Below are 346,421 nucleotides of genomic sequence, written 5' to 3' on the forward strand. Positions count from 1 at the left end.
CGGTCCGCATCGGTGCCTCCGCGCAGTGACTGTGGTGCCGTGATGCCGTGTGCCGGTGGGGCACCCTAGGCCTGTCAGTACCCAGGGTGCCGCCGGGCCATGGGTGGCGCGCGGGGTCACGCACCTCACAGCATGGGCGCCCCCGGCCGGGGAACGGCGCCTCACCCGTGGGTACGGCTGTCCCTGCGGCGGTAGAGCCGGTGCGCGGCGGCCCCGAACGCACCCGCGATCAGCAGTCCGCCGGCGGCGAGGGCGGGCACGGAGTCGGTGAAGGAGCCGCCCCCGCCCGCGTGGACGCCCCCCGGTACGGGTGTGCGGCCGCAGTGCGGGTCCTTGGTGTGCCCGGCGGACGGCTTGGAGGACGGCTTGGAATCGGGCTTCTTCGCATCGCTTCCACTCAGCTCGGCGGCGTCCTCGGACTCGTGTGACTCATCGGCTGCGAACGGGTCCGCCTCACCGCTGTCCTCGGGCGCGGGGACGGGCACGTCGGCCTCCGCCTCGAGACTGTCCAGCTCGGCCTCGAGCTCGGCCAGCTCGTCCCCCTCATCCTCCTGATAGGCACTGCCGCCCTGCCCCTCCCACTGCTGGTGCCCCTTCTGCGGCGGGCAGGTGGAGTGGGTGGCGGCCCCCGGTTCCGGTGGGGCGGGCGGACTCGCGGACGCGACCGGTGCGAGCACGCCGAGAACGGTGCCGGCTGCGGCGGCGAGGGACAGGGCGCGTACGGTGCGGCGCATGGTGCGGGCTCCTTCGAGCGACGACTGGGGGCACGCCGTTTCCCGACGGCACGCGGGGCGTGCCCCACACCCATCACAGCCCGCCCGAAGCCACCCCGCCCGCGCCAGGACCCGACCGAGTGAACCTCCGATCACCGGACCTGCCCCCTCGGCACCCCGCTAGGCGTCCCCCAGCACCTCGTCCCGGACCCTCCCGCAGCACCGGCTGATCAACCGGGACACATGCATCTGCGAGATCCCCAGCTCCTGCGCGATGCTGCTCTGCGTCATGTCCCCGAAGAACCGCATGTACAGGATCGCCCGCTCCCGCTCCGGCAGCGCGGCGATCCGCTCCTTGACGGCCTCCCGGTCGACCACGGTGTCCAGCGCCGGATCCGGCGCGCCCAGCGCGTCGCCGAGCGAGTACCCGTCGTCGCTGCCGGGCAGCTCCGCGTCCAGCGACAGCGCGGTGAAGCTCTCCAGCGCCTCCTGCCCGGTGCGCACCTCCTCCTCGCTCAGGTCGGCGTGCTCGGCGATCTCCGCGACGGTGGGCCGCCGGCCGGAGATGGTCTGGGAGAGGTCCTGCGCGGCGAACCGGACCTTGTTGCGCAGGTCCTGGACCCGGCGCGGCACGTGCAGGGTCCACATGTGGTCGCGGAAGTGCCGTTTGATCTCGCCGGTGATGGTCGGCACGGCATAGCTCTCGAACGCGTTGCCCAGGGCGGGGTCGTACCGGTCGACGGCCTTGACGAGGCCGAGCGCGGCGACCTGGCGCAGGTCCTCGAAGTTCTCGCCGCGGCTGCGGAACCGTCCGGCGAGGCGGTCGGCCATGGGCAGCCAGGCCTCGACGATCTCGTCCCGCAGGGCGTCGCGCTCGGGGCCCTCCGCAAGGGCGGCCAGCCTGCGGAACGCCTCGGCGGTGTCGGGGGCGTCGTCGTGCGGATGGGGTTTGGCGCTCACTCGGGTCGGCATGGTGCGTCGCAACTCCCTCGGAGTGCTCGGGGACGGACGGTCACCGTGGGGAGGGCGCCTGGGATTCGGGACAGGCGCACCCGGGTGCGGCGAGGGCCGCTTCCACGGACGTGCCTCCTGTCCGAAGCACTGTGGGGGCGCCTGCCCCCGGGCCCGGGGGCCAAACCCCCGGCGCAGGTTTTCCGCGGACGCGCTCGGTCACTCGTACGACCCGCGCGCAACCCCAACACGTCACGTCCGGGAGGTCGTACATGAGCACGAAGGTCTCCGACCACGTCCTGCACAGGCTGCGCGAGTGGGGGGTGGAGCACGTCTTCGGCTATCCCGGTGACGGCATCAACGGCCTGCTCGCCGCGTGGGGCCGGGCCGACAACCAGCCGGTGTTCATCCAGTCGCGGCACGAGGAGATGTCCGCGTTCGAGGCGGTCGGCTACGCCAAGTTCAGCGGACGGCTCGGGGTGTGCGCGGCCACCTCCGGACCGGGGGCCATCCACCTGCTGAACGGCCTGTACGACGCCAAGCTGGACCATGTGCCGGTGCTGGCGATCGTCGGTCAGACGCATCGCAGCGCGATGGGCGGCTCCTACCAGCAGGAGGTCGATCTGCACACCCTGTTCAAGGACGTCGCCTCCGACTTCGTGGAGACGGTGACGGTGCCGGAGCAGCTGCCCAACGTGCTGGACCGGGCGATCCGCACCGCGTACGCGCGCCGCTGCCCGACCGCGGTGATCCTCCCGGGCGATGTGCAGGAGCTGGACTACTCGCCGCCGACGCACGCCTTCAAGATGGTGCCCTCCAGCCTGGACCGCAGTTCGTGGACGGCCGTGCCGTCGGACGACGCGGTGCGGCGGGCCGCGGAGATCCTGAACACGGGCGACAAGGTGGCGATCCTGGTCGGCCAGGGCGCGGCGGGGGCTCGGGCGGAGGTGGAGCGGATCGCGGAGCTGCTCGGTGCGGGGGTCGCCAAGGCGCTGCTCGGCAAGGACGTCCTCAGTGACGAGCTGCCGTACGTCACCGGTTCCATCGGTCTGCTCGGCACCCGTCCGTCGTACGAGCTGATGCGGGACTGCGACACGCTGCTGACGATCGGCTCGTCGTTCCCGTACTCGCAGTTCCTGCCGGAGTTCGGCGACGCGCGGGCGGTGCAGATCGACATCGATCCGCACATGGTGGGGATGCGCTACCCCTACGAGGTGAACCTGGTCGGCGACGCCAAGGCCACGCTGGAGCGGCTGATCCCGCTGATCGAGGGGGGCCGGGGACGCGAGTGGTACGACACGGTGTGCGACAACGTGCGGCGGTGGCGGGCGATCATGGAGCGGCGGGCCGAGCTGTCGGCCGATCCGGTCAACCCGGAGTACGTGGCGTGCGCCCTCGACCCGCTGCTGCCGGACAACGCCATCATCACGTCGGACTCTGGTTCGACCGCCAACTGGTACGCGCGGCACCTGACCATGCGCCCGGGGATGCGCGGCTCGCTGTCCGGCACGCTGGCCACGATGGGCTGCGGGGTGCCGTACGTCATCGGCGCGAAGTTCGCACACCCGGACCGGCCGGCGATCGCCCTGGTCGGGGACGGCGCGATGCAGATGAACGGGATGGCGGAACTGATCACGGCGGCGAAGTACCGGCACCAGTGGGAGGACCCGCGGCTGGTGGTCGCGGTGTGGAACAACCGGGACCTGAACCAGGTCACCTGGGAGATGCGGGCCATGGAGGGCGCCCCGTCGTTCCTGCCGTCGCAGGAGCTCCCGGACGTGCAGTACGCGGCGTTCGCCCGCTCGCTGGGGCTGACCGGGGTGCGGGTGGAGAAGCCGGAGGACGTCGAGGCGGGCTGGCGGACCGCGCTGGAGGCGGACGGTCCGGCGGTGGTGGAGTTCCTGACCGACCCCGCCGTGCCGCCGATCCCGCCGCACGCCACCTGGGACCAGCTGGAGGCCACGGTCGCCTCGATCCTGAAGGGCGACGCCGACCGCGGCTCGATGATCAAACAGGGCTTCAAGGCGAAGGTGCAGGAGTTCCTGCCGGGGGCGGGGCAGCGGCGGAAGCAGAAGGATTAGCGGCGAGGGGGGCGAGGGGGGCGGCGGCCGGTTCCGGCCGGTCGGTGTCGCCCTCGCTCCGCAGGGGCAGCAGCAGCTCCTCGTAGCGGCCCAGCACAAGGATCATGCCGAGCATGAGCAGCGGGATCAGTACGGCGAGCACCGCCATGGCCGGTCCTTTCCAGGAGGCGCGTGGGGGGCGTGCCGTTCGGGTCACCCGGCGCGCCGCGGGCAAACCAGCGGCCGCTGACCGCATCCGTGGCCGGGAAACCCGTGTCGGCCCGCCCCTGCCGGGTACGCGGTGCGGACCCCGAAGGATCAGGAGGGAGACATGCAGCGAGGCAGTGACCGGCTGAATGTCCACCGTGACGACGAGATGAAGCACGAGCTGCAGGGCCTGCTGAGGTCCGGGCACCCCACCCGCACCGAGGAGTGGCACGACCCGGAGCCGTCCGCCGAGGACGATCCGGAGGTCGCGTACGGCCCGGTGACGCCGAGCCGCGGGCCGACGTCGCTGGAGTCGGTGCGGCTGGAACTGGCCCGGATCCTGGGCCGGGGCGCGTTCCCCGCGGGCCCGCGCGAGCTGATGCGCGCTCTGGACCGACGGCATGCGCCGGACGCGCTGATCGAGGCGCTGGAGCGGCTGCCGCGGCAGGCGCGCTACGCCAACGTCCAGGAGCTGGCGGAGGCGCTGACCCGCTCCCGGGAGACGGAGACCGCATAGCCGGCCGAGGACCGAAAGGGATGGCCCAGTCATGGCCGAGTTCGTCAAGGACGTGATGACTCCGGGCGTGGTCGCCGTGCGTCCGGACGCCTCGCTCGTCGAGGCGGCGCAGCTGATGCGCACGCAGAACATCGGCGACGTGGTGGTGGCCGACGGCCAGCGGGTCGTGGGCGTGCTCACCGACCGGGACATCACCGTCCGGGCGGTCGCCGACGGCGCGGACCCGATGAGCGTGAGCGCCGGGTCCGTGTGCACGCCGGATCCGCTGACCCTCGGCCCGGACGACCGGGTGTCGACGGCGGTGGCCGCGATGCGGGAGAAGGCCGTGCGACGGATCCCGGTGGTCGAGAACGGGCTGCCGGTCGGCATGGTCAGCCTCGGTGATCTGGCCGAGGCGCAGGATCCCGATTCGGCACTGGCCGACATCAGCCGCGCGGAGCCGGACGACTGAGGCTCCGTACCGGCACAGCAGTGGGAAGGATTTGAGGACTGTCATGCGTATCGCGTTTCTGGCCGCGCCGGAGGGCGTGGAGCAGGTCGAGCTGACCAAGCCCTGGCAGGCGGCGGTGGACGCCGGTCACGAGCCGGTGCTCGTGTCGACGCGGCCGGGCAAGATCCAGGCGTTCGACCATCTCGACAAGGCGGACACCTTCCCCGTGCAGGAGGTGGTCGGGGATGCGCCGGCCGACTCCTTCGACGGGCTGGTCCTGCCGGGCGGGGTGGCGAACCCCGACTTCCTGCGCATGGACGACAAGGCCGTCGCCTTCGTGCGGGACTTCTTCGAGCTGGGGCGGCCGGTCGCGGCGATCTGTCACGCGCCGTGGACGCTGATCGAGGCGGACGTGGTGCGCGGCCGCGTGCTGACCAGCTGGCCGAGCCTGCGGACCGATCTGCGCAACGCCGGGGCGACCTGGGTGGACGAGCAGGTGAAGATCTGTGACCACGCTCCGAGCAAGCTGGTCACCAGCCGCAAGCCGGACGACCTGAAGGCGTTCTGCGAGACGTTCCTGGAGGTGTTCGGCCAGGAAGCGGCCTGAACGCCCAGGCGGTGCCCGAGGGCACACCGACACGACGCCGGGGACCTGGACCGATCGGTTCAGGTCCCCGGCGTCGTGGGTGTCGTGGTGTCCGCGCCGTTGCGGTCGCGGGCGCCCTCGCGTGTGCGGCCCGCGGCCACGGGGCGGCTCGGGTTGCGGCGCAGGTACTCGCCCTCGAGTTGCGCCATGCGCTCGTTGTGGGTGCGCAGCGCGTCGTTGGACCCGTACAGCAGCGTGTCGTGCCGGGTGCGGTGGATGGTCTCCAGCTCTTTCATCAGCTGCTGGTCGTCCAGGCGGCTCGGGTCGACTCCGGTCATCGTGGTGCCCCGCTCGTCGTTTCGGGTGTGCGGTCCGGGTACCCGCCCGGTCAGATCACGCACTACCCCGAGCGGCATCCGGGAGGGAGCCATGGATCTCGCGTTTCTGCATCCACTCTACGAACATCCGGGGCCCTGGGCCTCCGTGTACGTCGACACCTCCCGGCACACGGAGGACACGCCCCACGAGCGGCACCTGACGGCCCGGGCGATGGCCCGCGAGCTGGCCGGTCAGGGCGCGGACGAGGCGACGTGCCGGGCGGTGAGCCAGGCGATCGAGGATCTGCGGCACTCGTCGGAGCCACACGGGCGGGCGCTGTTCGCCCGGAACGGCGAGGTGGTGCTGGATCCGCCGCTGGCCCGTGCGCCGCAGGGTGACTGGGCCGAGTGGGCGCCGCTGCCCAGGGTCGCCCCGCTGCTGGAGCTGGCCGGTGAGGACCCGGTGTGCGTCGTCGCCTACGTGGACCGCAAGGGCGCCGACTTCGAGCTGCGCAGCGCGCTGGGCCGGGGCGACGCCGGCGGGGTCACCGGGCGGCAGTGGCCGGTGCACCGCACCAGTTCGGTCGACTGGTCCGAGCGGCACTTCCAGCTGCGGGTGGAGAACACCTGGGAGCACAACGCGGCGGAGATCGCCGACGCGCTCGCGGTGTGCCAGGAGGAGACCGGGGCCGATCTGCTGATCCTGGTCGGCGACGACCGTGAGCGGCACGCGGTGCGTCAGCGGCTGCCGCACCGGCTGCACGACCTGGTGGTGGAGGCGTCGCACGGCGCCGGCAGCAGGCTGCTCGACGAGGACGTGGAGCAGGCGCGGACCGAGCACGTACGGGCCCGCGCGGCGGCCGAGCTGGAGCGTTTCCTGGCCGCCCGCAGCCCCGACGAGTCGGGCCGGGCCGGGGCCGTGGAGGGCGTTCCGGCGCTGGTCGAGGCGGCGCGCGAGCACCGCATCGACGAGCTGCTGATCCGCCCGGACGGGCCGGACGCGCACCGCGAGGTGTGGATCGGTGAGGACCCGGACCAGCTGGCGGTGCGCCGCACCGACCTGAAGATCCTCGGCGAGCAGCAGTCCTGGTCGGCCCGCGCGGACGACGCCCTGATCCGCTCCGCGGTGACGACGGACGCGGACGCCCTGGTCGTCACCGTGCTCCCCGACGTCGGCGACGACACCCCGGTGGGCGGCCTGGGCGCCCTCCTGCGCTGGAAGTGAGCGCGGCACACGGGGAGCGGGCGCGCTCACCGCGTGGCGACACCCCCTAGGGGGTGTCCGCAAAGTCGCGTCGTCCGCCCGAAGGGCGGGCCCTGCGGCGTCCGGTGCGTGCTCTCGGTGTGCCGGGCGGACATCCGCGTACTGGTTGTACTCGGGTGTCCGCCCGGTGCGGCGAGAGGGCGTGCCGGGCGTCGCAGAGCAGGCGGGACTTTGCGGACACCCCCTAGCGCGCTCGTTCCACTCTGCGTTCGTCCCAGACCGGCTCCGGGGTCTCTCTGACTCTGCCGTCGGTGCCGAAGACGAGGAAGCGGTCGAAGGAGCGGGCGAACCAGCGGTCGTGGGTGACCGCGAGGACCGTGCCGTCGAAGGCCTCCAGGCCCTCCTGGAGGGCTTCGGCGGACTCCAGGTCCAGGTTGTCCGTGGGCTCGTCGAGCAGGAGCGCGGTGACGCCCTGGAGTTCGAGCAGGAGGATCTGGAACCGGGCCTGCTGGCCGCCGGAGAGGCGGTCGAAGGGCTGCTCGGCCTGGCCGGTGAGTTCGTAGCGGCGCAGGCGGGACATGGCGGCGCCGCGGTCCTGGGAGTGGTCCTTCCAGAGGATGTCCAGAAGGGTGCGGCCCTCCAGCTCGGGGTGGGCGTGGGTCTGGGCGAAGTGTCCGGGGACCACGCGCGCACCCAGTTTCCAGCCGCCGGTGTGCGCGACGTCGTCGCCGGCGAGCAGGCGCAGGAAGTGCGACTTCCCCGAGCCGTTGGAGCCGAGCACGGCGACGCGCTCGCCGTAGAAGACCTCCAGGTCGAACGGCTTCATCAGGCCGGTGAGTTCGAGCTGCTCGCAGGTGATCGCGCGGACTCCGGTGCGCCCGCCCTTCAGGCGCATGGTGATGTCCTGCTCGCGCGGCGGCTCCGGCGGCGGGCCGGCCTCCTCGAACTTACGCAGCCTGGTCTGTGCCGCCGCGTAACGGGACGCCATGTCATGGCTGACGGAGGCGGCCTGACGGAGATTCAGCACCAGCTTCTTGAGCTGTGCGTGCTTCTCGTCCCAGCGCCGGCGCAGCTCCTCGAAGCGCGCGAACCGGTCCCTGCGGGCGTCGTGGTAGGTGGCGAAGCTGCCGCCGTGCACCCAGGCGTCGGCGCCGGTGGGGCTCGGTTCGAGGGAGACGATGCGCTGGGCGGCGCGGGCGAGCAGTTCACGGTCGTGGGAGACGAACAGGACCGTCTTGCGGGTCTCGGCGAGCCGTTCCTCCAGCCAGCGCTTGCCGGGCACGTCGAGATAGTTGTCGGGCTCGTCGAGCAGCAGCACCTCGTCGGTGCCGCGCAGCAGCGCCTCGAGGACCAGCCGCTTCTGCTCGCCGCCGGAGAGGGTGCGCACCTGACGCCACTGCGCCTTCTCGTAGGGCACGCCGAGCGCGGCGGTGGTGCACATGTCCCACAGCGTCTCGGCCTCGTAGCCGCGCGCCTCGGCCCAGTCGGCGAGGGCCTGCGCGTAGGCGAGCTGGGCGGCCTCGTCGTCGACGGTCATGAGGGCGTGCTCGGCCTTGTCGACGGCGCGGGCCGCCTCGCGGATCCGGGGCACGGCGACGGACACGAGCAGGTCGCGGACAGTCGTCTCGTCACGGACGGAGCCCACGAACTGGCGCATGACGCCGAGTCCGCCGCTGACGGTGACGGATCCGCCGTGCGGCTTCAGCTCGCCGGCGAGGAGGCGCAGGAGGGTCGTCTTGCCCGCGCCGTTGGGTCCCACCAGGGCCATGACGGCGCCTTCGCCGACCCGGAAGGAGACGTCGCCCAGGAGCGGCCTCCCGTCGGGGAGGTAGTACTCGAGGTGTGCTGCTTCCAGATGGCCCATGAGAGGCGATTCTGCGGGGTGCCCGACACGGGTGGCAAACGATTTCATCGCCGGGGCACCCCGAGCGGTGGTCCAGTATCTGAAACACGGGTCTCATCATGTGAGTTAGGCGCGTACGGTGACGAGCGTCCCTGCGCATCGCCCCACGAGACGAGAAGGGTGGGCTCACCATGCCTGCATCGCGGGAGACCGCCGTCTACACCCACGGGCACCACGAGTCGGTGCTGCGGTCGCACTCCTGGCGGACCGCCGAGAACTCGGCGGGCTACCTCCTCGGGGCACTGGAGCCCCGCATGCGGATCCTGGATGTCGGTTGCGGGCCCGGCACCATCACCGCCGACCTGGCCGCGCTGGTGCCCGACGGGCAGGTCACCGGACTCGAGCACGCGCCGGGGGTGCTGGAGCAGGCGAGGGCGACGGCCGCCGAGCGCGGACTGACGAACACCGACTTCGCCGTCGGGGACGTGCACGCACTGGACTTCCCGGACGACACGTTCTGCGTGGTGCACGCCCATCAGGTGCTCCAGCACGTCGGGGACCCGGTCCAGGCGCTGCGCGAGATGCGGCGGGTGACCAGGCCCGGCGGCTTCGTCGCCGTACGGGACTCGGACTACGCGGCCATGACCTGGTATCCCCTCTCCGGCGGCCTGGACGACTGGCTCGATCTGTACCGGCGGGTGGCGCGGGCCAACGGGGGCGAGCCGGACGCCGGGCGCCGGCTGAAGTCCTGGGCGCTGGCGGCGGGCCTGACGGACATCACCGCGACCTCCTCGACCTGGACCTTCTCCACGCCCGAGGAGCGGCGCTGGTGGAGCGGCCTGTGGGCGGACCGCACCGTGGCGTCCTCCTATGCCGAGCTGGCCGTCGAGGGCGGCCACGCCACGCGCGAGCAGCTTCAGGCGGTGGCCGGGGCCTGGCGGGAGTGGGGCGCGCGGGACGACGGATGGTTCGCGGTGCTGCACGCCGAAATTCTCTGCCGAAAAGAAGTCTGAAAAGCGAAAGACGGGCAACCAGGATGTCAGGAGGTTGACATTATGGTTCCCATTCTTCTTGTTCTGCTTCTGGCTCTGATCCTTTTCGGCGCCGGATTCGCGGTGGAGGTTCTCTGGTGGATCGCGCTCGCGGTTCTGGTGGTGTGGCTGCTGGGGTTCTTCATGCGCAGCACGACGGCGGGCGGCGGCAGGGGCCGCTGGTACCGGTGGTGAGACCCCGGTAGTCACTCCCGGGGAAGCAGCGGTCCGAGCGGCCCGAGGTCCAGATTCAGGTCCTCGGGCCGCAGGCCGTAGCGCTCCCGCAGTTCCGTCATACGTTCCTCGAGCAGCATCAGCGTCAGGCCGATGCGCTCCTCCTGCTCCTCGGTCAGGTCGCCCTCGTCGAACCGGCGCACGGCCTGCCGCTCCATGAGCTGGCGCAGCAGCTCCACCACGGTCAGCACGAGCTTGACCAGGTCGCGTTCGACCGTGTCGGGTTCGAGGTCGAGCCGGGCTCGTCGGCGGGCGGGCGGCTGCTGCTCTGTCAACGGAGCTCCTCGAAGGGCGACGGGACGTTGGCGTTCACCGAGCTGATGAGCGCGTTGAGATCGATGCGGACCAGGTCGACGTCCGCGATGCGCAGCGTGATGTCGCCGGTGATGACGACCCCGCCGGCCAGCAGCCGGTCGAGCAGGTCCACCAGCGCGATCTCACGCCGTTCGACGACGGTCACGCGCCCTCCCCCTCGGTCTGCCGCTCCGAGGGCTCGCCCGCGAACGAATAGGCCGCCCAGGGTCCGGTGAGTTCCACCCGAATTCCGGGCACGCCGTCCTTCGTCCGGTCCACCATTTCCACGAATTCCTCGGATTTCGCACGCGGCACGAGATAGGCGGCGTTCAGCACGTTGCGGCCGGAGGCGCCGGAGAGGGTGGGATTCTGCGGGGCGTGCAGCCGGGAATCCTCGGCGGCCTCGGAAAGGGTCTCGTGCAGCCGGGTCGCGAAGGTCTCGGCGCGCTGCCACAGTTCCTCGTGCGATTTCGTCTGCATGCGGCGTTGCCGCAGATAGTCCCGGCCGGAAGCGGGCCGGGCCGGCGCGGTCGCGGCGGCGGTGTCCTGCCGCGGTGCGTCCTCCACGTAGACCTTCACACCCCACTCCACCCGGCCCTCCAGCCGGTCCAGGGTGCGCCGGAAGGACTCCTCGCGCGCCTCGATCATCGTGCGTACGCCGCTGTCGTCGCGGAACACGGTGCCGAGCCGCAGCGGCAGCGGAGTGGTGACCGTGGTGAGGGCGTCGATCACGCCCTGGTGGGCGCGGGCGACGGCGGTCAGCCAGTCGAGGTCCTCCAGGTGCGCGCGCAGCGGGTCCTCGCCGAAGTCCGCCTCCGGCACATGGCTGACCACGGCCACCAGCCCGTGGTGGGTCAGCAGCCGCGGCGGATCGCCCGCCACCCCGGACAGCTGCGCCTGGAGCGGCGTGCTGAAGGGGCGGCAGACGGCGTAGACGTACCGCAGTCCGGTCACGGGGCCTCCCTGTGTGCCTGCTCCTGTGCGGCGGCTTCGGACGACTGCACCTGCGCCCGGCCGGCCTCCAGCTCCTCCAGCGCGGCCAGCCGTTCACGCAGCTCGGCGTTCTCCCTGGCCAGCTCGTCCCGGCGGGCGCGCGAGGAGAGCGCCGGGTCGGTCTCCCACCAGTCGATGCCCATCTCCTTCGCCTTGTCCACCGAGGCGACGATGAGGCGCAGCTTGATGGTGAGCAGTTCGATGTCGAGCAGATTGATGCGGATGTCGCCCGCGATCACGATCCCCTTGTCGAGCACCCGCTCCAGGATGTCGGCGAGGTTCGCGCCGCTGCCCTGACCGTAGGGCTCGGGAAGGCGGCTGGGGGTCGTCATCGGCGGCTCCCGCCCTCGGCACGTTCGTACTCGTCGTCGTTCGCCTCTTCGTCCGCCTCGTCGTACTCGTCCTCGTCAGCGCCCTCGGGTCCGCCCTCCTCGGCCGCCTCCTCGTCCTCGTACTCGTCGCCGTTCGCCTCTTCGTACTCGTCGTCGTAGGCTTCCTCGGGCTCGCCCTCGTCCGGCTTCTCCTCCTCGTCCTCCTCGTACTCGTCCTCCGGCTCCTCCTCGTACTCCCCTTCGGCCCCTTCTTCCTCGTCCTCCGCCTCGTACTCGCCCTCGGGTTCCTCGCCCTCGGACCCCTCGCGCTCCTCGCGGTCCTCGTCTTCCTCGGCGAGCGCGTCCTCGTGGCTCCGGACGACCTCGCCGTCACGGATCTCCCCGCGCCAGCCTTCCTCGGCCTCGCCCTTGATGGTGATGAAGCGGGCGAAATTCTTCAGGTCGAGCCGGGCCCGGCGGCCCTGGGCGCGCCAGATGTTGCCGGTCTTCTCGAAGAAGCCCGTGGGGTAGTACTCGATGACCAGCAGCACGCGGGTCAGGTTGTCCGCGAGGCGGTGGAAGGAGACGACACCCTTCGTCGTCCCCTTGGCGCCCTCGGAGGTCCAGGCGATGCGGTCGTCGGGGATCTGTTCGGTGGTCTGCGCCTTCCAGCTGCGGTTGGACCAGAACACCTTCGCCTGCCAGTCCGACGTGGTGTCGTCGGACTTGTTCGCGCTCTTGACGCCCTTGGCGAAGGTGCTGAAGTCCTGGTACTGCGTCCACTGGTCGTAGGCCGTGCGCAGCGGGACGCCGACGTCGATGCTCTCCATGATGACGGTGGGCTTCTTGCCCGCGGACCGCTTGCGTTTGTCCTTGCCGCCGCCGAGGCCGCCCTTGAGCGCGCCCATCACGTTGTCCTTGGCGCGCGAGGCGCCCAGTTCGAGGGCGGTGCGCAGCGGGCCCTTGCCCTCGGCGATCTTGCGTCCGCCGTCCAGGGCGAGCTTGGCGAAGCCCGGGCTGTTGCCCTCGGCGATGTCGTTGAGCTTGTTGGTGGTCTCGCCGAGCTTGCGGCCGACGCCGGTGAGCAGACGAGTGGTCTGCGCGGCGAGGTACTCCTGCAGCTCGGCCTTCAGGCGGTCCGCGGCCTCGCTGTGCGCCACGTCGGCGAGCGGGTTGCCGCCGTTCTGCCCGCGCGCCGTGTCACGGGCCGATCCCAGGGTGTCGGTCATCACTCACCGCCTCCCTTCGAGGAACGCGAGCGGCTGCCGCGCGAGGCGGCCGTCTTCTTGGCGGCGGTCGTCTTGCGGGCGGCGGCCTTCTTCGTGGCCGCGGCATTCCTGCCCGGGGCCTTCTTGGTGGGCGCCTTCTTCGCCGGTGCCTTCTTCGCGGCCTTCTTGGCGGCGGACTTCTTCGCGGGGGCCCTCTGCTCCGCCCGCTCTGCCGCCTCCTCGTCCTCCGGCTCCCGGCCCTCCGGCTCCTCGGCGCCTTCCGCGCCTTCTGCGTCCTCGGTGTCCTCGGTGTCCTGCGCGTTCCTCCCGGTGCCCGGCAGCCCGCCGCCCGCCAGGCGGTCGCGCAGCTCGGCGGTACGGCCGTGCAGCCGGTCGGCGACGGCGTCCAGCTGCCGCTCGACCAGCGCGCCGGAGGCGGCCTTGCCCACCCCGCGCAGATCACCGCGCAACTGGTCCCCGAGCTCCTTGAACTGCGGGTTGTCCCGCAGCTGCTGGGAGACCAGTTCCGCGACCATCCGCGGGCTGAGGTTCAGCTTCTTCCCGGCCACGAGGCCGCCGACGGCGACCGCCATCTTCAGCTTCTTCGTCCGTCCGAGGAGGTATCCGGCCCCTACGGCGAGGCCGAGTCCCAGTCGATTCATTGCGGTGCCGTCCCGTCCCCTCTACCCGCGCCTTGGCGCGTCGCGATCTCCAACCGGTCGAGGAGCTCGTCCTCCTGCCGGTCGAACTCCTCCTCGGTGATCTCCCCGGCCTCCAACTGCTCCTCGAGACGGGCCAGTTCGGCCCGGATCGTGGAGGGGTCGTAGTAGATGCGCTCCGCTTCCCGGAGCACCTGTCGGATGACCCAGCCGCTGCCGCGCACGGGGGCGAACGGCAGCAGCAGGACCTCGGAGATCAGACCCATGACCTCACCCCGCTCCGGCGTCCGCCCCGCCCGCGGTGGTGCCCGCCGGCTCGGCCGGGCCGGGCTCGACGAAGCTGTACGGCGGCAGCGGACCGTTCAGCCGCACCTCCAGGTGCGGCATGTCCTGACGCACCTGCTCCACGGCGGCCAGGAAGTTCTCGGCCGTCGCCCGCTCCACCAGGAAGGAGACGTTGGCGAGCCAGCCGGTGGACTCGGGGCCCACACTGACGGCGTCGGCGGCCGGCTCCAGGACGCGCTGCAGCGCGGCGGCGTCCTCGGCCTCCTTGGCCTTGACCGCGGCGGCGACCATCTCGCCGAGGCGCAGCTTGTCGTCGTAGCTGCCGCCCCCGGCCTGACGGTTGGCCTCCGCGAGAGCGCGGATCTCCGGGTTGCCGGCCATGACGTGGTGCAGGACGGCCTCTTCGATGTGATTGGCCTTGACGTTGTACTCGACCCGGCCGTCCAGCGCCCGCAGCCGCTCCTTGTAGTGGTCGGCCCGCTCGGCCAGCACACCGGTGACGGCGTCGTCGTCGGGGGCGACGCTGCCGAAGCGCATGGGCAGCACCACGCCCGCCGCGCCGATCTCACCGAGCACGTTCTGGTGGGCGAGGAGTTCCCTGCGCTTGGGCCGCAGGTCCTCGGGGGCGTCGCTGACGACCGCCGCGAGCTCCCCCGCCTTCAGCACGCGCACGGGCAGCGGCGGATCGCCGACACCGCCCATCCCCTCCGGGAGCGCGGCGTGCGAGCTCGCCGTGATGCCGTAGACGTAGGTGCTCACTCCTGCTCCTCCTTACGACGCGCCGTGCTCTTCCGGGGCCGCGGACGCGACTCGGTCTCGCGCTCGGAGCCGCCCTCACGCGCCTGCTTGAAGGCGTCGGAAATGGTGTCGGCGGCGCCGGACAGAGCCCCCTTGGACTTGCCGCGTGCGCCGGACTCGGTGACCTCACCGACGATCTCGGGCAGGCCCGGGCTCTTGCGGGGCCCGGCCTCGAGGTCGAGCCGGTTGCACGCCTCGGCGAAGCGCAGATACGTGTCGACGCTGGCGACGACGACGCGAACGTCGATCTTGAGAATCTCGATGCCGACCAGGGACACGCGCACGAATGCGTCGATGACGAGCCCCCTGTCCAGAACAAGCTCAAGCACGTCGTAGAGACCGCTGCTGCCGCCTCCGCCGCCGGTCTGCTGTGCCGGTACGACTGTCATGCCGGCTGTTCCTCCCTTGTCTGGTTTCTTGTCTGTGTCTTGCCCGCGGGCGTCTTGCCTGCGGGCGTCTTGTCCGTGGGCCCGGGTCCGCGGGGGCGGCCTAGCGGCCGCCGGGCCTGCGCGCGTCGGAACGTCCGCGTTCGTAGCGGCGTACCCGCCGGTAGCCGGTGAGCTGACCGTCGGAGTCCAGCTCCACCTGGTAGCTCGCCATCAGGCTCATCGTGTCGGGCACACGCTCGAGTTCGAGGACCTCGACCTCCAGCGCCCAGCCCTCCTCCGTCTGCTCGAAGGACGTCACGGACTCGGCTTCCATGCCGGTGAGCTCCGCGAGCTGCCCGCGCGCCTGGCGCAGGACCTCCATCGGGCTCGGCCGTTTCGCTGCTCTTGTGTTGTCCGCCTTGCCCGTGCTTCCTGTGGGCTTGCGGGACTCGTGCGAGTCCTGGTGTTCCTGTGAACTCGATGGTTCTTCGGGGTTCTCGGTGTGTTTCGTGTTCGCCATGGCCACCTCCCAGTCCGTGTGGCCGCAAGTCTGTTCGCCAAACCTCCGGGAGCCGTCCCGATTGCCGCGCCGCCGGTCAGCGGCGTCCGCGCAGCGCCCGCAGCCGGCGGCGGGCCGGCCCCAGCGCGCGGCCCCGGCGCAGCAGTCCGGCCCACGGATCGGTGCGCGCCTGCTCCACGGCGTCGGCGACGGTCCAGCGGCGCGCGGTGAGGCCGGGTTCGTCCAGCTGGTCCCAGGAGATGGGTGTGGCGACGGGGGCGCCGGGCAGGGCGCGCACGGTGTAGGGGGCGACGGCGGTCTGCGCGTAGGCGTTGCGCTGCACGTCCAGGTAGAGCCGGTCGCCGCGGTCCTTCTTGCGGGCGGCGGTGGTGAGCCGGTCGGGGTGCGCCTCGGCGAGGGTGTCGGCGACCTCGCGGGCGAAGGCGCGCACGTCGTCGAAGGGGTGGTCGCCGTTCAGGGGCACGACGACGTGCAGTCCGCGCGAGCCGGTGGTCATGAGCGCCGAGGGCAGTCTCAGCTCGTCCAGCAGCTCCGCCAGCAGCCGCGCCGCCTCCCGCACCGTCCCGAAGTCGTCCCCGGACGGATCGAGGTCGAAGACCAGCCGGTCGGGGTGGTCCAGGCTGTCCGTGCGCGACAGCCACCGGTGCAGGGTGATGCTCGCCTGGTCGACGAGGTGGAGGAGGGTGGCGGTGTCGTCGCACACGGTGTGCAGGACGGTCCCGCCCTCCTTCTCCACTTCGACCCGGGTGATCCACTCCGGATAGCTGTCCGGGGTGTTCTTCTGCATGAACGCCGGCCCGTCGATGCCGTCCGGGCGCCGGTCCAGCATCAGCGGCCGGCCCCGCAGATGCGGCAGCAGGAACGGGGCGACGGCCCGGTGGTAGTCGACGAGATCGCCCTTGGTGTACTCCTCGGCGTCGCCGCTCGCGGGGAAGAGGACCTTGTCCGGCCGGTGGATCCGCACCGTGCGCCGGCCGGCTCGCACCGTCCGCGCAGCGCCGTCGCTCACGGCACGATCGCCTCCTCCACGAGCAGCCGCCCGGCCGCCGCGATCGACTCGGCGTCGATGCCGGCCGCGTGCAGCTGCTCCTCCGGCGACGCCGAACCGGGCATCGTACGGACGGCGAGCCGCACCAGGCGCGGCACGGGGCGCCCGTCGGTGAAGGCCTCGAGGACCGCGTCGCCGAGGCCGCCCTCGGGATGGTGGTCCTCCACGGTGACCAAGCAGCCGGTCTCCTCGGCGGCCCGGCGCAGGGTGCCCCGGTCGACGGGTTTGACGGAGTACAGGTCGATCACCCGCGCGGCGATGCCCTGCTCCGCCAGGGCGTCCGCGGCGGCCAGCGCCTCGGGCACGGTGACGCCGGCCGCGACGAGCGTCAGCCGGTCCCCGTCGGACGCGCGCAGCACCTTGCTGCCGCCGACCGGGAACTCCTCGTCGGGGCCGTAGATCACCGGCCCCGCGCCGCGCGAGGTGCGCAGATAACGGATGCCGTCCAGGCCCGCCATCGCCGCTACCAGCCGTGCCGTCTGGTTGGCGTCGCACGGGTACAGCACGGTCGAGCCGTGCACCGCCCGCATCATCGCCAGATCCTCCAGGCCCATCTGGCTGGGCCCGTCCTGGCCGATCGCCACACCGGCGTGCGAGCCGACGAGGTTGAGGGAGGACCCGCTGATCGACGCCATGCGGATGAAGTCGTGGGCGCGGGTGAGGAAGGCCGCGAAGGTGGCGGCGTACGGGATCCAGCCGCGGGCCGCCATGCCGACGGCCGCGGCGACCATCTGCTGCTCGGCGATGTAGCACTCGAAGTAGCGCTCGGGATGCTCCTTGGCGAACTGCTCGGCGCGGGTGGAGTCGCCGACCTCCCCGTCGAGGGCGACGACGTCGGCGCGGGCCGTACCGAGGGCGGCCAGGGCCTCGCCGAAGGCGTTACGGGTCGCCACCTCCTCGCCCTTGTCCCAGCGGGGCGGCGCGAACTGCCCGGTGGGCACGGAGTGCAGCGCGCGGGCGTCCGGCGGCTGGTGCACGCGGACCGTGAGGTCACGGGGGCCGCCGAGCTCGGCGATCGCCTCCTCGGCGTCGGGCAGCGGCTTTCCGTGCAGGCCCTCCCGGTCCTGGACGGCCTCGACGCCCCGGCCCTTCAGGGTGCGGGCGAGGATCGCGGTGGGCTGGCCCTTGGTGGAGGCGGCCTCCCCGTAGGCGCGGTCGACGGCGTCCACGTCGTGGCCGTCGATCTCGACCGTGTGCCAGCCGAAGGCCTGGAAGCGGCGCGCGTAGGCGTCGAGGTCGTGTCCGTGCCGGGTGGGGCCGCGCTGGCCGAGCCGGTTGACGTCCACGATCGCGGTGAGGTTGTCCAGATGCTCGTACGCGGCGTGCTCGGCGGCCTCCCACACCGAGCCCTCGGCCAGTTCGCTGTCGCCGCACAGCACCCACACCCGGTAGTCGGCGTGGTCGAGGCGCTTGCCGGCGAGGGCGATCCCGACGCCGACGGGCAGTCCCTGCCCGAGCGAACCGGTGGCGGTCTCGATCCAGGGCAGCTGCCGGGGCGTGGGGTGCCCTTCGAGGCGGCTGCCGAGCTTGCGGAAGGTCAGCAGTTCGTCGTCGTCGATGGCCCCGGCCGCCTTGTACGCGGCGTACATCAGCGGCGAGGCGTGCCCCTTGGACAGCACGAAGCGGTCGTTGCCCGGGTGGCCGGGGCGGTCGAAGTCGTAGCGGAGGTGGTGCGCGAGCAGGACGGCCATCAGATCCGCGGCGGACATCGAGGACGTGGGATGCCCGGAGCCCGCGGCGGCCGCGGCACGGACGCTGTCCACCCGCAACTGCTGTCCGAGGTCGGCGAGTTCACCGGTGTTCATGAATCTCCTTGGGCCTGGTCGGTGGGGTCGGCGGGTTCGGCGGGTTCGGCGGGGAGGTCGGTGCGCCTGACGGGACCGGGTGAGGGGTGCGGTTCGTACAGCACCTCACCGGCGGCCGGCCGGGAGCCGGGCTGTTTCCGGGCGGGCTCACCACCCGCCTGCTTCTTCGCGGCCTCACCGCCCGGCTGCTTCTTCGCGGGCTCGCCCCCGGGCTGCTTCTTCGCCGGCTCACCGCCCGGCTGGTTCTTCGCCGGTTCACCGCCCGGCTGGTTCTTCGCCGGCTCGCCGCCCGATCGATTCCTCGCTTGCTCCCCGCCCGCCTGGTTCCTCGCGGGCTCACCGGCGGAGCCGTCCCGCGCCGGGCCGCCCGGTACCCGGGCCAGTTCCGGGGACGCCGTGTCCAGCGGGACCGACCAGGACCGTACGAGGCCCAACTGGACGGCCTGGCGCGGGAGTACGGCGTCCAGGAGCCAGTCGGCGGCGACGCGCACCCGGTTCCCGGGCATCGCCGCGAGGTGGTAGCCGCGGGCGACCGCGCCCGCCGCCGCCCCGGCCAGAGGCACGCCGAGCGGGTTGGCGGCGGCCTTCACCCCGCCGAGGTCGACGACGAACCCCATGTCCTTGTGCCGGTAGGCGCGCCGCTGTCCGTCGCCGAGGGACGCGGCGACGTTGTGGGCGCACACCTTGCCCTGCCGCCACGCGTGCTGCGCCGTCATCGGCGTGTACTCCCCCGGCCTCTCCAGGTCCGGCACCGCCGCCGCGTCGCCGCAGGCGAACACCTCGGGCCGGCCCGGCACCTGCAGGTGCGGGTCGACCAGCAGCCGCCCGCGTTCCATGGGCAGCCCGAGGGACTCGGCGAGCGGATCGGGCCGCACGCCCACGCACCACACCAGCGTGCGGGTGTCGACGAACTCGCCGTCGGTCAGGAGCACCCCGTCGTGGGTGGCCTCCTTCACCGACGTGCCCATCCGCACGTCCACGCCCCGCTCGCGCAGCACCCGGTCGGCGGTGCGCGAGAGCCGCTCGTCCAGTTCGGGCAGCACCCGTTCGGCGATGTCGAGCAGCAGCCAGCGCGGCCGCATGCCCGAGCGCAGGGGCTGCTTGCGGACCTGCGCCTCGGTGAACAGGTGCCCGTGCGCGGCGACCTCGGTCCCGGTGTAGCCGGCGCCGACCACCACGAAGGTGCACCGGGCGGCGCAGCTCTTGGGGTCGTCGGCGGACGCCGCGAGCTCGATCTGCCGGGTCACGTGGTCCCGCAGGTACAGCGCCTCGGGCAGCGAGCGGAAGCCGTGCGCGTGCTCGGCGACGCCGGGGATGGGCAGCAGCTTGTTGACGCTGCCGGCGGCCAGCACCAGCCGGTCGTAGGCGAGCGTGCCGCTGTCGCCCTCGGGGCCGGTGTAGTGCACGGTGCGCCCGTCGAGGTCGATGCGGTCGGCCTCCCCCAGCACCAGCCGCACGTCGGGCAGGGTGCCCGACAGGGAGATCGTCACCCGGCGTGGTTCCAGGATGCCCGCGGCGACCTGGGGCAGCAGCGGCAGGTACAGAAAGTAGTCGGTCGGGTTCAGCAGGGTGATGTCGGCGCGTCCCCGGGCCAGCCGGGCCAGGTTCCGGGCCGCGCGGTACCCGGCGAAGCCGGCACCGACGATCACAATGCGGGGTCGACTCACGGTTCGCCTCCGGCGCTGTCGCGTACGTCGGGAGATGTCCGCGTCCCCCCGGCCGGGGCCGCCAAACGTCCGCCGGTTGCCGCCCGGGCCTCCGGGTACCCGGATCCGGACCCCGACCGCCCATGTCGCGGAGGCGCCCCCCATGCCCGAGTACGGCTATTTCCTCTCGTGCGAGCAGTACGGCCCGGCGGAGCTGATCGAGCAGGCCCGGATGGCCGAGCAGGCCGGATTCCAGCACCTGTGGATCTCCGACCACTACCACCCGTGGAACGACGAGCAGGGGCAGAGTCCGTTCGTGTGGTCGGTGCTCGGCGCACTGTCTCAGGCCGTGTCGCTGCCGGTGGGGACGGCGGTGACCTGTCCGACGGTGCGGACGCACCCGGCGGTGGTGGCGCAGGCGGCGGCGACCGCCGCGGTGATGGCGGACGGCGCCTTCCGCCTGGGCGTCGGCACCGGCGAGGCGCTCAACGAGCACATCCTCGGCGCTCCCTGGCCGCCCGCGCACGTGCGCCTGGAGATGCTGGAGGAGGCCATCCAGGTGATGCGCCGGCTGTTCTCCGGCGAGGAGGTCAACCACCACGGCACGCACTACACCGTGGAGAACGCGCGCCTGTACACCGTGCCGGACGAGCCGGTCCCGATCGACATCTCGGGCTTCGGCCCGGCCGCGACCAAGCTGGCGGCGCGGGTCGGCGACGGCTACATCACGATGATGCCGGACGCGTCGATGGTGGAGCAGTACCGCAAGGGCGGGGGCGGCGGGAAGCCCGTGAGCGGCGGCACCAAGGTCTGCTACGGCACCGACCGCGACGAGTGCGTCCGCACGGTGCACCGGCTGTGGGCGAACGAGCTGCTGCCCGGCGAGCTGGGCCAGGTGCTGCCCTCGCCGAAGCACTTCGAGCAGGTGCAGACCCTGGTCACCGAGGACATGGTGCGCCAGAACCGGGTGTGCGGCGCCGACGCGGACGAGCACGTCGCCGAACTGCGCAGGTTCGCCGACGCCGGCTTCGACCGGATCTACGTCAATCAGATCGGCCCTGATCTGCGGGGCTTCTTCGACTTCTACCGCACCAAGGTGCTGCCGCAGCTCCAGCAGGCCGACTGAGCCGATCGCGGGAGGGACCATGAAACTGCACCGGCCCGCCGTCTCCGTCTACACCGTGCCGACCGACGCCCCCGAGGCGGACGGCACCCTCGCCTGGGACTCCACCACGGTGGTGATCGCCGAGGTGACCGCGGCCGACGAGACCGGCACGGGCTGGACGTACGGCCCGCCCGCGGTCGGCGACCTCCTGCGCGAACAGCTCGCCCCGCTGGTGGAGGGCATGAGCGCGTTCGACCTGCCGGCCGTGCACGACACCCTGGGCCACGCGGTCCGCGACGCCGGCCGCCCCGGTGTCGCGGGGTGTGCGATCTCGGCGGTGGACATCGCCCTGTGGGACCTCAAGGCCCGGCTCCTCGAACTGCCCCTGGTGCGGCTGCTGGGGGCGCGCCGGGAGCGGGTGCCGGTGTACGGCAGCGGCGGCTTCACGACGTACCACGACACGCACATGGCGGCGCAGCTCAACGGCTGGGTGCACGGGCAGCACATCCCCCGCGTGAAGATCAGGGTCGGCGAGGGCTGGGGCCGGGAGGCGGCGCGGGATCTGCACCGGGTGCGGGCCGCGCGGCACGTCATCGGCGAGGAGGCCGAGCTGTACGTGGACGCCGGCGGCGCGTACACCCGCAAGCAGGCGGTGCGGGTGGGGCATGCCATGGCCGAGCACGGCGTGGGCTGGTTCGAGGAGCCGGTGTCCTCGGACGATCTGACGGGGCTGCGGCTGGTGCGCGACGCCGTGGTGAGCGATGTGGCCGCCGGGGAGTACGGGTACGACCTGCCGTACTTCGCCCGCATGATCACCTCCGGGGCGGTCGACTGTCTCCAGGTGGACGCGACCCGCTGCGGCGGCGTGACCGGGTTCCTGCACGCGGCGGCGCTGGCCGAGGCGCACGGGCTGGAGGTCTCCGCGCACGGCGCCCCGCACGCGCACGCCGCGGCGGCGGCCACGGTCCCGAACCTGCGGCACATCGAGTGGTTCCACGACCACGTCCGGATCGAGGACATGTTCTTCGACGGAGCCCTGGACCCGGTGGGCGGCACGGTGTCCCCCACGCGGGGCATGGGTCACGGCCTGACGCTGCGCACGCAGGACGTGGAGCAGTACCGAGTGGGTTAGCGGCAGACCGGCGTGTGCCTCAGCCCACGGGCCGCCTGCTCCGCAGCCGTCGTGCCACGGTCACGTCCGGCCGTGCGGCGTCCCGGAGTCGGTGCCGTCCTGCCGCGGCGGCAGGACGTCCGTGGTGGGCGGCGACGGCGGAGCGGGCGGGACCGGCGGCACGGGCGGGGCCGCCTGGGCGGGGACGGTGGCCCCGCCCTCGGGGCCGGGCACCGTGGGCGCTCCGGGAGCGGAGGGCCGGGCGGCGCCGCGCAAGGCGTAGGCCGCGGCGCCCAGGATCGCGGCGGTGATCAGGGCGGCGGCCCAGTCCGGCAGGGCGAGGGCGAGCGCGAGTCCCACGGCGAGCGCGACGGCCGCGCCCGCGTACAGGGCGGCGGCGCCGGACGCGGCGTACAGCGCGGCCCTGCGGCGCTGGGCGCGTGCCTGCACGCGCAGTTCGTCGCGTACCGTCTCGCGTGCGACCTGGGCCAGCTCGTCGACCAGGTGCTTGTCCAAGTGTTCGAGATGCTCCGCGCGTTGCATTCGGCCCGGGTACCCCGGCGGCGCGGCGGCGTAACGCCGGCGGGGGTGTGCTGTGGAGATCGCCGCGGACCCGCCCCACCCGCGCCTTCGCCCCAACTAGGCTCGTGAGCATGGAGATTCTGGGTGCCACACTGCGCGTCTGCGTCGACGACATCGAGACCGCGATCCCCTTCTACGAGCGGCTGGCGGGCGGCCGGGCCCTGCGGTTCGAGCGGGGCGGTGTCCAGGTGGCGGCGGTGGGCTGCTTCCTGCTGATGAGCGGCCCCGCGGCCGAACTGGACCTGCTGCGCAAGGTCGCGGCGACGATCGCGGTCACCGACGTCGAGGAGGCCCACAAGACCCTGACCGAGCTGGGGGCCGACATCATCGCGGGCCCGGTCCCCACCCCGGCGGGCCGCAACCTGATCGTGCGCCACCCGGACGGGGCGGTCTACGAGTACGTGGACCGCCATGGGTGAGGCCCGGAGATCAGGGTGAGGGGCGCATCCGGAAGTCGTGGCGCCCGGGCAGCGGCTCGTCGGTGAGGGCGGCCCACAGCCGTCCGACAACCTCGTCGCCCTCGCGCAGGTCGGCGACCTCGAAGCCGGTGTCGAACACGGCGCGGGCCTCGTCGCGCCGCCCCTCGGCGAGCAGCAGCCCCGCCTCGGTCAGCCGGAACCGCCCGCGCGCCCGTGTGTCCGGCTCCAGCCGCTCCCACGCCGATCGCGCCTCACCGGTCCGCCCCACGGCGAGCAGCGCCTCGACGGCCTCCCGGCCCAGCGCGGCCACGGCGGCCTGCCACCCCGGGCCCTCGCCGCCGTCCGTCCCCGCCTCCTCCGCCTCGTCCCGCTCGCGGCACAGTGCGTCGAAAGCCGCCGCATACCGGTCCGCGGCCCGTTCCGGGTGCCGGTCCTCCTGGTCGGCGACGGCGAGGCAGCGCAGGTGCGGCCAGGCCGGGCCGGCGGCGCGCAGGCCGCGTTCCCAGCTGCGGACCGCCTGGGCGCGGTCACCGGCGTGCCACTGGGCGACGCCGAGGTGGTACTCGGTGAGTCCGGTCGCGGGAGCGGTCTCCAGCATGTCCCGCCAGTGCGGCGCGACGAGTGTGTCACCCGGCGGGCGTGCGGTGGGCGGTGCGGGCAGGGAACCGGCGCGCAGCAGGTGCAACCAGGGTTCCTGCTCCGGCCCGAGCGTGTTCTCGTCGAAGGGCGTACCCGGCAGCTTCCATCCGGCGCGCAGCACTTCCAGCGCTCCCCAGCCGGAGCCGGCGGCCAGCCGCTCACCGGGGTCGGCGTCGGCGTACGGCTGCCAGGCGGCGTAGGCGGCGTCGACGTCGGCGCGGGGCAGCACCGCCTCCAGCCGCCGCTCCGCCTCGCGCAGCACCTCGGGCCACTCCCCCTCCGGCGGTGTCTCGAACGGCCCGTACGCCTCCAGCCAGGACACCTCGCTCTCGGGATCCGTCCGGACATGCTCCAGCTGAGTGCGGGCGAGGCCCGCCTGGATCTCGCAGTAGCCGCCCGTGCCGGGTTCGGTGAGCCACTCCTGCCAGCGCCGCCCGCCGGGGCCGCTGCCCCACACGAACAGCTTGCGCCCGCGCAGCACGTCGGTCGACGTCTGGACCAGTCCGTGGCCGTCGGCCCCCTGGGCGGCGATCCAGCGGCGGCGTTCGTCGGGCACCTCGTAGAAGTAGTCGGCGGGGTAGGTGCTGTTGAGCGGGTACGTCCGGTCGACGCCGTCGTACACCGGCACCGGCACCCGGCGCAGCCGCCGCTCATAACCGAAGTGCCAGGCGGCCTCGGCGGGGGCGAGGACGCGGCACTCCTCGGGTACGGCGATGTTGGACCACCAATAGGTGGGCACCGGCGTCTCGTGCGGGTTGCGGATCCGCACACCGACGTACAGGAAATCGGATCCGTCGGGCAGCCACAGGTCGACCTGGAACGGCAGGTCGCGCAGCCGCTCCCACTCCCACAGCCGCAGCATCTCGCCGCCGTCGGGGGCGGGGACGCGGGCGGCGTGCACGGGTGCGCAGGACAGGGTGGTGTGGCCGGTGGCGCCGATGTTCCATTCGATGCCGCCGGAGAACCAGGCACCGTTCAGCGCGAAGTTGGCGGGCTGGAACACCGGGTTGCGGTAGAGGAGTTCACGCCCGGAGGGCTTGTGGACGAGGGAGGCGATCCGGCCGCCGAGGGAGGGCAGCACGGTGGCCCGCAGCCGGTCGTTCTCGATGACGAGCGTGCCGAGCGTCCGCGGCTCGCGCCGGCGGTCGTAGCCGTCGCGGACGCGGACCGGCAGCAGGCTGTGCAGGGGTGCGTAGCCGATCTGCCGGGCCATGTCGCGCGGCAGGTCCTCCTTGTCGCGGTCCTCGATGCGGTGCATCTCGTCGAGGGGTCGCAGCGGCGGCAGCGGATTGTCGGGGCCGAGGTGTGCGGCGGGCAGCGTCAGCTCTTCGCGTCGGATCGTCGTCACACTTCCCCATGGAAACCGCATACGGCCCGCCTGAACAGGGGCGCCACCGGTCAGGATTGCGCAAAGGCGGCCACCACGGTGTCGGCGAGCAGCGCTCCGGCCGTGGCGTCCGGGTCCAGGTCGGGGTCGTAGATGGTGACGGTGAGGCCGGCGCAGTGCGGGGAGGCGAGCAACGGCCGCAGCAGCGCGACGAGTTCGGCGGGCTGCAGGCCGTCCGGGTCGGGGCTGTCGACCGCGGGCATGACGGCGGGGTCGAGCACGTCGGCGTCCAGGTGCACCCAGTAGCCGTCGAGTCCGGGCGCCTCGTAGGACTGGGCGGTGGCGCGGGCGAGGTCGTCCACGCCCCATTCGCGCAGATCGCCGACGGTGACGACGGGGATCTTCAGGGCGGCGAGTTCGGCGCGCTCGTCCTCGAAGTAGTCGCGGACGCCGAGGAAGCGCACGTCCTCGTCGCGCAGATAGGGCCGCAGCCCCTCCAGGTCGGTGAGGTCCTGCTGCCCGCGTCCGGTGGCCAGCGCGACCTCCTCGCCGGCGGCGGCGCCCACGCGCCCGGAGTTGCCGGGGTGCCGGAAGTCCGGGGAGGCGTCCACGGCGACGAGTCCGTACCGCCCGACGCGACGCAGGGCGAGGGAGGCGCCGAGCTGGACGGAGCAGTCGCCGCCGAGCACGACGGGCAGGTCACCGGCGCGCACATGGTGTTCGACGCGGTCGGCGAGCTTGCGCGTGTAGGAGGCGAGGGCGGCCGCGTTGAAGACTCCGTCGCCCTCCTGCCAGTCGCCCCGGTCGTAGCGCGGCGGCACCACCACCCCGCCCTCCAGCGCGTTCAGGCGCTGCACGATCCGCTGCTCGCGCAGCGCCCCGGCGAGCTTGTAGCAGCCGGGGACGGTACCCGGGGCGGGTGGGCGCAGGCCCAGGTTGGAGGGGGCGTCCATCACGACGATGTTCCGCATACGGATCATCCTCGCCGACAAGGTGTTGCACATTCAACGACCTGTCAGGCCGAATCCCTTCCGGCGGGGCGCAGCACCTCCTTGGTGATCGCCCAGCGTTCGTGGTCGCGCCAGGCGCCGTCGATGAAGAGCATGTCCGGCGAGAAGCCCTCCAGGCGGAATCCGCAGGCGCGGGCCAGGGCGATCGAGGCGGTGTTGGCGGGCTGCACGTTGATCTCCAGCCGGTGCAGCCCCATCGGGCCGAAGGCGTACCGCACCACGAGCTCCAGCGCCTCCCGCATCAGCCCCCGCCCGGCGGCGTGCGCGAAGGCGCCGTAGCCGAGGGCACCGCACTGGAACGCGCCCTCGACGATGTTGTTGATGTTGATGAATCCTGCGAGCGCCCCGTCGGCGCCCTTCTCGCAGACCAGGAACCCCGCCTTCGCCGGGTCCTCGATCAGCCGCCCCGCGTACGTGGCGTACGCGGCGGTGCTGTCGGGCGGGAACAGCCAGGGATGATGCAGATCCTTGCTCTCCCGGGCCCGGGCGGTGAACTCGGCACCGTCCGCGTACGTGAAGTGGCGCACCCCCACCCGGGGCCCTTCGGCGAGGTAGGGGGAGGAGTCGTCGTACGGCATCCTGCCACCTTACGACGCGTCCGCCGAGCGAGGACGGCCCAGGGCCTGTCGTTCGGATCATGCATCAGACGCGGGGTCCGGCACGCACATCTGCCGCGTTGTCGGCGGTGGCCCATTCCCCCGCTCACCGGCGCTGATCAGGCACCGCCCCTTCCCTGCGACGCGATCCCGACGACAGCCCCTAGGGGGTATCCGCAAAGTCCCGCCTGCCCTGCGGGCGGACGACGCGACTTTGCGGACACCCCCTAGCTCAGCGCCGGTTCGTCCAGCGTCAGCGTCCCCGCGTCGGCGTCGAGTTCGGCCGCGACGCCGAAGGGGACGGTGAGCGCGTCCTCGCAGTGCCCGAACCCGAACTGTTCGGCCACGGGCACCCCGAGCCCGCCGAGCCGGTCGGCGAGCAGTGCCCGCAGCCCGTCGTACGGCTCGCACTGCGCCCAGGACCCGAGCAGCAGCCCGGCGACCCCGTCCAGCCAGCCGGCTCTGAGCAGCTGGGTGAGGTAGCGGTCGATCCGGTATGTCTCCTCCCCCACGTCCTCCAGGCACAGCAGCCCGCCCCGCGCGGACGGTCGGGCGTGCGGGGTGCCGAGGTCGGCGGCGAGCAGGCTCAGGCAGCCGCCGAGGGTGACGCCGCGCGCCCGGCCGGGGACCAGCGCGGTGCCGTCGGAGACGAGGGTGCGGACGGTCTCGGGCGCGAACAGGGTGGCCTCGAGATGCTCCTGCGCGCGGGCACTCTTGACGAAGTCGGCGCCCGCGGCCATCGGCCCGTGCAGGGTGACCAGGCCGAGCCGGGTGGCGAACGCCTCGTGCAGGGCGGTGATGTCGCTGAACCCGACGAACACCTTCGGCCCGGCCGCCCGCATCGCCGTCCAGTCGAGCAGGTCGGCGATGCGCTGTGCGCCGTAGCCGCCGCGGGCGCAGATCACCGCGTCCACGGCCGGATCGCACCAGGCGGACTGGAGGTCGGCCGCCCGGTCGGCGTCGGTGCCCGCCAGATACCCGAACCGGGCGTGCCGGTCGAGGACATGCGGGGCCACCACCGGGTCGAGGTCCCAGCCGCGCAGCACGTCGAGCCCGGCCTGGAGCCGCTCCTCGGGCACGGGCCCGCTGGGCGCGACGACCGCCACCCGGGCGCCGGGGGCGAGGCGGGGCGGTCGCCGCAGCGGCCGGACGCGGCTCATCGGGTGAGCTCCAGGACCGGCACGCCTTCCGGTCTCAGTCCGAACACCTGGGCGTACAGGGACAGTTCCGCCTCCAGGGCACGCACCATGGTCTCGGCGCGGCGGAACCCGTGTCCCTCTCCCTCGAAGGTGAGATACGCGTGCGGCACCCCGCGTCCCGCCAGGCGGCCGAGGAAGCGCTCGCACTGCACGGGAGGGCAGATGACGTCGTCCAGGCCCTGCAGCAGCAGGAAGGGAGCGGTGAGCCGGTCCGCGTGCGCCACGGGCGAGCGCCGCGCGTACCGGTCGGGCACCTCGGCGCGGGGACCGATCAGGCTCTCCAGGTAACGGGACTCGAAGTCGTGGGTCTCGCCGGGGCCCCAGCCGGTGAGGTCGAGCACCGGGTACAGGATCGTGCCGCAGGCGTAGACGTCGGTCGTGGTGAGGGAGACGGCCGTGGTCCAGCCGCCGGCGCTGCCGCCCCGGACGGCGAGGCGGGCGGGGTCGGCGGTGCCCTCCTCGGCGAGGGCCTGTGCGACAGCGGCGCAGTCCTCGACGTCGACCACGCCCCACTGCTCGCGCAGCCGCTCGCGGTAGGCGCGGCCGTATCCGGTGGAGCCGCCGTAATTCACCTCGGCGACGCCGATGCCGCGCGAGGTGAAGTAGGCGATCTCCAGATCGAGCACCAGCGGCACCCTGCTGGTGGGCCCGCCGTGCGCCCGGACGACGTACGGGGGCAACTCGTCGGCGGGTGCCGCGCAGCCGGGGTTGCGGGGCGGGTAGAGGTGGGCGTGGATCTCGCGGCCGTCGGGGCCGGTGAAGGTGCGGGTCCGCGGTTCGGGGTAGTAGGCGGGGTCCACGGTGTCGTGGTGCTCGGCGCCGATCACGCGGGCGCGGCCGGTCTTCGCGTCCAGCTCCACCACCTCGGGGGCACTGCGCGGGCTCGCGCCGACGGCCACCACCCGCTCGCCGAGCGCCGCGAGCGCCGGTGCGAACTCGGTCCAGGGTCCGGCGGCGTCGACGACCTCGCCCGTCTCGGGGTCGAGTATGCCGAGGGCGGTGGCGCCGCGGCCGTGCACGACGGCGATCAGCCCGTTGTCCAGCGGCGCGAACCAGCGCCATCCCAGCTTCCACAGCGGCCCGCCGAACTCCTCCTCGCGCGGGCACAGGGGTTCGCCGTCGCGGTAGAGGTTCCACCAGCCGGTGCGGTCGCTGACGTACAGCAGCCGCCCGTCGGGGGTCCAGTCGACCTGGGGGATCGACTCCTCGGGGCCGCCGGCCACGGTGCGGGGGCCGGACAGGGTGCCGTCCGGGCCGATCTCGGCGAGGAGCAGTTCGGTGCCCTCCCACGGCATGCGCGGGTGGTCCCAGGCCAGCCAGGCGGCACGCCGCCCGTCGGGCGACAGCCGCGGCCCGGTGACGAACCGGTGCCGGTCGTCGGTGAGTTCGCGCACGGCGCCCCGGTCCTCGGCGGCCGCCCCGTCCAGGGGGACGGCGGCCAGGACGCGGCGCACGTCGTCGGGGCCGTCGCCGGTGTACTCCTCGAGGACGCACCACACCTCGCCGCGGTCCGGCAGCAGCGTCGGCTCGGCCCAGCGCAGCCCCGGGCCGGCCGGGGACACCGGGATGAGCGGACGGGGCTCACCACCGGGCGCCCAGCGGTACAGACGCTGGTCGGCGAAGTTCACGAACACCACGAGCGGCCCGCCGTCGTGCACGGTGCCGGCCCAGGGCGTGCCGCCGTACTCGATGACGCGGCTGCGCACGTTCCACGGCGGCGGAAGCACGGACTCCTCGGTGCCGTCGACGTCCCGCCGCACCAGGGCGCGCCGGCCGTTCTCGGCGGGCCGGGGCTCGGTCCACCACACCTCGTCGCCGACGAATCCCACGAACTCGGGGCTGCCGTCGTGCGAGGCGGCCAGCGTCGCGTCGATGGGCGAGGGCCATGCGCCGTACGCCACAGTGCGCACCTCCTCCCCCACGTGCTCCCCCAGGCTCATCACGCCGTCCTCAGGAACCGGTCGAGGACCCGGACTCCGAACCGGAGCGCCTCGACGGGGACGCGCTCGTCGACGCCGTGGAAGAGGGCCTGGTAGTCGAGGTCCTCCGGCAGCTTCAGCGGCGCGAATCCGTACCCGGTGATGCCGAGCCGGGAGAACTGCTTGGCGTCGGTGCCGCCCGACATGCAGAACGGCACGACGTGCCCCTCGGGCGCGAACTCCTCGACGGCGGCCCGCATCCGCGCGTACGTCGGCGAGTCCACCGGCGCCTGCAGGGCCACCTCGCGGTGCTGGAACTCCCAGTCGACGTCCGGCCCGGTGAGCTTGTCGAGCGTGGCGCGGAACTCCTCCTCGCAGCCGGGCAGATACCGGCCGTCCACGTACGCCACGGCCTCCCCGGGGATCACGTTGATCTTGTAACCGGCGTCCAGCATGGTCGGGTTGGCGCTGTTGCGGACGGTCGCCTCGACGATCCTGCCCGCGGTGCCGAGCTTGTCCAGCAGCGCGTCCACGCCGGACGGGCCGGTCAGATCCGTCTCGATGCCGTAGAGCGCGGCGAGTTCGGTGAGCGCCGCGCGGACGGTCGGGGTCAGCCGCAGCGGCCACTCGTGCTCGCCGATGCGGGCGACGGCGGCGGCGAGCCGGGTGACCGCGTTGTCCCCGTTCACCTTGGAGCCGTGCCCGGCGCGTCCGCGCGCGGTGAGCTTCAGCCAGGCCGTGCCGCGCTCGCCGGCCGCGATCGGGTAGAGCTGCCGCCCCTGGCCGTCGTGGAAGGTGAAGGCACCCGACTCGCTGACGCCCTCGGTGCAGCCCTCGAACAGCGCCGCGTGCCGGTCGGCGAGGAATCCCGAGCCGTCCTCGGCGCTGGCCTCCTCGTCCGCGGTGAACGCGACGACGATGTCCCGCCGGGGCCGGACGCCCTCGCGCGCCCAGGCCCGCACCACGGCGAGGATCATCGCGTCCATGTTCTTCATGTCGACCGCGCCCCGGCCCCAGACCACCCCGTCGCGCACCTCACCGGAGAACGGGTGCACGCTCCAGTCGGCGGCCTCGGCCGGTACGACGTCCAGATGACCGTGGACCAGCAGCGCGTCGGCGGACGGATCGCTGCCCTCGATGCGCGCGACCACGTTGGTCCGGCCGGGGGTGCGCTCCAGCAGCACCGGTTCGAGGCCGGCCTCGGCGAGGCGCGCGGCGGCGTACTCGGCGGCGGGCCGCTCCTCGCAGTCCCCGCCGCCCCGGTTGGTGGTGTCGATCCGGATCAGGTCGGACGTGAAGGTCACGACCTCGTCCAGGGACAACTCGTCAGCCATACTGCTCCTCCACCGCGGCCGAGGCGATCGTGGTGACCGCCTTGAACGTGCGGATGCCGTCGTACATGGTCCCGCTGGTGTACGCCACCTTCCGCTCCCCGATCCGCGACACACCCGGCACGACGGTGGCGGCCATCGCCAGGTGCTCGGCGTCGAACTCCACGGCGACGGTGAACGGCCCGGCGCGGCGCGGCTCGTGACGCACCGCCAGCGCCGCGGCCTCCTTCGCCGCCGCCCGGATGTCGGCGGCCGTTCTGGCCGGGGTGCGGCACACGGCCGCGTACCGCGACACGTGGTCCTTGACGGCGACCTTCAGCGCCTCGGGCGCGTACCCGAGCGCGTCCTCGCAGGTCACGTCGTCGCCCGTGACCAGCACCACCGGCACCCCGTACTCGGCGACCACGGCCGCGTTGAGCAGTCCTTCGCTCGCCCGTACGTCGTTCAGCCACACCCCCGTGATGGAGTTGGCCAGGTACGTGTGCGCGAGGACGCCCTCCATGCCCGCGCCCGCGTGGTAGCCGACGAACGCGATGCCGTCCACGTCGCCGTGCTGCACGCCCTCCACCATGGACAGCGACTTGTGCCGGCCGGTGAGCATCTGCGCCCGCTCGTCGAGCTGTTCGAGCAGCAGATTGCGCATGGTCCAGTGCGCCTCGTTGATCAGCACCTCGTCCGCGCCGCCGTCGAGGAAGCCCAGCACGGCGGCGTTGACGTCCGAGGTGAACATCGACCGGCACCGCTCCCACTGCGGCGTCCCCGGCAGCACGTCGGCCGGCCAGGTGACGCCGGTGGCGCCCTCCATGTCGGCGCTGATGAGGATCTTCATGCGGCCCACGCTACGTGTTCCCGCGAGACCCCGGCCAGGGCTGTGGACAACTCTCACCGGCCCAGACCAATGCCGGTCGGGGCGCCGCCGACGCGGGACTACCCGGCGCGTCCCGTCACGTACCACGACGACGGCAGCTCGATGCGCGTGCCGTCGGGGGCGTGTTCGGTGGTGACGAGGGGCAGGGTGCCGCTCGCCAGGACGGTCAGCCCGGCCGCGGTGAGGAACTCGGGCACCGCCGCGTCGGCCACCGCGACGGGCGCGATGCCGTGCCGGAGGACCGGTTCGAGCTTGGGCGGCGGGCCGGAGGGCGAGGTCGCGAGTTCCTTCAGGACCGCGCCGGCGGCCTGGGAGGGCTCGACCAGGAAGGCGCGTCCCCGGTCGCCCAGCAGGATGGCGATGCCGTCGGCCAGCGGCTGGCGGTCGTCGGGTTCGCACTGGTGCAGGACGCCCCGCACGTAGACGTTGGCGTCGCCGAGCTCGGCGTGCAGGGCCTGCGCCGCGCTCTTGTCCGCGGCGTCCAGTTGCCGGTAGGCGGCCTGCCCGGCCGGGTCGGCGGTGCGCGCGTGGTCCAGGGCGGCGGCGGACAGATCGGCGCCCAGCACGTGCGGGAAGCGGTCGGCGAGGAAGCGGGTCTGGGTGCCGTTGCCGCAGCCGAGGTCGACCAGGGGCAGGCCGGGGTCGGACAGGTGCGGTTCGAACAGGGCGAGGTGGCGGGCGACGGTCAGGGCGGGCTCCGCGTCCCAGAACACGGCCCCCTGCTCGTCCGGCGCCTCACGCCAGAAGCCCTCCCAGGCCTCCCGGTACCGACTCGTCACGCTCATGCCCAACTCCCCAGGGTGCGTAGCGGACCCGCCCCGACCGACGGGCCAGTACGGTGTATCGCGCCCCCGAGCGCCTCGACAAGCGCACGGCGCATACCTTCACGCCACGCACGCCCCCGAACACGCCGTCACGCCCCCTGCCGAGCGGCCAACGACTGCACGACGGCACGGCGGCAACGTCAGCGTCACCGGAGCAACGCCGGCCGGACCAACGTCACCGTCGTCGCGGCAGCGTCAGCTCGAACCACACGCTCTTGCCCGTCTTGGTCCGGCTCGCGCCCCACTCGCGTGCGAGCGTGCTGACCACCCTCAGGCCACGGCCGGACTCGTCCGTCGGGCGGGCGGTGACGAGCGTGGGCAGTTCGTGGTCGTCGTCCTCCACCTCGCACAGCAGGGTGTCCGCGCGCACCAGCCGCAGGGCGACGGGCCGTGCGTGGGAGTGCCGTACGGCGTTGGTGACGAGTTCGTCCGCCATCAGCTCGGCGTGGTCGGCGAGCGAGGGCAGCCCCCACGCGTGCAGCTGCTCGCGGACCGCCGCGCGGGCCCTGCCCACTTCGGCGGGATCGAGGGCGAGCCGCCATTCGGCGACGTCCTCGGGCTCGATGCCGCCGAGCCGGGCCATCAGCAGCGCCACGTCGTCCTTGCGTCCGCCGCGCGTGTTGAGGGCGCGGATGATCGTGTCGCAGGCGTCGTCCATGGAGGCGGCCGGGTGGGCGGCGGACTCGCACAGCGTGGCCAGCCCGACGCCGATGTCCTCGCCGCGCACCTCGACCAGCCCGTCGGTGCACATCACCAGCCGGTCACCGGGCTCCACGCGCACGCGTACCGCCTCGAAGGGCACCCCGCCGACACCGACGGGCGCACCGGTGGGCAGCTCCAGCAGTTCGCTGCGCCCGTCCGCGGCGCGGACCAGGACGGGCGGGATGTGCCCCGCGTTGGCGAGGTGCAGTTCGCCCGCGATGGGGTCGTAGACGGCGTACAGACAGGTCGCGAGGTAGCTGTCGCCGAGGCGCTGGGCGAGGTCGTCGAGGTTGCGCAGCAGTTGCGCGGGCGGCAGGTCGAGCCCGGCCATGGTCTGCACGGCGGTGCGCAACTGCCCCATCATGGCGGCGGAGTTCAGCCCGTGCCCCATGACGTCACCGACGACGAAGGCGGTACGCGCGCCGGGCAGTTTCACCGAGTCGAACCAGTCGCCGCCGACCCGGCCGAGCAGGGTGCCCGGCAGATAGCGGGTGGCGATGTCGCAGCCCGCCCGGTGCGGCGGGATGTGCGGCAGCATACTGTCCTGGAGCGTCTCGGCGACGTTCTCCTGGTGGGTGTACATGCGGGCGTTGTCGAGCACCAGGCCCGCGCGGGCGGCGAGTTCGGCGCCGGTGACGCGGTCCATGTCGTTGAAGACCGGCCGCTTCGGATGACGCAGCAGGATCATGAAGCCGAGGACGACGTTGCGGGCCTTGAGCGGCACGACCAGCATGGACCGGCCGGTGATCAGCGGCCGGATGTCACGCTTGTCGAACTGCGAGGCGATGGCATGGCCCATCTCCTCGCTGATGCGCGGCACGAGCACGGGCTCGCCGGTCGTCATGCACTGGAAGAACGGCGTGTGCGCGGGGAAGGGCATCGCCTCGCCGACGGGCACGACGTCGTCCCAGCGGCCGGGTTCGTCGGTGTGCTCCACGGCGACCCGGTGCCACATGGTGGTCGTGTCCGGCACGCCCTCGTCGAACCCCTCACCGGCGACGACCTGTTCGCGCAGATAGGTGCCGGCGACGTCCGTGAAGCGGGGGACGACGGCCTTGCTGACCTCGACGATGGTGCGCGACAGGTCGAGGGAGGTGCCGATGCGGGAGCTGACCTCGTTGAGGAACTCCAGGCGTTCGCGGACGGCCGCGTACTCGAGGTCCTCGCCCTCGTCCCGCAGCTCCTCGGGCACCGGCTCACCGGCCGCGAGCGCCCGCGCCGCCCGCTCCCGGCGCGCCCTGCGCTCGGCACGCCGGGGCACGCCCCAGTCGGGGGTGACGGGCACCCGGTCGTTCTGGCTGAACTCCAGGACCGGGTAGCCGAGTTCGAGGATCTGCGCGACGATGCGGGCACTGTCGCCGACGCTCATGCTGGGCAGGATCTCGGGGAGCCGGCGGGCCAGGTCCTCGGAGCCGGGGAAGTCGGTGTGCAGCGCGAAACCGGGTGCGATCCGCTCGAACGCCCCGGTGTCCTCACCGTGCAGCGCGTGCGCGTCGGCGGCCAGCACCAGCAGCCGCTCCGGCCCGGGCCCGACCAGGGGGTACGCCCACCACAGCACATCGGCGCGGCCGGACCCGGACCCCGGTACGGCGAGGCGGGCGCGGCCCGCGGCCGGATAGGACAGGCCCTGGTCGAGGGAGGCTTCGAGGTCGGGTCCGAGCCCGTCGTAGGCGGCGTACGCCCCGTACGAGAGGGCGGCCCGCGGTTCCTCGGGCAGGGCGCCGGAGACGGGCAGCAGGTCCACGGCGGGCCTGCCGATCGCCTCCTGCTTGGCCGGTCCGAACAGCCGGCGCGCACCGGTGCTCCAGTGGGAGACGAGCCCGTCCCGGTCCACCACGACGACGGCCAGGGGAATGCGGCCCGCCCCGGCCTGTCCGGGTGCCGGACCCTCGCCGACGGCGCGGCTGCCAGGTGCGTCCCGCTCGGTGCCACGGTCCATGGCCCAGGCCCTCTCTCCCCGGCTCGGCAAGATCTGTAGCGCCGTCACCACCGTACGGCCACGCCCGGTTGCGATGTGTGGCAATACGGGAATTGCCCCGGGCTCCCGCTCCGCCCCTGTCCCGCGTGGGGGTTCAGTCCTCGTGCCCCAGCTGGAGGTCGCGTTCGGTGCGCCCGCCTCCGGCGACCTGGAGGACGGTCGCGACCGGCGGGTAGCCGGCGGCGATGACGGTGTACTCGCCGGAGGACAGGTCGACGAAGCGGAAGGTGCCGTCGGGGCCGGTGGTGAGGGTGTCGACGACGTTGCCGGCGGCGTCCAGCAGGGTCACGCGCGCGTCCTCGACGGGCCGTCCGCCGCCCGCCCGCACGGTGCCGCGCAGCACCGCGCCGCCCGCGAGTTCGACGTCCTGGCGGGTCTCGCGGGCCGCCTGGACGGTGACCGGCAGGGCGGCCGGCCGGAACGCGGGCGCGCTCGCGGCGAGGGTGTACTCGCCCGCCACCAGTTCGGTGATGACGTAGCCGCCCTCCCGGCCGCTGCGCGTGCTGGCGACGACCTCGCCGTGGACGTTGGTGAGCGTGACGGTGGCGTCCCGCACGGGGCTGCCGTCGGCGGTGAGCACACTGCCCGCGAGGCGTCCGGCGCCGCCGAGGACGACGTCCAGCTCGACGGGCCGCTCGCCGACGGTGACGGAGACCGCCTGCGGCTGGTGGCCGCCGGCCGCGGCGATCAGGACGTACGCCCCCGAGCCGGGGGTGGCGAGCGCGTACCGCCCGTCGTCGCCGCTGGCGCCCCGCCCGATCTGCTGCCCGGCGACGTCGATGAGGGTGAGCGCGGCGCGCGGTACGACCGTGCCGTCGGGGTGCTGCACGGTGCCGCAGACGGGGATGCCGCCGGTGTGCGCGGTGCGGGCGGGCGGCACGGGCGCGGGGGCGTGCGGTGTTTCCCGGGCCGGGTCGGCGAGGGGGGTGTTGTGGGACACCAGTGGTTTCTCCTTGAGGAAGAAGGCGATGAGCAGGCCGAGGACGAGCACCGGCACCAGGTAGAGGAAGATGCGCGGCATGGCGTCGGCGTACGCCTGGATGTAGGGCTCGCGCAGGTCGGGCGGCAGCGAGTGGACGAGCTGCGGGGTGATCGACTCCGGGTCGGGCAGCTCCTCGCCCGCGTGGGCGGGCAGGCGTTCGGCGAGGGCGTCGGTGAGCCGGTCGGCGAAGAGGGTGCCGAAGACGGCGGCGCCGACCGATCCGCCGATCTGCCGGAAGTAGTTGTTGGCGCTCGTCGCCGTGCCCAGATCGGCCGGGCGCACGGAGTTCTGCACGGCGAGGATCAGTACCGGCATGACCATGCCGATCCCGGTGCCGAGGACGGCCATCCAGATGCTGTAGTGCAGCCGGGGGGTGTCGGTGTCGAGGCGGGACAGCAGCCACATCCCGACGACCGACAGGGCCGCGCCGAGGATCGGGTGGAGCCGGTAGCGGCCGGTGTGGCTGATGAGCTGTCCGGAGACGATCGAGGCGACGACGATGCCGGCCATCATGGGCAGCATCAGCAGGCCCGACTCGGTGGCCGACGCCCCGTCGACCATCTGCAGGTAGGTCGGCAGGTAGCTGGCGGCGCCGAACAGGGCGATGCCGATCACCAGGCCGACCAGCGAGGTGACGTTGAAGACGGAGTCCCGGAAGAGCCGCAGCGGCATGAGGGGCTCGACGGCGAAGCGCTCGACGACCAGGAAGAGCACGGTGGCCGCGACGGCGCCCGCGCCGAGGCCGAGGATGACGCGCGAGCCCCAGGCGTACTCGGTGCCGCCCCACGCGGTCAGCAACAGCAGGCAGGTGGAGCCGGCGGCGAGCAGCACGCAGCCGAGGACGTCGAGACGGGGCCTGACGGCGGGCTTGGGGAGCTTCAGCACCAGTCCCACCACGGCGAGGGTGACGATGCCGAAGGGCACGTTGATGTAGAAGCACCAGCGCCAGGTCAGTGAGTCGGTGAAGTAGCCGCCGAGCAGCGGACCGGCGACGGAAGCGAGGCCGAAAGCGGCGCCGATGAGGCCCATGAAGCGGCCGCGTTCCCGCGCGGGCACGATGTCCGCGATGATCGCCTGGACGCCGATCATCAGTCCGCCCGCGCCGACGCCCTGCACCGCGCGGAAGGCGATCAGCTGGTCCATGGTCTCGGCCCGTCCGGCGAGCGCGGAGCCGATGACGAAGACGACGATCGCGAACTGGAAGACGCTCTTGCGGCCGAGCAGGTCGCCGAGCTTGCCGTAGATGGGCAGGCCGATGGTGGCGGTGAGCAGATAGGCGGTGATCGCCCAGGACATCTTGTCCAGGCCGTGCAGCTCGCCGACGATCTTCGGCAGCGCGGTGGCGACGATCATCTGTTCCAGCGCGGCGAGCAGCAGCGCCAGCATCAGCGCGAGGAAGACCAGCCGCACCCGGCGCGGGCTCAGCTGCGGCTCGGCCTGAGGTGGCGGCGAGGGCGGCTCCCCGGTCACGGCAGCCGTGACCGGTGCCTCTTTCGTCAGGGTGATCCCGCCCACGTACCGCTCCCCTCGTCGCGCTGCCGCACAATTCCCGCGTAAAAGCGACAACTACGAGCAAGCGCGACGAGTTACGGCACACGCCGGCACCGCGGGGAGATCACCCGAACCGGTGAGGGGGACCAACACCCCCTGCGCGCCGGGCCCTTGGGAGCCCTACTTCTCGACCTCGGCGGCCAGCTTGGCGAGCACCGCGTCGTAGATGCGGCCGAGGCCCTTGGGCGCGAAGGTCTTCTCGAAGAAGCCGCCGATGCCGCCGGCGCCCTTCCAGGTGGTGGTGACCACGACCCGGGACCTGCCCTCACCTGCGGGGGTGACGCGCCAGGTGGTGACCATGGAGGAGTTGCGGTCCTTCTCGACCAGCTCGCCGTCGCCCGGCTCGGTGACCTCCAGGAGGCAGTCGCGGACGCGCTTGCTGGTGGCCTGGAGCTTCCAGTGGACGAGGGTGCCCTCGCCGTCGCCGCCCTCGCGGACCTCGTACTCGCTGAAGTGCTCGGGCAGCAGCTTCTCGCGGGTGCCGCTGTAGTCGGCCAGCGCGTCGAACACCGTCTCCGCGTCCGCCGCGACGATCCGCTCCGTAGTGGCCTCGACCTGCGCCATCGCATTCCTCCAGGACCTGGTTTCTCGGGGGTCGGGGCAAGCCAACCACCCCCTTGCCCGGCCGCCCAAATCGGGGGTCCGGAAGTGATCGGGTGGGTGACCGAAGATGTCGGTCGCACGATCAAGGGAACACTTGTTCTATTCTGTGGGCCAGTGCTACCGAGGAGGCGTCATGCGCTGGGAGAACCTCACCGTGGACTCCGAACACAGCCGGGCCGACGCCGCGCTGTTCGGCGCGGAGGCGGTGACGACCCGTACCTTCGACACGCCGGAGTTCCGCGGCATCACCTTCCACGAGATCCGCGCCCGCTCGATCATCAACCGGGTGCCCGGGGCCTCCCGCATGCCCTTCGAGTGGACCGTGAACCCCTACCGGGGCTGCACGCACGCGTGCGTGTACTGCTTCGCCCGCAAGACGCACAGCTACCTGGACCTCGACACGGGCCTCGGTTTCGACTCCCAGATCGTGGTCAAGGTGAACGCGCCCGAGCTGCTGCGCCGCCAGCTCGCCTCGCGCCGCTGGCACGGCGAGCACATAGCGATGGGCACGAACGTCGACTGCTATCAGCGCGCCGAGGGGCGCTACCGCCTGATGCCGGGCATCCTCGCCGCCCTGCGCGACCGGGCGAACCCGTTCTCGATCCTCACCAAGGGCACGCTGATCCTGCGCGACCTTCCGCTGCTGCGGCAGGCCGCCGAGGTGACCGACGTCGGCATCTCCGTCTCGGTCGGCTTCACCGACGAGGGGCTGTGGCGCACCGTGGAGCCGGGCACACCGGCACCGGAGCGGCGCCTGGAGGTCGTGCGGACGCTGAGCGAGGCCGGCATCGGCTGCGGGGTGCTGATGGCACCGGTGATCCCGTTCCTGAGCGACCGCCCGGAGCAGTTGCGGTCCACCGTGCGGGCGATCGCCGCCTCGGGCGCCACCTCCGTCACCCCCTTGGTGCTGCATCTGCGCCCCGGCGCCCGCGAGTGGTTCATGGCCTGGCTGGCCCGTCACCACCCGTATCTGGTGGGCCGCTACGAGCGGCTGTACGCGGACGGCGCCTACGCCCCGAAGTGGTACCAGCGCCGGATCACCCGTCAGGTGCACGAGCTGGCCGAGGAGTACGGCATCGGCCCCACCCGCGCGGGAATGCCGCGCCGGATCCGGCCCCCGGAGCCCCCCCGGCCGGAGATGACCGAGCCCACTCAACTCACGCTCCTCTAGGAGCATTCGAGCGCATCCGGCGGCCCAATCGGGTCAAGTACGGGTCGGACATGTTCGTAAGGGGTCCCTTCCCCGGGACGATCCGGCGTGGACCGTGAGCCTCGCGGTCCGCAGCCCCTCCGTCCTGGGAGGACCCATGAGGAAACGCGCAGCCGTGCTGTGCGGTGCCGCCCTCGTCATGGCCGCCGGAGGTCTCACGGCCGGGCCGGCCGAGGCCGGCACACCGCAGGCCGACCGGACCTTCCGCGCGGCGAAGCCCGCCTGGAAGAAGTGCGGCACCGAGGACTACCCGACGCTGCAGTGCGCGTCGGTGAAGGTGCCGCTCGACCACGCCGACCCGGACGGGCGGACGATCACCCTGGCGCTGTCCCGCGTCCCGCACACGGCGCGGACGTACCAGGGCCCGCTGCTGGTCAACCCGGGCGGCCCCGGCGGCAGCGGGCGCACGCTCGCCGGGTTCGTCGCGTCGTCGCTGCCGAAGCGGGTGGCGGCCCAGTACGACGTCATCGGCTTCGACCCGCGCGGCGTGGGCGCCAGCACCCCGGCCCTGGACTGCGGGCCGGGACACTTCGACCCGGTGCGCCCGGACCCGGTGCCGGTCACCAGTGCGGTGGAGCAGGCCAACCTCGCGCGGGTGAAGTCCTTCGCCGAGTCCTGCCGCACCAAGTACGCGGACGTGCTGCCGTACATCAACACCGTCAGCGCGGCGCGCGACCTGGACGTCATCCGGCGGGCGCTGGGCGCGGAGAAGGTCAACTACTTCGGCTACTCCTACGGCACCTACCTGGGCGCGGTCTACGCCAAGCTGTACCCGCAGCGTGTACGGCGCCTGGTGCTGGACTCGGTCGTGGACCCCACCGAGGTCTGGTACGACGCCAACCTCAACCAGGACCACGCCTTCAACGACCGGCACCGCGCCTTCATGGCCTGGGTCGCGCGGCACGACGCGCACTACCGGCTGGGCACCGACCCGGAGCGGGTCGAGGCCCGGTGGTACGCGATGCGCGCGGCCCTGGCCGAGGAGCCGGCCGACGGCAAGGTGGGGCCGGCCGAGCTGGAGGACACCTACGTCCCGGGCGGCTACTACAACGGCTACTGGCCGTATCTCGCGGAGGCGTTCTCGGCGTACGTGAACGACGGGGACGACGCGCCGCTGGTCGAGGCGTACGAGAACTTCGGCGCGATCGACGCCGCGGGCGACAACGGCTACAGCATCTACACGGCGGTGGAGTGCCGGGACGCCACGTGGCCGCGTGACTGGGAGCAGTGGCGCAAGGACAACTGGGCCGTGTACGAGAAGGCACCGTTCATGGCCTGGAACAACGCCTGGTACAACGCGCCCTGTGCGTTCTGGCCGACGGATGCCGTGCGGCCGGTGCGGATCGCCAACGACGAGCTGCCGCCGGCGCTGCTGTTCCAGGCGACCCACGACGCGGCCACCCCTTACCGGGGCGGTGTCACGGTCCATCACCTGCTGGCGGACTCCAGCCTGGTGGTCGAGCAGGGCGGCGGGAACCACGGCATCACGCTGAGCGGCAACGCGTGCCTGGACCGGCATCTCGCCGCGTATCTGACCGACGGCACGGTGCCGCGCGGCGGGCACGGTGACGCCGACGCGGTGTGCGAGGCGCTGCCCGAACCGAAGCCGTCGGCGTCGAAGGCGGCACCGGGGACGGCCCGCGGCTCGACCCTGCACGGACTGCTCGGCTTCCGGGGCTGAGCACCTGACGAACCGTCGGGGCGGGCGTTGTCGGACCCGTGGTCCAGGATGGACCCATGAGCGACCCGACCAGGATCCCCGCCCCCGACGGCGTCTTCCCCGCCGCGCAGTACACGCATGTCGTCTCCGCCACCGGCCGCCTCGTCGCCGTCTCCGGCCAGCTCCCGCTGGGCGAGGACGGCAAGGTGGTCGGCGCGGGCGATCCGGCGGCCCAGGCCCGGCAGGTCTTCGAGAACCTGCGGCGCTGTCTGTCCGCCGCGGGAGCGGCCTTCGAGGACGTCGTCAAACTGACCTACTTCGTGACGGACATGGCGCACATGCCCGCGATCCGCGAGGCGCGCGCCGCGTACATACCCGACGACCGGCTGCCCGCAGCCTCCGCGGTGCAGGTCGCCGCGCTGGTCCGCCCGGAGTTCCTGATGGAGATCGAGGCCCTGGCGGTCGTGCGCGGATGACCGGGTACCGGCTGCGTGCCATGACGGCGGACGACTGCGACGGGGTGGCCGAGATTCGGGTCCGCGGCTGGCAGCACGCCTACCGGGGAATCGTCCCGCAGTCGTATCTCGACGGACTCGACGTGGCGGCGGACGCGGAGCGGCACCGCGCGCGTCTGGAGCGGGCCGACAACCCCGTGGTGAACCTGGTCGCCGAGACCGGCGGCGGAGCGCTCGCCGGCTGGGCGGCCTTCGGCCCCTACCGGGACGGCGACACGCTCACCGAGGACGCCGAGCTGTACGCCCTGTACCTGCGCCCCGAGCACATCGGGCACGGCGTGGGCCGAGCCCTGCTCACCGAGGCGGTCCGGCGCTGCACGAGCACCGGCCGTCCCCGCATGCTCCTGTGGGTGGTGAAGGCCAACACCCGCGCCCGCCGTTTCTACGCTCGCGCGGGCTTCGCCGCGGACGGGGCGGAGGAGCCGTTCGAGGTGGACGGGGTCTCGGTGCCCGAGGTGCGGTACGTGAGAGACCCGCGCGGCTGACCAGGTCACCGCGGGCCGGGGATCCGCCCGTCGGAGGACCGCTGCCCCGACCGCTGACCGGGGATGCGGGACAGGGCGTGCACCGCCGCCTCGGCCAGGGCCGGGTGGGCGAGGGCCTCTTCGAGAACGGGTTCGGCGCGCGGGTCGGCCAGGGTGCCCAGGCCCTCCACACAGGCCAGGGCGACGCGCCGGTACGGGTCGTGCGGGCGCAGCCGGCGGCGCAGGGTGGTGATCAGCGCGGGGACGGACTCCGGGGCGCGCAGCTCGGTCAGCAGGCGGACCGGGTGCAGGGCGTAGGCGACGCGCAGTTCGTTGGTGGCGAGGGCGGCCGCCGCCCGTGCGGTGCGCGGGTCGCCGAGGCGGGCCAGCGCGTAGGCGGCGGAGGCGCAGCGCGGGGGGTCGCGGTGGTTGAGGAGGAGCACCAGGGTCTCGAAGGCGCGCCGGTCCCCGGCCAGTCCGAGCCGGAAGGCGGCCAGTTCCCGTGCCCACAGCGGCTGGCCGGCTTCCGTGAGCACCCCGGCCAGCACGTCGAGGTCCTCCGTCGCCACGAGCCGGTCGTACGCCACCGATCCGCCCGACTCGGCCCGTAAGCGCTCCGTGAGCGATCGCAACTCTTCGTCCATGCCTCCGAGGTTAGGGCCTGTCGTTCGGATCACGTCGCAGGGAAGGGCCGGTGCCTGATCAGCGCCGGTGAGCGGGGTCTGGTGCGTGCAGCTGCAAGGCGGAGGAGGGCGTCAATGCGGAGCATTGGCAACCGACGACAACGCGGCAGATGTGCGTGCCAGACCCCGCGTCTGCGGCGTGATCCGAACGACAGGCCCTAGGGGCGGGGCGGGTCGTGCGGGACGTACATCACAAACACCGGGGGCTGGCGCGCTCGTTACCCGCAAGTTAAGCTCAGACGAGCGAGTTACCCACTCGCATCCCCTCGCGGTGGTTTGGTGACGCAGCCGCCGTGAGGCGCAGTCGGTTCGGTACCTGTGTGTACCGCAGTACGACTCGGCCTCGGGACAGGGCCGGTCGGACCCGCCGTCGGCGCAGGGCGTGTGCACGCCCTGACCGTCTCGGCACCGGGCGTGTGCGCTTGCAGCCCGGCCACACCCGCACTTCGCACGCACCCGGTGCGCCTCTCGGCGCACCCGGGCGCGTTTCCCGTCGTCACCCTCATTCCTGGAGTCCCGCGATGGCCACTCCCCTGTCCGACACCCCTCTGTCCCCGCTCCAGACCATCGCCGTGGTCGGCCTCGGCACGATGGGCACCGGCATCGCCGAGGTCCTCGCCAAGGCCGGCCGCACGGTCGTCGGCATCGACATCAGCGAGGCCCAGGCCGCGAAGTGCGTCGCCGCCCTGGAGTCCTCCACCTCCCGTGCCGTGGAGCGCGGGCGCCTGACCGAGCAGGAGCGCACCGACCTCCTCGCCCGGATCACCACGTCCACCGACCTCACCGCGGCGGCCGGTGCCGACCTGGTGATCGAGGTGGCGCCGGAGTCGTACGAGACCAAGCAGCAGATCTTCCGCGAACTCGACGGCATCGTGCGGCCGGAGACGATCCTGGCGACCGGCACCAACGCCCTGTCCGTCACCCGCCTCGCCGCCGACTCCGCCCGCCCCGAGCGCGTGCTGGGCATGCACTTCTTCAACCCGGCCCCGGCGATGAAGCTGGTCGAGATCGTCTCCTCCGTGCTGACCGCCCCGGCCGCCGTCACGGCCGTCACCGACCTCGCCCTGGACCTCGGCAAGGAGCCCGTCGCGGTCGGCGACCGGCCCGGATTCGTCGCCGACGGGCTGCTGTTCGGCTACCTCAACCAGGCCGCCGCGATGTACGAGGCCAACTACGCCTCCCGCGAGGACATCGACGCCGCGATGCGGCTGGGCTGCGGGCTGCCCATGGGCCCGCTGGCGCTGCTCGACCTCATCGGCATCGACACCGCCCGCACGGTCCTCGAGGCCATGTACGCCGCCTCCCACGACCGGCTGCACGCCCCCGCCCCGATCCTCAAGCAGCTCAGCGAGGCGGGTCTGACGGGCCGCAAGGCGGGGCGCGGCTTCTACACCTACGAGGCGCCGGGCAGCGGCACGGTCGTGCGGGACGCGCTGACCCCGCTGGAGGGCGGCGCGCTGACCGCCGGCCGTCCGGTTCGCTCGGTGGGCGTGGCCGGCTCGGGCACCATGGCCTCCGGCATCGCCGAGGTCTTCGCCAAGGGCGGCTACGAGGTGGTGCTGGCCGCCCGCAGCGAGGAGAAGGCCGAGGCCGCCAAGGCCCGGATCGGCAAGTCCCTCGCCCGCTCCGTCGACAAGGGCCGGATGACCGCCGAGGTGGCCGCCCAGACCCTGGAGCGGATCCGGCCGACCGGCACCTACGACGACTTCGCCGACGTCGACCTCGCGGTCGAGGCGGTCGCCGAGGACCTGGAGATCAAGCGGCAGCTGTTCGCCACGCTCGACAAGGTCTGCAAGCCGGGCGCGGTGCTCGCCACCACCACCTCCTCCCTCCCGGTCGTCGCCTGCGCCCGCGCCACCTCGCGCCCGCAGGACGTCATCGGCATGCACTTCTTCAACCCGGCCCCGGCGATGAAGCTGGTCGAGGTGGTCCGCACGGTGCTGACCGCCGACGACGTGCACGCCACCGTGCGCGAGGTCTGCGTCAAGATCCGCAAGCACGCCGTGGACTGCGGTGACCGGGCCGGATTCATCGTCAACGCGCTGCTGTTCCCGTACCTCAACAACGCGATCAAGATGGTCCAGGAGCACTACGCCTCCCTGGACGACATCGACGCCGCGATGAAGCTGGGCGGCGGCTACCCGATGGGCCCGTTCGAGCTGCTGGACGTCGTCGGTCTGGACGTCTCGCTGGCCATCGAGAAGGTCCTGCACCGCGAGTTCCGCGACCCGGGGCTCGCCCCTGCGCCGCTGCTGGAGCACCTGGTGGCCGCGGGCTGCCTCGGCCGCAAGACCGGCCGTGGCTTCCGCGAATATGCCAAGCGCTGAGCGGCGTCCCGGCGACTGGTTCCAGGCGGGCGCGGAATGGGGCGGGCTGCTCGATCCCGACGCCATCGCGGCGCCCGCCCGCGGCGCCCCTCCCCCGCCCGCCGAGGGCGGGGGAAGCGCCGGTCATGCGCATCGAGCTGCGCACATGCAGTACGTTCGGGGCATGTCCCAGCCCGCCAAGTCCGCACGTACGCCCGCCACGACCGAGCCGCCGGAAAGTGCCGCAGGCAGTCGCGCCGCCGCCCAGCGCCTCAAAATGCGCCGGGAGCTCGCGGCCGCCGCGATGGAACTGTTCGCGACCAAGGGGTACGAGGCCACCACGGTCGACGAGATCGCGGCCGCGGCCGGGGTCGCCCGCCGCACCTTCTTCCGCCACTTCCGCTCCAAGGAAGAGGCGATCTTCCCCGACCACGACGACACCCTGGTCCGCGCCGAGGCGGTGCTCAACGCCGCGCCCGCGCACGAGCATCCGCTCGACACGGTGTGCCGCGGCATCAAGGAGGTCATGAAGATGTACGCGGCGCGGCCGGAGATCTCGGTCGCCCGCTACAAGCTGACGCGCGAGGTGCCGACGCTGCGCGAGGCGGAGATCGCGTCGGTGGCCCGCTACGAGCGGCTGTTCACCCGCTATCTCCTCGGCCACTTCGACGAGCACGCGCACCACGACGCGGTGGGCGACGACCCGCTGCTCGCGGAGGTCGCCGCCTCCGCGGTGGTCACCGCCCACAACCACGTGCTGCGGCGCTGGCTGCGGGCCGGCGGGCAGGGGGACGTGGAGGCCCAGCTGGACCACGCCTTTGCGATCGTGCGCAAGACCTTCGGCAGCGGCATCATGGCGGGCCGCCGCACCGCTCCCCCGCAGCCGCCGGCCGCGCAGGCGGCCACGCACGGCGAGGTGCTGGTCACCGTGGCCCGTACGGACGCCCCGCTCGACGAGGTGATGCGGACCATCGAGCACGCGCTGAAGGAGCGCTGAGGCAGCCCCCGACCCCTGTGACAACGGCCACCCCACCGGGTGGCCGTTTTGGCATGTCAGGGCCCTATTTGGACGGCCTCTTACCACCGGTTCGATCGATCATCGCTCATCTGTTACGTAAGATTTCATCTGAGAGCAAGTTCTGGCACTCAGTGCCTTGCGGGGTGACACGCGGTGTCATACGTTGAAGGAGTCCGGGCTGTCCCCGCGGGCCATCACCCGCGAACCCGGACGCCTGCGTCACAGGCAACCTCCCGCGCCACAAAGCGCTGCCGAAGCACCACCCGCCGAACCGACGGCACACCCTCGAAAACCCTCAGCAGCACCGACGTAACCCTCAGCGCCCCTCCCTCAGGGCGCTCACCGCCGGAGGCAACACCGTGACCGTCAAGGACATCCTGGCCGCGATCCAGTCGCCCGACTCCACGTCGGAGGACTTCGCCAACCTGCCGCTCCCCGAGTCGTACCGCGCGATCACCGTGCACAAGGACGAGACGGAGATGTTCGCCGGGCTCGCCACCAAGGACAAGGACCCGCGCAAGTCGATCCACCTCGACGACGTGCCCCTGCCCGAACTCGGCCCGGGCGAGGCCCTGGTGGCCGTCATGGCCTCCTCGGTCAACTACAACTCGGTGTGGACCTCGATCTTCGAGCCGCTGTCCACCTTCGGGTTCCTGGAGCGCTACGGCCGCACCAGCGAGCTGGCCAAGCGCCACGACCTGCCGTACCACATCATCGGCTCCGACCTCGCGGGCGTCGTGCTGCGCACCGGCCCCGGCGTCAACGCCTGGCAGCCCGGCGACGAGGTCGTCGCGCACTGCCTCTCCGTCGAGCTGGAGTCCTCCGACGGCCACAACGACACGATGCTCGACCCCGAGCAGCGCATCTGGGGCTTCGAGACCAACTTCGGCGGCCTGGCGGAGATCGCGCTGGTGAAGTCCAACCAGCTGATGCCGAAGCCGGACCACCTCAGCTGGGAGGAGGCAGCCGCCCCCGGCCTGGTCAACTCCACCGCGTACCGGCAGCTGGTCTCCCGCAACGGCGCCGGCATGAAGCAGGGCGACAACGTGCTCATCTGGGGCGCGAGCGGCGGACTCGGCTCCTACGCCACGCAGTTCGCGCTGGCCGGCGGCGCCAACCCGATCTGTGTCGTGTCCTCGCCGCAGAAGGCGGAGATCTGCCGGGCCATGGGCGCCGAGGCGATCATCGACCGTAACGCCGAGGGCTACAAGTTCTGGAAGGACGAGAACACCCAGGACCCGAAGGAGTGGAAGCGCTTCGGCAAGCGCATCCGCGAGCTCACCGGCGGCGAGGACATCGACATCGTCTTCGAGCACCCCGGCCGCGAGACCTTCGGAGCCTCGGTCTACGTCACCCGCAAGGGCGGCACCATCACCACCTGCGCCTCCACCTCGGGCTACATGCACCAGTACGACAACCGCTACCTGTGGATGTCGCTGAAGCGCATCATCGGCTCCCACTTCGCCAACTACCGCGAGGCCTGGGAGGCCAACCGCCTCATCGCCAAGGGCAAGATCCACCCGACCCTGTCGAAGACCTACGCGCTCGAGGACACCGGCCAGGCCGCCTACGACGTGCACCGCAACCTCCACCAGGGCAAGGTCGGCGTGCTCTGCCTCGCCCCCGAGGAGGGCCTGGGCGTGCGCGACCACGAGAAGCGCGCGAAGCACATCGACGCCATCAACCGCTTCCGGAACGTCTGAGGACGGCCATAGATGACTGAGCGTCAGAAGGACCGGCCGTGGCTCATGCGGACCTACGCCGGTCACTCCACGGCGGAGGCGTCCAACGAGCTGTACCGGCGCAATCTCGCCAAGGGCCAGACCGGTCTGTCGGTCGCGTTCGACCTGCCGACGCAGACCGGCTACGACCCCGACCACATCCTCGCCCGCGGCGAGGTCGGCCGGGTCGGAGTGCCGGTCTCGCACCTCGGTGACATGCGCCGGCTGTTCCAGGACATCCCCCTGGAGCAGATGAACACCTCGATGACGATCAACGCCACCGCCATGTGGCTGCTGGCGCTCTATCAGGTCGTCGCCGAGGAGCAGGGCGCGGACATCACCAAGCTCCAGGGGACGACCCAGAACGACATCGTCAAGGAGTACCTGTCCCGGGGGACGCACGTCTTCCCCCCGGGACCGAGCCTCCGACTGACGACGGACATGATCGCGTACACGGTCTCCCACATCCCGAAGTGGAACCCGATCAACATCTGCAGCTACCACCTGCAGGAGGCCGGGGCCACGCCGGTGCAGGAGATCGCGTACGCGATGTCCACCGCCATCGCCGTGCTCGACGCGGTGCGCGACTCCGGCCAGGTGCCGCAGGAGCGCATGGGCGACGTGGTCGGCCGTATCTCCTTCTTCGTGAACGCGGGCGTCCGCTTCGTCGAGGAGATGTGCAAGATGCGGGCGTTCGGCCGCATCTGGGACAAGGTCACGCGTGAGCGGTACGGCATCGAGAACCCCAAGCACCGCCGCTTCCGCTACGGCGTCCAGGTCAACTCCCTCGGACTGACCGAGGCACAGCCGGAGAACAACGTCCAGCGGATCGTGCTGGAGATGCTGGCCGTGACCCTCTCCAAGGACGCACGCGCGCGTGCCGTGCAGCTGCCGGCCTGGAACGAGGCCCTCGGCCTGCCCCGCCCGTGGGACCAGCAGTGGTCGCTGCGCATCCAGCAGGTCCTCGCCTACGAGAGCGACCTGCTGGAGTACGACGACATCTTCGAGGGCTCGAAGGTGATCGAGGCGAAGGTGGAGCAGCTGGTCGCCGACTCGCTCGCGGAGATGGAGCGGATCGAGGAGATGGGCGGCGCGATGGCCGCCGTCGAGTCCGGCTACCTGAAGTCCCAGCTGGTCGCCTCGCACGCCGAGCGGCGGGCGCGGATCGAGTCCGGCCAGGAGAAGATCGTCGGCGTCAACATCTTCGAGGGCACCGAGCCCAACCCGCTGACCGCCGATCTGGACACCGCGATCCAGACCGTCGACCCGGCGGTGGAGGCCCGGGTGATCGAGTCGCTCCAGAAGTGGCGCGACACCCGCTACCAGCCGCCCTTCAACCACCCGCGCCCCTGCAAGGCGCTGGAGAAGCTGAAGGAGGCCGCACGCGGCACCGACAACCTGATGGAGGCCACCCTGGAGTGCGCCCGCGCGGGTGTCACGACCGGAGAGTGGGCCGGCGCGCTGCGCGAGGTGTTCGGCGAGTTCCGGGCGCCCACGGGCGTGTCGTCGGCGCCGGTGGCGATCCCCGCAGAGGAGGGCTCCAAGCTGGCCGAGGTGCGCCGCAAGGTGGAGCTGACCGCCCAGGAGATGGGCGTCGGCAAGCTGCGCTTCCTGGTCGGCAAGCCGGGCCTGGACGGCCACTCCAACGGCGCCGAGCAGATCGCCGTGCGGGCCCGCGACGCCGGGTTCGAGGTGGTCTACCAGGGCATCCGGCTCACCCCGGAGCAGATCGTGGACGCCGCCCTCGCCGAGGACGTGCACGCGGTGGGCCTGTCCATCCTCTCCGGATCGCACGCCCAGCTGGTGCCGGACGTGCTCCAGCGGCTCCATGTGGCCGGTGCCACAGATATACCGGTGATCGCCGGTGGCATCATCCCGAACGGTGACGCCGAACAGCTGCGAGCCGCCGGAGTGGCCGCGGTCTTCACCCCGAAGGACTTCGACATCACCGGAATCATCGGCCGCATCGTCGACGAGATCCGCACAGCGAACAAGCTCGACCCCCTGGAGGTCCCCGCATGACCACGGTCAACCGCCTTCGCCCCCGGCGTTCCTGCCTGGCGGTACCGGGCTCGAACCCGCGCTTCCTGGAGAAGGCCCAGGGCCTCCCGGCCGACCAGGTCTTCCTGGACCTGGAGGACGCCTGCGCCCCGCTCGCCAAGCCCGAGGCGCGGCACACCATCGTGAAGTTCCTCAACGAGGGCGACTGGACCGGCAAGACCCGCGTCGTGCGTGTCAACGACTGGACGACCGAGTGGACGTACCGTGACGTCGTGACCGTCGTCGAGGGCGCCGGCCAGAACCTCGACTGCATCATGCTGCCGAAGGTCCAGGACGCCCAGCAGGTCGTCGCGCTCGACCTCCTCCTCACCCAGATCGAGAAGACCATGGGCTTCGAGGTCGGCAGGATCGGCATCGAGGCGCAGATCGAGAACGCGCAGGGCCTGAACAACGTCAACGAGATCGCCCAGGCGTCCCCGCGCCTGGAGACCATCATCTTCGGCCCGGCCGACTTCATGGCGTCCATCAACATGAAGTCGCTGGTGGTCGGCGAGCAGCCGCCCGGCTACCCGGCGGACGCCTACCACTACATCCTGATGAAGATCCTGATGGCCGCCCGCGCCAACAACCTCCAGGCCATCGACGGCCCCTACCTCCAGATCCGCAACGTCGACGGCTACCGCGCGGTCGCCCAGCGCGCCGCCGCGCTCGGCTTCGACGGCAAGTGGGTGCTGCACCCGGGCCAGGTCGAGGCGTCCAACGAGATCTTCTCGCCGTCGCAGGAGGACTACGACCACGCCGAGCTGATCCTGGACGCGTACGACTACTACACGTCCGAGGCGGGCGGCAAGAAGGGCTCCGCGATGCTCGGCGACGAGATGATCGACGAGGCCAGCCGCAAGATGGCCCTGGTCATCGCGGGCAAGGGACGCGCCGCCGGCATGCAGCGCACCAGCAAGTTCGAGATCCCGGAGGCGTGACGGCGATGCAGTTCGGACGCACCTACGAGGAGTTCGAGGTCGGGGCGACATACAAGCACTGGCCGGGCAAGACGGTCACCGAGTACGACGACCACCTGTTCTGTCTCCTCACCATGAATCATCACCCGCTCCACATGGACACGAACTATGCGGAGAAGACGACGGACTTCGGCAAGAACGTCGTCGTCGGGAACTACATCTACTCGCTGCTGCTCGGCATGAGCGTGCCGGACATCTCCGGCAAGGCGATCGCCAACCTGGAGATCGAGTCGCTCAAGCACGTGGCGCCGACCTTCCACGGCGACACGATCTACGGCGAGACGACCGTGCTCGACAAGTGGCCGTCGAAGTCGAAGAACGACCGCGGCATCGTCTACGTCGAGACCAAGGGCTACAAGCAGGACGGCACGCTGGTGTGCGTGTTCCGCCGCAAGGTCATGGTGCCCACCGAGACGTACATCAAGGAGCGCGGCGGCGAGCAGCCCGGCCGCCCGGAGCTGAAGCAGCAGGAGAAGTAACGATGGCCCGTCTCGCCCAGACCGCCGGTCTGACCGACGTCCAGCAGGAGATCCTCTCCACCGTCCGCGACTTCGTGGACAAGGAGATCATCCCGGTCGCCACCGAGCTGGAGCACCGCGACGAGTACCCGCAAGCGATCGTCGACGGGCTGAAGGAACTCGGCCTGTTCGGTCTGATGATTCCCGAGGAGTACGGGGGCCTGGGCGAGTCGCTCCTCACCTACGCGCTGTGCGTGGAGGAGATCGCCCGCGGCTGGATGTCGGTGTCCGGCATCATCAACACGCACTTCATCGTGGCGTACATGCTCAAGCAGCACGGCACGCAGGAGCAGAAGGACCACTTCCTGCCCCGGATGGCGGCCGGCGACATCCGCGGCGCCTTCTCGATGTCGGAGCCGGGCCTCGGCTCCGATGTGTCGGCGATCACCTCGAAGGCGGTGAAGGACGGCGACGAGTACGTCCTGAACGGCCAGAAGATGTGGCTGACGAACGGCGGTACGTCGTCCCTCGTGGCCGTTCTGGTGCGAAGTGACGAAGGACACCCCGAGGGCACGGCCCCGCACAAGTCGATGACCACCTTCCTGGTCGAGAAGGAGCCCGGCTTCGGCGAGGTCCGCCCGGGGCTGACGATCCCCGGCAAGATCGACAAGATGGGCTACAAGGGCGTCGACACGACCGAGCTCATCATGGACGGCCTGCGCATTCCGGCGAATCGGGTGCTCGGCGGGGTCACCGGCCGAGGTTTTTACCAAATGATGGACGGCGTCGAGGTCGGCCGGGTCAACGTGGCGGCGCGTGGCTGTGGCGTCGCTCAGCGCGCCTTCGAGCTCGGTGTCCAGTACGCCCAGCAGCGTCACACTTTCGGCAAGCCGATCGCCCAGCACCAGGCCATCCAGTTCAAGCTGGCCGAGATGGCTACCAAGGTCGAGGCCGCGCATGCGATGATGGTCAACGCAGCGCGCAAAAAGGACTCCGGGGAACGAAACGACCTTGAGGCAGGGATGGCGAAGTACCTCGCCTCCGAATACTGCAAGGAGGTCGTGGAGGACGCCTTCCGGATCCACGGCGGCTACGGCTTCTCCAAGGAGTACGAGATCGAGCGCCTCTACCGGGAGGCACCGATGCTGCTGATCGGTGAAGGCACCGCCGAGATCCAGAAAATGATCATCGGACGCCGACTGCTCGAAGAGTATCGATTCCAGGGCTAGATGTCCGGATACGGGGTGTTTTCTTGGAGAAGAGGATCACACCCCGTATGCACTCTTCGGCCGCCGACTCGTCTGACTGGCTTACCCAGTTGCGGCCCGGAGCCGCTACGATCGCCGGAAAGCCGCCGTCCCCCGCAAGTGCGCGGCATCATCCGCTACGAAGGTCATCCATGCCCCACAGCCAAACCTCTGCACCTCGCGACAGCCTCGCCGGCGTACGCCTCGCGCGCGGAGCATCGCCGTGGCTTCTGCCGACCGTCGCCACCGCAGCCGTCAGCCTTCTCCGTGCCCGCCGCTCGGGCGCGGCGAAGGCCGTCGCCGTTCCCGCCACCGCGCTGGCGGCGGGGATGCTGTGGTTCTTCCGCGACCCCGAGCGCGAGATCGCCCAGGGCCGGGTCATCTCGCCCGCCGACGGTGTGGTGCAGAGCATCATGCCGTGGAAGGACGGCCGTACCCGCGTCGCGATCTTCATGAGCCCGCTCAACGTCCACGTGAACCGGGCGCCGCTGTCCGGCACGGTCACGTCGGTCGAGCACATCCCCGGCGGTTTCGTTCCCGCTTTCAACAAGGAGAGCGAGAACAACGAGCGGGTCGTCTGGCACTTCGACACCGAGCTCGGTGACATCGAGATGATCCAGATCGCCGGCGCGGTGGCCCGCCGCATCGTCCCCTACGTGCCGCAGGGCACCAAGGTCGAGCAGGGCGAGCGGATCGGCCTGATCCGGTTCGGCTCGCGGGTCGACATCTACCTGCCCGAGGGCGTGGAGGTGGCGGTCGAAGTCGGCCAGAAGACGGTGGCTGGGGTGACTCGCATTGACCGTGATTGATCCGGAGACTCAGGCCGGCTGGGTGCCGGAGGCCGACGAGGCGGACGACGAGGAGGAGATGCCCCTCTCGCTGCGTCTGTCGATAGCGGACACCCTCACCCTGGGCAACGCCACCTGTGGCTTCATGGCGGTGTACTTCACCACCACCGGCATCCTGATCCCGCACCTCACGGGGAGCCAGGAGACCGGGATGGCGCGCCACAGCGCGGCCACCGCGGTGATCCTGATGCTGTGCGCGGCGGTCTTCGACCTGTTCGACGGGCTGGTGGCGCGCAAGCTGCGGTCCTCGCCGATGGGCGCGGAGCTGGACAACCTCTCGGACCTGATCAGCTTCGGGCTGGCACCGGCGTACTTCGTGCTGGTGTACGGCATGGTCGCGGACGACGCGCACCAGAGGGTGGCCGCGGTCGGAGCGATCGTGGTGCTGCTGGCGGTGGTGCTGCGGCTGGCGAGATTCTCCTGCGTGACCGTGAAGGACGGTACGTTCCAGGGGATGCCGTCGCCGTTCGGGGCGCTGACGGTGGTCTCGATCGTGCTGCTGGAGCTGCCGTTCGTGGCGACGCTGCTGGCGATTCTGGGGACGGCGTGGCTGATGGTGAGCCGCGTGGAGTACCCGAAGCCGCGGGGGCGGCTGGCCGTGGCGATGCTGTCGTGGATCGTGCTGTCGATGGGGCTGCTCGCGGCGTGGGCGTTCGACGCGCCGAGCGGGCAGTTGCTGTTGCAGACGGGGTGTGCGCTGCAGCTGGTGATGGGGGCGGTGATCCCCCTGTTCGCTACCGCTCGCAGGGTGAACAATTTCCGTGACAATCGGCGGGAGGCGCGGGCGGCGCAGTTGCCGTAGCGCGCGAGGTTCGTTCTGGGCCCCGGGACCGGGTTGGTTCCGGGGCCCTTCGCATGCCAGGTCCCTGGTGCCGCTGCCGCCCACCCTGGGGGCTCCGCCCCCAGACCCCCGGCCTAGGCCCACCCACCACCCGACTCGGCACGTCACAACAGCCCCCGCACCCCAGCAACGCCCCCAGGCCACCTCCACCGGCCCACCCGCCACCTCACACACCCACCCGACCGAGGCTGCCCCCGGAGCCTGCCCATCTCGCCCGGTCGTGTCGGCCCATCGCCCGACCAAGCTGACCTCCCGCCCGACCGGGCCGGCCCCCCCGGCCGACCGAGTTGGTGCCTCCCCTCCCCCCGATCGTGTCGGCGCCTCTCGCCCGACCGGGCCGGCCGGTGCTGCTCGACCGGCCGAGGCGGGTGGTGGGTGGGCAGAGGTTCCCAGGGAGCTGGGCAGGTTCTCCAGCGACCGAGGCGGTGTCTCTCTGCTGACCGAGTCGGGGGTGACAGGGCCAGGGTGGAGGGGGCGCTCTCGGACTGGCGAGGCGGGGGGCGGGGGGCATGGGTGGGGTCCCAGGGGGCGGAGCCCCCTGGGACCGGGAGTGCGCGGCGGCTCAGCTCAAGAAGTCGTGGGCGATGCGTTCCGCCGTGCGTTCCAGGATCGGGCCCGCTTCCGCGATGCACTTCTGGACGTCCGGCTCGATGTCCGTCAGGGCGTAGGCCCGCCGGATCCCGGCCTTCCCCAGAGTCTCCGGCGGCAGCGCCAGACGGCCGCACACCGCCACGACCTCCTTGCCCGCCGCACGCGCCGCCGTGGCGACACCCGCCGGGGCCTTCCCGTGCAGGGTCTGCTGGTCCAGGGAACCCTCCCCGGTGATCACCAGCTCCGCCCGTTCCAGCGCCGGGGCGAAGCCCAGGACGTCCAGCATGACCTCGATACCGGGACGGAAACGCGCCCCGACCAGCAGCGCGCCGTAGCCGATGCCGCCGGCCGCCCCCGCACCGGGCGAGGCGGCGTACTCGGCGGCCTTGACGCCCAGCTCCCCCTCCAGCACCTTCGCGAAGTGCGCCAGCGCGGCGTCCAGGCGCTCGACGTCCTCCGGCGACGCCCCCTTCTGCGGGCCGTACACCGCCGGTGCGCCCTTCGGCCCGGTCAGGGGATTGTCGACGTCGCTCGCCAGCACGAACTCGACCGAGGCGAGTCGCGGGTCCAGGCCGGACAGGTCCACCGTCGCCAGTTCGGCGAGGCCGGCCCCGCCCGGCGCCACCGGCTCCCCGTCGGCCTTGGCGAAGCGCGCGCCCAGTGCGGACAGCATGCCCGCACCACCGTCCGTGGTGGCACTGCCGCCCACCCCGAACACGATCGTGCGCGCACCCGCGTCCAGCGCGGCCCGCAGCAGCTCGCCCGAGCCGTACGTCGACGCCGTGAGCGGCGCGAAGACCCCCTCAGGGAGCCGCTGCAGTCCGCTCGCCTCGGCCATCTCCACGACCGCTGTGTCGCCGCGCAGCGCGTACGCCGCGGTCACCTCGTCCCCGAGGGGACCGGCGACCCGTACCTCGCGCCGTTCGAATCCCGCCGCGACCGCCGCGGCGACCGTGCCGTCACCGCCGTCGGCCACCGGCAGCGCCTCGACGGAGACGCCCGGTACGATCCGGCGCAGCCCGGCCGTGACCCGCTCGGCGACCTCCACGGCCGTCAGGGACCCCTTGAACTTGTCCGCGGCGACGAGCACCCGCTGTGCCGACTGCGCCGACCGCTCGGACCGCTCGGACCAGGTACTGCTGACTGCGTCCGCCACTTGCTTTCCCCTCGCTCTCGGGCCTCGCACGCGTGAGGAGGCCAGTCGCGCCGCTGTGACCTTAACCGGCGGGCGCTGTCGCCGTCATGCCCTGCCCATCCCGTGGACCCGTCCCGTGGACCTCGCCACGGCGTGCGGAACCGGGTGGATCGGGTAGACCGGATCCATGACCGCTGTGGGCACGCAGGCAGGACAGCCGGATCTGGCCGACCGCATCCTCGGAGGCTGGGTGGGCCGGATCGCGGGCAACATGCTCGGCAAGCCGGTGGAGCAGGGCGAGGTGTGGACACGGGCGCGCATCGACCGCTATCTGCGGCAGACGGACGCCCTTCCCCTGACCGACTACCTGCCCGAGCCGCTCACCGAGAGCGAGGGCCTCGATCTGCGCCCGGAGTGGCGGGCCTGTGTCCGCGGCCGGATCCACGGCAGCTGCCGTGACGACGACATCGACTACGCGATCCTGGGGCTGGACCTGCTGGAGACCCACGGCTTCGGCTTCAGCACCGAGCAGGTGGGTGATCTGTGGCTGCTGCGGCTGCCGTATCTGCAGACCTTCACGGCGGAACGGGCGGCGTACCGGAATCTCGCCAACGGCCTGAAGCCGCCGCTGACCGCCACGTACGACAACCCGTACCAGGAGTGGATCGGCGCGCTGATCCGCGCGGACGTGCACGGCTGGACCTCCCCGGGCGCGCCGCGCCGCGCCGCCGCGCTGGCCCGCCGGGACGCGGTGCTGTCCCACACGGGCAACGGGGTGTACGGCGCGATGTGGGCGGCGGCGCTGATCGCGGCGGCGTTCACGGCGCCCACCGTGCGGCACGCCGTGGACGAGGCGCTGACGGTGATCCCCGCGAGCAGCCGCCTGGCCCGCACGGTGCGCCGGGTCGCCTCCCTGCACGAGACGGGGCTGCCCTGGGAGGACACCCTCGACACGCTGACCGAGGAGACGGCCGGCCTGGGCTGGATCCACGTCGTCCCGAACGCGGCCGTCCTCACCGCCGGGCTGCTCCACGGCGACGGCGACTTCACCCGCACCATCGCGCTGACCGTCCGCGGCGGCCTCGACACCGACTCCAACGGTGCCACGGCCGGCTCGGTGGCCGGCGTCCTGACCGGCGCCTCGGCGATCCCCGGCCACTGGAAGGACCCGCTTCAGGACACCGTGCGCAGCGCGGTCTTCGGTTTCGACGGAGTACGGATCAGCGAACTCGCCGAGCGGACCCTGCGGTTGGCGCAGGCGGAGGGGCCGGCGTCCTAGGTCTGACGGCGTACGGCGTCCCGGGCCCCGGTCCGACGCGAATCGGACCGCGGTCCGCCTAGCCTCGGGGCCATGAAGATCTCGATTCTCGGAACGGGACATGTGGGCAGGGCGCTGGCCGCGGGCTGGGCCGGTGCGGGACACGACGTCGTGCTGGGCTCGCGGCGGCCGGACGACCCGGACCTGCGGGCCGAGCCGGCGGAGCGGTGGGGTGAGCGGATCCGGGTCGCGGATCCCGCCTCGGCCGCGGCGGACGCGGAGGTGGTGGTCAACGCGACGCCCGGCACCGCGTCCGTGGCGGCGCTGTCCGCGGTGGGCGCGCCGGCGCTGCGGGGGAAGGTGCTGCTCGACGTGGGGGTCGGGTTCGACGCGGAGGGGAATCTCTCGCACCTGGTGGAGAGCCTGGGTGAGGAGATCCAGCGGACGTTCCCGGACACCCGGGTGGTGAAGACGCTCTGCACGATCGACCGGGAGCTGATGGTGGCGCCGGACTCGCTGGAGGGACCGAGCACCGTGTTCCTGTCCGGTGACGACGCGGACGCCAAGCGCACCGTCGCCGGGCTGCTGGCCGACCTGGGGTGGCCTGCGGACTCCGTGCTCGACCTCGGGGGCATCGCGACGGCCCGGGGCCAGGAGCACTACGCGCTGCTGTTCATGGGCATCGCCGAGGCCGTCGGCTCGTACGGCTTCGGGATCCGGGTGGTGCCGCCGGCGGTGCGGGACTGAGCGCTCCGGCGTGTGCGCCGTGCGCCGGCGATCACGGGACCGGCGCGTGCTGCCGTGCGCCCGGCCGGGGCGGCGGGCGTCCCGGGGAGCGGGCCCGGCCGCGCCATTACCCTTCCCGCATGACCACGACCCAGGAAGCCCAGGACTTCGCCGCCTACGTCGCCTCCCTCCCGCGTGTCCTCGCCGGCGCCGCCGCGCTGTTCCGCGACGCGCGGGGCAGGGTGCTGCTCGTCGAGCCGAACTACCGTCAGGGGTGGGCGCTGCCCGGCGGGACGATCGAGTCGGACGACGGCGAGAGCCCGCGGGAGGGGGCGCGTCGGGAGACGGCCGAGGAGATCGGGCTGGACCGTGAGCTCGGCCGGCTGCTGGCGGTGGACTGGGTGCGCGGGGAGGGACGACCGCCGCTGGTGGCCTACCTGTACGACGGCGGGGTGCTCGGCGAGGACGACCTGGCGGCGATCCGCCTGCAGGAGGAGGAGCTGCTGTCCTGGAAGCTCGTCCCGCGCGAGGAGCTGGCCGGCCACCTCCCCGGAGCCCTGGGCCGCCGTGTCCTCGCCGCCCTCGACGTCCTCGCCGACGGCACGGGAACCGCGGAGCTGGAGGACGGCCACCGGGCGCTCTGACGCGGGCCGGGTCATATCGCTCGCCGCACCGTCACCCGGCGCCCTAGTCTCGGCTGCATGAGCAAGCCTCTCGTCGCCCTTCTCAGCGGTGCCGGCGTCAGCACGGACTCCGGTATCCCCGACTACCGCGGCCCGAACGGGCTGTGGCGGCGCGATCCGGAGGCGGAGAAGCTCGTGACGTACGAGTACTACATGAGCGATCCGGAGATCCGGCGCCGCTCGTGGCAGATGCGGCGGGCGAGCCGGGCGCTGTCGGCCGAGCCCAACGCCGCACACCGGGCGGTGGCCGAGCTGGAGCGGTCCGGGGTGCCGGTGCGGGTGATCACGCAGAACGTGGACGGGCTGCACCAGCTCGCCGGGATGCCCGACCGCAAGGTGCTCGAACTGCACGGCACGGCACGCGGCGTGGTGTGCACGTCCTGCCACGCCCGCAGTTCCATGGAAGAGGCCCTGGCCCGCGTCGAGGCGGGTGAGGAGGACCCGCCGTGCCGGGGGTGCGGCGGCATCCTCAAGTCCGCGACGGTGATGTTCGGTGAGCCTCTGGACCCGGTCGTGCTGGGTGACGCCCTCGCGATCAGCAAGGCCTGCACCGTCTTCATCGCCGTGGGCACCAGCCTCCAGGTCCAGCCCGCCGCCGGTCTCGCGGGGGTGGCCGCCGATCACGGCGCGCGCCTCGTCATCGTCAACGCCGAGCCGACGCCGTACGACGACCTGGCCGACGAGGTCGTCCGTGAGCCGATCGGTACGGCCCTACCAGAGCTGCTGCGGGGCCTCGCCGCCCAGGGGTGAGCCCGCCCGCGCGGCCCGGCGGCCCCGTTCGAGGTCCAGCAGCTGCCGCTTGCGGTGCAGGCCGCCGCCGTAGCCGGTGAGGTTGCCGTCGGCGCCGATGACGCGGTGGCAGGGGATGACGATGCCGATCGGGTTGCGGCCGTTGGCGAGTCCGACCGCGCGGGAGGCCCTGGGGTTGCCGAGGGCGTCGGCGAGCTGACCATAGGTGCGGGTCTCGCCGTAGGGGATGCGGGCCAGCTCGGCCCAGACGCGGCGCTGGAACGGGGTGCCGTGCGGGCGCAGTTCGAGGGTGAAGTCCGTCAGGTCGCCCGCGAAGTAGGCCGCCAGTTGCTCCTCCGCCTCGGCGAAGGGGGTGTCGTCGCGGTCGCCGAAGGTCTCCTCCGGTGGGCGGTGGCGCTGGTCGGTCATGTACAGCCCGCACAGGACGCCGTCGTCGGCGACGAGGGTCAAGGGGCCGTACGGGCTGTCGATCACCGTGTGCTGCTTCATGGCAGTTCCTTCGTGACGTCTGCGTACCGGTCTATGCCGGGAGGGAGTTGATCGGGTGGCTGTCGGTCGCCCACAGGTACTGCACCGCGTACGCCCGCCAGGGGCGCCAGGCCGCGGCGCGTGCGGTGAGGGCCGCGGGCGTCGAGGGCAGGCCCAGGTCCCGGGCGGCGCGGCGGATGCCGAGGTCGGTGGGCAGGAAGGCGTCGGGGTCGCCGAGGGCGCGCAGGGCGATGACGTCGGCGGTCCAGGGTCCGAAGCCGGGCAGTGCGAGGAGTCGGGCGCGGGACTCCGGCCAGTCGCTCTCCACACCCAGGTGGAGGGTGCCGTCCGCCAGATGACGCACGAGCGTGGTCAGCGTGGTGCGCCGGGTGCGGGGCATGGCCAGGCTGTCGGGGTCGAGGGCCGCGAGCCGCTCGGTGGAGGGGAAGAGGTGGGTGAGGCCGCCCTCGGGGTCGTCGACCGGATCGCCGTGGGCGGTGACCAGGCGCGCGGCGTGGGTGCGGGCGGCGGCCGTGGACACCTGCTGGCCGAGGACGGCCCGTACGGCGAACTCAGCCTCGTCGACCGTGCGCGGGACGCGCCGGCCGGGTGCCTTGTCGACCAGCGGCGCGAGCACCGGGTCCGTGCGCAGCTGGTCGTCGACGGCCACCGGGTCGGCGTCGAGGTCGAGCAGGCGGCGGCAGCGGCTGATGGCGACCGGGAGATCGCGCAGGTCGCTGAGGGTGAGCCGGCAGGCGATGTGGTCGGGCCGCGGGGTGAGCGCGACGATGCCGTGCCCGTAGGGCAGCCGGAGCGTGCGCCGGTACGCGCCGTCCCGCCACTCCTCCACGCCGGGTACGGCGGTCGCGGCGAGGTGGCCGAAGAGGTTGTCGGGATTGAGGGGGGCACGGAACGGCAGGCGGAGCGACAGCGCCCCGGTGGTGGCGCCGGGGTTCCGCCCAGGGCCTGTTGCGCAACAGGCCCTGGGGGCGCGGGCGCGCAGCTCGCTCGGGGAGAGCGCGAAGACCTCGCGGACGGTGTCGTTGAAGGTGCGGATGGAGGAGAAGCCTGCGGCGAAGGCGATCTGCGCCATGGGCAGGCCGGTCGTCTCGATGAGCAGCCGCGCCGTCTGGGCGCGCTGGGCGCGGGCGAGGGCGAGCGGGCCCGCGCCCAGTTCGGCGAGGAGCTGGCGTTCGACCTGCCGTGCGCTGTAGCCGAGGCGTCCGGCGAGGCCGGGGACGCCCTCGCGGTCCACGACACCGTCGGCGATCAGCCGCATGGCGCGGGCCACCAGGTCGGCGCGCCGGTTCCACTCCGGGGAGCCGGGGCTGGTGTCGGGCCGGCAGCGTTTGCAGGCCCGGAACCCGGCCTGCTGGCAGGCCGCCGCGCTCGGGTGGAAGACCATGTTCTCCGGCTTGGGGGGCACCACCGGGCAGCTGGGCCGGCAGTAGATGCCGGTGGTCAGGACCGCGGTGAAGAACCAGCCGTCGAAGCGCGCGTCCTTGGAGCGAACGGCGCGTACGCAGCGCTCGGTGTCGATGTACATGCCCTTCTGCATGACTCCAGCATCGAGGACGCGACGCGCCGGGTCTGGCGGGAATCCGACATGGTCCTCAGGTGTCCTGCGGCTGCCCGGATCGCCATGCCGACTCGCGCAGCAGCCGCAGCCCGTTCAGGCCGACCAGCACGGTCGAGCCCTCGTGGCCGGCGACGCCGAGCGGGAGGGGGAGGTGGCCGAGGAGGTCCCACAGGACGAGGCCGGTGATGGCGACGCCGGCGATGACCAGGTTCTGCACCACCAGCCGGCGGGCGGTCCGGGACAGGTGTACGACGGCGGGTACGGCCGCGAGCTCGTCGCGTACGACGACCGCGTCCGCGGTCTCCAGTGCCAGATCGGAGCCCGCGCGTCCCATGGCGACACCGGCGTGGGCGGAGGCGAGGGCGGGTGCGTCGTTGACCCCGTCGCCGACGAAGAGGACCTTGCGGCCGGCGTCCTGGAGGCCGCGTACGGCGGTCACCTTGTCCTCGGGCAGCAGGCCCGCGCGGACGTCGGTGAGCCCGGTGGCACCGGCCACCCGCGCGGCGGCGGGCGAGGCGTCCCCGGTGAGCAGGACGGGCGCGGACCCGGTGAGGGCGGTGAGCGCGGCGGTGGCGGCGGGGGCGTCCGCGCGCAGCCGGTCGTGCAGGGCGAGGGTGCCGACGGGGATGCCGTCGCGGGTGACGTGGACGAGGGTCTCGCCGTCGTCCGGTGCGGCCTCGGGGGTCTCCGCGCGTCCCACGGTCACCGTTCGGCCGTCCACGGTGGCGGTGACGCCGCGGCCCGGGGTCGCCGTGAAGTCGGTGGCGGGAGCGAGGCGCAGCTCGCGGGCGCGGGCCGCGGCGACCACCGCGCGGGCCAGGGGGTGTTCGCTGGAGTGCTCGGCCGAGGCGGCCAGGGCGAGGAGGGCGTCGGGATCGAGGCCGGAGCCGGGCAGCGGGCGGACGGCCGTCACCTCGGGTGTGCCCTCGGTGAGGGTGCCGGTCTTGTCGAGGGCGGCCGTGTCGATCTCCCCGAGGCGTTCCATCGCGACGGCCGACTTCACCAGCACGCCGTGGCGGCCGGCGTTGGCGATCGCGGACAGCAGCGGCGGCATGGTGGCGAGGACGACGGCGCACGGCGAGGCGACGATCATGAAGGTCATGGCGCGCAGCAGGGCGTCCGTGAGGTTCTCGCCGAACGCGAGCGGCACGCCGAACACGGCGAGGGTGGCGACGACCACGCCCACGGAGTACCGCTGCTCGATCTTCTCGATGAACAGCTGAGTCGGCGCCTTGGTGCGGGACGCCTCCTCGACCAGGGCCACGATGCGGGCGATCACCGAGTCGGCCGGGTCACGCTCGACGCGGACCCGCAGGACTCCGGTGCCGTTGAGGGTGCCGGCGAACACCTCGTCACCGGGGCGCTTGACGACCGGCAGCGACTCGCCGGTGATGGTGGCCTGGTCGGCCTCGCTGACCCCGTCCAGGACGGTGCCGTCGGCGCCGATGCGCTCGCCGGGGCGGACCAGCAGCGTGTCGCCGACGGCCAGTTCGGCGGTCGGTACGGTCTCCTCGCCGGTGTCGGTCAGACGCGTGGCCGTCGTGGGCGCCAGGTCGAGCAGGCCGCGTACGGAGTCGGCGGTGCGGGCGGTGGCGAGGGCCTCCAGGGCGCCGGAGGTGGCGAAGATGACGATGAGGAGGGCCCCGTCGAGGACCTGGCCGATCGCGGCGGCGCCGAGCGCGGCGACGATCATCAGCAGGTCGACGTCGAGGGTCTTCTCGCGCAGGGCGCGCAGCCCTTCGAGGGCCGGTTCCCAGCCGCCGCACACGTAGGCGACGGCGTACACACCGGCGCAGACCCAGCCGGGCGCGCCACCCACGTCCAGCGCCAGTCCGGCCAGGAAGGCCACCAGCGAGGCGAGCGCCCAGCGTGCCTCCGGCAGGGCGAGGACGCGGGTGCGGCGACGGACCGGCGGGGCGCCGGTGGAGGACAGGACTTCGGGAGCGATCGTCGTGGACACCCGGACACCATACAGGAACAGATGAAGACTCATTCATGCGTTCATATGCGATGAGTAGGATGTCCCGCATGGGTCATGGAGCCGTCATCCCCGCCGCACAGGACGACGCCGGGCGGGTGCGCCTGGACGCGGACAATGTCGCCAAGGTCGCCACCACGCTCCAGGCCCTGTCCACACCCTCCCGGCTGCTGATCCTCGCCCGGCTGCGCGAAGGCCCGCTGCCCGCCACGGAGTTGGCGGCGGAGGTGGGCATGGAGCAGTCGGCCTGCTCGCACCAGCTGCGGCTCCTGCGCAATCTGGGCCTGGTCGTGGGCGAGCGGCGGGGCCGCTCGGTCGTCTACGCCCTGCACGACCACCATGTCGCCGAGCTGCTCGACCAGGCCGTGTACCACGTGGAGCACCTGCGCCTGGGCATCAGCGACGCCACCGGGTGAGGCCCGGCGGCGTCGCGCGCACAGCCTCCGCCGTCACTCCCCCGCCGTCGGCCGCCGGGAGAGCGCGGTCGCCTCGCGCACGTCGGGCAGCGGGCGCAGCCGGTAGGTGTACGCGTAGTCCCGGTCGGCGAACAGCTTGAACTCGTCGTGGGTGTGGGCGCCCCAGCTGTCGTCGCCGCCGACGCCCATCTGCCGGTGGTTCACCCGCAGGACGACCTCCTCGCGCGGGGTGAGCTGGTAGTCGTGGCGCACTCCGGACGACAGGTCCTCCGGGGTGAAGTGCGAGGCGTTGATCTCCAGCAGGGGCTCGCCGGAGACGAGCAGTCCGGTGCCGTCGCCGTCGGTGAGGGCGGCCCAGCGGACGTCGGTCTTGTTGCCGTTCTCCTGCGGGCGGATGTAGGGCGTCCACTGGCCGGACACGGTTGCGGAGTACAGGCCCACGTCGGTGCCGTTGTTGCGGTCCCAGTGGTTCTCCTCGGGGCCGCGGCCGTAGTAGTGCAGGCGGTCCAGGCGGCGCGGCAGGAACAGCAGGGTGCCGACCTCCGGGATGTACGGCAGGGTCGACGCGCCCGGGTGCAGGGTGTTGTCGACCTTGATCTCGCCGTTGCCGAACACCGTGTAGGTGGTGGTGTACGCGGACTCGACGGTGGTCGGCAGGGTTCCGGTGACCTCGATCTCGACGGCCCGGTCCCGCAGGGGCCTGACCCGCACGTCCGTGACCTTGCGGCGGGCGCCGGCGTCGCGCCAGGTCTGGTTGCGGGTGTGCTGGCCGTTGCCGTGGTCGTTGTCGGTCGGTGCCCGCCAGAAGTTCGGCACGGGACCGGAGGTGATCAGCCGGGTGCCGGCGGCCTCGTACGACGTGATGATCCCGGTGCCCTTGTCGACGGTGACGGAGAAGCCCCGGCCCGTGACGGTGACGGCCTTGTCGCCGTCCTCGTGGCGCAGCGCCGGGACGTTCGCCAGGGGCAGGGGGGTCACGGCCGGGCTGTCCGCCTCGAGGGGCAGCTGCTGCTTGGCCACCTCGAAACCGGCGTCGGCCCACGGGGTGGCTTCCCTGGTGGTGAAGGACAGGTTCAGGAAGTACTCGGTGCCGGGCGCCGGCTTCGCCGGGAGACGCACCGGCACCGTGATGTCCTTGCCGGTCAGGGGCGCGACGTCGAGCTGGTCGCGGGTCAGTTTCCCGCGCCGCACGGTCCGGCCGTCGGCGGTCAGGGTCCAACGGCCGTCGAACTCGCGGAGGTTGGTGAACAGGTACTCGTTGGTGAGGGTGACCGCGCCGGGGCCGCCCTCGGCGGGGGCGGCGCTGATCGCCTGGTAGACCTGCTTGACCTCGGCCGCCTTGCCGGTGTGGCCGCGGTCGGCGGTGACGATGCCGTCCGCGACGAAGTTGCCGTCGTTGGGGAAGTCGCCCCAGTCGCCGCCGTAGGCCCGGAAGGTCTTCGCGCGCGGCTGTTTCTCGGTGAAGCCGACGGTGGCGGCGTCGAACCAGAACCGCACGCCGTCGTCGCCCGGGCCACGGCTGCCGGAGGCCAGTTCCGCGGCGCTCAGGGCGCGGGCGTGGACGCGGGCCCGCCGGACGGTGCCGCTGAACTCCCGGGTCTGGTGGTCGGCGTCGGTGGCGAGGGCGAGGGGCGCGGTGGTGCTGCCGGGGCGCCGGGTAGTGGTCCGGGTGGCCCTGACCGCGCCGTCGACGTAGAGGGTGAGCGTGCCGGCGTCCGCGTCGAAGACGCCCGCGATGTGGTGCTCGGTGCCGGTCCAGTCGTCCGGCAGCGCCCAGCTCGCGGTGACCCACTGGCCGTCGCCGTGGATGAAGAACTCCAGCCTCCGGTCGGTCTGCTTGAGCGCGTACTGGGTGTCGCCCTTGGCGAGGATGGGCTGGTGGTAGCCGGTGACGCGGGGGGTGACCCAGGCCTCGAGCGTCAGGGAGCCGGTGAGGTCGAGGGCGTCGTCGCGGGCGAAGACGGTGCCGCCGGACAGGCCCTTGTCGCGGCTGAACGTGCCGCCGGCCGCGAGGATCTCCCCGCGCAGCTTCCCCGGCCCCTCCTCGGTGAACAGTGTGCGGGCCGGTGCCGGCCAGTTCAGGGACTGGTCGGCGAAGTCCCAGATCCAGCCGCCCTGGAGCACGTCGTGGCGGCGGACGACGTCCCAGTACTTCTTGAAGTTGCCGTTGGAGTTCCCCATCGCGTGGGAGTACTCGATCATCACGTACGGCCGCCGGTCGGCGCTGTCCTTCGCGCGGGCCTCGACGCGGGCGGGGCTCTCGTACATCTCGGAGCGGATGTCGCTGATGCCGGGGCGGTCGTCGCCCTCGTACTGGATCACGCGGGTGGGGTCGTAGGAGCGGATCCAGTCGTACATGGCGTTGAAGGTTCTGCCGCCGCCCGCCTCGTTGCCCAGGGACCAGATGACGACCGAGGCGTGGTTCTTGTCGCGGTGCACCATGTTCTGCGCGCGGGCCACACAGGCCTCGGTCCACTCGGGGTGGCTGCCCGGGTACTCGCCGCGGATGCCGTGGGTCTCCAGGTTGGTCTCGTCGACGAGGTACAGGCCGTACTCGTCGGCGAGTTCGTACCACAGCGGGTTGTTGGGGTAGTGCGAGGTGCGGACGGAGTTGATGTTCATCCGCTTGATGACCTCGATGTCCTTCACCATGTCGGCGCGGGTGAGGGACATGCCGCGGTCCGGGTGCATCTCGTGGCGGTTGGTGCCGCGGAAGGAGACGGGCCGGCCGTTGATGCGCATGAGGCCGTCCTTCAGCGCGAACTCGCGGAAGCCGGTCCGGTGCGAGAGGGTCTCGATCACCTTGCCCGCGGGGTCGCGCAGCTGCAGGACGGCGGTGTAGAGGTTCGGGTGCTCGGCCGACCACAGCTTCGGCGCGGGGACGGCCCTGGCCGCGGTGACGGTGGCCTCCCCGCCCGCCGGGACGTCGGCGGACTGCCGCAGCGGCCGGGGCCAGACGGGGTGCCCGCCGGCGTCGTACAGCAGGGTGTCGACGGTGTACGTCCCGCCGCCTTCCTCGCCGTAGTCGCGCACGCTCGCCGTGACCTTCAGCTCGGCGGAGGTGTAGTCACCGCTCAGCGGGGTGTCCAGCTTGAAGTCGCGCAGGTGCACGGACGGGGTGGAGTAGAGGTAGACCGAGCGGAAGATGCCGCTCAGCCGGATCATGTCCTGGTCCTCCATCCAGTCGCCGTCGGAGTAGCGGTAGACCTCCACGGCGATCTGGTTGGTGCCGGGCCTCAGATGCTCGGTGACGTCGTACTCGGCGGGCGTGTAGGAGTCCTCGCTGTAACCCACCAGCTCGCCGTTGATCCACACGTAGTGGGCGGACTTGACGCCCTCGAAGTGCAGGAAGGTCCGCCGTCCCGACCAGGTGCGCGGGACGGTGAAGGTGCGGCGGTACTGGCCCACCGGGTTGTAGCGGGTGGGGGCCGCCGGGGGCTGTGCCTCCTCGCCCAGTCCGTTGGGGCCCCACCAGGGATAGGTGATGTTGACGTAGATCGGGAAGTCGTAGCCGTGCAGCTGCCAGACGGACGGGACGGGGATGGTGTCCCACCCGGAGTCGTCGACGTCGGTGCGGTGGAAGTCGGTGTCGCGGTCGTCGGGGCGGTCGGCGTAGGCGAACTTCCACGTGCCGTCGAGGCTCACCCGGTACGGCGAGCGCGTGCGGTCGGCGGCGAGGGCCTGCTGCACGTCCGCGTACGGCATGAGCGTGGTGTGCGGGGCCTCGGTACCGAGGCGGAAGACGGAGATCCGGCCGTTCCACTCGGGCGCGGGGCCGGCGCCCGGCCGGCGGGGAGCGGCCGCGGCCGGGGAGACCTGGGCCGACAGGGCGAGCGCGCCGAGGACGGCGGCCCCGGACTCCAGCAGACGGCGGCGGCTTACGGGCGTGACGGGCGAGTACGGCATGGGGGGGTGGCCTTCCTCGGTTCGACAGGGCGCTGCACGGACTGAGGGCGGGGGCGTTGCTGTGGGCGGGGCGTTGCTGTGGGGGCGGTTCGCAACTGGTGGTGACGGAGCAACTACGGAGCCAGGCACACCCTAGAACTCGAACACATTCGAAGCAATCATCTCGTCGGAATCTGTGCGTTACTGATGGCGAGCGCCGGAGAGTCAGGTCACAAGCACTAAGAGGTCAAGGTCACAGCCGTTTCCCCTGCAGCTCCTTTGGGCCGCTGACCTAACATCCGAGCATGACGGTCCTGCCTGACGACGGGCTCGAACTGGCCGCCGAATTCCCCGACGTGACCCATGAGCAGTGGCAGCGCCTCGTGGCGGGTGTCCTGCGCAAGGCGGGCAAGGACGTCGAGGGGGACGCGGCCGAGGAAGCCCTGACCACCGCGCTGGAGGACGGGTTGCGGACCCGGCCCCTGTACACCGCGCGCGACACCGCTCCCGAGCCGGGCCTGCCCGGGTTCGCCCCCTTCGTGCGCGGCAGCCGCGCCGAGGGGAACACCGTGGCCGGCTGGGACGTACGGCAGCGCCATACGGCGGCCGACGCCGCGGCGGTACTGGCGGACCTGGAGAACGGCGTCACCTCGCTGTGGCTGACCGTCGGCGAGGCCGGCATCCCGGTGCCGTCGCTCGCCGGGGTCCTGGAGGGTGTCTACCTCGATCTGGCGCCGGTCGTCCTCGACGCGGGCCGGGACACCGAGGCTGCCGCGCGGGAGCTGCTGCGGCTGTACGCGGAGCGGGGCGTCGCCAAGGACGCGGCGCGCGGCAATCTGGGCGCGGACCCGCTGGGCCACGAGGCCCGCACGGGGCAGGCGTACGACACCGCGCCGGTGGCCGAGCTCGCGCGGCTGTGCGCCGAGGACTACCCGGGGCTGCGCGCGCTCACCGTGGACGCGCTGCCGTACCACGAGGCCGGCGGTTCGGCCGCGCAGGAGCTGGGCTGCTCGCTGGCGACCGGTGTGGCGTATCTGCGCGAGCTGACCGAGGCCGGGCTCTCCGTCGCACAGGCCTGTGGGCAGCTGGAGTTCCGGTACGCGGCGACCGCCGACCAGTTCCTGACCGTCGCCAAGCTGCGCGCCGCGCGCCGGCTGTGGGCGCGGGTCGCGGAGGTGTCGGGGGCGCCCGCCGCCGGGGCTCAGGTGCAGCACGCGGTGACCTCGCCGGTGATGATGACGCGCCGCGACCCGTGGGTGAACATGCTGCGCACCACGATCGCCACGCTGGCGGCCGGGGTGGGCGGCGCCGGCTCCGTCACCGTGCTGCCCTTCGACCACGCCCTCGGTCTGCCGGACGCGTTCGCCCGGCGGATCGCCCGCAACACCGCGACGATCCTCGTGGAGGAGTCGCACCTCACCCGGGTCGTCGACCCGGCGGGCGGCTCCTGGTACGTGGAGCGGCTCACCGACGAACTCGCCCACGCCGGCTGGGAGTTCTTCCAGGAGATCGAGCAGGCGGGCGGGCAGGCCGCCGCGCTGCGGTCCGGCACGATCGGGGAACGGCTCGCCGCGACCTGGTCGGTGCGCTCCGCGAAGCTCGCGAAGCGCCGCGAACCGATCACCGGCGTCAGCGAGTTCCCGCACCTCGCCGAGAAGCCGCTGGTGCGCGAGCCCGCGCCCGAGCCGCCGTCCGGCGGCCTGCCGGTGGTCCGCCGCGACGAGGCGTACGAGGCGCTGCGCGCCCGCTCCGACGCCCATCTCGCCGCCACCGGATCCCGGCCGCGGATCTACCTGGCCGCGCTCGGCCCGGCCGCCGCGCACACCGCGCGCCTCACCTTCGCCTCCAACCTGTTCCAGGCGGGCGGCATCGAACCGGTCACCGAGGGTTCCTTCGCGGACAGCGGCGCCACGGAGGCGTGCCTGTGCTCCAGCGACGCGCTGTACGAGGAGCAGGCGGAGACGGTGGCCGCCGAGCTGAAGTCCCAGGGCGCCTCGCACGTATCCCTCGCGGGCCGCCCCGGCTCGTACGCCGGGGTCGACGCCTATGTCTTCGCGGGCTGTGACGCGGTCGCCGTCCTGTCCGCCGCCCTCGACCGCATGGGAGTGTCCTGATGGGAATCCCCGACTTCTCCGGGATCGAACTGGGGACGCCGGCCCCGGACGGCGGCGCCGACGAGTGGCGTTCGGCCGTGAAGAAGGCGGCCGGCGGGGACGATCTGCTCTGGGAGACCCCGGAGGGCATCCCGGTCAAGCCCCTGTACACCGGGCAGGACCTGGAGGGCCTGGACTTCCTGGGCACGTACCCCGGTGCGGCGCCGTATCTGCGCGGCCCGTACCCGACGATGTACGTCAACCAGCCCTGGACGATCCGCCAGTACGCGGGCTTCTCCACCGCCGAGGAGTCCAACGCCTTCTACCGGCGCAATCTGGCCGCCGGGCAGAAGGGCCTGTCCGTCGCCTTCGATCTGCCCACGCACCGCGGCTACGACAGCGACCACCCGCGGGTGACCGGTGACGTCGGTATGGCGGGCGTGGCGATCGACTCGATCTACGACATGCGGCAGCTGTTCGACGGGATCCCGCTCGACAGGATGACCGTGTCGATGACGATGAACGGCGCCGTGCTGCCGGTGCTGGCGCTGTACATCGTGGCGGCGGAGGAGCAGGGCGTACCGCCCGAGAAGCTGGCCGGGACCATTCAGAACGACATCCTCAAGGAGTTCATGGTCCGCAACACCTACATCTATCCGCCGAAGCCGTCGATGCGGATCATCTCCGACATCTTCGCGTACACCTCGCAGCGGATGCCCCGCTACAACTCCATCTCCATCTCCGGCTACCACATCCAGGAGGCCGGTGCGACGGCCGACCTGGAGCTGGCGTACACCCTCGCGGACGGCGTGGAGTACATCCGGGCGGGACGGGACGCCGGCCTGGACGTGGACGCGTTCGCGCCGCGGCTGTCGTTCTTCTGGGCGATCGGCATGAACTTCTTCATGGAGATCGCCAAGCTGCGCGCGGCCCGCCTGCTGTGGGCGAAGCTGGTCAAGCAGTTCGACCCGAAGAACGCCAAGTCGCTGTCGCTGCGCACCCATTCGCAGACCTCGGGCTGGTCGCTCACCGCCCAGGACGTGTTCAACAACGTCACGCGCACCTGCGTCGAGGCGATGGCGGCCACCCAGGGCCACACCCAGTCGCTGCACACCAACGCCCTCGACGAGGCGCTCGCCCTGCCCACCGACTTCTCCGCGCGCATCGCCCGCAACACCCAGCTGCTCCTCCAGCAGGAGTCCGGCACGACCCGGGTCATCGACCCGTGGGGCGGCAGCGCCTACGTCGAGAGGCTGACGCACGACCTCGCGCGCAGGGCCTGGCAGCACATCGAGGAGGTCGAGGCCGCGGGCGGCATGGCCAAGGCGATCGATGCCGGCATCCCGAAGCTGCGCATCGAGGAGGCCGCGGCCCGCACCCAGGCCCGCATCGACTCCGGCCGCCAGCCGGTGATCGGCGTCAACAAGTACCGCGTCGAGAGCGACGAGGCGATCGACGTCCTCAAGGTCGACAACTCCTCCGTGCGCGCCCAGCAGATCGCCAAGCTGCGGCGGCTGCGCGAGGAGCGGGACGAGACGGCGTGCCGGGACGCGCTGGACGCGCTGACCCGGGCGGCCGGCGGTGACGGCAATCTGCTGGAGCTGGCGGTGAACGCGGCCCGCGCGAAGGCGACGGTCGGGGAGATCTCCGACGCCCTGGAGAAGGTGTACGGCCGGCACGCGAGCCAGATCCGTACGATCTCCGGCGTGTACCGCAACGAAGCAGGGGAGTCGCCGTCCGTGGACCGCACCCGGGCCCTGGTGGACGCGTTCGCGGAGGCGGAGGGCCGCCGTCCGCGCATCCTGGTCGCCAAGATGGGCCAGGACGGCCACGACCGCGGCCAGAAGGTGATCGCCTCCGCGTTCGCCGACCTCGGTTTCGACGTGGACGTCGGCCCGCTGTTCCAGACGCCGGCCGAGGTCGCCCGTCAGGCCGTCGAGGCGGACGTGCACATCGTGGGCGTCTCCTCGCTGGCGGCCGGGCACCTCACCCTCGTCCCCGCGCTCAAGGAGCAGCTGGCCGAGGAGGGCCGCGAGGACATCATGATCGTCGTCGGCGGGGTGATCCCGCCGCAGGACGTGCCGACGCTGCTCGAGATGGGTGCGGCGGCCGTGTTCCCGCCGGGGACGGTGATTCCGGACGCGGCGTACGACCTGGTGAAGCGGCTCGCCGACGATCTGGGGCTCGCCCTGTGATCGACGTCGACGCCTACGTGAAGGGTGTCCTCGACGGGAAGCGCGCGATCGTCGCCCGCGCGATCACGCTCGTCGAGTCCACCCGCCCTCAGCACCGGGCGCTGGCGCAGGAGTTGCTCACCGAGCTGCTCCCGCACGCCGGGCGGGCGCGGCGGATCGGCGTCAGCGGGGTGCCGGGCGTGGGCAAGTCGACGTTCATCGACGCGTTCGGCACCATGCTCACCGGGCTCGGGTACCGGGTGGCGGTGCTCGCCGTCGACCCGTCCTCGGGCCGCACCGGCGGCTCGATCCTCGGCGACAAGACGCGGATGGAGCGCCTCGCCGTCGACCCGGCGGCGTTCGTGCGGCCGTCCCCGTCGGCGGGCACGCTGGGCGGGGTCGCCAAGGCCACCCGCGAGTCGATCGTGGTGATGGAGGCGGCCGGCTACGACGTGGTGCTGGTGGAGACGGTCGGCGTGGGCCAGTCGGAGACGGCCGTGGCGAACATGGTCGACTCCTTCCTGCTGCTGACCCTGGCCCGCACCGGCGACCAGTTGCAGGGCATCAAGAAGGGCGTGCTGGAGCTGGCCGACGTGATCGCCGTGAACAAGGCGGACGGCCCGCACGAGCGCGACGCCCGCGCCGCCGCCCGGGAACTGGCCGGCGCGCTGCGCCTGATGCACGGCAAGGACGCGGCCTGGACCCCGCCGGTGCTGAGCTGCAGCGCGCGGGAGTCCTCGGGTCTGGACACCGTGTGGGAGCGGCTGGAGCAGCACCGCACCCTGCTGGACTCGACGGGGCGGCTCGCCGCCAAGCGCCGGGACCAGCAGGTCGACTGGACCTGGTCGATGGTCCACGACGAACTCCTCGGCCGCCTGCACGCCGACCCGGCGGTACGGTCCCTCGCCCCGGATCTCGAACAGCGGGTCAGGAGCGGCGAGTTGACGGCGACGCTGGCGGCTGAGCGCATTCTGGAGGCGTTCACCGACCGCTGAGCTCCGTCGGGACGCGGTTCAGCCGAGCTGTGCGGCGAAGGCTGCGTAGGCGTGCTCGTCGAAGAGCACGAACCTGACGTCCTCCACCGCCGTGTCGGTGCTGCGGACCGTCTCCACGGCGATTCGGGCCGCGTCGTCCATCGGCCAGCGGTAGACGCCGGTGGAGATCGCCGGGAACGCGACCGACCTCGCGCCCAGTTCGTCGGCGACGCGCAGGGACTCGCGGTAGCAGGAGGCGAGAAGGCCGGAGCGGTCCTCCGTGGTGCTGTGGACCGGGCCGACGGTGTGGATGACCCAGCGGGCGTCCAGGTCACCGGCGGTGGTGGCGACCGCTTGGCCGGTGGGCAGGCCCTTGCCGTACCGGGAGGCACGCAGTCTGCGGCACTCCTCGAGGATCGCCGGTCCGCCACGGCGGTGGATGGCGCCGTCGACTCCTCCGCCGCCGAGCAGCGAGGAGTTCGCCGCGTTGACGATGGCGTCCGCGCTCTGGCGGGTGATGTCGCCCTGGACGAGCGTGATCGTGGTCATGCCGGTCATCGTAGGGAGGGGCGGCGGCCCGGGGCGGGAGCGCGCCGGTCAGGTCTGCCGCAGGCGCCGCCAGACGGCCTTCGCCGCGTTGTGTCCCGACATGCCGTGCACACCGGGGCCGGGCGGGGTGGCCGAGGAGCAGATGAAGACGGCCGGGTGCGGTGTGGCGTACGGGAACAGGGAGAGTCTGGGGCGCAGCAGCATCTGGAGGCCGGACACCGCGCCGGTCGCGATGTCGCCGCCCACGTAGTTGGCGTTGCGCGCGGCCAGTTCGGGCGGTCCGGCGGTGGCCCGGGCCAGCACGCGGTCGCGGAAACCGGGGGCGAAGCGCTCCAGTTGGCGTTCGATCGCGTCGGTGAGGTCGCCGGTCCAGCCGTTCGGGACGTGCCCGTACGCCCAGAAGACCTGCTTGCCCTCGGGGGCCCGGGTGGGGTCGGCGACGCCGGGCTGCACGGTGATCAGGAACGGCACGTCGGGTGCGCGGCCCTCCCGGGAGGCGGCGCGCAGGGCGGTGCCGATCTCCTCGCTGCTCGCGCCGATCTGCACGGTACCCGCGGCGCGGGCCTCAGGTGCGGTCCACGGCACCGGGCCGTCCAGCGCGTAGTCGATCTTGAAGACGCCGGGGCCGTACCGGTAGCGGCCGTACAGGTCGCCGAGGCCCGCGATGCGGGCGAGGGCGGTGGGCGAGGTGTCGAAGACGTAGGCGCGGGCCGGTGGCAGGTCGTCCAGGCGCTTGACCTCGTAGTCGGTGTGGACACTGCCGCCGAGGTCCTTCAGATACGCGGCGAGCGCGTCGGAGACGGCCTGCGAGCCGCCGCGGGCGACGGGCCAGCCGCGAGCGTGCGCCGCGAGGGCGAAGACCAGGCCGATGGCACTGGTGGCGAAGCCGCCGAGGGGCGCCATGACGTGGGCGACGAGGCCCGCGAAGAGCGCCTTGGCCCTCTCGTCGCGGAAGCGCCGCATCAGCCAGGTCGAGGGAGGCAGGCCGGCGAGTCCGAAGCGGGCGAGCGTCACCGGGTCGCGGGGCAGCGCGGTCAGCGGCAGGGACATGAAGTCGCGGACGAGGGTGTCCCAGGCGGGCAGGAAGGGCTGCACCAGGCGGCGGTAGGCGCCGGCGTCACGGGGTCCGAAGGAGGCGGCGGTCTCGGCCACCGACCGGGACAGCACGGCGGCGGTGCCGTCCGGGAAGGGGTGCGCCATGGGCAGCTCGGGGTGCAGCCACTGCAGGCCGTACCGCTCCAGCGGGAGAGCGCGGAAGGCGGGCGAGTTGATGCCGAGGGGGTGCGCCGCGGCGCAGGGGTCGTGGCGGAAGCCGGGCAGGGTGAGCTCCTCGGTGCGGGCGCCGCCGCCCACGGTGTCCCTGGCCTCGAACAGCGCCACCGAGAAGCCGCGCCGGGCCAGCTCCACGGCGGCGGTCAGTCCGTTCGGCCCCGCACCCACGACGACCGCATCGAGCATCGACGGCACCTTCGGACTCCTTTGTCAGCCGGCGGCCACTGAGGGATCAGGATATGCCGGGCCACCGACGCCTCCCCCGTCGCGGGTGGATCCGGCAACCGGCCGTCGGCGCCGGTGAGATCAGGCTCCGTCGGGCAGCAGTCCCGCCACTCGGCGGGCGGTGGCGGCGTCGCGGGCGGCGGTGAACGGCAGGGTGTTCCCGCCGGTGATGCGGAACGGCTCGCCCGCGCGGGTCAGATGCACTCCGCCCGCCTCCTCCACGAGCAGCAGCCCCGCGGCGTGATCCCAGGCAGCCTCCCAGGAGAACGCCGTGGCGTCGGACTCGCCGCGGGCTATCGCCAGGTACTCCAGTCCCGCCGAGCCGCAGGAGCGAGGGGCCACGCCCTCGGTCCACAGGCCGAGCAGGGCGCGCTTCTGCTCGGCCGTGGTGTAGTCCGGGTGGGAGGTCGCCACGCGCAGGTCGCGGCCGGATTCCGGAGAGCCCGCGTGCAGCCGCTCGCCGTCGAGGAAGGCGCCCTGGCCGCGGACGGCGGTGGCGAGCAGGTCGCGGGCGGGGGCATAGGTCCACGACGCGTACACGACGCCGCCCAGTGCGAGGGCCACGAGCGTGCAGAAGCCGGACTCGCCGTGCACGAACTGCCGCGTGCCGTCGACGGGGTCGACGATCCACACGGGCGCGTCACCGCGTATCGCCTCGTAGGAGGCGGGGTTGGCGTGCACCGCCTCCTCGCCGACCACGACCGAGCCGGGCAGCAGGGCGGCGAGCACCTTGGTCAGATACAGCTCCGCCTTGCGGTCGGCGTCGGTCACCAGGTCGTGCGGCCCGCTCTTGAGGTCCACCTCGTGCTCGGCGAGCCGCCGCCAGCGCGGCATGATCTCCCGTGCCGCGGCCTCGCGCACGGCGTCCTCCACGTCACCGGCGTGCCGCCCGAGAAACTCGTCGATGGTCTCGTTGTCGTCGATCATGCCTCCATGAGAGCACGCGGCTCTGACAAACCCCACCCGCCCGGTGCACGGCGTGCGGAATCGGCATGAACATGAGGTTCGCCGAGGTGACGGGCCGTGGGATGCGTGCCCGGCACTCCCCGGGCACCCTCCGCGCTCCCGGCGTCTCAGCGGCCGACCGCGTACCCCTGCATGCCGCGTGGGTTCGCCGCGGCGGAGAGGACGCCGGTGGCCGGGTCGCGGGCGACCGCGCACAGGCGGCCCTCGGACCAGGGTCCGCCGATCGTGACGTCGTGACCGCGGCGCCGCAGTTCCCGGACGACGGACTCGTCCGTGCGGGACTCGACGGTGACGCTGCCCGGGCGCATGCCGCGGGGGTAGAAGGAGCCGGGGAAGCTGTCGTTGTGCCAGTTCGGGGCGTCGATGGCGCCCTGGAGGTCCGGGCCGCCGCGTACCTGCCCGCGCAGCGCGACCGCGAGGAAGAAGTGCAGCTGCCACTGGTCCTGCTGGTCACCCCCGGGCGTCCCGAACGCCATGACCGGCTCCCCGTCGCGCAGCGCGATGGACGGCGTGAGGGTGGTGCGGGGGCGGCGGCCCGGTGTGAGTGTGTTCGGCAGGCCCTCCTCCAGCCAGGTCATCTGCAGCCGGGTGCCGAGCGGGAAGCCGAGTTCCGGGACGACGGGGTTGGACTGGAGCCAGCCGCCGCTGGGCGTGGCGGCGATCATGTTGCCCCAGCGGTCGACGACGTCCAGGTGGCAGGTGTCGCCGCGGGTGCCTCCGTCCCCGGTGACCTCCGGTTCCCCGGGGACGGGCGACGCCGGGCCCTTGGCGACCGTCGGCTCCCCGACACCCAGGCGGCTGAGGCCGGGCGTGTCGGTGGCCACCACACGCGCGTGCGCGGGGAGCCGGGGGACGCGGCCGCCGGGGCTGCCGGGCCGCAGCTCGTGGGAGGCGCGCGGTCCGACCCGGGTGCGCCGCTCGGTGTTGTACTCCGCGGACAGCAGGTCGTCGAGCGGCACGTCGGCCGCGTCCCCGTACCAGGCCTCGCGATCGGCCATGGCGAGCTTGCAGCCCTCGATCAGCAGGTGCAGGTAGTCGGCGGACCCGTGGGGCGGCAGCTCCGGCGGGAGGAGAGCCAGTTGCTGGAGGAGCACCGGGCCCTGGCTCCAGGGGCCGGCCTTGCACACGGTCCAGCCGTCCCGTTCGTACGTCACCGGGCTCTCGTAGGTCGCGGACCAGCCGGCGAGGTCGTCGGCGGTCAGCGTCCCGGTGTGGTGCCGGCCGCTGGTGTCCAGGGTGGGCCGCGCCGCCTGCCGCACCAGGGCGTCGGCGATGAAGCCGGTCCGCCAGACGCCGCGGGCGGCCTCGATCTGCGCCTCCCGGTCCCCCGCCCCGGCGACCTCGCCGAGCAGCCGCTTCCAGGTGGCGGCGAGGGCGGGATTGCGGAACAGGGCGCCGGGGCGCGGGGCCCGGCCACCGGGCAGGTACACCTCGGCGGACGAGGTCCACTCGGTCTCGAACAGCCGCCTCACGGTCTCCACGGTCGCGCCGACGTTCTCCACGGGCGCGTGCCCGTGCTCCGCGTAGCCGATGGCGTACTTCAGGACGTCGGCGAGGGTCTTGGTGCCGTGGTCGCGCAGCAGGAGCATCCAGGCGTCGAAGGCACCGGGGACGGCGGCGGCGAGGGGGCCGGTTCCGGGGACGAGTTCGAGGCCGAGCGCCCGGTAGTGGGCGGCGCTCGCCCCGGCGGGCGCGACGCCCTGCCCGCACAGGACCCGTACCTCGCCGCCGGCGGGGGCGAGGAGGATCGGCACCTCGCCGGCCGGCCCGTTGAGGTGCGGCTCGACGACATGCAGCACCAAGGCGCCGGCCACGGCCGCGTCGTACGCGTTGCCGCCGTCCTCCAGGACGGCCATCGCCGACTGCGAGGCCAGCCAGTGCGTGGACGACACCATGCCGAAGGTGCCCTGCAGGGTGGGGCGGGTGGTGAACATGCCCGCAGGCTATCGCCGGCGCACCGAACTGAAGTGCGCGGCAACCGCGTTGGGCGTAGGTTGTGGTGGATCACCTGCCCCTGCCGAGAGACGGACCGTACCCATGAGCGATCCCGCGACGACGCCCGGCCCCGCCGCCCGGCAGAACATCGACACCTCGGTCCCGCACTCGGCCCGGATCTGGAACTACTGGCTCGGCGGGAAGGACAACTACCCCGTCGACGAGCAGGCCGGCGACGCCTACACCGCCGTCTTCCCCGGCATCGTGACCATCGCCCGCAGCAGCCGGGCCTTCCTGCGCCGCACCATCACCTACCTGGTGGCCGAGGCGGGCATCCGGCAGTTCCTGGACGTCGGAACGGGGCTGCCGACCGCCGACAACACCCATGAGGTCGCGCAGCGCATCGCCCCCGAGACGCGGATCGTCTACGTCGACAACGATCCGATGGTCCTGGCCCACGCCCGCGCCCTGCTCTACTCCACGCCCGAGGGCGCGACCGCGTACGTCGACGCCGATGTGCGGGATCCGGAGCGGGTGCTGGCGGCGGCCGCGAAGACGCTGGACCTGAGCCGGCCCACGGCGCTCATCCTCAGCAACATCCTGGGCCACATCCCCGACTACGAGCAGGCCCGCTCCGTCGTCACCCGCCTGATGGACGCCCTGCCCTCCGGCAGCTATCTGTCCGTCAACGACGGTTCGCGGGGCATCGATCCGGTCTTCGAGCAGGCCCAGGACGCCTACAACGACAGCGGCGCCGCGCCGTACGTCCTGCGCACCGTGGAGGAGATCACGGCGTACTTCGACGGACTGGAGCTCGTCGAGCCCGGCGTGGTCTCCGTCCCCCTCTGGCGCCCGGACCCCACCTCCCCGGCCCTGGAGCCCATCGGCGAGCACGGCGGCCTCGCCCGCAAGCCCTGAACCGGTACGTCACCGACCGAAGGATCACCGTCCGCGGGCGGTGACCAGGCCCGACTCGTAGGCGAAGACGACGAGTTGGGCCCGGTCGCGAGCGCCGAGCTTGGTCATCGCGCGGCTGATGTGGGTCTTGGCGGTGAAGGGGCTGATGACCATGTGGGCGGCGATCTCCTCGTTGGTCAGTCCGCGGGCGGCGAGCGCCGTGACCTCGCGTTCCCGGCGGGTGAGGCACTCGAGGCCGGGGGGTGTGGCGCGGTCGGGGGGCCGTGCCACGAACTCGCCGATCAGGGTCCGGGTGACCGAGGGCGACAGCAGCGCCTCGCCGCGGGCGACCACCTCGAGGGCCTGGAGGAGGTCGGCCGGTTCGGTGTCCTTGAGGAGGAATCCGCTGGCGCCGGCCCGCAGCGCCTCGAAGACGTAACTGTCGAGGCCGTAGTTGGTGAGGATGACCACGCGTACGGCGGCGAGCGCCGGGTCGGCGGCGATGCGGCGCGTGGCCTCGATGCCGGACATCACCGGCATCTGCACGTCGATCAGCGCGATATCGGGCACCTGCTCCCGTACCAGGGCGACTCCTTGCTCCCCGTCGGCGGCCTCTCCGACCACCTCGATGCCGTCCTCGGCGTCCAGGAGGGCGCGGAACCCCGCCCGCATCAGCCCCTGGTCGTCGACGAGCACGATGCGCAGCACCTGCGGCCGCGAGGGCGTCTCGGTCATGCCGGCTCCCCCGCCGTCGCCGCCTGGTCCCTGGCCCGGCCTCCGTCCGCCTCTCGCACCGGCAGCCGTGCCCGCACCGAGAAGCCGCCCTCCGGGCGGGGGCCCGTGGTGAGGGTGCCGCCGAGCGCGGCGACGCGCTCCCGCATGCCGGTCAGACCCGTGCCCGGCGGCGAGGGACGGGCCGGGTCGGCCCTGCCGTCGTCGTCCACCCGTATCGTCAGCTGCTCGTCGCCGTAGTCCAGCCGGACCCGCACCGTGGCGGGACCGGCGTGCCGGGCGGCGTTGGTGAGGGCTTCCTGGACGATGCGGTAGGCGGCCCGGTCGACGGCCGCAGGGACAGGGCGCGGCTCGCCGGTCACGGTGAGCTCGGCCGGCAGGCCCGCAGCGCGGGCGCGGTCCACCAGCTGCCGGGGCGTGCCGACGGGGTCGTCCGTGCGCAGCACCTCCAGGGTGGCGCGCAGTTCGCGCATCGCCTCGCCGCTCGCCTCCTGGATGGCGAGCAGTGCGGGCGGCACCTCCTCGCCGCGTTTGCGCGCGAGGTGGACGGCGACGCCGGCCTGGAGCTTGACGATGGAGATGCTGTGGGTGAGCGAGTCGTGCAGCTCCCGCGCGATGCGCAGCCGCTCCTCACCGGCCCGGCGCAGGGCGGCCTCCTCGCGGGTGCGTTCCGCCTGCAGTGCGCGTTGTTCGGTCTGGCGCAGGTACGCCTGCCAGTTGCGGTCGGCCAGCCCGGTGACCACCGCGCACAGGAACCAGCCCAGCAGCAGCGCGGCGCGCTCCGCGACCTCCCGCGTGCCGGGCCCCGTGCCGACGTACGCGGCCAGGAACACCGTGCTCGCCGCGCCCGCCAGGCCCCGGTGCCCGACGCGCGCCGCGGTGTGCACGGCGCCGAGGACCGGCAGCGCGGCGAGCGGCCCCGGGTGGGCGTGCAGGACGTAGCCGGCGCCGGCCGCGGTGGCGACGGCCAGCACCGCCCGCGGGGCGGAACGGTGGAAGGCCAGGGCCGCCGAGGCGACGGCGATGAGCACGTGGTCGAGCACGGTCGTGGCGTGGTCGAGGGCGGCGGTGGTCATGACGAGGGCACCGACCACGACCGCGAGGGCCGCGTCGCCGATCCGCCGGCCCGTGATCTGACGCCCACTCATGCTCGCACTCTAGGCGCCGCCACCGACACCGGCGTCAGCCCTGTGGACGGATCCGGCACTACTCCCCGCGAAGTAGTCGCCCCCTCCTGCGGGTCCGGCCGGCGCAGCCGGGACTGCATCCGGCCGTACGACGACCGGGGAGGGACCGGCGCCGCACGCTGACGTGCATGACTTCACCCTTCCGTCACACCGAACCGCTTCCGCCCGCGTCGGCCACGGGCCGCGTCGCGGAGGTCTACGAGCAGATCGCCCGTGACTTCGGCATCGCCGAGCCGTCCACCTTCGTTGTCCTCTCCTCCGCACCCGAACTGCTCGCGCCCGCGTGGGCGTTGATGCGGGAGTCCCTGATCGCCGGGCCCGGTGCGCGGACCGGCAAGGAGGTCGCCGCCCTCGGGGTGTCGCTCGCCAACAAGTGCCCGTTCTGCGTGGACGCGCACACGGTGCTGCTGCACGCCACCGGCGACCACGCCCTGGCCGAGCGGCTGGCCCGGGGCCGGGAGCCGGAGGACGAGACGCAGGCGCGGGTGCTGGACTGGGCGCGGCGCACCCGGGTGCCGGGCGCCGCCGGGGAGCCGTACCCGTTCCCGCGCCAGGAGGCTCCCGGCTATCTGGGGACGGTGCTCGCCTTCCACTTCATCAATCGGATCGCGTCGGCGCTGCTGACCGAGAACCTGCTGCCGGCGGGGGCTCAGCGGCTGCGCCCGGTGCGCAGTCTGGTGGGCAGGTCGCTGTCCCGCGCGGTGCGCCGCCCCGCCGTGCCGGGGACCGCCCTGGCCCTGCTCGACGGTCCCGCTCCGGGAGCGGGGCCCGGGTGGGCGGCCGGGACACCGGTCGGCCCCGCGTACGCCGCCCTGCGCGGGGCCGCCGCTTCGGGCGCCGGCCTCCTCGACGAGGAGGAGCAGGCCCTCGTCCGGGACACGGTGGCCGCGTGGGACGGGTCGCATCCCTCGCTGTCCTGGCGCGGTCTGCCGGGACGGGACGAACTGCCCGGCGCCCGCCTGGCCTTGCTGTCCGCTCTCGCCCCGTACCGCATCACCGACGAGGACGTGGCCGCCTGGCGCCGGCCGGAGCACACCGATCACTGTCTGGTGCACCTCGTCGCCTACGGCGCGTTCACCGCCGTCGACCGTGTCGAGAGCACGCTGTCCTCTCCGGTCGAGGACCTCACCCGGGAGACATAGCCACCCGCGCCCCGTTCCTGCGCCGGCGGGGGCGGGAACGGGGCGGGAGCGAGGCGGCGGCTCGTCTCCGTCACCGCCCGAGCACGCTGCGAGTTGGACCCTTCCGCACCACAGGGAAGCGTGTGACACTGGCGTCCCGTCCGCAGTGTGGACTCCTTCCGCACCGACCCCACGAGAAGTGCGCCGTGCGTTCCTTTCCTCTGCCGATCGCCCTGACCGCGCGCCTGTCCCCGGTGGTCGTCCTCGCCGCGGCGGGCTGGGCGCTGTCGTCCGGTCCGCTGGCCGCGCCACAGGCCGCCGAGAAGTCGCCGACCGAGAAGACGGGAACCCAGTCCGCCTCCGCCCCGTCGGCGACGCAGGAGGCGAAGACCTACACCTCGGCGCCCGCGCCGTGCGGCGGCATCTCGGAGAAGACGGTCAAGTCCCTTGTGCCCGGCGCCAAGACGTCCGGCAAGGAGATACCGTCGACCGACTCCAAGCTGCGCCGCACCTGCTCGTGGAACGCCCTCAAGGGCTACGAGTACCGGTGGCTCGACGTGTCCTTCGAGGTCATGGAGTCGGACGACGCGGCCGAGCGGTCGTACCAGGGGCGTCTGGAGGAGAAGAGCGGCGGCGGCGCGGTCCCCGGGCTGGGGGACGCCGCGTACTCCGTCGTGAACCTCACCACCGAGGACAAGCAGCAGACGCGGGAGGGCGTGGTCGTGGCCCGCGCCTCCAACGCGCTGGTGATCGTCACGTACAACGGCAGCGACTTCGAGTCGAAGAAGGCGCCGAGCACGGACGAGATCAACAAGGGCGCCATCAAGGCCGCCAAGGAGGCGGTGGCGGCGCTGGAGACCGGCCGCGACTGAACCGGAATCTGCGGTTCCGTGACATCCGTCACACCCACCTCACGATCTATGCGGTCGGCTTAGTAGACAGCCCCGCGACGACATAGTGGACTTGTCCGTCTTGCCCCCGGGCCTGGACGGACACCGGCGGGGGGCGACCCCGCCCGCCGGTGCGCATCACCGTCTCTTCGCGAATGCAAGCCTTTTGACGTGACACCAGGCGTCCCCAGGGCCCCTCCCGTACGGGTCGGCATGCTCTCCCAGCGGCCGCAAGAGGGCTCCGGAACTACGAAGCACGGTAGTAATACGCCCATTGCCTCGGCGCCGGACGGTCCCAAGAATGGCCAGCCTCCGGACAGCAAGGGTGAGGTCACGCATGGGAAAGCATCGCCACCAGCAGCGTTACCGGCGACCGATCGTCGCGGCAGTCGCCATGGGCGTCATAGGCATACCTTCGGTCGCCATGGCCTGTACCGACTGGCCCGGCGACGAGGAGGGGCGGCACGAGCGCACCGCCACCACGGTCGCGGCCGATGACAGGTGGGACGGCGCAAACTGGTACCGCGAGTGGAGCAGCCGGCAGGGCGGCGAGCCCACGGCGACGGCGTCAAAGTCGCCGGCCGCGAGTCCTTCGACGTCCCGCGAGGCCAAGAAGCCGAAGAAGGCGAAGAAGACAGACAGGGCGAGGAAGGCGAAGAGGGCCACGGCCGGGGTCTCCAAGACCTCGCAGGCCCCCGAGCCTGCCGGGACCGCCACCGCCGAGCCCTCCACCACCGCCCCGAAGCCCCCCGCTTCCTCCGCCCCCTCCTCGCCGAGCGCCCCGAAGCCCTCCGCCACCGCCTCCGGAGCCGTCGCCCGGGTCGTGGAGCTGGTCAACGCCGAGCGCAGCAAGGCCGGTTGCTCGGCCGTGAAGGTGAACTCCGCGCTGACCAAGGCCGCGCAGGACCACAGCGAGGACATGGCGGCGACCGGCACCATGTCGCACACCGGCTCGGACGGCTCCTCCCCCGAGCAGCGGATCACCCGCGCCGGTTACAGCTGGAGCGCCTACGGCGAGAACGTCGCCTACGGCTACTCCACTCCCGAGCAGGTGATGCAGGGCTGGATGAACAGCCCCGGCCACCGGGAGAACATCCTCAACTGCTCCTTCAAGGAGATCGGTGTCGGTCTCGCGCAGCCCGGCTCCTACTGGACGCAGGACTTCGGCACCGCCCGCTAGGCGGACCACGGGCCGCTGAAGGGGGCCGCAGGCGCCGGTTCAGGCGCGCCTGCGGCCCGCCATCAGCGCCACGTACACCACGAGCGAGGCCGCGAGCCCGACCGCCCAGCCGTAGTCGGCCAGCGGCTTCAGGAACGGGATCAGCCCGTCCTCGGGGAAGGGGCCCTTGCCCGGCGCCGAGTGGGAGCCGCCCACCGCGAGCACTCCGCCGATCACGAAGGCGGCGACGGCGCGCAGGTTCCAGCCGGAGGTGTACCAGTAGCGTCCGCCGGGCGTGTACAGGCCGGGCAGGTCCAGCACGGTGCGGCGGACGAGCCAGTAGTCGGCGATGAGGATGCCGGCGACGGTGCCCAGCAGCCCGCCGACCAGACCGAGCCAGGTGAAGATGTACAGCTCGGGCGTCTCGGTGAGCTTCCACGGCATGATCAGCACGCCGACGACTCCGGTGATCAGGGCACCGGTGCGGAAGGTGATGAACCGCGGCGCCAGATTCGCCAGGTCGTACGCCGGTGAGACCACGTTCGCCGCGATGTTCACCGAGATCGTCGCGACGAGCACGGTCACCAGGGCGAAGAGCAGTCCGAAGACGTTGTCCGTCTTGGCCGCGAGCGCCACGGGATCCCACAGCGCGACCCCGTACACCGCCTGCGAGCCGGAGGTGACGAACACCGACAGCAGGGCGAACAGCGTCATGGTGGTGGGCAGTCCGAGCGTCTGGCCCCAGACCTGGGCGCGCTGGCCGGCGCCGAAGCGGGTGAAGTCGGGGATGTTCAGGCTCAGCGTGGACCAGAAGGCGATCATGCCCATGAGGGACGGGAAGAACACCGGCCAGAAGTCGGCGCCCCAGCCCAGCTGCGACGGCTGGTCGAGCAGGGGGCCGAGACCGCCGGCCTTGTTCGCGATCCACACCAGCAGCACCAGCGCGCCGACGATGACGAACGGCGCCGCCCAGTTCTCGAACCGGCGCAGCGCCTCCATCCCCCGGTAGATGATGGCCAGTTCGAGCGCCCAGAACAGCAGGAAGCACACCCACAGCGTCCACGGCTGACCGCCCACCTCGGACGCCTCGGCCCAGCCGCCGAAGATCTTGCCCAGCAGCACGAAGATGCCCTGGCCGCCGATCCAGGTCTGGATGCCGAACCAGGCGCACGCCACCCCGGCCCGGATCATCGCCGGCAGGTTGGCGCCGCGCAGCCCGAACGAGGCACGGGCCATCACCGGGAACGGAATGCCGTACTTGGGCCCGGCGTGACCGGTCAGCAGCATCGGCGCCAGCACGATGACGTTGGCGAGCGCGATGGTGAACACCGCCTGCTTCCAGTCCATGCCGAGCGCGACCAGACCGGAGGCCAGCAGCCAGGAGGGGATGTTGTGCGCCATCCCCACCCACAGGGCCGCGAAGTTGTACGTCGTCCAGCGGCGCCGGGCCAGCGGCACGGGCAGCAGGTCGTCGTTGACGAAGCGGCTGTCGGTGGGGACGGTGCCGGGCGGGAGCTCGACGCGTCCGGCCGGGTCGGATATGGGTGGGTCGGAGGGCGTGGGCGGGACGGTCGCGGTCATGGGCGAACCCTTCGGCGGGGAGTACCGGTCGGCGATCGGGGAGACCGGTCAGCGGGCGAGTGCCGGGATGATCTCCGCGCCGTACGCGTCGATCGTCGTCTCCTGCGCGTCGTGCATGTCGTAGACGGCGAACTGGTCGACGCCCAGCTCGCGCAGTGCCTTCAGCTTCTCGATGTGCGCCTCGGCCGGGCCGAGGAGGCAGAACCGGTCGACGATCTCGTCCGGTACGAAGTCCGTGGACGGGTTTCCGGCCCGCCCGTGGTGGCTGTAGTCGTAGCCCTGCCGTCCCTTGATGTACGCCGTCAGCGCCTCCGGCACCATGTCCGAGTGCTCGCCGTAGCGGGACACCAGGTCGGCGACGTGGTTGCCGACCATGCCGCCGAACCAGCGGCACTGCTCGCGGGCGTGCGCGAGATCGTCGCTGACGTAGGCGGGGGCGGCGACGCAGATGGTGACCGAGCCGGGGTCGCGGCCCGCCTGCGCGGCCGCGTCGCGTACGGCCTTCACCATCCACTCGGTGAGGTACGGGTCGGCGAGCTGGAGGATGAAGCCGTCGGCCTTCTGCCCGGCGAGGGCGAGGGCCTTCGGGCCGTACGCCGCCATCCACACCGGGAGCCTGCCGTCGCGCACCCAGGGGATGCGCAGCGGCTGCCCGTCGACCTCGGCCTCGCGGCCCTCGGCGAGGTCGCGGATCACGTCGATGGCCTCGCCGAGACGGGCCAGGGTGTTGGGCCTGCGTCCGGCGACGCGCATGGCCGAGTCGCCGCGGCCGATGCCGCACACGGTGCGGTTGCCGAACATGTCGTTGAGGGTGGCGAAGGTGGAGGCGGTGACCTCCCAGGTGCGGGTGCCCGGGTTGGTGACCATGGGGCCGATCCTCAGCTTCGTGGTGTTGGCGAGGATCTGGCTGTAGATGACGAACGGCTCCTGCCACAGCACGGCGGAGTCGAAGGTCCAGCCGTAGGTGAAGCCGTTGCGTTCGGCGCGCTTCATCAGGCTGATGACCCGGGAGGCGGGCGGGTCGGTCTGCAGGACGAGTCCGAAGTCCATGGGTGCCGCTCCTAGTTCAGGTACTGACAGGTGGACCGCGGGGTGTAGACGCCGTGCCCGGCGCGGCCGGTGTACTCCCGCTCGGTGATGACGGGGACGCCGCGGGACAGCACGGTCTCGACCCGTCCGGTGACCCGCTTGCCCTCGTAGGCCGAGTAGTCGACGTTCATGTGGTGCGTCTCGGCGGACATCACCTGCTCGGCGTGCGGGTCGTAGATCACGACGTCGGCGTCCGCGCCGGGCGCGATGGTGCCCTTCTTCGGGTACAGGCCGAACATCCGGGCCGGGGTCGCGCAGGCGATCTCGATCCAGCGGCGGCGGGAGATGTGCCCGTCGAGGACGGCCTGGTGCAGCAGGTCCACACGGTTCTCCACGCCCGGCAGACCGTTGGGGATCTTGGAGAAGTCGCCGCGGCCGAGTTCCTTCTGGCCGGTGAAGCAGAAGGGGCAGTGGTCGGTCGAGACCACCTGGAGGTCGTTGGTGCGCAGGCCCTGCCAGAGCTTGGCCTGGTGCTCCTTGGGGCGCAGGGGCGTGCTGCAGACGTACTTGGCGCCCTCGAAGTCCGGCTCGGCGAGGTTGTCGGTCGACAGGAACAGGTACTGCGGGCACGTCTCGCCGAAGACGGGGAGCCCCTCGTCGCGGGCACGGGCGAGTTCGGCGACCGCCTCCATCGCCGAGACGTGGACGACGTACAGCGGGGCGCCGGCGACCTGGGCGAGGCGGATGGCGCGGTGGGTCGCCTCGGCTTCGAGGAGCGCCTTGCGTACCTCGCCGTGGTAGCGGGGGTCGGTCTCGCCGCGGGCGAGGGCCTGTTCGACGAGGACGTCGATCGCGATGCCGTTCTCGGCGTGCATCATGATCAGGCCGCCGTTCTCGGCGGAGCGCTGCATGGCGCGCAGGATCTGGCCGTCGTCGGAGTAGAAGACCCCCGGGTAGGCCATGAACTGCTTGAAGGAGGTCACGCCTTCCTCGACGAGGAGGTCCATCTCCTTGAGCGTCTCCTGGTTCACATCGGAGACGATCATGTGGAAGCCGTAGTCGATCGCGCAGTTGCCCTCGGCCTTGGCGTGCCAGGCGTCGAGGCCGGCGCGGAGTGTCTGGCCGACGGTCTGTACGGCGAAGTCGACGATGGTCGTCGTGCCGCCCCAGGCGGCGGCGCGGGTGCCGGTCTCGAAGGTGTCGGAGGCGAAGGTGCCGCCGAAGGGGAGCTCCATGTGGGTGTGGGCGTCCACACCGCCCGGGATGACGTACTTGTCGGTGGCGTCGATGGTGTGGTCGGCGGTGAGTACGCCGGGGGCCGTGAGGGCGGCGATGCGTCCGTCCTCGATGAGGACGTCGGCGTGGATCTCGTCGGAAGCTGTGATGACTAGGCCGCCGTGGATCAGTGTTCGGGTCATCGGGCGCTCCTCGATGTGGGTGTGTGCGGGTTCGTCGTGGCTGGTCGCGCCCGCGCGGCGGTAGCCGCACATCGAGCACAGACCCGCGCCCCTGGGTCAGTCGCCCCTACGGGGTTGTCAGCGGACCGTACGTTCCGGGCGCACGGTCCCTGTAGAACTGCCAGCGGTCCCTGACCTCCCTGAGCTTCGCCAGATCCAGGTCCCTCACGACCAGTTCCGTCTCCTTGTCGCCGGCCACCTCGCCGACGAACTGGGCCTCCGGGTCGACGAAGTAGCTCGTGCCGTAGAAGTCGTTGTCGCCGTACTCCTCCACGCCGACCCGGTTGATCGCGCCGATGAAGTACTCGTTGGCCACCGCTGCCGCCGGCTGTTCCAGTTGCCAGAGGTAGCCGGAGAGGCCGCGGGAGGTCGCCGAGGGGTTGAAGACGATCTCGGCGCCGGCGAGGCCCAGTGCCCGCCAGCCCTCGGGGAAGTGGCGGTCGTAGCAGATGTAGACGCCGATCCGGCCGGCCTGCGTGTCGAAGACGGGCCAGCCGCTGTTGCCGGGGCGGAAGTAGAACTTCTCCCAGAAGCCCCGCACCTGCGGGATGTGCGTCTTGCGGTACTTGCCGAGGTAGGTGCCGTCGGCGTCGATCACGGCGGCGGTGTTGTAGAGGACGCCGGGCTGCTCCTCCTCGTACATCGGGAGCACCAGGACGATGCCCAGCTCGCGGGCGAGGGTCTGGAAGCGCTGGACGATCGGACCGTCGGGGATGTGTTCGGCGTACTCGTAGAAGGCCGGGTCCTGGACCTGGCAGAAGTAGGGGCCGTAGAACAGCTCCTGGAAGCAGAGGACTTGAGCGCCCTGGGCGGCCGCGTCGCGGGCGGCCTGCTCGTGGACCTGGATCATCGACTCCTTGTCCCCGGTCCAGGCGGTCTGGAAGACGGCGGCACGGATCACTCGGCTCATCGCAACCTCCGGTCGCTCGGTGTGCGGCGAGCCTAGGAAGTGCGCGAGCCTGCGGTGAGGTACACCGTGTCACGTCTGCGGGGGCCTGGCGTGTCACCGTGTCACTCTTGAACGGGCCCATGTTTCACCGCCGTTGTCGCAGGTGGCTTCGGGTTTCACTGGTGTTGCGCGTCGTGCGCGAGGAGCGCGATGTGGACCGAGGCGGCCTGTTCGAAGTCGTCGAGGTCCACACCGAGCCGCGCCTGTATCGCCTCCAGCCGGCGGTAGAGGGCGGGGCGGGAGACGTGGTGGAGCTGGGCGGTGCGGGACTTGTTGCGGCCGGTGGCGAGGTACGTGCGCAGGACGGAGAGCAGGTCGTCGTCCGGCTCGCACAGCAGGCCGTCCAGCTCGCGTTCCGCGAAGGACTGCACGTGCGGGTCGTCCCGCAGCAGGCGGATCAGCCCGCGCAGATGGACGTCCCTGAGGCGGACCACGGGCGGCAGGTCCAGCGCGGGGGCGGATCCGGCGACCGCGTCGGCCACGTGCCGGGCCTCGCGCAGCCCGGCGGGTACGTCGTCGAAGGCGGTCCGCGCGTCCGCAGCGGCCACGACGACCTGCGCCGGGCCCGGCTCGGCGCGCAGCCGGGCGGCGAAGTGCGCGGTGAGCGCCGCGGTGTCCTGGTCGCGGGCGAGGGAGAGCAGGACGGCGTGCGCCGCGTCGGCGAGTTCGGCGGCGAGGCCGGGCAGGCCCAGCAGGCGCAGGACGCGGTCGAGTTGAGGTACGGTCCGGCCGCGGACCACGAGCGGCACGAAGGTGCGCCGGTTCACCGGGAGTCCGGCGGCGCGGGCCCTCGGCAGGAGTTGCCTGGCCGGTACGACGCCGCTGACCAGGTCGGTGAACAGGCTCTGGGCGGACTGCTCCTCCCAGGAGCAGCCGGCGCCGCCGCCGAGCATGCGGTGCAGGACGAGGGCCTCGGCGGCGCGGCCGGCGAGCAGCCGGCCGGTGGCGGTGTCCCCGCGGTAGCCGCACAGCACGATCCGGCCCCAGCGCTCGCCGCGTCCGCCCAGTTCGGCGCGGATCCAGCCGTCGCCGTCGCTGCCTCCCCCAGTGCCTGAACGGCCTGGGCGGTGCCCCCATGCCTGGCGGGCGATGCGCTCCCAGTCGCGCAGCACGTCGTCCACGGCGGGCCGCTCCCCCGCCGTGCCGAGGACGCGGTGGGCGAGGTTGGTGACGACGACGGGGCAGCCGCTGTGCCGGGCGATCTCGTCGAGGAGGCGTTGCAGCGGAGCGCCGGCGGTGATCAGTGCGGTGAGTTCGGTGCGGACGGCCTCGGAGAGACTGACGGCGGCGAACTTGCGTCGCACCAGCCGCGACTGGACCTCCTCCGTCAACTGGGCGAAGGGGAACGGCCGGTGGAGTACGACGAGGGGCAGCCCGCACCGCTCGGCCACCCGGCGCATCGCGTCCGGCGGGGACGGGAAGGCACGGCCGAGACCGAGGACGACCGCGGACGCCTCCGCGCGGTGCAGGGAGCGGACGTACTCGGCCTGCTTGTCCTCGTCGCCGGCGAGCAGCACACCGGTGGTGAGGACCATCTCGCCGCCGCTGAGCATCACGCCGACGTCGGCCGCCTCGGCGACGTGCACCCAGCGCACCGGCCGGTCCAGCCGGTGCGCGCCGGCCACCACCTCGGGCTCACCGGCGAGCACCCGCTCCAGCGCGAGCACCTGCCGGACCGACAGTGCCGGTGCCGGGGCTTCCCAGGGATCCGAGACGGTGGCCATGGCGGGTTCCCTTGATCGGTGTGCTGCTACTGGATGCTCCTCAGCGCGCGCTCGAGGATCGCGGCGCCCTCCTCGGCCTCCGCGACGTTCAGCGACAGCGGCGGGGCGATGCGCAGGGCGCTGGTGTTGTGGCCGCCGCCCTTGCCGATGAGCAGGCCGCCCTCGCGGGCCGCCTCCAGGACGGCGGAGGCCGCTTCGGGGTGGGCCTCGTCGGTGCCGGGCTTGCTCAGCTCGATGCCGATCATCAGGCCGCGGCCCCGGACCTCCCGTACGGCCGGGACGTGCGCGGCGACGGCCCGCAGCCGTTCGATCAGCAGGCCGCCGACCCGTCGGGCGTTGCCCTGGAGGTCGTGTTCGAGGAGGTAGGTGAGGTTGGCGAGGCCGGCCGCCATGGTGATCTGGGTGCCGCCGAAGGTGGAGATGCTGTTGGCGTCCAGGCAGTTCATGATCTCGGCGCGGGCCACGACGCCGCCGATGGACATGCCGTTGCCGATGCCCTTGGCGAAGGTCAGCATGTCGGGCGGGCCGCTGCGGCCGTGCGCCTGCCAGCCCCAGAAGTGCTCGCCGGTGCGGCCCCAGCCGGTCTGCACCTCGTCGGAGATCCACAGGATGCCGTGCGCGTTCAGCACCTCACGGAAGGCCGCGTACAGGCCGTCGGGGGGTGAGGTGAAGCCGCCGACTCCCTGGATCGGCTCGGCGATCAGCGCGGCCGGCGGGCGGGTGTGGCCGAGGAGGTCCTTGAGGTCGTCGACGCAGGCGGCGACGAAGTCGTAGTCGTCGAGGGCGGCGTACGGGCCCCGGGTGCGGACGCCGCCATGGACGTAGAGCGTCTGCAGCGGGGACAGCGAGGTGGGCGACCAGCCGCGGTTGCCGGTGATGCCGACGGCGCTGAAGGAGCGGCCGTGGTAGCTGTTGCGCATCGCCAGGATCGTGTTGCTGCGCCGGTAGGCGGTGGCGAGCAGCAGGGCGGTGTCGTTGGCCTCGGTGCCGGAGGTGGTGAAGAAGACCCGGGCGTTCGGGATGCCGCTCAACTGGGCGATGCGTTCGGCGAGTTCCACCATCGGCCGGTTGAGGTAGAGGGTGGAGGAGTGGATGATCCGCCCGGCCTGCTCGCTCACCGCCTTGGTGATCTCGGGCAGGGCGTGGGCGGTCATGGTGGTGAGGATGCCGCCGAAGAAGTCGAGGTAGCGGTTGCCGTGGGAGTCCCAGACGTGGCGTCCCTCGCCGTGGGTGATCTCGATGGGCTCCTCGTAGTAGAGGGCGAGCCAGTCGGGGAGCACCGCGCGGTGGCGGCCCAGCAGGTCGTCGGTCACGGCTGCACCAGCCCTTCGTAGGCGTCGGGGCGGCGGTCGCGGTAGAAGGCCCACGTCTGCCGCACCTCCTCGATGAGGTCGAAGTCCAGGTCGCGGACGACGAGTTCCTCCTTGCTGTCGCTGGCGACGTCGCCGACGAACTGGCCGCGCGGGTCGACGAAGTACGACGTGCCGTAGAAGTCGTTGTCGCCGTACTCCTCCTGGCCCACGCGGTTGATCGCGGCGACGAAGTAGCCGTTGGCGACGGCCGCGGCGGGCTGCTCGAGCCGCCACAGGTGGGACGACAGGCTGCGGTGGGTGGCGGACGGGTTGTACACCAGCCGGGCGCCGTTCAGGCCGAGCTGCCGCCAGCCCTCCGGGAAGTGCCGGTCGTAGCAGATGTAGACGCCGACCTTGCCGGCGGCGGTGTCGAAGACGGGCCAGCCGAGATTGCCGGGCTTGAAGTAGTACTTCTCGCGGAAGCCCTTGAGCTGGGGGATGTGGTGCTTGCGGTACTTGCCGAGGTAGGTGCCGTCGGCGTCGATCACGGCTGCGGTGTTGTAGTAGAAGCCCGGCTGCTCGATCTCGAACACCGGCGCGACGACGACCATGCCGGTCTCGCGCGCCAGTGCCCGCATACGGCGCACGGTGGGCCCGTCGGGCACGGGCTCGGCCCAGCGGTAGTGCTCGGGCTCCTCGACCTGGCAGAAGTAGGGGCTGTTGAAGACTTCCTGGAACCCGATGATCTTCGCGCCCCGCCGGGCCGCCTCGCGGGCGTGCTCCTCGTGTTTCGCCACCATGGACTCGGTGTCGCCGGTCCAGGCGGCCTGGACCAGAGCGGCACGTACGACGTTGGCCATGAGCTGCTCCTTCGACGCGACGTCAGCGCCTCTACGCCCGTAGAAACGGTCGTAGAGGGACGAACGTAAGCCTCTCGGACGGCCTTGCCAAGACCATCGTCGTCAACCCGCGGAGTCGATCGTGTTTCACACTCCTGTGGGTGAGCGGGGCGGGTCAGGCGGTGGTTCCGGCGACCCGCAGGGCGTGCAGGAGGTCCCAGTAGCGCTCGTCGGAGACGCCCTGCGCGGCGGTGAGCAGCAGCGGCACGAGCCGCTGGGGATCGGCGGCGGCGCTGCGGGCGGCCTCCTCCGGGGTGCGCATCCGGACGTAGGCGTCGAGCAGGGCGGTCACCTCGCGGTGGCGCTCCTCGGCGGCCAGCGCGAGCACCGCCTGCCCGATCTCCTCGGCGGGCCGTACGACGCCCTGCCGCAGGATCTGCTGCCCGTCCTCGGTGCGGCCCGCCGCGGCGAGGGCGTCGGCCGCGGCGACCAGCCGGTCGGCGGGCAGCGAGGCGGTCTCCCACAGCAGGGTCGCCCAGTCGGCGCCGAGCCCGGCCCGCTGCATCTCGGCGGCGAGCAGGGGGAAGCGGGCGGCGGGCCAGTACGCGGTCTCGACGAGCACCGCGTGCGCCTCACCGGTCCGCCCCTCGGCCCGCAGCCGCCCCAGCGTCCCGACGACCCGCCCGACCTCCTGCCGCGCCGCACCGTCGACCGCGATCTGAACGGGAGGCCCCGCCCGCCCCTCCCCCGCCTCCGTCGCCCCGGCGAACCGGGCGCCGCGCGGGGTGCGACGGGCGGTGGGCGGGGCCCCGGACGGCCCCGGCTCGGCGGCAGCGGGCGGCACGACGGCAGGGGGGACGACGACGGGAGCGCCCTCGTCCTCCACCACCCCCGCGAACCGGGCCCCGCCCCGGCGACGCTTCCGGGGCTTGACGGCGGCCGGGGCGGACTCACCGGCAGGTGGCGACGCGGAACCTGCCGCCGACGTGCGCTCGCCGTCCGGGGCAGGAGGGGAGGAGGCGCCGGGCAGGGAGCCGGATTCCGGCCCGGAGCCCGCACCTGCCCCGGCGGCAGCCTCGGCGGGGACGGAGCGTGACACAGCGGCACTCCCCCACCCGGCAGCCGAGCCCGACGTGAACCCACGCCCCGCCTCCGACCGGCGCCGAGCGGCGTAACCGGGCGCAGACTCCGTCCCCGGAGCGGACGCGGGTCCCGGCCCGGCAGTCGGGGCCGACGTGGTGGTGTCCGGGGCCGAGGCGGGGCCGGGGCGCGTTGCCATGCCCGGCCCGGGGGCGGTGGCCCCTCCTGCGGCGGGGGCCGGTGTCGGGGTCGGGGTCGGTGAGTTAGTCGCCCAGGTGGTGGGGAGGTCCTGGCCCGTCGTCCCGCCGGGGCTCGCCGCAGCCCGCGTGCGGCGGTCCAGGTGCTCCAGCCTGGTCCGGAGTTCCGCGCAGCGGGCCGCGGCACGGGTGTGGTCGTCCTCGGCCCAGGCCAGGTCGAGGCGGAGGGCCTCGGCCTTCTCCCGGGTGGGGGCGGTGGCCACGGCGCGGCTCAGCGCTGCCCGGCGTTCCGCGGCGTACCTCTGCTCGCGGAGCATGACGTCCAGCCGGTCGCCGAGGGCGTCGCGGGCGCCGGGACGGGCGTCGTGCGCGGCGAGGGCGGCGGCGTGCAGGGCGCGGGCCCTGGCGGTCTCGGACTCGGCGGCCCGCGGGCCGTGTGCGGCGGCGAGATCCTGGAGCAGGGCCTCCATCACGTCCCACGGCGGCAGCTCACGCCCCTCGAGGCAGGCCCGCATACCGTCCGGGTCCCGCTGCCAGAACACCCCGCACCAGCCGCCGGAGGGGTCCAAGCTCCCCAGCAGCCCGTTGAGGTAGCTCGTGAACTCCCGGATGCGACCCGGAAGTTGCTCCACCGCCATAGCCAACTCCCGCCAGACCTGGAGGACTCCGCTCCGTAGGCAACACCAGCCGTGTTACGACAGCGCTACAGGGAGTTTTCGGCGGGAACGCAAGGTGCGCATGACGTCCCCCGCGGGGGGTGAGACGTCACGCCGCGAGCGGGGTGCTCCCGCCGCAGTGAGCGGCCAGCGTGTCCATCGACAGGCCCAGTTCGACCGCCAGCGCCGCCACCGTGAAGAAGGCCGGTGTCGGCGCACGGCCCGTCTCGATCTTGCGGAGCGTCTCCGCGGAGATGCCGGCCCGTGTCGCGACCTCGGCCATGCTGCGGCCGCCGCGTGCCTCGCGCAGCAGCCGGCCGAGCCGTTCGCCGCGTTCGCGTTCTTCCGGAGTGAGAGGGGTGCGCACCATGGCACCCATTCTAATACCGGTATACTAATTGGCATGGTGGAGCTGAAGACCGACACATCGATCGATGCCATGTACGAGGCGGGCCAGGTCGTCGCGAGCGCGCTGACGGCCGTACGCGAGGCCGCTGACGTGGGCGTTTCCCTCTTGGAGCTGGACGAGGTGGCGCGGGGCGTGCTGCGTGCGGCGGGTGCGACCTCGCCCTTCCTGGGCTACCGCCCCTCCTTCGCCCCGACCCCGTTTCCGGCCGTGATCTGCACGTCCGTCAACGACGCGATCGTGCACGGAATCCCTACCGGCTACCGACTGCGCGACGGCGACCTCGTCTCCGTCGACTGCGGCGCGGAACTGGGCGGCTGGGTCGGCGACTCGGCGCTCAGCTTCACCGTGGGCACGCCGCGCCCCGCCGACGTACGGCTGATCGAGACGGCCGAACGGGCGCTGGCGGCCGGGATCGAGGCGGCAGTCGTGGGCAACCGCATCGGTGACATCGCCCACGCCATCGGCACGGTGTGCCGCGCGGCGGGGTACGGCATCCCGGACGGCTTCGGCGGCCACGGCATCGGACGCCGTATGCACGAGGACCCGTCGGTCCCGAACGAGGGCCGCCCGGGCCGCGGCATGCGCCTGCGGCACGGCATGGCGCTCGCCATCGAGCCCATGCTGATCGCGGGCGGCACCGACGGCTTCCACGCCGCCGGCGACGGCTGGACCCTCCGCACCGACGACGGCACCCGCGCGGCCCACGCGGAACACACGATCGCCGTCACCGAGACCGGCCCCCGCATCCTGACGGCACGCTGAGCCCGCACCCCCGGCACGCCCCGCCCCGCCCCCGAGCCCGGCCCGGCCCGCGCGCCGCCCTGAGGTGCTCCCCCACACCGATCGTGCGAAGGTGTTCTACGAGTGCGCCTCACGCGGCACAGGGACACACCCGCGCGGCACAGAACCCGTGCGTGTGTAACAGCGAGACGGTCGGGCACCCGCGTCCGGACCGTACGTCGAGCAGTGAGCGCGCCCCGGGCCCCTCGAAGGTTCCGGCTCCGTCCGGCCGAGGGGGGTCCCCGCGAGGGCGCCGGAACGGATGGCCATGACCAGCGGGTTCACAGGTCCGCAGGGCTACGGCTCGGACCCCTTCGGAGAATTCCTCGCACGCTTCTTCGGCGGGCCCCGCCCCCGGCAGATAGACATCGGGCGGCTGCTGAGCCAGCCGGCCCGGGAGCTGGTGCGCGGCGCCGCCCAGTACGCCGCCGAGCACGGCAGCCGGGACCTGGACACCGAGCACCTGCTGCGGGCCGCGCTCGCCACCGAGCCGACCCGCAGTCTGCTCAGCCGGGCGGGCGCGGACCCCGACTCGCTGGCCTCGCAGATCGACGAGCGGTCCGGCCCCGCCCAGCACGGCCCGGACAGCGCCCCGCCGCCGACCTCGCTGTCCCTGACGCCCGCCGTCAAGCGCGCCCTGCTGGACGCGCACGAGCTGGCCCGGACGAGCGGCGCCGGCTACATCGGCCCCGAGCATGTGCTCAGCGCCCTGGCCGCGAACCCCGACTCGGCCGCCGGGCACATCCTGAACGCGGCCCGTTTCACCCCGCCCTCGGGCCTGCCGCCGGAGGTGCCGGAGTCCACGCCGCCGCGCGTCGAACGGCCGCGCCCGGCGACCGGCACGCCGACGCTGGACAAGTACGGCCGCGACCTCACCGAGCTCGCCCGCGAGGGCCGCATCGACCCGGTGATCGGACGCGAGGAGGAGATCGAGCAGACCGTCGAGGTGCTCTCCCGGCGCGGCAAGAACAACCCCGTGCTGATCGGTGACGCGGGCGTCGGCAAGACCGCCGTCGTGGAGGGGCTGGCCCAGCGGATCGCCGAGGGTGACGTGCCCGATGTGCTGCTCGGGCGGCGGGTGGTCGCCCTGGACCTGACGGCGGTGGTCGCCGGGACCCGCTTCCGGGGCGACTTCGAGGAGCGGATGAACAACATCGTGGACGAGATCCGTTCGCACTCCGACCGGCTGATCGTCTTCATCGACGAACTGCACACCGTCGTCGGCGCGGGCGCGGGCGGCGAGGGCGGTTCGATGGACGCCGGCAACATCCTCAAGCCGGCCCTGGCCCGCGGCGAGCTGCACGTGGTGGGGGCGACCACGCTGGAGGAGTTCCGCCGGATCGAGAAGGACGCGGCGCTGGCCCGCCGCTTCCAGCCGATCATGGTGCCGGAGCCGACGCCCGCCGACGCGATCGAGATCCTGCGCGGACTGCGCGACCGCTACGAGGCGCATCACCAGGTCCGTTACACCGACGAGGCGCTGGTGGCGGCCGTGGAGCTGTCCGACCGTTACCTCAGTGACCGCCGTCTGCCGGACAAGGCCATCGACCTCATCGACCAGGCGGGCGCCCGGGTGCGGCTGCGGGCCCGCACCAAGGGCACCGACGTACGCGCCCTGGAACGCGAGGTGGAGCAGCTGACCCGCGACAAGGACCAGGCGGTCGCCGACGAGCAGTACGAGCAGGCCACCCAGCTCCGGGACCGCATCGTGGAGTTGAAGCGCCGGATCGACGAGGCGGGCAGCAGCACCGAGGTGGACGAGGGCCAGGACCTGGTGGTGGACGCCGAGGCGATCGCCGAGGTGGTGTCCCGGCAGACCGGCATCCCGGTCAGCCGTCTCACCGAGGAGGAGAAGGACCGGCTGCTGGGCCTCGAACAGCATCTGCACCAGCGGGTCGTCGGACAGGACGAGGCGGTGCGGGTCGTCTCGGACGCGGTGCTGCGCTCGCGCGCCGGGCTCTCCAGCCCCGACCGCCCAATCGGCAGCTTCCTGTTCCTCGGACCCACCGGCGTCGGCAAGACGGAGCTGGCCCGCGCGCTCGCCGAGGCGCTGTTCGGCAGCGTGGACCGCATGGTCCGCCTGGACATGAGCGAGTACCAGGAGCGGCACACCGTCAGCCGGCTGGTCGGCGCCCCGCCCGGTTACGTGGGCCACGAGGAGGCGGGGCAGCTGACCGAGGTGGTGCGCCGGCACCCGTACTCGCTGCTGCTGCTCGACGAGGTGGAGAAGGCCCACCCGGACGTCTTCAACATCCTGCTGCAGGTCCTCGACGACGGCCGGCTCACCGACTCCCAGGGCCGCACGGTGGACTTCACCAACACCGTCATCGTGATGACCAGCAACCTCGGCTCCGAGGCGATCACCCGTCGCGGGGCGACGCTGGGCTTCGCGACGGGCGGCGCCGAGGCGGACGAGGAGGCGCGCCGCGAGCAGATCCTGCGGCCGCTGCGGGAGCACTTCCGGCCGGAGTTCCTGAACCGGATCGACGAGATCGTGGTGTTCCGCCAGCTCACCACCGAGGAACTGCGGCAGATCACCGACCTGCTGCTGGAGTCGACCCGGCGCAGCCTGAAGGGCCAGGGCATCTCGATCGACTTCACCGAGTCGGCCGTGGACTGGCTGTCCCGACGCGGCTACCAGCCCGAGTACGGCGCCCGCCCGTTGCGCCGCACCATCCAGCGGGAGGTCGACAACCAGCTCTCCCGCCTGCTCCTGGACGGCCGTGTGAAGGAGGGCGACAGGGTGACGGTGGACACGGAGAACGACAAACTCACGTTCCGCACCGGTGACATCCCGACACCGGAACTGTAAGCGCCCCGAAAGGGGCGCGGGGCTGTATCGACTTGCGGCTCCGCCGCGTGGGCGCGACCAGCCCCAACGGCGCCGCACCCGCCCGACAACAGATCGCTCACCCCACCGGATGCACGACCATCGCCGACCCACCGCCCCTACGTACCTTCTCCGCAGCCGCCAGCCACTTACCACCCGGCAGCCGCTGCACGCCCGTAGTCGCCCCGATCTCCGGGTTCACCTTGAAGCTGTGCCCAATGGCCTCCAACTGCCCGCGCACCTCACTCCCGTACAGCCCAGGCTCCAGCTCCGTCTGCGCGGCGTTACGTTGGCTCGCCCGAGGCGCGGCAATCGCCTCGACCAACGGCAGCCCCCGATCCAGGAACCCGGTGAGCGTCTGCAACACGGTGGTGATGATCGTCGATCCCCCGGGCGACCCCAGCGCCACCACCGGCTTCCCCTGCCCGTCAAGAACGATCGTCGGCGAGATGGAAGACCTCGGCCGCTTCCCAGGACCCGGCAGATTCGGATCATGCACCGCAGGATTCGCCGGCGCGAAGGAGAAGTCCGTCAGCTCGTTGTTGAGCAGGAACCCGCGCCCGGGAACGGTGATGCCGCTGCCGCCGGTCTGCTCGATGGTGAGGGTGTAGGCGACGACGTTGCCCCACCGGTCGGCGGTCGTCAGATGGGTGGTGTTCTCGCCCTCGTACGTCGTCGGGGCGGGCGTGCCGCCGGTCGCGCACGGCCTGGGGTCGCGCGGGTCGCCGGGTGCGAGCGGGCTGGTGAGGACCGCGTCGTCCTTGATCAGGCACTCACGGGAGTCGGCGTACCGCTGTGAGAGCAGCTCCTTGGTCGGCACGTCCTCGAAGGCGGGGTCGCCGACCCAGCGCCCCCGGTCGGCGAACGCGATACGGCTCGCCTCGATGAAGCGGTGCAGGTACCGGACGTCGCTCGCCTTCGACAGATCGGTCCGCTCCAGGATGTTGAGGGCCTCGCCCACCGTCGTGCCCCCCGACGAGGACGGCGCGATGGAGTAGACGTCGAGGCCCCGGTAGGAGGTCTTGGTCGGCGGCTGGGCCTTGACGCGGTAGGCGGTGAGGTCCCGTGCGGACAGGTCGCCGGGGCGGGCGTTCCAGCCGGAAGCCGGGTCCACGGGCGGCTTGTTGACGGTGGTGACGATGTCCCGGCCGATGTCGCCCCGGTACAGCGCGTCGACGCCCTTGCGCCGCAACTCGGCGTAAGTGCGGGCGAGATCGGGGTTCTTGAAGGTGGAGCCGACCACCGGGAGCCGGCCGCCGGGCAGGAACAGCTCGGCGGTGTCGGGGAAGTACCGGAAGCGGGTCTCGTTGGCGGCGGTCTGCGCGCGGAAGGTCTCGTCGACGGTGAAGCCCTGCCGGGCGAGCCGTTCGGCGGGTTTCAGGACCGTCCCGAGCCGGTCGCTGCCCCACTTGTCCAGCGCCCGCTGCCAGGTGGCGGGCGTGCCCGGGGTGCCGACGCCGAGGCCGCTGCTGACGGCCTCGGCGAAGGGGATCGGCTTGCCGTTCTCCAGGAACAGCCCGGAGTCGACGGTGAGCGGCGCGGTCTCGCGGCCGTCGAGGGTGTGCACGGTGCGGGACCGGGCGTCGTAGTAGACGAAGTAGCCGCCTCCGCCGATGCCGGCGGAGTAGGGCTCGGTGACGCCGAGCGCGGCGGCGGTGGCGACGGCCGCGTCGACCGCGTTGCCGCCCTTGCGCAGGATCTCGATGCCGGCGGCGGAGGCGTCGGGGTCGACGCTGGAGACCGCGCCGCCGTAGCCGACGGCCACGGGAGTCTTGGGAGTTCGCCTGTCCGAGTCGCCGCCGTGCTCGCCGGGCGGCGCCGCCGCCCCGACCGACACGACGGCCGCCGAGACCGCCAGGACCGCCAGTTTCCGTGCGACAGAACGACGCGACCGCAGCATCCGCACCTCCAGTGAAGGGCCGTCCGCGCAGCTTAGTTCATCGCCATGCCCCCGTCAGGAACGCCGACGGGCGTGCCGCGGACCATCGGCGGGAAACTCTTCGCGGATCCCGACGGCATCTTTTCGCGTACGCGTCGAACGCGAGTTTGCGTGGGCCCGCTACCATGCGCGCCCATGACTGACGACGTGCGCAACATCGTTCTGGGTGTGGTGGCCGCCGGCATCAGTGCCGCGCTGGGCTGGATCGCCCGTACGTATCTGTGGAACCGGAAGCTCCGCCGCAAGCAGGCCTTCTTCGGGCTGCCGGAGAACTCCGAGTCGCTGCTCGTCGTCAACCGCGATCCGGCCACGGCGGAGCCGGCGGTGCACCGCTTCGACGTGTTCGCGCTGCTGGAGCTCTCGGCGCTGATCAAGGACTGCGGGGCGCATGTGCAGGTGGTGACGCAGGACGCGGTGCACCAAGGGTTCGGTGAGCGCACGGAGTTCTGCGTGGGCGGTCCCGGGTCGAACCGGAGGATGGTCGCCCACATGGCGGCGATGCTGCCGGGGGTGCGGGTCAACGTGGACCCGGAGCCGGGACCGGACCGTGGCGCCTTCCAGATCGGCGGCGAGCGCTACCGCATGGACCCGGGCGTCACGGAGTACGTCATGCTGGCCCGTCTCACGGCCGGCGACCGGCACGAGGCGCGGCCGGTGTTCCTGTTCTGCGGGCAGCGGGCGATCACCAATCAGGCCGCCACCCGGTATCTCGCCCGCCATCACGAGCGGCTGGCCCGCAAGTACGGTTCGCGCTCGTTCGTGCTGCTGCTGAAGGTGGTCAACTCCCAGGCGTACGGCCCGGATGTGGTGGAGCTGGTCGGGGACGTGACCAAGTCGGCGCAGACGCCGCTGCCGACTCCCACGCCCCGCAAGGCACATCAGGAATCCTGACGTCCGCTCCACCCCAACGATCGTTACTGGCACGTAACTTACCGACGGGTTACTCCAAGTAAAGAGGAAAGGTTACTGTCTGGTCACTTTGCACTGACACGAGTGAGGAGTGACCGTGGGACCCCACCGCAAGGCCCTGCGCACGACCGCCGTGGGCGCCGTGTCGGCGACCCTGATCGCCGGAAGCGCCCTCGGACTCGCCCCCACCGCCCAGGCCGCGCCGGACCCCGTCCGCTTCGTCGACATCACGGGGGACGGCGGCACGGTCCTCAAGGCCAACGTCATCACCCCGGCGGGCGCCGACGGCACGAGCCGCTACCCGCTGATCGTGCTCCCCACCAGCTGGGGACTGCCGCAGATCGAGTATCTCGCCCAGGCCCGGCAACTCGCCGACTCCGGTTACGTCGTGGTCACCTACAACGTGCGCGGCTTCTGGCAGTCCGGCGGCGAGATCGAGGTCGCCGGCCCCCGCGACACGGCCGACGCCTCACGCGTGATCGACTGGGCGCTCGCCCACACCCCTGCCGACGCGCGGCACATCGGCATGGCCGGCGTCTCCTACGGCGCCGGGATCAGCCTGCTGGCCGCCGCACACGACGAGCGGATCAAGGTCGTGGCCGCATTGAGCGGCTGGGCCGACCTGATCGGCTCGATCTACTCCGAGCGCACCCAGTCCGTCCAGGCCGCCGCCGTGCTCGACGGCGCGGGCAGGGTCACCGGCCGGCAGAGCGCCGAAGTGAGATCGATCTTCGCCGACCTCTACGCCTCCGACCTGTCGCGCGAGCAAGAGATCATCGCGTGGGGGAAGAAACGTTCCCCTGGTACGTACACGGACCGGCTCAACCGCAACGGCACCGCGGTGATGCTCGCGAACGCCTGGGGCGACACGGTCTTCCCGCCCAACCAGTACACCGCCTTCTACGAGAAGCTCACCGGCCCCAAGCGGCTGCAGATGCGCCCGGGCGACCACGCCACCCCGGAGATCACCGGTCTGCTCGGGCTGCCCAACGACGTGTGGAGCGACACCCGTCGCTGGTTCGACCACCATCTGCGGGGCGTCGCCAACGGCGTCGACCGCGAGCAGCCCGTCCGTCTCAAGCCCCGCTCCTCGGGCGGCTACGAGACGTACCCCGACTGGAAGTCGGTGGCCGCGACCAGCCGCAAGATCGACCTCGCGGGGTCGACCACGATCCGCGCGAACGTCAACTCCGGCGCGGACGGCGGTGTCGTCTTCCTCTCCAGCATCCTCGACCAGGTGGCCCAGGTACCGCCGATGGCGTACGTACCGCTGCTGCCCCGGCGTTGGGCGGCGGTGTGGCAGTCGGAGCGGTACGCCACGGCTCAGCACGTACGGGGTGCGGCGAGACTGCACACCACCGTCACCCCGACCGAGGAGAGCGGCACCCTCGTCGCCTATCTGTACGACGTGGGGCCGCTCGGCCTCGGCAAGCTGGTCAGCAACGCGCCGTACACCTTCCACGGGCGTACGCCCGGCAAGCCGTTCGGCGTCGACCTGGAGCTGTTCTCCACGGCCTACGACGTGCCGGCCGGGCACCGGCTCGCCCTGGTCGTCGACACGGTGGACCCGCTCTACATCGAGCACAACCCGTCCGGCGCGCAGCTGACCTTCTCCTCGCCGCCGAACGACCCGTCGTACGTGTCGGTTCCGCTGCGCGAGCAGTGATCTCCGGCTGCCGCCGGACGGGACTGGCCGATGTGGTCCGCCGCCCCCGCGGGTGTGGGGGCGGTGGGCCCCTCCCGGTGGCGGCGTCCCCGCTCCTGCCGCGAAGTGCCCTGTCCCACCGGAGTGAAGGGCTCATCGTAGTCGAGGAACGGAGGGACGGGTGGGCCGGCGTCACGCCGTTCAGTGCTTGAGGATCTTGGAGAGGAAGTCCTTGGCCCGGTCGCTCTCCGGGTGGGTGAAGAACTCGTCGGGTGTGCGGTCCTCGACGATGCGGCCGTCGGCCATGAAGACGACCCGGTTGGCGGCCGAGCGGGCGAAGCCCATCTCGTGGGTGACGACGATCATGGTCATCCCCTCGGCGGCCAGTTGCCGCATGACCTCCAGCACCTCGTTGATCATCTCGGGGTCCAGCGCCGAGGTCGGCTCGTCGAAGAGCATCACCTTGGGTTCCATCGCCAGGGCCCGCGCGATCGCCACGCGCTGCTGCTGACCGCCCGAGAGCTGCGCCGGGTACTTGTCCGCCTGGTTGGCGACCCCGACCCGGTCGAGGAGTTCGTGCGAACGCCGGTCGGCGTCCTCCTTCTTGCGACCGCGGACCTTGACCTGCCCGAGGGAGACGTTCTGCAGCACGGTCTTGTGGGCGAAGAGATTGAACGACTGGAAGACCATGCCCACATCGGCGCGCAGCCGGGCCAGCGCCTTGCCCTCGTCCGGCAGCGGCTGTCCGTCCACCAGGATGGTGCCGGAATGGATGGTCTCCAGCCGGTTGATCGCGCGGCACAGGGTCGACTTGCCCGACCCGGACGGGCCGATGACCACGACCACCTCCCCCCTGCCCACGGTGAGGTCGATGCCCTGCAGAACATGCAGGTCACCGAAGTACTTGTTGACGTCACGCAGTTCGATCAGCGGATCGACGGCCATAACCACCCCTACTCATCCTCAGCCGTGTGGTGGTTGCCGCAACGTATCCAGGCAAGATCGCGAGGACGGTGCGACACGCACTTTTCGGTCATAAGCCGTATTTACGCCGCATTTACTCCGGTTGTCATGGGAGGTGTGGATCCGTGTCTCACGCCTCCGCGACCTCGGCGTACAGCTGCGACAGTTCGGGGACGCCGCTGGCGGCCCATTCGTGACCCGAGTCCACGACGTCGAACTCCCGGCCGGAGGCGAGCCGGACGACCGGCTGGCCGTCGGACCGGATCTCCCAGGCGGCGCCGGGCACGGTGCGCACGATGACGGTGCCGAGATACAGCCCGGCGTCGTTGCCGAGCCAGGTCAGGGTCTCCTCGTCGTCCCGCCAGCCCGGTACCAGCTGGTCCAGCGCCTCCAGGGAGGCGGGGGAGTCGTCCAGCCGGACGCCCGCCCGGGACGCCTGGGAGCGCAGCAGTTCGCACTCGGCGAGGAGTTCCGCGATGCCCTCGGGATCGGGAAGCCCCGCCTTCCGGCGCCGGTGGCCCAGGAAAGGGATGTTCATACCTCCAGCCTGTCATTCGTACCGCCCTCTGCACCACAGGCGCGCGGGCCCCCGGCCGGGCGGCTTCCGGGACGGTTCACCTCCTGTCCGCGCATGGCGCGTTGACCCGCCGGTGCCGTCTCCCTAGCTTCTCGTGGGTCGTGAGTCGTGGGTCGTGAGTCGAGGGTTGCGTGGTGCGTCGCGCTACGCACACCGTGCCGGTGCTCGTGGCGGCGTGGCGGTGGACGGCCGGTCGATGGACGGGAGGAGCCGGTGTGCGCCGAGGGGTGCGGAAGGCCGTGGTCCTGGTGGCCGCGTGCGGATGGCTGGTGCCGTCGGCGGTCGTGCGGGCCGCGTCCGGGCAGGCTCCCCTCCCCCTCGAGCTGCTGTTCGACAACGTTGCCGTCAGTGAGGACGCACGGCCGGGCGAGGCCGACTTCGACGGCTTCGGCGCTTCCCTGTCGGCGCGGGATCTCACCGCGGCGGGCTGGACACCGGGCCGGGAGCTCACCGTGCAGGGCGCCCGCCTGACCTGGCCGCTCTCGCGGCCGGGCGAGCCGGACAACGCGCGCGCGGCCGGTCAGGAGGTGCGCGTGGGCGGCGGCCCGGGGGACGCCCTCGCCTTCCTGGTGGCGGGCACGGCGGGGCGGGACGTGGGCGGGCAGGGAACGATCACGTACACGGACGGCACCCGAAGCACGTACCGGCTCCTGGCGCCCGACTGGCGCACCGGCCCTCTCGCCACCAAGGCCGTCGCCCTGCCGCACGTCAACACGCCCGCCGGTCAACTCACCCAGCGGGCCCGGCTTTACGTGCGGACGGTGCCCCTGCCGCTCGGACGCGCGGTGGCGTCGGTGCAGCTGCCGCGGGCGGCCGGCCTGCATGTGTTCGCGCTGTCGGTACGGGACATGTCGCGGGGCTGGACCGGCAGTTGGGCCGCGTCGACGTCGGGCCACCCGGCGGTGGGTCCGTGGTCGGACCGGACGCTGCGGCTGGTGGTGCACACCTCGGTCGGTGGACCGCGGGTGCGGCTGAGGTTCGACAACACCTTCGCGTCCGGGCCGGTGCGCATCGGCGGGGCGACGGTGGCGGTGCGCGCGGCGGGGGCCGGGGCGCGGGACGAGCCGGTGCGGCTGGCGTTCGGCGGCCGGCCGGGGGTGGTCGTGCCGGCCGGGGCACAGGCGTACAGCGATCCGCTGGGCTTCGCGGTGCCGGCGGGCGCCGATCTGCTGGTGAGTTTCCATCTGCCGGGGACGGTGCGGGCGGCTCCCGTGCACGGGCGGGCGATGCAGCGGTCGTATCTGAGCGCGCCGGGCGACCACACGGCGGACCGCTCCCCCGCCGCGTACACGGCCGACCTGACCGGCTGGCCGCTGCTGACGGGGGTGGACGTGACGGGCGGGCCCGGGTCGGTGGTGGTGCTCGGGAACTCGATCACCGACGGGGTGGGTTCCACTCCGGACGCGAACCGGCGCTGGCCGGACGTGCTGGCCACCCGGCTGCGCGCCCGGTACGGGGTTCCGCCCCATGGGGTGCTCAACCATGGGATCTCGGGCAACCGTGTGGCCTCCGACCGGTATCCCGGTGACGGGGTGTCCACGGACACGGCCGGGGTGAGCGCCCTGCACCGCTTCGACCGGGATGTCCTCGCCCAGACGTCGGTCCGGGCGGCGGTGGTGTTCGAGGGCGTCAACGATCTGCGCTGGGGTGCGTCGGCGGAGCGGGTCATCGCCGGACTGCGGGAGATCGCGGCGCGCGGCCGGGAGCGGGGTCTGCGGATGCTGGGGGCGACCCTCCTGCCCTGCGAGGGCGAGTCCCGCTGCACGGCCGCCGTCGACACGGAACGGGGCGCGGTGAACGCGTGGATCCGCTCCTCGGGCGCCTTCGACGGCGTGCTGGACTTCGACGCGGTGCTGCGGGACCCGGAGCGCCCCGCCCGGATGCTGCCCGCGTACGACAGCGGGGACCATCTGCACCCGGGCGACGCGGGGCATGCGGCGCTGGCCGAGTCGGTGGACCTACGGGCGCTGACGGGCAGGCCGTAGCGGACCCGGACCGGACCCGGCTGCACGTCCGGGCCGGCCACCGCCTACCCGTCCCGGTCCGCCATCACCCGGGCCTCCAGGTCGACCACTGCCCGGACGTCCAGTCCCGCACCGCTACACGTCCAGGTCCACGACCACCGGCGCGTGGTCCGAGGCGCCCTTGCCCTTGCGCTCCTCGCGGTCGACGTAGGAGTCGGTGACCGCCTTGGCGAACGGCTCGTTGCCGTACACCAGGTCGATGCGCATGCCGCGGTTCTTCGGGAAGCAGAGCTGGCGGTAGTCCCAGTACGTGAAGGGGTGTTCGTACTTCAGCGGGCGCGGGACGATGTCGGACAGGCCGGACTCGCGCAGGGAGGCGAGGGCGGCACGCTCTGCGGGGGTGACATGGGTGGACCCCTCGAAGGCCGCCCGGTCGTACACGTCGTCGTCCGTCGGCGCGATGTTGTAGTCGCCCAGTACCGCGAACGGGCGGCTGCCTCCCGCGTCGCCGGCGACGGCGGCCTTCAGGGCCTCGATCCACTGGAGCTTGTACGCGTAGTGGGGGTGGTCGACCTCACGGCCGTTGGGCACGTAGACCGACCAGACGCGGACGGGGCCGCAGGTCGCGGCGATGGCGCGGGGCTCCACCGAGCCGTCGTAACCGGGGTCGCCGGGCAGGCCCTTGACGACGTCCTCGATACCGACGCGGGAGAGCACCGCAACCCCGTTCCACCGGCCGGTGGCGTGGACCGCCGACTCGTAGCCCAGTTCGCGCAGTTGCTCCGTCGGGAACTGGTCCTCGGCGACCTTGGCCTCCTGGAGGCACAGGACGTCCGTGCCGCTGCTCTCCAGCCAGGCGAGCAGCCTCGGCAGGCGGGCGGTGATCGAGTTCACGTTCCAGGTCGCGATGCGCATGTCCCACAACCTACCCGGAGGGTCTGACAACGCTCGACCACCGCCCACCGGACGCCCCCGACGTGCGGATTCTCAGATCTCGTGCGGACTCTCAGAGCTCGGCCGACGCCCCGGGGGCCAGCCGCAGGTGCTCCGCGCCGCCCAGGGCGCCGATCTGCCGGTCGTAGATCGGGCGGGCCAGGTCGGTGAGCAGGGCGTCGTGGATGTCGTAGGCGCGCTGCGGGCGGACCTCGCGTACGTAGTCGATGACCTCCCAGATCTTGCTCCAGGGGGCCATCACGGGCAGCATCAGCGTCTCGACCGGCTGGTCGGGGACGGTGAGGGCGTCGCCGGGGTGGAAGAGCGCGCCGCCGTCGACGAGGTAGCCGACATTGGTGACGCGCGGGATGTCCGGGTGGATCACGGCGTGCAGTTCGCCGTGGACCTGGACGTCGAAGCCCGCGGCGGTGAAGGTGTCGCCGTGGCCGACGGTGTGGACCCGGCCCGGGAACGCCGGGGCGAGCTGGTCCGCGACGGACCTCAGCGTCCAGACCTCGACGCCGGGGCCGGCCTCGAGCGCGGCCCGCAGCCGCCCCTCGTCGAAGTGATCGGGATGCTCGTGCGTGACCAGGATCGCCTCCGCGCCCTGGGTGGCGTCCTCCTCGCTGAACCCTCCGGGGTCGAGCACGAGGACCCGGCCGTCCTTCTCCAACCGAACACAGGAGTGCGACTTCTTCGTGAGCTTCATGGGCTCCATCCTGCATCCGCGTACGGGATCACCGCGCGAAGGGGCGGGCGGGGCGCGCGTGGGCCCACGGCGGCTACTCCTGCGGGGTCGTCTCCTCGCGGATGACCTGCTGGGCGATGCGGAACGCGCTGTTCGCCGCCGGGATGCCGCAGTAGACGGCCGCCTGGAGCAGGACCTCCTTGATCTCCGTGGGAGTGAGGCCGTTGCGGAGGGCGGCCCGGACGTGGACGGCGAGGTCGTCCAGGTGGCCGCCTGCGACCAGGGCGCTGAGCGTGACGCAGCTGCGGGAGCGCCGGTCGAGGCCGGGCCGGTCCCAGATCTCGCCCCAGGCGTAGCGGGTGACGAGTTCCTGGAAGTCGGACGAGAAGTCGTCAGCCTGGGCGAGAACGCGGTCGACGTGGGCGTCGCCCAGCACCTCCCGGCGGACCTTGATACCGGCGTCGTACGGGTCGGGCCGGCCCTGGGCCTGCGGCACCGGGGCGGCCGGGGCGATCTCGGCGACGGGCGCGGGCTGCGGCGGCACGGCGGACAGAGCGGGCTTGACGGCGGCGGCCGGGAGGGCGGTCTGGCCGGTGCCGTACTCGAGGGCGGGCTGCCAGGCGGTGGAGAAGTGCCGCACCAGCAGGTCGGTGACGGCGGCGGGCTGTTCCACGGGCACCAGGTGGGAGGCGCCGGGCACGACGGCGAGCCGGGCGTCCGGGATGCCGGCGACCAGGTGGCGGGCCTCGGCCGGACCGGTGACCTGGTCCTCCGAGCCGACCAGCACGAGGGTCGGTACGCCGACCCGGCCGAGTTCGGCGCGCACGTCGAAGGAGGCGAGCGCCTCGCACGCGGCGATGTAGCAGCCGGGGTCGGTGGTGCGCACCATCTGCACGGCCCACTCGGTGATCGCGGGCTGCGCGGCGGCGAACCCGCCGGTGAACCAGCGGTCGGGAGCGGTGCGGGCGATCGGGTCGAGTCCGTTGGTCCGTACGATCACTCCGCGCTGGCGGAACTCGTCTGCGGTGCCGAAGCGGGGTGAGGCGGCGATCAGCGCGAGGGACGCGAGGCGCTCGGGGTGCCGCAGCGCCAGCTCGGTCCCGATCGCCCCGCCGAGCGCGCATCCGGCGTACCCGAAGCGCTGCACGCCGAGCCCGTCGAGGGTGGCGAGCAGCCGCGCGGTGAGCTCGCCGACCGACCCGGCCGGATACGCGGGCGCGCCCCCGTGCCCCGGCAGATCGAACCGGAAGACGCGCCACTGCTTCGTCAGCTCGGGGACCTGCCGGTCCCACATGTGCCAGGTGGTACCCAGGGAGGGCCCCAGGATCAGGACGGGAGCCTCTTCTGGCCCGTCAAAGCGGTATTGCAGGGTGTTCGACGGTGTCTCACTCACGCGTCAGACCCTCTCATGCATCACGACTGCCCCTATCACGGGGGATCGGTAGGTGCCGTTTTCACCAGGTTGAAGACCCCTCGGGCGGCATGTCGCTTGAGGCATCGGATGCTCTCACGCCGGTCTTGCCCTCTTGGGTACGGCGTTCGTAGTACGCCTGGGTGCAGGGATCGAAGCGCAGCCGGTGAACGCGATGCGGTGCAGGGCGCGTTGGCCTGCGGTCGTCGCCATGGTTGAGCCGGCGCGAGCTCCGACGGCGCGAGGAGTACTCGACGGGACTGACTCCGCGCCGAGCGGCAACGGGCGCTCGGGCAGCCAGCCACGGCGGAGTCTGGCCCGCCACCATCTCCACCCTCGAACGAGGCATCCGCCGCAACTCGCAGTCACCAGGAGGAGGGAGGTGAGGTGCGGGTGACCACGGCAGGAAGCTGCCCGTGCTCGATCACCTGCCGCGGCAGCAACAGCCCGAAATGCTCACCGACGACCTGCAATACCCGGCGCTTCTGTTCGACAGACGACAGTTCCTCGTCCGCGCCGAGCAGGTCATCGAGGGAGCCTTCCGGCGGGATGACTCCGGCCGCTTCCAGCGCCGGGCGCAGCAGGTCAGGCTGGGCTCCGGCGGGGTCGTAGCCGAAGCCCAACTCGAAGTGCAGCTGAACCTCACCGTCGGCGAGGTACCTGAACAAGGAAGGCGGATCGTCCGGCCGTGGGTCGAAGATCAGCACCTCGGCGCCGCCGCGGGACACTGCCGGGTCCAGGGCCCAGCCTTCACTGCCCCCGCACTCCACAATGAACGACCAGTCGCCGCTCTGGCCGATGCGGCCGACGCAGTAGACATGCGTAAGGTCGACCATGCGGGACGCTTCCTGGATGGTGAGGGCAGGCCCGATCTCGACAGGCTCATGGTCGGCCATGCGTTCAGCCAGTTGCTCAGAGCTGAGGCCGCGGGCGCAGGTGATGTACAAGTCGGTGGCGTTCAGGTCGGGGCTGTGCCAGGCGTCGGCGATCCATGCGAGGCTGTCGGGCATTGCCGATGGCTCCTTCCGTACACAACGTGGGCTGGTGGGGCACAGCGAGAACCCGGTGCTGTGCCCCACCAGCGGTCAGCAACCTGTCATGGCTTGGGTACCGTGCAGGCCACGGTCACCTTGGACGCATCGCAGTGCGCGAACTGAGGGAAGTCCACCCAGTACGGGTCCTTGTCCAGCATCCGGTACTTGGTCGAGAAGCCCGAGCTGAACGCTCCCCCCATCGAGGTGGAGTTGATCCATCCCGACATGGCCGAGCGGCCACACACTTCCTTCCACGTCGGAGCAGCTGCACGTAGGTCGTCGTACAGGTGCCATTCGCCCTGTTTGACCCGGGTGGCGTAGGTCTGCACGCAGTCGTTGCCGGTGTCGACCTCGTTCATGCCGCCCATGCCGGCGGGCATGCCGCCGGAATTGTAAGTAGAGGCGTAGGCGAACTCGTCACACGACGCCTTGTCGCCCGCGCTGATCTCGGGAACTGTGGTGGCATCCGGGTTGCCGTAGGTGGCCGCCCATCCGTCAGGGCAGATCACCTTGCGGTTGTCGTCCGGGTCGCGGTGGTGCGCGTTCTTTGACGCGGCAGGCAGGTAGAACAGCGGCTTCTTGGCTGCCTCGCTGCCGGGGTGGTTGGGCAGCTTGGCCTGGATCAGCCACGCGTGCGCGACGGCCGGCGGCGTCTTGGCGAAGTTCATCACCCACGTCGGTATGTACTTGTAGAAGGTGCAGCCCGGCGTGGTGGAGGAAATCTTGTCGCAGCGGATCTGCGCACCACCGGCCTGCCACCGCATGGCGGCCGGGTTCGCCACCGGCGAATAGGCAGTGATCTTCGTGGACAGGTCCAGCGTGTCCGGTCCCACGCAGCGGGTGGCTTTGCAGGGTGAAGGGCACGGCCTGGTCGGTCGCGAAGAGTTCCCGGGTCGGATACCGGCGTCGGCCGTAAGCCGCATGGCGTCGCCGCGTCCTTGGCATCACGGACGCCCCTGAAACGAGGGGACGCCGGACGTCGTGGGTGCGGCGTTCGTGGTGTGTCCGGGGTGGGCGGGGCGTGGCGCAGACGGGTGAACACGGTGCGGTGCTGAGCGGCGCTCGGCTGCCGGTCGCCGCCATGGCTGAGGCGACGCGAGTTCCGGCCGCGGTGCGTGGCGTTCGATCGGGCTCGGGCCCGCTGACCACGGCAGACGGGAAGGGCCCGGCGTCCCGAAGCCGGGATGCCGGGCCCTTGACCGAGGCGCGCGCTCAGGCGGGGCGGATGTTCTCCGCCTGCGGGCCCTTCTGGCCCTGCGTGACGTCGAACTCGACCTTCTGGCCCTCCTGCAGCTCGCGGTAACCCTGGCTGGCGATGTTGGAGTAGTGGGCGAAGACGTCGGGGCCGCCGCCCTCCTGCTCGATGAAGCCGAAGCCCTTCTCGCTGTTGAACCACTTCACTGTGCCCTTGGCCATGACTGTCTCCTTCGAGGGGAACCGGACGCGCACCCTGCACGCCCGGGAGGTGATCGCCCTGGTCCGGAGAGGCGCTGAACAGCAAGAACGCCCGTGACGGCGATCACGGGCGAACGGAACTTCGGAACCACGACTGCTGATTACAACGCTATAACGGCATGACCGAAGCCGCTAGCGAAAACGCGCCGGCATGCGGCCCGGAGTCATCGAGGGGTGCGCACACCAGTGCGATCGGGGCGGCCACCAGGCGAACGGTTCACAGGTGGATCACACAGGCAGTGGATCACCTTGTCCCGCTCCCGGGTACCGTCAGGGGATGAGTCATCCGCATCCCGAGCTGAAAGCCGCCCCGCCCCTTCCCGAGGGAGGGCTGCGGGTCACCGCCCTGGGCGGCCTGGGTGAGATCGGCCGCAACATGACCGTCTTCGAGCACGCGGGCAAGCTGCTCATCGTCGACTGCGGCGTGCTGTTCCCCGAGGAGACCCAGCCCGGCGTGGACGTGATCCTGCCGGACTTCACCTCGATCCGGGACCGGCTGGACGACATCGTGGCCGTGGTCCTCACCCACGGCCACGAGGACCACATCGGCGGCATGCCGTACCTGCTGCGCGAACGGTCCGACATTCCCGTCGTCGGCTCCAAGCTGACGCTGGCGTTCCTGGAGGCCAAGCTCAAGGAACACGGCATCCGGCCGCGCACGGTGCGGGTGCGGGAGGGCGACCGGCGCGGCTTCGGGCCCTTCGACTGCGAGTTCGTGGCGGTCAACCACTCCATCCCCGACAGCCTCGCGGTCGCGATCCGCACCCGGGCCGGGATGGTGCTGCACACCGGCGACTTCAAGATGGACCAGTTCCCTCTCGACGACCGCATCACCGATCTGCGCGCCTTCGCCCGCCTCGGCGAGGAGGGCGTGGACCTGTTCCTCACCGACTCCACCAACGCCGAGGTCCCCGGCTTCACCACCTCCGAACGCGAGCTGAACCCGGCGATCGAGCAGGTGATGCGCACCGCGCCGCGCCGGGTCATCGTCTCCAGCTTCGCCAGCCATGTGCACCGAATCCAGCAGGTCCTGGACGCCGCCCACCAGCACGGCCGCAAGGTGGCCTTCGTCGGCCGGTCGATGGTCCGCAACATGGGCATCGCCCGTGACCTGGGCTACCTGAAGGTCCCGTCCGGTCTGGTGGTGAGCACGAAGGAGCTGGAGAAGCTCCCGGACCACAAGGTCACTCTGGTGTGCACCGGCTCTCAGGGCGAGCCGATGGCCGCGCTGTCACGGATGGCCAACCGCGACCACATGATCCGCATCGGCGAGGGCGACACCGTCCTGCTCGCCAGTTCCCTCATCCCCGGCAACGAGAACGCCATCTACCGGGTGATCAACGGCCTGACCCGGTGGGGTGCCCACGTGGTCCACAAGGGCAACGCCAAGGTGCACGTCTCCGGACACGCGAGCGCCGGTGAACTCGTCTACTGCTACAACATCGTCAAACCCCGCAACGTCATGCCCGTGCACGGCGAATGGCGCCACCTGCGGGCCAACGGCGACCTCGCCATCCGTACCGGCGTCGACCCCGAACGGGTCGTCATCGCCGAGGACGGCGTCGTCGTCGACCTGGTCGACGGGCGCGCATCCATCACCGGCAAGGTGCCCGCCGGCAACGTCTACGTGGACGGCATGGAGGTGGGCGGCGCGACCGAAGCGTCCCTCAAGGACCGCCTCACCCTCGCCGCCGAAGGCGTGGTCACGGTGGTGGCGATCGTCGACGCGGACACCGGCGCCCTCACCGAGGCCCCCGACTTCCTGGCCCGCGGCTTCGTCCACGACGACACGACCTTCGAACCGGTCATCCCCGTCATCGAGAAGACCCTGGCCGCCGCGGCCGAGGAAGGCGTCGGGGACGCGCGCCAGCTCGAACAACTCGTCGCCCGCGCCGTGGCGAACTGGGCGTTCCGCACCCACCGTCGCAAGCCCCTCATCATCCCCGTCATCATCGACGCCTGAGCCGCAGCGGGGCGCGAACCGGCACACCGCGTCATTGCGAAGGAATGCGAAACTCGAACTCGGGACGGTCCCACGGCACGGCGGGCGGGTTCGCGAGCGCGGTCCCGGTCCGCACTGCGCCGACGCGGTGGTAGAAGCTCTCGGCGGGAACATGCGACACGACCTTGACACGGTCGAGCCCGGCGGCACGGGCCTCGGACAGCATGTGCGCGACGAGCAGCAGTCCGATACCCCGTCCTTGCGCTTCGTCGGCGACGAACAGCAGGTCGAGCTCCGGTGGAGCGAGGACCAGCGAGTAGAAGCCGAGGACCCGGCCCCCGTGCTCGTCGGCGCCCACGGCTACGAAGGCACGGTGGGCCTCGATGTAATCAGGACCGACCCGGTAGCCCGCGACTGCGGCTGCGTACTCGCCCTCATAGGCACGTGAACCACGCACGAGCCGCGTGAGCCGTTTGGCATCCCGCGCGACGGCCCTCCGTATGGTGATCGGCTGGCTGATCCGGGACGTGCGTGAACTCATCGGGGGAGTATTGCGCACCGGGGGGTCGGACGGATGAGCGGGTGCGACGGCAACCAGTCGATCACATGCCGAAGCCGCGCCCGAGCACTCCCGTGCGGCTCCGGCGTCTCACGGCTCCGGCGCCATGATCACACCGGCCACAGCGAGAGCGTCTCACCGGGGTGAGCCGAGTTCCCCATTCGCCCGTCCCTGGCCGGGCCACATGTCGTCGTACGCAGCGTCCATGAACTGGACCTGCGGCCCGCGCAGCGCCGACGCGTCGGCCGTCTCGCCTCGGGCCGCCTCAGCAAGGCGGAACGCATAACGATAGGTAGCGCCCCGCAAGGGCTCGGTTCTGGCCGCCAGGTCGATCTCGGCCTGAGCAAGCCACAGATCATCGACGAGCCGGCCGAGCTCGGAATCGGCCGCGGGGCCTGCGGCCTCCGAGCGTGTGAGCGCCACCTTCTCCACCTGCAACGCGATCCTCACGAACTTCAGAACCGCGTTCTTGAGCTCGGCCCGGTGAGCGGCTGCTTCCTGGACCTCGAGCTGTCGCGTGCTCGCACGCGAGACGAGGTACTGACCGAACAGCGACCCGCCCGCGCCGAGCACCACCCCTGCGAGAGACAACAGCGCCGGCCCCAAGGTTCCCCAAGATCCCATGGGTGGAGTCTCTCAACATCGATCCACCCCTTGGGGAGGGCCGGGACGCCCGCCCACCGCGGACAGCTGGGCGTTGCACTCCTGCTGCAGGCCGAGGTCGTTCCACATCGGGTGGTGGGGTGCGGCGTTGGAGCACACCACCGCGCCCCAGGCTCCGGCGCGTGCGGAGGCGGTCACCGCCAGACGGCAGAAGGCCGCGCCCACCGGGCCCTCTTCGAAGGTGCCGTGCAGCGGGGTGTAGCCGATCCAGCCCTCACCGAACACGAACGGCACGCCGGTCTCGGCGGACCAGTCTGCGGCGGCGTCGATCCAGGTGCGCAGCTGCTGTTCCATCGCCGTCCGGTGGACGGCGTAGCGTTCGTACAGCCAGGCGTCCCAGCGTTGCGGGTCGCACCAGTCGTGCACGTACACCTCGCGGTGGCCGACCACGGTGGCGTCCAGGCGCCAGCGGTCGCCGGCCGGTGGCGCCCAGTCCTCCAGGGCCGGTGCGCCGGGGCGCAGCAGTTCGCGCCGGGCACGTTCCTGAGGGAAGGGGCGGGAGGGGTCTCTCAGGGCGAACGTGTCCAGGAGTTCGTCCAGGACGCCGTAGACGTAGGGGTGGAAGACGGCGACGTCGATGTCCCGGGGCACTCCGCGCAGGGAACCGACCGGTACGCGGGCGTAGTTGACGGTCACCATTCGTTCGGGGTGCCGCTCGCGGAAGCGGGCGAGTCCCCTTTCCAGCCGGGGGCGCAGGGCGACGACGAGGTCACCGGTGAGGCCCTCGGTGAGGAAGCCGCCCTGGACCTCGTTGTGCAGCTCGGTGAACGCGATCCGGTCGTCCAGACCGCCGTGGTCGGCGAGGAAGTCGATCAGGTCGGCGAGTGCGTCGGCCAGGGCCGTGGGGCGGTGTTCGGGATCGACGGCCATCAGCGCGTCGAACCAGGCACGGTCCTCGGCGAAGGACGACGACTGCTGGTACTCCCAGCTGGAGAGGATGACGAAGGAGTCGTGCCGGCGGGCGGCTTCGAACAGCGCCAGCAGGTGGGCGCGCGCGTCGATCTGTGTCGTCGCCGGTACGTCGTACCAGCGCACGCGCTGGGCGTAGGCGCCTCCGAGGGGGCCCAGGCGCAGGCGGCCGGTGTCCAGGCCGGAGCCGAAGAGCAGGTAGGGCATGGCGCAGATGCGCACGGTGTTGTAGCCGCGCTCCACCGCCTGGGCGAATGCGGCGTCCAGGTCGGCGAAGGGTTCACCGGGGCCGGTGCGGGTGTACCAGGTGAAGTCCCACAGGGTGATCTTCAGGGTGTCGGGGAGGTGGCTGGGCCGTGTGACGGGCATGGCTGGATGGCCTCTGGGTCAGGGGGCTGGGGTCGGTGAGCCGGCCGGGACCGGGCGGTCGTCCCGGCCGGCTCCTCGTCAGGCGTGTCTCACCAGGTGCGGAAGGCGCTCAGGCCGGGCAGTGCCCTGTGCGTCCGGTTGTAGTCGAAGAAGGAGGTGTCCTCGACCTCGTTGTCGCCGCCGACGATCCAGCCGTTCGGGTCGGCTCCGTCGGCGAAGTCGATCGCGATCGGGTCCCAGTACGAGATCCCCACCACCTTGCCCGTGTCGTACATGGCGCGGAAGAACTCGCGGGTCCACCGCAGCTGCCCGTCGGGGGTGGCGCCGTAGTTCTCGGGGCCGTCGGGGTCGAGATTGTTCTGCGCGATCAGGGTCGTCTCGCTCGCGCCGCTCGCCTCGAGTGTCGAGGGGTAGCCGGTCTCCATGGCCATGACAGGCTTACCGCTGGCCGATCCCACCCAGCTCGCGAAGTTCGCCAGGGACGCGATCGACATGTTCGTCCAGAAGGGATACAGCGACACGCCCATGATGTCGTAGTCGAGCCCGTTCGCCCGTGCGCCGGCGATCCAGTCCGCGTAGGCGGTGCGGTCCGGGGTGGTGAGGTGGATGACGGTCCGGCTCGTCGGGGAGGTGTCCCGCACCGCCTTCGACGCCGACTTGAGCAGCGCGAAGTAGTCGGCGGGGCTGGTCCAGCGGCTCACGTCCGCGAGGGCGTTGTTGATCTCGTTGCCGAGGGAGACGTACTCGGGTGTGACGCCCGCGTCCTTCATCGCCCGGACGGAGGCGGCCGTGTAGTCGTAGACGGCCGTTTCGAGCTGGCCCTGCGAGTAGCCGGCCCAGTCCTCGGGACGGATCTGGAGGGCCGGGTTGGTCCAGAAGTCGCTGTAGTGGAAGGAGAGGAGGATCTTCATCCCCCGTGCCTTGGCGTCCTGCGCGTTCTTGACCGCGTCGTCGATGTCCTGCCAGCCGGGCTGGAGTTGCTGCTGCTGTCCGTTGTTGTTCACGACGGCACCCGGCTTGTTGTAGACGCGGATGCGGGCCAGGTCGAACCCCTGCGGGGCGAGGATGTCCAGCACGTCCTTCTGACGGCCGGCACTGTCGGCGTACTGGCCTCCCGCGGCGGCGTTCATCCGCCGGTAGGTGATGTCCCCGCCGACCGCCATCGCACCACCGGATCCCGGTGTGATGCGCGTGAAGGCGAAGTCGTCGGCCTGGAGCGTGCCCTCCCCGGAGTTCGACCAGATGCCGACGGTGCACGAGGAGCTGAGCACGGAGACGCTGAGTGTCACCCGGGTCCACTGCGAGGACTGGGGGAGGTCGAGGCTCTGGGTGGTGTCACCGCAGGAGTACGCCTGGAGGCCCGCGGAGGTCACCCCGTTGTTCTTGATCCAGGCGGAGAGGGTGTAGGTGCCCCGCGTCAGACCGGTCAGGGTCTGCACCGTGTTCACCGACCACTGGCCCTTCCTCCCGTGGCCGAGGCCGGTCGTCCCGCTGTGGGGGCTCGCGGTCTGCGCGTACGCGGAGTTCGGGGTGCCGATGTTCGTCCAGCCGGTCAGTCCGCTCTCGAAGCCGGGATTCACCAGGAGGTTGGATTCGCTCGCGGCGGTGCTCTGGGGTGCGGTGGCGAGCGTGGTCGCCGTGAGCAGCAGGCCGACGGCGGTCGCTGTCGCACCACGTTTGTGGATATGCACTGGAACGACTCCTCGATGTGTAGGGGTGGGTCAGCTCTTGACGGCGCCGGCGGTGAGTCCTTCGAGGAGCTGCTTGCGCAGGACGAAGAAGACCACCAGGCTCGGGATCGCCGCGAGCACGGCGCCGGCCAGGACCAGGTCGTACTGTCGGCCGGTGGCGGCGAAGAGGGCCTGCAGCCCCATCGGGAGGGTGTAGTCGGCGGGGTCGCTGACCACGATCAGGGGCCAGATGAGGCTGTTGTAGCTGTTGAGGAAGGACCACACGCCCAGCGCGCCCAGGGCGGGGCGCAGCAGGGGCAGGACGACGCGCCAGAAGAGCCCGAACTCGGTGCACCCGTCGACGCGTGCGGCGTCCAGCAGGGCGTCGGGCACGGACTGCTCGGTGAACTGGCGCATCATGAAGATGCCGAAGGCGGGGGCCACCCAGGGGACGACGAGCGCGAAGTACGGGGTGGTCAGATGGGCCTTGGCGACCATGATGAACAGCGGGACGACGATCACCGCGAACGGGACGGCCAGCGAACTGAACATGATGTTGAACAGGGCGTTCTTGCCGCGGAAGCGGTACTTGGCGAAGGCGAAGCCGGCCAGGGCGCACAGCACGACCGAGGCCGCGGTGGAGATGAGGGCGACCACGGTGCTGGTCAGCAGCCAGCTCCAGAACGGGTTGGCGTCCAGCAGGCCCCGGTAGTTGGCCAGGGTGGCGGGCGAGGGCCACAGCTCGGGCGGGTAGCTGAAGATGTCGGCGCGGTCCTTGAAGGACGACGACAGGGCCCACAGCAGCGGCAGTGCGAAGACGAGCAGCAGGGCGATCAGGAAGACGTAGAGCAGGGTGCGGCTGATCCTGCCGCGGGTCCGGCCGGCCGTGGGCCGGACCGTGGGGTCGAGCGTGGTCATCGGTCATCCCTTCCCACTCCCAGCAGGCGCATGGCGAGCCGGCCGAGGACGAACACGGCGACGAAGAGCAGCACGCCGGCCGCCGCCGCGTAGCCGAGCTGCTGGCGCTGGAATCCGGCGCGGAAGATGAACATGGCGACGGACAGGGTGGATTCGCCGGGGCCGCCCTGGGTGAGCAGGAACGGCTCGTCGAAGATCTGCGCCGTGCTGACGAGGACGGTGACCGCGACGAACGCGGTGACCGGGCGCAGGCAGGGCAGGGTGACGTTGCGGAAGCGGCTGACCGGTCCGGCGCCGTCGATGGCGGCCGCCTCGTACAGTTCGCGCGGCACGTTCTGCAGCCCGGCCAGGAAGAAGATGGTGAGGTAGCCGGTCCACCGCCACAGCACCAGGATGACCACGGCGACGCGCGCCCAGTCCGGGGAGCCGAGCCAGTCGATGCCGCCGAACCCGAACAGGGCCTGGCCCAGGGCGTTCAGGAGGCCGAACTCGTTGTCGAAGAACAGGCCGAAGACCAGGGTGACGACGATCGGGGAGATCACCACCGGCATGAAGTAGGTCAGCCGGAACAGATCGCGTCCGCGCAGGCCCCGTGCGTTGAGGGCCTGGGCGATCAGGAGGGCCGCCGGGAGCACGACGCACATCGTGAAGACGACGTACAGGGTGGTGTTGCCGACGGCGGTCCAGAAGCTGTGGTCGCCCAGCAGGTCACGGTAGTTGCGCAGGCCGACCCACGTCGGGGTCCCCAGGCCGGCCCATTCGGTGCAGCTGAGACAGAGACCGATCAGGATCGGCACCAGCATGAACAGGCCGTACAGCAGATAGAAGGGCGAGATGAAGACGTACGGGGCCCAGGTGCGCTGGCGGCGCATCCACCAGGTGCGGGACGCGGCGCCGTCGGCGGAGGCGTCCTTCACCGCCGCGGGGACGGCGGGCGCGGAGCGAGTGGGCGGCGGAGCGGTCATCGTTTCACCTGCTGTCGGTAGGCCTTCAGCCCCGCCTCGAGGGCGGCGGCCGGCGAGGTGCGGCCCTTGAGCGCGTCCAGGACCGGGCCGCCCAGCACGTCGGTGAGGATCTGCATGCCGGGGGCCTGGTAGAAGAGGGGGAGGTCGGCGGCGGCCTCGCCGTAGACGTCGAAGACGCGCTGGCCGCCGAGGTATTCGTCCTCGACCGTGGTGAGTTCCGGGTCCTGGTAGAGGGGTTCGAGGGTGGGCAGGAAGCCGCCGTTGCGGTAGCGCAGGATCTGGCCCTCGCGGGTGAGATAGACGCGCTTGAGGAACTCCAGTGCTGCCGCGGTGGTCGGCTTGTCCTTCAGTACGGCGAAACCGGTGCCGCCCAGGGTGGAGCCGATGTGGCCGCCGCCCTCGAAGCGGGGCAGGGTGCGCATCCGCCAACGGCCCTTCTGGTCGGGCACGTTGGCCTGCAAGCCGTAGACGTTGTACCAGTTGGGCATGGCGGTGGCCGCGAGCCGCCCCGACTTCAGGGCCGCCGCGCAGGCGGCTCCGTACGGGTCGGGCAGGGCCAGCAGGGCTCCCGAGCGGACCCCCCGGGTCATGAGCTCCAGGACCTCCAGGGCCTCGGGCGAGTCCAGGGTCAGCTCGCCGGCGGCGTCGAAGAAGCCTCCGCCGCGCTGGAGCAGGAACTGGTTGAACCCATTGACGATCGCGCCGTTGTCCCCGGTGGACACCATGCCGATGCTGGTCCTGTGGTCCTTGGCGAGGCGTTCGCCGTGCTCCAGGAACTCCTCCCAGGTCTCGACGGTCTCGGGGACCCGGTACTTGTCGAACAGGTCCTGCCGGTAGTAGAGGACCGTGATCGAGTTGTCGGAGTCGAGGGCGTAGGGGACCTTGTCGACCGTGTACGGGGCGAGCTTGAGCAGGTCGTCGCCGAACGGGCGGACGGTGTCGCTCAGATCGACGAAGAGGTTCTCGGCGATCCTGGCGTTCATCACCCGGGGGAACTGGTCGATGATCAGCCCGGCGAGGTCGGGGGTGTCGCCGTCGGCGACGGCCTGGGCGATCATGCGGGTCACGACATCGCTGCCAGCGGCACTGGTGGGCTTCACGGAGTAGGTGAAGCGCGAGCCGCGCATCAGCCGCGCGTCCTCGGCCGCGTCCTGGAAGGTCTTGATGTAGCCGGGGTCGTGGGTCCACAGGCTGATGCGCGCCTTTCCGGAGCGCACGGGTGCGGCGGCCGAGCTGCCGCAGCCGGCCAGCGCGGGGGCGGCCAGCAGTCCCAGGCCGGCGCCGCCCGCTGCTCTCAGCAGGCTTCGGCGGCTGATCTCAGTCACGTCCGTCCCCCGAGTCGCGCAGCGCTGTGCGGGGCACGGCCACCAGTTCGACGGCCTCGACGGCGGCGCGGTCCCGTGCGGCATCCAGTCCCGCTCGGGCGGAGGCGTCCACGTAGACGGCGGAAGCGGGGTTCAGGGGCAGCACGCGGATCTCGAGGCCGTGGCGTACGGCGGCCTCGGCGTGGCGGCGCAGGCCGATCTCCCAGTCGGGCCCGTACCAGAAGTGGTCGGCGATGAGCTTGCCGTCGATGTAGGCGCGGGCGGCGTCGCCGGTGTAGCGCACGCGCAGGAGGGTTTCCGTCCCGGCGTTGAGGGCCTGGTCGTCCAGTGCCTCGGCGGGCACGGTGATCCGGAAGACGGCCGCCTTGTCGAAGTCCGCGTCCAGCGGCGCGGAGGCCCGCTGGTGGGGGCCGCCGGTGCGGGCCGGCGCGGCCACGGCCTGCTCCCGCACGCACTCCAGGGCCGGCTGCGGCAGGTGCGGTGGCGCGGCCGACTGCCAGCGGGTGAAGGCGCCGTCGGTGGCGGACTGCCCGATGCCTTCCCCGTACAGGGCGTCCGGTGCGGGGAGCAGCGCGAGGGACGGGGCCGGGGAGGAGACGTGCAGGTGCAGTGCACCGCCGTCGGCGACCACGAGGTCCTCGCTGAGGGCGAGCCGCTCACGGCCGTAGGCGTGCACCTTGCTCAGCCTCAGGGCCAGTTCGTGGGAGAGCACGAGGATCTGGGCGGTGCCGGACGAGCCGGTCACGGTCAGCAGGGCGTCGGTGCCGGGTTCGGTGAGCGTGGCGAGGGTGTGGTCGGCGGTGCGTTCCAGGCGGGCCGGGCCCTCGACGGCCGCGTCCAGGGGCAGGGCGAGGGTGGCGGGGATGCCGTCGGCGGCGGCCAGCACGTTCAGGGGTGTGCCGTCGTCCAGCGTGATGCGGGTGGCGGGCTGCGCGGTCGCCCAGTCCAGGCGCAGGCCGCTGCCCAGGTCCAGGCCGATCGGCCAGACGAAGTGCGCCCCGGACGGTACGGTGACCGGCTGCGCGGGCAGGGTGACGGTCCGGCCGCCCTCGAGCCGGACGCGGAACCGGACCCCCGTGTGGTCGGGGAGCGTGGTGTACGGGTCGTGGTTGTTGACGAACAGGAAGCCCTGGTCACCGGCCGAGCGGACCGCCCAGCGCAGGGTGGTGTCGTCGTCCAGCGACGTGGGCTCGGCGTCCGGGAGCGCCATGGGCATCCGGGCCAGGTCGGCGCCGTGGCTCTCCAGGAAGAGGTGCTGCAGGCGCAGGCCGTGGAAGGTGGGGCGCACCTGGCCGTACTCGCCGAGCGGTGCCTGGAAGTCGTAGGTGACCGTCGGCATGTCGTTGGGGTAGCCGGTGGCGTGGCTCTCCTGGTTCGGCTCCTTGAGATCCAGGCGCTGTGAGCTGCCGTGGTAGAGGTAGTAGCCCTGCCAGACGGAACCGCTGCCCAGCTTCGTCAGGGCCAGCGAGGTGATGTCGGCGGGCCGCACCAGGGGCCGGCGGTGGTAGGCGATGGCCATGCCGCCGCCCAGCTCGCAGGTGGCGTACGGATAGCGGCCGGTGTCCGGGCCGGTGCCGGTGGACGAGGTGGACCGCAGGTCGGCGCCGATGGCGAAGTCGTCACGGATCGCCGTGAAGAAGAAGTGGCGTCGCATGTCGCGGGCCGGGCCCAGGCCGGCGTCCTCCCAGAACACCTCCGAGTAGCCGCCGTACAGCGGCAGCAGGGTGTCCTGCGGGATGTCGGCCGCTCCCCAGGCGGTCGCCGTCCACAGCGGGGCGCGCATGCCGAACTTCTCGGCCATGCGCCGCAGCGTGGCCAGGTGGCCGGGGTCGTCGTAGAGCTCGTTCTCCACCTGAAGGGCGACGATCGGGCCGCCGTCGTCGTGGAAGAGGCCGCGCAGCTCCTCGGCGATGCGCCGGTAGTACGGCTCGACCAGCGCCAGGTAGGCCGGGTCGTCGCTGCGCGGGGTGCAGTCGACCTCGCTCAGCCAGTCGGGGTGGCCGCCGTTACGGCACTCGCCGTGGGACCACGGGCCCAGTCGCACCACGAGGGCCAGGTCGAGTTCGGCGCAGAGCTCCACGAAGCGGCGCAGGTCGAGGTCGCCGTCGAAGCGCAGGAGTCCGCGCTCGTTCTCGTGCTGGTTCCAGAACAGGTAGGTGGCGACCAGGTCGATGCCGCCCGCCTTCATCTTGAGCAGTTCCTCGCGCCACTCGGCGGCCGGGTACCGGCTGAAGTGGAACTCCCCCATGGCGGGGATCCAGGGCCGGCCGTCCCGGATCAGGCTCTGGCTGTCCACGGTCAGCGAGTGCGGCGCGGTGGCGGAACTGCCCATCGGCAGATGCCCGGTGAGGACCGGGGGCGCTCCGGGGGCATGCAGGGACAACATGACAATCGGCTCCTACAAGAGCGGCTCGGTGAAGTGCGTTCATCGTGGGTGGGGCCCGCACCCCTGTCAAGATGTATTCATAATTAACGTGCAGAGCTATGATGGACCTGCTCCAGCACCGACCGCTTCCCACCGCGAGGAGACCACCGCATGGCGTCCTACACCGGCCGCGGCGTACACGGGCAGATCGTGCACACCCTGGGCACCCGCATCGTCGGCGGTGACCTGCCCGAAGGCGCGATACTCGACGTCCGCGCACTCGGTGAGGAGCTGGACGTCAGCCTGACCGTCATGCGCGAGTCCATGAAGGTCCTCGCCGGCAAAGGGCTGATCGACGCCCGCCAGAAACGCGGCACCTTCGTCCGGGAGCGCAAGCACTGGAACCTGCTCGACGCGGACCTCATCCGCTGGCAGGTGGAGAGCGGCGGCGGTCAGCGGCTGATGCGGGACCTGGCCGACGTGCGCTCCATCGTGGAACCCGCCGCCGCGCACCGGGCCGCGCTGCACCGCACCGACGACGACCTGGACGCGATGCGCGGTGCCCTGGAGGCCATGGCCGAGGCGCACGCCCACTCGCCGGCGGACGCCGCCGAGGCGGACGCGGCGTTCCACCGGGCCCTGCTCAACGCCACCGGCAACGAACTGCTGGCCCGCATGGACCTCCTCCTGACGCCGGGACTGCGCGAACGCGACCGCGTGGTGCACTCCCACAGCCAGGCGTCCGACCCCCTGCCCAGCCACCAGGCCGTGTTCGACGCCGTACGCGACCAGGACGCGGCCCGGGCGGAGCTGGCCATGCTCGACCTGCTGGCCCAGGCCACGCACGACTTCGACCGGGTCACCGGGGACCGGCACGCCGCACCCCACTGATGCCGCGCCGGGCTTCCCGGACCACGGCATCGGCGGGGACGCACACCGCTCACGCGGTCAGAGGCGCTGCTCGGCGCCGGGGGTGACCGGAGCGCCGGCCGTGCAGGAGGCGCGAAGCACGGCCCCGTCCCACGGACCCGGGTCGGCCAGCCCGTACGCGGCCGTCGTCACGACGAGGTGCTGTCCGGTCAGGCAGACGGCGCTGGGCTGGAGGGCGGGAACGTCCACCGTCTGCAGCAGCCGCCCTTCAGGGCTGTAGCGGCGTATCTGGCTGCCGCCCCAGATCGCCGACCAGATGCAGCCCTCGGAGTCGACCGTCATGCCGTCCGGGCTGCCCACCTGGGGGTCGATGCGGAACACCGGTCGGCGGTAGGACAGTTCGGCCGTGTCGGGATCGACGCTGAACGCCTCCACCGTGCCCGCGGCGGAGTCGGCGAGATAGAGGGTGCGGCCGTCCGGGCTGAAGGCCGGCCCGTTGGGAACGGTCAGCCCCTTCAGGACGCAGGTCACCGAGCCGTCGGTGTTCCACCGGTGCAGCGCGCCGGCACCGGGTGTGGCGTCGTACGCCATGGTGCCGGCCCACATCCGCCCGGCGGGATCGCAGACTGCGTCGTTCATGCGCTGTGGGCCGCCCGGCTGGGGAGCCACCGGCACCGTACGGATGGTCTTCCCGGACTCGTCCAGAACGGCGAAGGCCATACCGGTGGCCGCGGCCCAGCCGCGAGGGCCCGGGCCGGAGCCGCCCAGCGGGGCGATGGCACCCAACGGCTGTGCCAGGTGCGCCAGTTCCAGCAGGGGTGCGGTGTCGTCCTCGGGCAGCCGCAGGAGTCTCCCGGTCAGGATGTCGACGAGGACCACGCTGCCGTCGGACAGCAGGCGTGGTCCTTCACCGAGTTCCAGCCGATCGGGCGTGACGGGTGCGAAGGTGCCGACCGGCTGGTGCGCGGGCGCGGGCATGTGACGGCCTTTCGGATAAGAGGGGGGCAGGAGTCCGCCGGGCGGGCTCAGCGCACCGTTGCGCCGGGTGCCGCGTCCAGGAGGGCGAGTTCGTCGCGGTGGGGCAGCCCTTCCCAGTCACCTGAGCCGGCGACGGCGAACGCGGCGGTGCGGGTGGCGCGGTGCAGCCTTTGTCCGGGCGGCAGTTCGTCCAGGACGCCGGAGAGGTATCCGGCGCAGAACGCGTCGCCGGCGCCCACCGTGTCCACGACCGGTACGGGGTGGGCCGGGGCGTGCACGACCTGATCGGCACTGAGGTACAGGTCCGCGCCCTTTGCTCCCCGCTTGACCACGACCTCCCGCACGCCACCGGCGAACAGTTCGGCCACCCGGTCCGTCTCCGGGGTGCCGGGGTCTCCGGCGATCAGGGGCAGTTCGTCGTCGGAGGCGATGACGATGTCGATCAGGCGGAGCAGCGGGCGCAGGGCGGCCGAGGCGGTCGCCGCGTCCCACAGGCGGGTGCGGTGATTGACGTCGAAGGACACGGTCCAGCCGTGCTCGGCGGCGTGTTCGGCCGCGGCGCGCACGGTGTCCAGCGGTCCGGAGCCCAGGGCGCAGGTGATGCCGGTCAGGTGCAGGAGGCGGGCGCCGGTGGTCAGAGCGCTGTCCAGGTGCGCCGGCTGCAAGCGGGAGGCGGCGGATCCGGAGCGCCAGTAGTGCACGCGGGCCAGATCGGCGACCCGGCGCTCGCGCATCAGGGCTCCGGTGGGGGCGTCGGGATCGACGGTGGCATGGTCCACGTGCACGCCTTCGCCGCGCAGTGTCCGCAGGATCATCCGGCCGGGTTCGTCGGCACCGAGGCGGCCGGCCCAGCCGGCCCGGTGCCCCAGTCGGGCGAGGCCCACCGCCACGTTGGACTCCGCGCCCGCGACCGCCGTGCGGGCCACGCCACCCGAGGTCAGGGCACCGTCCACCTGGAGCGAGAGCATCGTCTCGCCGAACGTCAGGGCCTCCAGCGGGACGGTGCTCATGCGGCGTCTCCCGCCGCGCACACGCTGAGGAACTCCCGGGCCCGGACGCGCAACTGGGCCAGGTCGCCGCCCCGCGCCGCATCACCGAGCAGGGGGGAGCCCACGCCCACGGCGACGGCACCCGCGGCGAAGTACGCCCGGGCGGCTTCGGCGTCCACTCCTCCCACCGGTACGAACGGCGTGTCGGGCAGCGGGTCGCGCAGCGCGCGCAGATAGCCGGGGCCGCCCAGGGAGGCGGGGAACAGCTTGACCGCGGCGGCGCCGCATCGCATCGCGGTCACCGCTTCCGTGGGGGTAAGCGCGCCGGCCAGTACGGGCACGCCGAGTGCGACGGCGTGCTCGAAGCCCTGGTCCAGGGCGGGCGTCACCATCCACCGGGCTCCCGCGTCCCGGGCCCGCAGGGCGTCCTGCCGGGTGACGACCGTGCCCGCTCCGATGACGGCGTCGGCGCCCGCCTCTGCGACGGCCTGCCTGATGACGGTTTCGGCGTCGGGCGTCGTCAACGAGATCTCGATCAGGCGCACGCCCTCCTCGGCGAGGGCCAGGACGCCGGCCAGCGCGGCCTTGGGGTCACTGCCGCGCACGATGGCCACCAGCCGGTTGCGGCGCAGTTCGTGGGTGAAGTCGGTGTGGTTCAGCATGGGTTGTTCTCCGTCGTGCTCGGCGGGGGCGGGGTCACCATTCGGCGAACGAGCCGTCGGCGTGACGCCACAGGGGGCCGCGCCAGTCCGGGGCGCTGTCGTTAGCGCGGCGTACGGCCTGTTCGTCGACCTCGATGCCCAAGCCGGGGCCGAGGGGTCGGTTGATGTGGCCCTGGTCGAACCGGAAGACCGCGGGGTCGACCAGATAGTCGAGGACCTCGGCGCCGGCGTTGTAGTGGATGCCGATGCTCTGTTCCTGGATGAGGAAGTTCGGTGTGCTGAAGGCGACTTGCAGGCTGGCGGCGAGGGAGATCGGGCCCAGTGGGCAGTGCGGGGCCAGCAGCACGTCGAAGGTCTCCGCCAGCGACGCCATGCGCCGTACCTCGGAGATGCCACCGGCGTGTGAGAGGTCCGGCTGCAGCACGGCGATGCCGGCCTGCAGTGCGGGCAGGGCGTCGGTGCGGGAGAAGAGGCGCTCTCCGGTGGCGACGGGCACCGTGGAAGCCGCCACCACTTCGTGCAGTCGGTGGGCGTGCTCCGGCAGGACGGGTTCCTCGACGAACAGCGGGTGCAGCGGGGCGAGTTCGGGCAGCACGCGGCGGGCGTTCGCGGTGGTGAACCGGCCGTGGAAGTCGAGCGCGAAGTCCCGGTCGGGCCCCAGCACCTCGCGGGCGATGCGGGCCCGTTCGACCACGGCGTGGACTTCGGCGGCGGTGGCCATCTTCCCGGTCCGCCCGGCGGCGTTCATCTTCACCGCCGTGAAACCGGCCTCGACCTGGGCCCGGACGGCGTCGGCGATCTCGCCGGGTTCGTCGCCGCCCACCCAGCTGTAGGCCCGTACGCGGTCGCGCACGGGGCCGCCCAGCAGCACATGCACCGGCACGTCGAGGGTCTTTCCCGCGATGTCCCACAGGGCCTGGTCGATACCGGCGACGGCGCTCGACAGGATCGGGCCGCCCCGGTAGAAGGTGCCCTTGGTCATGACCTGCCAGTGGTCCTCGATGCGCATCGGGTCCTGGCCGACGAGGTACTCGGCGAGCTCGTGCACGGCCGTGCGCACGGTGGCGGCCCTGCCTTCCACCACCGGCTCGCCCCAGCCCACCACACCGTCGTCGGTCTCGATGCGGCAGAACAGCCAGCGGGGCGGTACGGCGAAGGTCTCAACCCGGGTGATTTTCAAGGGAGATGGCTCCAAGACAGGGAATGGAGGAGGGGCAAGAGGGGTGCGTGCGGGGTGCGGGGTGCTCACGAGGAGTTCTTCAGCACGCTCCATCCACCGTCGACGACGAGGGACGCCCCTGTCACGAAGGACGCGTCGTCGCTGACGAGGAAGGCGACGGCGGCGGCGACCTCCTCCGGGCGGCCCAGGCGGCCCGTTGCGGTCTCGGCGGCACTGGCCCGCCGGTCCTCCTCGCCGATGGCGTCCCATGCCTGGGTCAGAACCGGGCCGGGCAGCACGCTGTTCACCCGCACCTGCCCGCCGTACTCGACGGCCAACTGCCGGGCCAGTCCCGTCAGGCCGGCCTTCGCGGCCGCGTAGGCGGGCCGTCCGGGCAGGCCGACCAGGGCGTGCACCGAGGACACCAGCACGACGCTTCCGTCCGTGGCCCGCAGATCGTCGAGGCAGGCCCGCACGCCGAGGAACGATCCGCTCAAGGTCACGGAGAGTTGCCGGTTCCACTCCTCGGCGCTGGTCTCGTGGGCCGCCGCGACCCGGACCGTGTAGGCGTTGCTCACCAGGGCCCGGACCGGGCCGAAGGCGTGGCGAGCGATCTGGACCGCCCCGTTCCACGAGGACGCGTCGGCGACATCGCAGTACTGGAACAGCGCCTCCCCGCCGTCCTCGCGGATGCCGGCGGCCACCGCCTCTCCGGCCTCGGCATCGATGTCGGCGAGGACCACGCGGGCACCCTCGGCGGCGAGGCGACGGGCCGTGGCGGCCCCGATGCCGGACGCGGCTCCACTGACGAGCGCGCACCGGCCGCTGAGGCGCTCCGAGAGGGTTACCCGTGCGGGAAGCATGGAGAGGACTCCTGTGACTGAGGCAGGCAACGACGGGGACATTAAATATTAATTATCGAGGAACGCCAAGAGGTACCTCTGGCCAGAACGTGGACTTGTCGACAGGTCGCCTCCTCCTCCACCCTTCCAAGGTCACTTGTGACCGTTTGGGGGGATCATGCCGTTCGGCAGTGCAGACAGGGCCCAGTTGCAGCGGATCACGGACCAGCTCGGCAGGATGAGCACCGACCTCGCAGCTCTCAAGCAGCAGGTCGCCGACCAGCAGCACACCATCGACCAGATCCGGCAGGATGCCACCGCCGCCATCAACACCGGCCTCGCCGAGATCCGATCCGTCGCCCGCGAAGCCATGGCCCGTACCACCGACCTCGTCACCGGCCCGCTCAGCCGCATCAGCACCGAGATCGTCGGTCTCCGCGGTGCCGTCGAGCAGATCGACGGCCGGCTCAGCGCCGCTCCCGCTCCCGAACCCGAGCCCGAGACTGCGAGCCGACAGGATGCGCCGCAGCTCGCCGCAGGAGGCGAGCCACCGAACCCGCCCACCGGCGAAGTCACACCGAGTCCGGAGCCCGAGCCCGGCAGTGACGCCGCCGGTCCTGACCCGGCCGTTCTGCGGGCCGCCGCCGGCGTCGCCCACGCGACGGTGGAGGCACACCGCGACACCTGGGCTTTTCTCGTCCAGGTCGCCGGCCGCGCGCAGCACTTCCACATCCCGGGCGAAGTCAGGGACGACGACGGGTTCGTCAGTGTTCGCTTCTCCGGGCCGAGCCTGGTCGCTGCCATCACGAGTCTGAGCCAGATCACGAGGACCGCCACCAACCCGGTCACTCAGGCCATCGCCGACCACATCCAACAGAAGATCACCAACGCCGTGGAGGAGATCATCACCCGTCCGGGCAGCGACGGTGACGGCAAACCGGTCCGGATCGTGATCGACGACCGTGCCGCCCCGGTCGAGGCAGACGGTGCGCAGGAGCGAGCCGCCGGGTCACGTCACGGGACGTGACGTAGCGTCAGTGCCTCCGCGTAGGGGGTGCCGGTGCGTTGCGCGTACGTCATGCGGTCGCGGGCCTCGCGCAGGGTGCGGGGGCGGTAGCCGGGGCCTCCGCAGCAGGTCTTGTGGAAGCGCACGCCTGCGTGCAGCAGGACCGAGAGGGTCCGCCATGCGGCGGTGTCGCGGCGTCGGGGGGCGGCGAAGGCCGAGCCCACGTGGATCAACGGGTTCGCGCACCGCGGGCATGTGCGTTGCCGGTCCCGGTCGTAGGGCTGCTTGTATGACGCCCGGCAGGGCAGGCAGACGTACGACGTCTTGGCGTGGGGCATGCCGGCAGGGTAGGGGCCTTGCCGGGGGAAAGCGAGGTGTTTTCAGCGGGGGTCCGCGTCAGGCCACCGACGTTGAGGGCCGGCTGCCGCCTCGGGCGGGCCGGGCGCGGCAGCCGGGGTGCGGTCAGCGGTCGCCGGGGGAGGTGGCGGGGGTCTGGTGGGTGGGCTGGTCGTGGGCGTCCGCTTCCAGTGGGGGTGCGGTGTGGCGGTCGGTGCGGTGCTGGTCGCGCGGCACAGTGATGCGGCTCCGGGGCGTGGCGGAGGTGCCCGGCGGCACCGGCACCGGCCTGCGGGCGATCAGGCGGCCCACCCAGTGGCGGCCGCAGATCGGGCAGGCGGGCGCGCCCTGGAGGTCGTAGGGGGACGACACGGCGATGCCGTCGCGGGTGAAGTACTCCCATTCGTCGCCGTTGTCGTCGCGGTAGTACTGCACGTCGTAGTCGGCGCTCCACTTGTGCCAGCAGTGTCCGCAGGTGAATTCGACGCGCTCGACAGCCAGTTCGGTGATCATCGGCCTGCCTCCCTTCCCGCGGGGGTCGTCGCCCGGACACATGACCGTGATGTTTCCGTGATTATTTTAGCGAGAGGTCCGGGTGCCCCTGGCGGACGTCAAGGACGTCAACCGGCCCGTCACAGCGCCCCCGGCGTGTCCAGACCCGTCAGGGCGCCGACGGGGTCCGAGTCCGGTGTGCCGCGGGGCCACCAGTCGTCGTGGCCGGGCTCGGACTCGTAGGCGTACCAGAGGTGGTCGCGGCCCAGCCGGAGCTGGACGTGACCGCGGGGGTGGGTCAGGCGGTTGCGCCAGGGGCGGAACGCCGGCAGGTCGGCGGCGAGGAGCAGGGGGCGGGCCCGGTCGAAGCGGCCGGCCGGTGGGTCCCAGGGTTCCTCCAGGACCCGGAGCCCGTTCAGGCCGCCCTGACGCCAGGCGGCCACGGCCCGCGCCAGCTCTGCGGGGCTGCGGCCGGCGGCCTTGGCGAGGGAGGCGTACAGGCTGCGCGTGGCCGCGGTGAGTCCGGAGCCGGGGCGGGCGGCGGCCAGGCGCACCGCGTCCTGCCACAGGGTGAGCCCGCCCACCGGGTCGCGGCCGGTGGTCAGCAGGGCGTGGGCGCGGGCGGCGGCGTCGGTCGCCAACTGGTCCAGCGCGAACGGGTCCGGGCCGCCGGGCGCCGGCGGATACACCGGGGGCTGCTCGGGGTGCGGGGGCGGCGGCAGCGGTGCGGGGAGCGGAGGCAGGACGCCGCCCGAGCCACGCGAGTCCGCGAGGAGGTCACTCGCGCGTACGCCCGGCAGCGGCTCCGGTTCCTTCCCCTGGGCGGCGCGGGCCGCGCGGGTCGCGCTGAGCCGGGACAGCGCGTCGATCACCGTGCGCTCTCCCCGGCCGCGCAGCAGGAGCAGCACGAACGGGTCGGCGTCGAGCAGCCGGGCGGTCTGGTAGCAGAGGGCGGCGGCGTGCTTGCAGGGGTGGCCCCTGTCGGGGCAGCTGCAGTGCGGGTCGAGGTCGCCGGGACCGGGCAGCAGGGGGACGCCGCAGTCGGCGAGGGACTGGGGCATCTCCTTGTCCAGCAGGGCCGCGATGTGTCCCGGCCGGTCGGCGGCGGCGTCCAGGAACCGCTCCCAGTCGGCGTCCGTGAACGTACGCAACCGCACCTGCACGCGGTACGGCCGGGGGCGGCTGCCCTGGACGTAGGCGAGCACCAGCCCTGGCGTCACCGTGATCGCGTCGACGTTCCCCTGCTCGGCATACCCCCGCCCCCGCGCCAGCCGCGCGGCGTCCAGGGCGCCTTCTTCCAACGCGGTGACCCAGGCGTTCCCCCACCAGGTCTCGGCGAAGGTCCCCTCGCCCGAGGGCCGGGCGGGAAAGGCGGGGAAGGTCCGGCGGAGGTCGGAGTCCCGGGTGGGGGCGGCCATGGAGTGTGGGGTGGCGTAGGAGGTGCTCGGCGCGGACCGACCGGGCTCCCGGGATCCGCCGGCCGCCGGTCGTGCGGTGCCCCCGGGGTGCGAGGATTCCGGGGCTCCGGTCGAGCCGGGAAGGGCAGGGGCAGAACGGTCCTCTCCGGTACGACGGTGGTCGTCGGTCCCCCTGTCCGGCTCGTCCACCGAGGCGGGCATGCGGAAGGCGTCGGCGAGCGCCTCCCGTACCTCACGCGCGCGTGCCTGGGCGACACGGTCGCCCGTGGTCGTACGGGGCATCCGCGGCGGGGCCGGCGGCGTGGACCTCCTGTGCTGCCTCGTGTCGTCGGCGCCGCGTCCCTCTGCCGCCCTGCGCGCCCGCTGCGCCTCCGCCCGGGCGGACCGCAGGGCCTCCCGCGCGATGTCACCGGGCCGCTGCACGGGAGGCCCGCCCGTCCCCTGTACGGGTCGCCCACCCGTCTCCGGTACAGGACGCCCGCTCTTCTCTCCGCCGGCGCCTGCACCGCCGTCGGACCCGTCCGTCACCCGGGATGCCGCCGGGGCAGGCGCGCCCTCCTCCTCGGATGCGTGGACGCCACCGGCACTCCCCTCCCCCGGTGCTGAGGCACCGCCGCCACCGTCGTCGGTGACGGGGTCACCCGGCGCCGTCGCCTCAAGGGCTCTGTCCCGCGCCCCGGTGCTCGCCTGCTCGTCCGTGGCCGCCTCGCCGCTCCCCGCCGCGTGGCCGCCCCGTGCTCGCAGCGCCCGGCGCAGGGCCTCGCGGGCCGCGTCGGCCGGGCCCTGTTCCCTGCTCGCCGGTGTGCTCGCCGGCTGCCGCTGTTCGGCGTTCTCCCGCTCCCGGGCCGCGCGCAGCGCCTCGCGGGCCTCGTCGGACGGGCGCGGGGTCATGACGGCCTCCGGAGCGAGACCAGGTCGGACAGTTCGCGGTCGGTCAGTTCGGTGAGGGCGGACTCGCCGGAGCCGAGGATCGCGTCGGCGAGGGCACGCTTGGACTGGAGCATCTCGGCGATGCGGTCCTCGACGGTGCCCTCGGTGATCAGGCGGTGGACCTGGACCGGCTGGGTCTGGCCGATGCGGTAGGCGCGGTCGGTGGCCTGTTCCTCGACCGCCGGGTTCCACCAGCGGTCGACGTGGACGACGTGGCCCGCGCGGGTGAGGTTCAGGCCGGTGCCCGCGGCCTTCAGCGACAGGACCAGCACCGGGGTCGCGCCGCTCTGGAAGCGGTCCACCATGCGCTCGCGCTCCGGTACCGGCGTACCGCCGTGCAGCAGGTCGACCGGGACCGCGCGCTCCGTCAGGTGGGCGGTGATCAGCCGGGCCATCCCCACGTACTGGGTGAACACCAGGGCCGAGCCGTCCTCCGCGAGCAACGTGTCCAGCAACTCGTCCAGCAGGGCGAGTTTGCCCGAGCGGGCGGCCAGCCGGTCCGCACCGGTGCCCGCGTGCTCCTCCTTCAGGTACAGCGCGGGATGGTCGCAGATCTGTTTCAGCGAGGTCAGCAGCTTCAGCACCAGGCCCCGCCGGCCCATGCCCTGCGCGGTCTCGATGGCGAGCATCGACTCGCGTACCACGGCCTCGTACAGCGCGGCCTGTTCGCGGGTGAGGGGGACGGGGTGGTCCGTCTCGGTCTTGGGCGGCAGCTCGGGGACGATCCCGGGGTCGGACTTCTTGCGGCGCAGCAGGAACGGGCGCACCAGGCGGGCGAGGCGCTGCACCGCCTCCTCGTCCTCGCCGGTCTCCACCGCGCGTGCGTGCCGGGCGCGGAAGGACTTGAGGGGGCCGAGCAGGCCGGGGGTGGTCCAGTCGAGGAGGGCCCACAGCTCGGAGAGGTTGTTCTCGACCGGCGTGCCGGTCAGGGCCACGCGGGCCGGTGCGGGGATCGTGCGCAGCGCCTTGGCGGTCGCCGAGTGGGGGTTCTTGACGTGCTGTGCCTCGTCGGCGACGACCATGCCCCACCGCTGCGCGGCCAGGGTGGGCGCGGCCGAGCGCATGGTGCCGTAGGTCGTGAGGACGAAGCCGCCGTCCAGGTCGTCCAGGGTGCGGTCCGGGCCGTGGAAGCGGCGCACGGGGACGCCGGGCGCGAACCGGGTGATCTCCCGCTGCCAGTTGCCGAGGAGCGAGGCCGGGCACACCACCAGGGTCGGCTCGGGGCGGGCCCGCTTCAGGTGCAGCGCGATGAGGGTGATCGTCTTGCCGAGGCCCATGTCGTCGGCCAGGCAGCCGCCGAGACCGAGCGAGGTCATCAGGTCCAGCCAGGCCAGGCCCCGGAGCTGGTAGTCGCGCAGGGTGGCGGCGAGGCCGGGCGGCGGCTCGGCGGGGCGTACGCCGGCGGTGAGGCGGTCGCGGAGGACGGCGAGGGCGCCGGTCGGCACGGCCTCGACCGTCTCGCCGTCGACCTCGGCGCTGCCGGTGAGGGCGACGGACAGCGCGTCGACCGGGTCGAGCAGGCCCAGGTCCCGTTTGCGGGCCTTGCGCACGAGCGCCGGGTCGACGAGCACCCACTGGTCGCGCAGCCGCACGATCGGACGGTGTGCCTCCGCGAGCGCGTCCATCTCCGCGTCGGTGAGCGGGTCGCCGCCCAGCGCGAGCTGCCAGCCGAAGCGCAGCAGGTCCTCGCTCTCGAAGAAGCCGGTGCCGTCCGTCGCCGAGCCGGGGGCCGGGCGGACCACGGCCGTGGCGGTCAGGTCCTGGGCGAGGTCGCGCGGCCAGTGCACGCCGACCCCGGCCGCGGCGAGCCGGGTGGCGGCCACGCCGAGCAGGTCGCTCAGCTCGTCCTCGGACAGGGCCAGCACGTCGGGTACGTCCTGGTCGGAGAGCCGGTCCAGCGGGGGCCAGACCCGGGCCGCCCGGCGGACCGCCAGGGCGGTGTCCACCCGCGCGCGAGGGCCGAACGCGCTGTCGGCCTCGCCCGCCCACAGGGCCGCCGCGTCGGCCACCAGGGTGGGGTCGGCGAGGCTGTGCACCTGCACGATCGCCGCGCCGGCGCTGCGCGCGCCCGCGGACGCGCCGTCGGTCCCGGCGGCGTCGAAGAGGTCGTACGCGGAGAGGTCGAGGCGCAGGGAGATGCGCACACCCGCGTCCATCCCGGCGGCGACCTCGGCCGCCCAGTCGCGGGCCTCGGGCAGCCGCTGGGGCGCTCGCGCGGCGAACGGCAGCCCGGTGGCGTAGGGCGCGGCGGGGGTGCGGGGCAGTGTGTCGGCGACGGCGTCCAGGAAGGCGCGCAGCAGCGCCTCCGGCTGGGGCAGGCGGAGCGGGCCCGGGCCGGGCAGCGGGACGGCGTGCCCCTCGTACGGCAGGGCGGCGGCGACCGCGCGCAGGTGCGCCACGTCGGCCGGGTCGAGCGGGCCGGCGCGCCAGGCGTCGTGTCCGGTGGCCGTGAGACCGGGCAGCAGCCTGCCGCGTGCCGTGAGCCGCAGCGCGTGCAGCGCGGCCGCGCCCCAGCAGGCGGTGGCCGGGTGGGCCCCGGGGTCGTGCCGCGCCCGCACCAGCAGGGGGAGGGCTTCGTCGAGGGGCAGGCAGAGGGCGGGGACGGTCCGCCGCCGCACACCGGCGCCGTGCGGGCGGACGACGGTGAGTTCTGTGGGTGCCCCGGCCGCATCGGGTGAGTGGGGCGGCCCTTGCGGTGCGTGCGCCGCGTCGCCCTCGGGGTCGTAGAAGGCGATCCGCCCGTCGCGCGGGAGCGGTGCGGGCAGGAACACGGCCGGGAGGCGCGGCGGCACGTCCGGCTCACCTGCGCCGGTGGTCCCGGGTGTGGTCCCCCGCTCGGCCACCGCGATGCCCTCGCTCATACGACTTGTCACCTCCCGCCCGTCTGCCGGATCAGTCGTCTTCGACTCTACGGGCGGGGTCTGACAATCGGCCCCGACGGCGGGTTCACGGCCGGGCGGGCACCGTCAGGGCACGGTCCGGGAGACGAGGTACACCCTCGGATAGCCGGGCTTGTCGTGGTTGACCACGACGTCGTGCGTCGGCGCCGGGTTCTTCTGCTTGTGGACCAGGCCCGACCAGGTGCCGGGGCCGTCGAAGCGCCAGCCGGTGATGTGCCGGTCGCGTTCGCCGATGGTGATGTCGCCCCGGTCCAGGTCGTCCGGGGTGACGCCCATGCTGGTGAGGAAGGCGTTCAGCCCGGCGTCGGTGGTCTCGAACTCGACGTAGAGGCGGCTGGTCTTCCAGTTGTTGGTCTCGTAGTAGGCCACCCACCAGGCGGGGTGCGGGATGGGCACCTGGTAGATGCGGCGCTGCACCTTGGACGGCCAGCCCTCGGTCAGACCGGTGGCCGCGTACTTCGCCTCCTTGTCCTTGCCGCTGGCCCGGCTCTGGTTCGCGGAGATCACCAGATACCCGGCGGGGATGCCGATGAGCAGCACGATGATCAGCAGGGTGAGCGCCCGGCGGCGGATCATGTGCCGGCGGTCCTCGGCCGGCCGGGGCCGCTTCGGGGCGCCGCTCTGACGGGGAAGGTCGCCGGTCACAGGGCCTCCCGGGTCGTACGGCGGAACTGGGCGTACTTCTCGTAGCGCTCGTACCGCTCGACGCGGCGGCGCTTGGCGCGGCGGAAGCGGCGGGCGACCAGGCGGGCCAGGTCGGCGGCGCCCACCATGCCGGCCTCGGGCCCGAGCTGGGCGCGCACGATGTGCGCCTCGGGGCGGTAGCCGCGGCCGGTGAGGTGCCGTTTGAACGCGTCGCGGGCGGGGCCGATGAGCAGGTCGTCGGCGGCCGAGACACCACCGCCGATGACGAAGCAGGACGGGTCCAGGGCGGCGGCGAGGTTGGCGATGCCGACGCCGAGCCACTGGCCGATGTCCTGGAGCAGCTCGATGCACATGGCGTCGCCCTCGCGCGCCAGCTCGGTGATCATCGGGCCGGTGATGTCGGCGATGTTGCCCTTGACGTGCTCGATGATCCCGTAGGCGACCGGTGAGTCGGCGGCGGCCAGCTCGCGGGCCTCGCGCACCAGGGCGTTGCCTGAGCTGTACTGCTCCCAGCAGCCGCGGTTGCCGCAGGGGCAGCGGTGTCCGCCGGGGACGACCTGCATGTGGCCGAACTCGCCGGCGACGCCGTACTTGCCGCGCTTGACCTGGCCGTCCTCCAGGATCGCGCCGCCGATGCCGGTGCCGAGGGTGATCATGACGAGGTGGTCCTCGCCGCGTCCGGCGCCGAAGCGCCACTCGGCCCAGGCGGCGGTGTTGGCGTCGTTGTCCACCAGGACGGGGACCGCGAGGCGGCCGGCGATGCGGTCGCGCAGCGGCTCGTTGCGCCAGGACAGGTGGGGGGCGAAGAGCACGCGGTTGCGGTCGGCGTCGACCCAGCCGGCGGCGCCGATGCCGACGGCGTGCACGTCGTGCCGGTCGGAGAGGTCGAGGACCAGTTCGACGATGGTGTCCTCGACGACCTTGGGGCTCTTGGACTTGTCCGGGGTCTCGGTGCGGAGCTTCTCGAGGATGTTGCCGTCGGCGTCGACCACACCCGCCATGACTTTGGTGCCGCCGATGTCGATGCCCACGGTCGGGACGCGGGGGGCCGACAGGTGGGACCGGCGCTCCCGGGTGCCGACGGTTCTGAGGACCGGGGCACGGCGGGAGCCGATGGGGGCGGTGAAGTCGCGGTAGGTGCTCATCGGGTGCGATTCTGCCGCACGGCTCCGCCGGGTGCCGAATGGCTTATGGGTGGGTGGGTGCCGCTTTCGTTGCCGGGTGCGGGTGCGTTGTGGTTGTTCGCGCAGTTCCCCGCGCCCCTTACGCCAGTTGGAGATCAGCTTCTTACCAGGAGCTGGAACTCGAAGCTGTAGCGGCTGGGCCTGTATGTGTGGGTGCCGTACTCCACTGCTCGTCCCGTGTCGTCGTATGTGACGCGTTGCATGGTGAGCAGGGGGGCGCCGGGGTCCTCGGACAGGCGGTCGGCCTCCGCTGCGGTGGCCGCTCGCGCGCCGATGGTCTGGCGGGCGCTGTGCAGGGTGATGCCGGCCGCGCGCATCAGGCGGTACAGGCCCGTGGCCTCCAGCTGGGCGGTGTCCAGGTCGAGGAGGCCGGGGGGCAGGAAGTTGCACAGGTACGCCATCGGCTCACCGTGGGCGAGGCGGAGGCGTTCGATGCGGTGGACCTCGCTGTCCTCGGGTACGCCGAGCGCGGCGGCGACCTCGGCGGAGGCGGCGACGAGAGTGTTGACCAGGACCTTGGTGGCGGGGCGCTGGCCCGCGGACTCCAGGTCGTCGTAGAGGCTGCTGAGCTCCAGGGGGCGTTTGACCTGGCTGTGCACGACCTGGGTGCCGACTCCGCGGCGGCGGACCAGGAGGCCCTTGTCGACCAGGGACTGGATGGCCTGGCGGACGGTCGGGCGGGACAGGCCGAGCCGGGCGGCGAGCTCGATCTCGTTGCCCAGCAGGCTGCCGGGGGTCAGCGTGCCGTGTTCGATGGCGGCCTCCAGCTGCTGGGACAGCTGGAAGTACAACGGCACGGGGGAGCTGCGGTCCACGCTCAGCTCCAGTTGCACGGTCGGGTCCACGTCTGGTTTCGGCACGGCCCGAGCGTAGCTCCGTGCGCTGTTGACGGGAAGTTGTGAAGTTCGGTTGTCCGGACATACGGATTGACAGGGCGGGGTGCGGGCCGCACTTTGTTTCCATGCGCATCGGGGTCATCGGTACGGGCCGCATCGGCACCCTTCACGCCCACACGCTCAGCAGGCACCGCGACGTGGGCTCGCTGATCCTGACGGACGCCGATCCGGCGCGCGCCCAGGCGCTCGCCCACCGGCTGGGCGAGACGGCGGCGCCCGGGGTGGACGAGATCTACACCTGGGGAGTGGACGCGGTGGTGATCACGACGGCCACGTCCGCCCACGCCGAGCTGATCGGCCGGGCCGCGCGTGCGGGCCTGCCGGTGTTCTGCGAGAAGCCCATCGCCCTGGACCTCCCGGGCACGCTGCAGGCGATCGCGGAGGTGGAGACGGCCGGGACCGTGCTGCAGATGGGCTTCCAGCGGCGGTTCGACCGGGGGTACGCGGGTGCGCGCGAGGCGGTCCGCTCGGGACGGCTCGGGCGGCTGCACACCGTACGGGCGATGACCAGCGACCCGGAGCCGCCGCCTGCCGGGTACCTGCCGCAGTCGGGCGGGCTGTACCGGGACACGCTGATCCACGACTTCGACATCCTGCGCTGGGTGACCGGCCGGGAGGTCACGGACGTGTACGCCGTCGGGTCCGACGCCGGGCCGGCGATGTTCCGTGAGGCGGGTGACGTGGACACGGGCGCGGCGCTGCTCACGCTGGAGGACGGGACGCTCGCCACGCTCACCGCGACCCGGATGAACGGCGCCGGCTACGACGTCCGCATGGAGCTGGCCGGGGAGCGGGACCAGATCGCCGTCGGCCTGGACGACCGTACGCCGATCGCGTCCACCGAGCCGACCGGGCCGCCGGCCGCGGACAAGCCGTGGACCGGGTTCCTGGAGCGGTTCGGGCCCGCGTACGAGGCGGAGCTGATCGCGTTCGTCGAGGTGGTGCGGGGCGAGCGGGCGAACCCGTGCGACGGGCGGGAGGCTCTGCAGGCGCTGCGGATCGCCGAGGCGTGCGAACTGTCCCGGCGTGAGCACAGACCGGTCCGGCTCGCGGAGATCCCGGGCGGGGCGGCGGCCCTCTTCGGGTGAGGAGGCCGCCTTCGGGTGAGGAGGCCGCCTTCGGGTGGGGAGGCCCGCCTTCGAGTGAGAGGCGTCAGGGCGCCGCGATCGGCAGGACCGTGCCCTGGGCGACCGCGCAGAGGGTCTCGGTGCCGTCGTCGTCGGCCATGAGCAGCTCGCAGCGGACCACGGCCTGGCGCCGGCCCGCGTGCACCACCTCCGCGCGGGCGCGCAGCGTGCGGCCGACGGCCGGGCGGAGGTACTGGATGGAGAAGCCGCCGGTGAGGACGTGCGGGCCGAGGGCGGCGCCGCCCGCGAAGGTGAGGGCGTTGTCGGCGGCGTAGGAGAGGACGCCGCCGTGCACGAAGCCGTGTTGCTGGTGGAGTTCCTCGCGGACGTCGACCTCCAGGGTGGCGCCGCCCTCCCCGAAGGCGGTCACCCGCGCGCCCACGAGCCGACTGAACGGCTGGCTGTCCAGGGCCTGTTGGGCCGTGGCGAGGTCGAGGGCGGGGGTCGCGGTCATGGCGGCGAGGTCTCCTTCGGCCGGGTGGTCGGACGGCACGCGGGCCCCAGTGTCCCGCAGCGTTCCCGTGGTGTCCTCAGCGCCCCTCGGTGTCCTCCAGCAGCCCCGCGTCGTAGGCGAGGAGGGCGATCTGGACGCGGTTGTTGAGGTCGAGCTTGGCCAGGATGCGGGAGACGTGGGTCTTGACGGTGGCCACGCTCATGAACAGCTCCGTGGCGATCTCGGCGTTGGCGAGGCCCCGGCCGACGGCGACGGCGACCTCGCGTTCGCGGTCGTTGAGAGCGGCGATGCGCTCCCGGGCGCGTGCGTGCCGGGTGTCGGCGGCGGTTCCGGCCGCGTGCTGCATCAACTGCCGGGTGACGGTGGGCGACAGGACGGGGTCACCGGCGGCCACCCTGCGCACGGCGTCGAGGATCTCGGCGGGCGGGGTGTCCTTGAGGACGAACCCGGCGGCTCCGGCGCGCAGGGCGCGCAGCACCTGCTCGTCGGCGTGGAAGGTGGTGAGCACGACGATCTGCGGCGCGTCCGGGCGCCGGCGCAGCCGCTCGGTGGCGGTCAGACCGTCCACGGCCGGCATCCGGATGTCCATGAGGACGACGTCCGGGCGGGTGCGGTCCACCAGCGCCTCGACCTCGTCGCCGTCGGCCGCCTCGCCGACGACCTCGATGTCGTCGGCGCCGCCCATCATGAAGGACAGCCCGGCCCGCACCAGCGGGTCGTCGTCGACGAGGAGCAGTCTGATCGCAGTCATGGGCCCTACGTAATCACGGTCGTTCGCGGTTGTCGGGGCGCGGGTGCACGTCTCGGGTCTGCCGGGGCGCGGGTGCACGGCTCATGTCCACGGCAGCCGTGCCCGTACCTCGAACCCGCCGTCGGGTGTGGGGCCGTGCTGCAGGGTGCCGCCCGCCAGGGTGGCCCGTTCGGTGAGGCCGATCAGGCCCTGCCCGGCGCCGGGCACGTGCGGTACGTCCCCCTCGGGGCGGGGATTGCGCACGGTGACGGCGAGGCCCTGGCCGGGGCCGCCGGTGACGCTCACGGTGACCTCCGTGCCGGGGGCGTGCTTGCGGGCGTTGGTCAGGCCCTCCTGCGCGATGCGATAGGCGGTGCGGCCGACGGAGGCGGGGACGGCGGCGGGGTCGGTGACGCGGTGGTCGAGGGTGACCTTCATGCCGGCCTCCCGGGACTCGGCGACCAGGGTGTCCAGCGCCGCGAGGGTGGGCTGCGGGCGGCCCGCGTCGTCGGACTCGCCGGCCCGCAGGACGCCGATGATCTCCCGCAGGTCCTGCAGTGCCTCGTGGGCGCTCTCCCGGATGACGCCGGCCGCGCGGGCGATCTCCTCGCGGGGCGCGTCGGGCCGGAACTCCAGCGCGCCCGCGTGCACGCTGAGCAGGGTCAGCCGGTGGGCGAGGACGTCGTGCATCTCGCGGGCGATGGCCTCGCGGGCGAGCCGCTGCGCCTGTTCGGCGCGCAGCCGGGCCTCGGTCTCGGCCCGCCGGGCCCGGTCGCGCAGGCTCAGCATGAGCTGCCGCTTGGAGCGGACGAACATGCCCCAGCCGACGACGGCGACGGTGAGCACCATGAACAGGACGATCGAGGCGAGATACGGCAGGTCGGGGTCGGGACGCCACCAGAAGTAGAGCGGGACGAGCGCCGCGTGGGCGCCGCCCACCCAGGCCACGTACCGGAAGGGCCGGTGCACGGCGAGGGTGAACAGGGCGATGACGGCGACGCCGCCGGAGGTCTCCGAGACGAAGCTGACCGGGACCATCACCGCGGCCAGCCCGAGCGGCCAGCGGCGGCGCAGCCAGATCGCGGCGCAGGAGAGCGCGCCGAGCATCTGGTCGGCGGTGGCCAGCGGCTCGGGGACGCGGGTGTTCGCGGCGACCGCCTCGGCGCCGAGGAGGCCCACTCCGACGGCCAGCAGGAAGCAGCTGAAGTCGACGGCCCAGTCGCGTGCGGTACGCCTCGGGCGGCGGCCGGAGCGTTCGGCGTCGGGGTCGAGTTCGTGGATGAGGGCGGACGGGAAGAACCATCTGCGCCCCGTGAACACCGGGGCCGTCTGCGTCGCCTTGTCACCGCTCACGGTCGACAAATCTACGCAGGGGCCGGGCGCCCCACGGCGTCGCGGACCGGATCACCGACCAAAGTCGCGGCACCGCAGACTTTCGGCGGACCGGCCGGCGCCGAGGGCGATCTCTTCGTCGGCCGGGACTCGCCCCGCGGCCGATGTGGGTGGGGGGTCCGCGGGGCGAGGGTCGGTGGCATGAAGCAACTGCTGGAGTTCCTGGGTTTCCTCGCCGTGGTGCAGGGCGTGGCCGGTCTGCTGCACGAGTTCACCGACTGGCACTGGGGACTGGTGCAGCGGATCGGGTTTCTCGACGGCTACGAGATCTATGTGAGCGCCGCCCTGCTGGTGCTGGGCGGCGCCCTGTTCGCTGCGGCGGCGAGCCGTCAGCAGCCGTAGTCGACGAGGTCGAACGAGGCGTAGTGGTCGGCGGTGTAGTAGTCCTCCTGGTGCTCCTCACCGGTGACGATGCGGCGGGCGCCGCGGGTGGGGGAACCGGGCGTGATCACCGTGTACTCGTGGTAGTAGCCGGTCGACCGGCTGGGCAGGATGCCCTCCCGGTTCTGGAAGACGGTCCCGTCCTGTTCGTACGGGAAGGGTCCGCCCTGCTCGATCAGGTCGAGGGTGTCGTGCGCCTGTGAGGGCAGGTCGCTGTAGCAGATGTCGCCGACCGCTGCTGCGGCGGCGCCTGCGGGGTTCGCGGTGACGGTGCCGCCCAGGAGGAGGGCGGACAGGACTGCGGCTGCTGCGCCGGTCCGAGCGGCGCGTGGGGGGAATCGCATGACCTCATGATGACGCGCGTAGACGATGGCATGTCAATGACAAGACCGAGGATTTTCCCGTCTCGCCGGATGAGTTCGCGCGGATTTAACCTGCCGCCCGGTCCCCCGCGCCGGGCGGCAGTGCTCGCCGCGCGAGCCGCGTGTCACGCGTTCTCGGGCAGCTCGTACGAGCCGTACTCCGGGCGGCCGACCCGGTCGTACGACTGGATGGACACGCCCGCGCCGGTGACGCTCCCGCCGGTGTGGCGGAAGGCGGTCGGCAGGGAGCCCTCCGGGAACAGGCGGCGGCCGGCCCCGAGGACGACCGGGAAGGTCAGCAGGTGGAGGGTGTCCACCAGGTCGGCGGCGAACAGGGACTGGGCGAGGGCGCCGCTGCCGTGCACCTGGAGCTCGCCGTCGGTGCGCTCCTTCAGCGCGGTGACCTCCTTTGCGACGTCGCCGCTGATCACGGTGGTGCCGGACCATGCGGGGTCGGTGAGGGTGCTGGAGACGACGTACTTCGGCAGGGCGTTGAGCTTGCCCGCGACCGGGTCGGCGGGGTCGGTCACCTTCGGCCAGTAGCCGGCGAAGATGTCGTAGGTGCGGCGGCCGAGGAGGAAGGCGCCGACGCGCGAGAAGACGCCGTCGATGAACCGGCCGAAGTCCTCGTCCCCGTACGGGACGCTCCAGCCGCCCTGCTCGAAGCCGTCGCGGGTGTCCTCCTGGGGGCCGCCGGGCGCCTGGTAGACGCCGTCGAGGGAGACGAAGGTGGTGACGACGAGGTTGCCCATGGCGGGTGCCTGCCTTTCCGGTGCGGTGCTGTGGGGTCATCAGCTCAGACCCCCGCGGCGCCCGCAACTCATCGGTGCGGCGGCAGGTCGACGTCCGTTGGCCGCCAGCACCCGCGCGACGGGGCCGCTGGGATGGAGGCATGAACACATCGAAGAAGGTCTCAGGAGAACTGATCGGCAAGGCGGCCCTGGTGACCGGCGGCAGCCGCGGCATCGGTGCGGCGACGGCCCTGCGGCTGGCGCGGGAGGGCGCGGACGTGGCCGTCACCTATGTGCACGGCAAGGACGCAGCGGCGGAGGTCGTACGGGAGGTGGAGGCGCTGGGGCGCCGGGCCGTGGCACTGCGGGCGGACCTGGCCGACGCGGCGGAGGCGGCGGGGGCCGTGGAGCGCGCGACGGACGCGCTGGGCGGGCTCGACGTGCTGGTCAACAACGGGGGCGTCGGGCTGCTGGGCCCCGTCGAGGACATCTCGGTGGCCGACCTGGACCGGGTGCTGGCCGTGAATGTGCGGGGCGTCTTCCTCACGTCCCGGGCGGCGGCCTCCCGGATGGGGCGGGGCGCCCGGATCATCACCGTCGGCAGCTGCATGACCCAGCGCGTGCCCGGCCCCGGCGGCACGCTGTACGCGATGACGAAGTCGGCCCTGGTCGGCCTGACGAAAGCGCTGGCACGGGAGTTGGGGCCGCGCGGCATCACCGCGAACATCGTCCACCCGGGTCCGGTCGACACCGACATGAACCCGGCCGACGGCCCCTTCGCGAGCGCCCAGGCGTCCCTGACGGCCCTCGGCCGCTTCGGCACACCCGACGAGGTGGCGGCGACGATCGCCCACCTGGCGTCGGCCGCGTACGTCACCGGTGCGGAGTTCTCGGTGGACGGCGGCCACGCGGCCTGACCGGAGCCCCTGCCGACACCCGCGGGACACGCCGCGTCGCCCCTGGTAGACGTGCGGGGCAGGCCGTCACCTCACCCCCACCATGCGCGGGACGCGCCGCCTGACCCCCGGCACGTTCGGGGCACCCCACCGCCTCGCCCCCGGCATACGCGGGACGCGCCACCTCCCCGGCATGCGCGCGGGACGCGCCACCTCCCCCGGCACGCGCGGGACGCGCCGCCTCACGCTCGGCATACGCGGACACGCCGCCGCCCCCGGCATGCGTGCGGGACCGCCACCTCACGCTCGGCATCGCCGGACACGCCGTCACCCCCGGCATCCGTGCGGGGCACCCCGCCGCCTCGCTCCCCGGCATACGCGGGACGCGCCACCTCCCCCGGCACGCGCGGGACCGCCGCCTCACGCTCGGCATACGCCGGACACGCCGCCGCCCCGGCATGCGTGCGGGGCACCCCGCCGCCTCGCCCCCGGCACGCGCCGGACACGCCGTCATGCCCGGTATCCGCGCGGGACGAGCCGTCACCCCCCGGTACGCGCGTGGGACGCGCCGCTGCTGTCCGATGCGGCGCGTCCCACGGGGCCTGGGGCGGGGGTCAGCCGCCCAGTTCCTGGTGGCGGGCGGTCAGGCGGGCGGCGCCGGTCTCCGTGAGGGTGCCGTGGAGGCGGAGGCGGGAGATGCCTCCGTCGGGGTAGATGTCCACGCGGGCGTGGGTGCCGGCGGCCGGCTCGGGGAGCACGAATCGGTGGTTGGTGTCGGGCTGGAGGCGGGTGCGGGGCAGGATCTCCACCCAGTCGCCGCTCTCGCCGTCCTTGACCGACACCGACGCCCAGCCGGCGCTGTTGCCCTTCAGGTACGCGGTGTCGATCTCGATCGCGCGGATCAGGGACTGCTCGACCAGGCGGTACTGGATCCAGTCGTTGCCCCGGTCACGGCGCCGGCGCGTCTCCCAGCCGTCGTCCATCTTGCGGGAGCGGCCCGGCTGGATGGTGTTGGTGGCCGGCGAGTAGAAGAGGTTGGAGGCGTCCTCGACCTGGCCGCCGTTCTCCAGGGCGACGACGTCGAAGGTGCCGAGCGCCCGCAGCCACGCGGGGTCCGGTACGACCTCGCCGTACACCCGCAGGCGTGCGATGCCGCCGTCGGGGTGCTGCTTGAGGCGCAGGTGGGTGAAGCGCTGCTCGACGGAGACGGCGAAGCCGTTCGCCGCGTGGCCGCCGACCGCGGTGCGCGGGACCAGGGTGGTCCACTTGACGTCGTCGCCGAGAAGTTCCTCGGGTGACGGGGAGCCCGGTACGCAGGTGCCCTCGACGGACACGGCCTGCGGGTAGTTGCCGCGGAAGTGGGCCGTGTCCACGACGATGCCGCGGACGATGCCCGGTGCGCCGAGGCGGATCAGCGCCCAGTCGTGGTCGCCGTCCGCCGGCCAGGGGTGGTCGGCGGAGACGCCGCGCCGTCGGCGGGTCTCCCAGCCGTCCATGATCTTGCCCTTGTGCCCGAAGTGCTCGGGGTCGAACTCCGCGCGCTCGGGCAGCAGCAGGTTCTCGCGCTGGGCGAAGAACTCGTCGTTGGCGGCGATGACACCGGCGCCCAGGCGGCGGTCCGCGAGGTCGGCGTGGTGGGTGAAGGGGAAGTCGGCGGTGCGGTAGTCCGCGTAGGGGTCGCCGCCCTGGTAGGGGTTCGCGTCGCCGGTGAAGCTCTCGATCGCCGTCACGGTGATCCGGTCCTGCCTTTCGGTGTCGGTGTCAGTGGGTGCGGGTGAGCAGACGGCCCTTCGGTGCGGTGAACTCGCCGTCCGCCACGATGCGCTCGCCGCGCAGCCAGGTGGACTTCACGACGCCGTACAGGGTCCGGCCCGCGTACGCGGTCACGCGGTTGCGGTGCTGGAGGGCCGCCGGGTCGACGGTGAAGGTCTCGTCGGGCGCGAGCACCGCGAAGTCGGCGTCGCGGCCGGGGGCGATGGCGCCCTTGCGGGTGTCGAGGCCGACCAGTTCGGCCGTGCGCGTCGACATCCAGCGCACGACGTCCTCCAGGCCGTGGCCGCGCCTGCGGGCCTCGGTCCAGACGGCGGCCAGGCTCAGCTGGAGGCCGGAGATGCCGCCCCAGGCTGTGGCGAAGTCGTCCGTCTTGAGGTCGGCGGTGGACGGGGAGTGGTCGGTGACCACGCAGTCGATGGTGCCGTCGGCCAGCGCCTGCCACAGCAGGTCCTGGTTGGCGGCCTCGCGGATGGGCGGGCAGCACTTGAACTCGCTGGCGCCGTCCGGGACTTCCTCCGCCGTCAGGGTCAGGTAGTGGGGGCAGGTCTCCACGGTGAGGCGTACGCCCTCGGCCCTGGCTTCGGCGATCAGCGGCAGGGCGTCGCTGGAGGACAGGTGCAGGACGTGCACGCGTGCGTCGAGGCGCCTGGCCTGGGCGACGAGGTGCGCGATGGCGGTGTCCTCGGCGTCGCGCGGGCGGGAGGCGAGGAAGTCGGCGTACTTGGGGCCGCCGTGCTGCGGGGCGGCGGCGAGGTGATGCGGGTCCTCGGCGTGCACGATCAGCAGCCCGTCGAAGGCGGCGATCTCGGCGAGCGAGCGGGCGAGCTGCTCCTGGTCGAGGTGGGGGAACTCGTCCACGCCGGACGGCGACAGGAACGCCTTGAAGCCGAAGACGCCGGCCTCGTGCAGCGGGCGCAGGTCCTTGACGTTGTCGGGGAGGGCGCCGCCCCAGAAGCCGACGTCGATGTGCGCCTTGTCGGCGGCGACCTTCTGCTTGACGTGCAGGTTCTCGACGGTCGTGGTGGGCGGCAGGGAGTTGAGGGGCATGTCGACGAGGGTGGTGATGCCGCCGGCCGCCGCCGCGCGGGTGGCGGTCCAGAAGCCTTCCCACTCGGTGCGGCCGGGGTCGTTGACGTGCACGTGGGTGTCGACGAGGCCGGGCAGCAGGACGTCGTCGCCGAGGTCCTCCAGGCGGGCGCCCTCGGGCGCGGGGGCGTCGTACGGCCCGACGGCGGTGATCGTGCCGTCGGCGACCGTGACGGTCGCGGCGCGCGTTCCCTCGGGGGTGATGACGCGCGTCGAGCGCAGCACCAGTTCGGCGTCGGACACCCGGACCCTCCTGATCTTCCGTGGTTTTCCACCTGGCGAAATTCAACGTTCTGTTGAAGGAGTCTTCACTCCCGCTCCGATGCCGTCAAGGGCACACTTCCCGTACGGGGGCGGTGACGGTCACCCTCTGGACGTTTCCACAAAGCGGAATTAGAATTCCGTCACACAGAACGTAGCTACGTACAAGCGGGCAGTCAACCGGCTGCCGGGTAGGCTTTGGCCCTTCCTGTCAGTCCCGAAAGGAACGCGCCGTGCCGACGTCCAGCGCCAGCACCACCGACTCCGCCCGGACCGCCGCCGCGAGCGGTGGCGTGCAGTCCCTCGAGCGCGCCTTCGATCTGCTCGAACGGATGGCGGACGCGGGCGGGGAGGTCGGTCTGAGCGAGCTGTCCGCGAGCAGTGGGCTGCCGCTGCCGACCATTCACCGCCTGATGCGTACGCTTGTGGCCTGCGGTTACGTCCGCCAGCAGCCCAACCGCCGTTATGCGCTCGGGCCTCGCCTGATCCGGCTCGGCGAGTCCGCCTCGCGGCTGCTCGGCACCTGGGCGCGCCCGTATCTCGCGCGTCTGGTGGAGGAGACCGGCGAGACGGCGAACATGGCGCTGCTCGACGGGGACGAGATCGTGTACGTGGCGCAGGTGCCGTCGAAGCACTCGATGCGGATGTTCACCGAGGTCGGCCGGCGTGTGCTGCCGCACTCCACCGGTGTGGGCAAGGCGCTGCTCGCCTACTTCCCGCCGGAGGAGGTACGGGCACTGCTCGCCCGCACCGGTATGCCCGCGGCGACGGACAAGACCATCACCACGCCGGAGGGCTTCCTCGCGGCGCTGGAGGACGTGCGCAGGCAGGGTTACGCGGTCGACGACAACGAGCAGGAGATCGGCGTCCGGTGCCTCGCGGTGCCGGTGCCGGACTCTCCGACCGCGGCGGCCATTTCGATCTCGGGGCCGGCGGGACGGGTCACCGAGGCGGCGACGGACAAGATCGTGCCGGTGTTGCAGCAGGTGGCTGCGGAGCTCTCCGAGGTGCTGACGTCGTCGGGGGGCGCGTCGGCGTCCTGATGGCCGACGTGGGGTGAGGGTGCGGTGCGGTTGCGCCGTGGGGCGGACCGTTGCTTTCGGAGTGCGGGTCGTCTGTGGCTGGTCGCGCAGTTCCCCGCGCCCCCAGGGCCTCACACCCACGAAGGTTTCGAGCAGACGTACGTCAATTCCTGGGTGACGGGCCGAAGAGGTCCACCGCCTCCCGGACCTCCCGCAGGCCGTTGCCCAGGGCGCTCACCGAGCCGATCGCGCCGGCGATCAGCAGTAAGGAGCGGCGCAGGCGGGGGATCTCGGGGATGCCGCTCAGGGCCATGGCGTCCAGGGCGGCGAGTTCCTCCTCCGCGATGCTCCTGTCGGGGAACTCCGCGGGATGGGCCGCGAGTTGACGGCGCAGCCGGGACACGGCGGAGCGCAGCTCCGTCACCCGTGGATCCTCGCGACCGCCGGCCACGCGCCTTTGCTCCACGCTCCGCAACACAGTCCTCCCCCTGGCACGTCGTTGTGCGCATCCCGCCCCGGCTCTCCCTCTCCCCGCCGGTTTCGGTGCGCGCCAGTAAACGCCACCCGGCACCTGTCGCGCCAGTCCGCTGCGTCATCGACTTGCTCCGCAGCGTGACATCCGGCCCGACCCGCCCGTGCGGTATGCAGGAGGCATGACGACACACCGGGCAGGCGGGGACAGCGTCCCGGTCGCGGGACTTCTCCTCGCGGCGGGCGGAGGGCGGCGGCTCGGAGGGCGGCCCAAGGCGCTGCTCCCCCACCGCGGGCGGCCGTTGGTGGAGCACGCGGTGCGGATGCTGCGCGAGGGCGGCTGTGCGCGCGTGCACGTGGTGCTCGGCGCGCGGGCGAGCGACATACGGGAGCGGGCTTCACTGTCCGGCTGCGTGCTCGTCGACAACCCCGCCTGGGAGCAGGGCATGGGCACCTCCCTGCGGGCGGGGCTGGACTCGCTGGCCGGGACGGGGGCGCGGGCGGCACTGGTGTCGCTGGTCGATCAGCCGGGGATCGGTGCCGAGGCCGTCGCACGAGTACTCGGGGCGTACGACTCCCCCGCGTCGCTGGTCTCCGCCGCCTACGACGGCGTCCGCGGCCACCCCGTGCTGTTCGGCGCCGCGCACTGGGCCGGTGTCGCGGCGACTGCCACCGGCGACCGGGGGGCACGCGCCTATCTGAAGGAGCACGCGGGACGGATCACGCTCGTGGAGTGCGGGGACGTGGCCGCTCCCTACGACATCGACACCGAGGCCGACCTGGCCCACCTTGAGTGAACGGCGTGGCACCCAGCGCCACCTTCGCTCGACTCAGAGAATCTCGACATCAACAAACCATTGAACTTCCACCATGAGGAAACTACTATCCACTGCTCAGAAGGGCCCGGCCTCTCTCCGGGCGTTCCCAGCCGTACCCGGGTCGACTGGCACCCGGTGCCACGCCATGCACGCGTAAGGAAGTGACAGCTGATGTCCGCACCAGCGCCGTCCCCGCTGGCCATCGTCGACGCCGAGTCCCTGCCCCGGCAGGAAGAGGTCCTCACCGAGCCGGCCCTCGCCTTCGTGGCGGAGCTGCACCGGCGCTTCACGCCCCGGCGTGACGAGCTCCTCGCCCGCCGCGCGGAACGCCGCGCCGAGATCGCCCGCACCTCCACCCTCGACTTCCTCCCGGAGACGGCCGCGATCCGCGCGGACGACTCCTGGAAGGTGGCCCCCGCCCCCGCGGCCCTGAACGACCGCCGCGTGGAGATCACCGGCCCCACCGACCGCAAGATGACCATCAACGCCCTCAACTCGGGCGCCAAGGTCTGGCTCGCCGACTTCGAGGACGCCTCCGCCCCCACCTGGGAGAACGTCGTCCTCGGCCAGCTCAACCTGATCGACGCCTACACCCGGAACATCGACTTCACGGACGAGCGCACCGGCAAGTCGTACGCCCTGCGCCCGAACGAGGAGCTGGCGACGGTCGTCATGCGCCCGCGCGGCTGGCACCTGAACGAGCGTCACCTCGTCGACGCCGACGGCACCCCGGTCCCCGGCGCGTTCGTCGACTTCGGCCTGTACTTCTTCCACAACGCCAAGCGGCTGATCGACCTCGGCAAGGGCCCGTACTTCTACCTCCCGAAGACGGAGTCCCACCTCGAGGCCCGGCTGTGGAACGACGTGTTCGTGTTCGCGCAGGACTACATGGGAATCCCGCAGGGCACCGTCCGCGCCACCGTCCTCATCGAGACGATCACGGCCGCGTACGAGATGGAGGAGATCCTCTACGAACTGCGCGACCACGCCTCCGGGCTGAACGCCGGCCGCTGGGACTACCTGTTCTCCATCGTCAAGAACTTCCGTGACGGCGGGGCCAGGTTCGTCCTGCCGGACCGCAACGCGGTGACGATGACCGCCCCGTTCATGCGCGCGTACACCGAACTCCTCGTGCGCACCTGCCACAAGCGCGGCGCGCACGCCATCGGCGGCATGGCGGCGTTCATCCCCTCCCGCAAGGACGCGGAGGTCAACAAGGTCGCCTTCGAGAAGGTCCGGGCCGACAAGGACCGCGAGGCGAACGACGGCTTCGACGGCTCCTGGGTCGCCCACCCCGACCTGGTGCCGATCGCCATGGAGTCCTTCGACAAGGTCCTCGGCGACAAGCCGAACCAGAAGGACCGGCTGCGCGAGGACGTCGACGTCAAGGCGGCGGACCTCATCGCCATCGACTCGCTCGACGCCAAGCCGACGTACAACGGCCTGGTCAACGCCGTGCAGGTCGGCATCCGCTACATCGAGGCGTGGCTGCGCGGACTGGGTGCGGTGGCCATCTTCAACCTGATGGAGGACGCGGCCACCGCCGAGATCTCCCGCTCGCAGATCTGGCAGTGGATCAACGCCGGTGTCGTCCTCGACAACGGCGAGAAGGTCACCGCCGAGCTGGCCCGCAAGGTCGCCGCCGAGGAGCTGGCGAACATCCGCGCGGAGATCGGCGAGGAGGCGTTCGCGGCGGGCAACTGGCAGCAGGCGCACGACCTGCTGCTGAAGGTCTCCCTCGACGAGGACTACGCCGACTTCCTGACGCTGCCGGCGTACGAGCAGCTCAAGGGCTGACGCGGCTCAAGGGCTGAACGTCACGCGGGCTTGTCCGAGTGGCCCAGGGACTTCCCCGGGGCCACTCGGTCGCGTACGGCCCGCTTCACGGCCGTCGGCTCCGGGAAGCCCTGCTCCCGCCGGTCCCACACCACCTCGTCCCCGACCCGCACCACGAAGACACCCCCGGTGCCGGGCCTGAGCGCGAGCTCGGTCAGCTCGGCCTCGAAGGTGGTCAGCAGCTCCTGCGCCAGCCAGGCGGCCCGGGGCAGCCAGCGGCACTGGGTGCAGTACTCGATCTCCACGCGCCGTTCGCCGGAAGTCATCGCAGGTGCACCGTCCCGTCGTGTTCCACCGCCGGCCGGCCGTGCAGGTCGGGGACCTGCTTGAGCCAGTCCGGCCGGCCCTGTCGTGTACGCGCCGCGCGCCGCGCGTTCTCCGCGGCCAGCTCCTGGGCGCTCGGGAAGTCGGTCGGCAGCCACGCCTCGGACGCCCGCACGCGTGCGTGGAGGTACGTCACATACGCCTCGCGTGCCTCGTCGGGCGTGGCGAAGCCGGGCTCGCCGGCCAGCCAGGCGTCGGGCACCTCGGCCGCGATGGACCGCAGCAGCTCCTCGGTCACCCGGGGCGCGAGCTCGGCGTCGGCGGCCCGTACGTCGGGCCCGTAATGACCGAGGGCGTGGTGCCGGAAGTCGTACGCCTTGGCGGGGTCCGCGCCGTCCCAGCGGTGGTGGAAGACGAGCGCCGCGCCGTGGTCGATGAGCCACAGGCGGGGGCGCGCGACGCCGAGGGTCGGCCAGACGACGAGGTTGGAGCTGTGCACCGTGCGGTCGACGTTCACGGTCAGCGCGTCGAGCCAGACGATCCGGCCCGCCTCCAGCGGATCGACCGCGAACTCCTGTGCGACCTCGGGGGTGAAGTCCCGCGCGCCCGGCAGGTAGTCCATGCCGAGATTGACTCCGGCGCTGGAGGCGTGCAGCTCCCGCACCTCCTGGTGCGGCTCGTGACCGGCGATCGACGGGTCGAAGTGCACGAGCACCAGCTCGGGGAACCGCAGCCCGAGCGCCCGCGCCAGCTCCCCCACGATCACCTCGGCGACCAGCGCCTTGTGGCCCTGCGCGGAGCCGGTGAACTTCACGACGTACGTGCCCAGATCGTCGGCCTCGACGACTCCCGGGACGGAGCCGCCGGATCTCAGCGGGGTCACATATCGAACGGCGTTCACATCGCGCAGCACACCCGCCAGCGTACGGCAGGCCCCTGGCCCGCCCACCGGCATTTATCCCCTGGCCAGCGGGTTGGGCAGGGGACGGTAGCGGGCGGCGGCGCCGTCCGCGCCGGTCCAGCGCAGCAGGAGGTTGGTCTTGCCGGGGAGGGTGGGGGCGGTGAGCAGGGCGGCGGCCTCGGGGAGATCGTGACGGGCCAGTTCGTGGCGTACGGCGGGCCACGGGTCGAGGCCGGGGTGGAGCTCGGCGAGGGCGGCGGCGATCTCGGTGAGGTGGTTGACGACCAGGCAGTACACGAGCCGTTCCCACCCGGCCTCCGGGGACACCTCGGGGAGACCCGCCGTACCGGACGCCCCCGGCAGGAGCTTCACGCCCTCGGCGTCCCGGAACAGGGCCTGCACGGGGGTGCCGGTGGCGTCCACGGCGATCAGGGTGTTCTGCAGATGCGCCTCCAGGACGACGCCGTGCCCGGCGAAGGCGGCCAGGACCGGTGGCACCACCTGGGTCAGATACGCCTCCCACCACGCGGCAGGGTCCCCGGTCGCGGCGAGCGGGTTGCCGTCGAAGCCCTCGACCAGCGCGGCGGCGAGATACGGGGTCGCGCCGGGCAGCAGACGGCCGCGCAGTCCGTCCCGGACGACGACGGCCAGCTGCTCGTAGGCGAAGCCGGCGGTGCGGTGGCCGCGGTCGCTGAGCCAGGCCGCCGTCCCGTCGAACGCGGCGAAGGCGCGGCACACGGCCGCGTCGGTGGCGCGCAGGCGCAGCAGGTCGTGCCGCCACAGGCGCCGGATGTCGTTGGTGATCCGCACGTCCAGGCTGAACTTGCAGAAGAGGTCGTGCTCGGGCGCGTACACCGTGCGGATCGCGGCCGTGGGCCACACCGGGGACGTGGTCGTGCCCAGCCGCAGCAGGCGGCCGTCGGCGAACGCGGGGGCGAGGTCGCGGGAGGCCAGGTCCAGCTGCCAGGGGTGGGCGGGCAGCAGGCGGTAGCCGGGCGGGGCGCTGCCCAGGCGGTCGAGCGCGGTGGTGTCGCCCTCGTCGACGAGGGTGTCCTCGCGCAGGGCGAGCAGCGTCAGCGGGAAGCGGGCGTACGCCTCGGGCGCGTAGGGCAGCCAGCAGGCGGCGGGGCCGCCGCCGCGCGCCTTGGGGGCCGGGTGGTGGGTGTGGCCGGTGACGAGGGACTGCTCGGAGCGCAGATACGGGTCGCCGGGCGGGGTGGCCCGGGCGCGCGCGGCGAGCAGGGCGGCCACCGCGTCCCGGCTGTCGATCATCTCGCCGGGCAGTTCGTGGTTGGACACACCGGTGTGCCGGCGCAGTTCCTCGGCGGCGAGTTTGACCAGCTCCACATGGCCGATCCGGTGCCAGGCACCGGCGGCGAACACCTCGGGTTCGGTGGGCCGCCGGGTGCCGCGTACGCGCAGCAGGCGGTCGACGCCGGTCAGGCGGTAGGTCCGGTGCCGGTCCCCGTACTCCAGGGGCTCGGCCACCTCCCGCAGCAGGCAGTTCAGCAGGGGTACGGCCGCGTGGGCGTCGGCGCGCCCGGCGAGGGTGTCGTTCGTCGACGCGTCGTCGTCTGCTGGCGGGGGCATGAGGTCCACGCGTTCCACTGGTTCCCTACGGTCTGTCCGGGCGGAGACGATCAGTATGTCTGTCGTCGACCGCCCTTTCGTCCCGCCTGTGTCGTACCCGAGGAGCCCGCCCGTGCACCGTCCCCCCACCGCCGAGTCCGAGGTCGCCGACGAGCTGGCCGCCGTACGGCCCGCGCTCGTGCCCCGGTACGCGCGGGAGCTGCCCGGCGCCCGCGCGGCCGTGCTGACCCGGCTGTGGCGTGGGCTCGCGCACGAGCCGCTGCCGTGGATCGCCCGCCGGGAGGCGTCCGGGGACGGGCTGGTGCTGCGGCTCACGGACGGGCGCGCGCTGCACGGCACGCGTGCGGATCCGTACGCGACCGACGCGTACGCCACGGTGGTACGGCTCGACGACGTGGAGCACGACGATCCGGCGCGGCTGATGACGGACCTCGCCGTACCCCGGTCGGCGGCCTTCGCTGCCGAACTCGGCCACAGTGTCGCCTCGTTGGCGCTGTCACGGGCCGCCCGGCCGGATCACCCGAAGGAGTGGCCGGTCAGCGACTGGGAGTGGGAGCAGCGGGTGATCGACGGGCATCCGTTCCACCCCAACTGCCGTTTCCGGCCCGGCTTCTCGGTGGCCGAGCAGCTCGCCTACGCTCCCGAGCACCGGCCGGTGGTGGAGCTGGGCCTGCTGCCCGTCCCCGCCGGGGAGTGCCTGGTGAGCGGTGTGTGGCCCGAGTGGCTGCGGGACGGGGGCCGCCTGGTGATCCCGGTGCACCCGTGGCAGGCGGCACACGTGCTCAAGCGCCCGTGCGAGCAGCGCCTCGCGGCGCATCCGCTGATGGCGCTGCGCACCCTCGCGCTGCCGGACGGACCGCATGTCAAGACCGCGCTGAGTGCCCGGCTGACGTCCTCGGTGCGGGACATCTCGCTCGGCTCCGTCGCCGCGTCGGCGGCGTTGTCGGACTTCGGGGAGGCGGTGGCGGCCCGCACGGACGGGCTGCTGCACATCACCCGCACGCTGGGTGCGGTCGCGGGGGGATCCCCGGATCTCGCGGCCGTCCTGCGCGAGTCGCCTCGCCTGTACGCGTCGGAGGAGGAACGCGTCGTCCCGGTGGGGGCGCTGGCGACCACCGGGCCGGCCCGCTCCCCCGCCTGGTCGGCGAGCTTCGCGCGGCTCGCGCTCACGGTGGGGCTGCGGCTGCTGGACCTGGGCGTGGCTCTGGAGGCGCACGGCCAGAACCTCCTGGTGGTGCTGTCCCCGGCCGGGGAACCGCTGCGGCTGGTCTACCGCGACCTGGCCGATCTGCGGGTCAGCCCGGCCCGGCTCGCCCGCCACGGCATCCCGCTGCCCGACCTGCCCACCCGTATGGTCACGGACGACGAACGGGCCCTGCGCCGCAAGCTGTTCGGCTCGCTCGTGGCGGGCGCCCTCGCGGGGGCCACGGGCTCGGCCCCGGCGCTGCGGGCGGCCCTGGAGACCGCCGTACGGGATGTGCCGCGCAGCCCGGATCTCGCGGCTCTGTGCGACGAGCCGCTTCCCGCGAAGGCACTCACGCTGATGCGTCTGTCACCGGGGACGGCCGGGGACCAGTGGGCCGACCTGCCCAACCCCCTGCACGCGTGAGGCCGCGCCGCTATCGGCCGACGGCCGGCGCTCCCGCCGGGGCGGTGAGCAACGCCTGCGGCAGATAACCGGAACGCACGCGCAGGTCCCAGCCGTGCACCTGGACCGCCAGTGCGGCCAGGGCGATGGTCCGGTACGGGAGCAGGCTGCGGGGCGGCGCGTCGGCCGGTGTGCTCTCCCGGTGCTGGGCGAGGCGGTCCGCCAGGGCCTGTTCGAACGCGGGCTGGTTGTCCTCCAGGAGCACCCGCAGCAGTCGCTGATCCGGCGTCATGTCCGCGAGGGCGTTCAGTCGCAGGGCACCGTCGAGACGCTCGTCGACCTCCGGCATGCACAGCGGCACCGACGGCCAGTCGCGGGGGAGATGCCCGCTCGCCCGGGTCAGGTAGCAGGCGAGGGTGTCCATCTCCGCCAACTCCCCCGGGTCCGACACGGATTCCAGCTCGGAGTGCGGCGCCCCGTCGCGGATCGCCGGCGCGTGGTCGTCGCGCAGGAGCAGTCCTATGACCCGGTCCCGTTCCCACAGCAGCCCGCTGATCAGGCCCAGCGCGAAGGCGTCCAGCCAGTCCGCGGCGGTGGCCGCGTGCTCCACCGCGTCCGCGAAGGCGGTGTCCTCGCTGCTGACGCTCTCCCCGATCAGAGGGAAACGGATCTCCTGGTCGCCGTTGGGGAAGCACCCGAGATCCAGGTGTCCGAGGGCGCACTCCGCCGCCGTGCGCAGGACGAGGGGGGCGGGCTCGGTGAGGAGGTGGGGGTCGGACACCGTGCGCGCGGCGAGGTGGTCGAGGAGGTCGTCGCGCATGCCCAGCAACTCCGCGTCGGAGTAGCAGTCGTACCGCATCGTGTGCCAGCGGCGGAAGGTCCGCCCCCGGATGTCCGACAGTGCCGGCTCGACACTCCGCACGCTCACCTCGTGCCGGGGCACGTCCATGATCGTCATGAGGATCATCCTGCCAGCCGCCACTGACAGCGCGTACGGCACTGGTCTCACATCTCCCGCAGGGACTTGGCGAGGCTTCCGTCGCCGGTCACCTCGACCCGGCCGGCGCGCACCGCGTCGGTGAGGGACAGCTCGCCGCGGCTGATCGCCGCGCAGGTCCCGGTGTCGAGGGACAGCAGGGCGTCCGGCTCCCCGGGCGCCGGACCGTCATCGTAGACGGGCCCGTCCTGGGCACCGGCATACAGGTGGAACCGCCCTTCCTCCAGCCGGACTTCGACGACTCCCTCGCCCTCGAGGGCCCGCAGCAGGGGCAGCGCGAACCAGTGGGCGCGCACGGCGTCGGTGGGGCGCCGCTCCCCCAGCTCGGCCTCGCCCCACGCCCCGAGCGCCTGGAGCACGGGCAGCAACTCGTGTCCCCGGCCGGTGAGTTCGTAGACGTTGGCCGCGCCGGGAGGCGGCAGCCGGCGGCGGGTCGCGAGCCCGTCGCGCTCCATGTCCTTCAGCCGGGAGGCCAGGACGTCCGTGCTGACGCCGGGGAGGTCGGCGTGGAGGTCGGTGTAGCGGCGCGGGCCGGCCAGCAGCTCCCGGACGATCAGCAAGGTCCAGCGGTCGCCGACGGCGTCGAGTGCGCGGGCGGCGGAACAGTACTGGTCGTAGCTTCGGCGAGCGCGAGGTGACATGCGGCGCAGTCTAGACAAGTTGTTGGACTTTCCAAGCGACTACTTGGTAAAACCAAGCAACACCAGATACCGGAGAGGTAGCGGCGCATGGAGTTCCGGCAGTCGAGCAAGCTCAGCGAGGTCTGTTACGAGATCCGCGGCCCGGTCATCGAGCACGCCGACGCGCTGGAGGAGGCGGGACACAGCGTGCTGCGCCTGAACACCGGCAATCCCGCGCTGTTCGGCTTCGAGGCGCCGGAGGAGATCCTCCAGGACATGATCCGGATGCTGCCGCAGGCGCACGGCTACACCGACTCGCGCGGCATCCTCTCCGCCCGCCGCGCGGTGGCGCAGCGCTACCAGACCCTGGGCCTGGAGGTCGACGTCGACGACGTGTTCCTCGGCAACGGCGTCTCGGAGCTGGTGTCGATGGCCGTGCAGGCGCTGCTGGAGGACGGCGACGAGATCCTCGTCCCCGCCCCCGACTTCCCCCTCTGGACGGCGGTGACGACCCTCGCGGGCGGTACGGCGGTCCACTACCTCTGCGACGAGCAGGCGGACTGGTACCCGGACCTGGCCGACATGGAGTCGAAGATCACCGACCGCACCAAGGCGGTCGTCATCATCAACCCCAACAACCCCACCGGCGCGGTGTACCCGAAGGAGATCGTCGAGGGCATCCTCGACCTGGCCCGGCGCCACGGTCTGATGGTCCTCGCCGATGAGATCTACGACCAGATCCTCTACGACGACGCGGTCCACCACTCGGCCGCGGCCCTCGCCCCCGACCTGGTGGTCCTCACCTTCTGCGGCCTGTCGAAGACGTACCGGGTGGCCGGCTTCCGCTCGGGCTGGCTGGTGGTCACCGGCCCGAAGCAGCACGCGAAGGACTACCTGGAGGGGCTGACCATGCTGGCCTCCATGCGCCTGTGCGCCAACGCGCCCGCCCAGTACGCCATCCAGGCCGCGCTCGGCGGCCGCCAGTCCATCCGCGACCTGACCGCGCCGGGCGGTCGCCTGCGCGAACAGCGGGACGTGGCCTGGGAGAAGCTGAACGAGATCCCGGGCGTCACGTGCGTGAAGCCGAAGGGCGCGCTGTACGCGTTCCCGCGCCTGGACCCCAAGGTGCACCGGATCCACGACGACGAGAAGTTCGTCCTGGACCTGCTGCTGCGGGAGAAGATCCAGGTCGTCCAGGGCACGGGCTTCAACTGGCCGGCCCCCGACCACTTCCGCATCCTCACGCTGCCGCACGCGGAGGACCTGGAGGCGGCGATCGGACGGATCGGCCGGTTCCTGAGCGGGTACCGGCAGTAGGGCTCCTAGGTGAGCGCGTGGGACCAGAAGCGGGCTTTGTAGAACCTCGCACCGCTGCGGACCGAGTCGCCCCGGCCGGAGAAGCCGACCGTGTCGCTCCACCAGGTCCCCGCGCTCGGCGCGTCGACCCAGAACTCCGTGCCGTCGGGGAGCCGGCTGAAGGACTTGGTGAAGTACCAGTCGTGCAGCCTGGCAGGGGTGGCGAAGCTCCACGTCCGCGCGAAGCTGTTGTACACGAGATGGGTCTTCCAGATGCCGTGGTCGGGGTTGGAGGCGTCGCCGCCGACCGTGTAGAAGATGTCCGCGGAGGCGTAGTCCGGCTGCAGGTCGTGGCCCGTACCGCTGAAGGTCAGCGTCGCCACCAGCGAGAGACCGGTGATGATGTCACTGCTGTCGGTCACCAGGCGATAGGCGCGGAGTTCGTTGTCGCCGATCGCCAACAGGAGTTCGTTCACGTCGTCCCACATCACGCCGTGGGCGCCGGGGAAACCGGTGCTGATGCTGGCGGCGAACGATGTGGGCGGCAACCCGCCGTGCGCGCTCGGTACGAACAGATTGATGCCGCCGCCCGACTGGTAGCTGTCACCCGTGACCCGGGCCTTCGACGACGCGGTGACGATCGCACCGTGCCCGTCGATGCGCTCCACCGAGTGCGGGTTGCCCGGCACGACGGCCTGCCAGACGATCTTCTTGTCGCTCTCCCGCACCATGGCGGCACGTCCGCCCGTGCTCGACGTGCCGTTGGCGCAGCACACCAGGACGTCGTCCCAGTTGGCGGTGAGGCGCCGCTTGGCGTCGGCCAGGTACTTCCAGTCCTCGGTGTCCGGGGCGCTCCAGTACCAGCCGGGAGTGCCGTTCCAGTTCGTGGTGCCGTTGCTGAACCGCTGGATCTGGTTGGCGGCCTGTTCCACGACCACGATCAGGTAGTCCGTGGCGGCGGCGGCAGGCCGTGCCGCAGCCGCACCGCCCACCGCCGCCAGCCCCCCGGTCACCACTCCTCTGAGCAGCGTCCTCCGCTTCAACGTCCCGCCCCTTCCGCCGATCTCCGATTGAGCTGATCACTTTCGCACGAGGGGGCACCGCCCGTCAGCCACAGGTGACGCTGCGCCGCCCGCTCGGGGGCAGAATGGTGACGCGGAAGCAGCTCGAACGCTTGCTGGAGCCCGCGTCCTGTGAGTCGCCGGCGTTCATCGAGAAAGTGCTGGGAGAGACATCATGACCAACCAGTGGGCCGGCTTCCTCGCTCACACGTCCGGACGACGATGACCCGACCCCCCACCGCCGCGCAGCGGCGTCTCATCGAGGCCGCCGATCCCGTCACCGGACGGTTGAAGGGGACGCCGGCGCAGCTTGCTGCGCTGGTGAAGCGGGGGCTCGCCTTCCGGCATCCCAGGCCGCCGCACGATCACTTCCTGACGCCGGCGGGGCATCGGGTCCGGGAGGCCGAGCCCGCGCCCGGCGCCGGTCCGGTCGAGCCCGACGCACCCGCCGCCTCCGGGGTGTTCGCCGCGCGGGTGGGCGGCGAGGACGCGGCGCCGGGTGACGGGCCTGCGCGGCGGCGGGAGGTGCGCAGTGCCTGGGAGGGGATGCTGGAGCTCAGGCGGATGACGAATCCGGACGGGGCGACGGACCGGCCGTGCGGCTGGGAGCGTACGCATCTCGTGCAGGCCGCCGCGCTGGCGCTGGAGGCGGACGGGCACCGGCCCTCGGGCCCCGGCTCGGGCGGCTACCGCGTCACGGACACCCCGCAGCCGGACGCCGTCGCCGTGTACGAGCCGGATGACGCCGCGCGGCACGCCTGTGCGGCCACGCTCGAGCGGGCCGGGTGGCAGGTCGGGGAGTACACCGAGCCGCGGACGCGGGTCCGTTACCTGCTGGCCTCGCCCCGGCGGGCGTGAGGGCGGGTGTGCGTGCCAGGATCGGGGCAGCCGAGTGCCGATCACCACGAGGGGACACTGTGAGCGAGCCGTATTCCGTGCCCGTGACCGTCCGGGGCTACGAGACCGATGTGCAGGGGCATCTCAACCAGGCCGTGTATCTCAACTACGCGGAGCACGCACGCTGGTCGCTGCTCCAGGCAGCCGGGATCACCCAGTCCCGGCTGATCTCGCAGGGTGTGGGGCCGGTCGCGCTGGAGACGACCATCCGCTACCGGCGGGAGCTGCTCGCCGGTGACGAGGTCACCGTCAGCTGTGCGTTCGCCTGGGGTGGCGGCAAGACGTTCACCATCGAGCAGACGATCGCCAAGGCGGACGGCACGGTGGCGGCGGAGATCACGGCGGTCGGCGGGCTGCTGGACCTCAAGGAGCGCAAGCTGGTCGCCCGGCCGCAGGAGGTCTTCCGGGAGCTGGCGAAGGATCCCGCGCTGTTCGGGCTGCAGGCCGTGTGAAACCCGGCCGGCCCGGCACCGAGGGTGCCGGGCCGGCCGGGCGATGCGGGTGTTCAGCGGACGTGGTCGGCCGTGTGCCTCATGGCGTGGCCTTGGCCGGCTTCGGGGCGGCGGTGATCTCCTCCCCGGCCTCCATGGGATGGGTGACCTCGGCTGCCTCGCGGCGGCCGTTGCCGATGTGGTTGAAGACGATGTTCAGCAGCACGGCCACGACGCAGCCCGTGGAGATGCCGGAGTCGAGGACGATGCGGGCCGTCTCCGGGAAGGCGTGGTAGAACTCCGGCGCGCTGATCGGGATGATGCCGACGGCCAGTGAGACGGCCACGATCAGGACGTTGTTGTCCTTCTCCAGGCCCGCGCGGACCAGGGTCTGGATGCCGCTCGCGGCGACCGATCCGAACAGGACCACGCCCGCGCCGCCGAGCACCGGGCGCGGTACGACGGCGATGAGCGAGGCGGCCATCGGACACAGGCCCATCAGGATCAGGAAGCCGCCGCCGGTCGCCACGACGTAGCGGCTGCGGATCTTCGTCATCGCGACCAGGCCGATGTTCTGGGCGAAGGCGCTGCACATGAAGCCGTTGAACAGCGGGCTGATCGCGGAGCCGAGGGTGTCGGCGCGCAGGCCGGCCGCGATGGTCTTCTCGTCGGCCGGGCGGTCCACGATCTCGCCCAGCGCCAGCATGTCGGCGGTGGACTCGGTCATCGACACGACCATCACCACGCACAGCGAGACGATCGCGGCGACCTGGAACTGCGGGGCGCCGAAGTGGAACGGCGTCGGGAAGCCGACGATGTTCGCCTCGGCGACCGGGGAGAAGTCGGTGACGCCGAACGGGATGGCGATCAGGGTGCCGGCCACCAGGCCCAGCAGGACGGCGATCTGCTTGACGAAGCCGCGGGTGAAGCGGCGCAGCACCAGGACGATGACGAGGGTGACGCCGGCCAGGGTGAGGTTGGTGGCGGAGCCGAAGTCGTCGGCCGTGGGGCTGGATCCCTGCGCCCAGCCGAAGGCGACCGGAAGCAGGGATATGCCGATCAGGGTGATGACCGTGCCGGTGACGACCGGTGGGAAGAAGCGGACCGCCTTGCTGAAGAAGGGGGCCGCGAGGAAGCCGAGGAGTCCGGCGACGATGACCGCGCCGAAGATGATCGGCAGCGCGTCGTCCTTGTCGGGGGTGGCGGCGACGATGGCGGTCATGGGGGCGACACCGGCGAAGGTGACGCCGTTGACGAAGGGCAGCCGGGCACCGATCTTCCAGATGCCGAGGGTCTGCAGGAGGGTGGCGAGGCCCGCGGTGAACAGGCAGGCGCCGGTGAGGAAGGTCAGGTCGGTGGCGGACAGGCCTATGGCCGCGCCGACGATCAGGGGCGGGGCGACGACTCCCGCGTACATGGCGGCCACGTGCTGAAGGCCGGTGGTCGCCATCTTGAGCGGCGGGAGTTTTTCGTCAACGGGGTGGTCGGCCACTGCGGCTCTCCTCCGGTCGGTTACACGTCGGCTCTGACGTGGGTGTCAAGGAGGTGGTGCGGGTGGTCGTGCGGGACCGGGGGACGGAACCGCTCCCGGGACATGGGTCCTGGGTGCGGCGGGTGACCGTTCCGGAACGCGCGTGTCCTCACGCGCGTTCCGGAGACGGCCGCCGCGGACCGCTGGGGTCCGCGGTCACCGGCCGGGAGCCGTCCCTCCCGGCCGGAGTTCATCCGGGTGTTCAGTTCTGCGCGGCGATCCGTGCCAGCCGCTGTGCTTCCGCACGGGTGGTGCGGGCGATGGTGTCCTCGTCGGCGGTGAGCAGCCGGCCGTTCTCGACGATCTGCCGGCCGTTGACGAAGGAGGCGGTGACCGGTGCGGCCGCGCCGAGGACCAGGGCCGTCACCGGGTCGGCGATGGAGGCGTGGGCGAGGGTGTCCATGCGCCACAGCACCAGGTCGGCGAGCTTGCCCGGCTCCAGGGAGCCGATCTCGTCCGCGCGGCCGAGGACCTGGGCGCCGCCGTAGGTGCCGAGGCGCAGCGCCCGGCGGGCGGTGAGCGCGGCCTCGCGGTGCGGGCCGAGGCGATTGATCAGCAGGGCGTTGCGCAGTTCGGTGTGGAGTTCGCCGGACTCGTTGGAGGCGGTGCCGTCCACGCCGAGGCCGACGGGGACGCCGGCGGCGAGCAGGTCGGGGACGCGGGCGATACCGGCGGCGAGGCGCGCGTTGGAGGACGGGCAGTGGGCCACGCCGGTCCTCGTGCGGGCGAAGGCGGCGATGTCGGAGTCGTTCATGTGGACGCAGTGCGCCATCCACACGTCCTCGCCGAGCCAGCCGGTGGACTCGAAGTAGTCCGTCGGCCCCATCCCGAACAGCTCGTGGCAGAACTTCTCCTCCTCCACGGTCTCCGAGCCGTGGGTGTGCAGCCGTACGCCGAGCCGGCGGGCCAGTTCGGCGCCCTGGCGGAGGAGTTCGGTGGAGACGGAGAAGGGGGAGCAGGGGGCGACGGCGACCTGGGTCATCGCGCCGAAGGAGGCGTCGTGGTGCCGCTTCACCGTCTCCTCGGTGGCGGCGAGCGCGCCGTCGAGGGTCTCGACGGCGAAGTCCGGGGGCAGGCCGCCGTCCTTCTCGCTGCGGTCCATGGAGCCGCGGGCGAGGGTGAAGCGCACCCCCATGTCGCGGGCGGCGCGGATGACGGCTCCGGACAGGTCGCCGGAGCCCCGCGGGTGGACGTAGTGGTGGTCCATGGCGGTGGTGACGCCGCCGCGGGCCATCATGGCGAGCGAGCCCTGGGCCGCCGCGTGCACCATCGGCTCGTCGATGCGCGCCCAGGTCGGGTAGAGCGCGACGAGCCAGTCGAAGAGGTTGTGGTCGGTGGCCAGTCCGCGGGTGATCCACTGGTAGAAGTGGTGGTGGGTGTTGACCAGACCGGGGGTCACCAGATGCCCGGAGGCGTCGATACGGCGGACGACGTTCTGCAGGTGCTCGGGTGCCGTGCCCGCGCCGAGCGACTCGATGCGGTTGCCGGCGAGGACGAGGTGGCCGGTGGCGTACTCGGTGTCCTTCGCGTCGACGGTCGCGATCGCGCAGTTCTCGATGACGATGCGCTGGGCTGCTGCCATGATTCGTCCCTTTTACTCTCTTGTTCCTCTGTGGGCAGGGCACGGCAGGACCCTAGGAGTTCGAGTGCCGTGGCCGGGGAGGTGTCGCCGTGGGCTCCCCGGCCGCGGGTGCCGAGCGGGGAGACGTCAGAGGTTGGTGAGGTCCACCGGGATCCGCGCCTCGCAGCCGTCCCGCAGGATGGTGGCCTCGATCAGGCCGTAGGGACGGTCGGCGGCGAAGTACACCTCGTTGTCGTTCTTCAGCCCGAACGGCTCCAGGTCCACCAGGAAGTGGTGCTTGTTCGGGAGGGAGAAGCGCACCTCGTCGATCTCACTGCGGTTGTTGATGATGCGCGCGCCCATCTGGTACAGCGTCTGCTGCAGCGACAGCGAGTACGTCTCGGCGAAGGCCTGGAGCATGTGCTTCCTCACCTGCTCGTAGGACTTCTCCCAGTTGGGCATCTTCTGCTCGTCGTCGGTCCAGTTGAACCGCCACTTGCCGGAGACCTGCGTGGCCAGGATGCGGTCGTAGGCCTCCTGGAGCGTCGTGTACTTGTCCTTGACGTAACCCCAGAACTCGGAGTTGGTCGAGTTCATCACGACCAGGTCCTTCAGGCCCGAGACGACCTCCCACTGCTCACCGTCGAAGGTGATCTGGGTGGTGCGGATCTCCTGGCCCTTGCGGACGAAGGAGTGCTTGACCTCGTCGGCGCCGATGAACTTGCTGTTGGCGTCGGAGGTCTCGATCCGCTCCCAGGCGTACTCCTCGATGCGGATGCGGGCCCGGTGGATCGGCTCCTGCGAGGTGACGAAGTGACGGGCGAGGTGGATGCCGAACTGCTCGGCGGACTCGATGCCGAACTCCTTGGCGAACGCGTACACCGTGTTCTTGGTGGTGTCGGTCGGCAGGACGTTGGCGTTGGAGCCGGAGTAGTGGACCTCCTCCATGTCGCCGGACAGGGCGACGGAGACGTTGAGGTCCTTGATGTGGTGGGTGGCGCCGTCCCGCGTGATCTTGACGACTCGGTTCTCGGCCTTGCCGTACTGGTTCTGTCCCAGGATCGTGGGCATTTCTAGCTAGCTCCCTCGGTAAACGGAGTAGCCGAACGGGTTGAGCAGCAGCGGTACGTGGTAGTGCTCGCCGGGCGTGACCGCGAACGTGATCACGACCTCGGGGAAGAACGCACCGCTGTCCCGATTCGCGGGGGCGTCCTGCTGCGCATCGGCTTGCTTCTTCGCGGATTCTTCGAAGTACGGCTCCACCGCGAAGTCGAGCCGTACATGGGTGGTGCCCTCCGGCAGAGCCGGCAGGTCCTTGCACCGCCCGTCCGCGTCGGTCGCGGAGCCGCCGAGCGCCTGCCAGTCCGCCTCACGCCCGGATCGGGCGGAGAGCCGGACGGCGACGCCCTCGGCGGGGCGGCCGGCGCTGGTGTCCAGGATGTGCGTGGACACGGAAGCGGTGGTCTCGGTGCTCATGCGTGCGTCAGTCCTGTTCGACGAGTCGGGCGAGGCGGATGCGGTTGATCTTCCCCAGCTCCGTGCGGACGATCTCGCGCTCCTCCTCCGGCGCGTTGCCGATGCGCTCCTTCACGGCGTCCCGCATCTGCTCGCCGGTCCGGCCGGTTGCGCAGATGAGGAACACATGGCCGAACTTCTCCTGGTAGGCCAGGTTCAGTTCGAGCATCTCCGCCTTGAGCTCCTCCGAGGCGCCGGCCATACCCGCCTGCTCGCGGGAGGAGGTCGGGTCGCCGGGCTTGGGGCGGCCGATGGGCGGGTGCCCGGCCATCGCCTCCTCGAGGTCCGCCGTCGTCAGGTCCGCCATGGCGGCGTCACTGGCGGCGTACAGGTCCTCGGTGGTGGCGTACGGGCGGGCGGCGAGCAGCCGCCGTGCCCACGCCGTGGAGGCACACGCCTCGTGGAGGGCGGCGAAGGCCGCGTGCTCCTCGAGGGCGTTGAAGCGGGCCAGGCCCGGCGGCGTGGAAGTGGACGTCACGGGAGCCTCCGTGGCCTTGTGCTGAACGGGCGTGCCGATAGTGAACGCCGTCAGCGGCAGGACGTCAACAGTTTGTTGAAAATTCGGGGGAACAAATACGAGTCGCCATGACGCGCGTCCCGGCTGTCTCCAGCATGCGCCCGACACGCCGCGAACCGCCGCCCCGTATGCGGGCGGCGGCCCGCGGCGACAGACCGAACGGGCTGGTCAGGAGCCCTTCTCACGGTTGAGGTAGTTGTAGACGGTGAAGCGGCTGACGCCGAGCGCGCTCGCCACGGTCTCCACTCCGTGCCGCACCGCGAAGGCGCCGCGCGCCTCCAGACTGCGTACGATCTCCTGCTTCGCCCTGCGGTCCAGATCGGCGAGCGGCATGCCCTTGCGGCGCTCCAGCGCGGCGAGGATGTGGTCGAGGGAGTCCGCGAGCTGGGGGAGGCGCACGGCGACGACGTCCCGGCCCTCCCAGCTGAGGACCACGTCGTCGGGGCCGGCCTCGTCGGGCGGGACGATCTGCGCGCCCATGGCGTCGACCAGCGGCTTGACGGCCGCGATGAACGGCTCGTCCACCGCGCCGCTCATCCCGCGCCCTCCCCGTCCGCGAAGCCGTGCTCCCCGATCACATTGACCTGGAGGGAGACGCGGGTCGCGCCCGCCGCGAGGGTCCGGCGCAACAAGGCGTCCACGGCGGTGAGCACCGCGTCGGAGGCGCCCTCCGCGGTGTTGCCGAACGGCCCGACGTCCACGGCGTCCAGGTCTGCGGCCTCGACGACCTCACGGGCCACCACCGCGTGCGCGGGGGCCTCGTCGAGATCGAAGGGCTCGGTCGTGAACTCCACTCTCAATCGCACGCGCTCAACCTAACGCCCCGCCCGGATTCCCGGGCAGTCCTCACCGCCACGGGATCCCCGCGACGGACCGCCCGCCCTGCCCCGTAGAGCCGACGAGGACGGACCACGAACCAACCAGGGAGGGGACCTCGGCATGGCGGGGCACAGGATCAGAGGCATCAGGGGTACGGCGCTCGCGGCGGCGGCGATGGCGGCACTGACCGCGTCACAGGCGCCCGGGACGACGCCGGCGCGGGCCGCGGCGCCCGCGGAACCGGCCGCCGGGCCCGGGACGAGCGTGTCCGGGGACACCCCGTACCGCACCGAGCTGCCGCCGCTGCCAACGGCGCGGGACGGGAAGGCGAAGACATCACCGGCGGACGGCGCGCTGCCGGCTAGCGTGTTCGCCGCCTACCGGCGGGCCGAGGCGCGGCTCGCGCACTCCGCGCCCGGCTGCCGGCTGCGGTGGCAGCTGCTGGCGGCCGTCGGGCAGGTGGAGTCCGGGCAGGCGGGCGGCGGACGGGTGGACGCGGACGGTACGACCCTGACGCCGATCCGCGGCCCCCGGCTGGACGGCGTCCGCTTCGCGCTCATCCGGGACAGCGACGGCGGGACGTACGACGGGGACACGGTGTACGACCGCGCGGTCGGCCCCATGCAGTTCATCCCGTCGACCTGGGCGGTCTGGGGCATCGACGGCAACGGGGACGGCCGGGCCGACCCGCACAACGTGTTCGACGCGGCACTCGCCGCCGGGCACTACCTGTGCGCCGGCGGACGCGACCTGTCCGTACCGGGCGACCTGGACGCGGCGATCCTCGGCTACAACCACTCCCGGGCCTATCTGCGGACGGTGCGGGCCTGGTTCGCGTACTTCCTGCAAGGGCACCGGGTGGTGCCGGACGCGGGCGTGGCGGGCGAGGCGAGCCCGGCGCCCGAGGCGTCCCGGCCGGTGCCGCGCGAGCCGTCGCCGACGCCCGCCGCCCGCCGGGCGGGAGGCGGATCCGGTGCGCCGTCCACCGCCCCGGCCCCGTCCCGGACACGGCCGACGCGCACGCCCCCGCCCGCCGAACCGTCGGCGGCTCCCCTGCTGCCGCTCCCCGGCCCCGGAGCGGCCCCGCCCGCCGAGGACATGCTGCCCGGGGCGGCCCCGCTCCCCGGCGACGAGGAGAACCCGATGGTCGCCGCCCCCTCCACAACCGCGGCTACCGGGCGGTAATGTCGCCCCCCGCCGGGCGCACGGGACCGGCGGGTGAGCACGAAGGGGTCCTCATGGCGACGACGGACATGCCCGCGGACATACAGGCGGCCCACGACCGGTGGGAACGTATGTGGAGCCACCGCGAGCACCTGCTCAAGGTGGCCCGCCGCAGGTCGATGTCCCTGGAGGACGCCGAGGACGCCGTGCACGAGGCGATGCTGCGGGCGGCCGAGCGCCCCGACCTGGACGACGAGCGGCTGGCCGCCTGGCTGACGACGGTGACGATCCGGCTGTGCGTGGACCGGTACCGGCAGGTCAACCGCGAGGCCGAGGTGCGCACCAGCCCGACGCTGATCGCCCCCGGCCCGGTGCCGGTCGAGGAGGCGGTGTGCGACCGGGCGGAGGCCAGGTGGCTGGCCGTGCGCAGCGGTGAGCTGCCCGCGCGCCAGGCGGAGGCGCTCCGGCTGAAGTCCGAGGACCTGGACGTCGGCCAGGTCGCCGTGCGGATGGGCCTGAGCTACCGGACGGTCGAGTCGCTGCTGGCCCGGGCCCGCCGGACCCTGCGCAACTCGCTGGCGGGAACGCTCGGCCTCGCCCTGTTCCTGTGGGGCCGGGGCAGGCCGCGCGGGGCCTCGCACGCACAGGCGGTGGCCGTGGCCGGGACCGCGGCGACGCTGGCGGTGGCCGGGTTCGTCCTGCCGTACGCCCACGACTGGGACGGGCAGGGCACGGCGCCGCGGCCCTCCGTCTCGCCGGTCCCGGAGGCCTGGCAGCGCCCTGCCCCCGCAGGCGGGGAGACGTCTCCGGACGCGCGTGAGCTGCCGGCCGCCACGAGGGCCGACGCCCCGGAGCCGGCGCGGCCCCCGGGCGACCGCCCGCTGCTGCCGCTGTCCGTGCCGTCCCTGCCGGAGGTCCCCCTCTCCTCGGGCCCGGAGCTGCCGACGCCCGAGGTGCCTGCGGTGCCCGACGTCCCCGAGGTGCCCGAGGTGCCCGGAATCCCGGCGGCCCCGGACGTGCGGGACGCCCCGTCCGCCGTGCCCGGACTTCCGCAGGTGCCGGACCGCCCCACCGCTCCGGACCCGCTCGAAGCGCCCGTGAGCCCCCTGCCGTAACCCCCTCTCACCCGTCCGCAAAAAATTTCTCCCTCGCCGCGACGGACGGCCCGCCCCTCCCCGTAGAGCAGATGTCGGAGCTGCTCCACGGGTGACGTCACGGGCGAAGGGTGGACCGGATGGGTGTCGAGATCTGTGTGGAAGGACTGACCAAGTCCTTCGGTCACCAGGTCATCTGGCAGGACGTGTCGCTGACACTGCCCGCCGGGGAGGTCTCGGTCATGCTCGGCCCGTCGGGCACGGGCAAGTCGGTGTTCCTCAAGACGCTCGTCGGACTGCTGAGGCCGGAGCGCGGATCCATCACGATCCAGGGCCGGGACATCACCGGGCTCCGCGAGCACGAGCTGTACGAGGTGCGGAAGCTGTTCGGCGTGCTGTTCCAGGACGGCGCGCTGTTCGGCTCGATGAACCTGTACGACAACATCGCCTTCCCGCTGCGCGAGCACACCCGCAAACCGGAGAGCGAGATCCGGCGGATCGTGCTCGAGAAGATGGACATGGTCGGTCTGATCGGGGCCGAGGAGAAGCTGCCCGGGGAGATCTCCGGCGGTATGCGCAAACGCGCCGGGCTGGCGCGGGCGCTGGTCCTGGACCCGGAGATCATCCTGTTCGACGAGCCGGACTCGGGGCTGGACCCGGTGCGCGTCGCGTACCTCAACCAGCTGATCGTCGACCTCAACGCCCAGATCGACGCGACCTTCCTGATCGTCACCCACGACATCGCCTCGGCCCGCCAGGTCCCGGACAACATCGGGCTGCTGTTCCGCCGTGAGCTGGTGATGTTCGGACCCCGCGACCAGCTGCTGACCAGCGACGAACCGGTCGTACGGCAGTTCCTCAACGGCCGCATGCAGGGGCCCATCGGCATGGCGGAGGAGAAGGACGCCGGGCAGGTCGAGCAGGAACTGGCCCAGATCGGCGAGACCGCCGATCCCGAGCACCTCACTCCCCGGCTGCTGCCCAGCCCCGGCATCTCCCGGCCGCCCCGCTGGCAGGCCATCGCCGAGCGTGAGGAGGAGGTGGCCCGCGCATGAGTCTCAGTCCCGTGGGCGCGCTGCGCCACTCCGGCAGCCTCTTCGCGCTGGCCCTGGACGTCCTCCGGACCGTCCCGAAACGACCCTTCCAGGTGCGGGAGTTCATCCAGCAGGCGTGGTTCATCGCGAGCGTCACGATCCTGCCGACCGCCCTGGTCTCGATCCCCTTCGGCGCGGTCATCGCCCTGCAGATCGGCAGCCTGACCCGGCAGCTCGGCGCCCAGTCGTTCTCGGGTGCGGCCTCCGTCCTCGCGGTGCTGCGGGAGGCCTCGCCGATCGTCACGGCGCTGCTGATCGCGGGCGCCGGCGGGACGGCGATCTGCGCGGACCTGGGGGCGCGGAAGATCCGCGAGGAGATCGACGCGATGCAGGTGCTGGGCATCGACCCCGTCCACCGGCTGGTCGTGCCGCGGGTGCTGGCCTCGATGCTGGTGGCGGTGCTGCTCAACGGCCTGGTGTCGGTGGTCGGGGTGGCGGGCGGCTACTTCTTCAACGTCGTTCTGCAGGACGGCACTCCGGGCGCTTATCTGGCCTCCTTCACCACGCTCGCCCAGCTGTCCGACCTGTGGGCGGCCGAGCTCAAGGCGCTCGTCTTCGGCGCGATCGCGGCGATCGTCGCCTCCTACAAGGGACTCACCGCGAAGGGCGGCCCCAAGGGTGTGGGCGACGCGGTGAACCAGTCGGTGGTGATCACCTTCATGTTGCTGTTCGTGACGAACTTCGTGATGACCGCGGTGTACTTCCAGGTCGTTCCGCAGAGGGGCTAGCCGATGAGACTTCTCGACCGCCCCCTGAAGTCCCTCGAGGACCTGGGCGCCCAACTCTCCTTCTACGGCCGGTCCCTGGCGTGGACGGGCCGGACCCTGCGCCGCTACAAGAAGGAGATCCTGCGGCTGCTCGCCGAGGTCAGCTTCGGCCGGGGCGCACTCGCCGTCGTGGGCGGCACGGTCGGCGTGATCGCCTTCCTGTCGTTCTTCACCGGCACCGAGGTGGGCCTGCAGGGCTACGCCGCGCTCAACCAGCTCGGCACCTCCAACTTCGTGGCGTTCCTGTCGGCGTACTTCAACACCCGGGAGATCGCCCCGCTGGTGGCCGGGCTCGCGCTGGCCGCGACGGTCGGCGCCGGGTTCACCGCGCAGCTCGGCGCGATGCGCATCAGCGAGGAGACCGACGCCCTGGAGGTCATGGGCGTGCCGTCGCTGCCGTTCCTGGTGACCACGCGGATGATCGCCGGGTTCGTCGCCGTGATCCCGCTGTACGTGGTCGGGCTGCTGTCGTCGTACCTCGCGGCCCGCACCATCACCACCGGCTACTACGGGCAGTCGACAGGCACCTACGACCACTACTTCCAGCAGTACCTGCCGCCGGTCGACGTGCTCTGGTCCTTCGGCAAGGTGCTGGTCTTCGCCGTCGTGATCATCCTCGTGCACTGCTTCTACGGCTACTACGCGAGCGGCGGCCCGGCGGGCGTCGGCGTCGCGGTGGGGCGGGCCGTGCGGACCTCGATCGTGGCGATCAACGTCCTGGACTTCTTCCTGAGCCTCGCGATATGGGGCGCCAACACGACCGTACGGATCGCGGGGTGAGCGCGGTGAGCCGGATGAGAGTGCTGAGACTTCGGCTGTACGGCGTCGTCTTCCTCGCCGTGCTGGCCCTGCTGCTGTCGCTGTCCGTCGCCGTGTACCGGCAGGCGTTCACACCGGTCGTACGGATCACGCTGGAGGCGGACAGCCTGGGCAACCAGCTCGACCGGCGTGCCGACGTCAAGCTGCGCGGGCTGCTGGTCGGCGAGGTGCGCGAGGTGCGCGCGGACGGGACGAAGGCGACGCTCGACCTCGCGCTCGACCCGGAGCACGTCGCGTACATCCCCGCCGACGTGCACGCACGGCTGCTGCCCAAGACGCTGTTCGGCGAGAAGTACGTCGACCTGGTCGTGCCCGCCGGCTCGTCCGCCCGGCCGATCCGCGCCGGGGACGTCATCACCCAGGACCGCACCCGCGTCGGCATCGAGCTCCAGCAGCTGATGAACGACCTGCTGCCGCTGCTGCGCACCGTGAAGCCGGGCGAACTCAACGCCACGCTCTCCGCGTTCGCCACCGCCCTCGAGGGGCGCGGCGACCGGATCGGCGACAACCTCACGCGCGTGGAGGGCTATCTGCGCGAGCTCAACCCGCATCTGCCGTCCCTGAAGGAGGACATCGCACGGTTCGCGGACGTCGCCGAGGTGTACGGCGACGCGGCGCCCGACCTGATGAGGATCCTCCGCAACACGGTCACGACCAGCCGCACCCTGGTGGAGAAGAAGGAACAATTGGCCGCAGCGCTCACCTCGACCACGACCACCGCCCGCACGGCGGACGACGTCCTCGCCGCCAACGGCGACCGGCTGATCACCCTGGGCCGGGTCTCCCGGCCCACGCTGGAGCTGTTCGCCCGCTACTCCCCCGAGTACCCGTGCCTCCTGGACGGCCTGGTCCGGCAGGAGAAGGCGTCCGAGGAGGCGTTCCGGGGCGGGAGGATGCGCATCACGCTCGAAGTGGTGCGGCAGCAGCCGGCGTACGAACCCGGTGAGGAGCCCCGCTACGGCGAGCGGTCGGGGCCGGACTGCCGCGGCCTGCCGCACCCTCCGGTGCCCGGCCCCAAGCCCCGTCTCGACGACGGGACGGCCGCGGCGGGCTCGTCCGGCGTGTCCGGCACCCGGGCCGAGCAGCGCGCCGTCGGCTCGCTCGTGGCACCCGTGCTCGGCGTGCCTGCCGACGAGGTGCCGCCGGTGGCGACGCTGCTGTTCGGGCCGATGGCGCGCGGGACGGCGGTGAGCGTCGCATGAGCCGCACGACGAACGCGCGCCGGACCGCCGGACCGCTGGTCAGGTTCAGCCTCTTCGCGCTGGTGACGATCCTGGCGACGGCCCTGCTCGCGGCCACCATCGGCAACCTGTCCTTTGCCCCCAAGGACACGTACCGGGCGGTGTTCAGCGACGTCACCGGCCTGGAGGAGGGCGACGACATCCGGGTGGCCGGGGTGCGCGTCGGTGAGGTCGAGGGCATCCGCATCAAGGACCGGACCCGGGCGGAGGTCACCTTCACGGTGACCCGGAAACGCCCGCTGCTGACCGGCACCGGCGCGGTCATCCGCTACCGGAACCTCGTCGGGCAGCGGTACGTGGCCCTGACGGAGGGGGCGGGCGACGGCCGCCGGCTGCGGCCCGGCGCCACGATCCCGCTGTCGCGCACCCAGCCCGCACTGGATCTGAACGCGCTGCTGAACGGCTTCAAGCCGCTGTTCGCCGCGCTCAGCCCCGAGGACGTCAACCAGCTCGCCACCGAGATCGTCAAGACGCTCCAGGGCGAGGGCGGCACGGTCAACAGCCTGCTCGCGCACACGGCGTCGCTCACCACCACACTCGCCGGCCGGGACAAGCTGATCGGCTCGGTGATCGACAACCTCAACACCGTGCTGGAGACGCTCGACAAGCGCGGCGCCCGCTTCTCCGGGCTGCTCAAGCAGCTGCGCCGGGTGATCTCGGGGCTGTCCGCCGACCGCAAGCCCATCGGGAAGTCGCTGGTGAGCATCGGCGACCTGACGGAGGCGACGTCGGGGCTCCTCGCGGACGCCCGCCCGCCGCTGAAGGACGACATCGCCGAGCTGACCGAGCTCACCGGAACGCTGAACAGGAACGAGAAGACGGTGGAGGGCGTGCTGAAGCGGCTGCCGAACAAGCTCAACGAGCTGACCGGGACGGCGTCCTACGGCTCGTGGTTCAACTTCTACCTCTGCGACTTCGACGGCCGGATCGTGCTGCCGAAGACACGTGAGGTGCTCACTCCCGAGATGCACGTGGCCAGGGCGAGGTGCGCCGGATGAACTTCCGCGAACGCAACCCCGTCACGATCGGCGCCGTCGGTCTGACCACCCTGGCGCTGCTCACCGTGGCGGCGTTCAACGCAGACTCCCTGCCGGTGATCGGCGACGGTGAGACCTACAGCGCGGCGTTCGCGGAGGCGGGCGGTCTCAAGCCCGGCGACGAGGTACGGATCGCCGGGGTCAAGGTCGGTGAGGTCGAGGAGGTCGACCTGGACGGCGACCACGTCAAGGTCACCTTCGAGGTCGAGGGCGACCCGCGGTTCGGCACCACGACCGGGGCCTCCATCCGGGTGCAGACCATCCTCGGTGCCAAGTACCTGGCGCTGCACCCCGAGGGACCGGGTCAGCTGGAGCCCGGCAGTGAGATACCTCTGAAGCGGACCGTCCCGGCGTACGACGTGGTGCAGGCGTTCAGCGATCTGACCACCACGACCGAGGAGGTCGACACCGACCGGCTGGCGACGGCCCTGGACACCATCTCCACCACCTTCGAGGACTCGCCCGCCGAGGTGCGGGCGTCCGTCAAGGGCCTGTCGAAGATCTCCCGGACGGTCGCCTCGCGCGACAAGGCGCTGCGCAAGCTCCTCGACCACGCCGACGGGGTCACGGGCGTCCTGGCCGAACGCTCCGAGGACCTCACCGCCCTGGTGGACGACGGCGACAAGCTGTTCAAGGAGATCAGCAAGCGGCGCAAGGCCATCAGCAAGCTGCTGAAGTCCTCCGCCGCGCTCGGCGTCGAGCTCTCCGGGCTGGTCGAGGACAACGACAAGGAGATCGGACCCGCGCTCAGGGGCCTGAACCGCGTGGTCAGGATGCTGGAGCGCAACCAGTCGAGCCTCGACCGCAGCGTCAGACTGCTCGCGCCCTACATCCGGGTCTTCACCAACACCCTCGGCAACGGCCGCTGGTTCGACTCCTACGTCCAGAACCTGGTCGCCGCCCCGGTGGTGCCGCGCACGGGAGGCTCGCGATGAGGAGACGTCTGGCGCTGCTGCTCGCCCTGGCCCTCGTCGCCGGGCTCGCCCTCGCGCTGTGGCCCCGCGCCGAGAAGGTGCGGGTCACCGCCTACTTCCCGCGCACCGTCGGCATCTACCCCGGCTCGGACGTCCGCGTGCTCGGAGTGCGGATCGGCGAGGTCCGGAAGATCACGCCGGAGGGCGGCCGGGTGCGGGTGGAGCTGGAGTACGACGAAGGGCGCAAGGTGCCGGCCGACGCACAGGCCGCGATCATCAACTCCTCGGTGGTCAGCGACCGTTACGTGCAACTGCTGCCCGTGTACCGCAGCGGTCCGGTGCTGCGCGACGGCGCCGTCATCCCCGAGTCGCGTACGGCCGTGCCGGTCGAGTTGGACCGGGTCTTCGACAGCCTGCACACCACGGCCGAGGCGCTCGGGCCCGAGGGCGCCAACAAGGACGGCTCCCTCGCGCGGCTGCTCGGGGTGAGCGCGGACAACCTCGAGGGCCAGGGCGGCAACCTGCGCCGGACCGTGGAGGATCTCTCGAAGGCGGTCACGACCCTGTCCGACGGGCGCGGGGATCTGTTCGGGACCGTGCGGAACCTCCAGGTGTTCACGGCGGCGCTGGCGGCCGACGACAAGAGCGTGCGGTCGTTCAACACCAGCCTCGCCAAGGTGGCGGAGCAGCTCGCCGGGGAGCGCAAGGACCTCGCGGCGGCGCTGCGCAACCTCGGCAGGGCGCTCGGGGACGTGTCCGCGTTCGTGAAGAAGAACAAGAAGTCGCTGACCTCCAACGTGAAGGGCCTCAGCAAGGTGACGAAGGTGCTCGTCACCCAGCGCGCCGCCCTGGAGGAGCTGCTGGAGGTCGCCCCCACGGGCCTGTCGAACCTGCAGAACGCCTACAACCCCTCCTCCGGCACCCTCGACACCCGCAACAACCCGCAGCACCCGCAGGATCCGGCCTCCCTGCTGTGCTCGGTGCTGCGGACGACCGGCGAGGAGGGCGGCGGGAACGCGGACTGCGCGGAGCTGAGGAAGCTGTTCGACGCACTGCCCGAGGTGCCGAGCGGACCCGCGGTGTCGGGCACCGTCGACCGGACCCTCGGCGGCATCCTGGAGGGCGAGGCATGAGCGGGCTGCGCAGATGCGCGTGGGTGGCGGTCGGTTCGCTGCTGCTGTCGGGCTGTGAGTTCCACGGCTGGTACGACGTCGAGCTGCCCGGCGGGGCGGCCTCGGACGGCCGCGCGTACCGCGTCACCGTCGAGTTCCGCGACGTTCTCGACCTGGTGCCGCAGTCGGCCGTCAAGGTCGACGACGTGACCGTCGGCGCCGTCGAGAAGGTGGAGCTGGAGGGCTGGCACGCACGCGTACGGCTGCGGGTCGCCGACTCGGTGAAGCTGCCCGGCAACGCGGTCGCCGAGCTGAGGCAGACCAGCATGCTCGGCGAGAAGTACGTGGCGCTGTCGCCGCCGCCCGGCACCGCCCCTGTGGGCCGGCTCCGCGACGGCGACCGCATCCCGCTCAGCCGCAGCGGACGCAACCCGGAGATCGAGGAGGTGCTGTCCGCCCTGTCCGCGCTGCTCAACGGCGGCGGGGTGGCCCAGCTCAAGACGATCACCGTGGAGCTGAACAAGGCCCTGGACGGCCGCGAGAACCGGGTCAGGTCCCTGCTGGAGGAGCTGGACACGTTCCTCGGCGGCCTCGACGACCAGCGGGCGGACATCGTCCGCGCGCTGAAGGCCGTCGACCGGCTCGCGGGACGGCTCGGGAAGGAGAAGAAGACCATCGCGAAGGCCGTGGACACGATGCCGCCCGCGCTGAAGGTGCTCGCGGATCAGCGGCGCGATCTGACGAAGATGCTCACCGCCCTGTCGAAGCTGGGCAAGACGGGCACGAAGGTGATCAAGGCGTCCCGGAACGACACGGTCGCCAACCTGAAGCAGCTGCGCCCCATCCTGGAGCAGCTCAACAAGGCGGGCGACGACCTGCCCAACTCCCTCGAACTGCTCACCACGTACCCCTTCCCGCGCAACGCGGTCGACGCCGTCAAGGGCGACTACGTCAACCTCGCCGTCACCGCGGACCTCGATCTGGCGGGCCTCTACGGCAACCTGACGGAGAAGCCGGGTGGCAAGGGCGACACCCCGGGTGCACCGGACCTTCCCGATCCTCCGGACCTGCCCGACGTCCCCGAGCTTCCCGACCTGCCGGGCGTGCCCACGCCCCGGCCCGGCCTTCCCGACGCGCCCGCCACCCCCTCCGCGCCGCCCGGCGGCGACCTGCTGTGCCCGCCGGTCTGCACCGCCGGCCACGGCACCCACCGGGGTCTGCCGCCAGGGATCGACCTGGAGCTCGCGGAGCTGATGCTGAAGGGGATACAGCCATGATCACCCGTATGGTCAAGGCCCAACTGATCGCCTTCGCCACCGTCACCGCCGTCGGTGTGTCCTACGTCGGCGCCGAGTACACCGGCCTGGTGGACAGCGTCCTCGGCCGCGGTTACAGCGTGCGGGCCGAGTTCGCCGGCTCCGGGGGCATCTTCACCGGCGCCGAGGTCACCTACCGCGGGGTCCCGGTGGGCCGCGTCGGCGCGCTGCGGCTGACCGGCGCCGGCGGGGTCTCGGTCTCGCTCGACATCGAGGACGGGGCACCGCGCATCCCGGCGGACACCCTCGCTGTGGTGGCGAACCGCTCGGCGGTGGGCGAGCAGTACGTCGACCTCCAGCCGCGTACCTCCGACGGGCCGTATCTGCTCCAGGGCAGCACGATCCCCCGCGCACGCACCCGCGTGCCGCTGCCCACGACGGACCTCGTGCTCGGCCTCGACCGGCTGGTCAACTCGGTGGACAAGGGCGATCTGCGGGTCACCGTCGACGAGCTGGGCAAGGCCTTCTCGGGCACCGGACCGCATCTGAGCAGGCTGGTCGACTCCGGCAACGCGCTCGTGGAGGCCGCGTCCGAGTCGCTTCCCGAGACGATCGCGCTGATCGAGGACTCCCGGAAGGTGCTGAGGACGCAGGCCGACCAGGGCTCGTCCATCAAGGCGTTCTCGCGTGATCTGGCGTTGCTCACCGAGGAGTTGAAGTCGAGCGACGGGGACGTGCGCAAGCTCGTCGGCAACGCGGAACCGGCGGCGGTCGAGCTCAACTCGCTGCTGAAGTCGGTCGAGCCGCGGCTGTCGGTGCTGCTGGCCAACCTGATCAGCGGCGGGCAGGTCACGCTCGCGCGGCTCCCCGGCGTGGAGCAGGCCCTGGTCACCTTCCCGGTGGTCGTCGCGGGCAGCCACACCGTGATCCCGGGTGACGGCACCACCCACTTCGGCCTGGTGGTGAACGCCGACGACCCGCCGCCCTGCACCCAGGGGTACGGCACGGCCCGGCGCGACCCGGCGGACACCCGCACGCGCGAGGCGAACACCGACGCGCGCTGCACGGCCCCGCGCGGCAGCGCCACCTCGGTGCGCGGCGCGCAGAACGCGCCCGGGGCGTCGTCCCGCGGGACCACCGACCGGGCGGCGCACGTCACGCCGTACGACCCGGAGACCGGCACTCTCACCGGCCCGGACGGAACGCCCGTCGAGATCGGCTCGACGGGCGGCCAGCAGACCGTCTTCGGAAAGGAGTCGTGGCAATGGCTGCTCGTCGGACCGTTGGCATGAGCGGACGCGTGTTCTTCCAGGCGGCCCGGGGCCTTCTCACCCGGGCCGGAGGCTCCCGTGCCCTGTCCGTGGGGCTCGTCGTGGCGACCGTCCTGTGCACGGCGTCGGCGCTCTGGCTGAGCAGCCGGCTCTACGAGCAGCGCGAGGCGGAGCAGCGCCGGCAGGACATCCTGGCGGCGGCCCGGCAGTCGGCGCTGAACTTCACCTCGCTCGACTACCGGCGCTACGACCGGGACAGCGCCAACGTGCTCAAGGGGGCCACCGGCGACTTCAGGAAGGAGTTCGCCGCGCAGACCGAGAAGCTGACCGAGCTCGTCGCACGGAACAAGTCCGTGTCCGAGGGGCAGGTCCTCGACGCGGGCATCGTCCGCTGCGACGAGCGCTCGGCCCGGGTGCTCGTGGTCGCCGACAGCAAGGTGACCAACACGGCCGTGCCCGAGGGGGAGGCGCGCACCTACCGGTTGCAGCTCGACCTGGTCCACGAGGGCGGCCGCTGGCTGACCTCCGACGTCGAGTTCGTGGGCTGACCCCTGCCGTACCACCCAGTGAGGAGCAATACCGTGGCGAAAACCACCACCCGAGGCCGCGGCTCCGGTTCCCCGACCCGGCACACGATGACGGCCGCGGCCCGCGCGGCGGCCAGGCGCGCGGAACGCGCAGAGCGGGGCCCGGCGACCGCCGTGGGGAAGGTGAGCCCGGTCGCCGGGCGCACCGTGGTCATCGAGCCCCCGGACGGCTGGGACGATCCGCCGGAGCCGTCCCCGGAGGACTTCGACGAGGACGCCCCGGACGGGTCGGCCGGGGGCGGCTCGCGGCGGGGGCTGCGCACCGCGCTCCTGTGTGTGCTGCTGGTGGCGGGGCTGGTCGCCGTCGGCGTGCTCGGGGCCCACTACCGACAGGGCGTGCGGGCCGAGCAGGCTCGCGCGCAGGCGCTCACGGCCGCGCGGAAGGCGGCGCCCGTCGTGCTCTCGTACGACCACCGGCATCTGGACCGGGACTTCGCCGCGGCACGCGCCCGCCTCACCGGAAAGTTCCGCGCCGAGTACGCGAGGACGACGCGGACGGTGGTCGGGCCGACGGCGAGGAAGTACGACGGCGTGGTGAGGGCGAGGGTCGCGGAGCCGGCCGGCGGTGCGGCGGCGGCCTCCGTGGTGTCGGCCTCGGCGGACGAGGCGGTGGTCCTGCTCTTCGTCAACCAGGTGACCAGGAGCACCCAGGTGACCGGTTCCCGGGTGGATCTGAACCGGGTGCGGATGACGATGACCCGCACGTCCGCGGGGTGGAAGGTGAGCGCCGTCGACGCCCTGTGAGCCACCGCCTCCGCAGCGCCCCCGCGCCCTTTGCGCGGGGGCGCTTTTTTGCCGGCCGCTCTTGACAGCCCTCGACGGTCCCGGGCAGTCTTTCCATGCAGCAGAAAAGAACTTCCGCAATACGAAATAGCAGGAAAGGGAGCGCCGACCCATGGGATTCACAGAGCAGCGCTTCAACGTCAACCTGTCGATCCTCTTCACGGAACTCCCGCTCCTGGAGCGCCCGGCGGCCGCCGCGGCGGCCGGCTTCACCGCGGTCGAGCTGTGGTGGCCCTGGATCGACTCGCCCACCCCCGAGCAGTCCGAGCTCGACGCCCTGAAGAAGGCGATCGAGGACGCGGGCGTCCAGCTCACGGGCCTGAACTTCTACGCCGGACAGCTGCCCGGACCGGACCGCGGCGCGCTGTCGGTCCCGGGTGAGGAGTCGGAGCGGTTCCGCGCCAACATCGACGTGGCGGCCGGCTTCGCGCAGTCCCTGGGCTGCAAGGCGCTCAACGCGCTGTACGGCAACCGGGTCGAGGGGGTGGACCCGGCCGAGCAGGACGCGCTCGCGCTGGAGAACCTGGTTCTCGCCGCCCGGGCGGCCGACCGGATCGGCGCGATCCTGCTGATCGAGGCCCTGAACAAGCCCGAGTCGCCGCTGTACCCGCTGGTGTCGGCACCGGCCGCCGTCGGCGTCGTCGACAAGGTCAACGCGGCGACGGGCCTGGACAACGCGCGGTTCCTCATGGACCTCTACCACCTGTCCATGAACGGCGAGGACCTGCCGTCGGTGATCGAGCGGTACGCCTCGCGGACGGGCCACGTCCAGATCGCCGACAACCCCGGCCGCGGCGCCCCGGGCACGGGTTCGCTGCCGCTGGAGGAGCTGCTGGACCAGCTCAAGAAGGCGGGCTACGACGGCTGGATCGGCCTGGAGTACAAGCCGGGCGACCGTCCCAGTGCCGATGCCTTCGACTGGCTGACCCGCTGACCCCTGCACCGAAAGGCATCCCCATCATGAGCAACACAACCCTTCCCAAGATCGCCTGGATCGGCCTCGGCATCATGGGCTCCCCCATGTCCGAGAACCTGATCAAGGCGGGTTACCAGGTCGCCGGTTACACGCTGGAGCAGGAGAAGCTGGACCGGCTGGCCGCCGCCGGCGGCACCGCCGCCTCCTCGATCGCCGAGGCCGTGCGCGACGCCGACGTGATCATCACGATGGTCCCGGCCTCCCCGCAGGTCGAGGCCATCGCCTACGGCCCGGACGGCATCCTCGAGAACGCGAAGTCCGGCGCCCTGCTGATCGACATGTCCTCGATCACCCCGCAGACCTCGATCGACCTGGCGAAGGCCGCCGAGGACAAGGGCATCCGGGTCCTGGACGCCCCCGTGTCCGGCGGTGAGGCCGGGGCCATCGAGGCCGTGCTGTCCATCATGGTCGGCGGTGAGCAGGCCGACTTCGACGAGGCCAAGCCGATCTTCGAGGCGCTCGGCAAGACCATCGTGCTGTGCGGTCCACACGGCTCCGGTCAGACCGTGAAGGCCGCCAACCAGCTGATCGTCGCCGTCAACATCCAGGCGTGCGCCGAGGCCGTGGTCTTCCTGGAGAAGTCCGGCGTGGACCTGAAGGCCGCGCTGGACGTCCTCAACGGCGGTCTCGCCGGCTCGACCGTGCTGACGCGCAAGAAGGACAACTTCCTCAACCGCGACTTCAAGCCGGGCTTCCGCATCGACCTGCACCACAAGGACATGGGCATCGTCACCGACGCCGCCCGCACCGTCGGCGCGGCCCTGCCCGTCGGCTCCGTGGTGGCCCAGCTGGTCGCGAGCCTGCGTGCGCAGGGCGACGGCGGCCTGGACCACTCCGCGCTGCTGCGCGCGGTCGAGCGCCTCTCCGGCGCCCAGGTCTGACCAGACCGCCCCGATCTCCGGGCGGCGCCGGTGCTGACACCTGTCCTGTCGCGCCCAAGGCGCCGGCGCCGCCCGGTAACCAGCCCTGCCCACCCGTTCAACAAACTGTTGACGTCCCGATCGTCACGAACCTAGGCTCCACAAAGCGGAAACAGCTTTCCGCTGCCCCTCGCATGGAAGGTCCACGATGTCGAAGCGCGTGCTCACCACCGAGTCCGGCGCCCCGGTCGCCGACAACCAGAATTCCGCCTCCGCCGGCATCGGCGGCCCGCTGCTGCTCCAGGACCAGCACCTGCTGGAGAAGCTCGCGCGCTTCAACCGCGAGCGCATCCCGGAGCGTGTGGTGCACGCCCGCGGCTCCGGCGCCTACGGTCACTTCGAGGTCACCGACGACGTCACCGACTACACGTACGCCGAGTTCCTGGACACCGTCGGCAAGCGCACCGAGGTGTTCGTGCGCTTCTCCACCGTGGCCGACTCGCTCGGCGGTGCGGACGCGGTGCGCGACCCGCGCGGTTTCGCGGTGAAGTTCTACACCCGTGAGGGCAACTACGACCTCGTCGGGAACAACACTCCGGTGTTCTTCATCAAGGACCCGATCAAGTTCCCCGACTTCATCCACTCGCAGAAGCGCGACCCGTTCACCGGCCGTCAGGAGCCGGACAACGTCTGGGACTTCTGGGCGCACTCCCCCGAGGCCACGCACCAGGTGACCTGGCTGATGGGCGACCGCGGCATCCCGGCGTCGTACCGCCACATGAACGGCTACGGCTCGCACACCTACCAGTGGACGAACAGCAAGGGCGAGGCCTTCTTCGTCAAGTACCACTTCAAGACGAACCAGGGCATCCGCTGCCTGAGCAGCGAGCAGGCCGCGGAGATCGCGGGCCAGGACCCGACCTCGCACCAGACGGACCTGCTCCAGGCCATCGAGCGCGGGGTGCACCCGTCCTGGACGCTGTACGTCCAGCTGATGCCGGCCGAGGACGCGGCCGACTACCGCTTCAACCCGTTCGACCTGACCAAGGTGTGGCCGCACAAGGACTACCCGCTGCAGCGGGTGGGTCGGCTGGTGCTGGACCGCAACCCGGACAACGTGTTCGCCGAGGTCGAGCAGGCCGCGTTCTCCCCGAACAACTTCGTGCCGGGCATCGGTCCCTCGCCCGACAAGATGCTCCAGGGCCGCCTGTTCGCCTACGCCGACGCGCACCGCTACCGCCTGGGCGTCAACCACACCCAGCTGGCGGTCAACGCCCCCAAGGCCGTGCCGGGCGGCGCGAACAACTACGGGCGGGACGGCTTCATGGCGTCCAACTCCCAGGGCCGGTACGCCAAGAACTACGAGCCGAACTCCTACGACGGCCCGGTCGAGACCGGCCGCCCGCTGTCGGCACCGCTCGCCGTGTCCGGCCACACCGGCACGCACGAGGCTCCGCAGCACACCAAGGACGACGACTTCTTCCAGGCCGGTGAGCTGTACCGGCTGATGTCCGCCGAGGAGAAGTCCCGCCTCATCGCCAACATCGCCGGCGGCCTGTCGCAGGTCAGCCGCGACGACGTGATCGAGAAGAACCTGGCCCACTTCCACGCCGCCGACCCGGAGTACGGCAAGCGCGTGGAGGAGGCGGTCCGCGCCCTGCGCGAGGACTGACTCACAGGCTGCGTCCAGGGTCCGGCGGGGAGGCCGGACACCGGACGCGCGGACCCGCCGTACCGGCGACCCGGATGAGGGGTGGTCGACCGGTACGGCGGGCAGGGCGAGGACCGCGGCGGCGTGCGAGCCAGTGCGGTGGTGCAGGCCCGGAGTCTCTTCCTTCGACCTGAGGGGAGGAGCCCCCGGCGCCGTCGTACCCGCCGCGGTCCCGATCCCCCAAGACCCCGTCCGGCGGCGCGAATGTCCTGTCGCGCCCAGCCTCGCACCGCCGGACGGCTTCAAAACCCTCACAGCCTCACCGGGCGGAAAGCGCCCCGGACGCGGACGGTCCCGCATCCGGGGCGCTTTCCGCACGTCCGCACGCTTTCCGCCCGGGCGCTTTCCGCCCGGGCGCTCAAGTCCGTCCGAGCGTCTCCCGTCCGTCCGGGCGCTCTCCGCGCGTCCGGGCGGTCTCCGCGCGTCCGAGCGTCTCCCGTCCGTCCGGGCGGTCTCCGCGCGTCCGGGCAGTCTCCGGTCCATCCGGGCTTCCGGGCGTCTCCCGCCCGTCCGGGCGTCCCGGCGGTCTCCCCGCGTCCGGGCGTCTCCCGCCCGTCCGGGCCTCTCCGGGCGTCCGGGCCGCTCGCCCTGCGTCCGGTGTTTCCCGTGCCGCCGGGGTGCGGATGTGGGCGGGGGGCAGCAGCCTGGTGGCATGGGACATCCGACGGAGCATCCGCACATCGTGGTGCATCCCCCGGCCCTGGACGGCTCCCGGCGGGTCACCACGGACGACGAGACGCTGGGGATCGCCACGCACGTCGACGACGTGAGCGAGATCCTGCGGCTGGCCGATCTGTACGTCACCGACATCGAGGACACCGACTTCATCGAATGGCAGGGCGGCGGCCCCGACGACTGGCCGGGCCTGTCCGAGCACCACGAGCCCTGAGCACACCTACGCCACGCGGCGTACGCGCCCTACGGCACCCTCAAATCAACCTCTGAACCGGCACCGGTGAGGCTTCGACCGCCCCCGCCCACGGGCACACTTCCCGCACACGGAACCCGCCGACACGGGGGCGGCGGGCTCCGTGCTCACGTCGTTCGCGTGCGCCGGCACGCCGAGAGGGGCGGTCCCCGACGGGACCGCCCCTCTCTCGTGCGCCTCGCTGCGTCAGGCCTTCAGCGGCTTGATCGCGGTCGGCGCGTGGCCCGGCTCCGTGGCCAGGTCCTCGAACTCGATCACGTTGGAGATGTCGTTCGTGCCGGACATCGAGATGTTGGTGACGCGTTCCAGGATGGCCTCGACGACCACCGGGACCCGGTGCTCCGCGGCCAGCTTCTTGGCCTGTTCCAGGGCCGTGCCCAGCTCGTTCGGGTCCGTCACCCGGATCGCCTTGCAGCCGAGCCCCTCGGCGACCTTGACGTGGTCGACGCCGTAGACGCCCAGCTCGGGCGAGTTGATGTTCTCGAACTCCAGCTTGACCTGGAAGTCGATGTCGAACGCCCGCTGCGCCTGGCGGATCAGGCCCAGGTAGGAGTTGTTCACCAGGACGTGGACGTAGGGGATCTTGTGCTGTGCGCCGACCGCCAGCTCCTCGATCATGAACTGGAAGTCGTAGTCGCCCGACAGCGCGACGACCTGCGCATCCGGGTCGGCCTTGGCGACGCCGAGCGCGGCCGGGACGGTCCAGCCCAGCGGGCCGGCCTGGCCGCAGTTGATCCAGTGCCGCGGGCGGTAGACGTGCAGCATCTGCGCGCCGGCGATCTGGGAGAGGCCGATGGTGGAGACGTACCGGGTCTCCGGGCCGAAGGCCTTGTTCATCTCCTCGTAGACCCGCTGCGGCTTGATCGGGATGTCGTCGAAGTGCGTACGGCGCTGGAGGGTGGCCTTCCTCTCCTGCGCGGCGGCGGCCCACGCGGAGCGGTCGGGCAGCTTGCCGGCCGCCTTCAGCCCCTTGGCGACCTCGACGAACAGCTCCAGCGCGGCCTTCGCGTCGGAGGCGATGCCGTAGTCGGGGGCGAAGATCTTGCCGATCTGGGTGGGCTCGACGTCGACGTGGACGAAGGTCCGTCCGGCCGTGTAGACGTCCAGCTTGCCGGTGTGGCGGTTGGCCCAGCGGTTGCCGATGCCCAGGACGAAGTCGGACTCCAGGAAGGTCGCGTTGCCGTAGCGGTGCGAGGTCTGCAGGCCGACCATGCCGGCGTTCAGCTCGTGGTCGTCCGGCAGGACGCCCCAGCCCATCAGCGTCGGCACGACCGGAGTGCCCGTCAGTTCGGCGAACTCCACCAGCAGTTCGGCCGCGTCGGCGTTGATGACACCGCCGCCCGCGACGATCAGCGGGCGCTCGGCGGCGTTCAGCATGCCGATCGCCTTCTCGATCTGGGCGCGGCTCGCGGCGGGCTTGTAGACCGGCAGCGGCTCGTAGGTGTCGGGGTCGAACTCGATCTCCGTCATCTGGACGTCGATCGGCAGGTCGATCAGGACCGGGCCGGGACGGCCGGAGCGCATGAGGTGGAAGGCCTGCTGGAAGACGCCGGGGACCTGCGCGGCCTCCAGGACGGTGACCGCCATCTTGGTGACCGGCTTGGCGATCGAGGCGATGTCGACGGCCTGGAAGTCCTCTTTGTGGATCACCGCGGTCGGGGCCTGGCCGGTGATGCACAGGATCGGGATGGAGTCACCGGTCGCCGAGTACAGGCCGGTGATCATGTCGGTGCCGGCCGGACCGGAGGTGCCGATGCAGACGCCGATGTTGCCCGGGTGGGTCCGGGTGTAGCCCTCGGCCATGTGCGAGGCGCCCTCCACATGGCGGGCGAGGGTGTGGGTGATCCCGCCGGAGGCCTTGAGCGCCGCGTAGAACGGGTTGATCGCCGCGCCGGGGACACCGAACGCGTCGGTGACGCCCTCGCGCTTGAGGATCTCAACTGCCGCGCGGGCAGCGGTCATTCGAGCCATCGAGTACTCCTGCTTCGGCCATCGGATTCGCACTCCCGTCGCGCCCCGCGGTGAGCTCTCTCCGTGAACAGTCCAGTTTCCGTATTACGGAAATTAACTTCTACGATCTGGAATGAATGTAGGGGGAGGCGCGGAACCCGTCAAGAGAGGGACCAAGCGCCGGACAGGCGCGGGGCCGGCGGAGGAGGATTGGGGGCGCTGCCCCGAAGTGAGAGACATCCGGGAGTGGGCCATGCCCGAGAGCCTGCCGGTGCGCTGTCCGACGTGCCGGCGCGCGCACCGCTACACGGCACCGTCGTACCCCTGTGTCTGCGGCGCGCCGGTCGCCGCCCCGCTGGACGGGGACGGGGTGGTCACCCCCGTCGCGCACCGGGTGTGGCAGGAGGACTGGGTGACCGTGCGCTGCGGGCGGTGCGGGCGGCGGGGACAGTGGCCGCGGCCGGAGCTGGGCTGTCCGTGCGGCACGGTGCTGCACATCCCGGTGGCGGCCGGCGCTCCGGCGCGACCGGCGCCGCCCTCCGTGACGATCCGCACCGCGCGGGACGCCGTCACGGCCGTCGTGCTGTACCTCCACCGGCTCGGCCACGACCGGATCCGCCGCGCGGACCGCCGCCCGCCGTCCGGCATCGGCCTGGCCGGGCGCGGCGTCCTCGCCCACGTCGACCCCTCGGCCCGCCCGGCGACACTGCGCGACGTGGAGTGCCTGTGGCTGACGGCGATGACGGAGTCGGCGGGCTGCCTCTACTTCTCCCTGACCGGCTACACCGAGGAGGCCCGCACCCGCGCCGACACCCTCGGCGTCCCACTGTTCCTGCTCGAACACGACGGAACGGTCTCCCCGGTGAACACCCCGGCGGACGAGCTGGACGGCAGCGGGGCGGGAAATGCGGCGGCGCCGTCGAGGCGCGGAGGTGATACTCGGCGGATGCGTATGCGTCTCGCCGAGCCGGGCGAACTGCCCAGGCTCCAGGACATCGAGCGGGCCGCCGGTGCCGCCTTCCGCGGACTCGGGATGGACCGGATCGCCGAGGACGAGCCGCCGGGGCTCGACGTGCTGGAGGGCTACCGGCGGGCGGGGCGGCTCTGGGTCGCCGTCGACGACGAGGACCTCGCCGTCGGCTATCTGATGGCCGAGCCCGTGGACGGGGCGCTGCACGTCGAGCAGGTCTCCGTGCATCCCCGCGCCGGCCGCCGGGGCGTGGGCCGGGACCTCCTCGCGTACGCCTCCGACCGGGCGCGGGAGGAGGGGCTGACCGGTCTCACGCTGACCACTTTCGCCGAGGTGCCGTGGAACGCGCCGTACTACGAGCGCCTCGGCTTCCGCACACTGGAGGACGCCGAACTCACCCCGGGGCTGCGGGAGATCCGCGCCCATGAGGCACGGATGGGCCTGGACCGGTGGCCCCGGGTCTGTATGCGCCGTCGCCTCGCTTGACCGGTTGCCATCGGCGACGGCGCTGGATCCAATGGCCCGCATGACCAGCATGCACACGCCACCGTTGTCCGCCGGACCCGTCCGTCTGGGTGTCCTCGTCCCGCTGACGCGGCCCGGCTGGGTCGAGGCGGGGCGCCACCTGCTCGCCGGGCTCGAGTCGGCCGCGCGCGAGGTCGACGACGCCGGCGGGATCGCCGGCAGGCCGCTGGAGCTGGTGGTGCGGGACACCGCGGCCGATCCTGAGCGGGCCGCGGCGGCCGTTGCCGAACTCGCCGGCCTGGGGGTGGCCGCGGTGGCGGGTGAGTATCACAGCGTCGCCGCCCGCGCCGCCGCCGCGAGGGCCGACGCCCTCGGCGTGCCGTACCTCTGCTCGTCCGCGGTGATCGACACGCTCACCGAGGAGCCGACGCGATGGGTGGCGCGTGTCGCCCCGGCCCAGTCGCACGGCTGGCGGACCTACGCGGACTTCCTCCTCGGCCGCCTCGGTGCGGACCGGTGCCGGATCGCCGTGGCGACCCAGCCGAGTGTCTACTGGGCGTCCGGGACCCGGATCCTGCGGGACCACCTCGCGCCCCGCGGCGGCACCGTCGTCGCACTCGACACGACCGCACTCACCCCCGGGGCCCTGTGCGACGCGCTCGTCGAGCACGACGCCTCGGCGCTCCTCCTCCTGGTCGGCCATCCGGAGCCGGCGGTGCCGATCGTGCGGGCCGTCCGGGGCGACCGGCGGCTCGCGGAGCTCCTGATCGGCGCTCCGGCCGGGCAGCCGGAGTTCGCCGAGTGGGCCGCGCTGCTGGGCGGGGACGGCACCGGGATCCCGTTTCTGCGCTACCTGCCCGAGCGCCTCGGTCCGCTCGGCGAACGCGTCGGGAAGGAGCTCCGGGAGCGGCTGGGCGAGGCACCCTCCTTCGTCGCGTTCGAGGGGTGGGACACCGTCGCCGTCCTCGCCGAGGTGCTGCGTTCCCACGGCACGGACCGGGCGGCGGTCACCGAGGCGTGGCCGCGGGTGGCGGTCGAGGGCACCCGCGGTCCGATCCGGTTCTCCCGGGCACCGGGCACCGGCGCGTGGCAGTGGGCCTGGGCGCCGGTCCAGGTCGTCGACCGGGACCCGGCCGACCCCGGACGCCTCCGGATCCTCCACACCGGCTGACGTACCGCTGGACGAGTCCTCGGCCCGCGTACTACGACGGCGCCGGCTCCCCGACCGTGCGGGAGCCGGCGCCGCCCGGTGCGGTGCCGCGGGTGGAGCGGGATTACGGAGCGACGCAGCCGATCGAGCCGGCCGGGAGGTTGTTGCCGGTCGAGGTGGCGGTGAAGCCGAAGGTCACACTGCCGTCCGGTGCGATGGTCCGGTTGTGGTCCGCGTTCCGGACCGTGACCGTGCCGTCGGTACCGGTGCTCAGCGTGCCGTTCCACACCTGGTTGATCCTGGCGCCGTCGCCCGGCTGCCAGCGCACGGCCCAGCCGTTCTGCGGTGCGGTGTTGTGGTTCATCACCTCTACGGAACCCTGGAAACCGCCGCTCCAGGAGTTGGTCACCGAGTAGACGGCCATGCACCCGGTGTGCGGGTCCGTGGGAGTCGGGGTGGGCGTCGGGGTCGGCGTCGGCGTGCCGCCCGAGCCGCGGATGCCGGTGACCTCGCCGTTGCCGCCGTCGAAGACGATGTCGGAGCAGGAGAAGAAGTTCTCCTGGCTGTCCGAGCGCACCCACTGGATGAACATCACCGCGTCGCCGGAGCGGCCCGAGGGCAGCTTCAGGTCCCAGTAGTAGTGACCGGACTCGCTGCCCACCGAGCCGGACTGCGGCGGGTTGGTGACCGTCTGGACCAGCTCCAGGTCGCCCCAGCCCAGCGGCTGGGTGGGCGAGTAGCCGGGCTTGGACACGTACACCCGGAAGTCACCGGGGTGCGCGGCCCAGTTGCTGTACTTCACCCGGATCGTCGCCCCGGAGGTCAGATGGGTGCGAGGCCAGTCGGCGCGGGCGGCGTTGTAGCCGGTGAAGTTGTACGGGGAGCGGTCGCCGGCGCTGCACAGCTTGCCGTCCGGCACGTAACCGGCGCCGCGCCCGCCCGCGTTGGAGTCGAGCACCGCGAACCAGTTGTACAGCGCCGTCGCACCGCTCTCCGCGAGCGCCGCCTCACAGGCCGGGTTCGTCGGGTCCAGGGAGCCGGTACTGGTCCTGGCGTCCAGCCAGCACAGGTACGTCCGCGATCCGGGCATCATCGCCACGCCGTGCGCCTGCGCGCTGCCCTGCCCGAGTAAGGCCAGGCCGAGCCCGCTGAGCAGGGTGGCCAGCACCGCCGCCCAGGAGAGGAGGCGGTTTCTGCGTCGAGCCATGGTGTCTGTCTCCTGTCGTTCGTCGGATCCTGTCGTTCGTCGGGTCCTGTCGTTCGTCGAGTGCCGTGTCAGGTCAGGTCAGGTCGGTCAGGTCAGGTCAGGTCAGGTCAGGTCAGGTCAGGCGACGGTGCAGGCCGTGCCGTTCAGGGTGAAGCCGGCCGGTTCGGCGAAGGTGCCGCTGTAAGTGGCCTGGAAGCCGAAGGTCTGCGTGGCGCCCGCCGCGATGCGCGCGTTGTGCGCGACGGGGCGCGCCGTGACGGTGCCCGACGCCCCCGTCAGGGTCGCGTTCCAGGCGTTGGTGACCCGCTGGCCGGACGGCAGGGTGAACCCGAGTTCCCAGCCGTCGACCGCGGTGGAACCGGTGTTCTTCACCGTCACGCCGGCGGTGAAGCCGCCCTGCCAGACGTTGGTGTCGTACGCCACCTGACAGGCCGCCGCCGGATCGCCCGGATCGCCGGGGTCACCCGGATCGGTGCCGCCGATGGTGACGGCGGAGGAGAAGGAGTTCACCGCGAGCCCGGCGCCGTTCTGCCACGGCTCGAACCCGGCCTGAATGCTCGTCAGGTACCAGTCGCGCTGCGCCATGCCCCGGGCCACGGTCTGGTCGACGAAGTCCATGACGTCGAAGCTCCAGCTGCCGATCGCCGACGGGGCGACGAAGGAGATCACGTCGTTGGAGCCGTTGCTGCCGGTCCACACCTCCCAGCTGCGGCCCCCGACACTGGCGGTGCCGACCGGGGAGCCGATCGGCTGGATCGGGCCCACCCGGTTGAACCAGATCATGATCTCGGTCCGGTTGACACCGTCGGTGCGGGGCGTCGGGTCCAGCCAGATGTCGTACGAGGCGTTGAACACGGCGTCGGGGACATAGCCGTAGGAGATGCTGCTGGGCGCGCTGGAGATCGTGCTCACCCGGGCGGGGAGATCGGTCCCGGGCGAACAGTTCGTGTAGTGGCAGCCGTTGAAGACGGACGGGTAGGACTTCGGGGCGCCGTCGGTGGGCACGGAGCCGTCGGCCTGCGTGACCCGGAAGCCGGTGTCCGTGGCGGTGACGCACTGGGGGCTGCTGGTGCCCCAGCGGTTGTTCTGGACGACGTAGCGGCCCTGGATCACGGTCGTCCCGAAGGGCTCGCAGATCGTGGTGTCGGCCTGGGCGGGGACGCTGCCGGCGAGGAGCGCCGCCACGGTGGCGAGAACGGTGAGCAACGCGCCTGACAGGGCGCGGACGAGGCGGTGCGGTGACGATCGCATGTGGGGGCCTCTCTCCGAGGGAACCGGACTCACGGGGGTGCTGTGACTCTGGGATCGGGAGCGCTCCCGCCTCCCCATGAATGGGAGCGCTCCCATTCCACCGGTTTCGGACGTGACTGTAGGAGTCGCTCATGTCCCTGACAAGTCTGTGCGCGCGAATCGGCCGAAGGACCTTCGAAGCCCCAGTTCAGTAGGGGTGGGATTCGGCGAACCGCTCAACGAGCAAGCAGCACAAGAGCTTTGGGAGCGCTCCCGAAACGTGCGGAGGAGCTCACGCCGACTCCCGCACCACCAACCGCGTCCGCAGAATCACATGGCGCCACGCCACCTCCGGCTGCTCCATCTCCTCCAGGAGCAGCCGGACCATCGTGCGCCCGATGTCCTCCAGGGGCTGGCGGACCGTGGTCAGCGGCGGGTCGGTGTGCTCGGCCAGCAGGAAGTCGTCGAAGCCGATGACCGCCACGTCGTCGGGGACGCGGCGGCCCGCCGCGCGGAGCGCGGCCAGGGCGCCGACGGCCATCGTGTCGGAGGCGGCGAGGACGGCGTCCACCTCCGGGTGACGTTCCAGGAGTTCGGTCATCGCGCGGTGGCCGCCCGCCTCGGTGAAGTCCTCACCTTCGACCACCCAGGAGTCGTCGGCCGTGAGTCCCGCCCGGGACAGGGCCTGGCGGTAGCCGCGCAGGCGGCACTGGGCGACGTACATGTCGAGCGGGCCGGCGAGAGCCGCGATCGAGCGCCGCCCCCCGCGCAGCAGATGGGCCACCGCCTCCCGCGCACCGCCCACGTTGTCCGCGTCGACGTACGTGATCTGCTCGTCGACGGAGCGGCGGCCCAGCAGCACGGTGGGCAGGCCCGCGTCGGCGAGCATGTCCGGCAGCCGGTCCTCGGCCCGCACGGACATCAGCAGGACGCCGTCCACCCGGCCGCCGCGCGCGTACTCCACGAACCGCTGCCGCTCGCCCTCCGTACGGACCAGGGTCAGCAGCAGTTGCACGGACGTGTCGGTCAGGGCATCGCCCACGGACCTGACCGTCTCCGAGAAGAACGGCTCGCCGAACATCCGCCAGTCCCGCTCCGTCATCACCAGCGCCACGGCGTCGGCCCGCCGCCCGGCAAGCGACCGCGCCGCGAGGTTGGGCACATAGCCGAGTTCGGCGATGGCCTTCTGCACGGTGCGGCGCGTCGACTCCTTGACGCCCGCCTCGTTGTTGACGACGCGGGAGACCGTGCCCCGCCCGACGCCGGCGAGCGCGGCCACCTCCTCCAGTGTGGGCGTCGTGCCCGGCCTCCGCTTGACCATGTCCACCCCCAAGGGCGTCCGATCCTACGGGCCTTACGGGGCCTGGACCTGCCGATCGAACGCCCTGACGGTCCTCAGGCGCCGTACGTCTCCCGGAGCTCCACCTTCCGCACCTTTCCGGACACGGTCATCGGGAAGGCGTCGAGGATCTGCAGCCGGCTCGGGATCTTGTAGTGCGCCAGCCGGCCGTCGCAGTACGCCCGCAGTTCCTCCAGCGTCACCGGATCCCCGGCGTCCCGCGGGATGACACAGGCCAGCACCTCCTCGCCGTAGCGCTCGTGCGGCACGCCGACGACCTGGACGTCCTGGATCTTGGGGTGGCCGTAGAGGAACTCCTCGATCTCGCGCGGGTAGATGTTCTCCCCGCCCCGGATGATCATGTCCTTGATGCGGCCGACGATCTCGACGTACCCGTCCTCCCGCATCACCGCGAGGTCGCCGGTGTGCATCCAGCGGCCGGCGTCGATCGCCTCCGCCGTCTTCTCCGGCTCCTCCCAGTAGCCGAGCATCACGCTGTAGCCGCGCGTGCACAGCTCCCCCGCGGTGCCTCGCGGTCGGGTCACTCCGGTGGCCGGGTCGACGACCTTGACCTCGAGGTGCGGCAGGACGCGGCCGACGGTGGCCGTGCGGTGCTCCAGGTCGTCGTCGCGGCGGGTCTGCAGGGACACCGGGGAGGTCTCGGTCATGCCGTAGCAGATGGAGACCTCCGCCATGTGCATCTCGGCGACCACCCGCTTCATCACCTCCACCGGGCAGGGCGAGCCCGCCATGATGCCGGTGCGCAGGGAGGACAGGTCGTACTCCGCGAAGTCGGGCAGGTTCAGCTCGGCGATGAACATGGTGGGCACGCCGTACAGCGAGGTGCAGCGCTCCTGCTGGACCGCGCGCAGGGTGGCCGCCGGGTCGAAGGACGGCGCCGGGATGACCATGCAGGCGCCGTGCGAGGTGGCGGCCAGATTTCCCATCACCATGCCGAAACAGTGATAGAAGGGCACGGGGATGCACACCCGGTCCTGCTCGCTGTAGGCGATCAACTCCCCGACGAAGTAGCCGTTGTTGAGGATGTTGTGGTGGGAGAGGGTGGCGCCCTTGGGGAAGCCGGTCGTGCCCGAGGTGTACTGGATGTTGATGGGGTCGTCGCAGGACAGCTCCTCGTACCGCGCGTCCGGGGTCGCCCGCGCCAGCAGCGCCTCCCAGCTCGGGTCGCCGATGTACACGGCCTCCCGCAACTCCGGGCACCTGCCGCGCACTTCCTCGGCCATCGCCCGGTAGTCGCTGGTCTTGTGGCTGAGGGAGGCGACGAGCAGCCGCACGCCGGACTGCTTCAGCACGTACTCGACCTCGTGGGTGCGGTACGCCGGGTTGATGTTCACCATGACCGCGCCGACGCGGGCGGTGGCGTACTGGACGAACACCCACTCCGGGCAGTTGATCGCCCAGATGCCCACCCGGTCGCCCTTGGTGATCCCGGAGGCGAGCAGCGCGGACGCCAACCGCTCGACCTGCGCGCCGAATTCCGCGTACGTCCAGCGCCGCCCGGACGGCACGTCGACGAGCGCCTCGCGGTCGGGCCAGGCGGCCACCGCGCGGTCCAGGTTGGCGCCGATGGTGTCGCCCAGCAGCGTCGTCCCGCTGGTGCCGTGGGCGTAGGACAGCTCGCCGGGTGCGCTCATCGGAAGTCCTCCTCGCGGTACTCGTGCGCGGAACCGGCCGCCGTCGCCTCGCGCAGCTCGATGCGGCGGATCTTGCCGGAGACGGTCTTGGGCAGCTCGCCGAACTCCAGGCGGCGGATGCGCTTGTACGGGGCGAGCACCTCGCGGGAGTGCTCGAACAGCACCTTCGCGGTGTCGGGGCCGGGCTCCCAGCCCTCCGCAAGCACGATGTACGCCTTCGGCACGGCCAGGCGCAGTTCGTCCGGCGCGGGCACGACGGCCGCCTCGGCCACCGCCTCGTGCTCCAGCAGCGCGGACTCCAGCTCGAACGGGGAGATCTTGTAGTCGCTGGCCTTGAACACGTCGTCGGCGCGGCCGACGTAGGTGATGTAGCCGTCGGCGTCGCGGGAGCCGATGTCGCCGGTGCGGTAGTAGCCGCCGGCCATCGCCTCGGCGGTGCGGTGGGGGTCGCCGTGGTAGCCGGTCATCAGGCCCACCGGGCGGTCGGACAGGTCGAGCGCGATCTCGCCCTCCGCGGCGCCGGGCGCGCCGGACACGGGATCGAGCAGTTCCACCTTGTATCCGGGGCTGGGGCGGCCCATGGAGCCGGTCTTGAGGACCTGGCCGGGGCTGTTGGAGACCTGCACGGCGGTCTCGGTCTGCCCGAAGCCGTCGCGGATGGTCACGCCCCAGGCGCGCCGCACCTGTTCGATGACCTCGGGGTTGAGGGGCTCACCGGCGGCGACGACCTCGCGGGGCGGGGTGCGCAGCTGGGTCAGGTCGGCCTGGATGAGCATGCGCCACACCGTCGGCGGGGCGCAGAACGTGGTGACGCCCGCGCGGTCCATCTCGGTCATCAGGCGGGCCGCGTCGAAGCGCGTGTAGTTGTGCAGGAACACGGTCGCCTCGGCGTTCCACGGGGCGAAGAGGTTGGACCAGGCGTGCTTGGCCCAGCCGGGCGAGGAGATGTTGAGGTGCACGTCGCCGGGTTGGAGGCCGATCCAGTACATGGTCGCCAGGTGCCCGATCGGGTACGACACGTGGGTGTGCTCGACGAGTTTGGGGCGGGCGGTGGTGCCCGAGGTGAAGTACAGCATCAGCGGGTCGTCGGCGAGGGTCGGTCCGTCGGGCGCGAAGTGCTCGGCGGCGCCGTAGGCGTCCGCGTACGGCAGCCAGCTGTCCCCGGCGCCCTCCCCCACCGCGACGCGGGTGTAGTCGCCGGGCACCTCGTCGAACTTGGCGGTGTCGGCGGCGCGCACGATCACGTGCTTCACGCGGCCCCGGTCGACGCGGTCGCGCAGGTCGGCGGGGCCGAGCAGCGGAGTGGCCGGGATGACGACGGCGCGCAGCTTCATGGCGGCGAGAGCGGTCTCCCACAGCTCGGCCTGGTTGCCGAGCATGACGAGGATCCGGTCCTCGGCGGCGACTCCCTGCTGCCGCAGCCAGTTGGCGGCCTGGTCGGAGCGGCGGGCGAGGTCCGCGAAGGACAGCCGGGTCTGACCGCCGTCCTCCTCGACGAGGTGGAGCGCGGTGCGGTCGTTGCCGTCCGCGATCACGTCGAACCAGTCGAGCGCCCAGTTGAACCGCTCGGGCCGGGGCCAGCGGAACCCCGCACAGGCGGTGGCGTAGTCCTCCCGGTGCTCCAGCAGGAAGTCCCTGGCCCTGCGGAACTCCTCGGTCGCCGTCATGTGTCCTCCTCCTCGTTCGGCCGTTCATCTCCGGGCGCACCGGTCGCGGCTCACTCCCGCGGTCCCGGACTGTGTCCCGGAGCCTTGCCGACCAGCTCGTTGCCATCGTGTAATCCGTGATGCAGGTCTCACTACCCCCGAACGGGGGTGTGCGCCCGCAGGGAGCCGCGGTGGAGGGGCGAACAGGTGACAGCTGACCGGATGACGGCGGTCGACGGCACGGCCGAGATCCGTGGCGCGCTGGTCCGGCTGCGGCGCGGCACCGGGCTGCCGGTGGCCTTCGGCGGCCTGGTGGAGCCCGGCCGGCAGCAGGTGCGCATCAGCGAACTCAGCGGCACGGCCACGCCCGCGCTGAGCGCGCTCGCGGTGAGCGCGGGCAACGGTCTCGGCGGCAAGGCGGTGGCGCTCGCCCGCCCCTGCGCCGTGACGGACTACTCCGCGTCGCGGCAGATCAGCCACGAGTACGACGTCCCGGTCGCCACCGAGGGCCTGCGCGCCGTCGTCGCCGTCCCGGTCGTCGTACGGCGGCGGGTGCGGGGCGTGCTCTACGGCGCCCTGCGCTCGGCCCAGCCGCTCGGCGACCGCACGCTGGGGCTCGCGGTGCAGGCGGCGCGGGACGTGGAGCAGGCCCTGGTGGTGCGGGAGGAGGCGGGCGAGCTGCTGGCGGCGGCCCGTCCGCGGCCAGGCGAGGACAGGGCGCCCGGGGCCGCCTGGGAGCAGGTGCGGGAGGCCCACGCGGCGCTGCGGGCGCTGGCCCCGCGCATCACGGACCCGGCCCTGCGCGCGGAGCTCCTCGACGCGTGCTCCCTGCTCACGGCCGGTCCGCAGCCCGCGACGCCGGTGCGGCTCGCGCCCCGCGAGCTGGACGTCCTGGCCTGCGTGGCGGCGGGCGCGACCAACGCGGCGGCCGCCCAGCGGCTGGGGGTCACGGCCGAGACGGTCAAGGCGTACCTGCGCTCGGCGATGCGGAAGCTGGGCGCCCGGACCCGCGGCCAGGCCGTCGTCGCGGCCCGCCGGGCGGGGTGGTTGCCGTAGGTTTGCGGCGATTTCTCAGGGCGACCGTTGCGCGGTCGTTATTACCACCGACGGGCCTTGTGGATTTACCGTTGCGACGCCCGTTGTTATTTCCCTCACCAGACCGTCCGTCCGAAATAAACAGCCCGTTGCCTAATATTGGCCGGGACACGCCACACGGAGGGGAGCGGTGACCGTGCGACGGGACTTCAAGGAGCCTGCCAGGTGCCGCCCCGACCTGGTCATCGGGCGGGAGGAGCTGTGCTCCGACGCCCGCGAGCAGCTCGCCCGCGGCGGCAGCGTGCTGCTGCACGGCCCCGCCGGAATAGGAAAATCGACCGTGCTGCGGGCACTTGCGGCGGAAAACGCCGCCGCATCGCGCACGGTGTTGCGCTGCTCGGCCACCGAGTCCGAATCGCATCTGCCGTTCCTGGCGCTGGCCGATCTGTTCGGTCTGGTCCTCGACAGGGTGTCCCCCCGGCTGCCCGCGGCCCAGCGCACCGCCCTGGAGTCGGCGCTCACCGGCCGCGGGGAGTCCACGCTCCAGCGGGACGGGCTGGCGCTGCGCCTGGCGGTGCTGTCCGCGCTGCGCGCGCTCGCCGCCGACGGCCCGGTGCTCGTCGTCGCCGACGATCTGCAGTGGCTGGACTCGGCCAGCGCCGAGCTCCTCGGCTTCGCCGCCCGGCGCCTCGGCGACACGCCGGTGCAGATGCTGTGCGCGGTGCGCACCGAGGACGAGGAGTACGACCGTCATCTGCGGGCCTGCCCGCCCGACACCCTGGCCGTGCGTCTGGGTCCGTTCACCCGCGCCCAGGTGTCCGCGCTCCTCGACCACCGCGGCTACACCGGGCTGTCCCGCTCCACGGCCCGCGACATCCACCGCACCAGCGGCGGCAACCCCCTGTTCGCGCTGGAGCTGGGCCGCGCCCTCGCCGAGAGCCCCACCCGGCCCCGGCCGGGTGAGCCGCTGCCGGTGCCGACCTCGCTGCGCGCGCTGGTGCTGAGCCGGCTGGAGATGCTCTCCGCCGAGGCGCGCCGCACGCTGCTGGTGGCCAGCGCGGGTGCCCGTCCCTCCCTGGCACTGCTGCACGCGGCCGGCCGGGACAACGCCGAGGCGGAGACGGCGCAGGCCGCCGCCCTGGGGCTGCTGGCGACGGATCCGGAGGAACCGGCGCTGCGTTTCGCGCATCCGCTGATCTCGGCGGCGCTGTACGCGGAGGCTCCCGCGCACGAGCGGCGGGCCGTGCACACCGCGCTGTCCACGGCCGCCTCCGACCCCATCGAGCGGGCCCGGCATCTGGCACTGGCGACGACCGGCACCGACCCGGAGGTGGCGGCGCGGCTCGCCGAGGCCGCCGCGCTGGCCCGGGACCGCGGGGCGCCGTCGGTCGCCGCCTCGCTCGGGCTGCTCGCCGCCCGGCACACCCCCGCCGACAGCACGCCGGGGCCGGACGGGCGGCGGTTGCAGGCCGCGGAGGACGCGATCACGGCCGGGGAGGCGGATCTGGCGCGGGACATCGCCCGCGAGGTGCTGACCCGGGCCACGGTGCCCGCGGAGCGGGTGCGGGCGTGGATGGTGGTCATCGAGGCGGCCGGGCAGGCACTCGGCGAGGTCGACGCGGTGTTCCCGCAGGTGCTGGCCGACGCGGGCGACGACCCCGGGCTGCTCGCGCTGGTCCACTACCAGCTGGCCTGGCGGGAACTGGTCGTCGACGGCGACTTCGACAAGGCCCGGCGGGAGGCGGCGCACGCGGCGGAGCTGGCCGCGCGGGGCGAGGACCGGCGCACGGAGCTGATGGCGCTGGCCTTCCAGGCGTCCACGGAGACGCTGATGGGCCACCAGGACGCGCCCGCCACCATCAAGCGGGCCCTGAGGGAGCCCCAGGACCCGTATGTGGCCTGCCACCACAACGGCGCCGGCATGGCCCGCTTCCGGTGGCTGCTGATGAGCGACCAGCTGCCCCAGGCCCGTACGTCCATCACGGCGCTGCTGCGCGAGGCGCGGCGGCGCGGCATGGTCGAGAGCGAGGTGCACTTCCTGCGCTTCCTCGCCGACACCGAACTGCGCTCGGGACACTGCGGCCGGGCCCTGGACCTGGCCCGGGAGAGCCTGCGGCTGGCCCGGGACTCGGGGATCGGTGAGGGCGCCTCGGCGATGCTCGCCTCGCTCGCGGAGGCGTCGGGCGGGGACGTGGACCGGGCGCTGGCGCTGGCCCGGGAGGCCGCGGACCACGCCGAGGTGGACGGCGACCAGATGTACCTCTCGCGCGCCCTGGCCGCCCTCGGCTACGCCCAGCTGGTCGCCGGGGACGCTGCGGCGGCGGTCGGCTCGCTGCGGCGCGTGCGGGAGCTGGAGCAGGGCATGGGCATCAGCGACCCGGCGCGGGGCCGCTGGCACGGTGATCTCGCCGAGGCGCTGGTGCGGATCGGCGAGCCCGGTGAGGCCCAGGAGCTGATCAACCTCACGCGGGTGCACGCGCTGCGCCTGGACCGGGCGAGTGTGCTGGCGGTGCTGGACCGTGCGGAGGCGCTGGTGCGCGCCGCCCGGGGTGAACAGGACGCCGCCGAGGCCCAGCTGGCGTCGGCGCGGGACCGTCTCGGCCGGCTGGGGTACGGGCTGGAGGAGGCGCGGGCGGCGTTCGCGCTGGCCCGGCTGCGCGCCCGGCGTCCGGGACCGCCCGCGTACGACGAGGCGGCACGGCTGTTCCGGCGCTGCCGTGCGCTGCCCTGGCTGCGCCAGGTGGACACGGCGGCCGCGGCGGGCCCGCCGGAGCCGGAGACGGTGTCCGCCGCGACACCGACCGCCCTGGACGGTCTCGCCTCGATGGAGCGTCAGGTGGCCGCGCTGGTGATGGAGGGCGCCACCAACCGGGAGATCGCCGCTCGCCTGTTCATCAGCGTCAAGACGGTGGAGGCGACGCTCACCCGGGTGTACCGCAAGCTGGGGATCCGGTCGCGGGTGGACATCGTGCGGCTGGCGGCGGGCCGCAACACCAAGTGAGGGCAACGTCACAGCCGATGAGCACCGTGCCCGGTTGATCGGCCGACCGAACAGGACGAGGGTGCCGGTGTGAGCCAACACTTTGACGTACTTGTTCTGGGAGCGGGCCCCGGCGGCTACACCGCGGCGGTCCGCAGCGCGCAGCTCGGCCTGACCACCGCCGTGGTCGAGGAGCGCTACTGGGGCGGCGTGTGCCTCAACGTCGGATGCATCCCGTCCAAGGCCCTGCTGCGCAACGCCGAGATGGTGCAGTTCGTGACCAAGGAGGCCGAGGCCTACGGCATCCGGGTGGGCGGCGAGGTGACGGCCGACTACACGGCCGCCCACCGGCGCAGCCGCACGGTCGCCGACGGCCGGGTCAAGGGCGTGCACTATCTGATGAAGAAGAACGCCATCACCCAGTTCGACGGGCGCGGCACCTTCACCGACGCCCACACCCTGGTGGTGGCCCTCGCCGACGGCGGCACCGAGACCGTGACCTTCGGCCACTGCATCATCGCGGCCGGCGCCACTCCGCGGCTGCTGCCCGGGACCTCCCTGTCGGAGCGGGTGGTCACCTTCGAGAGCCAGATCCTCAGCGACACGCTGCCCGGCAGCATCGTCATCGCGGGGGCGGGCGCGATCGGCGTCGAGTTCGCCTACGTGCTGCGCAGTTACGGCGTGGAGGTGACCATCGTCGAGTACCTCGACCGGATGGTCCCGCTGGAGGACGAGGAGATCTCCAGGGAACTCGCCAAGCATTACCGCCGGCTCGGCATCGAGGTCCTCACGGGCACCGCCGTGGAGGAGATCGACGACTCCGGCGACCGGGTCCGGGTGACGGTGAACAAGGGCGGCGAGCGCCGCACGCTCGAGACGGACAAGGTCCTCCAGGCCATCGGCTTCGCCCCGAACGTGCAGGGCTACGGCCTGGAGAACACCGGGGTGCGCCTCACCGAGCGGGGTGCCGTCGACGTCGACGGGCGCTGCCGCACCAGCGTGCCGCACATCTTCGCCATCGGGGACGTCACGGCGAAGCTGATGCTGGCGCACGCCGCCGAGTCCATGGGCATCGTGGCCGCGGAGACCATCGCGGACACGGAGACCATGGAGCTGGACTACACCATGATCCCCCGGGCCACCTACTGCCAGCCGCAGATCGCCAGTTTCGGCTGGACCGAGGCCCAGGCGCGCGAGCGAGGTTTCGACGTGCGGGTGGCGAAGTTCCCGTTCACCGCGAACGGCAAGGCGCACGGCCTGGGACACGCCGTCGGCTTCGTGAAGGTCATCAGCGACGGGAAGTACGGCGAACTGCTGGGCGCCCACCTCATCGGCCCCGAAGTCACCGAACTGCTGCCGGAGCTGACGCTGGCTCAGCAGTGGGACCTGACGGTGCACGAGATCGCGCGCAACGTGCACGCGCACCCCACGCTCGGGGAGGCGGTGAAGGAGGCGGTGCACGGCCTGGCGGGGCACATGATCAACATGTAGCCGGCGGCGGGACCGAGGGTTTTCCCTGCCCAACTCCCTTAGGGGGTTCCCTCATTGGGGCGCGGCGCTCCTGGTCGTAGCGTAATTCCGTGCCGCTCGCTCGGGCACACGGGGGCCGGTATCCGGACCCTCGTGCACCACCCCCCACCCCGCGCGACCCCCCACCGGCAACCCCTGAGGAGACCCATGTCCCGCCTCACCCGTGCCAGACGCGCCGCCGCCCTCGCCACGGCGACCGCCGCTGCCGCCGTCACCGCGCTGTTCACCGCCCCGGCCGCCGGCGCCGCTCCCCAGCCGATCGTCGGCGGTACGACGACCACGACGTCCGCGTACCCGTTCATGATGCAGATCACCGACGCCTCGCAGAACCAGTTCTGCGGCGGCACGCTGGTGTCTGCGACCAAGGTCGTCACGGCCGCGCACTGCATGGTCGGCGAGAGCCCGAGCAGCGTGCGCGTGGTCGGCGGGCGCACCTATCTCGACGGCACCAACGGCACGGTGGCGAAGGTCAGCAAGATCTGGATCCACCCCGACTACCGGCGCGTCACCCGCGGGGACGACGTGGCCGTGCTGACGCTGTCCACGTCGATGCCGTACACCACGGCCCGCTACGTCTCCTCCTCGGACACGGGCGTGTACGCGCCCGGCACCACCGCCCGCATCCTCGGCTGGGGCACCACGTCCTCCGGCGGCAGCTCCTCCAACCAGCTGCGCACCGCGACCGTGCCGACCGTCTCCGACGCGAGCTGCCGCACCTCGTACGGCTCGCGGTTCGTGCAGAGCGACATGGTGTGCGCCGGGTACTCGGCCGGCGGCGTGGACACCTGCCAGGGCGACAGCGGCGGGCCGCTGCTGATAGGCGGCGTACTGGCGGGGATCACGTCCTGGGGCGACGGCTGCGCCGCGGCCGGGTACCCCGGGGTGTACACCCGGCTGACGACGTTCTCCGCGCAGGTGACCGCGCAGATCAACTCGTAGCTCCCATGAGTTCCTGAGGTACCCCTCAGGTCAGTGCCAGGGGGCGTTGCGGGCTTCCACGAGCAGCCCGCAACGCCCCCTCTCCATGTCCGGTGCGCCCGTGTTTGAATGACGCGCATGGTGACCGCCGACCGTCTCCTCGCCTTCGCGGCGATGTCCCTGCTGGTGATCGTGATTCCCGGCCCGAGCGTGCTGTTCGTCATCGGCCGGGCGCTCGCCCACGGCCGCCGCACCGCGATGGCGACCGTCGTGGGCAATGTCGTCGGGTCGTATCTGCTGGTCGTGGCGGTCGCGTTGGGGATCGGCTCGCTGGTGGAGCGGTCGGTGACGGTCTATCTGGCCGTGAAGCTCGCCGGGGCCGCGTACCTGGTGTTCCTCGGCGTGCAGGCGTTCCGGCACCGCGGCGAGCTGAAGGCGGCGCGGATCACGGCCGGGCGGGGCGGCGGACCGGTGCGCGGGGATCTGCGGACGGTGCTCGACGGGGTGCTGGTCGGGGTCACCAACCCGAAGGGCGTGGTGTTCTTCGCCGCCGTACTGCCGCAGTTCGTGGACCACTCGGCGGGTCATGTGCCCGTGCAGATGCTGCTGCTGGGTCTGGTGCCGATCCTGATCGGCCTGGTGACGGACACCTTGTGGGGGCTGACGGCGTCGGCCGCCCGCGCCTGGTTCGCCCGGTCGGACCGGCGGCTGTCTCTGATCGGCGGGGCGGGCGGCTGCACCATGATCGGCCTCGGGGTGACGGTGGCGGTGACCGGCCGGGCGGACTGAGACCGGCGGGCGCTGCCGGCACGGGGACGCCGGCGCCGGCTCAGACCTTCGGGTCCGGCTTCCAGTCCTCGGCGAGCAGCCCGAGCAGCACCTCGTCCAGGAACTCGCCCATCACCCAGGACGCGGAGCGCAGCACGCCCTCGCGGACGAAGCCGTTGCGCTCGGCCGAGCGCAGCATCGCGGTGTTGTCCGCCAGCGTGTCGATCTGCAGCCGGTGCAGTCCGCGCACGACGAAGCCGTAGTGGCACAGCACCGCGACCACGTCGGTGCCGTAGCCCTTGCCGCGGGCGGACGGCAGCAGCCCGAGCCCGACGTGCGCGGACCGGTTGTGGGTGTCGATGCCCCACAGCGACGCGGCGCCGACCAGGGTGCCGCCGTCCAGCTCCACGACGGAGAACGGCACGTTCCGCTGCTCCTTGTCGTCCACCGCGAACGGCGCCTCCGGCGAGCCGGGGGTGATCGGCCGCCACGGGCCGGCCGCGGCCCGCGAGGCGTTGACCACGTCGTCGGCGAGCTCGGCCCGCAGGATCGGGATGTCCTCGTCGTGCCGGGCCCTGAGCCCGACCTTGCTGCCTCGAAGCATGCGAGCTTCCTATCCGGCCGGCTCGGGCGGCGGCAAACGAATAAGCGACTGCCCCCTCACCCGCGTACCGTCCCGAAGCGGATGTCGTACGACGTGTCCGGGTGCATCACCCGCAGCATCCGCTCGCCCTCCGTGGTGACCTCCTCCCGCTGCGCCTTGGTGAGCGTCCCGAACGGCTCGACGACGAGGGCGTCCTTCTCCAGGCGCCACAGGCCCGCGAGGAACCCGTCGACGAGGAGGGTGCAGTAGGCGATGTTGCCCTGCCAGCTGCGGCCCTTGTGCTCGGCCGGGACGACCCGGGTGCGGTCGGCGTGGGAGAGCAGCAGGTTGTCGAACTCGGGCAGGAAGCGCGGCGGTGCCGGGGTGTCCGGGTCGGGGCGGGGCGCGTCGGGAAGGTCGAACAGCTCGACGCCGGCCTCGTCGCGGAAGGTGACGAGGCGGGGCCGGAGCCGTTCGAAGGCCGGGCGCAGGCGGGTGAGGCCGGACCAGGTCTGCATGTCCTTCACGGAGGCCGGGCCGAAGGCCGCGAGGTAGCGCAGCACGGTGTCGTCGGGTGCCGGGGCCGGCTCGGCGGGGCGGCCCAGCCAGTGCTCGGCGGTGGTGAGCGTGACCTGACCGCTGCGGCCCCACAGCCCGCGCGGGGTGATCTGGACGAGCGGCAGCTTGCAGCGGGCGGCGACGGACAGGGCCTGCGGGTCCGCGTCGGGCCACTGAAGCAGCAGGGCCTCGCGCAGCTGCTTCATGGTGCGCGGCTCGGACTCGACGAGCTCACGGGCGAGGGTGGCGAGCCGGTCCAGGTCGACGCCGGTGAGGCCCTTGCGGAAGACCGCGATCTCACGGTCGCGGGCGGGCTGCACCAGGGGGCGCAGGGTGAGGCAGTCGTCGGCGGTGTGGGTGTGGATGGTCGAGCGCAGGGTGACGATGCGGACCACCGCGCGGTCGGCCATGGGGCGGGACAGCGCCTCGGGGGTGAATCCGTCGAGGCGGGCGGCGAGCGCGTAGTACGGGGGCTTGACGTTCTGCGCCTGGAGTCCGACCAGATGCCGGACCGCGGCCTCGGCGGACAGCGGCGAGCGGCGCAGCAGCAGTTGCCGCGCGAGAGTGGCCCGGTTCAGGGCGCGGGTGCCGAGCACGGCGCCGGGCGGCGGGGTGACGCTGGTGACGCTCCGCTTCGTCTGGGTCATGTCCGCACGCTAGCGCTCCTTGCGGTCAGCTTCCGTCCGCAAGGAGACGTGCAGAAGGCGTGCCCGTCTCCGGGACATTCCGTGACGCCCGTGACATCACGGCCGCAGCGGGACGCTGACGTGTAAGGGCCCCCGCGAGGCGCCCCTCGATCAGCAGTCGACCCCCACGCGAAGGACCAGCCCTGTGACACCCCCTCCCACCAGCCACGACCGTCTGCCCGTCTACGAGAGCCTGGTGCGCGAACTCGGCGACGTCCTCACCGAGACCCGCGAGGTGGCCGAGCGCACCCGGGACCAGGCCCGCCAGGCCCTGGCCGGGCACCAGGAACACCACCGGGAGCCGGCTCCCCGACGGGCCTAGGCCCGGCTCGCCCGGCTCGGCAGCAGCCGGACCCGGGCCTCGGGCAGCTTCGCCCACCAGTGGCGGTAGCGGGCGTAGACGGCTGGGTCGCGGTCGGCCAGGAACGCGCCCAGGGTGTGCGCCTCCTCGGCGACGGCGTCCCAGGTGGCGGGCGGCAGGTCGTGGAAGGCGGTGACCTCGATGCCGCCGGTCTCCGGCCGCCACACGCCGGCGACCCGGCCGTCGACGAGCAGCGTGGGCAGCACGTCACCGTTGCTGCGGATCACCAGGCGGCGCAGGCCGGACGGGATGACGCGGCTGCGGTCGGCGTACGCCAGCAGGGTGCTGTCCCACATCGCCATCAGGCGCGGCGGGGCCGGAGTGTCCGCGGGTGGGCGCGGCGCGCCGGGAACGTCGTACAGGGTGGTGCCGTCCGGGCCGTCGAGGCGTTCGACGGCGCCGTCCAGGGCGAGGAGCGCCTTGCGCACCGGAGTGCGCTGCACCATGGCGAACTGCGCCACGTCCGCCACCGACGCCGGGCCGAAGCCCTCCAGGTACCGCAGGACGAGCGTCCGCAGCGCGTGCGGCGCATACTCCTTGCCGGTGGGCACGGGCCCGGTGCGGGCGGCGGCGAACGACGCACGCTGCCCGAACGACCAGGGGCCGCCCGTCGGGAGATGCCAGAGCGGCGCGTACGCCCGCAGGCCCCACCAGGCGCCCTCCGCGCACTCGGCGCCGACCTGCTCGGCGAGCCAGGCCCGCAGTTCCGCGGCGGTGCGGGGGCGGGCGGCGAAGTCCAGCAGCGGGGGCACCAGTTTCTCGGCGTGCTCCGGGGTCAGCCCGGTGGCGGCGAAGCGGTACCCGAGCCGGGAGGCGTACAGCGTCGGCTGCATCGCCTCCCGGAACACCTGGTAGTCGGCATGGTGCACCGCGTGCAGGGTGAGCCGCAGCAGGGTCGCCTTGACCACCGTCCGCCGGGCGAAGACGTCGTCCACGGCGGTCGGGTCGAGATCCGTGACGCGGTTCCACAGCGCGAGATACGGCGACGGGGCGTGCTGCGCCTGGAGCGCGACGACCCGGCGGACCGCCTCGGGCACGCTCAGCGGATGCCGCTCCAGCAGGAGCTGGCGCGCCAGGGTGGCACGGTTGAGTTCGCCCGCGGTGATCTGCACGCCGGGATTCTCGCGCGCCGAGGTCGCGGGCCGCCAGGGGCTCGCTCGAGGTGCCCGCGCCGGGACGGTTGCCTCGCGCGGGAGCGGGGCACTCGGGGGGCATTGTGCAGGTAGGTGACCTCATGGGACCGGAGAGGGTCCTGCTGACCGGGTGGTTCAGCTTCCCCGACGGGGAGGCGACCGCCGGGGACGTGCTGGCGCTGCACCGGGTGGAGGAGGTGCTGCGCGGGGCCCGGATCCCCTACGACGTGGTGTGGAGCCCCGGCTTCCTGCCGGACGCACGGCATCTGGACGACGTACGGCCCCGCGACTACTCCCATCTGGTGTTCGTGTGCGGCCCGCTGGACGGGCCGCAGGTCGAGGAGCTGCACCGGCGGTTCGCGCACTGTGTGCGGATCGCGGTGGGGACCTCGGTGATCGATCCCGGCGGGGAGGCCGTGCGCGGGTTCCACCGGGTACTGGCGCGGGACGCGCCGGACGCGGAGCCGACGGAGGATCTGGCGGCCCGTGCCCCGGCGGCGCCGGCCCGGCCCGTGGTCGGGGTGATCCTCACGTACGGGCAGCACGAGTACGGCGAGCAGCGGCGGCACCAGCAGGTCGCCGAGGAGGTGACGCGCTGGCTGGCCGGCAAGGACTGTGCGCGACTGGAGCTGGAGACCCGGCTCGACACCCGTGACTGGCATCTGAGCGCGACGCCCGCGCAGGTGCAGTCGGTGCTGGCCCGCCTCGATCTGGTGGTCACGGACCGGCTGCACGGGCTGGTGCTGGCGCTGCGGGTCGGCACCCCGGTGCTGGCGGTGGATCCGGTGGCGGGCGGCGCGAAGGTCACGGCGCAGGCCCGGGTGTGCGGCTGGCCCGCGCTGGTGCCCGCCGAGGACCTGGACGAACGCCGGCTGGACCGCTGGTGGGACTGGTGCCTGACCTCGGGCCGGGTGGCCGCCCGGCAGGCCCGCGACGCCTTCCGCGAGGGCACCGCACCGGACGGCGCGGACCGCCTGGTGGAGGCACTGACGGCACGCCGCGCGGGGTAGGCGTGCGCCCTCCGGGGCGCCGGGGACCTGCCGGGCAGGAGGTGATGGTCGTGCCCGGACCCGGCAGCAAGAAGTACGCCACCCGGCGGGCCAGGCTCCGCGAGGACGCCGAACGGGCCGGGGTCTTCCGATCAGGACGCCGACGCGGCGGCCGACGAGGAACTGCGGGAAGGCGAGGAGTGGCGCAGCCGCGGGCCGTGCTCCGAGCGGGGGCGTGGGGCCGCGGCTCCGCGGGCTGTCAGCCCGTGTAGCGGCGGGCCGTCGAGGTGCGCTGGGAGGGTTCCAGGAGGCGGAGGCGGGACTCGACCTCGTGCGGCAGGACGCGGCGTTCGCGCAGCACCCAGGGCAGCGCCGCCGCCGCTTCGGCGAAGGCGCGCAGGGAGGCGGTGTCGCGCGGAACGGTGCGGGCGAGGTTCACGGTGCGGCGCAGGGCGGGTCCGGCCGGGCGGCGCAGCCAGGTGAACCACAGGGTGTTGCGGATCCCGTGCCTGCGGCGCAGCGTGGAGTCCCGGGCCGGCGACGCCTGGTGATGGACCGTCAGATGATCGGCGTAGATGAGCCACCAGCCGTCGGCGGCGAGGTCGGCGGCCAGGAGTTCCTCCTCGCCGCCGAGCCAGAGCTTCGGGTGGAAGCCGCCCGCGGCGCGAAAGGCGTCGGTGCGCAGGACGGTCGCCGCCGCGAGGAACGAGCCGAGCGCGGGTCCGGGCAGCCAGGACGGGCCGGGCACGGGCGACTCGCGCAGTTCGGCGACGATCGGGTCGTCGGTGCCGTCCGGTTCGACGATGATCCGCGCGGTGACGGACGCGAGCGCCGGATACCGGTCCAGCAGGTCGGCGGCGCCGGACAGGGAGCCGGGCGACCACCAGGAGTCGTCGTCGCAGAAGGCGACGTAGGGCGTGCTGACCTGCCGTACCGCGAGGTTGCGGCCGACCGCGCCGAGGTTTCGGCCGGGGCGCAGCAGCGTCACGTCGGGGTGGTCGCGGGCGACGGCGTCGGCGGTGCCGTCGGTGGAACCGTTGTCGGTGACGAGCACCGGGGGCCGTTCGGGGAGTTCGGCGAGGTGACGCAGGGTGCGCAGGAGTTCGCGGCGCCGGTTGTGGGTGATGACGACGACGGTCGTACGGGGGTCGGGGCCGCTCATGCGGTCGTCTCCTCGAGCAGACGGGCGGCGCGCTCCACGTGCGGGGGCAGGGGCCTGCGTTCGCGCAGGGCGGCCGGCAGCCGGGCCAGGGCCTCGCGCAGGGCACGCCGGGCGTGGCCGTCGCCGCGGGCCTGGGCCGCGAGGGCGCCGGTGCGGGCGAGGGCGTGGCCGACGGGGCGGCGCAGCCAGGCGGTGAGGAGTTCGTTGCGGCGCTGGACCGCCGGGCGGCCGGGGCGGGGTGCCGGCGACGGGTCGTGGTGCGCGACGACGTCGGGACAGTGGGTGACGCCCCAGCCGCGGGCGGCCAGGTCGTAGGCGAGGAGGGTCTCCTCACCGCCGAAGAACAGCAGCCGGTGGAAGCCGCCGGCGTCGAGGTAGGCGTGGCGCCGGACGACGGCACCGCAGGCGAGGAAGCCGAGCACCTGGGTGCCGGGCAGGTCGGTGGCCGGTCCGAGGGGCGAGTGGGCCAGGACGTCGTTGAGCGGGTCGGGCCGGGCGTCCGGGCCGACGAGCGTGCGGGCGGCGATCAGGCCGAGCCGCGGGTGGTCGTCGAACAACTCGGCCGCGCGGGCCAGGGAGCCCGGCTCCCACCAGGAGTCGTCGTCGCTGAACGCGATGTAGGGGGTGTCGAGGGCCCGGGCGCCGTGATTGCGGGCGAGGGCACCGTGGTTGACGGGCAGCGCCAGCACCCGCACCTCGGGGAAGTCGCGGACGAGCATGGCCCGGGTGCCGTCGGTGGAGGCGTTGTCCACGACGAGGATCTCGGGCCGCTCGGGCAGCGCGAGGAGCTGCCGCAGGGTGCGGGCCAGCCGGGCGCGGCGGTCGCGGGTGGCGATGACGATGCCGACGGGACGGGACCCGGTGGGCGGGTGGCTCATGGGGCGTGGTCACCTCCCGGAGGGACGGTTCGCAGAGGGCGGGTGTCGGGGAAGACGGGTGGCCGCTCCCGCTCCCTCCCGCTCCCCGCCGCACCCGCGGCGTCGGTCGGCCGCGAGGGCAGTCGGGCGAGGGCGCGCAGGACGTCGTCCGGGGTGATGCGGAGCAGGGCCGGGTCGGGGCGGCGGGCGTGGGGGTCGCCCGGCGGGCCGTACCACAGGGTGCGGTGGCGGGGGTGGTCGGGCGGGCCCCAACGGCTCGGCGGGACCGGGCCGAAGAGGGTGACGGTGGGGGCGGCGTGGGCGACCGCGAGGTGGGCGATGCCGGTGTCGCCGCTGATCACGGCGTGCGCGTCGGCGACGAGGGCGGCGAGGCGGTCGTAGGGGAGGCCGCCGCCGAAGACGTCGGTGTCGGGCAGGTCGGCCTGCTTGGCGAGCCGCGCCACCAGGTCGCCCTCGTCCGCTCCCCCGGTCACGACGACCCGCAGGCCGCGCTCGCGCAGGGCGCCCGCGACGGCCGCGTACCGCTCGACGGGCCAGCAGCGGGCGGGCGCACCGGCGCCGGGATGCAGGACGACGGCCCCGGGGGCGGGTGACACGGCGCCGGGGCGGGGCAGCAGCAGGTCGGCGGGGTCGGCGTCGATGCCGTGGGCACGCAGCAGCCGGCACCAGCGGTCGCGTTCGTGTTCCTCGGCGTACCAGGGCGGCCCGTCGATCTCGGGCGTCCCGGGGTGGGCGAAGGCGAGCAGCCGCCCGGGGCGCAGTTCCTGGAGCAGCCGGTGACTGGGCGGTCCGTTGCCGTGCAGGTCGACGGCCACATCGGGGGGCGGCCCGCTCCAGTCGAGGGCCCGCGGCACGGCCCGTCCCGGAGCGGAGGCGTGCAGCACCCGGTCGACGGCCCCGCTGGCCGCGGCGACGTCCCGCAGGGCGCCGGGCGCGGCCAGCACCAGTTCGTGCCCGGGAAACCCCCGCCGCAGCGCCCGCAGCGCGGGCACGCCGGCCAGCAGGTCCCCGAGGCCCAGCGCGCGCAGCACGAGAAGGCGCGGCCTCCAGTCGGCAGCCGTCGTCGCAGCCCTTCGGCCGGCAGCCGTCATCGCAGCCCTTCCGTCGCCCGGGACAGGATGCGGGTCGAGGAGCGGCCCGCGAGGTACGGGAGGAGGACCGCCTGGCCGCCCCATTCCTCCAGGAGGGACGCCTCGGGGAGATCGGCGGCGGCGTAGTCGCCGCCCTTGACCCAGACGTCGGGGCGCAGGTCGCCCAGGAGGCGTTCGGGGGTGTCCTCGTCGAAGACGGCGACCGCGTCCACGCAGGCCAGGGCACGCAGGACGCGGACGCGGTCGGCGAGCGGGTTGACCGGACGGCCAGCACCTTTGCGGCGCCGTACGGAGGCGTCCGAGTTGACGCACACCACCAGGCAGTCGCCGAGTCCGCGGGCCGCCTGGAGCAGTCCGACGTGTCCGGCGTGCAGCAGGTCGAAGCAGCCGCCCGCCGCGACGACCGTGCCGTGCGCGGAGCGGATGCGGGCGGCGAGGGCGAAGGGGTCGTCGTCGGACGGCGACGCGGGCGCGTCCGCGCGGGGCAGCGCACCGGCGCCGCCCGCGCCGACGAAACCGGTCGCTGCGGCGACGGCACCCTCGACGGCCTCGCCGACCAGCACGCCGTCGGCGAGCAGCCCGGCCGCGGTCGCCGCGAACCGGTCCCCGGCGCCGCAGCTGTCGCCGTGGTGGGCGGTGGCGGCGGGGACGAGCAGCGGATGCTCGCCGTAGGACAGCAGAGCGCCGCGGGCGCCCAGGGTGACCGCCACGGCGGCGACCCTCCAGTGCCGTACCAGCGCGGCGGCGCTGTGCGCGGCGGCGTGCAGGTTCCGGCGCGTGGTGCCGTCGGCGGGTGCCAGGGCGTGCGCCTCCTTCTCTGCGGGGGTGACGAGCCGGGTGCCCGGCACCGGGGGGCCGCCGCGCGGGTGCGGGTCCCACACCAGGGGCGGGCGGGCGGCCAGGGCGTCCCGGAGCCGGTCGGCGGTGCCGCGGCCGTAGTCGGAGACGAGGACGGCGGGCGCGGCGCGGACGGCCTCGCGGGCCGCGTCCGTCGCCGCGCGGGCCCGGCCGTCCCCCCGGTCGAGACGGGCCACCGGCCGGTCCCCCGCGAGGACACGGGTCTTCTCCGGCAGCGGCCCGGTCAGCGGCAGCGGGATCAGCGTCACCCAGGGTTCGAGGAGCCGCTTCAGCTCACGGCTGGCCGGGTCGTCGCCCACTGCGGCGATCAGCGTGACGTCACGGCCGTCGCGGGCGGCGAGATACGCGGTGAGCGCGGCGCCGCCGGGCCGGGTGGTCTCCCCGCAGTCGTCGACCACCGGCACGGGCGCGTCCGGCGCGAGCCGCTCGGCCCGGCCGGTGACGTCCCGGTCCAGCAGCGCGTCCCCGACCACGAGGAGCGGCGCCTTGCCGCGCCCGCCGCCGCCACGCGCTCGGCCGCCGACCGCGCGAGCGCCGTCCGTGCGCGCGCCGACCGTGCGACCGGCGCCCACGCGACCGCCGTTCACGTCGCGGCCGTGCATTCCCGCGCCCGTCATGTCACCACCCGCCCGGCAGGCCCCCCACGGCCGTTCCCCCCGTCGAGTGCCGCGTCGAACGCCTCGCACAGCATGTGCACCGCGACCAGATGCAGTTCCTGCACGGTGGCGGCCGAAGGGGCCTCGACGCACAGCGACTCGTCGCTGCCCGCCATCAGCGGATTCGGCGCCGGCCCCGTCATCGCCCACACCCGCAGCCCGGCCGCCCGCGCCGTGTCCGCCGCGGACAGCAGGTTCGCGCTGGCGCCGGAGGTGGACAGCAGCACGAGCACGTCGCCGGGGCGGCCGTGGGCGCGGACCTGGCGGGCGAACACCGCGTCCACGCCGTAGTCGTTGGCGATCGCGGTGGTGCTGGAGGTGTCCGCGTGCAGGGCGATCGCCGAGAAGGCGGGCCGGTCGTCGCGGTAGCGGCCGACGAGTTCCGCGGTCAGGTGCTGCGCCTGGGCCGCGCTGCCGCCGTTGCCCGCGGCCAGCAGCCGGCCGCCGCGGGTGAGCGTCGCGGCGAGCTGCTCGCCCCACCGCTCGGTGATGCGGGCGGAGGAGCGGAACGCGCCGAGGGCGTCACGGAGTTCGTCGCAGTGCCCGGTGACGGGAGGGTGCACGGTCATCAGGCCACCTCTTCGGGGATCGTGTGTCCGGTCAGAACCTGTCGGTGGACGTCCTCGACGCCGTCGGCGACGCGCTGCCATGTGTAGTGGGCGAGCACTCGCTCCCGCCCGGCGGCGCCGTACCGGTGGCGCAGCCGAGGCCGGCCGGACAGTTCGCGCACGGCGGCGGCGACCGCGTCGGGGTCCTCGGGCGGTACGAGCCGCCCGGTGACGCCGTCGGCGACGCTGTCGCGGTGGCCGCCGACGTCGGTGGCGACGACGGGCACGGCACAGGCCATGGCCTCCAGCGGCACGATGCCGAACGGCTCGTAGACGGGCGTGCACAGCACCAGGTCCGCGCTGCCGATCAGGGCGGGCATGTCGGCGGGGTCGACCGCGCCGGTCATGCGCACCCGGTCGGCGACACCGGCGCGGTGGGCGAGGTGCCGTAGGCGCCGTGCCTCCTGGTCGCGGTCGAGGTGGGCCGCGGCGGGGCCGCCCGCGATGACGAGTTCGGTGTCGGGGATCTTCGTGAGCGCACGGACGGCCTGGTCGTATCCCTTGCGGCGGACGAGCCGCCCGCAGGCGAGCAGCCGGTGGCGGGCGCGGCGCGGCGGGGGCGGTGCGCCGTCGGCGCCGGGGCGGAAGTGGCCGGCGTCGACGCCGCAGGGCACCACGGACACCTGGTGGGCGGGTACGCCCATGAGGTCGAGTTCGCGCACCTCGTCGCTGCACGTGGCGAGGACGCGGGCGGAGGTCTGCCCGATCTGCCGTTCGATGCCGATGCGCTGCGGCGGGCTGGTGTCGCGCCAGCCCTGGTGGCGCCGCTTGACGGTGCCGAGGGCGTGGAACGTCTGCACCACCGGGATGCCGTGCGGTCGCGCGCCGAGGTGGGCGGCCAGGCCCGACATCCAGAAGTGGGCGTGCACCACGTCGGGCCGCTCGCGGCGCCAGACCCGTGCGAGGTGCGCGCCGAAGTCGGCCATGTACGGCAGCAGGTCGTCCTTCGGGACGGCTTCGGGCGGCCCCGCGGGGACGTGCTCCACGACCGCTCCGCCGGGCAGCGGCACCCGGTCGGGCAGACCGGTGGAGTCGCGGCGCGTGTACACCGTGACCTGGTGGCCGCGCCGGGCCAGCTCCTCGCTGAGCCGGGCCACGTACACGTTCTGGCCCCCGGCGTCGACGCCGCCGAGCGCGGCGAGCGGGCTCGCGTGCTCGGACACCATGGCGATCCTCATCGGGTCACCTCCTTGAGCAGCCGCTCCCAGTCGTCCAGGAAACGGGACAGTCCGTAGCGGGCGAGCGCGGCCGCGCGTGCGCCCTCGCCGATGAGGCGGGCGTGCAGCGGGTCGGCGACGAAGTCCCGTACGGCATCGGTCAGTACGTCGATCCGGTTGGACACCACTCCGGCGCCGGGCGGTACGGCCTCGGTGACCTCGGTGGTGGCGAGCGCGACCACGGGCATGCCCAGGTGCATCGCCTCCAGCAGGGACAGGCCGAGGGAGGTCCAGCGGACGGGGTGGACGTAGACGCGGCGGCGGGCCATCGCGGTGTGCAGGTCCGCCTGGGCGAGTTCGTGGGCGCGGCAGCGGTCGGCGGGCAGGCCGAGGTGGGCGGCCAGGCCGTCGGTGCGCATGCCGAAGACGTCGAGGGGGGCGGCGCCGGCGAAGGCGGGCAGCAGGTCGGTGCCGGTGGTACGGCCGCGCCGGACGGGTTCGTTGACGACGACGGCGGCGTGCGGCAGTTCGCCGGTCCACCTCGGTCCGGGGTCGACGATGCCGTGTTCGATGACGGTGGCCGGGGTGGTCCCGCTGTCCCACATCAGCCGGTTGAAGTGGGTGACGTGCACGAGGGTGACGCCGGGGAGGTCCGCGGCGGGGTGCCGGGTGTCGGGCACGTCTGCGTCGGGGGCGTTGTGCTCCAGGTAGACCAGCGGCGGCCGGCGGCCCAGCCAGGCGTCGACCAGGGCGAGTTCGTGGGGGCGTTGCAGCACGACCACGTCGATGTGCTCGTCCCGCAGCCGCTCCGGCGGCACCTCGACGACCGAGTCGGGCCAGTCGAAGGTGCGGGCGCGGCCGAGGCCGTCCGGGCCGCGGTCCGGGGTGACCGGGACGAGGTAGGTGTGCGGGCCCTGCACGAAGGCGGTGGTCCACGATCCGTGCACGTGCCACAGCAGGATCCTCATGTCACCTCCACGAGCTTGTCGACCGCCGCCACGACGTCGTGTGCGGTGACGCCGTCCAGACAGGGGTGGCCGGGTACGGGACAGGTGCGGGCCCTGGTGTCGGCGCAGGGCGCCTGCTGGTCGCCGAGCAGCACGCAGGGCACGCCGTACGGGCGCCAGCGCTCGGCGGGGACGACGGGCGCGAACAGCGACACCACCGGGGTGCCGACGGCGGCGGCGAGATGGGCCGGACCGGTGTTGCCGGTGACCACGCAGGCGGCCCCGGCGAGCACTCCGGCGAGTTCGGCGGCGCCGGTCCGGCCGCCGAGGTCGAGCGCGTGGTGACCGGCGACGTACGCGGTCAGGTCCCGCTCCCCCGGGCCGCCGGTCACGACCACCCGGCGTCCGTCGGCGGCCAGTTCGCGCACGGCCTGCGCGCACCGCTCGGGGCTCCAGGCGCGGGCCGGGACGCTGGCGCCCGGGTGGAGGACGACGTATCCCGGGGGACCGGTCAGCTCCTCGGTCGGGGGCGGCGGCAGCACGCGCAGCCGGCCGTCGTCGACGGGCGGGAACCCGGCGGCCCCGGCGAGGTCGAGCGCGGCCTCCGCCTCGTGGGCGTGCGGGGCGCGGTGGTGGCGTACGTCGAGGAGGGAGCCGGGGTAGTCCTCGCTGTCGGCGGCGACGAAGCGGACGCCGGCCAGCCGCAGCAACAGCGCGGTCGGCAACGGCGACTGGTGGAAGGAGGTCAGCACCAGGGCGGTGTCGGCGTCGGTGGCGGCGATCGCGCCGACGACGGTGTCGACGCCCTCGCGGCGCACCGGGGGCGGCTGGAAGCCCACCCAGGGGGCGTCCCACACGAGCACGTCGTCGACACCGGGCAGCAGCCGTGCGGCGGGCGCCCCGTGCGGACCGCACAGCAGGGTGACGGTCTCGGCGCGTGCGGCGACGGCACGCACGGCGGGCCCGGCGAGCAGCACATCGCCGAAGCTGTCGAGCCGTGCGACGAGCGCCTTCACGGCTGCCTCCCCGCAGCGGCGGCGTCGGGGCGGGAACCGGGGCGTGCGGGGTTCCCGTCCCGCGCGTTCGGGTCCGGGGCGGCTGCCTCCAGAACGGCCCGCACGGCCGTCGGGAGGTCCGGGGCCACCCGGGGGGCCGCCGCCGTCTCCTCCGGGCGCGTCTGGGGGGTCGGGACGAGGATGGCGTGGGCGCCGGCGCGGTGGGCGGCCTCGATGTCGGCTCCGATGTCGCCGATGACGACGCACTCGGCGGGGTTGGCGCAGATGCGGCCGGCCGCCCACTGGATCATGCCCGGCTGCGGTTTGCGGCAGTGGCAGCCGTCGTCGGGGCCGTGCGGGCAGACCGCCCAGACGTCGAAGGCGCCGAAGAGTTCGTCGACGCGCCGGTTGACCCGGCGGACGTCGGCGGCGGTGAGCAGGCCGCGCGCGATGCCGGACTGGTTGGTGACGACCCCGGTGCGGATGCCGCGGGCACGCAGCGCGGCCACGGCCTCGCGGGCGCCCTCGACGGGGCGCACCCGCTCGGGGTCGCCGTTGTAGGGGACGTCCTCGATCAGCGTGCCGTCGCGGTCGAACAGCACGGCCTTCACCGTGTTCACCGGGCCACCTCCTGCCAGGCGGGGGCGCCTCGGTGGCGCCAGGCTCCGGCCAGCCGGTGCCAGGTCGCCGCGGGCGGGATGAGCACGCTGGTGGCCAGCATGGTCGTCACCTCGTCGCGGGTGCGCGGCCCGGGCAGGATGCGGGCGCGGGCGAACTCGGCGGTCCCGGCGGCCCAGCCGAGCGCGCACACGGCGGCGGCCCGGCGATGCCCGGTCGCGGTGAACGCGCAGGCGGCGGCACCGGCCGCGGTGATCGCGGCGTGGCGGCGGATCCGGCCGCGCGGCGCGACCGCCCGTTCCCACCAGCCGGGCCCGTGCAGCTGCCGCATCAGCGCGTCGTCGGCGTTGCCGCGCTGCTGCTGCAGCGACACCCAGCGGGAGGCGGGCCGCACGGGATGGCGGGTGGTGCGCCCGCCCCGGCGGATGCGCCAGCCGGCGTCGAGGACGCGCAGCGCGAGGTCCGCGTCCTCGCGGAAGGCGCGCGGGAAGCGTTCGTCGAAGCCGCCGAGCTGTTTCAGCGCCTCGGTGCGGTAGGCCATGTCGGCGGTGATCCAGCGGGCCCGCGCGAGTCCCGCGGTGGCGCGTTCCCAGTCGGTGGGGCGCCGCCGGCCGGACAGCGGCACGGTGATGACGCCCTGGACGCCGGCGGTGTCGGGGGGCGCCTCGGCGAGGTCCCGCGCGAGTTGCTCGCACCAGCGCGGGCCGACCTGGACGTCGTCGTCGAGGAAGGCCACCCAGGGCGTGGTGACCGTGCGCAGCCCGGTGTTGCGCGCGGCGGCCGGCCCGCGTCCCCCGCAGGCGACGACGGTGGTGCGCTCCCGCAGGTCGCCGAGGACGGCCAACGGGTGCTCCAGGGCCCCGGGTTCGGGCTCGCGCCGGTCGTCGACGAGGACGATCCGCTCGGGGCGCGGACCGGTCGCCGCGGCGAGCGCGGCGAGACAGTCGGCGAGGGTGTCCCGCACCAGGGTGGGGATCACGACGGAGTACGGCGTCATGCGAACGCCCTCCCCCTGCGCACCGCGTACGGCCCGAGGGCGAGCAGGTCCACCGGCGCCGAGCCGAAGCACTCCAGCGCGTCGCGCGGATCGTCGACCATGGGGCGGCCCGCGGTGTTGAGGCTGGTGTTGACCACGACCGGCAGCCCGGTGCGCCGCTCGAAGGCGCGCAGCATCCGCGCCACCAGCGGCTCGGCGCCCTCGTCCACGGTCTGGATGCGGGCGGTGCCGTCGACGTGGACGACGGCCGGGATCCGCTCCCGCCACGCCTCGTCGACGTCGTGCACGAAGAGCATGTACGGGCTGGGCAGCGGACCGCCGGAGAACAGCTCGGCGGCCCGGTCGGCGAGGACCATCGGGGCGACGGGGCGGAACTCCTCGCGGCCCTTGACGTGGTTGAGACGTTCGAGGTTCTCGGCGCGCCCCGGGTGGGCGAGCAGGGACCGGTGTCCGAGGGCGCGCGGCCCGTACTCGCTGCGGCCCTGGAACCAGGCGACGATGCCGTCCCGGGCCAGTTCCTCGGCGACGGTCTCGGCGATGTCGGCGGGCTTGTCGTACGGGATCGCCGCCCGTTCCAGCCAGTCGCGCAGTGCGTCGTCGCTCCAGTCACGGCCGAGGCCGGCGCCCGGCATGGGCTGCGGGACGCCCTCCTGCGCGGCCAGGTGCAGGGCGCCGCCGAGCGCGGTGCCGGCGTCACCGGCGGCGGGCTGCACCCACACGTTCCGGTACGGGCCGCGTGCGGCGATCTTCGAGTTGGCGACGCAGTTCAGGGCGACGCCGCCGGCCAGGGTGAGCGCCTCGCCGCCGGCCTCGCGGTGCAGCCAGTGCGCCAGCTCCAGCAGGACCTCCTCCAGGACGGCCTGGGCGCTCGCGGCGAGGTCGGCGTGGTCCTGGTTCCAGGGTTCGTCCTCGGCCCGTGGCGGGGTGAAGGCGGCCCAGTCGACACCGTGGGCGCGGAAGCCGCCGTGGCCGGTGGGATGGACGTACTCGCGCAGGCGGTGCAGATGGCGGGGGGTGCCGTAGGAGGCGAGGGCCATCACCTTGTACTCGTCGCTGCTGCGCAGGAAGCCGAGGTGGGCGGTGAGCTCCTCGTAGAGGAGGCCGAGGGAGTCGGGCAGGGCCTGGGTGGCGAGGGTGTCGAGCTTGCCGTCGCGGTAGCGGCCGGCCAGGTGGGAGGCGGCCTCGCCGCGGCCGTCGAGGACGAGGACAGCGCTGTCCGGGTGCGGGGAGGCGGGCCCCGCGGAGGCGGCGTGGGCGACGTGGTGGGGGACGAAGACGACCCGGGCGGGGTCGAGCCCGGGCAGCGCCTCGGCGAGGAACTCGGGCGCGCGGCGGGCGTACTCCAGGCGCAGCGGGTCCCACGGGTCGTCCAGGCCCATGGCGTGGGCGGGCCGGGCGAGCGCGGGGTCGAAGGAGTAGGTGACGGCGTCGAGGTCAGCGGCGCGCAGTCCCGCCCGCTCCAGGCACCAGCGGGCCGACTGCTCGGGCAGTTCCCAGGCGGAGAAGGGCACCGGCCGCTTGCCGTGCTTGCGCCGGCTGAAGCGCTCCTCCTCGGCCGCGGCCACGGTCCGGCCGTCGACGACCAGGGCGGCGGCTGGGTCGTGGAAGAGGGCGTTGATTCCGAGGATGCGCATGGGGGGTGTTCTCCGTCCATGTGCGACGTGTGGGGCTCCAGGGACGCGGGTGCCGCACTGCAGCTGAATCAAACACTTGGAGACAGCTTGCACCGGATTGGGGTATTTTGTCGCCGCGAGAGGCGGAGCGCGCACGGAGAGTGAGCGAGGCAGCCGGTACGAGGTCCGGCGGGCGCGGCAGTGGACACAGAGCGTGGACGGCCCGGCTCACGCCGCGGCGGCGTGGGAGAACCAGCCGACGGTGCGCCGCAGGCCCTCGGTCCAGCCGACGCACGGCTGCCAGCCGAGGCGCTCGCGGGCCAGCCGGGTGTCGGGGCGGCGCCGGGCGGGGTCGTCGACGGGGCGGTCCACGAACCGGATGCGGGAGGCGGAGCCGGTGAGGCCGACGATCCGGCGGGCCAGCTCCAGGACGGTGATCTCGTCGGTCCCGCCGATGTTCACGGGGCCGGTCTCGTCGGACGCGGCGAGCGCGAGGACGCCGTCGACCGTGTCGTCGACGTAGCACAGGGAGCGGGTCTGGCTGCCGTCGCCGGCGACGGTCAGGGGCGCGCCGTCGAGGGCCTGCGCGATGAAGGTGGGCACGGCGCGGCCGTCGCCGGTGCGCATCCGGGGGCCGTAGGTGTTGAAGATGCGCACGATGGCGGTGTCGGTGCCGTGCACCCGGCGGTGGGCGGTGACCAGGGCCTCGGCGAAGCGCTTGGACTCGTCGTAGACACTGCGCGGGCCGACGGGGTTGACGTTGCCCCAGTAGTCCTCGTGCTGAGGGTGCTCCAGGGGGTCGCCGTACACCTCGGAGGTGGAGGCGAGGAGGAAGCGGGCCCCGTCGGCGCGGGCCCGCTCCAGCGCGTTGCGGGTGCCGGTGCTGCCGACGTCGAGGGTTTCGAGCGGCAGCCGGAGATAGTCGGCGGGTGAGGCCGGACAGGCGAAGTGCAGGACGAGGTCGAAGCGGCCGGGGAGGGCGGCGAGCGCGGCGGCGTCGGTGGCGTCGGCGCGCACGAAGCGGAAGCCGGGCCGCTGTTCGAGGCCGGTGACATTGGCCCGCGCACCGGTGGACAGGTTGTCCAGGCACACGACCTCGGTTCCGGCGCGGACCAGCCGCGCGCACAGGTGCGATCCGACGAACCCGGCCCCGCCGGTCACCAGGGCCCGGCGCCAGGGAAGTCCGCTCACGGCGCTCTCCTCGCTCTCGCCTCGCAGGGACGACGGCGCGAGTAACCGGTGACGACTCTCACATGCCTGTGAGCGCCCGCGCGAGAGCACACCAAGGGGACTATACATTGCGCGTATACACGCTATGTATAGTCCCGCCATGCCTTCTCTGACCAGGAAGATGCACAGAACGGGGGCCGCGTTCCGCGCCGTCGCGACGGTGGCGGCGGCGCTGGCCGCGACGGTGGCCCTGAGTGGCTGCACACGTGTGGCGGCGACCGCGCCGAGCGCCGCCCGGGCCACGGACGTCCAGGCCCGTTTCGGCGCGGTGGACTGCCGCGAGGCCAAGTGCATCGCACTCACATTCGACGCGGGGCCGAGTGAGCACTCGGCACGCCTGCTGGACATCCTCCAGGAGAAACACGTCCCGGCGACGTTCTTCCTGCTGGGCAGGCGCCACATCGAGAAGTACCCCGAGCTCGTCAGGCGCATGGCCGACGAGGGGCACGAGGTGGCGAGCCACACCTGGACCCACCGCAGGCTCACCGAGCTGCCGCCGGAGGAGATTCGCCAGGAACTCGCGCGCACCAACGAGGAGATAGAACGCCTCACCGGCCGCCGCCCCACCCTCATGCGCCCGCCGCAGGGCCGCACCGACGACACGGTGCACGAGATCAGCCGCGAACTGGGCCTCGCGGAGGTCCTGTGGAGCGTGACCGCGAAGGACTACCGGACCACCGACTCCGAGCTGATCACCCGCCGCGTCCTCGCCCAGTCCTCCCGCGACGGCATCATCCTGCTGCACGACCTCTACGACGGGACGGTCCCGGCGGTACCCGGCATCATCGACGCGCTGAAGCAGCGCGGATACGTGTTCGTGACGGTCCCTCAGCTCCTGGCCCCGGGGAAGGCGGAGCCGGGGAAGGTGTACCGGCCGTGAGCGGGACGGCCGCCGACTGAGCCGACCGGGTGACGGTGTCCGGGGCGGGCCGCGGGCCGGGGCGGATTCCATAGGATCCCCATGTGGCCGAATTCCAGCTCCAGCGCACCGTGCCGCTCCCCGTCGACGAGGCATGGCGCCGGCTCACCCGGTGGCACCGGCACGGCGAGGCGGTCCCCCTGACCCGGGTCACCGTCACCACTCCCCCGCCCACCGCCGAGGGCACACTGGTCGTCGCCCGCACGGGTCTCGGCCCGCTGGCCTTCGACGACCCGATGGAGGTGACGGTGTGGCAGCCGCCGCGGGACGACTCCCCCGGCCTGTGCCGCCTGGAGAAGCGCGGGCGGGTCGTCAGGGGCTGGGCCGAGATGGAGGTACGGCAGGGTCCGGGCGGCCGGGCGCGGGTGCTGTGGCGGGAGGAGATCCGCGTCCGCTTCCTGCCGGCCCCCGTCGACCGCGTGCTGGCCCGGGTCGGCCGTCATGTCTTCGGCCGGGAGGTGAACCGGCTGCTGAGAACGGCGGAATGACACACACCGGCGGCCGGTCCGGTGCCGTCACACCCTGTCGGTGAGCGCGGCACCGTGGCCGGCGCCGCGCAGCGCCTGCTCGCGCAGCGCGTACACCGCCCCCTCGACACAACCGCCGGAGACCGACCCGCCGGTTCAGCTCTTCGGCGATGTCCAGCATCTCTCGGTCCCCGCCACGACAGCGGGTGCGGCGGAGGGGGCGGTGCGGCCCGGTCAGTGGACGCCGAGCCAGCCCTCGATGGGGTTGAGGGCGAAGTAGATCAGGAAGATCACCGTCAGTCCCCACATGAAGGCACCGATCTCGCGCGCCTTGCCCTGGGCGATCTTGATGGCGACGTAGGAGATGACGCCCGCGGCCACGCCCGTGGTGATGGTGTAGGTGAACGGCATCAGGACGACCGTGAGGAAGACCGGGATCGCCGTGGCGCGGTCGGCCCAGTCCACGTGCCGGGCGTTCATCATCATCATGGCGCCGATCACCACCAGCGCCGCCGCGGCGACCTCGCCCGGCACGATCGCCGTGAGCGGGGTGAAGAACAGACAGGCGGCGAAGAAGAGTCCGGTGACGACGGAGGACAGGCCCGTACGGGCGCCCTCGCCGACGCCGGTCGCCGACTCGACGAAGACGGTCTGGCCGGAGGCGCCCGAGACGCCGCCGATCGCGCCGCCCGCGCCGTCGATGAACAGCGCCTTCGACAGACCCGGCATCCGGCCCTTGTCGTCGGCGAGCTTGGCCTCGGTGCCGACGCCGATGATCGTCGCCATGGCGTCGAAGAACCCGGCGAGCACGAGGGTGAAGACGATCATGCCGACGGTCATCGCGCCGACTTCGCCCCAGCCGCCGAACTCGACCTGTCCGAACACCGAGAAGTCGGGCATCGAGACGGCGCTGCCGTGCAGTTCGGGCGCACCGCTCGCCCACTGCTCGGGGTCGATGACCCCGAACGCGTTGAGCGCGACGGCGAGCACCGTGCCGCCGACGATGCCGATCAGGATGGCGCCGGGGACACCACGCGCCTGGAGCATGAAGATGGCGAGGAGGGTCACGGCGAACAGCAGCACCGGCCAGCCGGCGAGTTCACCGCCCGGGCCGAGCAGCACCGGGCCGCCGCCGGGTGCCGGGTTCTCGTGCACGAAGCCGGCCTTCACGAGGCCGATCAGGGCGATGAACAGTCCGATGCCCATCGTGATGCCGTGCTTGAGCGCGAGCGGTATCGCGTTCATGATCATCTCGCGCAGGCCGGTGACGACCAGCAGCATGATGACCACGCCGTACATCACGCACATGCCCATGGCCTGCGGCCAGGTCATCTCGGGCGCGACCTGGCCGGCGAGCACTCCGGAGACGGAGAGGCCGGCGGCGAGGGCGAGCGGCACCTTGCCGACGAAGCCCATCAGCAACGTCGTGAGGGCGGCGGCGAACGCGGTCGCCGTGATCAGTCCGGTCTGTCCGAGCGTGTTGCCCGCGGCGTCCTCACCGGACAGGATCAGGGGGTTGAGCAGGAGGATGTACGCCATCGCCATGAAGGTGGTGATGCCGCCGCGCACTTCACGTGCGACCGTCGATCCTCTGTGCGTGATGTGGAAGTACCGGTCGAGCCAGGACCGGCCGGCCGGGACGCGGGTTCCCGCGCCCGCGTCCTCGGCAGTGGTCCTGGGCTCCACTGACTGCTGGGTCATGCGCCATCTCCCAAGGTTCATAGGGGCACCCGGGCGCTGCGCTGGGCGAGAGCCGGGATTTGGGAGGTGCCAGACCCGGGGGACGGCCCGGTACTGCACCTTGTGTGTGGGGAACCGGCGCCTGGGTGACCGTGCGGTGTGCACGGTTGCCCGGCGTCGGGGTTGCCGTTGCGCCCACCCGTGCCGCCCTGGGGAGGCACGACTGCCCGCAACGGCAGCGGTGTTACGACGTTCCGTCTGTCTCAGCGAACGTCACACCGTGTCTGTGAGGTGTTCCGGGCGTACCGGGGTTCTGTTCAGCTCCAGGCCCGTCGCGTCGCGGATGGCTGCGAGGACCGCTGGAGTCGAGGACAGGGTGGGGGCCTCGCCGACGCCGCGCAGGCCGTAGGGCGCGTGGTCGTCGGCGAGTTCGAGCACGTCGACGGGGATGGTCGGCGTGTCGAGGATGGTGGGGATCAGGTAGTCCGTGAAGGAGGGGTTCCTGACCTTCGCGGTCTTCGGGTCGACGATGATCTCCTCCATGACCGCCACGCCCAGGCCCTGGGTGGTGCCACCCTGGATCTGGCCGAGGACGGACAGTGGGTTGAGCGCCTTGCCGACGTCCTGCGCGCAGGCCAGCTCGATCACCTTCACCAGGCCGAGCTCGGTGTCGACCTCGACGACGGCGCGGTGTGCGGCGAAGGAGTACTGGACGTGGCCGTGGCCCTGGCCGGTGCGCAGGTCGAAGGGCTCGGTCGGCCGGTGCCGCCACTCCTCCTCGACCTCGACGGCCTCGTCCTCCAGGACGTCCACCAGGTCGGCGAGCACCTCGCCGCCGTCGGTGACCACCTTGCCGCTCTCCAGGACGAGTTCGGCGGTGGCCCAGGCGGGGTGGTACGGGCCGAACTTGCGCCGGCCGAGTTCCAGCACCTTCTCGCGGACGAGTCCACAGGCGTTCCTGATCGCGCCGCCGGTGACGTACGTCTGGCGGGACGCGGAGGTCGAACCGGCCGAGCCCACCTTGGTGTCGGCGGGGTGGATGGTCACCTGGGTGACGCCCAGCTCGGTGCGGGCGATCTGCGCGTGGACGGTGACGCCGCCCTGGCCGACCTCCGCCATCGCGGTGTGCACGGTGGCGACGGGCTCGCCGCCCACGACCTCCATGCGCACGCGCGCCGTGGAGTAGTCGTCGAAGCCCTCGGAGAAGCCGACGTTCTTGATGCCGACCGCGTAGCCGACGCCTCGGACGACGCCCTCGCCGTGCGTGGTGTTGGACAGGCCGCCCGGCAGCTGGCGTACGTCGGCACCCTCGCTGGACTCCCACTGGCGCTCCGGCGGCATCGGCATCGCCTTGACGCGGCGCAGGAGTTCGGCGACCGGCGCCGGGGAGTCGACGGGCTGCCCGGTGGGCATGAGGGTGCCCTGTTCCATGGCGTTGAGCTGCCGGAACTCCACCGGGTCCATGCCCAGCTTCTTCGCCAGCTTGTCCATCTGCGCCTCGTAGGCGAAGCACGCCTGGACGGCGCCGAAGCCGCGCATCGCGCCGCAGGGCGGATTGTTGGTGTAGAGGGCGATCGCCTCGATGTCCACGTCGTCGATCACGTACGGGCCGACGGACAGGGAGGAGGCGTTGCCGACGACCGCCGGGGAGGCGGAGGCGTAGGCACCGCCGTCCAGGACGATCCGGCACTTCATGTGCGTGAGCTTGCCGTCCTTCGTCGCGCCGTGCTCGTAGTGGAGCTTGGCGGGGTGGCGGTGGACGTGGCCGAAGAAGGACTCGAAGCGGTTGTAGACGATCTTGACGGGCTTGCCCGTGCGCAGGGCGAGCAGACAGGCGTGGATCTGCATGGACAGGTCCTCGCGTCCGCCGAACGCGCCGCCGACACCGGCCAGGGTCATGCGCACCTTGTCCTCGGGCAGGCCGAGCACGGGCGCGATCTGGCGCAGGTCCGAGTGGAGCCACTGGGTGGCGATGTAGAGGTGGACGCCGCCGTCCTCCTCGGGCACGGCGAGGCCGGACTCGGGGCCGAGGAAGGCCTGGTCCTGCATACCGAAGGTGTAATCGCCCTCGACGATCACGTCGGCCCGCCTGCGCGCCTCCTCCACGTCGCCGCGGACGATCGGCTGGCGGTGCACGATGTTCGGGTGCGGGACGTGGGCGGCGTGGTGGTCGTCGCGGTTGTCGTGGACGAGGATCGCGCCGGGGGCGAGCGCGGTGGCCTCGTCGGTGACGACGGGCAGCTCGCGGTAGTCCACCTTGATCTTGGCGGCGGCGCGGCGCGCGGTCTCCGGGTGGTCCGCGGCGACGATCGCGACGGGCTCGCCGTGGTGGCGGACCTTGCCGTGGGCGAGGACCGGGGTGTCCTGGATCTCCAGGCCGTAGTTCCTCACCTCGGTCGGCAGGTCGTCGTAGGTCATGACGGCGTGGACACCGGGCGTCGCGAGGGCCTCGGAGGTGTCGATCGAGGCGATCTCGGCGTGGGCGACGGTGGAGCGCAGGATCTGGCCCCAGAGCATGTCCTCGTGCCACATGTCGGACGAGTAGGCGAACTCACCCGTGACCTTCAGGGTGCCGTCCGGGCGGAGCGTGGACTCGCCGATGCCGCCCCTGGTCTGCGAACCCTGCGTGAGCTTCGTGGGTGCACCGTTGGCCGGCATGGTCAGACCCCCTCGGACTGGCGGGCGGCCGCCAGGCGGACCGCGTCCATGATCTTCTCGTAGCCCGTGCAGCGGCACAGGTTGCCCGACAGCGCCTCGCGGATGTCCTCGTCGGTCGGGTTCGGGGTGCGCTCCAGCATCTCGTCGGCGGCGACGAGCAGGCCCGGCGTGCAGAAGCCGCACTGGACGGCGCCGGCGTCGATGAACGCCTGCTGCACCGGGGAGAGTGCGGTGCCCTCGCCCGTCTGCGAGTCGGTCCCCTCGGCCTGCCAGGTCCTCGCCTCCTCGAGCGGGGTCCCGCGGGCGCCGGTCGCGCAGCCGCCCTCGGCGCGCTGCCTCGCGTACTGGGCCAGCCCCTCGACGGTCACGACCTCGCGGCCCTCGACCTGACCCGCGGCGACCAGACAGGAACACACCGGCACGCCGTCCAGGCGGACCGTGCAGGAACCGCACTCGCCCTGCTCGCAGGCGTTCTTGGAGCCGGGCAGCCCGAGCCGCTCGCGCAGCACGTACAGCAGGGACTCGCCCTCCCAGACGTCGTCGGCTTCCTGCGGGCGTCCGTTGACGGTGAAGTGGACACGCATCACGCAGCGCCCCCCTTCCGATGAGCGGTGCGGCGGGCGTCGCGGTACGACTCCCAGGTCCAGGTCAGCGTGCGGCGGGCCATGACGCCGACCGCGTGGCGGCGGTAGCGCGCGGTGCCCCGGACGTCGTCGATCGGGTTGCAGGCGGCGGCGCACAGGTCCGCGAACCGCTGGGCGACCGACGGGGTGATGATCTTTCCGTTGTCCCAGAAGCCGCCCTCCTCCAGGGCAGCGTTCAGGAACTCCTCGGCGGCCTCGGCCCGGACGGGCGTCGGGGCGGCCGAGCCGATGCCGGTGCGCACCGTACGGGTATCGGGGTGCAGCGCGAGACCGAAGGCGCACACCGCGATGACCATGGCGTTGCGGGTGCCGACCTTGGAGAACTGCTGCGGGCCGTCGGCCTTCTTGATGTGCACGGCGCGGATCAGCTCGTCGGGCGCCAGCGCGTTGCGCTTCACGCCGGTGTAGAAGTCGTCGATCGGGATGCGGCGGGAACCGCGCACCGACTCGGCCTCCACCTCGGCACCGGCGGCGAGCAGCGCCGGGTGCGCGTCACCGGCCGGGGAGGCGGTGCCGAGATTGCCGCCGACTCCGCCGCGGTTGCGGATCTGCGGGGAGGCGACCGTGTGGGAGGCCAGGGCGAGTCCCGGCAGCTCGGAGCGCAGGTGGTCCATGATCTTCGAGTACGGCACGGAGGCGCCGAGCCGCACGCTGTCCTCGCCGGTCTCCCACTCGAAGAGGTCCCCGATACGGTTCAGGTCCATCAGGTACTCGGGCCGGCGGTGGTCGAAGTTGATCTCGACCATCACATCGGTGCCCCCCGCGATCGGCACGGCGGTGGGATGCTCGGCCTTCACGGCGAGCGCCTCTTCCCAGCTGGTGGGGCGCAGGAAGTCCATGACCGGCTCCCTTCGTCGTCTCGTGCGGTTCGCGGTTCGTGCAGATCGAGCCAATCCATGTCCGGTGGGGCCGGCTCGTTCATGTGCTGTTCACTCGGATCGGACTCAGTACACCGCCCTGTGCTCCGCAGGGGTCAGTCACGGAAACCATGAAGGAGTTGGCTGGCCAACCAGGGCATCTTGTAGATTCGTATGAACGGAGGTCGTCTGTAGCCTCCTGACCTTCCTCCGGAAACAGAGGACACAGTCCAGGAGACGGCCGACATCGCTGCTCAGCCACCCGACGGGCCCTCGCCGAAGATCCGCGGAAGATCGACTTCACGCTTCATCGTAGATATCGAGACAAAGAACGGCGGCGACGAGAATGCGGCTGCGCGCACTGCTGGACACCGATGCGCTGGGCCTGAAGCTGCTCGGCGGCGAGGACGAGCTGGACCGCACCGTGCGCGGTGTGATGACCACCGACCTCAGGGACCCCAGCCGTTATCTGTCGGGCGGGGAACTCGTGCTGACGGGCCTCGCCTGGCGCCGTGACGCCGCGGACTCCGAGCCGTTCGTACGGATCCTGGTGCAGGCCGGAGTGGTGGCCCTCGCGGCGGGTGAGGCGGAGCTGGGCGACGTCCCGGACGATCTGGTGGTGGCGTGCGCGCGGCACCGTCTGCCGCTGTTCGCGGTGCACGAGTCGGTGGCGTTCGCGACCATCACCGAGCACGTGGTGCGGCAGGTGTCGGGTGAGCGGGCCGGGGATCTGGCGGCCGTGGTGGACCGGCACCGGCGGATGATGACCTCCGGACCCGCGGGCGGCGGCCCCGATGTGGTGCTCGACCTGCTCGGCTCCGACCTGGACCTGCGGGCCTGGGTGCTGTCGCCGACCGGCCGGCTGATCGCCGGGCCGAAGGAGGCGGGGCCTGCGCTGCCCGCCGAGGTGTGCGCACGGCTCGCGACGGAGCAGCTGGCCGCCGCCCGCACCGGGCGGCGCGGACCGCACCGGGTGACGCTGGGGCAGACGACCTACAGCCTGTTCCCGGTGCGCAGCACCGGACGCGCCCCGCAGCCGGCCCGGGACGTGCGCGAGACGGTGCTGTCGGACTGGCTGCTGGCGGTCGAGGCGGACGCCGGGGAGTGGGCCGAGGAGCGGCTCGACCTGCTGCACGGGGTCACCCAGCTGATCGCGGTGGAGCGCGACCGCCGGGACGCGGCGCGCACGGTGCGGCGGCGGCTCGCGCAGGAGGTGCTGGAGCTGGTGCAGGCGGGCGCGGCACCGGCCGAGATCGCGGCACGGCTGCGGGTGGCCGCGCCGGTGCTGCTGCCCGGGCTCGGGGCGGCGCCGCACTGGCAGGTGGTCGTCGCCCGCGTGGAGTGGGACGGCGCGGAGCTGGAGGGCGGGCCGGTGGCGCAGGCGCTGCTGGAGGAGATCCTGGTCGACCCGGCGTCGACCGGGCCCGAGCCGTCCGACCGGATCGCGGTCGCGCACACCGGCGAGGAGGCGATCGCGCTGGTCCCGCTGCCCGCGGTGACGAGCGAGCACGACGGCTCGGAGCAGGGTGTGCCGGCCGACGTCCTGCTGGAGTCCGTACGGGACCCGCTGTCGGCCGGTCTCGACGGCGACGGCCGGCTCACCCTCGGCGTCAGCGCGGCCGTGCACTCGGCCGAGGGGCTGCGCGGCGCGCTGGAGGAGGCACGGCACGCCCGCCGGGTCGCGGGAGCGCGGCCGGGCCGGGTCTGCGCGGCGGGCCACCAGGAGCTGGCCTCGCACGTGCTGCTGCTCCCCTTCGTCCCGGACGACGTGCGCAGGGCCTTCACCGCCCGGCTGCTGGACCCCCTGCGGGACTACGACCGCCGTCACCGCGCCGAACTGATCCCCACGCTGGAGGCGTTCCTCGACTGCGACGGCTCCTGGACGCGCTGCGCGTCGCGCCTTCATCTGCACGTCAACACGCTGCGGTACCGGGTGGGCAGGATCGAGCAGTTGACGGGCCGGGATCTGTCCCGGCTGGAGGACAAGCTGGACTTCTTCCTGGCGTTGCGGATGAGCTGAGGGGCGGGACGGAAGGGGCCGGGCGGACCGAGGGGCGCGTGCGGGCGGGCGCGCCCCTCGGTCCGCTTCCGCGTTCCGGCTTCGCGCCCCACGACTTTGTGAAATCCTTCACCCACCCTCTTGGCCCGGCCCCGTTGTTCGTGCTGAGATGCGGCCACCACTCAACAGCTCGATGGCGTGCTCGGGGAGGGCAACGTGGCGCATACCGCCATGTCTGGTAACGGAACGACCGCCGGTGACGATCCCCTCCAGACCGCGGTATGGCGGCTGCGCTCCCGCGGCTGCTGGGCCGACGCGGCCGCCCTGCTCACCCCCGCCACCGCGACGGCCGCCCTGCAGCGGGCGTCGCTGCTGGTGGAGCGGTGCCTGTACACCGAGGCGGGCTGGGAGGAGGCGGAGGACGCGCTGCGGACGGCGGAGGCGCTGGCCCACAGCGACGACGAGCGGGGGGCAGCCGCTTGTGAACGCGGGTACTTGGCGTACGCCGCGACACTGTTCCAGGTCCGCGACCGGGCGGACGAGGCGCGGGCGGCGCTGGGCAGGGCGGCGGCGCTGATCGCGCCGGGGGCGCCGGGGCGGGCGCTGCTGGACTTCCGGCGCGGGCTGATCGCCGAGAACCTGACGCGGTCGCCGCAGGCCGCGCGGGCGGCGTATCGCCGGGCGCATGCGGGGGCGACGGCGCACGCGGATCCGCTGCTGCTGTCGGCGACGTGGCGGCATCTTGCGGGACTGGCGCTGCGGGAGGGGGAGTTGGCGGAGGCGCGGCACGGCTTCGCCGAATCGCTGCGGATCCGGGAGGAGTTGGGGTTCCTGGTGGGGACGGCGCCCGCGTTGGTGTCGCTGGCCGAGACGGAGACGGAACCGGAGGCGTCCCGCCTGCGGGAGGAGGCGCGCCGGTTGTTCCGTCTCCTGGGTGGCGTGCCGACGTGGCTGTCCCGCCATCTGACACCGCCGGCGGCGGGGGCGGCGACGGCGTAGATGCGGCTACTGGAGGGGGCGGTTCTGTCGCAGGCCGACTGCGGGTAGTCCGTGGCTGGTCGCGCGGTTCACTGCGCCCCTCTAGGTGCGTCGTAGCTGCGGGCAGACGTGCCGCGCCGATCAGCGGGCGCCCGTGAAGTGTTCCTCGACCAACGCCCGTACGACCTCTTCGTCCCCGGCGATCAATGCGTCCAGCAGCGCCGTGTGTTCATGGGCGTCGGCGATCAGGTCCGCGCGGGCCCGGCCCACCGGCGTCGCGCCGACCAGCGGCCACTGCGCCCGCCGGTGCAGATCCTCGGCGATGCGGACCAACTGGTCGTTGCCGGCGAGCGACAGCACCGCGCGGTGGAACGCGCGGTCGGACTCCGCGTACGTCGCGCGGCATCCGGAGGACGCCGCCCGCACCGTCGCCTCGGCCAGGGGGCGGAGTTCCGCCCACCGCTCGGCCGGCACCGTCCGGGCGAGCCGAAGCATCACCGGGACCTCGATCAGCGCCCGGACCTCCGCCAGCTCGGCCAGCTCCCGCCGGTCCCGCTCCACGACCCGGAATCCCCGGTTCGGCACCACTTCGACCGCGCCTTCGAGGGTGAGCTGCTGCATGGCCTCCCGTACGGGCGTCGCGGACACCCCGAACCGCTCGGCGAGCACCGGCGCGGAGTACACCTCACCGGGCCGCAGTTCGCCGCTCACCAGCGCGGTGCGCAGCGCGGCGAGGACCTGCCCGCGCACCGAGGCCCGCTGCACGACCGGCCGCGCCGGCCGCACCGGGGCCGGTTCGCTGTGCGTGTGCTCGCCGCGTACCGCCGTGTCGTGGGCGGGTCCGGCGGTCTCCGCCTCGTCCGCCCGGCGTTCCCGCTGCCGCTGCCGGTAGCCCCGGTCCACGTCCTCCCGCCCGGGCTGGGCGGGCACCCGGACGCCGCCGCGTATGCCGGGCTCGGCGGAGCCCTGGGCGCCCTGCTTCACGGGTCCTCCTGACGGCGTACGGACGTATCGGTACTTGGGGTCATTACGGCGGGTTGCTACTCGTCCGTCAAGCACCATAAGCGCAGCGGCCCTCCGGTTCACATCCCACCGACATTCGGTAAGGTGAGCCTTACCTTGTCCGGCTCGTGCAACGACTCGGTCCCACGACACGTGAATGGGTGGTCCCATGCCTGTGCCCGGTTCGGCCGTCGCGGACGCCTACGACCGCCTGACCACGGCCTTCCCGGCACTCGCCGTCACGGAGCTCGGCGCCGGCGAGGAGGCGCCGACGGGCGGCGGCTGGGTCGCGGCGTCCGCGCTCGCCGAGGGCGGCGCCGGCCTGGAGGCCTTCCTGACCTGGGACGACGGCCAGGTCCAGCGTGACTACGGCATGCGGGCCCGCCCGGACGTGGTGGCCAGCTTCGGCCTGCACCGTTACGCCTGGCCCGCCTGTCTGCTGATCACGGTGCCGTGGTTCCTGCACCGCCGCGTCCCGCGCTACCCCGTGACACACGTCTCGTTCGACCGCACGGCGCCTGGCCTCGCCGTCGGCCGCATGGCGGTGCGCCCGGCCGGTTTCGCCTGTCTGCCCGGGGACCCGGCCGCGGACCTGCCCGGCGCCCGGGTCGTCCCGGACGAGGACGCGCTGCGCGCGGAGGTACGGGCGGCGGTCTCCGAGCATCTCGAACCCGTCCTGGCCGGTTTCGGCCCCCGCATGCGGCGGCGCGGCCGGGCCCTGTGGGGCATGGCGACCGACGAGGTCGTGGAGAGCCTGTGGTACGTCGGCCGGCTGCTCGGCGAGGAGGAGCGGGCGATGCGCGAGCTGGAGCTGCTGCTGCCGGGCACGACCAAGCCGTACGTGGGCGCCGCGGCGTTCCGCCGGTCCGCCGGCTCCGCCGGTGAGCCCGCGCACACCCGGGACCGGGTCAGCTGCTGCATGTTCTACACGCTGCGCCCGGACGACATCTGCGCCACCTGCCCGCGCACCTGCGCGACCCAGCGGGCCGGCAGGGCGATGGCCGAGGCCGGCTGACGCACCGCCGGCCGCCCGCACCACCGGCATCACCCGTCTCCCGAACCACCCGCAAGGTCACACTTATTCGAACTCAACTACCGCCATTCAAGCGGCAGTTCGAGCGTAACGGCATCTGGAGCGGTCCCTTGCGCCTCCTTGGCGGCCTGTTGCCCCGAAACCCCCTGAGGGCCGAAGGGATTGGGCCACTATGGCGGGCGTTACGCCCTATCCCAATGCAAGGGACCCCTAGATGAGACTGACCGACATATCGCTGAACTGGCTGCTTCCGGGCGCCGTGCTGCTCCTGGGCATGCTGGCGGCGGTGGCGGTGCTCGCGCGCGGCAAGCGCTCCTCGGTCAAGGACACGAGCGCGGACGACTCGTGGGAGCGCAGCGAGGAGCGCCGCAGGCGCAAGGAGGCCATCTACGGCACCGTCTCCTACGTCCTGCTGTTCTGCTGTGCGGCGGTGGCCGCGGCGCTCTCCTTCCACGGCCTGGTCGGCTTCGGTGAGCAGAACCTCGGCCTGTCCGGCGGCTGGCAGTACCTCGTCCCCTTCGGCCTGGACGGCGCGGCGATGTTCTGCTCGGTGCTCGCCGTGCGCGAGGCCAGCCACGGTGACGCGGCGCTCGGCTCGCGGATACTCGTGTGGACGTTCGCTTTCGCGGCGGCCTGGTTCAACTGGGTGCACGCTCCCCGGGGCGTCGGGCACGCGGGCGCCCCGCACTTCTTCGCGGGCATGTCCCTGTCGGCGGCGGTGCTGTTCGACCGCGCGCTGAAGCAGACCCGCCGGGCCGCCCTGCGCGAACAGGGCCTGGTGCCGCGCCCGTTGCCGCAGATCCGGATCGTGCGCTGGCTGAGGGCGCCCCGGGAGACCTACCGGGCCTGGTCGCTGATGCTGCTGGAGGGTGTACGCAGCCTCGACGAGGCGGTCGAGGAGGTCCGCGAGGACCAGCGGCAGAAGGACCAGGAACGCCGCCGCCGGCGCGAGCAGGAGCGGGTGGAGCGGGCCCAGTTGAAGGCCATCAGCCGCGGTCACCGGGGTTTCGTGGGCCGCGGCGGCGGACGTCAGCTGGAGGCCGCGACGACGGTGGAGCGCGAGTCGGTGGTCTCCGCGGAGCCTGCCATATCGGCGCCGGAGCCCCTGCCCATGCGCACGCGACCCTCCCTCCAGCCGGTGCGCGGATCCACTGATCCGGTGACCGTGGACCTCACCGCCGAGGACGACACTCAGGCCCTGCCGCGGCTGGACTCCCTCGAGCGCAAGCTCAAGGACCTGGAGCAGCAGTTCGGCTGAGGGCTCTCGCCCTCACGCGGCGTCCGCGCCGAGTTCGAACCAGACGGCCTTGCCCACGGCGTGCGGCCGTACCCCCCACTGATCGGCGAGGGACTCCACCAGAACGAGGCCCCGGCCGTGCGTACCGTCGTCGGCGTCCGGTACGCGCGGCCGGGGCTCGCGGGCCACGAAGTCCCGTACCTCCACCCGCAGTCCCCGTGGTCCGACCGTCGCCGTCAGGACCGCCTCGCGGTCGGTGTGCACCAGCGCGTTGGTGACCAGCTCGCTGGTGAGCAGTTCCGCTATCTCGGACCGGCCGGGCCTGCCCCAGTGCCGCAGCAGCTCGCGCAGCGCCCGGCGGGACTCCGGTACCGCCCGCAGATCCGCCCGCCCCAGTCTGCGCCTGAGCTGCGCCGCGGGGCCCCGCTGCGCTCCCCCGTCGGCCGTCTCCTCCACCGTCTTCACCGAGGGTCCGCCCGTGCCCGGACGGCCTCCTCGTACCTGCCTCGTCATGACCCCCGCCCGTGTGCCGCTCGACGTCCCCCGGTGTCTCGAACACGTTCACGGGAATCCTTGCCCCGTCGGCACGGCGGCAGTCATGTTCGAGCGTGGACGACCGGTTGTTGGCCGAAGTGCGACGGCCACGGACCTGCGCGGGGCCGTCCTCCCGACCCCCGTGGCGAGAGGACGGCCCCGGCTTTTCGTGGTGGTCGTGGGGGCGTGCGGTCAGTAGAGCTTGGCGACGGCCTTCGTCGTCGTCTTCTTGAAGGCGGCCACCGGGGCGTCGCCGAAGTCGCCCATCTGTCCCCAGTCGACGACGGTGACGGTCCTGCCGTCCCGCCCGACGGACAGCAGATGGATGTCCGTGGCGCCGTAGGAGGTCTCCGTGTGCAGTCCGTGCACCTTGGCGCCCTCCTCGACCGGCAGCGCGCCGTAGTACCGGCCCTCGGCCTCGACGTCCGGGTAGGACTGCTCGATGCGGTCCGCGCAGGTGCGGATCTTCTTGTTCAGCAGGGCGGCCAGCGCCTTGCCCTTGGCGGCGGATCCGGTGACGACGGTGACCTGCACGGCGCCGGTGTCGAGGTCGGTGTGGAACTTCCGGTGCCGGTAGTCGTAGGCGGGCACTCCCTCGCCCAGGCAGTAGGCGAGCTCGGCGGGGAAGCCGTCGGTGACGGGGCCCGCGGTCCAGGTGGACGACGGGTGCGGCGGCAGCTGGGACGCCGAGAGGAACCTCGGGGCGGCGGTCTTCGCCGCCGCGGCTCCGGCCGGCGCGGTGAGTGCCGTGCCGGCGGCGAGGGCGGCGACGGTGAGGGCGGCGAGTGCGCCGGCTCGGGTGCGGATGGGCATGGGTGTCCCCCGTGTGGAGTGCGTGGTGTGCGTGGATCGACCGGAACCACCGCGGCGCGAGATGCGGAAACCGTAGGGTCTGCCGTGATACGTACGCCGAGGTCACCGCGACGGCCGGGATGGTCCGTCCGGCGGCCGCCGGGGCGGTACCAAGAGCATCGGCGGTCACGGCGGGCCGGCGCAAGCGCCGTCGGCGGTTCGGCGGGCATGGAACCATCCCAGCCCGTCTGACGTGCAGGTATATGGGGTGCCTGGGATGCCGTCCCGGGCTCGGGACGACTCGGGAAAGGGGGCTGGGTGACGGTGTCGGCACAGGGCGGCGGCCAGGACGAGGTGGCCGGGTTCGCGGCGCTGCTGCGGGAGCTGAAGGAACGGACGGACCGCAGCTACGGCTCGCTGGCCCGCCGCCTCGGGATGAACACCTCGACCCTGCACCGCTATTGCGCCGGCGAGGCGGTGCCCCTCGACTTCGCCCCCGCCGAACGCTTCGCGGCTCTCTGCGGCGCCACCGCCGAGGAACGCCTCGAACTCCACCGCCGCTGGCTCCTGGCCACAGCGGCCCGCCAGCGCCCGCGCGGCGGGAAGCCGTCGGAGAGCACGGCCGCGCCTGCCGGCCGGCAGCGGCCCACCGCGGTTTCCCCGGACACCACCGACGCGATGACGAACGTCCTCGCGGGCGACGGGCAGAGCCCCGACGCGTCGGCGAACGCACGGGTGGAGCCGGTCACCGAGCCGGACGGACCGGAAGCGAAGGACGAACCGGCGGCAGGACCGGCCGCCTCAGCCACGCAACCGGACGAGCGGCTCCCCGGCCCCGCCCCAGCTCCCGGGCCCGACGGTGCGACCCGGACGGCCCCCGCGCCGGACGGCCGCCCGGCCCCGGCGGGACACACACCCGGCGGCAGCGGCCCCGCCTCCCCGCCCGACGGCACCGGCCGCCCTCCGGGCGAGGTGGGCCACTCACGCCCCCTGACCGGCCCGGCCCCCGACGACCACTCCCCGGCGGACGAGCACGGGCCGACAGACGCCCCCGGCCGTCCCACCCGCGGCGCCGGCCCCGGGGAGCCCCGCGGGTCCGAGGAGCCCGGGGAGCCCCGGAATTCCGTCGTGGGCGGTGGGGCCGTGCTGGACGGTGTTGTGCGGGGGCCCGTGGACGCCTCGGGGCGGCGGCTGGGGGCCATGGGGACGGGGGCGGCCGGGCGGCGTTGGTACCGGCGTAAGCGGGTCGTGCTCGCTGTCGGCTGTGTCGTGCTCGGGGTGGTGGGGAGTCTGTCCGCGCTGCCGGACGGCGGGCGGCAGCGGCCCGCGGCCGACGGTGTGCGGGTCACCGCGGATCCGACGGCGAGCGTGTCCGGGGGCACCGGACGGCGTGGGGAGCCCTCGTCGCCCTCCCCGTCCGCTTCCGGCTCGCCCCGGCCGCACGGCAGGGACGGTTCCCGCGGTCCGGCCGGACCGCGGGCAGAACCCTCCGCCCCTGGAACCAGGCCCGGGACCGGCACCGCGCCGAGCGGACCCGGCGCCCGTCCCGCCGGGACACCTCTCGCCTGGACCGTCGACTCCCAGGTGTGGGAGGGCGGCTGCGGGCACGACTACGTCGTCGGCAAGCCGCCGGCGCAGGTGCCGCCGCCGCCCGCTCCGCAGGACGCCGGTACCTGGGCGGCGACGCAGGGGGCCGTGCACGGGCGGGAGACGCTGGTGGAGGTGTCCGTTCAGGGGAGGTCCGAGGCGGCGGTGGTGCTGACCGCGCTGCGGGTCCGGGTCGCCGGGCGGGCCGAGCCCGCTGCCGGGACCGCGTACGCCATGGACCAGGGGTGCGGTGGTTCCCTCACGCCGCGGTACTTCGACGTGGACCTCGACAAGGACCGGCCGATCGCCCGCGCGGTCGCCGGGAACGACGCGGGGACGCCGATCCCGGCCGTGCGCCTGCCCTACCGGGTCTCCGCGAAGGACCCGGAGGTCCTGCTGGTGACCGCCCGCACCGGCACCTGCGACTGCCGCTGGTACCTGGAGCTGGACTGGTCCTCCCAGGGCCGCACCGGCACCGTCCGGATCGACGACCACGGCCGCCCGTTCCGCACCACGGCCATCGAGGGCCTGCCGCACTACGAGTACGACACCCTGAACCGCCGTTGGCGGATCCGCTCCTGAACTCCCCTAGGGACGAGGCACGTTACGCAGGTTGGACCGCGCCATCTGCAGCATCCGGCCCACCCCGCCGTCCAGCACGATCTTCGACGCGGACAGTGCGAACCCGGTGACCATCTCCCTGCTGATCTTCGGCGGGATGGACAGCGCGTTGGGATCGGTGACGACGTCGACGAGCGCCGGTCCCTTGTGCTTGAACGCGGACTTCAGCGCCCCGGCGAGCTCCTTCGGTTTCTCCACCCGCACCCCGTACGCCCCGCACGCCCGCGCGACGGCGGCGAAGTCCGGGTTCTTGTTGGCCGTGCCGTAGGAGGGCAGCCCGGCGACCAGCATCTCCAGCTCGACCATGCCGAGCGAGGAGTTGTTGAACAGGACCACCTTCACGGGAAGGTCGTACTGGACGAGGGTGAGGAAGTCCCCCATGAGCATGGAGAATCCGCCGTCCCCGGACATCGACACGACCTGCCGCCCCCGGTCGGTGAACTGCGCCCCGATCGCCATGGGCAGCGCGTTCGCCATCGAGCCGTGCGAGAAGGAACCGATCACCCTGCGGCGGCCGTTGGGCGAGATGTACCGGGCGGCCCAGACGTTGCACATGCCGGTGTCGACGGTGAACACCGCGTCGTGGTCGGCGAGTTCGTCGAGCACGTACGCCACGTACTCCGGGTGGATCGGCACATGCTTCTCCACCTTCCGTGTGTACGCCTTCACCACCCCCTCCAGCGCCTCCGCGTGCTTCTTCAGCATCCGGTCGAGGAACCGCCGGTCGTCCTTGACCCGGACCCGCGGGATCAGACACCGCAGTGTCTCCCGTACGTCGCCCCACACCGCGAGGTCCAGCTTCGAGCGGCGCCCCAGGTGTTCGGGGCGTACGTCGACCTGGACGATGCGCACGTCGTCCGGGAGGAAGGCGTTGTACGGGAAGTCGGTGCCGAGCAGGATCAGCAGATCGCACTCGTGGGTGGCCTCGTAGGCGGCGCCGTAGCCGAGCAGGCCGCTCATGCCGACGTCGAACGGGTTGTCGTACTGGATCCACTCCTTGCCCCTGAGCGCGTGTCCCACGGGCGACTTGACCTTCTGTGCGAACTCCATGACCTCGGCGTGCGCGCCCTTGGTGCCGCTGCCGCAGAAGAGGGTGACCTTCTCCGCCGCGTCGATCATGTCGACCAGGCGGTCGATCTCGGCGTCACCGGGGCGGACGGTCGGCCGGGAGGTGACGAGGGCGGACTCGGCGGCCTTCTCCGGCGCGGGCTGGTCGGCGATGTCGCCGGGCAGGGAGACGACGCTGACGCCGGAGCGGCCGATCGCGTGCTGGATGGCGGTCTGCAGCAGCCGGGGCATCTGCTTCGGGCTGGAGATCAGCTCGCTGTACTGGCTGCACTCGCGGAACAGCTGGTCGGGGTGGGTCTCCTGGAAGTAGCCGAGCCCGATCTCGCTGGACGGGATCTGGGAGGCGAGGGCGAGGACGGGGGCCATGGAACGGTTGGCGTCGTACAGGCCGTTGATGAGGTGCAGGTTGCCCGGTCCGCAGGAGCCGGCGCAGGCGGCGAGCCGTCCGGTGATCTGCGCCTCGGCGCCGGCGGCGAAGGCGGCGGTCTCCTCGTGCCGGACGTGGATCCAGTCGATGGCGGCGTTGCGGCGCACGGCGTCGACGATCGGGTTGAGGCTGTCCCCGACGACGCCGTAGAGGCGTTTGACGCCCGCGCGGGTGAGGATGTCGACGAACTGTTCCGCGACGTTCTGTTTGGCCATGGCATCCATGAATTCACAAAGGGGGCGCTCACGCCTCCCAAACGGCGGCGGCCGTGCGGTCGTCGGCGTAGCCCTTGACCCGGACCTGGGTGTCGGCGAGGAACGCGGCGAGGCCGGGCGGTTCGGGGCGTGACCACCGGTCGGCGAGGTGGTCGCGGAGTTCCTCCTCGCCGCGCAGGGGGTCGGCGAGTCCGGCGCCGCACATCAGCAGGGTGTCACCCGGGCGGGCTACCGAGGTGCGGAACCGGAACGGCTCGCGCGGCGGCTCGGGGGCCGGTTCGTACGGGCTCGGGGGCGTCGGGATGCCGAGGTCCATGGTGAGGCGGTCGCCCTCGGGGGTCTCCGAGGGCGGGGAGCCGAAGCCGACCACGGGTTCGCCCTTGACCTCGGTGACCTGCGGTTCGATGTCCTGCCAGGCACCGTCCCGGAGCCGGAACAGTCCGCCGGTTCCGACGCCGAAGAAGACGCGGGTGCGGCAGTCGGGGTCGGCGGGCAGGAGCAGGCAGCGCAGGGTCGCCGCGTACGCCTCCGGCTCGAGGCCCTGCTCGGCGGCGCTGGCGCGGAGTCTGCCGAGGCTGCGGTCGGTGAGCCGGTGCAGCCCGGATTTCAGGTCGCCGCGCCGGGCAGCCCTGAGGTCCTCCACGAGCCGGGCGTGACTGCGGCCCACGGCCCTGCCGATCCACCGGCAGGCCTCGGCTGCGGCACGATGCGCCTCCGGCGCGGTGCGCGCGCCGGTGGCGACGGCGACGAGCACGAGCGCCTGCTCCCCGCTGCCGAACCGCGCCGTCAGCAACGCGTCCCGCCTCGGCTCCCCCCGGTACCGCGCGGAGTCCCCCCGCACGGAGGCGGCCCGTAAGGTGCAGGCCCCGTAGCGCGCCCCGTCCAGCACGGTGTCCGGCACCAGATCCTCCAGCCGGTCGGGGTCAGCGGCGGGCAGTGCGGTGGGTTCGGGATCGTAGGTGGGCGGCCGGGAACCTACGTAGGCACGGGCGGGGCGTGGCGGGGCCGGCTGGGCTGGCGGCGGCGGGGCCGGCTGGGCCGGCGGCGGAGAGGGCTGGGCCGAGCGGGGGTCGGCGTCGGAGAGGGCTGGGCGTGCCGCGTCGAGGGAGGGCACCGCCGGAGGGCCTTCGGAGGGCGGCACCAGGGTGGGCGAAGCACCGACCGCTACGGGAGCGGGAGGACCGAAGCCGGCAGGCCTCCCCTCGTCGTTCCTCCCGCCCGCCGAAGCGACGCCCGGGCGGTCACCGGCCGCCGGGTCCGGCCGCGCGTCACCGGGAGCGGGAGCGGACGGCGGCTTGTCGGCAGGCACGGCAGCCGATGTCCCGGGCGGGCCGGCAGCAGTCGGCGCGCCCCCGCCCACCGGCCTGCCCGACTCACCGCCCGCCGACGGGGCGCCGCCCGGGGCCGAGCGCGGCAGCTCAGCGAGCGGGGCGGTATCGAGCTGCGTATGGGCCGGGGCGGCGAGGCCGGGCGGAGGTGGGGGGAAGGTCAGGGGGGTGGGAGGGGTGGGGGGTGGGGGTTCCCAGGGGGCGCGTGGGGCGGGGAGCGGGGGTGGTGCGCCGCCCTGGGGCGGGGAGCCGATCGTGTCCTTCGCCGAGGCGAAGCGGTCGTCCAGGGATTCGGGGGCCGGTGTGGCGCCCGTGTCGCCCGTGGAGTCGTCGTACAGCTGCCGCCACCAGTCGTCCTCGTGACCGGTGGGCCTTCCCCCCTGCTGGCTCATGCCCCCAATTGTCCACCGCACGGGCCGGTTGAAAACGGGGCATCCGGAAAATCCCCGCTCCCCGCACAGCCAGGGACCACGTGTCGGGTGACGCCCGGGACAGCTGTTCGCTGCTGTTCTGCGCCGTCCCCCACCCTCCTGCACCCTGGACAGATGGGAGCGTGGGAACTCCTGCTGGCCGGGCTGGTGATCCTGTTCGGCCTGTGCGGAGTGCTGCTGCCCGGAGTGCCGGGGTCGTGGCTGGTGTGGGCCGCGGTCATGTGGTGGGCGCTGAAGGACCCGCGGCCGGTCGCGTGGTGGGTGCTCGTGGGGGCGACGGTCGTACTGTTCCTCTCCCAGGTGATCCGCTGGGCACTGCCGCCCCGCCGGCTGCGGCCGACCGGCAGCGACGCCCGGATGATGGCGTACGCGGGCGTCGGCTCGCTGGTGGGCTTCGTGCTGCTGCCCGTGCTCGGCGCGGTCCCCGGTTTCCTCGCCGGGATCTACCTCTGCGAGCGGCTCCGTCTGGGCCGCCACGGCGAGGCGGTCGCGTCGCTGCGGACGACGATGCGGGCGGGCGGCTGGAGCGTGCTGACGGAGCTGTTCACCTGCCAGCTGATCACCGCGGCGTGGCTGGGCGCGGTCTTCTGGGGCTGACCACGCCCGACAGGCCCGCCCGCCGCTCAGGGGGTTCCCTGCAGCACACCTTCATGGGTCAGCAGCCGCACCTTGCGCTCCAGTCCGCCCGCGTACCCGGTGAGGGAGCCGTCGGAGCCGATCACGCGGTGGCACGGGCGGAGGATCAGCAGCGGGTTCGCCCCGATCGCACCGCCGACCGCCCGCACGGCGGCCCGCGGCGCACCGATCCGCGCGGCGATCTCGCCGTACGACACGGTCGCCCCGTAGGGGATGGGGTCGAGCGCGGCCCAGACCCTCTCTCGGAAGGGCGTGCCGGTGCTGTGCAGCGGCAGCCGGAACTCCGTCAGCTCGCCGGCGAAGTACGCGGTGAGCTGCTCGTCGGCCGCGCGGAAGGGCCCGGCGTCCCGCCGCCAGCCGGGCTGCACGGTCCGCCCGCCCTTCTGCCCGGGCAGGGACAGCGAGGTCAGCTCGCCGCTCGGGCGGGCGGTGAGGAGGAGCGGGCCGAGGGGGCTGTCGAGGGTGGTCCAGTAGGTGATCATCGGTACTCCGGTTCTCCTGCCGCGCGCAGGTGGGCGAGGGCGTACGAGCGCCAGGGGCGCCAGCTGTCGGGGACGTCCGGTCCCGGCGGGGCCACGTCCGGGTCGCTCAGGGCGCGGGTGCGGATCTCGGCGACCGTACGGCCGTCCAGGCCGGGGAGGGCGTGCAGGGCGGTCTCGGCGGCGTCCCGGTCGGCGCCGGGGTCGAGTCGTAGCGCGCCGTCGGCGAGGGCGGCGGTGAGCGCGCCCAGGGGGCCGTGGGGTTCGGCGCCGGCGAGGACGGCCGGGTCGGGGAACAGGTGGGTGAGGCTCCCGCAGGGGGCGTCGAGGGTCTTGCCGTACCGCTGGACCAGCCGCGCGGCCTCCTCGCGGCCCACCAGGGCCCGTACCGCCAGTTCCTCCGGGTCGGCGGCGCCGGGCGAGCGCAGGCCGGGCCGGGCGGTGACCAGCGGGGCGAGCCGCGGGTCGGCGCCGAGGCGTTCGTCGACGGCGTACGGGTCGGCGTCGAGGTCGAACAGCCGCCGCAGGCGCTGGACGGCCGTGGTGAGGTCGCGCGGGTCCGTGAGGTGGATGCGGGCGTCGAGCCACCCACCGGGGTGCGACCCGGCCCCGGCGGCGCGTCCGCTCCCGCGTGCCGTGCCGCCCGGCTCGTCGACGGCGGCGATCCCCGTGCCGTACGGCAGCCGCAGTGTGCGCCGGTAGGTACGGGCCCCCGGCGGTCCGCTCATCTCCTCGACGCCGGGCACGGCCTCCCGTTCGAGCAGGTCGAAGACGGGTCCGGCCTGGTAGGGGCCGCGGTGGGCGAGCCGGAGCGGGATGCCGGCGGTGGGGGTCGCCCGGCGCCGGGAGGCCCGCCCGCTCCTCGGCGCGGCGGCGCGCAGTTCGCTGGGGGTGGCGGCGTACACGGCCCGGATGGTGTCGTTGAACTGCCGCACGCTGGCGAATCCGGCGGCGAAGGCGATCTCGGTGACCGGCAGCGCGGTGGTCTGCAGCAGCACCCGCGCGGTGTGCGCGCGCTGTGCCCGCGCGAGCGCGACCGGTCCGGCGCCGAGCTCGGCGGTGAGCTGCCGCTGCACCTGGCGGGCGCTGTAGCCGAGTCGCGCGGCGAGTCCGGCGACGCCCTCGCGGTCGACGACGCCGTCGGCGATCAGCCGCATGGCGCGGCCGACGACGTCGGCGCGCACGTTCCACTCGGCGGACCCGGGCACGGCGTCCGGCCGACACCGCCGGCAGGCCCGGAACCCGGCGCCCTGCGCGGCGGCGGCGGTCGTGAAGAACCGCACGTTGTGCTGTCGCGGGGTGACCGCGGGGCAGCTGGGCCGGCAGTAGATGCCGGTCGTCTCGACGGCGAAGAAGAATACGCCGTCGAAACGTCCGTCGCGGCTGCGCACCGCCTCGTACCTGCTGGTTTCGTCCGTCACACGGTCCAGTCTCCGCCATGCGGAGGTCTGGGGCTGGCGGAAATCGGACATGGCTGTCGAGAGGCGTGAGGGCAACTCCCCGGGCGCGGGGACTGCGCGGCCGGCCACGCCGAAACCGGCACCTGCCCGACCGCGCAAAGCCCCCTCCCCTTACCGCTTACTGCCGATAGCCACCCCGCTTCGCCTCCATCGCCGCCTTGCCGATCGCACCCTTGCGCTTCCAGTCCTTGCGGATCTCCGCGCGGAGTCTCGCGTCGGTCTTGGCGACGATGCGCTGGTTCTCGCGGAGCAGCTTGCGGTAGCTGTCCAGGCGGCGCTGCGGCAGTTCGCCGGTGGCGATGGCCTCCTGGACCGCGCAGCCGGGTTCGCTCTCGTGGGCGCAGTCGTGGAAGCGGCAGCCCTCGGCGAGTTCCTCGATCTCCGCGAAGACCTGGCCGACGCCGGTCCCGGCGTCCCACAGGCCCACGCCCCGCAGGCCCGGTGTGTCGATGAGGACGCCGCCGCCGGGCAGGGCGAGCAGGTTGCGGGTGGTGGTGGTGTGGCGGCCCTTGCCGTCGACGTCGCGGATGGCCTGGACGTCCATCACGTCCTCGCCGAGCAGCGCGTTGGCCAGGGTGGACTTGCCGGCGCCGGACTGGCCGAGCAGCACCGAGGTACCGCCGGCGGCGACCGCGGCGAGGATGTCGAGACCGTCCCCGTCCTGCGCGCTGACGGTGAACACGGGTACGCCCGGCGCGCTGGTCTCGACGTCCTGCACCAGGTGCGCCCGCGTCACCGGGTCGGGCACCAGGTCGGCCTTGGTGAGCACGACCAGCGGCTGTGCCCCGGACTCCCAGGCGAGCGCGAGGAACCGTTCGATCCGCGCCAGGTCGAGCTCGGCGGCGAGCGAGACGGCGACCACGGCGTGGTCGACGTTGGCGGCGAGGATCTGCCCCTCGGACCGCTTGGAGGAGGTGGAGCGCACGAAGGCGGTACGGCGCGGCAGATACGTCCGTACGTAGCGCGGGTTGCCCGCGGGTTCGACGGCGACCCAGTCACCGGTGCACACGACCCTCAGCGGGTCGTGCGGGGTGACGAACGCCGTGTCGGCCCGCACGGTCCCCTCGGCGGTGACGACATCGCACTGACCGCGGTCGACCCGCACCACGCGCCCGGGCAGCAGCCCTTGCGCGTCGTACGGTGCGAACGCCTCGGCCCATGCGTCGTCCCAGCCGTAGGGGGACAGCGCGGAGGCGGTCGCGGAACTGGATGCGGAGCTGGAAGTCAACGGTTGACCCTTCAAAGGGTGGCCCCGGCAACCGCGCCACGTTCGGGCGCGAAAAGGAAAGGGTGAGGTCAGCCGGTGGCCACGGAGGTGGACTTGACGGTTTCCTGGATGCGGGCAGCGCCCATCGCAGTGACAGCCATCGGTCGACACCTCCTCACTCACGCGCACGCGTCGCCCTCGCGACGCTCCGGTACGGCAGCCCCTTCGGCCGCCGTGTGATCCGCGGTCACAGTAGTCCGCCGGGGCCCCTGCCCGTCAACCGGTTTTTCCGCCGGTCCTCAACCGGTCGTGCAGGGGCGGCCGTTGAGGGTGAAGGCGGTCGGTGGGGCGTTGGTGTTGCTCCAGGCCGCGATGAAGCCGAAGGTGGCCTTGCCGCCGGCGGGGATCGACGTGTTGTAGTCGGGGGCGGCGGCGGTGACCTGGGCGCCGCGCTGGGTAGCCTCGGCGTCCCACATCTGGCGGATGCGCTGGCCGTCGCGGAAGGTGAAGGCGACGCGCCAGGAGTCGACGGCCCGGCGGGTGGTGACGGTGACGGTGGACTGGAAGCCGTCGGGCCACTGGTGGACCAGGTCGTAGTCGATCCGGCAGCCCGCGGGGCCGTCGGCGTCGGTCGTCTCGGGTGCGGCCGTGGCCGAGGAGGTGCCCTGGGGCTCGGGGTCGGGGTTCTCGCGGCCCGTCCCGGACGTGCGGCCGGGGGACGGCTTCGCGGTGCCGGGTGACGAGGTGCCGGCGCTCGCGGAGGCCGTGGCGGACGGGGTGTCGGGGAAGGCGTCGGGCGGCAGGGAGGCGCCGGGGCCCGACACCGGGCGGCGGTCGGTGCCGGGGTGTGCGACGCGTTCGTCGGGCGGGTCGCCGCCGAACGGCATCAGGGACACCGCGAGCGCGAGCGCGGAGACCAGTACCGCGGCGACCAGCAGTCCGCTCCGGGCGATGCCCTTTTGCTCGGTGCCGGACGAGAGGTCGTCCTGCTCCGGGCCGGTGGCCCCGTCCCCCTCGTGGCGTCCGGCGCCGAGCCGTGCGTCGGACGCCCGGCGGCGGCGCTCCAGGTAGGCGAGGCCGCCCCAGCCGAGTACGCCGTCGGCGAGGGCCTCGGCCGCCGCGGCGCCGGGCGGGCGCAGACAGGCCGCGGCCTCGGCGCACTGCGCGCAGCCGGCGAGATGCCGGTCGAGGTCGTCGGGGGTGTGGGCGGCGGGCGAGCGGGTGACGGCGTCGAGCAGCCGGGCGTAGCTGCGGCACTCGGCGTCCATCGGGGAGTCGAGGTGGTTGCGGTGGCAGCGGTTGCGGAACTGCTCGCGGGCGCGGTCGAGTTCGTCGGCGGCGGTGGCCGGGTCGAGACCGAGCCGACGGGCCGCCAGGGGCAGCGGCAGGGCCTCCACCTCGGCCAGCCACAGCAGTTCGGCGTCGGCCGGCTGGAGGTCGCGCAGCCCGCGCAGGGCGACGGGACGTGCGAGGGGTGGGCCGGTGTGGCGGGCGGCCTGCTCGGAGTCGAGCCAGAGCCGCAGGTCGGGGTCGAGCCGGTGGCCCTGCCCGGTGTCCTCCCACTCGGCCGCGGTCGTGCGGACGGCGGTCAGCAGCAGGGGGATCCGCGGGAGGCGGGCCGAGCGGCGGCCGGTGCCGCGGACCGTGCCGGACTCCGCGGCACGGACCTCGCGGACACCGTGCGCGAACGCCTCGCGGGCGAGCTGTGCTGCGGCGGAGGATCCGGCCGTGCACAACTCGGCGTAGGACAGCACCGCGTCCCAGCACTCGGAGAACAGCGCCGCCTCGGCGTCGTCCTGAGGGGTCGGCAGGTCGGGCATGGGTCTCCTGCATCTGCGGTCCGCTTGCGAGGCCAACTCACCGCGTACGCGGTGAAATCGAGGGAACCTGGGGCGGTGGCCGCCGAGCCTTTCACGTCCTCGGCACACCTGACAAGCGCCGTCCGCACAGGGCGCGACAGCGCCCACGACCCCTCAGGGGACCATACGCAAGGAAGGCCGGAACGTCTCGGTTCCGGCCTTCCCTATTTCCTCGGAATCCCCTGAGGAATCAGGCGACTCACACCTCGGCGGGCTCCTCCACGCTCTCCCGCGCGGGCAGGCTGTCCATGAAGGAGCTGACGGAGAACACCGCGCGGCCGGGTCCGGGCGGGCCGTAGCCGGGGGGCGAGGACAGGCCGAAGTCGTCCATGGTCTGCCGGTACGCCTGGAGCAGCCGGATGTGGTACTCCAGCGGCGCGCCCTGCGGGTTGGCCTTGCCGAGCGGGGTGGTCGGCTCGGGGCACCAGGTGGTGAAGCGGGGCGTGATGCCGTGCGACATGAAGAAGCGCAGGCCCTCGGTGGTGGAGGCGATGGCCTCGTCGACCGTCTTGAAGCCGAACGGCTCGGCCATCTCCACGCCCGCGACGAAGTTGGGGATGACGTTGCGGGCGCCGAAGACGTCGGCGGAGTCGAGGATGCGCCGGTGCCACTCGTCGCGGCCGACGTACCGCTCCTTGCCGGGGCAGTACATCTTGAACAGGTACTCGTCCCACACCTCGTAGTTGGGGTGGTAGATCTGCACGCCGTAGTCCTTGAAGCGCTGCACGTCGTCCTTCGGCAGCGCCTGGGCGACGACCTTGCCGATCCAGCGGCCGGGGAAGCGCTCCTCGATGGCCTTGGCGTAGTGGCCGTAGAAGTCGGCCTCGTCGCGTCCTGAGACCGTCTTGGTGATGGCGCCGCCGGTGAGGGTGTAGGCGGTGGAGGCCTTCGCGGTGTCGTACCGGTCGATGATCTCCAGGGCCTCCAGCACCTCCTCGACGTCCTTGACGCCGGTGTAGGGGCGGCCGGCCGCCTTGTGCTGGCGCCAGTTGTGGTTGATGTCGCAGTACTGGCACTCCTCCTTGGCGCCGAAGTACTGGCAGACCCGGAAGACCGTCAGGTAGATCAGGTAGCCCCACTGGATGGTCGGGGCGACCTCCATGACGGACTTCCCGTTGGACAGGGTGTGCCGGTAGTACTCGGGCATGGGCGGCACGCCGACGTCGGCGATGCGCCGGCCGTCGAGGTAGAGGCCGAGCATGCCGTCCTCGTTCGCGGCGACCCGGTAGGGCGAGGCGGGGTTGACCCGGACCGAGACGACCGTGCGGCGCAGGTCGTAGGGGCCGCCGGTGAGGATGATCTCCTCCGGCGGGCGGCGCAGCGCGGCCTCGCCCAGCTCGGGCAGCGTGCCGTGGTCGAAGGAGAAGATGAAGTACGACTTCGGCTTGACCTCGCCGTCTTCGTTGTCGCTGAGGGCGGACGGGTCGAAGGCCACACCGCCCCGGAGCAGGTCCTCCTTGAAGACGGCCTCCCGCGGCACCTGCGGGAACCGCTCCATCAGATCCTCGACCAGCGCGGTACGGCTGTCCATCGACGTGTCTCCTCCCGGCTCGGACGTACGACTCCTCACGGTATGCCCCCGCCCGAGCGGCTTCCCGCGCGGGGCCCCTCCAGACGCGCCGGGTAGGTTCCGCGGTATGACCGACATCACCGTGACGAACTGGGCCGGCAACATCACGTACACGGCCGAGGAACTGCTCCGGCCGCGCTCCCTGGCCGCGCTGCGGGCCCTGGTGGCGGACAGCGCGCGGGTGCGCGTGCTGGGCAGCGGGCACTCGTTCAACGAGATCGCCGAGCCGGGCGCCGAGGGTGTCCTGCTGTCGCTGGCGGACCTGCCGGCGGAGGTGGACGTCGACTCGGCGGCCCGCACGGTGCGGGTGGGCGGCGGCGTCCGGTACGCGGAGCTGGCCCGGCGGGTGCACGAGCGGGGGCTGGCGCTGGCGAACATGGCGTCGCTGCCGCACATCTCGGTCGCCGGGTCGGTGGCGACCGGCACGCACGGTTCCGGGGTCGGCAACGGGCCGCTCTCCTCGTCCGTGCGCGAGGTGGAGCTGGTCACGGCGGACGGTTCGACGGTGACCGTGGCGCGGGGCGACGAGCGGTTCGGCGGGGCGGTGACCTCGCTCGGCGCGCTGGGTGTCGTGACGGCGCTCACCCTGGATCTGGAGCCGGCCTACGAGGTCGAGCAGCACGTGTTCACCGAACTGCCGCTGGACGGTCTGGACGCGGCGGCGTTCGAGTCGGTGACGGCGGCGGCGTACAGCGTGAGCCTGTTCACCGACTGGCGGGCGCCGGGCTTCCGGCAGGTGTGGCTGAAGCGCCGCACCGACCAGCCGCTGGACGCGTTCCCGTATGCCGCGCCGGCCGCCGAGATGATGCACCCGGTGCCGGGGATGCCCGCGGTCAACTGCACCGAGCAGTTCGGTGTGCCGGGACCCTGGCACGAGCGGCTGCCGCACTTCCGCGCCGAGTTCACCCCCAGCAGCGGCGCCGAGCTCCAGTCGGAGTATCTGATGCCGCGCCGGCACGCCGTGGACGCCCTGCGCGCGCTGGACGCGATACGGGAGGTGGTCTCGCCGGTGCTGCAGACCTGTGAGATCCGCACGGTCGCCGCCGACGAGCAGTGGCTGAGCCCGTCCTACGGCCGGGACACCGTGGCCGCGCACTTCACCTGGATCGAGGACACCGCGGCGGTGCTTCCGGTGGTGCGGCGGCTGGAGGAGGCGCTGGCCCCGTTCGACGCACGGCCGCACTGGGGCAAGGTGTTCACCACTCCCGCGGCGGCCCTGCGCGCCCTCTACCCGCGCCTGGACGACTTCCGGGCGCTGGTGAAGGCCCTGGACCCGGCCGGGAAGTTCAGCAACGCGTTCGTACGCGGGGTGCTGGCCGGGTGACGTGCGGCGAGAGGGCGTGCCGGGCGTCGCGGGGCAGGCGGGACTTTGCGGACACCCCCTAGGCCCTGTCGTCACATTCCCGTCGTCCGCCCGAAGGGCGGTCCTGGCGGCGTCAGATGCGTGCTCTGGGGGTCCCCCCGGCCGGAGGCTGGGGGAGTGCCGGGCGTCGACCGGCGTACTGGTTGTACGTGGTCGGCGCCCGGTGCGGCGAGTGGGGGCACCTCCCACGCCCTCAAGGCAGTGGGGGAGCGTGCATGGCGCCTCCAGGCAGACGGGAATGTGACGACAGGGCCTAGGCCCCGCGGATCGGGGTGAACAGGGCGGCCACCGCGATGAGCACGCAGCAGGCGCCGGCGACCAGGGCGACGGGTGTGGTGCCGCGCTCCTCCGCCGCCCAGGTGAGGACGGCCGCGCCGATGGGGGCGGCCGAGTACTGGAGGGTCCAGTAGGCGGAGGTGACCCGGCCGAGCAGGTGCTCCGGGGTCACCTCCTGCCGCAGGGACATCGAGCAGGTGCCCGCTATGCCGACGCAGGCCAGGAAGGCGGCGCTGAGCAGGGCGACGGCGGGTACCTCACGGGCCCAGCCCAGGCCCGCGAACGCCACCCCGCACACGGCCACCGCGCCGGTCCAGGTCGGTCCGAAGCCGAGCCTGCGCCGCACCCGGGCCACCAGCAGCGCGCCGGTGATGGTGCCGAGGGCGCCGACCGCCATGACGGTGCCGACCGTGCCGTCGTCGTGGCCGAGGTCGTGCTTGAGGTGGTAGATCACCAGGTCGTTCAGGCCGAGGGTGAGGAAGCTGAAGCCGCACAGCATGACGGTGAGCGCGCGCAGGACGGGGTGCCGGGAGAGGAACGCGACGCCGGTGCGCAGGTCCTGCCACAGCCCCGGTCGCTCCGCGCCGCCCTCCGCGTCGTCGGCGGGGCGGGGCCGGAAGCGGACGAAGGCGACGCAGGCGGCGGAGACGCCGAAGCTGGCCGCGTCCACGCCGACGGCGGCGGCCGGACCGGACCAGGCGGCCACCACGCCGGCGCACAGGGGCCCGAGGACTCCGGCCGCCGCGGCGGTGGCGTTGAGGCGGCCGTTGGCCTCGGTGAGCTGTTCGGTGCCGACCAGGCTGCGGACGGCGGTGACGTAGCCGACGGCGAAGAACATGCCGACGGCCTCGCACAGCGGCAGGACGGCGTAGAGGAGCCAGACCTGCGGGCCGAGCAGCCACACGAGCGGGATCAGCCCGTACAGGACCATGCGCACGAGGTCGCAGCCGATGAGCAGTCGGCGGCGGTCCACGCGGTCGACGACGGCACCGGCGAACACGGCGGCGAGGACCGCCGCCGCGCCGCCGGCGGCCGTCAGCAGCCCCATCCGCGCGATCGACCCGGTCGCCTCCAGCACCAGCAGCGGCAGGGCGATCAGTGCGAAGGAGTCGCCGAGGACGGAGAGGGTCTGCGCGGCCCAGAAGACGCCGAAGTCCCGTTGCCGCCACAGCGGACGCCGGTCACCGCCCGTCTCCTCCGCTTCGGTCCTCGGGCGGTGTGCCTCCCGCGTCATCCGCTCCCTGCCCCCCTCGCCGCGTGCCCGGTGCCGGGCCACCCTAGGCCCTGTCGTCACCTTCCCGCCTGCCTGGCGACGCCATGCACGCTCCCCCCCGCCTTGAGGGCGTGGGAGGTGCCCCCACTCGCCGCACCGGGCGCCGACCACGTACAACCAGTACGCCGGTCGACGCCCGGCACTCCCCCAGCCTCCGGCCGGGGGGACCCCCGGAGCACGCATCTGACGCCGCCAGGCCCGCCCTTCGGGCGGACGCCGGGAAGGTGACGACAGGACCTAGGGCGGAGGGAGCAGGGAGCGGTACGGGTTCTCCGCTCAGCGGACGGCGCGTCAGTGGTCCGCGCAGCAGGGCGTCGGGTCCGGGTCCTCGAAGGGGACGAGGGTGCCGCCGACGGCGGGCATGGCGGCCAGCACCAGCGCGCCGCCCTCCCACTGCGGGCGGACGAACTCCCGGGTGACCAGCGGGACCGAGGGGTCGGGCGCGTCCGGCGTGCCGAGGACGCGGACCCGGTCGATCGCGGACCGGGCCAGCACCTGAGCGACCGTCAGCGTGCCGGTCAGGTCCGCGGCGCCGGGGTAGAGCACCGCCCGCCCGGAGTCGTCCCACGCGCCGTCCGTCACCGAGTGGCCCCGGGCGGTGAGCCGCTCGCGGGCGGTGGCGAGCGCCGCCCGCTCCTCGGTGGCCAGGGACAGCGCCAGCCGGGGCCGGCCGCCGTCGCGGACCAGGTGGGTGCAGCCGACCAGGTCGCCGGGGAGGCCGAGGCCGGCCACCAGCTCCCGCAGCAGGTGGTCGGCGTCGCGCAGCCGCGTCACGTCGGTGTCGACACCGAGGGCGTACGGCGGTGGGGTCATGAGGGCAGGACCCAGACCGGGTTGGAGTAGAACCACAGGTCGCGCCACGGGTCGGCGTCGCCGACGACGTCGATGGCCGGGCCGTGCGGGTCGACGGCCGCGCCCATCGCGCCGACGGCGGTCCGGTTGCCGTCGGTTCCGCGCAGCCGCAGGTAGACCGGGCGGTCGACGCGGCCGAGGTCGTAGGTGAGCCGGACCGTCCCGGTGTTCTTGTTCACCTCGTAGGACTTGACGACCTCGGCGGTGGGGGCGGTGAACGTGTCCTTGTCCTTCGCCTCGCCGGTGACGTCGCCCTGGACGACGTCGACGCGGGCCAGAGTGGGCTGGAATCCGGCCCAGTTGGGGCCGCCGGCCAGGGCGACGTCGACGGCGAGCTGGACGCGGGTGCCCTTCTTGACGTGGAGGGCGCCGCCGAGGGTGGCCCAGCGTCCGCCGCCGGCGACGCGGACGTCGAGGCCGCTGATGAGCTGGCCGTGGTCGACCCAGATGCGCCCGGCGCGGATGCCGTCCATGACGGCGGCGTAGGAGAAGCCGTCGGCGCCGACGTGGGTGCGGCTGTAGTAGCCGGGCCAGTAGTCGTTCTCGGTGATGTCGATCTCGCCGCCGTACACCGGGTCGTCGTAGCGGCCGTTGGCGTTGAAGTCGCCGCCGCCGCGCGCGGCGGTGTCGCCGTAGACCTGGTGGGAGTCGGAGTTGGCGGTGATCCACCAGGGCTTGCCCTCGGCGAGGAGGCTGTCCCACAGGCCGCCGACGGTGGCGGTCATCCAGTCGAAGCCGCCCCAGGTGCGGTAGCTCTCCAGCGGGTAGCCGGGGAAGGAGTCGCCGCCGGGGCTGTTGTTGTAGATGCCGCGGGCGCCGCCGGGACCCAGCGGCTTGGGCAGACCGGCGGCCTGGTGGCCGGGGGCGCCCTCCATGCCGACGGCGATGCGGTGGCCCGCGGGGGTCGCGTCGCGCCAGGCGCGCAGTTCGTGCGGGGAGTCGATGCCCTTGCGCGCCGGGTGGTTGGCGAGCATCAGGGCGTCCTTGACCTTGCGCCGCCTGACCTGGTCGGAGAGGAAGGCGAGGCCGGCGACGGCGAGGGCCTCGTTGGCGGGCGAGGAGCCGGAGGCGGCCTTGACGGCGCCGTCGTAGCCGGACTCGAACTGCTTGAGGACCTCGACCTCGTTCCTGCCGGGGTGCACGAAGACCGTGCCGTGCTCGGCGGCCGGGATGTTCCACTCCAGGCCCTGGAAGACGAGGGTGTCCTTGTGGGCGCTGCGGGCGTCCTGGATGTCGGGGTTGACCTTCTCCACGCCGATCCTGGCGTGGGTGGTGCTGCCGTGGTCGGTGATGACCAGCCAGTCCATGCCGTGTCTCGCGCCCTGGCGGACCTGGTCGACGACCCGGTACTTGCCGTCGCTGCTGTACTGCGTGTGGATGTGGTGGTCCCCCGCCAGCCAGAGGAAGCCCTTGCCGCGGCGGCCGTTCGCGGCGGCGGGGGCGGCGTGGGCGGCGCCCGCGGTGAGCACGCTGCCGGCCGCGAGCCCCGCGCCGAGCAGCCCCGCCCGGCGCAGCAGCGCACGGCGTGACCGCTGCTCGGGGCTGAGCGCCTCGTCGGGCACGGCGGTGTCGAAGGCGGCGGGCAGCGGCGCCGTCGTGTCGTGCGCGTGCTCGTGGTCGTGCTCGTGGTGGTGAGGGTGATGGTGCGAACCGTGGGTGTGTCCGTGTCCCATGAATGCCTCCTGGATGCCGCGGCGCGACCGCGCCGCCTGTGGAGGATCGAGGCATTGCATGAACGTTGAACGACTTGGGGGTGAGCGGCACGTGCCCCGTGCGCGGCGGATCTTCGGGCTCTCCCGGTCCGGCGGGATGAACTAGGTTGCTCCCTGCACATCCCAGGTTTCTCACTCGGAGGCCCCATGCCCCGCGCCGGACTCAGCACGGACCGTGTGGTCGCGGCGGCGGCCGACCTCGCCGACGAGGCCGGCTTCGAGAACGTGACGCTCTCCGCGCTGGCCCGGCGTTTCGGGGTCAAGGACGCCAGCCTGTACGCGCATGTGCGCGGCCTGGACGACCTGCGCACCCGGCTGGCGCTGCTCGCCGGCGGTGAGCTGATCGACCGGATCGCGGCGGCGGTCGCCGGGCGGGCCGGCAAGGACGCGCTGGCCGCGTTCGCGGATGCCTACCGCCAGTACGCCCTCACCCGCCCGGGCCGCTACGCGGCGACGCAGATCCGTCTGGACCCGTCCCTGGCCGCCGGCTCCCCCGCGCTGCGCCGCACCGCCGAGATCACCTACGGCATGCTCCGCGCCTACGACCTGGAGGAGCCCGACCTCACCGACGCGGTCCGCCTCCTGCGCAGCACCTTCCACGGTTTCTGCGCCCTGGAGGCCACCGGCGCCTTCGCGGACCCCCGCGACATCCAGACCTCCTGGGACCAGGCGATCGAGGCCCTGCACATCACCCTGGAGAACTGGCCCCGCGCCCGCTGAGGCGCTGGATCTCCTCGTACGACGGCGCCGTGCCCGTCGGTGTGCGGCCGGCTCGGATGCCGGCGGCCGCCTCCAGCGCCGCGCCCAGCGCCCGCCGGTACAGCAGTGAACCGAGGCTGATGCGGCGGACGCCGAGGTCGGCCAGGTGGGGGACGGAGGGGCCGGCGGGTGTGTAGAGGATGTTGAGGGGGACGTCGAGGCGGCGTACGAGGGCCGCGATCCGGGCGGGGTCGGTGAGCCCCGGGACGAACACGCCGTCCGCGCCCGCCTCTTGGTAGGCGTCGAGGCGGGCCAGGGTCTCGTCGTCGTCGCCGTCGCCGAGCCAGTGGGTGTCGGTGCGGGCGTTGACGAAGAGGTCAGGGGCCGCCGCCCGCACCGCTGCGATCTTGGCGGCGTGCCGTCCGGCGGGCCCGAGTCCGTCCTCGAGGTTGATGCCGGCCGCACCCACGGAGGCCAGCTCTCGGGCGAACTCGGCCACCTCGTCCGGGTCGTCGCTGAATCCGTCCTCGGCGTCCACGGACAGCCAGAACGGCTCGGAGCCGAGGGTGAGCGCGAGGTGCAGCGTCTGGTCGCGGGTCGCACCCACCCCGTCGGGCAGCCCGGCCGCCGCGGCGACGGCGAGGCTGGTGGTGCCGATGGCCCGGAAGCCGTGGGCGGCCAGGGCGAGAGCGGAGGCGTGGTCCCAGGCGTTGGGCAGCAGCAGAGGCTCGTCCGCGTGGTGGAGTCCGGCGAAGGCGCGGGTCATGAGAGGTCTCCCACGGCGTCCGCGTAGTAGACGGACTCCTGGACGTGGTGGCCGAGTTCGCGGAAGGTCCAGCCCTCCCCGGGCGAGTGGTCGAGCTGCTCGGCGGTGAGGGCGTCGAGTCGGACGGCCCAGATACGGGCCAGCCGGACCAGGCGGCTGCGGGCCTCGTCGAGGTCGTGGGGCGTGAACGGCGCGAGGTCGGCCTCGGTGGTGACGAGGGAGGCGTGCCAGTGGTCGGGCCGGGGCTGCTCGCCGGCGAGGCGGGCCTCCATCTCCGCCAGGTGGTCGATCATGTGGTCGGCGACGCGCCGGATCGCCTTGTGGGGGGTGTGGACGCGGCCGTCGGTCTCGACGGGTTCGCCGTTCCAGTGGATCCAGGTGGCGGCCAGCGCGAGAACGTGGTCGACCATGCCGGTGACGGCCGCGGAGGGGGTCTCGGTGAGGGTGCCGGTGGTGGGCGTGCTGTCGGTCATGGGGCCACGCTAGAAGCGGAATGCTTCGGTGCCGGCCGAACTGTCCGCGCCCGGTGGCCGTGGGGGACCTGGGGCGCCCCGGTTCCGGTCGGAGCGCCCCAGGAGTTCATCCCACCCTGACTCTGCCCTCGGGCACCAGATGCCGGGCGACGAGTTCGTCCCGGACCAGGCCCGCGTACACGGTGGCGCCGTGCACGGAGGGGTGGGTGCCGTCGGCATTGAACCAGCGTCGCACGATCGGCGTCACCAGAACCGGTCGGCCACCCCGCTCCCGCACTCCCGGAGTTGGGGGGTTCCCTAGATAACTGACCGTACTCTCCCCCGAGTCGGCGTGGTCGGCCACCGACAGGCCCCTGCGCAGGTACTGCGGCAGCTGCTGTCCCAAGGGTGGGCCGCGCACAGGTCAACGCTTCTGAGCGTGCCGTGACGGCACCTGACGCCGGCGGCGATACCCGTACCAGAGCCCGCCGACGGCGGCGGACGCCGTGGCCAGCGCGATCCCGAGGACCGGCCAGCGGCTGCCGGCGATGCGCAGACCGGTCAGGAAGGTCACGGCGATCAGCACGAGCGGTACGAGGAGGGACAACAGCGCACGCAGTGCGGCCGCGACGACCTCCGGTTCGAGGCGGCGGCTCCGGTGGGCCGGGGCGGGTTCGGTGGCGGCGAAGTAGAAGGCGAGGACACGGTCCGTCAGGCGGACGTCGGCGCGCCGGTAGACCACCGCCATGTACGGGAGCCAGACCAGCGGGGCGACCAGCCCCACCAGAACGACCACGCAGAGGAGCAGCCACCGCCAGGCCTGGACGCCGATGCGCCCTGCGCGTCGGCCTGTGTCCTCGCTCCTGCCGCTCTCGTACCCCGGCGTGAGCAGGCCGAGAAGGTGGGCCATGCGCACGGTCACGTCCCACTGAGCCGTCCAGCGAGTCCGCCGGGGGCGCGCACCGGCGGCGCGGTCCTTCCGGGTGAGCGCCTCTCGTGCCTGCCGCGTGTCCCCGTACACGCCTTGGACGACGAGGAGTTCGGCGCCGCGGGTGGTCGCGGTGGGGTCACGCCCGTCGAGCGCGGCCAGTTCCAGGACCGTACGTGCCTGCCGGAGCAGCGCCGCACAGAAGGCGAGAGGGATGAGCACGAGGAACGGGCCGCCCACTAGGGAGCCCTCCGCCACCACGGCCCGTCGGCCACGCGCGACCACCCTGGCCCGGAGCTCCTCCTCGGTCGCGCCGGGGTGGTCCCGCCGAAGACGGGCGATGGTTCCGGGCACGGCCGGACCCAGGCGGCGCACGGCGAACCCGGCGAGGATCTCGGGCAGGTGCCCGGGATCGGTGACGACGGAGGCCAGCAGCGAGCGCTCCGGGGAGGGCTCCTCGGAGGAACGGGCGGCTTCAGGTGCCGCTGTCCGGCCGGGGCCGCCGGCGTCCGGCCCCGGCCGGGCGCCGTGCCTGCGCTCGGTGTTCGGATCGCTCATCACGTGTCTTCTCGTGCGTCCGACGGTCCTGGCGGCGAGGACCCCAGCCCATCGCCGCCGCGGCGTCGAGGGATCACCCGTGGTGGGTGACCCGGTCCCTGACCGGCAGGGTGACCCTTGAACGGTCGGCCGAGCGCCCACCGCATCCGACGTGGCCCGCCCCGCGAGGGCCCGGAGGCGACCGCTCGGGCGTGCGAGGAGGACATGATGACCATGCCGCATGGCCCGGCATCGCACCCGGGACAGGAGAGCGGGCCCGGCGGCGCGGCCGCGGATCCCTTCGGCGACTCCGCCGACGTTCTCGCGCGTCTCGGCCGTTCATGGACCTGGCTGTTGGGGTCGGCCGTCGCGACGCTGGTGCCAGGCGTCCTCATCCTGGTCTGGCCGGAGGCGACACTGCACGTCGTGGCCGTCTGTCTCGGCCTGTACCTGCTGGTGACCGGCGGTTTCCGCTTCGTGGCCGTGTTCGCGCGGGAGGGACACGAGCGGCTCCCGGGCCTGCTCCTGGCCGTGCTGTTCCTCCTCGCCGGGGTGCTGTGTCTGCGCAACCCGCTGCAGACGGTCGCCGCGCTCTCACTGATCATCGGTGTCGTCTGGCTCGTGTCCGGTGTCCTCACCCTGTACACCGCGATCGCCGTCGAGGTGCTGCCGCATCGGGGCGTCGTCCTGGGCGCCGCGGTGCTCGGCATCGTCGCGGGGATCGTGGTCCTCGCTCTGCCCGCCGAGTCGGCCCGCGCCCTGACCCGGCTGCTCGGCCTGTGGCTGGTGCTGCTCGCTCTGACCGAGGCGGCGGTCGCCCTCGCATGGCGGGCCACGCTCCGCACGGCACACCTCACCGGGTCCCACGCCCCCACCGCGACGGCCTGACCGGCCGCCGGGAGGCCGGGACCGTCTCCCGTAACGTCCAGTACGAAACGAGATCCAAGATGACCGCCACACACACCCGTCCGGAGCACACGGCGAAGCAGGAATGGGCGACCGGCCTGACGGCCTTCGCGGCCGTGATGCTGTTCCTCGTCGGCCTGCTGGACATCTTCCGGGGCATCATGGCCATCGCCGAGGACGACATCTTCGTGACGACGCGGAACTACGTGTTCGAGTTCGACCTGACCGGCTGGGGCTGGATCCATCTCGCCCTGGGCGCGGTCGCCGCGGTCGTCGCCTTCGGCCTGCTGCGGACGGCGACCTGGGCACGCGTCACCGGGGTGGCCATCGCCGCCCTCGTGATCATCGCCAACTTCCTCTCCCTGCCCTACTACCCGGTGTGGTCGGTCGTCATGATCGCGCTTTCGGGCTTCATCATCTGGGCCCTGTGCGTGGTCCAGCGCGGCAATCTCTTCGACCTGTCCGAGGAGCGCCCGCTGCACGAGGAACGCCCACGGCACCGGGCATGACCCCGACCGTGCCCGAGGGCCGGACCGGACGGGCGCGCCTCGCCGTGCTGGCCCTGCTGGGAAGCATCGTGGTGCCGCTCGTCGCCGCAGGTCTGGCGAGCGTGCTGTGGCTGCTGGCCGGCATGGCGGGACTGGCGCTCGTCGCCGTCGGTGTGTGGTGGACTCTGGCGCACACCGGAGCGCTGCGCGCCTTGGGAGTGATCCTTTCGGTGGCCGCTCCGGTCGCCGTCCTCGTGTTGTACGCCGTGCACGGAATGCTGTGGCCCGCCCTGCTGTCCCTGGCCCTGTGGATGCTGGCCGTCACGGCGGCACGCACGGCCCTGAGCGCCGCGCCCACCGCCACCGGACGGACTGGGCAGGCTGTCGCCGAGGGCCCGCACGCGCCGTGGATCCTCATGAATCCACGCTCCGGCGGCGGCAAGGTGGGCCGTTTCCGCCTGATGCAGCAGGCCCGGGCGGCCGGCTGCCGGGTGGTGTTGCTCGAAGGGCGCCAGGACGTGACCGGACTGGCCCGGCAGGCCGTCGCCGAGGGGGCCGATCTGCTGGCGGTGGCGGGCGGCGACGGCACTCAGGCGCTGGTGGCCGAGGTCGCGGCGCACCACGACGTACCGTTCGTGGTGATCCCGGCCGGTACCCGCAACCACTTCGCCCTCGATCTTGGCCTGGACCGCGACGATCCGGCGGCGGCTCTGGAGGCTCTGACCGACGCCGTGGAATTCCGCATCGACCTCGGCTACGCCGCGGACCGGGTCTTCGTCAACAACGCCTCCTTCGGCACGTACGCGTCGATCGTGACCGACCCCGCCTACCGGGACGCCAAGGCCCGTACGGCACTGCATGCCCTCCCCGGCCTCCTCGCCGGCGAGGAGGCGCCGAGGCTGCGGGCGCGGGCCGACGCCACGCAGGTCGACGGACTTCAGGCACTTCTCGTCAGCAACAATCCCTACGGACGCGCTGTCGACGCCGCCCGTCCGGGGCGCAGGGAGCGGCTGGACTCGGGGCTCCTCGGGGTGGTGGGCGTCCGGGTGGACAGCACCGCTCAGGCGGCGCGGCTGGCCCGGGGTCCGCGGTCCGGGGGACTTGTCCGCCTGAGCGCCGTCGAGGTCGTCGTCGAGGCCGGCACGGACCGGCTCCCGGTGGGCATCGACGGGGAGCACGTGGTCCTGCCGTCGCCCGTCGTGTGCCGTGTCGAGCCCGGGGCCCTCAGGGTTCGTGTGCCCCGCCGGCGCGCGAGCGGGTCGAGGGTGAGCGGGACGGCGGCCGACTGGCCGGGGGTGGCACGCCTGGCGCTGGGCCGACCGGCCCCGGGCCGGACCGCGGCCGCCGGGTCGGGCGCAGACCGTGCTCAGACCGGCTGAGGAGTGAAGTCGAACATGGCGTCCCCCTCCGGCTGGACGACCCCGTACGTGCTCTCGGGGACGGCGTTCCAGGCGCCGGGCATGTCACCGAGAGGTTCGGAGACGATGAGCCGGGTGTCGTCCGACACCTCACGGAGGAAACCGATTTCCGGGTGAAGCGAACGCAGCGTCTCCACACGCGTGTTGTAGAACAAGGAGCGGGACCGCCGCTCGGAGGAGTAGCGGAACGCCCACAACCGCACCCCGTCGGTGACCGCGACGGTCATCTGCAGCGGGTACTCCACACCGTGTTCGTGCCCGATCCGCTCCACCAGGCCCGCCATGCGCGCGACCGCGCCGGGCGGGTCGTCCTCCAGACCGAAGGTGAGCGCCAGATAGAACATCAGCTCCGAGTCCGTCGATCCCTCGATGGACAGGAAGAGTTCCGGGTCGACGGCCAGGGCGAGGTCACGGCGGATGCGGTGGAACTCGGCGATGGCTCCGTTGTGCATCCACATCCAGCGGCCGTGGCGGAACGGGTGGCAGTTGGTCTGCTGCACCGGGGAGCCCGTGGAGGCCCGGATGTGGCCGAAGAACAGCGGCGAGCGCACATGGTCGGCGATCTCCCGCAGATTGCGGTTGCTCCACGCCGGGCCGATCTCGCGGATGATCCCCGGCGTCTCGATGTGCGAGCCGTACCAGCCGACACCGAATCCGTCACCGTTGGTGGTCTCGACGCCGAGCTTGGCGTGCAGGCTCTGGTCGATCAGGGAGTGCGCCGGTTTGTAGAGGATGGTGTCGAGCAGGATGGGGGTGCCCGAATAGGCGAGCCATCGGCACATCACCGGCCCCCGTTCCGCGTCGACCCCTGCCACGTGCGCGGCTCCGATTTTTCCAACGTGCCACGTCTGCCCCGCGACCGCATCCGCACTCGTGCCCGCATCACGTGCTGTGCCCGCTGAGGACCAGTTCCTTGGCCCTGCGGAACTCCTCGTCCGTGATGTCGCCGCGGGCCTTGATCTCGGACAGCCGGGCGAGTTGGTCGACACTGCCGGCCGGGCCGCCCGCGCCCTTGGCGGTCTCACGGACGTAGCTGTCGAAGGCCTGCTGCTGCGCACGGGCCTGGGCGATCTCGCGGCGCCCCATGTTCTTGCCCCGGGCGATGACGTAGACGAAGACGCCGAGGAAGGGCAGGAGGATGGTGAACACCAGCCATCCGGCCTTGGCCCAGCCGCTCAGGTCGTCGTCGCGGAAGATGTCGACGACGACCCGGAAGAGCAGCACGAACCACATGACCCACAGGAAGAACACCAGCATCGTCCAGAAGGCGCTCAGCAAGGGATAGTCGTACGCGAGGTAAGTCACCGCACTCATCTGTGTCCTCCGTTCCAGGCCCGTCCACGACCTGCCGTGGAGTGCCGAACTCAGCGTGTGTCCGCCAGACCGGGGCCACCTCACCCGGGGCGGGTGATCCGGCGGCGACGCGGGTGCGCTGAGATGAGGTGCGGAGAGCGTCGCTCCCGGCAGGCGGGAGAAAGGCGGGAGACAGCGATGGCCGTGCCCAGTTCGTTCAGCGCCTCCCTGTCTCCGGCCGAGCGGGCCGCCTGCGGCCGGAACGCGCGCAGCCGTGCACCCCGCTCGTCCCACGGCTGGTTCGAGGCGGCCCAGGACCGGCCCGACCCCGTCGACCTGATCGAGCGGCAGTCGGCGACCCGGCTGCCCGAGCTGGTGCCGATCCGCTACGGACGCATGCTCGAGTCCCCGTTCCGGTTCTACCGGGGAGCCGCGGCCGTCATGGCGTCGGACCTCGCGCCGCTCGCGGGCACCGGTCTGACGGTGCAGCTGTGCGGGGACGCCCATCTGCTCAATTTCCGGCTGCTGGCGTCCCCGGAACGCCGTCTGGTGTTCGACATCAACGACTTCGACGAGACCCTCCCGGGTCCGTTCGAGTGGGACGTCAAGCGGCTGGCGGCCGGCTTCGCCATCGCGGGCCGGGCGAACGGCTTCTCGGCGGGCGAGCAGAACGACGCGGTCGGGGCGTGCGTCAGGGCGTACCGGCGGCGGATGCGGGAGCTCGCGGGCATGCGCACCCTCGACATCTGGTACGCGCAGGACGACGCCGACCGGATACAGGAGCTGCTCGCCTCGTCGAAGAACCGCGAGGCCACCCGCCGTACCGCCGAGGCCGCCGCACGCGCACGGACCCGCACCCACCTGCAGGCCTTCGCGAAGCTCACCCGCGTCACGGCCGAAGGGCGGCGCATCACGCCGGACCCTCCGCTGATCACCCCGCTGCGCGATCTGCTGGGCGATCCCGAGACGGAGGAGAAGGCGCTCCGCGAGGTCCTGGACCACTATGCGCGCTCCCTGTCGTCGGAGCGCCGGCATCTGCTGCGGCGCTACCACCTCGTCGACGTGGCCCGGAAGGTCGTCGGCGTCGGCAGTGTCGGCACGCGCTGCTGGATCGTGCTGCTGCTCGGCAGGGACGACGACGATCCCCTGCTGCTCCAGGCCAAGGAGGCGCAGGAGTCGGTGCTGGCGCCGTACACGGGCGGCGTCCGGTACGACCATCAGGGCCGCAGGGTGGTGGCGGGACAGCGGCTGATCCAGACGACCAGCGACATCCTGCTGGGCTGGACGCACGCCATCGGCCTGGACGGCCGCTCCCGCGACTTCTACGTACGGCAGCTGCGCGACTGGAAGGGCATCGCACGCCCCGAGACGATGGATCCCGGTCTGCTGCGACTGTTCGCGCGGCTGTGCGGGGCCTGCCTGGCGCGGGCGCACGCCCGGTCCGGCGACCCCGTCGCCATCGCCGCGTATCTGGGCGGCGGTGACCGCTTCGACCGGGCGCTCACCTTGTTCGCGCAGGCGTACGCCGACCAGAACGAGCGGGACTTCGAGGCGCTGGGGGCGGCCGTCCGGTCCGGCAGGGTACGTGCCGAGAGCGCATGACGGCACGCGTCATTCCGGCACCTGTCGTATCTCCAGCACGCGCAGCCCCAGGGACTGGCAGCGGGCCAGCAGCCCGTACAGGTGGGCGTCGTCGACGATGTGCCCGAACAGCAGGGTCTGGCCGGACATCACCACGTGGTCGAGCTCCGGAAAGACGTTGATCAGCGGTTCCGAGAGGTGCCCGTCGACGCGGATCTCGTAGCGCATGAGCTGCTCTCCCGAGGGGCTGAGGCCGGCGGGTCACGCCCGCACCCTGCGATCGTCCGCCCAGGGGGCTCCCGCCCGGCTCACCCCGCACAGGTGATACTCCGCCCGGCGCCCCGGACGGGCGGGGTCATTTCTTCAGCCAGAGCTTGAACCCGATGATCACCATGCCCAGCAGCAGGTTCACCGCCGCCGACGCGGCGACCTGACGCCATGCGGCACCGGCCCGGCGGGCCGCCGCCGCCGACCAGCCCACCTGCCCGGCCACGGCGACGGACAGCCCGAACCACAGGGCGCCCTGCACGTCGAGGCCCAGCGCGGGACTGACGGCCACGGCGGCCGCGGGCGGGAGGGCGGCCTTGACGATCGGCCATTCGTCGCGGCACACGCGCAGCACCACGCGGCGCTCCCAGGTCTGCTGCGCGAGCCGTGCCCCGAACAGCTGCGCGTGTACATGGGCGATCCAGAAGACCCCGCCGGTGAGCAACAGCAGCAGCACCAGTTCCAGCCGCGGGAACTGCCCCAGGGAGCCGGCCCCGACGATCACGGACGCGGCGAGCATGGATCCGTACACGCCGCCGGTGTAGTCGGCGTGCTTCCGGTGCTCGGCACGCCCTTCGGCACGGTGGTTCGAAGCATGCCTGGTGCCGGGCATCACGGGTTCCCTGTACTCGTCCGGCCGGGGTGCCCCGGGCTCGTGGGGCCTGGTGGGGCGGTCCGGGCTGCGGCATCGGACGGCCGGGGGCGTTCGCGTCCGCGGCCCGGCAGATGCGGGGTGACCAGGAAACTCGCCAGCGTGATGCCACCGGTCGCCAGGATCGCCGCCTTGAGGCCGTCGAGCTGCGCCGACGCGTAGGACTCCGTCAGCACCTCCACCTCGGCCGGCGGCAGACCTGCGCGTGTGGCCGCCGAGCGCACCTGGTCGGTGGCCACGAAGGTGACGCCGGCTTCCAGGTGGACACCGACCTGCTGCCGGGCCTCCTGGGAGAGCCGCGCGTCGTTCTCCACCTGCGTGGTGAAGGCGTGCGCCAGGGAGCCGATGAGCAGCGATCCGATGAGCGCGGTGCCGAGCGCGGAGCCCAGGTTCTGCGCCGTGTACTGCAGCCCGCCGACCTCGCTGCGTTCCTCCTCGCCCGCGCTGGACTGGACGACGTTGCCGAGCTGCGAGGCGAACAGACCCATGCCGACGCCGAGCAGCGCCATCGCCCCGGCGAACTGTGCGTCGTCGATGACCGGGTCGATGGTGGCCAGCAGCCAGACGACGGCTGCGGTCACGGTCGTCAGGGCCAGCCGGACGACCAAGCGCGGCCCGGCCAGGCGGCCGAGCCGGGCGGCGCCGAGGGAGGTCACGAGCATGGTGACGGACACCGGAAGCAGCCTCAGTCCCGTCTCGAAGGCATCGAACCCCTGCACGACCTGCAGGTACAGGGGGATGGTGAAGAACAGCCCGAGCAGGATGAGGTTCTGGCTGAGCAAGGACAGCAGGCCGGACCTGAGCACGGGCCGCTCGAGCATCGGCAGATGCACCAGTGGTTCGGCACCACGCGCCTCCCGTCGGCGTTCCCACCGGCGGAAGACCGCGAGAACGCCGATCCCGGCCCCGACCACGAACAGCGTCGGCGCGAATCCGAGGACGGTGAAGGGCGGATTGCGCGGCTGTACCCATCCCCAGGTGCTGCTCTGCAGGACGCCGAGCACCCCGAGCGCCAGACCGGCCGCGGAGAGCGTGGCACCGACCCCGTCCAGTCGGGGGCGCCCGCCGGCCCGGGGAGCCTCGGTGATCGCGTGGCGCAGGGCGAGGACGGCGAGTACGACCACGACCTCCCCGGCGAAGACCAGTCGCCAGCTGAGATACGTCGTGACCCAACCGCCGAGCAGCGGTCCGACGGCGATCCCGGCGCCGGCCAGACCGCCGACGACGCCGTAGGCCACGGCCCGGTCGCGGCCCCGGTAGGACTCGGCGACGAGCGCCGCCATGGCGGGCAGGACCAGCGCGGCGCCGAGTCCCTCGATGACGGACCAGCCCAGTACCAGCACCCACAGGGTCGGCGCGATCGCGGTCAGGGCCGAGCCGGTGGCATAGACGACGAGGCCGCCGAGGAACACACGCCGGCGCCCGAGAATGTCCCCCAGGCGGCCACCGACGATCATGAAGGCCGCCATGACCAGTGCGTACAGCGTGATGACGGCCTGGATGGCGGTGACCTCGGTGTCGAAGTCCTCCACGAGTTGGCTGATGGACACGTTCATGACGGCCGTGTCCAGGACCATCAGGAACTGCGCGGTCCCCAGGACGATCAGCGCCCGCCAGTGCCTCACGTGCCCACCTCGCCGGATCGGCCCCGGCGGCCGGTGGTGACCGGTCGCCGCTGCCATCGCACCCGATCCCCGCGGTGCGCGCCTCACCCCTCACGGGCGAATGTGCCGGCGCCGTCCGCCGTCTCTCACAGCAGCTTCAGCTCACGCGCCCGGCGTACCGCCTCACCGCGCCGGTTGACCTGCAGCTTCCGGTAGATGCTCTTGAGGTGGGTCTTGACCGTGTTCACCGAGACGTACAGGTCGGCGGCGATCTCCTCGGTCGACATCATCTGGGCCAGCCGCCGCAGCACATCACGCTCGCGTCCGCTCAGCTCCTCCACGGGCAGGAGCGGAGCTCGGTGCAGGTGCCGCCCCTGCCCGCCGTCGGGCTGAGCGGATCTGTCGATGAGCCAGCCCCGCGCCAGCCGGTGGAGCTCCTCGGACCGCAGATGGGGCCGGATCCACGGTTCCGCCTCGACGAAGGGGCGCCGCAGCCGCTCGCCGCGTGCCTCGCGCAGGGCCCGGGCCACCAGCCGGCCGGCTGCCGCCCGGTCGCCCGCCTCGTCCGCGGCCCGGGCACGCGTCAGCGCCGCCCTGACCGTCACCGCGGGCCCCGTGCGTCCTTCGGGGTGTACGCGGTCGAGCAGGTGGACCGCCGCCCGGGCCCGGCCCGCGGCGAGCTGGATGCCCGCTGCCCCCACCGCGCACGCGAGCTGCTCCTCGGGCAGCCGCCGCACCAGATCGGCCGCGGTGTCCGCCCGGCCCTCGGCCAAGTGGGCGGCGGCCGCGACGACTGCTGTCTGGCCCTCCGCCCAGGGCGAGGACACATCGGCCGGAATCACACAGTCCGCCGCTTTGAGTGCGGCCTTCGCATCGCCCTGCGCCAGATGCAGCCTGGCGGTGACGATGGCCCGGCCCGCCTCCGTCACCGGATCCCGCAGCGCGGGCGGCGACACGGCCGCCGCGTCGAGCAGGGACCGCGCCTGGCCGAGCTCGTCGCGGTCCAGGGCGACGGCCGCGAGGACCAGGCGTTCGACACCCGCCCCGGACGGCTGGGGCAGGCCGAACCGCTCCGTCTCGGCGATCGCCGCCCGCGCCTTGCGCTCCGCCCCGCTCAGCCAGCCGTTCAGGTAGTCCATCAGCGCCAGGCGGCCCAGCGAGTCCTCGCGCGGCAGCGCCGTCACCGCCTGGGCGGCGGCGCCCGCCACGGCGGACAGGGCGTCCCACGCCTCCTCGAACCGGCCGGCCCACAGCTGGGCCGAGCCCAGATGCGTCAGCAACAGGGCGTCGAGTTCGGGATGGCGTGCCAGCAGATGGCCCGGCACCTTCTCGCGCAGTCTCCCGGCCGCCTCGCTGGCGGACTCCGCCTTCGCGGGGGAACCCGCCAGTCGCGCGGCCAGCACCTCCAGCAGCGCACAGCTCAGCCGTGCCGCTGCGCCGGTGTCGTCGCCCTCGGCGTCACTCCCGCTCTCCTCGAGTGCCTGCTCCGCACGCCGCAGGTGGGTCAAGCCGCTGACCAGATCGCTCCGTGACAGTTCCCGGGCCGCCCGCACCAGTTCCGGAGCCGGGCCCCGCGGCTCCTGCCCCATGCGGGAGAACAGCCCGGTCACCGCGTCGGAGCGCAGCCCCGTGAAGAACTGCCCGATGGCCAGATCGTCGATCAGGGCGGCGGCGGTGAACTCCCAGTCGCCGGCCGCGGCACCGTGGCCGAGCGCCTCGGCGAGGGAACCGGACCGCCGCAAGGACTCGGCGGCCCGCCGGTGCAGTCCCGTCTCCAGACCGGGCCGCCGCATCCGCAGATGGGCGCGGAGGATCTCCGCGAACAGGGGATGCAGACGGTACGTGTCGTGCCCGAGGTGCTCGACGAACGCGTTGTCCCGGCTCAGCCGCGCCAGGATGGCCCCTGCGTCATCACGCCGCGTGAGCGCGTTCGCCAGCTCGGGACCGAAGCGGTCGAGCAGGCTGACCCGGAGCAACAGATCCTGCGTCTCGGGGTCCTGCCGCTTGAGCACCTCCGCCAGGAGGAAGTCGGCGATCGTGCTCCGGTCGGCCTCGAAGTCCTTGAGGTACGCCTCCGGGTCCGGGCTTCGCGCCGCCGCCAGCGCACACAGACGCAGGCCGGCCGCCCAGCCCCGGGTGCGGTCCACCAGCGCACGCACGGCGGCCGGGGGCAGCCGCAGCCCGTGCAGTTCCATGAGTTCGGCCGCTTCGTGCGGGGTGAAGGCCAGCTCCGCGTCCCTGATCTCCGTCAGCTCTCCCGTGGCCCGGTACCGGTGCAGGGGCAGCAGCGGCTCGGTACGGGTGACGAGTACGAGCCGCAGTCCGGGCCCCGCGTGGTGCAGTACGAACTCCAGCTGCTCCGCGATCTCCGGGGCCGTGACCCGGTCGAACTCGTCGAGCACGAGGATCACGGGCTGCTCACGGTCGCTGAGGCCGGCGGCCAGCCGGGCCGGCAGCCCCGGACTCACCCGTTGCGCGTCCGCCGGAACGCCCACGTCCGCCGGGAGCGGTACACCGGCGACCCGCAGGGCCTGCAGGAGATACGCCCAGAACATGCCCGGTGCGTCACCGGCCGCGTCGGTGGTGAGCCAGACGACGGGCGCTCGCTGCCGGCGCCTCACCCAGTCGGCGACCAGCAGCGTCTTCCCCGCACCCGCGGCTCCGTTGACCATGGTCAGCGGTGTGCGCGGGGACTGGTCCAGATGCCGGGTCAGCCGCTCCCGCCGCAGGAACGTCACCGGGCACACGGGCACGACGAACCGCGTGCGCAGGAACGGATCACCGTGCGGATCGGCGACAGGGTGCGCCGGTGGCGGACCCTCCTCCGCGAACCCCGTCAAGGCCCTCACCGCCCATGCATCAGGTTCACTTCGTGCTCCTCCCAGCATCCGCCCGGGGCGGCAGGGGCGCACTGCGGTGAGCGGCGCGGTCGCACGGAACGGACCGTGGCCGGTGGCTCGATCACCACCGGCCACCGTCGGCTACCGTCGGCGGTGTGCACCACACGCCCGGCCTCGCGGAAGCACTCGCCGCGGGCACCTTGATCCTCGACGGCGGCATGTCCAACCAGCTCGCCTCCGCCGGCCACGACCTCTCCGACGACCTGTGGTCCGCCCGCCTGCTCACCGACGCCCCCGAGGCGATCACGCAGGCCCACCTCGCCTACTTCGAGGCGGGCGCGGACGTGGCGATCACCGCGAGCTACCAGGCGACGTTCGAGGGCTTCGCCAGGCGCGGCATCGACCGCGGGCGGGCGGCGGAGCTGCTGGCGCTGAGCGTTCAGGCGGCACGCGAGGCGGCACGCCGCACCCGGGCGGCCCGCCCCCTGTGGGTGGCCGCCTCCGTCGGCCCGTACGGCGCGATGCTCGCGGACGGCTCCGAGTACCGGGGCCGCTACGGCCTGACGATCGCGGAGCTGGAACGCTTCCACCGCCCCCGCATGGAGGTCCTGGCCGCCGCCCGCCCCGACGTCCTGGCCCTGGAGACCGTCCCCGACACGGACGAGGCCGAGGCCCTGCTGCGCGCCCTGCGCGGCCTCGGCGTCCCGGCCTGGCTGTCGTACTCCGTCACCGGCGACCGCACCCGCGCCGGCCAGCCCCTGGCGAACGCCTTCGCCCTGGCCGCCGAGGCGGACGAGGTCGTCGCCGTGGGCGTGAACTGCTGCACGCCCGAGGACGCGGACGAAGCCGTCGCCCTGGCGGCCCGCATCACCGGCAAACCGGTCGTGGTCTACCCCAACAGCGGGGAACGGTGGGACGCCGCGGCACGCGACTGGACCGGCCGGTCGACCTTCAGCACCGACCAGGTCACGGGCTGGCAGGAGTCCGGAGCACGGCTGATCGGCGGGTGCTGCCGGGTGGGTCCTGAGACGATCAGGTCCGTCGCCGAGGTGGTCAGGGGGACGTAGCGAACTCGCACCACACGATCTTGCCGGGGTCCCGCTCCCCCACACCCCACTTGTCCGCCAGCTGTTCCACCAGCAGCAGCCCGCGCCCGCCCTCCCCCGGGCCCCCGGCCTCCGCCGCCCGGGGTACGGCGGGGACGCCACCCCCGCTGTCGTGCACCTCGACGCGTACGGCGCCGTCGCCGCCGTGGGCCAGCAGCCTCAGCAGGAAGCCACGGCCGGGCGGTACGCCGTGCAGCAGGGCGTTGGTGGCGAGTTCACTGACGCACAGCAGCACGTCGTCCGTGCGCCCGCGCACGCCCCAGTCCTCGAGCGCGCTGCGCGCGAACTCCCGCGCGTCGGGCACGGACCGGCGCTCACGGCGGAAGAAACGCTCACGGGGGGACGGGAGTTGGGGCAGGGGTGGAGTTTCCTGGTTCACGGGACGAGAGTCACGCTCCGTGGTCATCATGAAACAGTCCGCGCACTCGTACAGCTGGTTTGTACGGGTGCGCGAGGGTGAACGTACGGGCGCGGGTGGGGAGTTCGGACCGCATGAGCACACGCAAGAACGCCTCCGCGATGAAGATGGTCGGGGCCCTTCTCTCCCTCTACCGTCAGGCCGCCGGGTACACCCAGAGGTCGCTGGGTGAGCACTTCTGCATCAGCGAGCAGCAGATCGCGTCGATCGAGCAGGGCAGACGGCCACTGAAGCCGGACCTCGCCGAGCATCTCGACGAATTCCTGTGCACCAAGGGGGCGTTGTCGGTCGCGGTGAGCAGGATGCCGGAGGTGGATCTGGTTCCGTTGTGGGCGGAGGAGTATTTGGATCGGGAGCGGGAGGCTGTCGCGATCTCGTGGTACGAGGCTCTGGTGGTGCCGGGCCTACTTCAGACCGAGCCGTACGCACGGGCTCTCTTCCGCAGCCGCGTACCGGTCTACGACGGGGACGAAATCGAGCAGTTGGTCGCGGCACGGGTGCAGCGACGCGAGATTCTGCACCGCAGGGTGCCGCCAACAGTGAGCTTCGTGATCTGGGAGGCGGCGCTGCGGGACCACCTGGGCGGCAGGAACGTCTACATCGAGCAGTTGCAGCACCTGCGAGAATACGCCGAAGCACCCGGGGTCGTGCTTCAGATCCTGCCTCTGGGCAGGACCTCTCATGCTGGGCTCAACGGCCCGTTCATTCTGCTGGAGACGCCCGAATACCAGCGGCTGGCCTACACGGAAACCCAGCGGGGTAGCCAACTGATCGCCAACCCGGACGAGGTGGGGATCCTTACCCAGAAGTATGCGATGCTGCGAACGCAGGCTCTGAACACTGAGGACACCAGGGCCATGTTGGACCGTCTTCTAGGAGAAGCATGAGCAGCACCGCACTTCGGTGGTTCAAGTCGAGCTACAGCGGCGACGAAGGCGGCGCCTGCCTGGAAGTCGCCTACACCTGGCGCAAGTCCACCTACAGCAGCGACGAAGACGCCATCCACATCCGCGACTCCAAAACCCCCGACGCCCCTCACCTCACCGTCACCCCGCGCGCCTGGACCGCGTTCCTGCCGGCGCTCTAGGAGAAGTCCGCGTCGGTGATGCCGTCGGCGTGACCGGGCGGCCACTCCACCAACTCGATCCGGTAACCGTCCGGGTCGGTGAGCCACGATGTCTTCGGGCCCTGCGGACCGCCCGGGTACTCGACGGGCCCCGGCTCCAGGCCCGCGTCGGTCAGCCGCCCCACGGTGGCGTCCAGGCCGTCCACCTGGATCGCGAGGTGATCGAAACCGCTGCCCACGTCGACCCGTCCCTCGACGGGACGGTGGACCAGTTCGAGGGAGGCGGCCGGTTCGCCGGGGAACTTCAGGATCACGAGGTGACTCCCGTCCCCGGTGTCGACCCTGCCCAGTTCGACGTAGCCCAGGGCGGTGTAGAAGCCGAGCGAGCGGTCCAGGTCGGTGACGCGGTAGGAGACGAAGAGCGTCTTCATGCGGTCTCCCCGTGATGACGTACCCGGTAACGGAGGTGCGTGACGTCCCGGTCCCGGAGCACGCGGACGAGGTCGAGTTCGATGTGGTCACCACCGAGGTGGTCGAAGAGCCGTCGGCCGTCCCCGAGGAGCACCTGAACCAGGTGGATCTCCATCTCGTCGATGTGTCCGGCTCGGAGCAGCGCCTGGGCGGCGCCCGCCCCGTGGACCATGACCGGCCGGTCCCCGGCGGCGGCGCGCGCCCGACGGGCGCAGTCGTCGACATCGGTGACGAAGCGCGCGTGGCCGGGTGGCACGTCCCCGTCGTCGACATGGTGGGTGAGGACGAAGATCGGCACGCCGTCGTGATGGTCGCCCTGCCAGCGCCCGGCGAGTTCGAAGGTGCGACGGCCGGAGATCACCGCGCCGGTCGCCATCGCCTCGCGATACACCTGTCCGCTGGGACCGTCGCCCTCCCGGTCGTCGAGCCAGTTGAAAAGACGTCCGCCCGCACGTCCGAGCTCCTGGCCCGGTCGATCGTCAGGGCCGGCGATGTAGCCGTCGAGCGACATCGACATGTACAGCCTGATCGGATTGCTCATCCTGTCCTCCCTCTGTCACAAGGAACGACTTCGGGCGGCAGGAGAAGTCATCGGCGCCGGGACCGATGAGTTCTCGTCGCGTCCGCGGTCAACCCAGGGACAGCGCACCCGCGACAGGAAGGCACGACCATGGCAACGCTGATGGTGGACTTCATCATCTCCCTCGACGGTTACGGCGCCGCCGAGGGCTGGCCCGGCTTCTGGGGGATGGAGGGGCCCGAGTACCTGGCCTGGCTGGAGGATCCGTCGGAGCATCGGCACACGACCCTGATGGGGGCGACGACGTACCGGCTGATGCACGGGTTCGCCGAGCAGATGCCCGACGACGCGGCCGGTCTCGGCCCGCTGACGGCGATGCCGAAGGTGGTGTTCTCCTCCACCCTGAAGGCACCGCTGTCCTGGGCCAACACCGAGCTCGTCGACGGGGACGCCGTCGAGGCCGTGCGGGAGATGAAGCGGAAGGACGAGCGTCCCCTGCGCACCCTCGGCAGCGTCAGCCTGTGCCGGTCACTGCTGCGGGCCGGCCTGGTGGACCGCTTCCGCGTGGTCATCTTCCCGGTGATCACCGGCGCCACCGGGCGGGACCGGATCTTCGACGAGTATCCCGACGTCAAGCTCGACGTGGTCGAGAGCCGGACGTTCGACGGCCGGCTGCAGCTGCTGGAGTACGTTCCCACCGTGCTCGACGCCCCGCCGGGCGCGGGCGGCTGATCACGTCGAGGGATGCCGGCGCAGCGCACCGCTGCGCCGCAGGCGGCTGATCGCCGAGCGGAGTTCGGGGGTGGGCTCCTCGATCCGCTCCGTGGCCGACCACAGGTTCAGTTCGCGGTCCCGTGGGCCGTAGGCGATCCGCGGTGTGCCCTCGTCGAAGAGCTGGACGGGATGGCGTGCGTCCCACCGCTGCCACCCCGGCCGCCCGTCGGAGACGAAGCCCACCCACGCGCCGTGCATGGCGTCCGCCAGCTCCGGCGGCGCCCCCTCCCCCGCCAGCTTCCGGGCCTCCGGCACGTCCCCGCTGTCGAAGACGAAGCCCAGTTCCAGGGCGTGGCAGGCACCGAGGCCGGGGCGGTTGGAGGGCCAGGCGAACTCGTAGACGTACGACGGCTCCGTGCGCCCGTCGGCGAGGCGGTGCAGGGGCAGGCGCAGCAGGTGGTCGGTGACCATCTGGCCGACGATCTCGGCGGTGCTGGCGTCCGGCCGCAGCGCGCGGTAGCCGCGCGGGACGTCGCTGCCGCAGTGGCAGCGGGCCATCGCTCCGGCGAGGGCGACCGCGCCGAGGCGGTTCACCCGGTCGACGAGGCCGCCGGGGACCAGCCAGAGCCGGTACTCGTCGCTGGTCCAGCCCATCAGCAGGTCGACGCCGGGCGCCGCGCCGTCCGTCAGCGCGTCGAGGGGGTCGCGCGGGACCAGGTCGCCGTCCACCACGATGCCGAACGCCGGGCCGCCGAGGACGGGGCTGCTCAGCCGGCCCACCTCGGCCTGGACGCGCAGCAGTTGCTCCCGGTCGACGGTGGCGAAGGCCTCGGCGGTGGCGGGGATCTTCAGCCGGTTCGCGATGCGGCGCACCATGCGGCGGACCTTGTCCCGGGGGGACGCCTCCGGGGGTCCGCTCTGGAGGACGGCGCGCCGGACGAGGCCCTGGGCCTGCGGCGCGGCGACGAGCGCGCCGGTGCTGATCGCGCCGGCGGACTGACCGGCCAGGGTGATGCGGCCGGGGTCGCCCCCGAAGGCGGTGATCGCGTCGTGGACCCAGCGCAGGGCGGCGAGCTGGTCGCGCAGGCCGGGGTTGGCGGGGGCGTCGGGGAAAAGGCCGTAGCCCTCGACGCCCAGGCGGTAGTTGACCGACACGCAGACCACGCCGTCCCGGGCGAAGGTGCCGCCGTCGTACACGGGGACGGCGGAGGAGCCGCGGGTCAGGGCGCCGCCGTGCAGCCAGACGAGGACGGGCAGGCGGGCGCCGGGCGAGGGGTCCGGGGTCCAGACGTTGAGGTTGAGGCAGTCGTCGCCGGGGACGACCGGGTCGGCGAGGTACTGGGCGAAGGCGTCGGAGTACGGCGGCTTGGGGGCCGTGGGGCCGAAGGCGCCGGCGTCGCGCACGCCGTCCCAGGGTTCCGGCGCGACGGGCGGGCGGAACCGGCGCGGGCCGAAGGGGGGTGCCGCGTACGGGATGCCGCGGAAGACGGCGATGTCCCGCTCCCACCGGCCGCGTACGGCACCGTACGGGGTCCTGATCACGGGGTTGTCCCGGCCTGCCGTCATCTGCCCACCAGCCCTTCGCCGCACCGTGCTCATGCGTCCGGCGCAACCCACCGGTAACACAAGAGCACCACAACGCTCATCGGTATTCCTGCGCAGGCGCGCGGGGCTTCACGCCAGGGATCGGCGGATCTAGGGTAGGAAGCGCTTTCTACGGTGCGATCTCGCAGAGGTCGCGGTGTGCTCGGTGTGCTCGGTGTGCTTCTGCGGTGGGAGAGGGTGGGGTTGCCGATGGCCCGTACGGGAAGTGCGAGCGTGACGGCCGGGCCGACGCTGGCGGTCGTCGCCCGTGAGGCGGGGGTGTCGGTGCCCACCGCGTCCAAGGTCGTCAACGGCCGTGAGGACGTCGCCCCGGCGACCCGTCGCCGCGTCACGGAGGCGCTGGACCGGCTGGGATACGTACGCAGGCCCCGGTTCGACTCGGGCCGGGCGCCCCGCCTGGTGGACCTCGTCGTGGACTCGCTGGAGCGCTCCGGCTCCGGGGCGGTGCTGCAGGGGGTGGAGGGGGCGGCGCGGGAGGCGGGCCTCGAGGTGGTCGTGTCGGCGGCGCTCGGCCGGGACGGGTCCGGACCGCCGGAACGCGGCTGGCTGGACCGGCTGGTCGCGCGTGGCTCCTGCGGGGTCCTGTTCCACCTGACGGAGCCGAGTGCGAACCAGTACGCCTGGCTGCACCAGCACCGGGTGCCCTTCGTGATGATCGACCCGGTGCGCGAGCCGCCGCCGGGCGTGATCTCGGTGGGCGCGACGAACTGGCAGGGCGGGGTGACGGCGACGGAGCACCTGCTGTCGTCCGGTCACGAGCGCATCGCCGTCCTCGCGGGTCCGCGGCGCACCACGGCGGGCGACGCCCGGGTCGCCGGTTACCGCTCGGCCCTGTCCGCGGCGGGCATCGCGCACCGCCCCGAGTACCTCCGTCACGGGGCCGCGACCGAGCCGGCGGCCCGCCGCCGCACGCACGAGCTCCTCGACCTCCCCGAGCCGCCCACGGCCCTGTTCACCTGCTCGGACCGCATGGCTCTCGGCGCCTACCAGGCGCTGGCCGACCGGGGCCTGCGCGTCCCCGACGACCTCAGCGTCATCGGCTTCGACGACCTCCCCGAGGCCCGCTGGCTCACCCCGCCCCTGACGACGGTCCGCCAGCCCCTGTCGGAGATGGCGGCCACGGCCCTGACCCTGCTGTCGCGCCTGATGGACGGCCACCACCCGGAGAGCACCCGCACGGAGCTGTCGACCCGCCTGGTGGAACGGGCGAGCACGGCACCGCCGCGCACGTGAGCCGCCGCGGGGAACGTCATCCTCCGGCATCCACGTCGTTGCGGGGTGCCCCGTCTCCGTCCGGGGGCAGATCACCACGCTCGACGGGCGCGGTGGGTGCGCTAGGGGCGTCAGGTGCCTGCGCGTCACCCGGCCCGGTGGGCGGCAGCACCTCGGCCACCTCGTCCCCGGCCGGCCGGTGCACGTCCCGCGCGGCCTCCCGCAGCACGTCCCGGGGCACCCCCGCGTCCCCCTGGACCCGCACCACATGTCCGGCCCCGGCGACGAGATACTCCTGCTGCCCGCCCCCGCCGCCGCGGTACCAGATCCCCTCCCCGTCCCGCTCGCACGCGGCCCGCGTCGTGCCGCACCCGGCGTCGGCCACGGAACCGCGGTCGACGGTCAACCGGATCTGCCGCCCGTCCTGCCGCGAGACATAGGTCGCGGAGAACCCGTCCCCGCCGAACACCCCCACGGACTGCTGAGCGAGCCGGAACCCGGGCACCTCGGTGACATAGACGAGCTCCGGCGCGACCCCCAGGGCCCGAGCCCGCACACCGAGCTCCCGGGAGACCCCGGCCCGCGCACCCGCCTCCGCCTCCGTCCCGCCGCTCTTCTCGCTGCCGCAGCCGGCGAGCACCAGAGGGGCGACGGCGGACAGCACCAGCGGCAGCACACGCGAGAGACGGATCATGGCCCATATCCTGCCGCACAGACGTGCACCCCCACCCCGCACTGTCCGATTCCTTCAAGACCGGCCCGCCGTCCCCTGCCTACGGTGCTCCCATGACCGCACGATTCGACGCCATCGGCCTGGTCGTCTCCGACATGGCCGCCTCCGTGACCTTCTACCGCCGCCTCGGCTTCACCTTCCCCGAGGGATCCGAACAGCAGGGTCACGTGGAAGCAGACCTCCCGGGCGGACTGCGCCTGCTGCTGGACACCGAGGAGGTCGTCCGCTCCTTCCACCCGGACTGGAAGCCACCCACGGACGGCGGACGCACCTCGCTGGCCCTGCGCTGCGACAGCCCGGACGAAGTGGACGCCCTGTACGCGGAGTTGACGGCCGCAGGCCACCACGGCGAACTGAAACCCTGGGACGCCTTCTGGGGCCAGCGCTACGCCTCCCTCCTCGACCCGGACGGCAACGGCGTGGACCTGTTCGCCCCTCTGCCCGGCTGACCAGGCAGATCACGCTCACGGCCGATCGGCCCCACGTGGGTCTCAGCCGTGTCCGGCCAGCAGCCGGCTCAGGGACAGGCCCGTCAAGTCCCGGACCTCACGGGCCAGATGGGCCTGGTCCGCGTAGCCGGTGCGGGTGGCGGTGTCCGCGTACGGGACGCCGGTGCGGGCGAGGGTGAGGGCTCGGTGGAGGCGGAGGATGCGGGCGAGGGTCTTCGGGCCGTAGCCGAAGGCGGCAAGGGAGCGGCGGTGCAACTGGCGTGGGCTCAGGCCGAGTTCGTCGGCGGTGGCGGCGACCGGGCGGCCCGCGTTCAGGGCGGCGACGATGCCGGCCGGCAGCGGGTCGGGCGGGCCGGACTCCCCGGCCCAGCGCAGGGCGATGTCCTCCAGGCCCGCCTGCGGGGTGGCCGCGGCGTTCACGCGGGCGGTGAGGCGGCGTACGTCCGCCACGGGCCGCAGGTCCGCCAGGTCGACGCGCCGGTCGCGCAGTTCGTGCGCCGGGACGCCCAGCAGGGCCGGTGCGGTGCCGGGGTGGAAGCGGACGCCGGCCCAGGTGCCCGAGGCGCCCTCGGTGACGTACGCCCGTGTGTCGGGTCCGGCGATCAGCAGCCGGCCCTCGTGCCAGAGCAGGTCCATGCACCCGTCGGGCAGCACCCGGCCGTCACCGGTCCCGGACGGCGTGTTGGTCCACACCACCGCACCGGGCAGCAGCGACGCCCGTTCCTCGTACACATGCGCCAGGTTATGCCGCGTCCAGGTCGGCGTGCACCAGGTCGTGGTCCGAGTACGGGGTCGGATGCACTCCGTGCCCCACGGGGACGATGCCGCCGCGCAGGAAGACGTAGTCGAACCGGGTGTGCCAGTCGGTGGTCGTCTCGCAGGTGCCGGCGGCCGAGGGGTGGCACCGGGGGTTCGCGTCCGCGGCCAGGTCCCACACGACGGTGAGCTCGGGGGCGTCCGGCACGGCGTTGAAGTCGCCGAGGACGATCGCGCGGTCGTGGCGGGCCACTGCCGCGGCGAGGACGCGGGTCTGCTCCGCGCGGACCGATTCCTGACGCCGTTGGGCGAGGTGGGTGTTGAAGACGCGGACCGGCCGGCCGTCCACCGTGGTGGTGACCGCCATGTACCCGCGGTCCTCCGAGCCGCCCTCGGGGTACTCGGTGTTGACGGCGTCCGTCATCGGGGCCGCCGAGAGCACCGCCTGGCCGTAGGCCCCCGGACGCCACGGCGCTCCGCCGCAGCGGCTCCAGTTCCGCAGCACCGGCCCGTACTCGACGTGGTAGACCAGCCCGTGCAGGCTCCGCAGATGCTCCCGGATCCGCTGGACGTCCCGCACGCACGCCTCCTGCAAGCCGATCACCTGGGGCGCGAACCTGGCGATCTCCGCCGCCCGGTGGACGTTGCTCTCCTCGCACGGGTTGCACAGGTTCCATGTCATGACCCGGTTCGGCACGATGTCCCTGACGGGCTCGACGGGCAGGGAACCGGCGCCGCTCGGCGCGCTGGGGCCGACGAGCACCGCGCAGGCCGCGATCAGGGCGCCCACCAGCCAACCCGTCCCCCTGCCGAGCACCCACGCCTCCCTGCGCTGAACAGCCATGGCATCCGACGTCTCCCTGCACGAGGTTAGGGGACGCGGGCCGTGGCATGGTGTCCGCATGAGTGATCGTGAGCAGCGCGACTCGGTGCGCCGTAGTTATGACACCGTGGCCGAGGAGTACGCGGCCCGGCTGCACGACGAGCTCGACGGGAAGCCGCTCGACCGGGCGCTCCTCGCATCGCTTCGGGAACAGACAGCGCCAGGGGCCGCGATCGCCGACCTCGGCTGTGGCCCCGGACACGTGGCGGCCTGGCTCGCCGGGAGGGGCGCGCGGACGGTCGGGATCGATCTGTCCGCGGGCATGGTCGAGGCCGGGCGGCGGCGGTTCCCGAAGGTGGAGTTCCGAGAGGGTGACCTACTGGAACTACCCGCCGACGACGGCGAGTTCGGCGCCGCCGTCGCCCTCTACACGTTCATCCACCTCGAGCCCGACGACCTGCCCCGCGCCTTCGCGGAGACCCGGCGGATCCTGCGTCCCTCCGGGCTTCTCCTCCTCTCCTTCCACATCGGGGAGGAGGTCCGGCACCTGGACGAGTGGTGGGGGCACGACGTGGACATCGACTTCCGCTTCCTTCAGCCGGCGCCCGTCACCGGACTGCTCGAAGCGGCCGGGTTCACCGTGGAGATGCACATGGAACGCACCCCGTACGCGCACGAGGTCGAAACGCGCCGGGCCTACCTGCTGGCCCGCCGTGCCTGACACCTCGCGCGGCGGCCGTCAGACCGCCCGCGTCCGCCAGTCCTGAGGGCTGACGCCGTACGCCCGTTTGAACGCCGTCGACAGGGCGAAGGCCGTGCCGTAGCCGACCTTGTGGGCGATCGCGGCGAGGGTGGCGTCGGTGTCGCGCAGCTGGTCGGCGGCCAGGGCGAGGCGCCAGGCGGTGAGGTAGGTCATCGGGGGTTCGCCGACCAGCTCGGTGAAGCGGCGGGCCAGGGCCGCACGGGAGACACCGGCCTTCGCGGCGAGCGCGGCGACCGTCCAGGGGTGGGCCGGGTCGTCCTGGACGAGGCGCAGCACGGGGCCCACGACCGGGTCCGCCTGGGCGCGGTACCAGGCGGGCGCCTCCGCCTCGGGGCGGGCGAACCAGGTGCGCAGCGCGGCGATCACCAGCAGGTCGAGGAGCCGGTCCAGGACGACCTCCTGGCCGGGTTCGTCGCGGACGATCTCCTGCATGAGGTACGGGGTGAGGGGGCAGTCCCACGCCTCGGCGCCGAGGGACAGCAGGGGCGGCAGGGCGTCCAGCAGGCGGCCGCCGATCTCGCCGCGCATCTGGTAGGTGCCGATCAGCATCACTGTCGCGCCGTCCGGCCGGTCGCCCCAGGTGCGCACGCCGAGGTCCATCACGCCGTTCAGGGGGCGTCCGTCGGGGTAGCGGCACTCCTCGCCGGGCAGGATGAGCGCCTGCGGTGCCGTGCCGGGGGCGTCGGCGCAGGTGTACGGGTCGGGGCCGCGGGCGATGGCGAGGTCACCGGGGCGCAGGAGCAGGGACTCGCCCCGGTCCGGGATGATCCGGGCCTCGCCCCGGACCAGCAGCATCACCGACAGCGGGGCCTCGTCCTCGACGCGCACCGCCCAGGGCGGGTCGAAACAGGCCCGGATCATGAACGCGCCCCGGGCGCGCGGGCCCTCCAGCAGGCCGGTGAGTGCGTCCATGGGGTCAGCGTAGACGCGGGCGTATGGGAATGAGCCGTTCGGCGATGGTTGCGGGCCCGCCACGGGAGTTGACTCGTCGGCATGACACAGGACACGAGGACACAGGACACGAGGAACACAACGGACATGACCGTGGTCGTCACGGGCGCCTCGGGACGCACCGGCGGCCGGGTGGCGCGGGCGGTGCGGGCGGCGGGGCTCGGCGTGCGGGCGGCGTCCCGGGCCACCGGCTTCGACTGGGCCGACGCCACGACCTGGGCGGACACCCTGCGCGGCGCGGACGCGGCGTATCTGGTGCACCCTGCCGATGTCGGGGCCCCGGGGACCGCCGATGCGGTCGGCGAACTGGCGCGGCAGGCCGTGCGGCTCGGGGTGCGGCGGCTGGTGCTGCTGTCGGCGCGGGGTGAGGATCAGGCGCTGCCCACCGAGGAGGCGCTGCGGGCGTCGGGCGCGGACTGGACGGTCGTACGGTCGGCGTGGTTCGCGCAGAACTTCAGCGAGGGGCCGCTGGTGGCGGAGCTGCGCGAGCGCGGGGAGCTGGTGTTCCCGGCCGGTGAGGTGCCGGAGCCGTTCGTGGATCTGCGGGACGTGGCCGATGTGGTGGTGGCCGCGCTGACGGACGGCGAGCGGTACGCGGGGCGGGTGCTGAGCGTGACCGGACCGCGGCTGCTGACCTTCGGCGGGGCGGTCACGGAGATCGCCGCGGCGACGGGGCGCGAGCTGACGTACCGCGCAGTGTCGCCCCGCGACTACGGCGAGGCGCTCCTCGGCTTCGGCGTGCCGCCGCAGGAGGCCGATTTCCTCACCGAGGTGTTCGCGACCCTCCTCGACGGCCGCAACGCGCACGTGGAGGACGGGGTGCGGGAGATTCTGGGACGTGAGCCGCGCGACTTCACCGACTTCGCACGGGAGGAGGCTGCGGCCGGCACATGGAAGGCGGGATGAGCGGTCCGACGTCCACGGGCGCGACCCGGAAACCCCACGCCCGGCGTCCGTAGCGGACGCAGCCGGAAACCTTCGCGTCTCGCGTCCGTGGCGGGCGCGGCCGGAAAGCCCACACCTCACGTCCGTGGCCGGCGCAGCCGGAAACCTTCGCGCCTGGCGTCCGTGGCGGGCGCAGCCGGAAACCTTCGCGCCTGGCGTCCGTGGCGGGCGCGGCCGGAAAGCCCACACCTCGCGCCCGTGGCGGGCGCGGCAGGAAAGCCCACACCTCGCGCCCGTGGCGGGCGCGGCCGGAAAGCCCACACCTCACGTCCGCGGCGGGCGCGGCCGGAAAGCCCACACCTCACGTCCGCGGCCATCGCGGGCCGGAAGCCCCACACCTCGCGTCCCGCCTGCTGGTCGTCTGCGTGATCGGCGACGGCGAGGCGGAGACCGGGCCGCTGGCCGCCTCCTGGCACCCACCACGGTGCCCGCGCCGAAGAACGCCAGCGCGAGACCCCGGGGGCCGGCGCCGCCCAGATGGTCCCGGGCGACCACGCGGCGAGCGCGGGCCGGAAACCCCACGCCCCGCGTCCGCGAGCGCGGGCCGGCAACCTTCGCGCCCGTCGTCCTCGGCGGGGGCGGGGACGGGCCGGAGGGGCGCTCGGGCGGGGGCCGCGGTGCGGCCCCTCTCCGACGGCCCGTAGGCCGGCACGCTCGACGCCGGCCGCGCCTCCCGCCGCTCAGGTCGTCTCGCCGCTCACTGCTCCTCACCCCTCGGCTTCTCGCCGTTCTTCGCGTGGATGTTCTTCGCGGAGTGACCGCGCAGGCGGGCCGTGACGTCCTCCGGGGGGAGGAAGCGGGACCAGCGCTCGGGGAACTCGGAGGGCATGTCGGGGTCGGACTCGCCGAGCGCGGCGGTGCGGGCGACGTACTCGGCGACCTGGGCCTGGCGCAGCCGCTCGTTGGCCTCACGGGCGGCGGCGGTGGCGGCGGCCGGCCACACCCGGTCGATGGCGGCGTTGACCGCGGCCCCGACGAGCACGGCGAACGCGGACACGCCGATCCACAGCAGCACGGCGACGGGCGCGGCGAGGGAGCCGTAGATGGTGGGGCCCTCGACGGTGTTGGTGAGGTACAGGCGCAGCAGGAAGCTGCCGAGCACCCACATGCCGAGGGCGACCAGCGCGCCCGGCACGTCCTCGATCCACGGCGAGCGCACGGGCACGGACACGTGGTACAGGGTGGTGAGGAAGGCGATGGACAGCAGGATCACGACCGGCCAGTACAGGATCTGCACGACGGTCGTGGACCAGGGGACGATCCTGACCACCGCGTCCGGCCCGGCCACCATCAGCGGCAGCGCGACCGAGCCGATCAGCAGTGCCACGATGAACAGCAGGAACGCCAGCAGCCGGGTCTTCACGATGCCGCGCACCCCGTCGAGGCCGTACATCACGGTGATGGTGTCGATGAAGACGTTCACCGCGCGGGAGCCCGACCACAGGGCGAACAGGAAGCCGACGGAGATGACGTCGGGCCGGCCGCCCTTCATCACGTCGCGCAGGATCGGCTCGGCGATCTGGTTCACACCCCGGTCGGACAGCACGGTGCGGGAGGCGTCGAGGAGGTTGCGCTGCAGGCTCTGGATGGTCTCGGCGCCGGTCCAGGCGTCCACGTAGCCGAGCAGCCCGATCATGCTGAGCAGCAGCGGGGGCACCGACAGCAGGGTGAAGAAGGCGGCCTCGGCGGCGAGGCCGAGGATGCGGTACTCGATGCAGGAGTTGACGGTGTCCTTGAGCAGCAGCCAGGCGGTCCTGCGTTTGGAGACGTTCCGGTACAGAGCCCGGGCCCGGTGAAGGCGGCCGGAGGGGGAGTCGGGGGTTTCACTTGCCTGCTGCACGACCTAAAGGTATCCGTCGTGCCTGGTCGCACTCACCCACAGGTTCCGTCATCAGGTGAGCGACGCGGCGGCGCGGGTAGGTTCGCTGACATGGCGCGCACCACGCACACCGTGACCAACCAGGCTCCCCCGCTCGTCCAGTACGACGTCTTCACCGCCGACCGCGCTCTGGTGGAGGCCGTCGAACGGCATCTGGACCCGGCGGTCCTGGACGAGGGCCTGTCCGAGCTGTCGGCGCTGGGCCGCACCTCCGGCTCCGCGCAGGTGCAGGAGTGGGGGGCGCAGGCGAACGAGTTCCCGCCGCGGCTGCGCACCCACGACCGCTACGGCAACCGGATCGACGAGGTCGACTTCCATCCCGCCTGGCACCGGCTGCTCGGCAAGGGCGTCGGGGCGGGGCTGACGGCGGCCTGGGGCCGGCCCGGCGGTCATGTCCGGCGGGCGGCGGCGTTCCTGGTATGGACGCAGGCCGAGGCGGGCAACGGCTGCCCGTTGTCGATGACCCACGCGGCGATCCCGGCCCTGCGGCAGGACCCCGCCCTGGCGGCCGAGTGGGAGCCACGGCTGACGTCCATGGTGTACGACCGTGGCCTGCGCCCGGCGCGCGAGAAGGCCGGCGTGCTGTTCGGGATGGGCATGACGGAGAAGCAGGGCGGCAGCGACGTACGCGCCAACACGACGAGCGCCCGGCCGCTCGCGGAGGACGGCGCCTACGAGCTGACCGGGCACAAGTGGTTCTGCTCGGCGCCGATGTCGGACGCCTTCCTGGTGCTGGCGCAGGCGCCGGGCGGCCTCACCTGCTTCCTGGTGCCGCGGGTCCTGGACGACGGGTCGCGCAACGTGTTCCTCATCCAGCGCCTGAAGGACAAACTGGGCAACCGGTCCAACGCCTCCGCCGAGGTCGAGTTCGACGGCACCTGGGCACGCCGGGTCGGGGAGGAGGGCCGCGGGGTGCGCACCATCATCGGGATGGTGGCGGCGACCCGCCTGGACTGCGTCCTCGGGTCGGCGGGCCTGATGCGGCAGGCCGTGGCCCAGGCGATCCACCACTGCGCGCACCGGGAGGCGTTCGGCGCGAAGCTGGCCGACAAGCCGCTGATGCGCAACGTCCTGGCCGACCTCGCGCTGGAGTCGGAGGCCGCGACCACGCTGGCGCTGCGCCTGGCCGCGGCGTACGACGACGGGGGCGAGCAGGAGCGGGCGCTGCTGCGCATCGCGGTGCCGGCGGCGAAGTACTGGGTGACCAAGCGGTGCGCCCCCGTCGCGGTGGAGGCGGCGGAGTGCCTGGGCGGCAACGGCTACGTGGAGGAGTCGGGCCTCCCCCGCCTGGTGCGCGAGTCGCCGCTGAACTCGATCTGGGAGGGCGCGGGCAACGTCCAGGCCCTGGACGTCCTGCGAGCCCTCACCCGCGAACCCCAGGCCCTCGACGCGTACCTGCGGGAGGTCGGCCGGGCCCGCGGCGCCGACCACCGCCTGGACGCGGCGATCAAGCACCTCCTGACCGACCTCGCCGACCTGGAGGGCATGGAGGCCAGGGCCCGCCGGCTGACGGAACGCCTGGCCCTGGTACTTCAAGGTTCCCTGCTGGTCCGCCACGCTCCCCCGGAGGTGGCCGACGCCTTCTGCGCCTCCCGCCTGGGCACGGACGCGGGCCTGGCCTTCGGCACACTGCCCCACACCCTGGACCTGACGTCATTGGTGGACCGAGCCCGCCCGATGAACTGACGCTCCGTGCACGTACCCAAGGGGCGCGGGGAACTGCGCGACAAGCCACAACGAACCCGCACCCGCCGACGAAGAGCACCCGGCACCCCCACTGGGCGCACCGGCCGAACCCGACCGGTAGGGGTGATGCTGCGCCGACACGGCACCACCCCTACCGCACTGGCCCCTTGACGAGCCGTGAACGCCGCTCGGGACGGCGTCGCTCAAGTTTCAATCACTGCGAAGCGCCCCGCCAGGGTTGCAAGGGGTTGCAACTTCGCCCGCAGCACACGGCACTATGGACACCCTGCACGGAACGGATCCAGGGGGAGGACCCGTGGCGCTCTCGCCGATGGACGTGACGCACCTGGCCGCCGTCGATGCGACGCGCGCGGCGCGGGTGCTCGACGAGGTCCGCTCCGCCAAGCTGTCCGGACAGCGGGCCCCGGTGCCGCCCCGCCCGGTGATCGAGCAGTCCTGGGAGCGGATGCTGCGCAGCGGCGTCGACCCGGACCACGACTTCCGCTCGGGTCTGCTGCCGCGCGAGGAGGTGCAGCGGCGCCGGGAGACCTCGGCGCTGCGGCACGTCCTGCCGGTGCTGCGCGAGGGCCTGCTCTCGGTCGCCGACGTCGCCCACCACATCATGGTCGTGGCCGACGAGGAGGGCCGGGTGCTGTGGCGGGAGGGCAGCGCGCCGGTGCTGCGCAAGGCCGACGGCCTCGGCTTCGAACTGGGCGCGGACTGGCGGGAGGACGTGGTCGGCACCAACGGCGTCGGCACCCCGGCGGTGACCCGGCGCCCGGTGCAGGTCTTCGCCTCGGAGCACTTCGTCCGCTCGCACGCCACCTGGACCTGCGCCGGAGCGCCCATCACCGACCCGCGGGACGGTCGGCTGATCGGCGTGGTGGACGTGAGCGGCCCGCTGGAGACGATGCACCCGGCCACGCTGTCCTGGGTGGACTCGGTCGCCAAGCTCGCCGAGGCCCGGCTGCGCGAGATGCACCTGCGGTCGCTGGAGCGGCTGCGGGCGGTGGCGGCCCCGGTGCTGGCCCGGATCGAGGGGCGTGCGCTGGTGGTGGACCGGCACGGGTGGACGGCCGCGGTGACCGGGATGCCGTACACGGAGCGGCTGACGCTGCCCAAGTCGGTGGCGGCCGGGATGCGGTGGCTGCCGACGCTGGGGCGGTGCTCCCTCGAGCCGCTGGCGGGCGGCTGGCTGGTGCGGGCGGCGGACGAGCCCGTGGCGGGCGGGACGTCGCGGATCGTGCTGGACCTGCGCGGGCCGCGCCGCTGGACGGTGGAGGTGTCCGGCGGCGCGGGCTCCTGGACGCGGGAACTGAGCCCCCGGCACGCCGAGTTGCTGTATCTGCTGGCGGTGCACCGCGCGGGCCGCAGCGCCGCCGGTCTGGCCGAGGACGTCTTCGGCGACCCGGCGCGTACCGTGACGGTCCGTGCGGAGATGTCCCGGGTGCGGCGCTACCTCGGCAGCTTCCTGGAACACCGCCCGTACCGTTTCGCGGACCACGCCGACGTGGATGTGCTGCTCCCGGACGACCCCCGGGACCTGCTGCCCCACTCGACGGCTCCGGCCCTGGGCAGGCGGTACGGGGAGACGACGGCGGGGCAGTGAGGCGGACACGGCGGCGGGGCAGTGCGCCTGCATCCGGCGGCACGGCAACCGGAGCCTGCGTCACGGCGGAGCACGCCGCTGATTGCCGTTGTGCATATTTGCAGGGTCTTCGTCCCCTTCGGTGCCCGGCTGCCGTAGCATCCCCCTACGGGCCGCAATCCCACCTGCTCCACGGTCAACCCGCGGATCGCCGGACGCAGTTGGGTCGTCTCGGGAGGACGTCATGAAGCATCGGGGCCGACATCGCCGACGCCGGCGCGGCAGAGCGCTGCGTGCTCTGCTGGCCGGGACCGCCCTCGCGCTCACGGCGGCGGCCACCATGATCAGCGCCTCGCAGGCCACCGACACGGACGATCCCGGCGCGCTGCAGCCGCTCACCGCGTCCGCGGACACCGCGGCGCTGCGGCTGACCGAGGAGCCGGTGCCGCGGGAGTGGCTGGACCGGCTGTCCTCCGAGATGGGCCGGCCCGTAGGGGTCACGACGGTGCTGGCCGACAGCGACAGTTCGCTGCGCCAGGCGCAGGACTGCCCCACCGCGGACCAGCGGGCCCTGCCGGTGGCACCCGCCGCCACCCGCGCGTACTGCTTCGGCGTCGCCGACACCGCGGGCCTGCGGCCCGGCGCGGTCACCACCTCGGGCGACGCGGACGACGACGGGCACTGGGGTGCGCACCGGGTGATCCTCTCCGGCTGGAGCGAGAACGCCGGGGCGCCGGACGGGCGGGACCTCGCCCGGGTCGCCGTCGTCGACGCGGACGAGCACCGCTACGCGTGGGCGCTGCTCGCCGTCCCGGCGGACGGCGGCCGGGACTACCGCGCGCTGGGCTCGCCGGTGTCCGGCATGGTCTGGTACCAGGACAAGCTGCTGGTCACGGCGGGGCCGGGCGACGACCGCGTCCTGTATGTGTACGACGTCGACCGGATCCAGCGGGCCACCGTCGACGGCCCGTCGGTCGGCCGCGTGCCCGGCGGCTGGTCGGCGGCCGGAGCACGGTACGTGCTGCCCGCCGTGGCCTCCTACCGGGCGCCGGCCGGCGCGGACGCCCCGCGGCCGGGCGGCATCTCCCTGGACCGCAGTACCGCCCCCGACAGCCTGGTCGCGCACGGAGCGGCGGCCGAGGACGGCGACGGGCCGACCCGGTTGTGGCGGTACGCGTTCAGCGACGACCCGGCGCGGGCGGGCCTGCTCGACACAGACTCGCTGCTGCGCGCGGCCCCCGCCGAGGTGTACGAGACGGAGCTGGGCGACGTGCACGGCGTGCTGGCGTACCGGTCGGGCTGGTACCTGGCACGGGCGGGCGGCGCACCGGACGAGCGCGGCACCCTGTGGCGGCAGGACGCGGACGGGGCGCGGCCCACCCGGTGCGAGGCCGACGAGACGCTCCGCTGCTGGAGCGGACCGGCGGCGTCCCTGTCCCTGTGGCAGGAGACCGGCGAGGTCTGGGCGCAGTCCGGGCGGACGCTGTTCGCCTTCCCGCTGGCCTCGGTCGACCGCTCCCCGGACTGACCGCCGCCCTCCTGATCAGGCGTTCGACACAGGCGCGTGCCGGATGGTTCCCTTGCCGGCATGACGAGCATCGCTGTGACCACCTGGTCCCTGGAGCAGACCGCGCCCACCGATCTTCTGCCGGCCGCCGCGCCCGAGGGAGACGTACGGGTGGTGCGCTCCGAGGTGCCCTCGCCCGAGTTCAGCCGTTTCCTGTACGCCTCGGTCGGCGGGGACATCCGCTGGACCGACCGGCTGGGCTGGACGTACGCGCAGTGGCAGGAGCAACTGGACCGGCCGGGTGTGGAGACCTGGGTGGCCTACGACCGGGGGACGCCGGCGGGCTATGTGGAGCTGGAGTCGCAGGACGACGGCGTGGTGGAGATCGTCTACTTCGGGCTGATCCCCGCCTTCCGCGGGCGGCGCATCGGCGGGCACCTGCTGTCGTACGGCACCGCCCGCGCCTGGGATCTCGCCGAGCGGTGGCCCGGGGTGAAGCCGACGACGCGGGTGTGGCTGCACACGTGCAGCAAGGACGGCGAGCACGCGATGGACAACTACCTGCGCCGGGGCTTCAAGCTGTTCGACACCAAGGTGGAGGACGAGCCGGACGTGGCCACTCCGGGTCCGTGGCCCGGCGCCTACCCTGCCTGACCAGCGCGGACAAGACTGTCCGTGCCGCTTGTGACCAAGGACACCCTTGTCTCGCTGAACGAGACAAGGGTGTCCGCATGATGGACGAAGCTGGACTCTGTCCAGATCGCCATGCCACGCTTCCGTCATGCCTGGAACTGGAATCGCCTTGGTGAGTCGGCGGCACGTCGACCTCGGCCGCATGTCCAGCGCCATCTGTCCGGCGCGCTGAGACCACCTCCAGCATCGCCCGGCATTCCCTTACGCTTCCCTCCCGCGCAACGACGCGCACATCTGCCCGCGCGCCTTTTTGCGCAGGTCAGAGCCGCATTCCCGCCTGTCCCGAAGGACGTATCAACCATGGCCGCCACCCCGCAGAAGCCTGCCGCCGCGACTTCCCGCCGCAAGGTGAGCCGTCACCGCGGCGAGGGTCAGTGGGCCGCGGGGCACTTCACCCCGCTCAACGGCAACGAGCAGTTCAAGAAGGACGACGACGGTCTCAATGTGCGGACACGCATTGAGACGATCTACTCCAAGCGGGGCTTCGACTCGATCGACCCCAACGACCTGCGCGGACGGATGCGCTGGTGGGGTCTGTACACCCAGCGCAAGCCCGGGATCGACGGCGGCAAGACCGCGATCCTGGAGCCGGAGGAGCTGGACGACGAGTACTTCATGCTGCGGGTGCGCATCGACGGCGGGGCGCTGACCACCCGGCAGCTGCGGGTGATCGGCGAGATCTCGCAGGAGTTCGCACGCGGCACCGCGGACATCACCGACCGGCAGAACGTCCAGTACCACTGGATCCGCATCGAGGACGTGCCCGAGATCTGGAACCGGCTGGAGGCCGTCGGCCTGTCCACGGTCACCGCCTGCGGCGACACCCCGCGCGTGATGATCGGCTCGCCGGTCGCGGGCATCGCCGAGGACGAGATCATCGACGGCACGCCGGCGCTGGAGGAGATGAAGCGCCGCGTCCTGAACAACAAGGCGTATTCGAACCTCCCCCGGAAGTTCAAGACCGCCATCTCCGGCTCGCCGGTGCTGGACGTGGTGCACGAGATCAACGACGTGGCGTTCGTCGGCGTCCGCCACCCCGAGCACGGGCCGGGCTTCGACGTGTGGGTCGGCGGCGGGCTGTCCACCAACCCCAAGCTGGGCGTGCGGCTCGGCGCCTGGGTGTCGCTGGAGGACGTCCCGGACGTCTACGAGGGCGTGCTGTCGATCTTCCGCGACTACGGATACCGCCGGCTGCGCAACCGCGCCCGGCTGAAGTTCCTGGTCGCCGACTGGGGTGCGGAGAAGTTCCGCCAGGTACTGGAGGACGAGTACCTGGGGCGCAAGCTGACCGACGGGCCCGCGCCCGCCGAGCCGGTGTCCCGCTGGCGCGACCACATCGGTGTGCACCGGCAGAAGGACGGCCGCTACTACGTCGGCTTCGCCCCGCGCGTCGGCCGCGTCGACGGCACCACCCTCACCAAGATCGCCGATCTGGCGGAGGCGCACGGCTCGGGCCGGGTGCGCACCACCGTCGAGCAGAAGATGATCATCCTGGACGTGGCGGAGGGCCAGGTCGACTCCCTGGTGGAGTCCCTGGAGGCGCTGGACCTCAGCGCCAGGCCCTCCCCGTTCCGGCGCGGCACCATGGCCTGCACCGGCATCGAGTTCTGCAAGCTCGCCATCGTCGAGACCAAGGCGCGCGGCGCCTCGCTGATCGACGAACTGGAGCGCCGCATCCCGGACTTCGACGAGCCGATCACCATCAACCTCAACGGCTGCCCGAACGCCTGCGCCCGTATCCAGGTGGCGGACATCGGTCTCAAGGGCCAACTGGTCCTCGACGACAAGGGCGAGCAGGTCGAGGGCTACCAGGTGCACCTCGGCGGCGCGCTCGGCCTCCAGGCGGGCTTCGGCCGCAAGGTGCGCGGTCTGAAGGTCACCGCCGACGAGCTGCCGGACTACATCGAGCGGGTCCTCAAGCGCTTCCAGGCGGAGCGCGAGGACGGCGAGCGGTTCGCCGCGTGGGTCACGCGGGCCTCCGAGGAGGCCCTGTCATGAGCGAGCGTGCGGCGCCCTTCTACTGCCCCTACTGCGGTGACGAGGACCTGCGGCCGCACGAGTCCCCGCAGGCGAGCCACGGCGCCTGGGAGTGCGGGGCGTGCAACCGAGCCTTTCAGCTGAAGTTCCTCGGGCTGCTCACCCGGGGTCCTGAGCGATCCGACACGGGAGGGGACCGGATATGACGGCGGTTCAGGAAGAGCGCGGAACCGAGGAGTTGAAGGCGCTCGCCGAGCAGGCGGGCCGGGACCTGGAGGACGCCTCCGCGCTGGAGATCCTCCGGTGGGCCGCCGAGACGTTCGGCAAGCGCTTCTGCGTGACCTCCTCCATGGAGGACGCGGTGGTCGCCCACCTCGCCTCCCGCGCGATGCCCGGCGTCGACGTCGTGTTCCTCGACACCGGCTACCACTTCCCGGAGACCATCGGCACCCGTGACGCGGTGGAGGCCGTGATGGACGTCAACGTCATCACGCTCACCCCGCGCCAGACGGTCGCCGAGCAGGACGCCGAGTACGGTCCGAAGCTGCACGACCGCGACCCCGACCTGTGCTGCAAGCTGCGCAAGGTGCAGCCGCTGGAGCAGGGCCTGACGGGCTATCAGGCATGGGCGACCGGCCTGCGCCGCGACGAGTCCCCGACCCGGGCGAACACCCCGGTCGTCGGCTGGGACGAGAAACGGCAGAAGGTCAAGGTCTCCCCCATCGCCCGCTGGACCCAGGACGACGTGGACGCCTACGTCGCCGAGCACGGCGTGCTCACCAACCCGCTGCTGATGGACGGCTACGCCTCCGTCGGCTGCGCCCCCTGCACCCGCCGGGTCCTTCAGGGCGAGGACGCCCGCGCCGGACGCTGGGCGGGGCGTGCCAAGACCGAGTGCGGACTGCACGGCTGACCATGACGACGATTCAGGAGACTGACGTGACCGGAGCCACCGTCTGGCTCACGGGTCTGCCGAGCGCCGGCAAGACCACCATCGCGTACGAGCTGGCCGGCCGGCTGCGCGAGCAGGGCCTGCGGGTCGAGGTGCTCGACGGCGACGAGATCCGCGAGTTCATCTCCGCGGGCCTCGGCTTCAGCCGCGAGGACCGGCACACCAATGTGCAGCGCATCGGCTTCGTCGCCGAACTGCTCGCCCGCAACGGCGTGATCGTGCTCGTCCCGGTGATCGCGCCGTACGCGGACAGCCGTGACGCGGTGCGCAAGCGGCACGAGACGAACGCGACGCCGTACGTCGAGGTGCATGTGGCGACCCCGGTCGAGGTGTGCAGCGAGCGTGACGTGAAGGGCCTGTACGCCAAGCAGGCCGCGGGTGAACTCACCGGTCTGACCGGCGTGGACGACCCGTACGAGGAGCCCGAGACGCCCGATCTGCGCATCGAGTCGCAGCACCAGACCGTGCAGGAGTCCGCGGCGTCCGTGTACGCCCTGCTGAGCGAGAGGGGACTGGCATGACGACCAGCGTCGCGACCGTCACCGAGGAGATCGACAGCCCGTACGCGCTGTCCCACCTGGACGCGCTCGAGTCCGAGGCGGTGCACATCTTCCGTGAGGTGGCGGGCGAGTTCGAGAAGCCGGTGATCCTGTTCTCCGGCGGCAAGGACTCCATCGTCATGCTGCACCTGGCGCTGAAGGCGTTCACGCCGGCGCCGGTGCCGTTCTCGCTGCTGCACGTGGACACCGGGCACAACTTCCCCGAGGTCATCGAGTACCGGGACCGCACGGTGGCGCAGCACGGGCTGCGGCTGCATGTCGCGTCCGTCCAGGACTACATCGACCGGGGTGTGCTCAAGGAGCGCCCGGACGGCACCCGCAACCCGCTCCAGACGCTGCCGCTGACCGAGAAGATCCAGAGCGAGAAGTTCGACGCCGTGTTCGGCGGCGGTCGCCGGGACGAGGAGAAGGCCCGCGCGAAGGAGCGGGTGTTCTCGCTGCGCGACGAGTTCTCCCAGTGGGACCCGCGCCGCCAGCGCCCCGAGCTGTGGAACCTGTACAACGGCCGGCACGCCCCCGGTGAGCACGTGCGCGTGTTCCCGCTGTCCAACTGGACCGAGCTGGACGTGTGGCAGTACATCGCCCGGGAGAACATCGAGCTGCCCGAGATCTACTACGCGCACGAGCGCGAGGTGTTCCAGCGCGGCGGCATGTGGCTGACGGCCGGCGAGTGGGGCGGCCCGAAGGACGGCGAGGTCGTCGAGAAGCGGCTGGTGCGCTACCGGACCGTGGGCGACATGTCCTGCACGGGCGCGGTGGACTCCGACGCCGACACCATCGAGAAGGTGATCACCGAGATCGCCGCGTCCCGGCTCACCGAGCGCGGCGCGACCCGCGCCGACGACAAGCTGTCCGAGGCCGCGATGGAAGACCGCAAGCGCGAGGGGTACTTCTAGACATGAGCACCACCACGACCGAGGAACTCTCGGCCACCACCCTGCTGCGGTTCGCCACCGCCGGTTCCGTCGACGACGGCAAGTCCACGCTCGTCGGGCGGCTGCTGCACGACTCCAAGTCGGTCCTCGCCGACCAGTTGGAGGCCGTGGAGCGCGCGTCGCTGAGCCGCGGCCAGGAGGGCCCGGACCTGGCGCTGCTCACCGACGGTCTGCGGGCCGAGCGGGAGCAGGGCATCACCATCGACGTGGCCTACCGCTACTTCGCCACGCCGCGGCGGCGGTTCATCCTCGCCGACACCCCCGGCCATGTGCAGTACACGCGGAACATGGTCACGGGCGCGTCCACGGCCGAGCTGACGGTGATCCTGGTCGACGCCCGCAACGGCGTCGTCGAGCAGACCCGCCGGCACGCGGCGATCGCGGCCCTGCTGCGGGTGCCGCACGTCGTCCTCGCCGTCAACAAGATGGACCTGGTGGACTACGCGGAGTCCGTGTTCGCGGCCATCGCCGAGGAGTTCACGGCGTACGCGACCGAACTGGGCGTCCCCGAGGTCACCGCCATCCCGATCTCCGCGCTGGTCGGCGACAACGTGGTGGAGCCGTCCGCGCACATGGACTGGTACGGCGGCCCGACCGTCCTGGAGCACCTGGAGACGGTGCCGGTCAGCCACGATCTGGCGCACTGCCACGCCCGGCTGCCCGTGCAGTACGTGATCCGGCCGCAGAGCGCCGAGCACCCCGACTACCGGGGCTACGCCGGTCAGATCGCCGCCGGCACGTTCCGCGTGGGCGACTCGGTGACGGTGCTGCCGTCCGGGCGGTCGACCACGATCGCCGGGATCGACCTGCTGGGCAAGCCGGTCGACATCGCGTGGACGCCGCAGTCGGTGACGCTGCTGCTGGCCGACGACATCGACATCTCCCGCGGCGATCTGATCGTGCCGAGCAAGGACGCCCCGGCGACCACGCAGGACCTGGAGGCGACCGTGTGCCATGTCGCCGACGAGCCGCTGACGGTCGGGCACCGGGTGCTGATCAAGCACGGCACCCGCACGGTGAAGGCGATCGTCAAGGACATCCCGTCCCGGCTCACCCTCGACGACCTGTCGCTGCACCCGCACCCGGGACGCCTGGTCGCCAACGACATCGGCCGGGTGAAGATCCGTACCGCCGAGCCGCTGCCCGCCGACTCCTACTCGGACTCGCGGCGCACCGGTTCGTTCATCCTGATCGACCCGAACGACGGCACCACGCTCACCGCGGGCATGGTGGGCGAGTCGTTCGCCTCGCCGGAGCCCGTCAAGGACGACGGCGAGGACGACGGGTGGGACTTCTGAGCATGAACCCGACCGATTTCTACGCCACGTTCGCCAAGGAGGGCGGGCGCGTGGGCAGCGGCGCGCTGGGCTGGGGGTCCCCCCGAACGGAGTTTGGGGGAGGGCAGGGCGGAGTAGCGCGATGTGCGCGATGAACCGCGCGTGCCGTCCGGGCCTGCGCGCACCCCACCGCCGTAGACGAAAACCTGCCGACCTCCCGGCCACGTGACCGACACACCGTGACCGCCGGGCCTGGCGAGAGGAATCCCTCCGTGCCTGCCACGACCGCTGTGCGCCGCATCCTCGCGGTGCTGGCCGTGCTTCCGCTGTTCACCCTGGCCGCGTGCGGCTACGGGTCCCAGGCGAAGGACGGCGGCTCCGTCGAGATCGCCGCCGGGGCGAAGCAGATCGACGGTCTGGACAAGGTGCGGATCGGCTACTTCGGCAACCTCACCCACGGCACCGCGCTGGTCGGCAACAACAAGGGGTTCTTCCAGAAGGCCCTCGGCGCGACCGAGGCACGGTACGCGGTGTTCAACGCCGGGCCGTCCGAGATCGAGGCGCTCAACTCCGGCTCCATCGACATCGGCTGGATCGGGCCCTCCCCCGCGATCAACGGCTACATCAAGTCGCAGGGCACCAACCTGCGGATCATCGGGGGTTCGGCGTCGGGCGGGGTGAAGCTCGTCGTGAACCCCGACACGGTGAAGTCGCTGAAGGACGTCAAGGGCAAGCGGATCGCGACGCCGCAGCTCGGCAACACGCAGGACGTGGCGTTCCTCAACTGGGCGGCCGAGCAGGGCTGGGACGTCGATCCGCTCAGCGGCAAGGGCGACGTCACGGTCGTCCGCAGCGACAACAAGGTCACCCCGGACGCCTTCGCCTCCGGCTCGGTCGACGGGGCGTGGGTGCCGGAGCCGACCGCGTCGAAGCTGGTCGCGGAGGGCGGCAAGGTGCTGCTCGACGAGGCGTCGCTGTGGCCGGACGGGAAGTTCGTCATCACGAACATCGTCGTACGGCAGGAGTTCCTCGAGAAGCACCCGAAGGCCGTCGAGGCGGTGCTGAAGGCGTCCCGCGCGACGAACCAGTGGATCAACGCCCACCCGGACGAGGCGAAGGCCGCGGCGAACGAGCAGCTCGCCGCCGACGCCGGAAAGGCGCTGCCGGCCGAGGTGCTGGACCCGGCGTGGAAGTCGATCCGGTTCACCGACGACCCGCTGGCGGCGACCCTCGACGCGCAGGCCGACCACGCCGTCAGGGCCGGTCTGCTGAAGCAGCCGGACCTGGACGGCATCTACGACCTCACGCTCCTCAACAAGCTCCTCGAGGCCGAGGGCGAACCCCCGATCGACGACGCCGGTCTCGGCGCCTGACATCCCGCATCCCGACGAGTCCCAGCCCGAAGAGTCCCAGGAGGTGACGACCATGGCCACGACCCTCGCCAAGGCCGCCGACGGCACCGAGCCGGCGACGGCCACGCACGCCGCCCGGATCGAGCACATCTCGAAGTCGTATCCGGGTCCGGCAGGACAGCAGCTGGTGCTGGACGACATCAGCCTCGATGTCGCGCCCGGAGAGTTCGTCACCCTGCTGGGTGCCTCGGGCTGCGGCAAGTCCACGCTGCTCAACCTGGTCGCCGGCCTGGACCGGCCGAGCGCCGGCACGATCACCACGGACGGCCGGCCCGCGCTGATGTTCCAGGAGCACGCGCTGTTCCCGTGGCTGACCGCGGGCAAGAACATCGAACTCGCCCTGAAGCTGCGCGGCGTGCCGAAGGCCGAGCGGCGCGACCGGGCCGAGGAACTGCTGGAGCTGGTGCGGCTGAAGGGCGCGCACGGCAAGCGGGTGCACGAGCTGTCCGGCGGTATGCGCCAGCGGGTCGCCCTGGCGCGGGCGCTCGCCCAGGAGAGCAAGCTGCTGCTGATGGACGAGCCGTTCGCGGCGCTGGACGCCATCACGCGGGACGTGCTGCACGACGAGCTGACCCGCATCTGGCGCGAGACACAGCTGTCGGTGCTGTTCGTCACCCACAACGTGCGCGAGGCCGTGCGGCTCGCCCAGCGCGTGGTGCTGCTGTCGTCCCGGCCGGGCCGTATCGCCCGCCAGTGGACGGTGGACATCCCGCATCCGCGCCGTATCGAGGACACCGCGGTCGCGGAGCTGTCCGTCGAGATCACCGAAGAACTCCGTGGGGAGATCCGCCGACATGGCCAGCACTGAGACGTCCGCCGGCAAGGACACGAGGGACGCCAAGGACCGGGACGGGAACGATCTCGCCGGTCTGGAGGCGGGCCTCGACGCCCTGGAGACGGCACAGACCGGCAGCCGCAAGCCGCTGCGGCAGACCTTCACGGAGAAGATCCTTCCGCCGGTCGTCGCCATCGCGCTGGTGCTGGCGGTGTGGCAGGCGCTGGTCTCCTTCAAGATCGTCGACGATCCGACGAAGCTGCCCTCGCCGGGCGCGGTGTGGGAGGTGCTGCGCCAGGCGTGGCTCCAGGGCGAGCTGCTCGGCTACATCTGGACCAGCGTCTCGCGCGGTCTGCTCGGCTTCTTCTTCGCGCTGCTGATCGGCACGCCGCTGGGTCTGCTGGTGGCGCGGGTGAAGGTGGTGCGGGCGGCGATCGGCCCGATCCTGTCGGGTCTGCAGTCGCTGCCGTCGGTCGCCTGGGTTCCGCCTGCGGTGATCTGGCTGGGCCTGAACAACCAGATGATGTACGCGGTGATCCTGCTCGGCGCGGTCCCCTCGATCGCCAACGGTCTGGTCTCCGGCGTCGACCAGGTGCCGCCGCTGTTCCTGCGCGCGGGCCGCACGCTCGGTGCGACGGGGCTGAAGGGCACCTGGCACATCGTGCTGCCGGCCGCGCTGCCCGGCTATGTGGCGGGTCTGAAGCAGGGCTGGGCGTTCTCCTGGCGTTCGCTGATGGCCGCGGAGATCATCGCGTCCTTCCCCGACCTCGGCATCGGCCTCGGCCAGCTCCTGGAGAACGGCCGCAACGCCAGTGACATGGCGATGGTGTTCGAGGCGATCCTGCTCATCCTGACCGTCGGTATCGCCATCGACCTGCTGATCTTCAGTCCGCTGGAGCGGTGGGTGCTGCGCAGCCGCGGCCTGCTGGTGAGGAGCTGAAGCCGATGAGGCCGGTACTGGTCGTCATCGCCCACGGCAGCCGCGACCCGCGGCACGCCGCGACCGTGCACGCCCTGGTGCAGCAGGTCCGCTCGCTGCGGCCGGGCCTGCGCGTGGAGACCGGCTTCCTGGACTTCAACGTGCCCTCGGTGCAGGGGGTGCTGGAGTCCCTGGCGGCGGAGGGCGTCCGTGACGTCGTGGCGCTTCCCCTCCTGCTGACCCGGGCCTTCCACGCGAAGGCCGACATCCCGGCGGTCCTGGCGGACGCACCGGCCCGGCTGCGCATCCGCCAGGCGGACGTGCTGGGCCCCTCGCCGCTGCTCCTCGCGGCCCTGGAACGCCGGCTCCACGAGGCGGGCCTGAGCCCCGCCGACAAGTCCTCGACCGGGGTCGTGCTGGCCTCGGCGGGGTCCACCGACCCGGAGGCGATCGCAGTGATCGCAGAAATCGCGCGGGAGTGGCGGCACACCGGTTGGTGCGCCGTGCGGCCTGCGTTCGCCTCCGCATCCCTTCCGCGCACCGAGGAGGCGGTGCGGGACCTCCGCGCCGCCGGCTGCGCCCGCGTCGCCGTCGCCCCGTACGTCCTGGCCCCCGGCTTCCTCCCGGACCGCATCGCCCGCGGCGCCGCGCAGGCGGACGTCCTGGCCGACGTCCTGGGCCCGGCCCCGGAGGTGGCCCGCGTGCTGCTGGAGCGCTACGACGCGGCCCGCGCCCCGATGCTGGCGGCGATCGGCGCCTGACGGCCGCGCCGTCGTCACCGAACGGCCTTGCGCGGCAGGCCGGATGATCTGCCCGTGAGCGGGTGATCGGGTAGCGTCGGACGGGACCGCGCCGGGGTACGGGGCTCCGGTGCTGTGCCGACCGACGTGCGCAGGAGATCAGTTGGAACGATCAGCCCAGCCCCTGGGCACGCCCGCCGTGGCCCTGCTGTCGATCGGCGTCGGCAGCTTCGACGACGGAGCCGACCTCGAGGAGCTCGGTTTCGTCCGCGCCCGGGTGGACGAGATCGGCCGGGCCTTTCACCGGCTGCATGCCACGGTGGAGGAGTCGCTGGACGCGACCGAGGGCGAGATCGAGGCGTTGCTGCGCGCACGGCTCGTCGAGCAGGCCGGGGCCCTCGATGTCGTCGTGGTCCACCTGATCGGGCACGGCAGGGTCGATCGCGGTCACCGTCTGTCGTTCGTCGCCCGCGACAACCGCGAGGTCGACGTGGACCGGTGGATCGAGAAGGCGCAGCGGGAGGTCGAGCGCGGTGGCATGCGGCACCGCGTGGTCTTCCTCGTGGACACGTGCTCGGCCGGTACCGCGACCGGACGCCAGCCGTTCACCGAGCTCGACGTCGACCGGGGCGTCTGGGCGATCGGGGCGTCGGTCAGCGACTCTCCCACGGAGCGGGGGCAGTTCAGCAGCTGGATCGCGGCGGCCCTGCACAGACTGGCGGACCGGGACCTCACCCTCGACGAAGAGGCCATCGCCTTCAGCCGGTTCGTCCGCGAACTGATCCGGGTGATCCGCGGTGAGGGGCAGGCGCGCCGCTTCTCCCTGGGGTTCAGCGTCGAACAGGGCGACGCCGACTGGCCGTTCCTGCCCAATCCGCGGCTGGCCTCGCTCACCGCCGAGCAGATCCAAATACGCCGCCGGTCCCTGGGGTACGTGCCGGGCGAGGGGGACCTCGGAACCGGCGCGCCTCAGCACGTGGACGACACCCGCTACTTCGCCGACCGGGCTTCCGGCCGGGGCCTGGTGCCCACCGACACGGGCACCGGATTCTTCTCCGGCCGCTCGGCGGAGCTCAGCCACTACAGGCGGTGGCTGTCCGGCGAAGCACCTCTGCTGACCGTCACCGGCGCGGCGGGTGCCGGCAAGTCCGCGCTGCTCGGCGTCATCGTCTGCGCCGCCGACCCGCAGCTGCGGCGGCGCTTTCGCGAGCTGTGGGAGTCGGCCGGTCGGGATCTGCCCGAGGTGCCCGGTCTGGTGGCCGTCCACGCGCGGCAGCGCACGGCCCAGCAGGTGATCGGCGCCATCGCGGACCGGGCCGGTCTGGCCACGGGAGCGAAAGCCGACGGAACCGGGCGAGCCGACGGAACCGACGACGCGGCGGACACGGACTCGGACACGGACTCCGCCGCGGAGCCCGGTGGCCCGGCCGGCGCCGCGTCGACCGCGGCCTACTGGACGGCGGGCCGTCTGCGTCACGAGCTGCGGCAGGACGGGGCGCGCCGCGTGATCGTGCTGGACGCCGTGGACGAGAGCACCGAACCCCAGGCGGTGCTGCGGCTGGTGACCGACCTGCTCCGACCGGGTTCGGCGGACGGTGAGCCCGTGGCAGCCCCGTGCCGGATCGTGCTCGGTGGCAGGCGCGAGATCGTGACCGCCCTGTCGGCCTTCGAGGACGCCGCGGACATCGCCGGCGACCACATCGACCTGGACGCGGCCGAACGCCGTACGGTCGAGGAGGACGTCCGGCACTACATCGAGCGGCTGCTGTCGGCCCGCGAGCCCTACGCGACCGGTGCCTCCGCGGAGTTCGTCCGGCTCCTGGCGAAGAAGGGCGCCCACCACATAGCCGGCGGGCCACCGCAGGAAGGCCCCTGGGGTCCGTTCCTCCTCGCGGGCCTGTACGTGCACTATCTGCTGACGCTGAGACATCCTCCGCAGGACGAGGCGGGTGCGGACGCGTACGCGAAGTCCGCGTCGGCGGACCTGCCCGCGCTGCTGGAGTCGATCCTCAAGACCCGGCGTCACGACTATCCGTCCCTGCGTGCGGTCCTGGCCGTTCTGGCCCGGTCCCGCGGAGACGGGATGCCCCGCACGACCCTCCGGCGCTGCCTCGCCGCGTTCGACGCCGGCGGCATCGACGACGAGCAGTTCCGGGACACCCTGCAAGAGGCCTCGCCCTTCCTGCGGTACGGCAGCGACCCGGACAGCGGAGACACCCTGTACCGGCTGTTCCACCAGGGCCTCGCCGACTACCTGCGGCTGCATCCGGTGAGCGAGGATCCGCTGGAGGAGTCCGAGAGCGCGGAGGTCGAGCGAAGACTGCTGGCGGAGCTCGTCCGCCCCTTCACCTCGGACGCCGACGCGCACACGGACACATGGGAGGCCGCCGAGGACGAGCCCTATGTGCTGCGCCACGCGCTGGCGCACGCCGCGCGGGCGGAGGCGGTGGAGGCGGCCGAGTCCCTCCTCGGCGACCCGTACTTCGTGGTCCGTTTCGATCTGCGCGAGGACCACCGCGCGTTCGACCTCGTGCGCGCCTCACCCGCCGCGGACCATATTCGCCTGCTGAGCGCCTCGTGGGCCGCACACGCCCGGCTGCGCTCTCCGTCCGACCGCGCCTCGCTGTTCGCCTTCGACGCCGACCGGTTGGGCCTGCACGAGCTGCGCGAGCGTTTCACCCGGATCGCTCGGGACACCACGTTGCAGCCGGAGGCGGGAGGGGACGCGCTGCTCTGGTCGCAGGGCGGGCAGGCGACTCCGAGCAGCCGGTTCATCGAGAGCGCGAGCGACGCGGTGACCGACATCGCGTTCTCGCCCGACGGCGGTCTGCTCGCCGTCGCCACCCCCAGCGGAGTCCGGCTGCTCGAGGCGGAGACGTGGCGGCCCGCCGTTCCCGCACTCGGCAGGGAACAGGGGCGCGGCTGGACGAACGCCCTCGCCTTCTCTCCCGACGGCCGTCTGCTCGCTGTCGGCAGGCATGAATTCTCCCGGAGCGTCCAGCTGTGGGACGTGCACCACCGGGTGCCCGCCGGTCCGCCCTGGCCGGTCTGGACCGGCACGCCCACGGCACTGGCCTTCTCCCCCGACAGCCGGCGGCTGGCCGTGGGCAGCGAGGAACTCGGCGTCTCCGTCTGGGACATCACGGGGGACGGCCCGGTGGAGGTGGCACGCCGTGAACCCAGGGACGACGCGCACGAGTTCACGCGCGTCCGGGACGTGTCCTTCAGCCCCGACGGCTCCCGGCTCGCCGTGTGCGGATCCGCTGGGGCCGCCCTGTGGGACCCGGAAGGCGACTGCTGGAGCCCTCTGCCGGACGGCCGGTTCGTCGATGTCGTCGCCTTCACGCCCGACGGCCGGCAGGTGGTGTCGGCGGGGTTTCGCCAACTGTCGTTGCACTCCGCCGAGGATCCGTCGCCCGGGACGGAGATCGCTCTGAACGGCCGCGCGAAGGCTCTCGCGTTCAGCTCCGACGGGTCCGTCCTGGCGGTCAGCTGCGGGGAATCGATCGATGTCATCGACATGGAGTCGGCCCGTGTCGTCAACAGCATCCCGCTCGGCAGCTCCCGGGCCGCGGTGGTCGCCCTGCATCCGGTGACGGGGGTGCTGGTCAGCGGCCACAGCGACGGTGAGCTGCGGGTGTGGCCGCACTTCTCCGAGCCCGCACAGACCCCCGACCTGGCGCGCTTCACATCGAATCTCGTCGTGGCCGCCTCGGACGGCCGCTTCCTCGCGGCCCTCGACGACCGACGGCGCATGCTGCGGCTGCTCGATCCGGCCGACGGTGCGACTCTGGCGAGCCGCCACCACGACGTGAGAGCCTCGCAGCTCGTCCTCGCCCCGGACGGCAACACTCTGCTGGTGGCGTCGTACCGGCTTCTGCAGGTGTACCGGACCGGGTCACTCCGGCTCCAGGGGCCCGAGGTGGTGGATCTGGCCGGATGGCTGGCCGAGCCGCCCGTCTTCTCCCCGGACGGCAGGCTCGTCGCGGCGCTGGTGTTGCAGGAGCGCAGGAACGTCTGCTTCCTCACGGTCTGGGACGCCCGGACGCTGCGCACACGCCGGAGGATTCCGCTCCCCGGCCGGCCCGACACGGCCGGTTTCGCGGGCAACGACCGGGTGTACGCCGTCGTGAACGAAGCCGTGGGCACCTTCAGTTGCGCCGACACCGAACCGGAGGCACCGCTCGAATGACCCGCGTACTCGGCATCCATGGCGTCCGCAACTACAAGGCCGCGGACGCCACACCGTCCCTGGGCAGCAAGCGGCTGCGTGCCGACTGGCTCGCCGCGCTCGGTTCCCGCGTCCCGGACTTCGACCTGGACGTCGCCTACTACGCGGACCTGCTGCGCAGCGAGCGGCAGAGCGACACGCTCGAGGAAGCCGACCTCGCCCTGGTGGAGCAGTGGGCGCACGCCTGGGGCGTCGACACGGGTGGAGTCCAGGGACGGGCGACCGGCTGGCTGCGATGGATCTGCGGTCAGGTCGCGCAACGTACCGGGCAACGACCCGCGGTCGTCGAGCGGACGGTGCGGCTGTTCTTCCCGGAGGTGACGCGCTATTTCGCCTCCGGACGCACGACCGTACGGGAGCGGGTGCGGTCCGCGCTGCTCCGGCATCGGCCGGAGGTGGTGGTCGCGCACTCGCTGGGCAGCGTGGTCGCCTACGAGGCCCTGCACGAGCTGGCGGACGACCTCGACGTCCGGCTGCTGCTCACACTCGGCTCACCGCTGGCCCTCCCGCACGCGATCTTCCATCGGCTCGACCCGCTCCCCCGGGACGGCCACGGGGTGAGGCCGCCGGGCGTACGGCGGTGGGTCAACGTCGCCGACGTCGGCGACTTCGTGGCCATTCCCAAGGGAGAACTGGCGCGTGTCTTCACGGGTGTCGAGGAACTGCCCGACATCAGCATCGCGCCGTTGTGGCCGCACAGCGTCCTCGACTATCTGCAGCACCCGGCGGTGACCGGCGCGCTCCTGACGCGCTGACGTCCCCGCCTCGGCCGAGTCGCCGACTTCACGCGAAGGACAGTCCGCCCGTGCGGGTGCGCTTCAGCTCGAAGACGTCGGGGTGGAGGGCCAGGGTGCGGAAGCTGTCGAAGAGCCGGGCCGCTTCCTCGCCGCGGGGGATCGCTCGGAGTACGGGGCCGAACCACACCGCTCCGTCGATGTGCAGGGTGGGCGTGCCCACGTAGCCGCCCGAGTCGGGTTCCGCACCCGCCTCGTGGCTGCGGCGCACCGCCTCGTCGTACACCGGGTCGTGGGCCGCGGCGGCTAGGTCGGCGGGCAGGCCCAGTTCGGCGAGGGACTCCATGATCACCGTGTCGAAGTCGCCGTCCATGCCGCGTTCGTGGATGCGCGTGCCGAGGGCCGTGTACAGGTCGCGCAGCACCTTCTCGCCGTGCCGTTCGGCGGCGGCCACCGCCACCCGCACCGGGCCGATCGAGCGGTCGACCAGATCCCGGTACCAGTCGGGGAGGTCGTTGCCGACGTTGTGCAGGTAGAGGCTCATCACGCGGAAGCGGAGGTCGAGGGAGCGTTCGCGTTCGACCTCCAGCAGCCAGCGGGAGGTGATCCAGGCGAAGGGGCAGGCGGGGTCGAACCAGCAGTCGACACGGGTGGGCGCGGCGGCGTCGGCGTTCGTCATGGATCGACCGTAGAGGGGAGGCGGCCTGGTGGCCTGGTCCATTTCCGTGCGCTCTCGCTGGGCCAATCGCCCGTCACAAGCCGGCGAGCAGTCCTTCGAGGGGCGCCGGCACGCGGTCGGGGTCGAGGGCCTCGACGAGGACACGGCCGTAGTGGATCTTGCGGCCCTTCTTCGTGCCGAAGAAGCGCCTGTACTGCTGCTGGGGGGCGCGGCCCTGCTGGGCGGGCTGGCGCAGGAAGGTCCGCAGGGGACGGAACTCGCCCTGCTCCCGCACCAGTTCCGCCACCCGGTCCACGCCCAGCGCGCGGATCAGCTCGTCCTCCAGATCGGCCGCGCAGACGAAGATGTCCTGCTGTGCCGCACCGGCGCGTTCGAAGCCGCGGACGTAGTAAGGGCGTTCCGCCACGTCGCACAGGCCCGTCAGGCGCAGACCCAGGCCGGGTGCGCCGAGGAGTCCGGCGTAACGCCCGACGCTCATCGCCCCGTCGATCGACAGGACGGCGACGCCTTCCGCCGCCAGGTCCCGGCCCCGGCGCTCCGCCAGCGCGTCGACCGCGGCGACGTCGCTGCGCCCTTCGAGCAGGACGACCGTCTCGACGGACAGCCGCGTGGCCAGTTCCTGAGCGGGGGCGCCGGGGCCACCCGCCGCCCATGCGGTGACCGCTTCCTGGAACGCCCCCATGTCAGTCATGTGCCGAGTCTCGACCAGTTCCCGCCGCGGCGCGAGGGAGTTTCCGCCGGCGTCGTCAGTGCGTACCGGAGGGGAACAGCGTCCCCTGGTGGAACCACAGGCGCCAGCCGTCGTCCGTGCGGCGCCACAGGGAGCTGCGGTGGGCGCGGCGGCCGTCGGCGTCGGTGTCGTAGGTGAGGTGGACGACGTCCGGGGCGAGCCGGACCGCCTTCATGCCGGAGACCTTCGTGGGCGGGGCGTCCGCCGGATCCTCCTCGAGGAGGGTGAGCGTCGTGGCACGGTCCCAGACCCGGCCGGAGGCGCCGAACTCGTGGAACTCGGGGTGCAGCAGGGCCGCCACGCGCTGGGGTGACCGGCGCACCTCGTGGTCGAGCAGGAGCAGTTCGCCCTCGATGGCGGCGTCCACGCCGGTCTCGTCCTCAGTCATCGGTCATCTCCACGAGTTTCACGACGGTGTTCCAGTTCCGGGTGGTGCCGATCAAGCCCTTGGTGAAGCGCGGGCGCGCCAGCATCTCGGCGAGCTTGGAGCGGCCGAGGCCGTTCGGCGCGTAGAGGTACAGCACACGGTCGCCGAGGCGGAACTCCTCCGGGAGGAAGGCCTCCTGGTCGATCCCGGCGAAGCGCTCGGCGTCGACCGGGGCGGAGAAGTACGTGGCGTGGAGCTGCTTGGCCTCCAGCTCGGCCGCCGGGAAGGGGCATGCCTCGACGACCGCCTTCAGATACGCGTGGTCGCGCACGATCACGTCCACGGCGAAGCCGAACTGCTTCTCGATCGCCGAGGCGAGCTCCGCGGCCAGCGACTCCTCGTCGCCGTGCGTCGCGGTGAACACCGCCTGCCCGCTCTGCAGATAGGTGCGTACGCCGTCGTGGCCGAGGCCGGTCATCAGGGTGCGCAGGTCGGCCATCGGGACTTTTCTGCTGCCGCCCACGTTGATCCCGCGCAGCAGGGCCGCGTATGTCGTCGCCATGCGCACACCATAAAGCGGCCGTCGTGCCCCGTGGGGGCGGGCACGACGGCCGCCGTCCGCGTTGAGCGCACGTGCGCGAAACTCTGGCGGAACGACGCGGCGCGAGCAACCGGTACACGCGCCTGTTCACACACCTGTGACTTATTCAACAACCTTGCGAAAAGACAAACCCTGATCAACATCGCCGACGGCCTCATTTAGATGTAGGGGCCCTGTCCTCCCCAGTGGGGAGAAGGCGAAGGCCCAGGGGATGAGCCCGGAGCTCGGAGCTTCACCGGGCAGCACGACGAGATGGCCTGATCCGGCCCATACCTTCGAGAGCGAAAGGTGGCGGCAGGGGGTCGCTGCCGCACACGAGGGAGCGAGCCCGTCATGGGGAACGGAGATTCGCGGGTACGGGGCCTCGCCGCCCGGGCCGGCGGCTGGAGCGCCCGGCACCGATGGGCGGCCGTCGGGATCTGGGTGCTGTTCGTGGTACTGGCGATGGGACTCGGTTCGGCAGCCGGCCGGGTCGACGTCAAGGACAGCGATCAGCTGGGCGGCGAGACGCACACGGCGGCCCGCATCATCGAGGACGCCGGGATCGAGGAGCCGGCCGGTGAGACCGTACTGATCCAGGCCAAGGGCGACGGGGTGAAGGCCACGGACGCCGAGTTCCGGGCCGCCGTCACCGCGGTCGTCGCGGCCGTGGAGAGGACCGGCGAGGTCACGGACGTCACCTCGCCGTACGAGAGCGACACGATCTCGCAGGACGGGCGCAGCGCGCTGGTCCAGTTCGACATGCGCGGCGACGCCGACACCGCGGGCGAACGGGTCGAGCCGGTGCTGAACGCCGTGGAGGAGGTCCAGAAGGACCACGAGTCGCTGCGGATCGAGGAGATCGGCGGCGCCTCGATGATGAAGACGTTCGACGACGCGTTCGGCGACGACTTCAAGAAGGCCGAGTACTCCGCCGTGCCGGTGGCGTTCGGCATCCTGCTGATCGCGTTCGGCGCGCTGGTGGCGGCGGTGCTTCCGGTGGTGCTCGCCATCACGGCGATCATGGCGACGATGGGTCTGATGGGCCTGGTCAGCCACCTTCAGCCGATGAGCGAGACCGCCAACTCCGTGATGCTGCTGGTCGGTCTGGCCGTGGGCGTCGACTACTGCCTGTTCTATCTCCGCCGTGAGCGCGAGGAGCGGGCGGCCGGCCGGGACGCGCAGACGGCGCTCAGGATCGCCGCGGCGACCAGTGGACGCGCGATCGTCGTCTCCGGTGTCACCGTCTGCGTGGCGATGGCGGGCATGCTGTTCACCGGGCTGGCCGAGTTCGAGGCGATGGGTCTGGCCTCGCTGATGGTCGTGGCGGTCGCCATGGTCGGTTCCGTCACCGTGCTGCCGGCGCTCCTTTCGCTGCTGGGCGAGCGGGTCGAGAAGGGCCGCCTGCCGTTCCTGCGCAAGCGGCGCACCAGCGGAAGCAACGACAGCCGGTTCTGGCGGGCCGTGCTCGACCGGGTGCTGGCCAGGCCGGTGCTGGCGGTCGTGGTGGCCACGGGCGCGCTGCTCGCGGTCGCGGCCCCGGCGGTCGGCATGAAGACGCAGAACCTCACGCTGGACCAGGAGTTCGGCGACTCGCTGCCGATCGTCCAGACGTACAACCGGGTCAACGACGCCTTCCCGGGCGGCTCCGAGCCCGCCGAGGTGGTCGTCAAGGCGGACGACATCAACGCCCCCGAGGTGAAGTCCGCGCTCGCCGACTTCCGTGACCGGGCGATCAGTTCGGGCGCCTCGCGCGGCCCGGTCGAGATCAAGCTGCACGACCAGCAGAACGTCGCCTTCGTCTACGTGCCGCTGGTGGGCGGTTCCGACCAGGACAAGGCGGGCGAGAGCCTGGACACGCTGCGCGACGAGGTACGGCCCGCGACGCTCGGCAAGGTCGACGGGGTGGAGGCGCCGATCACCGGGCAGGTCGCCGGTTCGAAGGACTTCAACGACCAGCTGGTCGGGTCCGTGGTCCCGGTGTTCGCGTTCGTGGTGGTGTTCGCCTTCCTGCTGATGCTGCTGTCGTTCCGGTCGCTGACCGTCGCGATCACCTCGATCGTGCTGAACCTGCTGTCGGTGGGCGCCGCGTACGGCATCCTCGTGGCGGTGTTCCAGCACGGCTGGGGCGCGTCCCTGGTGGGCGCGGAGGGCGTCGGCGCGATCATCACCTGGCTGCCGCTGTTCCTGTTCGTGATCCTGTTCGGCCTGTCGATGGACTACCACGTGTTCGTGGTCTCGCGGATCCGTGAGGCCCGCATGCGGGGCCGTACGACGCGGGACGCGATCCGGCACGGGGTGGTCACCACGGCCGGTGTGGTCACCAGCGCCGCGGTCATCATGGTCGCCGTGTTCGCGATCTTCGGGACGCTGTCCATGCAGTCCATGAAGCAGATGGGCGTGGGCCTCGCGGCGGCGGTGCTCATCGACGCGACGATCATCCGGGGTGTGCTGCTCCCGGCGGTGATGGCGCTGCTCGGCGAGCGCAACTGGTACCTGCCGAAGTGGCTGCACCGGCTGCCCGACCTGACCCACGACGAGTCGCCTCAGGCGGCGGCGCGGCCGTTGGCGAAGGACGACGAGGGGGAGCCGGTGAAGGTGTGATCCGGCAGGAGGACTGAAAGGGCCCGGCGGACATCCGATCCGCCGGGCCTCTCCCTGTGCGCGCCTTACGGCAGCTCAGCCTCGATCAGGTCGGCCGCCCTGCGTGTGCCGCCCTCCTTCGCCATCTCCGCCTGGATCTCCCTCAGGCGGCCGGCCACCTTCGGGTCGTCGACGAGGGCGAGGGCCGTCGCGCGCAGTGTCTCGGCGGTGGCCTCCTCGGTCGGTACGTGGCGGGCCACGCCGAGCGCCTGGAGCATGTCGGCGTTGCCGAACTGGTCCACGGCCTGCGGCACGGCGATCATCGGCGTGGCGGTGGCCAGCCCTTCCTGGCTGCCGCCCGCACCGGCGTGGGTGACGAACAGGTCGGCCTGCTTCAGGATCGCGAGCTGCGGCACCCAGTCGTGCACCTCTACGTTCGCGGGTACGTCGCCCAGCTCCGCGGGGTCGACATGCCGGCCGACCTGGAGCACCAGGTGCCAGCCGGGCAGGTCGCCGAACGCCTTGACGCACTCCCGGTAGAAGCCCGGCTGCTTGGTGAAGGACGACCCGAGCGACACCAGCACGACCTTCTGCGCGCCCTCGGGCCGCTGCCACTCCCCCTCGGCGCCGCGGTCGCCCTGGCAGGCGCCGACGAAGGAGTACACGCGCTCGTCGACCCGGTCGGCGTGCGGCTGGAGGGCCTTGGGGATGAGCACGACGGAGCGGTCGGGGCGGCCCACGAACGGGTCGGGGTGCATCGTGATCCCGTTCTCCTCCAGCCAGGCCCGGAAGCGGGCGTAGTAGGCCCGCCCCCGCTCGGTCTGCTTCGGCTCCCTCCACATCGGCTCGGCCACCTCCTCCTCGTAGCCCTCCCAGGCGACGAGATTCGGGGAGAGGGAGATCGCGGGCACACCCCAGCGGTGGGCGAGCACGCGCGCCGGGTAGGAGGTGATGTCGTGCAGGACGAGATCCGGCTCGTCACCCTCGTACGCCTCGATGAGCTGCGGGAGTGCCTGGATCGCGTCGTTCAGGAACGGCTCGACGTTGTCCAGCAGGGTGCTCCCCCAGTCCTCCGGGTCGGCGTCGGGGCCGGGCAGGGTGGAGGTCCACAGCTTGGGTTCGGCGCCGGTCTCGGCGACCTTCTCCGCGAAGGCCGGCGGGATCGCGTACGTCACCCGGTGGCCCCGCGCGACGAGCTCGCGGATCACCTCCAGGCTGGGGTTCACGTGGCCGTGGGCGGCGATGGAGAACATGGCGATGTGAGCGGGGCTGGTCATGCGACGACCCTACGCGAGACGAGACGTCTCGTGCAACTGTGTTTGGGTCATGCCCCCAGCACCTCGTGCAGGCGCAGCCAGCTCTGCGGTGCCACCTCGCCGACGAGCACACCGGGGTCGAGGCGCGCGGCCCGGAACGCCGCGTCCACCCGCCGCCTCGGACGGGCGCGACGCAGGGAGGCGTGCAGCGAGCCGCCGACCCCCGAGAAGCCCAGCTCGACCAGCTGCCGCCAGCTGCGGCAGGCGCCGGCGTCGAGCAGCGGGGTGCGGCGGCGCTCGATACGCACGATCCCGGCGTCGACCCGCGGCACGGGCCGGAAGCTGCGCCGGTCGATGCGTCCGAGCAGCCGCCACTCGTAGCGGGGCCAGGTGCGCACGGTGAGCAGGGTCCAGCTGCCGTAGTCGCCGGTGCGTTTACGCGCGTACTCGAGCTGGGTGAGGAGCGTGGCGTCGGTGAGGGCGGGTGCGCGCAGACACCAGTCGACGACGGCCGCGGTGCGCGAGAACGGCACGTTGCCGGCGACGGAGAACGGGGTGCGCGGCGGGCGGGCGGCGAGGAAGTCGGCACCGATGACACGGACGTGGGGCGCGCCGGAGAAGCGGTCGCGCAGCACGGGTACGAGACGCGGGTCGATCTCGTAGGCGCGCAGCTCGCGGCAGCGCGGGGCGAGGGCTTCGGTCAGCGCACCCTTGCCCGCGCCGACTTCGAGCAGCAGCGGGACGGTGCGGCCGTGCGGGACGGCGAGGTGGGCGAGCCGGCGGGCGCCGGCGCGGTCGAGGAAGTTCTGCGAGAGGGCGCGAGAGGTCGCGGTGGGGCGGGCCATGGCCTGCGGTCCTTGTCTTCCGGAAGGGAGAAGGGCAGACGAAGCGCCCTGACCGGAAGGCAGAGAAAGCAGAGGAGGAAGGCAGGGAGGCGTGTCACGGCCCGCCGCGCTGGTTCAGCCGCGGCGGGCGGGGCTCCCCGGGCCGGTCAGGGCTCCGGGGCCACGACGCATCCGGATGGAGTACGTGCAGCCCCGGCCGGGACCGGAGTTGAAGATCGCGTTGAACGCTGCCACGGAGGGGACGTTAGGCGGGCGTCCTGGCGGCGTGCAACGGGTTTTCGGCGCGCCCGGCGTGCGGGTGCGCCCGGCGTGCGGGTGCGCCCGGCGTGCGGGACTCAGCGCTGGTAGCGGGCCAGGACGAGGTTGCCGTCGTCCTCGACGCGGTCGCGCAGCTCGTCGAGGCCGATCGCGCCGCTGTAGTACTCCTGGAGTGCCGGGGTGGCCACCTTGTCCTTCCACTCGGGATAGCCGCGGACCGTCTGCGCGGGGGCCGGGCGCAGATGGGCGGCGAGGGCGGTGCCGGTGGCCCAGCCGTGTTCGGGGGTGCGCAGGGCGCGGTCGGCGAGGGCCTCGGTGCCGGTCGGCAGCATCCAGTCGCCGAGGGCGAGGCGGACCATGTTGCGCGGCTGGAGCAGGAAGTCGAGGAAGGCGGCGGCCTCCTTCTTGTACGGGCAGTCCTCGGCGATGGAGAGGGTCTGCGGGCTGACGCCCTGGGCGAGTCCGTCGGCCCCGGCGGGGGCGGGCAGCACCGTCCAGTCGAATCCGTCCGGTGCCTGCTGGACGATCTGCTGGCGGTAGGAGAAGCCGAGCGGCACCATCGCGTACCGGCCGCCGAAGAAGCCGGGCAGGGTGTCGGAGCCGCCGCTGCCGAGGGTGGTCGGCGAGGCGCTGCGGTCGGTGTTCACCTGGTCGTGGATGGTGCGCGGCACGACCTCGTCACCCTCCTCGAAGCGCACGGTGACCTTGCCGTCGGCGCCCCGGTGGAACAGCCGTCCGCCCGCCGACAGGGAGAGGTTGAGGGTGGCGGACACCGGCTCCTTGAGCGGCCATGCGATGCCGTACTTTCCGTCTCCTGACCCGAGTTCCTTCGTCACCCGGCGGAACTCGGCCCAGCTCCACGGCTGTTCCGGCGTCGGGATGCGGACCCCGGACTTCTTCAGCCAGGTCTCGTTGGCGATGAGCACCCGCGGCTCCTGGAGGAAGGGCACGCCGTAGATGCCGTCGCCGAAGGTGGTGGTCTGCCAGCTGCGGCGCGGGATGTCGGCCTTGAGGCGGGCGGGCAGCAGCTCGGTGAGGTCGGCGAGGTAGCCGCCGTAGGCGAAGTCGGCGAGGTCGTCGGAGGCGTCGTGGATGATGTCGGGCGCCTCACCGCCCTCGAAGGAGGTGAGCAGCTGGTCGTGGACGCTGTCCCAGCTGCCCTGGACGTACTCCACCCGCACGTCCGGGTGGGTGGCGTTCCACTCCGCGACCAGTTCCTTGTTGGCCTCGACGGACTCCTCCTGCCAGGCCAGGGACTGGAAGCGCAGGGTGATGCGGCCGTCGTCGCGGGTGCCGCCCGAGGAGCAGCCCGCGAGCAGCAGGACGACGGCGAGGGCCGCCACGAGCAGTCTGGTCCGCATCAGCTCTTCACCGCCCCGGCGAGCATGCCGCCCGTGATCCGCCGCTGGATGACCGCGAAGACGACCAGTGACGGCAGGGTGGCGAGGAACGCGGCCCCGGCCAGCGGGCCGAGGTCGGCGACTCCCTCGGCGCCGATGAAGTGGGTGAGGACGACCGGCAGGGTCTGTCTCTCCGCGGTCTTCAGCAGGACCAGCGCGAAGAAGAACTCGTTCCACGCGGTGATGAACGCGAACAGGGCCGTCGCCACGATGCCCGGTGCCAGCAGCGGCGCGGTCACCGACACCAGGATCCGCAGCCGTCCCGCACCGTCGACCGCCGCCGCCTCCTCCAACTCGGCCGGTACGGCCCGCACATACCCGGTGAGCATCCACAGCGCGAAGGGCAGCGCCCACACCACGTACACCATCACCAGCCCCGGCACGGAGTTGATCAGGTGCAGGTTCTTCAGCACCAGGAACAGCGGGATGATCAGCAGCACGAACGGGAACGCCTGGCTGACCACCACCCACCCGGTCGCGGCCCGGGCGAGCGCGGTGCGGTGGCGGGCCATGACGTAGGCCATGGGGGTGGCGACGAGGACGGCGATCAGCGCCGCCGAGGACGCCGCGAGAAGGGAGTTGAGGGCGGCGCGCAGCAGCGGCTGTTCGTCGAAGGCCTGGCGGAAGTTGTCGAGGGTGGGGTCGTCGGGGATCCAGGTGGGGTGCAGGTCGGCCAGCTCGCGCGGAGGCTTGAACGCGGTGGAGACGAGCCACAGGAACGGGAAGGCGAGGAAGACGAGATAGGCGAGCAGCGCGGCGTACTGGCCGGCGCGGGCGGCTCGGCCGGTCCTCATGCCTCGTCACCTCCCTTGAGCCGGCCCACGAGGAAGACGGCCAGCATGACCGAGACGGCGGCGACCATGACGCAGCCCATCGCGGCGGCGTAGCCGAACTGGCCGTAGCGAAAGGCCTCTTCGTAGGCGAACAGCATGGGCAGCCGGGTGCGTCCGCCGGGGCCGCCGGCGGTGAGCACGTAGACCAGGGCGAAGGAGTTGAAGTTCCAGATGAGATTGAGTGCCGTGATGGCGAGGGCGATGGGGCGGATGGCGGGCCAGGTGACCGTGCGGAAGCGGCGCCAGGCGCCGGCGCCGTCCACCGCGGCGGCCTCGTGGAGTTCCCGGGGGGTGTTCTGCAGTCCGGCGAGCAGCGCGACCGTCGTCTGCGGCATACCGGCCCACACGCCGACGAGGATCACCGCGGGCAGGGCGGTGGCGAGCCCGCTGAGCCAGTCCCGGCCGTCGCCCAGACCGGCGTCCCGAAGGGTCTCGTTGAGGATGCCCGCGTCCGGGTTGTAGACCAGCCGCCACATGATGCCGACGACCACCTCCGGCATGGCCCACGGGACGATCGCGAGGGCGCGGGCCAGCCAGCGCAGCCTCAGGTCCTGGTTGAGCAGCAGGGCCAGGCCGAGAGCGAGCAGGAACTGCGGCACGGTCACCCCGACCGCCCACACGAGGCCGATCCGGAACGACTCCCAGAACAGCGTGTCGTGCAGCAGATCCCGGAAGTTGAGGGTGCCGATCCACTGGGTGGGCTCGGTGCGGCCGGACTGGGCGTCGGTGAACGCCAGCAGGATCCCGTACAGCAGCGGTCCGACACTGAGGACGAGGATCGGCAGCAGCGCGGGGAGCACCAGGAACCAGGGGCTGTGACCGACGACGCTCCGCTCCCGCCGCCCCCGGTCGGGCGCCTTGCCCGCCGGTCTGCTCACCTCGGTCACCGATGTCACGGAATCAGCCCCTTTGCGCGGCGCGGACGGGCCAGGTCATGGTCGTGAAGGGTTTCCGTCTCGTCAAGGGGCCGCGCACACCGTCCGACCTGTGCGAATGGGAAACTGAGCGGGTGGGTGGCCGGATCCCGGCGATGCGATCGGAAAGGCAGGGCGGACGGATGGACGAGGCTCGGGCGCGTGGGGTGCTGGCCGCGGCGGAGGTGCTGCCCGGCGCTGCCGGGGACGCGCGGCTTCTCGCCCTGGGCGAGAACGCGGTGTTCGCCGCCGGTGACCTGGTCGTCAAGGTGGGCCGCGACGCCGGACTGCTGGACCGGGCGCGCCGCGAGCTGGACATCGCGGCGTGGCTGGCGGACACCGGGGTGCCGGCGGTGCGGGCGGCCGAGCCGGAGGCGCTGCTGGTCGAGGGGCACCCGGTGACCGTGTGGCACCGGCTGCCCGACGCGGTGCGGCCCGCCGAACCGCGTGATCTGGCCGAACTGCTGCGAGTCGTCCACGCACTCCCCGCTCCTCCTTTCGGGCTTCCGCCCCGCGATCTGCTGGGTGGTGTGGACCGCTGGCTGCGGCTCGCGGGCGACGCGATCGACCCCGCGGACGCGGCGTATCTGCGTGAGCGGCGGGACGGTTTCGCGTCGGCCGCGGCGGCGCTGACGCCCCATCTGCCGCCGGGTCCCGTCCATGGGGACGCACTGCCCCGCAATGTGCACGTGGGGCCGGACGGGCCGGTGCTGGTGGACCTGGAGACCTTCTCGGCCGACCTGCGGGAGCACGACCTGGTGGTCATGGCGCTCTCCCACGACCGCTACGGGCTGCCGGACGAGGCGTACACGTCGTTCACCGAGACCTACGGCTGGGACGTGCGCACCTGGGAGGGCTGCTCGGTGCTGCGCGGCGCGCGGGAGACGGCCAGCTGCGCCTGGGTCGCCCAGCACGCGCCGGGCAATCCCAAGGCGCTGGCCGAATTCCGGCGCCGGGTGGCGTCCTTGCGGGACGGGGACGAGACGGTGCGCTGGTATCCGTTCTGAGCCGGATCCCGGCCGTCGGCCGCGGCCGGTGCCTGACGGCCACCGGACAGGCCGGCATGGAGACCGGCTTGACTCGGAGCGGCTCGGCTCAGACCGGCTCGCCCGCCGGTTCACGCAGCGGCCACGCGCCGTCGATCGTCGCCGTGGGGTCACCCTTGCGGCGCAGGAAGTCCTGGAAGTCCGCCGCCCACTGCGCGTACCACTCGATCTGGCGGCGGTGCAGGTCCGCCGGGCCGAGGGCCGCGACCTTGGGGTGGCGGGCGGCTATCGCGCAGGCGAGCCGGGCCGCGGCGAGGGCGTCGGCGGTCGCGTCGTGCGCGGAGTCGAGGGCCACGCCGTACTCGGCGCAGACCGCTTCGAGGTTGCGTTTGCCGCGGCGGTAGCGGTCGACGGAGCGGTCGATCGTGTAGGGGTCGATGACCGGGGCGGGGTCGATGCCGCCGAGGCGGTCGCGCAGGGACGGCAGTCCGTAGCGGCGCAGTTCGGCGGAGAGCAGGGTCAGGTCGAAAGCGGCGTTGTAGGCGACGACCGGGACTCCCGTCTTCCAGTGGGCGGTCAGCACGCCGGCGATCGCGTCGGCCACCTGGTCGGCGGGTCTGCCGTCGGCCGCCGCGCGCTCGTTGCTGATGCCGTGCACCGCCACCGCGTCCTCCGGGATCGGCACGCCCGGGTCGGCCAGCCACTCCCGGCGCCCCATCGGCTCCCCGTCCCTGACCTCGATCACGGCGCCCGTGACGATCCGCGCCTCGCGCGGGTCGGTGCCCGTCGTCTCCAGGTCGAAGCCGATCAGCAGCTCCCGGTGCCAGCCCATGGGCTGCCCCCCTTCTGTGTGGTGCGTTCCCCCAGTGGTCCCCACCTTCGCATGCACCACTGACAATCCGAGGATCGCCTTCCGCTTACGGCTCCTGAGGGGTGGGTCCGCCTCACGACACCGGTCGCGAATCCGCCCACATCTGCTCGAACTCCTCGCGGTAGGTGGGGAACAGCCCGACTTCCTCGGCCTCGCCCGGTTTGACCACCTTGTTCCCGTTGCGCAGGACCAGCACCGGGGCCTCCATGCCGCGGGCCCGGCGCAGATAGCTCTGCACGACGGCGATGCCGTCCGCGCCGTCGCCGTCCACGAGGTACGCCGTGCAGCGCGGTGTCTCGTCGTAGACCTGGATCTCGAAGGCGCCCGGGTCGCGCAGGCGGGAGCGGACACGGCGCATGTGGAGGATGTTCATCTCCACCGCGCGGCCCAGCTCCCCCCGCTTGAGGCCGAGTTCGCGCTCGCGGCGCTTGACCGCGCTGGAGGCCGGGTTGAGGAACAGCAGCCGCACCCGGCAGCCGGACTCGGCGAGGCGGACCAGTCGGCGGCCGGAGAAGTTCTGCACCAGCAGGTTGAGGCCGATGCCGAGGGCGTCGAGGCGGCGGGCGCCGCCGAAGATGTCCTCGGCCGGGAACTGGCGCAGGAGGCGCACCCGGTCGGGGTGGACGGCCACCACGTCGGCGTACCGGTCGCCGACCAGGTCCTCCACCGCGTCGACGGGCAGCCGGCGGGCGGAGGGGACGTCGCCGCCCGCGCCGAGCATCTCCAGCAGACGTGCGGAGGCGCGTTCGGCCTGGTTCAGCACCGCCTCGGACAGCGCGCGGTTGCGGGAGACGACGTTGCGGGTGACCTCCAGCTCGTCCAGGGCGAGCTCGATGTCGCGGCGGGCGTCGAAGTACGGCTCGAAGCAGGGCCAGTGCTGGACCATCAGCTCGCGCAGTTGCGGGAGGGTCAGGAAGGACAGGACGTTGTCGTCGGCCGGGTCGAGGAGATAGCCCTTGCGGCGGCTGACCTCGCGCACGGCCACCGCGCGCTGCACCCACTCCTGGCCGGCGGGACCGGCGGCGGCGACGACCCAGTCGTCGCCGTGGACGGGTTCGTAGATGGGGCGCAGCACGGCCGCGACGACCGCGCGCAGGCGCTGCTCGACGAGGTTCAGCCAGATGTAGGCGCGGCCGGCGCGCTGGGCACGGGTGCGTACCTCGCGCCACGCGTCGGCGCCCCAGTCCAGCTCGGGCCCGATCGAGCCCGCGCCCGCGTCCATCGGCCGTGCCAGGGACACCGCACCGGGCGGGACGTCCGTGGAGTTCCCCTCGTGACCCTCGTCACCAGGGGGCAGCTCCAGCCCTCCCGAGCCCACCCGCGCACCGCCTTCCACTCCCCTGAGCCTCCCCGGCCCGACGATCAAGGAGACTACTCCGCAAGGGCCACGGGGTGCAGCCCGATGGACAGGCTGGTTTCTCAACTTCCTTCTTCGGCAGGAATGTTCTATGGGCGCGGGTCGGCTGTGGGTGAGCGGAGTCATACCGGGGGTCGCGGTCGCGACGGGACGACGGAGCCCGCCGCAGTCGTGCCCCTCCCTGCGCTGCCACCGGGGGCCGGCGTGGGGACCGGGTGAGCGGCGGGCTCCGTCGTGCCGCCGCGACCCGCTCCGGGTACGTCCACAGCCGCGGGTGCGTCGTGGTAGTCCCCTGCCGCCGGGGCATCAGTGGTGGGGGTTCCTCACTTTCGGGGAGACTCGGAGCCAAGGCGTCCACACCGGCGCCGTACACCTGAAAGAGTCGTGTCCATGCAGGTCTGGCCTGGCGAGGCGTATCCGCTCGGTGCCACGTACGACGGCGCCGGAACGAATTTCGCGGTCTTCACGGAGGCCGCGGACCGAGTAGAGCTGTGTCTGCTGCACGACGACGGCTCCGAGACCGCGATCGAGTTGCGGGAGAGCGACGCGTTCGTGCGGCACGCGTACGTGCCCGGCATCATGCCCGGGCAGCGGTACGGCTTCCGTGTGCACGGACCGTACGCACCCGAACGCGGGCTGCGCTGCAATTCCGCGAAGCTGCTGCTCGATCCGTACGCGCGTGCGATCAGCGGGTCGATCCAGTGGGGCGAGGAGGTGTACGGCTACCACTTCGGCGACCCCGAGCAGCGCAATGACCTGGATTCCGCGCCGCACACGATGACGTCGGTCGTGGTCAATCCGTACTTCGACTGGGGGGACGACCGGCGGCCCCGTACGGAGTACCACCACACGGTGATCTACGAGGCCCATGTGAAGGGTCTGACCATGCGGCATCCGGGGCTGCCGGAGGAGCTGCGGGGGACCTACGCGGGGCTGGCGCATCCGGCGGTGATCGAGCATCTGACCGAGCTGGGGGTGACGGCGCTGGAGCTGATGCCCGTCCATCAGTTCGTCAATGATCACCGGCTCGTGGACATGGGGCTGAGCAACTACTGGGGCTACAACACGATCGGGTTCTTCGCCCCGCACAACGCCTACGCCTCCTGGGGGGACCGGGGGCAGCAGGTGCTGGAGTTCAAGTCGGCGGTCAAGGCGCTGCACGAGGCGGGGATCGAGGTCATCCTCGATGTCGTCTACAACCACACCGCCGAGGGCAATCATCTGGGGCCCACGCTGTCCTTCAAGGGGATCGACAACCCGTCGTACTACCGGCTGATGGACGATCGCCGGTATTACATGGACACGACGGGGACCGGGAACTCCCTGCTCATGCGGTCGCCGCACGTGCTGCAGATGATCATGGATTCGCTGCGGTACTGGGTGACGGAGATGCACGTCGACGGGTTCCGGTTCGACCTGGCGGCCACACTGGCCCGGCAGTTCCACGAGGTGGACCGGCTGTCGTCGTTCTTCGACCTGGTGCAGCAGGATCCGGTCGTCTCCCAGGTGAAGCTGATCGCCGAGCCGTGGGACGTCGGCGAGGGCGGCTACCAGGTGGGCAATTTCCCGCCGCTGTGGACCGAGTGGAACGGCAAGTACCGGGACACCGTGCGCGACCTGTGGCGGGGCGAGCCGCGGGCGCTCGCGGAGTTCGCCTCGCGGCTGACCGGGTCGTCGGATCTCTACCAGGACGACGGGCGGCGCCCGCTGGCCTCGATCAACTTCGTGACCTGCCACGACGGCTTCACCCTGCACGATCTGGTGTCGTACAACGACAAGCACAACGCGGCCAACGGCGAGGACAACCGGGACGGCGAGAGCCACAACCGGTCCTGGAACTGCGGGGTGGAAGGGGAGACCGGCGATCCGGAGGTGCTGCGGCTGCGGGCCCGGCAGATGCGGAACTTCATCGCCACGCTGATGCTCTCCCAGGGCGTGCCCATGATCAGCCACGGCGACGAGCTCGCCCGCACCCAGCGCGGCAACAACAACGCCTACTGCCAGGACAACGAGCTGGCCTGGGTCGACTGGCCCGAGCCTGAGGAGGAGGGGGACGAGGATCTGCGGCGGCAGCTGCTGGGGTTCACCCGGGCGATGGTGTGGCTGCGCAAGGACCACCCGGTGTTCCGCAGGCGCCGCTTCTTCCACGGCCGTCCGGTGGAGGGCACCCACGACGACCTGTCGGACATCGCCTGGTTCACTCCCGAGGGCGCGGAGATGACCCAGCGGGACTGGGACTCCGCGCGGGCGTCGGCGCTGACGGTGTTCCTCAACGGGAACGCGATCTCCGAGCCCGGTGCGCGCGGGGAACGCATCACGGACGACTCCTTCCTGCTGATGTTCAACGCCTCGCCCAAGCCGCTGGACTTCGTGGTGCCGGTCGACCACGGCCGCCAGTGGCAGGTGGTGGTCGACACCGCCCGCGCGGACGGCGTCCCGCCGGGCACCGGCCCCAAGGTGCACGCCGGGGACCGGCTGACCCTGACCGACCGGAGCCTCACGGTGCTCCAGCGGCCGGTGTAGTCGGGGCGGCGGGCGATGACAGGAAACGCGGCAGGACGGGTACGTACGTCTGCATGACCTCTGAGCGGACTCCTGAGCGGACCATTACGCGCGCCGATGCCGCGGTGCCGACGGCCACGTACCGGCTTCAGCTGCAGCCCGGCTTTCCCTTCGGGGCCGCGGCGGCGGCCGTGCCGTACGTGGCCTCGCTCGGCGTGTCCCATCTGCATCTGTCGCCCGTCCTTCAGGCCGTGCCCGGTTCGCTGCACGGCTACGACGTGACGGACCACGCGCGCGTGCGGGAGGAGCTGGGTGGTGAGGAGGGGCTGCGGGCGCTGGCGGGCACCGCGCGGGAGCACGGGCTCGGGCTGATCGTCGACATCGTGCCCAACCACATGGCGATGTCGCCGCGCCACAACCGGGCCCTGTGGGAGGTGCTGCGGGAAGGTCCCTCCTCGCCGTACGCGCGGTGGTTCGACATCGACTGGGAGGCGCAGGACGGCCGGGTGCTGCTGCCGGTGCTCGGCGGGCCGCTGGGCGCGGAGCTCGGCCGGATCAAGGCCGACGGCGAGGTGCTGCGCTACTACGATCACGAGTTCCCGCTGCGGCAGGGCACGACGGGGCTGGAGCTGCCGGAGCTGCTGGACGCGCAGCACTACCGCCTGGGGTGGTGGCGGCTGGCCCGCACGGAGCTCAACTACCGGCGGTTCTTCAGCATCTCCGAGCTGATCGGGGTGCGGGTGGAGGACCCGGAGGTGTTCGAGGCCACGCACGCGACGGTCCTGCGGCTGCTGCGCGAGGGCGTGATCGACGGGCTGCGCGTCGACCACCCCGACGGGCTCGCCGACCCGGACGGGTATCTGCGGCGGCTGCACGAGGCCACGGGCGGCCGGTGGACGGTCGTGGAGAAGATCCTGTCCGACGGCGAGCCGCTGCCCGCCTCCTGGCCGGTCGCGGGCACCACCGGCTACGACGCCCTGCGGCACGTGGACGGCCTGTTCGTGGACCCGGCCGGGTTCGGGGAGCTGCTGGGCCAGTACCGGAGGTTCGCGGCCCCGCAGACGGACCGGGGCGGCGACTGGGACGCGACGGCGCGGCGGGCCGCGTACAAGGTGCTCACCCATGAGCTGGCCACCGAGGTCGACCGGCTCACCCGGGTGGCGGGCCGGCTGTGCGCGACCTCGCCCGAGCCGGCGCTGCGCGACCGCGCGCCCTGGGCGCTGCGCACGGCCCTGCAGGAGCTGCTGGTCCGCCTGGAGGTGTACCGGCCCTACGCCTCCGTGGACGCGGCCGGTGTGGTCACCGAGGAGTCCGCGGCCGAGGCCCGGCTCGCCTTCGTGGTGCCCGAGGAGGCCGAGGCGGTGGACGTCGTACGGGATCTGGTGCTCGGACGGTACGGCGACGGACCGCAGCACGTGGAGTTCCGTACGCGGTTCGCGCAGACGGCGTCGGCCCTGCGGGCCAAGTCCGTGGAGGACACGGCGTTCTACCGCTATGTGCCGCTGCTGTCGGCGACCGAGGTCGGCGGGAATCCCGGCGCTCCGGCGGTGTCCGCGGAGGAGTTCCACGCGTACTGCGCCCGCGTGCAGCGCGACTGGCCGACGACCGGGACGGTGGTCTCCACGCACGACACCAAGCGCAGCGCCGACGTGCGCGCAGCGCTGCATGTGCTCACCGAGTGCCCGCAGCGCTGGGCTGACGTCCTGGCGGAGGTGACGCGCACCGGCGAGGGCGTGCCGGACGCGCAGCTGGCGTGGGCGGCCTGGCAGACGGTGTTCGGTCTTGGCCCGGCCGAGGAGGAGCGGGTCCAGGGGGCGCTGCTGAAGCATGTGCGCGAGGCGGGCCTGTACACCAGCTGGACCGAGCAGGAGCCGCCGTACGAGGAGGAGGTGGCCCGTTTCGTGACGGCGGGCCCGTGCGGGCGGCCGGGCGAGCACGTGACGGCGTTCCGCACCTCCCTGGAGCCGCACATCCGCGCGAACGTCCTGGGCGCGGCCCTGGTGCATCTGACGATGCCGGGCGTGCCGGACGTCTACCAGGGCACGGAGCACGAGTACCGGGCGCTGGTCGATCCGGACAACCGGCGGCCCGTGCACTTCGGTGACGGGGAGGACGGCGAGAAGCGGACGGTCACCCGTGCGGCCCTGCGCCTGCGCGCCCGCCGCCCGGAGGTGTTCGGCGACACGGCGACGTACGAGCCGCTGCCCGCCGACGGCCCCGCTGCGTCCCACTGTGTGGCCTTCGTCCGCTCGGGCCGGGTCGTCACGGCCGTGACCCGCCTGTCCCTGCGTCTGGCGGAGGCGGGCGGCTGGCGGGACACGGTGCTGTCCCTGCCGCCGGGCCGCTGGACCGACGTCCTGGACCCCGGCCGCGAGTTCACGGGCCACGCGCGCGTGGCAGACCTTTTCACGCCGCTGCCGGTGGTGCTGCTGGAGCGGGCCGGGGACTAGCGGGCCGGGGACCGAAATCCGGGGGTTCTCGTGCGGTCTGTGAGGTGTCCGGGGTGACCATTGGTGCGCCCTTGACACCGTCTCGTGGCCATGGGGTACTGCGCAGAGCGGCGTCGCGTGGTCGGGACGGGGGGTGAGTCTGCTGCCGGAGCTGCGGTATCCGACGGTGGCCGAACTGGTGAGCTCCGCCCGCGACCTGGCCGGTCAGCGGCCCGAGCTGTGCGTGCTGCGGCGGGTGGGGGCCTCCCGCGCGGGGCGTCCGCTGCATCTGCTGTCGCTGGGCCGGGCGCGGCGTGCCGTCCTGGTGGTCGCCGGTGCGCACGCCAACGAGCCGGCCGGCGGGGGGACCCTGCTGGTGCTGGCCCGGCGGATCCTGGAGGAGCCCGAGCTGCGGGACGGCATCTCGTGGCACTTCCTGTTGTGCGCGGATCCCGACGGGGCGAGCCTCCACCGGACGCCGACACCGCGCAGCCTGTACGAGTACCACCTCGGCTTCTTCCGGCCCGCCGGCCCGGAACAGCCCGAGTGGGCGCCGTCGCTGCTGCCGGCCGACCGGCTGCCGCCCGAGACCCGGGCGCTGACCGGGGTCATCGACGAACTGCGGCCCTATCTCCAGGTGTCCCTGCACGGCACCGATCTGGGCGGCAGCTGGGTGCAGCTGACCAAGGACGTGCCGGGGCTGGCCGAGCCGTTCGCCAAGTCCGCGGCGGAGCTGCACATTCCGGTGGAGACGAGCGCCTCGGACGCGGCGGGCTGGCCGGCGTCGGGGCCCGGGGTGCACGTGATGCCCGCGGCCGAGACCGGGCCGGCGTATCCGAGCCTGCCGGACGACGCCCGGCACAGCACCTGGTACCACGCCCACCGGTACGGCGGACTGACCGCGGTGATCGAGGTGCCGATGTGGGCCGGTGGCCTGGTGGACGACCCGGCACCCCATCCGGCTCCGGCCGCGGCGCTGCGGCAGCTCGCGCGCCGGCTGCTGCGGGACGCCGGGGCGGTGCTGCGGGTGGTCGAGGACGTGCGGCCCAGGCCCGAGGTCGCCGTGGGCCCGCTGGTGCGGGCCGCCCTGTGGGGTCTGGAGCTGGTGCCGGGGCTGGCCGGGGACATCGCGCACAACCCGCCCGCCGACGACACCAGGGCGTACGTCGGCAGCGTCGACGCGTTCGTGCGCCGGGTGCCGTTGCGGGCGGCGGCGATGCTGCACCGGGCGCTGCGCGACACCGACGAGCACGCGGCGGCGCGACTCGAACGCCTGGTCGCCGCGTGGAGCGACGCGTTCGCCGCCCGCTTCCACGCCCGCTGGGTCCCCGTGGAGCACCAGGTCGAGCACCAGGCCCGGACGGTGGTGGCGACGGCCCTGCACGCACGCGAGCGGGCGGGGTGAGGGGGCAGGCGCCGGGCTACCGCCTGTCCAGGGCGAACACCGCGCCTGTTCTCGCCTCCATCGTGCAGCGGTTCGGGAACGTCTCCGTGTAGTCGATCGGCCGGCCCCGCCACTGGCCGCGGGCGTGAGCGGTCACCGGGGCGTAGAGCATGGTGCAGTAGGCGTCCTTCCGGGGGATGCCGTCGATGCGGCCGTCCGACGCGGCCAGGTCCGCGCAGGCGTCGGCCGCGCGGGCGTGGCCGCTGGGCGGATCGCAGCGGAGCAGGGCGCGGTGCGGGGCGGCCGTGCGGGACTCCTGCGGGGTGACGGTCAGCTGGAGCCAGGTGCTCCGGGCATCGCCGGGCCGGGCGTCACCGGGCCGATCGTCGCCCGGCCGGGCGTCCGCCTGCACGGGGGCGGCGCAGGCGAGCAGGGCGAGGAGCGCCGGCAGGACGCCCCGTACCGCTTTCCTTGATTTCGTTGAGATGTACGTCATTCCCGGTGCATCGGCACGGTGGTCCCCGGACCCCACCCCGGCTCACCCGAACGGGAGCGGGCGCGCGGATGCCGCAGGGTCAGCTCGAAGGCGGCGAGCACGACCCGCGCCTGGTACTCGGCCTGACGTGCGACGGGGATCCAGCGGGCCGCGCACGTGTCGCGGTAGTCGGCGCACCGCGCGTCGATGAGCCGGTCCAGCTCCGGCAGCGCCCCGGCCGGGTCGTGTCCGGAGCCGGTCACCAGCTGGTGCAGCAGTCCCGCCGTGCGCAGGGCCAGTCGCCGCCCGGCGATGCGCAGGGCGACGAGGCGGGCGGTGGTCATGGGCGGCAGCGGGTGGGCGGTGCCGCCGCCGTGGTCGGGGTCCCAGGCGTCGGCCAGTCCGGGGCAGACCAGTAAATAGTCGCCCACCGGAGCGAGCAGGCGGGCGGCGTCGGGGACGGTGGCCAGGTGCGGCCGGATCCTGGCCAGCAGGCCGGCGAGGAGCAGGGTGTCCTCCCGCAGGGTGCGGCTGACGGAGCGCAGGACGGCCTGCGCGTCGGCGGGCGCGGAGCCGTCCGCGACGGCCGCCACGCCCCACATGGGGGCCTCGACGACGGCCGTGACGGTGCCGTGCCGGTGCGGATGGAACCAGGTCGACTCGACGGCCGCCTCGGTGATGGCGGCGGCCAGATCGCCGCGGTACGGGGGCGGGATCCGGTAGACGGCGGGGCCGAGGCCGGGCCAGTACAGGGCGTCGTAGGCGCCGAGTTCGCGGGGGATGCCGAGGCGGGCGGCGATGCCGGCGACGCGCCTGCCGAGGCCGGGCAGGTCTCGGGTGAGCTCCACGAAGCCCCCGCCGACGTCGACGCCGTGCAGGGAGCACTGGAGGACCGGCCGCAGTTCGTCCTGGAGGGCGAGCAGGGTGCGCGTCTCGGGCAGCGCGGCCGCGGCGGCCCCGTCGGGCAGCCATTCGGGCTGTTCCAGGAAGCCGGGCCGGAAGAAGTGACGGAAGTAGTGTCCGAGGGTGTACGGGCCGGTGAGCCAGCGTTCGTTGCGGCGCAGCCCGTCGGGATCGAGGCACAGCAGCAGGTTCCACGTGGCGTCCGCGCCCTCGGTGAGCCGCGGGTCGGCCAGGGTGCGCTCGGCCAGCCTCAGCACGGTGGCGCCGCCGACGGGCTCGTTGGCGTGCGGCCCGGCGACGACGAGGGTCTGGCGGCTGCCGTGGCCGACGCTGAGCAGCCACAGGGGTGTGCCCGCGCGGGAGACGCCCACGCGGCGCAGGCGGGCCGTCCGGGGGTGGCGGGCGACGAGGGCGGCGGCCCGTGCGCCCAGCTCGTCGACGGTCGGATAGCGCAGGAGGGGCGGCAGGGCACACCTCCACGAAGTGGTGCCGTCGGTTCACCCGGAGTGCAGGCGTACGTACAGTCAGTCACGACATCCGGGACGGCGTCAACACCGCGGAGGGCAAAGGGGTTTGATCGGTCACCGATCCCGCACCCGGGCCGGGGCGCGAGGAGCGCCGTCCCGTCGCGGTCTTCTGCCCTCCGGCGGCGCTCAGTTCGCCGCGAGCCGGTACGTGATCCGCCCGAAGCCGATCTGGTCGCCCTCGCGGACGACGGCCGCTCCGATGACCCGGCGTCCGTTCACCGTGGTGCCGTTGGTGGAGCCGAGGTCGCGCAGCACCCACATGCCGCCCTGGTGCCGGAGTTCGGCGTGCACCCGGGAGACCGTCTCGTGGGTGAGGCGCAGCCCGTTGGCGGGGTCGCGGCCTATGCGCAGCGGGTACCCGGTCGCCGGATGGGGCAGCAGCAGCTTGGGCAGCCGCTCGGCCTGCCAGGCCCGGCGCAGCCGTACGGAGAAGCCGGAGACCGCCTCCACGGTGCCGAGGACCAGCCGGGCGAGGCGGTTCTCGGTGGGCAGGTCGGCGGTGAGTGCGGCGAGTTCGTCCGGGCGGCGGGCGGCGAGCGCGAGTTCCATCCGGCGTACGAACGTGTCGTGCGAGAGCCGGCCCTTGGCGACACCGTCCCGCAGCACGTCCAGCGCCTTGTCGCGCTCCGCGTCGGACAGCCGCGCGGGGTACGTGTTGAACTCGAAGGACGACGTCACGCTCGTGATTGTCGGTCAGCGCGGCCGGGCTGTCCAGAAAACGGGGAAACCACCGCCACGCACGCGTGCCCGGCGACACCGCCCGCAAAAGGGAACATTCACAAGCGGATTGATCTCTCATGGCGCAGGATGGACGGGCTACATCACGGTGAGCAGACGAAGGGGAACCGTCCGTGCAGTTCGAGGTGTGGGCACCACAGGCCGACCGAGTGACGCTCGAGTGCGACGGTGTCACGCGCGCGTTGGAGCGCGATCCGCAGCGCGAGGGGTGGTGGCGGGGGGAGGCCGACGCGCGGGACGGCTCCCGGTACGGCTTCTCGCTGGACGACGGCCCCGTGCTGCCCGATCCGCGGTCGCGCCGGCAGCCGGACGGTCCGGACGGGCTCAGCGCGGTCGTGGACCACGAGCGGTACGCGTGGCACACGGAGTGGGCCGGGCGCCCGCTGCCGGGGGCGGTGCTGTACGAGCTGCACGTGGGCACCTTCACGCGTGAGGGCACCTTCGACGCGGCGGCCGAGCGGCTCGGGCATCTCGCCGGGCTGGGCGTGACGCATGTGGAGCTGATGCCGGTGTGCCCCTTCCCGGGCCGGCACGGGTGGGGGTACGAGGGGGTGTCGCTGTGGGCGGTGCACGAGCCGTACGGCGGGCCCGAGGGACTGAAACGGTTCGTCGACGCCGCGCACGCGGTGGGGCTGGGGGTCGTCCTCGACGTCGTGCACAACCATCTGGGGCCGTCGGGCAACTATCTGCCGCAGTTCGGGCCGTACTTCACGGACACGCACCACACGCCGTGGGGGGTCGCCGTCAACCTGGACGCGCCCGGCTCGGACGAGGTACGGACGTATTTCGTGGACAGTGCGCTGGCATGGCTGCGGGACTACCGGATCGACGGGCTGCGGCTGGACGCGGTGCACGCGCTGGCGGACACGCGTGCGTACCACTTCCTGCAGGAGCTGTCGGCGGCCGTGGACGCGCTGGCGGCCGACACGGGCCGGCCGCTGTTCCTGATCGCCGAGTCGGATCTGAACGACCCGCGCATGATCACGCCCCGCGAGGAGGGCGGCTTCGGCGTGCAGGCGCAGTGGAACGACGACTTCCATCACGCCCTGCACGCCGCGCTGACCGGCGAGTCGCAGGGCTACTACGCGGACTTCGCCCGCGCCCCGCTCGCCGCGGTGGCCAAGACGCTCACCGGTGGTTTCTTCCACGACGGGACGTACTCCAGCTTCCGCGGCCGCAGCCACGGGCGGCCGCTGGACCGCACCCGGGTGGCGGGGCACCGGCTGCTCGGCTACAGCCAGACCCACGACCAGGTCGGCAACCGGGCTCAGGGCGACCGGCTGGCCGCCCTGGTCTCCCCGGGCCTGCTGGCCTGCGCGGCGGCGCTGGTGCTGACGGCGCCGTTCACGCCGATGCTGTTCATGGGCGAGGAATGGGCGGCCGGCACGCCCTGGCAGTTCTTCACCGACCACACCGATCCGCAGCTCGCCAAGGCGGTACGCGACGGCAGGCGGCGGGAGTTCGCGGCGCACGGCTGGGCCGAGGAGGACGTCCCCGACCCGCAGGACCCGGCGACCCGTGACCGCTCCTGCCTCGACTGGGCGGAGCCGGAGCGCGAGCCCCACGCACGCGTGCTCGCCTGGTACCGCCGGCTGATCGCCCTCCGGCACGAGCAGCCCGATCTCACCGACCCCGACCTCGCCGACACCAAGGTGGCCTACGACGAGGAGGCCCGCTGGCTGGCCTTCCGGCGCGGCGACATCCGCGTGGCCGTCAACCTCTCCCCCGTCCCCGCCGCCATCCCCCTGGGTGCCCCGACCGCCCGCGTACTGGCCGCCTGGGAGCCGGTCGACACGCCGGGCGCGGACGGGGTGCTGCACGTGCCCGGGGAGTCCGCGGTGGTGCTGCTCCAGGAGTGAACGGGGGTGTCAGACCCGTTCCAGCGGGCGGTGCGGCCCGGTGGGGAGCTTCGTCGTGATCGTGTCGCCGGGGCGGACCACGCCGCCCTGCCGCACGATGCTCATGATCCCCGCCTTGCGGACGATGCGGCCCGCCTCGTCGCGGCCGACGACCTGCTTGAGCAGGCCGTCCTGGAAGGCGTCGATCTGCACGCACGGGTTGCGCAGGCCGGTGACCTCCAGGACGGCCTCGTCGCCGATGTGCAGCAGGGTGCCGGTCGGCAGGGCGAGGAGGTCGAGGCCGCGGGTGGTGATGTTCTCGCCGAGGTCGCCGGGCGCCACCCGGTATCCCGCGCGGCCGACCTCGGCGAAGAGTTCCTCGTGGATGAGGTGGACCTGACGCAGGTTCGGCTGCGTGGGGTCCTGTGCGATGCGCGAGCGGTGCTTGACCGTCACGCCGGCGTGCACGTCGCCCTCGACGCCGAGTCCGGCGAGCAGCGTGATGCTCTGACGGTTCGGCTTGGTGAACGAGTACTCGCCGTTGCTGCTGACCGCCGTCACTGTCCCGCTCATGTTCGAGCCCCCTCCTCGGCATCCGGATCACCACCACCCTACGGCCGGGGGCCGGTTGCACCGGGTGGTTGATGACGCCCCGGGCCGGTCAGAGGGCGTCGTCCTCCTTGCGCAGGTCGGTGACCCGTTCCAGCAGGATCGCCTCCCAGGCGCGACGCAGGCGCGTCCGCAGCAGGGGCAGGGGGGCGGTGGTGCGGCCGGTGAGGGCCTCGACGAGATGCAGGACGGCGTCGCAGCGGGCCAGCCACAGGCCGCGCAGGCAGGGCCGGGCGCCGTAGCCGGCGAGCGTCGCGGCGCGCACGGCGGCGGGGGATCCCACCGCGAGGGCGAGGCCCGCGATGTCCTCGGCCGGGTCGCCGAGCACCGCCGCGCCCCAGCCGAGGACGCCGCGCACCCGGCCGTCGGCGCTGACCACGAGGTGCTCGCCGGTGAGGGCGTGGTGGACGAGGACCGCCGCGCCGGGCTGGGGGGCGAGCTGGAGCGCGGCGGGCGGCGTGAGCTGGTCGAGGCGGGCCGCGTCGAACTCGTCGGCCTCGGCGAGCCGTCCGGCGGCCTGAACGGCCGTGCGGCGCAGGGTGTCCAGGGAGCGCGGCGCCGCCCGCGGCACACCGAGTGTCTCCGCCTGCCGCACCGGTACCTCGCGCAGGCCGGTGAGCAGTCCGGCCAGATCCGCCTCGCCGACGGCGGACACGTCGTGCTCCTCCCCCGACCCGCCGGGCACCCGGGTGTCCAGCGTGCAGGCCAGCCGGGGCGCCCACTCGCCCTGCGCGACGCTCACCGGCAGGGCGACCGGGACGTGCGGGCGTACGAGGTCGCGCAGCCGCAGTTCGCGGCGCAGGCGGGCACTGGCCTCGCGGTCGGGGGCGAGGCGCAGCACGTGCCGGGTGCCGACCCACCAGGTGGCGGGCGCGCCGCCCCCGGCGACGGGCCGGACCTCGGGGCCGGCGGCGGAGCCCGCCGGGCGCTCGCCGCCTCTGCCGGGGCGGCCGGCCCGGCTGTCCTGGAGCAGGGTCAGGACCAGCCGGCGGACGGTGTCCGCGGTGGGTGTCGGTGCCTGGGTCATGGTCGCGCCGTCGTCGCTCGGGGAGGTGGCGGGAGGGGTCGTCGGTGGCCGCTCAGTCCACGATGACCATCTCCCGCGTGGTGTTGTTCAACCGGCGGCCGCCGTCCTCGGTCACGGTCACGATGTCCTCGATGCGGACACCGAACCGGCCGGGCAGGTAGATGCCGGGTTCGACGGAGAAGCACATGCCGGGCACGAGGGGCTGTTCCTCGCCCTCGATCATGTACGGCGGCTCGTGCGTGGTGACGCCGATGCCGTGGCCGGTGCGGTGGATGAAGTACTCGCCGTACCCGGCGTCGGCGATCACCGCGCGGGCGGCGCGGTCCACGTCCTGGCAGGCGGCCCCGGGCCGCACCGCCCGGAAGCCCGCCTCCTGGGCCTCGCGCACGATGTCGTGCACCCGGCGTTCCTCGTCGGTGGGTTCGCCGACGTGCACCGTGCGGGAGGTGTCGGAGCCGTAGCCGTCCCGGAGGCCGCCGAAGTCGAGGACGACCATGTCGCCGCGTTCGATGACGCGCTCACCGATCTCGTGGTGCGGGTTGGCGCCGTTCGGTCCGGACGCGACGATGGTGAAGTCGACCTGGGAGTGCCCGAACCGGCGCAGCAGGTCGGCGAGGTCGGCGGCGACGTCCGCCTCACGGCGGCCGGCGAAGGGGACGCCGCGGATCTCCTCGAACGCGGCGTCGGCGGCGGCGCCGGCCGCGGCCAGCAGCTCGAGTTCGGCGGCGTCCTTGACGGCACGGAGCATCGGCAGCGCGTGGGTGAGGGAGGCGTAGCCGGTGCCGGGCAGTGAGGTCTGCAGGCCCAGCAGGTGCATGGCCCAGGTGTTGTCGCTGATGCCGTAGCGCCCGCGCGCGTCGAGGAGCGCGGCGGTGGTGGCGTAGGGGTCCTTGCCGTCGGTCCAGTCGCGCAGGGTCAGGGCGGGCGCGGCGGGCGCCCGCGCGGCGTCCGGGGCCTCCAGGGTGGGGACGACCAGCACGGGGTCCTGTCCGGGCGTCAGGACCAGCAGGGTGAGCCGCTCGGTGACGGCGGTGGGCGTGTAGCCGGTGAGCCACACCAGGTCGGGGCCCGGTGCCACGAGGAGTCCGGCGAGTCCTGCGTCGGCGGCGGCCCGCGCGGCACGCTGCATGCGGGCCTCGTAGTCGTCGGCGGTGAAGGGCGCGGGTGCGGTGCCGGTCATCCGGGGCCTCCCAGGGCGACAGAGGGATACGGGCAGCATCCTGCCCGCCGGGCGGGGGCGGCGCGAGCCGGTTGGCGGGGTCCACCGGGTACCCGATCCCTCGCTCTAATGGTTAGATCATCTCCAACCGTTATCCAGACCCGGGGAGGCGTACGGCCGTGCTCGTACTCGCGCACATCAGCGATCTGCATCTGGACGGCACCGCACGGGCGACCGAGCGGGCCCGGCGGGTGCGCGACCGGCTCTGGCGGCTGCCGCGGCGGCCGGACGCGCTGCTGGTGACCGGGGACATCGCGGACCACGGCACCGAGGCCGAGTACGAGGAGGCCGCCGCGCTGCTGGGGCTGCGCGACGGGGACGCCCCGTTCCCCGTGCTGACCTGCCCGGGGAACCACGACAGCCGCGCGCCGTACCGCAAGTCCCTGCTGGGCGTGCCGCCCGCCGACGGTCCCGTCGACAGCGTCCACGTCACGGCGGGCGGCGCCGTCCTGATGTGCGACTCCAGCATTCCCGGCCGTGACGACGGACAGCTGGCCGCGGAGACCTGCGCCTGGGTCGAGTCGACGCTCGACGAGCTCGGCGGCGAGCTTCCGGTCCTGCTCGCCTTCCACCACCCCCCGGTGTCCCTGCACCACCCCCTGCCCGACTCCTTCCCGCTCCGCGACCCCGACCGCCTGGCCGCGCTGCTGGCCCGCCGGCCCGAGATCGCCGGGCTGATCACCGGTCATGCGCACACCCCGGCCGCCACGACGTTCGCGGGACGGCCGCTCGTCGTGGGGCCCGGGGTCACCTGGACCATTCGGCTGCCCTGGGAGGGCGAGCCGATCGCGGACCGGGACGCCCCGCCCGGGTTCGCCCTGCACGTGCTGGACGACACGGGGCGGCTCACCAGCCACTTCCGGGTCGTCACGTGACGATGCCGGGTACGACCGTCAACTGCTGGTAGCCACCGCTGCGATGGCGCACCGTCAGCTTCACCTCCTTGCCGGGGCGGGCCCGGACGACGGCACGGGCGAGGTCGGCCGCCGAGTCGATCCGGGTCCTGCCGAACGCGAGAAGCACATCGCCCCTCACCAGGCCCGCCGAGAACCCCGGTCCCGGGATGTGCACCCCGACCACCAGGGCGCCCGGTCTCCGGTCGTCCGCGACCTCCACGCCGAGCCGGGCGACGACCGGCACGAGGACCGGGGCCGCGCCGGCCGCCGAAGCGGTGGGGCGCGGCGACACGGAGGGGGCGGTGGCTGCCGGTGCGCCCGCCTGCCCCGGGTGCAGCCCGGGGAGTCTGCCCGCGCCGGCCAGGGTGGCGCCCACTGCCCCGAGCCCCACCCCCGACAGCACCAGAACCGTGCCGACCAGCAGCCCGAGGAGCGCGGAGACCAGGCGCCGGCCGCGTCGGCGTGCGGCGTGCTCCCGCCGCTGCCGCGGCTGGGCGGGGCCGCCCCCGCTCCCCTTCCTCGTCCGCCTCCAGCTTCCCTTGCCGCACCCCTTCCAGTTCCCGCCCGATGCCCCGGACGCCCCGCCCGGCAGCGGCTTGGGACGCAAGGCCGCCTGTTCCATGGATCACCTCCCCTGAAGTGCTACCCGGCGCACCGGACCGCGACGAGACACGAACGAGTGAGACTGACGGCACGTCAGCCGAGCACGGGCAGCGACGGTGCTCTGTGCGGGAGGAAGCCGTGGGCACGCCGGGAGAGCCAGGCGTCCTTGTAGCGGTCCACGCTGCGGTGCCAGTTGAGGATGCCGGCCATCCAGTTCCGCAGGTCCGCCACGTAGTCCCCCATGATCGCCCGCGCCTGCCGCGACAGCTCGAAGTCCTCGTAGAGCACGGGCAGTTCGTGCTCCACGACATGCTCGAACTGCCGCAGGCGCTGGTCCATCAGGTCGTGCACGATGTGCAGTCCGGTCGGGTAGTCGCAGCCGAAGAAGTTCTGCACGACGAGGATCGCGTTGTGGATCTCGCCCTCGTACTCGATCTCCTTCTGGTACGAGAAGACGTCGTTGAGCAGGCACGCGAAGTCGACGGCGGCGTTCTCCATCGAGCGCACCGGGCCGCTGCGGTAGACCTCGGGCGGGACGGCGGGGCCGTGGCCCATCCGGCACAGGCTCAGGGTGAGGTCGGCGCCGAAGGTCTGCCGGCGCATCTCCAGGTAGTCGACGGGGTCGGGGATGCGGTGCTGCGTCTGGTTGGCGAGCTCCCACAGCCAGCTCTCGGTCATGACGTTCACCGCGTTCTTCAGCGTGCGGCGCGCCTCGGGGGTCATGGCGGCGGTCGTGCGGGCCCACAGGTCGGTCAGGGCACGCTCCATGGCGTTGGCGGGCACGGTCACCTGTTCGCCCTCGACCGGCATGCAGTCCGACAGGCGTGCGGTGGTCAGCCGGGCGGCGGCCAGATCGCGGCGGTGGCCGTACACCAGCGGGTAGTAGTCGTCGCCGTAGGTCCCCCAGGCGAGCCACTGGGCGCTGAGGTCGAGGGCCTCGGGGGTGGCGTCGGGGTCGAGTCCGGCGGAGCACAGCGCCAGGTCGTAGGCGGCGAGCTTGTCCTCGTCCCAGACGCCCTCGCCGAGGATCCCGGTCCGCTCGCACCAGGTGGCGAGGTGCGCGCGGGAGGTGTCGAGGTGAGGGCTGAGTTCCAGCGGGAAGGGCATGCGGATGTCGGGGATCTGGGACGGGCCGACCTTCTGGTACGGCACATGCGTGTACGCGCGCAGGCGGTCGATGCCGGCCGACGCGAGCAGCGCGCGGACGTCGGCGGCCGAGGCCCCCGGACCGCTCGGGCCCGCCCACGGCCGGGTGTCGCGGGCGCCCTCGTTCATGTACCGGCTGGAGCGCATGTGCCACTCGTGGCCGCCGGACTGCCAGTCCTGAAGCCCCTTCGCGTACGCGGCGACGGCCGCCACCTCGTCGGGGCCGAGCCCCTTCTCCAGGGCGATGGCGGGGACCTCGGTGAACGCGGTGTGCTCGAACTGGTGGAGCCGTGAGGTGAGGACGTCGTTGACGGTGTCGGCGGCCTCCTGGGTGGTGCAGCCGAAGAAGGTCTCCAGGACGAGGACGCCGTTGCTGAGTTCGCCCTCGTCCTCGACCTCCCGCTGGTAGGAGAACAGGTCGTTGCGCAGGTGCACGGCGTCGGAGAAGGTCTCCATCAGGACCCGCAGCGGCCTGGAGTCCGCGACGGCGCCGGGGACTTCGGCGGTCGCGTACTCGACGAGTCCCGCCGACCAGGGGGCGCCGCCGACCTTGCGGCGCATCTCGATGTACTCGACGGGGTTGGCGATCCGCCCCTCGTTGATGTTGGACAGCTCCCACAGCGACTCGTTGAGGAGGTGCTCGGTGGCGACGGCGAACCGGCGGCGCCAGTCGGCGGACATGGCCGGTACGGTGCGCGCCCACAGGTCGGCGAGGCCGGCCTCGACGGGGTTCCGCGGCTCGGGGACCGGTGCCGTCTCGTCCAGCGGCATGAACAGCGGCAGCCGGTCCAGATGTTCCTTGCCACCGGCGCGGTCCTGGGTGCGTTTGAACTTCTCCAGGAAGTGGTCGTCGAAGAAGAAGACCCACACGTACCAGTCGGTGATGAGCGAGAGGGCGGGCCCGTCGCAGTCGGGGTGGGTGTAGGCGCAGAGCAGTCCGTAGTCGTGCGCGTCGAGATCGGACTGCTCCCAGACCCCGGAACCCTCCAGCATGCCCATCTCGCGCGCCCATGCCGTCGAGTGGGCCCGGGCCTCGTCGACATGCGGGTTCAGCCGCGCGGGGTGCGGCAGGTAGAAGTGGGGGAGTTCGAACGGCTGCGTCATGGCCGGGGGCTACCCGTGGGCCGCGGGCCGCATCCGCCGGCCGGGACATGATCACACCATCGCGTGAACCGGTGGTGGGACGGGAGTTCGGGGCCTTATGTCCGCACCTGGACCAGCGCATGCGTCCCGCTCGTACGCCAGCGCCCGCCCGCCTCGGCCGCGTCCAGCGCCGCCACCGTGTCCGCGGTCAGTCCCGTGATCACATCGGACTTGAGCGTGCGCAGGGCGGCGACCGGACCCGGGAAGTAGCCGGTGACGTCCGCGAACGGTGTGGTCGGCGGCCAGTACCGGTCCCCCACGAGGCGGCGGTAGTTGAGGTCGCCCTTGACCACGGTGAGGGCGGCCGAGGCGAACTCCGCCCGCAGGTCGTCCGGCATGTCCGCGTACGGCAGCGGCGAGCAGGAGAAGGGGTGGGCGCGCAGCACCAGCCGGCCGTCGGAGAGGGCGGACCACAGGCGGTGCCCGTACTCGGCCGCCGCTCCCCCGGCTCCGGTCAGCCGGCGCAGCGCGTCGATCACGTCGGCGCCGGTGGCGTCGGAGACGTAGTACGGGTACGGCTTGACGTGCAGCACCGCCCGCGCGATGTGACCGTGGGCCAGCAGATGGGCGACGAGCAGCAGATCGGGGACGAGTTCACGACCCGCGTTGTCGGCGACCAGGCACAGCGTGCCCGTGCCGGTGCTGCCGAGCAGCGACCGGAGGCGTTCGCTGTCGTCGGCCACCAGGCCGGGCACGGCGGCCGTCTCCTGGGCGCCCTCGGCGGACAGCCGGAAGCCGAGGTCGGCGCGGTTGCCCCAGAGCGAGCCGTGCAGCAGGGCGCGGGCCTGCTCCTCGGCCGGGCGGCCGGCGAGGGCGTCGAGCGCGGCCAGTTCCTCGTCCGTGGCGGACGAGTCGAGTTCGGCGAGCTTGGAGGGGCGGAACGGGTCGACGCCCTGCCAGGGGCCGGGGTCGAAGTAGCCGACGGCGTGCAGGAGTTGGCGGTAGAACCAGCTCTCGGACCACAGCCAGGGCACGTCGTACCAGGACTGACCCGCGTAGGTGTGCATCCCCCAGCTCTCCCAGCGTGCCCGGTCGTGCGCGCCCGCCGGGAGGGGTTCGATCCCGCCCTTGGTGCAGTTGACCAGCAGCGCGTCGAGCGCGCGCTGCTGCCACGGTTCGTACGGGAAGGCCTCGCGCACCTGCCGGATGATCGCGGGGTGCCGTTCGGCCAGCACGCCGTGCGGGAACGAGCCGGGTTCGTCGCCGAGGATCACGGGGGCGGTGGGTGTGTGGGGCATGCCGCTCACCGTAACGCGCCCCCGCGGCCGGGCGTGGCACGTCACACCGGGGCGATCTCCCGCTCCAGCCGTGCGGCCAGGCTGAGGTAGCGGGCGCGCCGGGTCACCGGCACCAGGCCGCGGATGAGCAGGTGCCACATCTCGGCCGTGCGGCGCGGCTGCCGGGCGACGGGTTCGCGGGAGCGGCCCACGACCCGGGTGCCGACGAAGAAGCAGACCAGGGAGTGGGCGACGACGTCGACGTCGACGTCCGGGTGGATGTCGGCCTCCTTGACCGCGCCGAGGAGCCGGGCGGTGACGATGTCCAGCCACTCGGTGAAGGGGTGGCTGAGCGGCGGGCGGGGCCGCGTGCCGCCGGTGGCCAGTCGCAGGCCGGCCCGCAGCACGGGGTCCTCGGCGGACAGCCGGGCTATGCAGAAGGTGAGGCGCATCAGCGCCTCCAGGGAGGTGTGGCCGCGGTTCTCGGTGTCCCGGGCCAGGCGCCGGCAGGTGGCGGACTGCAGTTCCAGGATGGCGTGGGCGAGGTCCTCTTTCGCCGCGAAGTGGAAGTAGAGGGCGCCCTTGGTGACATGGGCGTGCTCGACGATGTCGCTGAGACTGGTCGATTCATAGCCCTGCCGGTCGAACAGGTCGGCGGCGGCCCTGATGATCGTCGCGCGGGTCTGCTCGGCGCGTACCTGCCTCACCATCGACTGAACTCCTGTGCCGGGGAAAGGAACGGGTCATGCCGTTTGTTTTTACCGCGCGTACACGATAACTCACCCTACGGCTGCGTTCATCACACCGGTCGGACCGTGACTCGGTGCACAACCGGCAAAACCAACGCGACCGTTGAAAGAAAACAGCACGTCCGGTATCTGATTGTGGCAGTTCGGGGGTGACATGAGAACGGCGGGTCGGCCGGTGCCCCATCCGCACCGGCCGACCCGCCTGCTTGCGAGCGACGTGACTGTCGCTGTCGGAAGAAGCAGCTGTCAGAAGGTCAGCTGCCAGCCGTTCAGCCGCCCGGTGTCCACCGCCGCCGTGTCCTGGACGCGCAGCTTCCAGGTGCCGTTCGCGGTCTCGGCGGAGGCGTCGACGGTGTAGGTGGTGCGGACGTCGTCCGCCGAGTCCGAGGAGCTCGCGGACTTCAGGCGGTACACCGAACCGTCCGGCGCCACCAGGTCGACGACGAGGTCACCGCGGTAGGTGTGGGTGATGTCCACGCCGACCCGCAGGGCCGTCGGCGCGTTGCCGCTGCGGCCGGTGACGGTGATCGGCGACTCGATCGCCGAGCCGTTGTCGGGAATGGAGACGGCGGTGCTGCTCGCGTACGTGGAGCCCGTGGGCGTACCGCCCGTGACGGCCTGGACGGTCTTCGCCGCGTCCGCCAGGCCCGCGCCGCAGCCGCCGGAGCAGGTGCCGGGCAGCGCACGGGCGTTGGACTTGATCGCCGACTCGATCTGCGCGGGGGTGAGCCCGGGGGCGGCCGACTTCATCAGCGCGGCGAGGCCCGCGATGTGCGGGGTGGCCATGCTGGTGCCCTGGTAGTAGGCGTAGTTCTCGGTGGACGGGGTGCGGGTGCCGGAGTTGAGGGTGGACAGGATGCCGTTGGCGGTGGAGGTGCGGGTCTCGCCGCCGGGCGCGGCGATGTCCACGACCGAGCCGTAGTTGGAGTAGGAGGCGCGGCTGCCGGAGCGGTTGGTGGCGGCGACGGTGATGACGTTGCCGCAGTTCGCCGGGGAGGAGTTGGCGGCGTTCTGGTTCTCGTTGCCGGCCGCGACGACGACCGTGGTGCCGCGGTTCACCGCGCCGTTGATGGCGCTCTGGGTGGCCGTGGAGCAGGCGCCGCCCCCACCGAGGCTCATGTTGATGACCTTGGCGACGTTGGTGTTGGCGGGCACGCCGGAGACGGTGCCGCCGGACGCCCAGGTGATCGCGTCGATGATGTCGGAGTCGTAGCCGCCGCACTTGCCGAGCACCCGCACCGGGGAGATCTTCGCGCCGTACGCGACACCGGCGACGCCCTTGCCGTTGTTCGTCGCGGCGGCGATGGTGCCCGCCACGTGGGTGCCGTGCCAGGAGGAGTCGCTGCCGGCGGCCTGGCCGCACTCGCCGGCGGCGTACCAGTCGCCGGGGTCGGCCGGGTTGCTGTCGCGGCCGTTGCCGTCGACGGAGACGGCGGTGTCGGAGATGAAGTCGTACCCGCCCACGATGTTCGCGGCGAGGTCGGAGTGGCTGACGTAGCCGGTGTCGATGACGGCGACGGTGACACCGCTGCCGGTGGCGAGGTCCCAGGCGCCCGGTACGCGCATGCCGGCGGTGGACTCGAACAGGTCCCACTGCTTGGCGTACTCGGTGTCGTTGGGGGTGGCCAGCGGCTTGTTGAGGCGGTCGGGGACGACGTAGGCGACCTGCGGGTCGGCCTCGTACTCGGCGACGACGTCGGCGACGTCCGACCGGGTGGCCCGCTCACCCAGGTCGACGAGGGCGGCGCCGGTGCCGAGGCGGCGCTGGAAGTCGACGTCCTCGCCGGTCTTCTCGCTCTTGGCGGCGGCGTCGGCGGCGGCGGCCTTGTTCGACGTGGCCTCGGCGGCACCGGACTTGTAGCCGACGATGAGGCGCTCGGCGGGGGTGCCGGGGGCGGCCTCGGTCTGCGCGGCGGGGACGGCGGGCGGCTCGGCGGGGGTGTCCTGGGCGACGGCGAGGTGGGTGGAGGCGGCCGTCAGCAGGGTGAGGGATATCGCGGCGACGGATATGGCCGTCCGTCTCGGCGACGCGCTCGGGGAGGGGTTCGTGGGGGAGGTACGCAAGGGGGTGCCTTTCGTGCCGGGACTCCGGGCAGCGGAGTGGGGAGGAGGGTCGATTCGCTTCGTCCTCGAAGCGGCGGGGTGCATCGACGTGCGGCGTCGGCCGGCCAGGCGCGAGCGGCGACCCGTTCGGGGTTACCTGTGGGTCAGCTGCGCAGGAACGATAGGCAGGGCGCGGCGTGCCGGGATACGGGGGAAACCCTCGATCCGGCCGGAAACCCACCCTCGACGGCCGAGGGACGCACGGGACTTGACCGGGAAGAGGACGCTATGCCCCGCCTCGTGGTGAGGGTGAACGCGCCGGGTGTTTCTCCCGTACTGCACGGAGGGACCAGACCCACCCCGCGACGACAGCCCTGTCCTTCCCTGGGCCGAGGAGGCGTTCCGGATGCCCCGGACGACCGCACACCGAGTGACGCTCGCGGCCGCCCTCGTGGCCCCGCTGCTGCTGCCGCTGACGACGGCGGCGCCCGCGCGGGCGCACGGGGCGCCGACGGATCCGGTGAGCCGGGTGGTGGCCTGCTCGCCCGAGGGCGGCGAGCGGGCCGGGTCGGCCGCGTGCCGGGCGGCCGTCGCCGCGAACGGGGCGCCTTTCACGGCGTGGGACAACCTGCGGGTGCCGGACGTGGGCGGCGCCGACCGGCAGCGCATCCCCGACGGGCGGCTGTGCAGCGGCGGTCTGCCCGCCTACCGGGGGCTCGACCTCGCCCGCGCCGACTGGCCGGCGACACGGGTGCGGCCCGGCGGGACGCTGTCGATGACGTACGTCTCGACGATCCCCCACACGGGCACCTTCCGCATGTATCTGACGAAGCCCGGCTACGCCCCGGCCGGGCCGCTCACCTGGTCCGATCTGCCCCGGCAGCCGTTCGCCGAGGTGACGGACCCGCCTCTGGAGAAGGGCGCGTACCGCCTGCGCGTCACCCTGCCGTCCGACCGGCGAGGCCGCCATGTGCTCTACACGATCTGGCAGAACAGCAGCACACCGGACACGTACTACTCGTGCTCGGACGTGGTGTTCCCGGAGCCGGGGAAGCAAGTGGAGAGCGAACCGGCGAAGGAGGCGCGGCAGCAGCCGGGCGAGGAGCCGACGGAGACGGTGGGGACGGCCGGGAAGGAGCGCGACCGGGAGGGGAAGCCGGTGGGGGCACGACCCGACGGCGGTGCCGCACAGCCGGGTCCGGCTCCGAAGGCCGCCGCCCCCGCCGCCGCGGCCGGTCCCTCCGCCCCGCTGCTCGCGGGCGGTGCGGCGGCCGTGCTGCTGCTCACCGCCGGCGCCCTGCTGGTGTTGCGGCTGCGGCGGCGTTGAGGCGTGGCCACCGGCCTGACATCACGATGCGGCGGCATCAAATCACCTCGCGTGGCGGGCCACTTGACGACCGGCGGCCCCACGCGGTTGGCTCCTCGCCTGCTCATGACCGGCCGGACGGCGAGGTCCGCCCCTCGCCACGGGGCGAGGACGCTCCCCCGGCCGACACCACCCGAAGGAACACCGCCATGACACACCCCGTCCCCGCCACCGACGCGCAGTTGGACCGGTTGCTCTCCGGACTCGTGGAGCGGGTCGCCGAGGTGAACCATGCCGTGGTCCTGTCCGAGGACGGGCTGGTGGTCAGCAGGTCCACGGGATTCCTGCGCGACGACGCGGAGCGGCTCGCGGCGACCGCCTCCGGGCTGATGAGCCTGAGCAGGGGCGTCAGCATGGACTTCCGGGGCGGGCCCGTGCAGCAGACGCTCATCGAGATGGCCAACAGCCATCTGATCCTCACCTCGGCCGGCTCCGGCGCCCAGCTCGTCGTGCTCACGGGCCCGGGCGCCGACGCCGGTGCCGTGGCCCACGAGATGAACCTGCTCGCGCAGAGGATCGGCGAGCACCTCGGCGCGGCACCGCGCGTGGCCCGGGAGCCCGGCACCGACCCCGGCGTGTGAGCCGGGCGTCCGGACCGGCGGTCAGTCCAGGCCGGCCGACTTCAGCCAGGCCTTCGCCACGTCCAGCGGGTCCTTCTTCTCCAGCTGCACCTGCGCGTCCAGGTCGAGCAGGGTCTTGGTGTCGAGCTTCGCGGACACCGCGTTGAGCGCGTCGACACCCTCCTTCGACAGCCCGTCCTTGTTGACCAGCGGCGTCACGTTGGCGAAGCCGAAGAGGTTCTCCGGGTCCTTCAGGACGACGAACTTCTCCTTGACGATGGTCGGATCGGTGGTGAAGATGTCCGCCGCCTGGACCGTGTCCCGGGTCAGCGCCGCCTGGGTCAGCGGACCGCCCGCGTCGAGCGCCTTGAACGACTTGAACTCCAGGCCGTAGACGGACTTCAGCCCCTCGAGCCCCTGGTGCCGGGTCTGGAACTCGGGCGAGCCGCCGATCACCAGCTCGGGTGCGACGTCCTTGAGGTCGGCGAGCGTGGACGAGGCGGTGAGGTCGTACTTCTTCGCGGTCTCGGCGTTGACGCTGACCGAGTCCTTGTCCTCGGCCGGCGACGACTCCAGCAGCGTCAGCTTCTTGTCCAACTTGGCCTTGACGGCCGCGTTCACCGCCTCGGCGGACTTCTGCTCCGCCTCGGGGTCGAGATAGGCGAGCAGTGAGCCGTTGTACTCGGGCAGCACGGTGATGGTGCCGTTCTTCATCAGGCCGTACGTCGTCTCACGGCTGCCGATGTTGTGCTTGTAGGTGACCTTGATGCCCTTGGCCTTCAGGGCCTCGCCGTAGATGTCGGCGAGCAGGGTGCTCTCGGCGAAGTTGTTGGAGCCGACGACAACGGTGCCGGCCTCGGCCTTCTCGCCGGCCAGCGGGTTGTCGGAGGTGTCCTCGGAACCACAGCCCGCGAGCAGCGCCGCCGCGGCGATGAGCGCGACGGCCGCCGCGCCGGTGTGCCTCGTCCTGGACCTGCTGCTGTGCGCGGTGGCGGTAGAAGTCATCCACCGATCCAATCCAGCCGCTTAACGGTCAGTCAAGAACGTCCGGGTCACGGTTTGCGACGCGGGTGAATGCACGTCGGCGTCCCCGTGCGGGCACTTCAGCGCCTGCGCACCCCGGGCGACACCGCGAGGCGTCCCGCCGCCCAGAACACGGCGATGGTGACGAGCGCGAGGAACGCCACCAGCGTGGCTCCGCCGACCACCTTCTCGTAGTCCCGCTGGTAGAGGCCGTCCACGATGTAACGGCCCAGCCCGCCGAGCGAGACGTACGCGGCGATGGTGGCCGTCGACACGATCTGGATGGCCGCCGAGCGCAGCCCGCTGAGGATCAGCGGCAGGGCGACGGGGAGTTCGACCTGGAGGAGGATCCGCGACTCGTGCATGCCCATGCCGCGGGCGGCGTCCACGGGTGCGGGGTCGACGGAGCGGACGGCCTCGTACGTGGTGACGAGGATCGGCGGGACGGCGAGGACGACCAGCGGGATCATCACGGGCAGCAGCCCGAAGCCCATCATGATCACGATGAGGACCAGCAGGCCGAAGCTGGGCAGGGCCCGGGCCGCGGTGGCGATGAAGGCGATGGCGTTCCCGCCGCGCCCGGTGTGTCCGGTGAGCAGGCCCGCGGGCAGGCCGATCGCGGCGGCCATGGCGAGCGCCAGCAGCGTGTACTGGACGTGTTCGAGGAGGCGTTGCGGGATGCCGTCGTAGCCGTGCCAGTGGGCGCTGTCGCTGAAGAAGGCGTTGACGAAGTTCAGGACGTTCACCGGGCGGCGACCTCCGGTGCGGGCTGTTCCCGCGGCGCGGAGGCTCTCGGCCGCCCGCGTGTGCCGCGGGGCATCCACGGGGTGAGCAGCACCCGCAGCAGCACCAGCAGGGCGTCGCACAGGATCGCCAGCGCGGCCGTGGTCAGCACGGAGTTGACGGCCAGTTCGGGCCGGTCGTACTTCTGCGCGGCGGCGAGCAGATTGCCGAGGGCGCCCTGGTTGCCGATGAGGGCGCCGACGCTGACCAGGGAGATGCTGGACGCGGTGGCCACCCGGAGGCCGGCGATGACGGCGGGCGCGGCGATCGGCAGCTGCACCTGGAGGTAGCGGCGCACGGGGCCGAAGCCCATGGCGGTGGCGGCGGCGAGCGTCTCCTGCGGTACCGAGCGCACGGCGTCGACGATCGCCGGGACCAGCACCACCAGGCTGTACACGGCCAGCGGGATCATGACGGTGAGTTCGGTCTGGCCGGTGTAGTCGATGAGGACGACGAAGAAGGCCAGGGAGGGGATGGCGTAGAGGACGGTCGTCACGCCGAGCACCGGTGCGTACAGCCAGCGCAGGCGCACGCACAACTGGGCGACGGGCAGGGCGAGCAGCAGCCCGGCGGCCACCGGCAGCAGGGCCTCGCGCACATGCAGTCCGACGAGGCCGAGCCAGCTGTGCTGGAGGTCGCTGGGGATGTCGAAGAAGCCGCTCACGGGGCGACCCCGGTCTTGTCGGTACGGGCGTCCGCGCCCGTCGGACCGGTCGCGCCCGAGGGCCCGTGCACGCCCCCGCGGTGCTCGGTGTGGGCGGCGCGGATCGCCTCGGCGATGGTCTGCTGGGAGACCACGCCGGTCGCCCGGCCGGTGGCGTCCACGGCGACGGCCCAGCCCGTGGGCGAGAGCACCGCGCAGTCGAGGGCCACCCGGAGCGAGTCGGTGCCGGGCACGAAGGGCCGCCCGTGGGGCAGCAGCCGGCCGGTGTCGATGCCGTCCCCGGCGGTCGCCTCGCGGCGGTCGGCCCAGCCGAGCGGGCGGCCGTCGGCGTCGGTCACCAGCAGGTGCGGGGTGTCGGACGCGGCGATGCGCTCGGCGCCGGCGTCCGCCGGGACCACCGCGTCGGTGGTCAGCTCCAGCGCGGCGGAGGGGAAGAAGGACAGCCGGCGGATGCCGCGGTCGGCGCCGAGGAAGTCCTCGACGAAGCTGTCGGCCGGTGCGGAGAGCAGTTCGGCGGGCGGCGCGTACTGGGCGAGCCGGCCGCCTTCGCGCAGGACGGCGACCATCGTGCCCAGCTTGATCGCCTCGTCGATGTCGTGGGTGACGAAGACGATGGTCTTGCCCAACTCTTCCTGGATGCGCAGCAGTTCCTCCTGGAGACCCTTGCGCACCACGGGGTCCACGGCGGAGAACGGCTCGTCCATCAGCAGCACCGGCGGATCGGCGGCGAGGGCCCGCGCGACACCGACGCGCTGCTGCTGGCCGCCGGACAGCTGGTACGGGTAGCGCCTGGCCAGCGCCGTGTCCAGCCCCACTCGCTCCATCAGCTCCGCGGCGCGGGCGCGGGACTTCTGCTTGCCCCAGCCCAGCATGCGGGGGACGGTGGCGATGTTGTCGACGATCGTGCGGTGCTGGAAGAGTCCGGCGTTCTGGATGACGTATCCCATGGACCGGCGCAGGCTGGTGACCGGTTGCCGCTGGATGTCCTCGCCGTCGAGGAGGATGGTGCCCTCGGTGGGTTCGACCATCCGGTTGATCATGCGGAGGGTGGTGGTCTTGCCGCAGCCCGAGGGGCCGACGAGGACGGTGATCGAGCGGTCGGGGATCTCCAGCGACAGCCGGTCGACCGCCACCGTGCCGTCCGGGTACCGCTTCGTGACTGAATCGATCCGTATCAAGACGCCGAATGCCCTTCGGGTGGCGGAAACTGGCCAGGTCGCGCGCGCTGTCGCCGGTCGAGTCTAGACGGCACCACCGACAACACCCCGGAACCGCAACCCGGTCCCGCCCGCGCCGACCCGCCACCTGCCCCACGTCCGGCACCGGAAACCGAGTCGGGCGGGGCGGGTCTTACGGACCGGTGACGTGCGGGGCGTGGCCCTGCTGCCGGACGCGGGCGCGGACCTAGCGTGGGCCCATGCGCGTACTGGTCACCGGCGGTGCCGGTTTCATCGGGTCCCATGTCGTCGAGGCACTGCGGGCCCGCGGGCACGAAGCCGTCGTGTTCGACGTCCGCGACGATCCGGCGGCCGACGTCCGCGACCCCGCCGCCGTGCTCGGCGCGCTGCCGGGCGTCGAGGCGGTGTGCCATCAGGCGGCGATGGTCGGTCTCGGCACGGGCTTCGGCGACGCGCCCGCGTACGTCTCCCACAACGACCTGGGTACGGCGGTGCTGCTGGCGGCGATGGCCGAGGCGGGCGTGGGGCGGCTGGTGCTGGCCGGCTCGATGGTGGTGTACGGCGAGGGCCGCTACGTCTGTGCCCGGCACGGGGTGGTGCGGCCGGGACCGCGGGCGGTCGCCGATCTGGACGCCGGCCGCTTCGAGCCCGTCTGCCCCCGGTGCGGCGCGGAACTGCAACCCGGGCCGGTCGACGAGGACGCGCCGGTCGACCCGCGCAATGTGTACGCCACGACGAAGCTGGCGCAGGAGCATCTGGCTGCGGCCTGGGCCCGCTCCACGGGCGGCTCGGCGGTGTCGCTGCGCTACCACAACGTCTACGGCCCCCGGATGCCCCGAGACACCCCGTACGCGGGCGTCGCCTCCTTCTTCCGCTCGGCCCTGGCCCGCGGTGAGGCCCCGCGTGTCTTCGAGGACGGCCGCCAGCGCCGGGACTTCGTGCACGTACGGGACGTGGCCGCGGCGAACGCGGCGGCGCTGGAGGCGGACGCGCGCCGTGGCGCGCTGACGGCCTACAACACCGGCAGCGGCACCCCGCACACGGTCGCCGAGATGGCCGAGGCCCTCGCCGCCGCGTACGGCGGCCCCGAGCCGGTCGTCACCGGCGAGTACCGCCTCGGCGACGTCCGCCACATCACCGCCGACTCCTCCCGGCTGCGGGCCGACCTGGGCTGGAAGCCGGAGGTGGGCTTCGAGGACGGCATGCGGGAGTTCGCGGCGGCGGGGCTGAACGGCGACTGACCCCGAGCGGCCCCCCGTGCGGGGATTCCCGGCAGCGAGACTGAGCGGCGACTGACCCCGAGCGGCGGCCCCGTGCGGGACTTCCCGGCGGCGCGACTGAGCGGCGACTGACCCCGAACGGGCCCCCGCGCCGGACTTCCCCGCAGCGAGACCGAGCAGCGACTCACCCCGAACGGGCCCCCGCGCCGGACTTCCCCGCAGCGAGACCGAGCAGCGACTCACCCCGAACGGGCCCCCGCGCCGGACTTCCCCGCAGCGAGA

310 protein-coding genes and 4 pseudogenes (1 of these 314 cut by a window edge) are annotated in these 346,421 nt (G+C 72.6%); 130 read left to right on the forward strand and 184 right to left on the reverse strand.

Going from position 1 to position 346,421, the window contains the following annotated elements:
• From AB0412_RS07695 to AB0412_RS07705, 3 genes and pseudogenes are all read right to left on the reverse strand, one after another.
• Window positions 1-10: pseudogene (locus tag AB0412_RS07695) on the reverse strand (aminotransferase class I/II-fold pyridoxal phosphate-dependent enzyme); it reaches 1,236 nt to the left of the window's first position.
• Window positions 11-161: 151 nt separating this feature from the next.
• Window positions 162-734: a hypothetical protein gene (locus tag AB0412_RS07700; protein WP_366401597.1), complete on the reverse strand. Its 573-nt coding sequence runs from the start codon at window positions 732-734 to the stop codon at window positions 162-164.
• Between the two features lie 159 nt (window positions 735-893).
• Window positions 894-1,685: an RNA polymerase sigma factor SigF gene (locus tag AB0412_RS07705; RefSeq protein ID WP_366401598.1), complete on the reverse strand. Its 792-nt coding sequence runs from the start codon at window positions 1,683-1,685 to the stop codon at window positions 894-896.
• 251 nt (window positions 1,686-1,936) lie between these two features.
• Between AB0412_RS07705 and AB0412_RS07710 the strand changes: the two genes are divergently transcribed.
• From AB0412_RS07710 to AB0412_RS07725, 4 genes are all read left to right on the forward strand, one after another.
• Window positions 1,937-3,745: a thiamine pyrophosphate-requiring protein gene (locus AB0412_RS07710; protein WP_366401599.1), complete on the forward strand. Its 1,809-nt coding sequence runs from the start codon at window positions 1,937-1,939 to the stop codon at window positions 3,743-3,745.
• 310 nt (window positions 3,746-4,055) lie between these two features.
• Window positions 4,056-4,448 carry a DUF2795 domain-containing protein gene (locus AB0412_RS07715; protein ID WP_366401600.1) on the forward strand — a complete coding sequence of 131 codons (393 nt, stop codon included), beginning with the start codon at window positions 4,056-4,058 and terminating at the stop codon, window positions 4,446-4,448.
• 31 nt (window positions 4,449-4,479) lie between these two features.
• On the forward strand, window positions 4,480-4,899 hold the full coding sequence (locus AB0412_RS07720) for a CBS domain-containing protein (RefSeq protein ID WP_366401601.1): 420 nt from the start codon (window positions 4,480-4,482) through the stop codon (window positions 4,897-4,899).
• Window positions 4,900-4,942: 43 nt separating this feature from the next.
• Window positions 4,943-5,485: a type 1 glutamine amidotransferase domain-containing protein gene (locus AB0412_RS07725; protein WP_366401602.1), complete on the forward strand. Its 543-nt coding sequence runs from the start codon at window positions 4,943-4,945 to the stop codon at window positions 5,483-5,485.
• A 59-nt stretch (window positions 5,486-5,544) separates the two neighbouring features.
• Here AB0412_RS07725 and AB0412_RS07730 read toward each other — a convergent pair whose 3' ends face one another.
• Window positions 5,545-5,802 (reverse strand): DUF6158 family protein, encoded by a 258-nt coding sequence (locus AB0412_RS07730; RefSeq protein WP_366401603.1) that lies wholly within the window; start codon window positions 5,800-5,802, stop codon window positions 5,545-5,547.
• A 91-nt stretch (window positions 5,803-5,893) separates the two neighbouring features.
• Here AB0412_RS07730 and AB0412_RS07735 point away from each other — a divergent pair, with 91 nt between their 5' ends.
• On the forward strand, window positions 5,894-7,006 hold the full coding sequence (locus AB0412_RS07735) for a Vms1/Ankzf1 family peptidyl-tRNA hydrolase (RefSeq protein WP_366401604.1): 1,113 nt from the start codon (window positions 5,894-5,896) through the stop codon (window positions 7,004-7,006).
• 223 nt (window positions 7,007-7,229) lie between these two features.
• Here AB0412_RS07735 and AB0412_RS07740 read toward each other — a convergent pair whose 3' ends face one another.
• A complete protein-coding gene (locus AB0412_RS07740; RefSeq protein WP_366401605.1) occupies window positions 7,230-8,849 on the reverse strand; it encodes an ATP-binding cassette domain-containing protein in 1,620 nt (539 codons plus the stop codon).
• Window positions 8,850-9,019: 170 nt separating this feature from the next.
• Here AB0412_RS07740 and AB0412_RS07745 point away from each other — a divergent pair, with 170 nt between their 5' ends.
• Together AB0412_RS07745 and AB0412_RS07750 are read left to right on the forward strand one after the other, a co-directional pair.
• Entirely contained in the window at window positions 9,020-9,841 is an 822-nt protein-coding gene (locus AB0412_RS07745) for a class I SAM-dependent methyltransferase (protein ID WP_366401606.1), read from the forward strand.
• Window positions 9,842-9,883: 42 nt separating this feature from the next.
• Window positions 9,884-10,054 carry a hydrophobic protein gene (locus AB0412_RS07750; protein WP_260827283.1) on the forward strand — a complete coding sequence of 57 codons (171 nt, stop codon included), beginning with the start codon at window positions 9,884-9,886 and terminating at the stop codon, window positions 10,052-10,054.
• A gap of 11 nt (window positions 10,055-10,065) precedes the next feature.
• Here the strand turns inward: AB0412_RS07750 and AB0412_RS07755 are convergent, their stop codons facing one another.
• The 13 genes from AB0412_RS07755 to AB0412_RS07815 all read right to left on the reverse strand — a co-directional run bounded on the left by AB0412_RS07755 (window position 10,066) and on the right by AB0412_RS07815 (window position 20,049).
• Window positions 10,066-10,368: a gas vesicle protein K gene (locus AB0412_RS07755; protein WP_366401607.1), complete on the reverse strand. Its 303-nt coding sequence runs from the start codon at window positions 10,366-10,368 to the stop codon at window positions 10,066-10,068.
• Window positions 10,365-10,553, reverse strand: a complete 189-nt coding sequence (locus tag AB0412_RS07760) for a gas vesicle protein (RefSeq protein ID WP_260827285.1) — start codon at window positions 10,551-10,553, stop codon at window positions 10,365-10,367. Before AB0412_RS07760 ends, AB0412_RS07755 begins: the two co-directional genes overlap by 4 nt.
• On the reverse strand, window positions 10,550-11,341 hold the full coding sequence (locus AB0412_RS07765) for a GvpL/GvpF family gas vesicle protein (RefSeq protein ID WP_366401608.1): 792 nt from the start codon (window positions 11,339-11,341) through the stop codon (window positions 10,550-10,552). Before AB0412_RS07765 ends, AB0412_RS07760 begins: the two co-directional genes overlap by 4 nt.
• Window positions 11,338-11,712, reverse strand: coding sequence for a gas vesicle protein GvpJ (gene gvpJ / locus AB0412_RS07770; protein ID WP_366401609.1), 375 nt, complete (start codon window positions 11,710-11,712; stop codon window positions 11,338-11,340). Before gvpJ ends, AB0412_RS07765 begins: the two co-directional genes overlap by 4 nt.
• Window positions 11,709-12,920 carry an SRPBCC family protein gene (locus AB0412_RS07775; RefSeq protein WP_366401610.1) on the reverse strand — a complete coding sequence of 404 codons (1,212 nt, stop codon included), beginning with the start codon at window positions 12,918-12,920 and terminating at the stop codon, window positions 11,709-11,711. Before AB0412_RS07775 ends, gvpJ begins: the two co-directional genes overlap by 4 nt.
• Complete coding sequence (locus AB0412_RS07780) at window positions 12,920-13,561, reverse strand: DNA primase (protein ID WP_366401611.1); 642 nt, start codon at window positions 13,559-13,561, stop codon at window positions 12,920-12,922. The genes AB0412_RS07775 and AB0412_RS07780 overlap by 1 nt, the downstream gene beginning before the upstream one ends.
• On the reverse strand, window positions 13,558-13,824 hold the full coding sequence (locus tag AB0412_RS07785; protein ID WP_366401612.1) for a gas vesicle protein GvpG: 267 nt from the start codon (window positions 13,822-13,824) through the stop codon (window positions 13,558-13,560). The genes AB0412_RS07780 and AB0412_RS07785 overlap by 4 nt, the downstream gene beginning before the upstream one ends.
• A 4-nt stretch (window positions 13,825-13,828) precedes the next feature.
• A complete protein-coding gene (locus AB0412_RS07790; RefSeq protein WP_366401613.1) occupies window positions 13,829-14,602 on the reverse strand; it encodes a GvpL/GvpF family gas vesicle protein in 774 nt (257 codons plus the stop codon).
• Complete coding sequence (locus AB0412_RS07795) at window positions 14,599-15,030, reverse strand: gas vesicle structural protein GvpA (protein WP_366401614.1); 432 nt, start codon at window positions 15,028-15,030, stop codon at window positions 14,599-14,601. The genes AB0412_RS07790 and AB0412_RS07795 overlap by 4 nt, the downstream gene beginning before the upstream one ends.
• A 100-nt stretch (window positions 15,031-15,130) precedes the next feature.
• The gene (locus AB0412_RS07800) at window positions 15,131-15,529 is read right to left on the reverse strand and encodes a gas vesicle protein (protein ID WP_366401615.1); all 399 of its coding nucleotides are present in this window, start codon (window positions 15,527-15,529) and stop codon (window positions 15,131-15,133) included.
• Between the two features lie 76 nt (window positions 15,530-15,605).
• Window positions 15,606-16,538 (reverse strand): non-homologous end-joining DNA ligase, encoded by a 933-nt coding sequence (ligD, locus tag AB0412_RS07805; RefSeq protein WP_366401616.1) that lies wholly within the window; start codon window positions 16,536-16,538, stop codon window positions 15,606-15,608.
• Entirely contained in the window at window positions 16,535-18,382 is a 1,848-nt protein-coding gene (locus AB0412_RS07810; protein ID WP_366401617.1) for a transketolase, read from the reverse strand. Before AB0412_RS07810 ends, ligD begins: the two co-directional genes overlap by 4 nt.
• Window positions 18,379-20,049 (reverse strand): FAD-dependent oxidoreductase, encoded by a 1,671-nt coding sequence (locus AB0412_RS07815; protein ID WP_366401618.1) that lies wholly within the window; start codon window positions 20,047-20,049, stop codon window positions 18,379-18,381. Before AB0412_RS07815 ends, AB0412_RS07810 begins: the two co-directional genes overlap by 4 nt.
• Before the next feature lie 142 nt (window positions 20,050-20,191).
• On the opposite strand from AB0412_RS07815, the gene AB0412_RS07820 reads away from it, so the two are divergent.
• Both AB0412_RS07820 and AB0412_RS07825 read left to right on the forward strand, forming a co-directional pair.
• On the forward strand, window positions 20,192-21,154 hold the full coding sequence (locus AB0412_RS07820) for a TIGR03557 family F420-dependent LLM class oxidoreductase (protein WP_366401619.1): 963 nt from the start codon (window positions 20,192-20,194) through the stop codon (window positions 21,152-21,154).
• A 19-nt stretch (window positions 21,155-21,173) separates the two neighbouring features.
• Window positions 21,174-22,265 (forward strand): enolase C-terminal domain-like protein, encoded by a 1,092-nt coding sequence (locus AB0412_RS07825; protein ID WP_366401620.1) that lies wholly within the window; start codon window positions 21,174-21,176, stop codon window positions 22,263-22,265.
• Window positions 22,266-22,325: 60 nt separating this feature from the next.
• On the opposite strand, the gene AB0412_RS07830 is transcribed toward AB0412_RS07825, so the two are convergent.
• Window positions 22,326-22,787 carry a phage holin family protein gene (locus tag AB0412_RS07830; protein WP_366401621.1) on the reverse strand — a complete coding sequence of 154 codons (462 nt, stop codon included), beginning with the start codon at window positions 22,785-22,787 and terminating at the stop codon, window positions 22,326-22,328.
• Between the two features lie 110 nt (window positions 22,788-22,897).
• On the opposite strand from AB0412_RS07830, the gene AB0412_RS07835 reads away from it, so the two are divergent.
• Window positions 22,898-23,245 (forward strand): VOC family protein, encoded by a 348-nt coding sequence (locus AB0412_RS07835; RefSeq protein ID WP_366401622.1) that lies wholly within the window; start codon window positions 22,898-22,900, stop codon window positions 23,243-23,245.
• Between the two features lie 10 nt (window positions 23,246-23,255).
• On the opposite strand, the gene AB0412_RS07840 is transcribed toward AB0412_RS07835, so the two are convergent.
• From AB0412_RS07840 to AB0412_RS07890, 11 genes are all read right to left on the reverse strand, one after another.
• Window positions 23,256-25,253 (reverse strand): DUF5107 domain-containing protein, encoded by a 1,998-nt coding sequence (locus tag AB0412_RS07840; protein WP_366401623.1) that lies wholly within the window; start codon window positions 25,251-25,253, stop codon window positions 23,256-23,258.
• A gap of 29 nt (window positions 25,254-25,282) precedes the next feature.
• The gene (locus tag AB0412_RS07845) at window positions 25,283-26,182 is read right to left on the reverse strand and encodes an arginase family protein (protein ID WP_366401624.1); all 900 of its coding nucleotides are present in this window, start codon (window positions 26,180-26,182) and stop codon (window positions 25,283-25,285) included.
• A gap of 44 nt (window positions 26,183-26,226) precedes the next feature.
• Window positions 26,227-26,799: a GNAT family protein gene (locus AB0412_RS07850; protein ID WP_366401625.1), complete on the reverse strand. Its 573-nt coding sequence runs from the start codon at window positions 26,797-26,799 to the stop codon at window positions 26,227-26,229.
• 245 nt (window positions 26,800-27,044) lie between these two features.
• Entirely contained in the window at window positions 27,045-27,977 is a 933-nt protein-coding gene (locus AB0412_RS07855; protein ID WP_366401626.1) for an LD-carboxypeptidase, read from the reverse strand.
• Window positions 27,974-29,956, reverse strand: coding sequence for a prolyl oligopeptidase family serine peptidase (locus tag AB0412_RS07860; RefSeq protein ID WP_366401627.1), 1,983 nt, complete (start codon window positions 29,954-29,956; stop codon window positions 27,974-27,976). Before AB0412_RS07860 ends, AB0412_RS07855 begins: the two co-directional genes overlap by 4 nt.
• Window positions 29,956-31,269, reverse strand: coding sequence for a M20/M25/M40 family metallo-hydrolase (locus AB0412_RS07865; RefSeq protein WP_366401628.1), 1,314 nt, complete (start codon window positions 31,267-31,269; stop codon window positions 29,956-29,958). The genes AB0412_RS07860 and AB0412_RS07865 overlap by 1 nt, the downstream gene beginning before the upstream one ends.
• Window positions 31,262-32,095 (reverse strand): M55 family metallopeptidase, encoded by an 834-nt coding sequence (locus tag AB0412_RS07870; RefSeq protein WP_366401629.1) that lies wholly within the window; start codon window positions 32,093-32,095, stop codon window positions 31,262-31,264. Before AB0412_RS07870 ends, AB0412_RS07865 begins: the two co-directional genes overlap by 8 nt.
• A 98-nt stretch (window positions 32,096-32,193) precedes the next feature.
• Window positions 32,194-32,919: a class I SAM-dependent methyltransferase gene (locus AB0412_RS07875; protein ID WP_366401630.1), complete on the reverse strand. Its 726-nt coding sequence runs from the start codon at window positions 32,917-32,919 to the stop codon at window positions 32,194-32,196.
• A gap of 214 nt (window positions 32,920-33,133) precedes the next feature.
• Entirely contained in the window at window positions 33,134-35,599 is a 2,466-nt protein-coding gene (locus tag AB0412_RS07880) for a SpoIIE family protein phosphatase (protein ID WP_366401631.1), read from the reverse strand.
• 133 nt (window positions 35,600-35,732) lie between these two features.
• Window positions 35,733-38,135: an MFS transporter gene (locus AB0412_RS07885; RefSeq protein ID WP_366401632.1), complete on the reverse strand. Its 2,403-nt coding sequence runs from the start codon at window positions 38,133-38,135 to the stop codon at window positions 35,733-35,735.
• A 156-nt stretch (window positions 38,136-38,291) separates the two neighbouring features.
• A complete protein-coding gene (locus tag AB0412_RS07890) occupies window positions 38,292-38,735 on the reverse strand; it encodes an SRPBCC family protein (protein ID WP_366401633.1) in 444 nt (147 codons plus the stop codon).
• A gap of 172 nt (window positions 38,736-38,907) precedes the next feature.
• Here AB0412_RS07890 and AB0412_RS07895 point away from each other — a divergent pair, with 172 nt between their 5' ends.
• The 4 genes from AB0412_RS07895 (at window position 38,908) to AB0412_RS07910 (ending at window position 42,644) form a co-directional block, all read left to right on the forward strand.
• Window positions 38,908-39,945 (forward strand): Rv2578c family radical SAM protein, encoded by a 1,038-nt coding sequence (locus tag AB0412_RS07895; protein ID WP_366401634.1) that lies wholly within the window; start codon window positions 38,908-38,910, stop codon window positions 39,943-39,945.
• Window positions 39,946-40,081: 136 nt separating this feature from the next.
• Window positions 40,082-41,665 carry an alpha/beta hydrolase gene (locus AB0412_RS07900; protein ID WP_366401635.1) on the forward strand — a complete coding sequence of 528 codons (1,584 nt, stop codon included), beginning with the start codon at window positions 40,082-40,084 and terminating at the stop codon, window positions 41,663-41,665.
• A 56-nt stretch (window positions 41,666-41,721) separates the two neighbouring features.
• The gene (locus AB0412_RS07905; RefSeq protein WP_366401636.1) at window positions 41,722-42,120 is read left to right on the forward strand and encodes a RidA family protein; all 399 of its coding nucleotides are present in this window, start codon (window positions 41,722-41,724) and stop codon (window positions 42,118-42,120) included.
• A gap of 20 nt (window positions 42,121-42,140) precedes the next feature.
• On the forward strand, window positions 42,141-42,644 hold the full coding sequence (locus AB0412_RS07910; protein WP_366401637.1) for a GNAT family N-acetyltransferase: 504 nt from the start codon (window positions 42,141-42,143) through the stop codon (window positions 42,642-42,644).
• A gap of 5 nt (window positions 42,645-42,649) precedes the next feature.
• Here AB0412_RS07910 and AB0412_RS07915 read toward each other — a convergent pair whose 3' ends face one another.
• Window positions 42,650-43,267 (reverse strand): adenylosuccinate lyase, encoded by a 618-nt coding sequence (locus tag AB0412_RS07915; RefSeq protein ID WP_366401638.1) that lies wholly within the window; start codon window positions 43,265-43,267, stop codon window positions 42,650-42,652.
• 560 nt (window positions 43,268-43,827) lie between these two features.
• Here AB0412_RS07915 and AB0412_RS07920 point away from each other — a divergent pair.
• From AB0412_RS07920 to pssA, 9 genes are all read left to right on the forward strand, one after another.
• Window positions 43,828-45,633, forward strand: coding sequence for a 3-hydroxyacyl-CoA dehydrogenase family protein (locus AB0412_RS07920; protein ID WP_366401639.1), 1,806 nt, complete (start codon window positions 43,828-43,830; stop codon window positions 45,631-45,633).
• 163 nt (window positions 45,634-45,796) lie between these two features.
• The gene (locus AB0412_RS07925) at window positions 45,797-46,609 is read left to right on the forward strand and encodes a TetR family transcriptional regulator (RefSeq protein WP_366401640.1); all 813 of its coding nucleotides are present in this window, start codon (window positions 45,797-45,799) and stop codon (window positions 46,607-46,609) included.
• Between the two features lie 380 nt (window positions 46,610-46,989).
• Window positions 46,990-48,333, forward strand: coding sequence for a crotonyl-CoA carboxylase/reductase (gene ccrA / locus AB0412_RS07930; RefSeq protein WP_260825433.1), 1,344 nt, complete (start codon window positions 46,990-46,992; stop codon window positions 48,331-48,333).
• A gap of 12 nt (window positions 48,334-48,345) precedes the next feature.
• The gene (locus AB0412_RS07935; protein WP_366401641.1) at window positions 48,346-50,373 is read left to right on the forward strand and encodes a protein meaA; all 2,028 of its coding nucleotides are present in this window, start codon (window positions 48,346-48,348) and stop codon (window positions 50,371-50,373) included.
• Window positions 50,370-51,332 (forward strand): CoA ester lyase, encoded by a 963-nt coding sequence (locus AB0412_RS07940; RefSeq protein ID WP_366401642.1) that lies wholly within the window; start codon window positions 50,370-50,372, stop codon window positions 51,330-51,332. The genes AB0412_RS07935 and AB0412_RS07940 overlap by 4 nt, the downstream gene beginning before the upstream one ends.
• Window positions 51,333-51,337: 5 nt before the next feature.
• On the forward strand, window positions 51,338-51,850 hold the full coding sequence (locus AB0412_RS07945; RefSeq protein WP_019757884.1) for a MaoC family dehydratase: 513 nt from the start codon (window positions 51,338-51,340) through the stop codon (window positions 51,848-51,850).
• Window positions 51,851-51,852: 2 nt separating this feature from the next.
• Window positions 51,853-53,058, forward strand: coding sequence for an acyl-CoA dehydrogenase family protein (locus AB0412_RS07950; RefSeq protein ID WP_366401643.1), 1,206 nt, complete (start codon window positions 51,853-51,855; stop codon window positions 53,056-53,058).
• A gap of 170 nt (window positions 53,059-53,228) precedes the next feature.
• Window positions 53,229-53,885, forward strand: a complete 657-nt coding sequence (locus AB0412_RS07955) for a phosphatidylserine decarboxylase (protein ID WP_366401644.1) — start codon at window positions 53,229-53,231, stop codon at window positions 53,883-53,885.
• A gap of 22 nt (window positions 53,886-53,907) precedes the next feature.
• On the forward strand, window positions 53,908-54,726 hold the full coding sequence (gene pssA / locus AB0412_RS07960; RefSeq protein WP_145871655.1) for a CDP-diacylglycerol--serine O-phosphatidyltransferase: 819 nt from the start codon (window positions 53,908-53,910) through the stop codon (window positions 54,724-54,726).
• Between the two features lie 601 nt (window positions 54,727-55,327).
• Here the strand turns inward: pssA and AB0412_RS07965 are convergent.
• On the reverse strand, window positions 55,328-56,446 hold the full coding sequence (locus tag AB0412_RS07965) for a glycerate kinase (RefSeq protein WP_366401956.1): 1,119 nt from the start codon (window positions 56,444-56,446) through the stop codon (window positions 55,328-55,330).
• Window positions 56,447-56,678: 232 nt separating this feature from the next.
• Between AB0412_RS07965 and AB0412_RS07970 the strand changes: the two genes are divergently transcribed.
• The 4 genes from AB0412_RS07970 (at window position 56,679) to AB0412_RS07985 (ending at window position 59,908) form a co-directional block, all read left to right on the forward strand.
• Window positions 56,679-57,770 carry an ADP-ribosylglycohydrolase family protein gene (locus AB0412_RS07970; protein ID WP_366401645.1) on the forward strand — a complete coding sequence of 364 codons (1,092 nt, stop codon included), beginning with the start codon at window positions 56,679-56,681 and terminating at the stop codon, window positions 57,768-57,770.
• 72 nt (window positions 57,771-57,842) lie between these two features.
• Complete coding sequence (locus tag AB0412_RS07975; protein WP_366401646.1) at window positions 57,843-58,496, forward strand: NAD(P)-binding domain-containing protein; 654 nt, start codon at window positions 57,843-57,845, stop codon at window positions 58,494-58,496.
• 119 nt (window positions 58,497-58,615) lie between these two features.
• Window positions 58,616-59,119, forward strand: a complete 504-nt coding sequence (locus tag AB0412_RS07980) for an NUDIX hydrolase (protein WP_366401647.1) — start codon at window positions 58,616-58,618, stop codon at window positions 59,117-59,119.
• Window positions 59,120-59,176: 57 nt separating this feature from the next.
• Window positions 59,177-59,908 carry a Sir2 family NAD-dependent protein deacetylase gene (locus tag AB0412_RS07985; protein WP_366401648.1) on the forward strand — a complete coding sequence of 244 codons (732 nt, stop codon included), beginning with the start codon at window positions 59,177-59,179 and terminating at the stop codon, window positions 59,906-59,908.
• On the opposite strand, the gene AB0412_RS07990 is transcribed toward AB0412_RS07985, so the two are convergent.
• The 3 genes from AB0412_RS07990 to AB0412_RS08000 are packed head-to-tail and all read right to left on the reverse strand — an operon-like array spanning window position 59,870 to window position 63,948.
• A complete protein-coding gene (locus AB0412_RS07990; RefSeq protein ID WP_366401649.1) occupies window positions 59,870-60,397 on the reverse strand; it encodes a methylated-DNA--[protein]-cysteine S-methyltransferase in 528 nt (175 codons plus the stop codon). The genes AB0412_RS07985 and AB0412_RS07990 overlap by 39 nt on opposite strands.
• Window positions 60,398-60,428: 31 nt before the next feature.
• Window positions 60,429-61,934: an AlkA N-terminal domain-containing protein gene (locus AB0412_RS07995; RefSeq protein WP_366401650.1), complete on the reverse strand. Its 1,506-nt coding sequence runs from the start codon at window positions 61,932-61,934 to the stop codon at window positions 60,429-60,431.
• A gap of 55 nt (window positions 61,935-61,989) precedes the next feature.
• A complete protein-coding gene (locus AB0412_RS08000; RefSeq protein WP_366401651.1) occupies window positions 61,990-63,948 on the reverse strand; it encodes a heavy metal translocating P-type ATPase in 1,959 nt (652 codons plus the stop codon).
• 35 nt (window positions 63,949-63,983) lie between these two features.
• Between AB0412_RS08000 and AB0412_RS08005 the strand changes: the two genes are divergently transcribed.
• Window positions 63,984-64,349, forward strand: a complete 366-nt coding sequence (locus tag AB0412_RS08005; protein WP_366401652.1) for a metalloregulator ArsR/SmtB family transcription factor — start codon at window positions 63,984-63,986, stop codon at window positions 64,347-64,349.
• Between the two features lie 33 nt (window positions 64,350-64,382).
• Here the strand turns inward: AB0412_RS08005 and AB0412_RS08010 are convergent, their stop codons facing one another.
• Window positions 64,383-68,255 carry a glycoside hydrolase family 2 TIM barrel-domain containing protein gene (locus tag AB0412_RS08010; RefSeq protein ID WP_366401653.1) on the reverse strand — a complete coding sequence of 1,291 codons (3,873 nt, stop codon included), beginning with the start codon at window positions 68,253-68,255 and terminating at the stop codon, window positions 64,383-64,385.
• A gap of 284 nt (window positions 68,256-68,539) precedes the next feature.
• Here AB0412_RS08010 and AB0412_RS08015 point away from each other — a divergent pair, with 284 nt between their 5' ends.
• Genes AB0412_RS08015 through meaB form a run of 3 tightly spaced genes read left to right on the forward strand, consistent with a single transcriptional unit; the run spans window position 68,540 to window position 73,496 of the window.
• The gene (locus AB0412_RS08015; RefSeq protein WP_366401654.1) at window positions 68,540-70,348 is read left to right on the forward strand and encodes a methylmalonyl-CoA mutase subunit beta; all 1,809 of its coding nucleotides are present in this window, start codon (window positions 68,540-68,542) and stop codon (window positions 70,346-70,348) included.
• The gene (gene scpA / locus AB0412_RS08020) at window positions 70,348-72,522 is read left to right on the forward strand and encodes a methylmalonyl-CoA mutase (RefSeq protein ID WP_366401655.1); all 2,175 of its coding nucleotides are present in this window, start codon (window positions 70,348-70,350) and stop codon (window positions 72,520-72,522) included. Before AB0412_RS08015 ends, scpA begins: the two co-directional genes overlap by 1 nt.
• Window positions 72,519-73,496 (forward strand): methylmalonyl Co-A mutase-associated GTPase MeaB, encoded by a 978-nt coding sequence (gene meaB, locus AB0412_RS08025; RefSeq protein ID WP_366401656.1) that lies wholly within the window; start codon window positions 72,519-72,521, stop codon window positions 73,494-73,496. Before scpA ends, meaB begins: the two co-directional genes overlap by 4 nt.
• Before the next feature lie 18 nt (window positions 73,497-73,514).
• On the opposite strand, the gene AB0412_RS08030 is transcribed toward meaB, so the two are convergent.
• The 4 genes from AB0412_RS08030 to AB0412_RS08045 form a co-directional block, all read right to left on the reverse strand.
• Window positions 73,515-74,024, reverse strand: coding sequence for an O-acetyl-ADP-ribose deacetylase (locus AB0412_RS08030; RefSeq protein ID WP_366401657.1), 510 nt, complete (start codon window positions 74,022-74,024; stop codon window positions 73,515-73,517).
• Window positions 74,025-74,072: 48 nt separating this feature from the next.
• Complete coding sequence (locus AB0412_RS08035; RefSeq protein WP_366401658.1) at window positions 74,073-75,482, reverse strand: NAD(P)/FAD-dependent oxidoreductase; 1,410 nt, start codon at window positions 75,480-75,482, stop codon at window positions 74,073-74,075.
• Between the two features lie 120 nt (window positions 75,483-75,602).
• A complete protein-coding gene (locus AB0412_RS08040; protein ID WP_366401659.1) occupies window positions 75,603-76,448 on the reverse strand; it encodes an inositol monophosphatase family protein in 846 nt (281 codons plus the stop codon).
• A 146-nt stretch (window positions 76,449-76,594) separates the two neighbouring features.
• Window positions 76,595-78,421: a gamma-glutamyltransferase gene (locus AB0412_RS08045; protein WP_366401660.1), complete on the reverse strand. Its 1,827-nt coding sequence runs from the start codon at window positions 78,419-78,421 to the stop codon at window positions 76,595-76,597.
• 103 nt (window positions 78,422-78,524) lie between these two features.
• Between AB0412_RS08045 and AB0412_RS08050 the strand changes: the two genes are divergently transcribed.
• Entirely contained in the window at window positions 78,525-79,340 is an 816-nt protein-coding gene (locus AB0412_RS08050; protein WP_366401661.1) for an SAM-dependent methyltransferase, read from the forward strand.
• A 24-nt stretch (window positions 79,341-79,364) separates the two neighbouring features.
• Here the strand turns inward: AB0412_RS08050 and AB0412_RS08055 are convergent, their stop codons facing one another.
• Window positions 79,365-80,054, reverse strand: a complete 690-nt coding sequence (locus tag AB0412_RS08055; RefSeq protein WP_366401662.1) for a response regulator transcription factor — start codon at window positions 80,052-80,054, stop codon at window positions 79,365-79,367.
• Window positions 80,051-81,199 carry a sensor histidine kinase gene (locus tag AB0412_RS08060; RefSeq protein ID WP_366401663.1) on the reverse strand — a complete coding sequence of 383 codons (1,149 nt, stop codon included), beginning with the start codon at window positions 81,197-81,199 and terminating at the stop codon, window positions 80,051-80,053. The genes AB0412_RS08055 and AB0412_RS08060 overlap by 4 nt, the downstream gene beginning before the upstream one ends.
• Window positions 81,200-81,366: 167 nt before the next feature.
• Between AB0412_RS08060 and AB0412_RS08065 the strand changes: the two genes are divergently transcribed.
• The 3 genes from AB0412_RS08065 to AB0412_RS08075 all read left to right on the forward strand — a co-directional run bounded on the left by AB0412_RS08065 (window position 81,367) and on the right by AB0412_RS08075 (window position 84,429).
• Window positions 81,367-82,380, forward strand: coding sequence for a carboxymuconolactone decarboxylase family protein (locus AB0412_RS08065; protein ID WP_366401664.1), 1,014 nt, complete (start codon window positions 81,367-81,369; stop codon window positions 82,378-82,380).
• Between the two features lie 185 nt (window positions 82,381-82,565).
• Entirely contained in the window at window positions 82,566-83,231 is a 666-nt protein-coding gene (locus tag AB0412_RS08070) for a hypothetical protein (RefSeq protein WP_366401665.1), read from the forward strand.
• A gap of 355 nt (window positions 83,232-83,586) precedes the next feature.
• On the forward strand, window positions 83,587-84,429 hold the full coding sequence (locus AB0412_RS08075; RefSeq protein WP_366401666.1) for a CAP domain-containing protein: 843 nt from the start codon (window positions 83,587-83,589) through the stop codon (window positions 84,427-84,429).
• Between the two features lie 39 nt (window positions 84,430-84,468).
• Here the strand turns inward: AB0412_RS08075 and AB0412_RS08080 are convergent, their stop codons facing one another.
• The 9 genes from AB0412_RS08080 to AB0412_RS08120 form a co-directional block, all read right to left on the reverse strand.
• Window positions 84,469-85,989: an NCS1 family nucleobase:cation symporter-1 gene (locus AB0412_RS08080; protein WP_366401667.1), complete on the reverse strand. Its 1,521-nt coding sequence runs from the start codon at window positions 85,987-85,989 to the stop codon at window positions 84,469-84,471.
• Window positions 85,990-86,037: 48 nt separating this feature from the next.
• Window positions 86,038-87,039, reverse strand: coding sequence for a TIGR03842 family LLM class F420-dependent oxidoreductase (locus AB0412_RS08085; RefSeq protein ID WP_366401668.1), 1,002 nt, complete (start codon window positions 87,037-87,039; stop codon window positions 86,038-86,040).
• An 11-nt stretch (window positions 87,040-87,050) separates the two neighbouring features.
• The gene (gene hydA, locus AB0412_RS08090) at window positions 87,051-88,436 is read right to left on the reverse strand and encodes a dihydropyrimidinase (RefSeq protein ID WP_366401669.1); all 1,386 of its coding nucleotides are present in this window, start codon (window positions 88,434-88,436) and stop codon (window positions 87,051-87,053) included.
• Window positions 88,437-88,542: 106 nt separating this feature from the next.
• A complete protein-coding gene (locus AB0412_RS08095; protein ID WP_366401670.1) occupies window positions 88,543-89,385 on the reverse strand; it encodes a nitrilase-related carbon-nitrogen hydrolase in 843 nt (280 codons plus the stop codon).
• A gap of 155 nt (window positions 89,386-89,540) precedes the next feature.
• A complete protein-coding gene (locus tag AB0412_RS08100) occupies window positions 89,541-91,148 on the reverse strand; it encodes a PucR family transcriptional regulator (protein WP_366401671.1) in 1,608 nt (535 codons plus the stop codon).
• Between the two features lie 26 nt (window positions 91,149-91,174).
• On the reverse strand, window positions 91,175-92,461 hold the full coding sequence (locus AB0412_RS08105; protein ID WP_366401672.1) for an aspartate aminotransferase family protein: 1,287 nt from the start codon (window positions 92,459-92,461) through the stop codon (window positions 91,175-91,177).
• Window positions 92,458-93,300, reverse strand: a complete 843-nt coding sequence (locus tag AB0412_RS08110) for a nitrilase-related carbon-nitrogen hydrolase (RefSeq protein WP_366401673.1) — start codon at window positions 93,298-93,300, stop codon at window positions 92,458-92,460. Before AB0412_RS08110 ends, AB0412_RS08105 begins: the two co-directional genes overlap by 4 nt.
• 154 nt (window positions 93,301-93,454) lie before the next feature.
• Window positions 93,455-95,194, reverse strand: coding sequence for a hypothetical protein (locus AB0412_RS08115; protein WP_366401674.1), 1,740 nt, complete (start codon window positions 95,192-95,194; stop codon window positions 93,455-93,457).
• A gap of 127 nt (window positions 95,195-95,321) precedes the next feature.
• Window positions 95,322-95,582 carry a helix-turn-helix transcriptional regulator gene (locus tag AB0412_RS08120; protein WP_366401675.1) on the reverse strand — a complete coding sequence of 87 codons (261 nt, stop codon included), beginning with the start codon at window positions 95,580-95,582 and terminating at the stop codon, window positions 95,322-95,324.
• Between the two features lie 33 nt (window positions 95,583-95,615).
• Here AB0412_RS08120 and map point away from each other — a divergent pair, with 33 nt between their 5' ends.
• Together map and AB0412_RS08130 are read left to right on the forward strand one after the other, a co-directional pair.
• Window positions 95,616-96,383, forward strand: coding sequence for a type I methionyl aminopeptidase (gene map / locus AB0412_RS08125; protein WP_366401676.1), 768 nt, complete (start codon window positions 95,616-95,618; stop codon window positions 96,381-96,383).
• 286 nt (window positions 96,384-96,669) lie between these two features.
• Window positions 96,670-99,213 (forward strand): ATP-dependent Clp protease ATP-binding subunit, encoded by a 2,544-nt coding sequence (locus AB0412_RS08130; protein ID WP_366401677.1) that lies wholly within the window; start codon window positions 96,670-96,672, stop codon window positions 99,211-99,213.
• 97 nt (window positions 99,214-99,310) lie between these two features.
• Here AB0412_RS08130 and ggt read toward each other — a convergent pair whose 3' ends face one another.
• Window positions 99,311-101,131 carry a gamma-glutamyltransferase gene (gene ggt / locus AB0412_RS08135; protein WP_366401678.1) on the reverse strand — a complete coding sequence of 607 codons (1,821 nt, stop codon included), beginning with the start codon at window positions 101,129-101,131 and terminating at the stop codon, window positions 99,311-99,313.
• 174 nt (window positions 101,132-101,305) lie between these two features.
• Here ggt and AB0412_RS08140 point away from each other — a divergent pair, with 174 nt between their 5' ends.
• Both AB0412_RS08140 and AB0412_RS08145 read left to right on the forward strand, forming a co-directional pair.
• On the forward strand, window positions 101,306-102,061 hold the full coding sequence (locus AB0412_RS08140; protein ID WP_366401679.1) for a hypothetical protein: 756 nt from the start codon (window positions 101,306-101,308) through the stop codon (window positions 102,059-102,061).
• 115 nt (window positions 102,062-102,176) lie between these two features.
• Entirely contained in the window at window positions 102,177-103,745 is a 1,569-nt protein-coding gene (locus AB0412_RS08145; protein WP_366401680.1) for an alpha/beta fold hydrolase, read from the forward strand.
• A gap of 180 nt (window positions 103,746-103,925) precedes the next feature.
• On the opposite strand, the gene AB0412_RS08150 is transcribed toward AB0412_RS08145, so the two are convergent.
• A complete protein-coding gene (locus AB0412_RS08150; protein WP_366401681.1) occupies window positions 103,926-104,669 on the reverse strand; it encodes an amino acid ABC transporter ATP-binding protein in 744 nt (247 codons plus the stop codon).
• Window positions 104,670-104,817: 148 nt separating this feature from the next.
• Window positions 104,818-105,225: a DUF6278 family protein gene (locus AB0412_RS08155; protein ID WP_366401682.1), complete on the reverse strand. Its 408-nt coding sequence runs from the start codon at window positions 105,223-105,225 to the stop codon at window positions 104,818-104,820.
• Between the two features lie 287 nt (window positions 105,226-105,512).
• Between AB0412_RS08155 and AB0412_RS08160 the strand changes: the two genes are divergently transcribed.
• Window positions 105,513-107,249: an SGNH/GDSL hydrolase family protein gene (locus AB0412_RS08160; protein WP_366401957.1), complete on the forward strand. Its 1,737-nt coding sequence runs from the start codon at window positions 105,513-105,515 to the stop codon at window positions 107,247-107,249.
• Window positions 107,250-107,363: 114 nt separating this feature from the next.
• Here AB0412_RS08160 and AB0412_RS08165 read toward each other — a convergent pair whose 3' ends face one another.
• From AB0412_RS08165 to AB0412_RS08190, 6 genes are all read right to left on the reverse strand, one after another.
• Window positions 107,364-108,143 carry an exodeoxyribonuclease III gene (locus AB0412_RS08165; protein WP_366401683.1) on the reverse strand — a complete coding sequence of 260 codons (780 nt, stop codon included), beginning with the start codon at window positions 108,141-108,143 and terminating at the stop codon, window positions 107,364-107,366.
• Between the two features lie 91 nt (window positions 108,144-108,234).
• Window positions 108,235-108,870, reverse strand: coding sequence for an MBL fold metallo-hydrolase (locus AB0412_RS08170; protein ID WP_366401684.1), 636 nt, complete (start codon window positions 108,868-108,870; stop codon window positions 108,235-108,237).
• Window positions 108,871-108,943: 73 nt separating this feature from the next.
• On the reverse strand, window positions 108,944-110,242 hold the full coding sequence (gene pcaC / locus AB0412_RS08175) for a 4-carboxymuconolactone decarboxylase (RefSeq protein WP_366401685.1): 1,299 nt from the start codon (window positions 110,240-110,242) through the stop codon (window positions 108,944-108,946).
• A gap of 383 nt (window positions 110,243-110,625) precedes the next feature.
• On the reverse strand, window positions 110,626-111,270 hold the full coding sequence (locus tag AB0412_RS08180) for a DUF6461 domain-containing protein (RefSeq protein ID WP_366401686.1): 645 nt from the start codon (window positions 111,268-111,270) through the stop codon (window positions 110,626-110,628).
• Window positions 111,271-111,356: 86 nt separating this feature from the next.
• Window positions 111,357-112,127 carry a hypothetical protein gene (locus AB0412_RS08185; protein WP_366401687.1) on the reverse strand — a complete coding sequence of 257 codons (771 nt, stop codon included), beginning with the start codon at window positions 112,125-112,127 and terminating at the stop codon, window positions 111,357-111,359.
• Between the two features lie 379 nt (window positions 112,128-112,506).
• Window positions 112,507-112,710 (reverse strand): cold-shock protein, encoded by a 204-nt coding sequence (locus AB0412_RS08190; RefSeq protein ID WP_014670069.1) that lies wholly within the window; start codon window positions 112,708-112,710, stop codon window positions 112,507-112,509.
• A 316-nt stretch (window positions 112,711-113,026) separates the two neighbouring features.
• Between AB0412_RS08190 and AB0412_RS08195 the strand changes: the two genes are divergently transcribed.
• A complete protein-coding gene (locus AB0412_RS08195; RefSeq protein WP_366401688.1) occupies window positions 113,027-114,712 on the forward strand; it encodes a ribonuclease J in 1,686 nt (561 codons plus the stop codon).
• A 31-nt stretch (window positions 114,713-114,743) separates the two neighbouring features.
• Here the strand turns inward: AB0412_RS08195 and AB0412_RS08200 are convergent, their stop codons facing one another.
• From AB0412_RS08200 to AB0412_RS08235, 8 genes are all read right to left on the reverse strand, one after another.
• Window positions 114,744-115,232 (reverse strand): GNAT family N-acetyltransferase, encoded by a 489-nt coding sequence (locus AB0412_RS08200; protein ID WP_366401689.1) that lies wholly within the window; start codon window positions 115,230-115,232, stop codon window positions 114,744-114,746.
• Between the two features lie 153 nt (window positions 115,233-115,385).
• A complete protein-coding gene (locus AB0412_RS08205) occupies window positions 115,386-115,874 on the reverse strand; it encodes a hypothetical protein (protein WP_366401690.1) in 489 nt (162 codons plus the stop codon).
• Window positions 115,875-115,886: 12 nt separating this feature from the next.
• The gene (locus tag AB0412_RS08210; protein ID WP_366401691.1) at window positions 115,887-117,191 is read right to left on the reverse strand and encodes a cellulase-like family protein; all 1,305 of its coding nucleotides are present in this window, start codon (window positions 117,189-117,191) and stop codon (window positions 115,887-115,889) included.
• 89 nt (window positions 117,192-117,280) lie between these two features.
• Window positions 117,281-118,882: a glycosyl hydrolase 53 family protein gene (locus AB0412_RS08215; protein ID WP_366401692.1), complete on the reverse strand. Its 1,602-nt coding sequence runs from the start codon at window positions 118,880-118,882 to the stop codon at window positions 117,281-117,283.
• A gap of 30 nt (window positions 118,883-118,912) precedes the next feature.
• Window positions 118,913-119,779: a carbohydrate ABC transporter permease gene (locus AB0412_RS08220; RefSeq protein ID WP_366401693.1), complete on the reverse strand. Its 867-nt coding sequence runs from the start codon at window positions 119,777-119,779 to the stop codon at window positions 118,913-118,915.
• Window positions 119,776-120,744, reverse strand: a complete 969-nt coding sequence (locus AB0412_RS08225) for a sugar ABC transporter permease (protein ID WP_366401694.1) — start codon at window positions 120,742-120,744, stop codon at window positions 119,776-119,778. The genes AB0412_RS08220 and AB0412_RS08225 overlap by 4 nt, the downstream gene beginning before the upstream one ends.
• Entirely contained in the window at window positions 120,741-122,069 is a 1,329-nt protein-coding gene (locus AB0412_RS08230) for an ABC transporter substrate-binding protein (RefSeq protein ID WP_366401695.1), read from the reverse strand. The genes AB0412_RS08225 and AB0412_RS08230 overlap by 4 nt, the downstream gene beginning before the upstream one ends.
• A complete protein-coding gene (locus AB0412_RS08235) occupies window positions 122,062-124,455 on the reverse strand; it encodes a beta-galactosidase (RefSeq protein WP_366401696.1) in 2,394 nt (797 codons plus the stop codon). Before AB0412_RS08235 ends, AB0412_RS08230 begins: the two co-directional genes overlap by 8 nt.
• Window positions 124,456-124,605: 150 nt before the next feature.
• On the opposite strand from AB0412_RS08235, the gene AB0412_RS08240 reads away from it, so the two are divergent.
• The gene (locus AB0412_RS08240) at window positions 124,606-125,325 is read left to right on the forward strand and encodes an FCD domain-containing protein (protein WP_366401697.1); all 720 of its coding nucleotides are present in this window, start codon (window positions 124,606-124,608) and stop codon (window positions 125,323-125,325) included.
• 57 nt (window positions 125,326-125,382) lie between these two features.
• Here AB0412_RS08240 and AB0412_RS08245 read toward each other — a convergent pair whose 3' ends face one another.
• From AB0412_RS08245 to AB0412_RS08265, 5 genes are all read right to left on the reverse strand, one after another.
• On the reverse strand, window positions 125,383-126,282 hold the full coding sequence (locus AB0412_RS08245) for an SMP-30/gluconolactonase/LRE family protein (RefSeq protein WP_366401698.1): 900 nt from the start codon (window positions 126,280-126,282) through the stop codon (window positions 125,383-125,385).
• A 47-nt stretch (window positions 126,283-126,329) separates the two neighbouring features.
• Window positions 126,330-127,292, reverse strand: coding sequence for a sugar kinase (locus tag AB0412_RS08250; RefSeq protein WP_366401699.1), 963 nt, complete (start codon window positions 127,290-127,292; stop codon window positions 126,330-126,332).
• Complete coding sequence (locus AB0412_RS08255; protein WP_366401700.1) at window positions 127,289-127,933, reverse strand: bifunctional 4-hydroxy-2-oxoglutarate aldolase/2-dehydro-3-deoxy-phosphogluconate aldolase; 645 nt, start codon at window positions 127,931-127,933, stop codon at window positions 127,289-127,291. Before AB0412_RS08255 ends, AB0412_RS08250 begins: the two co-directional genes overlap by 4 nt.
• Window positions 127,934-127,967: 34 nt before the next feature.
• The gene (gene dgoD / locus AB0412_RS08260; protein ID WP_366401701.1) at window positions 127,968-129,113 is read right to left on the reverse strand and encodes a galactonate dehydratase; all 1,146 of its coding nucleotides are present in this window, start codon (window positions 129,111-129,113) and stop codon (window positions 127,968-127,970) included.
• A 65-nt stretch (window positions 129,114-129,178) separates the two neighbouring features.
• Entirely contained in the window at window positions 129,179-129,955 is a 777-nt protein-coding gene (locus AB0412_RS08265) for an SDR family NAD(P)-dependent oxidoreductase (RefSeq protein ID WP_366401702.1), read from the reverse strand.
• Window positions 129,956-130,112: 157 nt separating this feature from the next.
• Here AB0412_RS08265 and AB0412_RS08270 point away from each other — a divergent pair, with 157 nt between their 5' ends.
• Window positions 130,113-130,961, forward strand: coding sequence for a hypothetical protein (locus AB0412_RS08270; RefSeq protein ID WP_366401703.1), 849 nt, complete (start codon window positions 130,113-130,115; stop codon window positions 130,959-130,961).
• Here AB0412_RS08270 and AB0412_RS08275 read toward each other — a convergent pair.
• The 7 genes from AB0412_RS08275 to AB0412_RS08305 form a co-directional block, all read right to left on the reverse strand.
• Complete coding sequence (locus AB0412_RS08275) at window positions 130,949-131,278, reverse strand: deoxyxylulose-5-phosphate synthase (protein ID WP_366401704.1); 330 nt, start codon at window positions 131,276-131,278, stop codon at window positions 130,949-130,951. The genes AB0412_RS08270 and AB0412_RS08275 overlap by 13 nt on opposite strands.
• A gap of 124 nt (window positions 131,279-131,402) precedes the next feature.
• Window positions 131,403-131,789, reverse strand: coding sequence for a hypothetical protein (locus AB0412_RS08280; protein ID WP_366401705.1), 387 nt, complete (start codon window positions 131,787-131,789; stop codon window positions 131,403-131,405).
• A gap of 119 nt (window positions 131,790-131,908) precedes the next feature.
• Window positions 131,909-134,077, reverse strand: coding sequence for an SWIM zinc finger family protein (locus AB0412_RS08285; RefSeq protein ID WP_366401706.1), 2,169 nt, complete (start codon window positions 134,075-134,077; stop codon window positions 131,909-131,911).
• Complete coding sequence (locus AB0412_RS08290) at window positions 134,074-136,977, reverse strand: SNF2-related protein (RefSeq protein ID WP_366401707.1); 2,904 nt, start codon at window positions 136,975-136,977, stop codon at window positions 134,074-134,076. The genes AB0412_RS08285 and AB0412_RS08290 overlap by 4 nt, the downstream gene beginning before the upstream one ends.
• Window positions 136,978-137,082: 105 nt before the next feature.
• The gene (locus AB0412_RS08295) at window positions 137,083-137,661 is read right to left on the reverse strand and encodes a sugar kinase (RefSeq protein ID WP_366401708.1); all 579 of its coding nucleotides are present in this window, start codon (window positions 137,659-137,661) and stop codon (window positions 137,083-137,085) included.
• Complete coding sequence (locus AB0412_RS08300; protein ID WP_366401709.1) at window positions 137,658-138,806, reverse strand: ROK family glucokinase; 1,149 nt, start codon at window positions 138,804-138,806, stop codon at window positions 137,658-137,660. The genes AB0412_RS08295 and AB0412_RS08300 overlap by 4 nt, the downstream gene beginning before the upstream one ends.
• A gap of 134 nt (window positions 138,807-138,940) precedes the next feature.
• Entirely contained in the window at window positions 138,941-139,678 is a 738-nt protein-coding gene (locus tag AB0412_RS08305; protein WP_366401958.1) for a GntR family transcriptional regulator, read from the reverse strand.
• 128 nt (window positions 139,679-139,806) lie between these two features.
• On the opposite strand from AB0412_RS08305, the gene AB0412_RS08310 reads away from it, so the two are divergent.
• The gene (locus tag AB0412_RS08310; RefSeq protein WP_366401710.1) at window positions 139,807-140,829 is read left to right on the forward strand and encodes a Gfo/Idh/MocA family oxidoreductase; all 1,023 of its coding nucleotides are present in this window, start codon (window positions 139,807-139,809) and stop codon (window positions 140,827-140,829) included.
• Between the two features lie 64 nt (window positions 140,830-140,893).
• On the opposite strand, the gene AB0412_RS08315 is transcribed toward AB0412_RS08310, so the two are convergent.
• The 3 genes from AB0412_RS08315 to AB0412_RS08325 all read right to left on the reverse strand — a co-directional run bounded on the left by AB0412_RS08315 (window position 140,894) and on the right by AB0412_RS08325 (window position 143,405).
• Window positions 140,894-141,322, reverse strand: a complete 429-nt coding sequence (locus AB0412_RS08315; protein ID WP_366401711.1) for a PaaI family thioesterase — start codon at window positions 141,320-141,322, stop codon at window positions 140,894-140,896.
• A 76-nt stretch (window positions 141,323-141,398) separates the two neighbouring features.
• Window positions 141,399-142,073, reverse strand: a complete 675-nt coding sequence (locus tag AB0412_RS08320; RefSeq protein ID WP_366401712.1) for a response regulator transcription factor — start codon at window positions 142,071-142,073, stop codon at window positions 141,399-141,401.
• Window positions 142,074-142,154: 81 nt separating this feature from the next.
• Complete coding sequence (locus AB0412_RS08325) at window positions 142,155-143,405, reverse strand: histidine kinase (RefSeq protein ID WP_366401713.1); 1,251 nt, start codon at window positions 143,403-143,405, stop codon at window positions 142,155-142,157.
• Between the two features lie 180 nt (window positions 143,406-143,585).
• Between AB0412_RS08325 and AB0412_RS08330 the strand changes: the two genes are divergently transcribed.
• Entirely contained in the window at window positions 143,586-143,786 is a 201-nt protein-coding gene (locus tag AB0412_RS08330; protein ID WP_366401714.1) for a hypothetical protein, read from the forward strand.
• On the opposite strand, the gene AB0412_RS08335 is transcribed toward AB0412_RS08330, so the two are convergent.
• Complete coding sequence (locus AB0412_RS08335; RefSeq protein ID WP_366401715.1) at window positions 143,774-144,169, reverse strand: ribonuclease domain-containing protein; 396 nt, start codon at window positions 144,167-144,169, stop codon at window positions 143,774-143,776. The genes AB0412_RS08330 and AB0412_RS08335 overlap by 13 nt on opposite strands.
• Before the next feature lie 143 nt (window positions 144,170-144,312).
• Window positions 144,313-144,939, reverse strand: coding sequence for a dihydrofolate reductase family protein (locus AB0412_RS08340; protein WP_366401716.1), 627 nt, complete (start codon window positions 144,937-144,939; stop codon window positions 144,313-144,315).
• A gap of 140 nt (window positions 144,940-145,079) precedes the next feature.
• Between AB0412_RS08340 and AB0412_RS08345 the strand changes: the two genes are divergently transcribed.
• Window positions 145,080-145,835, forward strand: a complete 756-nt coding sequence (locus AB0412_RS08345; RefSeq protein ID WP_366401717.1) for an SDR family oxidoreductase — start codon at window positions 145,080-145,082, stop codon at window positions 145,833-145,835.
• A 593-nt stretch (window positions 145,836-146,428) separates the two neighbouring features.
• Here the strand turns inward: AB0412_RS08345 and alc are convergent.
• The gene (gene alc, locus AB0412_RS08350) at window positions 146,429-147,544 is read right to left on the reverse strand and encodes an allantoicase (protein ID WP_366401718.1); all 1,116 of its coding nucleotides are present in this window, start codon (window positions 147,542-147,544) and stop codon (window positions 146,429-146,431) included.
• A gap of 31 nt (window positions 147,545-147,575) precedes the next feature.
• Window positions 147,576-148,916 (reverse strand): allantoinase AllB, encoded by a 1,341-nt coding sequence (gene allB / locus AB0412_RS08355; protein WP_366401719.1) that lies wholly within the window; start codon window positions 148,914-148,916, stop codon window positions 147,576-147,578.
• Window positions 148,917-149,167: 251 nt separating this feature from the next.
• On the opposite strand from allB, the gene AB0412_RS08360 reads away from it, so the two are divergent.
• Window positions 149,168-149,977: an IclR family transcriptional regulator gene (locus tag AB0412_RS08360; protein WP_366401720.1), complete on the forward strand. Its 810-nt coding sequence runs from the start codon at window positions 149,168-149,170 to the stop codon at window positions 149,975-149,977.
• 142 nt (window positions 149,978-150,119) lie between these two features.
• On the opposite strand, the gene AB0412_RS08365 is transcribed toward AB0412_RS08360, so the two are convergent.
• Window positions 150,120-150,434 (reverse strand): DUF5955 family protein, encoded by a 315-nt coding sequence (locus AB0412_RS08365; protein ID WP_366401721.1) that lies wholly within the window; start codon window positions 150,432-150,434, stop codon window positions 150,120-150,122.
• Window positions 150,435-150,609: 175 nt separating this feature from the next.
• On the opposite strand from AB0412_RS08365, the gene AB0412_RS08370 reads away from it, so the two are divergent.
• Both AB0412_RS08370 and aceB read left to right on the forward strand, forming a co-directional pair.
• Entirely contained in the window at window positions 150,610-151,224 is a 615-nt protein-coding gene (locus tag AB0412_RS08370) for a nucleotidyltransferase family protein (RefSeq protein WP_366401722.1), read from the forward strand.
• Between the two features lie 192 nt (window positions 151,225-151,416).
• Window positions 151,417-153,042: a malate synthase A gene (gene aceB / locus AB0412_RS08375; protein WP_366401723.1), complete on the forward strand. Its 1,626-nt coding sequence runs from the start codon at window positions 151,417-151,419 to the stop codon at window positions 153,040-153,042.
• Between the two features lie 20 nt (window positions 153,043-153,062).
• Here aceB and AB0412_RS08380 read toward each other — a convergent pair whose 3' ends face one another.
• From AB0412_RS08380 to AB0412_RS08390, 3 genes are read right to left on the reverse strand one after another with little or no spacing between them, the layout of a single operon-like run.
• Window positions 153,063-153,347 (reverse strand): SelT/SelW/SelH family protein, encoded by a 285-nt coding sequence (locus AB0412_RS08380; protein ID WP_366401724.1) that lies wholly within the window; start codon window positions 153,345-153,347, stop codon window positions 153,063-153,065.
• On the reverse strand, window positions 153,344-154,258 hold the full coding sequence (locus AB0412_RS08385) for a HipA family kinase (RefSeq protein ID WP_366401725.1): 915 nt from the start codon (window positions 154,256-154,258) through the stop codon (window positions 153,344-153,346). Before AB0412_RS08385 ends, AB0412_RS08380 begins: the two co-directional genes overlap by 4 nt.
• 42 nt (window positions 154,259-154,300) lie before the next feature.
• Window positions 154,301-155,836 carry an IucA/IucC family protein gene (locus AB0412_RS08390; protein WP_366401726.1) on the reverse strand — a complete coding sequence of 512 codons (1,536 nt, stop codon included), beginning with the start codon at window positions 155,834-155,836 and terminating at the stop codon, window positions 154,301-154,303.
• Between the two features lie 112 nt (window positions 155,837-155,948).
• On the opposite strand from AB0412_RS08390, the gene AB0412_RS08395 reads away from it, so the two are divergent.
• Window positions 155,949-157,445 (forward strand): IucA/IucC family protein, encoded by a 1,497-nt coding sequence (locus AB0412_RS08395; protein WP_366401727.1) that lies wholly within the window; start codon window positions 155,949-155,951, stop codon window positions 157,443-157,445.
• 10 nt (window positions 157,446-157,455) lie between these two features.
• On the opposite strand, the gene AB0412_RS08400 is transcribed toward AB0412_RS08395, so the two are convergent.
• Together AB0412_RS08400 and AB0412_RS08405 are read right to left on the reverse strand one after the other, a co-directional pair.
• Entirely contained in the window at window positions 157,456-158,382 is a 927-nt protein-coding gene (locus tag AB0412_RS08400) for an immunity 49 family protein (RefSeq protein ID WP_366401728.1), read from the reverse strand.
• Between the two features lie 47 nt (window positions 158,383-158,429).
• The gene (locus AB0412_RS08405; protein WP_366401729.1) at window positions 158,430-159,062 is read right to left on the reverse strand and encodes a winged helix-turn-helix transcriptional regulator; all 633 of its coding nucleotides are present in this window, start codon (window positions 159,060-159,062) and stop codon (window positions 158,430-158,432) included.
• An 87-nt stretch (window positions 159,063-159,149) separates the two neighbouring features.
• Between AB0412_RS08405 and AB0412_RS08410 the strand changes: the two genes are divergently transcribed.
• Window positions 159,150-160,358, forward strand: a complete 1,209-nt coding sequence (locus AB0412_RS08410) for a pyridoxal phosphate-dependent aminotransferase (RefSeq protein ID WP_366401730.1) — start codon at window positions 159,150-159,152, stop codon at window positions 160,356-160,358.
• 5 nt (window positions 160,359-160,363) lie between these two features.
• Here the strand turns inward: AB0412_RS08410 and AB0412_RS08415 are convergent, their stop codons facing one another.
• Window positions 160,364-161,350: a hypothetical protein gene (locus AB0412_RS08415; RefSeq protein WP_366401731.1), complete on the reverse strand. Its 987-nt coding sequence runs from the start codon at window positions 161,348-161,350 to the stop codon at window positions 160,364-160,366.
• Between the two features lie 270 nt (window positions 161,351-161,620).
• Here AB0412_RS08415 and AB0412_RS08420 point away from each other — a divergent pair, with 270 nt between their 5' ends.
• Both AB0412_RS08420 and AB0412_RS08425 read left to right on the forward strand, forming a co-directional pair.
• On the forward strand, window positions 161,621-162,256 hold the full coding sequence (locus AB0412_RS08420; RefSeq protein WP_366401732.1) for a hypothetical protein: 636 nt from the start codon (window positions 161,621-161,623) through the stop codon (window positions 162,254-162,256).
• Between the two features lie 59 nt (window positions 162,257-162,315).
• Window positions 162,316-162,747 carry an acyl-CoA thioesterase gene (locus AB0412_RS08425; protein WP_366401733.1) on the forward strand — a complete coding sequence of 144 codons (432 nt, stop codon included), beginning with the start codon at window positions 162,316-162,318 and terminating at the stop codon, window positions 162,745-162,747.
• 79 nt (window positions 162,748-162,826) lie between these two features.
• Here AB0412_RS08425 and AB0412_RS08430 read toward each other — a convergent pair whose 3' ends face one another.
• From AB0412_RS08430 to AB0412_RS08460, 7 genes are all read right to left on the reverse strand, one after another.
• Window positions 162,827-164,218, reverse strand: a complete 1,392-nt coding sequence (locus tag AB0412_RS08430) for a nucleobase:cation symporter-2 family protein (protein WP_366401734.1) — start codon at window positions 164,216-164,218, stop codon at window positions 162,827-162,829.
• Window positions 164,219-164,459: 241 nt separating this feature from the next.
• Window positions 164,460-165,839 carry an 8-oxoguanine deaminase gene (locus AB0412_RS08435; RefSeq protein WP_366401735.1) on the reverse strand — a complete coding sequence of 460 codons (1,380 nt, stop codon included), beginning with the start codon at window positions 165,837-165,839 and terminating at the stop codon, window positions 164,460-164,462.
• Between the two features lie 126 nt (window positions 165,840-165,965).
• Window positions 165,966-166,889: a factor-independent urate hydroxylase gene (gene pucL / locus AB0412_RS08440; protein WP_366401736.1), complete on the reverse strand. Its 924-nt coding sequence runs from the start codon at window positions 166,887-166,889 to the stop codon at window positions 165,966-165,968.
• A 6-nt stretch (window positions 166,890-166,895) separates the two neighbouring features.
• Window positions 166,896-167,294 carry a hydroxyisourate hydrolase gene (gene uraH / locus AB0412_RS08445; RefSeq protein ID WP_366401737.1) on the reverse strand — a complete coding sequence of 133 codons (399 nt, stop codon included), beginning with the start codon at window positions 167,292-167,294 and terminating at the stop codon, window positions 166,896-166,898.
• Window positions 167,295-167,301: 7 nt separating this feature from the next.
• The gene (gene uraD, locus AB0412_RS08450; RefSeq protein WP_366401738.1) at window positions 167,302-167,811 is read right to left on the reverse strand and encodes a 2-oxo-4-hydroxy-4-carboxy-5-ureidoimidazoline decarboxylase; all 510 of its coding nucleotides are present in this window, start codon (window positions 167,809-167,811) and stop codon (window positions 167,302-167,304) included.
• A 207-nt stretch (window positions 167,812-168,018) separates the two neighbouring features.
• A complete protein-coding gene (locus AB0412_RS08455) occupies window positions 168,019-168,387 on the reverse strand; it encodes a helix-turn-helix domain-containing protein (RefSeq protein WP_366401739.1) in 369 nt (122 codons plus the stop codon).
• A complete protein-coding gene (locus AB0412_RS08460; protein ID WP_366401740.1) occupies window positions 168,384-168,656 on the reverse strand; it encodes a hypothetical protein in 273 nt (90 codons plus the stop codon). The genes AB0412_RS08455 and AB0412_RS08460 overlap by 4 nt, the downstream gene beginning before the upstream one ends.
• Window positions 168,657-168,789: 133 nt before the next feature.
• Between AB0412_RS08460 and AB0412_RS08465 the strand changes: the two genes are divergently transcribed.
• The 17 genes from AB0412_RS08465 (at window position 168,790) to AB0412_RS08545 (ending at window position 186,244) form a co-directional block, all read left to right on the forward strand.
• A complete protein-coding gene (locus AB0412_RS08465) occupies window positions 168,790-169,854 on the forward strand; it encodes a lytic murein transglycosylase (protein WP_366401741.1) in 1,065 nt (354 codons plus the stop codon).
• Window positions 169,855-169,907: 53 nt separating this feature from the next.
• Window positions 169,908-170,948 (forward strand): sigma-70 family RNA polymerase sigma factor, encoded by a 1,041-nt coding sequence (locus AB0412_RS08470; RefSeq protein WP_366401742.1) that lies wholly within the window; start codon window positions 169,908-169,910, stop codon window positions 170,946-170,948.
• A gap of 119 nt (window positions 170,949-171,067) precedes the next feature.
• Window positions 171,068-171,982 carry an ABC transporter ATP-binding protein gene (locus tag AB0412_RS08475; RefSeq protein WP_366401743.1) on the forward strand — a complete coding sequence of 305 codons (915 nt, stop codon included), beginning with the start codon at window positions 171,068-171,070 and terminating at the stop codon, window positions 171,980-171,982.
• Window positions 171,979-172,749 carry an ABC transporter permease gene (locus AB0412_RS08480; RefSeq protein WP_366401744.1) on the forward strand — a complete coding sequence of 257 codons (771 nt, stop codon included), beginning with the start codon at window positions 171,979-171,981 and terminating at the stop codon, window positions 172,747-172,749. Before AB0412_RS08475 ends, AB0412_RS08480 begins: the two co-directional genes overlap by 4 nt.
• Before the next feature lie 3 nt (window positions 172,750-172,752).
• Window positions 172,753-173,568, forward strand: a complete 816-nt coding sequence (locus tag AB0412_RS08485) for an ABC transporter permease (RefSeq protein WP_366401745.1) — start codon at window positions 172,753-172,755, stop codon at window positions 173,566-173,568.
• A 14-nt stretch (window positions 173,569-173,582) separates the two neighbouring features.
• Window positions 173,583-174,809 carry an MCE family protein gene (locus tag AB0412_RS08490; protein ID WP_366401959.1) on the forward strand — a complete coding sequence of 409 codons (1,227 nt, stop codon included), beginning with the start codon at window positions 173,583-173,585 and terminating at the stop codon, window positions 174,807-174,809.
• Window positions 174,806-175,846, forward strand: coding sequence for an MlaD family protein (locus AB0412_RS08495; RefSeq protein WP_366401746.1), 1,041 nt, complete (start codon window positions 174,806-174,808; stop codon window positions 175,844-175,846). Before AB0412_RS08490 ends, AB0412_RS08495 begins: the two co-directional genes overlap by 4 nt.
• Window positions 175,843-176,820 (forward strand): MlaD family protein, encoded by a 978-nt coding sequence (locus AB0412_RS08500; protein WP_366401747.1) that lies wholly within the window; start codon window positions 175,843-175,845, stop codon window positions 176,818-176,820. Before AB0412_RS08495 ends, AB0412_RS08500 begins: the two co-directional genes overlap by 4 nt.
• Entirely contained in the window at window positions 176,817-177,932 is a 1,116-nt protein-coding gene (locus AB0412_RS08505) for an MCE family protein (protein WP_366401748.1), read from the forward strand. The genes AB0412_RS08500 and AB0412_RS08505 overlap by 4 nt, the downstream gene beginning before the upstream one ends.
• Window positions 177,929-179,188 (forward strand): MCE family protein, encoded by a 1,260-nt coding sequence (locus AB0412_RS08510; RefSeq protein WP_366401749.1) that lies wholly within the window; start codon window positions 177,929-177,931, stop codon window positions 179,186-179,188. Before AB0412_RS08505 ends, AB0412_RS08510 begins: the two co-directional genes overlap by 4 nt.
• The gene (locus AB0412_RS08515; RefSeq protein WP_366401750.1) at window positions 179,185-180,459 is read left to right on the forward strand and encodes an MlaD family protein; all 1,275 of its coding nucleotides are present in this window, start codon (window positions 179,185-179,187) and stop codon (window positions 180,457-180,459) included. The genes AB0412_RS08510 and AB0412_RS08515 overlap by 4 nt, the downstream gene beginning before the upstream one ends.
• Window positions 180,456-180,986, forward strand: a complete 531-nt coding sequence (locus AB0412_RS08520; protein WP_366401751.1) for a hypothetical protein — start codon at window positions 180,456-180,458, stop codon at window positions 180,984-180,986. Before AB0412_RS08515 ends, AB0412_RS08520 begins: the two co-directional genes overlap by 4 nt.
• A gap of 33 nt (window positions 180,987-181,019) precedes the next feature.
• The gene (locus tag AB0412_RS08525; protein ID WP_366401752.1) at window positions 181,020-181,769 is read left to right on the forward strand and encodes a hypothetical protein; all 750 of its coding nucleotides are present in this window, start codon (window positions 181,020-181,022) and stop codon (window positions 181,767-181,769) included.
• 151 nt (window positions 181,770-181,920) lie between these two features.
• Window positions 181,921-182,742 (forward strand): TIM barrel protein, encoded by an 822-nt coding sequence (locus AB0412_RS08530; RefSeq protein ID WP_366401753.1) that lies wholly within the window; start codon window positions 181,921-181,923, stop codon window positions 182,740-182,742.
• Between the two features lie 26 nt (window positions 182,743-182,768).
• Entirely contained in the window at window positions 182,769-183,665 is an 897-nt protein-coding gene (locus AB0412_RS08535; RefSeq protein WP_366401754.1) for a 2-hydroxy-3-oxopropionate reductase, read from the forward strand.
• A 187-nt stretch (window positions 183,666-183,852) separates the two neighbouring features.
• On the forward strand, window positions 183,853-185,316 hold the full coding sequence (locus AB0412_RS08540; protein ID WP_366401755.1) for a catalase: 1,464 nt from the start codon (window positions 183,853-183,855) through the stop codon (window positions 185,314-185,316).
• A gap of 691 nt (window positions 185,317-186,007) precedes the next feature.
• Window positions 186,008-186,244, forward strand: a complete 237-nt coding sequence (locus AB0412_RS08545) for a hypothetical protein (protein ID WP_366401756.1) — start codon at window positions 186,008-186,010, stop codon at window positions 186,242-186,244.
• A gap of 225 nt (window positions 186,245-186,469) precedes the next feature.
• Here the strand turns inward: AB0412_RS08545 and gcl are convergent, their stop codons facing one another.
• The gene (gene gcl / locus AB0412_RS08550) at window positions 186,470-188,254 is read right to left on the reverse strand and encodes a glyoxylate carboligase (RefSeq protein ID WP_366401757.1); all 1,785 of its coding nucleotides are present in this window, start codon (window positions 188,252-188,254) and stop codon (window positions 186,470-186,472) included.
• 232 nt (window positions 188,255-188,486) lie between these two features.
• On the opposite strand from gcl, the pseudogene AB0412_RS08555 reads away from it, so the two are divergent.
• The 3 genes and pseudogenes from AB0412_RS08555 to AB0412_RS08565 form a co-directional block, all read left to right on the forward strand.
• Window positions 188,487-189,128 (forward strand): annotated as a pseudogene (locus tag AB0412_RS08555) (hypothetical protein); the annotation flags it as partial.
• Window positions 189,129-189,266: 138 nt separating this feature from the next.
• Window positions 189,267-189,689 (forward strand): GNAT family N-acetyltransferase, encoded by a 423-nt coding sequence (locus AB0412_RS08560; RefSeq protein WP_366401960.1) that lies wholly within the window; start codon window positions 189,267-189,269, stop codon window positions 189,687-189,689.
• Window positions 189,690-189,738: 49 nt separating this feature from the next.
• On the forward strand, window positions 189,739-190,839 hold the full coding sequence (locus AB0412_RS08565) for an ABC transporter substrate-binding protein (protein ID WP_366401961.1): 1,101 nt from the start codon (window positions 189,739-189,741) through the stop codon (window positions 190,837-190,839).
• Between the two features lie 103 nt (window positions 190,840-190,942).
• On the opposite strand, the gene AB0412_RS08570 is transcribed toward AB0412_RS08565, so the two are convergent.
• From AB0412_RS08570 to AB0412_RS08590, 5 genes are all read right to left on the reverse strand, one after another.
• Entirely contained in the window at window positions 190,943-192,025 is a 1,083-nt protein-coding gene (locus tag AB0412_RS08570) for a lytic polysaccharide monooxygenase (RefSeq protein ID WP_366401758.1), read from the reverse strand.
• A 117-nt stretch (window positions 192,026-192,142) separates the two neighbouring features.
• Window positions 192,143-193,276 (reverse strand): cellulose binding domain-containing protein, encoded by a 1,134-nt coding sequence (locus AB0412_RS08575; protein ID WP_366401759.1) that lies wholly within the window; start codon window positions 193,274-193,276, stop codon window positions 192,143-192,145.
• Between the two features lie 271 nt (window positions 193,277-193,547).
• On the reverse strand, window positions 193,548-194,576 hold the full coding sequence (locus AB0412_RS08580; protein WP_366401760.1) for a LacI family DNA-binding transcriptional regulator: 1,029 nt from the start codon (window positions 194,574-194,576) through the stop codon (window positions 193,548-193,550).
• A 74-nt stretch (window positions 194,577-194,650) separates the two neighbouring features.
• On the reverse strand, window positions 194,651-196,249 hold the full coding sequence (locus tag AB0412_RS08585; RefSeq protein ID WP_366401761.1) for an AMP-binding protein: 1,599 nt from the start codon (window positions 196,247-196,249) through the stop codon (window positions 194,651-194,653).
• Window positions 196,246-197,916 carry an AMP-binding protein gene (locus tag AB0412_RS08590; RefSeq protein ID WP_366401762.1) on the reverse strand — a complete coding sequence of 557 codons (1,671 nt, stop codon included), beginning with the start codon at window positions 197,914-197,916 and terminating at the stop codon, window positions 196,246-196,248. The genes AB0412_RS08585 and AB0412_RS08590 overlap by 4 nt, the downstream gene beginning before the upstream one ends.
• 201 nt (window positions 197,917-198,117) lie before the next feature.
• On the opposite strand from AB0412_RS08590, the gene AB0412_RS08595 reads away from it, so the two are divergent.
• From AB0412_RS08595 to AB0412_RS08615, 5 genes are all read left to right on the forward strand, one after another.
• Window positions 198,118-198,951, forward strand: a complete 834-nt coding sequence (locus AB0412_RS08595; RefSeq protein WP_366401962.1) for a LuxR C-terminal-related transcriptional regulator — start codon at window positions 198,118-198,120, stop codon at window positions 198,949-198,951.
• A 169-nt stretch (window positions 198,952-199,120) separates the two neighbouring features.
• Complete coding sequence (locus tag AB0412_RS08600; RefSeq protein ID WP_366401763.1) at window positions 199,121-201,931, forward strand: AAA family ATPase; 2,811 nt, start codon at window positions 199,121-199,123, stop codon at window positions 201,929-201,931.
• Between the two features lie 69 nt (window positions 201,932-202,000).
• On the forward strand, window positions 202,001-203,401 hold the full coding sequence (gene lpdA / locus AB0412_RS08605) for a dihydrolipoyl dehydrogenase (RefSeq protein ID WP_366401764.1): 1,401 nt from the start codon (window positions 202,001-202,003) through the stop codon (window positions 203,399-203,401).
• A gap of 186 nt (window positions 203,402-203,587) precedes the next feature.
• Entirely contained in the window at window positions 203,588-204,379 is a 792-nt protein-coding gene (locus AB0412_RS08610; RefSeq protein WP_366401765.1) for a serine protease, read from the forward strand.
• 117 nt (window positions 204,380-204,496) lie between these two features.
• Window positions 204,497-205,147: a LysE family translocator gene (locus AB0412_RS08615; RefSeq protein ID WP_366401766.1), complete on the forward strand. Its 651-nt coding sequence runs from the start codon at window positions 204,497-204,499 to the stop codon at window positions 205,145-205,147.
• 40 nt (window positions 205,148-205,187) lie between these two features.
• Here AB0412_RS08615 and AB0412_RS08620 read toward each other — a convergent pair whose 3' ends face one another.
• Window positions 205,188-205,730 carry a GNAT family protein gene (locus tag AB0412_RS08620; protein WP_366401767.1) on the reverse strand — a complete coding sequence of 181 codons (543 nt, stop codon included), beginning with the start codon at window positions 205,728-205,730 and terminating at the stop codon, window positions 205,188-205,190.
• Window positions 205,731-205,786: 56 nt separating this feature from the next.
• A complete protein-coding gene (locus AB0412_RS08625) occupies window positions 205,787-206,914 on the reverse strand; it encodes a winged helix DNA-binding domain-containing protein (protein WP_366401768.1) in 1,128 nt (375 codons plus the stop codon).
• 184 nt (window positions 206,915-207,098) lie between these two features.
• Here AB0412_RS08625 and AB0412_RS08630 point away from each other — a divergent pair, with 184 nt between their 5' ends.
• Complete coding sequence (locus AB0412_RS08630) at window positions 207,099-207,275, forward strand: hypothetical protein (RefSeq protein WP_366401769.1); 177 nt, start codon at window positions 207,099-207,101, stop codon at window positions 207,273-207,275.
• Here the strand turns inward: AB0412_RS08630 and AB0412_RS08635 are convergent.
• A complete protein-coding gene (locus tag AB0412_RS08635) occupies window positions 207,272-208,426 on the reverse strand; it encodes a winged helix DNA-binding domain-containing protein (RefSeq protein ID WP_366401770.1) in 1,155 nt (384 codons plus the stop codon). The genes AB0412_RS08630 and AB0412_RS08635 overlap by 4 nt on opposite strands.
• Before the next feature lie 122 nt (window positions 208,427-208,548).
• On the opposite strand from AB0412_RS08635, the gene AB0412_RS08640 reads away from it, so the two are divergent.
• Window positions 208,549-209,457: a polysaccharide pyruvyl transferase family protein gene (locus tag AB0412_RS08640; RefSeq protein WP_366401771.1), complete on the forward strand. Its 909-nt coding sequence runs from the start codon at window positions 208,549-208,551 to the stop codon at window positions 209,455-209,457.
• A 238-nt stretch (window positions 209,458-209,695) separates the two neighbouring features.
• On the opposite strand, the gene AB0412_RS08645 is transcribed toward AB0412_RS08640, so the two are convergent.
• From AB0412_RS08645 to AB0412_RS08700, 12 genes are all read right to left on the reverse strand, one after another.
• Window positions 209,696-210,598, reverse strand: coding sequence for a glycosyltransferase (locus tag AB0412_RS08645; protein ID WP_366401772.1), 903 nt, complete (start codon window positions 210,596-210,598; stop codon window positions 209,696-209,698).
• Window positions 210,595-211,476 carry a glycosyltransferase gene (locus tag AB0412_RS08650; RefSeq protein WP_366401773.1) on the reverse strand — a complete coding sequence of 294 codons (882 nt, stop codon included), beginning with the start codon at window positions 211,474-211,476 and terminating at the stop codon, window positions 210,595-210,597. Before AB0412_RS08650 ends, AB0412_RS08645 begins: the two co-directional genes overlap by 4 nt.
• Entirely contained in the window at window positions 211,473-212,567 is a 1,095-nt protein-coding gene (locus AB0412_RS08655; protein ID WP_366401774.1) for a glycosyltransferase family 9 protein, read from the reverse strand. Before AB0412_RS08655 ends, AB0412_RS08650 begins: the two co-directional genes overlap by 4 nt.
• Window positions 212,564-214,042, reverse strand: coding sequence for a D-glycero-beta-D-manno-heptose 1-phosphate adenylyltransferase (gene rfaE2 / locus AB0412_RS08660; RefSeq protein WP_366401775.1), 1,479 nt, complete (start codon window positions 214,040-214,042; stop codon window positions 212,564-212,566). The genes AB0412_RS08655 and rfaE2 overlap by 4 nt, the downstream gene beginning before the upstream one ends.
• The gene (locus AB0412_RS08665) at window positions 214,039-214,650 is read right to left on the reverse strand and encodes an SIS domain-containing protein (protein ID WP_366401776.1); all 612 of its coding nucleotides are present in this window, start codon (window positions 214,648-214,650) and stop codon (window positions 214,039-214,041) included. The genes rfaE2 and AB0412_RS08665 overlap by 4 nt, the downstream gene beginning before the upstream one ends.
• Complete coding sequence (locus tag AB0412_RS08670; protein ID WP_366401777.1) at window positions 214,650-215,867, reverse strand: glycosyltransferase; 1,218 nt, start codon at window positions 215,865-215,867, stop codon at window positions 214,650-214,652. The genes AB0412_RS08665 and AB0412_RS08670 overlap by 1 nt, the downstream gene beginning before the upstream one ends.
• Window positions 215,864-216,814 (reverse strand): glycosyltransferase, encoded by a 951-nt coding sequence (locus AB0412_RS08675; protein WP_366401778.1) that lies wholly within the window; start codon window positions 216,812-216,814, stop codon window positions 215,864-215,866. Before AB0412_RS08675 ends, AB0412_RS08670 begins: the two co-directional genes overlap by 4 nt.
• Window positions 216,811-217,809 carry a glycosyltransferase family 9 protein gene (locus tag AB0412_RS08680; RefSeq protein ID WP_366401779.1) on the reverse strand — a complete coding sequence of 333 codons (999 nt, stop codon included), beginning with the start codon at window positions 217,807-217,809 and terminating at the stop codon, window positions 216,811-216,813. Before AB0412_RS08680 ends, AB0412_RS08675 begins: the two co-directional genes overlap by 4 nt.
• Window positions 217,806-218,408, reverse strand: a complete 603-nt coding sequence (locus AB0412_RS08685) for an HAD family hydrolase (RefSeq protein WP_366401780.1) — start codon at window positions 218,406-218,408, stop codon at window positions 217,806-217,808. The genes AB0412_RS08680 and AB0412_RS08685 overlap by 4 nt, the downstream gene beginning before the upstream one ends.
• A complete protein-coding gene (locus AB0412_RS08690) occupies window positions 218,405-219,403 on the reverse strand; it encodes a glycosyltransferase (protein ID WP_366401781.1) in 999 nt (332 codons plus the stop codon). The genes AB0412_RS08685 and AB0412_RS08690 overlap by 4 nt, the downstream gene beginning before the upstream one ends.
• Window positions 219,400-221,037 carry a carbamoyltransferase C-terminal domain-containing protein gene (locus AB0412_RS08695; RefSeq protein ID WP_366401782.1) on the reverse strand — a complete coding sequence of 546 codons (1,638 nt, stop codon included), beginning with the start codon at window positions 221,035-221,037 and terminating at the stop codon, window positions 219,400-219,402. Before AB0412_RS08695 ends, AB0412_RS08690 begins: the two co-directional genes overlap by 4 nt.
• A gap of 207 nt (window positions 221,038-221,244) precedes the next feature.
• Window positions 221,245-222,207, reverse strand: a complete 963-nt coding sequence (locus AB0412_RS08700; protein ID WP_366401783.1) for an NAD-dependent epimerase/dehydratase family protein — start codon at window positions 222,205-222,207, stop codon at window positions 221,245-221,247.
• 139 nt (window positions 222,208-222,346) lie between these two features.
• Between AB0412_RS08700 and AB0412_RS08705 the strand changes: the two genes are divergently transcribed.
• A complete protein-coding gene (locus tag AB0412_RS08705; protein ID WP_366401784.1) occupies window positions 222,347-223,126 on the forward strand; it encodes a polysaccharide deacetylase family protein in 780 nt (259 codons plus the stop codon).
• An 83-nt stretch (window positions 223,127-223,209) separates the two neighbouring features.
• A complete protein-coding gene (locus AB0412_RS08710; RefSeq protein ID WP_366401785.1) occupies window positions 223,210-223,653 on the forward strand; it encodes an SRPBCC family protein in 444 nt (147 codons plus the stop codon).
• Window positions 223,654-223,866: 213 nt separating this feature from the next.
• Here AB0412_RS08710 and AB0412_RS08715 read toward each other — a convergent pair whose 3' ends face one another.
• From AB0412_RS08715 to AB0412_RS08730, 4 genes are all read right to left on the reverse strand, one after another.
• Window positions 223,867-225,333, reverse strand: a complete 1,467-nt coding sequence (locus tag AB0412_RS08715) for an NCS2 family permease (protein ID WP_366401786.1) — start codon at window positions 225,331-225,333, stop codon at window positions 223,867-223,869.
• Window positions 225,334-225,585: 252 nt separating this feature from the next.
• Window positions 225,586-227,970 carry a molybdopterin cofactor-binding domain-containing protein gene (locus AB0412_RS08720; RefSeq protein ID WP_366401787.1) on the reverse strand — a complete coding sequence of 795 codons (2,385 nt, stop codon included), beginning with the start codon at window positions 227,968-227,970 and terminating at the stop codon, window positions 225,586-225,588.
• 2 nt (window positions 227,971-227,972) lie between these two features.
• The gene (locus tag AB0412_RS08725; RefSeq protein WP_366401788.1) at window positions 227,973-228,554 is read right to left on the reverse strand and encodes a (2Fe-2S)-binding protein; all 582 of its coding nucleotides are present in this window, start codon (window positions 228,552-228,554) and stop codon (window positions 227,973-227,975) included.
• Window positions 228,554-229,453, reverse strand: a complete 900-nt coding sequence (locus tag AB0412_RS08730; RefSeq protein WP_366401789.1) for a xanthine dehydrogenase family protein subunit M — start codon at window positions 229,451-229,453, stop codon at window positions 228,554-228,556. Before AB0412_RS08730 ends, AB0412_RS08725 begins: the two co-directional genes overlap by 1 nt.
• A gap of 364 nt (window positions 229,454-229,817) precedes the next feature.
• Here AB0412_RS08730 and AB0412_RS08735 point away from each other — a divergent pair, with 364 nt between their 5' ends.
• A complete protein-coding gene (locus tag AB0412_RS08735) occupies window positions 229,818-231,491 on the forward strand; it encodes a PucR family transcriptional regulator ligand-binding domain-containing protein (RefSeq protein ID WP_366401790.1) in 1,674 nt (557 codons plus the stop codon).
• A gap of 210 nt (window positions 231,492-231,701) precedes the next feature.
• Window positions 231,702-232,469 (forward strand): hypothetical protein, encoded by a 768-nt coding sequence (locus tag AB0412_RS08740; protein WP_366401791.1) that lies wholly within the window; start codon window positions 231,702-231,704, stop codon window positions 232,467-232,469.
• A gap of 120 nt (window positions 232,470-232,589) precedes the next feature.
• Here the strand turns inward: AB0412_RS08740 and AB0412_RS08745 are convergent, their stop codons facing one another.
• On the reverse strand, window positions 232,590-233,432 hold the full coding sequence (locus AB0412_RS08745; RefSeq protein ID WP_366401792.1) for a GntR family transcriptional regulator: 843 nt from the start codon (window positions 233,430-233,432) through the stop codon (window positions 232,590-232,592).
• A gap of 187 nt (window positions 233,433-233,619) precedes the next feature.
• Here AB0412_RS08745 and AB0412_RS08750 point away from each other — a divergent pair, with 187 nt between their 5' ends.
• A complete protein-coding gene (locus AB0412_RS08750; protein ID WP_366401793.1) occupies window positions 233,620-234,465 on the forward strand; it encodes a (2Fe-2S)-binding protein in 846 nt (281 codons plus the stop codon).
• Between the two features lie 232 nt (window positions 234,466-234,697).
• On the forward strand, window positions 234,698-235,741 hold the full coding sequence (locus AB0412_RS08755; RefSeq protein ID WP_366401794.1) for a DUF2637 domain-containing protein: 1,044 nt from the start codon (window positions 234,698-234,700) through the stop codon (window positions 235,739-235,741).
• 12 nt (window positions 235,742-235,753) lie between these two features.
• On the opposite strand, the gene AB0412_RS08760 is transcribed toward AB0412_RS08755, so the two are convergent.
• Together AB0412_RS08760 and AB0412_RS08765 are read right to left on the reverse strand one after the other, a co-directional pair.
• Window positions 235,754-236,233 carry an ATP-binding protein gene (locus AB0412_RS08760; protein ID WP_366401795.1) on the reverse strand — a complete coding sequence of 160 codons (480 nt, stop codon included), beginning with the start codon at window positions 236,231-236,233 and terminating at the stop codon, window positions 235,754-235,756.
• Between the two features lie 213 nt (window positions 236,234-236,446).
• Window positions 236,447-237,067, reverse strand: coding sequence for a hypothetical protein (locus tag AB0412_RS08765; RefSeq protein WP_366401796.1), 621 nt, complete (start codon window positions 237,065-237,067; stop codon window positions 236,447-236,449).
• 297 nt (window positions 237,068-237,364) lie between these two features.
• On the opposite strand from AB0412_RS08765, the gene AB0412_RS08770 reads away from it, so the two are divergent.
• The gene (locus AB0412_RS08770) at window positions 237,365-239,215 is read left to right on the forward strand and encodes a helix-turn-helix domain-containing protein (protein ID WP_366401797.1); all 1,851 of its coding nucleotides are present in this window, start codon (window positions 237,365-237,367) and stop codon (window positions 239,213-239,215) included.
• Between the two features lie 6 nt (window positions 239,216-239,221).
• Here the strand turns inward: AB0412_RS08770 and AB0412_RS08775 are convergent, their stop codons facing one another.
• Together AB0412_RS08775 and AB0412_RS08780 are read right to left on the reverse strand one after the other, a co-directional pair.
• Entirely contained in the window at window positions 239,222-240,964 is a 1,743-nt protein-coding gene (locus AB0412_RS08775) for a pyruvate dehydrogenase (protein ID WP_366401798.1), read from the reverse strand.
• Between the two features lie 28 nt (window positions 240,965-240,992).
• Window positions 240,993-242,684 (reverse strand): protein phosphatase 2C domain-containing protein, encoded by a 1,692-nt coding sequence (locus tag AB0412_RS08780; RefSeq protein WP_366401799.1) that lies wholly within the window; start codon window positions 242,682-242,684, stop codon window positions 240,993-240,995.
• A 153-nt stretch (window positions 242,685-242,837) separates the two neighbouring features.
• Here AB0412_RS08780 and AB0412_RS08785 point away from each other — a divergent pair, with 153 nt between their 5' ends.
• A complete protein-coding gene (locus AB0412_RS08785) occupies window positions 242,838-243,320 on the forward strand; it encodes a DUF456 domain-containing protein (RefSeq protein ID WP_366401800.1) in 483 nt (160 codons plus the stop codon).
• 26 nt (window positions 243,321-243,346) lie between these two features.
• Here the strand turns inward: AB0412_RS08785 and AB0412_RS08790 are convergent, their stop codons facing one another.
• The 5 genes from AB0412_RS08790 to AB0412_RS08810 all read right to left on the reverse strand — a co-directional run bounded on the left by AB0412_RS08790 (window position 243,347) and on the right by AB0412_RS08810 (window position 249,895).
• Window positions 243,347-243,841, reverse strand: a complete 495-nt coding sequence (locus tag AB0412_RS08790; RefSeq protein ID WP_366401801.1) for a methylated-DNA--[protein]-cysteine S-methyltransferase — start codon at window positions 243,839-243,841, stop codon at window positions 243,347-243,349.
• The gene (locus AB0412_RS08795; RefSeq protein ID WP_366401802.1) at window positions 243,838-245,310 is read right to left on the reverse strand and encodes an AlkA N-terminal domain-containing protein; all 1,473 of its coding nucleotides are present in this window, start codon (window positions 245,308-245,310) and stop codon (window positions 243,838-243,840) included. The genes AB0412_RS08790 and AB0412_RS08795 overlap by 4 nt, the downstream gene beginning before the upstream one ends.
• A gap of 106 nt (window positions 245,311-245,416) precedes the next feature.
• The gene (gene rsgA, locus AB0412_RS08800; RefSeq protein ID WP_366401803.1) at window positions 245,417-246,526 is read right to left on the reverse strand and encodes a ribosome small subunit-dependent GTPase A; all 1,110 of its coding nucleotides are present in this window, start codon (window positions 246,524-246,526) and stop codon (window positions 245,417-245,419) included.
• A 278-nt stretch (window positions 246,527-246,804) separates the two neighbouring features.
• Complete coding sequence (locus AB0412_RS08805; protein WP_366401804.1) at window positions 246,805-248,325, reverse strand: cellulose binding domain-containing protein; 1,521 nt, start codon at window positions 248,323-248,325, stop codon at window positions 246,805-246,807.
• Window positions 248,326-248,563: 238 nt separating this feature from the next.
• On the reverse strand, window positions 248,564-249,895 hold the full coding sequence (locus AB0412_RS08810; RefSeq protein WP_366401805.1) for a radical SAM protein: 1,332 nt from the start codon (window positions 249,893-249,895) through the stop codon (window positions 248,564-248,566).
• A 106-nt stretch (window positions 249,896-250,001) separates the two neighbouring features.
• Between AB0412_RS08810 and AB0412_RS08815 the strand changes: the two genes are divergently transcribed.
• Complete coding sequence (locus AB0412_RS08815; RefSeq protein WP_366401806.1) at window positions 250,002-251,258, forward strand: FAD-binding protein; 1,257 nt, start codon at window positions 250,002-250,004, stop codon at window positions 251,256-251,258.
• 292 nt (window positions 251,259-251,550) lie between these two features.
• Here the strand turns inward: AB0412_RS08815 and AB0412_RS08820 are convergent, their stop codons facing one another.
• From AB0412_RS08820 to AB0412_RS08830, 3 genes are all read right to left on the reverse strand, one after another.
• Window positions 251,551-252,807, reverse strand: a complete 1,257-nt coding sequence (locus tag AB0412_RS08820; protein ID WP_366401807.1) for an MFS transporter — start codon at window positions 252,805-252,807, stop codon at window positions 251,551-251,553.
• Between the two features lie 330 nt (window positions 252,808-253,137).
• Window positions 253,138-253,659: a hypothetical protein gene (locus AB0412_RS08825; RefSeq protein WP_366401808.1), complete on the reverse strand. Its 522-nt coding sequence runs from the start codon at window positions 253,657-253,659 to the stop codon at window positions 253,138-253,140.
• Window positions 253,656-255,371 (reverse strand): PHP domain-containing protein, encoded by a 1,716-nt coding sequence (locus AB0412_RS08830; protein WP_366401809.1) that lies wholly within the window; start codon window positions 255,369-255,371, stop codon window positions 253,656-253,658. The genes AB0412_RS08825 and AB0412_RS08830 overlap by 4 nt, the downstream gene beginning before the upstream one ends.
• A gap of 186 nt (window positions 255,372-255,557) precedes the next feature.
• On the opposite strand from AB0412_RS08830, the gene AB0412_RS08835 reads away from it, so the two are divergent.
• Window positions 255,558-256,130, forward strand: coding sequence for a TetR-like C-terminal domain-containing protein (locus AB0412_RS08835; protein ID WP_366401810.1), 573 nt, complete (start codon window positions 255,558-255,560; stop codon window positions 256,128-256,130).
• Here AB0412_RS08835 and AB0412_RS08840 read toward each other — a convergent pair.
• The 4 genes and pseudogenes from AB0412_RS08840 to AB0412_RS08855 all read right to left on the reverse strand — a co-directional run bounded on the left by AB0412_RS08840 (window position 256,099) and on the right by AB0412_RS08855 (window position 258,813).
• On the reverse strand, window positions 256,099-256,875 hold the full coding sequence (locus AB0412_RS08840; RefSeq protein ID WP_366401811.1) for an isocitrate lyase/phosphoenolpyruvate mutase family protein: 777 nt from the start codon (window positions 256,873-256,875) through the stop codon (window positions 256,099-256,101). The two genes, AB0412_RS08835 and AB0412_RS08840, sit on opposite strands and share 32 nt — an antisense overlap.
• Window positions 256,872-257,348 carry a hypothetical protein gene (locus AB0412_RS08845; RefSeq protein ID WP_366401812.1) on the reverse strand — a complete coding sequence of 159 codons (477 nt, stop codon included), beginning with the start codon at window positions 257,346-257,348 and terminating at the stop codon, window positions 256,872-256,874. The genes AB0412_RS08840 and AB0412_RS08845 overlap by 4 nt, the downstream gene beginning before the upstream one ends.
• Before the next feature lie 106 nt (window positions 257,349-257,454).
• Window positions 257,455-257,730, reverse strand: a pseudogene (locus tag AB0412_RS08850) (carbohydrate esterase); the annotation flags it as partial.
• A gap of 21 nt (window positions 257,731-257,751) precedes the next feature.
• Window positions 257,752-258,813 carry a hypothetical protein gene (locus AB0412_RS08855; RefSeq protein ID WP_366401813.1) on the reverse strand — a complete coding sequence of 354 codons (1,062 nt, stop codon included), beginning with the start codon at window positions 258,811-258,813 and terminating at the stop codon, window positions 257,752-257,754.
• 207 nt (window positions 258,814-259,020) lie between these two features.
• Here AB0412_RS08855 and AB0412_RS08860 point away from each other — a divergent pair, with 207 nt between their 5' ends.
• Genes AB0412_RS08860 through AB0412_RS08870 form a run of 3 tightly spaced genes read left to right on the forward strand, consistent with a single transcriptional unit; the run spans window position 259,021 to window position 261,565 of the window.
• Complete coding sequence (locus AB0412_RS08860; protein ID WP_366401814.1) at window positions 259,021-259,680, forward strand: DUF308 domain-containing protein; 660 nt, start codon at window positions 259,021-259,023, stop codon at window positions 259,678-259,680.
• A gap of 59 nt (window positions 259,681-259,739) precedes the next feature.
• Window positions 259,740-260,207 (forward strand): hypothetical protein, encoded by a 468-nt coding sequence (locus AB0412_RS08865; RefSeq protein WP_366401815.1) that lies wholly within the window; start codon window positions 259,740-259,742, stop codon window positions 260,205-260,207.
• Window positions 260,204-261,565, forward strand: coding sequence for a diacylglycerol kinase family protein (locus tag AB0412_RS08870; RefSeq protein WP_366401816.1), 1,362 nt, complete (start codon window positions 260,204-260,206; stop codon window positions 261,563-261,565). The genes AB0412_RS08865 and AB0412_RS08870 overlap by 4 nt, the downstream gene beginning before the upstream one ends.
• Here AB0412_RS08870 and AB0412_RS08875 read toward each other — a convergent pair.
• Window positions 261,553-262,386: a class II glutamine amidotransferase gene (locus tag AB0412_RS08875; RefSeq protein WP_366401963.1), complete on the reverse strand. Its 834-nt coding sequence runs from the start codon at window positions 262,384-262,386 to the stop codon at window positions 261,553-261,555. The genes AB0412_RS08870 and AB0412_RS08875 overlap by 13 nt on opposite strands.
• A 100-nt stretch (window positions 262,387-262,486) precedes the next feature.
• Window positions 262,487-262,918: an SHOCT domain-containing protein gene (locus AB0412_RS08880; protein WP_366401817.1), complete on the reverse strand. Its 432-nt coding sequence runs from the start codon at window positions 262,916-262,918 to the stop codon at window positions 262,487-262,489.
• A gap of 177 nt (window positions 262,919-263,095) precedes the next feature.
• On the opposite strand from AB0412_RS08880, the gene AB0412_RS08885 reads away from it, so the two are divergent.
• Window positions 263,096-264,499 (forward strand): DUF2252 domain-containing protein, encoded by a 1,404-nt coding sequence (locus tag AB0412_RS08885; RefSeq protein ID WP_366401818.1) that lies wholly within the window; start codon window positions 263,096-263,098, stop codon window positions 264,497-264,499.
• Window positions 264,500-264,508: 9 nt separating this feature from the next.
• Here AB0412_RS08885 and AB0412_RS08890 read toward each other — a convergent pair whose 3' ends face one another.
• The 4 genes from AB0412_RS08890 to AB0412_RS08905 all read right to left on the reverse strand — a co-directional run bounded on the left by AB0412_RS08890 (window position 264,509) and on the right by AB0412_RS08905 (window position 269,841).
• On the reverse strand, window positions 264,509-264,706 hold the full coding sequence (locus AB0412_RS08890) for a hypothetical protein (protein ID WP_260830008.1): 198 nt from the start codon (window positions 264,704-264,706) through the stop codon (window positions 264,509-264,511).
• A gap of 127 nt (window positions 264,707-264,833) precedes the next feature.
• The gene (locus tag AB0412_RS08895; RefSeq protein WP_366401819.1) at window positions 264,834-265,358 is read right to left on the reverse strand and encodes a hypothetical protein; all 525 of its coding nucleotides are present in this window, start codon (window positions 265,356-265,358) and stop codon (window positions 264,834-264,836) included.
• Window positions 265,358-267,022, reverse strand: a complete 1,665-nt coding sequence (locus AB0412_RS08900; protein WP_366401820.1) for an MFS transporter — start codon at window positions 267,020-267,022, stop codon at window positions 265,358-265,360. The genes AB0412_RS08895 and AB0412_RS08900 overlap by 1 nt, the downstream gene beginning before the upstream one ends.
• Window positions 267,023-267,147: 125 nt before the next feature.
• On the reverse strand, window positions 267,148-269,841 hold the full coding sequence (locus tag AB0412_RS08905; protein WP_366401821.1) for a LuxR C-terminal-related transcriptional regulator: 2,694 nt from the start codon (window positions 269,839-269,841) through the stop codon (window positions 267,148-267,150).
• Window positions 269,842-269,996: 155 nt separating this feature from the next.
• Between AB0412_RS08905 and mmuM the strand changes: the two genes are divergently transcribed.
• The gene (gene mmuM, locus AB0412_RS08910; RefSeq protein ID WP_366401822.1) at window positions 269,997-270,908 is read left to right on the forward strand and encodes a homocysteine S-methyltransferase; all 912 of its coding nucleotides are present in this window, start codon (window positions 269,997-269,999) and stop codon (window positions 270,906-270,908) included.
• Here the strand turns inward: mmuM and AB0412_RS08915 are convergent.
• Complete coding sequence (locus AB0412_RS08915) at window positions 270,895-271,353, reverse strand: ATP-binding protein (protein WP_366401823.1); 459 nt, start codon at window positions 271,351-271,353, stop codon at window positions 270,895-270,897. The two genes, mmuM and AB0412_RS08915, sit on opposite strands and share 14 nt — an antisense overlap.
• Window positions 271,354-271,439: 86 nt before the next feature.
• On the opposite strand from AB0412_RS08915, the gene AB0412_RS08920 reads away from it, so the two are divergent.
• Both AB0412_RS08920 and AB0412_RS08925 read left to right on the forward strand, forming a co-directional pair.
• Complete coding sequence (locus tag AB0412_RS08920) at window positions 271,440-272,252, forward strand: helix-turn-helix transcriptional regulator (RefSeq protein ID WP_366401824.1); 813 nt, start codon at window positions 271,440-271,442, stop codon at window positions 272,250-272,252.
• The gene (locus tag AB0412_RS08925) at window positions 272,249-272,452 is read left to right on the forward strand and encodes a DUF397 domain-containing protein (protein ID WP_366401825.1); all 204 of its coding nucleotides are present in this window, start codon (window positions 272,249-272,251) and stop codon (window positions 272,450-272,452) included. Before AB0412_RS08920 ends, AB0412_RS08925 begins: the two co-directional genes overlap by 4 nt.
• Here AB0412_RS08925 and AB0412_RS08930 read toward each other — a convergent pair.
• A complete protein-coding gene (locus AB0412_RS08930) occupies window positions 272,449-272,862 on the reverse strand; it encodes a VOC family protein (RefSeq protein WP_366401826.1) in 414 nt (137 codons plus the stop codon). The genes AB0412_RS08925 and AB0412_RS08930 overlap by 4 nt on opposite strands.
• Complete coding sequence (locus tag AB0412_RS08935) at window positions 272,859-273,443, reverse strand: dihydrofolate reductase family protein (RefSeq protein ID WP_366401827.1); 585 nt, start codon at window positions 273,441-273,443, stop codon at window positions 272,859-272,861. Before AB0412_RS08935 ends, AB0412_RS08930 begins: the two co-directional genes overlap by 4 nt.
• Before the next feature lie 129 nt (window positions 273,444-273,572).
• Here AB0412_RS08935 and AB0412_RS08940 point away from each other — a divergent pair, with 129 nt between their 5' ends.
• Window positions 273,573-274,154: a dihydrofolate reductase family protein gene (locus AB0412_RS08940; RefSeq protein WP_366401828.1), complete on the forward strand. Its 582-nt coding sequence runs from the start codon at window positions 273,573-273,575 to the stop codon at window positions 274,152-274,154.
• Here the strand turns inward: AB0412_RS08940 and AB0412_RS08945 are convergent, their stop codons facing one another.
• Window positions 274,155-275,702, reverse strand: a complete 1,548-nt coding sequence (locus AB0412_RS08945) for a carboxylesterase family protein (protein ID WP_366401829.1) — start codon at window positions 275,700-275,702, stop codon at window positions 274,155-274,157.
• Window positions 275,703-275,930: 228 nt separating this feature from the next.
• Here AB0412_RS08945 and AB0412_RS08950 point away from each other — a divergent pair, with 228 nt between their 5' ends.
• The gene (locus AB0412_RS08950) at window positions 275,931-276,974 is read left to right on the forward strand and encodes a substrate-binding domain-containing protein (RefSeq protein ID WP_366401830.1); all 1,044 of its coding nucleotides are present in this window, start codon (window positions 275,931-275,933) and stop codon (window positions 276,972-276,974) included.
• Between the two features lie 16 nt (window positions 276,975-276,990).
• On the opposite strand, the gene AB0412_RS08955 is transcribed toward AB0412_RS08950, so the two are convergent.
• On the reverse strand, window positions 276,991-277,647 hold the full coding sequence (locus AB0412_RS08955; RefSeq protein ID WP_366401831.1) for a hypothetical protein: 657 nt from the start codon (window positions 277,645-277,647) through the stop codon (window positions 276,991-276,993).
• A 92-nt stretch (window positions 277,648-277,739) separates the two neighbouring features.
• Between AB0412_RS08955 and AB0412_RS08960 the strand changes: the two genes are divergently transcribed.
• Window positions 277,740-278,135, forward strand: coding sequence for a VOC family protein (locus AB0412_RS08960; RefSeq protein ID WP_366401832.1), 396 nt, complete (start codon window positions 277,740-277,742; stop codon window positions 278,133-278,135).
• Window positions 278,136-278,177: 42 nt separating this feature from the next.
• On the opposite strand, the gene AB0412_RS08965 is transcribed toward AB0412_RS08960, so the two are convergent.
• The gene (locus AB0412_RS08965; protein WP_366401833.1) at window positions 278,178-278,867 is read right to left on the reverse strand and encodes a helix-turn-helix transcriptional regulator; all 690 of its coding nucleotides are present in this window, start codon (window positions 278,865-278,867) and stop codon (window positions 278,178-278,180) included.
• 10 nt (window positions 278,868-278,877) lie between these two features.
• Window positions 278,878-279,735, reverse strand: a complete 858-nt coding sequence (locus AB0412_RS08970) for an endonuclease/exonuclease/phosphatase family protein (protein WP_366401834.1) — start codon at window positions 279,733-279,735, stop codon at window positions 278,878-278,880.
• Between the two features lie 58 nt (window positions 279,736-279,793).
• On the opposite strand from AB0412_RS08970, the gene AB0412_RS08975 reads away from it, so the two are divergent.
• A complete protein-coding gene (locus AB0412_RS08975; protein ID WP_366401835.1) occupies window positions 279,794-280,435 on the forward strand; it encodes a methyltransferase domain-containing protein in 642 nt (213 codons plus the stop codon).
• 18 nt (window positions 280,436-280,453) lie between these two features.
• Here the strand turns inward: AB0412_RS08975 and AB0412_RS08980 are convergent, their stop codons facing one another.
• Window positions 280,454-281,389: an AraC family transcriptional regulator gene (locus AB0412_RS08980; RefSeq protein ID WP_366401836.1), complete on the reverse strand. Its 936-nt coding sequence runs from the start codon at window positions 281,387-281,389 to the stop codon at window positions 280,454-280,456.
• A gap of 126 nt (window positions 281,390-281,515) precedes the next feature.
• On the opposite strand from AB0412_RS08980, the gene AB0412_RS08985 reads away from it, so the two are divergent.
• Both AB0412_RS08985 and AB0412_RS08990 read left to right on the forward strand, forming a co-directional pair.
• Complete coding sequence (locus AB0412_RS08985; RefSeq protein WP_366401837.1) at window positions 281,516-282,334, forward strand: NmrA family transcriptional regulator; 819 nt, start codon at window positions 281,516-281,518, stop codon at window positions 282,332-282,334.
• A 389-nt stretch (window positions 282,335-282,723) separates the two neighbouring features.
• Window positions 282,724-282,789, forward strand: a pseudogene (locus AB0412_RS08990) (hypothetical protein); the annotation flags it as partial.
• 281 nt (window positions 282,790-283,070) lie between these two features.
• On the opposite strand, the gene AB0412_RS08995 reads toward AB0412_RS08990, so the two are convergent.
• Window positions 283,071-284,213 (reverse strand): YihY/virulence factor BrkB family protein, encoded by a 1,143-nt coding sequence (locus AB0412_RS08995; protein WP_366401838.1) that lies wholly within the window; start codon window positions 284,211-284,213, stop codon window positions 283,071-283,073.
• 90 nt (window positions 284,214-284,303) lie between these two features.
• Here AB0412_RS08995 and AB0412_RS09000 point away from each other — a divergent pair, with 90 nt between their 5' ends.
• The 17 genes from AB0412_RS09000 to AB0412_RS09080 all read left to right on the forward strand — a co-directional run bounded on the left by AB0412_RS09000 (window position 284,304) and on the right by AB0412_RS09080 (window position 304,259).
• Window positions 284,304-285,938, forward strand: a complete 1,635-nt coding sequence (locus tag AB0412_RS09000; RefSeq protein WP_366401839.1) for an acyl-CoA dehydrogenase family protein — start codon at window positions 284,304-284,306, stop codon at window positions 285,936-285,938.
• 331 nt (window positions 285,939-286,269) lie between these two features.
• A complete protein-coding gene (locus AB0412_RS09005) occupies window positions 286,270-287,547 on the forward strand; it encodes a GAF domain-containing protein (RefSeq protein WP_366401964.1) in 1,278 nt (425 codons plus the stop codon).
• A 223-nt stretch (window positions 287,548-287,770) separates the two neighbouring features.
• Window positions 287,771-289,054, forward strand: coding sequence for a hypothetical protein (locus tag AB0412_RS09010; RefSeq protein WP_366401840.1), 1,284 nt, complete (start codon window positions 287,771-287,773; stop codon window positions 289,052-289,054).
• Between the two features lie 60 nt (window positions 289,055-289,114).
• On the forward strand, window positions 289,115-289,687 hold the full coding sequence (locus AB0412_RS09015) for a GNAT family N-acetyltransferase (protein ID WP_366401841.1): 573 nt from the start codon (window positions 289,115-289,117) through the stop codon (window positions 289,685-289,687).
• A 127-nt stretch (window positions 289,688-289,814) separates the two neighbouring features.
• Entirely contained in the window at window positions 289,815-289,898 is an 84-nt protein-coding gene (locus AB0412_RS09020; protein WP_310887545.1) for a putative leader peptide, read from the forward strand.
• A 128-nt stretch (window positions 289,899-290,026) separates the two neighbouring features.
• Complete coding sequence (locus tag AB0412_RS09025) at window positions 290,027-291,724, forward strand: nitrite/sulfite reductase (protein ID WP_366401842.1); 1,698 nt, start codon at window positions 290,027-290,029, stop codon at window positions 291,722-291,724.
• Window positions 291,721-291,909 (forward strand): hypothetical protein, encoded by a 189-nt coding sequence (locus tag AB0412_RS09030; RefSeq protein WP_366401843.1) that lies wholly within the window; start codon window positions 291,721-291,723, stop codon window positions 291,907-291,909. Before AB0412_RS09025 ends, AB0412_RS09030 begins: the two co-directional genes overlap by 4 nt.
• On the forward strand, window positions 291,906-292,616 hold the full coding sequence (locus AB0412_RS09035) for a phosphoadenylyl-sulfate reductase (protein ID WP_366401844.1): 711 nt from the start codon (window positions 291,906-291,908) through the stop codon (window positions 292,614-292,616). The genes AB0412_RS09030 and AB0412_RS09035 overlap by 4 nt, the downstream gene beginning before the upstream one ends.
• A 2-nt stretch (window positions 292,617-292,618) precedes the next feature.
• A complete protein-coding gene (cysC, locus tag AB0412_RS09040; protein ID WP_366401845.1) occupies window positions 292,619-293,176 on the forward strand; it encodes an adenylyl-sulfate kinase in 558 nt (185 codons plus the stop codon).
• Window positions 293,173-294,111, forward strand: coding sequence for a sulfate adenylyltransferase subunit CysD (gene cysD, locus AB0412_RS09045; protein WP_366401846.1), 939 nt, complete (start codon window positions 293,173-293,175; stop codon window positions 294,109-294,111). Before cysC ends, cysD begins: the two co-directional genes overlap by 4 nt.
• Before the next feature lie 2 nt (window positions 294,112-294,113).
• A complete protein-coding gene (locus AB0412_RS09050) occupies window positions 294,114-295,448 on the forward strand; it encodes a GTP-binding protein (RefSeq protein ID WP_366401847.1) in 1,335 nt (444 codons plus the stop codon).
• Window positions 295,449-295,699: 251 nt separating this feature from the next.
• Entirely contained in the window at window positions 295,700-296,800 is a 1,101-nt protein-coding gene (locus AB0412_RS09055) for an aliphatic sulfonate ABC transporter substrate-binding protein (protein WP_366401848.1), read from the forward strand.
• 52 nt (window positions 296,801-296,852) lie between these two features.
• The gene (locus AB0412_RS09060; protein WP_366401849.1) at window positions 296,853-297,647 is read left to right on the forward strand and encodes an ABC transporter ATP-binding protein; all 795 of its coding nucleotides are present in this window, start codon (window positions 296,853-296,855) and stop codon (window positions 297,645-297,647) included.
• Entirely contained in the window at window positions 297,634-298,554 is a 921-nt protein-coding gene (locus AB0412_RS09065) for an ABC transporter permease (RefSeq protein WP_366401850.1), read from the forward strand. Before AB0412_RS09060 ends, AB0412_RS09065 begins: the two co-directional genes overlap by 14 nt.
• A gap of 5 nt (window positions 298,555-298,559) precedes the next feature.
• A complete protein-coding gene (locus tag AB0412_RS09070; RefSeq protein ID WP_366401851.1) occupies window positions 298,560-299,294 on the forward strand; it encodes a sirohydrochlorin chelatase in 735 nt (244 codons plus the stop codon).
• A 142-nt stretch (window positions 299,295-299,436) separates the two neighbouring features.
• Window positions 299,437-303,465: a hypothetical protein gene (locus AB0412_RS09075; protein ID WP_366401852.1), complete on the forward strand. Its 4,029-nt coding sequence runs from the start codon at window positions 299,437-299,439 to the stop codon at window positions 303,463-303,465.
• Window positions 303,462-304,259 (forward strand): serine peptidase, encoded by a 798-nt coding sequence (locus AB0412_RS09080; RefSeq protein WP_366401853.1) that lies wholly within the window; start codon window positions 303,462-303,464, stop codon window positions 304,257-304,259. Before AB0412_RS09075 ends, AB0412_RS09080 begins: the two co-directional genes overlap by 4 nt.
• Window positions 304,260-304,287: 28 nt before the next feature.
• Here AB0412_RS09080 and AB0412_RS09085 read toward each other — a convergent pair whose 3' ends face one another.
• The 4 genes from AB0412_RS09085 to AB0412_RS09100 form a co-directional block, all read right to left on the reverse strand.
• Window positions 304,288-304,917, reverse strand: coding sequence for a DsbA family protein (locus AB0412_RS09085; protein WP_366401854.1), 630 nt, complete (start codon window positions 304,915-304,917; stop codon window positions 304,288-304,290).
• 73 nt (window positions 304,918-304,990) lie between these two features.
• Window positions 304,991-305,608 (reverse strand): TOPRIM nucleotidyl transferase/hydrolase domain-containing protein, encoded by a 618-nt coding sequence (locus tag AB0412_RS09090; RefSeq protein WP_366401855.1) that lies wholly within the window; start codon window positions 305,606-305,608, stop codon window positions 304,991-304,993.
• A gap of 55 nt (window positions 305,609-305,663) precedes the next feature.
• The gene (locus AB0412_RS09095) at window positions 305,664-306,035 is read right to left on the reverse strand and encodes a nuclear transport factor 2 family protein (RefSeq protein ID WP_366401856.1); all 372 of its coding nucleotides are present in this window, start codon (window positions 306,033-306,035) and stop codon (window positions 305,664-305,666) included.
• On the reverse strand, window positions 306,028-306,576 hold the full coding sequence (locus AB0412_RS09100; RefSeq protein WP_366401857.1) for a DUF1697 domain-containing protein: 549 nt from the start codon (window positions 306,574-306,576) through the stop codon (window positions 306,028-306,030). The genes AB0412_RS09095 and AB0412_RS09100 overlap by 8 nt, the downstream gene beginning before the upstream one ends.
• Window positions 306,577-306,948: 372 nt before the next feature.
• Between AB0412_RS09100 and AB0412_RS09105 the strand changes: the two genes are divergently transcribed.
• The gene (locus AB0412_RS09105; protein WP_366401858.1) at window positions 306,949-309,198 is read left to right on the forward strand and encodes an MMPL family transporter; all 2,250 of its coding nucleotides are present in this window, start codon (window positions 306,949-306,951) and stop codon (window positions 309,196-309,198) included.
• Between the two features lie 65 nt (window positions 309,199-309,263).
• Here AB0412_RS09105 and AB0412_RS09110 read toward each other — a convergent pair whose 3' ends face one another.
• The 5 genes from AB0412_RS09110 to AB0412_RS09130 all read right to left on the reverse strand — a co-directional run bounded on the left by AB0412_RS09110 (window position 309,264) and on the right by AB0412_RS09130 (window position 314,665).
• Window positions 309,264-310,454 carry a glycosyltransferase gene (locus tag AB0412_RS09110; RefSeq protein WP_366401859.1) on the reverse strand — a complete coding sequence of 397 codons (1,191 nt, stop codon included), beginning with the start codon at window positions 310,452-310,454 and terminating at the stop codon, window positions 309,264-309,266.
• Window positions 310,455-310,501: 47 nt separating this feature from the next.
• Window positions 310,502-311,278 (reverse strand): ErmE/ErmH/ErmO/ErmR family 23S rRNA (adenine(2058)-N(6))-methyltransferase, encoded by a 777-nt coding sequence (gene erm, locus AB0412_RS09115; protein ID WP_366401860.1) that lies wholly within the window; start codon window positions 311,276-311,278, stop codon window positions 310,502-310,504.
• A 335-nt stretch (window positions 311,279-311,613) separates the two neighbouring features.
• Entirely contained in the window at window positions 311,614-312,897 is a 1,284-nt protein-coding gene (locus tag AB0412_RS09120) for a sugar ABC transporter substrate-binding protein (protein ID WP_366401861.1), read from the reverse strand.
• On the reverse strand, window positions 312,897-313,730 hold the full coding sequence (locus tag AB0412_RS09125; RefSeq protein WP_366401862.1) for a carbohydrate ABC transporter permease: 834 nt from the start codon (window positions 313,728-313,730) through the stop codon (window positions 312,897-312,899). The genes AB0412_RS09120 and AB0412_RS09125 overlap by 1 nt, the downstream gene beginning before the upstream one ends.
• Window positions 313,727-314,665: a sugar ABC transporter permease gene (locus tag AB0412_RS09130; RefSeq protein WP_366401863.1), complete on the reverse strand. Its 939-nt coding sequence runs from the start codon at window positions 314,663-314,665 to the stop codon at window positions 313,727-313,729. Before AB0412_RS09130 ends, AB0412_RS09125 begins: the two co-directional genes overlap by 4 nt.
• Window positions 314,666-314,826: 161 nt before the next feature.
• Here AB0412_RS09130 and AB0412_RS09135 point away from each other — a divergent pair, with 161 nt between their 5' ends.
• Window positions 314,827-315,690 carry an aminoglycoside phosphotransferase family protein gene (locus AB0412_RS09135; protein WP_366401864.1) on the forward strand — a complete coding sequence of 288 codons (864 nt, stop codon included), beginning with the start codon at window positions 314,827-314,829 and terminating at the stop codon, window positions 315,688-315,690.
• Between the two features lie 88 nt (window positions 315,691-315,778).
• Here AB0412_RS09135 and AB0412_RS09140 read toward each other — a convergent pair whose 3' ends face one another.
• Window positions 315,779-316,501, reverse strand: a complete 723-nt coding sequence (locus AB0412_RS09140) for a 3'-5' exonuclease (protein ID WP_366401865.1) — start codon at window positions 316,499-316,501, stop codon at window positions 315,779-315,781.
• 112 nt (window positions 316,502-316,613) lie between these two features.
• Complete coding sequence (locus AB0412_RS09145; RefSeq protein ID WP_366401965.1) at window positions 316,614-317,858, reverse strand: SAV2148 family HEPN domain-containing protein; 1,245 nt, start codon at window positions 317,856-317,858, stop codon at window positions 316,614-316,616.
• 429 nt (window positions 317,859-318,287) lie between these two features.
• Here AB0412_RS09145 and glgX point away from each other — a divergent pair, with 429 nt between their 5' ends.
• The 3 genes from glgX (at window position 318,288) to AB0412_RS09160 (ending at window position 324,233) form a co-directional block, all read left to right on the forward strand.
• Complete coding sequence (gene glgX / locus AB0412_RS09150; RefSeq protein WP_366401866.1) at window positions 318,288-320,420, forward strand: glycogen debranching protein GlgX; 2,133 nt, start codon at window positions 318,288-318,290, stop codon at window positions 320,418-320,420.
• 53 nt (window positions 320,421-320,473) lie between these two features.
• Entirely contained in the window at window positions 320,474-322,849 is a 2,376-nt protein-coding gene (treY, locus tag AB0412_RS09155; protein WP_366401867.1) for a malto-oligosyltrehalose synthase, read from the forward strand.
• A 133-nt stretch (window positions 322,850-322,982) separates the two neighbouring features.
• Entirely contained in the window at window positions 322,983-324,233 is a 1,251-nt protein-coding gene (locus tag AB0412_RS09160) for a M14 family zinc carboxypeptidase (RefSeq protein WP_366401868.1), read from the forward strand.
• 16 nt (window positions 324,234-324,249) lie between these two features.
• Here the strand turns inward: AB0412_RS09160 and AB0412_RS09165 are convergent, their stop codons facing one another.
• From AB0412_RS09165 to AB0412_RS09175, 3 genes are all read right to left on the reverse strand, one after another.
• Window positions 324,250-324,708 carry an SSI family serine proteinase inhibitor gene (locus tag AB0412_RS09165; protein WP_366401869.1) on the reverse strand — a complete coding sequence of 153 codons (459 nt, stop codon included), beginning with the start codon at window positions 324,706-324,708 and terminating at the stop codon, window positions 324,250-324,252.
• Window positions 324,705-326,057: a M14 family zinc carboxypeptidase gene (locus AB0412_RS09170; RefSeq protein WP_366401966.1), complete on the reverse strand. Its 1,353-nt coding sequence runs from the start codon at window positions 326,055-326,057 to the stop codon at window positions 324,705-324,707. Before AB0412_RS09170 ends, AB0412_RS09165 begins: the two co-directional genes overlap by 4 nt.
• 186 nt (window positions 326,058-326,243) lie before the next feature.
• Window positions 326,244-326,795: a DUF1707 and FHA domain-containing protein gene (locus AB0412_RS09175; protein WP_366401870.1), complete on the reverse strand. Its 552-nt coding sequence runs from the start codon at window positions 326,793-326,795 to the stop codon at window positions 326,244-326,246.
• Window positions 326,796-326,968: 173 nt separating this feature from the next.
• On the opposite strand from AB0412_RS09175, the gene treZ reads away from it, so the two are divergent.
• Window positions 326,969-328,714, forward strand: a complete 1,746-nt coding sequence (gene treZ, locus AB0412_RS09180) for a malto-oligosyltrehalose trehalohydrolase (protein ID WP_366401871.1) — start codon at window positions 326,969-326,971, stop codon at window positions 328,712-328,714.
• A 9-nt stretch (window positions 328,715-328,723) separates the two neighbouring features.
• On the opposite strand, the gene AB0412_RS09185 is transcribed toward treZ, so the two are convergent.
• The 3 genes from AB0412_RS09185 to AB0412_RS09195 all read right to left on the reverse strand — a co-directional run bounded on the left by AB0412_RS09185 (window position 328,724) and on the right by AB0412_RS09195 (window position 331,509).
• Window positions 328,724-329,266 (reverse strand): MOSC domain-containing protein, encoded by a 543-nt coding sequence (locus tag AB0412_RS09185; protein ID WP_366401872.1) that lies wholly within the window; start codon window positions 329,264-329,266, stop codon window positions 328,724-328,726.
• An 88-nt stretch (window positions 329,267-329,354) separates the two neighbouring features.
• The gene (locus AB0412_RS09190; RefSeq protein ID WP_366401873.1) at window positions 329,355-330,329 is read right to left on the reverse strand and encodes an aminoglycoside phosphotransferase family protein; all 975 of its coding nucleotides are present in this window, start codon (window positions 330,327-330,329) and stop codon (window positions 329,355-329,357) included.
• Window positions 330,330-330,381: 52 nt separating this feature from the next.
• The gene (locus AB0412_RS09195; RefSeq protein ID WP_366401874.1) at window positions 330,382-331,509 is read right to left on the reverse strand and encodes an aminopeptidase P family protein; all 1,128 of its coding nucleotides are present in this window, start codon (window positions 331,507-331,509) and stop codon (window positions 330,382-330,384) included.
• A 158-nt stretch (window positions 331,510-331,667) separates the two neighbouring features.
• Here AB0412_RS09195 and AB0412_RS09200 point away from each other — a divergent pair, with 158 nt between their 5' ends.
• On the forward strand, window positions 331,668-332,423 hold the full coding sequence (locus tag AB0412_RS09200) for a metallophosphoesterase (RefSeq protein ID WP_366401875.1): 756 nt from the start codon (window positions 331,668-331,670) through the stop codon (window positions 332,421-332,423).
• On the opposite strand, the gene AB0412_RS09205 is transcribed toward AB0412_RS09200, so the two are convergent.
• From AB0412_RS09205 to AB0412_RS09225, 5 genes are all read right to left on the reverse strand, one after another.
• Window positions 332,416-333,066 (reverse strand): PDZ domain-containing protein, encoded by a 651-nt coding sequence (locus AB0412_RS09205; RefSeq protein WP_366401876.1) that lies wholly within the window; start codon window positions 333,064-333,066, stop codon window positions 332,416-332,418. The two genes, AB0412_RS09200 and AB0412_RS09205, sit on opposite strands and share 8 nt — an antisense overlap.
• Before the next feature lie 74 nt (window positions 333,067-333,140).
• Window positions 333,141-335,297, reverse strand: a complete 2,157-nt coding sequence (gene cyc2 / locus AB0412_RS09210; RefSeq protein WP_366401877.1) for a germacradienol/geosmin synthase Cyc2 — start codon at window positions 335,295-335,297, stop codon at window positions 333,141-333,143.
• Between the two features lie 95 nt (window positions 335,298-335,392).
• Complete coding sequence (locus AB0412_RS09215; RefSeq protein WP_366401878.1) at window positions 335,393-336,574, reverse strand: damage-control phosphatase ARMT1 family protein; 1,182 nt, start codon at window positions 336,572-336,574, stop codon at window positions 335,393-335,395.
• A gap of 41 nt (window positions 336,575-336,615) precedes the next feature.
• Complete coding sequence (locus AB0412_RS09220) at window positions 336,616-337,263, reverse strand: ScbR family autoregulator-binding transcription factor (protein ID WP_366401879.1); 648 nt, start codon at window positions 337,261-337,263, stop codon at window positions 336,616-336,618.
• Window positions 337,264-337,548: 285 nt separating this feature from the next.
• A complete protein-coding gene (locus tag AB0412_RS09225) occupies window positions 337,549-339,366 on the reverse strand; it encodes a S8 family serine peptidase (RefSeq protein ID WP_366401880.1) in 1,818 nt (605 codons plus the stop codon).
• A gap of 385 nt (window positions 339,367-339,751) precedes the next feature.
• Between AB0412_RS09225 and AB0412_RS09230 the strand changes: the two genes are divergently transcribed.
• Both AB0412_RS09230 and AB0412_RS09235 read left to right on the forward strand, forming a co-directional pair.
• A complete protein-coding gene (locus AB0412_RS09230; RefSeq protein WP_366401881.1) occupies window positions 339,752-340,672 on the forward strand; it encodes a lytic polysaccharide monooxygenase in 921 nt (306 codons plus the stop codon).
• Between the two features lie 188 nt (window positions 340,673-340,860).
• A complete protein-coding gene (locus AB0412_RS09235) occupies window positions 340,861-341,292 on the forward strand; it encodes a roadblock/LC7 domain-containing protein (protein WP_366401882.1) in 432 nt (143 codons plus the stop codon).
• Between the two features lie 21 nt (window positions 341,293-341,313).
• On the opposite strand, the gene AB0412_RS09240 is transcribed toward AB0412_RS09235, so the two are convergent.
• The 4 genes from AB0412_RS09240 to AB0412_RS09255 form a co-directional block, all read right to left on the reverse strand.
• Complete coding sequence (locus AB0412_RS09240; RefSeq protein ID WP_366401883.1) at window positions 341,314-342,276, reverse strand: ABC transporter substrate-binding protein; 963 nt, start codon at window positions 342,274-342,276, stop codon at window positions 341,314-341,316.
• Window positions 342,277-342,374: 98 nt separating this feature from the next.
• On the reverse strand, window positions 342,375-343,040 hold the full coding sequence (locus tag AB0412_RS09245) for an ABC transporter permease (protein ID WP_366401884.1): 666 nt from the start codon (window positions 343,038-343,040) through the stop codon (window positions 342,375-342,377).
• Window positions 343,037-343,741 (reverse strand): ABC transporter permease subunit, encoded by a 705-nt coding sequence (locus AB0412_RS09250; protein ID WP_366401885.1) that lies wholly within the window; start codon window positions 343,739-343,741, stop codon window positions 343,037-343,039. Before AB0412_RS09250 ends, AB0412_RS09245 begins: the two co-directional genes overlap by 4 nt.
• The gene (locus AB0412_RS09255; protein ID WP_366401886.1) at window positions 343,738-344,919 is read right to left on the reverse strand and encodes an ABC transporter ATP-binding protein; all 1,182 of its coding nucleotides are present in this window, start codon (window positions 344,917-344,919) and stop codon (window positions 343,738-343,740) included. Before AB0412_RS09255 ends, AB0412_RS09250 begins: the two co-directional genes overlap by 4 nt.
• A 239-nt stretch (window positions 344,920-345,158) precedes the next feature.
• On the opposite strand from AB0412_RS09255, the gene AB0412_RS09260 reads away from it, so the two are divergent.
• A complete protein-coding gene (locus tag AB0412_RS09260) occupies window positions 345,159-346,160 on the forward strand; it encodes an NAD-dependent epimerase/dehydratase family protein (protein ID WP_366401887.1) in 1,002 nt (333 codons plus the stop codon).
• Window positions 346,161-346,421: the final 261 nt, after the last annotated feature.

This window comes from Streptomyces sp. NPDC052012 (genome assembly GCF_040689265.1).
Lineage (GTDB): Bacteria > Actinomycetota > Actinomycetes > Streptomycetales > Streptomycetaceae > Streptomyces.

Coding starts and splice junctions, on each gene's coding strand:
- AB0412_RS07700 (WP_366401597.1), bottom strand. CDS start 734: ATGCGCCGCACCGTACGCGCCCTGTCCCTCGCCGCCGCAGCCGGCACC.
- AB0412_RS07705 (WP_366401598.1), bottom strand. CDS start 1,685: ATGCCGACCCGAGTGAGCGCCAAACCCCATCCGCACGACGACGCCCCC.
- AB0412_RS07710 (WP_366401599.1), top strand. CDS start 1,937: ATGAGCACGAAGGTCTCCGACCACGTCCTGCACAGGCTGCGCGAGTGG.
- AB0412_RS07715 (WP_366401600.1), top strand. CDS start 4,056: ATGCAGCGAGGCAGTGACCGGCTGAATGTCCACCGTGACGACGAGATG.
- AB0412_RS07720 (WP_366401601.1), top strand. CDS start 4,480: ATGGCCGAGTTCGTCAAGGACGTGATGACTCCGGGCGTGGTCGCCGTG.
- AB0412_RS07725 (WP_366401602.1), top strand. CDS start 4,943: ATGCGTATCGCGTTTCTGGCCGCGCCGGAGGGCGTGGAGCAGGTCGAG.
- AB0412_RS07730 (WP_366401603.1), bottom strand. CDS start 5,802: ATGACCGGAGTCGACCCGAGCCGCCTGGACGACCAGCAGCTGATGAAA.
- AB0412_RS07735 (WP_366401604.1), top strand. CDS start 5,894: ATGGATCTCGCGTTTCTGCATCCACTCTACGAACATCCGGGGCCCTGG.
- AB0412_RS07740 (WP_366401605.1), bottom strand. CDS start 8,849: ATGGGCCATCTGGAAGCAGCACACCTCGAGTACTACCTCCCCGACGGG.
- AB0412_RS07745 (WP_366401606.1), top strand. CDS start 9,020: ATGCCTGCATCGCGGGAGACCGCCGTCTACACCCACGGGCACCACGAG.
- AB0412_RS07750 (WP_260827283.1), top strand. CDS start 9,884: ATGGTTCCCATTCTTCTTGTTCTGCTTCTGGCTCTGATCCTTTTCGGC.
- gvpJ (WP_366401609.1), bottom strand. CDS start 11,712: ATGACGACCCCCAGCCGCCTTCCCGAGCCCTACGGTCAGGGCAGCGGC.
- AB0412_RS07775 (WP_366401610.1), bottom strand. CDS start 12,920: ATGACCGACACCCTGGGATCGGCCCGTGACACGGCGCGCGGGCAGAAC.
- AB0412_RS07780 (WP_366401611.1), bottom strand. CDS start 13,561: ATGAATCGACTGGGACTCGGCCTCGCCGTAGGGGCCGGATACCTCCTC.
- AB0412_RS07785 (WP_366401612.1), bottom strand. CDS start 13,824: ATGGGTCTGATCTCCGAGGTCCTGCTGCTGCCGTTCGCCCCCGTGCGC.
- AB0412_RS07795 (WP_366401614.1), bottom strand. CDS start 15,030: ATGACAGTCGTACCGGCACAGCAGACCGGCGGCGGAGGCGGCAGCAGC.
- AB0412_RS07800 (WP_366401615.1), bottom strand. CDS start 15,529: ATGGCGAACACGAAACACACCGAGAACCCCGAAGAACCATCGAGTTCA.
- AB0412_RS07810 (WP_366401617.1), bottom strand. CDS start 18,382: ATGAACACCGGTGAACTCGCCGACCTCGGACAGCAGTTGCGGGTGGAC.
- AB0412_RS07820 (WP_366401619.1), top strand. CDS start 20,192: ATGCCCGAGTACGGCTATTTCCTCTCGTGCGAGCAGTACGGCCCGGCG.
- AB0412_RS07825 (WP_366401620.1), top strand. CDS start 21,174: ATGAAACTGCACCGGCCCGCCGTCTCCGTCTACACCGTGCCGACCGAC.
- AB0412_RS07830 (WP_366401621.1), bottom strand. CDS start 22,787: ATGCAACGCGCGGAGCATCTCGAACACTTGGACAAGCACCTGGTCGAC.
- AB0412_RS07835 (WP_366401622.1), top strand. CDS start 22,898: ATGGAGATTCTGGGTGCCACACTGCGCGTCTGCGTCGACGACATCGAG.
- AB0412_RS07840 (WP_366401623.1), bottom strand. CDS start 25,253: ATGCGGTTTCCATGGGGAAGTGTGACGACGATCCGACGCGAAGAGCTG.
- AB0412_RS07845 (WP_366401624.1), bottom strand. CDS start 26,182: ATGCGGAACATCGTCGTGATGGACGCCCCCTCCAACCTGGGCCTGCGC.
- AB0412_RS07850 (WP_366401625.1), bottom strand. CDS start 26,799: ATGCCGTACGACGACTCCTCCCCCTACCTCGCCGAAGGGCCCCGGGTG.
- AB0412_RS07855 (WP_366401626.1), bottom strand. CDS start 27,977: ATGAGCCGCGTCCGGCCGCTGCGGCGACCGCCCCGCCTCGCCCCCGGC.
- AB0412_RS07860 (WP_366401627.1), bottom strand. CDS start 29,956: ATGAGCCTGGGGGAGCACGTGGGGGAGGAGGTGCGCACTGTGGCGTAC.
- AB0412_RS07865 (WP_366401628.1), bottom strand. CDS start 31,269: ATGGCTGACGAGTTGTCCCTGGACGAGGTCGTGACCTTCACGTCCGAC.
- AB0412_RS07870 (WP_366401629.1), bottom strand. CDS start 32,095: ATGAAGATCCTCATCAGCGCCGACATGGAGGGCGCCACCGGCGTCACC.
- AB0412_RS07875 (WP_366401630.1), bottom strand. CDS start 32,919: ATGAGCGTGACGAGTCGGTACCGGGAGGCCTGGGAGGGCTTCTGGCGT.
- AB0412_RS07880 (WP_366401631.1), bottom strand. CDS start 35,599: ATGGACCGTGGCACCGAGCGGGACGCACCTGGCAGCCGCGCCGTCGGC.
- AB0412_RS07890 (WP_366401633.1), bottom strand. CDS start 38,735: ATGGCGCAGGTCGAGGCCACTACGGAGCGGATCGTCGCGGCGGACGCG.
- AB0412_RS07895 (WP_366401634.1), top strand. CDS start 38,908: ATGCGCTGGGAGAACCTCACCGTGGACTCCGAACACAGCCGGGCCGAC.
- AB0412_RS07900 (WP_366401635.1), top strand. CDS start 40,082: ATGAGGAAACGCGCAGCCGTGCTGTGCGGTGCCGCCCTCGTCATGGCC.
- AB0412_RS07905 (WP_366401636.1), top strand. CDS start 41,722: ATGAGCGACCCGACCAGGATCCCCGCCCCCGACGGCGTCTTCCCCGCC.
- AB0412_RS07910 (WP_366401637.1), top strand. CDS start 42,141: ATGACGGCGGACGACTGCGACGGGGTGGCCGAGATTCGGGTCCGCGGC.
- AB0412_RS07915 (WP_366401638.1), bottom strand. CDS start 43,267: ATGGACGAAGAGTTGCGATCGCTCACGGAGCGCTTACGGGCCGAGTCG.
- AB0412_RS07920 (WP_366401639.1), top strand. CDS start 43,828: ATGGCCACTCCCCTGTCCGACACCCCTCTGTCCCCGCTCCAGACCATC.
- AB0412_RS07925 (WP_366401640.1), top strand. CDS start 45,797: ATGTCCCAGCCCGCCAAGTCCGCACGTACGCCCGCCACGACCGAGCCG.
- AB0412_RS07935 (WP_366401641.1), top strand. CDS start 48,346: ATGACTGAGCGTCAGAAGGACCGGCCGTGGCTCATGCGGACCTACGCC.
- AB0412_RS07940 (WP_366401642.1), top strand. CDS start 50,370: ATGACCACGGTCAACCGCCTTCGCCCCCGGCGTTCCTGCCTGGCGGTA.
- AB0412_RS07945 (WP_019757884.1), top strand. CDS start 51,338: ATGCAGTTCGGACGCACCTACGAGGAGTTCGAGGTCGGGGCGACATAC.
- AB0412_RS07950 (WP_366401643.1), top strand. CDS start 51,853: ATGGCCCGTCTCGCCCAGACCGCCGGTCTGACCGACGTCCAGCAGGAG.
- AB0412_RS07955 (WP_366401644.1), top strand. CDS start 53,229: ATGCCCCACAGCCAAACCTCTGCACCTCGCGACAGCCTCGCCGGCGTA.
- AB0412_RS07970 (WP_366401645.1), top strand. CDS start 56,679: ATGACCGCTGTGGGCACGCAGGCAGGACAGCCGGATCTGGCCGACCGC.
- AB0412_RS07975 (WP_366401646.1), top strand. CDS start 57,843: ATGAAGATCTCGATTCTCGGAACGGGACATGTGGGCAGGGCGCTGGCC.
- AB0412_RS07980 (WP_366401647.1), top strand. CDS start 58,616: ATGACCACGACCCAGGAAGCCCAGGACTTCGCCGCCTACGTCGCCTCC.
- AB0412_RS07985 (WP_366401648.1), top strand. CDS start 59,177: ATGAGCAAGCCTCTCGTCGCCCTTCTCAGCGGTGCCGGCGTCAGCACG.
- AB0412_RS07990 (WP_366401649.1), bottom strand. CDS start 60,397: ATGAAGCAGCACACGGTGATCGACAGCCCGTACGGCCCCTTGACCCTC.
- AB0412_RS07995 (WP_366401650.1), bottom strand. CDS start 61,934: ATGCAGAAGGGCATGTACATCGACACCGAGCGCTGCGTACGCGCCGTT.
- AB0412_RS08000 (WP_366401651.1), bottom strand. CDS start 63,948: ATGAGTCTTCATCTGTTCCTGTATGGTGTCCGGGTGTCCACGACGATC.
- AB0412_RS08005 (WP_366401652.1), top strand. CDS start 63,984: ATGGGTCATGGAGCCGTCATCCCCGCCGCACAGGACGACGCCGGGCGG.
- AB0412_RS08010 (WP_366401653.1), bottom strand. CDS start 68,255: ATGCCGTACTCGCCCGTCACGCCCGTAAGCCGCCGCCGTCTGCTGGAG.
- AB0412_RS08015 (WP_366401654.1), top strand. CDS start 68,540: ATGACGGTCCTGCCTGACGACGGGCTCGAACTGGCCGCCGAATTCCCC.
- scpA (WP_366401655.1), top strand. CDS start 70,348: ATGGGAATCCCCGACTTCTCCGGGATCGAACTGGGGACGCCGGCCCCG.
- AB0412_RS08030 (WP_366401657.1), bottom strand. CDS start 74,024: ATGACCACGATCACGCTCGTCCAGGGCGACATCACCCGCCAGAGCGCG.
- AB0412_RS08035 (WP_366401658.1), bottom strand. CDS start 75,482: ATGCTCGATGCGGTCGTCGTGGGTGCGGGGCCGAACGGACTGACCGCC.
- AB0412_RS08040 (WP_366401659.1), bottom strand. CDS start 76,448: ATGATCGACGACAACGAGACCATCGACGAGTTTCTCGGGCGGCACGCC.
- AB0412_RS08045 (WP_366401660.1), bottom strand. CDS start 78,421: ATGTTCACCACCCGCCCCACCCTGCAGGGCACCTTCGGCATGGTGTCG.
- AB0412_RS08050 (WP_366401661.1), top strand. CDS start 78,525: ATGAGCGATCCCGCGACGACGCCCGGCCCCGCCGCCCGGCAGAACATC.
- AB0412_RS08055 (WP_366401662.1), bottom strand. CDS start 80,054: ATGACCGAGACGCCCTCGCGGCCGCAGGTGCTGCGCATCGTGCTCGTC.
- AB0412_RS08060 (WP_366401663.1), bottom strand. CDS start 81,199: ATGAGTGGGCGTCAGATCACGGGCCGGCGGATCGGCGACGCGGCCCTC.
- AB0412_RS08065 (WP_366401664.1), top strand. CDS start 81,367: ATGACTTCACCCTTCCGTCACACCGAACCGCTTCCGCCCGCGTCGGCC.
- AB0412_RS08075 (WP_366401666.1), top strand. CDS start 83,587: ATGGGAAAGCATCGCCACCAGCAGCGTTACCGGCGACCGATCGTCGCG.
- AB0412_RS08080 (WP_366401667.1), bottom strand. CDS start 85,989: ATGACCGCGACCGTCCCGCCCACGCCCTCCGACCCACCCATATCCGAC.
- AB0412_RS08085 (WP_366401668.1), bottom strand. CDS start 87,039: ATGGACTTCGGACTCGTCCTGCAGACCGACCCGCCCGCCTCCCGGGTC.
- hydA (WP_366401669.1), bottom strand. CDS start 88,436: ATGACCCGAACACTGATCCACGGCGGCCTAGTCATCACAGCTTCCGAC.
- AB0412_RS08095 (WP_366401670.1), bottom strand. CDS start 89,385: ATGAGCCGAGTGATCCGTGCCGCCGTCTTCCAGACCGCCTGGACCGGG.
- AB0412_RS08100 (WP_366401671.1), bottom strand. CDS start 91,148: ATGGCCACCGTCTCGGATCCCTGGGAAGCCCCGGCACCGGCACTGTCG.
- AB0412_RS08110 (WP_366401673.1), bottom strand. CDS start 93,300: ATGGCCAACGTCGTACGTGCCGCTCTGGTCCAGGCCGCCTGGACCGGC.
- AB0412_RS08115 (WP_366401674.1), bottom strand. CDS start 95,194: ATGGCGGTGGAGCAACTTCCGGGTCGCATCCGGGAGTTCACGAGCTAC.
- AB0412_RS08120 (WP_366401675.1), bottom strand. CDS start 95,582: ATGGTGCGCACCCCTCTCACTCCGGAAGAACGCGAACGCGGCGAACGG.
- map (WP_366401676.1), top strand. CDS start 95,616: ATGGTGGAGCTGAAGACCGACACATCGATCGATGCCATGTACGAGGCG.
- AB0412_RS08130 (WP_366401677.1), top strand. CDS start 96,670: ATGACCAGCGGGTTCACAGGTCCGCAGGGCTACGGCTCGGACCCCTTC.
- ggt (WP_366401678.1), bottom strand. CDS start 101,131: ATGCTGCGGTCGCGTCGTTCTGTCGCACGGAAACTGGCGGTCCTGGCG.
- AB0412_RS08140 (WP_366401679.1), top strand. CDS start 101,306: ATGACTGACGACGTGCGCAACATCGTTCTGGGTGTGGTGGCCGCCGGC.
- AB0412_RS08150 (WP_366401681.1), bottom strand. CDS start 104,669: ATGGCCGTCGATCCGCTGATCGAACTGCGTGACGTCAACAAGTACTTC.
- AB0412_RS08155 (WP_366401682.1), bottom strand. CDS start 105,225: ATGAACATCCCTTTCCTGGGCCACCGGCGCCGGAAGGCGGGGCTTCCC.
- AB0412_RS08165 (WP_366401683.1), bottom strand. CDS start 108,143: ATGCGCATCGCGACCTGGAACGTGAACTCGATCACCGCCCGCCTGCCG.
- AB0412_RS08170 (WP_366401684.1), bottom strand. CDS start 108,870: ATGAAGCTCACGAAGAAGTCGCACTCCTGTGTTCGGTTGGAGAAGGAC.
- AB0412_RS08180 (WP_366401686.1), bottom strand. CDS start 111,270: ATGCCCGACAGCCTCGCATGGATCGCCGACGCCTGGCACAGCCCCGAC.
- AB0412_RS08190 (WP_014670069.1), bottom strand. CDS start 112,710: ATGGCCAAGGGCACAGTGAAGTGGTTCAACAGCGAGAAGGGCTTCGGC.
- AB0412_RS08195 (WP_366401688.1), top strand. CDS start 113,027: ATGAGTCATCCGCATCCCGAGCTGAAAGCCGCCCCGCCCCTTCCCGAG.
- AB0412_RS08200 (WP_366401689.1), bottom strand. CDS start 115,232: ATGAGTTCACGCACGTCCCGGATCAGCCAGCCGATCACCATACGGAGG.
- AB0412_RS08205 (WP_366401690.1), bottom strand. CDS start 115,874: ATGGGATCTTGGGGAACCTTGGGGCCGGCGCTGTTGTCTCTCGCAGGG.
- AB0412_RS08210 (WP_366401691.1), bottom strand. CDS start 117,191: ATGCCCGTCACACGGCCCAGCCACCTCCCCGACACCCTGAAGATCACC.
- AB0412_RS08220 (WP_366401693.1), bottom strand. CDS start 119,779: ATGACCACGCTCGACCCCACGGTCCGGCCCACGGCCGGCCGGACCCGC.
- AB0412_RS08225 (WP_366401694.1), bottom strand. CDS start 120,744: ATGACCGCTCCGCCGCCCACTCGCTCCGCGCCCGCCGTCCCCGCGGCG.
- AB0412_RS08235 (WP_366401696.1), bottom strand. CDS start 124,455: ATGTTGTCCCTGCATGCCCCCGGAGCGCCCCCGGTCCTCACCGGGCAT.
- AB0412_RS08240 (WP_366401697.1), top strand. CDS start 124,606: ATGGCGTCCTACACCGGCCGCGGCGTACACGGGCAGATCGTGCACACC.
- AB0412_RS08245 (WP_366401698.1), bottom strand. CDS start 126,282: ATGCCCGCGCCCGCGCACCAGCCGGTCGGCACCTTCGCACCCGTCACG.
- AB0412_RS08250 (WP_366401699.1), bottom strand. CDS start 127,292: ATGAGCACCGTCCCGCTGGAGGCCCTGACGTTCGGCGAGACGATGCTC.
- AB0412_RS08255 (WP_366401700.1), bottom strand. CDS start 127,933: ATGCTGAACCACACCGACTTCACCCACGAACTGCGCCGCAACCGGCTG.
- AB0412_RS08265 (WP_366401702.1), bottom strand. CDS start 129,955: ATGCTTCCCGCACGGGTAACCCTCTCGGAGCGCCTCAGCGGCCGGTGC.
- AB0412_RS08270 (WP_366401703.1), top strand. CDS start 130,113: ATGCCGTTCGGCAGTGCAGACAGGGCCCAGTTGCAGCGGATCACGGAC.
- AB0412_RS08275 (WP_366401704.1), bottom strand. CDS start 131,278: ATGCCCCACGCCAAGACGTCGTACGTCTGCCTGCCCTGCCGGGCGTCA.
- AB0412_RS08280 (WP_366401705.1), bottom strand. CDS start 131,789: ATGATCACCGAACTGGCTGTCGAGCGCGTCGAATTCACCTGCGGACAC.
- AB0412_RS08285 (WP_366401706.1), bottom strand. CDS start 134,077: ATGACCCCGCGCCCGTCCGACGAGGCCCGCGAGGCGCTGCGCGCGGCC.
- AB0412_RS08290 (WP_366401707.1), bottom strand. CDS start 136,977: ATGAGCGAGGGCATCGCGGTGGCCGAGCGGGGGACCACACCCGGGACC.
- AB0412_RS08300 (WP_366401709.1), bottom strand. CDS start 138,806: ATGAGCACCTACCGCGACTTCACCGCCCCCATCGGCTCCCGCCGTGCC.
- AB0412_RS08310 (WP_366401710.1), top strand. CDS start 139,807: ATGCGCATCGGGGTCATCGGTACGGGCCGCATCGGCACCCTTCACGCC.
- AB0412_RS08315 (WP_366401711.1), bottom strand. CDS start 141,322: ATGACCGCGACCCCCGCCCTCGACCTCGCCACGGCCCAACAGGCCCTG.
- AB0412_RS08320 (WP_366401712.1), bottom strand. CDS start 142,073: ATGACTGCGATCAGACTGCTCCTCGTCGACGACGACCCGCTGGTGCGG.
- AB0412_RS08330 (WP_366401714.1), top strand. CDS start 143,586: ATGAAGCAACTGCTGGAGTTCCTGGGTTTCCTCGCCGTGGTGCAGGGC.
- AB0412_RS08335 (WP_366401715.1), bottom strand. CDS start 144,169: ATGCGATTCCCCCCACGCGCCGCTCGGACCGGCGCAGCAGCCGCAGTC.
- AB0412_RS08340 (WP_366401716.1), bottom strand. CDS start 144,939: ATGGGCAACCTCGTCGTCACCACCTTCGTCTCCCTCGACGGCGTCTAC.
- AB0412_RS08345 (WP_366401717.1), top strand. CDS start 145,080: ATGAACACATCGAAGAAGGTCTCAGGAGAACTGATCGGCAAGGCGGCC.
- AB0412_RS08370 (WP_366401722.1), top strand. CDS start 150,610: ATGACGACACACCGGGCAGGCGGGGACAGCGTCCCGGTCGCGGGACTT.
- aceB (WP_366401723.1), top strand. CDS start 151,417: ATGTCCGCACCAGCGCCGTCCCCGCTGGCCATCGTCGACGCCGAGTCC.
- AB0412_RS08380 (WP_366401724.1), bottom strand. CDS start 153,347: ATGACTTCCGGCGAACGGCGCGTGGAGATCGAGTACTGCACCCAGTGC.
- AB0412_RS08390 (WP_366401726.1), bottom strand. CDS start 155,836: ATGCCCCCGCCAGCAGACGACGACGCGTCGACGAACGACACCCTCGCC.
- AB0412_RS08400 (WP_366401728.1), bottom strand. CDS start 158,382: ATGACGATCATGGACGTGCCCCGGCACGAGGTGAGCGTGCGGAGTGTC.
- AB0412_RS08405 (WP_366401729.1), bottom strand. CDS start 159,062: ATGTCACCTCGCGCTCGCCGAAGCTACGACCAGTACTGTTCCGCCGCC.
- AB0412_RS08410 (WP_366401730.1), top strand. CDS start 159,150: ATGGAGTTCCGGCAGTCGAGCAAGCTCAGCGAGGTCTGTTACGAGATC.
- AB0412_RS08420 (WP_366401732.1), top strand. CDS start 161,621: ATGACCCGACCCCCCACCGCCGCGCAGCGGCGTCTCATCGAGGCCGCC.
- AB0412_RS08435 (WP_366401735.1), bottom strand. CDS start 165,839: ATGGCAGCAGCCCAGCGCATCGTCATCGAGAACTGCGCGATCGCGACC.
- pucL (WP_366401736.1), bottom strand. CDS start 166,889: ATGCCCACGATCCTGGGACAGAACCAGTACGGCAAGGCCGAGAACCGA.
- uraH (WP_366401737.1), bottom strand. CDS start 167,294: ATGAGCACCGAGACCACCGCTTCCGTGTCCACGCACATCCTGGACACC.
- AB0412_RS08455 (WP_366401739.1), bottom strand. CDS start 168,387: ATGAGCGGCGCGGTGGACGAGCCGTTCATCGCGGCCGTCAAGCCGCTG.
- AB0412_RS08465 (WP_366401741.1), top strand. CDS start 168,790: ATGGCGGGGCACAGGATCAGAGGCATCAGGGGTACGGCGCTCGCGGCG.
- AB0412_RS08470 (WP_366401742.1), top strand. CDS start 169,908: ATGGCGACGACGGACATGCCCGCGGACATACAGGCGGCCCACGACCGG.
- AB0412_RS08475 (WP_366401743.1), top strand. CDS start 171,068: ATGGGTGTCGAGATCTGTGTGGAAGGACTGACCAAGTCCTTCGGTCAC.
- AB0412_RS08480 (WP_366401744.1), top strand. CDS start 171,979: ATGAGTCTCAGTCCCGTGGGCGCGCTGCGCCACTCCGGCAGCCTCTTC.
- AB0412_RS08485 (WP_366401745.1), top strand. CDS start 172,753: ATGAGACTTCTCGACCGCCCCCTGAAGTCCCTCGAGGACCTGGGCGCC.
- AB0412_RS08490 (WP_366401959.1), top strand. CDS start 173,583: ATGAGAGTGCTGAGACTTCGGCTGTACGGCGTCGTCTTCCTCGCCGTG.
- AB0412_RS08495 (WP_366401746.1), top strand. CDS start 174,806: ATGAGCCGCACGACGAACGCGCGCCGGACCGCCGGACCGCTGGTCAGG.
- AB0412_RS08500 (WP_366401747.1), top strand. CDS start 175,843: ATGAACTTCCGCGAACGCAACCCCGTCACGATCGGCGCCGTCGGTCTG.
- AB0412_RS08505 (WP_366401748.1), top strand. CDS start 176,817: ATGAGGAGACGTCTGGCGCTGCTGCTCGCCCTGGCCCTCGTCGCCGGG.
- AB0412_RS08510 (WP_366401749.1), top strand. CDS start 177,929: ATGAGCGGGCTGCGCAGATGCGCGTGGGTGGCGGTCGGTTCGCTGCTG.
- AB0412_RS08515 (WP_366401750.1), top strand. CDS start 179,185: ATGATCACCCGTATGGTCAAGGCCCAACTGATCGCCTTCGCCACCGTC.
- AB0412_RS08520 (WP_366401751.1), top strand. CDS start 180,456: ATGAGCGGACGCGTGTTCTTCCAGGCGGCCCGGGGCCTTCTCACCCGG.
- AB0412_RS08530 (WP_366401753.1), top strand. CDS start 181,921: ATGGGATTCACAGAGCAGCGCTTCAACGTCAACCTGTCGATCCTCTTC.
- AB0412_RS08535 (WP_366401754.1), top strand. CDS start 182,769: ATGAGCAACACAACCCTTCCCAAGATCGCCTGGATCGGCCTCGGCATC.
- AB0412_RS08540 (WP_366401755.1), top strand. CDS start 183,853: ATGTCGAAGCGCGTGCTCACCACCGAGTCCGGCGCCCCGGTCGCCGAC.
- AB0412_RS08545 (WP_366401756.1), top strand. CDS start 186,008: ATGGGACATCCGACGGAGCATCCGCACATCGTGGTGCATCCCCCGGCC.
- gcl (WP_366401757.1), bottom strand. CDS start 188,254: ATGGCTCGAATGACCGCTGCCCGCGCGGCAGTTGAGATCCTCAAGCGC.
- AB0412_RS08560 (WP_366401960.1), top strand. CDS start 189,267: ATGGACCGGATCGCCGAGGACGAGCCGCCGGGGCTCGACGTGCTGGAG.
- AB0412_RS08565 (WP_366401961.1), top strand. CDS start 189,739: ATGCACACGCCACCGTTGTCCGCCGGACCCGTCCGTCTGGGTGTCCTC.
- AB0412_RS08570 (WP_366401758.1), bottom strand. CDS start 192,025: ATGGCTCGACGCAGAAACCGCCTCCTCTCCTGGGCGGCGGTGCTGGCC.
- AB0412_RS08575 (WP_366401759.1), bottom strand. CDS start 193,276: ATGCGATCGTCACCGCACCGCCTCGTCCGCGCCCTGTCAGGCGCGTTG.
- AB0412_RS08580 (WP_366401760.1), bottom strand. CDS start 194,576: ATGGTCAAGCGGAGGCCGGGCACGACGCCCACACTGGAGGAGGTGGCC.
- AB0412_RS08585 (WP_366401761.1), bottom strand. CDS start 196,249: ATGAGCGCACCCGGCGAGCTGTCCTACGCCCACGGCACCAGCGGGACG.
- AB0412_RS08590 (WP_366401762.1), bottom strand. CDS start 197,916: ATGACGGCGACCGAGGAGTTCCGCAGGGCCAGGGACTTCCTGCTGGAG.
- AB0412_RS08595 (WP_366401962.1), top strand. CDS start 198,118: ATGACGGCGGTCGACGGCACGGCCGAGATCCGTGGCGCGCTGGTCCGG.
- AB0412_RS08610 (WP_366401765.1), top strand. CDS start 203,588: ATGTCCCGCCTCACCCGTGCCAGACGCGCCGCCGCCCTCGCCACGGCG.
- AB0412_RS08615 (WP_366401766.1), top strand. CDS start 204,497: ATGGTGACCGCCGACCGTCTCCTCGCCTTCGCGGCGATGTCCCTGCTG.
- AB0412_RS08620 (WP_366401767.1), bottom strand. CDS start 205,730: ATGCTTCGAGGCAGCAAGGTCGGGCTCAGGGCCCGGCACGACGAGGAC.
- AB0412_RS08625 (WP_366401768.1), bottom strand. CDS start 206,914: ATGACCCAGACGAAGCGGAGCGTCACCAGCGTCACCCCGCCGCCCGGC.
- AB0412_RS08640 (WP_366401771.1), top strand. CDS start 208,549: ATGGGACCGGAGAGGGTCCTGCTGACCGGGTGGTTCAGCTTCCCCGAC.
- AB0412_RS08645 (WP_366401772.1), bottom strand. CDS start 210,598: ATGAGCGGCCCCGACCCCCGTACGACCGTCGTCGTCATCACCCACAAC.
- AB0412_RS08650 (WP_366401773.1), bottom strand. CDS start 211,476: ATGAGCCACCCGCCCACCGGGTCCCGTCCCGTCGGCATCGTCATCGCC.
- AB0412_RS08655 (WP_366401774.1), bottom strand. CDS start 212,567: ATGACGGCTGCCGGCCGAAGGGCTGCGACGACGGCTGCCGACTGGAGG.
- rfaE2 (WP_366401775.1), bottom strand. CDS start 214,042: ATGACGGGCGCGGGAATGCACGGCCGCGACGTGAACGGCGGTCGCGTG.
- AB0412_RS08665 (WP_366401776.1), bottom strand. CDS start 214,650: ATGACCGTGCACCCTCCCGTCACCGGGCACTGCGACGAACTCCGTGAC.
- AB0412_RS08670 (WP_366401777.1), bottom strand. CDS start 215,867: ATGAGGATCGCCATGGTGTCCGAGCACGCGAGCCCGCTCGCCGCGCTC.
- AB0412_RS08675 (WP_366401778.1), bottom strand. CDS start 216,814: ATGAGGATCCTGCTGTGGCACGTGCACGGATCGTGGACCACCGCCTTC.
- AB0412_RS08690 (WP_366401781.1), bottom strand. CDS start 219,403: ATGACGCCGTACTCCGTCGTGATCCCCACCCTGGTGCGGGACACCCTC.
- AB0412_RS08695 (WP_366401782.1), bottom strand. CDS start 221,037: ATGCGCATCCTCGGAATCAACGCCCTCTTCCACGACCCAGCCGCCGCC.
- AB0412_RS08705 (WP_366401784.1), top strand. CDS start 222,347: ATGCCTTCTCTGACCAGGAAGATGCACAGAACGGGGGCCGCGTTCCGC.
- AB0412_RS08715 (WP_366401786.1), bottom strand. CDS start 225,333: ATGACCCAGCAGTCAGTGGAGCCCAGGACCACTGCCGAGGACGCGGGC.
- AB0412_RS08720 (WP_366401787.1), bottom strand. CDS start 227,970: ATGCCGGCCAACGGTGCACCCACGAAGCTCACGCAGGGTTCGCAGACC.
- AB0412_RS08725 (WP_366401788.1), bottom strand. CDS start 228,554: ATGCGTGTCCACTTCACCGTCAACGGACGCCCGCAGGAAGCCGACGAC.
- AB0412_RS08730 (WP_366401789.1), bottom strand. CDS start 229,453: ATGGACTTCCTGCGCCCCACCAGCTGGGAAGAGGCGCTCGCCGTGAAG.
- AB0412_RS08735 (WP_366401790.1), top strand. CDS start 229,818: ATGCGGCTGCGCGCACTGCTGGACACCGATGCGCTGGGCCTGAAGCTG.
- AB0412_RS08740 (WP_366401791.1), top strand. CDS start 231,702: ATGTCTGGTAACGGAACGACCGCCGGTGACGATCCCCTCCAGACCGCG.
- AB0412_RS08750 (WP_366401793.1), top strand. CDS start 233,620: ATGCCTGTGCCCGGTTCGGCCGTCGCGGACGCCTACGACCGCCTGACC.
- AB0412_RS08755 (WP_366401794.1), top strand. CDS start 234,698: ATGAGACTGACCGACATATCGCTGAACTGGCTGCTTCCGGGCGCCGTG.
- AB0412_RS08760 (WP_366401795.1), bottom strand. CDS start 236,233: ATGACGAGGCAGGTACGAGGAGGCCGTCCGGGCACGGGCGGACCCTCG.
- AB0412_RS08765 (WP_366401796.1), bottom strand. CDS start 237,067: ATGCCCATCCGCACCCGAGCCGGCGCACTCGCCGCCCTCACCGTCGCC.
- AB0412_RS08775 (WP_366401798.1), bottom strand. CDS start 240,964: ATGGCCAAACAGAACGTCGCGGAACAGTTCGTCGACATCCTCACCCGC.
- AB0412_RS08780 (WP_366401799.1), bottom strand. CDS start 242,684: ATGAGCCAGCAGGGGGGAAGGCCCACCGGTCACGAGGACGACTGGTGG.
- AB0412_RS08785 (WP_366401800.1), top strand. CDS start 242,838: ATGGGAGCGTGGGAACTCCTGCTGGCCGGGCTGGTGATCCTGTTCGGC.
- AB0412_RS08790 (WP_366401801.1), bottom strand. CDS start 243,841: ATGATCACCTACTGGACCACCCTCGACAGCCCCCTCGGCCCGCTCCTC.
- AB0412_RS08795 (WP_366401802.1), bottom strand. CDS start 245,310: ATGTCCGATTTCCGCCAGCCCCAGACCTCCGCATGGCGGAGACTGGAC.
- AB0412_RS08805 (WP_366401804.1), bottom strand. CDS start 248,325: ATGCCCGACCTGCCGACCCCTCAGGACGACGCCGAGGCGGCGCTGTTC.
- AB0412_RS08810 (WP_366401805.1), bottom strand. CDS start 249,895: ATGGACAGCCGTACCGCGCTGGTCGAGGATCTGATGGAGCGGTTCCCG.
- AB0412_RS08815 (WP_366401806.1), top strand. CDS start 250,002: ATGACCGACATCACCGTGACGAACTGGGCCGGCAACATCACGTACACG.
- AB0412_RS08820 (WP_366401807.1), bottom strand. CDS start 252,807: ATGACGCGGGAGGCACACCGCCCGAGGACCGAAGCGGAGGAGACGGGC.
- AB0412_RS08825 (WP_366401808.1), bottom strand. CDS start 253,659: ATGACCCCACCGCCGTACGCCCTCGGTGTCGACACCGACGTGACGCGG.
- AB0412_RS08830 (WP_366401809.1), bottom strand. CDS start 255,371: ATGGGACACGGACACACCCACGGTTCGCACCATCACCCTCACCACCAC.
- AB0412_RS08835 (WP_366401810.1), top strand. CDS start 255,558: ATGCCCCGCGCCGGACTCAGCACGGACCGTGTGGTCGCGGCGGCGGCC.
- AB0412_RS08840 (WP_366401811.1), bottom strand. CDS start 256,875: ATGACCCGCGCCTTCGCCGGACTCCACCACGCGGACGAGCCTCTGCTG.
- AB0412_RS08845 (WP_366401812.1), bottom strand. CDS start 257,348: ATGACCGACAGCACGCCCACCACCGGCACCCTCACCGAGACCCCCTCC.
- AB0412_RS08855 (WP_366401813.1), bottom strand. CDS start 258,813: ATGAGCGATCCGAACACCGAGCGCAGGCACGGCGCCCGGCCGGGGCCG.
- AB0412_RS08860 (WP_366401814.1), top strand. CDS start 259,021: ATGACCATGCCGCATGGCCCGGCATCGCACCCGGGACAGGAGAGCGGG.
- AB0412_RS08865 (WP_366401815.1), top strand. CDS start 259,740: ATGACCGCCACACACACCCGTCCGGAGCACACGGCGAAGCAGGAATGG.
- AB0412_RS08870 (WP_366401816.1), top strand. CDS start 260,204: ATGACCCCGACCGTGCCCGAGGGCCGGACCGGACGGGCGCGCCTCGCC.
- AB0412_RS08875 (WP_366401963.1), bottom strand. CDS start 262,386: ATGTGCCGATGGCTCGCCTATTCGGGCACCCCCATCCTGCTCGACACC.
- AB0412_RS08880 (WP_366401817.1), bottom strand. CDS start 262,918: ATGAGTGCGGTGACTTACCTCGCGTACGACTATCCCTTGCTGAGCGCC.
- AB0412_RS08885 (WP_366401818.1), top strand. CDS start 263,096: ATGGCCGTGCCCAGTTCGTTCAGCGCCTCCCTGTCTCCGGCCGAGCGG.
- AB0412_RS08890 (WP_260830008.1), bottom strand. CDS start 264,706: ATGCGCTACGAGATCCGCGTCGACGGGCACCTCTCGGAACCGCTGATC.
- AB0412_RS08895 (WP_366401819.1), bottom strand. CDS start 265,358: ATGCCCGGCACCAGGCATGCTTCGAACCACCGTGCCGAAGGGCGTGCC.
- AB0412_RS08915 (WP_366401823.1), bottom strand. CDS start 271,353: ATGACCACGGAGCGTGACTCTCGTCCCGTGAACCAGGAAACTCCACCC.
- AB0412_RS08920 (WP_366401824.1), top strand. CDS start 271,440: ATGAGCACACGCAAGAACGCCTCCGCGATGAAGATGGTCGGGGCCCTT.
- AB0412_RS08925 (WP_366401825.1), top strand. CDS start 272,249: ATGAGCAGCACCGCACTTCGGTGGTTCAAGTCGAGCTACAGCGGCGAC.
- AB0412_RS08930 (WP_366401826.1), bottom strand. CDS start 272,862: ATGAAGACGCTCTTCGTCTCCTACCGCGTCACCGACCTGGACCGCTCG.
- AB0412_RS08935 (WP_366401827.1), bottom strand. CDS start 273,443: ATGAGCAATCCGATCAGGCTGTACATGTCGATGTCGCTCGACGGCTAC.
- AB0412_RS08940 (WP_366401828.1), top strand. CDS start 273,573: ATGGCAACGCTGATGGTGGACTTCATCATCTCCCTCGACGGTTACGGC.
- AB0412_RS08945 (WP_366401829.1), bottom strand. CDS start 275,702: ATGACGGCAGGCCGGGACAACCCCGTGATCAGGACCCCGTACGGTGCC.
- AB0412_RS08950 (WP_366401830.1), top strand. CDS start 275,931: ATGGCCCGTACGGGAAGTGCGAGCGTGACGGCCGGGCCGACGCTGGCG.
- AB0412_RS08955 (WP_366401831.1), bottom strand. CDS start 277,647: ATGATCCGTCTCTCGCGTGTGCTGCCGCTGGTGCTGTCCGCCGTCGCC.
- AB0412_RS08960 (WP_366401832.1), top strand. CDS start 277,740: ATGACCGCACGATTCGACGCCATCGGCCTGGTCGTCTCCGACATGGCC.
- AB0412_RS08970 (WP_366401834.1), bottom strand. CDS start 279,735: ATGGCTGTTCAGCGCAGGGAGGCGTGGGTGCTCGGCAGGGGGACGGGT.
- AB0412_RS08975 (WP_366401835.1), top strand. CDS start 279,794: ATGAGTGATCGTGAGCAGCGCGACTCGGTGCGCCGTAGTTATGACACC.
- AB0412_RS08980 (WP_366401836.1), bottom strand. CDS start 281,389: ATGGACGCACTCACCGGCCTGCTGGAGGGCCCGCGCGCCCGGGGCGCG.
- AB0412_RS08985 (WP_366401837.1), top strand. CDS start 281,516: ATGACCGTGGTCGTCACGGGCGCCTCGGGACGCACCGGCGGCCGGGTG.
- AB0412_RS09000 (WP_366401839.1), top strand. CDS start 284,304: ATGGCGCGCACCACGCACACCGTGACCAACCAGGCTCCCCCGCTCGTC.
- AB0412_RS09005 (WP_366401964.1), top strand. CDS start 286,270: ATGGACGTGACGCACCTGGCCGCCGTCGATGCGACGCGCGCGGCGCGG.
- AB0412_RS09010 (WP_366401840.1), top strand. CDS start 287,771: ATGAAGCATCGGGGCCGACATCGCCGACGCCGGCGCGGCAGAGCGCTG.
- AB0412_RS09015 (WP_366401841.1), top strand. CDS start 289,115: ATGACGAGCATCGCTGTGACCACCTGGTCCCTGGAGCAGACCGCGCCC.
- AB0412_RS09020 (WP_310887545.1), top strand. CDS start 289,815: ATGCCTGGAACTGGAATCGCCTTGGTGAGTCGGCGGCACGTCGACCTC.
- AB0412_RS09025 (WP_366401842.1), top strand. CDS start 290,027: ATGGCCGCCACCCCGCAGAAGCCTGCCGCCGCGACTTCCCGCCGCAAG.
- AB0412_RS09030 (WP_366401843.1), top strand. CDS start 291,721: ATGAGCGAGCGTGCGGCGCCCTTCTACTGCCCCTACTGCGGTGACGAG.
- AB0412_RS09035 (WP_366401844.1), top strand. CDS start 291,906: ATGACGGCGGTTCAGGAAGAGCGCGGAACCGAGGAGTTGAAGGCGCTC.
- cysC (WP_366401845.1), top strand. CDS start 292,619: ATGACGACGATTCAGGAGACTGACGTGACCGGAGCCACCGTCTGGCTC.
- cysD (WP_366401846.1), top strand. CDS start 293,173: ATGACGACCAGCGTCGCGACCGTCACCGAGGAGATCGACAGCCCGTAC.
- AB0412_RS09050 (WP_366401847.1), top strand. CDS start 294,114: ATGAGCACCACCACGACCGAGGAACTCTCGGCCACCACCCTGCTGCGG.
- AB0412_RS09060 (WP_366401849.1), top strand. CDS start 296,853: ATGGCCACGACCCTCGCCAAGGCCGCCGACGGCACCGAGCCGGCGACG.
- AB0412_RS09065 (WP_366401850.1), top strand. CDS start 297,634: ATGGCCAGCACTGAGACGTCCGCCGGCAAGGACACGAGGGACGCCAAG.
- AB0412_RS09070 (WP_366401851.1), top strand. CDS start 298,560: ATGAGGCCGGTACTGGTCGTCATCGCCCACGGCAGCCGCGACCCGCGG.
- AB0412_RS09080 (WP_366401853.1), top strand. CDS start 303,462: ATGACCCGCGTACTCGGCATCCATGGCGTCCGCAACTACAAGGCCGCG.
- AB0412_RS09085 (WP_366401854.1), bottom strand. CDS start 304,917: ATGACGAACGCCGACGCCGCCGCGCCCACCCGTGTCGACTGCTGGTTC.
- AB0412_RS09090 (WP_366401855.1), bottom strand. CDS start 305,608: ATGACTGACATGGGGGCGTTCCAGGAAGCGGTCACCGCATGGGCGGCG.
- AB0412_RS09095 (WP_366401856.1), bottom strand. CDS start 306,035: ATGACTGAGGACGAGACCGGCGTGGACGCCGCCATCGAGGGCGAACTG.
- AB0412_RS09100 (WP_366401857.1), bottom strand. CDS start 306,576: ATGGCGACGACATACGCGGCCCTGCTGCGCGGGATCAACGTGGGCGGC.
- AB0412_RS09105 (WP_366401858.1), top strand. CDS start 306,949: ATGGGGAACGGAGATTCGCGGGTACGGGGCCTCGCCGCCCGGGCCGGC.
- AB0412_RS09110 (WP_366401859.1), bottom strand. CDS start 310,454: ATGACCAGCCCCGCTCACATCGCCATGTTCTCCATCGCCGCCCACGGC.
- erm (WP_366401860.1), bottom strand. CDS start 311,278: ATGGCCCGCCCCACCGCGACCTCTCGCGCCCTCTCGCAGAACTTCCTC.
- AB0412_RS09120 (WP_366401861.1), bottom strand. CDS start 312,897: ATGCGGACCAGACTGCTCGTGGCGGCCCTCGCCGTCGTCCTGCTGCTC.
- AB0412_RS09125 (WP_366401862.1), bottom strand. CDS start 313,730: ATGAGGACCGGCCGAGCCGCCCGCGCCGGCCAGTACGCCGCGCTGCTC.
- AB0412_RS09135 (WP_366401864.1), top strand. CDS start 314,827: ATGGACGAGGCTCGGGCGCGTGGGGTGCTGGCCGCGGCGGAGGTGCTG.
- AB0412_RS09140 (WP_366401865.1), bottom strand. CDS start 316,501: ATGGGCTGGCACCGGGAGCTGCTGATCGGCTTCGACCTGGAGACGACG.
- glgX (WP_366401866.1), top strand. CDS start 318,288: ATGCAGGTCTGGCCTGGCGAGGCGTATCCGCTCGGTGCCACGTACGAC.
- treY (WP_366401867.1), top strand. CDS start 320,474: ATGACCTCTGAGCGGACTCCTGAGCGGACCATTACGCGCGCCGATGCC.
- AB0412_RS09165 (WP_366401869.1), bottom strand. CDS start 324,708: ATGACGTACATCTCAACGAAATCAAGGAAAGCGGTACGGGGCGTCCTG.
- AB0412_RS09185 (WP_366401872.1), bottom strand. CDS start 329,266: ATGAGCGGGACAGTGACGGCGGTCAGCAGCAACGGCGAGTACTCGTTC.
- AB0412_RS09190 (WP_366401873.1), bottom strand. CDS start 330,329: ATGACCCAGGCACCGACACCCACCGCGGACACCGTCCGCCGGCTGGTC.
- AB0412_RS09195 (WP_366401874.1), bottom strand. CDS start 331,509: ATGACCGGCACCGCACCCGCGCCCTTCACCGCCGACGACTACGAGGCC.
- AB0412_RS09205 (WP_366401876.1), bottom strand. CDS start 333,066: ATGGAACAGGCGGCCTTGCGTCCCAAGCCGCTGCCGGGCGGGGCGTCC.
- cyc2 (WP_366401877.1), bottom strand. CDS start 335,297: ATGACGCAGCCGTTCGAACTCCCCCACTTCTACCTGCCGCACCCCGCG.
- AB0412_RS09215 (WP_366401878.1), bottom strand. CDS start 336,574: ATGCCCCACACACCCACCGCCCCCGTGATCCTCGGCGACGAACCCGGC.
- AB0412_RS09220 (WP_366401879.1), bottom strand. CDS start 337,263: ATGGTGAGGCAGGTACGCGCCGAGCAGACCCGCGCGACGATCATCAGG.
- AB0412_RS09230 (WP_366401881.1), top strand. CDS start 339,752: ATGCCCCGGACGACCGCACACCGAGTGACGCTCGCGGCCGCCCTCGTG.
- AB0412_RS09235 (WP_366401882.1), top strand. CDS start 340,861: ATGACACACCCCGTCCCCGCCACCGACGCGCAGTTGGACCGGTTGCTC.
- AB0412_RS09240 (WP_366401883.1), bottom strand. CDS start 342,276: ATGACTTCTACCGCCACCGCGCACAGCAGCAGGTCCAGGACGAGGCAC.
- AB0412_RS09260 (WP_366401887.1), top strand. CDS start 345,159: ATGCGCGTACTGGTCACCGGCGGTGCCGGTTTCATCGGGTCCCATGTC.